Here is a 457544-nt window from a genome sequence, read left to right on the forward strand (position 1 = left end):
TCTCCAGCGCCTTGAGCGCTCGGAGCTGGTCGAGGGTGAGCTTCTTCGCGATGAGGGCGTAGAGCGAGTCCTTGTCCGCGGCGAGGGCGTCCGTGATGAGCGCGAGGACCTCCGGACCGGGCTTGCCGATGATCGCGCCGATCTCGTTCGTCGCCTGCTCGAGGGTGATCGTCTGCTCGGCGCCGTCGACGTCGCGTTCGAACGGACCGGCGTCCTTCGGAGATGCCGCCATGCTGTACCGCATGACCGCTTCGGCGAGCACCGAACCGTCGGAGGCGAGGATGTTGCCGCGGGTGGCGAGGATCGTGTCGCCCGTCTCGGTCTTCTCGAGGGATTCGGCGCTCAAGGCACTCGCGCGGACCACCTGGATGTCGACCAGACGGAGGACGAAGAGCGTCATCACGATGGAGACCGCGACGATGGTGAACGCGAGGCGTCGGCGCGTGGTCTTCGTGTGTCTCACCATGATGCCCGCACCGCGTCCTCTCCCGACGTCGCACCTCCGAGCAGGGCGTCGTCCTCCACCGTGAGCCGTCCGGTCATCGTGTGGTCGGCGACGGCAGCCCGTCCTGCAACGGTACGGGCGGGGTGACCGCTTCCTGGCTCGACGCGCCGTCTGCGGCGGCGGCGTTCTGCCCGCCGACGAGCGGGAGCGTCGCGGCCTGTGCGTTCGGCACGAGGGCGGCGTTGAAGATCGGACTCGTGCTCGCCGACGCCGGCGTGGGCGTCCCCAGCACGGCACCGTCGGAGAGTCGGAGGTAGGTCGGGAGCGAGTTGCCCACCATGCCGAGTGCCTGCGCGTTCACGGCGAGGTACTGGGGCGAGGCCAGGCGGTCGAGGTCCTCGGCCAGCGCGGCCGAGGTGCGGCCGAGTTCGACCTGCTTCCCCTCGAGCTGCTGGATCTGGTACGCGCCCTGGCTCAACCCGACGCTGAGGAGCAACTGACCGACGACGATGGCGACGACCGCACCGACGACGACGACCGCGTACATCGGCCGTGGTCGGAGCTTCGAGCGCGCCCCGGTCGTGACCGCACGGATGTGCTGCCGTTCGGGGGTCGTCCGGGTCGGCTGCGGCCGAGCGCGTCCGAGCCGTTCTGGTGCGAGATCGAGTGCTGCGGTCGCTCCGCTCATGCTGGCCTCCTCAGCCGTTCGGCCGCGCGGAGTCGCACGGGTTTCGCTCTGGGGTTCTCGTCGATCTCGGCCTCGGTGGCGAGTTCGGCGCCCTTGACAAGGAGCTTCAGCTCCGCACTGTGTTCCGGGAGTTCGACGGGCAGGCCCGCCGGAGTTGTCGACTTCGCCCGGGCCTGGAGCTCGCGCTTGACGATCCGGTCCTCGAGCGACTGGTAGGACAGGAACACGATCCGTCCTCCGACCCGAAGCAGGTCGAGCGCGCGGGGCACGGCGGACTCGAGGACCGACAGCTCCGCGTTGACCTCGATGCGCAGCGCCTGGAAGACCCGCTTGGCCGGATGGCCAGTGCGACGTGCGGCCGCCGGCGTGGCCCGATCGATGAGCTCGACGAGCTGACCGGAACTCGTCAGGGGTCGCTGCTGGCGTTCCTCGACGATGCGGCGTGCGTAGCGCTGCGCCAACTTCTCGTCTCCGTACTCCCAGAAGATCTTCCGAAGCGCCACCTCGTCGTAGGTGGCGAGGATCGTCTCCGCCGTCAGCTCGCTCGAGGCGTCCATCCGCATGTCGAGAGGAGCGTCCTGCGAGTACGAGAAGCCGCGTTCGGTCCGATCGAGTTGCAGCGAGGAGACACCGAGGTCGAACAGGATGCCGTCCACCTGTGGGAAGCCGAGCTCCTCGGCGGCCTCGTCGATGTCGTCGTAGACGGCTTTGACGAACCGGGCTCGCGACCCGAAGCGCTCGAGCCGCTCCTGAGCGATGTCGAGTGCATCGAGGTCGCGGTCGAGCCCGATGAGGGTCAACTGCGGGAACCGCTCGAGCATCGCTTCGGCGTGCCCCGCCATGCCGAGCGTGGCGTCGATGAGGACCGCGCCCTCGTCTGACACGGCGGGGGCGAGCAACTCGATGCATCGCTCGAGGAGGACCGGTGTGTGGATGTCGTCGATGGCCATATGCGTAATCCGGACGGTCCCTGACCCCTGATCCCCATCCGTTCCGACCTGGCACCGGGGAAGTGTGTCAGGGCGGGCTCCGACCTGGCACCGGGGAAGTGTGTCAGGGCGGGACGGCTGGGAGTCAGGGGGCAGGGCACTAGAAGAGTCCGGGGATCACCTCCTCGGCGGTCTCGGAGAAGACGCTCTCCTGTTCGGCGAGGTAGGACTCCCATGCCTCGGCGTCCCAGATCTCCGCGCGGCTGCCGGCGCCGATGACCACGAGGTCGCGGCTGAGCCCGGCGTACTGACGGAGGTTGGACGGAATGGTCACGCGGTGCTGCTTGTCGGGGGTCTCGGCGCTCGCTCCGGACAGGAACACGCGCAGGTAGTCGCGGGCCTGCTTGCTGGTGACCGGAGCCTGGCGGATCTTCTCGTGGAGCGCCTCGAACTCCCGCGTGCTGAAGACGTAGATGCAGTGCTCCTGGCCTCGGGTCATGACGACCCCGCCGGAGAGCTCATCGCGGAACTTCGCCGGCAGGATGATGCGGCCTTTTTCGTCGAGTTTGGGGGCGTGACTACCGAGGAACATACGCCCCCGCCCCCAATCGTTCTGGCCAACATCTTGGTTGGGCTCCACTTTACTCCACTTTGCCCCACCAATGCAGCATATTCCTCCACATTGGCTCGGCTACCCACGAAAAAACCCCGCAAAGTCAGGACTTTGCGGGGTGGAGGGAAATGGAGGGACTTCGCCCTATCCGGGACGGTCAGGGAGGGCCTGAAACGACGAAACGGGGCCGATCCGAAGATCGGCCCCGTTCGGAGTCGTGGTGCGGCGGCGCCGCGAGGGAGGGAAGTGGAGTCAGGCGGCCGGACGCGGAGCGACCGGGAGGCGCGGCACCTTTACTGCTCGTCGCCAGACTGACGCTTGTCCCAGCGGTCGTTGAAGCGGTCCATCAGACGGGACGACTTCTGACCGGCCGGAGCAGCCTGACGAGGCCGCGGCTGTTCGAGTGGAGCCCGGGTCGGTTTGGTCGCCACGAGCACGCCCGTGAGCATGATCGCGAACCCCAGCAGACCGACGATGGGCTGCTGGATCACGACTCCGAGCACGAGGCCGATCGCCCCGACCACCGCGATGAGGGAGCCGAGCGCGATTCCGCGGTAACTCGGTTTGCCCGCTCCAGCGCTGACCTTGGAGACGAAATCGGCATCGCTGCGGTAGAGGTGGCGTTCCATCTCATCGAGGAGCCGTTGCTCCTGCTCTGAAAGTGGCATCTGATTCCCCTCAAGGTCACACGACGCGACGTTGTTGATCGAGTCTAGCCACCGAAGCATGACTAGGCTAGGTGCGTGATCGAAAGCAATGAACTCGCCACCCTGGTGGGCCGCGGGCTCTCCGACTTTCTCTCCTCGCGAAGCTCCATTGTCGCGCAGATCGGCCCGGAGCTCTCCCCGTTCCTCGACTTCTCCCGGGAATTTCTCAGCGGTGGGAAGCGGTTCCGAGCACAGTTCTGCTTCCGGGGCTGGCAGGCCGTCTCCACCGGCAGGCACGCCAGCGGTCAGGGCGGCCTCGAGACCGTCATCGCGACCTGTGGAGCACTCGAACTGTTCCATGCCGCAGCGCTCGTCCACGACGACATCATCGACAACTCCGACACCCGCCGTGGCGCACCGTCGGCTCACGTCTCCTTCGCGGAGTTGCACCGCCGCAGCAGATGGGACGGCGACCCGACCACCTTCGGTACCGGAGCCGCCACGCTCCTCGGCGACCTGCTCCTCGGCTGGAGTGACGAACTCCTCGACGACGGACTCGACCAGCTGGACGACCGCACCGCCGCTCGCGCAGCGCGGGCCGAGTTCAACCGGATGCGGACCGAGGTCACGGCCGGCCAGTACCTCGACATCCTCGAGGAGCGCGCCTGGCGCGACGCCGCCGACGACGAACAGCGCCGCCGGGCCGAGCGCGTCCTCATCTTCAAATCGGCCAAGTACAGCATCGAGTCCCCGCTCGCGCTCGGGGCGCTCCTCGGCGGCGGGAACGAGCAGCAGCTCGCGTCGCTCCGCGGGTACGGCCTCCCCCTCGGCATCGCCTTCCAGCTGCGCGACGACCTCCTCGGCGTCTACGGCGATCCCGCTGTGACCGGCAAGCCGAGTGGCGACGACCTCCGCGAGGGTAAGCGGACCATCCTCATCGCGCTCACGAGGGAGGCCCTCCAGCCGGGCGCGCGCGCCATCCTCGACGAGCTGCTCGGGGATCCCGAACTCGACGACGACCAGATCGGCCTGCTCCAGGCGACCATCCGCGACAGCGGGGCCGTCGACCAGGTGGAGAAGCTCATCCAGGACCACGTCGCACGGGCACTCTCCGCACTGGGCGAGGCTCCGATCAACGACGACGCCCGGGCCCACCTGCGCGGCCTCGCGGTCGCGGTCGCACGCCGCGACACCTGAGCCGTCCGGCTCGGACGGCACGGGATCAGGCGAGCGCCTGAGCCACCCGGCGCACCTCGGACCGACGTCCCTCGCGGAGGGCCTGGATCGGCGAGGTCCCGATCGCGTCGTCGTCCTCAAGCATCCAGACCATCGCGGCCTCGTCGTCGAAGCCGTTGTCGGACAGCAGCGTGAGCGTGCCGCGCAGGTTGTGCACCGGCCCGCCGTCCGCGATGAAGAACGACGGCACCTGCAGCACGCCGTCACGCCGGACGGCGAGGAGGTCGCGCTCCTCGAGGTACTGGCGGATGCGTCGGATCGGCAGCCCGAGTTCGGTCGCCAGATCGGGAAGGGTGAACCACACGAGTTCGGAATTCTGCTCAGTCACGCACAGCAGTCTGCCACGACCGCGCTCCGCTCGGCGCCGTCGGATCGCGTTCGGGTAACGATCCAGGCGCCTCGCCGCCCTCCCGGGGTGTTGACAGCTCCTCGCGCCCGACGTTCCATACACTCGACTGGTGAGTAGCAACCAGCAGACCGATCCGATGATCGGCCGTCTCCTCGACGGGAGATATCAGGTGCGCTCACGCATCGCCCGGGGCGGCATGGCGACGGTGTACCTCGCCACCGATCTCCGGCTGGAACGGCGCGTCGCGATCAAGGTCATGCACGGCCATCTCTCGGACGACACGACGTTCAAGAACCGTTTCATCCAGGAGGCGCGCTCCGCCGCCCGGCTCGCGAACCCGCACGTCGTCAGCGTGTTCGACCAGGGCCAGGACTCCGACATGGCCTACCTCGTCATGGAGCACCTGCCGGGGATCACCCTCCGCGACCTCATCCGCGACAACGGCACGCTCACCCCTCGGCAGGCCGCCGACATCCTCGACGCCGTGCTGTCCGGTCTCGCCGCCGCGCACCGCGCCGGCATCGTCCACCGCGACGTCAAGCCGGAGAACGTCCTGCTCGCCGACGACGGGCGCATCAAGATCGGCGACTTCGGCCTCGCGAGAGCCGCGAGCGCGAACACGGCCACCGGCCAGGCTCTCCTCGGGACGATCGCCTACCTCTCCCCCGAACTCGTCACCCGTGGACAGGCCGACGCGCGGAGCGACATCTACGCGCTCGGGATCATGCTCTACGAGATGCTCACCGGCGAGCAGCCCTACAAGGGCGAGCAGCCGATGCAGATCGCCTACCAGCACGCCAACGAGTCGGTCCCGGCACCGAGCGCCAAGAACCCCGCCGTCCCGAAGGAACTCGACGACCTCGTCTTCTGGGCCACCGAGCGCGAACCCGACGATCGTCCGTCGAACGCCGGCGAGATGCTCGAGCGCCTGCGGTCGATCGAGTCCAGTCTCGGGTTCACCTCGGTCGCCACCGGGGCGCAGCCCACGATCGTCATGCCGGCCTCCTACTCGAGCGAGCACGCCGACGACGTCACCCAGGTCATCGGCCGCAACACCAAACCGCAGCAGGTCCCGGTGCGCGCCGACGCGACCGACGGTCCGGGCAAGCTCGCCACGAAGGCGCGCAAGCGCAGCCGCGTGGGCGTCGCGCTGTTCACGATCGTCCTCATGCTCGCCGCGCTCGCCGGCGGGACCGGATGGTACTTCGGCCAGGGCCCCGGCTCGCTCGTCGAGGTCCCGAACGTCGCCGACGGGAGTTTCGACCAGGCGTCCGCCAAACTCGTGGAGCTGGGCTTCGTGCCCGTCGAAGGCGCGACGTTCAGCCTCACCGTCCCGGCCGGCACGGTCGCCGGCAGCGATCCGCCGTCCGGCTCGAAGATCGACAAGGGCAGCTCCGTCACGGTCCTCGTCTCCCAAGGACCGCAGCCGGTGGACATCCCGGTCCTCGCCGGGCTCGCACAGTCCGACGCCGAACAGCAGTTGGACGCGCTCGGCGTCGCCGTCGGCACCGTGAACCGGCAGTTCGACCCGAGCATCGCGAAGGACATCGTGCTGGCGGCGACCGACGCGACCTCGGGAGCCGACTACAGCCAGGGTGGGCCGTCCTTCCAAGGCTCCACGGTGACGCTGCTCGTGTCGGCCGGACAGGTGCCCTCGGTCTCGGGGATGACGCCGGATCAGGCGCGCGACGCCCTCGAATCCGTCGGGCTCGGCGTGGGCACCTCCGACGAGGCGTTCGACGACACGATCCCCGCTGGGCAGGTCATCGGCATCCAGGCCAAGACCGATGCGGACGGGAACGAGACGGCGTTCATCCCGGGCGACGACGTGACCTTGATCGTGTCCAAGGGCGTCGAGTTGGTCGCCGTCCCCGACACCACCGGCCAGACGATCAATCAGGCCATCACGACACTCCAAGACGCCGGATTCACCGTCGGTGACATCGCCGTGGCAGAGGCCTTCCGCGACATCTTCAAGGTGAAGAAGACCGATCCCCCGGCGGGCAAGTCCGTCAAGAAGGGCTCGACCGTCAACATCACCGACTTCGGTCTGTAGCCACGGCGACACGTGCTCGACCCACACGGCTGTCACACGACGAAGCACCCATGCCGGATCCGGCACGGGCGCTTCGTCGTGTGAGACCTACTTCGCGGCGGCGAGTTCCTCCGCCACGAGGAAGGCGAGCTCCAGCGACTGCATGTGGTTGAGGCGAGGATCGCACAGCGACTCGTACCGCGTCGCCAGGGTGGCCTCGTCGATCTGCTCCGAGCCGCCCAGGCACTCGGTGACGTCGTCGCCGGTGAGCTCGACGTGGATGCCGCCGGGGTGCGTCCCTGCGGCGCGGTGGGCTTCGAAGAACCCCTTGACCTCGTCCACGACGTCGTCGAAGCGACGCGTCTTGTAGCCGGTGGGCGTCGTGAGCCCGTTGCCGTGCATCGGATCGGTCACCCAGAGCGGCGTCGCGTCGGCACCCTTGATCGCCTCGAGCAGCGGAGGCAGGGCGTCCCTGATCTTGCCCGCACCCATCCGCGTGATGAACGTCAGGCGCCCGGGCTCGCGCTCGGGGTCGAGCTTGTCGATGAGACGCAGCATGTCGTCGGCCGAGGTGGTGGGGCCGAGCTTCACGCCGATCGGGTTGCGGACGCGCGACAGGAAGTCGACGTGCGCGCCGTCGAGCTCGCGGGTCCGCTCCCCGATCCACACGAAGTGGGCGGAGGTGTTGTACGGCGTGCCGGTCCGCGAGTCGATCCGCGTCATCGGTCGCTCGTAGTCCATGAGCAGCGCCTCGTGGCTCGAGTAGAACTCGACACCCCGCAGCTGGTCGAAGTCGGCTCCGGCCGCCTCCATGAACTTGATCGCACGATCGATGTCGCGAGCCAGTCCCTCGTAGCGGTGGTTCACCGGGTTGGCGGCGAACCCCTTGTTCCAGCTGTGGACCTCGCGGAGGTCGGCGAACCCGCCCTGGGTGAACGCCCGGATGAGGTTCAGCGTCGATGCGGAGGTGTGGTACCCCTTGACGAGCCGAGCGGGGTCGGCCGTGCGCGACTCCGGGGTGAAGTCGTAGCCGTTGACGATGTCGCCGCGGTAGGCGGGCAGGGTGACGTCGCCCCGCGTCTCGGAGTCGTTGGAGCGCGGCTTGGCGAACTGCCCGGCCATCCGGCCCATCTTGACGACCGGCATCGACGCACCGTACGTGAGCACGACGGCCATCTGCAGGACCGTCTTCACGCGGTTGCGGATCTGCTCGGCCGTCGCGCCGGCGAAGGTCTCGGCGCAGTCGCCGCCCTGGAGCAGGAACGCGTTGCCGCTCGCCGCCCTGGCCAAGCGGTCGCGCAGGATGTCGACCTCGCCGGCGAACACCAGCGGAGGGAGGGTCGCGAGTTCGGCGGAGGCACGCGCGACGGCGGCCTGGTCCGGCCATGACGGCTGCTGCTTGATCGGCAGCTCACGCCAATAGTCCAGTCCGGCGATCACCGAGGGTTCGGCCATGACGACTGGTTCTGTAGCGTGGGACACGGATTTCCTGTTTCTCTTCGACCGGACGCGCTCCGGAGCCCGCCCGGAAGGGGGAACGGACCGCGATCGCGGCCCGGTTTTTCAGCTTAGCGTCACGCCGACGCGGCGCGCTCCTTGACGCTCGTGGCGTAGACGTCGCGATAGTCCTGGCCCGAGAGCTTGCGGAGCTCGACCATCAACTCGTCCGTGACGCTGCGGAGGATGAAGCGGTCCCCCTCCATGCCCTCGAACCGCGAGAAGTCGAGCGGCTTGCCGATGACGATCCCGATCCGACGGATCCGGGGCAGCTTCGTGCCGATGGGCATGACCTTCTCGGTGTCGATCATCGCGACGGGGACGATGGGGACCCCTGCCTCGAGCACCATCCGCGCGACGCCGGTGCGGCCGCGGTACATCGTCCCGTCGGGACTGCGGGTGCCCTCCGGATAGATACCCAGCAGGTGACCGCCACCGAGGACCGCGAGCCCGGTGTTGAGCGAGGCCTCGGAGGCCTTGCCGCCCGACCGGTCGATCGGGAGCTGCCCTGTGCCGAGCATGAAGGTCTTCGTGGCCCAGCCGCCGAAACCCTTGCCGCGGAAGTACTCGCTCTTGGCCAGGAAGGAGATCCGCCGGTCGACGCACAGCGGGAGGATCACCGAGTCGATGAAGGACAGGTGGTTGCTGGCGATGATCGCGCCGCCGTGCTCCGGGATGTTCTCGGCGCCGATCACCCACGGCCGGAAGATCGACTTGAGGATCGGGCCGGCGACCAGGTACTTCATGAACCAGTAGAACATCGTGCTCCTCCGTCTTGCCGTCGTCGTCAGCCGAGGACGAGGGCGCTCCTGGCGAGATCGCCGGCGCCGATGACCCCGGCGTCGTTCACGAGCTGCGCGATGCTGAAGGACGGCTCCGGGTGGAACCCGCGCGCCGGGAGGTGTGTCAGGAACGCCTCACGAACGGGGTCCAGGAGGAGGTCGCCGGCCTGGGCGACGCCGCCGCCGATCACGAAGATGTTGGGGTCGAGGATGGCCGACATGCTCGCGAGGGCCTGCCCCAGCAGATCGGCGAGCTCGTTGAGGCATCGGAGGGCGCCGGGATCACCGGACTCGAGCAGCGCGGAGACGTGGTGTCCGTTCAGCAGTCCGCCGGCCGCGGCCCGGGCCCGGGCGAGGGCGGCACCGTCGCCACCGGCGTCCGCGGCCTCGTTCGCGAGCCGGAGCAACGCGTTCCCCGAACAGTACTGCTCGACGCAGCCACGCGCGCCGCAGCCGCAGGGCAGCCCGTCCGGGATGAGGCGCATGTGTCCCAGTTCCGCACCGCTGCCGAAACCACCGGTCAGCAGCCGGTCGTCGAGGACGATCGCCCCGCCGACACCCGTGCCGATCGTCACCATGACCATGCTGCGTTCCTCGCGCCCCGCACCGAACCGGAACTCGGCCCAACCCGCGGCGTTCGCGTCGTTCTCGATCGTCACGACCTTGTCGGGCAGCCGCGCGGCCAGCCGGGCCTGCAGGGGCTCGTTCCGCCAGGCGATGTTCGGCGAGTAGTAGACGGTCGAGCGCGTGGCGTCGAAGAACCCCGGCGCTGCGACGCCCACGCTCGAGATGCTGCCGTCGTCCAAGGACCGGACCATGGCGACGACGTCGTCGATGATGGCGTCGGGATCGGAGGCCTGCGTCGGCGTGCGCCCGGCCGCGAGGATCCGGCCGTCGTCGTCGACGACCCCGCCCGCGATCTTCGTCCCGCCGATGTCGATGCCGATCGCGTTTGCCATAACGGTGCCGTCTCCCTGTCCTGATGTCGCCGATACCGGCAGCGGCGTGTGACCGACCGTCAGTCGAGTCGGTCGCCCGCGCGCCGCAGTCGAGTCTACTGAGCGTCTGCGCGCCACAGAAACCGCGCAAACACCCGTGCTCTAGGATGGAGCAACATCTTGCCGACCTGGTACCGAAGGAGTTGCCGTGGAACAGTTCGACGTCCCTGCAGTCGTCGCAGCAGACCCATCCGCCAATGCGACCGATCTGCTCGTGAAGCGCCTGGCTGCTGCGCCCGACGCCGCGCTGTTCGCACTTCCCCGCGGGTCGGAGTGGGTGGACGTGACCACCGCCGAATTCCACGCGCAGGTCGTCGCCCTGGCGAAGGGCCTCGTCGCCGCGGGGATCGAACCCGGCGACAAGATCGGGCTCATGTGCAAGACCCGGTACGAGTGGACCCTCATCGACTTCGCCGTCTGGTTCGCCGGAGCACTCCTCGTCCCGATCTACGAGACCAGCTCGCCGAGCCAGGTGCAGTGGATCCTCAGCGACTCGGGAGCGACCAGCGTGCTGGTCGAGACACCCGACCAGTTCGCCCGCTTCGACGAGGTGCACGGTGACCTCCCCGACGTCGCGCGGGTCTGGCAGATCGATCTCGGTGACCTCGACAAGATCGCGGCCGCCGGCGTCGACGTCCCCGACGAGGAGATCGAACGCCGTCGCAACCTCGCCGTGGGTTCCGACATGGCGACCCTCATCTACACCTCCGGCTCGACCGGTCGGCCGAAGGGGTGCGTCCTCACCCACTCGAACTTCGTCGAGCTGTCGCGGAACTCGGCAGTCGCACTCAAGGACGTCGTGTCCGCTCCCGGTGCCTCCACCCTCCTCTTCATCACGACGGCGCACATCTTCGCGCGCTTCATCGCCGTGCTGTGCGTGCACTCCGGCGTGAAGACGGGCCATCAGCCCGACACGAAGCAGCTGCTCCCCTCGCTCGGCACGTTCAAGCCGACGTTCCTCCTCGCGGTCCCCCGGGTCTTCGAGAAGGTCTACAACTCCTCCGAGCAGAAGGCGGAGGCCGGCGGCAAGGGCAAAATCTTCCGTGCAGCCGCCGAGACCGGGATCGCCTACTCGAAGGCCCTCGAGAGCGGTTCCGTACCGTTCGGCCTGAAGGTGAAGTTCCGGGTCCTCGACCGCCTCGTGCTGTCGAAGATCCGCACGGCCATGGGCGGCCGGGTGCGGTACGCGGTCTCCGGCAGCGCTCCACTCGGTCCGCGACTCGGTCACTTCTTCCATGCGCTTGGCATCGTGATCCTCGAGGGCTACGGCCTCACCGAGACCACCGCGCCCGCGACGGTCAACCTCGCCCAGAAGTCGAAGATCGGGACGGTCGGACCGGCACTCCCCGGCGTCTCCCTCCGCATCGCCGACGACGGCGAGGTCGAGGTGCGCGGGATCAACGTCTTCAAGGAGTACTGGCAGAACCCCGAGGCGACGGCGGAGGCCTTCGACGACGGCTGGTTCCGCACCGGCGACATCGGCTCCTTCGACGCCGACGGCTTCCTCACGATCACCGGGCGGAAGAAGGAGATCATCGTCACCGCCGGCGGGAAGAACGTCGCCCCGGCGGCGCTCGAGGACCCGATCCGCGCGACCCCGGTCGTCGGACAGGTCGTCGTCGTCGGCGATCAGAAGCCGTTCATCAGCGCCCTCATCACGCTCGACACCGAGATGCTGCCCTCATGGCTCGCCAACAACGGCCAGGACGCGTCAATGAGCGCCGCCGAGGCTGCTCGGAACCCCGCAGTGCTCGCCGCCGTCCAGCGCGCCATCGACGAGGCCAACACCAAGGTGTCCCGCGCGGAGTCGATCCGCAAGTTCGTCATCCTCGACGACGAGCTCACGGAGGCGAGCGGTCACCTCACGCCGAAGCTCAGCATCAAGCGGAACGTGATCCTCAAGGACTTCGCGGAGACCATCGAGGGCATGTACCTCGGAGCGGGTTCGCCCGAGACCCAGGGGATGTCCCTGAAGTAGCGCCTCGACGAGCTCGGCGGTCGGTCGACGACCGCCGGGCGTCGACCGGCGTCTAGAACCAGTCGCTCTCGCGGACCTGCTTCATCGCCTCGCGGCGGTGCTCCTTCGACAGCCGGTCGAGGTAGAGCATGCCGTCGAGGTGGTCGGTCTCGTGCTGCAACGCCTGGGCGAGGAGTCCTTCACCCTCGACGACGAGCTCCTGCCCGTCGAGGTCGATGCCGACGGCACGCGCGTAGGGATGGCGCGGCGTCGGGAACCAGAGCCCGGGTACCGACAGGCAGCCCTCGCCGATCTCCTCGAGTTCGCCGCGCACCTCGACGAGCTTCGGGTTGATGAGGTACCCGATGACGCCGTCGACGTTGTAGCTGAACACGCGGAGTCCGACGCCGATCTGCGTCGCGGCGACGCCGGCACGGCCGGGGAGCTCCACGCTGTCCACGAGATCGCGGACGAGGCTGCGGACGTCGTCGTCGATCGTGACGACCTCGGCCGTCGGAGCCTTCAGGACCGGGTCGCCGAAGTGTCTGATGGGTCGTGTCGTCACGGGTTGGATCCTTCCGGGCGGGACAGGTGTGGTGGACGCGGAGACCGGCCGCGCCGCCTCGAGAAGGGGCGCGGCCGGTCTCGGGAGGGTCAGGCGCTCGGCTTCACGACGACGAGCAGGTCGCCCGCCTCGACCTGCTGGGTCGCCGGGATGGCGAGGCGCTCGACGACGCCGGCGACGGCGGTCGTGATCGCCGCCTCCATCTTCATGGCCTCGATCGAGGCGACCGGCTGGCCGGCCTCGACGCGGTCGCCGACGGCGACCTTCACGGTCACGACACCGGAGAACGGCGCGGCCACCTGGCCGGGGACGGAGGTGTCGGCCTTCTCGGCCGCGCGGGAGTCGACCTCGATGCTGCGGTCGCGGACGAACACCGGCCGCAGCTGACCGTTGAGGGTCGCCATGACGGTGCGCATGCCCTTCTCGTCGGCCGCACCGATCGCTTCGAGCCCGACGAACAGCCGGACGCCCTTGTCGATCTCGACGACGTGCTCCATGCCCGGCTCGAGGCCGTACAGGTAGTCGGCGGTGTCGACGACGGAGAGGTCGCCGTACAGGTCGCGCTGCTGCTCGAACTGCTTGGTCGGCGCCGGGAACAACAGGCGGTTGAGGGTCGAGCGGCGCTCGGTGGACTCGCCGTCGAGCGAGGCCTGGTCCTCAGCGGAGATCGGCGTGATCCCGATGTCGACCGAACGACCGGCGAGGACCTTCGAGCGGAACGGCTCCGGCCATCCGCCCGGGAGCTCCCCGAGTTCGCCCGCCATGAACCCCACGACGGAGTCCGGGACGTCGTACTTGTCGGGGTTGGCCTCGAAGTCCGCCGGATCCGCCTTGACGGCGGCGAGGTGGAGGGCGAGGTCGCCGACGACCTTGCTCGACGGGGTCACCTTGGGCACCCGACCGAGGATCTTGTTGGAGGCCGCGTACATGTCCTCGATGAGCTCGAAGTGGTCTGCGAGTCCGAGCGCGATCGCCTGCTGGCGGAGGTTCGACAGCTGACCGCCCGGGATCTCGTGCGTGTACACGCGACCGGTCGGGCCCGCGAGTCCTGACTCGAACGGCCGGTACATCGCGCGGACGGCCTCCCAGTAGGGCTCGAGGTCGGCGATCCCCTGCAGGGAGATGCCGGTGTCGCGCTCGGTGTGGGCCAGCGCGGCGACCAGCGAGGAAGCGGACGGCTGACTCGTCGTGCCGGCCATCGGCGCGCTCGCGACGTCGACCGCGTCGGCGCCCGCGTTGCTCGCCGCGAGGAGGGTCGCCAGCTGTCCACCGGGGGTGTCGTGCGTGTGCACGTGGACCGGCAGGTCGAACCGCTCGCGGAACGCCGCGACGAGCTTGGCCGCCGCGGATGGACGGAGGAGCCCCGCCATGTCCTTGATGGCGAGCACGTGGGCACCGGACTCGACGATCTTCTCGGCGAGACGGAGGTAGTAGTCGAGGGTGTACAGGTCCTCGGCCGGGTTCAGCAGGTCGCCGGTGTAGCAGACCGCGACCTCTGCGACGGTCGTCCCCGTCTCCAGGACCGCATCGATGGCCGGGCGCATCTGCGACACGTCGTTGAGGGCGTCGAAGATCCGGAAGATGTCGATACCGGTGTCGGCGGCCTCCCGCACGAAGGCGTTCGTCACCTCCGTGGGATAGGGCGTGTAGCCGACGGTGTTCCGGCCGCGCAGCAGCATCTGGATAGCGATGTTCGGCATCGCCTGACGCAGCGAGGCCAGTCGCTCCCACGGCTCCTCACCGAGGAAGCGGAGGGCCACGTCGTACGTCGCGCCACCCCAGGCCTCGACGGAGAGCAGTTCGGGGGTGAGCCGCGACACGAACGGTGCGACCGCGAGCAGGTCCTTCGTCCGGACGCGCGTGGCCAGGAGCGACTGGTGGGCGTCGCGGAAGGTGGTCTCGGTCACGGCGAGGGCGGTCTGGGCGCGGAGGGCGTCAGCGAAGCCCTTCGGCCCGAGCTCGAGCAGCCGCTGACGCGAGCCGGCCGGGGCGTCGGTCGTGATGTCGATCGCGGGCAGCTTCTCGACCGGGTCCGGTCCGGACGGACGCGACCCGTTGGGCTGGTTGACCGTGACGTCGGCGAGCCAGTTGACGATCTTCGTCCCGCGGTCCTTCGAGACGTGCCCGCGGAGGAGCTGCGGACGCTCGTCGATGAAGGAGGTGCTGAGGTCGCCGGCCACGAACGAGGCGTCTTCGAGGACCGCCTGCAGGAACGGGATGTTCGTGGAGACGCCACGGATGCGGAACTCGGCGAGGGCGCGCTTGGCGCGGGTGACGGCCGCCTCGAAGGTGCGCCCGCGGCAGGTGAGCTTCGCGAGCATCGAGTCGAAGTGGGGGCTGATCTGGGCGCCGGAGGCGACCGTACCGCCGTCGAGTCGGATGCCGCCTCCGCCCGGAGAACGGTAGGTCGTGATCTTCCCGGTGTCGGGACGGAAGCCCGCCGTGGGGTCCTCGGTGGTGATGCGGCACTGGAGCGCGAAGCCGCGGAGGTGCAGGGACTCCTGCGTGAGGCCGAGGTCGCCGAGCGACTCGCCGGCGGCGATGCGCATCTGCGACTGGACGAGGTCGACGTCGGTGACCTCCTCGGTGACGGTGTGCTCGACCTGGATGCGCGGGTTCATCTCGATGAACACGTGCTGGCCGGCCCGCTCCCCCGCGGTGTCGAGGAGGAACTCGACCGTCCCGGCGTTGACGTAGCCGATCGACTTGGCGAACGCGATGGCGTCGCGGTACATCGCCTGACGGGTGTCCTCGTCGAGGTTCGGGGCCGGCGCGATCTCGACGACCTTCTGGTGTCGGCGCTGCACCGAGCAGTCGCGCTCGAAGAGGTGGATGGTCTCGCCGTCGGCGCTCGCCAGGATCTGGACCTCGATGTGCCGGGGGCGGACGACGGCCTGCTCGAGGAACATCGTCGGGTCGCCGAAGGCGCTGTCCGCCTCGCGCATGGCGGCTTCGAGGGCTCCGCGGAGGTCCTCGGCGTTGTCGACGCGGCGCATGCCACGTCCACCACCACCGGCGACCGCCTTCGCGAAGATCGGGAACCCGATGTCGGCGGCACCGGCGAGCAGCTCCTCGATGTCGCGGCTGGCCGGCGTCGACTTCAGGACCGGGACCCCGGCCGCGATGGCGTGCTCCTTGGCGGTCACCTTGTTACCGGCCATCTCCAGGACGGAGGACGGCGGACCGATGAAGGTGATGCCGGCTGCCCGGGCGGCCTCGGCCAGTTCGGGATTCTCTGAGAGGAAGCCGTACCCGGGGTAGATCGCGTCGGCGCCCGACTCCTTCGCGACGCGGATGATCTCCGAGACGTCGAGGTAGGCGCGCACCGGATGACCCTCCGTGCCGATCTGGTAAGCCTCATCGGCCTTCAGCCGATGCATCGAGTTGCGGTCCTCATAGGGGAACACCGCAACCGTCTTCGCCCCCAGCTCGTACGCGGCACGGAACGCCCGGATGGCGATCTCTCCGCGATTGGCGACAAGAATCTTCCTGAACATGGAACCCTTCCCACAACAGCCAACTCAGCAAACGTTGAGATTCCCTAGCCTAGTCACGGTAACGTTGAGCCTTGTGCATGTACTCAGCGTTAGCTCCCTGAAGGGGGGCGTCGGCAAGACCACCGTCACCCTTGGCCTGGCTTCCGCCGCGTTCTCGAAGGACATCCGCACGCTGGTCGTGGATCTCGACCCCCAATCCGACGTCTCGACCGGCATGGCCGTCGACGTCGCAGGGCACCTCACGGTGACGGATGTGCTGACCTCGCCGAAGAAGAAGATCGTCGAGCAGGCGATCGTGGCGAGCGGCTGGACGAAGATCCACCCGGGCAAGATGGACGTCATGATCGGCAGCCCGTCTGCGATCAACTTCGACGGCCCGCACCCCAGCATCCGCGACATCTGGCGCCTGGAAGAGGCGCTCGCGCACGTCGAGGAGGAGTACGACCTCGTCCTGATCGACAGCGCCCCCTCGCTCAACGCGCTCACCCGCACCGCCTGGGCGGCGAGCGACCGCGTCGCCGTCGTCACGGAGCCGGGCCTGTTCTCGGTCTCCGCAGCCGACCGCGCCCTCCGCGCCGTCGAGGAGATCCGTCGCGGGCTGAGCCCCCGGCTGCAGCCGCTCGGCATCATCGTCAACCGGGTGCGTCCGCAGTCGATGGAGCACCAGTTCCGCATCAAGGAACTGCGCGACATGTTCGGTCCCCTCATCCTCAACCCGCAGCTGCTGGAGCGCACGTCCCTCCAGCAGGCTCAGGGTGCCGCCAAGCCCGTCCACGTGTGGCCGGGTGACACGGCGCAGGAGATGGCGAAGAACTTCGACTCACTCCTCGACCGCGTGTTGCGCACGGGCCGCGTCGGCGAGTACGCCGACGGCGCTCCCCCGGAGCCGGCTGCCGTCACCAGCCCCGCCGCCGTCGAAGCGCCCTCCACCGACAGCTGAGGTCGCGGCGAGAACGTTCGGCCGCCTCCCGGCCCAGGCGCTCGCTCGGGTCGCCCTTCGACAGGCTCAGGGACCGGCAGGAGCACCCAGTACCCGGGATGCGTGCTCAGGGAACGTGTGGCGCGCGTCGGTGAGCCGTTCGACAGGCTCAGGACCTGCGCCTTCGGCTCGGGTCAGGCGCTACGAGCGGAGCGACGTGCTGCGAGCTCGTCCATGGGGTCGGCCGACTGTGCGTCGAACTCGATGAGCGTGGACTCCACCTCGCGCAGCACCTTGCCGACGGCGATGCCGAAGACGCCCTGTCCGCGGCTGACGAGGTCGATGACCTCGTCGTTCGAGGTGCAGAGGTACACACTCGCGCCGTCGCTCATGAGCGTGGTCTGGGCGAGGTCGACGATGCCCGCTTCGCGGAGCTGGTCGACCGCCGTGCGGATCTGCTGCAGGGAGATGCCCGTGTCGAGCAGTCGCTTGACGAGCTTGAGGACGAGGATGTCGCGGAAGCCGTAGAGGCGCTGCGTTCCGGATCCGGATGCGCCGCGGACGGTGGGCTCGACCAGACCCGTCCGGGCCCAGTAGTCGAGCTGGCGGTAGCTGATGCCGGCTGCACGGGCGGCGACCGCTCCGCGGTAGCCCTGGCCCTCTTCGAGTTCTGGAAGCCCGTCGGTGAACAGCAGCCCGAGGTCACCGTACCGTGACGCCCCGTCGCGACTGAGTTCACTCATGTCTGCTTCTCCTCGATGTTCGCTGCACGGTCGGTACGGTCTCGACGGGGGCGTCGAGACGGCTTGACCACTCCCACCACGCTACCGATCCGCCCCGGTCAACGCTGCGACATCCGTTCGAAACGGGCGGCGTGTCGTGACGAGTGATCGAACTGTGACCTGGCCGTGATGGATGAGGGCAGTCTACGCCCTGGGAGGTCGATCAGGAGGATTGGTGTCGCTCGAGTGCCGAGCGGACGAGGTTCGACCGCACACCCTCGAGCTGTGCGGCGATCTCCAGCGCCCGGTCGGCGGTGCGTGCCCGGCCGGCGGCGTCGTTCCGCTTGGCGACGGCGCTCAACGCGCTCTCGATGAGCCCGACCTCGCGCTCGATCGAGGCGCGGAACCCACGGAGGTGCCGTGGTTCGATGCCGGAGCGCTGCAACTCCACCAGGATCCTCAGGAGGGACGCGACGTCCTCGCCGTAGTTCTCGGCGGGCAGGATCAGCGACGCGCTCACGGCGTCGTTGAAGAGCATCGGGGTGGCGCCGGCTTCGCGGATCAATTCGTTCCGCGAGAACCGGCGAACGCCGGGATGGATCGACGGCGCGCCGACGGCTTGCCCGCTACCCGGGAACAGGGGCGACCGTCCCGCGTCGACCTCGACGAGGTAGGTGCGGATGACCTTGAGGGGGAAGTAGTGGTCGCGCTGCATCGACAGGATCAGCCGCAGACGTTCGAGATCCTCACTCGAGAACTTCCGGTAGCCCGACTTCGTCCGTGCCGGGGACACCAGCCCCTGCTCCTCGAGGAACCGGAGCTTCGAATTGCTCAGTTCGGGGAACTCCGGAGTGAGGCGTGCGAGCACCTGCCCGATGCTCAGCAGCGGAGCGCCGTCGCTTCGCGCGTTCGCGCTGGCTGCCGCCACTAGCTTCCCAGCTGGGAGGCGAGGTCGATCCGCGACGCGTAGAAGGTGAGGCGGAACTTGCCGATCTGCACCTCGGCGGCGTCACGCAGGATCGCCTTGTCGATGCGGACACCGTCGAAGTACGTGCCGTTCAGCGAGTTGAGGTCGCGGATCTCGAACGCGGTCCCGTGACGGTGGAACTCGGTGTGCCGACGCGACACCGTGACGTCGTCGAGGAAGATGTCGGCCTCGGGGTGACGTCCGACGGTCGTGACGTCGGCGTCGAGGAGGAACCGCGCACCGGCGTTCGGACCACGACGGACGATCAGCAGGGCGGAGCCGGACGGCAGGGCCGCGATCGCCTCGTGCTCCTCAGCGGTGACGTCGGAGTCGATCGCCGCGAGGGCCGCTCCGAGGTCTTCACCGAAGGTGAGTGTCGTGTCGACTTCCCGATCGCCCGAGCCGCTCGTCGGGGCACCGTCGTCGACGGCTCCCGGCGTGTACGCCCCGGTCGCGGGATACTTCTCATCGTGCTCAGCCACCGTCGACCTCCTCTCCGTCAAGCGTATCCGATGTGGCGTCGGTGTCGAGCCGCCCGGTCGAGGGTGACCCGCCGGATCCGGCCCGTTCCCGCTGCTTCGAACGGGCATCCCCCGCGATGCGCACGGTCTGCAGCAGATAGAGGATGCCGGCCCACCAGTAGAGCGTCGCTCCGGCGATCACCGACACCCAACCGAGCGGCGCCGCGATCATCGCGACGGCTGGGAACGCCTGGCCGAGCATGAGGACCGGGAGCCCGATGAAGAGCAGCGCCGTACCCCACTTCCCCACGCGGATGACCGGCAGCACGCCGGCACCGGACCGGTGGAGCGCGACGGCGAGCCCGACGAGCAGCAGGTCGCGGGCGAAGACGACGACGAGCAACCACCACGGGATCAGTCCGCGGGCCGCGAGACCGATCAACGCCGCGAGGATGTAGAGGCGATCGGCGGCCGGATCGAGTTGACGGCCGAGCTTCGTCATCTGGTCGAACCGTCTCGCGATCCACCCGTCGAGCAGGTCGGTGACGCCGGAGAACGCGAGCGTCGCGAGGGCCAACAGGTCCTGCCCCTGCACGAGGAGGATCAGGAAGACCGGGACGAGGAGGATCCGGAAGACGCTGAGCGCGTTCGGGAGGGTGACGACGCGGTCTTCACCGGTCCGTCGAGCCCCGCGCCCCGCCCCGTCAGTCACGGGTCGAGTCTACCGACGGGCTGCTCTACCATCGGAGGATGGACAGCCCGTCGAGCGTACGCGTCGACGCATGGATCTGGGCGGTCCGGCTCACGAAGACCCGCTCGGCCGGCGCGACCGCCTGCCGAGCCGGCCACGTCCGGGTCAACGGCGATCGGGCGAAGCCGGCACAGGCCGTCAGGATCGGCGACGAGGTCCGGCTCCGCGTGGCGGGCTTCGACCGGATCGTGGAGGTCCGGCGCCTCATCGCGAAACGGGTCGGCGCGGACGTCGCGGCGGAGTGTCTCATCGACCGCTCTCCCCCGCTGCCGACGCCGGCGGAACGACAGGTCGTGGCCGTCCGCGACCGGGGCGCCGGTCGACCGACGAAGCGTGAACGACGCGACATCGAGCGGTTGCGAGGGCGCTGACGCGCTGCTGACGATCCGACCGGCCTCATCGGCGACGCATCGCCCCCGTCCAGGGAACACTCAAGCGCCGCCAAGGTGACTCGGGCATGCTGGGCCGATGTTCCGCCGCCATCCCGTGCTCAGCACCCTCACCGTGGTGTACCTCGCGCTCGTGGCGACCATCACCCTCGGCCCTCGGCCCTTCGACGGCAGGACCGAATCCCTCGTGTACCGACTCGTCGACGTCCTCGCTCGGTGGGAGTCGACGGCTTGGATCACCTATGAACGCCTCGAGTTCGGGGCGAACATCGCCATGTTCGTCCCGATCGGCGTCTTCTTCCTGCTCCTGCTCGGACGGCGGCGCTGGTGGCTCGCCATCCTCGTCGCAGCGGCGCTGACGGTCGGCATCGAGGCCGCGCAGCTCGCGATCCCCGGACGCGTGAGCGATCCCCGCGACCTCCTCGCGAACACGTCCGGTGCCGTCGCCGGGGTCGTCCTCGGCCTGATGCTGACCGCCGGGCGCGCCCGCCGGCTCCAGGCCTCGTCACGCCGCCGCGCGGCCCTGCAGCACTGAAGCGCCCGGCACGGTCCTGATTCACAGGAGGCTGAGAGGCGTTCCAAGGCCGCTTCAGTAGAGTGCGAGCGGGCCGTCGGCCCGTCGGAGACAGAGCTGGAGTGCACGCCCATGACCGGACCAACGTCGTCGGACAACCTCGAGGAGCTGAAGCGCCTCAAGGACGAGTTCACGCGGTTCATGATGCTGTACAAATTCGGCATCGACGAGATCACCACGAAGCTGAACATCCTCAAGGAGGAGTTCACGCAGATCCACGACTACAACCCGATCGAGCACATCAGCTCGCGGTTGAAGTCGCCGGAGAGCATCATCGGCAAGATCGAACGCAAGCAGTACGGGCAGGACATCGACGACATCCGCGAACACATCACCGACATCGCGGGCATCCGCGTCACCTGCAGCTTCATCTCCGACACGTACAAGGTGTTCGAACTCCTGACGAGCCAGCAGGACATCACCGTGGTGAAGGTCAAGGACTACATCGCGAACCCGAAGCCGAACGGGTACCAGAGCCTCCACGTGATCGTCGAGGTTCCGGTGTTCATGTCCGACGGCGTCGTGCAGGTGCCCGTCGAGATCCAGTTCCGGACGATCGCCATGGACTTCTGGGCGAGCCTCGAGCACAAGATCTACTACAAGTACGACAAGGCCGTGCCGGACAGCCTGCTCGCCGAGCTCAAGCACGCCGCCGAGGCGGCCTCCAGGCTCGACGCGAAGATGGAGCACCTCCACGGAGAGGTCCTCGCGCTCGACCGCGCGACGACCTCGCGGACCACCGCCGACGGGCACCCGAAGCCTCCATCACTCGCCGACCGGGTCATGACCGATCTGATCGACGGGCTGGACCCGCGTTAGAGCGCCTTGCGCATCTGCACGGCCATCGTCTCGTAGCCGAGCGACTCGTACAGGCCGCGCGCGATCCGGTTGAACCCGAACACGTTCAGCCCCAGCGTCTTCGCGCCCTGCTCCTTGGCCGCCGTCTCGGCGAGCTGCATGGCCTGCCGACCGAGCCCACGGCCACGGAACGACTCGTCGATCTCCACGTCCCAGACCCACCACTCGTCCGGGTGGCTCGTGCTCCGCGGTCCGATCCAGAGCACGCCGACCGCGGCGTCGTCGAGGACCACCTCGAAGACGAGGTGTCCGACCTGGAGCCGGCCGGCCGGGAACGTCTCGGCGAGGGACTGCGCCGCCTTCGCCGTCGCCTCCGCCTCGGTCTCCCCCGCTTCGATGCGTTCGAGGCGGTACTGCGCGTTCGCGGCGAGCATCCACCCCCGCAGTCGATCGGCGGGCATGCGGACGAGCGTGGCGTTCATGAGGACATCCTCCCAGAACGGCGCGACCCCGTCGCTCGCCGTCCTACGAAGGGTCGTCGCCGGGCTCGGGAATAGTTCCCGCCCGAAACGAGCTGGACTCCGAAGGACACACGATTGGGACCCGCCCGCCGTCATCCGGAGAATCGAGACATGCCGATCCACACCGCCCCGCAGCCGAACGCGATCGCCGAGCACGACGCCTGGCGCGACGACCGCCGAGCCGCCGTGACCTCGCCGCTCGGCAACCTCGCCCTCGTCGAGACACGGTGGCTCCCGGAGGAGACGCCGGCCACCGTCGACGAGGCCGCAGCCGCCATCGCCGCCGAGCAGCCGAGCGGCGTCACGGTGACGACGCTCCGCCGCACCCACCTCGACACGGGCCAGGACGAGGTCGGTGTCCGCCGCTGGGACGCGAACGCACCCGCCATCCGCGCGTTCGAGGGCATCGAGGTCTTCCCGTACGACCCCGCCTGGGTCCAGACGGCGCGGTTCACGCCGGTCGACGGCTCGCGGACCGTGCCCTTCGAGCACATCCGCGACAACGGCGGATCACGGGAGCTCGTCGTCCCCGGCGACATCGTGTTCACGCGAGACGGGGTCGAGTACACGATGAGCGCCTTCGACGACGGCGGCACGCTGCTCCTCGTGTTCGGCGACGCGACGAACGGTCGCGACGACGAATCGGGCACCTACGGCGCCGGCCGGTTCCTGTTCGTGCAGCGGACCGACGACGGCGGCTTCGGCACGGCGGGCGAGGTCGTCCTCGACTTCAACCGCGCGTTCGTGCCGCCCTGCGGCTTCTCCGTGCAGTACAACTGTCCGATGCCGCCGCCGCAGAACCGGTTCGCCGGAGCGGTCCTCGCCGGGGAACGGATCGCCCGGTTCCGCGAGGGCTTCGACCTCTACGCCGTCTGACCCGTCCACACCGCCACAGCCCGCACCCAGCACCAGCACCCCCACACCACAGGAGTATCCGTGAAGAGAACCATCGGGCTCGTCGCCCTGTCCGTCGCCGCCGCCGTCGCCCTCGCCGGCTGCGCCGGTGGTGGTGGCAGCTCGGCGACGGGCGACGACGCGACCATCACCGTCGGCTCGCTCTACGAGCCGCAGAACCTCAGCAACACCGGCGGCGGCGGCCAGGGCGTCACGGAGGCCTTCACCGGCAACGTGTACGAGGGCCTCTACCGCCTCACGGACGACGGCGAGGTCGAGCCCGTGCTCGCCGCCGACAGCACCGTGAGCGACGACGGCCTGACGTACACCTTCACCCTCAAGGACGGTGTCACCTTCCACTCCGGCGACCCACTCACCTCGGCAGATGTGAAGTCGAGCATCGAGGCCGTGACCGCCGAGGACTCGCAGTCGGCGCGGAAGAGCAGCTTCGCGGTGATCTCGGACATCGCGACCCCCGACGACAAGACCGTCGTCATCACCCTCTCCGAGCGCTCCATCTCCTTCATCTACAACCTGAGCTACGTCTGGATCGTCAACGACGCGGCGAAGGACCTCAAGACCACCGAGGACGGCACAGGTCCGTACACGCTCGGCGACTGGAAGCGCGGCAGCACTCTGAGCCTCGAGCGCTGGGACGACTACTGGGGTGAGCCCGCCAAGAACGCGGAGGTGGTCTTCACCTACTTCACCGACGCGACCGCGCTCAGCAATGCGCTCGTCACGAAGCAGATCGACATCATCACGAGCGTGCAGAGCCCCGACCAGCTGAGCCAGTTCACCGACAACGCGGACTACGTCGTCTCCGACGGCGACTCCACGACGAAGGAGCTGCTCGCCTTCAACGACCGGGTCGCCCCGTTCGACCAGGCGCTCGTCCGGAAGGCCGTGTACTCCGCGATCGACACCAAGAAGCTGCTCTCGTCCATCTGGGGTGACTACGGCACACTCATCGGGTCGATGGTCCCGCCGACGGACCCCTGGTACGAAGACCTCACGCAGGTGAACCCCTACGACCCCGAGCTCGCCAAGCAGCAGCTCGCCGAAGCGGGCTTCGCCGACGGCTTCACGTTCACGCTCGACACCCCGAGCTACGACCCGCACCCGGCCGTCGCCGAGTTCCTCCAGAGTGAACTCGCGAAGGTCGGCATCACGGTCGAGATCAACACGATCAGTGCGGACGAGTGGTACTCGAAGGTGTTCAAGGAACGCGACTTCCAGGCGACGCTCCAGGAGCACGTGAACGACCGTGACGTCGTCTGGTACGGCAACCCGGACTTCTACTGGGGCTACGACAACCCCGAGGTGACCCAGTGGGTGTCGGAGGCAGAACAGGCGACGACCACCGAGGAGCAGACCGCGAAGCTGAAGCTCGTCAACGAGCAGATCGCCGAGGACGCGGCGAGCGTGTGGCTGTACCTCTACCCGCAGATCGTCGTCGCGGCGAGTGATGTCTCGGGATACGGCGTCAACGGCCTGAACTCGCAGTTCTTCGTGGCGGACATCGTCCGCAAGTAGTCGTCGCCCGGGCCGACCGGCACTGCCCGGTCGGCCCGGGCCTCGCTACGCTGAGGTCCACCATGCTCGCTTACCTGCTGCGCCGATCCGCGTTCCTCGTGGTGTCGTTCCTCGTCGCCATGACCGTGCTGTTCGTGCTGCTCCGCCTGCTGCCGGGCGACCCGTCGAACGCCCTCCTCTCGGTGAACGCCACGCAGGAGCAGATCGACGCTGCACGCGAGCAGGTGGGAGCCGACCGGCCGCTCGGCGAGCAGTTCGCGGCCTGGTTCGGCGGCGTCCTGACCCTCGACCTCGGTTCCTCGTTCGTGAGTTCGCTCCCGGTCGGGCCCGAGATCGCGTTGCGCCTCCAGGTCACCGTGCCGCTCACGCTCCTCGCGTTCCTCCTCGCCGTGGTGCTCGCCCTCGTGGCCGGTGTCGTGTCCGCCCTCCGGGCCGACCGCTGGTACGGCATCGCGTTGTCCGGCCTCTCGCAGCTCGGGATAGCCGTGCCGGTGTTCTGGGTCGGCATCCTGCTCGTCAGCGTGTTCGCGGTGACGCTCCGGCTGTTCCCGTCCGGCGGCTTCCCGCGCGACGACTGGGCCGACCCCGCCGCGGCGCTCACGAGCCTCGCCCTTCCGGTCATCACCATCGCCATCGTCATGAGTGCGTCGATCACCCGGTACGTCCGTTCCGCCACGCTCGACGTGGTCGGCAGCGACTACCTTCGGTCCTCGCGGGCGCAGGGAGCCGGCTTCGGCGAGGCCCTGCTCCGACACGGCGCCCGGAACGCCGCGGTGCCCGTCGTCGCGATCCTCGGCATCGAGCTCGCCACCACTTTCCTCGGCGCCGTCGTGGTCGAGAGCGTGTTCAGCCTGCCGGGCCTCGGGTCGATGCTCCTGACGGCGATCCAGCAGCACGACTACCCGAACATCCAGGGCATCCTCCTCGTCTCGACCCTCGTCGTCCTCCTGACGGGCTTCGTCGCCGACATCGCGCAGCGGCTCATCGATCCGCGTCTGCGCACCTCGATCTCGGGGAACGGGCTCCGATGAGCGCCGTCGACGCCCAGACCGCGCTCACCGACCGCCGCCCGGTGCGGCGACGCGCCAGGTCCGCGACGCTGACCGTCGGACTGGTCCTCGTCGGCGTCATCGCCGTCCTGGCGGCCGTCTCGCTCGTGTGGTTGCCCTTCGCCCCCACGGACACCGCCGGCGGTCGTCTCGAAGGTCCGACCGGCACCCACTGGCTCGGTACCGACAAGCTCGGTCGCGACCTCATGACCCAGCTCATGATCGGCGCGCGCATCGCGCTCGTGACCGGCGCCGGGGCCGTCGCGGTCGGGGCGGTCATCGGGATCGCCGTGGGACTCGCCGCGGCCTTCGCATCGGCCTGGCTGGACGACACGATCTCCGCCGCGCTCGACGTCGTGATCGCCTTCCCGGTGCTCCTGCTCGCCATGCTCATCGTGGCCGCGCAGGGCGCGTCACTCGGCACCGCGATCATCGCGATCGGACTCGCCATGTCGGCCATCGTGGCCCGCCTGACCCGGATCCTCACGAAGCGGGTCCTCAGCGAGCAGTACGTCGTCGCGGCCAGGACCGCCGGGACGAGCTGGGCCGGTGTCATCGGCCAGCACGTGCTCCCGAACATCTGGCCCACCCTGAGCGTCAACCTCGCACTGCAGTTCGGCATCGCCGTCCTCGCCGAAGCGAGCCTGTCGTACCTCGGCCTCGGTGCGCCACCGCCGAACGCCTCCTGGGGACGCCTGCTGCAGGAGGCCCAGGCCACCGTCACGACGGCACCGATCGGCGCGATCGCTCCGGGCGTCGCCGTGGTGATGCTCGTGGTGGGCGTGAACTTCATCGCGGACGGCCTGCGGGACCTCGGCGATCCGACGAGGAGGCGCGGCGCATGAGCGGTCTCCTCGACATCTCCGGCCTGACCATCACCCGAGGCATCCGGCGCGGAGCTCCCGACGGCACGGACCGGCCGCTCCTCGACGGGCTGGACCTGACCATCGCCGCCGGGGGTCGCCTCGGCCTCATCGGCGGTTCCGGGTCCGGGAAGTCCTTGACCTCCCTCGCAGTGATCGGGCTGCTCGGCGAGCAGCTGAGCGCGAGCGGCAGCGTCGAACTGGCCGGCACCCAGGTGATCGGCGCCCCGGACCGCGCGCTGCGGCCGCTCCGCGGCCGGGTGGCGGGACTCGTCTTCCAGGAGCCGCTGACCGCACTCGACCCGCTCATGCGGGTCGGCGCCCAACTCGCCGAGCCCCTGCGTCGCCATCTGGGGCTCCGGGGCGAACGGCTCGAGGAGGCCGTCGAAGCGGCCCTCGTCGAGGTGTCCCTCACCGACACCGCCCGCATCGCCGCCTCCTACCCCCATGAGCTGTCCGGCGGGCAGCGGCAGCGGGTCGCGATCGCCATCGCGCTCGCCGGTCGCCCGCAGCTCCTGATCGCGGACGAGCCGACGACGGCGCTCGACGTGACCGTCCAGGCGGAGGTGCTCGCGCTCATCGACCGGCTCGTCCGGGAACGCGGCATGGCGCTCCTGTTCATCAGTCACGACCTCGCCGTCGTGTCGGCCATGGTCGACGAGGTCGTCGTGCTGAGCGATGGTCGGGCCGTGGAACGCGGCGCGGTGGCGCAGGTGCTGACGGCGCCGCAGCACGAGGACACCCGTCGTCTGGTCGCCAGCGCCCGCGCGCTCGACGACGCGCTGGAGGACCCGCGATGACCGATGCACCGATCACGGCGACGCCGATCCTCGAGCTTGACGCGGTCGGCTTCCGGTACCGCGGTGGTCAGGAGGCCCTGGACGACGTCTCGCTGGCCGTCGGCGCAGGCGAGGCCGTCGGGATCGTCGGGCAGTCCGGCGCCGGCAAGAGCACCCTCCTCCGACTGCTGCTCGGCCTCGACCGGCCGACCTCGGGCTCGGTCCGGTTCGACGGTGGCGCGCTGGACCCCCGCGACCGGACGCGGGTCCGTCGATTCCGCACATCGGTGCAGGCCGTCTTCCAGGATCCGTACTCCTCGCTCGACCCGCGGCAACGTATCGGGCGCATCGTGGCCGAACCGTTGCGCTCCCTCCGGCTGGCGACCACCGAGCAGGCGGCCGTCCGCGCGTCCGCGGCGCTCGAGGCGGTGGGACTGCCCGCCGACGCGGCGTCGCGGTTCCCGCACGAGTTCTCGGGCGGCCAGCGGCAGCGGATCGCCATCGCCCGCGCGATCGTCCCGAACCCCCGGCTCCTCCTCGCCGACGAGCCCGTCAGCGCCCTCGACATGAGCACCCGGATCCAGATCATCGAGCTCCTCGCCGAGCTGCGGGCTTCGAACGGCCTGGCCCTCGTCATGGTCTCGCACGACCTCGGCACGGTGGCAGCGCTGTGTGAACGCACGGTGGTCCTCCGACACGGGCAGGTCGTCGAGGCCGGCGCCACCGCTCAGATCCTCCATGATCCCGCCGAGGCCTACACGAAGCAGCTCATCGCGGCGATCCCCCGCCTCCCGCGCTGAACCGACGACGAGGCCGGACGACATCGGCCCGGCCGAGCCGGGAATACCGCGCCGGCGGACGGTGTTCGACTCCGAGTGGCCTCGGCCGCATCGACTCTCCACAGGAACAGGACCCGTGACGCAGGATTCAGCGCAGCCCGACGACCACGACGAGGACCAGCCTGAGGCCGAGCGTCCCTGGCTCAGCGACGAGGAGCGGGAGGCACTCCGCAAGCCGCTTCCGGAGCGCGCGGTCGTCACGAGCCTCGCCTTCACCGGTCTCGTCGCGGCGTTCATGATGACACTCGTCACCCCGCTCGTGCCGTCGCTCCCCACGATCCTCGGCGTGCACGCCTCCGACAGCATGTGGGTCGTGACGGCGACGCTCCTGTCGGCCGCGGTCGCGACCCCGATCGCCGGTCGGCTCGGCGACCTCTATGGCAAACGACGGATGGTGCTCGTCCTGCTCGGGATCATGATGGCCGGTTCGGTGCTCGCCGCCTTCTCATCCACGATCGTCCCGCTCATCGTCGCCCGGGCCCTCCAGGGGATGGCGATGGGCGTGATCCCGCTCGGCATCAGCATCCTGCGCGACGTGCTCCACGCGAAGCGGCTCGGCCCCGCGGTCGCGCTCGTGAGTGCCACGCTCGGTATCGGTGGTGCCGTCGGTCTGCCGATCTCCGCGGTGATCTCGCAGTACCTCGACTGGCACGTGCTGTTCTGGGTCGCCGGCGCCCTCGGGCTCATCGGCTTCGTCCTCGTCGCACGCTTCGTCCCGGTGAGCACCCTTCGGAGTGAAGGTGGTTTCGACTGGATCGGCGCGATCGGTCTCGCCGCCGGCCTCGTCCCCATCCTCCTCGCCGTCTCGAAGGGCAACGAGTGGGGTTGGACGAGCGTCGGGACGCTCGGCTGCTTGATCGGCGGCGTCGTCGTGCTCCTGCTCTGGGGGTGGTTCGAGGTACGCTCCGCCAGCCCACTCGTCGACCTGCGCATCGCCGCCAGGCGGACGGTGCTCTTCACGAACCTCGCGTCCATCACGGTCGGCTTCGCCTTCTTCGGCAGCACGGTCGTCCTCCCAGGCATCCTCGAGGCGCCGGTCGGCACCGGGGTCGGTCTCGGGCAGAACATGCTCATCGCGAGCCTCTGCCTCATGCCGAGCGGTCTCATCATGTGGGCGATGTCGCCGGTCGCCGCGCGGTTGACCGCAGCCAAGGGCGCCCGATTGAGCCTGCTGATCGGCATCGCGATCATCGCGGTCGGGTACGCGATCGCGATCGGACTCATGACCGAGGTCTGGCACACCGTGCTCACGGCCACCGCGGTCGGCTTCGGAGTGGGGTTCGCCTACGCCGCCATGCCGACGCTCATCATGGGTGCCGTCCCGCCCAGCGAGACGGCGGCGTCCAACGGACTCAACTCCGTCATGCGGACGCTCGGTTCCACGATCGCGAGTGCGGTGATCGGCGCCATCCTGGCCTCCCAGGTCGTGACCGACGGAGCTGTCACGACACCCAGTGCGGACGCCTTCCGCCTGAGCTTCGCGATCTGCGCTGCAGCAGCAGTCGTCGGACTCGTCTGCACGATCCTGCTGCCGCGGCACCTGGCCAAGGACACCCGATCCAGTCTCCACGAGGGCTGACGGGCGATCAGCCCACGATCCCGAGCGCGAACGGGAGGACCGGGCCGGCCCCTGCGCGGCGGAGCGCGCGACCGGCGACGGTGAGCGTCCACCGACTGTCGGCGCGGTCGTCGACGAGCAGGACCGGCGCACCCTCGAGCGCTGCGAGCTGCGCCCGGAGTTCGGATCCGACGGTGAAGGCGTCCCAGACCCCGGCCAGCCGGTAGGCGCTGTTGCCGCCGGGACCACCGCGCGGGCCGTCGCCGACGAGGTCGAGCTCCCCGAGGTAGGGCAGTCGCCCGAGCGACGCGATGCCCCTCGCCACGGAGTCGACCAGCTGCGGACGCGACCGTGACGGCACACTGACCACGGCGGCCGGTCGTTGCGTCCACGGCCAATCCGCCAGGACGCGGACGCTCGCGTCGATGACCGCGCGGGAGGCGGGAGCATCGGGCGCGCCCGCGGCGAAGAGCTCGCGGAGGACACCGCCCCAGCCGAGGTCGGTGAGCCGAGCGAGGGCGCGCCCGGCCTCGAGGCGGTCCTCGAGCGCGATGCGTCCCTTCACCGCTGCGCCGTCCGCGGTGACGCCGAGGCGGTCGGCTCCCGTCGGCCATTGCGCCCGCGGTTCGAGCTCGACGCCCACCCGCCCGAGCGCCTCCGACGCCGAAGCGGCCGCCGCACTGTCGAGTTCGGTGGGGAACCACGGCCCGGCGCACCGGTCGCATCGGCCACAGGGCACCGCGCTCGCGTCGTCGAGCTCACGTTGCAGCACGAGCATCCGGCACTCGTCGCCCCGCTCGTAGGCCAGCATCGCCTGCTGCTCCGCCACCCTGGCCTCGGCGATCCGCCGGTACCGCTCCCGGTCGTAGACCCACGGCTGCCCGGTCGACACCCACCCCCCGGCCACCCGCTGGACCGCGCCGTCCACGTCGAGCACCTTGAGGAGGAGTTCGAGGGGTGTGCGACGCAGGTTCACGAGTGCCTCGAGCGCGGGCGTGGACCGCGGCTGGCTGTCGAGTGCGTCGAGGACCGCGGTGGCCCGCGCTTCGTCCGGCATCGACGCGGTCGCGAAGTACTGCCAGATCTCCTCGTCCTCCGCTCCGGGCAGGAGCAGGACGTCTGCGTGCTCGGTGGCACGGCCCGCACGACCGACCTGCTGGTAGTACGCGACCGGCGAGGACGGAGCGCCGAGGTGCACGACGAACCCGAGGTCCGGTTTGTCGAACCCCATGCCGAGCGCGCTCGTCGCGACCAGCGCCTTCAGGCGGTTCTCCTTGAGGAGCCGTTCGGACTCCTCGCGTTCGTCGGGATCGGTCCGGCCGGTGTACGCCCGGACCTCGTGACCGGCCTCGCGCAGCAGCCGCGCGGTGTCCTCCGCGGCGGACACCGTGAGCGTGTAGATGATGCCGGACCCGGTGAGCCCGCCGAGGTGGCTGAGCAGCCAGGTGAGGCGGTCCCGTGACTCCGGCAGCCGGAGCACGCCGAGCCGGAGGGACGCCCTCGCGAGCGAGCCACGGATGGTGAGCACCTCGGCTCCGCGGGAGGCTGCGGCACCGGGTGCGGTGAGCTGCTCGGCGATGTCGCGGACGACGCGTGCGTTGGCCGTCGCGGTGGTCGCCAAGACCGGGACCTCGGTAGGAAGACGCCCGATCAGTTCCGCGAGCCGCCGGTAGTCGGGTCGGAAATCGTGACCCCAGTCGGAGATGCAGTGCGCCTCGTCCACCACCAGCATGCCCGTGCGGGCCACGAGGGTCGGGAGCTGCTCATCGCGGAAGCGCGGATTGTTGAGCCGCTCGGGTGAAACGAGCAGGACGTCGACCTCGTCGGCCTCCAGCCGCGCCCGGACGTCGTCCCATTCGTGCGCGTTCGCCGAGTTGATCGCCACCGCGCGCACACCGGCGCGCTCGGCGGCCGCCACCTGGTCGCGCATGAGCGCGAGCAACGGCGAGACCAACAGGGTCGGCCCGGCGCCCCGTCGGCGCAGGAGGGCGGTCGCGATGAAGTAGACGGCGGACTTGCCCCAACCGGTGCGCTGGACGACGAGCGCACGACGATGTTCGTCGACGAGCGCGAGGATCGCCTCGAGCTGACCGTCGTGGAACGTGGCCCCCGGAACGCCCGTGAGTGCGGCGAGCGCCGATGTGGCCTCGGCGACCGATCCGGTGGGGGCTGGTTCGGGGTGGGCGGGGGTGGGCGTGCTGGGGTGGGACATGCGGCAAGTCTGTCAGGAGCTGCTGACGGTGGACTGCGTCGGTGTCTCGGAGGGGCGGTGTCCCGTCGGTCGGTCGGTTGTGGAGGAGCCGCTAGCGATCGTCCGCGGCGGCGACGAGTTCGGCGATGACGAGCTTGGTCTGCCCCATCATGCATCGCATGGCTCGTGCCGCGCGTTCACGGTCGGGGTCGTTCTGCAGTTCGGCGAGGATGCCGGGCACGATCTGCCAGGACAGTCCCCAGCGGTCCTTGAGCCAGCCGCATTGGCTCGGGGCGCCGCCGTCGGCGATGAGGGCGTCCCAGAGTCGGTCGATCTCGTCCTGGGTGTCGGCTCTGACGGAGAAGGAGAACGCCTCGGTGAAGGAGAAGATGGGCCCGGCGTTCATCGCGCTGACGGGGAGGCCTTCGAGCTCGAACTCGACGACCATCGCCTGACCGGCCGGCATGGGTCCGCCTTCCGGGTAGCGGCTCACCGAGGTGATCCGGGAGTCGGGGAACAGCGACACGTAGAAGGTCGCCGCCTCCTCGGCCTGTGAGTCGTACCAGAGGAACGGGGTGATGCGGTGCTCCATCATGTCGTGCTCCCTCTCGGCCCGGGCGTCGTCGCTCAGGCGCTCTTCTTGCGTTTCGTCGCGGTCGACGCTTTCGACGGCGCGGTCTTGGCGGTACCGGTCTTCGCGGTACCGGTCTTCGCGCCACTCGTCTTGGCGGTACCGGTCTTCGCGGTACCAGTCTTCGCAGTACCGGTCTTCGCCGAGCGGCTCGTCGCTGCGGGCTTGGCGGTGCCGGATCGCTTCGCCCCGCTCGCCGTCTTCGCGCCGGTCGTGCCGCGTTGCCGTTCGATACTGCGCTGCAGCACCTCCATGAGGTCGATCGGCTCGGCGCCCGTGTCGTCATCGGGCTCGGGCTGCTCGCCGAAGGTGGCGGCGGTGTCGAGGGCATCGCCCTGCTCGAGTTTCGCCTCGATGAGCTTCCGGAGCTGTGCCTGGTATTCGTCGACGAACGCGTCCGGGCGGAAGCGCGACGAGAACAACTCGACGAGCGCCTCCGACATCTCGAGTTCCTTGGCGGAGATGCGGACGCGTTCCTCGAGTGCCGGGAACCGCACCTCGCGGACCTCGTCCTCCCAGAGCAGCGTCTGCAGGAGGATGACGTCCTCGCGCACCCTGAGGGCGCCGAGACGCGTCTTCTGGCGGAGGGCGAATCGCACGATGGCCGTGCGGTCGGTCTCCTCGAGCGTCCGCCGGAGCAGGACGTAGGCCTTCGACGAGGAGGAGTCGGGTTCGAGGAAGTAACTGCGGTCGAACATGATCGGGTCGAGGTCGTCGCTCGGCACGAACTCGACGACCTCGATCTCGCGGCTGCGTTCCTCGGGGAGCGATGCCAGGTCGTCTGCGGTGAGGACCACCGTCTGCTCGCCGTCCTGGTAGGCCTTGTCGATGTGGTCGTAGCTGACGACCTTGCCGCAGACCTCGCACTTGCGCTGGTACCGGATGCGCCCGCCGTCGGCGTCGTGGACCTGGTGGAGTGACAGGTCGTGGTCCTCCGTGGCGCTGTACACCTTCACCGGGACGTTCACCAGGCCGAAGGTGACCGCACCCTTCCAGATCGCGCGCATGACCGCTCCCGTCCGCCGGCGGATCCGCCCGCGCTGTCGTGGTGACCAGTAGACACCCGGAGCGGCGTCAAGGGCTAGCCCTTGACGGCCGTGGGCGGCAGGCTGATCGCCATGGCGAGGACGAGCGGTGGCGGCGCGCAGTCGCAGTGGGTCGACGTCGACGGACGCCGGATCCAACTCACCCATCTCGACAAGGTGCTGTACCCCGAGACCGGCACGACGAAGGCCGAGGTCCTCGCCTACTACGCCGCGGTCGCCGAACACCTCCTCCCGCACCTCGCCGATCGGCCGGTGACCCGGAAACGCTGGGTGCACGGCGTCGGGACGGCTGCGGCGCCGGAGTCGGGGTTCTTCCAGAAGGATCTGGGCACCGCGGCTCCCGACTGGGTCCAGCGGCTCCCCATCGAGCACAGCGATCACACGAACGAGTACCCGATCGTCGACGATCTCGCGACGCTCACGTGGCTGGCGCAGTTGGGTGCGCTGGAGCTGCACGTGCCGCAGTGGCGGTTCGACCGATCCGGCGAGCGCCGTCCGCCCGACCGTCTCGTCCTCGACCTCGATCCGGGTGAGGGGGTGTCCCTCGCAGAGTGCGCTGGTGTCGCGGGCCTGGCGCGGGCGGTGTTGGTGGACATGGGGCTGGATCCGGTCCCGCTCACGAGTGGGAGCAAGGGGATCCACCTGTATGCGGCGTTGGACGGCCGGCAGAGTTCCGAGGAGGTGTCGCTCGTGGCGCATGAGCTCGCGCGGGCGCTGGCCGCGGACGAGCCGGGCCTCGTGGTGAGCGAGATGTCGAAGCAGCGACGCACGGGGAAGGTCTTCGTCGATTGGAGTCAGAACAACGGATCGAAGACGACGATCGCGCCGTTCTCGTTGCGTGGTCGGTCGCGGCCGACGGTGGCGGCTCCCCGCCGGTGGGAGGAGCTCGACGATCCGGGGCTGGTGCAGCTGGAGTTCCCTGCGGTGCTCGAGCGTCTGGCGGACGGTGAGGACCCGATGCGGGTGCTCGGCGACCCGCGTCCGTCGATCACGATCCGCCCGTCGGAGCACGAGGACCGGCTCGTGGAGTACCGGCGGAAGCGGGACGCGGAGCGGACGCCCGAGCCGGTCCCGGATGGACCGCCGTCGCCTGCCGCTGCTGGGACACCGCCCTCGTTCGTGATCCAGCGACACGAGGCGCGGAAACTGCACCATGACTTCCGGCTCGAGCACGACGGTGTGCTGGTGTCGTGGGCCCTGCCGAAGGGGGTCCCGACGGATCCGAGCAGCAACCACCTGGCGGTGCGCACGGAGGACCACCCCATCGAGTACGGCAGTTTCGAGGGGACGATCCCGGCTGGGGAGTACGGGGCCGGTGAGGTGACCATCTGGGACGCGGGCACCTACGAGCTGGAGAAATGGCGCGATGACGAGGTCATCGGGACCCTGCACGGCCGGGCGGGAGGCGCGCTCGGCGGGCCGATGCGGTTCGCGCTCATCCGGACCGCGGGCGGGACGGGACGGGAGGCGCCGTCGTGGCTCATCCACCGGATGCGCGCGCCGGGTGACCCGCCGGCTCCACCGGTCGTACGGCCTCGTGGGATCCCCACCCCCATGCTCGCGAGTGTCGCGGCACCCGGCGAGCTGGTCGACGACGGATCCTGGGCGTTCGAGATGAAGTGGGACGGCATCCGTGCGATCGCGAGCGTCGACGGCTCGACGGGGCGGGTGCGGTTGTCGAGCCGGAACGGCAAGGACCTGACGATGGCGTACCCGGAGGTGGTCGAGGAGCTCGCGACGTCGCTCGCCGGCCGTGCGGTCGTCCTCGACGGTGAGATCGTGGCGTCAGGGCCTGACGGCCGTCCCGACTTCTCGCTCCTGCAGCGTCGGATGCAGCTCACCGCGGAGCGGGACGTCGAACGGGAGCGCCGTCGGACACCGGTCCGTCTGCTGCTGTTCGACCTGCTCGCGCTGGACGACACGGATCGGACGGAACTGCCGTACCGGGAGCGTCGGGAGCTGCTCGAGCGGACGATCGCGTCCGGGACCGTCGTCCAGGTGCCGCCGACGATCGACGGCTCGCTCGACGATGCGCTCGAGGTGAGTCGGGGGTTGCGGTTGGAGGGGGTGATGGCGAAGGAGCTCGACGGCCGCTACCGACCGGGTCGGCGCAGCAGCACCTGGGTCAAGTTCAAGCACGAACGCATGGAGGAGGTGGTGGTCGCGGGCTGGCGTCCCGGTCGGGGCGGGCGCTCGGGTGGGATCGGGTCGCTCCTGCTCGGGGTGCCGGGCGCGGATGGGCTGCTGCACTACGCGGGGCGGGTCGGGAGCGGCTTCAGCGATCGGGAGTTGGCGGCGACCGCGCTGCGCTTCGAACGGTTGGGTCGGGCGTCGACGGCTCTCGTGGGTGTCCCGCCGGCCGACGCGGCCGACGCCAACTGGGTGGAACCGGTCCTCATCGGGGAGGTCCGCTTCAGCGAGTGGACACCGGATGGACGGTTCAGGCATCCGGTCTGGCGCGGATGGCGCCCTGATCGGACGGTGGACGACCTCGAAGCGCCGGACCGCGGACGCTGAGCCCGCGCACCGATCGCGGACGTCGGGTCAGGACAAGCGGCCGGATTCGGAGAGGAGGGCGAGAACGGCCGACACCCGTGGGTTGCTCGAGGTGTCATGCTCGATCCCGAGTGCGGCGTAGATCGCCGTGAGGTGGTTCTGAACGGACTTCTCCGCGATCCCGAGCCTGGTCGCGATCCCCGTGTTCGAGCGACCGGTCGCGAGCAGCTGCAGCACGGCGTACTGCCGGTCGGTGAGCGACTCGAGACTCGACCCCGCCCTGGGCCTGGTCCGGTCGATGAGTTCGGGATCGAGCATCGTCTCGCCGCGTGCGGAGACCCGGATGGCCTCGAGGAGGATCTCGCGCGTGAGTGACGAGGTCTTCGACAGGTAGCTCCACCCTTCGCGGACGTCGGCCGGCATCTCGAGCAGCATGTCCATGAGGTCGTAGGCGGACAGCAGGACGACACCGAGGCCGGGTTGCGCCCGGCGGAGGGAGACGCCGAGGCTCACCCCGTTGCCGTCGGGCAGCTCGATGTCCATGGTGAGCACGTCCACCGTCCCCGGGAGGAACAGCCTGCGGGCCTCGGCGACCGTACCCGCACGCCCGACGAACGTCACGCCTGGCGCCCCGTCGAGCAGCTCGGCGAGCATGCCGCCGAGCAGCGGCTGGTCCTCGATCACCCCGACACGCAGCGGCCTGGTGGTCGCGGCGTCCGTCGTCGCATCGTCGACCGTGGACAGCGCGGCGGGCGAGGGGTCGGAGTGCGACTGGTGGTGCATGTTCCGAGTATCCCGGATCGAGATGGGAACGACCGAGGGGGAAGCTCCCGAGCGACCGCACGTCGATGTCGGCGGTGGCGCGCACGGCAGGTCAGAATGGAGCCATGACCCAGGAGGCCCGGACCGCTCGCGCTGAGCGCTGGAGCGACAGCCGGGCGTTCATCACGGCCAGTGGTGCCATGGCAGCGGTCTTCGGACTCGCGGTGTCCTTCCAGAGCGTCTACATCTACACCTGGGTCGCCCCGGGTGGGACGCGTGGCATGCTCGCCGAACGGGTCACCGCCAACCTCGTCTCGTTGAGCGCGGCGATCCTCGTACTCGCACTCCTGCTGTGGTCGAGGTGGGGGCCGTCGCTCCACGAGTGGTGGCGCCCGAAGGTGCTCGGGGGTGTCCTCCTCGTGGCGGTGCTGACGGGGCTGCTGCGAAGCGGCCTCCAGCTCCTGCTGGGCGTGTACCGCGACCCGAGCTTGCAGACGGTCCTCGTCGAGGCCGGGACGACGACGCTCGCCCTGGCGGTCTGCGCGACGTTCGGGTTCAGCCTCAGTGCCGCCCGGCGACGCGCCCGCGAGCAGGAGCGCGCGCACGCCGATCAGCGACACCGGGCCGACCTCGCCCTCCAATCCCTGCAGGGTGAGGAGCTGCGGGTGAAGCGGGAGGTCGCGGAAGGGCTGCACGGCACGTTGCAGCAGCACCTCGTCCTGATCAGCGCCCAGCTCGCGTCCGTCACGACAGCACTCGAACAGGGCGGCCCGGACGTCGGGTCGGATGCGGCCAGGACCCTTCGGTCCCTCGGCGAGGAACTCCGGACCGTGCGCGAGCGCGACGTCCGCGAGCTCAGCCGGCTCCTGTCACCGCCGCTGCTCGAGGTCGGGATCGCACCGAGCATCCGCGCGATCCTGCAACGGCTCCCCCCGTCGATCACCACCAATCTCGACGTCTCGCCGGACTTCCGGCTCCTCGACGACCCGATCGACAACGTCTTCACGACGGCGGAGCGCGCGGTCGTCGTCCGCACGCTCGAGGAGGGCGTCACGAACGCGCTGACCCACGGGGCGGCCGATCGACTGGTCGTGGACCTCCGGGTCTCGTCGCCAGCCACCGAGCGGCGAGGGACGATTGCGGGCGCCGTCGAGCTGCGCGTCGTCGACAACGGCTCCGGTCTCCGCGAGGGCACCGAACCGTCCGGCGGCCTGCTGCAACTGGATCGACGGGCCGGCGCCTTCGGCGGGTCCCTCAGGGTCGGCCCGGCAGCCGACGACGAGACCGGCAGCACCGTCCTGACGCTGACGATGCCCTACCGCCCGCCGGCGATCCGCTGAACCGGATCAGGCGGTCGAGGCCTCGGTCAGCAGTTCGCGGACGCGCGGGACGACCACGGAGCCGTACAGCCCGATGCTGTCCATGAGGTGCTCGTGCGATAGCGAACCGTTGCTGATCTTCAGATCCACGCGGGACAGCCCCAAGCCGTCGACCGCGGTCGCGACCTTCCGTGCGACCGTCTCCGGCGAACCGACGAACAGGGCACCCTCCGGGCCGGCCTCCTGCTCGAAGTGCCCACGGGTCATCGGGCTCCAGCCCCGCTCGCGGCCGATCCGGTCCATCATCGCCCGGTAGTGCGGCCACAGCTGCTCCTGCGCGAGCTCATCGGTCTCGGCGATGTGCGCCGGAGAGTGCATGCCCACGGGCTGGGTCGGCAGCTGGAACTGCGCGAGTGCGCGGTGGTAGAGGTCGACGAAGGGGGCGAACCGCAGCGGCCCACCACCGATCACGGCCAGCATCATCGGCAGGCCGTATCGAGCGGTCCGCACGACCGACTCGGGGCTTCCACCCACACCGACCCACGTCTTCAGCTTCCCGTGTTCCACCCGCGGGTAGACCGACTGCTCCCGGAGCGGCGCGCGCGTCTTGCCCGACCAGGTGACCGGTCCCTGCTCGAGGAGGGCGACGAACAGCTCGAGCTTCTCCTCGAAGAGCTCCTCGTACTGCGACAGCTCGTACCCGAAGAGCGGGAACGACTCGGTGAAGGATCCGCGGCCCAGGATGGCTTCGGCCCGCCCTCCCGAGATGCCGTCGAGCGTCGCGAACCGCTGGTAGACGCGCACCGGGTCGTCGGAACTCAGCACCGTGACGGCGGATCCGAGACGGATGCGCTCGGTGCGGGCCGCGATCGCCGCCAGCACGACCTCGGGTGACGAGACCGCGAAGTCCTCACGGTGGTGCTCTCCCACCCCGATGAAGTCGAGGCCGACCGCCTCGGCGTGGACACCCTGCTCCACGACGTTGCGCAGGACCTGCGCCTGGGACAGTGGTGCGCCGTCGGCGTCGACCGTGACGTCACCGAAGGTGTCGATGCCGAACTCGAGGGGTGTGGTCATGGGGTTCTCCAACGTCGTGTGGCTCGCCGCGAGCTGTCACGGCGATTGTATGTGTTTGCATACATCTCGGTGAACCGCGTCGCTCCGACGCGTATTCCCGATCCACCCAGGGTGGCAGAACCGGGCGCCCGCTGGGAGCACCCTCTCAGCAGTGCCTGGCAAGCTGGAAGACCTGCACCCCGAGCCTTGGAGCCCCTGTGTCGCCGCGCCGCCTCTTCCGCCTGATCGCGATCGCCGAGGCGATCACCTGGACCCTGCTCATCATCGGGATGATCCTCAAGTACGTCACGAAGACGACCGACCTCGGCGTGAGCATCGGTGGCGCGCTGCACGGCTTCGTGTTCCTCGTCTACGGCGCGACGGTCCTGCTCATCGGGATCAACCAGCGCTGGCCCATCGGCACGATCCTCGTGGGCCTCGTGAGCGCCGTCGTCCCGTACGCGACCATCCCCTTCGACCTCTGGGCGGACCGCACCGGCCGACTCGACGGGACATGGCGCCGTGAGGCGGGTGCCGACCCGCGCGACCAGCGCGTGCTCGACCGCCTGACCCGCTGGCTCGTCCGACACCCGGTCCTGCTCGTGGTCGTCGGCGGCCTCGTGGTCGTCGCCGTCTTCACGGCCCTGCTCGTCGTCGGGCCGCCGGTCCCGAAGGGCTGATCGTCAGGGTCCCTGCGGACCGCCGGGGCCCACCCCGTCCGCTCAGCCGAGCAGCTCGACCAGATTCCGCGTGATCTCGGAGCGGGCCTCATCACTGGAGATCGTCGCCGAACCGTCACCGGGCTGCACCCCGTAGTCACCGAAGCTCGCGTGGTTCGCCCCGCCGATCTCGACCATCGTCGCGTCGGCGGGCAGCCGGACGCGCGCGTCGGCGACCTTCTCCGGGGTACTCAGTCCGTCATCGCTCCCCGCGAGGCTCAGCACCTCGAGAGCCGAGCCGGAGAGGTCGTTCGCGCAGTAACTCCCGAACAGGACGAGACCCGTCACCGCGGGATCCTCTGCGAGCTGGCAGGCGCGCACCCCGCCGAGCGAGTGGCCGCCGACGAACCAGGTGTCGACGTCCGGGGCGGCGGCGGTGAACGTCTCCAGCGGCCGCTGGTCGAAGAACGCCAGGTTGAGCGTCGGCTTCGTGATGACCACGGTCACGCCGGCCTCCTCGACGACGCCGGACAGCTTGTACAGGTAGGCGTAGGGGTCGACCTTCGCCCCGGGGATGAAGACGAGACCGGTACCGGAGGCCGGACGCTCGGCGTCCGCGGTCGGGGCGAGGACCACGGCGTCGCCGACGTCGGTGACGGAGACCGCAGGGTCCTCCCACACCGCGAGTGCGGCGGGACGGGTGCCCCGCATGACGATCTGGGTCCAGACGACGAACCCGAGGACGACGACGAGCACCGCGCAGAGGATTCCGATGAGGATCGACGTCAGCCGCCCCGCCCGCCGCGGTCGGCCAGGGTGCTCGGTCACTTCGCTCATGTCGTTCCTCCACGCTCGGCGCCCCGCGAGGATCACGGTGGACCGGCTCCCTCCAGTATCCCAAACCGGCCCGGCGCGCGTCAGTCGTGAGGCACGCCACTGCCCGCCGGGAGCCCGGGTCCCGGTCGCGCTGTCAGGCGATCCGCCTATGCTCGACGGGTGACCACCACTCGCACGAAGCACCCCAGCGGGCCGTCGATGACGATCGGCCTCATCACGCACCCGACGAAGAACATCGACGACTCCGTCCGCATCCTCCGCTCATGGCAGCTCGAACACGGCGCGCGCCTCGTCGGACTCCGCGCGGAGGCCAACCGGCTCGGCGACGACGTCGAACTGCTCGACGAGGACGCCTTCGCGTCGTCGGTCGACGTCGCCGTGGCGATGGGCGGCGACGGCACGATGCTCGGCGCGATGCGGCTGCTCGCCGGCCGATCCGCACCGGTGCTCGGCGTCAACTACGGCAACGTCGGCTTCCTCGTCGAGGTCGAGCCGGCCGCGCTCGCGGAGGCACTCCAACGGGTCAGCGACAACGAGTTCTCCCTCGAACCGCACCACGGCCTCGAGGTGACGATCACCACCGGCGAGCAGGTCGCCCATCTCCTCGCCTTCAACGACGTCTCCATCGCCCGGCGCCCGGGAACCGGCGTGGTCATGGCCGACCTCGCCGTGGACGGCACCGCCTACGGGTACTTCAAAGCCGATGCGATCGTGATCGCCACCCCGACCGGATCGACGGCCTACAACTACGCGGCCGGCGGGCCGGTGCTCTCCCCCGCCGTCGCCGCCACCGTCGTCACGCCGGTCGCGCCCATGTCGGGCATCGACCGCTCGTTCATCCTCGGGCCGGCGGAGCGCCTGCAGTTCTCGATCGGCACGGCGACGAAGCAGGCCGCCGTCGAGATCGACGGCCAGGTCCTGTCCGATGTCGCAAGTGGCGCGGTCGTGACCGTCCGGCTCGTGCGCGACGCAGCCAACGTCGTGCGACTCGACCCGAGCCGGCACTCGCGCAAGGGCCGGATGAAACTCAGCCTGCTCGACCTCCCGTTGCGTCGCGATCAGCTGCTCGACCTCGTTCCACCGGACATCCGGGCACGCGTCGAGCGTCCGTCGCGGGTCCGCCGGACGCGCAGCAAGCCGGCCGACCCCTCACATTGAGTCAGGCGCCCGCCCGCAGCGCGGCGCCGGGGCGGGCGTCACGAGGCCGGCAGGACGACCCCGATCGGTTCGCGCTTCTCCGCCTGGAAGCGGTCTTCGGTGCGTCCGTAGGCCCAGTACCCGGACAGTGAGAGCTGGGAGCGGTCGAGCCCGCGCTGGGTGAGGAACACCTCACGAAGTGCTTTCATCGACTCCCGCTCGCCGTGGGCGAAGACCTGCACGCGTCCGTCGGGCCACGGGTGTCCGGCGATGGCGGTCGCGAGGAGCGCGACCGTCGATTCATCGCGGGCCGCACGGCCGACCCAGATGAGATGCACCCCGGCCGGGTGGTCGAGCTCGACGAGGTCGTCCCGCCCACCGATCTCGAGGAACGCGAGCCCCTTCGCTTCCGCCGGGAGCGCCTCGAGGGCGGCGGCGATCGCGGGGATCGCCGACTCGTCGCCCGCGAAGAGGTGCCAGTCGGCGGTCGGGTCGGGCCGGTAGGCACCGCCGGGGCCGGCGAGCACGACGCGGTCTCCCGGCTGAGCGGCAGCGGCCCACGGGCCGGCGATGCCCTCGTCGCCGTGCACCACGAAGTCGATGTCGATGGTGCCCGCCGCCTGGTCCACGCGTCGCACCGTGTAGGTGCGGGTGACCGGGAGGTCGGCGGGTGCCAGCGTCTCACGGAGCGCCGCGAGGTCGTACGGTGGCTCGAGGCCGAGTTCGGGCTTGGCGAAGGAGATCTTCACGTAGCTGTCGGTGGCGTCCTTGGGCTGGAAGTCGGCGAAGCCTGGACCGCCGAGGGTGAGGCGCACGAGGTGCGGTGTGACCCAGGAACTGCGGACCACCTCGAGGATGATCTGTGGACGTGGGGCTCGAGGTCGCGGTGTCGTCGTCATGATTGTCTCCATTCTGCCGCCCATCGGACGGTCTCGGCATCCCCGATCCCGCTGTCATACTTGAGGGATGGCTACGACCGCAGGCTGGTACCCGCACCCCGACGACCCGACGAAGGAACTCCACTTCGACGGCGAGACCTGGGGCGACTCGAGGGTGCTGCGGTTCCAGCGGGACAAGCCGTCGCAGGCCGACGCCGCGGGCTGGTACCCGCACCCGACCGACGAGGAACGCCAGGTCCGCTTCGACGGACGAGCATGGACGGACACGCGGGTGTTGCAGCTCAGCGGCGGCGCGTCCGCTGACGGCGGGCAGGCTCCGGTCTACGTTTCGCCCGCCGAACTGCCGGCGCCGGAACGCGAGAGCCGTGCCTGGACGATCACCAAGGCCGCCCTGTCCTTCGGGCCGATCGTCGCCATCGCGGTCGTCGGCGTGCTGGCGATCGTCAGCGGCAACACCGGGAGCTGAGGCACCCTCCACGAGGACGAAGAGCGCCCCGCCGAACCGGCGGGGCGCTCTTCGTCTGCATGGGTCCTACTTGGCTGCGACGGCCTCGGGGGTCGCGATCGACGAGGCGAGCACCTCGTCGAGGCCCGCGGACGCCTCTTCGTCGGTCATCGACTGCGCGAGCGCGAGTTCGGAGACGAGCACCTGGCGCGCCTTCTGGAGCATGCGCTTCTCGCCGGCCGACACGCCGCTGTCCTGGTCGCGACGCCACAGGTCGCGGACGACCTCGCCGACGCGGTGGACGTTGCCACTGGCCATCTTCTCCTGGTTGGCCTTGTATCGACGCGACCAGTTGCCGGGCTCCTCGACGAACGGCTCGCGGAGCACGCCGTAGACGGCCTGGACGCCGTCGTGGTCGATGACGTCGCGCACACCGACGAGGTCGGCGTTCGCGATCGGCAGCTTGATGGTGAGCTCGGACGTGTGCACGCGAAGCGTCATGACGTCCTGCTCGACACCCTTGATCGTCACCTTCGACAACTCGGTGATGGTGACCGCTCCGTGGTGCGGGTAGACCAGGGTCTCTCCAACGATGAACTGCATGGTTCCTCTTCTCTTCTCAGGTCGTCACCGGTACTCGCGCACCGGCGTCGTCGTGCTCCGGCGGTTCAGCGGCCGGATGGTTCGGGGGTCGGTGGTGGCGGTGACGCGCCGACGGATCGTTCGTCGAGCAGCCAGGCGGGCAGCAGGGCGACCAGGGCTTCGACCAGTTCGTCGTCCGAGACGTCGATGCGTCCGCGGCGCCAGCCGTCGACGAGGGAGAGCGTGCCACCGGCGACATAGGCGGAGACCAGGCCCGCCGGGATGCCGACCGGGACCTCGGCGCGCTCGAGCAGCGAGCCGATGAGGTGGTCGGCGTGCTCGCCGACGAGGTCGTCGAACGCGCTGCGGGCGACGGGGAGCTCGAGCACGCTCGAGTAGAGCGGTGCGTCTTCGAGGAGCTGGGCGACGAGGCGTCGGTAGGCTTCGCGGGCGCGCTCGGCGCTACCCAGCGACTCGCCCGCGGGCCGCACCGAGACTCCGGACGCGGCAAGGCCGGCGAACTGCACCCGCAGGTAGGCCGCAGTGAGGTCGTCGAGGCTGGCGAAGTGGGCGTAGAACGAGCTGCGGCTGATCCCGGCGACGCGGACGATGTCGCCGACGGACACGCGTTCCGGCCGACCGGCGAGGATTGTGGCGACGGCGTCGAAGATCGTCTGCCTGGTGCGCTCGGCACGTGGGTCGCCCGTCGCTCGGAGGACGGGAGTGAAGCGCTCGACGCGCGACGGCGGAGCGGGACGTTCTGTGGTGGACTGCTCGACACCGAGGGCGGGAACTCCTGATGTGCGAGGCATTCCCACCAGTGTACCACGACTTCTCGGACAGCTGTCCGAGACAGCACCTGTCGGCTTCGAGTGGGTCCCTCCTCCAGGTCCATCCGGGCACACCTCTCTCCCCCGAGCCGAGGCAGCGCGACCCGAATGCCCTTCGACAGGCTCGGGACCGGCGCAGGTCAGAACGGTGCTGGGTCCGGTTCAGTTCGATGGAGTTTCCCGTCTGGTGTCGTCCAGTCGAGTACTCCGCCGGGTCCGTGGTCGAGGTTCCATCCGGGGAGGTGCTTCATCCGGTGGTGATGTCGGCACAGGCAGGCGAGATTCGCGACATCCGTGGTGCCGCCGTCCGCCCACGCGACCGAATGATCGAGATCGCACGCTCTGGCCCGTCTGCCGCAGCCTGGTGCGCGACAGGTGCCGTCCCTCAACCGCACCGCGCGTTGCAGGTCGGCCGGAACGCGATACTGGTTCCGGCCGACGGAGAGGACCGCACCGGTTTCCTGCTGGACGAGGATCCGGGTGAAGCTGGGCGCGTTCACCGCGATCCGTGCCGCGGTCTCGGGGTCGATCGGGCCGTAGCCGTCGAGGGTAGCCGGGGCATCGCTCACACCGGCCATGCTGAGCGCTGGGACGGTGATCTGCACGGTCGGCTTGATGTGTTCCTGGACCTCGATCGGGTGCGGGAGGACCGGGCTCGATAGGACGTCTTCAGGCGTCACACCGGTCAGGGCGAGCGCCGCCAGGGCGTCGGCCTGCAGTTGTGCGCACGTGCGAGTGTCGCCCACGGCGCGTGACTCCGCTGCCGCCGCTTCGATCCGCTCGGAGACGCCCTGCGCGATCGGTGCCGTCGTGAAGAGGTGCACCCACGCCATCCCGTCGGCGGCGGGCTCGAACTCCACCCGGCGGTCGGCCTCGGAGCGGACGGCTCGGGCGGTGATGGATTCGGGGTGGAGGCGTTCGCGGAGGACTCGGGCGCGCTTCCGGAGGTACGCATTGGTGGATTGTCCGGCGACCGGCAGGACCTCGGCGAGGAACACCGCCCGCCCCTCGACCGGCACATCACTGAGTTGATCGAGGATCGTCTGCGCGTGCCGCGCCGAGATGCGCCCGGCCTCGAGCGACGCCAGCACGGCCGGCGCGTCGTTCACGAGCCGTTCGGCGTCGTTCGTCGCACGCTGGATCGTCCGCTCCGGGATCCGGGTCGCCATCGCGAGGGCTGCACAGGTGGAGCGACGGGACAGGGCCTGGCGTTCGGCCGGCGGGAAGACCGCCGGAACCGTGGCGTCGGCAAACGCGTCAGCATAGGCGGCGGAACGGGCCAGGAGGCGCGCCTTTCGTGCGTCCAAGACGGCCTGCTGGTGGTGGAGGTCCGCCCATTCATCCGAGAACTCCGCGAGCCGCGCGGCGCAGTCGTCGCTCGCGCGTATCGCGCTGTGCTCGACGGCCGGGAGGGGGTGCTCGGAGTCGCTGTGGCGCTCAGGGGTCGGAGGAGGCTACCGGAGGATCTCCACGAGCAGCACCCATGCACCGACCACGGAGCCGATGAACACAAGGATGAAGCCGGCAGCCAGCCAGCCGAGACCGACCGACGAACCGAGGAGGAGCAACACACCGCCGATCACGAACGGGATCATCTGCAACACCGGCACCGCAGCCTTGAGGGCGCGCGGTCCGTGCTCGGCATCCTGGTGGCGGAGGATCCGGACCGCGGCGTCGATCGCGAACCACAGGGCGAGGGCGGTCAGGAGCAGGACCTCGACACCGTACAAGACGTCGGCCTGACCCGGGATGAGTCCTGCGGCAGCGACGACGACGATCAACACCAGGGAGCTGATCGTCGCCGCCGCCCGCGCCGGCATGGACGGGATCTCGATGATCTTGGCGATGTTCACGGACATCGCGACGATGATGAGTCCGGCGAGCGCCGCCGCAGCGCCCGCCGTCGCGACGAAGAAATCGTTCCACGCTTCAGTCATCGCTGCTCCTCGGGAAGCCGATGTCGTCCCGCGACACCACTGCAGTCACACGTCACCCCTCCGCAGGGGCGGCGATGTTCACCAGCCAGGTGATCCCGAAGCGGTCCTGCACCATGCCGAAGGAGTCGCCCCAGGGCGCCACGGTCAGCGGCTGCTGGACGGTGCCGCCATCAGAGAGCCGCTCGAAGTACTCGCGCAATTGGGTCTCGTCGGTGTCCGACCCACTCAGCGACATCGAGAAGTTGCTGCCCTCGCGGTAGTCCATGTGCTTCGGCGTGTCCGACCCCATGAAGACGACCCCGGCGTCGCCGGTCAGCTGGGAGTGCATCACCAGATCGACCTCGTCCGGCTCGACCGCGGCACCGAAGTCGCCGAACGTCGACACCGTCAGTTCGCCGCCGAAGACCCCCTGGTAGAACTCCATCGCCTCACGGGCTGTCCCGCGGAAGCCGAGATACGGGTTGAGCGTCGTCATGATCGTCCCTTTCGCCTGGACGGGCGCATCGTCGCGCTCGTCTCGCGATCATTCTCGCGCTCCGGTGTCGGATGTGCGAGCACGTTCTGGTGTCTCCGTCACGAGGGGCTGCGACGCCCACGGCTACTAGGCTCGTCTGGTGCCCTCGCAACCCCAGCCCCTCCGCATCGCGATGATCTCGCTCCACACCAGTCCCGGTGACGAGCCGGGTTCCGGTGACGCCGGCGGGATGAACGTCGTGGTCCGTCATCAGGCCGTCGCGATGGGTGCAGCGGGCCACGAGGTCGACGTCATCACCCGGCGGTCCTCTGCCGACCAGCCGTCCGCCGCATCCCTCGCCCCCGGCGTGACCCTGCGCTTCCTCGACGCCGGTCCCGCCGAACCGGTCGCGAAGGGTCGGCACGAAGAGTTCGTCGACGACTTCCGCTCGGAACTCGCCCGACTGCCGCGATACGACGTCCTGCACGCCCACCACTGGTTCTCCGGCATGGCCGCACTCCCCCTCGCGCGGGAACTGGGGATCCCGCATGTGCAGAGCTTCCACAGCATCGCCGCCGAGTCCACCACCCCGCTCTCGCACGGCGAGCGCGCCGAGTCCCCCGGGCGCCTGGCCGGAGAGGCACGGCTCGCCGCGGAGTCGGACGCGGTGGTCGCGATCAGCGCGGCCGAGGCCGACACCGCGATCACCCGGCTCGGAGCCCGCCCCGACCGGGTGTCGATCGTGCCGCCCGGTGTCGACGGGACGCTGTTCCACCCGCTCGACGGTCCTCGTTCCGGTCGCCCGACCGCGGTGGTCGCCGGTCGCCTCCACCCGCTGAAGGGTTTCGACCTCGCCATCGAGACCATCGCCGCGGTCGCGCCCGAGCTCCGCCCCGAACTCGTCATCGCCGGGGACGTCTCCGTCGACTACGACCGCTACGCCGAGGAACTCGCCGCCCTCGCCCGCGACCTCGGTGTCGCCGACGACGTCCGCTTCGTCGGGCCGCAGTCGCGCATCGGGCTCGCCACGCTGTTCCGCGAGAGCACGCTCGTGCTCGTCCCCTCGCACTCGGAGACGTACGGTCTCGTCGCGCTCGAAGCCGCGGCGAGCGGCGTGCCGACCGTCGTAGCCGCCTCAGGCGGATTGCGGGAGGCCGTCGTCGATGGAGAGACGGGCATCGTCGTCGACTCCCGCGACCCGCACATCTGGGGTGCTGCGGTCTCGTCCATCCTCGGCGACCCGAAGCGGCTCGCGCAGCTCGGTTCGGCAGCGCGACGGCGGGCGGAGCGGTTCGACTGGCAGCGCTCGGGAGACGCCCTCGTCGACGTCTACCGGACCCTGCTCGAGACCGCTCCCGCCGTCGCCACCGCCCCGGCGACCTCGACCTCGTGAACCACGGACTCCTCCCGCTCATCGACAGCGGGCGCACCGTCCTGTTCGCGCACGCGCATCCCGACGACGAGACCCTCGCTTCGGGCGCGCTCATCGCCGAACTCGTGGACCACGGTGCTCGCGTCGTCCTCGTGACGGCCACGCGAGGCGAGCGCGGCGAGGTCGTCGACGGCCCGCTCCGGTCCCTCGCCGGAACCGCTGCTCTCGCGTCCCACCGCGAGTCGGAGCTCGCCGCCGCCTGCCGCACGCTCGGCGTGGCCGAGCAGTTCTGGTTGGGGACGGGTCCGGCGGCCCGACCGGGGACGTCGACGCGATACGTGGACTCGGGCATGCGGTGGGTGCGCGAGGGACTCGCCGGCCCCGCCGACGACGTCTCCCCCGGCGCGTTCTCGCTCGCGCCGCTCGACGACGTCGCCGACGACCTCGTCGCACTCATCGGACACGTCTCGCCGGACCTGGTCGTCAGCTACGACCACGGGGGCGGGTACGGGCACCCGGATCACCTCCGGATGCATGAGGCCGCGATCGTCGCGGCGCGGAGGAGCGGGGTGCCGTTCGCGGAACTCGTGCACCACCGCACCGACCTCGAGCCGCTGGGCGATGACGCCGTGTGGTTCCCGCTCGAGCACCGTCTCCCGATCGTCGCCACGGCGCTGGCCGAACATGCCAGCCAATTGACGGTCGACGGCGAGCAGCTCGTCCACTCCGGCGGCCAGCGCGAGGACATCACCACCTCGGTGGGCCTGCGACTCCGGTCCCGCTAAGCGGTCGCCGGCTGGTTCCGGTGCTCCCGAGGCATGCGGGACGCGAGCACGGGGACGAGCAGCATGAGCACGACCGCGGAGCCGAACGCCGCGGGGAACGAGAAGGCGTCGAGCAGTGCGCCGGCGACCAGCGGGCCGACGATGGCGCCGAGGTCGGACGTCGCCTGGAAGACCGCGACGGCCCGGCCACCCCGGCCACCCGCGGCGTCTCCGACGGCCGCCGCCGGAGCGGTCCCGAGGAAGGCCGCCGCGACACCGTAGACGCACAGGGCGACGACCAGCAGCCAGAGCTCGCCGACGAACGGCATGGCGAGGAGCGCCGCCGCCGCGACCGGGAACGCGACGAGCATCGCGGGTCGTCGTCCGACGGTGTCGACGAAGCGGCCGGCGGGACCGAGCGCGAGCGTCTGCGCGACAGCGGCGATCGCGAAGGCGATCCCGGTCCAGGCTGCCTCCTCATGGAGCGCCTCCACGACGAGGACCGGAACGAGTGCGCCACGGACGCCCATCGACGCCCAGCCGTTCGCGAAGTTCGCGAGGAGCGCCGCCTGATACCGGCGATCGGCGAGGACCGTGCGGAACGGCTCGGCCTGCGTGGCGGTCTCGACCGGCGCGGTGATCCGGCTGCCGCGCAGCATCACGAGCCCGAGGACGCCGGCGACCGCGAGGGTCCCGGCGTAGAAGAAGAACGGTGCCGTGAGCGAGATGGTCGCGAGCAGGCCACCGACGGCCGGTCCGGCCATGCCGCCGACGAGGAACCCGCCCTGGTAGAACCCGACCGCCCGCCCGCGACGGTGCGGTGGGGTGGTGCGCAGCAGCAGCGTCATCGCGGCGACGGAGAACATCGCCGACCCGATCCCTCCGACCCCGCGGAGCAGGAGCAGCTGCGGATAGTCCGCCGCGAGCCCGACGAGCGCACTCGACACCGCGACGATCCCGATGCCGGACGCCAGCACCACCCGCTCTCCGATCCGATCGACGAGCGCACCCACGAACGGGTTCGCGATGAGCCGCATGAGGGCGAATACGGAGACGACCGCGCCGACCTCGAGGTAGCCGACGCCGAAGCTGCGCACGTACACGGGCAGGACCGGGATCACGACACCGAACCCGAGCATCACGAAGAACGCGACACCGCCGAGGACGAGGACCTCGCGGCCGAGGGGTTCACGAGGAACGGCTCCCGCTCCGCCTGGACGACGGAACGGGAGCCGGATCATGCTCTCAGGGTATCGGTGCGATCAGCCGATCGTCGCCGTGTCGATGACGAAGCGGTAGCGGACATCGCTGCGGACCACGCGGTCGTAGGCGCCCTCGACCTCGTCGGCACCGATGAGCTCGATCTGCGAACCGATGCCGTGCTCGGCGCAGAAGTCGAGCATCTCCTGCGTCTCGCGGATGCCGCCGATGTTCGAGCCGGCGAGCGAGCGGCGGCCACCGACGAGCGAGAACACCCGGAACTGCTGCGTGTTCTCGGGCAGTCCGACGAAGACCATCGAGCCGTTGAGCTTGAGGGTCGACAGGTAGGCGTCGATGTCGAGGTCGGCGGAGACCGTGTTGATGATGAGGTCGAAGCGTCCACGGAGCGACTTCAGGGTGCCCTCTTCGCCGGTCGCGTAGTAGTGGTCGGCCCCGAAGCGCTTGCCGTCCTCCTCCTTCGAAGTCGTCTGGCTGAGCACGGTCACCTCTGCGCCGAGGGCGTGGGCGATCTTGACGCCCATGTGACCGAGACCACCCATCCCGACGATGGCGACCTGCTTGCCGGGACCGGCGCCCCAGTGCTTCAGCGGCGAGTAGGTGGTGATCCCGGCGCACAGCAGGGGTGCCGCGACGTCGAGCTCGATGCCCTCGGGGATGCTCAGCACGTAGTTCTCGTCGGCGACGATCTGCTTGCTGTAGCCGCCGTAGGTGGGCTCGCCGTCGTACTCGCGGCCGTTGTAGGTGGCGACGTTGCCCTTCAGGCAGAACTGCTCCTCGCCGGCGAGGCAGTTCTCGCACTCGCGGCAGGAGTCGACGAAACAGCCGATGCCGACGCGGTCGCCGACCTGGTGCTTGGTGACCGCGTCGCCGACCTCGGTGACGATGCCGGCGATCTCGTGACCGGGGACCATCGGGAAGATGGCCTTGCCCCATTCCTCGCGGGCCTGGTGGATATCGCTGTGGCAGATGCCGGCGTAGTGGACGTCGATGACGACGTCGTTGGCGCGCGGCGCACGGCGTTCGATGGTGCCGACCTCGAACGGCGCGTCTGCGGTGGGCTTGATGATGGCGGCGACGGTGGTCATAGGACTCCTCGGGCTGGGGTGTTGGGGGGTGCCGTGGGGCGGGATGCACGCGCGGGACAGCACGTTCGACGCTAGCAGCCCACTCCACCGGACGGACCCCCAAGGGACGATCGCCCGAGCTGTGCTACGAGCGGCGCGGAGGTGTGAATCCCTGCAGAGTTGCTTGGCAGTTCCCGCAGAGGATCGGTCTCGGGGTGGCATCTCGCCGGGAACCCGAGCATGGTGGGGAACTCGTATTCGCGAACGGAACGGAGAACACACATGCTCACCCTGACCGAGAACGCCGGCCGAGTCGTCAAGACCCTCGCCGAGAACGCACCACTCACCCCGGGACTGGTCGTCCCGGACGACGCGTCGTCGCTCACGCACGGCGCCGGACTGCGCATCAGCAGCAGCTCCGACGACAACAACTTCGAAGTCACCATGACGGCGACGCCGCACGAGGCCGACCAGGTCATCGAGAGCGCCGGAGCCACCGTCTTCCTCGAGGAGTCCGCAGCCGTCGCCCTGAGCGACGCGGTCCTCGACGCGCAGATCGACGAGCAGGGCGGCGTCCGCTTCGCCCTCGGTAAGGCCGAATAGCGCCCTGAGTCCAGAGAACGCCCGGTGATCCACGATCACCGGGCGTTCGTGTGTCCGGGTGGGCTCAGTCCTCGGAGCGTCTGGCGCGACTCGGCTGCACCCGCGGCGGCTCGCCCGGCATCTTCGGGAAGTCGGGAGGGAACGGGAGCTCGCCCTGCCCCTGCTTGAGGTCCAGCTCCCACCACTGCAGGAGGACGTCGATGCGCCCAGCGGTGTCGTGCATGCCGGCCCACGGGTCGCCGGTCGTCCGGAGTCGCTCCGGGACGGTCCGCACTGTGAAGGCACCCGGGTCGATCTCGGGGAGTTCGTCCCAGGTCACCGGACACGAGACGGACGCCGAGGCCAGCGCACGCGGGCTGTAGGCGCCGGCCATCGTCCGATCGCGGTTCGCCTGGTTGTAGTCGACGAAGATGCGTTCACCGCGCTCCTCCTTCCACCACGAGGTCGTGACCCGGTCGGGGTCCCGTCGCTCCAGTTCCCGAGCCGCAGCGATCACGGCGTGCCGGACGTCGAGGAACTCGTGCTCCGGCTCGATGGGCGCGAACACGTGGACACCTCGGTTGCCGGAGGTCTTCACGAACCCCGTCAGACCGACCTCCGTCAACAGCTCCCGCAGCGAGCCCGCAACGCGCACGGCGTCGGCGAAGTCGGTTCCCGGCTGCGGGTCGAGGTCGATCCGCAGTTCGTCCGGATGGTCGGTGTCCGACGCCCGTGACGGCCACGGGTGGAACACGACCGTGTTCATCTGCGCGGCCCAGACGACGGAGGCCGCCTCGTCGAGGACGAGTTGCGGATGCCGCCGGCCACTCGGATACACGACGTCGACCGCCCGGACGTACTCCGGCGCCCCCTTCGGCGGGTTCTTCGAGAAGAACCACTCGCCGTCCACGCCGCCTGGGAACCGCTGCAGGGACACCGGACGGTCGCCGTTGGCGGCGAGGAAGGCCGGCGCGACCTCGATGAGGTATTCCGCGAGCTCCCGCTTCGTGACACCGGACGCCTCCCAGAGCACGCGGTCGGGACTGGAGAGCCGCACTTCGCGGTCGCCGTGCGGTCCGGGGACGGTGAGGACGATCGCGGTGCTGGCCATGTCGGACACGGTACGCCGACGGCACCCTGCTGTCAGGAGGCTTGTGCTCGACGAAGCGGCGCCGTCCCGCTCAGCCCAGGTGGACGGCCTGCTGGTCACCCGAGGGCAGGAGGTCCTCCTTGCGACCGCGAATGCAGACGACCGCGATGACGCTCGCGATCACGAGGCCGACCGCAGCCGCGATGAACGCCGCCGAGTAGCCCTGGGTGAACGCCACGAGCTGCGAGGCCTGATCCGTGACCGTCGCCTGGTCGGTGACACTCGCGTAGACCGTGGTGAAGACCGACAGGCCGATCGACCCACCGATCTGCATGGAGGCGTTCGCCGTGGCGGAGGCCGCACCGGCGTCGTGCGGGGCGACGCCCGTCAGCGCGAGGTTCTGCATCGGGACGAAGATCATCGCCATGCCGATCCCGAGCACGAGCAGCGCCGGCAGCACCTGGACGAAGTAGTCGCCGTCGGCCGTGATGCGGCTGAGGTATACGAGGGCGGCCGCCGCGACGAGCGGACCGATGATGAGCAGCGGGCGCGGGCCGATGGCCGGCAGGAGCTTCGTGGCGATCGGGGCGACGATCATGATCGCGACGGTCATCGGGAGGGTCGCGATGCCCGCCTCGAGCGGCGGGAAGCCGAGCACGATCTGCAGGTGGAACGTCAGGTAGAGCAGGGCACCGATCATGACGCTGCCGACGATCATCTGCATGAGGAAGGCACCGCCGCGGACCCGGTCCGCCACGATGCGCAGCGGGAGCAGGGGCTGCGCGACACGCATCTCGATGAAGACGAAGAGGGAGAGGAGTCCCGCACCGAGCGCGAGGAAGCCGATGGTGTCGGCGCTCCCCCAGCCGCCCTCGGCCAGCGTGAAGCCGTAGACGAGGGAACCGAGGCCCAGGATGACCGTGATCGCACCGAGCCAGTCGTAGCGGTTGTCGCCCTCGGCCTTGCTCTCGGTCACGAGGATGAGGCCGGCGATGAGTCCGACGATCACGAAGGGCACGTTGACGAGCAGGCACCAGCGCCAGTCGACGAACTCGGTGAGCACGCCGCCGAGGATCAGGCCAACGGCCGCCCCGGCACCGGCGACGGTACCGAAGACGGCGAAGGCCGTGTTGCGGTCGCGGCCGTGGGCGAAGGTGACGGTGAGGAGCGCGAGTGCGGCGGGCGCCATGAGTGCGGCGAACACGCCCTGCAGGCCGCGGGCGATGATGAGTTCGGTCCCGCTCTGGGCGAACCCGCCGAAGGCCGATGCGGCGCCGAAGCCGACCATGCCGACCAGGTAGGTGCGCTTCCGGCCCCAGTAGTCGGCGATGCGGCCACCGAGCAGCAACAGCGCGCCGAACGCGAGGGCGTAGGCCGTGACGACCCACTGACGCTGCGTGTCGGACAGCTCGAGCTCCTGCTGGGCTGCCGGAAGGGCGATGTTCACGATCGTGCCGTCGAGGACGACGATGAGCTGCGTCATCGCGAGGACGACGAGGACCCACCAGCGGCGGGCCGGGGAACCGGACGGTGCTGTGGTGGGATGCGATGCGGTGGCTGCGGATGCAGACAAGGAGGACCTCCGTGCGAGGGGTGTGGGTGCTGGGGGTTTCCAGCCCCAGATCGATGCTCGACACACGGCGCGGGTGCAGCACGGTGCGGACGATCAACCACCCCAACCACGAAGTCGGGCAGAGGACCAGGATAGCGGATGCCGCCGTCGCTGCGCCCGTGAGGCCACGCGGATCAGTCCGAGGTGAAGAGATCGAGCACGGCCTCCGGGTGTTCCACCGCCGCGAAGTGCCCGGTCGCCGGCAGGGTGCGGAGTCGCAGGTCCGGGACGAGGGCTGTGAGGACGGCTGCATCGTCGGGCCCGATGAAGACGTCGCGGTCGCCCGTCATGCAGCGGACGGGACACCGCACGCCGCGCCAGACGTGCAGGTCGTAGGCGGCGGCCGCTCGGGCCGCCAGGAGGAACGACGCCGGCCGGACGTCGGCTGCGAGCGCGTCGACGACCGAGCGGTCGAGGTCCCGGCGTCGTCCGAACAGGGGCGACATGAGCGGTGCGAGCAGACCGATCCGGTTCAGCGCGCGGACGAGCCCTGGCCCGCGTCCGCCGAGCGCCTGCAGCATCCGCATCGCGAGGAGCATGCCTGCGAACCACGGGAGCCGGGCGCCGCCACCGAGCGGCTGCCGGATCGCCTCGACGACCCCGATCCCCGTCGGTGAGACGAGGTCGACCCGGATCGTCGCCTCGGGTTCGCGGACGGCGAGGTCGAGCGCGACGAACCCGCCGAGCGAATGCCCGACGAGACGCCAGGACCGGTAGCCGAGCGAGCGGGCGACGGTCGCGACGGCGGTGGAGAGGTCTCCGACCGTCACCGGATCGGCGGCGGGAAGTGCCGATGCACCCCACCCCGGGAGATCCACGGCGATGACGTCGTCGACGACCGCGCCCCGCTCGTCGTCGGCGCGGAGGAGGGGTGACCAGGTGGTCCAGGAACCGGCGGCGCCGTGGAGGAGGATCGTGGCCGGCCCGCCCGCCTCACGACCCGCGTGGACGGTGACCGGTCCGAGGCCCGTGTCGACCGTGACGCGTCCCAGGCCGAGCGCGGTCGCATCGGCGGTGATCACGGAGGGGTCGTCCGGCGGGGCGGGACGTGAGGGGTTCACGGGCATGCGTGTCATTCGGAAACGAGGTGCCGCTCGGATCGGTGCTCGATCGACGACGCCGGTCCACCGGCACGGCGCGCAACCCCCCTGGTGGTCGGGAACCCGGCCGCTACCGTGGTCTGATGCCTGAGAACGCGCGCGCCGCCGCAGACCAAGCCGCTGGGACCGCCCAGAACAGCACAGCCCTCCGTAGCCTCGCCCGCACCGGCCACGCCGTCAACGGCCTGCTCCACGTCCTCATCGGTGGGATCGCGATCTCCATCGCCCTGTCCGGCGCGAGCGGTGGATCCGGCGGCGGCGGTGACGCGGACCAGTCGGGTGCGCTCAAGACGCTTGCAGGCACGCCCGGCGGGATCGTCATCATCTGGGTCGTCGCCGTCGGCCTGTTCGCCCTCGGTCTCTGGACGGCGATCTCCGCCTTCCTCGTGCGCGAATCCGACACCCGCAAGCGGTGGAGCAAGCGGATCTCGACCGCCGGACGTGCGATCGCCTATCTCGCCGTCGGATCGACCGCGCTGACCTTCGCCCTCGGCGGCAGCCAGGACTCCTCGCAGTCCAGCCAGGGCCTCACAGCGACGCTCCTGTCCTCCCCCGGCGGGGTGTTCGTCGTCATCGTCGTCGGCCTCGTGGTCATCGGCATCGGCGGCTACTTCGTCTTCAAGGGCGTCACGCGGAAGTTCCTCGAGGACGTGCACCCGCCCACCGGCACGACGAAGCGTGCCGTCGTCGTCCTCGGCGTCATCGGATGGGTCGCCAAGGGGATCGCACTGGTCACCGTCGGCATCCTGTTCCTCGTCGCGGCCGCCACCCAGGACCCCGAGAAGGCCTCCGGCATGGACGGTGCCATCTCGGCATTGGCCGCGCTCCCGTTCGGCGTCGTCATCCTGCTCGTGGTCGGCGTCGGGCTCATCGCCTACGGACTCTACTGCGGTGCCCGGGCGCGCTGGGGCAGCCTGTAGGACGGTGAGGCCGGCGCCCCGGGCGACGGCGCGGACCGGTCGGCTCCAGACCATGTCCTGCAAACGCTTGCGTTGCGACTACCGTTAGGAGTATGACGTCTTCTGATTCCACGACGCAGCCCGAGGCGGAACCCGCCGGCGCTACGCAGACCTTCTCCGACCTCGGCCTCGACGACGCGGTGCTCAAGGTACTCAAGGACGTCGGCTACGAGACCCCGTCCGCCATCCAGGCGGCCACCATCCCGCTGCTGCTCGAGGGACGCGACGTCGTCGGCCTCGCACAGACGGGCACCGGCAAGACCGCGGCGTTCGCCCTGCCGATCCTGTCCCGCCTCGACATCACGCAGAAGACGCCGCAGGCGCTCGTCCTCGCACCGACCCGTGAACTCGCCCTCCAGGTCTGCGAGGCGTTCGAGAAGTACGCCACCCACCTGCGCGGCGTCCACGTCCTGCCCGTCTACGGCGGCCAGGGCTACGGCGTCCAGCTGTCGGCCCTCCGTCGCGGCGTCCACATCGTCGTCGGCACGCCGGGTCGCATCATGGACCACCTGGAGAAGGGCACCCTCGACCTCACGGAGCTCAAGTACCTCGTGCTCGACGAGGCCGACGAGATGCTGAAGATGGGCTTCGCCGAGGATGTCGAGACGATCCTGGCCGACACCCCGAAGGACAAGCAGGTCGCGCTGTTCTCTGCGACGATGCCGTCGTCCATCCGTCGCATCTCCGCGAAGTACCTGAACAACCCGGAAGAGATCACGGTCAAGACGAAGACCACGACCTCGGCCAGCATCACGCAGCGCTACCTGACGGTCTCCTACCCGCAGAAGGTGGACGCGCTGACCCGCATCCTCGAGACCGAGAACTTCAGCGCGATGATCATCTTCACGCGCACGAAGAACGAGACCGAGACGCTCGCCGAGAAGCTCCGCGCACGCGGTTACTCGGCTGCCGCCATCAACGGCGACGTCGCCCAGGTGCAGCGCGAGCGGACCGTCAACCAGCTGAAGGCAGGCAAGCTCGACATCCTCGTCGCGACCGACGTCGCCGCGCGCGGTCTCGACGTCGAGCGCATCAGCCACGTCGTCAACTACGACATCCCCGTCGACACCGAGTCCTACGTGCACCGCATCGGTCGCACCGGCCGCGCCGGACGCACGGGCGACGCGATCAGCTTCGTCACACCGCGCGAGCGCCACCTGCTGAAAGCCATCGAGCGGGCCACCCGTCAGCCGCTCACGCAGATGCAGCTGCCGAGCGTCGACGACGTCAACGCGACCCGCCTCACCCGCTTCGACGACGCGATCACCGAAGCGCTCGGCCAGACCGAGCGCATCGAGCGTTTCCGCGAGATCATCGGCCACTACGTCTCGCACCACGACGTCCCCGAGGCCGATGTCGCCGCGGCCCTGGCCGTCGTGTCCCAGGGCGAGACGCCGCTGCTCCTCTCCGCGGAGGACGAGCGCCGCCGTCGTGAGGAGTTCGACAACACCAACCGTGGCAACGACCGCGCCGGTCGCGACCGTCGCGACTCCGGTGACCGCGGCTCGCGCTTCGACCGCGGTGACCGGAACGACCGCGGCGATCAGGGCGACCGCCCCGAGCGTCGCAGCCGCCCGTCCAGCGGACCGATGGCCCCGTACCGCATCGCCGTGGGTCGTCGCCAGAAGGTCGACCCGCGTCAGATCGTGGGCGCGCTCGCGAACGAGGGTGGCCTGAAGCGCGAGGACTTCGGCGCGATCCAGATCAAGCCGGACTTCTCGATCGTCGAACTGCCGGCGAGCCTCGGCAACGACGTGTTCGACCGTCTCGAGAACACCCGCATCAGCGGCAAGCTCATCGAGCTCCGTCCCGACCGCGGCGGCCCGGCCCGCCGACGCGACGACGAGGGCGGCACGGGCGGCGGCTCGTACGACCGCAAGCCGCGTTCCTAGCACGCCACACACACGACGAGAGCCGGACCGGACGGAATCCTGGGATTCCGTCCGGCCCTCGTCGTTCCGCACCCGGCGGGGTGCGTCCGTCAGTCGCGCGGGTCGAGCACGCTCGTGACCACGGCGTAGTCCGCGTCGAGCGCGATCTCGAGCTCGTCGCCGTTCTCGAGGAGGACGTCGACCTCGAACGCCTCGCCGGGGTCGTCGCTGCGGTCGACGTCGGTCACGGTACCGCCCTTCGCCTCCGCGAGCGCCGCCTTCGAGGCCGCGTCGAACTCGGTGTCGGTCAGCGGCACGTCGTCGGCGTCACGGGCGTCGCGGTCGTCGGTCGCCGCCGTGGTGTCACCGTCGTCGACGGCGGTGCCACCGTCGCGGTCGGTGTTCGACGCCGCCGTGACGCGGTCGTCGTCGGCGTCGCCGAACTCGTCCACGGCGTAGGCGGCACCGGCTCCACCGAGGGCGAGGGCCCCGACGACGATCGCGGTGATCCACACGGGCTTCCGGCGCCAGAAGGCCGGCTTCCCGGAGGTCGCCGGGGTCGCGGGGATGGCGGTGTGATCGGTCGTCTCGACACGGTCGATGGGCTCGATGCGCTCGGTGGCTGCGGTGTCCTGCGTACGATCGGTGGGCTGGGAGGCGGTGTTCTCGTTCATGTGCCCCAGACTGTCCGAGGAGCGCTGAAGCGGACCTGAAGCGAGCTGAAGCCGCGTTCAGGAAGCGGACGACGCCGGGAGCGTGACGATGAACGCCGCACCGCCGAGCGCGCTGTCGACGAGTTCGATCGACCCACCGTGCAGCCGCACGACGTCGGCCACGATCGCCAGGCCCAGGCCCGAACCGCCGGCGTCACGCGAACGGCTCTCGTCGAGGCGGACGAACCGTTCGAACACGTGTGCGCGGGACTCGACCGGCACGCCGGGGCCGTCGTCCTCCACGGAGATCCTGACGAACCGACCATCGGTGGTGGATCCCAGTCGGACCACGGAGCGCGCGTGCCGGACGGCGTTGTCGACGAGGTTCCGCACCACCCGGGCGAGCAGGACGTCGTCGCCGTCGACCCTCGCCGCCGCGACGGCCGCGGACTCGACACGCAGTCCGCCTGCAGACCGAAGGCGAGCGGCCTCCGCCAACAGGAGGTCGTCGACGTCGACCGTGCGCCGCCCGGTGCCCACCGCCCCTTCGTCGAGCTTCGCGAGGAGCAGGAGCGACTCGACGAGCCCCTGCATCCTGGCACCCTCCTCGAGGACCGTCGAGGACAGCTCGGCCGGATCGACCCGGTCCGGGTGGAGCGCCGCAACCTCGGCGTACTGCCTGATCACCGCAAGCGGTGAGCGGAGCTCGTGGGAGGCGTCCGACACGAACCGCCGCTGCGCCGTCTGGGCGTCCTCGAGCCGCTCGAGCATGCCGTTCATCGTCCCGGCGAGGCGACCGATCTCGTCGCCCGTGTCGGGGACCTCGATCCGTCGGTGCAGCTCGCCCGCCCCGAGCTCCGAGACCTCACGGCGGATGCGTTCCACCGGCGCCAGCGCACGCCCGACGAGCAGCCAGGTCAGGCCGCCGACGAGGGCGACGAGCACGGGCACCGCGATGAGGAGGAGCATCGACACGAGTCCGACGGCGTCGTCGGTCTCCTCGAGGGAACGGCCCGCGAGGACGACGAGGTCACGGCCGTCGACGTCGACGTCCTCACTGGCGAACACCACCGGCTCGTCGTCGACGACCGAGACGAACACGTCACCGTCCGGGATCGGCGTCGGGAGCTCGATCTCGTCGTCCGTCCGGTCCACGACACGTCCGTCCTCGACGAGCACCAGGAGTCGACCGTCGTCCTCGGGCAGCGTCGTCGCGTCGGCCGCGACGAGCTGTGCCGAGACGCTCTCCGCCTCGGCCGAGGCGCTCTGTTCGACGCCGGAACGCAGCGCCGCGGAGAACAGGCCGACGAACGCCACGGAGCCGACCCCGAGGAAGACTCCGACCGCGAGCACCGATCCGAGTGCCGCGCGGGCTCGGACGGAGCGCCACGGCCGCCGCCGGAGCGCGACCGCTCCGTGCTGCCCGCCGTCAGCCACGCCCGCCCGCCAACCGGTATCCGAACCCGCGCACGGTCTCGATCGAAGCACGCTCGAAGGGGCGGTCCACCTTGTTCCGGAGGTGACCGACGTAGACCTCGACGATGTTGGGGTCGCCCTCGAAATCGTCGTCCCAGACGTTCTGCAGGACCTCGCGTTTCGACACCACCTCGCCCCCGCGTCGCATGAGGAACTCGAGGACCGCGAACTCGCGCGAGGTCAGGTCGATCGGGACGTCGCCCCGGTGGACCTGCTTCGACGCCGGGTCGAGCCGCAGTTCGCCGACCTCGAGCACCGTCGGCCGCTCCCGCGATCCACGCCGGACGAGTGAGCGGATCCGCGCGACGAGCACCGCGAAAGAGAACGGTTTGCTGAGGAAGTCGTCGGCACCGGTGTCGAGGGCCTCGACCTGGTCCCAGTCGCCGTCCTTCGCCGTGAGCATGAGGATCGGGGTCCAGTCACCCGCGTCGCGGAGCTGCTGACAGACGCGGTAGCCGCTGAGGCCCGGCATCATGATGTCGAGGATGATGGCGTCGTAGCGATGCTCGCCGGCCATCCACAGGCCGTCGACACCGTTCGCAGCGACGTCGACCGCGAAGCCCTCCGCCTCGAGCCCTCTCCGAACACCGTCGGCGAGTCGCACCTCATCGTCCACGACGAGTATCCGCATCCGGTGCAACCTCCAGGCTCCGTGCCGGTCGACGGTCGAGCGGCGCGTCCCAGTCTGGCGCGGACGAGCTGAAGCAGTGCTGAAGCGGGACGGTCCGGCGCGGACCCCCGTACGCTGGAGCGGTGCCAGTCCCCGCCGCCGCCGACCCGTGGGAGCAGTCCCTCGACGCGACGGACACGGCTCCGGCGCGCCGCCGACTCCCCCTCTACGAGGCCGGCGCGATCCCCGTGCCCTTCGTCATCCGCGGCAACACCGAGCGGATCGCGCGGGACACGCACTGGGACGAGCACTCCCACCCCACGCACGAGCTCCTGTGGAACGATCGCGGCGCATCCACCGCGAGCGTCGACGAGCGTGTCTGGACCGTCACCCCGCACCACGGTCTCTGGATCCCTGCCGGTGTCCGCCACACCGGATGGACCCCGGCGGGCACCTGGCAGCGGGCCGCGATGTTCAGTGTCGATCGCGTCCCCACGATCTCCGAGCAGCCGACCGCGGTGGAGGTGACGCCTCTGCTGCGTCTCCTGCTCGATCGGCTCAGCGACGCCGAGCTCGAGGACCGCGCGCGTGCCACCACCGAGGCCGCCATCGTCGACGTGCTGGAGCCGGCCGAGCACGAGCTGCTCCTCCGAGTCCCCCGGTCGGCGCTCCTGGCACCCATCGCCGAGCGCATACGCATCGACCCGTCCGACACGACCTCGCTCGTCGACTGGGCCACCCGATTGGGCGTGAGCACCCGGACGGTGACGCGCGCCTTCGAATCAGAGACCGGGTTGGGGTTCACCCGCTGGGTCGCCGCCGCCCGTGCCCAGCACGCGATCACCCGGCTCACGGCGGGTGACAGCATCGACGAGGTCTCGACCGCCGTCGGGTACCGCTCGTCGACGGCGTTCGGGACCGCGTTCCGCCGCGTCACCGGCATGAGCCCCGGGCGATTCCGGAACCGCTAGGACGGATCGGTGGATCCGCGATCGGTTGTCCGATTCGCGAAGGAACACGTCGGATCCGCTCGATTGCGCCAGGATCGGTTGCCAGCTAACTTTGGTTAGGCAACCCTTCATCTCCTTCTCCTCGTGCATGATGCCGGCCGCTCACGGTCGCCATACCCGACCCCTCGACGACGTCCTCCGGCGCCGTCGTTCGTCGTGCCCGCACGCAGGTGTCAGCCAGCAGCACCCGAAAGGACCCCATGCAGCGCGCACCACGTCTCATCGCCCTCTCCGCGGCGGCGTTCCTCACCATCGGCCTCGCGGCCTGCTCGTCGTCGTCGGCCGACGAAGGCACCGGCAGCAGCGACGGCTTCACGCCGATCACGATCGAGCACGCCCTCGGCACCACGACGATCGACGCCAAGCCGGAGCGCGTCGCCACCGTGAACTGGGCGAACCACGAGGTGCCACTGGCCCTCGGCGTCGTGCCCGTCGGGATGGCCGCTGCGAACTTCGGTGACGACGACGGCGACGGGATGCTCCCCTGGGTCGAGGAGAAGCTCGAAGCGCTCGACGCCGAGACCCCGGTGCTCTTCGACGAGACCGACGGGATCGACTTCGAAGCCGTCGCCGACACGAACCCCGACGTCATCCTCGCCGCATACTCGGGGCTCACCCAGGAGGACTACGACACCCTCACCGAGATCGCCCCCGTCGTGGCCTACCCGGAGACCGCCTGGGGCACGTCCTGGCGCGACACCATCCTGTTCAACAGCGAGGCGATGGGCATGGCTGACGAGGGCGAAGCACTCGTGACGCAGCTCGAAGACGAGATCAGCGACGCGGCGGCGGCGTACCCGCAGCTCGAGGGCAAGACCGCGATGTTCCTCACCCACGTCGACACCAGTGACCTCAGCGAGGTCAGCTACTACACGACCCACGACACCCGCACCGCGTTCTTCGAGGACCTCGGCCTCGCGTTCCCCGAGAGCGTCGCGGCGGCCTCCGCCGAGACCGAGTCGTTCTCCCTCACGCAGAGCGCCGAACAGGCCGACGCGTTCAGCGACGTCGACATCATCGTGACGTACGGTGGCGACGAGCTCGTCGCGGCGCTCGAGGCCGACCCGCTGCTGTCGCAGATGCCCGCGGTCGCGAACCGCGCCATCGTCGCCCTCCCCGGCACCAGCCCCCTCGGAACCGCCGCCAACCCGACGCCGCTCTCGATCTCCTGGATCCTGGACGACTACCTGAAGCTGCTCGCGCAGGCGGCTGACCAGGCGGCGTGATCACCGGCACCGCCACCCCACCCGCCTCGGGTGTCGCCGTCGTGCGACGCCCGAGGCGGGTTCGTGGGCTCTGGCTCCTCGTCGCAGCCCTCGTCCTCCTCGCCGCGATGGTCGGTTCCGTGACGATCGGCTCGCGCGACGTCGACTGGTCGGCGGTCCTCGGTGCCTTCGCGGGTGGCGTGGACGGCTTCGACCAGGCGGCGGTGGCCAAGCGGATCCCACGCACGCTCCTGGCGGTCGTGGCCGGTGCGGCGCTCGGTGTCTCCGGCGCCGTCATGCAGGGCGTGACCCGCAACCCCCTCGCCGACCCGGGCATCCTCGGGATCAACCTCGGCGCCTCCCTCGCCGTCGTGACCGGTCTCGCCTACTTCGGGCTCGCAGCAGCGAACACCACCGTCTGGGTCGCGATCATCGGTGCCGGAGCCACGGCGGTCTTCGTGTACACGGTCGGCTCGTTCGGCCGCGGTGGCGCGACCCCGCTCAAGCTCGCCCTCGCCGGGGCCGCGACGTCGGCCGCCCTCGCCTCCGTCATCACCGCCGTCGTGCTGCCCCGCGGCGACATCGCGAGCAGTGTGCGGTCCTGGCAGATCGGGGGCGTCGGTGGCGCCACCGTCGTCCAGCTCGAGCAGGTCCTCCCGTTCCTCGTCGTCGGGTTCCTCGTCTGCCTGCTGTCGGCCCGCGGCCTCAACTCCCTCGCACTCGGCGACGACCTCGCCGCCGGCCTCGGCGAACGGGTCGCCATCGCACGCGGTGCGGCGGCCCTCGGTTCGGTGGTGCTCTGCGGGGCGGCGACCGCGGTCACCGGTCCCATCGGCTTCGTCGGGCTCGTCGTACCGCACGCCTGTCGGCTCATCGTCGGCGTCGACCACCGGTGGCTCCTCCCCTTCTCCGCCGTCGTCGGGGCGATCCTCCTCACCGTCGCCGACGTCCTCGGCCGCATCGTGGCCCGCCCCGCGGAGATCGACGTGGGCATCATCACCGCGCTGATCGGCGCACCGATCTTCATCGCGATCGTCCGACGCCAGAAGGTGAGCGCCCTGTGACCGGCGTCGACGAGCAGACGCCCTCGACCATCGACCGCGTCGTCGGCGGACGCCGGGTGCGCCGTCGTCGCCGGGTCGCCGTCATGACCGCCCTCGCCGCGCTCATCGTCGCGGTCTTCCTGATCTCGCTGATGGTGGGCAACACCTTCTATCCGCCGAGCGACGTCGTGCGCGTTATCCTCGGTCACGACGTGCCGGGCGCCTCCTTCGCCGTCGGACGGTTGCGGCTCCCCCGGGCGGTCCTCGCGGTCGTAGCCGGCGCCTCGTTCGGCCTGGCCGGCGTCACCTTCCAGACGATGCTCCGGAACCCCCTCGCGAGCCCGGACATCATCGGCATCAGCGCCGGGTCGAGCGCAGCCGCCGCCTTCGCGATCGTCACCCTCTCGCTCGGCGCGACCGAGGTGTCGGTCTTCGCCATCGTCGTCGGCCTTGCGGTGGCGGTCCTCGTCTACGTCCTGGCCTACCGCGGCGGCGTCGCCGGAACCCGACTCATCCTGATCGGCATCGGTGTCGCCGCCATGCTCGACAGCGTCACGACGTACATCCTGTCGCGGGCGGCCCAGTGGGACCTGCAGGAGGCCACCCGGTGGCTGACCGGCAGTCTCAACGGGACGAGCTGGTCGCAGCTCGGTCCGGTCGTCGTGGCACTGCTCGTGCTCGGCCCCGTCCTCCTCGCCCAGTCCAGGGACCTCGCCGCGACTCAGCTCGGCGACGACACCGCCGCCGCGCTCGGCGTCCGCGTCGACCGGACCCGGTTGATCATCATCGTCGCGGCCGTCGGGCTGATCGCGTTCGCGACCGCGGCGTCGGGTCCCATCGCGTTCGTCGCGTTCCTCTCCGGCCCCATCGCCTCGCGGATCGTCGGCCGCGGCGGGTCGATGCTCGTGCCCGCCGCGCTCGTGGGCGCCCTCCTCGTCCTCGTGGCCGATCTCACCGGGCAGTACCTCCTCGGCGCACGCTACCCCGTCGGCGTCGTGACCGGGGTGCTCGGGGCACCGTTCCTCATGTGGCTCATCATCCGCACCAACCGCGCCGGTGGCTCGCTGTGACCGGCACGCCGCCCGACCATCCCGGAGGCACCCTGTGACCACGGAACACCAGCTCCTCGTCGAGCGACTCGCACTCGGCTACGGCGACCGGACCGTCATCGACGGACTCGACCTCCTCGTTCCGCCCGGTCGGGTGACGGCGATCGTCGGCGCGAACGCCTGCGGCAAGTCGACGCTGCTGCGATCGATGTCCCGCCTGCTGACGCCTCGGAGCGGCCGCGTCGTCCTCGACGGCAAGGACGTGCACCGACTGCCGGCGAAGCAGCTGGCACGCACGCTCGGCCTGCTCCCGCAGTCGCCCATCGCGCCGGAGGGGATCACGGTCGCCGACCTCGTCGGCCGGGGCAGGCACCCGCACCAGGGCTTCCTCTCGCGCTGGAGCACCGAGGACGACGTCGCTGTCGCCGCAGCCCTCGACGCCACCGAGACGAGCGAGCTCGCGGACCGGCACGTCGACGAGCTGTCCGGCGGACAGCGTCAGCGCGTGTGGATCGCGATGGCGCTCGCGCAGCAGACCGACCTGCTCCTCCTCGACGAACCGACCACCTTCCTCGATGTGAGCCACCAGGTGGAGGTGCTCGACCTCCTCACCGACCTCAACCGTTCGCGCGGGACGACCATCGTCATGGTGCTCCACGACCTGAACCTCGCCGCACGATACGCCGACCACCTCATCGCCCTCACCGGCGGCCGCGTCCATGCGGCGGGGACACCCCACGAGGTGCTGACGGAGTCGACGGTGCGCGCGGTGTTCGGACTGCAGAACCAGGTCATCACCGATCCGACCTCGGGCAGGCCGCTCATGCTGCCGATCGGCCGTCACCACGTGACGGTGTGAACAGGGGCGTCACCGCCGACCGCGTCTAGGCTGGGCGCATGGGTGATGAGGACCGCCGGAAGCGAGCCGCCGAGCAGGAGGCCCGGGCACTGCGTGCGCTCGAGTCGATCAGGAACGGTGGCGATCTCGGCCAGGAGACGCTCGACCTCTCGAACGAGTACTCCGACGGGCTGGGCACCCGCGTCGCAGCGTGGTTCCGCGGCGCGAGACGTCAGAAGGACTGACCGCCGTCAGTCCGCCTGCTCCGGGCGCACCGGGTAGTGGCTCGTGATCGAGACGCGGTTGAAGGCGTTGATGACGATCGCCAGCCATCGGACGGCGGCGATCTGACCGTTCGTGAGCGTCGACAGGTCGTCGTCCGGCAGTCGCCGGCGATGTTGCACGTCCGCGATGAGGGTGACGTCCTCGGTGATCGCGAGGGCTGCCTGCTCCACCGGGCTGAAGTACTCGCTGTCGCGCCAGGCGGACAGGATGGCGAGGCGTTCCGTGGTCTCGCCGAGCGCGATCGCATCGGCGACGTGGATGCGCAGGCAGTACGCGCAACCGTTGATCTGCGAGGCCCGGATCCGGATCAGCTCGATGAGCCGCTTGTCGACGCCGGTGGCGAGGGCCGCTCGACCCGCGGCGCGTCCGGTCTCGACGAGCGCCTGATAGACCTCGGGTGATTCCTTGTCGAGCCAGACGTCGGCGCTCATGGGGTTCCTCTCGTCACTGGGCGGGCGCGGTCCCGCATGCATGCGTCTAACGCTAACGCGCGCGGCGGGAGGACGTCACCGTGGTCCGTCTCGGTCCTGCATCACCGCGGCGGGATGTCCTGGCGCGTGACCGCGACCGCTGGTGCGTCGACGTGGGGTCGCAGTTCCACCCGACGACTGCCGCAGGCGGTACACCGGAGGTAGCGCAGCGACCCCTCCGAGGTGATGTGCGCCGACTCCGTCGCCCAGGTGTGGCGGCAGGCGTCGAGGGCGTTCGGCGACGGTTCGGAGGACTGCGGGGGTGCGTCGAGGAGGGTCATGACTCCACCATGATGTAATGGCGTTATGCATCTCAACCCTTACGGCTCGTACGCCGTCCTCCTGGCCGCGTCGCTGGCGAACGACTGGCCCGACGACCGGCACGGCATCGTCGCCCGCACCCGCGAGCACGGGATGACCATGCCCTTCACCGAGGTCACCGACGACCACGCCGGTGTCCGCCGGGTCGTCGACGACTGGCTCACCGTCGTCGACGCGGCCGACGATCAGGCCAGGGCGACCGCACTCAACCGTCAGATGGCGTCGGCGGCCGCGTTCCCGCGACTGACTGACCACGACGGCGAGGGGTGGCACCTGCACTACCGCGACGAGCATCAGGCGCTCCCCGAAGTCCTTGCCGCGGTGATCAGCGTCGGGACCGCCCTCCACCTGACGACGAGGGGCATGCAGCGGCTCGGTCGGTGTGCCGCGGGGACCGAACCCGGCGACACGTGCCGGCGGGTCGTCGTCGACGTCACCCGCAACGGCCGTCAGCGCTACTGCTCGGTGCGGTGCGCCAACCGGTCGGGCGTCCGCAGACACCGCGCACGCGCGGGCGGCTCAGCCCGCTGACCGGGCGTCGGGCAACAGGAACCAGACGCTCGCTCCCCCGAGCCCCGACTCGTCGATCTCGATGCGGCCACCGTGCGCCTCGACGATGCGTCGGCAGGTCGAGAGGCCGATGCCGAGGCCGGCGACCTCGCTCCCCGCCGCGCGTTCCATGAGGTCGAAGACGCGCTCACGCTGCTCCGGAGCGACGCCGGGACCGTTGTCCTCGACCGCGACCAACACCCCGGCGGAGACCCGCTCGGCCTGGACGAGCACGTGCGGGACGACTCCGGCGGCCGCACTGAACTTCACGGCGTTCGCGATCAGGTTCTGCAGCAGGGCTCGCAGCAGCGTCTCGTCGCCGTGCACCTGGAGGCGCGTGTCGACCTCGACGGTCGCGCCGGTCGAGGTGATGGTCGCGTCGAGGTCCTCGACCACGGAGGACACGAGCGGCTCGAGGTCGATCGGGACGCGTCGCGGACGGGCGCCACCGATCCGTGCGAAGTCGAGCAGGTCGGTGATCATCGCCGCCATCCGGTCGGCGGCGGACTCGGCTCGCGCGAGCGCCTTCGCCGCGTGTGGCGCGTTCACCATCTCCGGACTGTCGGTCGCGAGCTCGAGGAACCCGGAGACCGCCATGAGCGGGTTGCGCAGGTCGTGGCTCACCTGCCCGGCGAACTGGGCGAGCTGTTCGTTGGACTGGCCGAGCTCGTGCGTCAGGCGAAGCAGCTCGAGGACGTCGACGACCTGCCTCGCGAGGAGGTCCAGGGCTTTGCCCTGTTCCGGGGACAGCTCTCGGACACGGTCGTCGAAGATGCACAGGGTGCCGATCGGGACGCCGTCGGGGGTGATGAGCGGGCTCGACGCGTAGAAGCGGACGTTGGCGAGCTCACCGGTGACGAAGGGGTTCGCCGCGAAGCGTGGGTCCTCCCGAGCGTCCGAGACGATCGTCCGCACCCGCTGTTGGAACACGACTGCGCACATCGAGTCCTCGCGCGAGCAGCTCGCCGGTTCCAACCCGACCGCGGCGATCTGGTGCTGGAACCGGTCGTCGATGATGTTGATCACGGCGGTCGGCACGTCGCACATGGCCGCGGCGAGGTGGACGAGACTCTCGAGGTCCGTCTCGGGCGGACGACCGACGACCTGGTACTCGGCGATCGCGGCACGCCTCGTGATGTCCTCTGCGGTGATCACGCGCGGCCTTTCGTCGTCGGAATCCGGAACGTGTCCATGCTACCCATCCAGGGCACGTGCGCTGCTCCAGTTGTCGGGTTCGTCCGGGACGTCCCTCGTTGCACTCGGACGGTCGACCGTCGCTCACGCGAGCTGGAGACGCCTCCAGGCGAGTTCGGCGAGCACCGCGGCCTGCAGGTCCAGAACGCCGTCGTCGAACACCGCGCGTTCGGAGTGCAGGGCGACGGAGCCCTCGTCGGGGGCGGCGCCGACGAAGACGAGCGTGCCGGGGACCTCGTCGAGGATGTAGGCGAAGTCCTCGGACGCCATCGACGGCACCTCCTGGCGGATGACCCGGTCTGGCCCTACGAGCGCGTCGAGCGTGCTGAGGACTAACCGCGTCTCCTTCGGATCGTTGACGGTGACGGGGTAGGACGCGATGAAGGTCGACTCGAGGGTGCAGCCGTGCGCCTCGGCGATCGCGGTCAGCAGCTCGGGCAGCTGCTCGCGCACCGTGGTGAGCGTCGCCTTCGACAGCGTGCGGATGTTCGCCTCCAGGCTGACGGCCGAGGCGAGGACGTTGCTGGCCTCGGAGTCGCTGCTCAACCGGGTGACGGAGATGACGGCCTGGTCGGTGGCCGGGAGCCGACGGGCCGCGAAGGTCTGCACCGCGAGGATGAGGTACGCGGCGACCGGAACCGGGTCGACGGCGAGGTGCGGGAACGCCGCGTGACCGCCCGTCCCGCGCACGGTGAGCTGCAACGCGTTGGCACTCGCCATCATGGCGCCCTCCCGCGTGACGAGCTGCCCGCGTGGGGTGCTGCAGTCCACGTGCAGCGCGTACGCCGCGACGGGTCGCCCTCCGGCGAGGTCGATCAGACCTTCGTCGAGCATGAGCCGCGCGCCGGCCTGGCCCTCCTCCCCCGGCTGGAACATGAACACGACCGTGCCGGCGAGGTCGGCGCGACGGGCGGCGAGCAGGCGGACGGCGCCGAGGAGGCCCGCCATGTGGAGATCGTGGCCACAGGCGTGCATGGCTCCGGACGTCGACGCGAACGGCAACCCGGTCGCCTCGGTGACCGGCAGACCGTCCATGTCGGCACGGAGCAGCACGGTGGGGCCCGGAGCACCACCCCGGAGGACGGCGACGACCGAGGAGAGGCCGGTGCCCGTCGTGACCTCCAGGCCGAGCCCGGCGAGTTCGCGCAGGATGATCCCCTGGGTCGCGGGCAGGTCGAGGCCGACCTCGACGGCCTGGTGCAGTTCGCGCCGGACCGCCACGAGCTCGTCGCGTATCGCCGTCGCGTCCTCCTGGAAGCCGGTCACGAGCGCATCGCCTCGACGTGCGGCGAGCGCCGGTACACCTGCTCGCCGCAGATCCACGTCTCGGCGACCCTGACGGTGGCGATCTCGTCCGCGGGGATGGAGAAGACGTCGCGGTCGAGGACGGCGAAGCTGCCGTCGTACCCCGTGGCGATCCGACCGACGCTGTCGAGCGGCGAGAGCAGGCCGGCTCGTCCCGTGTACAGCAGGAGCGCCTGGGCGACGCTGACGGCTTCCTCGGGGACGAAGTCGGCGCCGTTGTAGGCCTGTCGTCGGACGGCGGCCTCGACGGACAGCATGACGTCGTCGGCGCCGCTCCAGGCGGTGGCGGGGCGGTCGGAGGAGAGCGCGAGTGGCCCGATGGTGCGGAACAACCGGGCGATCGGGTAGGCGTCGGGGACCTGTTCGGCGCGGAGTGCGAGTTCGTAGCCGTCGTATTCGGCGAAGAAGAACACGGTGTGGGTCGCGATCCCGAAGGTCATGCGCGCCGCGCGGAGCCGTTCGGCGTACTCCTCGCTGATGATGGTCGCGTGCTCGATGCGGACGGACGGGATGCCGTCGAGCCAAGGCTCCTGGTCTGCGAAGAGGCTCGCGACGCGGTCGAGCGCTTGGTCACCCATGGCGTGCACCGCGAGCTGGACGCCGTTGCGGCGAGCCCAGGCGCCGGCTGCGAGCACGTCGTCGTCCTCGACGAGTCGGAGTCCGTGGTCGCAGGATTCGGGATACGGTTCGGCGACCCAGGCGGTGCGGTTCGAGTAGGCCCCGTCGAGGACGACCTTCACCCCGCCGATGCGGATCCGCCCCTCGCGATCGTCAGGGGTCAGCTCGTCGAGTGGCGCGGAGGGGTCCCAGCCCGGGTAGAGGGCGACGCGGGTGCGGAGCCCCTTGGCGGCAGCGGCGCGGAAGGCGTCGAGGGGGTCGTGCAGCCGGTTGGACAGCAGGTCGCACACGGCGACGATCCCTCGCGAGGCCAGTTCCTCGCCGATCGCGACGAGCGAGGCGACCTGCTCGTCGCGTTCCGGCACGGGGATGAACCTGGCGACCGCATCGACCGCTGCGATCTCGGTGAGGACGCCGTTCGGTTCGCCGTCCGGTCCGCGTTCGAAACGTGCTCCGGCCGGGTCGGGCGTGATGGCCGTGATGCCCGCGAGGCGGAGCGCCGCGGTGTTGCAGACGGCGGAATGGGCGTCGCAGCGCCAGACGAGGACGGGGCGTTCGGCGGACACCGTGTCGAGATCGGCCGCGGTCGGCATCCGCCCCTCGGGGAACTTCGTGTCGTCAAACCCTCGGCCGAGCACCCAGGCGCTCGGCGCGGTCAGGGTCGCCTGGTGCTCACGCAGCCGCTCCACGAGTCCGTCGATCGAGACCACCGACGGCGGGAAGCACTCGGCGGCCACAGCGGTGGCGGCCATGAGCGCCGGGTGGGTGTGGCTGTCGATGAGGCCGGGGAGCACGGTGCGTCCGCCGAGGTCGACCGCGGGTTCCCCCGCGATGGCGGACGCTTCGCCCACCCAGTCGAAGCGGCCGTCGACGATGCGGAATGCGGAGGCGACATCCGTCTCGTCGGTGCCGGTGAACACCCGGGCGTTCGTGAAGAGCTGCGAGGTGGTCGGCGTCGCGGTGGGTTGCGGTGTCACGGTGGGGGTCTCCGTCTCGGTCTCGGCTGCCATCAGATCGCGCGCCAGGTGAATCGACCGCCGAGCAGGGTCGCGGCGACCGGCATCGACCGCAGCCGCTCGGCGTCGGCGTCGAACGGGTCGAGGTCCGTGATGACGAGGTCGGCGGGCTGTCCGACCGCGATCGACGTCCGGACGCTCGCGGCCAGGGCCACGTCCAGCGGGAGCCGTTGCTCGGGGTGCCAGGCGTCGCGGCCGTCTCGACTCCGGCTCGTCGCGGAGGCGATCGCCTGCCACGGATCGAGGGGCGAGACCGGAGCATCCGAGCCGAGTCGGAGGCCGACGCCTGCGCCGTGCAGGGATCCGAACGCGAAGGCGCGACCCGTGCGGCCGCTCCAGTGGCGGTCGGCGACGTCGCGGTCGTCCATCGCGTGCTCGGGTTGCACGCTCGCGATGAGCCCGAGGCTCGCGAACCGGGCGAAGTCCTGCTCGCGCACGAGCTGGGCGTGCTCGATGACCCCGCGCATGGCGAGCGCTTCGAAGGTGTCGAGGACCTCGGTGTTGGCTCGGTCGCCGATCGCGTGGACGGCAGCCTCGATCCCGGCGCTCCTCGCTCGTTCCAGCAGTCGGCGAAGCTCGTCGACGGAGACGCTCTCGACCCCGCAGGCGTGTGGGCTCGAGGGGTCGACGCCCGGATACGGGTCCCAGCACCAGGCGGTCCTCGTGTTGAGGGAACCGTCGACGACGACCTTGAGTCGTCCCATGGTGAGGAGTCCGGCCGGTTCGATCGCGTCGCCGGTCCGGAGTCCCGCCGCGATGACGGACTCCAGCCGGTCGGGCCACGCGGCGGCTTCGATCCGCAGGCTCGTCGCGCCGTCCGCGATGCGCTCGGACCACTCGCCGAGGTTGTCGGTGTTCTCGAACTCGACGACCCCGACGACGCCGCGGCGGGCTGCCGCGTCGGCGGCGTCCCGGTAGGCGTGCGCGGCGAGCCCGGAGCGCTGGTCGATCCGTTGCAGCGCCTCGATCCACGGTGCTTCGGCGACGACACCGCTCGCGTCGAGGTCCAAGCCGAGGCGTCGCGCGGCGCGCGTGTTCATCCAGGCGCAGTGCAGGTCGCCGCTGACGAGGACGACGGGTACGTCCGATTCGGTGGCCTCCAGCGCGGCGAGGGTCGCCGGCTGCGTCCACAGGCCGTCGCGGAAGCCGTACCCCATGAGGAACCCGTCGGTGAGGGGTGCATCGGTGTCGACCGCGCGACGGACGGCCGCGAGGACGTCGGCCGCGCTCGCGGTGGCGGTCAGGTCGATCCGGCGCCGCTGGATCACCCACTGGGTCATGTGGACGTGGGCGTCCCAGAGCCCCGGTCCGACGGTGCGTCCGGCGACGTCCACGACCTCGCCGGACGCCTGGACCGTCCCGGCCGGTCCGATCTCGGCGATCCGACCGTCGCGGACGAGGATGTCGACGGGCTCGCCGCCGGAGGGCCGTGCATTCCGGAGCGTGAGCTCGGTCACGGTGTCCGTGTCCCGTCGTCGGTGGTCGGCGCCGTCGTCCCCGTGTCGAGCCCGTGGAGGGCGGCCATGCGGGCGGCCAGGGTCACGTTCTGGTACGGACCCGGCTCCCCGAGCGCCGTGACGACCCGTTCGACGACCGCGGCCGGTTTGTCCTGGCTCATCTTCTCCTTGGCCTCGAACCGGGTCACGCGCAGGCGGAACCCGACCGTCCCGTGGACGATGCGCGCCGCGTACTCGCTGTTCGCGATCGTCCCGTTCATCAGGTACGGCTCGGGCAGCACACGCTCGAAGTGGGCGACGAGGCGGTCGAGTACCCGCAGGTTCTCCTCGTCCGAGAGCAGTTCGGGCACCCCGTACAGGTGAGCGACCGCGAAGTTCCAGGTGGGGACGGCCGGCGAGGTGTCGTACCAGCTCGGGGACACGTACCCCTGGGGCCCGTAGACGATCACCATGACCTCATGCTGGCCGAGCTCGTGCAGTCGCTCATCCGGCCGCCCGACGTGGCTGAGGAGCACGATCCCGTCCTCGTCCTCCTCGAGCAGGACCGGATAGTGCGACGAGACGAGCCCACGACCGGGCACGTGACTGACGACCGTCGCCCAGGGGTGCTCGCGCACGAGTGCGCGGACGGCTTCGACGTCGCCCTGGACGTACTCGGGGGTGTGCCTCATCTGCCGCCTCCTGCGGTGCTCGGGGTGTCGACCGCGGACGCTGCGGCCGCCAGGGCCGTCGCCACGTTCGAGGGGGCTGCGACGCCCCGGACGCGCGCCAACCAGGCGGTCGTCGTGGCGAGGGCCCCGAGGTCGAGCCCGGTCTCGATCCCGAGCCCGTGGAGCATCCACACGAGGTCCTCGGTTGCGAGGTTACCGGTGGCGCCCTTCGCGTACGGGCAGCGACCCAGGCCACCCACGGAGGAGTCGAACTCGGCGACGCCCAGGGAGAGCGCCGCGTACACGTTGGCGAGTCCCTGCCCGTAGGTGTCGTGCAGATGCAGCGCGACCGCCTCGACCGGTATTCCGGCGGCGAGCACGTCCCGGACGACGCGGGTCGTGAGCCCGGGCGTCCCCACGCCGATTGTGTCGCTGACGGCGACCGTCGAACACCCGGCGCGGTAGATCCGCACGGCGGCCTCGACGACCGTCGCCGGATCGACAGCACCCTCCCAGGGGTCCCCGAACGCCATCGACACGTAGCCGCGCACCTGGACGCCCTCCGCGGTCGCGGCGGCGACGACCTCCTCGGCCCGTTCGACGGCCCCCTCGCGCGAGGTGTTGAGATTGGCCCTGGCGAACGACTCCGACGCGCTCACGACCACGGAGACCTCCCGGACACCCGCGTCGATCGCCCGCTGCAGGCCGCGCAGGTTCGGCACGAGGGCGACGGCGCGTGCACCCGTCGGCACCTCGAGTCCCGCGACGAGCCGTTCCGCATCCGCGAACTGCGGGATCCAGGTGGCCGGTACGAAACTCGTCACCTCGAGGTCCCGCGACCCCGCCTCGTACAGGCGCCGACAGAGCTCCGCCTTCACCGCCGTGGGCAGGATGTCCGTCTCGGCCTGCAGCCCGTCCCGCGGTGCCACCTCGTAGACGCGCACCCGTGTCGGGAGACCGTCCACCGGTTCCATCCGGGGCTGCGGAAGGCCGCTCATGCCGACGTCGCCCGGAGCTCGTCGAGCACCTCACGCGCGTACTCGACCCGGATCCGACGGTCGGCGACGATCCTCGCCGCGACCGCCCCGATCTCGTCCACGGTCGCGCCGGCGCTCGCCGCGATCGTCCGGGCGTGCAGGGTCATGTGTCCGCGCTGGATGCCTTCGGCGGCGAGCGCCCGACACGCGGCCAGGTTCTGGGCGAGGCCCACCGAGGCGATGACGGCTGCGAGTTCCCGGGCTGTCCCCACACCGAGGAGGGTGACGCCCGCCTGCGCCGTCGGATGTGCCTTCGTCGCTCCACCGACGAGTCCGACGGCCAGTGGGACCTCGATCGTGCCGACGAGGTTCCCGTCGACGTCCTGCTCGAACTGCGACAGCGCCGAGTAGCGACCGGACCGCGCCGCGTGGGAGTGGCAGCCGGCCTCGACGGCCCGGGTGTCGTTGCCCGTGGCGAGGACGACGGCCGTGATGCCGTTCATGATGCCCTTGTTGTGCGTGGCCGCCCGGTACGGATCGGCCTCGGCGAACGCGCTTGCGGCGACGATGTCGGCGACGACCTGCGCACCACCGAGGAGGTCGGCGTCGAAGACCGCTCTCGCCCGGGTGATGCGCTGATCGGCCTTGTTCGTGAGGATCCGCAGGAGGGTCCGCGATCCGGCGATCTCGGCGATGCGGGGCGCGATCGCCTCCGCCATCGTGTTCACGGCGTTCGCGCCCATGGCGTCGCGGACGTCGACGTGGAGGTGGACGATGACCTGCGTCCCGACGCGCGTCGGCAGGATCCGGACGTCGATGTCTCGGGCGCCACCGCCGAAGGAGACGAGGATCGGGTCGAGCTCGTTCGCGAGGGCGAGCAGTTCGTCCCGGGCCTCGAGGACACGGAGCCGCGCGGCGTGCGGGTCGACCGCGTCGAGGACCTGGATCTGCGCGATCATGACGTCGCCCGACGACGACGTCCGGAAACCGCCGTGCACGCGCGCGATGCGGGCGGCGTTGGAAGCCGCGGCGACGACGCTCGGCTCCTCCGTCGCCATGGGGACGAGTCGGTCCTCGCCGTCGATCGTGAAGTTCGTCGCGACGCCCACCGGGATGGCGATGACGCCGACGACGTTCTCCACCAGGTGGTCCGCCTGGGCGATCGACAGGCCGGCGTCGGGGCGCAGTGCGGCGAGCGCCTCCGCTTCGATCCCGGCCCCCTCGGCGACGAGCTCGAGCCGCTCGTCCGGCGTGTGGTCGCGCAGCCCCTGGATTCGGCTGTTTCTCGGCATGGGTCGCCCTTCGGTACAGGCAGACACCGGATCCTCGGTGCTGCGGTCAAGACGACCCTAGGAGCGGTGATCGTCGACGACGATGGGTGGATGACTCAGCGGATCAACGATCGTGTGGGTGGATCCCACACCCCGCTGGACCGGCCGTCGCTCTAGACTCCTGAGGGACCAGTCAGGAGACCCGATGCGAGAGCCTGCCGACATGCGAACGGCCACCGACCTCGTCGACGCCGACCCCGTCCACGACACCGAGCGGGAGCTGATCCGGCTGCGACGCCGCGAGCACGAGCTCTCCGCCCTGTTCTCCAGCGCCCGTGAACTGGCCGAGCTCCGCGACAGCGACGCCGTGCTCGCCAGGCTCGTCCAGCGCGCCCACCAGATGATGGGTGTCGATCTGGCCTACCTGTCCGAGTTCGACCCGGTCACGCACGAGTTGCGGGTCCGCGAGACGAGTGGCTCCGTCAGTCCGTCGTTCCAGACGCTCCGGGTGCCTCCCGGGCGAGGGCTCGCGAGCGTCGTCGTCGAATCGCGCACGGCCCAGTGGGTCGCGGACTACTCCGACTACTCGACCGACCGACACGAGCGCGGCATCGATGACGCGGTCGCAGCGGAGGGGCTCGTCTCCCTGCTCGGCGTGCCGATGCTCACGAGCGACGACGTCCTCGGCGTCCTGTTCGTCGGCAACCGCGACCGGAAGGACTTCTCCCCCGACGAGGTCGCGCTCCTGGCGGCGCTCGCGGACCACGCCTCGGTCATCCTCCAGACGACGCAGACCCTCCGCGACCTGCAGGACTCCGAGGACGCCAGCCGACGGAACCTCGCGGACCTCACCGCCCACCTCGTCGAACGCGACCGGGCGAACACCGTCCACCAGGAACTCGTCCAGGCGGTGCTCGCCGGGGGCGGATTCGCACCCGTCGCGGAGACGCTCGCCACCGCACTCGGCCGTGCGGTCGCCGTGACCGACGCGCAGGACCGGGTGATCGCGGCGGCCGGGCTCCCGCTCTCCCCCGGCATGCTCGACCTCGACGACGCCACCCGCGCAGCCATCACCGACAGCCGTCGCTCGGGCCACTGCGTCCTGGTCGCGAGCGGTGGTGTCGGAGCGGTCGCCGCCCTGTCCGCCGGCAGCCGGCACTTCGGCGTGCTCATCCTCGGTGACGGCGACTTCGAGCTCGGCGCCGTCGACCTCCGCACCGTCGAACGCGCGGCCCAGGTCGCGGCCCTCCTCGAGCTGCAGCAGGAGGCGGCCTCGGGCGCCGACCACCGCGTCCGCAGCGAACTCATCGCCGACCTCCTCGACGACGTGCCCGAACGCCGATCCGACGTCGAACGACGCGCCAGGCGCCTCGGCATCGACCTGCACGAACTCGACTCCCTGCTCCTCCTCGCCGTCCCTGGAGACCAGCAGACCACCGCCGCCCGGGCGCTCAGCCGCCGACTCGACGACCACGCGCTCGTCGGCGAGTACCGCGGGTACGTCGTCGCCGCACACGCCTCCGACCGTCGGCCGCTCGACGCCGACGCCGTCCGCCGACACGTCGCCGGCAGCATCCAGCAGCCCGTCGTCGCCGTCGTACCCCGCACCGCTCCCGACGCCCTCACCTCCGCGTTCACCAGCGCGATGCGCACCGCCAGACTCATCGCCGCGCTGGAACTCTCGGACCTCACCGCATCGACCGACGACTTCCTGCCCTACTCCGCGATCTTCGACACCGATGCGCGGGCGCTCGCCGACTTCCTGCGCGACACCATCGGACTCGTCCGGCGCTACGACGCCGAGCGGAACGCCGACCTGCTCGGGACGCTGCGCGCGTTCGTGCGGAACAACGCGAGCCCCACCCGCACGGCGCGCGCCCTGAACTTCCACACGAACACGATCCTCCAGCGACTCGACCGGCTCGACCAGGTGCTCGGAGCGTCCTGGCGCGAGGACGAGCGCATGTTCCGGCTCGGCATCGCCGTCCGCCTCGACGAGCTCCGTGAGCAGTTGCAGGCCGGGCGGTAGGCGAGGTCGCCGGATCAGTGGTCCGTGTCCGCGGAGAAGGCCTCCACGCCCGACTGCGGGAACGGGTTGCCCGTCGGTGGGCCGAAGACGAGGATCATCTCGGCCACGGCGTCGGACTCGTTGCGGACACCGTGGACGAGCCCGGCCGGCGCGTAGAACGCGTCGCCGGATCTCAGCAGCCTCCGGTGCTCACCCGAGGTCACGACGAGTTCGCCCGCGGTGACGACGTACAGTTCGTCGGAGCTGTTCGGCGAACAACTCGCGTCGTCACCCTCCAGGTGGAGGTGCTCTCCCTCAGCTGCTCCGGGTTCGAGGCGATACCGCATCACCGATGACGGCAGGGCCGTGGTCTGCTGGAAGTACCACTCCAGATCGATCCGGCCCGGGCCCTCGTACAGAGCCACCTCGTGAGCGTTGTCGCCGAGTCGTTGCACGCGCATCCGGTTCCTCCTGGTGGTCGACGATCGGTGGTGGGATCAGGTCCGGTAGAGGACGGGCATCGACTCGAGGAGTTCGCGCGTGTAGGCGTCCTGAGGCCGGGTCATGACCTGCTCCCCCGTCCCCTCCTCCACGACGCGACCGTTGCGCATCACCGCCACCCGATGCGCGACGTGATGGACGACCGCGAGGTTGTGGGTGATGAAGAGGTACGTCACACCCGTCTCCTCCTGGAGACGGACGAGCAGGTTGAGCACTTGCGCCTGCACGGAGACGTCGAGAGCCGAGGTCGGCTCGTCCAGGACGACGAACTCGGGCTTCGCCGCCATGGCCCTGGCGATCGCGATGCGCTGCCGTTGCCCACCGGAGAACTCGTGAGGGAAGCGCTCCGCGGCGTCCCCTGGCAACCCCACCTGGTGGAGTGACTCGACGACCCGGGCTCGACGAGCTGCCGCCCCCAGCCCTGCGGCGACGAGCGGTTCGGCGATCGAACGCGCCACCGTGAAACGCGGGTCGAGGGAGTCGTTGGGGTCCTGGAACACCATCTGCACCCGCCGCCGGTGCGTCCGCAGCGCCGACCCACGGAGCCGCGAGACGTCGCCACCGTCGAACTCGATGCGGCCCGAGCTCGGTCGCCGCATCAGGAGGATCGCCCGGGCGAGGGTGCTCTTCCCGGAGCCGGATTCTCCGACGAGTCCGAGCGTCTCGCCCCGACGCACTTCGAGCGACACGTCGTCGAGCGCGAGCGTCGCATGCTCGCCGTGGCCGAACCGTTGCGTGACGCCGTCGACGCGGAGCAGAGTGTCGCTCATCGGACCTCCTCCAGGACCGCCGGCGCCTCGGCGAAGTCGTTGTCGACGGGGATGACCGCCAACGGCGACCGCACCGGCACCGACGGTCGCGGAATGCTCTCGAGGAGCGCCCGGGTGTACGGATGCTGCGGGTCCGCGAGGACCCGCTCGGCGCGGCCGGTCTCGACGATGCGCCCGCGGTACATCACGGCGACCCGCTCGCAGAGCTGCCCGATGACGCCGAGGTCGTGGCTGATGAACAGGACGCCCATCCCCGTCTCGTCGCGCAGAGTCCGCAACAGCTCCAGGATCTGCGCCTGCACCGTCACGTCGAGCGCGGTCGTCGGCTCGTCCGCGACGAGCAGGGTCGGTCCGGCGGCCACCGCGATGGCGATCACGACTCGCTGGCGTTGACCGCCGGACAGCTGGTGGGGGTAGTAGCCGAGCCGTCGTTCCGCGTCGGGCATCCGCACGAGGTGCAGGATCTCCAACGCCCGCGCCCGAGCCTGCCGTTTGTCGGCGATCCCGTGGATGCGGAGGACCTCGGCGATCTGCGCCCCGATCCGCATGCACGGGTTGAGGGCGGACATCGGCTCCTGGAACACCATCGAGGCGCGCGCTCCGCGGAGCCCCGACCAGTCACGTTCCGTGGCACCCTGCATGTCGGTCCCCGCGACGTCGAGGCGGGACGCCGTGACCGTCGCCGAGTCCGGCAGCAGCCCCATCATCGCGAGCGCGATGCTCGACTTCCCGCTCCCGGACTCGCCGATCACCCCGACGATCTCCCCCGGACCGACGCGCAGGGACACGTCCTGCACCGATGGCGCAGCGCCACCGTAGGCGATGCTCAGCCCCTCCACGTGGAGGGCGTCGACGTCTCGATCCATGGTCAGACCAGCTTTCGCTCGAGTGGTGCGGGAGGGACGGTGGGGTGGACGACAGGACTACTGGCTCAGCCAGGCCTCGTCGAGCCGGTACCTGGAGTAGTACGCGTCGCTCTGGTAGTCGTGCAGCTTGGCGCTGTCCCAGACCTCGAAGTAGACCGGGACCGCGACCGGCACGATCTCGAGCACCTGCTCGGCCGCTTCCTCTGCCAGCTGGTCGACGAGCTCGGCGTACTCGGCCGGGTCCGAGGCGCTCTTCGCCTGCTGGAAGAGCTCTCGAGCCGCATCCGCCTCGGGGTTCCCCTCCCAGTGGTTGTAGACCCCGCCGTCGACGAGCACGGGGTCGTAGTAGAACAGCGATGCCGCGCGGGGGCTGCCCGGAATGGCGACGAGGTCGGTCCAGCTCTCGCCGGTGGTGAAGACCGGGGCGATCTCCGACAGCGGCTTCGCGTCGAGCTTCAGGGTGATGCCCGCTTCGGCGAGCTGCTGCTGCATCATCTCGTAGACGGGGTGGTGCGACTGCGCGACGTCGCCCATGTAGCTGAGCGTGATGGTCGGGTTCGGCTGGCCGGCGTCCGCGAGGAGTTCCTTCGCCCGGCTGACGTCGCGCTCGTAGTACGGCAGCCCCTTCGGGTCGAGCGCGCCGGGGTCACCGGCCGGTGGCACGAACGACAGCGCGGCGTAGCCGAGCATCGCCGTGTCGACGAGGGCCTGGCGGTCGAGGGACAGCGCGACGGCGCGACGGACGTCGATGTCGGCGAGCGGCCCGGTCTCCGGGTTGATGTAGATCGCGAGGTTCTGGCGGTAGGACGCCTCCCCGAGGGTGAATCCGGCCTGGACCGCCTGATCGGCGAGGCTCCCGTCCGTGAAGTACGCGGCCTGGATGCTGCCCTGCTGCAGCGCGGCGAGGCGTGCGGACTCGTCGGGGATGAAGTCGAAGACGATCTCGTCGAGGTACGGTTTCGTGTCCTGCCAGGCGTTCTCGTTCTTCGCCATCGTGACGCTGACACCGTCGCTCCAGTCGGTCACCTGGAACGCGCCGGTCCCGAAGGTGGTCCGCTGCCGCTCGTCCGGGGTCGCCGCGCCATAGCCCTCCTCGCTCACGATGAAGAACGTCTGGCGTGCGGAGACCGCGTCCACGAAGGTGCCGTCCGGTGCGCTGAACCGGAACGTAACCTCGGTCTCACCGGTCTTCTCGATGCTCGAGACGTTCGCCAGGTAGGTGCTCGCCGACGTGGTGGCCTCTTTCATGAGGGTGAAGGAGTAGACGACGTCGTCGGCGCTGAACGCGCTGCCGTCGGCGAAGGTGACATCGTCGCGCAGCTCGAAGACCCAGGTGAGTTCGTCCGGTTGCGACCACTCGGTGGCGAGCGCCGGGATGACCTCGCCGTCGTCGTCCTTCGCGAGCAGCGTGTCGTACGCGACGGCGTTGATGACCTCGGCGGCGATCGCGCTGGCGGCCATCGGGTCGAGTCCGCCGGCCGACGGCTCGGCCGGGACGCCCCAGTGCAGGGTGCCGCCGGCGACCGGGTCACCGCCCGCGTCGGCCGTGGATCCGCCGGGCGCACAGCCGCTGAGCGCGAGGGACGCCGCCACGATGGCGACCGTCCCCGCGAGGATGCGTGTCTTCATTGCTGCCTCTTCTCTGGAGCGTCGTCCGTGGACGCCGCGTCGATGGTGGTGCGGGATGACGTACCGTGGTGCGCCACTGCCGTTCCCCGACGCCCGCGTGGGCGGCCGAGCGAGAACGCGGGCTCCCGCCTCGGGGCGAAGTGGTCCTGGAGCCCGTCGGCGAGGAGGTTCCAGGCCGCCGAGAGCAGGATGATCACGAGGGAGGGCAGGACGATGAGGAGGGGCTGCACCTGCATGAAGCGCGTGAACTCGCTGATCATGCGGCCGGCCGAGGGTTCGGGCGCCTGGACACCCTGACCGAGGTAGCTGAGCGCGGCTTCGATGAGGACCACCTGCGAGGCGACGGACGCGAACTGCACGAAGAGCGGCGTCAGGACGTTGGGGAGCAGGTGCTCGACGATCACCCGATGTCCCCGCACGCCACTGAGCGTCGCTGCGAGGACGAAGTCCCGTTCGCGCAGCGCGATGACCGGGGCTCGCATGACCCTGGCGAATCCCGGCGCGAACACGAGGCCGAGGGCGATGATGAGCGGCCACGGCCCTGTGCCGATGACGACCCCGACGACGAGCGCGACGAGGATCGCCGGCAGGGCGAGCGCCGCGTCCACGATCCGCATGATGATCGCGTCGACCCAGCCGCCCAGGTACCCGGCTACGAGCCCCAGCGCGGTGCCGATGACCGCACCGAGCAGGGCGGCGGCGCCCGAGATGAGCAGACTCGTCCGTGCGGCGAGCGCCAGCCGGGTGAGGTTGTCGCGGCCGAGGTTGTCGGTGCCGAGCAGGTGGTCGAGGCTCGGCGCGGCGAGGGCCGGTCCGGAGGCGGCGAACGGGTCGTAGGGCGGCGCGAGGGTCATCCATCCAGCGAGCAGGAGGATGCCGACGAGGATGCCGGATCCACTCCAGAAGGCGGGGCCGAACCCGTTGCGACGGCGGCGGCCGTCGATCTTCGCGAGCGCGATGGCGCGGGTGACCGTCATGACGTGTGGACCCTCACTCGTGGGTCGATCAGCGGGTAGATCAGATCGACGATGAAGTTGATGAGCACGTAGACCGCACCGATGAGCAGCACGGTCGCCTGGATGATCGGGTAGTCGGACGAGCGGATGCCGGTGAGGAGGAGCGAGCCCATCCCGGGGAGCGCGAACACGGTCTCGATGACGACCGTCCCGCCGACGAGCGCGGCGAGTTCGATCCCGATCACGGTCGTGACCGGGATGAGGGCGTTGCGCAGCGCGTGCCGGCCGACCAGTCGGGACGGTGACGCCCCTTTGGCCCGCGCCGTGCGGACGAAGTCCTGTCCGAGCGTGTCGAGCAGGGTGCCGCGGGTGTACCTGGCGACGATCGCCGCGAGGACGAGACCGATGAGGAGCGCCGGCAGGACCAGCACGCCGACGAGTCGCAGCGGATCCCCGCTCGCCCCAGCCGTACCCACGAGCGGCAGGCGCAGGGTGAGTGAGTTCACGAGGATGAGGACGGTGCCGAGCACGAACGGCGGCGTCGCGAGGAGCACGAAGGACAGCCCTCGGACCGCGTTGTCGGGGGCCCGACGCCACCGGGTCGCTGCGAGGACACCGGCCGGGATGCCGAGGACGGTCCCGAACAGGGTCGCCATGACGGCGAGGGTGAGGCTGAGCGGGAGGCGCTGGGCGATGAGGTTGGACACCTCGTTCGGGACGGTGATGGCTCGTCCGAAGTCACCCTGCAGGACACCGAGCAGCCACGCGAGGTACTGCGTCAGCCAGGGTCGATCGAGGCCGAGCTCCGTGCGGAGGGCGTCGAGTGCGGCCGGGTCGGGGTTCGAGGGGTCCGCGAACGCCGACAGGGGGTCGCCCGGGATCACCCGGACCATCGAGAAGACGAGGACGGACAGGACGAACAGGACGAAGAGCGACGACAGGACCCGGGAGACGATGTATCGCGCCATGGGATCAGCTCACGGAGGTCGGCATCGGTGAGACGCGGTCGGCGCTGCGGGCGTGGGACGGGGCGAAGCTCGAGATGTCGTCGCTCGTCCGCCCGTCGAGTGCGAGCTCCGCGAGGATGCGTCCGAACGCGGGCGTGAACTTGAAGCCGTGACCGGCGGCGAGGGCGACGATGACGTCCGGGTGCTCCTCGAGCGGGCCGAGGACGAAGTTCCGGTCCGGGGTGAGCGCGTACTGGCACGTCACCGTGCGGAGCTCGCGGCCCGACGCCGGCACGAGGTCCGCCATGAAGTCGGCCAGCTGCCCGGTGAGCTCCGGCGACGGGACGAAGGTGCGCTCCGCCGGTGACATGCGGTTCTCCGAGACGTCGCGTGCGGCCTTCACGGTCGGTTCCCCGAAGGTCGGGAAGCCGTAGTAGCACTCCTCGTCCTCCCAGATCCACACCGGGAACCGCTCGCGATCGAGCTGCTCGGCATCGGACGGGCGGAAGTAGGTGACCTGCTCCTGCATCACGTCGAGCGGGATCGCCGCGTCGAGCGGCTCGAGCAGCTCGTTCGCCCAGGCGTCGGCGGCGAGGACGACCTTGCCGGCACGCACCGGCCCGCTGGAGGTCTGCACGACGACACCGGCTCCGTCAGGGGTGAGTGCGTCGACCCGGGTGCGGTCGCGGATGTCCGCCCCGAGCGCCCGAGCACGGAGCTGGAGCGTCGCGACGGTACGGGCCGCGTGGGCGATGCCGGTGTCGGCGGTGTAGACCGTCTCCACGTTCTCGGGGATCCGGAACTGCGGCCAGCGCGCCTGCACCTCGGCCGGCGTCAGCAGCTCGTGCGGCACCCCGCACTCATCCAGGGCCGCGGTGAAGTCGGTGGCCGAGTAGGGTCCGTCGACCGGCAGGAAGATGACGCCACCCGTGATGGTGAGCAACCGTTCGCCCGACTCCTGCTCGAGGTCAGCCCAGTCGCGGTACGCCGACTGCGCGAGTCGCACGTACTGCGGAGCCCCGTACGACGTCCGGACGATCCGCGAGGTGTCATGCGAGGCGCCGCGGACGTGCCCGAGTTCGAACTGCTCGAAGGCGACGACCTTCGCGCCCCGACGGGCGAGGTGGTAGGCGGCGGCACTGCCGAGAGCTCCCATGCCGACAACCGCGACGTCGAACGATTCCATCCGGTGGTGCTCCTTCGTGCTTGCCCGATCGATTCAGGCAAGTGTGCTGGAGCTCCGGAGACCGGCCTATGGACCGATGACCCAGGTTTTCGCGTCAGGAATGTGCCGTGGCGACGACCGCACGCCGGGTCAGCGCCCGCGTCGCCCTGAGAACAGTGCGTGGAGGAGCGGCACGGCGGAGACCACCATGAAGACGGTGCCGAGGACGGCGTCGTCGGCTCGGAGGACAGCGCCGGCGACGAGCAGCGCGGCGAACAGCACGGCCGAGACGACCCGGCCCGTCGTGCGGTCGAGCCGCGCGATCCGCTGTTCCAGTCTCGGGTTGGTGGTCGCGACCGCGCCGGCCTCCACCCGCGTGATGACCGCGTCGAGACGCTTCGGCAAGCGGACGGCGACCGTGGCGATGTCGAGCGCCTCGCGACCGAGGTCCTGGACGACGTTGCCGCGTTCGTCACGGAGCAGCTGCGCGGCGTAGGGCTCCACGGAGTCCCAGAGGTTGAACTCGGGATCGAGGGCGCTGCAGACACCGGAGGTGAGCGAGATCGCACGGATGATGAGCAGGAAGTTCTCGGGCAGCTGGAACGGCAGGGTGCGGATGACCTCGCTGAACTGGTTACCGAAGTCGCGGAACTCCTTCGGGTCGACGTCGCGCAGTTCTGCGAACCCCATGCCGCCGAAGCGTCCGAACAGCGCGGTCATGGCCCGCTCGAGCTCGGTCGTGTCGGCCGAGGGCAGGAGGACGCCGAGGTCGCGGATCGCGTCGACCAGCCCCTTGCCGTCGCGTGATGCGGCGGCGATGAGGAGCTTCCGGAGGCCGCGCCTCGTGGTCGGTGGAACCTCGCCCATCATCCCGAAGTCGATGAACGTCAGCTTCCAGGACCGTTCGCCCGGGGCGGCGTCGACGGGCGTCACGAAGATGTTGCCGGGATGCGGGTCGGCGTGGAAGAAGCCGTTGGTGAAGAGCTGGTCGAACATGACGGCTGCGAACACGGGTGCCACGTCGACCGGGTCGATGCCGGCGGCGCGCAGGGCGTCCGCGTCGGTGATCTTGATGGCGGTGACGTCTTCGAGCGTCAGGACGCGCTGGGTCGTGCGCTCCCACACCACCGCGGGCACGGAGACGCGGTCGTCCCCGGCGAAATCGACGGCGAACCGCTCGGAACTCGCGGCCTCATGGAGGTAGTCGATCTCTTCGAGGCTCGTCGCGGCGAACTCCTCGACGAGTGCGGGCATGTCGACGCGGTCGGAGACGAGCCGGACACGGCGCAGCCAGCCGCCCACCTTGCGGAGGGCGGCGAGGTCGACTGCGACGATCTCGTCGATGCCCGGCCGCTGGACCTTGAGCACGACGGCGTCGAGCCCGGTGTCGGCAGCGAGCGCCGGCGCGAGCATGGCGCGGTGCGCTTGTCCGAGCGAGGCTGCTGCCACGGGACGTTCGTCGATGCCGGCGAAGACCTGCGGGAGCGGCACGCGGAGTTCCGACTCGGCGAGCGCGCGGATGCGAGGGAAGGCGACGGGCGGGACTTCGTCCTGCAGGCCTTCGAGCTCCTTCGTGATCTCCGGCGGGAGCACGTCGAGGCGCGACGACATGAACTGGCCCACCTTGATCATGAGGCCGCCGAGGTCGACGGCGAGCACGTGGAAGCGTCGTGCGAACTTCTGCATGCGGCGCGTGCGGGTCCGCTCCGTCAGTTTGATGAGTCCGAACCGCGGCAGGACGATCTCGAACCACCAGGCGGCGGCCAGGTGCCAACTCGCGAAGCGGAGGATGCGACGGTACCGGGCACGCCCGTGAGCGGGCGGACCGGCTGGAACGCCGGCCCGCCCGCTCATGGGGAACTCGCCGAAACGGGACGCCGTGTCGCTGGGCGTCCCGCCGGTCGACGACACTCGGTCAGTCCTGGGCGAGGATCGCGTAGAGGCGCTTGCGAGCGTCGTCGAGGATGGCGACGGCCTGCTGGACCTGCTCGGGCGTTCCGGTGCGGCCGACCTGGGCTGCGGCCTGGGCCAGCTCGACACCGGCCTTCGGCAGGGCGGTGAAGCCGGGGTGCTCGGACGAGTCGGCGTTCTGCCACGGAGCGGACGCCCCGGACTCGGCGACCTCGTCGCGACCGGCTTCGGTCAGCGCGTAGGTCTTGCGACCGCCCGACTCCTCGGCCGTGATGATGCCCTCGTCGGAGAGGAGCTGCAGCGTCGGGTAGACCGAGCCTGCGCTGGGCTTCCAGGAGCCGCCGCTGCGCTCTTCGATCTCGCGGATGATCTGGTAGCCGTGCATCGGCTGCTCGGCCAGGAGGGCCAGCACGGCGGAGCGGACGTCGCCGCGGCCGACACGGGAGCCGGCGCTCTTCTCGAACTTCGAACGCAGCTGTTCCATCATCTGCCACATGCCGTCGGTCCCGAAGCCGGCTCCGCTGCCGAAGCCTCCGCCGTTACCGAACCCTGCGCCACCGAATCCTGCGCCACCGCTTGGGAATCCACCCATGATTGCTCTCCTCCGTCGTACGTGAACGATGCTCAACGATATATCGGTGAAGCTGTGAACGATATGTGTAATCGGAAGATCGTGATGGCGTAACGTCGCCCTCATGAGCCCCTGGACCGCAGCAGACATCCCCGACCAGCACGGCCGCGTCGCGATCGTGACCGGTGCGAACAGCGGGATCGGCGCGGTGACGGCCCGTGAGCTCGCCGCCAGCGGGGCCGCCGTCATCCTCGCCTGCCGCGACACGGAGAAGGGCGCGCGGGCAGCGGCGACGATGACCGGCGACGTCGAGGTGCGGCAGCTGGATCTCGCCGACCTGGCGTCCGTCCGTCGATTCGCCGACGGGGTCGAGCGGGTCGACGTACTGATCAACAACGCGGGCGTCATGGCGGTCCCCGAACGCCGCACGACCGACGGCTTCGAGATGCAGATCGGCACGAACTTCCTCGGGCCCTTCGCACTCACCGGCCTCCTGATCGACCGCATCACCACGCGGGTCGTGACGCTGTCGAGTGCCGCGCACCGGGCCGGCAAGATCGATCTGGCCGATCTCAACTGGCGCAACCGGACGTATCGACGCTGGTCGGCCTACGGCCAGTCGAAGCTCGCCGACCTGATGTTCTCGGCCGAGTTGCAGCGACGCCTCACGGCGGAGGGGTCCTCGGTGCTGTCCGTGGCCGCGCACCCCGGCTTCGCGTCGACCGAGCTCCAGTCGCACACCGAGTCCGCGCAGGGTCCGCTCCTCGCATGGGGAACCCGGCTCCTCGGTCAGAGCGCGGACATGGGTGCACTTCCGACGCTGTATGCGGCGACCTCGCCCGACGTCGAGCCCGGCGGCTACTACGGTCCGAGCGGCTTCGGGGAGATGCGTGGTGGTCCGAAGCCGATCGGCCGGACCTCGGCGGCCCGCGACGAGCACGTCGCCGCCGAGCTCTGGAAGACGGCCGAGGCGCTCACCGGAGTCACCTACCGGTGAGCGCTCCCGGCCGTCTCGGCGTCACGCGGGAAGGCTCTCCTCGATCGCGGCGATGACCTCGGGGGCGTCCGGCTCGGTCGTCGGACGGAAGCGGTGAACGGTCCCGTCGGGCGCGATGAGGAACTTCTCGAAGTTCCACTTGACGTTGCCCGCCTTGCCGTTCGCGTCGGCGGTCTTCACGAGCTCCTGGTAGAGCGGGTGCCGGTTGCGGCCGTTGACCTTCACCTTGTCCATCATCGGGAAGGTGACGCCCCAGGTGGCCGAGCAGTACTCGGCGATCTTCTCGTTGTCGCCGAGCTCCTGCAGGAACTGGTTGCTCGGGAACCCGATCACCGTGAAGCCGCGGTCGGCGTACTGCTTCTGGAGTGCCTCGAGCTTCTCGTACTGCGGTGCGAGGCCGCAGCGGCTCGCGACGTTGACCACGAGTTTGGCCTTCCCGTCCCACTCCGCGAGGGTCGTGTCCCGGCCGTCGAGGGTGGTGACGGGGATGGTGTCCAGATCGGTCATGGTGTGATGCCTCTCATCTGTCGAACGACGTCCTGCTCGAGCACCGGTGTGCGCAAGCGGATCCACTCCGAACGCTACTCGCCCGGGGCGCGACCGGCGCCCTTTCGGCAGGGCGTTCCCAGCCGACAGGCGTTGACACCGCCTGCCCGCCGGTGGATCGTGAGTGCAGCAGATCGGAGCAGGACATGGGACGCATCCACATCGACCTCTTCATGACCCTCGACGGCGTCGCGCAGGCACCCGGCGGGCCCGAGGAGGACCCCAGCGACGGGTTCGCGTTCGGTGGCTGGCAGGCGCCGCTCATCGACGAGGTCGACGGGGAGCAGATCGACGCCGGCATGGTGGGTATGGACGCCCTCCTGCTCGGGCGCCGGACCTACGACATCTTCGCCGGGTACTGGCCGCACCAGGAGGGTGGCCAGGACGACGCCATCGCGAGGCTCTTCAACCGACTGCCGAAGTACGTCGCATCACGCGAGCCGCAGGAGCTGGGGTGGGGGGACTCGACGCAGCTCGGACCGGACCTCCCCCAGGCCGTTCGAGCTCTTCGCGAGCGTCACTCGCAGATCCACGTCATCGGCAGCCTCGACCTCGTGCAGACCCTGCTGGCCGACGCACTCTTCGATCAGCTGAACCTCTGGGTGTACCCGATCACGCTCGGCACCGGGAAGCGCGTCTTCGCGACCGGCACGGTCCCGTCCACGCTGCGCCTGCTCGGCCCCGCGACCACCTCCCCCGCAGGGACCGTCCACCTTCGCTACGAACGGATCGACGGCACACCGGCCACCGGCGACATGGGCGACCCGCGATGAGCGCGTCGGACGAGGCGTCGGCGCAGCGGCCCGAAGCAGACACCCGCTTCGACACGGTCGTCGTCGGTGCCGGCGTCGCGGGGCTCGTCGCCGCACGGTTGCTCGCGGCCGCCGGACGCGCGGTGGTGGTCGTCGAGGCCCGCGACCGGGTCGGCGGGCGGGTGTCGACCGAACGTCGCGACGGCCGGGTGACCGATCTCGGCGCCTCATGGGTGCACGGTGTCGATGACAGCGCGGTCGCCGCGGCGGCAGAGGCGTTCGGGATGCGGACGATCGAGTTCACCGTCGGTGGTTACCAGCCGGACAGCCGACCGATCGCGTACTACGGTCCCGACGGCAGGCGCCTGTCCGACGCCGAGGCTCGCGGTTTCGCCGAGGACGTCCATGCCCTCGATTCGACGCTGCTCGGTGTCGTCGCCGAGTCGGCCCCGGACGCGTCGTACCGTGACGTGACCGAGGCTGCGCTCGCCCTGCAGGATTGGGACACCGAGCGGGTGCAGCGGGTCCGCGAGTACCTGGAGCATCGTTCGGAGGAGCAGTACGGCGCGTGGATCGAGGACCTCGCAGCCCACGGGCTCGACGACGACGCCATCGACGGCGATGAGGTCGTGTTCCCCGACGGGTACGACGTGCTCCCCCGGCGACTGGCCGAGGGGCTCGACGTGCGCCTGGAGCACGTGGTGGCGAGTGTGCGGTGGTCCACGGACGGCGTCGAGGTCTCCGCGCAGGGACCGACGGGCGAGGTGGTGCTGCGCGCGGGCTCGGTGGTGGTGACGGTGCCCGTCGGGGTCCTGCAGTCGGAGGAGTTCGCGATCGATCCCCCGCTGCCGGAGCCGGTCGCCGGCGCCCTCTCACGATTGCGGATGAACGCGTTCGAGAAGGTGTTCCTGCGTTTCGAGCGACGGTTCTGGGACGACGGCGTCTACGCGATTCGACAGCAGGGCCCGGAGGGTCGACGTTGGCACTCCTGGTACGACCTGACATCGGCGCACGGTGCGCCGACGCTGCTCACGTTCGCCGCCGGCCCGACGGCCGTGGAGATCCGGGACTGGGACGAGTCGCGCGTCGTCGAGTCGATCCTCGACCAACTGCGGCGTCTGTACGGCGACCGTGTCGAGGAGCCGACGGAGGTGCACGTCACACACTGGCAGGACGATCCGTTCTCCCACGGGTCCTACGCCTACATGACCGTCGGATCGACGACCGACGACCACGACGCGCTCGCGACCCCGGTCGGCGGCGTCCTGCACCTCGCGAGCGAGGCGACGTGGACCGACGACCCCGCGACGGTGACGGCGGCATTCCACTCCGGCCACCGGGCCGCCGAGCACGTCCTCGGTCGGTCGATTCCCATCGAGACCCTCTGGCGCGACGAGAGCGCAGTTCCGGTCGTCGACCCGGTCCGATGACGACCACGAGTGCGCTCTCGCGAGCGTCGAAGGAGAGGAAACGTATGCGATTCATGATGTTCGTCCTCACGGACCCCGTGCCCGACGAGCCAGCCGATGACGCGGACGTCGACCACTGGGTCCAGGACCTGGACACGACGGGGCGTCGTCTTCTCGGCGACGTGCTTGACCCGAGCGAGGCGTGCGGCGTCCGAGTCCGCGCGGGCGAACGACTCGTCACCAACGGCCCGATCCCGGGCGCGACCGACACGCTCTGGGGCTTCGACATCCTCGAATGCGCCGACCTCGATGAGGCGATCGACGTCGCCGCCCGCCACCCGATGGCCCGTAACGGCCGCCTCGAGCTGCGCCCGTTCCCGGGCGCGTTGAAGCCGACGGGCCGAGCGGACACCCGGGCACCGACCACGAGTCCCAGGAGCCCGCCGGCGTGAACGCATCGATCTCGGCCGGCGAGCGAGGCGGAATCGCCGAGGGGTCGGTCCTTCGATCAGGCGCGCAGCGGCTTCAGCGCACCCGCCCACGCCTCGAGCTGGTCGAACAGCACCCCGGCGGCTTCGGTGTGCTGGGGCCCGGGCGTGAAGGTGCTGAAGTCCTCGAAGTCGGTGAAGAGCGAGAAGCTCAGCTGCTGCCGTACATCCGCGATCTGCAGTTCCGCGCTGATGCCGCGAAGGTGTTCGATCGCGCGGGCACCGCCGAGGCTCCCCCACGCCACGAACGCGGCGGCCTTGTTGTTCCACTCGGCGTACAGGTAGTCGATGGCGTTCTTCAGGACAGCGGACGTGGAGTGGTTGTATTCGGGCGTGACGAACACGAACCCGTCGTAGGGCGCGATCGTCGCCGCCCAGGCCTTCGTGTGCTCGTTCTCGTATGCCCCGAACGACGGCGGCGTCGGCTCGTCGAGGAGAGGCAGCGGGTGGTCGAGCAGGTCGATGAGCTCGTAGCTCGCGCTCCGACCGGCGGCCTGCTCGACGACCCAGTCGGCGACTGCCTTGCCGTTTCGGCCGGGGCGGGTGCTGCCGAGGATGATGGCGATTCGGAGGTCTGACATGGGGTGCTCTCCTTCGATGTGCGTGCCCGTCCCGCGAAGCACGGGACGTGGTGGTGCTTGGCTCGCACTGTAGCCGGGAGGCTGGGCAGGCGCCTCCGTCCGGGGTGGGGCTTGCCGAAGGGCTCCGGGCGTGCTGGGAGCGGCGAACCCGGGCGTCAGGCTCAGAAGCCCGCCGGCTGGCCCGGCAGGGTCTGCGCACCGATGACGGCGAGGAGTCGGAGTTTCTCGGCGCTCTCACTCCCGGGCTCAGCGGTGTAGACGAGCAGCCGGTGGGACTGCTCGGGGTCCAACAGCGTCTGGCAGTGCAGTTCCAGCTCGCCGACCTCGGGGTGGAGGAACCGCTTGACCTCCGTTGGCCGGAGACCGACCTCCTGCGCGGCCCACAACTCGCGGAAGTCCTCGCTCCGTTCCAGCAGTGCGTTCGCGAGGCGTTCCGCACGCGATCCGGGACCGCGCATCGTGACGACCTCGCGGAGCCCGGCGGCGTACACGCGCGAGAGCAGCAGGCGATCGGCGGGCGCGTAGGCCGCGCTCGCGGTCGGGTCGGTGAACCACCGGTAGCCCAGGCTCCGGTCGTCCCCGGTGAACCGGGAGGCGTCGCCGTTGAGTGCGACGGCCATCGGGGTCTGGCGAAGCGTCTCGCCGAGTTCGTTGATGATCTCGGCGGGGGTGTCCTGCAGGCGGTCGAGGATCCGCAATAGACCGGGGCCGACGTGGTCGCCGTGCGCTCCACGCGCGGGAGGCGTGCGCCCGGCCAACCGGAAGACGTGGTCCCGTTCATCGAGGGAGAGACGCAGGCCCTGCGCGATCGCCGCGATCATCTGCTCGGACGGCTGAGGCCCGACGCCGCGCTCGAGCCGCGCGTAGTAGTCGGTCGACATGTTGCAGAGCGCCGCGACCTCCTCCCGGCGGAGGCCGTCCGTCCGTCGCCGCGGACCGCGCGGAAGCCCGACGTCCTCGGGCTGCAGCTGGTGCCGGCGGTGGCTGAGGAAGGCCGCCAGGCCGTGCCGATCGATCATGTCGCGTCTCCTCGTCGTGCAGCGCGGTCCGTGGACCTCCTTTCTATCGTGCGAGAGCGGTGCCAGCCACGGATCGCCGATCAGTGGATGAGCCGGTCCTGGACCGGCCGAAGCCGACCGTCGAGAGTGGTTCCCACACGCCGGACCACGGCGACACCCACGATGAAGGAACGACCATGCCACGAACACCCGCGTTCACCATCCCCGACCTGACCGGGTCGTTCGCCGTCGTCACCGGCGCGAGCGACGGCCTCGGACGGGTCATCGCGACCGAGCTCGCCCGGGCGGGTGCCGAGGTCGTCCTGCCTGTGCGCTCGACCACGAAGGGCGCGCACGTCGCCGACGGCATCCGTGCAGCGGTTCCCGGCGCGACGGTGTCGGTCCGCAGTCTGGACCTCGCCTCTCTGGGTTCCGTCACAGCGCTCGTCGAGCAGCTCACCGCCGAGGACCGCCCGATCGACCTGCTCATCAACAACGCCGGCGTGATGACGCCGCCCGAGCGGCAGGAGACGCGGGACGGCTTCGAGCTGCAGTTCGGCGTCAACCACCTCGGCCACTTCGCGCTGACCCTCGGTCTGCTGCCGCTGCTCAAGGCCGGTGGAGCGCGCGTCACGCACCAGACGAGCATCGCCGCCCGGAGCGGATCGATCAACTGGGACGACCTCGACTGGAAGAGCAGCTACGACGGGATGCGGGCCTATCAGCAGTCCAAGATCGCCGTGGCATTGTTCGCCCGCGAACTCGATGCGCGGAGCCGAGCCGGCGGCTGGGGTGTCTCCAGCAACCTGTCGCACCCCGGCGTCTCCCCCACGAACCTGTTGGCCGCCCAGCCGGGCATGGGCCGACAGCGCGACACCGGAGCCCGTCGTGTGGTCCGCCTGCTCTCACGCCTCGGCGTCGCAGGCACGGTGTCGAGTGCCGCTCAGCCCGCGCTCATGGCCGCGACGGCACCGACCGCGCGAGGCGACGAGTTCTACGGCCCGGTCCGCACGATGGGTGGCCGACCCGCGCTCCTCCCGGCACTCTGGCCGCCGATGCGGAACCTGGACGACGCCCGTCGCCTCTGGGACGAATCCGAGCGGCTCATCGGACGGTGACGCGGCGGCTGTGCGCTGGTCGGACGGCCGGCGCTCCGAGCACGCCCGCCGGAACCCGTGGCGGTCACCGCCACCCCGGACGTCCGGCGGCGTGCTTCGACGTGATTCGCATGGTCGCGCCCTACGGGAGCGGAGGCGCCCCATCCGCGCCGCGTGCGATGCGGAGCATCCGCGTCGCTGTCGCGTGGAGGAGTTCGCGGAGATCCTCGGGCTCGTCGACGATCACCGCATGATCCCCCAGCCCGGCGATCACCGCTGGAAGCCAGTCGAGGCGTTTGGCTCGGATCGAGACCCGATGCCAGGTGGGTGCGTCATCGATCGACTCCACGACGGCCACGCTCTCCGGGAAGAGGGCCCGGATCTGCGGGACGTTCGCCTGGATGCGCAACCGGACGTGCCATCGGTAGTCCGCCCCCGCGAAGCGATCGACGAGTGGAGGGCGCTCCGCTCGAGCACCCGGGCCCGAGAAGATGCCGGGCAGCGTCCGCGCCGATCGGATGCGGTCGACCCGGAAGGTGCGCTCCTCCGCTCGCTCGACGTCGAACGCGTCCAGGTACCAACGACCGTCGTGGACGAGCAGGTCGAACGGATGCACCGTGCGACGCGAGGGCGTGTCCTCCGCGTCGCGGTAGCGCAGTTCCACGGGGCGTCTCGCTCGGATCGCGTCCGACACGGTGAGCAGGACGCCCGCGTCGGGCACGTCGTGGCGCGACGGCCTCAGCGCTGCGGACTGCATGACCGCCTCGAGGCGATCCACGGACGCGGCCGGGAGGGATCGTCGGATCTTCGCGAGGGCGATCTGCGCTGCGACGTCCGGGGAGTCCGAGGACGATTGGGCTTCGCTCAAGCCGAGGAAGACGGCGACCGCTTCCTCGTCAGTGAGGATGATCGGCGGTACGCGTCGGCCGACGGCGAGGCGGTACCCGCCGTAGCGACCGCGCACCGACTCGATCGGGACATCCATGTCCACGAGACGCTGCACGGAACGGCGCACGGTCCGTTCGTCCACGCCCAACCGCTCGGCGAGCTCTGGCACGCTGCGGATCTCCGCGGACTGCAGCAGCTCGAGCAACTGCAGCGCTCGAGCAGTCGGCGAGCCGGTATGTCCCATCTCATGAGAATACCGGGCGAGAACGGTCCGGTATTGGCTCTATCGTCGTCACCGCCCCGCACCCGTGGGGGAAGACCACCAGCCAAGGAGACACGCATGCACCTCGCAGCCACCCGGATCATCACCGACGACGTCGACACCCTGGTCGCGTTCTACGAACGGGTCACCGGTGCGACCGCGGCACGATTGCACCCGTTGTTCGCCGAGGTGCGCACCGACACCGGCACGCTCGCCATCGCCAGTTCAGCGACCATCCCGCTGTTGGGCGAGGACGCCGCCGCACCGCGTGCCAACCGATCCGTCATCCTCGATCTGCTCGTCGAGGACGTCGATGCGGCCTATGCGACGCTCCAGGGCGTCGTGGCGACGTTCGTGAACGAGCCGACGGACATGCCGTGGGGCAACCGGTCGCTGCTGTTCCGCGACCCCGACGGCAACCTCGTCAACGTCTTCACCCCGATCACCGTTGACGCAGGGTGAACGCGTCGACTCGTGACGAACGTCCAGGCCTACGCCGGGATGACATGCTCGCCGGCTGTGGGAGGCGTCCGAGCAGCTCATCAGCTGACGCGCCAGAGCCGGCGAGCGGAACACGGTCTATCCTCGGTCCCGTGAAGATCGTCGTGTCGGGCACCCACGCCAGCGGGAAGAGCACGCTCATCGCGGACTTCGCGCTCCGCCACCCGGAGTTCACGGTCCTCGGGGAGCTGTTCGACCTCGTGGAGGACGCCGGAGACGTCCCAAGCAGCGCCATGTTCGCCGCCCAGCTACGCCTCTCGGCGGAACGACTGCTGGACGAGTCGGATGACGGAGACGTCATCGCGGAACGCGGGCCACTCGACTTCCTCGCATACCTCCTCGCGTCAGCGGAACTGGCCGGCACCGACCTCGACACCGGGTTCCTCGAGCGGGCGACTTCCCGCACCGCCGCGGCGCTCCAGACGGTGGATGTGCTGGTGGTCCTGCCGTTGACGCCGAACGACGGGATCCACGTCGGCGCGGACGAAGACCTGGAGCTGCGGACGGCCATGAACGCCGTCCTGCTCGATCTCGTCGACGAGCCCGATCTCATCGCCGACCACGTCACGGTCGCCGAGATCACCGGCGACTCGTCAGACCGATTGGCCGCCCTGGAGGCTCTGGTCGCGTCGCAGCAGCGCTGACCTGCCACCGGACACGCCCACGACTCGGTGCCGGGTGGTGGTCATCCGGGTCACCGCGGGCACGGGCACACGCCTACGCCGGGATGACGCTCGACATGAGTCGCGGCGCTGGCGGGAGCGCTTCGTGCCGGTCTGACGCACGCAGGCCGTCGATCACGAGTGCGGCGTAGCGTCGTGCAGCTCGGACGCGCTCCGTCTCCGTCGTCGTCGAGAGTCCGCGAGCCGCGAGCAGGACCACGAGGAAGTCGTCGAGGACGAAGTCCGGGCGCAGCGCGCCGGCGTCGATGGCACGACGAGCGACGGCGGTGATCGCCCGCACGGCCTGTTCGCGCTGGGTCCGGAAGTCGACGGCATCGGGGTAGGCGGCGAGGAACGCGTCCGTGAACCCCTGGTTGCGGGCGTTGAGGACCAGGACCTCCTCGATGATGCTGCGGAAGGCACGCCAGGGGTCGACGTCCGCGAGGGCGTCGACCACGATCGAGCGGCACGCGCCGAGCTCGTCCACGAAGGCGGCCCTGACGAGATCGGCTTTGGTCGGGAACCGTCGATAGAGGGTGGCCGGCCCGACACCGGCTCGGCGGGCGATCTCCCGCATCGTCACGTGGAGGCCGTCGGTCCCGAACAGGTCGCGGGCTGCGGCGAGGACGCGGTCACGGTTCTCCTGCGCGTCGGAACGCAGGTTCTGAGGCAGTGGCGCGGACATGTGTCTCACATTACTCAAGTGGACGGGTGCGTCCGTTACGTTACGGGAGGCGGGTCAGATCCCCCGCCGTGAAACGGAGTGCACCCATGCGCGCAGTGATCATCCGGACCTTCGGCGACCCGAGTGGAATGGAGGTGACGGACCTTCCCGTCCCCACGCCCGGGGTCGGTGAGGTCCTCGTTCGAACAGAGGCCGCCGGCGTCGGCGGGGTCGACGTCGTGATCCGCCGGGGCGGGATCGCCGAAGTAGCCCGGGACTCGGGGATGATCCCGGGAAGTGAAGCCGCCGGCGTCGTCACCGCGACCGGGCCCGACGTCGACCCCGCATGGGTCGGTCGACGGGTCTGGGCGTTCACGGGGGCCTCGGGCGCGTACGCCGAGTACGTGACCGCGCGCGCCGACGAGATCGTCGAGCTGCCGTCCGACCTAACGTCCGTCCAGGCGGTCACGCTGGGCAGTGCGTTCCCGGTCGCGCACTTCGCGCTCGATCGCGCTCGCCTGACCGAGGGCGAATCCGTCCTCGTGCGCGGCGCCGCCGGGAGTATCGGCCTGGCCGGCGTCGAGCTGGCCGCTCGTGCCGGCGCCGGGGTCATCGCCGTCACCACGTCGTCCCCGGAACGCGGGGAGCGACTGCGGGCGTTCGGTGCAACCCACGTGCTCGACCGCTCCGGCGCGGGCGATGCGGACGCCCCGGTGGAGTTCGACGTCATCCTCGACATCGTCGGCGGGCCCAACCTCCCCCGGTTCATCGAGCGGCTCTCGCCGAACGGCCGTTTGATCGCCGTGGGCGTGGTGGGTGGGTTCCCGCCCGCCGACTTCGGCACGGCTCTCCTGGCCGGCTTCCGCCGATCGATCACCTTCGGGACCCTGAGCCTCGACACCGTGCCGCGCGAGGAACTCGCCCGGGTGCGAGCCGAGGTGTTCGACGACGCCGTCCGAGGCACGCTCTCGCCGGTGGTCCACGACACCCTGCCGCTGAGCGACGCAGCCGAGGCGCACCGTCTCATGGACGTCGGGGACGTGTTCGGGCGCATCGTGCTCGTCCCCTGAGTCGGCTGACGAGGCAGGCACAGATCCGCCACCGCTACAGCCAGATCGTCGCCAGCCAGACCTCGACGGCGGCGAGCACGAGCAGGGCGACGTTCAGCCCGAGGACCCGGAACTCGCCGCGACGCACGTGCACGGTGATGCCACCGATCTGTACGAGGACGAGGCCTACCGCGGCCGCGACGGTCAGCCAGGTGAGGACGCCCACGAGCGGTGGCAGGATCAGGCCGGCCACGCCCAGTATCTCGAGGGCTCCGATCACGCGGACGGCCGAGAGCGGCATGGTGTCGACCCAGGCCATCATGGGGCGCAGCTGCTCCGCCGAGCGGACGAGCTTCATGCCGCCCGAGTACAGGTACATGACCGCGAGCAGTCCTGCGACGATCCAGTAAGCGACGACCATGTGCAACCTCCGAGTGCGTGTGTGCGTTGATGGTTACGATAGGTAACCGACGCAAGTGTGGACCGGTTCGGACCGGCGTACAAAAGGCACACGCGTGTGACCGAGCCGCGAGGGGTGCCGTGTTCCGCTACCAGAGGCTGTGTTCCGTCCGGGGCGACCAGGGCAAGGCCATCCGCTCACTCCTCGACCGCATCGCCGACAAGTGGGCGCTCCTCCTCATCGCGACGCTCCATGACGGCCCGTTCCGGTTCACCGAGCTCGAGCAGCGCATCCCGGGCATCTCCCGACGCATGCTCACCCTCACCCTCAGGAACCTCGAGCGCGACGGACTCGTCACCCGCACCACCTTCGCGGAAGTGCCACCGCGGGTCGAGTACGAGCTGACAGACCTCGCCGAATCGCTCATCCCGCACGCGATGGCGCTCGCCGAGTGGGCCGGTGAGCACGTCCCGACGATCGAGGCGAGCCGCAGGGCGTTCGACGAGCGGTCCTGAGCGCCGGGCGTGGTGCGGACCAACGGAAAAAGTCCCGGAAACCAGACGGTTTCCGGGACTTCCTGGTCGGGCTGACAGGATTTGAACCTGCGACCCCTTGACCCCCAGTCAAGTGCGCTACCAAGCTGCGCCACAGCCCGATGCCATCTCCGCGGGCGGAGAAGACAACTCGAACAGTCTAGCGGATTCCGAGAGCGCTCCGTGACACGACTCCGGGGACGGCAGATCGGCCCAGACAAGCCTCGGACAGGCCGCACTCGTCGGGTGGGAGGTCTCCCCTGCCCGCCCCCGGACGGGGCACGCTACCGTGACTCGTCCGCACCCGCGCGACAGGACGAACGGACCGATCCGGCCACCCGATGGAGGACCCCATGCGCTACAGCCACTACTGGAAAGAGGTCCGCGTCGCGGCACTCACCGCCCTGCCCGTCGCGATCGTCTCCGGCATCGTGCAGGTCAGCCGCAACACGCCGATCGACGACGCCGTCATCGGCGGTGCCATCACCTTCGTGGCACTGTCCCTGCTCATCCCCGTCGTGCGCCACTGGGTGCACCCCGAGTCCCGCGGCTGATCACTGCGGCACTCCGAAGCACCCGCGGCACGCCTTGCACGACGCGCCACGAGGACGGGCAGGGTGCCCGGCGGCAGCGCAGCGCTACTCGGCCTTGCGGTCCGCGACGAGCTGGTCGCGCACCTTGCGCCGCAGCACCTTGCCGATGAGCGACGTCGGCAACTCGTCGAGCTGCACGACCCGCTTGGGCACCTTGTACGCCGTGAGGCGGGTCCGGCAGTAGTCGCGCAGCGAACCCGCGTCGAACACCGTTTCGGCGCGCATGACCACCGCGGCCGTGACATCCTCGCCACCGGAGTCGCGCGGCAGGCCGACCACGGCGGCCGACTCGACGTCCGGGTGCGACAGGAGCGTCTCCTCCACCTCGGACGGGCTCACGTTGAACCCACCGGTGATGATGAGCTCCTTCACCCGGTCGATGACCGTCACGAAGCCGTCCGCCGACACCGTCACGATGTCGCCGGTCCGCAACCAGCCACCCTCGAGCAACGCCTCGCGCGACTCGTCCGGACGACCCCAGTACCCCTGGAAGACCTGCGGGCCACGGAGCAGCAGCTCGCCCGACTCCCCCGCCGCACGATCGACCGACGGGTTCTCGGGATCGACGACGCGGATCTCGGTGCTCGGGAACGGCACACCCACGGTGCCCGGCCGACGCGACGGACCGATCGGGTTGCCGAGCGCCACCGGCGACGACTCCGTCATCCCGTAGCCCTCGACGAGCAGACCGCCGGTCGCCTCCTCCCACCGCGTGACCGTCGACACCGGCAGGCTCATCGCACCGGAGATCGCGAAGCGGACACTCGTCAGGTCGACGCCCTTGCGGCTCGACGCACGCGACAACGCGTCGTAGATGGGCGGTACCGCCGGCAGGAACGTCGGCGGCGACTTCTTCGCCGCCGTGAGCACCAGCTCCAGGTCGAACTTCGGGAACAGCACGAGCCGCGCCCCGATGCTCATCGCGAACGTCAGGCACAGCGTCATGCCATAGGCGTGGAACAGCGGCAGCACCCCGTAGAAGACCTCGCCACCCTCGCTCAGCCCTGGCACCCAGGCGCGACCCTGCGCCGCGTTCGCCCGCAGATTGCGGTGTGTGAGGATGGCCCCCTTCGGCGCCCCGGTCGTCCCGCTCGTGTACTGCAGGAGCGCGGTGTCGTCGAGCGTCGGACGCACGACCCGCTTCGACAGCTTCCGTCCGCCGATCAGCCGCTCCCACGGAAGCACGTGCTTCGCCGACGGGGTCGCGGTCATCGCCGCACGCGACTCGCGGGCACGCTTCACCGGCAGCCGGAGCGCCAACCGCTTCGACAACGGCAGGGCCTGAGTGATGTCGACCGAGACGATCCGCCCGCGCATCACGTCGGCCGGGAGGTCGGCCACGAGGTCGTAGACCTTGTCCCACACGATCGCGACGTGCGCACCGTGGTCCTCGAACTGATGCCGCAGCTCCCGAGCCGTGTAGAGCGGGTTGTGCTCGATGACCGTCGCGCCGAGCCGGAGCGCCGCGTAGAACGCGACGACGTGCTGCGGACAGTTCGGCAGCACGAGCGCCACGCGGTCGCCCGGCTTCACACCGAGCTTGCGGAGCCCTTCGGCCACTCGCGCGACCTGTTCGCCGAGCTCGCTGTAGCTGGTCTCCGCGCCGAAGAACTCGAGGGCGATGCGATCACCGAAACGCTTGACCGAGGTGTCGAGCAGGTCGACGAGCGTCTCGGTGACCTCGTCGATGTCGGCTGGCACGCCACTGGCGTAGGACGACAACCACGGCCGTTCGGCCAGACGCTGACGCTGTGCCTCTCCGGCCTCGGTCGGCTCCGACGACTGCTCGCCCTCGCGCTGCTCGGCTGTGTTTCCTCGATGGTCCACGATGATCCTCCAGATGACACCGCGCGCACCGCACGCATGCCTCCACCCTAGGCGGGCGCGTATGCCCGACCGGGGATGCGACCGGACTGCTTGACAAGCTCCAAACCGACACCGGTGAATCGCCCGAGGAACGGTGGAACAACGCCAGGAGCCGGCCACCCGAAGGCGACCGGCTCCTGAGGATCGAACGACTCAGACGGCGTCGGGCGACGCCGGGGTATTCGGCTGACGCTTCGCGGCCGCAGCGGCGTTGTCGGACATCGCCTGCTGGAGGTTCTCCCCCAGCGCGCCACCGGCGACCCCACCCAAGAGGGCGGACAGGTCGAGCCCGGTGATGTCCTTGACGACCTTCGGCACCTCGCTGACGACCTGGCCGACCGTCTTCGTGACGGCTGACGCACCCTCGGTCGAGATGACCGTGAGGTTCGAGATGTTGCCGAGCGGCTCGGACACGGCTCGCGTGATCTCAGGCAGACGAGCGATGATCTCGGATGCGAGTCCGGCCTCACCGTACTTCTTCAACGCCTCCGCCTTCGCGTCGATCGCCTCAGCCTCGGCCAGACCCTCCGCGGCAACCGCCGACGCCTTCGCGTCACCCTGGGCGCGGATACCCTCGGCCAGCGCGATCTGCTTGTCGCGCTCAGCGGTACCGGCGAGGCGCACGGACTCCGCAGCGGCCTGGGCGTCCTGCACGGCCGCGACCTTGTTCGCCTCGGCGATGGTCTTGCGCTTGAACGCGTCGGCCTCCGTCGCGGCATTGGCTGCGTCTCGGGCCGCCTGCGCGCGCTGGACCGTCGCGTAGGCGTCGGCCTCGGCCGGCTTGCGCACCTCGATGTCGAGGCGTTCCTGCTCCACCTTCGCCTTCTCGGCGAGCGCCTCACGCTCCTGCTCCGCGACCAGACGGTCCTGCTGCGCCGTGGCCAGCTGACCGGAGGCCTCGGCCTCGGCGTTCGCGCGGTCGGTCTCCGCCTTGATCGTCGCCTGCTTGAGGCTCAGCGCCTTCTGACGCTCCGCGACCTGCTCCGCCGCTTCGATCCGCGCGAACTCGGACGCACGAGCGGTCTCGGCTTCCTTGATCTCGGCGTTCTGCCGAGCGAGCGCGTTCTCCGCTCGACCGAGGTCGGCGAGGTAGTTGGTGCCCGGCGTCGAGATGTCGGAGATGTTCAGCAGGTCGACCTGGAGGCCCTGCTCGGCGAGATCCGTCTTGGTCGCCTCGACCACCGCTTCGGACAGGGCGTTGCGGTTGGAGATGATCTCCTTGATCGGCATGTTGCCGATGATGGAACGCAGCGACCCCTCGAGGGACTGCTGGATGATCTGCGTCAGCGACCCCTGCTGGGAGAGGAAGCGCTGCGCGGCACGGCGCACACCCTCCGGCGTGCCGGAGACCTTGAAGTTCACGCTCGCCTGGATGGCGACCTTGATGAAGTTGGTGTCGACACCCTCCACGACGATGCCGATCTGACGCTGCTCGAGCGAGATCGGGAAGCCCTGCTGCAGGATCGGCCAGATGAACACCCGCCCACCGATGACGACGCGCTGACCGCCATCGGGCTCACCCGTCTTGGCGCCGGCCCCCCGACCGACGATGACGAGCGCCTGGTTCGGCGGCACGCGCTTGATGCGTCCGGCGACGAACGCGACGATCGCGAGCGCCACCACGACGAGTGCGATCACGGCGATCACCGTGATGTTGGTGGTGATGAAGTCCATAGGGCAGGTGCCTTCCCCTCGAGGGCGTGCTGGTGGATGGATGGAATCAGGGCTGCGTGTCGGCAGCGGCTCCGCTCGACACGGGTTCGACCTTCACGCGGGAACCCTGGAGCTCGACCACGCGGATCCGGCTGCCCGTTTCGATCCGCGTGTCGGAGAACGCGAGGCGCGTCTCGATCTCGTGCGGGCCGTCGAGGCTGACCTCGCCGAAGGACGCCGAGATGGTCGACCGGGCGACCCCGTAGAGACCGAGCGGTGAACTCGGCGTGCCGTCCTCCGAACGCTTGAAACTCCGGATCATCAGCTGGACGCCGACGAGCACGAGGACACCGATGACGGCCGAGATGACGTAGGCGGACCAGACGGGCAACCCGTTCGCCAGCACGATCGCGCCGACGGCGCCGAAGACGGTGAACGCGCTCCCCAACGCGGTGGCCGAGACCGCCCCGTCCAGGAAGTCGAAGATCTCACCGAAGACCAGGGAGATGAGGACGATCACGAGACCGACGGCGCCGACGATGATGAACAGGGTCATGCCACCAACCCTACTGAACGCCCAGGCGACGTGCAGGAAAGCGGTCTCCCGTTACGACGGCGACGGGTTGCGGGCCCCTGTGGAGCGACTGCAGCGGCCCTCAGCCCACTGCGTCGAGCAGCTCCGTCAGCCAGCCGGCACCGCGCGTCGTCGCGCCCAGACGCTCGACGCGTTCGCGCAACCCGCGGTCCGAGGTGACCACCACGACCGCCCCGTCGAGTTCACGGACGACGTCCACGATCGCGTCGTCGCCACTCCCCGCAGCGTCGACGATCGAGACGCCGGCCCGCAGTTCGTGCCCGGGCTCTCGTACGCTGTCATCGGTGTGGACGCCGCGGGCCTGTCCTTCCACGACGGCGACGTAGGCCGGCCACCAGCGGTCGAAGTCGAGGTCGAGCGCCTGGGCGTCGAGACCCTCGTGCGCGAGGCGGCCGAGGCGCGCGACGAACCGCTGTGCGGCACCCGCACGGTCCTTCCACCACCCGTCGGGTCGCGAGCCGACGACGTTCGCGACGTCGACGACGACCGTGACGCGGCGCTCGAGCTGCGACCGCAGGCCGGGCCACGAATCGGCGAAGCCAGGGTGCAGAGGCAATGTCTCGACCTCGGCGAGCGGCACCCAGGCGAGAGCGATACTCTCCGGGTCGGACACCACGGGTTCGAACGGCTCGACCGCCTCGACGATCACCGTCGTGTACGACCAGAACCCGAGATCGAGCACGGAGTCGAACCGCAGCTCGATCGACTCGGCGGGGACACCCGCCTCCTCGTGCGACTCGCGGACCGCACCGTCGACAGCGCTTTCGAACTGGTGACGCGCGCCTCCCGGGATGCCCCAGGTGCCGCCGAAGTGGCTCCAACCGGCCCGGTGCTGCAACAGCACGCCGCGCGCCCGATCGTGCACGAGGAGTCCTGCTGCACCGAACCTCCCCCAGAACTTGCGGCCGTCCCCGGATTCGACCCAGGCATCCCCGGCGTCCCGGAGGGGGCCGCCGGGAGGATGCGCATCAGTCATTGGACCAGCCTGGCACGAAACGCTGGGCGGCACCCCCTTGCCCACCGTCATCTCCACACCACGTGCAGAATATGTTATATATTGAACTCCAGTATTGCATCGGCAGCGCTCGCGCCCGCCGCACCGAACCCACGCGAAGGACCCTCATGGATGCACGTCAACGCCGGACGCGGGCACGGCTCGCGCGCACGATCCTGCAACTCGCCGCCGAACGCCCCACCTCCGAGATCTCCGTCTCGGAGATCGCCGCACGCGCCGGCATCAACCGATCGACCTTCTACCAGCACGCGGCGGCGCCGTGCGAACTGCTCGAATCGGTCCTCGCCGAGGAGCTCACGGAACTGAGCATGACCCACCTGGCGACCGTCTCCGCGGACGACGCCCCGGCGGCGATCACCAGCGCCACAGTCGCCGCGCTCCGCCACATCGACGAGCGCGCCGACATCTACCGCGTCGGTCTCGGCGACGACCTCATCGGTGCGAGTCTGCAGCCGATGCTCAACCGCGTCTTCACCTCGACGGTGCTCGAGATCTTCGAGCGCGGGGCGATCACCATCCCCCACGCCGAATGTCTGAGCGAGGAGCAGCGCGAGCTGTTCACGCGATCGGCAGCGCACTTCGTCGCCGCGGGCTCCGTCGCGGCGTTCCGCGTCTGGCTCGACACCCCTGCACCACGCGACATCGCGTCGTTCCTCGAGGTCATCGGCGAGCTGCTCCCGAGCTGGTGGCCGTTCCAGGCCCAACACGAGCCCGCCTTGGCGCCAGCGGACGAGCCCGCCCTCGCTCGCCCCTGATCACGCCTCGACCAGGACGACGAAGGCCCGGGACCACTTCATGGAGTGGTCCCGGGCCTTCGTCGCCACCGTCAGGCAGACGGACGCCGCGGTTCAGCGCTGGCGCTTCTCGCGGACGCGCATGTTGACGTTGATCGGCGTGCCCTCGAAGCCCCAGATCTCGCGCAGGCGACGGACCACGTAGCGACGGTAACCGGGATCGAGGAAGCCGGTCGTGAAGAGCACGAAGGTCGGCGGACGGCTCGCGGCCTGCGTGCCGAACAGGATGCGGGGCTGCTTGCCACCGCGCAACGGGTGCGGGTGCGCCGCCGTGAGCTCGGCGAGGAAGGCGTTGAACTTGCCGGTGGGGATACGCATGTCCCACGACTCGAGGGCGACCTCGAGGGCTGGGACGAGACGCTCCAAGTGGCGGCCCGTGCGCGCGGAGATGTTGACGCGCGGCGCCCAGGACACGTGCGAGAGGTCCTGTTCGATCTCGCGCTCCAGGTACTTCCGGCGTTCGTCGTCGAGCTGGTCCCACTTGTTGAAGGCGAGCACGAGGGCGCGACCGCTCTCGAGGACGAGGTCGATGATGCGCACGTCCTGCTCGCTGATCACCTCGGTGACGTCGATGAGGACGACGGCCACCTCGGCCTTCTCGAGCGCCGTGCTCGTGCGGAGCGACGCGTAGAAGTCGGCACCCTGCGACAGGTGCACGCGACGACGGATGCCTGCGGTGTCGACGAAGCGCCAGATCTTGCCGCCGAGCTCGATCTGCTCGTCGACCGGGTCGCGGGTGGTCCCGGCGAGGTCGTTGACGACGACGCGCTCCTCGCCTGCGGTCTTGTTGAGCAGGCTGGACTTGCCGACGTTCGGGCGTCCGAGGATCGCGACACGGCGGGGGCCGCCGAACTCGTCCTTCGCGACGGCCGAGACCTGCGGGAGGACCTTGAGGATCTTGTCGAGGAGGTCGGCGACACCACGACCGTGGATCGCGGAGACCGGGTGGGGCTCGCCGAGGCCGAGGTTCCAGAGCGCTGCGGCCTCCGGCTCCTGACGGGCGTCGTCGACCTTGTTGGCGACGAGGAAGACGGGGCGTCCGGTCTTGCGGAGGAGCTTGACGACCTGCTCGTCGGTCGCCGTGGCACCGACCATGGCGTCGACCACGAAGATCACGACGTCGGAGAGGTCGATGGCGATCTCGGCCTGGGCCGCGACAGATGCGTCGATGCCCTTGGCGTCGGGCTCCCACCCACCGGTGTCGACGACCGTGAAGCGACGGTCGTTCCACTCGGCCTTGTAGTTCACGCGGTCGCGGGTGACACCGGGGGTGTCCTCCACGACGGCCTCACGACGGCCGAGGATGCGGTTCACCAGCGCGGACTTGCCCACGTTCGGTCGTCCGACGATCGCCACGACGGGCAGCGCCGGCAGGAAGCGGATCTCGTCCGGGTCCTCCGTCGCGCCGTCGAGGATGTCGAGGTCGTCGCCCTCGAGGTCGTAGTCGGCCAGGCCGGAGCGGAGGGACGCGGCCCGCTGGGTCGCGAGCTCCTCGTCCATGTCCTGGAGGCGGTCCGCGAGGTCGTCGGGGCCTCCGTCGAACTGCTCGTCATCGTGAGCCATGGGAGTTCCTTGCTGTGAGGGATTCGGTGACGCGGACGACCGCGTCGACCGTCTCGTCGAAGTCGATGTGCGTGGAGTCGACCGTGGTCACTCCGTCCGCCGCGTTCATGAAGTCGACGACCCTGGAGTCCGCCCGATCACGCCGCTGCAGTTGTTCCGCGACGTCGCCGGCAGGGTGGCTCTCGAATTCCGCTGAACGCCTGGCCATTCTAGCCGCTTCGGATGCCGTGAGCAGGATCCGAGCCTGAGCATCCGGTGCGACCACCGTGGTGATGTCGCGTCCCTCGACGACGATGCCCGGGCGGTCGACGTCGGCGATGAGCGATCGGAAGGTCTCGTTGATCCATGCACGCACCTCCGGGACACGGGCGACGGCGGACACGACGGCCGTCACGCGAGGGCCGCGGATCTCGTCCGTGACGTCGCGATCACCGAGCGTGAACGCGGTCACGTCCGGGTCGAGTGAGACGGTGAAGGCGCCACCGAACGCGTCGAGCGAGCCGATCACCGCCGCCGAGTCCTCCGGGTCGACGTCTGCATCGAGCGTGTGGAGCGCGAGCGCGCGGTACCAGGCGCCCGTGTCGAGGTAGCGGTAGCCGAGCCGACGGGCGACGGCCTTGCTCACGCTGGACTTGCCGCTGCCGGCCGGTCCGTCGATCGCGACCACGACGGGTGCGTCCGGCGTCGTCGACGCGTCGGTGCTGGTGGGGTGCTGTTCGGTCATGTCTCTTCCTATACTTCCGCGATGCGCCAGCCGCGCGACTCGAGGTCGTCGACGGTGCGCTGCTTCACCTCGGGGAGGACCTGGACCTCCGCGAGACCGATGTTCGCGCCGGGCGAGTGCTCCAGACGCAGGTCCTCGATGTTGACGCCGATCTCGCCGAGCTCGGTGAACAGGGCGCCCAGCTGGCCGGGGCGGTCGTCGAGCAGGACGACGATGCTCGCGAACCGGCGGTTCTGGCCGTGCTTGCCGGGGAGCCGTGCGACGCCGGTGTTGCCGGCGGCGATCGTGTCCGCGATCGTGCGGCGAGCGCCCGGCACCTCCGGGTCCCGGAGTGCCGAGATGACGGACGCGAGGTCGGTGGACAGCTGCTCGAGCACCGGGAGGACCTCGGCGTGGTTGGCGCTGAGGATCTGGACCCAGAGCTCCGGCGCGCTCGAGGCGATGCGGACGGTGTCGCGCAGCCCCTGTCCGGCGAGCTGGATGGCGCCCTCCTCGGCGTCCTGCAGCTGGGCGGCCAGGAGGCTCGCGACGAGCTGCGGCGTGTGCGAGACGAGCGCGACGAAGCGGTCGTGTTCGTCCGGCGTCATCTCCATCGGGATGGTGCCGAGGTCGAGCGCGAGGCCCTCCACCTGCGACAGCGCCCAGGCGGGTGTCTCGGCGTCGCGGCAGATCACCCACGGGCGACCGAGGAAGAGGTCGGCTCGCGCCGAGATCGCTCCCCCGCGCTCACGGCCGGCGAGCGGGTGCGAACCGATGTACCGGGTGAGGTCGACACCGCGCTCGAGCAGTGCGCGGTACGGTTCGAGCTTGACGCTCGCGACGTCGGTCACGACGGCGCTTGGAAACGCGGCGAGTTCGGCCTCGATGACGCGAGCGGTGACGTCCGGCGGGACGCAGATGACGACGACGGACGGGTCGTCGGAGGGTTCCGCCGCACGACCCGCGCCGTAGTCGATGGCGAGGCGCAACTGGCTGGGCGACGCGTCGTCGAGGATGATGTCGACGCCCTTGGCGCGCAGTGCGAGTCCGATGCTCGCGCCGAGGAGGCCGGCTCCGACGATGCGGACCGAGCCCTGCACGCGCGCGGGAGCTGCGCTCAGGTCGCTCATGCCGTCGGCTCCGGCGCCTCCGCTGCCGTGCCGTCGGCCGCGCGGGCTTCAGGACCGTGTGCGCGGGCGATGGTCAGGATGGCGCCGAGTTCGTCCTTGCTGAGCTCGCGCAACTGGCCGGATCCGAGCGTCCCGAGGTGCAGCGGACCGAACTGACGGCGCACGAGGTCGACGACCGGGTGGCCGACGGCGTCGAGCATGCGACGGACGATGCGGTTCCGCCCGGAGTGCAGCGTGAGCTCCACGAGACTGGAGCCGTCCTCGGTGCCGAGCAGGCGGGCCTTGTCGGCGGAGATCGGTCCGTCCTCGAGTTCGATGCCCGCGGTCAGCTTCGCGAGGACCTGCGGGGTCACCTTGCCCGTGACCTTCGCGATGTACGTCTTCTGCACACCGAAGGAGGGGTGGGCGAGCACGTGCGCGAGGTCGCCGTCATTGGTGAGGATGAGCAGACCGCTCGTCTCGGCGTCGAGGCGGCCCACGTTGAACAGTCGTTCCTCGTACTGCTCGGTGAAGCGGCGCAGGTCGGGGCGACCGCGGTCGTCCTTCAGCGAGCTGTAGATGCCCACCGGCTTGTTGAGCATGAGGTAGCGCTTCGAGGCGTCGAGCTGGATGGCGCTGCCGTCGACGGACACGAGGTCGTGCTCCGGGTCGATCCGCGAGCCGAGCTCGGTGACGACGACGCCGTTCACCTCCACGCGGCCGTCCTCGATGAGCTGCTCCGACACGCGCCTCGAGGCGACGCCGGCGTTCGCCAGCACCTTCTGCAAGCGGATGCCCTCTGATTCAGTGCTGGTCACTGTCGAATCCTTCCCGGCCATCGTCGAGCAACGGCGAGATCCGCGGCAGCTCCTCGATGGCGTTGATACCAAGTTGGGTGAGCAGGAGATCGGTGGTGCCGTAGTTGATGGCACCCGTCTCACTGTCGGTGAACATCTCCGTGATGAGTCCACGCCCGAGGAGGGTGCGGACGACGGAGTCGACGTTGACGGCGCGGATCGAGGCGATCGCGCCGCGGCTGATCGGCTGCTTGTAGGCGATCACGGCCAGGGTCTCGAGCGCCGCCTGCGAGAGCTTCGTCGGGTTCTGCGTCACGACGTAGTCGGTGACGAGCGCGTCGTAGTCGGCTCGGACGTAGATCCGCCAGCCGCCGCCGACCTCGCGGAGTTCGAATCCGCGTCGGACGCCACCGCGTTCGCCGTCGTAGTCGGCGACGAGGTCGGCGATGGCCCGTCGGACGGCTCCGACCGGCACGTGCACGGCAGCGGCGAGGTTCACGAGGCTCTGCGGTTCGTCGGCGACCATGAGGATCGCCTCGAGCGCCCGTGGGACGTCCGGTGCGGGCACCGGCGCGGGCTCGGGCGGCAGGCTCTCGGCGGCGTCCGTCGGCCGCTCGATCGACTCGGGTGACGCGTCAGGCATCGTAATCGGCTCCCAGGTTGGCGAGGCTGTCGTCGTTCCAGGTCTCGGCGGTCCAGCGGAGGGTGAGCTCGCCGAGCGGTTCGATCTGCTCGAAGGACAGCGCGGCGTGCCGGTACAGTTCGAGCACGGCGATGAAGCGCGCGATGACCACGCCCTTCAGCTCCGCACCGGCCACGAGCTCGCGGAAGGTGTGGGACCCGCCGCGGCGCAGGATGGCGACGACGTGCGCCGCCTGCTCCCGGATGCTCACGAGCGGTGCGTGCAGGTGGTCGAGACCGACGGTCGGCACCTCGCGTGGCGTGAACGCGAGCGTCGCGAGTGCGCCGAAGTCCTGCGCGGTCAGCGTCCAGACGAGTTCCGGGGTCTGCTGGCGGTACTGCTCCTCCAGCCGGACCGCCCGGAAGTGGCGCGCCGCCTCCAGGTCGAGGCGCTCCGCGAACCACGCGGACGCCTGCTTGAACGCGCGGTACTGCAACAGGCGGGCGAACAGCAGGTCCCGCGCCTCCAGCAGGGCGACGTCCTCCGCGTCGACGAGTTCGCCCTGCGGCAGCAGCCCCGCGATCTTGAGGTCGAGCAGGGTGGCCGCCACGACGAGGAACTCGCTCGCCTGGTCGAGTTCGTCATCGGCCTCGAGCGTCCGCAGGTAGGCGATGAACTCATCGGTCACGCGGCTGAGCGAGACCTCCGTGATGTCGAGTTCGTGCTTGCCGATGAGGGTCAGCAGGAGGTCGAAGGGTCCTTCGAAGCCCTCGAACGACACCCGGAACGACGGTGCCGGTGCGGGGTCGACGGTCGTCGCCTCATCGGAGCGCGAGCCGGTGTCGCCGGCCGGAGGGAGGACGGCAACGGGCGTCCGCGCGGGATCAGGCGATCGCGCCACGGGAGATGAGCTCTCTCGCGAGCTGACGGTAGGCCTTCGCGGCGGCGTGCTCCGGTGCGAACTCGGTGATCGGGGTTCCGGCGACGCTCGCGTCGGGGAACTTCACGGTCCGTCCGATGACCGTCTCGAGGACCTTCTCGCCGAACGCGTCGACGACGCGCTCGAGGACCTCGCGCGAGTGCAGCGTCCGGGAGTCGTACATGGTGGCGAGGATCCCGTCGAGCTCGATCGCCGGGTTGAGGCGGTCGCGCACCTTGTCGATGGTCTCGATGAGCAGCGCGACACCGCGAAGCGCGAAGAATTCGCACTCGAGCGGGATGAGCACCCCGTGGCTGGCGGTGAGGGCGTTGACCGTGAGGAGGCCGAGCGAGGGCTGGCAGTCGATCAGGATGACGTCGTAGTCGTCGGACACCTTGCGGAGCACCCGGGCCAGGATCGTCTCTCGCGCGACCTCGTTGACGAGGTGGACCTCGGCGGCCGAGAGGTCGATGTTGGCCGGAAGCACGTCGAGACCCTCGATGGCGGTGTGCTGGATGACCTCGGCCGGGTCCTTCACGGTGCCGAGCAGCAGGTCGTACACGGTGTTGGAGTCGTGGGTGGAGATGCCGAGACCGGCGGACAGCGCACCCTGCGGATCGAAGTCGACGACGAGCACCCGGCGGCCGTATTCGGCCAGCGCGGCGGACAGACTGATGGTGGTCGTCGTCTTGCCGACCCCGCCCTTCTGGTTGCAGAGCGAGATGATGCGTGCCGGTCCGTGCTGCGCCAGCGTGGGCGGCACCGCGAACTCACGACGCGGGCGGCCGGTCGGGCCGTTCGGGTTCAGTTCGGCGGCGGTCTTGCGCGCAGAATCCTGCACTGCGCTCGTGTGCTTCGTACCGGCCACCGGTGTTGCCTCGCTCCCGCTTGCTGTCGTTCGAGTGACGAGTCTACCGGGCCACGGGTCAGGCCTGCGGTGCCGCTCCGCCCGCGGTCCATCTCGCCCGGGGATGGGACTGCGTGTACACATCACGGAGGTTGTCGACCGTCACCAGCGTGTACAGCTGCGTCGTCGCCACCGAGGAGTGACCGAGGAGTTCCTGCACGACCCGGACGTCGGCTCCGCCCTGCAGCAGGTGCGTCGCGAAGGAGTGTCGGAGGGTGTGCGGCGACACGTGCGACTCGAGTCCGGCGCGCTCGGCGGCACGCTGGAGGACGAGCCATGCGCTCTGCCGGGACAGTCGCGCACCGCGCTGCCCCAGGAACAGCGCCGGCGTGGAACGACCGAGGCCGGAGAAGACCGGCCGGACGCGCACGAGGTAGCGGTCGACGGCGTCGCGGGCGAAGCTGCCGAGCGGCACGATCCGCTGCTTGCCGCCCTTGCCGAGGAGTCGGACGATGTCGGTGTCGATGACGTCGTCGACGTTCAGGCCGACGGCTTCCGAGACCCGGGCTCCGGTCGCGTAGAGCAGTTCGAGGAGCGCCTTGTCGCGGACGGCCAACAGGTCGTCGCCGTCGGTCGTCTCGAGCAGCGCGCGGACCTGGTCGATCGTGATCGCCTTCGGGAGCCGCCCCGGGAGCTTCGGCGGCCGCACCTCACGTGCGACGTCGACCTCGACGAGCTGTTCGTCGAGCAGGAACCGGTGGAGACCTCGGATCGACGACAGCACCCTGGCGAGCGAGGACGCACGCACCGGCTGCCCCTCGGGTGTCCGGAGCGATGCCGTGTACTCCGACACGTGCGCAGCGGTGACGGCCGGAGCCTCGACGACGCCGTGCGCCCCGAGCCAGGCGAGGTAGCCCTCGAGATCACGCCGATAGGCGGCTTGCGTATTGGCCGACAGGCCGCGCTCGATCGCGATGTGCCGCAGGTAGTCGGCGACCGCGCGATCGAGCGCCACGCCTCAGGCTCCGCCCGGCCCGATCGTGGAGTCGCCGCTGTCGCGCAGCGTCGACCACCCGCGATCCCGAGCCGCGGCGGCTGTGAGGACGCCGAGCATCAGGATCGAGTTGTGGAGCCGGCCGTCGAGTACCGCGGCCACGGCGTCGTCGAGCGGCACCCACTCCACGAGGATGTCCGCCTCCTCCTCAGCACGGGCGAAGGCCTCGGCGGTCGCGGTGAGGTCACGCGCGAGATAGATGCGGATCGACTCGTTGCTGCCACCGGGCGTCGTGTAGAACTCCGTCAGCAGCTGAAGCGAACCGGCGACCAGATCGGCCTCCTCCTCCAGCTCGCGACCCGCGGCCACGGCCGGCTCCTCCCCCGCGATGTCGAGCAGGCCGGCAGGCAGCTCCCAGTCGCGCTCCCCGATCGGGTGGCGGTACTGCTGGATGAGCAGGACGCGCTCGTCGGCGTCGAGCGCCAACACCGCCACCGCCCCGGTGTGGTCGACGAACTCGCGCACGACCTCCCCGTCACCGTAGCGGAACGTCTCCCGACGGATGCCCCACACCTTGCCCGCGAACGCGCGCTCCGAGGACACCACCTCGACGGGGTGCGACTCGTCGCGCAACGACGCGGCGCCGCCGGTCGACTCAACCATTGGCGACGTCGAACAGCCGGCTCGCCTGCTGACGCTCGAGCGAAGCACCGACGAGGCCGGCGAACAGCGGGTGCGCGTGGTTCGGGCGCGACCGCAGCTCGGGGTGCGCCTGCGTGGCGACGTAGAACGGGTGCACCTCGCGCGGCAGCTCGACGTACTCGACGAGCGTGCCGTCGGGCGACAGGCCGGAGAACTGGAGGCCGGCGTCCGCGATCTGCTGGCGGTAGCCGTTGTTCACCTCGTAGCGGTGACGGTGACGCTCGGACACCTCGTCCGCACCGTACAGCTCGGCGACGATCGAGCCCTCGTCGAGCTTCGCCGCATACAGACCGAGGCGCATCGTGCCGCCGAGGTCGCCGCCGGCGATGATCTCGACCTGCTCGGCCATCGTCGCGATGACGGGGAACTGCGTGTCGGGGTCGAACTCGGACGAGCTGGCGCCCTCGAGCCCGACGACGTTCCGGGCGTACTCGATGACCATGCACTGCAGGCCGAGGCAGAGGCCGAGCACCGGGATGCCGTTCTCGCGGGCGAACTTCAGGGCGCCGAGCTTGCCCTCGATGCCGCGGATGCCGAAGCCACCGGGGACGCAGATGCCGTCGACGTCGGCGAGCGCCTTGATCGCTCCCTCGACGGTCTCGCAGTCGTCGGACGGGATCCAACGGATGCTGACCTTCGTGTCGTGGGCGAAGCCGCCGGCCTTGAGCGCCTCGGTCACCGACAGGTAGGCGTCGGGCAGGTCGATGTACTTGCCGACGAGGCCGATGGTGACGGCGTGCTTCGGGTGGTGGACGGCCTCGAGGAGGTCGGCCCAGCCGCTCCAGTCGACCTCGTTGGTGACGAGACCCAGGCGGTCGGCGATGTAGGCATCGAGGCCCTGGTCGTTCAGCATGGTGGGGATGTCGTAGATGCTCGGGACGTCGACCGCGTTCACGACCGCGTCCTCGTCGACGTCGCACATGAGCGCGATCTTGCGCTTGTTGCTCTCGGTCACCGGGCGGTCGCTGCGGAGCACGAGTGCGTCGGGCTGGATGCCGATGGACCGGAGGGCCGCGACGGAGTGCTGCGTCGGCTTCGTCTTCTGCTCACCGGAGGCGCCCATGTACGGCACGAGCGAGACGTGGACGAAGAACACGTTGTTCCGGCCGAGCTCGTGGCGGATCTGCCGTGCCGACTCGATGAACGGCTGCGACTCGATGTCGCCGACCGTGCCACCGATCTCGGTGATGATCACGTCGGGCTGGGGGGTCTCGGACGCTTGGAGGCGCATGCGGCGCTTGATCTCGTCCGTGATGTGCGGGATCACCTGCACGGTGTCGCCGAGGTACTCGCCGCGACGCTCCTTGGCGATCACGGTCGAGTAGATCTGACCCGTCGTCACGTTCGCGGCCTGGCTCAGCTCGATGTCGAGGAACCGCTCGTAGTGGCCGATGTCGAGGTCGGTCTCGGCGCCGTCGTCGGTCACGAAGACCTCGCCGTGCTGGAACGGGTTCATCGTGCCCGGGTCGACGTTGAGGTAGGGGTCGAGCTTCTGCATGACCACCCGGAGCCCGCGCGCCGTCAGCAGGTTGCCGAGGCTGGCTGCGGTGAGCCCCTTGCCCAACGAAGAAACGACACCACCAGTCACGAAGATGTGCTTGGTCGTGCCGTTGGAGCCCGAGACGATGCCGTCGATCGGAGAGTTCAGGTTGCCCGCTTCAGAAGTATTCACCACGGGCTTTTATCCTACCATCCAGTTCGGGTCCATGTGTCGCTTCCTTCGCGGTCGCGTCGTCAGGAAGCTGCGAGGGCGAGCAGTTCGCGGGCGTGGGCGAGGCCGCTGTCGGACTCCGCGAGCCCGGAGAGCAGCCGCGCCATCTCCGCCTCCCGCTCGGCGCCGACGAGCTGGCGCACGCTCGACGCCGTCACCGAACCGTCTCCGCCCTTGACCACGCTCAGGTGGTTGTTCGCGAAGGCCGCGACCTGCGCGAGGTGGGTGACGACGATCACCTGCGAGCGTTCGGCGAGGGCCGCGAGGCGACGCCCGATCTCGATCGCCGCGGCTCCGCCGACGCCGGCGTCGACCTCGTCGAACACGAAGGTCGGTACGGGGTCCGCGCCGGCGATGACGACCTCGAGGGCGAGCATCACCCGGGACAGCTCTCCGCCCGAGGCGCCCTTGCCGAGCGGTCGGGGCTCGGCACCGGCGTGCGGCCGGAGGAGGAAGGCGATCACGTCCTTGCCATGCAGCGTGAGGTCGTCGCGATCGGACACCTCGACGACGAGCTCCGCCTCGGCCATGGCGAGCGAGCGCAGTTCCGCGCTCGCGGCTGCGCCGAGTCGAGCAGCGGCTTCGACCCGGACGGCGCTCAACGTCGCGGCAGCGGCATCGACCTCCCCGGAGAGCCGTTCGACGTCGCCCTCGAGCTGGGTGATGCGGTCGGAGTCGCCGTCGAGCTCCATCAGGCGGGTGCTGCCCGTCTCGAGCAGGTGCAGGACGTCGTCAGGCGTCGGCCCGTACTTCCTGGCGAGTGTCGCGAGCGTGGCACGGCGCTCCTGGACGACCTCGAGTTCGCGAGCGCCGTCCTCGTCGAGTCCGGCGAGGTAGCTCGAGAGCTCGGCGGCGATCTCCGCGGCCAGGTAGCTCGCGTTGGCGACACTCGCGGCGATCGCGCCGAGGGCGGGATCGTGCACCGAGGCACGGTCGAGCTGCCGCCGCGCGCCTTCGAGGAGTCCGACGACGTCGCTCTCCTCGCCCGCCTCGGCCGAGACGAGTTCTCGGGCGCCGGCAGCCGAGAGACGGAGCTCTTCGAGGTTCGTCAGTCGATCGGCGCGCTCGGCGAGCTCGGCGTCCTCGCCGGGCTGCGGGTCGGCCTGCTCGATCTCGGCGAGCGCGACGCGCAGTTGCTCGGCCTCGAGGAGCCGCGTGTCGCGCTCGTTCGTCAGGGTCTCGAGCTCCGTCCGCAGCTCGAGGAGCTCCGTGTAGCGCCGCTGGTAGTCGCCGAGGGCCCGCTGGAGCGGTTCACCGGCGAAGCGGTCCAGGGCGTCCCGCTGGGCCGGCGCGGCCCGCAGCCGGATCTGGTCGGACTGCCCGTGCACGACGACGAGCTGCTCGCCGAGTTCGGAGAGGATACCGATGGGCGCCGTCCGGCCACCGACGATCGCGCGGCCGCGGCCCTCGGCGGTCACGATCCGACCGAGCAGCAGCTCTGCCGCATCACCCGCGGGGTCGAGGTCTCCCCCGGCCTCGCGGACGCGCTCGGCGACCACGCCGTCGCCCGGCACCAACCAGCGTCCCTGGACACTCGTCTGCTTCTGGCCCGCTCGCACGACGCCGCTGTCCGACCGCTGACCGAGGAGCAGCCCGAGGGCGGTGACCACCATCGTCTTGCCCGCGCCGGTCTCACCCGTCACGGCGGTGAAACCGGGTCCGAGTGGGAGCGTCCCGGACGCGATGACGCCGAGGTCGCGGATCTCGATCTCCTCGATCATGCAGTGCCCTCCTGATCGCTGTGGTGCCGGGTGGCCGTGGAGGCCGGGACGTGAATGGTGCCGGTCATCGGCTCCTCGCGTCCGACGGGGCCGCGCCATCCGGTGACCGGCAGCCGGAACTTGTTGACGAGACGATCGGTGAAGGTGCTCTCGTGGAGGCGCGCGAGACGGACCGGCACCGAGGAGCGTCTGACGACCACCCGTGCGCCCGGCTGGAGGTCCTTGGCCCGGCGTCCGTCGCACCAGAGCACGCCGAGGCCGTCGGTGCGTTCCAGGACCTCGACGGCGAGGGACGACTCCGGGCCGACCACGAGCGGCTTCGCGAACAGGGCGTGCGCGCTGAGCGGGACGAGGGTGATGGCCTCCACCGACGGCCACACGACCGGGCCGCCCGCCGAGAAGTTGTAGGCGGTTGAGCCGGTCGGCGTCGAGATGACCACCCCGTCGCACCCGAAGGAGGAGAGCGGACGCTGATCGACCTCGATCACGACCTCGAGCATGCGTTCCCGGCTCGCCTTCTCGACCGTGGCCTCGTTGAGCGCCCAGGTCTCGTAGACGACCTCCGCGCCGACCTTGACCCGGACGGAGAGCGTCATGCGCTCCTCCACGAAGTAGTCGCGACGCACGACCCGTTCGACCGTCTCGGCGAGGTCGTCGCGCTCGCTCTCGGCGAGGAAGCCGATGTGGCCGAGGTTCACCCCGAGCAGCGGCGCCGCCGATCCTCGGGTGACCTCGGCCGCTCGCAGGATCGTGCCGTCGCCGCCGAGGACGATCGCCAGTTCGATGTCGCCGAGGGAGACCTCCTCGTCGAGGATGGAGACGACGTCGAGCTCCGGGTCGACGGCGATGAGGTCGGCCCGCTCCAGCGCGCTGAGGACCGGGCGGACGCCCGCCTCCAGGAGCAGCCTGGACACGAGCACGGCGGCATCGCGGGAGTCGTCGCGACCGGTGTGCGCGACGACCAGGATGTTCCTCGCCGCGACCGCAGGATCGGTGGAATGTGCCATCGGGTTACGCTCCAGCCATCGAGGTGATCTGCTGCATCCATTCTGTCGGATTGGTTCCGTGCTCGGCCGATATCCACACCACGTACTCGCGGTTGCCGTGGGTGCCGACGATCGGCGACGGGATGAGCCCGGCCGTCCCCAGCCCGAGGTCCCAGGCCGCCCACAGGACGCCTGCGACGGCGTCGGCACGGAGCGCGGGATCGGTGACGACGCCCTCACGGACGCCACCACGACCGACCTCGAACTGCGGTTTGACGAGCAGGACGAGTTCCGCGGGTGACGCGACGACCGACACGAGTGCCGGGAGCACCTGGGTGAGGGAGATGAACGAGAGGTCGCCGACCACGAGCGACGGACGCTCGTCGAGGCCGGTGAGGTCACTGAGCTGCTCCGGCGTCAGGAAGCGGACGTTGCACCCCTCCACGACCCGCACCCGCTCGTCGTCTCGGAGCTGCGGCACGAGCTGGTCGTGCCCGACGTCGAGGGCGACCACCCGACGCGCTCCGCGCTCGAGCAGGACCTGGGTGAATCCGCCGGTGGAGGCGCCGGCGTCGAGGACGAGTGCGTCGTCGACGACGACCGGGAAGGTGTCCAGGGCGGCGAGCAACTTGTGGGCGGCTCGACTGACGTAGTGGTCGGCGCCGGCGACGGCGACCCGCGCATCCGGGTGGACCCGGTGGGAGGCCTTCACGATCGTGCGGTCGTCGACGCTCACGAGCCCGTCGGCGATGAGCTGGGCCGCATGGGTTCTGGAGCGGGCGAGTCCTCGCGCGGCGAGGGCGGCGTCGAGGCGGGCGGGCTGCGCGGCGCCGTTCGGCGAATCGGCTGCAGCCGGTGCTTCGGGTGTGTTCTCCATGCGTTACGCCGACGTCTTCGGCGAGTCGCTCCCCTCGAGCGTCGCCCGGAGTTCGTCGACGAGCTCGCCGTACGCGGCGGCCCGCTCCTCGAGCGGCTGCTCGTCGATGAGGCGGACGCGGGACACGAGGCCGTCGGTCGGGTGCTCCGGTTCGTTCGTCACAGGGCAACCCTACCGGCCGCCACCGTCGCCGCCCGCGGGAACCGCTGTGGGCGAACACCGGTGGCGACCCGCGCCTCCCGAGGGGTGGGCATCACTCCGCGTACAGGTGCTCCGGGACGTTGAGCCCGTAGATGGCACGGCCGGACGCCCAGATCGCGGCGCACGCGGCACGCAGCAGGTCGATCCGGGAGGGGCCGTCGGACTCCACCACGACGTCGTTCCCGCGGATCCGCACGGTGGCCGCACCGACCGTCGCCGCCTTGCCGTCGCGCGACATGGTGGTGGCCGGATACGGCTCGTGCAGCTGCCGCAGGTCCTCGAGGATGAAGGTCGGCCGGGAGTGCTGGTCGGCCGCGAGGACGTGCTTGGCTCGATCGATGCCGGTCAGGACGAGGGCCGACGCGATCCCGGCGCGGTTCGCGCCGAGGATGTCGGTGTCGAGTCGGTCGCCGATGAAGAGCGGCTTGGATGCGCCGAATCGCACCTTCGCCTCGTCGAAGATCGGCACTTCAGGCTTCCCGGCGACGGTCGCCAGACGGCCGACCGCCGTGTGGACGGCCGACACCAGCGTGCCGTTTCCCGGAGCGATCCCGCGAGCCTGCGGGATGGTCCAGTCCGTGTTCGTCGCGACCCACGGCAGCTCGGAACCGTCGGCGGTCGGCGTTTGCAGCGCGAACGCCGCTTCCGCCAGCTGCGACCAGCCGACTTCGGGAGCGAACCCCTGGATCACCGCAGCCGGCGAGTCCTCAGCCGAGCGGGTGACGACGAAGCCACCCTTCTCGACCTCGTCGACGAGCCCGGCGCCACCGACCACCAGGATCGTCGACCCGGCGGGCACGAGGCCGGCCAGCAGTCTGACCGCGGCCTGTGGGCTCGTGACGACCTCTGCCGGCGCGACGCTGAGGCCGAGGTCGGTCAGGTGCTGCGCGACGGATGCGTCCGTCCGGGAGGCGTTGTTCGTGATGTATCCGACGCGAACGTGTTCCGCCGCCAGGTTCAGCGACTCGACCGCGTGCGGGATCGGGTTCGGGCCGGCGTAGACCACGCCGTCCAGATCGGCGAGGACCACGTCGACGCCGTCGAGCGGGGTCACGGGCTTAGGCCTTCTCGTCAGCAGCGGGCTCACCGGACGGCTCCTCCCCGGGCTGATCGTCGGATTCAGGGGCATCAGCCGCGGGCGACTCGGGTTCGTCGTCGAACTCGAGGAACTCCTCCACGACCACCATCGTCTCGCCCTCGTCGTCTGCAGCGGACTGCTCGAGCGCTTCGGAAGCGATCATCGCACGGTCGTGCCAGACAGCCGCCTCCTCCTCGCGACCGAGGACCTCGAGGGTCTCGGCGTAGGCATTGAACAGCGCCGGGCTGTAGGAGAACGCACGCTTCGGGTCGAGCTGCGGGATCTGCAGCTCGAGCAGCGCGTCCTCGGTCTGCCCGAGGTCGAGCCGGGCACCCGACATCGCGATCGCGAGGGCGACGCGGACCGGCACATCGAGGGTCGAGCGATCGACGGACCGTCCGAGTTCCAAGGCACGCTCCGGTCGGCCGACGCCGCGTTCACTGTCCACCATGAGTGGCAACTGGTCGTCCTTGCCGGAGATACGGCGGTAGGTCCGCAGTTCGCGAAGCGCGAGGGCGTAGTCGCCGGTCTCGTACGCGGTGATGGCGAGGGTCTCGCGGACCATCGCGATCCGGCCGGCCCGACGGGCAGCGGACATCGCGTGGAGGTGGGCCAACGCAGGATCGCTGTCGATCAGTCGCGCCGCCATCGCTAGGTGCTGGGCGACGCCGTCGGCGTTCTCCTTGCTCAGGGTCTTCAGCTCGTTTCGCGCACCCTTGTCGAGGTCCTGCGGCGTGACGTCGTCAGGGATCTCCGGGTCGTCGTGACGCGGCCGGATCGACTTGAGCTCGAACGCGATGCGCTCTTCTTCCGTCAGCTCGCGCTCGCGTCGGAAGGCGTCTCGGTCGCCGCGGGCTGGAGCACCATCGCGCGTCCACAGCTCGCGTCCACCGCTGTCGCGCCCGCGCTCGGGACGGCCACCACGCTCAGAGGAGTGTCCACGGTCGGTCCGGTTTCCACGGTCCGGACGATCGCCGGACGACGGACGGTCGCCGCTCCGTGCAGGACGGTCGGACCGCTGCGGACGATCCCCCGACGCCGGGCGGTCCCGCTGCCAGGCAGGACGGTCCGACCGTTGCGGACGGTCGCCGGACGCTGGTCGATCCTTCTGCCAGGCCGGACGATCCGAACGCTGCGGACGGTCTCCTGATGACGGACGGTCACCGCTGCGCGCGGGACGATCCGAACGCTGCGGACGATCCCCCGCCGCCGGGCGATCTTTCTGCCAAGCCGGACGGTCCGAACGCTGCGTACGGTCCCCTGATGACGGGCGGTCACCACTCCGTGCTGGACGGTCGGATCGCTGGGGACGATCGGTGCCACGAGCGCGATCATCGCGCCGTGCAGCACCACCGTTCCCACGGTTGTCACCGGAGGATCTCGGAGGACGTCGCTCACCCTTGTCGGGCTGGTCTGCTGACTGGTCACTCACGATGATCTCCACGGTGCTCGGACGCCGTCACCCGGCGTCAACCTACTGTTGAATTCTTGTCCCACGGTACCCGTGAAACGACGACTTAACGCAAAATGGCCACCCAAGAACCTTGGGTGGCCATTTCAACGAAGAAGTCCGGCGGTGTCCTACTCTCCCACAGGGTCCCCCCTGCAGTACCATCGGCGCAAAGAGTCTTAGCTTCCGGGTTCGGAATGTGACCGGGCGTTTCCCTCTCGCTATGGCCGCCGAAACACTATTGATGTATCAAAGTGAACAAGCAAACCAACACGCTGTGCGAACACAGTGGTGTTGTTTGCGGGTTCTCGACCGTACATCGAGAACCACTCAGTGGACGCGTAGCATCTTCGTATTCAAACAAAGAAAGTGTTATCAAATTATCGGCTTATTAGTACCGGTCAGCTCCGAGAGTCTTTCGTCCTCTCTTCCACATCCGGCCTATCAACCCAGTAGTCTGGCTGGGAGCCTCTCGCCCGAAGGCATGGAAATCTCATCTTAAGGCCGGCTTCCCGCTTAGATGCTTTCAGCGGTTATCCATCCCGAACGTAGCTAATCAGCGGTGCTCCTGGCGGAACAACTGACACACCAGAGGTTCGTCCAACCCGGTCCTCTCGTACTAGGGTCAGATCCTTTCAAATTTCCTGCGCGCGCAGCGGATAGGGACCGAACTGTCTCACGACGTTCTAAACCCAGCTCGCGTACCGCTTTAATGGGCGAACAGCCCAACCCTTGGGACCTACTCCAGCCCCAGGATGCGACGAGCCGACATCGAGGTGCCAAACCATGCCGTCGATATGGACTCTTGGGCAAGATCAGCCTGTTATCCCCGAGGTACCTTTTATCCGTTGAGCGACAGCGCTTCCACAAGCCACTGCCGGATCACTAGTCCCGACTTTCGTCCCTGCTCGACTTGTCAGTCTCACAGTCAAGCTCCCTTGTGCACTTACACTCGACACCTGATTGCCAACCAGGTTGAGGGAACCTTTGGGCGCCTCCGTTACTTTTTGGGAGGCAACCGCCCCAGTTAAACTACCCACCAGGCACTGTCCCTGAACCGGATTACGGTTCGAAGTTAGATATCCAGAGTGACCAGAGTGGTATTTCAACAATGACTCCACCTGAACTAGCGTCCAAGCTTCAACGTCTCCCACCTATCCTACACAAGCCACACCGAACACCAATACCAAGCTGTAGTAAAGGTCACGGGGTCTTTCCGTCCTGCTGCGCGTAACGAGCATCTTTACTCGTAATGCAATTTCGCCGAGTTCGCGGTTGAGACAGCTGGGAAGTCGTTACGCCATTCGTGCAGGTCGGAACTTACCCGACAAGGAATTTCGCTACCTTAGGATGGTTATAGTTACCACCGCCGTTTACTGGGGCTTAAATTCTCAGCTTCGCCTTGCGGCTAACCGTTCCTCTTAACCTTCCAGCACCGGGCAGGCGTCAGTCCGTATACATCGTCTTGCGACTTGGCACGGACCTGTGTTTTTAGTAAACAGTCGCTTCCCACTGGTCTCTGCGGCCTTCAAACGCTTTCGGAGCAAGTCCTAATACGCCTCAGGCCCCCCTTCTCCCGAAGTTACGGGGGCATTTTGCCGAGTTCCTTAACCACGATTCTCTCGATCTCCTTAGTATTCTCTACCTGACCACCTGAGTCGGTTTGGGGTACGGGCCACTAGAACCTCGCGTCGATGCTTTTCTTGGCAGCATAGGATCACCTACTATCCCTTACGGGTCCGTATCGTGTCTCAGCCTTCACGAGAGACGGATTTGCCTATCTCTCAGCCTACGCACTTACACCGGGACAACCATCGCCCGGCATAGGCTACCTTCCTGCGTCACACCTGTTAATACGCTAAACGCACCAGCATGGGGTCGAGCGTTAGACCGGAGCCATCATCCCCGAAGGGAATCAGTCGTCCGGGTTAGGACTCTTAGCACCACTGGATTATCTTGGGCGGTTCTTCGCGGGTACGGGAATATCAACCCGTTGTCCATCGACTACGCCTGTCGGCCTCGCCTTAGGTCCCGACTTACCCAGGGAAGATTAGCTTGACCCTGGAACCCTTGGTCTTTCGGAGGACATGTTTCTCACATGTCTTTCGCTACTCATGCCTGCATTCTCACTCGTGTAGCGTCCACGGCTGGTTTACACCGCCGCTTCACTCGCCACACGACGCTCTCCTACCCATCAATACGGCTGGACCACGAAGGCCTACCAAAAATATCAATGCCACAACTTCGGTGGCGTGCTTGAGCCCCGTTACATTGTCGGCGCGGAATCACTTGACCAGTGAGCTATTACGCACTCTTTCAAGGGTGGCTGCTTCTAAGCCAACCTCCTGGTTGTCTGTGCAACTCCACATCCTTTCCCACTTAGCACGCGCTTTGGGACCTTAGTTGGTGGTCTGGGTTGTTTCCCTCTCGACGATGAAGCTTATCCCCCACCGTCTCACTGCTGCGCTCTCACTTACCGGCATTCGGAGTTTGGCTGACGTCAGTAAGCTTTTGGGCCCCATCGGCCATCCAGTAGCTCTACCTCCGGCAAGAAACACGCAACGCTGCACCTAAATGCATTTCGGAGAGAACCAGCTATCACGAAGTTTGATTGGCCTTTCACCCCTATCCACAGCTCATCCCCTCAGTTTTCAACCTAAGTGGGTTCGGTCCTCCACGACGTCTTACCGTCGCTTCAACCTGGCCATGGATAGATCACTTCGCTTCGGGTCTAGGACATGCGACTGAATCGCCCTATTCAGACTCGCTTTCGCTACGGCTACCCCACACGGGTTAACCTCGCCACATATCGCTAACTCGCAGGCTCATTCTTCAAAAGGCACGCTGTCACACCAACAAGGGTGCTCCAACGGTTTGTAAGCAAACGGTTTCAGGTACTATTTCACTCCCCTCCCGGGGTACTTTTCACCTTTCCCTCACGGTACTTGTCCGCTATCGGTCATCTGGGAGTATTTAGGCTTATCAGGTGGTCCTGACAGATTCACACGGGATTTCTCGGGCCCCGTGCTACTTGGGATACTCCTCGCACGATTGCAGCATTTCGACTACCGGGCTGGCACCGTCTCTGGCTGGGCTTTCAATCCCATTCGTCTATACCACGTTCTAATGCTCCCCGAATATCAGTTCGGAGTGAGAAGTCCCACAACCCCGGACATGCAACGCCTGATAGCTATCACACATGCCCGGTTTAGCCTCTTCCGATTTCGCTCGCCACTACTGACGGAATCACTGTTGTTTTCTCTTCCTGGGGGTACTGAGATGTTTCACTTCCCCCCGTTCCCTCTACCCGCCCTATATATTCAGGCGGGAGTCACCAGATCACCACAAGGGGCCTGGCGGGGTTTCCCCATTCGGAAATCCTCGGATCACAGCTCGTTTATCAGCTCCCCGAGGCTTATCGCAGATTACTACGTCCTTCTTCGGCTCCAGATGCCAAGGCATCCACCGTTTGCTCTTAGAAATTTGAAATCACATGAGTTTGAATCGATCGACACCAGTTACCTGATGCAGATTGACCAATGATCTACCACCCTCCGAAGAGGGTGTTTGATCTTTGTGATCCACAACCCCGAAAGGTCATGAATCTAAGATGCTCGCGTCCACTGTGTAGTTCTCAAAGTACGGGCGGTACCTCTCTCCTTGACCATTGATGTCAAGCAAAAGAGGCCCTGAGGTTCGTCCTTCCTCCACCGAAGCGGAGAAGATCCGGTCCCTCAGGACCCAACAGCGTGCATATGCAAACCCTCCAGCCGGCCACCGTTCCAATCTCCCGAAGAAGACGTACTTGCTGGCAGACTCTCACGTCTACATCAATGTCAATGTTCCACCCATGAGCGCCACCCGAGAACATTCGTCTCAGTGTGACTTGGCAACGTAAACCTCGCTGTATACAGACGAGCGTTGCACATGCTCCTTAGAAAGGAGGTGATCCAGCCGCACCTTCCGGTACGGCTACCTTGTTACGACTTAGTCCTAATTACCGATCCCACCTTAGACAGCTCCATCCTTGCGGTTAGGCCACTGGCTTCGGGTGTTACCGACTTTCATGACTTGACGGGCGGTGTGTACAAGGCCCGGGAACGTATTCACCGCAGCGTTGCTGATCTGCGATTACTAGCGACTCCGACTTCATGAGGTCGAGTTGCAGACCTCAATCCGAACTGGGACCAGCTTTTTGGGATTCGCTCCACCTTACGGTATTGCAGCCCTTTGTACTGGCCATTGTAGCATGCGTGAAGCCCAAGACATAAGGGGCATGATGATTTGACGTCGTCCCCACCTTCCTCCGAGTTGACCCCGGCAGTATCCCATGAGTTCCCACCATGACGTGCTGGCAACATAGAACGAGGGTTGCGCTCGTTGCGGGACTTAACCCAACATCTCACGACACGAGCTGACGACAACCATGCACCACCTGTTTACGAGTGTCCAAAGAGTTGACCATTTCTGGCCCGTTCTCGTATATGTCAAGCCTTGGTAAGGTTCTTCGCGTTGCATCGAATTAATCCGCATGCTCCGCCGCTTGTGCGGGCCCCCGTCAATTCCTTTGAGTTTTAGCCTTGCGGCCGTACTCCCCAGGCGGGGCGCTTAATGCGTTAGCTACGACACGGAAACCGTGGAATGGTCCCCACATCTAGCGCCCAACGTTTACGGGGTGGACTACCAGGGTATCTAAGCCTGTTTGCTCCCCACCCTTTCGCTCCTCAGCGTCAGTAGCGGCCCAGAGATCTGCCTTCGCCATCGGTGTTCCTCCTGATATCTGCGCATTCCACCGCTACACCAGGAATTCCAATCTCCCCTACCGCACTCTAGTCTGCCCGTACCCACTGCAGACCCGAGGTTGAGCCTCGGGATTTCACAGCAGACGCGACAAACCGCCTACGAGCTCTTTACGCCCAATAATTCCGGACAACGCTTGCACCCTACGTATTACCGCGGCTGCTGGCACGTAGTTAGCCGGTGCTTTTTCTGCAGGTACCGTCACTTTCGCTTCTTCCCTGCTAAAAGAGGTTTACAACCCGAAGGCCGTCGTCCCTCACGCGGCGTTGCTGCATCAGGCTTTCGCCCATTGTGCAATATTCCCCACTGCTGCCTCCCGTAGGAGTCTGGGCCGTGTCTCAGTCCCAGTGTGGCCGGTCACCCTCTCAGGCCGGCTACCCGTCGTCGCCTTGGTGAGCCGTTACCTCACCAACAAGCTGATAGGCCGCGAGTCCATCCTTGACCAAAATTCTTTCCAGCAACTCACCATGCGGTGGAAGCTCGTATCCGGTATTAGACGTCGTTTCCAACGCTTATCCCAGAGTCAAGGGCAGGTTACTCACGTGTTACTCACCCGTTCGCCACTAATCCACCCAGCAAGCTGGGCTTCATCGTTCGACTTGCATGTGTTAAGCACGCCGCCAGCGTTCGTCCTGAGCCAGGATCAAACTCTCCGTAAATGTTGAATTGCACGATCCGAAGACCGGCACATTTCGCGCACCATGCCACCGGAATAGGTGAACACGATGCAAGTTTGAAACTGACAGAACAAATCATTACTGACTTGCTTTGTTTTGTTTAAATGTTTTCCAAAGGAATCTCTTACAACATCAACCAACCGAAAAGGAAGGCATCAATTGCACGAGGTTTTTGGCATTTGACATTGTGCACGCTGTTGAGTTCTCAAGGATCGGATGCTCCTGCCTTTGGCCATCACGACCGCCCTGCAGGGCAACTTCTCTAACTTACCACTTCTTCGGTTCTTGTCAAGTCGAACCAGGAGCTGATCTGCGTGGACCGGAGTCCGCTTGATCCTCACCGCTTCGATGACCCGAGAGCTGGGAAGTTCCAACCTAGTCTTGAAGTGAGACGATCTCAAGTGTGAGTTTGACTCACGTGGAGATGCTCGGCTTTTGGCTGGGTATCAGTCCCACTTGAGGCCGGGAAGCTCTTCCGCTTCCCGCACCTTTGGGGTGACGAGTGATTACTTTACGCAGACCGCCAGGGGCTGGCAAATCCTCGCTGCATCCCGGGCGTGTCGCCCGGATCCACGCGCTTCAGTCCCGATCAGCGTCACCGATGCCGAGGACGGCCGCTGAGCCGGAACCGGCCGCGACGACCGTCGCGACGGCGAGCGGGCTTCCGCCCCAGGCGGTGAACGAGTACTCGTCTCCGGCGGAGTCGACCGACCAACTGCGCTCGCCCGTGGTCGCGTCGATGCCGACGAGCGTGTCGTCGAGCGTCAGCAGGAGGGTCCGGTCGCTGTATCCGACGAGGCTGCCTTCGGCGTCCCGCTCCTCGTACCGGATCTCACCGTCTCGAGCGCCGACCCCGGTGTATCCGCCGTCGCCGTCACCGAGCATGATCGTGTCGCCCACGGTGTAGGCGCCGTCCCAGGTGCTCGTCAGTCCGCTGCGCCACTCGACCTCGCCGGATCGCGGGTCGAGGCGGCGGACCCGCTCCCCCGACTGGTCGGCGACGACCAACAGTCCGCTCGCGTCGAGCACCACCGGCAGTGCCCCGGTCGCCTTCCAGCGCTCGGCGCCGGTGCGGTCGTCCACCCCGCGGATCGTGGTGTCGTTGCCGGAGTAGTCGATCGCGACGAGATCGCCGCCCACCTGCTGGTAGTACCAGGAGAGGTCGCCCTGCCAGTCGATGGTCGATCCGTCGTCGAGCGAGTAGACCGCACCGTCGTAGAAGAGCTTGTCGCCCGCGGTGGTCGCCCGCTCGCCTGCGTCACCCCTGACTTCCCAGACCGGGTCGGTCAGGTCCGTCGACCGATAGCGGCCGACCGTCCCGGTGCCGTCGGCCGTGGTCGACGAGATGAGCAGGTCGCCCTCGAGACCCGGGACGAACGCCGCCGGTGCAGCGAAGTCGGCGAAGCCGATCCCCTCGACACTCGCGTGCTCCTGCGAGGTGGACACCACGTGCCCGTCGCGACGGCTCACGGCGACCATGAGGTCTCCCTGACTCAGCACGATCGCGGCCGCATCCGGTGGGGAGACGACCACCGGTGCGTCGAACCGGTCGAACTCCGGCGAGAGCTCGGTGACGCGACGGTCCCAGAGCGTGTGGCCGTTCGCCGTGTTCACCAGGGAGACCACCGTCTCGCCCGGAGCGTCGTCGAGCGTCGTCTGATCCAGTGGCCGGTCGGTCGACCACACGAGCAGCGCGGTGTTGGGGCTCGCGGTGTACCCGTTGAGGTAGAGCTCGTCGCCCGCGGGCACCTCGTCGTCCAGCGGATGCGCGAGTTCCCACGTTCCGACGGTCGGCTTCGTCGGGAGGTCGCGGAGGAGCGCGAGCCCCTCGACGCGGTGGGGGACGGCCGCGACCACGATGAGCACGACCACGACGATCGCAGCGACCACGGCCAGTGCGAATCCGCCGAGGAGGAACCATCGGCGTCGCGAGGGGGTCCGCTTGACCGTGCTGGGCAACGAATCGGGGTGCCAGAGGGCACGGGGCGCGGCCGGTTCCCCAGGTGCCTCCCCTGCGGAGCTTGCCGAAGCCGGCTCGTCCGCAGCGGCTGTCGCCGGGTGCGGAGTCGACGCCTGCGCCGGCGCCGGGTTGGTGGACTCGGAACCTGGAACCGGTGTCGGCACGGCGATCGCCGGGATCGAGGTCGCAGTACCGGCGTCAGTGGGTTCAGTCGTGTCGACGTCCGGCGACGGCAGTCGATCGGCTTCCGCTGCTGGGGCGCCGGTCTCGACGCGGAGTGCATGCACCTCGAGGAGGACGCCGTCGTCGGCTGTGGCCGGCCGCTCGCCCGGAGCCTCCGACTCGGGCTCGTCCGTGGATTCGTCCGCCGGCTCCGGCTCGTCCGCCGCCTCGGCCTCGGCCGGCGTCTGCACCGTCGACAGCTCGCCCGTGCGCAGCGGCAGCATGGCCCCACAACTCGGGCACACACCGTCGCGACGGTCGACGATCTCGGTCCCGCACGCCTCGCAGAGCTGCACTCGGAGCATCCCCTTCAGGTTCGATGACGACGACGATGCCGTCGTCGGATCAGGCGGGCGCTCCGTCGAGGAACAGCCCGGCGAGGGTGCGCTTGCCGCGGCGCAGCACGGCCACCCCGCCCGTCAGGAACCGGTCGTCCAGAGTCGCGTCGACGTCGTCGATCTTGCGGTTGTTCACCGAGACGCCTCCCTGGGCGACCGCGCGTCGAGCCTCACCGAGGCTCGAACACAGCTCCGTGTCGACGAGTGCCTGGATGACGAGGGTCTCCGCCGTCACCCGCGCGTTCGGCAACTCCGTGACGGCCGACCGCAGCGTGTCCGCGTCGAGAGCGTCCAGATCGCCCTGACCGAAGAGCGCGGCCGACGCGGCGATGGCCGCATCCGTCGCGGCGACCCCGTGGACGAGCGCGGTGACGGCGTAGGCGAGGGTCTTCTGCGCCTCCCGCTTGAACGGTTCCGACTCGGTCGCGGCCGCCAGTCGCTCGATCTCCACCCGATCGAGGAACGTGAACACCTTCAGCCGGGCGATGACGTCCGCATCGTCGGTGTTGACCCAGAACTGGTAGAACGCGTACGGGCTCGTCATGCTCGGGTCGAGCCAGACCGCGTTGCCTTCGCTCTTCCCGAACTTCGTGCCGTCCGAGTTCGTGATCAGCGGGGTCCCGATCGCGTGGACGGTCGCCCGCTCGACCCGGTGGATGAGATCGGTGCCGCTCGTGAGGTTGCCCCACTGGTCGCTCCCGCCGGTCTGCAGGACGCAGCCGTATTCTCGGTACAGCTCGAGGTAGTCCATCCCCTGGAGGATCTGGTAACTGAACTCGGTGTAGCTGATCCCCGCCTCCGAGTTGAGGCGGGCACTGACCGCGTCCTTCTTCAGCATCGTGCCGACGCGGTAGTGCTTGCCGATCTCCCGCAGGAAGTCGATCGCCGAGAGCGGTGCGGTCCAATCGAGGTTGTTGACCATGCGCGCGGCGTTGTCGCCCTCGAAGCTGAGGAAGCGTTCGATCTGCGCCCGGAGCGACTGCACCCACTCGGCGACGGTGTCCGGCGTGTTCAGCGTACGCTCGGCGGTCGGTCGTGGGTCGCCGATGAGGCCGGTCGAACCGCCGACGAGCCCGAGCGGGCGGTGTCCGGCCAGCTGCAGCCGACGCATGACGAGCAGCTGGACCAGATTGCCCAGGTGGAGGCTCGCAGCCGTCGGGTCGAACCCGCAGTAGTAGGTGATCGGCGCTCCACCGAGCAGACGCTTCAGCTCCTGCTGATCCGTCGACACATGGACGAGCCCGCGCCAGACGAGTTCGTCCCAGACGTCCTCGAAGGTCGGATCGTTGCGCTGGTCAGGAAGAGCGAGGTTCGACACGCTTGCAAGGCTATCAGCGCAGGATCGGCGGCTGGATCGGGTGCATCGGCACCGGCGCGATCGCGGCGATCGTGATGTGCAGGAATTCCTTTCATTCGTCGGAGTTGTGGAAATACCTACACGTTGCGACTAGGGTGATCGAGCCGAGCCACCGCCGGGAGGAGAGCCGTGTACGTGCTGACCGTCGATCAGATCGCAAGCCGAACCGGCCCTGATCGCGCCGCCGATGTGATCGACTCGATCAACGACCGGTTCGCGGACCGCCTGCTCCTCCAGGCCGAACGCACGGCGGGGGACGAGTTCCAGCTCGCCACCGATGACGCCGGGATCGCGCTCGCCATCGCCTTCGACCTCCTCCGGGATCGTGGCTGGAGCGTGGGCATCGGACAAGGCGACGTCCGACGTCCGCTCCCCGAGTCGACCCGAGCCGCGACCGGTCAGGCCTTCTACGCTGCGAGGGAGGCTGTCACGCGGGCCAAACGGGCACCCTTCCGGTTCGCGCTCGAGGCGGCCGACCAGCAGGGCGGCGCCGATGTCGAAGCGCTCATCGTGCTCCTCCTCCACCTCCGCGACCGGAGGACCGACGGCGGATGGGAGGTCGCCGACCTGCTCGCGGCCGGCGCGACCCAGTCCGAGGCCGCGGCACGACTCGGCATCACCGAGAGTTCGGTCAGTCGCCGGGTCGCGGCCGCCGGAGTCCGAGCCGAAGCCGCGGCGACCACCGCGCTCATCCGCCTCCTGGCGAAGCTCGACCAGGACGCCTCCGTGCACCACCCCGACGACCGAAAGGACGAGCGATGAACCTCGTCACGCTCACGCCCATCACCTGGCCGACCGTCATCGGCCTCCTCGGAAGCGCGCTCGTCTTCCTCCTGCTGGCCCGGATGCTGAGCGCGCGTCTCGCAGATCGTCTCATGGTCGTGGCGGCGGCCCTCATGGTGGTCGGGGCCATCCTGATCGCGCTCGTCCCCTCGATCCCGCCGACCGGTCCTGCACTCGTGCTCCTCGGCGTCTTCGTCCTGGCCGTCGCGGTCGCCGGCGGTGGTCCGGTCGCCTCCTTCGTCCTCACCCTCGCGACGAAGGGCAGCGTCGCCCCCGGAATCCACGGGGGCATCCTCGTGGAGCGCCGGAACCCGAGCGCCTCGCAGGTCGTCGGACGTCCGATCGAAGTGCTGCGCGGCGGGACCGCCATCGGGATCCTCGAACGGCTCGCCCTCGTCGCCGCGTTGTTCTCCGGCTATCCGGAGGCGATCGCGGTCATCGTCGCGGTGAAGGGTGTCGGACGCCTCACCGAACTCGACTCGGCCGAGGCGCGCGAGCGGTTCATCATCGGCTCGCTCGCCAGCCTCCTCTGGGCTGCCGGGGTGGCGTCGATCCTGCTGCTCGCGCGAGGCTGAGTCGGCGGATCAGTCCACGGCCCTGGGCGAGCGGCGGTAGGGCGAGACGGTCGTCTCCCCCGGCAGCACGAACCGCCACGGGTAGGCGGCTCCCCCACCGACCCCGCTGACGCCCGTCCGCGGACCGGCCGCAGAGGCGAGCGGGCGCTCGGGCAAGCGCAGATCGAAGGGCGGCTCGGCGAGGTCGTCACCCGACTGGTCGAGCGCGATCCCGAGCGCCACGGTGAGCCGCGCCGGTCCTCTGGCCAGGTCGCGATCCGGCACCCGTTCACCGCGTCGCAGCCGCGCGAGCTCCAGGCCCGCGACGACCTCGCCGGCACGCAGGAGGACGGCCGACGCCGTGCCGACGGGTGAGCACACGACGTTGACGCACACGTGCATGCCGTAGCTGAAGTAGGCGTACAGATGCCCGGGCGGACCGAACATCGGACTCGTGCGCGGGGTCGGACCACGGTGCGCATGGGATCCGGGATCCTCGCCGACCCCGAGATAGGCCTCGACCTCGGTGAGACGGACCGACACGGTGCCCTCGGGCGTCGTGTGGGACAGCACCGCTCCGAGCAGCGCGGGCGCGACCTCGAGGGCCGATCCCGAGGTCAGCGCCCGCAGCGGACCGGCCGTCGTCATCGGACCCCGCCCCGTCTAGAGCGAGAGGGCCTGTGACAGCGCGCCAACCCGCCCGACGAGTGTCACGAGCTGGTCCTGGACCCGCTCCGGCGCAGTCCCACCGGCGCCGAGTCGGCTACCGATCGAGCCGTCGACGGTCAGGACGCTCCGCACGGCCGGCGTGAGATGTTCCGAGACACCCGCCAGTGCCGCGTCGTCGGGTTCGTCGAGTGCCAGCCCGCGCTCCTCGCAGTACCGCACGAGCTCGCCGCTGATCTCGTGCGCGTCGCGGAAGGCCACACCCTGCTTGACGAGCCACTCGGCGACGTCCGTCGCGAGGGAGAACCCCTCCGGTGCGAGCTCGCGCAGCCGTGCCGTGTCGAAGCGGAGCGTCGCCACCATCCCGGTGAACGCCGGGAGCAACACCTCGAGCTGGTTCACGGAGTCGAACACCGGCTCCTTGTCCTCCTGCAGGTCGCGGTTGTACGCGAGCGGCAGCGCCTTCAGCGTCGCCAGCAACCCGGTCAGGTTCCCGATGAGTCGCCCGGACTTGCCGCGGGCGAGTTCGGCGATGTCGGGGTTCTTCTTTTGCGGCATGATGCTCGAGCCGGTCGAGTAGGCGTCGTCGAGGGTCACGAACCCGAACTCGCGGGTGTTCCAGACGATGATCTCCTCGGCGAACCGGGACAGGTTGATCCCGATGAGCGAGGTGATGAACGCGAACTCGGCGACCACGTCGCGGCTGGCGGTGGCGTCGATCGAGTTCTCCGTCGGCCGGTCGAGCCCGAGCTCGTGAGCGACGAGCACCGGGTCGAGCCCGAGGGAGCTCCCGGCGAGCGCTCCGGAACCGTACGGCGATGCGCTCGCCCGGGCGAGCCAGTCGCGGAGCCGTTCCAGGTCGCGGGTGAGCGGCCAGGCGTGCGCGAGCAGCTGGTGGGCGAGCAGCACCGGCTGGGCGTGCTGCAGGTGCGTGCGGCCGGGCATCACCGCGTCCGGGTGTGCTTCGGCCTGGGAGACGATCGCGTCGATCAGGTGGATGACGTCGCGGGCGATCACCCGTCCGTGATCGATGAGGTAGAGGCGCACGAGCGTGGCGATCTGGTCGTTCCGGCTCCGACCGGCACGCAGCTTCCCACCGAGTCCCTTGCCGGCCCGTTCGACGAGCCCGCGTTCCAGCGCCGAGTGGACGTCCTCATCGCTGTCGGCCGCGACGAACGTCCCGTCGGCCACATCGGCGTCCAGGACGTCGAGGGCTGCGAGCATCCCACCGAGCTCGTCCTCGTCGAGGTACCCCGCCGACGCGAGCGCTTTGGCGTGGGCACGGGAGCCCGCGATGTCGTATGCGGCGAGGACCCAGTCGAACTGCGTGGACTTGCTCAGACGGGCGAGTTCCGGTGACGGGCCGCTCGCGAAGCGTCCACCCCAGAGGGCCCCGGATTCGCCTGCTCGATTCTGCTGATCTGCCACGATGGGCCTCCTGTACTGCTGGCGTCCGGAGCACTCCGGACTGGTCGGTCGGCCGCAGCCGGGGAAGGGTCAGGCCGCAGAGCCGGCGTGCTGCTGCTCGAGCAGCCACACGAGCAGGGCCTTCTGCGCGTGGAGGCGGTTCTCCGCCTCGTCCCAGATGATGCTCTGTGCCCCGTCGATGACCTCGGCCTCGACCTCGAAGCCGCGGTCGGCGGGCAGGCAGTGCATGAAGACGGCGTCGGACGCTGCGAGCCCCATGAGCCCGCGGTCGACCCGGTAGCCGCCGAAGATGGCCACGCGTTGCGCCTTCTCGTCTTCCTTGCCCATCGACACCCAGGTGTCGGTGATCATCACGTCGGCATCCGCCGCCGCCGTGTCGGGGTCGGTGGTCACGAGCACGGAGCCGCCCGTCGTCGCGGCGATGCGCTCCGCGTCGGCGACGACGTCCGCTGCCGGGGCGAACTCGGCCGGGGCGGCGATACGGACGTGCATCCCCGCCGTCGCGCCGGCCAACAGGTAGGAGTGGGCCATGTTGCTCGCTCCGTCGCCGAAGAACGACATCGTCAGACCGGCGAGCTCGCCCTTGTGTTCGCGGATCGTGAGGAGGTCGGCGAGGAGCTGGCACGGGTGGAAGTCGTCGGACAGCGCGTTGACGACGGGCACGGTCGTCCCGGCCGAGATCTCCTCGAGACCGGACTGGGCGTAGGTCCGCCAGACGATCGCCGCGACCTGACGTTCGAGGACGCGAGCGGTGTCGGCGGCCGTCTCCTTGCCGCCGAGCTGGCTGTTGGCCGTCGAGATGATGAGCGGTGATCCGCCGAGGTCGGCGATCCCCACCGCGAAGGAGACGCGGGTCCGCGTCGAGGACTTGTCGAAGATGACCGCGACGGTCTGCGGGCCTTCGAGCGGCTTGCGAGACCAGCGGTCGCGCTTCAGTTCGGTGGCGAGGTCGAGGATCTTGGCCTGCTCGGCCGGGCTGAGGTCGTCGTCGCGGAGGAAGTGACGGGTCATGGCTGGTGGTCCTGTTCGTGTGGGTCGATGGCCGGTCAGGCCTGGACGGCGTCGAGCGCCGCGCGGAAGAGGGAGGTGAACTCGTCGATCTCGGCGTCGCCGATGATGAGCGGCGGCGCGATCCGGATGCTCGTCGCGTTCGGGGCGTTGATGATGAGCCCACGGTCGAACGCAGCAGCAGACAGCTCGGCCGCCACCGGGGCGCTCAAGCCGATGCCGATGAGCAGCCCGTGTCCGCGGACCTCCTCGACGAGCGGGGAACCGATGGCGGTGATGACGGCCCGCAACTGCTCACCGCGCGCGGCGGCGTTCTGCACGAGACCGGCGCGCTCGATCTCCTCGAGCACCGCGTTCGCCGTCGCGGTGGCGAGCGGGTTGCCGCCGAAGGTGCTGCCGTGCTGGCCGGGTCCGAACAGCTCGGAGGCGGCGCCGAAGGTGACGAGGGCGCCGATCGGCATGCCACCGCCGATCCCCTTGGCGACGGTGATCGCGTCCGGGACGATGCCGTCCCGCTGGAACGCGAACCACTCCCCCGTCCGACCGGCCCCGGTCTGGATCTCGTCGATGATGAGCAGCACGCCGTGCGCCTCGGTGAGTGCCCTGGCACGGGCGAGGTAGCCCTCCGGCAGGTCGATGACGCCGGCTTCGCCCTTGATCGGTTCGAGGATCAGCGCGGCGACCCGGTCGTCGATCGCCGCTTCGAGTGCCTCGATCGTGGTCGGGATGTGCTCGACGCCGCCCGGGAGCGGGTGGAACCCCTCCTGCAGGGCGGGCTTCCCGGTCAGGGCCAGCGCGCCGAAGGTCCGCCCGTGGAAGGAGTTCTCCAGGGTGAGCACGCGGGTCCGCGATCCGTCGCCGTGGTTGAGTCGGGCGAGCTTGAACGCCGCCTCGTTCGCCTCGGCACCGGAGTTCGCGAAGTACACCCGGCCGCCCTCGTCCGCTCCGGCGAGACGCTTGAGTCGGGCCGCGAGCTCGAGCTGCGGCGGACTCGAGAAGTAGTTGGAGACGTGCGCGAGCGTGCCCGCCTGTCGCGTGATCGCACCGACGAACGCCGGATGCGCGTGTCCCAGTGCGTTCACCGCGATGCCCGCGAGGAAGTCGAGGTAGCGGTTGCCCTCGGCGTCCCAGACATGGCATCCCTCACCGCGCGTCAGCATGGCGATCGGCGTGTTGAACGTGCGCATCATGTCGCGGTCGACGCGGCTCTTCCAGTCGCTCATGAGTCCTCCGGGACGACCTCGGTGCCTGAGCCGTTCTGGGTGAACACCTCGAGCAGGATGGAGTGGGGTACGCGGCCGTCGATGATGGCAGCCTTGGCGACCCCGCCGTCGACGGCGTCGAGGCAGGCGGTCATCTTCGGGATCATGCCCGATTCGAGCGAGGGCAGCATGGCTCGGAGCTCACTCGTCGTGATCTGCGAGACGAGCGAGTCGCGGTCGGGCCAGTCGCTGTACAGCCCGGCGACATCGGTCAGGATGACGAGCTTGGCGGCACCGAGTGCGACGGCGAGCGCCGCGGCGGCCGCATCGGCGTTCACGTTGAGCGTCTGGCCGGGCTGGTCGAGGTCGGGGGCGATCGAGGAGACCACCGGGATGTTGCCGGCGTCGAGGTAGGCCTGCACCGAGGTCGGGTCGACGCTGACGACGTCGCCGACGAGCCCGATGTCCACGGTCTCGCCGTCCACGACGATCGAGCGACGACGTCCGCCGAACAGGCCCGCGTCCTCGCCGGACAGTCCTGCGGCGAGCGGGCCGTGTTCGTTGATCCGCCCCACGAGCTCGGGGTTGACCTGACCGGTGAGGACCATCCGGACGACCTCCATGGCCTCGGGCGTCGTGACCCGGTACCCGCCGCGGAACTCGCTGTGGATGTCGAGCCGCTCGAGCATCGCGGAGATCTGCGGGCCACCACCGTGCACGACGACGGGCTTCAGCCCCGCGTAGCGCAGGTAGACCATGTCCTCGGCGAACGCCTGCGCGAGTTCGTCGCTCACCATCGCGTTGCCACCGAATTTCACGACGATCGTCTGGTCGCGGAAGGTCTTCAACCAGGGAAGGGACTCGATGAGGGTGGCGGCCTTGATCGCCGCCTCCTCGGGAGAGTTGTCTCGGTACTGGGTCATCATCAGCTCGCGTAGGCGCTGTTCTCGTGCACGTAGTCGTGCGTGAGGTCGTTCGTCCAGATGGTGGCACCCGTGTCGCCGGCGTGGAGGTCGATGAGCACGTGCACGGCGCGCGGTGAGAGGTCGACGAGGTCGCGCGACTGATCCGGCTCGCCGGCCGTGCACACCTGGACGCCGTTCATGGCCACGTCGATCCCGTACGGGTCGAACTCTGCGCCCGTGGTCCCGACGGCCGCGAGCACCCGGCCCCAGTTCGGGTCGTTGCCGAAGATGGCCGCCTTGAAGAGGTTGCTGCGGGAGACCGCGCGGGCGACCTCGACCGCGTCGTCCTCGGACACCGCGCCGACGACCTCGATCGCGACGTCGTGGGCCGCGCCCTCGGCATCGGCCTGCAACTGCAGGGTGAGGTCGCGACAGACCTCCGTCAGCGCCTCGGTGAAGGCGGACAGCTCCGGGGTGACGCCGCTCGACCCGGAGGCGAGGAGCGACACCGTGTCGTTCGTGGACATGCAGCCGTCGGAGTCGAGGCGGTCGAAGGTGACGCGGGTCGCGCTGCGGAGCGCCTGATCGAGCTGAGCCGGCTCGAGCACGGCGTCGGTCGTGATGACGACGAGCATCGTCGCGAGCCCGGGGGCGAGCATGCCCGCGCCCTTCGCCATGCCACCGACGGTCCATCCGTCCGCGCTCCGCACGGCCTGTTTCGGCTTCGTGTCAGTCGTCATGATGGCGGTCGCCGCGGCGAGCCCGGCCGCTTCGCTCGCACCGTCCTGGCCGGCGACCGCGCGGGTGGCGTCCCACACGCCTGCGGTCAGCTTGTCGAGGTCGAGCTGTTCGCCGATGAGCCCCGTGGAGCAGACGAGGACGTCGCCGGCCGAGATCGCGAGACGCTCGGCGACGGCCTCCGCGGTCGCGTGCGTCGTCTGGAAACCGCGCGTCCCCGTGTAGCAGTTCGCGCCGCCGGAGTTCAGGACGATCGCCGAGACGATGCCGTCCTGCATGACCTGCTCGCTCCAGAGGACCGGGTTGGCCTTGCACCGGTTGCTCGTGAACACCGTCGCCGCGTGCTGCAGCGGACCGACGTTGTGGACCACCGCGAGGTCGAGGCCCCCGGAGGTCTTGAGGCCGCAGGCGACGCCCGCCGCGAGGAATCCTGCTGCTGCTGTCACACTCACGGTGCCACTCCATTCACACTCAAGCCGGTCGTCTCGGGGAGCCCGAGCGCGATGTTCGCCGATTGGATCGCCGCGCCGGCGGTCCCCTTCACGAGGTTGTCGACCGCGGTCACGACGACGACCCGTCCCACCGTCTCGTCGACGGCGAGTCCGATCAACGCGGTGTTGGCGCCGAGGACGTCGGCCGTCCGTGGGAACGAGCCCTCCGGCAGCACCTGGACGAACGGTTCGTCGGCGTAGGCCGTCTCCCAGGCTTCGCGGACGGCTGCCGCCGTGGTGCCCGGGACGATGCGTGCCGTCGAGGTGGCCAGGATGCCGCGCGACATCGGGACGATGACCGGGGTGAACGAGATGGAGGCGCGATCGGCACCGGCCGCCCGGAGGCTCTGCGTGATCTCGGGGATGTGCCGGTGGGTTCCGCCGACGGCGTAGGGGTTGGCCGTGCCGAGCACCTCGCTCGCGAGCAGGTTGACCTGCAGGCTCTTCCCCGCACCGGACGGCCCGACGGCGAGCACGGAGACGAGGTCGAGCGGCTCGATCACCCCCGCGGCGATGCCGGGCGCGAGGGATAAGGCGACCGTGCTGGCGTTGCATCCGGGAGCGGCGATCCGCTTGGCGCCGACGAGAGCATCGCGCCCCCGACCGGTGGACGTCTGGAGCTCCGGCACGCCGTAGGCCCAGGCGCCGAAGTAGTCGCCGCCGTAGAACGCGTCCCAGTCGGCTTCGTCGACGAGCCGGTGGTCGGCTCCGCAGTCGACGACGAGGGTCTCCGCTGGAAGCGGTGCCGTCACCTCACCCGACTTGCCGTGCGGCAGGGCGAGGAAGACGACGTCGTGTCCCGCCAGCACCTCCGGCGTCGTCGCCTCGAGGACGAGATGCCGGAGGGAGCGGAGGTGTGGCTGGTGGTCGACGAGCGGTTGACCGGCGTTCGCGTGCGCGGTCACCGTCCTGACGTCGAAGTCGGGGTGGTCGGCGAGCAGCCGAAGCAGCTCGCCTCCTGCGTAGCCGGATGCTCCGGCCACCGCTACAGAGAAGGACATGGCTCTACCTTATTGAGTGGACGCTCGAGGGGCGGAGGCGGCGACTCCTGGACGACGGCACGATCACCTGGACCGTGCGAGCACCGGGGTCGCCTATCGTCGCTCTGCGGTAGCGCGTGCGGACACGGGACGGCGGAGGGCGCGGAGCGTGATCGCCCGCGAAGAACCCTGTGCCTGGAAACGTGCCATGTCGAGAGCGTACTACGACGACGAGGATGCCGACGAATCCGCGCCCGGCGCAGCCCGCTCCGCGATGAGCGCCGCCTGCACCCGCGACCGCGCGTCGAGCTTCACGAGGATCCGGGACACGTGCGTCCGGGCCGTCGCCTCCGACAGCCCCAGCACGGTCGCGATCCCCGCATTGCTCAGGCCCTCGCGCAGTCGCTCGAGGACCTCACGCTCCCGCGGTGTCAGCGTGGCCAGACCGGGGTGCTCCGGAGCCGGTGCCGGCGCGACCGGAGTTCTGGCCGCGGCGAGACGTTCAAGGACTCGGCGGGTCACCTCCGGCGCGAGCACCGCCTCGCCCGCATGCACTCGTCGGATCGCATCGACGAGACCGGCAGCGGAGACCGTCTTCACCAGGAAGGCGTTCGCCCCCGCCGCCAGCGCCTCGTCGACGTACCGGTCGAGGGCGAAGGTGGTGAGCATGATGATGCTCGGCGGCGGGGTGACGGCGGCGAGGATGGCCGGTATCGCGTCGATCCCGGAGGCACGCGGCATCTGGACGTCGAGCAGCACGACGTCCGGTCGGTGTCGCACGGCTTGCGCGACGACGGCCTCCCCGTCCGCCGCCTCGGCGATGACCTGGATGTCGTCCGGCTCGTCGAGCAGCGCCCCCAGACCCGCTCTGACGGCCGCGTGGTCGTCCGCGATCAGGACCGAGATGGTCATGACGCCCCTCCTGCGGTGACGACCGCGGGGGTGACCGGCGACGCCAGGGTCGGCACGGTGAGCGCCGTCCGCCAGTCGGGACCGTCCGGCCCCGCGACGAGGTCGCCTCCGACCAGACGTGCCCGCTCGGCCAGGCCGACGAGGCCGACCCCACCGGACCCGGCGAGCACCGAAGACGTGGCCGCCGTCGGCATCAGGTTGCTGAGCGTGACGGACAGGGCGCCGGGTGGAAGCGAGACCTCGACCCGCACGGCTGCTCCCGGTGCGTGCTTCGCAGTGTTCGTCAGGCCTTCGACGAGCGTGCGGAGGCCGACGATCGACGTCTGCGCGGGGACTTCGGCGAGCGCCGCGTCCTCCGGTGCCTGGACCTCCACCTCCAGCCCGTTGGCACGCGCGACCTCGACTGCGCGGCGGACCGACTCGGCCGTGAGTCGGTCCGGAGCCTGGGTCAGGTCGTCGGCCGACTGGTCACCGCGGAGCACGTCGATCATCGTGCGCATGTCGGCGAGCGCGTCGAGACTGCTGGTCCGGACGAGTGCGAGGCTGCGCCGCAGCGCCACCGGGTCGGTGCCGTCGCGTCGTTCCAGGGCCGCCGCCGACTGCATCGCGATCGCCGAGAGGTGACCGGCGATGACGTCGTGCAGCTCCCGGCTGAGCTCGAGCCGTTCACGGGTCACGGCGTCCTGCCGGAGCGCAGCCGCTGCCTGGGCGATCGTGTCCGCGCGCTCGCGCTGGCGTTCGGCCTCGAGGCGGGGGTACCGGACCATCCTGCCGTACCAGATCGAACTCGCCAGGATGACCGGGACGATGATGAGCGAGCCGAGGACCACTCCGCGACCGAGCCGGGTGACGGCCTCGACGTCGTCGGTGAACCAGATCACCGCGAAGACACCGACCGACACGACGGCGAGCGCGGTGCAGGCGAACGCGGCGACGTCGATGACCCGGGACCGCGAGTAGAGCGCCGCCGCGTAGGCGAGGTCGGACACGACGATGAGCATCCCGAGGCCGCTGCCTCCGGTGGTGAGCGCCTCGGCGAGGGCGATCAGGATGCCGACGGCCAGCGTGGTCAACGGGCGTCGGCGGCGGAGCAGGTGCACCGCCAGGATGGCCGTGAGGAAGACGAGGGTCAGGAGGAGCGGCGGTTCCGACACGGTCGTCCCCCAGGGGACATGGATCCCGAGGAGGGCGAACAGGAGTCCCATGGCTGCGCACACCGAGGTGATGACCGGCTCCCGGTGTCGACCCACCCATGCGCGCGGTCCTTCGAGAGCAGCCATGCCTCCATCACATCAGCTCGAGCCGCGCGGCGCGAGCGTCGGAGGGACGAACCCGCGTACGCAGTTCCGCTGACCCCGTCGCCGGAGGATCAGCAGCACGGTCGATGTGGCACGGCATCATCCCGCGACACCATCGGAACATGGACAGCTTCACTGAACTCTTCGGCACGAGCCCGCTCATCTGGGCCATCCTCGGCGCGGAGGCCGCGTTCTGGATCCTCCTCTTCGGCGGGCTCGCGGCCCGCTACCTCCTCCGGCGGCGCCGGCTCAGCGCGATCATGTTGATCGGTGTACCGGTCGTGGACCTCGTCCTCCTCGTCCTGACCGCGATCGACCTCGCGGCCGGCGAGGAGCCGAACGTCACGCATCTCCTCGCGACCATCTACCTGGGCTTCACGGTGGCGTTCGGACACACGCTCATCACGAAGGCGGACGTCTGGTTCGCACACCGGTTCGCGGGCGGTCTAGCACCGCGGCCCAAGCCGAAGTCCGGTCCCGCGTACATCCGTGCCGCCTGGTCGGAGTGGCGTCGGGTGGTCCTCGCCGTCGTGATCGCGATCACCGGGCTCCTCGCGATGCAGGCCATGATCGGCTGGAGGGTCCCCGCGTCCTTCGCCCTCGCGAACGAGGACGTCATCTGGGGCATGATCATCAAGCTCGTCGCGATCACGGCCATCTGGTTCGTCGCAGGCCCGGTGTACGCCGCCGTCTTCCGGAGCTCCGCGCCCGCGCCTGACACCACGGAACGGGTTTCACATGCAGCCGAGTCATCTCAGGGGCGCCCCTAACGGCGTTCTATCTCATATCTGAGATAGAATGACGACATGGAAGACACGGCAACGTTTGAACGAACGGACCCTGCGGCACCGCTCCGGCAGGTCGGAGCACTCATCCGCGGCGCCCGACAGGGACGCAAGCTCACCCAGGCCCAGCTGGCGGAACGCGTCGGCACGAGCCAGAGCGCGATCAACCGGATCGAGCAGGGTAGTCAGAACATCAGCATCGACCTCCTGAGCCGGATCAGCACCGCGCTCGAGAGCGAGATCGTCAGTTTCGGCGAACAGAAGAAGAACTCGCACCTCCGTGTCCAGGGCGGCCGACAGCTGCACGGGACGATCGCGGTGCGTTCGAGCAAGAACGCCTCGGTCGCGCTCCTGTGCGCCGCACTCATGAACCGCGGCCGCACCACGCTGCACGGCATCGCCCGGATCGTCGAGGTCGACCGCATCATCGACGTCCTGCGCAGCCTGGGCGTCTCGGTGGTCTGGTCGCCCGACGGCCAGGACGTCGAGATCCACGTCCCGGACGACCTCTCGCTCGAGAGCATCGACGAGGACGCCGGTCGCCGGACCCGCAGTGTGCTGATGTTCCTCGGTCCGCTGCTCGGCCGCTACGACACCTTCGCCCTCCCCTACGCCGGTGGTTGCGACCTCGGGACCCGCACCGTCGAACCGCACCTCATCGCGCTCCGGCCGTTCGGCCTGTCCATCGAGGCGACCGCCGGCTGGTACCAGGCCACCGTCGCCCCCGACGTGCCCGAGGAGCTGAGCGTCGTGCTCACCGAGCGGGGCGACACCGTGACCGAGAACGCCATCATGGCCGCCGCGGTGCGCGACGGCGTGACGATCATCCGCAACGCCAGCCCGAACTACATGGTGCAGGACCTGTGCTTCTACCTGGAGCTCCTCGGCATCACCATCGAGGGCATCGGGAGCACGACGCTCCGGATCACCGGCCGCAGCGTCATCAACGAGGATGTGGACTACTGGCCGAGTGAGGACCCGGTGGAGGCGATGAGTCTGCTCACCGCGGGGATCGTCACCGACTCGGAGATCACCGTCACTCGCGTGCCGATCGAGTTCATGGAGATCGAGCTCGCGACGCTCGGCGAGATGGGACTGCGCTACACCCGCTCCCCCGAGTACGCGGCGGCGAACGGTCGGACCCGACTCGTCGACGTCACCGTGCACCCCTCGAAGCTGCACGCCCCGATCGACAAGATCCACCCCATGCCGTTCCCAGGGCTGAACATCGACAACCTCCCGTTCTTCGCGGTCATCGCGGCCTGCGCCGAGGGCGACACGCTCATCCACGACTGGGTGTACGAGGGCAGGGCGATCCACCTCACCGACCTGACGCGGCTCGGCGCCAACGTCCGTCTGCGCGACCCGCACCGCATCGACGTCTCCGGGCCGACGCACTGGTCCGGCGCCGAGGTGAGCTGCCCTCCCGCGCTGCGACCGGCCGTCGTCATCTTGCTCGCCATGCTCGCCGCGAAGGGTACGAGCGTGCTCCGCAACGTCGACATCATCGCTCGCGGGTACGAGCAGCTGCAGGAGCGGCTCATCACCCTGGGTGCGTCGATCGAGACCTTCCGCGACTGAGTCCGTCCCGCCAGACGGACGCGGCCCCGCAGATCGTCGATCCGCGGGGCCGCTGTCGTCCGGTACGACCGGCTCAGTCCCGGATGCTCGCGCCGAAACGCTCGGCCGCCACTGCCGCGCCGGCGAGCTTCGCGTCGCTCGCCTCCGCCGCGGTGAGCGTGCGGTCCGGAGCCCGGAACCGCAGGGCGAAGGTCAGGCTCTTGCCGCCCTCGGGGACACCCGAGCCGCGGTAGTCGTCGACAAGGCGGATGTGCTCGAGCAGCGGACCGGCGCCGACGCGGACGGCGTCGAGGACCTCACCCGCTGCCACCGTCGCGGGGACGAGCAGCGAGAGGTCCTGCGTCGCCGCAGGCAGGGTGCCGATGCCGACGGCCTCGGGCAGTGCGTCGCCGAGCGCGATGATGCGATCCAGGTCGAGTTCCGCGACCGCCACGACGCGCGGCAGGTTCGCCTCCTCGGCGACGGCCGGGTGCACCTCCCCCGCATACCCCACCAGGACGTCGCCGACGTGCAAGGCCGCGGTCCGTCCGGGGTGCAGTGCCTGGTGGCTGCCCTGCGAGACGGTGATGTCGACGCCGGTCGCCACCGCGACGGCCTGGACGGCCTCGAGCGCGTCGGCCATACCGGCCGCGACCGCGGGCTGGCCCGGCTGCTTCGGGACGGCGTTGCCGACCGCGAGGAAGCCGAGATGACGCGGTTGAGCCGGGACGCCCGCCTCGAGCTCCTCGAGCTGGGCCTCGCTCGGACGGACCGCCGCCTGCGGGAGTTCGGCCTGGCCGAACGCACCGTGACGGGACGGACGGAACACCGCGCCGACCTCGAAGATCGAGAGGTCGGTCAGACCACGCGAGACGTTCCGGTGGGCCACAGCGAGGAGACCGGGCAGGATCGACGCGCGGAGGAAGGGTGCCTTCGCGTCGAGCGGGTTCGCGAGCTTCACGGCCGGGAACTCACCTGGTTGCGGTGCCCCGAACCGCGCGTTCTCCTCGGCGGAGACGAACGGGTAGGCCAACACCTCGGTGGCGCCGCCGTAGGCGAGCGCATCGGAGACCCCGCGGCGCAGCCGCTGCGAACGCGAGAGCCCGCGTCCCGGAGGCGCGACGGGGAGCACCGACGGGATGCGGTCGTAGCCGAGGATCCGCGCCACCTCCTCGGCGAGGTCCTCCTTGCCGGTGATGTCGTGGCGCCAGCTCGGCGGCGTCACGAGCAGGCCGCCATCGGTCGCCTCGACGGCCGCGCCGATCTCGGCGAGCGCGGATCGTGTCTCGTCCGCTCCGAACGTGACGCCGATGAGGCCGTTGATGTAGTCGTCGGGGAGCAGGATCGGCTCGCGATCCGGCGCCGTGGTGACGGTGGAGCCGAGGTCGTCCGTCCGGCCACCGGCCAGGTCGACGAGCAACTGCGCGACGCGACCGGCGGCCGCGACGGCGATCTGTGGATCGACACCGCGCTCGAACCGCTTGGACGCCTCGCTCGGCAGCTTGTGGCGACGTGCGCTCCGCGCGATGGACACCTGGTCGAAGTTCGCGGCCTCGATGAGGACGTTGCGCGTGGCATCGGTGATCTCGGTGTCGAGGCCACCCATCACGCCGGCGAGCCCGATCGGGCCCGAGTCGTCGGTGATCAGCAGGTCCTCGTCGTGGAGCTTCCGCTCCTGGCCGTCGAGCGTGACGAAGGTCTCGCCGGACCGCGCGCGCCGCACGACGATGCCGCCCGTGAGCTTGTCGAGGTCGTACCCGTGGATCGGCTGCCCGAGCTCGAGCATGACGTAGTTCGTGATGTCCACGACGAGCGACAGCGAGCGGATACCCGCGAGCTTCAACCGGGCCACCATCCACGGCGGGGTGGGCTTCGTCGGGTCGACGTCACGCACGACGCGGGTGACGAAGACGCTCGACCCGGCGCGACCGCGGATCGGCGCTGCATCCTCGATCGTGACGGGGAAGCCGTCGAGTGGTCCGGTGAACGCCTCGGGGACGCTCCCGGCCGGGTCGCGGAAGACCGCACCGGTCGCGTGGGAGTACTCGCGTGCGACCCCTCGGATCGAGAACGCGTAGCCGCGATCGGGCGTCACGTTGAGCTCGACTGCAGCGTCGTCCAGACCGAGCAGGCTGATCGCGTCGGTGCCGACAGGCGCCTCGACCCCGATCGTCGAGAGGCGCAGGATCCCGTCGTGGTCCTCACCGAGACCGAGTTCGCGAGCCGAGGCGATCATGCCGTCGGACACGTGGCCGTAGGTCTTGCGAGCGGCGATCGGGAACGGACCGGGCAGCACGGCGCCGGGCAGCGTGACGACCACCTGGTCGCCGACGAAGAAGTTGCCGGCGCCGCAGACGATGCCGCGCACGGCCCCCTCGGCGTCACCCTCGGCGACGCGGACCTGGCACCAGCGGATGGTCTTGCCGTTGGACTGCGGCTCCTCGACGAACTCGAGGACCTCGCCGACCACGATGGGACCCGTCAGCTCGAAGCGGTGGACGTCCTCCTCCTCGAGTCCGACGCGCACGAGCGCAGCGTGGACGTCTTCAGGGGTGGTCCCCGGGGCGAGTTCGACGAACTCCCCGAGCCAGCTCAATGGAACACGCACGACTACACCACCATCCCGAACTGCTGGGAGAAGCGGACGTCGCCCTCCACCATCTCTCGCATGTCCTGCACGCCGTCGCGCAGCATCAGGCCGCGCTCGACACCCATTCCGAAGGCGAAGCCCGAGTAGACCTCGGGGTCGATACCGGCGGACCGGAGCACGTTCGGGTTGATCATGCCGCACCCACCCCACTCGATCCAACGCGGTCCGTCCTTGAAGGTCGGGTGCCAGAAGTCGAGCTCGGCGCTCGGCTCGGTGAAGGGGAAGTAGCTGGGACGCAGGCGGACCTTCGCGTCGTCGCCGAAGACGCTCTTCACGAAGTGGTCGAGCGTTCCGCGCAGGTGCGCCATCGTCAGGCCCTTGTCGACGGCGAGACCCTCGAACTGCATGAAGACGGGCGTGTGCGTCGCGTCGAGCTCGTCGGTGCGGTACACGCGCCCGGGGGCGAGCACGTACACGGGGAGCTCGCGCTCGAGCAGCGAGCGCACCTGGACCGGCGAGGTGTGCGTCCGCAGGACGAGGTGCGACTCCAACGGCTCCACGAAGAAGGTGTCCTGCATCGCACGGGCCGGGTGGTCGGCGTCGAAGTTCAGGGCGTCGAAGTTGAACCACTCGCTCTCGACCTCGGGGCCCTCGGCGATCTCCCACCCCATGCCGACGAAGATGTCGGACACGCGGTCCTGGAGCAGCGTGAGCGGGTGCCGGGCACCGGGCACGCGACGCTGCGGAACGGCGGTGACGTCGATCGCCTCGGCGGCGAGGCGTGCCTCCGTCTCGGCGGCGACGATCTCGCCCTCGCGCTCGCTCAACGCCTTCGAGACGCGCCCGCGAGCCTGACCGACCAGCTTGCCGAGCGCGGCCTTCTGGTCGTTCGGCACGCTGCGGAGCGATCCGTTGAAGGCGGCGAGCGGTGACGCTTCGCCGGCGTGGGCTGATCGGACCGCTTTCAGGGCGGCCGAGTCGGTGGCTGCGGCGATCGCTTCGAGAGCGGCGTCGACCGCGGCGTTCACCGCTGGTTCGGAGATTGGGGATGCGTCGGACACGAGAGCCAAGTCTACCCAGGCGGTCGGCCCGCATGGGCGACCGTCCTCGCCCCGACGGCGAGCCGGTCGACCGGTCACCGTCGGGACGACGTCAGATGCTCGCGCCGGACGACTGGTTCCCCGCCTGGATGCCGAGGATCTTCGTCGTCGTGTCCTCGGTCACGGCCTGCTCCTTCGGCGTCCGCGGCGACCGTCGGGTGCGCACCTCGACGATCTTCGCGACGCCCGAGAGGATCAGGCAGAGCACGATGTAGATCGAACCCATCACGATGATCGAGGGGATGATCGGGCTGCCGTAGAGCGCCTGCGATCCGAACTGCTTCGCGAGGTAGAGGAGCTCCTGATAGGTGATCAGGAAGCCGAGCGCCGTGTCCTTGAGCGCGACGACGAGCTGGGCGATGATCACCGGCAGCATCGCGCGGATCGCCTGCGGGAACAGGATGAGGCGCAGGACCGCGGACTTGCGCAGGCCGATGGCGTAGGCGGCCTCGCCCTGTCCCTTCGGCAGCGACTCGATGCCCGCTCGGAAGATCTCGGAGAACACCGCGCCGTTGTACAGCGTCAGCGCGATGGCGACGGCGACGAACGGCGTCACGAAGGTGAAGCCGAGGGGCGGCAGCCCGTAGTACATGAGCATCATCAGGATGAGGACCGGGACCGCCCGGAAGAACTCGATGAAGATCGTGAAGGGGACGTTGATGACCTTGTGGTCGGACAGCCGGCCGATCGCCAGCACCAGTCCGAGGACGACGCTGCAGACGGCGGCGACCGCGAATGCGGACAGGGTCGCGCCCGTCGCCTGGAGGATCTGCTCCCAGACGCGCGGGAAGGTGAAGAGCTTCCACTTCGAGGCGGTGAACTGTCCGGTTTCGATGAAGCGGAAGACGACGAAGGCGAGGATGCCGGCGACGACGAGCACCGTCGCCGCACCGATCCAGCGATAGCGGACGATGGCCTTCGGGCCGGGGGTGTCGAACAGGACGGAGCTCATCGCGCGATCCTCCACTTCTTCTCGAAGGCCCGTTGGGCGAGGGACAGGAGCGACACGAGGGCCACGAAGATGAGGGCAACCCACAGCAGCCCGATGAGGAGCGGCTCACCGCGCTCGGACAGGTTCGCGCGGATCGCGCCCGCTTCGGCGACGGAGAAGCCGGCGGCGACCGTCGTGTTCTTGAGCAGGGCGATCAGCACGCTGAACAGCGGTGGCAGGACGGCACGGAACGCCTGCGGCAGGATGACGAGCGTCATGGTCTGTCCGAACGGCAGCCCGATCGCGCGTGCGGCCTCGGCCTGCCCGATCGGCACCGTGTTGACGCCGGACCGCAGGACCTCCGCGACGTAGGTCGCGGTGTAGAGGCTCAGCCCGATGATCGCGAGCGTCGTATAGCTCACTTCGGGGAGCCCGAGCTTCGGGTAGCCGAACGCGAAGAAGAAGAGGATGAGGGTCAGCGGGGTGTTGCGCACCGTGTTGACGTACACGGTGCCGAAGAGGCGCATCGCCGGGACCGGCGAGACCCGCATGGCACCGACGATGGTGCCGAGCACGAGCGCGAAGAACCCCGACACCACGAAGAGCAGCAGGGTGTTGCGGAAGCCCGTGACGAAGAGGTCGAGGTTGTCGAGCAGGACGTTCATGTCGCGCACGCCTTTCGGGAGGGGGACGCCCGTGGCGGGCGCCTGGGCGGAGTCGACGGGACAGCTCCCCCGGACGGCCGCTGGTCGGCGGCCGCCCGGGGCGCTGCTTAGTAGTCGTCGACCGCCGGCTGGGTCACCTTGGTGCCGGAGGCGCCGAGGGTGGCGTCGTAGATCTTGGTCCAGGTGTCGCCGCCATCGGTGAACATCGTGTTGATGAAGTGGCGGAGGGCGTCGTCACCCTTCGGCAGACCGATGCCGTACAGCTCGGTGCTGAACGGCTCGCCCACGACCTTGAGCTCGTCGGGGAACTGCGCCGCATACCCGATCAGGATCGCCTGGTCGGTCGTGACCGCGTCGACCTTGCCGTCGTTCAGGGCCTCGACACACTGCGAGTAGGTGTCGAACTCCTCCGTCTTGGTGTCGGGGAAGTTGTCCTTGATGTTCTGGATGGGCGTGGAGCCCGTCGCCGAACACACGGTCTTGCCGGCGAGGTCGTCCTCGCCCTTGATGTCGTTGTTGTCCGCGGCGACGAGCAGGCCCTGGCCGGTCTCGAAGTACGGTCCGGCGAAGTCGATCTGCTCCTTGCGCTTGTCGGTGATCGAGTAGGTGCCGACGTAGTAGTCGATGTCACCGTTCACGATGGCAGACTCGCGGTTGGCGCTCGGGATCGCCTTGAACTCGATCTTGTCGGCGTCGAAGCCGAGCGACGCGGCGATCCAGGTGGCCATCTCGACGTCGAAGCCGGAACGCTCGCCGGTGGCGGCGTCGAGGTAACCGAGACCGGGCTGGTCCTCCTTGACGCCGATGCGGACCTTGTCGGCCTTCACCATCGCGTCGTACGTGGGGCTGCCCTCGAGCTGGACGTCGGTGGCGACCTCGAAGAGTGCGCCGCCGTCGGACGCGCCGTCGGTCGATCCGGTGCCGGCGTCGCCGCCGCTGCACCCGCTGAGCGCGAGCGCTGCTGCAGCGACTCCCGCGGTGATGAACATGAGCCTCTTGCGCATGTTGTCCTTCCTTCCTTGGTGCCCGGGACGGGCCGATCGGTTGGTCAGTTCCGGGTCGCCGCGCGGGTCGCGCGATCCGGAGTCGGATGGGTCAGTGGGTGAGGAGCTTCGACAGGAAGTCCTTCGCCCGCTCGGACTGCGGGTTCGTGAAGAACGACTCGGGGTCGGTGTCCTCGAGGATCTCGCCATCGGCCATGAAGACGACGCGATCGGCGGCCTTCCTGGCGAAGCCCATCTCGTGGGTGACGACGATCATGGTCATGCCCTCACCGGCGAGCTGCACCATGACGTCGAGGACCTCGTTGATCATCTCGGGGTCGAGGGCCGAGGTCGGTTCGTCGAACAGCATGACCTTCGGCTTCATCGCGAGGGCGCGGGCGATCGCCACACGCTGCTGCTGCCCGCCGGACAACTGTGCCGGCAGCTTGTCGGCCTGCACGCCGATGCCGACGCGCTCGAGCAGCACCTTCGCCGCATCGTCGGCGTCGCGCTTCTTCTGCTTGCGCACCTTGATCGGGCCGAGGGTGACGTTCTCGCGGATCGTCTTGTGCGCGAACAGGTTGAACGACTGGAACACCATGCCGACGTCGGCGCGCAGCTCGGCGAGCTGCTTGCCCTCCTCCGGCAGCTTCTTGCCGTCGATCCGGATCTCCCCCGAGCTGATCGTCTCGAGCCGGTTGATCGTCCGGCAGAGGGTCGACTTGCCGGACCCGGACGGTCCGATCACGACGACGACCTCGCCCTTGTTGACGGTGAGGTTGATGTCCTTCAGGGCGTGGAACTCGCCGTAGTGCTTCTCGACGTTCTCCATGACGACGAGGGGCTCGCCGCGCCCTGCCTGGATCGGGTTGCTCGTGGTCTCGTATACGCCGGCGGCACCATGCGAGGCTGCTGCATCGGGTTCCGCCGGGCCGGAGTTCGGGGACACTGTTGGCTCCATGTAACCCAAACTAGGTGACCGTGTGTTTCGTGCGCATGACGGAAGCGCTACGGTTACCGTTTCGTAACCTCGACGGTCGACGCCTCAGACGCTCAGGCGTGCTGCGCGAACGCGCTCTCGAAGACGCACACCGACGCCGCGGTGGCCAGGTTCATGCTCTCGGCACGGCCGTAGATCGGTACCGTAACCGCACGGTCGACGAGCTCGAGGTGCTCGTCGGTGAGTCCCCTGGCCTCGTTGCCGAACACCCATGCCGTCGGCTTCGCGAGCACGCCTTCCGACCGGACCACGAGGAGGTCCTCGCCCTTGATGTCGGCCGCGAGCGTCTGCAGTCCCGCCGCACGGGCCCGTTCCAGCACGGTGGGCAGCTCGACACCGACCGCGACGGGCAGGTGGAAGAGCGAGCCGGTCGTGGAGCGCACGACCTTCGGGTTGTAGAGGTCCACGGTCCGTCCGCTCAGGACGACGGCGTCCGCTCCGGCGGCGTCGGCGGCTCGGATGATCGTCCCGAGGTTGCCCGGGTCCCGGACCTCCTCCAGGATGACGACGAGCTGCGGCTCCCCGGCGAAGATGTCCTTGATGGAGGTCGGGAACTGCTGCGCGACCGCGATGAACCCCTGCGGCGTGACGGTGTCGGCCATCGACTCCAGCACCTGCTCGGTGACGAACTCGACCTCGAGTCCCGCATCGGTGGCCGCGGCCCCGATGTCGGTGTAGCGCTCGAGGGCCGTCGGCGTCGCGTACAGCTCGAGGATCAGGTCGGGCCGGAACTGCAGGGCCTCCGACACCGCCTGCGGTCCTTCGAGGAGGAACAGGCCGGTCTCCTGTCTCGCCGGACGCTTGGCGAGTTTGGCGACGGAACGGACGCGCGGTGACCGCGGATTGTCAAGCACGCACCCATCCTATGGGTCGCACTCCGGACAGACGAAACGGCCCGATCCCTGGTGGGATCGGGCCGTTCGAACACGTCGTCCGGTCGGACGCAGGGCTTCCGACTAGGCGGAGACCTTGGGTGCCGAGGTGTCGGCGGGCAGTGCGGCCTTGGCCGACGCGACGAGGGCCGCGAAGGTGGCGGGCTCGTGAACCGCGAGGTCCGCGAGGATACGGCGGTCGACCTCGATCCCGGCGAGGCCGAGACCCTGGATGAAGCGGTTGTACGTCATGCCGTTGGCACGCGAAGCCGCGTTGATGCGCTGGATCCAGAGGCGACGGAAGTCACCCTTGCGCGCACGACGGTCGCGGTACGAGTAGACGAGGGAGTGAGTGACCTGCTCCTTGGCCTTGCGGTACAGACGCGAACGCTGACCGCGGTAACCGGCGGCGCGCTCGAGGATGACGCGACGCTTCTTGTGAGCGTTGACCGCCCTTTTGACTCTTGCCATGTTCCTAGTTCCTTACGGGTAAACGGTCTAGCGACCGAGCAGCTTCTTCATGACCTTGGCGTCGGCGGGCGCCAGCACCTGGTCCTGGTTCAGGCGACGGGTGCGACGGCTGGACTTGCTCTCCAGGTTGTGTCGCATACCGGCCTGCTGCTTCATCAGCTTGCCGCTGCCGGTGACCTTGAATCGCTTCTTGGCCCCGGAGTGGGTCTTCTGCTTCGGCATGGGATTCCTCGTTTCTTATCGGTTCTCGTCGGTGGATGACTCCACCGGAGCAGCCTCGTCGGCTTCGTCGGCTTCAGCCGGACGTGCCTTGGATGCCGCACGTTGTGCGTTGGCTTCGGCTTTCGCCTCGGACTTGTTCTTGAGCGGACCGACGACCATCACCATGTTGCGACCGTCGACCATGGGGGTGGACTCGACGGTGCCCCACTCGGACACGTCCTCGGCGAACTTCTGGAGCAGGCGGACGCCCTGCTCTGGGCGGGACTGCTCGCGGCCGCGGAACTGGATCATGGCTTTCACCTTGTCACCGGCCTTGAGGAAGCCCTCGGCGCGCTTGCGCTTGGTCTCGTAGTCGTGCTGGTCGATCTTGAGGCGGAACCGGACCTCTTTGAGGATCGTGTTCGCCTGGTTGCGCCGGGCCTCTTTGGCCTTCTGCGCAGCCTCGTACTTGAACTTGCCGTAGTCCATGATCTTCGCGACGGGCGGCTTGGAGTTGGGTGCGACCTCGACGAGGTCGAGATCCGCTTCCTGCGCGAGGCGAAGGGCGACCTCGATTTTGACGACGCCGACCTGTTCTCCGCCGGGACCGACGAGTCGGACCTCCGGGACGCGGATACGGTCATTGGTACGGGGATCGCTGATGCGGAGCTCCTCTGACTGGGTGGGATGCCACGCGACCAGGTCCGATACCTGCGACGCGACGAAATCGGTTCACCACACACCCGTACCCTCCGCCGGTGTTCAGAACACCTGTCGGAAGGCACCACGCCCTGCTACCCGAAGCGGTGAAGCGACAGGCGGAGCGTGACAACCCGGTAACCTTGTGAAGCGGTCGAGCGCGGGTGGGAGAATCTCCTCTTTCGTACCGAGACATGTCTCGGAGCACCGCACGAGTCTAACAGAGGATCCACGTGAACAACACCACCAGCCCGTACGACCACGACGACGAGTCGGGAGGGGCCGATCAGGCCACCCGGGACATCGCCGACGTCCCCGCCGTCGAGGTCATCACCACGGCCGCCGTGCACCTCATGAGCGCTGCAGCGGTCAAGTGCGGCCTCGCGGACGCGCCCGACGCCCAGACGGACCTCGACGAGGCCCGCAAGCTCATCAACGCCCTCGCCGGGCTCATCACCGCGGGAGCCCCGGAGATCAGCGACATGCATGCCCGCTCGCTGCGCGACGGCCTGCGATCCCTCCAGCTCGCCTTCCGGGAGGCGTCCACCATCCAGGATCCCATCGGCAAGGGTCCCGGCGAGAAGTGGACCGGGCCGGTCACCTGATCGCAGCGCGGCGCTCCGCCTCGCCGATCAGTCGGCGGGGCGGAGCGACACCGCGAGCGAGTCGACGCGCGTCGCGATGACCTCGTCCGCGGCCCAGCGCTGAGCGAGCCGCGCCAGCACCGCGTCGAGCTCCTGCTGGGTCAGCCCCTGCAGCAGGCCGAGCTCGACCACGAGCTCGGACCCGGCGAGCTTCGCCTCCGGGTCTCCGGCTCGCAGGCGCACGCTCACGACGGCGAGCTCCTGCTCGATCGACCGCTCGAACGCGCCGCGCACCAGCGCGTCCGCGAAGCTCGGCGTCCACGGCTGCGACTGCGCGATCGCCCACAGCGCGGGTCGGCGTACGGCGAACTCGGTGCTCGACGTCGGATCGAGGACCACGACGTCCGTCTGCTCGCTCGCGGCCGCCAGGGCGACCCGGACGCCGTCGGCCGGGATCGGCCTCGCCGTCCGGTTCCACGCGGACATCGCCTGCACCGAGCTGAAGACCGGGAGCACGGTGCGGCCGTCCGGACCCGTCACGGTCACGATGGACAGCTCCTGGGACTTGTCGACCAGCTGACCCTGCTCGTTCTCGCCGGCCTCACCGAGGTGGGCCACGAGCGGGATGAGCAGGCGGGAGTCCCGGAACGCGTCGACGACCTCGGCCTCGCCGACCTCGCCGGCTCGGAAGCGTCGCAGGGACTCGATCAGCCGCTCGGGCGCACTGCCGTCGTCACCGGAACTCGCGTTCGGCTGGAAGCTCCGACCCGCCCAGGGCTGGCCGGCCGAGTCGGCACCACCTGCCGCCGGGTGGGCATGCCCGCCTGAAGGACCGTGACGGTCGGGCGCGGAGGATTCGTCAGCGGCCCGAGACATCCAGCGCCTCGGCCAGGGTGAATGCGCCGTTGTAGAGCGCCTTCCCGATGATGGCGCCCTCGAGCCCCAGGGGGACCAACTCGCGCAGTGCGACCAGGTCGTCGAGGCTCGAGATGCCGCCGGAGGCCACCACCGGCCGCTCCGTGCGCTCGAGCACCTGTCGGAGCAGGTCGATGTTCGGCCCCTGCATCGTGCCGTCCTTCGTGACGTCCGTCACGACGTAGCGTGCACAGCCCGCCTCCTCGAGGCGGTCGAGGACCGTCCACAGGTCGCCGGCGTCCTGCGTCCAGCCGCGAGCGGCGAGCGTCGTGCCACGGACGTCGAGGCCGACCGCGATCGCCTCGCCGTACTGGGCGATGACGCTCGCGGCCCACTCGGGGTTCTCGAGCGCCGCGGTCCCGAGGTTGACGCGCGCGACGCCCGTCTCGAGCGCCTGCTCGAGGGAGGCGTCGTCGCGGATGCCGCCCGACAGCTCGATGTTGACGCCGCGCGCCTTCGAGATGACCTTGCGGATGATCGACCGGTTGTCACCACGACCGAACGCGGCGTCGAGGTCGACGAGGTGGATCCACTCCGCCCCCTGACGGGCCCAGTCCAGGGCTGCGTCGACGGGCTCACCGTAGTTCGTCTCCGAACCGGCCTCGCCGCGCGTCAACCGGACGGCCTTGCCGTCCACGATGTCGATCGCGGGGAGCAGCGTCAGTCCGGCCGTCGTGTTGAACTCGTTCATGATCCACCGTCTCTTCGGGAGCTGCGAGCCCCTCGGTTCCCGGCGCACAGCATGCCTCGCGGCACAAGCACCTGATCCTAGTCGGCTACAGGGTGCCGAGCCAGTTGGACAGCAGGCGGATACCGGCGTCGCCCGACTTCTCCGGGTGGAACTGCGTCGCCGACAGCGGACCGTTCTCGACGGCTGCGAGGAACGGCACGCCGTGGGTCGCCCAGGTGAGGCGCGGCTCGGGGAACGGCGGCATGACCTCGAGGGTCCACTGCTGTGCGGCATAGGAGTGGACGAAGTAGAAGCGCTCGTCGGCGAGGCCGTCGAAGAGCACGGACCCCGCGTCCGGCGACACCGTGTTCCAGCCCATGTGCGGCAGGACGGGCGCTTCGAGTTCCGTGACCGCACCGGGCCACTCCCCCAGGCCGTCGGCCTCGGACCCGCGCTCCACGCCACGCTCGAACATGACCTGCATCCCCACGCAGATGCCGAGGACCGGACGCCCTCCCGCGAGACGGCGGTCGATGACCTCGTCGCCGTGGGAGGAACGGAGTGCGCCGATCACCGCGTCGAAGGCACCGACCCCTGGCACGACGAGACCGTCGGCGGCCTGGGCCGCCTGACGGTCGCCCGTCAGCACGACGTCTGCGCCGGCGAGCTCGAGGGCCTTGACGGCGGAGTGCACGTTGCCGGAGCCGTAGTCGAGGACGACCACCGACGGGCGTGCACTCACAACGCGCCCTTCGTCGACGGGATGCCCTGGACCAGCGGGTCGAATGCCTTCGCCTGCCGGAAGGCCCGCGCGAACGCCTTGAACTCCGCTTCGGCGATGTGGTGCGGATCGCGTCCGCCGAGGACGTTCACGTGCACGGTGAGGCCCGCGTTGAAGGTGATCGCCTCGAAGACGTGACGCACCATCGAACCCGTGAAGTGCCCACCGATCAGGTGGAACTCGAATCCGGCCGGTTCCCCGCCGTGCACGAGGTACGGACGACCGGAGATGTCGACGACGGCCTGCACGAGGGCCTCGTCGAGCGGGACCAGTGCGTCGCCGTACCGGGAGATGCCGGCCTTGTCGCCGAGCGCCTGACGGATCGCCTGGCCCAGGACGATCCCGACGTCCTCGACCGTGTGGTGGACGTCGATGTCGACATCGCCCGTCGCCCGGACGGTCAGGTCGGTCAGCGAGTGCTTCGCGAAGGCCGTGAGCAGGTGGTCGTAGAACGGGACGGAGGTCTCGATGCTGCTCGTGCCGGTGCCGTCGAGGTCCAGTTCCAGCTCGATGCTGGACTCGCTCGTCGCGCGCTGGATCCGGGCCGTGCGCTGCTGGGTGGTCATGGGATCCAGTGTATCGAGCGCACCGAAGCTGCACGCCGTGTGTCGACGGGTGTGGATCGTCGCGTCATCCGGCTGCACCAGGCTCTGCCGACGCCTATCGTTGAGAGGTCATGACTTCCACACCCAGCATCGCCCCGGCCGTCCCACTCGACGCGACGGAGATCGCCGCTCTCCGTGAACGGTTCCCGATCCTCGCCCGGGAGATGAACGGACACCCGCTCGTCTATCTGGACTCCGGCGCCACCTCGCAACGTCCGATCGAGGTTATCGACGCGGAGCGCGACTACGCGACGCACCGGAACGCCGCCGTCCACCGTGGAGCCCACCTCCTGGCCGCCGAGGCGACGGAGCTCTTCGAGGACGCTCGCGCGACCGTCGCCGCGTTCATCGGTGCCGACGAGCGGGAACTCGTCTGGACCTCCGGCGCGACCGCGGCCCTCAACCTCATCGCCGGGGCCATCGGGAACGCGAGCGCCGGTCTCGGCGGTGCTGCCGCCGAGCGGTTCCGACTCGGTCCAGGCGACGAGATCGTCGTCACGGAACTCGAACACCACGCGAACCTCATCCCCTGGCAGCAACTCGCAGCACGCACCGGTGCGACCCTCCGTCACCTCCCGGTCGACGACCACGGCGTGCTGCGCTTGGACGCCGTGGACGACATCATCGGCGAACGCACGCGCATCATCGCCTTCGCGCACGTGTCCAACGTCACCGGGGCGATCGCGCCGGTCTCCGAGCTCGTCGGCCTCGCCGAACGCGTCGGCGCGCTGACCGTGCTCGACGCCTGCCAGTCCGTGCCGCACCTGCCCGTCGACGTCGCGTCCCTCGGCGTCGACTTCCTCGTGTTCTCCGGCCACAAGATGCTCGGTCCCAACGGGATCGGTGCGCTCTGGGGTCGCCGTCAGCTGCTCGACGCCCTTCCGCCCTTCCTCACCGGCGGGTCGATGATCACGACCGTCACACTCGAAGGCGCGGAGTTCCTTCCCGCGCCGCAGCGGTTCGAGGCGGGGACCCAGCCGGTGTCGCAGGCGATCGCCCTCGCGAGCGCCGTCCGGTTCCTGCAAGCGGTCGGCATGGACCGTGTCCACGCCACCGAGGCGGCCTACGGACAGCGTCTCGCGGCCGGACTCGCCGCCACCCCCGGCGTCACGCTCATCGGCCCGCCGCCCGGGACACCTCGCGCCGGGCTCGCGAGCTTCGACCTCGCCGGTGTGCACGCTCACGACGTCGGTCAGTTCTTCGACGATCGCGGCATCGCGGTCCGCGTCGGTCACCACTGCGCACAACCACTCCACCGCCGATTGGGGCTCACCGCCTCCACCCGCGCCAGCAGCTACCTCTACACGACGGAGGCCGAGATCGACGCCTTCCTCGAGGCTGCCACGCTCGTCGGTCCGTTCTTCGGGGTGTCCCGGTGAGCGGCCTGGAGAGCCTCTACCAGGAGCTCATCCTCGACCACGCCCGCCAGCGCCACGGCTTCGGCTTGCGGGAGGCGCCCGCCGCCGAGTCGCATCAGCTCAACCCCACCTGCGGCGACGAGGTCACCCTGCAGCTCCATCCCGGGCCCGACGGTCGTCTCGCACCGATCGCCTGGGAGGGGCACGGCTGCTCGATCTCGCAGGCGTCGAGCTCCTGCCTGAGCGACCTCGCGGCAGGCCTCACCCCGGCCGAGCTCGAGGCTCTGATCGACGAGTTCCGCACGGTGATCCGCTCGCGGGGCACGCTCGAGTTCGACGAGGAACGGTTCGGAGACGCTGCGGCGTTCAGTGGCGTCTCGCGCTACATCGCGCGCGTCAAGTGCGCCATGCTCCCATGGGTCGCGGCCGAGGAGGCCATCTCCCGCCTGCCCTGAGCGGCGCGCCACCTCCGCCCGCCGATGGCCTGGTCAGGCGGGGCTGATCGCCGCCAGGGCTTCGAGGAACGCGGTCGTCTCCGCTTCGGTGCCCGCGGTGACCCGCAGGTGGTTCGGGATGCCGACGTCGCGGATGAGGATCCCCCGCGCGAAGAGCGCCTCGAACGCCGCGTGCGGATCGGCGACGCCGCCGAACAGGACGAAGTTGGATCCGCTCCGCCTTGGGTCGTAGCCGAGACGCGCGAGCTCGACGACGAGACGATCGCGCTGGGTCCGGATGTCGTCGACCATCGCCAGCATCTCGTCGGCGTGCCGAAGTGCGGCGGTCGCGGCCGCCTGCGTCAGGGCGCTCAGGTGATACGGGAGCCGGACGAGTCTCAGCGCGTCGACGACCGCGGGGTCGGCGGCGAGGTACCCGAGGCGGACCCCGGCGAAGGCGAAGGCCTTGCTCATCGTCCTGGAGACGATCAGGCGCGGACGCCCCTCCAGCAGGGTGAGCGCGCTCGCCTCGTCGTCGGGTGCGAACTCCGCATACGCTTCGTCGACGATCACCATGCCCCGCGACGCCTCGTACACCGCGGTGACGGTCTCGAGCGACAACGGTGTCCCGGTGGGGTTGTTCGGCGAGCAGAGGAACACGAGGTCGGGATCCGCCTCGGCCACCTGACGCGCGGCGGTCTCGGGCGAGAGCTCGAACTCGGCGTCGCGAGTCGCGGGGATCCACCTGGTGCCGACGCCGGCGGCCAGGAGCGGATACATCGAGTACGTCGGCGTGAACCCGAGGAGCGATCGCCCGGGACCACCGAAGGCCTGCAGGATGTGCTGCAGCACTTCGTTCGAGCCGTTCCCCGCCCAGATCTGCTCCGGGGTCACCCCGTGGCCCAGGTATCCCGCCAGCGCCTCCCGGAGTTCCGTGAACTCGCGATCGGGGTACCGGTTCACCGTGAGGACCGCCGACGCGAGCGAGGCGACGATGTCGTGCGCGACCGCTTCAGGGATGGGGTGCGTGTTCTCGTTGACGTTGAGCGCCACCGGCACCAGGGCCTGGGGAGCGCCGTACGGGCGCTGTCCTCGGAGGTCGTCGCGGATGGGGAGGTCGTCGAGAGCGGTCACCCCACAATGCTAGCCACTCCGACCGGCGCGCTCACTCCGCCTGGCGCTCCCGACGAAGGACCTCGTGGCGGGGGCTCGCCGGGTTCAACAGCGAGTGGCGTCGCCCGTAGGCGAAGTAGACGATGAGACCGATCACGAGCCACACCCCGAACCGTAGCCAGGTCTCCCAGTGCAGCTGCAGGATCAGGAAGCCGGACGCCAGGACGCCGAACGCCGGGACGAACGGCATCAACGGCAACCGGAAGGAGCGGGGCTCATCCGGCTTCGTGTACCGGAACACGATCACCGACACGCAGACCACGATGAAGGCGGCCAGGATGCCGATGTTCGTGAGGTCGGCGACCTGCTTGATCGGGAACACACCGGCGAAGACGGCTGCCGCGCCGCCGGCGATCCAGGTCACCCGCTGCGGCACGCCTCGCCGGTCCGTGCGCGAGAACCATCGCGGCAGGAGACCGTCGCGACTCATCGAGAACCACACGCGGGTGACGCCCAACAGGAACGTCAGCATCACGGTGAGGATCGACAGGACCGCGAAGACGGAGATGATCGTCGCGACCACGGGCAGACCGACGCTCTGGAACGCCGATGCGAACCCGGCCGTGGGGTCGATGTCGGTGTAGTTCTGCATGCCGGTCAGGACGAGCGTGGCCGCGACGTACAGGAGCATCGCGATGATGAGGGAGAGGATGATCGCCTTCGGCATGTGCTTCTTGCCGTCCTTCGCCTCCTCGGCGGCCGTGCTCATCGCGTCGTATCCGAAGACCGCGAAGAAGACCGTCGCGGCACCGGCGAACACCGGCCCGAAACCGCTCGGGAGGAACGGATCGTAGTTCTGTCCGTCGATGTAAAAGACACCGAGGCCGATGATGAACAGGATGAGCAGGACCTTGATCCCGACCGCGACGAGCTCGAATCGACCGAAGGCCTTCGTCCCTCGGCTCAGGATGAAGGTCACGAGGAGAGAGACGAAGATGGCGGGGAGGTTGACGAGGCCGCCCTTCCCCTCGTCGGCGGTCGAGGTCATCCAGTCCGGCATGTGGATCCCGATGCCGGACAGGAAGGCGTCGAAGTAGCCGGAGATCCCGATCGCGACCACCGCGACGATCGCGATGTACTCGAGCAACAGGTCCCAGCCGATGAACCAGCCGATGATCTCGCCGAGCGCCACATACCCGTAGGTGTAGGCGGACCCGGCTCTCGGGATCATGCCGGCGAACTCCGCGTACGACAACGCCGCGGCCGCGGAGGCGAGCCCCGCGATCAGGAACGAGAAGAGGACCGCCGGCCCGACAGCGGGCGAGGTATCGCTCCCGTGAGCGACGAGTCCGGCGAGTGAGAAGATCCCCACCCCGATGATGCCACCGACCCCGATGGCCGTGAGTTGCCAGAGCCCGAGACTTTTGAACAGCTTCGAACCGGAGGTCTCATCCTCGATCTCCGCGATCGGCTTCTTCCGGAGCAGCGAGCGGCTCCGATCGTCTGTACTCATGCTTGCCTCCGACGATGCTGCGGGCGTCGTTGCACCGCGCCATCGACGATAGCTGAGAACCAGCGCGGAGGGACCCGCCGATTGTCGGCCTACTCGGCCGCGTACCGCTGCGGGATCGCCAGGCGCTGCCCCGGCTCGACACCGGCGGTGCTGAGCTGGTTGAGGTTCATGATCTCGGCGATGACGTCGCGCGGGTCGGCGTCGGGTGCGATGGACTCGGCCAGCTGCCAGAGCGACTCGCCCGGGTCGACCGTGATGTACGTGAACGTGGCTCCAGCCGCCGCCGTGTTGGCCGCGGCACCGCCTGCGGAGAGTCCGACGACCGCGACGCCGATGACCAGCGGGATGGCGGCGAGCGTGGTGAAGACGACACGACCGCGCTTCGTCAGGCGGAGTCGGCGTGTAGACGGTGCGTCTGACGTCGGTACCTGCGCCGTCCGTGCGGGAAGCGCCCGGTGGGACCCGATCAGTGCTGCGCTCATGTCAACCCTCCAAGAGTGTGCTCATCGTGTGATGAGGACTCGTATCCGACACTCGGCCAGGAGTGCCGGATACGAACCTGTGTTCCGAATATATCTTCGATTGTTCGAATACTCAACCCTGTCTTCGTACCTGAGACGCGCGGGATCGGCGACACGCTCGAACAGATGTTTGTCTGGACGAGCCGGTGCGGATACAGTTTCGAGTGTTGGAAGCAGTACACCACCACCCACCGACATCGGTCACCGACAGCCGATCAGGGCAGGAGCGAAGATGGCAGCGAACACGGCGGGCGACGGAGCCCGGGAGCGCCAGATCGGCGGCACCCGGCGACGGAAGAGCCTGAGCGACAAGCAGCTGGCAATCCTCGACGTCATCCAACGCTCGGTCTCGCAGCGCGGCTATCCGCCGAGCATGCGGGAGATCGGCGACGCCGTCGGGCTCGCCTCCCTGTCGAGTGTCACGCACCAACTCGGACAGCTCGAACTCAGCGGATACCTCCGACGCGATCCCAACCGTCCCCGCGCCATCGAGGTGCTCATCGACCTGCCGAGCGCCGTCGAGGGCAGCGATCCCGACTCCGCTCCCCCGGTCGGTGACGCCGCCATGGTCCCGCTCGTCGGTCGCATCGCCGCCGGCATCCCGATCACGGCCGAGCAGCAGGTCGAGGAGATCTTCCCCCTGCCCCGCCAGCTGGTCGGCAAGGGCAGTCTGTTCATGCTGAAGGTCGTCGGCGACTCGATGGTCGACGCCGCGATCTGTGACGGCGACTGGGTCGTCATCCGCGAGCAGAAGACCGCTGAGAACGGCGAGATCGTCGCGGCCATGCTCGACGAGGAGGCGACCGTGAAGGTGTTCCGCCAGCGCGACGGCCACACCTGGCTGCTCCCTCGGAACTCGGCCTTCGAGCCGATCCTCGGCGACCACGCCGAGGTCCTCGGCAAGGTCGTCGCCGTGCTCCGCACGGTCTGACCGACCGGACCACTCCGCCACATCCATGTGGGCCGCGACGATCCGTGGATCGTCCCGGCCCACATCCGTGCCGGACCGACGACGTCAGCCGGTCGCACCGACTCGTGCGCGGACGACACGCGTGGCCTCGACGATGTTGGCGAGGGAGGCGACCGTCTCCTCGTAGCCTCGCGTCTTGAGCCCGCAGTCCGGGTTCACCCAGACCTGGCGCTGTGGGATCCCCTCCAGCGCGATCTCGAGCAACGCGGTCACTTCCGCGACGCTCGGCACCCGAGGCGAGTGGATGTCGTAGACGCCCGGGCCGATGCCGTGGTCGAAACCACTCGCCCGGATGTCGGACACGACCTCCATCCGAGACCGTGCCGCCTCGATGCTCGTCACGTCGGCGTCCAGTCGTCGGATCGCGTCGATCACCACCCCGAACTCCGAGTAGCAGAGGTGGGTGTGGATCTGGGTCTCGACGCGCACGCCCGCGGTCGCCAGCCGGAAGGAGCCCACCGACCAGTCGAGGTACCGCCCCTGGTCGGCCCGCCGGAGCGGGAGCAGCTCGCGGAGTGCGGGTTCGTCGACCTGGATGATGCGGATGCCGGCCCGCTCCAGGTCGGCGATCTCGTCACGCAGGGCGAGGGCGACCTGGTTCGCCGTCTCGGCGAGCGGTTCGTCGTCGCGCACGAACGACCACGCGAGGATCGTCACCGGGCCCGTGAGCATGCCCTTCACCGGCTTGGTGGTCAATGACTGCGTGTAGGCCGACCACTCGACCGTGATCGGCGCCAGCCGCGAGACGTCACCCCACAGGATCGACGGACGGGTGCATCGCGAACCGTAGGACTGCACCCACCCGTGCTCCGTCACGGCGAACCCGTCGAGGTGCTCGGCGAAGTACTGGACCATGTCGTTGCGCTCGGGCTCACCGTGGACGACGACGTCGATGCCGAGGTCCTCCTGCAGCGCCACGACGCGCCCGATCTCCGCGCGCATCGTCGCGACGTAGGCCTCCTCGTCGAGCGTCCCGGCGACCCGCTGCGCGCGGGCGCGACGGATGTCGCCGGTCTGCGGGAAGGAGCCGATCGTCGTCGTCGGGAGGAACGGCAGGCCGAGCGCCTGCTCCTGCGCCGTGGCGCGCTCCTGGTAATCGTCTCGGGTGAAGTCCGCTGGTGCGAGCGCTGCCGTCCGTGCGCGGATGGTGGCATCGATGACCCCGGGCGCGGCCAGCCGATCGTCGAGCGCGGCCGACGCTGCGGTGAGCTCGGCCGCGATCGCCGCGCGCCCTTGGGTGAGACCGCGTGCGAGGACCGCGATCTGATCCACCTTCTGGTCGGCGAAGGCGAGCCAGCTCCGGAGACGGGGGTCGAGCTTCGTCTCCACCGACACGTCGTGCGGGACGTGGAGGAGGGACGTCGAGGTGGACACCGCGAGCTGCGGGAAGCGCTCCGCCGCGCTCGCGAGCAGGTCGGCCGCGGCCGCCAGGTCGCCGCGCCACACGTTGTGGCCGTCGATCACCCCCGCGACGACGGTCTTCGTGGCGAGTCCGAGAGACGAGTCCGGCAGGCCTCCTCGGACGAGGTCGACACCGACAGCCTCGACCCCCGACTCGGCGAGCACCGGGAGGGCGTCGCCCAAGGCACCGTAGGGAGCCGCGACGAAGATCGCCGGGCGGTCCGACACGGCGGACAGGACGGCCGTCGATCGTTCGAGCGCCGCGAGGACCGTCGACCTCGGCACGTCGAACGTCTCCGACACCAGTGCGGGTTCGTCGAGCTGCACCCAGGGCGCGCCGGCAGCGGCGAGGCGCTGGAGGAGTTCCGCGTACACGGGCAGCAACGCCTCCAGTCGATCGATCGGGGCGAATCCCGCTGAGGCCCCCTCGGCCGCCTTGGACAGCAGCAGGAACGTCACGGGGCCCACGATGACCGGCCGCGTCACGTACCCCTCGGCGAGGCCCTCGCGGAACTGCTCGACCACCCGGTCGTCGGAGAGCGCGAACGGCGTCGACTCGCCGATCTCCGGGACGAGGTAGTGGTAGTTCGAGTCGAACCACTTCGTCATCTCGAGCGGGGCCAGGTCGCCGGCGCCACGGGCGATCGTGAACGCCCCGGCGAGGTCGACCCGACCGTCGGCCCCGAGGAGCGACGAGAAGCGCTCCGGGACGGCACCGACGGTGAGCGCGGCGTCCAGGACCTGGTCGTAGAACGAGAAGCTCTCGGGGATCGCGGCGTTCGTCGGGTCGAGGCCGAGCCCCGCGAGGCGGGCACGCGTGGCGGCGCGCAGCTCGGATGCCGTCCGCTCGAGCGCCTCGGCGTCGATCCGGCCGGCCCAGAAGGACTCGACGGCGCGCTTCAACTCCCGGTTCGGCCCGATGCGCGGGTAGCCGAGGATGGTGCCGACGGGGAATGCGGAGGCGGGGTTCATCGTGCGTCCTTGCTGGTGAGTGGATCGGGGATGGGATGACGGACCGGTCGGCCGCCTTGCACGGGGATGCCGGCACGGTGCAACACGTCGAGCACCGTCCGATGCTGGTTGAAGGCGTAGAGGTGGACGCCCGGCGCGCCGCCCGCGACGACGTCGCGGATGAGCCTCGCGGAGTAGTCGGTGCCGATGTCGATCCGTCCCGCTTCGTCCGGCTCGACCTCGAGCGCGATGGCCAGGTCGCTCGGCAGCGCCTCGCCGCTGAGTTCGAGCACTCGACGCAACCGCGCCGGACTCGTGATGGGCATCACGCCCGGCAGGATGGGCATGGTGACGCCGTGACGTCTCGCGCGTTCGACGAAGGCGAGGTAGTCGTCGGCGTGGAAGAAGAGCTGGGTGATGGCGAGCGTCGCCCCAGCCGCCTGCTTGGCCAACAGGGTGTCGAGGTCCTGCGTCGTCGACCGCGAGCGCGGGTGTCCGTTGGGGAACGCGGCGACCGCGATCCGCGGCCGATGGCGTCGCCCGAGCTGCACCGCGCCCGGGAGGCCGACCAGCGACCCCTCGGCGTAGGGCTCGTGCTCGGCACTGACCCGGCCGATGAGCTGCACGAGTTCCGCGGCACTCGCCAGATCACCGAGGAAGGCGTCGCCCTCGACGGCTCCGGCGGGCGGGTCGCCACGGAGCGCGAGGAAACTGTGCACCCCGGCATCGAGGAAGTCCTTGATGAGTCGGCTGGCCTGCGCGTGCGTCGAACCGACGCAGGTGAGATGGGCCATCGGGTCCACCGAGGTCGACGTCCGGATGCTCCGCAGCACGTCCAGGCTCGCCGTTCGCGAGGAACCGCCGGCGCCGAAGGTGACCGAGATGAACTCCGGGCCGGCGGCGGCCAGGTGCTCGACCGTCCGTGCGAGCGCGATGCCGCCGTCGAGTGTCTTGGGCGGGTACAGCTCGAAGGAGAAGGGGGTACGCCCGGGACAGGCGGGCTCCGTCATGGTCATGGGGTCTCGTCTCGGTGGCAGCGGATCGAGAGCCGGCGACCACGCAGCACGCAGCGGTTCCGCTGGTGTGTCGTGGGCGGGTGCCGGGCTCGGCTGTCGCTCCGATTCCGCCGGTGAGGGCGGTTACGATGCGCACGACGATAGCAACGCCCGACGATCCGCGCGACGGACATCCGTCCGACAGCGTCATCCTGCGACATATTCCCCCGGCGGCGCTCCGGTCCTACGCTGATGCCATGACCGTGGGCACCAGGCACCGGGGCGACGAGCGTCCAGCGCTCGGCTCGCGCGTCATCGCGTCCTGCGTGGCGGTGGTGCTCGCCGTGTCCGGGTGCACGGCTGTCGGCTCGCCCGTACCGCCGACGACGCGCGCAGCCTCAGCGGAGGAGCTCGTGATCGAGTTCCGCCAGAACCGCGATCAGTACGCGAGCGACGCCGCGATCGTCCGGGTCGGCAACGGCGGCGACCACGACATCACGATCGTCGGACTCGAGCTGGCGGGTTCGGCGTTCACCGCGCCGACCGTCCGGGACCGATCCTCGACGATCCGCGCTGGACAGACCACGGATCTCGCCGTCGAGCTGCCACCGATCGACTGCGACGCACACGACGAGGACGTGCAGGTCGATCTCCAGCTCCGACTCGAGGACGGCGCGGTCCTCACCGCATCCGGCCTGTCCGATCCGACGAACGCGCTGCAGCGGATCCGTGCCTCGACGTGCACGGTGGGGGCGGTGCAGCGCATCGCCGAGGTGGCCGCCGCTCCCGGGATCCGCCTCGAAGGTGCCGGAGCCACGACGGTCGCCGTCCTGACGGTCACGGCGGTACCGACCGGCGCTCCGGGTCGGCTGGAGTTCGTCGCGCTGCGGTCGACGGTGCTGCTGCGACCGGCGCCGACGGACGACGGCGGTGACCCGCCTCAGGACTGGCCGCTCAGCCTGAGCGTCGACGCCGCAAGCGGTCCGCAGTCCATCGAGCTGCGGGTCGTGCCGACCCGGTGCGACCCGCACGCCCTGGCGGAGGACAAGGTGGGGACCCTCTTCCCACTCGTCGTGCGGATCGACGACGGCCCGGAGGCCGTCATGACCCTCCCGCTCGACGCCGACACGGCGGAGGCGCTCAAGGATGCCGTCCGCGCGCGCTGCGTGTGAGGAGTCGGGTCAGCCGGCCACGGCTGGTGCCGGGACGACCTCGGCGAACGGCGCGAGGGCGGCGGCGAGCTCGGCACCGACCAGGGCGTGCACGATCGTGCCACGCTCGTCGTAGTCCGTCGACAGCACCTTGCCGCGTTCGTGCAGCAGCGTGACCAGGTCTCCGCGGTCGAAGGGCACGATGACGTGGACCTCGTTGCTCGGCGACGGGATCAGCGTCTCGATGCGCTCCATGAGCTCGTCGATCCCGAGACCGGTGCGGGCCGACACGAAGACGGCGTCCGGCACGAGACCGCGGAGCACGAGCAGCTGGCCGTCGTCCACGAGGTCGGCCTTGTTGAACACGACCAGCTCGGGGATGTGCCGAGCTCCGACCTCACCGATGACGTCGCGCACGGTGGCGATCTGGCCGGCAGGGTCGGGGTGCGCGGCGTCGACGACGTGCACGATGACGTCGCTGTCGGCGACCTCCTCGAGCGTCGAGCGGAAGGCTTCGACCAGCTGGTGCGGCAGGTTGCGCACGAAGCCGACCGTGTCGGCCAGGGTGTACTCGCGTCCGTCGGAGGTCACGTTGCGTCGGACCGTCGCGTCGAGCGTCGCGAAGAGCGAGTTCTCGACCAGGACGCCGGCCTTCGTGATGCGGTTCAGCAGGCTGGACTTGCCGGCGTTCGTGTAACCGGCGATCGCGACCGACGGCACCGTGTTGCGGCGGCGGTTCGCCCGCTTGGCCTCGCGCGCCGGCTTCATCGCCGTGATCGACTTGCGCAGTTTCGCCATCCGGGTGTGGATGCGGCGCCGGTCCAGTTCGATCTTCGTCTCACCGGGGCCCCTCGACCCCATACCGGCACCGGCACCACCGACCTGACCACCGGCCTGACGGCTCATCGACTCACCCCAGCCACGGAGGCGGGGCAGGAGGTACTCGAGTTGGGCGAGCTCGACCTGCGCCTTGCCCTCTCGGCTCTTCGCGTGCTGACTGAAGATGTCGAGGATGACCGCCGTGCGGTCGATGACCTTCACGCCGACCGCGTCCTCGAGTGCGCGACGCTGGCTGGGTGCGAGTTCCGTGTCGGCGATGACCGTGTCGGCGCCGAGCGCCTGGACGATGGACTTCAGTTCCTGGGCCTTGCCGCGACCGAGATACGTGCTCGGGTCCGGGTGCGGTTTGCGCTGCAGGAGCCCGTCGAGGACGACGGCGCCAGCGGTCTCCGCGAGCGCTGCGAGTTCGCGAAGGGAGTTCTCCGCGTCGTGCAGCGCACCCTGCGGGTAGACGCCGATGATGACGACGTTCTCCAGCCGGAGTTGCCGGTACTCGACCTCGGTGACGTCCTCGAGCTCGGTCGAGAGCCCGGCGACGCGACGGAGGGCCTGCCGGTCCTCACGGTCGTACTGTTCGCCGTCGTCGGAACTGCCTCCTGAGGCATCGCCCGTCTGCAGGGCCGCTGCACCGCTGCCGAACAGGGTGTACCCGCTCGATCGGGACGCGGCGCTCGTGAGCACGCGTGCGACGACGTCGTCGGGATCGGTGACCGAGGCGTCGTCCACCACCGCCTCGACATCGACATCGGTGTCGTCTGCGTGGTCCTGGGGTGCGTCCATCGGTGGTCTAGGCATCGCGTTAACCCTACTTCCTCCTGGTCCGGTACCGTTCCTGTATGTCGAACGAGCACTACTTCACCGCCGAACCCGCGAGCGAGTTGCAGCTCAAACCGATCACCGCACGCCTCGGCGGCGTCGACCGTTCGCTCGTCTCAGCGGGCGGCGTCTTCAGTCCGGGTCACCTCGATCAGGGCACCCAGGTTCTGCTCGCGAACACCCCTCCTCCCCCGCCGACGGGCGACCTCCTCGACATCGGCTGCGGCTGGGGCCCGATCGCCCTGTCGCTCGGGCTCGCGTCGCCGGACGCGACCGTCTGGGCGGTCGACGTCAACGAACGCGCGCTCGACCTGACCCGGATCAACGCGGAGCGCCTCGGACTCGTCAACATCCGTGCCGTCCTCCCAGACGACGTCCCCGACACGGTCCGCTTCGCGACCATCTGGTCGAACCCGCCGATCCGCGTCGGCAAGGACGAGCTGCACCGCATGCTGATGCACTGGTTGCCGCGGCTCGAGGACGAGGGTGACGCCTGGCTCGTCGTACAGAAGAACCTCGGCTCGGACTCGCTGCAGAAGTGGTTGCAGGAGCAGCTGCCGACGTCGTTCCACGTCGGACGTGCGGCCATGGCGAAGGGCTTCCGCGTCCTGCACGCCCGGCGCCGGGAGCTCCGTCCGGCCTGAGCGGCTCAGGCCAGGGTGATCGTCCCGGAGTAGACGAGCGTCGCCGGACCGGCCAGCACCACGTGCTCGCCGTCTGCGCCGGGAACCATGCGCACCCCGAGCACCCCGCCCGGCACCTCGACGCGCCAGTCGTTCGGAGCCGCCGCGCCCGCCCAGTGGCGGAACGCTAGCGCTGCGGCAGCCGTCCCGGTGCCACAGCTCAGGGTCTCACCGCTCCCGCGCTCGTGGACGCGCATGCGGATCCGGGCCACGCCGTCGGCGATGAGCGGCTCACCCGGGACGACCAACTCGACGTTGGCACCGTGCGGCGGTGCGGGGTCGAGCTGTGGGACGTACTCCAGTTCCGCTCCGTCGAGTTCGGCGGCGTCGGCGACCGCGACGACGATGTGCGGGTTGCCGACGTCGATCCCGATACCCGGACGTGCCACGGGCAGCCCCTTCACCCGGACGAGCGTCTCGCGCTCGTCGAGGCTCCAGCGGCCGAGGTCGACGACGTAGCCGAGCGGGTCGTAGCCGATCATCCGGACGCCGGCGCGGGTGCCGATGGCGAGCTGCTCGCCGGGGGCCAGCTCCACGAGCCCGCTCTCGAGCAGGTAGTGGAGGAACACCCGGATGCCGTTGCCGCACATCTCCGCGACCGAACCGTCGGCGTTGTGGTAGTCCATGAACCACTCCGCGGCAGGGTCTTCAGCGAGCACGGCAGCCCCGGCTTCGAGGTGCGCGGACCGGACGGCGCGGATGACGCCGTCGGCCCCGATCCCGAAATGCCGGTCGCAGAGCGCCGCGATCTGGCTCGGATCGAGGGCCTCCTTGCCGTCAGGATCGGAGAAGAGCACGAAGTCGTTGCCCGTGCCGTGGCCCTTCGTGAAGGAGAGTGTCGACGCCATCCGACCAGTCTACGGGCGCACCCGGCGGGCCAGCTCACTCGCCTCGGCGCTGCCGCCCTCCACCCAGGTGATCGCCGGATAGCGCTTGAACCAGCTGACCTGGCGGCGCGCGTACCGCCTCGTCAGACGCTGGGTCTCGGCGATCGCCTCCGCTTCGGTGAGCTCCGACCGCAGTTGCGCCACCGCTTGGGCGTACCCGATCGCACGGCCGGCGGTGACGCCCTGCTCGAGGCCGTGCTCGAGCAGCTCGGCAGTCTCCGCGACGAGTCCTGCGTCCCACATCATCTCGACGCGCCGGTCGAGGCGCTCGACGAGGACCTCTCGCGGCGTCGAGACCCCGACGACCTCGACCGGCCGCCAGGGGACGGGGCGTTCCGGAAGCGCCGCACCGTGGCCGCGCTCGGCCAACTCGTGGACTTCGAGTGCGCGCACGACCCGGCGGGCGTTCGCCGCGTCGATGCGGTCGGCGGTCGCGGGATCGGCCAGGCGGAGCCGCTCGATGAGCGCCGGGAGCCCTTCCTCCTCGAGTTCCCGTTCCAGGCGCTCGCGCAGGGCGCGGTCTCTCGGCGGGAAGCGGAAGTCATGGATGACGCTCGAGACGTACAGCCCGGAACCGCCGACGAGGATCGGCGTCACCCCACGCGCGGTGAGCTCGTCGATCACCGCACGAGCCGTCGGCTGGTACCAGGCGACGGACGCCTCCTCCGTGACGTCCAGGACGTCGAAGAGGTGGTGCGGGATCCCGCGCCGCTCCTCCATGGGCAGCTTCGCGGTCCCGATGTCCATGCCGCGATAGAACTGCATGGCGTCGGCGTTGACGATCTCGGCTGGACGGCCCGCCTCGCGGAGAGCGGTCGCCAGCTCGAGCGACAGTGCGGACTTCCCCGTCCCGGTCGCTCCGACGACCGCGAGGAAGCCGGTCACCGGCGTTCGCCGTCGCTCGGGTCGTAGATGGGAGAGGTGGTCACGCCGACGGTCGGTGCCCCGATGCGCAGGCCAGGCAAGCCGAGCGAGACGCGGCCTGGCTCCGCCGCGGCGGCCGTCGTCGGCACACCGCAGGAATCGGCCTGAGCTCGATCCCAGGCGTCTCCGGCACGCGTCCGACGGACCCGCAGGGGTTCACCGCCGGGTGTGTCGGCGATGAGGTGGAACGACGCGGCCTCGGTGATCGTCACGGTCACGACGTCACCCGGTCGCGGCACCTCGGAGCCCGCCGGCACCTCGAAGTGGACAAGACGCGAGTCCTCGGCCCGCCCGCTCAGTCGATGCGTGGCGTCGTTCTTGCGCCCCTCCCCGACCGCGACGAGCAACTCGACCTGCCGGCCCACCTGACGCTGGTTCTCCTCGAGACTGATGCGGTCCTGCAACGCGATGAGGCGCTCGTACCGCTCCTGCACGACGGCCTTCGGGATCTGATCGGGCATCGTGGCCGCCGGCGTACCCGCTCGGATCGAGTACTGGAAGGTGAAGGCGCTGGCGAACCGTGCGGCCTCGACCACGCGGAGGGTCTCCTGGAAGTCCTCCTCCGTCTCGCCGGGGAACCCGACGATGATGTCGGTCGAGATGGCCGCGTGCGGAATCCGCGCACGGACCCGGTCGAGGATCCCGAGGAAGCGCTCGGACCGGTAGGAGCGACGCATCGCCTTGAGGATGCGGTCGGAACCCGATTGCAGCGGCATGTGCAGTTGCGGCATCACATTCGGCGTCTCGGCCATCGCGTCGATGACGTCGTCGGTGAAGGCAGCAGGGTGCGGGCTGGTGAACCGGACGCGCTCCAAGCCCTCGATCGTGCCCGCCGCCCGCAGAAGCTTGCCGAACGCCTGACGATCCCCGAACTCGACGCCGTAGGAGTTCACGTTCTGCCCGAGCAGCGTCACCTCGATGGCGCCGTCCTCGACGAGCGCGCGCAGCTCACCGAGGATCTCGCCCGGGCGACGGTCCTTCTCCTTGCCACGGAGCGACGGCACGATGCAGAAGGTGCACGTGTTGTTGCACCCGACGGAGATCGAGACCCAACCGCTGTAGCTGGAATCGCGTTTGGTCGGGAGGGTGGAGGGGAAGGTGTCGAGCGCCTCCAGGATCTCCAACTGGGCCTCGTCGTTGTGCCGGGCCCGCTCCAGCAACGACGGCAGTGAGCCCATGTTGTGCGTCCCGAAGACGACGTCCACCCACGGGGCCTTCTGGAGGATGACCTCCTTGTCCTTCTGCGCCAGACAACCGCCGACGGCGATCTGCATCCCGCTGCGCTGCTTCTTGATCGATGCCAGGTGGCCGAGGTTGCCGTACAGCTTGTTGTCGGCGTTCTCGCGGACCGCGCAGGTGTTGATGACCACGATGTCGGCCTGCTCGCCGTCCGCCTTGACGTAACCGGCGGCCTCGAGCGACCCGCTGAGCCGCTCTGAGTCGTGCACGTTCATCTGGCACCCGTAGGTGCGGACCTCATAACTCCGCTGCCGACCTGACTCGTCGATCGCGGCGGGTGAGGCGCTGATGACCGTGGGCGTCTCGACGATGCTGCTCATACCGGCAGTCTACGCGCGGCCCGAGACGCCTCCGGTCAGCGGAAACTCACGCCGGAACGCTTCGACCCCGACAGGGCACGCGAGCACGCCTCACGGATGATCGCCGAGCCGTATCCGCGTCTCGCGAGATAGGCCGACAGACGTCGCTCGGCCGTCGCCTGATCGAGGGAGCGCAGTTGACCGGCACGCTTCTCGGCGACCACCAGCGCTCGTCGGAGCTCGTCGTCGTCGTCGATGGCCTCGAGGGCCTCGGAGACGATCGAGGCGTCGATGCGTCGCGAGGAGAGTTCGCGGCCGATCACCGCACGGGACTGCCCCTTGCGGGTGTGCAGGCTCTCGACGAGTTGGCGTGCGAGTTCGGCATCGTCGAGATAGCCGCGTCGGCGGAGCTCGGCGAGGACGTGCTCGACCTCGCCGGGTGCGGCGTCGTGGCCGCGGAGGAGCTCCGCGATCTCCCACTCGGAACACCCGCGGCGGGCGAGTCGTCGCACCGCGAGCAGGTCGAGTTCGGCCAGCCGAACCTCCGGATCGACCGGAGCCTCGACCTCATCGGCTTCGGCGCGGTCGTCGGCGTCTTCCGGCGCCTCGACGACCGAGGTCCAGGCGAGCGTCCGCCGGGCGGGCGCGGGTGGTGTCGTCGGGCTGGTCGCCGCCGGGGCATCGCTCGACATGTCGCCCGGCGGGGTGGTCTCCCTCTCGACGCGCTCGGTGGACGTCCGTCGCAACGGAGCGACGGGACGCGCGACGGGCGCGGCCACGAGCGGAGCCTCGTCGGTCTGCCCGACGAACCAGCCGTCGGGTTCTGCCGTCGCATCGGGCGCCTGACGCCGACCGCCGAACAGCGAGGTCACGGGGGCCAAGCGCTCCGACGATTCGTCGGCCGGACCGGCGGGAGGGAAGGAGACGACCATGGTGACCTCGCTGTTCGGGGCGCGCGCTACGCGCTGCGCTTCGCGGCGGACTTCGATGCGCCGGCGGCTGCGAGCTGCGGGGCTCCACCGGTCGCCGCCTCGAGCGCGGCGGCCTCGGCAGCAGCGACCTCGGCTGCGGCGGCATCCGCAGCCTTCTTGGTGGCGGCACCCTCGGCGCCGACACCGAGCTTGCCGAGGATCCGGCGCTCGATCTCAGCGGCGATGTCCGGGTTCTTCAGCAGGAAGTTCCGGGCGTTCTCCTTGCCCTGACCGAGCTGATCGCCCTCATAGGTGTACCAGGCGCCGGCCTTCTTGACGATGGCGTGCTCGACACCGAAGTCGATCAACGAGCCCTCGCGCGAGATGCCCACGCCGTACAGGATGTCGAACTCGGCCTGCCGGAAGGGCGGAGCCATCTTGTTCTTGACGACCTTCACGCGCGTACGGTTACCCACGGCCTCCGTGCCGTCCTTCAGCGTCTCGATGCGACGGATGTCGAGGCGGACCGAGGCGTAGAACTTCAAGGCCTTACCACCGGCGGTCGTCTCGGGGCTGCCGAACATCACACCGATCTTCTCGCGCAGCTGGTTGATGAAGATCATCGTCGTGTTCGTCTGGTTCAGGCCACCGGTCAGCTTGCGCAGTGCCTGCGACATGAGGCGGGCCTGCAGACCGACGTGCGAGTCACCCATGTCGCCCTCGATCTCGGCGCGGGGTACGAGCGCGGCGACGGAGTCGATCACGATGAGGTCGATGGAACCCGAGCGCACGAGCATGTCGGCGATCTCGAGCGCCTGCTCACCCGTGTCGGGCTGGGAGACGAGCAGCGAGTCGATGTCGACGCCGAGCTTCTTGGCGTACTCGGGGTCGAGCGCGTGCTCGGCGTCGATGAAGGCGGCGATGCCGCCGGCACGCTGGGCGTTCGCGATGGCGTGCAGCGTGAGCGTCGTCTTACCCGAGGACTCAGGCCCGTAGATCTCGACGATGCGGCCTCGCGGGAGCCCTCCGATGCCGAGCGCGACGTCGAGGGCGATCGAGCCGGTGGAGACGACCTCGACCGGTGCACGCTCGTCGCTGCCGAGGCGCATCACCGAGCCCTTGCCGAACTGACGGTCGATCTGGGCGAGTGCGGTTTCGAGGGACTTCTCGCGTTCAGCTGGACTTGGCATGGTGTGCTTCTCTCTGCTCGGTGTCGGGTGCCTATAGGCTGTCGCCGCGTGTTCCGGGACCCGCTTCTGCTGAAGATCGGGGCCCGAGGGCGACAAGGCGTCGGTCGTTCCTGGTGTCTCCGACGGTACGCGCCACCACCGACATGCGCCGGTGGACGACCCGATCCGTGCAGAACGCACTCACGAATGATCCTGTGGAGGACACTAGCACCACTAGAACGGATGTTCGATACCGATCGGGCGGCGTGTCGAAGACCACTTCGCCCGTGAGGCGGGACGCGTCACGCGCCCGGCTGCAGCCGTCCGACACCGTGGCGTCGCTCGTCCGGCACGTCGGTCGCGGTACACAGCGCGATCCAGACGTCGCGGGGCGGGACACCCGCGCGCAACGCCTCCTCGGCGGTCTTCGAGCCGAACTCGGTGAGTCCGAGGTCACCGGTGAGCACCGCTCCGTACGCCACACCGAACTCGTCGGCCACGGCCGTCCTGAACTCACTCAGCTTCATTCCTGCTCCTGTCCCTTCCTCCGTCGTCCGTCCGGACGCGGAAACGCCCCGGGAGAGGGATCCCGGGGCGTTCTGCTGCCGTGCTCGCTCGATCAGCGGGAGACGAGTTCGTCCAGCTCGTTGACCAGTTCGTCCGGAACGGTGTCCGGGATGTTCGGGGAGAGACCCTCGATGACCGCGAGGCGGTCGCCGACCTCTCGCATGATGACGGAGATGGGGGTGTCGAGGGCGTCGGCCACCGAGGCGAGGATCTCGCTCGATGCCTCCTTCTGGCCTCGTTCGACCTCGCTCAGGTATCCGAGTGCGACGCTCGCCTTACTCGCCACCTGGCGCAGCGTGCGACCCTTCTGCAACCGGAAGTCCCTCAGCACGTCGCCGATCTCTTGACGGACTAGAACCACGTGACCCTCCCTCTGTGCTCTACGACCTCGTGTCGTACAGCGCTCTGCTTCTGCAACGCGGATTCACGTCGTCCCAGCTGATCGCCGTCTCGTTCGTGGATGGCCAACATTACAACCACCGTATGCCGAACAGTAACCAGGATCACTGGGCTTTTCTTGTGAATACGTCATCTGTAACGCGATGGAAACGGACGGTATTCCGCCGATCGGAGTCGGCGTTCACTGGAGTGCGCCGAGTTCGCGAACGAGCGCCTCCAACGCGAGCTCGACGGTCCGGTGTCGGATCTCCTGACGGCCTCCGTCGAGGGTGAGCGGCACCACCCGTCCGCCCGCTCGCGTCACGATGCCCACGAAGACCGTCCCGACGGCCTGGCCGTCCTGCGGGTCCGGTCCGGCGACGCCGGTCGTCGCGATACCGACGTCGGCTGGAAGCCCGTCGATCGCCAGGGCACGGCGCGCGCCGTCGGCCATCTGCAGGGCCACCTCCGGGTGCACGGCACCGTGGAGCGCGAGGAGGCCGGCGTCGACTCCGAGCAACGAGTGCTTCAGGCGGGTGTCGTAAGCGACCACACCGCCTCGGACCGTCGCGGACGCGCCGGGGACGCTGATGAGCGCCGCGGCCAGCAGCCCGCCGGTCAGGGACTCCGCGACACCGATCGTCAACCGGGCGTCGATGAGGGCGTGGACCGCCGAGGCGGCACCGGCGTCGGCCGACTCGACGGCATCGGACGTCATCGCTCGACCTGCCGGTCGGCGCGCGACCCGCGAACGGCGGTGACGACGTAGTCGATGCCGCTCGCGATGGTCAGGAGCACGGCGATGGTCATGAACACCGCGTTCACCCAGAGCACCCAGTCACCGAGGAGCACCCAGAACGGCGCGAGGGCGAGCGAGATCGCGACGGCCTGCGCCAGGGTCTTGAGCTTCCCCATCCACGCGGCGGCGACGACATGGTCGGAGATCACGATGAAGCGATGGACGGTGATGCCGATCTCGCGCACGAGCACGACGATCGTGACCCACCACGGCAGTTCGCCGAGGATCGACAACGCGACGAGCGCTCCACCCGTCAGCACCTTGTCGGCGATCGGATCGAGGATCTTGCCGAGGTCCGTCACGAGGTTGCGACTGCGGGCGATGTGTCCGTCGATGCCGTCGCTCGCGATCGCGACGACGAAGAGCAGTGCCGCCCACCACCGCAGTGCGCCGTCGGAACCGTCGTCCGCCAGCAGCATCCACATGAACACGGGCGCGAGCACGATCCTCGCCACGGTGATCGCGTTCGGGAGGTTCCAGTTCGAGATGCGCGGCTCAGCAGCCGACGCGTTCGATGCCGTCATGTCTACTCCCGACCGGTGAGACTCCAGGCGTCTTCGTCAGAACCGCCCTCGACCTCAGGATAGTCCTGGAACTGGGCCTCGACCGGGTCCGCGCCGTAGGGGTCGGGCTCGACGCCGCCGACAGCGCCGACGACCGGAGCGGCCGCAGCTGCTGTCGATGCCGCCGCCGCGGGGGCCGGAGCGGCCGAGCCGTCGTCCTCGCCGCGCAGGCGGGCCAGGACCCCCGGCAGCTGCTCGGCGGTGACGAGGACGTCTCGGGCCTTCGAACCCTCGGAGGGGCCGACGATCTCGCGGGACTCCATGAGGTCCATGAGCCGGCCGGCCTTCGCGAAACCGACCCGGAGCTTCCGCTGCAGCATCGAGGTCGATCCGAACTGCGTCGACACCACGAGCTCCGCTGCTGCGAGCAGCAGTTCGAGGTCGTCGCCGATGTCCGCGTCGATCTCCTTGCGCTCCGCGACGGCCTGGACGTCCTTCCGGTACTCCGGCCGCGCCTGGTTGGTGACATGCTCGACGACCCGCTGGATCTCGTTCTCGCCGACCCAGGCACCCTGCACGCGGATGGACTTGTTCGCGCCCATCGGCAGGAACAGGGCGTCACCCTGGCCGATGAGCTTGTCGGCGCCCGGCTGGTCGAGGATGACCCGCGAGTCGGTGACGCTCGTGACGGCGAAGGCGAGGCGGGAGGGGACGTTCGCCTTGATGAGGCCGGTGACGACGTCGACCGACGGACGCTGCGTCGCGAGGACGAGGTGGATACCGGACGCACGGGCCAGCTGCGTGATGCGGACGATAGAGTCCTCGACGTCGCGGGGCGCGACCATCATCAGGTCGGCGAGCTCGTCGACGACGACCAGCAGGTACGGGTAGGGCTTCAGCACGCGTTCGCTTCCCGCGGGGAGGACGATCTCGCCTGCCACGACGGCCTTGTTGAAGTCGTCGATGTGCCGGTAGCCGAAGCTCGCGAGGTCGTCGTACCGCATGTCCATCTCCTTCACGACCCACTGCAGCGCTTCCGCCGCCTTCTTCGGGTTCGTGATGATGGGCGTGATGAGGTGAGGGACGCCCGCGTACGGCGCGAGCTCGACGCGCTTGGGGTCGATGAGGACCATGCGCACCTCACTCGGCTTGGCGCGCATGAGCAACGAGGTGATCATCGAGTTGACGAAGACCGACTTGCCGGAGCCGGTCGACCCGGCGACCAGGAGGTGCGGCATCTTCGCGAGGTTCGCGACGACGTAGCCGCCGCCGACGTCCTTGCCGACGCCGATCGTCATCGGGTGGTTGCTGTTCGTGGCCGCCGTCGACCGCAGGATGTCGCCGAGGGTGACGATCTCGCGGTCGGTGTTCGGGATCTCGATACCGATGGCGCTCTTCCCCGGGATGGGCGAGAGGATGCGGACCTCGTTGGACGCCACGGCGTAGGAGAGGTTCTTGCTGAGCGCCGTCACGCGCTCGACCTTGACGCCCGGGCCGAGCTCGATCTCGTACTGCGTCACGGTCGGGCCGCGGGAGAATCCGGTGACCTTCGCGTCGACGCCGAACTGGTCGAGGACGCTCGTGATCGCGGCGACCGCTTCGTCGTTGGCCGCGCTGTGGGTCTTCGCGGGCTCCCCCGCAGCCAGCGTCCCTGCGGACGGGAGACGGTAGGGCGTGTCGTCCTGGCCCTGCTGCGCCATCGGGCGCGCCGAGAAGTCGATCTGGTCGGGTGCACCGAGGAGCGCGGGGTCGAGGTCTTCGATGACCTCCGTCGCGCCGGGGATGCTGTCGTCGTGCAGACCCGTCTGCGGCTTGATCTCGCCCGTGTTGAACCGCTTGACGGCGCTCTCCGCCGCTTCGAGGTCGCCGAGGAGCTCGGAGCCGAAGGCGTCGTGCGCCGGCGCGGCTTTCGGCGACGCGGTAGGCGCGGCCACCGGTTCGAGCGGCGAGTCGAATCCGCCGGACGGCTTCTCGAGACCGAGGAGCTCGGTCATGTTGTCGCCCATGAGCGGGTCCTCGAACGTCGGGTCGTCCTCGCGGCGGCTCGTGTTGCGACGCCACCACGGCAGGGCCGCCGGCTCGTCGGGTTCCTCGTCGAGGTCGTCGAGTCGCTTCGTCCGCGCACGCTTCAGCTCTGCGGGCTCTCCCTCAGGTGCCTCCGGCTGCTCGCCGAACATCCAGGTGGAGAACTGCCGCACGCGGGCACCGACGCGGTTCGGGGGCGTCTTCGTCACGATGAAGAGACTGAGGAGGACCAGGAGCGAGATGAGGACGGTCGCGCCGATCGGGGTGATGATCGCGGCGAGCGGAGCGCCGAGGATCCACCCGAGGAGACCGCCGGCCTGCGCCAACGCGGGCAGGCCTTGACTCGGGTTCGGCTGGCCACCGTGGATGTGGCAGAGCGCCGAGATGCTGATCAGGAGCAGACCGAGGCCGATGCTGATGCGGCCGTTGTCGTCGACCGAGGCCGGGTGCCGGAACAGCCAGACCGCGAAGACGATCATGATGACCGGGAGCACGAAGGCGAGTCGGCCGAAGAGGCCTCCGAACGACCAGGCGTCGAAGGTCTGGGCGACCGGGTCGGCCGCGCCGAACCACTCGACGACGGCACCGACGACGGCGAGCAGGAAGAGCAGGAAGGGGAAGCCGTCGCGACGGTCCTCCTTGGCGATGCGCTCGGGACCGAGGGCGCGGACCGCTCCACCGACGCCGTGCGCGAGACCGAGCCACATCGAGGTCAGCACACTGCGCTGCTCCTCGGCGGCCGGATAGGCGACGGTCTTCTGCTGCTTCGTCGTCGACGCGCCCGCCTTGGGGCCGGCTTTGGTGTTCGTCTTCGTGCTCGTGGTGCGCGACGAAGCGCCGCTCGGCGAGGAAGCGCTGCGCGAACGGCTGGTCGAGTTGGAACGTGCGGCCATGCGTTCACGGTACTCGTCGCCACCGACGCAGCCCGGCAAGCTGGCGGGGTGTCCACGATCCGCGATCCGCCGGGCGGTCAGCGCAGATTCAGGACCATCGTGTCGCGGCTCCCCCGCCGGTCCACGGTCGCGAACCCCTCGGTGCGGTACAGCGAGACGGCGTGGTTCGCCCGCTCCACGCTCAGGCTGATGCGCTGGTACCCGGCCGCTCTGGCGAGCTGCACGGTCGCGCGGAGCAACTGCCGTCCGACGCCCTGTGCGCGGTGGATCGGACTGACCCCCAGGATGAGTTCGGGGACGCCGCCCGCCACGTACCCGAACCCGGGTGCGTCGGACGGGAAGAGTCGATACCAGCACGCCCCGACCGGCGCACCGTCCTGCCCGACGGCGACGACCCCGGCGTCGCCGGGGCGACGCCACCCGTGCACGTACCGGGTGTGCTGCGCATCGGCGAGGACGGCGGACCGGGGACGGGGCGCGACGGCGTTCCAGTTGGCCGCCTCGACCATCATGTCGGTGAGGACGCGCACATCAGCCACCGCGGCTTCGCGGATCGAGTAGACCGCCATGGACGGATGGTACGCCAACGGTGTTTCGAGCAGATGACGCGTGAGGGGTCGCCGGCGCTCAGTACCGGATGGCGTCGATCACCTTCACGCGGACGGCGACGAGCGCCGGGAGGAGCCCGGCGATCGCGCCGACGGCCGTCGCGCTGACCAGCCCGAGGACCGCCGCCTCGATGGGGAACGGCGGGAAGTCCGTCACGAGCCCTTGACCGATGAACTGCTCGACGATCGGACTCTTCACGACGGCGACGGCGAGCATGACACCGATCACCCCGGCGACGAAGGTGGCGACGACACTCTCCATCATCACGGCGAAGAACACGCGCGGCGCGGTCGCCCCGAAACTGCGTCGGATCCCGATCTCGCGGATGCGCTGGCGGACGGTGACGAGCGAGAGGTTGATGAGCCCGAGGGCTCCGAGCAGGAGGATGAGTCCGGCGACGGCACCGACCACGAGCTTCAACGACAGGAGCGGGTCCTCTCCTGTCTGGCCGAAGTCGTTGCGGAACACCTCGACGCCGTACGCGTCGCCGAGTTCGGCACGCAGGTCGGACTGGATCCGCTGGATGAAGGCCTCGGCGTCTGCGTTCGGGACCCAGAACTCGAACTGCGGCAGCTGACCGGGCTGGCCCATGCCCTCCTCGGCGCCGGCCGCCGGACCGATGAGCGCCGTCCCTGCGGGCAGGATCGACAGCTGCGGTTCGGTGTCCCACTCGTTGCTGGCGTACACCCCGACGACCACGGCCGTGACCGGATGTTCACCGTGGACGGTGACCGTCGGGTGCGTCTCGATGGGCGGCGACCCGAGGCGCTGCCAGAACGCCGGGTTCACGACGATCGCGGGTGCGAGGCGGTCGCCGTCGTCCTCCTGGAACCAGGTGCCCTCGTCGAGTCTGATGCGGTGCATCTCGCCGTAGGGGACGTCGACGACGGTCGCGGGTACCGGCACGGTCCCGTCGGCGAACTGCACGTTCAACTGGGTGCTACCGGATTGCGAGACGTACCCGATGCCGTACCGCTCGGCGAGGTCGTGCACCGCCGTGATGTACAGCTCAGGGTCGGGCTGCTCCGCTCCCGTGCCGTAGACCGACGCCATGAGCGTGGCGGGTCGGCCGCCGTAGCGTTCCTGCGACTCGGTCTGGGCCTGCGCCGCGAGCGACGACATGCCGACCATGCTCGTGAGGGCGCACACCGCGACACCGACGCCGATGAGCGAGAGGATGACCCGGCCACGATGGATCCGCAGCTCCTGGGCGGCCTCGACGACCGCTCCGACGATCGAGGTCAGGATCCTAGACATCCGTGGCCTCCAGTTCGTGATCGGGGGTGAGCACGCCGTGATCGAGACGGTGGTGGGTCGTCGCGAGTCGGGCGATGGCCCGGTCGTGGGTGATCGTCACGAGGGCGGCCCCCGTGGAGGACGCCACCTCATCGAGCAGGGACATGACGGAGGTGCCGGTCTCGACGTCGAGTGCGCCGGTCGGCTCGTCCGCGAGGATGAGCCGTGGCCCACGGACCAGTGACCGTGCGATGGCGACGCGCTGCTGTTCGCCGCCGGACAGTTTCGTGGGCATCGCGTCGAGGCGGTCGCCGAGTCCGACGCGTTCGAGCATCGCGGCGGCGATCTCCCGACGGCGCCAGAACGAGCGTCCGCCGGCATACAGGAGCGGCGTCGTCACGTTCTCGAGCGCGGTCCGGCCGGGCAGGAGGTTGAACTGTTGGAAGACGAATCCGATCTGGGCGCCGCGCAGTCGGTCGCGCGCACCGGAGCCGAGGCGTTCCGCCGGTCGACCGTCGAAGACGAGCGACCCGGAGGTCGGCTTGTCGAGCAGGCCGAGGAGGTTCAGGAGCGTCGACTTGCCCGAACCCGATCGGCCGACGATGGAGACGCGATCACCCTCGTGCACCTCGAGGTCGACGCCGTCGAGGATCGTCAGCGGCGGCGCGTCGGGGATCTGGACGACCCTGGTGACGCCGCGGAGCTCGAGGAGCGTCACCCGACCGACCCGTCGCAAGCCATGCTGCCGTCCGGAAGCGGCGTGCACCCCTCGGGCGCGGGCGCGACGGCTCCGGGGACGAACTGGAGCACCGAGTCGCCTTCGGCGACGCCGTCGACGATCTGCACCTGCTGCCCGTCGTTCAGTCCCAGCGTGACCGGCCGTTCCTCCTGGGCGCCGTCGGCGCCGACGACCCAGACGGTCCCGGTTCCTGCCGAACCCTTGACGGCGGTCGTCGGGAGCACGAGGACGTTCTCGGCGACACCGCCCGCGAGTTCGATCGTCGCGGCGAGTCCGGCGAACACCCGGACATCACCGGGCACGGCGCAGGTGACGGAGGTTCCGCTGCCACCGGGTGTCTGCCCGGATCCACCGCCCGTCGTCGGCTCCTCCTCGTCGCCGCCGCTCGACGGCGTCGTGACGCGAACGGCCGGACAGACGAACGGGGCCGGGCCGCCGTTGATGGTGACCGTCGCCTCGCCGGGGATGGTGAGCAGACGGTACTGCTTGTCGGCGCTCAACGCCCCGGTGATGGAGAACGTGGCCGGCGACACCTGCGCCACCGCGTCGCCGATCTGGACCGACTGCCCGTGGATGAGCTTGACGTTGCCGAGGGTGCCCGCGACCGGCGCGGTCACCTGCACGTACCGCTCCTTGCCCTCCTCGTCGATCGTCTTGACGTCGAGGATGGGATCACCCTCCGCGAGGACGGCCCCCTTGGCGGCGAACACCTCGTCGACGGTGCCGGCGACGGTCGACTTCGCCGTGCTGGCCGGGTCGGCGACGACCTGGCCCTCCACCGAGACGGTGTTGACCACGGTGCCGAGCGCCGCCTGGACCTGTGGTTCCACGAGGCTCCCGGTCGGCTGCGTCGGCCCTTCCTCCTGCGGTGCGTCCGGGAAGAACGCGACCTTCACGAGCGCCACCGCGATCGCGGTGAAGACGAGCAGTTTCAGAATGGGGAACACCCAGGTGCGGACAACGCCCACGCCGACCTCCGGAATCCACCGCAGTCGGAGTGACGAGCGGCCATAGGAGCTTCCAAGGTAGCAACGCGGAAGGCGGCCGGACATCACCCTCGCGGATGATGTCCGACCGCCTCCTGGCGGGTGGGACCGAGCTGACCCGTCCGGTGATCAGGCCTCGATGACGAGCGGGACGATCATCGGGCGGCGACGGAAGGACGTGTTGACCCAGCGGCCCACGGTCCGACGGATCACCTGCGACAGCGCGTGCGTGTCGCGGACGCCGTTCTCCGCCGCCTCGGCGAGTGCCTTGGCGACCTTCGGCTTGATGTCGGCGAAGACCTTGTCGTCCTCGGCGAAGCCCTTCGCGTGCACCTCGGGGCCGGAGATGATGTGCCCGGTCTTCGAGTCGACGACGACGATGACCGAGATGAAGCCCTCCTCCGCCAGGATGCGACGGTCCTTGAGGTCGGCGTCGGTGATCTCGCCGACGGTCGAGCCGTCGACGTAGACGAGCCCGACGTCGAGCTGCCCGACGACCTTCGCGACGCCGTCCTTCAAGTCGATGACGATGCCGTCCTCGCCGATGAAGGTGTTCTGCGCCGGGACTCCGCTGTCGATCGCGAGCTTCTGGTTCGCGACGAGGTGACGGTACTCGCCGTGGACCGGGAGCACGTTCTTCGGCTGAAGGATGTTGTAGCAGTACAGCAGCTCACCGGCGGCCGCGTGACCGGAGACGTGGACCTTCGCGTTGCCCTTGTGGACGACGGTGGCGCCGAGCTTCGTCAGGCCGTCGATGACCCGGTAGACCGCGTTCTCGTTGCCCGGGATGAGGCTCGAGGCGAGGATGACGGTGTCGCCCGGGCCCGGTTCGATCGCGTGGTCGAGGTTCGCCATCCGGCTGAGGACGGCCATCGGCTCGCCCTGTGACCCGGTCGACATGTAGACGATCTTGTCCTCGGGGAGGTCCTTCGCCTTCTTGTAGTCGATGAGCAGGCCCTCGGGGACGTTCAGATACCCGAGGTCGGCTGCGATACCCATGTTGCGCACCATGGACCGACCGAGGAACGCGACCCGCCGGCCATGGGCGTGAGCCGCGTCGAGGACCTGCTGGACGCGGTGCACGTGACTCGAGAAGCTCGCGACGATGACGCGGCGCTCGGACTTCGCGATGACCTGGTCGAGGACCGGCCCGATGGACCGCTCGAGCGGCGTGAATCCCGGAACGTCGGCGTTCGTCGAGTCGACGAGGAAGAGGTCGACGCCTTCTTCACCGAGGCGGGCGAAGGCGCGGAGGTCCGTCAGGCGGCCGTCGAGCGGCAACTGGTCCATCTTGAAGTCACCGGTCACGAGGACCGTGCCGGCGTCGGTGTCGATGAACACCGCGAGCGCGTCCGGGATCGAGTGGTTGACCGCGACGAACTCGAGGTCGAACGGCCCCAGCGCCTCGATCTGCCCCTCCTTCACCGGCAGGGTGTAGGGGACGATGCGGTGTTCCTTGAGCTTCGCCTCGATGAGCGCGAGCGTCAGGCCGGAACCGATCAGCGGGATGTCCTTGCGCAGCTTCAGGAGGTAGGGCACGGCGCCGATGTGGTCCTCGTGACCGTGCGTGAGCACGACCCCGACGATGTCGTCGAGCCGGTCCTTGATGGAGGTGAAATCGGGAAGGATCAGGTCGACGCCCGGCTGGTGTTCTTCGGGGAAGAGCACGCCGCAGTCGACGATCAGGATCTTGCCGTCGATCTCGAAGCAGGTCATGTTCCTGCCGATCTCGCCGAGTCCTCCGATGGGGATGACGCGGAGCGTCCCCGGTTCGAGGACTGGCGGATCGATGATGGTATTGGGCATGTAGCCCCCCTCTGGTTTGTCTAGCGAGTCGTACCGGCGACCTTGGGCAGCGCGCCACCGGCGGCGGCGTTGCGGTCTGGCCGGAAGTTGCGGAAGTCGACGCCTGGGATGTCCTTCACCAGGTCGATCTCATCCTCGATCTGCGCGGCCTCCCACTCCTCCGGACCGACCAGCGGAAGACGCACCCGCGGGCTCTGGATCCGGCCGAGGCCGTGCAAGATGTATTTGGCGGCGACGGTGCCGGGGACGTGGGTCATGACCGCGCGCACGAGCGGCTCGAGCTGCCGGTGCGCGGCGGTCGCCGCGACGAGGTCGCCGGAGTTCACCGCGTCGACCATGTGTCGGTAGGGCGTGGGCGCGATGTTGGCCGTGACGCCGATGAGGCCGGTGCCGCCGATGGCGAGCGTCGGCAGCGCGTTGGCGTCGTCGCCCGCGAAGTACATGAGGTCCGTCTGGTTCATGACCCGGCTCACCTCACTGAGGTCGCCCTTGGCATCCTTCACCGCGAGGATGTTCGGGTGCTTGGCCGCACGCAGGATCGTCTCGTAGGTGATGGGGATGCCGGTCCGCCCCGGGATGTCGTAAAGGATGACGGGCAGATCCGTGGAGTCGGCGATCATGCGGAAGTGGGTGAGCACGCCGGCCTGGGTGGGCTTGTTGTAGTACGGGGTGACGATCATGTTGCCGTCGGCGCCCGCCTGCTCGCTCTTCTTCGCGAGCTCGATCGCGTGGGCCGTCTCGTTGGAGCCACCACCGGTGATGATCTTCGCGCGCCCGCCCGCGACGGCCTTGCCGACCTCGACGAGCTTCACCTTCTCCGGGTCCGTCAGCGTCGACGTCTCACCCGTGGTGCCGGTGACGACGATGCCGTCGGCCCCCGCGGTCACGACGTCGTCGATGTGTCGCTCGACGGCCTTCCAGTCGACCTCGCCGTCGGCGGTGAACGGCGTCACCAGGGCGACGAGGACTTGACCGAAGGGGTTCTCTGCACGCGACACGCTCTCAGGCTATCGGGTTTCCCTCGTGCGGGTCACCATCCGCACAGGCGTCACCTCGCGTCACAGAGGCTCAGGGACCGGTACCCGGACCTTATGCTGACGGACACCATGCACCCGACGGCCGCCCTCTCGCTGATCCTCGTCCTCGTCCTGTCCACGACGGCGGTGGGTCTGATCGTGCGTGCACGGAGCGGGCGTGCGACGCACCGCACCGACGGCGACCGCCTCTCGCCGGCGGCACTCGGGACGACCACTCCGCTCGGCCGATCGGCCACCCTGGTGCAGTTCAGCACCGAGTTCTGTGCCCTGTGCCCCGGCACCAGACGACTGCTGCACGAGCTGGCCGACGGGGAGGCGGGCGTGGGCGTCCTCGACGTCGACCTGACCCACCGTCCCGACCTCGCGGACCGCTTCGCCGTCCTGCAGACGCCCACCGTCCTCCTCCTCGACCGCGCCGGGATCGTGCGCGGTCGGTTCTCCGGGGCCGCACGCCGTGCGGTGCTCGCCGGCGAGCTGCGATCCGTCCTCGGGAGACCGGCATGACCTCGAACCCTGCAGCAGCACAGCCGACCGGCATCGACCCGCGCAGCCCGCGGTTCGGCGCGACCGTGACCGCCGTGCTCCTCCTCGTCGCCGTCTTCCTCGCGCTGACGGCGCCGCTCGCCGACACGCCGCCCGCGCGGGCCGGCCAACCGGCCTTCGTCCTCGTCGCCGTCATCGCAGCCCTGTTCGCGTGGGGCGCGTTCGCCGGGATCCGACGCCACCCGTACGGCGTCGTCTTCCGACACCTCATCCGCCCGAGGCTCGGCCCGCCCACCGAACTCGAGGCACCTGAACCACCGACCTTCGCCCAGGGCGTCGGCCTGGTGGTGGTCGCGATCGGACTCGTGCTGCACCTCATCGGGGTGCCGGGATCCCTCGCCGTCTCCGCCGGTGCCGCGTTCGTCGCCGCATTCCTCAACGCGGCGTTCGGGTTCTGCCTCGGCTGCCGCCTGTACGTGCTCCTCCTCCGCGCCCGTGTCATCGGGCGACAGGCGTGACGGCGGCCCGAAGCACCTGACGACACCGTTTGTCGACGGGGTGACCGTCCAGGTCGATCCGGTTAGGCTGACCCCACGAACACCAGCGCCGATGCGCTCCTGCACGGCCCGACGATGGAGGTTGCACCATGGCGGTAACAAGCGAAGCCACGACGGTCTGGAACGGCACGCTCTTCGAGGGATCGGGGCACACGAGCCTCGACACCTCCGAGGCGGCCGAGTTCGCGGTCGACTGGAAGGCACGCTCCGAGGGATCCAACACGACGACGACCCCGGAGGAACTGCTCGGGGCTGCGCACGCCTCCTGCTACTCGATGGCGTTCGCCAACGAACTCACGAGCGCCGGATTCCCGCCGGAGCGCATCCAGGCGACCGCAGCGGTCTCCTTCACCCCCGGCACCGGCATCACCGGCAGCCACCTGCTCGTCAGCGCGGTCGTGCCCGGCATCTCCGAGGCCGACTTCGAGCGCATCGCCACGGCGGCGAAGGACGGCTGCCCGGTCTCGCAGGCGCTCGCCGGCATCCCGATCACCCTCGAAGCCAGCCTCGCGTAACCACCGTCCAGCAGCACGACCAGGAAGGCGACGCGCATGCGCATCGTGATCGGCGGGGCCTCCGGGCTCATCGGAACGGCGCTCGGGCGCTCCCTCGAGACCGACGGTCATGAGGTCGTCCGGCTCGTACGACGTCCGGCGCGCGGTGCCGGCGAAGCGGAGTGGGATCCGCTGGCAGGAACGCTGGACCCGCGAGTCCTGAGCGGCGCCGACGCGGTCGTCAACCTCTCCGGCGCCTCCCTCGGCAAGCTGCCGTGGACGGCGGCCTACCGATCCACGATCCTCTGGTCACGACTCAGCGCCACCCGGACCCTCGTCGACGCCATGAACCGGGCGGAGCAGCCACCGGCCGCCTTCCTCAGTGGTTCGGCGGTCGGGTACTACGGCGACCGTCCCGGAGAGACCCTCACGGAGGACTCCTCCAGAGGGGCCGGATTCCTCGCCGACGTCGTCGTCGCCTGGGAGGACTCGGCGCTCGCGGCGCTCGACGCCGTCCGCACCGTGCTGCTCCGCAACGGCATCGTCGTCGACCTGGCAGGCGTGCTCAAGCCGCTGGCACCGCTCACCAGGTTCGGGGTCGCCGGTCCGCTCGGTTCGGGCCGCCAGTTCTGGCCGTGGATCGGGCTGCAGGACGAGGTCCGGGCGATCACCCACCTGCTGACCTCGACGCTCTCCGGACCGGTGAACCTGTGCGGTCCGCAGGCCGCCCGCGCCGACGACCTCATGTTCGAGCTCGCCAGACGGATGAACCGGCCCTATCTGCTGCGCGTCCCGACGTTCGCCCTGAAGGCTCTCCTCGGCGACGCCGCCGACGGACTGCTGCTGAGCGATCAGCGCGTCGAACCTCGTCGGCTCTTGGACGACGGCTTCACGTTCAGCACGCCGACCGTCGAGCAGGCGTTGGCCGAAGCACTCGCCCGCGACTGAACGACGGGACGCCGCCGCTCCGGTCAGCTCCGCGAGAGCCGGATCGCCTGTCGGATGGCCTGCCGTGCGCGGCGGCGGTCTCCGGCACCGTCGTAGACGAGTCCGAGGCGGTACCAGGATCGCCAGTCGTCGGGAGCGGCCTCGGCCGCGTCGCGGTACTTCGGGAACAACTCGTCTGCGGCATCACGCATCGGCCGGCCGCTCTCGCGGGTCTCGACCTGCTCGGGCGGAAGGCCGCCCTCGGCCTCGAGGCGGACTCCGAGTCGCTCGGCGCCCAGCCCGAAGGCGATCTCGCGCCAGAGCGCCCAGACGCCGAGGATAGGCAGGACGATGAGCGCCGCACCCATGGCGACGCCGACAGGCTCGCCCGTGCCGAGGAGGACGACGGCACGGTACCCGACGAGGACGATGTAGAGGACGAGCAGGGCCGCGATGACCGCGACCATGACGCGGGTCTTCACAGGGCGCTGGCCGCCGCGGCCTGGCCGGAGACGTGCTCGGGCGCCCCCTGGGCGGGCCGCCGACCCGCCGGCCCTGGGCGATCGAGTCCGAGGTCGAGCAGACTGTCGAGACCGACGGTGACCCCCTGGGCGTCGCGGGCGGCGACGAGGGCGAGCCGGATGCCCCGCTCGTAGGATGCGGGCGAGATCGTGTCGTGCGTGATCGTGACGAGTTCGTCGACGCCACCGAACACGACCTCCTGGCGGGCGACGACGCCCTGGAGCCGCAAGCTGTGGATCGGGATGCTCGAGACCTGCTGTCCCCTCGCCCGCTGGTCGGTGTGCGGAGCGGCGACGGGCCCACGGTCGCCACGCGCGGCCATCATCAACTCGGCGGTGCGCACGGCGGTCCCGGAGGGCGAGTCCACCTTCGTGTCGCGGTGGGACTCGATGATCTCGATCGAATCGAAGAAGCGCGCAGCGACGGTCGCGAGACTCGTCGACAGGACGGACCCCAGCGAGAAGTTGGGGATGATGACGACGCCCTGCTCGGGCAGCTCGGCGAGCCGGCGGTCGAGTCGCTGGATACGCTCGGCCGACCAGCCGCTCGTCCCGACGAGCACGTTGATCCCCTGAGCGACGGCGTGGTCGACGATCCGCTGGCTGACACCCGGGACCGTGACGTCGACGACGAGGTCCGCCTCGTCCATCTCGCTCAGCTCGCTCGAGGAACCGAGCGATGCGACCAGCTCGAAGTCGTCGAGTGAACCGATGATGCTGGTGAACAGTCGGCCCATCTTGCCGCTCGCGCCGGCCAGCGCCACTCGTGTCGTCATGCCCTCAGCTTACGTGCTGCCCGTCCGGGAGGAGGCGGGCCGCCGACTAGACGATGTGCGGCTCGGGAAGTCCCGTGCGGAGTTCCATGGGGAGGTGCGCGAGGTCGTTGTGGGTGATGAGGCTCCACGGACGCCCGGCGCGCTGGTGCAGCACCGTCAGTCCGCCGTTGGCCTGGTTGATGCTCACCCAGCGCCATGCGGGCGCCTGGAGCGCCTCGCGGACGAGCCACCCGATGACGAAGTTGTGCGTGATGAGCAGCTCGTGATGGTCACCGCGCTTCGGCGAGAGGAACTCGGCCGCGGCGTCGGCCATCTGCGCTTCGCCCGCCTCGATCTCCGCCTCGGTGATCGAACCGAAGAAGGGGTCGAACGCCGACGGCGTCTCCGGTGTGCGACCGCTCGGGACACAGTCGAAGAGCAGCGACGACGGCTCCGGTGTGACGGCCGGCATCCGCTCGGCGATGATCTGGGCGGTCTCCGCGGCACGCTGCAACGGCGAGTGCCACGCCGCGGTCATCGGGACACCGCCGAGGCGCTCCGCGAGCAGCTGCGCCTGGCGCCGACCGCGTGCCGACAGCGGTCCGTCGGGCAAGCCGTGCTCAGCGTGTTGCTGCTCGCCGTGTCTGACGAGATACAGGTAATGGGACATTCAACGCACCCCCGCGATGATCGGAGCGAAGGTGTCCTCGTCGACGGCTCCGACCGCCGACACCGTGATGGGCTGCGCGGCGAGGTGCTGCGCGAGCTGCTGGACGTCGTCCTGACCGACCGACTGCAGGCGACGGATGCTCTCGTCGAGGTCGATGAACTCACCGAGGGTCAGCTCCGCTCGACCGAGGCGGCTCATACGCGAGTCCGAATCCTCCAGCGCCAGCGCCGAGGCGCCGCTCAGCTGCCCGAGCGCGCGCGACAACTCCTCGTCCGTCACGCCGTGCTCGGCGAGCCGGTGGAGCTCGGCGAGCATGAGTTCGGCGACGGTCGCCGCCTTCGCCGTGGAGCAGGCTGCAGCGAGGCCGAAGACGCCGGCGTCCGAGTAGCTGCCGGCGAACGAGTACACCGAGTAGGCGAGCCCGCGTCGTTCGCGGATCTCCTGGAACAGGCGGCTGGACATGCCGCCGCCGAGGATGGAGTTGAGCATGCTCATGGCGAATCGTCGCTCATCGCCTGCGATGAGGCCCGCTCCGCCGATCTGCAGGTGGACCTGCTCGGTGGGACGGTGCACGACCGAGAGGGGCGAGCCTCCGACGATGGCAGCAGGAGCGAGCGTCCGACGCGCGACCGGTGCGGCCACCGCGTCCGCCGGCCAGCCCGCTTGCACGAGCGCCTCGGACACCTGGGCGACGAGCGCGTCGTGGTCGACCGCGCCGGCCGCCGTCACGATGACGTCGTTCGCGCGGTAGTTGGCCCGGTAGTGCGCCACGACGGCGTCCCGGCCGACCTCGATGATCGACTGCGGGTGACCGCCGATCGGACGCCCGAGCGGGTGCTCGCCGAGCACGCGCTCGAAGAACCGTTCGTTGGCGACGTCCCCCGGATCGTCGTCCATCATCGCGAGCTCTTCGAGGATGACGCCGCGTTCGTTCTCGAACTCCTCCGGGTCGAGCAGCGAGGAGGTGAGCATGTCGGTGATGACGTCCACCGCCATCGGCAGGTCGCGATCGCGCACCTTGGCGTAGTAGCAGGTGTGCTCTTTGGCCGTGAGCGCGTTGTGCTCGCCGCCGACGGCGTCGAAGGCGACCGCGATGTCGAGGGCGGAACGCGACGGCGTGCCCTTGAACAGGAGGTGCTCCAGGAAGTGCGTGGAGCCGAAGGTCGCCGGTCGATCAGCGGTCGCCGGTTGTTCGTCGCGGGAACCGACGGCCACCCAGTAGCCGATCGTGGCGCTGCGGCTGCCCGGCATGTGTTCACTCAGGATGCGCAGCCCGTTGGGCAGGACCGTCCGGCGGACGAGCGCGTCCCCGGATGCGGTGAACGCGAGCTCGGGACGAGTGAGCGGAAGGTCGACGGCGGCGTTCATCACCCCAACCATACGTCAGGTTCCCGGGCGTCGCGCGCGAGCGTCGGTGCACGGGCGCCCGCCGGTCGACTCAGCGCAAGCGACCCGAGACGCGGTCGAGCTCGAGGATCTGCCCACGACTCAGCCGCACGTCGGCCGCCGCGATGAGCGAGTCGACGTGAGCCGGCTGGGACGCGCTCGCGATGGGCGCGACGACGCCGGGACGTGACATGGCCCAGGCGAGCGCGGCCGAGGCGACCGTGCAACGGTTCTCCTCCGCGATCTCGTCGAGGACGTGCAGGACCCGCAGACCACGGCGGTGGAGATGGGTCGCGGCGCGACTGCCGCGGGTGCTCGGGTCGAGGTCGGAGCGGGTTCGGTAGCGGCCCGTCAGGAACCCGTTCGCGAGGGCGAAGTAGGGCAGGACACCGAGGTGCTGGGCCGTCGCGACGAGCGCGAGGGTGCTCTCGTACGGCTCCCGGTGCATGAGGCTGTAGTGCGTCTCGAGCGCGACGAACTGGGTGAAGCCGCTCGCCGAGAGGATCCGCGCCTCCATCAGCCGCTCGGGGGTCGTGTTCGAGGTGCCGAGGTAGCGGACCTTGCCGGTCTCGATCAACCAGTCGACCGTCCCGAGGCTGTCCGCCAACGGGATGCTCGGGTCGTCGTCGTGGAAGGACAGCAGGTCGATGTGGTCGGTCTGCAACCGTTCGAGCGCCGCCTCGACCGCACGGATGATGCTCACCGAGCCGAGACCCGGGTAGTCGGGGTGCCGGCCGATCTTCGTCGCGACGACCATGTCGTCCCGGTTGCGGCGCTTCCGCATCCAGTTGCCGATGAGGATCTCGCTGCGTCCGCCAGCGTAGCTGTCGGCGGTGTCGACCATATTGCCGCCGGAGTCGTGGAATCGATCGAGGATGTCCGACGTCGTGTCGGGGTCGACGGTCCAACCGAACACGCTGCCGCCGAGCACGACCGGGAAGACCGACAACTCGGAGTCGCCGATCGTGCGCCTCGGTGCCTCCGACGGCTCGGGGTCCTGGACGGGCGTCGGGAAGGATGGGTGCGGGACGAGCTGCTCGGGACGCCGACTCGCGTCGTCGTCGACGCCGTCCGCTGCTCCACCGACGAGAGAACTGCCACGGGTGCTCGACGAGCGCCAGAGGTGTGGCATCCCCTGCCCCTCTCTCGGTCCGCCGACCGGTGACGCGCTGCACCGTCGGGATCCGTGCGTGGAGCGACGGGCCGGTGCTTGCTCACCAGGCTAGAGGAGACCGGCGACTTCGGCTGGACGACATCACGACCGGGTGGCAACTGATTCGTAACGATTGCTGGAGTCGGTCGATCACCTCGGATCGACGGTCACCTCGGCACGGGCGAGCACGAGTCGCGCGTGCCGCAGGAGCGGCTCGTCGACCATGCGTCCCTCGTGCCGGAACACGCCGGCCGCTCCCGCTGCGGCGTCGAGCAGGGCCTGCGCCGCTGCCACCGACCGGGGGTCCGGGCGGTAGGCGGCGCGAACGGTCGGGACCTGTCCCGGGTGGATGCAGGCGGAGGCGATGCAGCCGACGGCGGCCGCGTCCGCCGCCTCGTCCGCGAGCCCGTCGAGATCGTCGATGTCGAGGTGGACCGCGTCGATCGCGGCCACCCCGGCGGCTCCCGCGGCGAGCAGCACCGAGGAGCGAGCCTGTCGGACGACGTCGCGGTATCGCCCGTCGGCCAGTCTGCTACTCGTGCCGCCCAGGGAGGCGATGAGGTCTTCAGAGCCCCACATGAGCGCGAGGACCGCAGGATGGGCGGCCAACGCGGGTGCCTGCACGACACCGGCAGCGGTCTCGCACAGCGCGATGATCCGGACGTCCGGGATCGCGTCCACGAGCCGGTCGAGCGCCGCGGTCGTCTCCGTCTTCGCCAGCATCACCGTGCGATAGGCGGTGTCCGCGAGTGCCGCGACATCGTCGTCGAAGTCGACGGTGCCAGCCGGGTCGACCCGGACGACCGTGCGTGAGGGATCGAGCGGATGGTCGACGATCGCCCGGCGGGCGGCCGGCTTGTCGGCCGGGGCCACGGCGTCCTCGAGGTCGAGGATGACGGCGTCCGCGCGCGCGGCCGCTTTCGCGAAGCGGTCGGGGCGGTCCGCCGGGACGAAGAGGATCGCCGGCCCCAGGTCGAACGCCGCGGCGCCGGTCACGATGCACCCGAGCACTGGACGAGCGTGCTCCTGGTCGCGGTCGCGACGACGACGCCGTCCTGGTTCCGACCCGTGTGGAGCAGGGTGACGACACCCTCGCCCGGCCTCGACGACGACAGCCGTTTGGCCGTCACGAGCGTCTCGGCGTACAGCGTGTCGCCGTGGTGCATCGGATTCGGGAAGGCGACGTCGGCGAAGCCCAGGTTCGCGACGATCGTCTGCTCGGTGAGCTGCGCGACCGACAGCCCCACGAGCGTCGAGAGGGTCAGCATCGAGTTCACGAGCCGTTCCCCGAAGGGCCCGGTCGCAGACCACGCGGCATCCACGTGCAGTGATTGCCCGTTCATCGTGAGGGTCGAGAACAGGACGTTGTCGGCTTCTGTGAGGGTGCGCCCGGGGCGATGGCGGTAGGTCGCACCCACCACGAACTCCTCGAAGTACAGACCTCGCTGCTCGATCACGGGGCCGGACGACGTCTCGGACGAGTCGGTCATCATGACCTCACGACGCGAAGCCGAGTTCGCGGGCGATGATCATGAGCTGCACCTCGGTGGTGCCCTCACCGATCTCGAGGATCTTCGAGTCCCGGTAGTGCCGCGCCACCGGGTTCTCGTTGAGGAACCCGTAGCCGCCGAAGATCTGGGTCGCGTCGCGGGCGTTGTCCATCGCGGCCTCCCCGGCGACCATCTTCGCGATGGAGGCCTCCATCTTGTAGGGCGCTCCCCGGAGCATGCGCGACGCGGCGTCGTAGTACGCCTGCCTGGCGGTGTGGACCCGCGCCTGCATCTTCGCGATCCGGAAGGCGATCCACTGGTTGTCGCCGATCGCCCGACCGAACACGACCCGCTCCTTGGCGTAGCGGATCGCCTCCTCGAGGCAGCCCTGGGCTGCTCCGACGGCGAGCGCGGCCACGGCGATCCGTCCACCGTCGAGCGCGGTGAGGAAGTTGGCGTATCCGCGCCCGCGTTCGCCGAGCAGGTTGCCCTCCGGTACACGGACGTCCTCGAACCGCAGCGGGTGGGTGTCGGAGGTGTGCCAGCCGACCTTGTCGTAGGGCGGTAGCGCGGTGAAGCCCGGCGTCGGGACCGGCACGAGGATCGACGACAGCTCCTTCGTCACCCGGCCGTCGGATCGGACCCGCTCCCCCGTGACGGCCGTGACCGTCACGAGACGGGTGATCTCGCTCCCGGAGTTGGTGATGAACTGCTTCGTGCCGTTGATCACCCACTCACCGTCGACGAGCTCGGCGGTGGTCTCCGTCGCGCCTGCATCACTGCCGGCACGCGCCTCGGTGAGACCGAAGGCGGCGAGCGCCTGCCCGCTCGCGAGCTGCGGGATCCATTCCTCGCGCTGGGCGTCGGTGCCGTACAGGTAGATCGGCATGGCTCCGAGGCCGACGCCGGCCTCGAGGGTGACGCCGATGCTCTGGTCGACGCGTCCGAGCTGCTCGACGGCGAGGCAGAGCGCGAAGTAGTCCATCCCCCCGCCGCCGAGTTCCTTCGGGAACGGCAGCCCGAAGAGTCCCAGCTCCCCCATCTGCGCGATGATGTCGTACGGCAGACGCCGTTCCGTGTCGTACTGGTAGGCGGCGGGCGCGACGACCTCGTCGGCGAACGCCTTGACCGTGTCGACGATCCGCTGGTGCTCGGGGCTGAGCTCGGTGTTCATGCTGATGCTCCGTTCGTGGGTGCTGCATCGGTTGGGGCTGCGTTCAGGTGGGCTGCGACGTGGTCTGCGGCGATCGTCGCGACCGACTGACGGGTTGCGACCGTGCCACCCGTGGAGACGTGGAGGGTGACCGTGCCGTCGGTCGTGGCGGTGAGGAGGTGCTCCATCTTCATCGCTTCGACGGTGACGAGCGGCTGACCGGCGGTGACGGCGTCGCCGCTCGTGACGTGCACCGCAGTGACGGTGCCGGGCATCGGCGTCCGCACCTCCGGATCGACCGCACCGGCCGCAGTCGGATCCCCGCCGGCTGGGAGCGCCTCACGCGGGACCACCTCGACCACACTGATGGCACCGTCGAGTGCGATCCATCGTTCGTCCCCCACACGGACGGTCTCCAGGAGGGTGCTGACACCGCCGTGCTCGAACCGCAGGGTGCCGTCCGACCGGCTGAGGACCGCGGCCCGCGTCGGTGCCGCGTCATCGACGGAGACGCTCGCGTCGTCGCTCGAGCCGCGCACCTCGATGCGGACGATGCGTCCGTCCTCCAGTCGCAGGTGCTGTCGCGTCGGTGCTGCCGCGCCGAGGCGCCACCCACCCGGATCCGACCACGGCGTCCCGAGTCCGGCGGTCCGCGCTTCGGCCTTGCATCGCCGGTCCTCCGTTTCGGCGAGCGCCGCGGCGGTCAAAATCCGCTCGGACATCGAGTCGGACGGACGGTCGTCGAGCAGTTCGGCGATGAGACCGGTGTGCAGCCGTCCCGCGACGACGTCCTCGTCGGCGAGGAGCCGCCGGAGGAAGCCGAGGTTCGTGCGGACACCGAAGACCACCGTCGCCGCGAGCGCGGCGTCGAGTCGCCGGAGCGCGGTCCCGCGATCCTCGGCCCAGCACACGATCTTCGCGAGCATCGGGTCGTACCACGGGCCGACGAACTGCCCGGCGACGATGCCGCCGTCGACGCGGACCCCCGGCCCCTGCGGCAGACACACCCGTTCGAGCACCCCGGTCTGAGGCAGGAAGCCGCTCGACGGGTCCTCCGCGTACAGCCGCGCCTCCACCGCGTGACCACGCAGGACGACCTCCTCCTGCGTCATCGTCAGCGGTTCACCGGCGGCGACGCGCACCTGCCACTCCACGAGGTCGAGCCCCGTGACGAGCTCGGTGACCGGATGCTCCACCTGCAATCGCGTGTTCATCTCGAGGAAGGCGAACTCGTCGGGTCGGTCGTCGGCGACGAGGAACTCGACGGTCCCCACCCCTCGGTAGCCGACGCTCCGGGCGACCGTGCAGGCCGCCTCGCCGAGTCGCGCCCGCTGCCGGTCGTCGATGAGCGGCGACGGGGACTCCTCAATCACCTTCTGGTGCCGACGCTGGAGCGAGCACTCGCGCTCCCCGAGGTGCACGACCGCACCGTGGGCGTCCGCGAGCACCTGCACCTCGATGTGCCGGGGTCTCGTGACGAACCGCTCGAGGAGGAGCGTGGCGTCGCCGAAGGCCGCCTCGGCCACCCGGTGCGCGGAGGCGATGGCCGATGGGAGCTCCTCGGCGCGTTCCACCACCTGCATCCCCTTGCCGCCGCCTCCGCCCGCCGGCTTGACGATGAGCGGGAAGCCCATGGCGACGCCGGCACGGACGAGCGCGTCGTCGTCGAGCGAGGCGTCGGCGACGCCCTCGATGATCGGGACGCCTCGAGCCGCGACGTGCTCCTTCGCCCGGATCTTGTCGCCCATGAGGACCAGGGCGCGCTCGTCCGGTCCGATGAAGACGATCCCGGCAGCGGCGAGCGCCCCCGCGAGCGCGGGTTGTTCGGACAGGAAGCCGTAGCCCGGGTGCACCGCCTCGGCCCCGGTCGTGACGGCGGCCCGGACGACGGCGTCGACATCGAGATAGCTGTCCGAGGCCGGCGCGGGTCCCAGGCGGACGGCGCGGTCCGCGAGCCGGACATGCGGGGCGTCGCGGTCGGCGTCGCTGAAGACCGCGATGCTCTCGATGTCCATCGCTGTGAGCGTGCGGATGATGCGACAGGCGATCTCGCCGCGGTTCGCGACGAGGACGGAGCGGAAGGGACGCGCGGATGCCTGGCCCGGCCGGTTCGGTGTCTGGATCGTCATGCCGTCACATCCTGAAGAGGCCGAAGCCGGGTTCCGGCAGTGGCGCGCGGGAGCACACCTCGAGCGCGAGTCCGAGGACCGTGCGGGTCCGGGCGGGATCGATGATGCCGTCGTCCCAGAGCCGCGCGGTCGAGTAGTACGGATTGCCCTGCTCCTCGAAGTCGGCGAGGATCGGCGCCCGGAAGTCATCCTCAGCCTGGGCGGTCCACGCCTCACCTCGGGCCTCGAGCTGGTCGCGCTTGACGGTCGCGAGGACACTCGCCGCCTGCTGTCCCCCCATGACGGAGATGCGCGCGCCCGGCCACATCCAGAGGAAGCGGGGGTCGTAGGCCCGGCCGCACATGGAGTAGTTGCCGGCGCCGAACGAACCGCCGATCACGACCGTCAGCTTCGGCACCCGGGTGGTCGCGACCGCGGTGACCATCTTCGCGCCGTGCTTGGCGATGCCTCCGGCCTCGGCGTCACTGCCGACCATGAAGCCCGAGATGTTCTGGAGGAACAGCAACGGGATGCCGCGCTGGTCGGCGAGCTCGATGAAGTGGGCGCCCTTCAGGGCCGACTCGCTGAAGAGGACGCCGTTGTTCGCGATGATGCCGACGGGGTGCCCGTGCAGCCTCGCGAACCCGGTCACGAGGGTGTCGCCGTACTCCCGCTTGAACTCCGAGAAGTCGCTGCCGTCGACGAGCCGCGCGATCACCTCACGGACGTCGTAGGCCGTCTGCAGCTCCGCCGGGACGACGCCGTACAGCTCCGCCTCCGGGACGACCGGCGGCACGCTCGGATGCACCTCCCACGCGCGCGAGTGGGGCGCCGGCAGCGTCGCGACCGCATCCCGGAGGATGTCGAGCGCGTGCGCGTCGTCGTCGGCGAGATGGTCGGTGACCCCCGACACCCGGGCGTGGAGGTCGCCGCCGCCGAGCTGCTCCGGCGTCACGACCTCGCCGATCGCGGCCTTCACGAGGGGTGGACCGCCCAGGAAGATCGTGCCCTGACCGCGCACGATGACGTTCTCGTCGCTCATGGCGGGGACGTACGCGCCGCCGGCGGTGCAGGACCCGAGCACGGCGGCGAGTTGCGGGATGCCGGCCGCCGACATCCTGGCCTGGTTGAAGAAGATCCGGCCGAAGTGGTCCCGATCGGGGAAGACCTCGTCCTGCGTCGGGAGGTTCGCTCCCCCGGAGTCGACGAGGTACAGGCAGGGCAGCCGGTTCGCGGCCGCGATCTCCTGGGCCCGGAGGTGCTTCTTCACCGTCATCGGGAAGTACGAGCCACCCTTCGCGGTCGCGTCGTTCGACACGACGAGCACGTGTCGTCCGTGGACGAGGCCGATCCCGGCGATGACCCCGGCGCCGGGGGTCGCGTCGTCGTACATGCCGTGCGCGGCCAGGGGCGCGATCTCCAGGAAGGGGCTCCCCTCATCGAGCACGCGGTCGACCCGATCGCGTGGCAGCAGCTTCCCCCGGGCGACGTGCCGCACCCGCGACGCTTCCGGTCCGCCCTTGGCCGCGGTCGCCATCGTCTGCTCGAGCACCGTCACGAGCGCCCGCTGCGCAGCCTCCTGCTCGCGGAATCGGGCTGAGGTGGGATCGGCACCGCTCGTGAGGGTGGGCACTCGGGCTCCTGTCGTCGTCGACCGTGAGTGCATTCAGTTACTCATCACTCACTGAAAGAGAGGTTACAGTTCATTAACTGAAAAAGTCCACCCCGAGGAGATCCGATGACCGGTCGTGACACACCGTCCCCGAACCCACCGCACCTCGGGCGCTCGGAGGCGAAAGCGGCACGTCGCTCGGCCCTCCTGCGGTCAGCGGCCGGACTGTTCGCCGAGCGCGGCTTCGCCGGGGTGTCGATGGAGGACCTCGGAACGGCCGTCGGCATGAGCGGGCCCGCCGTCTACCGCCACTTCCCGAGCAAGCAGGCCGTCCTCGCAGCACTCCTCGTCGGCGTCAGTCAGGATCTGCTGGACGGCGGGACCCGCGAGGTCGAGCAGGCTCCGGACAGCGATCGGGCGCTGCGTTCGCTGGTCACCTTCCACGTGGCCTTCGCCCTCGACGACCCCGACGTGATCCGCATCCAGGACCACGACCTCGACAGCCTGGCACCGGACGACCGCCGCACGGTCCGCACCCTGCAGCGGCGGTACGTCGAGCGGTGGGTGGACGTCCTCACGACGCTGCATCCCACGATCCCCACGGCGGAACTGCGGGTCCGCGCGCTCGCGGGTTTCGGACTGATCAACTCCACGTCCCACAGCACCTCCCGCGGCAGGAACGAGGCCGGGACAACCGGCCGCGAGGCGGTGCGCTCGACGCTCGAGCGGATGGCACTGGCCGCCCTGCTCGCCGAGTGAGGATGCGGGACGGGTTTAGTCGACGAGCACGGACAGGACGTTCCCCGCTGGATCGGTGAACCAGGCGATGTCCGGGCCGTTCCCGCGCATGATCCCCTTCGCGTCCGTCGGCAGGACGTCGTCGGGGTAGAGCTTCGTCACCACACCGCGCGCCTGCAGCTCGTCGACCGCCGTGTCGATGTCGTCGACCACGAGGTTCAGCACGGTGAACGAGGCCGGCGTGTGGTCCGGCTTGCCGTAGACGAGCACCGACCCGCCGGCGGGCAGCGCCACGTCCAGGAATCCCATGGCGTTGTCGGTGACCGTGAGACCGAGGACGTCCCGGTAGAACGTCCTCGCCGCGTCGATGTCGTCGACCGAGAACCCGCTGAAGACATCCGTGTACGTGACCATGAGCCGCTCCCTCGCTGATTCCCGATGCGTACACGATGCACGATGCCACGTCGCGGTCGTCGCGTCCAGGCCCGAACGGCCGCCGGGGCGGGTGAGCGCGAGGGCCTGGACTCGACGATCACACCATCGTCAGGACCATCGCCGGATCCGACAGCATCGTCCCGAGGTCGACGAGGAACCGGGACCCCTGCTCTCCGTCGATGAGTCGATGGTCGAACGACAGCGACAGCGTCACGACGTGTCGCAGCGCGACCTGCCCCTCGAATTCCCACGGCCGGCGACGGACGGCACCGAGCGCGATGATCGCCGCCTCACCGGGATTGAGGATGGGCGTCCCCGCGTCGACGCCGAAGACGCCGACGTTGGAGATCGTGATCGTCCCCCCTCGCAGTTCCGCCGGAGCGGTGCGTCCCTCGCGGGCCGTGCGGACGAGGTCCGCCACGGCGTCCGCGAGTTCGAACAGGCTGAGCTCCTCCGCCCGTGCGATGTTCGGGACGAGGAGTCCCCGCGGCGTCGCTGCGGCGATCCCGAGTCCGACGTGCCCGTACTCGACGATCTCCCCGGCAGCCTCGTCCCAGCTCGCGTTGACCGCGGGGGTGCGTCTCACGGCGATGCACACCGCCTTGGCGAGGACGGTCAGGATGTTGACCCGGTGGTCCCCGGTCCGAGGCGAGCGGGCGAGCGCGTCCAGCAGCGACATCGTCGGCGTCACGTCGACCGTCAGGAACTCCGTCACGTGGGGAGCCGTGAACGCACTGCTCACCATCGCCTCGGCGGTGCGGCGCCTGACCCCCGTGATCGGCCGACGCACCGACCCGTCGGCCGCCGTGGCCGCCGTGGCCGGCGTCGCTGGGGTCCCGGCCGGCGCCGCTCCCGCTCCGCGAGCACGCTCCGGCAGCTGCCCACTCGGGCCGGTCGCAGCGCGCTCGACCTCCTCACGCGCGATCCGACCACCGACGCCGGTGCCGACGAGCGTTCCGAGGTCGACGCCGAGATCACGGGCGAGTCGCCGGACCGGTGGTGTCGCGCGAGGCCGGGAACGCTCCGGCACCGGGGCGGTGTGCGCCGGTACGGTGTGCGCCGGGGCAGGTGTGTCATCGTCGCCGGACCGCGCACGGCGCCGTGGCCGTTCACCGCTCGCCGTGCGAGGGCCGTAGCCGACGAGGACCGGCTCGCGGTCCGCCGCCCCACTCGGGCGGTCGACCTCCGCCCTGTCAGCCTCAAGGACCGACGGGGACGGAGCGGTCTCCCCATCGGGCGCGAAATCGACGAGCGCCTCGCCGACGAGGACCGTCGTCCCCGGTTCGACGTGGAGCCTCGTGACCACGCCGGCGGTCGGCGCGGGCAGTTCGACGAGCGCCTTCGCGGTCTCGACCTCGGCGATCACCTGGTTGAGCTCGACGTGGTCGCCGACGGCGACGCGCCAGGACACGAGTTCGCTCTCGGTCAGACCTTCACCGAGATCGGGCAGGGAGAACCGCTTCATCGCCGTCCCTCCCCACCGGTCACAGGCCGGGCCTCGGCCCTGCCCGCGGCCGAGGCGGAGGACCGACGCCCCAGTGCGCGATCGACCCCGTCCAGGATCCGGTCGAGGTCCGGCAGGAAATGGTCCTCGAGCGCCGACGCGGGATAGGGCGTGTCGAACCCCGTCACCCGCACCGGGGCCTCTTCGAGGAGGTCGAAGCAGCGTTCGGTGATCGAGGCCGCCAACTCGGCGCCGATCCCTCCGGAACGCTGCGCCTCGTGCGTGATGACGAGTCGCCCGGTCTTCTCGACCGAGGCGGCGATCGCGTCGACGTCGAGAGGTGCGAGGGATCGGAGGTCGATCACCTCCAGGTCGACACCCTCGTCGGCCGCGGCCTCCGCAGCCTCGAGCGCCGTCTGGACGAGCGGACCGTAGGCGACCAACGTCGCGTCCGTGCCGGCGCGAACCGTCCGCGCACGGGTGAACGCGAGCGGATCGGCTGGGAGGTCGTCGAGCACCTCGCCCTTCGTCCAGTACCGCCGCTTCGGTTCGAAGAACAGCACCGGGTCGTCGCACGCGATCGCCTGACGGATCATCGTGTGCGCGTCCTGGGGGTCGGAGCACGTCACCACGCGCAGTCCCGCCGTGTGCGCGAAGTACGCCTCCGGGGACTCGGAGTGGTGCTCGACGGCGCCGATGCCCCCGCCGTACGGCACGCGGATGGTGACCGGCATGCGGACGGCCCCCTTCGTCCGGTAATGCAGCTTCGCCAACTGCGCGACGATCTGGTCGAAGCCCGGATAGATGAACCCGTCGAACTGGATCTCGCACACCGGGCGGAAGCCTCGGAACGCCAGACCGATCGCCGCTCCGATGATCGCGGACTCCGCCAGCGGCATGTCGACGACGCGATCGGCACCGAACTCCGCCTGGAGGCCGTCGGTCACCCGGAACACCCCACCGAGTCGGCCGATGTCCTCGCCGAGCAGCAGGACCCGGTCGTCGTCGGCGAGGGCGTGGTGCAGTCCGGCGTTGATCGCCTTGCTGAGGGTGAGCATGGTCATCGGGCACCACCGTCGAACATCGCGAGGTACGAGCGGTACTCCTCGCGTTGCCGTTCGAGCCCGGGATGGGCGGTGGCGTAGACCTCGTCGAAGAGTGAGAGCGGGTCAGGGGCAGGCAAGGCGAGGCACCCCGCACGGACCCGGGCGGCCGCGGCGTCGGCGACGGACGCGACGTGGGCTCGGGCGGTCTCGTCGAGGGCCCCCTCGGACTCCAGCAGACGCTCGAGCCGGGCGATCGGATCCTTCGCACGCCACGACACGACCTCGCTCTCGTCCCGGTACCGCGTCGGATCGTCCGAGGTGGTGTGCGGCCCCATGCGGTAGGTGACGGCCTCGATGAAGGTCGGCCCACCACCGGACCGTGCGCGGTCGACGGCGATCCGCATCGCCGCCGTCACGGCGAGCACGTCGTTGCCGTCGACCCGCATGCTCGGCACCCCGAAGCCCGGTGCCCGGTCCGCGATCGGGCGCTGAGCCTGCAGCCCGACGGGCTCGGAGATCGCGTACTGGTTGTTCTGGCAGAAGAAGACCACGGGTGCCTGGAAACTCGCGGCCAGCACCAGCGCCTCGTTCACGTCGCCCTGACTCGTCGCCCCATCGCCGAAGTAGGCCACGGCCACCGCGTCGGACCCGTCGCGCTGACAGCCCATCGCGTAGCCCGTCGCATGGAGCGTCTGGGCACCGATGATGACCGCCGGCGTCGCCATGCCGACCGCGAACGGGTCCCAGCCCGACAGCGCGGTCCCCCGCCACATCGCCATCAGTTGGTCGAGTTCGACGCCACGGCAGTACGCCACGGCCTGTTCGCGGTAGCTCGTGAAGACGAAGTCCCCGCGCCGCAGGACCCGCGCCGACCCCACCTGGGCGGCCTCCTGCCCGAGCGACGGCGGCCACAGACCGATCTCGCCCTGCCGTTGCAAGGCGGTCGCCTCCGTGTCGATGCGTCGCGTGACGACCATATCCTCGTAGAGCGCGAGCAGCTCGGCGTGACCGAGGTCGGCGACGAAGAGGTCGTAGAGGGCGTCCTCCTGGCGGACGCCGTCCGGATCGAGGAGCTGGACGCACCCGTGGTCGACCGGGACCGGTTCGCGTGCATCACCGCCCCGCTCGTCGGAATCCTGCGGGAATTGGGTGTGAGTCTCCATCGACACGATGCACGCCGCCTTGAGTTCGGTGACCTCACGGCGGTGCCTCGTGAGCGATGCCGTGCCCTCGCGTCGTCGCGAGGTGGTCCGAGGCTACGCCGGATCACCCTGGCGCTCAACCGTCGACACTCCGCGCAACGGCGAACGCCCGCCCCGCAGAGGCGGGACGGGCGTTCGGATGCAGCCTGCGGCTTAGCCTTCGGCCGGGGCCTGCTCTGGAGTCCCCTCCCGAGCAAACGACCGTTCGACCGAGATCTAGCCTTCGGCCGGGGCCTGCTCTGGAGTCCCCTCCCGAGCAAACGACCGTTCGACCGAGATCTAGCCCTCGGCCGGGGCCTCAGGGCCCTCGCTGGCAGCGTCGCTGCCGTGCGTGTCGGCCTCATCGGCGACGACCGGAGCGAGCGAGAGCTTGCCGCGGTCGTCGATCTTCGTGATCTCGACGAGGATCTTCTGGCCGACGCCGAGCACGTCTTCGACGTTCTCCACACGCTTGCCACCGGCGAGCTTGCGGACCTCGGAGATGTGCAGCAGGCCGTCCTTGCCCGGGAGCAGCGAGACGAACGCACCGAACGCGGCGATCTTGACGACGGTTCCGAGGAACTGCTCGCCGACCTCCGGGTTGGTGGGGTTCGCGATCGCGTTGACCTGGGCACGAGCGGCCTCGGCCGACGGGCCGTCGACGGCGCCGATGTAGACGGTGCCGTCCTCCTCGATGGAGATGTCGGCGCCGGTCTCGTCCTGGATCGAGTTGATCGTCTTGCCCTTCGGGCCGATCAGCTCGCCGATCTTGTCGACGGGGATCTGGACGCTGATGACGCGAGGCGCGGTCGGCGCCATCTCGTCGGGAGCGTCGATCGCCGCGTTCAGCACGGAGAGGATCGTCGTGCGGGCGTCCTTGGCCTGCTGGAGCGCACCGGTCAGGACCGAAGTCGGGATGCCGTCGAGCTTCGTGTCGAGCTGGATTGCCGTGACGAACTCGGAGGTACCGGCGACCTTGAAGTCCATGTCACCCAGGGCGTCTTCGGCGCCGAGGATATCGGTGAGCGCCGCGTAGCGGGTCTCACCGTCGACGACGTCGGAGATGAGGCCCATGGCGATACCGGCGACGGGTGCGCGGAGCGGCACACCGGCGTTCAGCAGCGACAGGGTCGAGGCGCAGACGGAACCCATCGAGGTCGAACCGTTGGACCCGAGGGCCTCGGAGACCTGACGGATCGCGTAGGGGAACTCCTCACGGCTCGGCAGCACCGGCACGAGAGCGCGCTCGGCGAGGAAGCCGTGCCCGATCTCGCGACGCTTCGGCGAACCGACCCGGCCGGTCTCACCGGTCGAGTAGGGCGGGAAGTTGTAGTGGTGCAGGTAGCGCTTCTTCGTGACGGGCGACAGCGAGTCGATCTGCTGCTCCATCTTGAGCATGTTCAGCGTGGTGACACCCAGGATCTGGGTCTCACCGCGCTGGAAGATCGCGGAACCGTGGACGCGCGGGATGACCTGCACCTCCGCGTCGAGCGGACGGATGTCGGTCAGGCCACGGCCGTCGATGCGGATGCCCTCGCGGAGGACACGGCCGCGCATGACGACCTTCGAGACGGACTTGTACGCCGCCGAGAACTGCGTGAGCACCTCGGCGTCGAGCGAACCGGCCTCGACGCGCTCGGTGATCTCCGCCTTGACGCGGTCCTTGAGGGCGTCGTCGGCGTTCTGGCGCTCGATCTTGTCGGCGATCTGGTAGACGTTCACCAGTTCGTCGTGCGCGAGACCGGCGACGGTGTCGTAGGTCTCCTGCGTGTACGGGAGGAACACGGGGTAGGCCGCGATCTCCTTGGCCGCTTGAGCGGCGAGTTCGCTCTGCGCCTTGACGAGCTGCTTGAGGAACGGCTTGGAGGCCTCGAGACCGGCCGCGACGACCGCCTCGTCGGGCTTCGTGGCGCCGCCCTTGATGAGGTTCCAGCTGTTCTCGGTGGCCTCGGCCTCGACCATCATGATCGCGACGTCTTCGTTGCCGTTGGCGTCGGTCACGATGCGACCGGCGACGATGATGTCGAAGACGGCCTCCTCGAGCTGGTCGACCTTCGGGAAGGCGACCCACTGGTCGGCCTCGCCGGCCTGCCCGGGGATCAGCGCGAGACGGACGGCGCCGATCGGACCGGAGAACGGCAGACCCGAGATCTGGGTGGACATCGACGCCGCGTTGATCGCGAGGGCGTCGTAGAACTCACCCGGAGCGATCGAGAGGACGGTGATGACGATCTGGACCTCGTTGCGGAGGCCGGTGACGAACGACGGGCGCAGCGGCCGGTCGATGAGGCGGCAGACGAGGATCGCCTCGGTCGAGGGGCGGCCCTCACGACGGAAGAACGAACCGGGGATCTTGCCGGCGGCGTAGGAGCGCTCCTCGACGTCCACCGTGAGGGGGAAGAAGTCGAAGTTGTCCTTGGGGTGCTTTCCGGCCGAGGTGGCCGAGAGGAGCATGGTCTCCTCGTCGAGGTACGCGGCGATCGCGCCCTGGGCCTGCTGCGCGAGGCGGCCGGCTTCGAACCGGACCGTGCGCTTGCCGAACTTGCCGTTGTCGAGAACGGCCTCGGCGAACTTGATTTCTGGACCTTCCACAGGTCTCTCCTTCGTACGTGTGCGCTCCCGTCGAGTGACGGGCCGCGCGTCCCGAATGGACGCGCCGTCGAGCGCGGTCGTGCATGATGCAGCGCGCAACACAGCCGCAGTACTTGCTCAAGCCGCCCGGTCTTCCGGGACTTGGCTGGCCACCAGTAGAACACCACCCGCGGATCGCGAGGGATACACCACCGAGGACCAGCTTCCTGTCGGCTGGCTGTGCGCGGAGCGGACCATCACGGTCCGCCGTCGGCCAGCCTAGCAGAGGGGGGTTCGGCGATCCCCGGAACGACACGGATCCTCAGGTGATGGGCGGGGTGCCGGGAGCGGCCGGAGACGCCGCGCGGCGGCGATCGCGTCCCCAGGACACGAGCAGGAGGAGCATCGCGACGGCCGCTCCGAGGAGGGTGTCGAGCACCCGCTCCCCCACGATCGCGAGCACCGGCTGCTTCGACGAGGACGTGCTGATGATGAGCACGAGCGGCGTGATGAAGACGAGCGCCAACGCGTAGTGCCGGATGACGACGAGCTCGATCGTGAACTGCAGGGCGGCCAGCACGAGGGCGAGGACGTAGCCGTGCGGCTGGAGCGAGGCCACGGTGAGGAAGATCCCGGCGCCGACGACCGTCCCGAGCACGCGGTGCACGCCGCGTGTCGCGCTCAGGGTGCGCGAGTGCCCGACGCTGAGGATCGCGACGGCGGACCCGGCGATCCAGTACCCGTGACCGAGGCCGAGGACCGCTCCGAGGACAGCGCTGATCGCGAGCGCGACGGTGAGGCGTGTCGCGATCCGGCGGTCGGTCGCGCTCAGCCGGTACTCGGGGAACAGCACGCGCATCGGCGTCGGCTTCCCCGCGCCGCGGCGGACCGCCGGCACGAGCAACGGCGCGACGACCACCAGGAAGGCGAAGGCCGAACCGGCCGCCACGAGCAGGATGACCAGCCCGCCGTCGAGCCCGGCGCCGCCGATCGGGACGGGCGCGGTCAGGTGGCCGGCGATGCCGAACACGAGGATGAAGAACAGCGCGCCCGGAGGGCCGAGGACGATGCCCTGCACCAGCCAGATCACCACCGACCCGACGACGATGAGACCGACCGCGGTCAGCGGCCGAGAACCCGACATCGCGACACCCAGCGCCGCGGCCGTGACGAGTCCTGCTCCGATGAGCGGCAGCACCCGCAGACGGTCCCGGCGGCTGAGCGGCGCGCAGTAGAGCGCGGTGAACGCCCCGAGGCCGGTGAGCAGGCCGAGCGGCGTGAGTCCGAAGAACGTCGCGACCGCGACCGGCACGGCCATCGCTATCGCGGCGGTGAGGGCGGCCGGCCAGCGCTTGGGCGATGGCGCGAAGCTGATCAGCGAGGTCTTCAGACCGCGTTCAGCCATCCGATCCTCCGCTCTCGTGCAACCATCCAACGCTACGCCATCCTGAGCCGGGTGCCCGGGCCCCGTCGTCGCGCGGGCCGCCCCGGGCTACGCTGGTGCGGACCCCAGGAGGTGACGTTGACGCATCCCGCGCCGGCAGCCGCTCGCCCGAAGCAGCGCGTCCCGTTCTGGGACAACGCCCGTTTCGCGTGCATCACGCTCGTGGTCATGGGCCACGCGATCCAGCGTCTGACCTCCGAGTCCGACCCCGCGCTCGTCGTGTACCTGTTCCTCTACGCCTTCCACATGCCGGCGTTCGCGATCATCAGCGGGTACTTCTCGAAGTCGGCCCCTCCCGGACGACGACAGATGCGTCGGGTGATCACGGACATCCTCGTGCCCTACCTGATCATGGAGGGGATCTGGTCCCTCGTGCAGTTCCTCGTCGAGGGCAAACGCGCGTTCAACCCGACCCAACCGTCGTGGACCCTCTGGTTCCTCCTCGCGCTCGGCATCTTCCGCCTCGTCCTGCCCTATCTCGCCCTCCTGCGCTGGCCATTGCTCTGGAGCGTGGTGATCTCGATCGGCGTCGGCTACCTCGACAACGTCGACAGCACGTTCTCGCTCTCGCGCGCGCTCGGGATCCTGCCGTTCTTCGTGCTCGGGTGGCAGATCAACCGGTGGCGGCTCGTGGACCGCTGGCGTCTCGTCCGTACGAGGGCCTGGTGGATCCGGATCGCCGCCGCCGTCGTCTTCATCGCGTGGGCGGTCGTCCTCGTCCTCGGGATCGACCTGTGGCGCCGCATCGACCTGCGCTACTGGTTCTTCTACGACCGGGGGTACACCGCGCTCGGGAACGAGGACGGGACGGGCGGCCTGGTGCGACTCGCGGCCATCCTGCTGGCCGTCGTCCTCACCGCGGCGTTCTTCGTGCTCGTCCCCCGCGGCCAGTCGTGGATCACCCGGTACGGACAGTCGACGATGTACGTCTACCTGCTGCACTCCTTCGTGCTCTACCCCCTGCGAGAGTCGGGCGTCCTGACCGACACGGGCAACCCGGAGCTCGTGCTCGTCGGCCTGCTGGTGCTGTCGGTCCTGATCGTCATCGTGCTCTCCAGCGGACCCGTGCGCCGCATCACGAGACCGCTCATCGAACCCCGCGCGGCGTTCATCTTCAGTCGCAAGCGGGCCTTCGACCCGGAGCCCCCGCGAAGCGACCCGACCGGATCGCGCCGCGACGTCACGAGGTGACGAGGACGACCTTCCCGCGGACGTGACCGTCGATGAGGTGGCGGTAGGCGTCGACGACCCGCTCGATGGGCCACACGCTGTCGATCGGGAGGACGATCTCACCCCGCGCGATCGACTCGCCGAGCGCTGCCAGCTCGTCGAGCGTCGCGTCCTGTCCGCCGACGCCGCGGAACCCGTGCTCGGTGGCGAAGGGTCGGTCCGCGATCGTGTTGACCCGCTCCGGCGCGACGCCGAGATCGCGCGCCAGCTCGAGGGTCGGCCGGCCGTGCGTGTCGATGACGGCGGTGATCCCGCCGGGGGCCGCCTCGAGGACACGCTCGCGCAGGCCGTCGCCGTACTGGACGGGGATGACGCCGAGACCGCGGAGGAACTCCTGATTGGCCGCACCGGCGGTGCCGAGCACGACCGCGCCGGTCCGCCTGGCGAGCTGCGCCGCGAGCACGCCGACCCCGCCGGCCGCAGCACTCACGAGCACCGTGTCCGACTGCTGGACGCCGACGGCGGCGACCGATGCGATCGCCGCGCGTCCCGCGATGTCGAGGGCACCGGCCTGCTCGATGGTGAGCCCGTTCGGCACGTGGTGGAGGATGCCGGCCGGAGCGATGAGGAAGTCCGCCTGCGCGTGGAACCGGTGTCCGCCGTACACGTGGTCGCCCGTCGCGAATCCCTGGACGCCGCTCCCCACACCGTCCACCACCCCGGCGAAGTCGTTGCCGTTCCCGCTCGGGACGTCCCGCCCGAAGGAGGCGAGCGCTTCGGGTGATGACGCGAGCTTGTGGTCGACGGGGTTGAGCCCTGCGACGAGGACACGGACTCGGACCTCGTCGTGGCCGGGCACCGGGATGTCGCCCTCGACGAGGTGGAACACCTCGGGGCCACCGAACCGGTCGAACCGCACGAACCTCGCCATGATGCCTCCTCCGCCGGCTTCCGCCGACCTCCATGCTCACACGCTTCCCGGGCGAGGACCACCCTGGCCGCAGCGGACGTCACGCGCCGTTCACCCGGCCGAGCGAGAATCACGGGCATGGCATGGGTCGATGAGCTGCAGACGGCGATCACGGCGTGGTTGCTCGAGATCGCCGCGTCGGGCTGGGTGTTCCCTGCGCTGTACCTGCTGACGGTCGCCGACGCCTTCCTGGTCGTCCTACCGAGCGAGACCGCGGTGACGGCGCTCGGAGCGATCTCGGCGTCGAGCGGCTCGCCGGACCTCGCCCTCCTCATCGGCGTGGCCTGGGCGGGCGCCGTGACCGGCGACGTGTCCTGCTACCTCCTCGGTCGGCGGATCGGGACCACACGGTTCGCCTGGATGCGGCGCCCGCGGGTCGCGGCCGCGATCGGACGTGCGGGCGTCGCGCTCGAGCGCCGCGCCGCTGCAGCCATCCTCACCGCGCGCTACATCCCGTTCGCGCGCATCGCGGTCAACCTCGTCGCCGGTGCGAGTGGCCTCCGCCCACGTCGGTACCTCCCGATCACCGTCCTCGCAGGGCTCGCCTGGGCACTGTGGAACGTGGGCGTCGGAGCCGTCGTCGGCCGGTTGCTCCCGGATCAGCCGGTACTCGCGACCGCCGTGTCGATCGTCGTCGCGGTCGGCCTGGGCGTGGCCGTCGACCGGATCAGCGCCGCCCTGTCCGCACGACGGCGACGGACACGGGCCTCACTCGACGAGCTCGCCCCGCGCCTTCTTGCCGACGATGGAGTGCCGGCGGCTGTAGGCGAAGTAGATGATGAAGCCGAGCGCCAGCCAGACGAGGAACCGCACCCAGGTGAGCGTCGTCAGGTTGAGCATGAGCCAGACGCAGAGCACCGCTGAGAGGATCGGGAGGAACGGCGACCACGGGACGCGGAACGCGCGCGGCAGCTTCGGGTACTTCTTCCGCAGCACGATCACGGCGATGCTGACGAGCACGAACGCGGAGAGCGTGCCGATGTTGATCATCTCCTCGAGGATGCCCACGTCGGTCAGGCCGGCGATCAGCGCGACGAGCGCGCCGACGATGAGCTGCACCCGCACAGGTGTCTTGCGCTTCTCGGAGGTGACACTGAGTGAGCGCGGGAGCAGGCCGTCGCGGCTCATGGCGAAGACCACGCGGGCGAGGCCGAGCAGGAGCACCATGATGACGGTCGTCAGGCCGGCGAGGATGCCGATCGAGATCACCTGCGCGGCCCAGTCCGCACCCACCGCGATGAACGCCGTCGCGAGTGAAGGGTCCTCAGCCTCGGCGAGCGTCGTGTACGGCACCATGCCGGTGAGGACGAGGCTCACGCCGACGTAGAGGACGGTCACGATGGCGAGGCCACCGAAGATGCCGCGCGGCAGGTTACGCTGCGGGTTCTTGACCTCCTCCGCGCTCGTGGCGACGACGTCGAACCCGATGAAGGCGAAGAAGACGAGTGAGGCACCGGCGAGCAGACCGAAGACGCCGTACTGCGCGGGCGCGGCCCCCGTCATGAAGGAGAACAGCGACTGCGACCAGGCATCGGACGCCCCGCCCTTCGTCGGGACCTCGTCGGGGATGAACGGCGTGTAGTTCGCCGCCTTGACGAAGAAGGCGCCGACGACGATGACGAAGATGACGATCGCGACCTTGATGATCGTGAAGACGCTCGCGACACGCGAGGACAGCTTCGTACCGAGGACGAGCAGGGTGGTGAAGATCGCGACGATGACGAACGCGCCCCAGCTGACCTTGAGCCCGAGGACGTCGAGCTCGCTCGGCACGTCCCAGCCCCAGAGCAGGAAGACGTTGCTGAGGTAGATGCCCCAGTACTTGGCGATGACGGCGGCCGCCGTGAGCATCTCCAGGATGAGGTCCCATCCGATGATCCACGCGAGGAGCTCACCGAGGGTGGCGTAGGTGAAGGTGTAGGCGGAGCCGGCGACGGGCACGGTGGAGGCGAACTCCGCGTAGCACATGATGGCGAGGGCACAGGTGACGGCCGCGAGGATGAACGCGAGCGACACGGACGGGCCCGCATAGTTGCCCGCGGCCTTGGCTCCGACGGAGAAGATGCCCGCGCCGACCGCGACCGCGACACCCATGATCATGAGGTCCCAGGTGCCGAGCGTGCGCTTCAGGCTGCGCCCTTCGACGCTGGAATCCGCGAGGGAGTCCTCGATGCTCTTCGTCCGCCAGATGCTCATGGTGCTCCTTGCCGTGGTGCGGTACCTCGTGGCCTCGCGCGAAGCCGACTCTCGACCTTGCCAGATGCGTGGCCCATGGTCGAGTCACGGACGAGTTTTTCTGCAGCTGTGGGGTTCCCGGTGGAACACGAACGGGCCGTCATCCGAGTGGATGACGGCCCGTCACGAAGAAGCTCGCGGTGTCAGCGCCCTTCGACAGGCTCAGGGACCGTGGGTCCGGTGAGTCGCCGGAGGGTTCAGAGCTGCTTGCCTAGCGGCGGAGTCCGAGGCGCTCGATCAGCGAGCGGTAGCGCTCGATGTCGACGGCCTGGAGGTAGCCGAGGAGGCGGCGACGCTGTCCGACCAGGAGCAGCAGGCCACGACGCGAGTGGTGGTCGTGCTTGTGCTCCTTGAGGTGCTCGGTGAGGTCCTTGATGCGGCGGGTCATGACCGCCACCTGGACCTCGGGGGATCCGGTGTCACCTGGGTGGGTTGCGTACTCTTCGATGATCGCCTTCTTACGGTCTCCTTCAAGCGCCATAGTGGTGATCCCCTCTCTGTTCGTTGCGCGGTGCCCGTCGCCTGATGCGTGGGCTCTCTTGATCCGCGGCCGTTCGACGGCAACCTTGTGATTCTAGCAGGTTCAGAGCGAAGGAGGTTCGCGGTGCGTCGAGCGCCGCTTCGCGTTCGCCCGCTCCTCCGCCTCGGTGGCTGCGACCCGGCGCCGACGACGCAGTACGAGGATGAGGGCGAGCGCGATGAGGTCCAGAACCAGGAAGGCGAGGAGTAGCCAGACCCAGAGCGGAGGTCCGGCACCGGCGCTCGGCGCAGGCTCGGCCGCGGCCTCCGCTGCCTCGGCCGTCGTCGTGGAATCGTAGACGAGCCGGACCGGGTCGCCGAGTGTGGCCCCGCCGTCGGCGTTCGTCGACACGAGGGCGAGGGTGATGTCGTACTCCCCCGCGTCCGCTCCGCGAAGCCACTGGGTCATGTTGATCCTGGTGGACCATCCGCCGTCGCTGCCGATCTCGATCGGCTGCCCGTCGAAGCGGAACTCGGTCGCCCCCGTCCCGCCGGTGGACTGCAGGTCGCACGAGGCGTCGTCTGCCGTCGAGCTGCTGAAGCAGGCCTTCGCCGAGTCGTAGAGGTCGATCGAGCGCCAGTAGGACAGCACGACGTCGGCACCCGCGTCGGCGGTGCCGGTGACGTCGAATCCGCTCACCTGCTCGCCGTCCAGGGTGTAGTCGACACGGTAGACGGTGTCGCCGTCGGTCGGGCTCTCGATCGTGCCGGCGCCGGCGGCCGACGCGGGAGCGGACGCGGCGAGCGGCAGGACGACGGATCCGGCGCCGAGCGACACCGCCACCACGGCGAGCGCCGCGGCACGAGCGGCACGCTGCAGCAGCGGACCGAGTCGACGCACTCCGGGGATCACCTGGCCACCACTCCCTCCGGCGACGCCGGACGGCGACGCACGCCTCCAGTATCCCAAAGTCCGGGGTGCCGAGCCTGGGAACGACGGAGGCGGGGACCGCACCCGGCGGTCCCCGCCCGCATCGGGGCGGTCGGGCGGAGTCGTCCGATCAGGCCCCGCGACCACCGAGCAGCTCGGAGAACGGGCGGTCGAGCGCGAACGGGTCGTTCAGGCGCCCGGAACGGTCCGAGGCCGCCACGAGTGCGCTCAACTCACCGGCCGCACGGTCGATCCGCGCCGGCAGGGCGCCGAGCTGCGCGTCGCCCGTCCCCCAGTCCTCGGAGGCCGCGAACACGGCGGTCGGCACGGTCACCGCCCGCAGGTAGGCGAACAGGGGACGCACGGCGTATTCGAGGGCGAGCGAGTGTCTGGCCGACCCACCCGTCGCACCGAGGACGATGGGCACCCCGGTCAGAGCGGTCGGCTCCACCACGTCGAAGAACGACTTGAACAAGCCGGAGTAGCTGGAGGAGAAGATCGGCGTCACGGCGATGACGCCGTCTGCGCCGGTCATGGCTTCGATCGCCTCGGACAACCGTGGACTGGGGAACCCGGTCAGCAGGTTGTTCGTGATGTCCTGAGCCAGGTCGCGCAGCTCGATCGACGTCGTCTCGACGTCATAGCCGTCCTGCTCGAGGTGCGCCACGGTGGCGTCGCGGAGGCGGTCGGCGAGGAGGCGCGTCGACGACGGCTGGCTGAGACCTGCCGACACGACGGCGAGCGTACGCTTCGCGGTCATCGGGTCGCCCCGACCGCCGCCGCGCCGAACGCCGAACCGGATGCGACCCGGCTCGTCTCGACCGCACCGGAGCGCGAAGCGAGTTCCGCCTCAGCGGCTGCGACCATCGACGCGTGCGTCGGCGCCTCCGGGACGTCGGCCGGACGGTCCTTCGCGAACTCCTTGCGCAGCACCGGCACGACCTCGCCGCCGAGGATCTCGAGCTGGTCGAGCACCGTCGCGAGCGGGAGCCCGGCGTGATCCATGAGGAACAGCTGACGCTGGTAGTCGCCGAAGTGTTCGCGCATCCCGGCGTACCGGTCGATGACCTGCTGCGGGCTGCCGACGGTGAGCGGCGTCTGCTCGGTGAAGTCCTCGAGCGTCGGCCCGTGACCGTAGACCGGGGCGTTGTCGAAGTACGGCCGGAACTGGGCGACGGCATCCTGCGAGTTCTTCGCCATGAACGCCTGACCGCCGAGTCCGACGATCGCCTGCGCGGCCGTGCCGTGTCCGTAGTGCTCGAACCGCTGACGGTACAGCTGGATGAGGCGCATGTAGTGCTCCTTCGGCCAGAAGATGTTGTTCGCGAAGAAGCCGTCGCCGTAGTAGGCCGCCTGCTCGGCGATCTCGGGGCTCCGGATGGAGCCGTGCCACACGAAGGGCGGCACGCCGTCGAGCGGTCGCGGTGTGGACTGGAAGCCCTGCAGCGGGGTGCGGAACTGGCCCTGCCAGTCGACGTAGTCCTCTCGCCACAGGCGGTGGAGCAACGCGTAGTTCTCGATGGCGAGGTTGATGCCCTCGCGGATGTCCTTGCCGAACCAGGGGTAGACGGGCCCCGTGTTGCCACGGCCCATGATGAGGTCGACCCGGCCGCCGGCCAGGTGCTGCAGCATGGCGTAGTCCTCGGCGATCTTCACCGGGTCGTTCGTGGTGATGAGCGTCGTGCTCGTCGAGAGGATGAGGTCCGTGGTCTTCGCAGCGATGTAGCCGAGCATGGTCGTGGGACTCGACGGGACGAAGGGCGGGTTGTGGTGCTCGCCGGTCGCGAAGACGTCGAGACCGACCTCCTCCGCCTTCACGGCGATCGCGACCATCGCCTCGATGCGCTCGTGCTCGGTGGGCGTGATCCCGGTGGTCGGGTCGGTGGTGACATCCCCCACCGTGAAGATTCCGAATTGCATCATGCGCTCCCACTCGTTCTTTCATGCATTTGCATGGATATCAAGGACAACGGCGTTCACACCCGCGCTATTCCCGGCCCGTTCGGCATCCTGTCCACAGCGCGCCGCGCGAGCCGGACGCCGTGTCGGCGGGCTATGGCAGGATCACCGCATGAACGGCTCACCGAACCCTTCGCCCAGCACGCCGACACCCGCCTCTCGGCACGTGTGCGGCATCGTCCCACCCTGGTTGCTCGAGCGCATCGCCGGACTCGACGCTCCGCAGCTCGCTCGCGCCGCCAGTGCCGCGCGGTACTCGCTGCTCGCCACGCGACCATACCGCTTCCCCGAGCCCGGGTCGGAGCGGGCCGCCGATCCCGTGCGCGGCGCCACGGCCGGCAAGCGTCCGGTCGGCACCCCGGAGCGCAGCATCCACGACGCCGAGGGGACCGAGACCCTCCCGGGCACGCTCGTCCGCTCGGAGGGCGAGCCCGCCACCGCCGACACTGCGGTCTCCGCCGCCTACGACGGCCTCGGCGACACCCACGCCCTCTTCGCCGAAGCCTTCGCGCGCGACTCCATCGACGGCCGCGGGCTGCCCCTGCTCGCCACGGTGCACTACGGCGACGACTACGACAACGCGTTCTGGAACGGCGAGCAGATGGTCTTCGGCGACGGCGACGGGGAGGTCTTCCGCAGCTTCACGAGCTCCCTCAGCGTCATCGGCCACGAGCTGGCCCACGGCGTGACGCAGTACACGGCGAACCTCGTCTACGAGGGGCAGCCCGGAGCGCTCAACGAACACGTGTCCGATGTCTTCGGCGCCCTCGTCGAACAACACGCGCGCGGCGAGGACGCGGTATCGGCGTCCTGGCTCATCGGCGAAGGCCTCTTCACGGACGAGGTCGAGGGCGACGCTCTGCGTTCCATGCTCGCCCCGGGCACGGCCTACGACGACGACGTCCTCGGCAAAGACCCGCAGCCGGCGCACTTCGACGACTACATCGAGACGACCGACGACAACGGAGGCGTCCACCTCAACTCCGGCATCCCCAACCGGGCGTTCGCGACGCTCGCCGTCGCCCTCGGTGGCAATGCCTGGGAGCGCGCGGGGCTCATCTGGTACGACACCCTCGTCGGCGGTCTGTCGGAGCGCGCCGACTTCGCGACCTTCGCCGCGGCGACGATCGAGGCGGCCTCCGCCAGGTTCGGTGTGGATTCGGAGGAGCACATCGCGGTCGGGCAGGCGTGGGCGCTCGTCGGTATCGAGCCGTCCGCCTGAGCGTCGTGGCAGCGCCCGGGCTCGCGGAGTAGCATCGCGGCATGAAGGTCACGGTGACGAGGAGCGGCGGTGTAGCCGGTCTCACCCGACGCTGGGAGGTCGTCGTCGACGAGCAGCCCGACGTCGACCGGTGGATCGTCCTGCTCGACCGCCTCCCGTGGGACGACACCCCACAAGGACCACCGGTCCCGGATCGGTACGTCTACCGCATCCGATGCGCCCCCAAGGAGGCCACCCTCGGCGAGCAGCAGCTCACCGGTCCCTGGCAGGAACTCGTCGAACGGGTGCGCGCCGTCCAGCCGCCACGCGACTGACGATTCCTCGCCGGTCGCATGACCCCGACGGCGTCAGCGCTGCGGGAAGCGCTCCGCCAGCAGTTCGATCGTCCGCTCACGTGCGGGCGCCGAGTTCGACGGCGTGCCCTCCCGTGCCGACCCGACGGGCGACACCATGACCTCGTCGACACCGAAGCGGTCGGCGAGACCCTGCAGCTCTGCCGCAGCCTGGTCGGCGTCGCCGATGATCCAGGCAGCGCGCATCTGCTCGACGAAGCCGAGCTCGAGATCGCTCTGCTCGGTGGCGGCAGCCTCTTCGACGGTCGCGATGGGTCCGAGCGGCTTGCCGGAGCGCAGTCGCGCCATCTGCTGCAGGTTCGGGAGCGCCAACGCTTCCGCCTCGGCGGCCGTGTCGGCGACCACGGCGTTCGCGGTCAGGAAGGTGCGCGGCGCGTCGAGATGGGCGGACGGCTGGAAACTGGACCGGTAGAGCTCGAGGGCCCGAGCCGTCCCCTGGCCGGAGAAGTGGTGCGCGAAGACGTAGGGCAACCCGAGTGCCGCGGCGAGCGCCGCCGAGTAGTCGCTCGATCCGAGCAACCACACGTCCGGCACGCTGCCGGCCTTCGGCGTCCCCCGCAGGGCGTACTCCTCGCCGGAGGTCATCCGCACGCTCGCGCCGTCGACGCCGAGGAGGGCGACGATGTCCTGCACGTTGTTCGGGAACCGGTCGACGTCGCTCGTGTTGCCGGACTGGCGGAGCACGGCGGAGATGACCGGGTCGCTGCCCGGTGCCCGGCCGAGGCCGAGATCGATGCGGCCGGGCGCGGAGGCCTCGAGGAGCGCGAACTGCTCGGCGACGACGAGCGGAGCGTGGTTCGGGAGCATCACGCCGCCGGAGCCGACCCGGATCCGCTGCGTGGCGGCGGCCAGGATGCCGATGACGACCGCGGGGTTCGTCGATGCGACGGACGGCATGTTGTGGTGTTCGGCCACCCAATACCGGTGGTACCCCAGCTCGTCGGCGCGCTTCGCCAGGGCGATCGTCGCTGCGAGGGCAGCCGCGGTGTCCTGGTCGGTGCGGACGGGGATGAGATCCAGTATCGAGAGTCGCATGGTCACCTTTCGTCGCGCTGCCGAACGGCGACAGACGCATCAGGGTGCAGCGCTCGGACGGCCCGACATATTCCGCCTCGGCCACCGCAGTGGATTCCCAGGGCGATCCAAGCCGGATGCCACACCTGACGCGTACGCTGGATGCCCGCGACCCTGAAGGAGCACAGCATGGGATTCCTCGATCGACTGCTCGGACGCCCTGAGTCCGATGGACCTGTCCAGGCGACGGGTGGTGGGAGCCCCGCCCCGACCAGTGCGCGGACGGAGGACGAGATCGCCGTCGAACGGTACCGCTACCTCCTGCGGACCGCGCCGCCGGAGACCATCGAACAGGTCCACGAAGAGGCCTTCACGAAGCTCACCCCCGAGCAGCGGGGCATCCTGTACCGACAGCTGTCGGAGGGCGCTCCGACCGGTGAGGCACCGGCCGACGACTCCCCCAAGGCCCTCGCGCGTTCGGCCACCAGGGCCGAAGTGCGGCAGCCCGGAACCCTCGAGCGGAACCTCGGTCCGCAGGGCGGCGGGATGGGCTTCGGAGGGATGCTGGCCAGCTCGATGCTCGGCACCATCGCCGGGGTCGTGGTCGGTTCGGCCATCGCGCAGGCGTTCATTCCGGACACCGTCGGAACCGATGCAGCAGCCGATGCCGGTGCCGATCAGGGTGGTGCCGAAGCCGGGGCAGGAGACGGCGGGACGACCGACGCCTCCGCAGCCGACACGTCCGCCGACGGCGGTGGCTGGGGTGACGGTGGATTCGGCGACTTCGGAGGCGGCGGCGACTTCGGAGGCGGCGGCGACTTCGGGTTCTGAGCCCCGCCGACGCCCGGTCGCGGCACCATGCGTCCGTCAGCGCCGCTGACCACCCGCGGTTCGCGCCGGAGCGGCCGTCCGGAGCTCCATGGCCCGCTGAGCGAGCAACTCGATGACCGCTTCGATCCGTGCATCCCGGTGCGCGTCGTCGGATCGCTCCACCCACGTCGCGAGTTCCCGCTGTGCGCTGTTCGGCAGGCCGCGGAAGAACGACAATCGACCGGCGTCGTCGATCGCCTCCTCGAGGTCAGGCCGCAGCCGCACCACCGTGCCGGTCGCCGAGAGCGGCGCGGCTCCCACATCAGCGTGTCTGCCCATGCGGCAACGGTAGTGGGTCAGGCGGCAACCGTCGAGCGGCTCGGTCCTGACCGACCTCGGCCGGGTCGTCGGGCCGTCGGGACCTCAGGCGAGTTCCCACGAGGCGACGCCACCGCCGACGACGACGAACACCGGGTGCGGCTGCGGTCGCCAGACCTTCGCCCATCGGGACGCGACGTCCGGGCTGCGTCCGAGCAGGTGCCGCCGCAGGTTGCCCCATTCGTAGTCGAGCTGACCGTCGGTCACGACGAGGGGGTCCCGGAGGACGCCGGAGGCGACGACCCGCGCGCGGTCGAAGACGATGTCGCGCTCCTGCGCCTCGTCGGCGACCCCGTTGAGATAGGCCGCGATCGCCTCCAACGGTTCGTCGGCCTCGAGGAAGCGCTGGAGCTGCGGGTGTGCACGGAGACTTGATCCTGGCTCCTGCAGGACCCGTTGGGCAATCAGCCCTTCACGCCAGGACGACGTCAGCGCCTGGGCGTCGAAGTACCGGGGATGGATCGACCAGAGACGCATGTCTCCATCCTGCCCGAGGGCGCTGACAACCGACTCCGGGCAGCCCCTGCCCCTCGCCGCAGCGCATGACCCTCGCCGTGGAGCCCTGCCGCGACGCGCGTAGGCTGAGGTGCATGTCTGAGCGCGCCACATCCCGTCGCCCGATGCCCCGGTGAGCGCTGCACCCGGATCCGGCCGGCGTGGGCTCCTCGTCGATCTGAGTCCGCTCCGGGAGAGTCCCGCCTTCGCCCGCCTGTGGATCGGCGGGGCGATCACCGGGATCGGCGGCCAGATGACCATCGTCGCCGTCGGCCTCCAGGTCTACGACCTCACCGCGTCGACCTTCGCCGTCTCGCTCGTGGGCGTCATCGCCCTCATCCCGATGATCTGCTTCGGGCTCTACGGCGGCATGCTCGCAGACGCGTTCGACCGACGCACGGTCGCCCTGACGGCCGCCGTGGTCACGTGGGTGTCCACGGCGATCATCGCGGTGCTCGCCTGGAGCGGCTCCGAGGTGGTCTGGCCGCTGTACCTCCTCACGACGATCAACGCCGTGTCGACGACCATCGTCGGGACGACGCGGCAGGCGATCCTCCCCCGGCTGCTGCCGGCCCGCCTCCTACCGTCCGCCGCGGCGTTGTCCGGCATCGCCGCGGGGGTCATGGTGACGGTCGGACCAGCACTCGCAGGCGTCCTCGTGGCCGGCGTCGGATTCCGCTGGACCTACACGATCGACGTCGTGCTGTTCGTCGCCGCCTTCCTCGGAATCGCGTCGCTGCCGAAGATCCTGCCCGAAGGGGGCGTCAGTCGACTTCCGGGCCTCGCGAGCCTGGTCGACGGCTGGACCTTCCTCCGGACGGCCCCCAACGTCCGGATGACGTTCATCGTCGACATCGTCGCGATGACGTTCGGCAACCCGCGGGTGCTCTACCCTGCCGTCGGCACCCTGCTGCTCGGCGGCGGGGCGATCACCGTCGGGATCCTGACCGCGGCCGGCGCGGTCGGCACCCTGCTGTCGAGCCTCGTCTCCGGACGGCTCGGCCGGATCGACCGTCAGGGCCGCGCCATCGAGCGGGCCATCATCGTCTACGGGCTCGCCATCGCCTGCTTCGGCGCGGTCCTCGCGTGGGTCACGTGCTCCGGAACGGCGACGCACGATGCCGCCGACGCGAACCTGCCCGCCATCGTGATCGCGGCGATCGCACTCGCCGTCGCCGGAGCAGCCGACAACATCAGCTCGATCTTCCGGATGACGATCCTCCAGGCGGCCGTGCCCGATGCCGTCCGAGGCCGGTTGCAGGGCGTCTTCACCGTCGTCGTGACCGGCGGACCCCGCGTCGGCGACCTCTACATCGGTCTCGCGGCTTCGGCCTTCGCGCTCTGGGTACCGGCGCTCGCCGGCGGACTCCTGGTCGTCGTGCTCGTCTGGACCCTCGTCCGCGCCCAAGGGGCCTTCCGCCGCTACGACGCGCGGACGCCGACCCCGTAGTGCCTAGGCGGGGGCCGTGGCGATCGAGAAGACGTCGCGACCGCTGAGCGAGGCTCGGCCGGGCAGTCCCTCGAGCTCGAGCACCAGTCCGAGCCCTGCCACCTCGTACCCGGCGCGCTCGATGAGGCTGACCGCCGCGCCGCAGCTGCCGCCCGTCGCGAGCACGTCGTCGAGGATGAGCACGCGCGTCCCGGCCGGCAGCTGCTCGGTGCGCAGCTCCAGGGCGGCGGCGCCGTACTCCAGGCCGTAGTCCTCGCGGAGCACCTCACCCGGCAGCTTGCCCGCCTTACGGATGGGGACGAGTCGCGTGTGGGTCGCGTACGCGACCGCCGCGGCCAGCAGGAACCCACGGGCTTCGACACCGGCGACGGCGTCGAAGCGCCCCTCGAAGCGCGACGCCAGCTCGTCGATGATCGCGCGGAAGGCGTCGGCGTCGGCGAAGACCGGGGTCAGGTCGCGGAACAGGATGCCGGGCGTCGGGAAGTCCGGAATGGTCGCCGTCAGGCGGTCGACGTACTGGGTTGCGGTGGTCATGTGGTCCTCGTTCGGTCTGGGAGACATGCGACACCCCTCGCCTCCGCGACGCGTCGGTCGAGAGAGACGAGGGGTGACCTGCGGATGGTTACTTGACGCCCAGGAGGTCGATCACGAAGACGAGCGTCTGGCCCGAGAGCTGGTGGCCACTGCCGGCAGGGCCGTAGGCGAGCTCCGGTGGGACCGTGAGCTTGCGACGGCCGCCGACCTTCATGCCGGGGATGCCGTGCTGCCAGCCCTGGATGAGGTTGCGCAACGGGAAGTTGATGGACTGCCCGCGGCTCCAGGAGGAGTCGAACTCCTCGCCGGAGTCGTAGCCGACGCCGAGGTAGTGGACGTCGACGGTCGAAGAGGCCTGCGCCTCGTCGCCCTCGCCGAGGAAGATGTCCTCGATGACGAGTTCGGTGGGGGCCGGGCCCGTGGGGGCGTCGACCTCGGGCTTGGTGCGTGCTGAATCGGTCATGACTCCATCCAAGCAGTTCCGCCCGATCGGTTCACGCGGATTTCGCTGAGCGCGTGACGCCCCGGGCCGACCCCGGGTGGTGTGGTCGTCGCGTCACACCCGGTACTTGGGGGTTGCGGGCCGTGGCACCCGGGTGCATGCTGGAGGGACAGACCAACTCATCGCCCGGGCGACTCGCAGGCAGTGCCGCAGCACCGGGCGATGAGTCTGTCCGGGGCGGTCGCCCGAGGATCCGCCTCGCATCCCGTTCCGTCGTGTCCGGGCACCCGCAGCTCGGACCGGTATGTCCACAACGCCCGCGCCCGACGCGCCTGCGATACCGTAGACGGGTGAAGTTCGCCCATTTCGTCGCCACAGACCACCAGCCGAGTACCCCCGCAGAGCCGCGGGTCCGACTCGCCGTCATCAGCGAAACCGGGGCGGTGTTCCTCGACGAGATCCTCGAGGACGCCCCGCGCGACCTCCAGGAGCTCATCGAGCGCGGCCCGGCCGAGTTGGACCGTGTGCGGAGCTTCGTCGAGACGTCGCTCGCCCACGGTGTCAGCGGAGAACCCCTCGACGGGCTCGTCCACGCGTCCGCGGTCCTCCGTCCGCCGACGATCCTCGCGGTCGGGCTCAACTACTCGGCGCACTCGCAGGAGCTCAACCTCAAGACCGACAACGCCCCCACCATCTTCGGCCTGTGGGCGAACTCGCTCACCGGTCACGAGGGCACCACGAGCTGGCCCGCGGCGATCAGCGAGCAGGTGGACTACGAGGCGGAGCTCGGTGTCGTCATCGGCCGGGCCGCTCGCGACGTCGATGCGGCCGATGCGCTCGGCTACGTGTTCGGGTACACCGTCGTCAACGACATCACGGCCCGCAACATCCAGTACTCCGAGGCGCAGTGGTCGCGCTGCAAGTCCTTCGACGGGTTCACCCCGACCGGCCCGGTGGTCGTGACCGCGGACGAGATCCCCGACCCGCAGGACCTCCACATCTCGACCGTCCTCGACGGCGTGACGCTCCAGGACTCCTCGACCAGCCACATGGTCCGCAGCGTCGCGACGCTCATCGAACACTTGTCGGGCTCCGCGACCCTCCTGCCCGGAACACTCATCTCGACGGGCAGCCCGGGCGGCGCGGGATACTCGCGCGACCCGCAGGTCTTCCTGACCGACGGCGCGACGGTGACCGTGTCCGTCGAAGGCGTCGGTTCGCTCACGACGCACTGCGCGGTCACCGCCGGGTAGTCAAGTCCCTCACAGCACACGACGAAGCCGTCCGGACCCTGGTCCGGACGGCTTCGTTGTCTTCCACTGCGTCGGTCAGCGACTCGGGTCGGAGTCCGCGCCCGGGATCGGCAGGTCGATGATCGGGATGGCCGAGGTGACGGCCTCGATCCCCGAGAGCCGCGCGGGCGAGAGCTGCTTCGTCACCTCGTCGCGCGTCATGAGGTTGGCCTCGACCACGAGGTCCGCGACATTGCGGCCCGTGAGCAGCGCGGTCTTCGCGAGCGCCGCAGCCGACTGGTACCCGATGAACGGGGTCAGGGCGGTGATGACACCGACGGACGCGCCGACCATCACCTCGAGTCGTTCCTCGTTCGCCGTGATGCCGTCGATGCAGTTCACCCGCAGCGTTTTGCACGCCTGCGCCATCCAGACGATGCTCTGCAGCAGCGAGTGGGCGATGACCGGCTCGAAGGCGTTGAGCTGCAACTGCCCGGCCTCGGCCGCCATCGTGACCGTCATGTCTGCGCCGACGACGCTGAACGCCACCTGGTTCACGACCTCCGGGATGACCGGGTTGACCTTGCCCGGCATGATGCTCGATCCGGCCTGCCGTGGCGGCAGGTTGATCTCGCCGAGCCCGGCCTGCGGACCGCTCGACAGCAGACGGAGGTCGTTGCAGATCTTGGAGAGCTTGATGGCGCTCCGCTTCAGGGTGCCGCTGAACGACATGAACCCGCCGGCGTCGCTCGTCGATTCGATGAGGTCGGGAGCCGTCGTGAGCGTGAGGCCCGTGATCTGGTTGAGGTGACGGACGACGGCTTCCGCGTAGCGCGGGTCGGCGGTGATCCCCGTCCCGATCGCGGTGGCGCCGAGGTTGACCTCGGCGAGCAGCCAGAGGGTCTCGTGCAGACGGTCGTAGTCCTCGGTGAGCGTCGTCGCGAAGCCGTGGAACTCCTGTCCGAGGGTCATCGGGACGGCGTCCTGGAGCTGCGTGCGTCCGACCTTGAGGACGTGGGAGAACTCGGCGGACTTGGCGCTGCACGAGTCGCGCAGCAGACCGAGCTCCGTCAGGAGGAACTGCAGCGAGAACGCGAGCGCGATCTTGATCGAGGTCGGGTAGACGTCGTTGGTGGACTGCGACCGGTTGGTGTCGTCGAGCGGGTGCAGGTACTGGTATTCGCCCTTGGCGTGGCCGGCGAGCTCGAGCGCGATGTTCGTGATCACCTCGTTCGCGTTCATGTTCGTCGACGTGCCCGCACCGCCCTGGATCACGCCGACGAGGAACTCCTCGTGGAAGTCACCGTCGATGATGATCTGGCACGCGCGGTCGATGAGGTTCGCCTTCGCCGGGTCGAGGACCCCGATCTCGGCGTTCGCGCGGGCGGCGGCCTGCTTGACGCTCGCGATGGCGACGACGAGGTCGGGGTAGACGGAGATCGGACGCTTCGTGATGGGGAAGTTCTCGAGCGCGCGTGCCGTGTGGATGCCCCAGTACGCGTCGGCCGGGATCTCCATCGAACCGAGGGAATCCGACTCCGTCCGGGTCTCGTCGCTGTTCGTCCTGTCCGCCATGTCGTCGTCTGCTCCAAGGGTGGTGGGGATGCTGCTGCTGGTGGTGCTGATCGTCACTCGTGGCTCCGTTGCCTGGTGGGTGGATGTCCATTCCAGCGTAGCCGGGTGCGATCCCCGATGCCGCTGCGGTGTCTCGGACACGAGACGGTTCCGTGCCTGCGGTTCAGCTCCCGTGGGTCACCGCTTGCGCGAGAACGCCTCGAGCCGCTCGGCCGGGCTCAGGGCGGCCATGCGGTCGACGAACGCCGCGCTGAAGGTGTCGGCGGTGGTGTAGTCACCGAGCGGCACCGTGGAGTGGGTGATGCGGTCGTCGTAGACGTGGACGAGGTTGAACGACTGACCGCCGAACATCCCGTTCACCTCCGACGACGGGCGTGAGAGGTTCATCGAATAGCAGCTCGCGCTCGCGACCTGGACGGGGATGCCCGCGAAGGTGCTCGAGGTGGAGTAGTGCAAGTGGCCGCCCAGGATGGCGCGCACGTCGCTCCCCCGCAGCACGGCCTCGAGCCGGTGCTGATCGCGGAGTTCGAGGATGTCGAAGAACGGGATGCTCGAGGGCACCGGCGGGTGGTGCATTGCCAGGATGCTGCCGAGGGGCGCCGGGGTGGCCAGGACCGTCTGCAGCCACTCCAGCTGGCTGTCCTCCAGCTCGCCGTGATGCCAGCCCGGGACGGTCGAGTCGAGACCGATGACGCGCAGTCCGCCGAAGTCCCAGACGGCGTCGAGCGGCTGCTCCCCCGCCGGGAGGTCGAGCAGCTCCGTCCGCATGACCGAGCGCTCGTCGTGATTGCCCATGAGCCAGACGATCGTGGTACCGAGGCGCTCGGCGACGGGCTCGACGCGCTCGCGCAGGCGACGGTACGCGTCGGCCTCGCCGAGGTCGGCCAGGTCGCCCGTGAACACCATCGCGTCGGGCCGGAGCTGCATGCGCTCGATCTGGCGGAGGGCCTGCTCCAGGTTGGCCTGCACGTCGACCGCGTCGTAGAGGCGTCGGCCGTCGGCCAGGAGGTGCGGATCGCTGAGGTGGACGATGACCCGGCCGGGTGCCGGGTACTGACCGAATCGGACGTCGGAAGTCATGGCACGAGTCTAGGACGCACCCCCGACGGAGCCGTCGGCCGTCCGCGGACGGCCGACGGTCCGGTCAGGACGCGACGCCGAGGAGCTGCTCGATGGGTCCGCGGGCGAAGAAGACGAGGAACCCGGCTGCGACGACCCATAGCAGCGGGCTGATCTCGCGCGCCTTCCCGGACAGGGAGCGGAGCACGACCCAGGCGATGAAGCCGGCGCCGATGCCGTTGGCGATCGAGTACGTCAGCGGCATGACGACGACCGTCAGGAACACCGGGAGCGCGACCGAGAACTCGGTCCAGACGATGTCCTTGATCTGCGACATCATGAGCGTCCCGACGATGACGAGCGCGGCGGCGGCGACCTCGGAGGGCACGATCTGCGTGAGCGGCGTGAAGAACATGGCGAGCAGGAACAGCGCGCCGGTCACGAGGTTCGCGAGGCCGGTCCGTGCCCCTTCGCCGATGCCCGCGCCGGATTCGATGAAGACGGTCGAGGAGGAGGACGAGGTCGCGCCACCGGCGACCGCGCCGACACCCTCGACGATGAGCGCCGAGCGGAGTCGCGGGAAGTCGCCCTTGGCGTCCGCCACACCGGCCTCCTTCGAGAGCCCGGTCATCGTGCCCATGGCGTCGAAGAAGTTCGTGAACACGAGGGTGAACACGAGCATGAGCGCGGCGAGGACGCCGATGCGCTCGAAGCCGCCGAAGCTCACCTGGCCGAGCAGGCTGAGGTCGGGGACCCCGACGACCTGGGTGGGCAGGGTCGGGACGCTCAGGTTCCAGCCACCGGCGTTCTCCCCGCCGTTCGAGGCACCGACCTTGAAGATCGCCTCGGCGATGATGGCGATGATCGTGGAGGCGACGATGCCGATGAGCAGGGCACCCTTGATCTTGCGCGCGACGAGCACGCCCGTGAGCAGCAGGGAGATCACGAAGACGGCGGTCGGCACCGTGGCGACCGAGCCCTCGATCCCGAGGCCGACCGGCGGCGAACCGGCGCCCGTCGACCGGACGAAACCGGCGTCGACGAACCCGATGAACGCGATGAAGAGACCGATGCCCACGGTGATCGCGATCTTCAGCTGGATGGGCACCGCGTTGAAGATCATGGCGCGAAGGCCGGTCGCCGCGAGGAGGACGATGATCAGACCGTTGATGACGACGAGCCCCATCGCCTCGGCCCAGGTGACCTGACCGACGACGCTCACGGCGAGGAAGGAGTTGATGCCGAGACCCGCCGCGAAGGCGAACGGCAGGCGTGCGACGAGTCCGAAGAGGATCGTCATGACACCGGCGGTCAGCGCGGTCACGGCCGCGACCTGGGCGAAGCCGAGTTCGCCACCGGTGACGTCGGCCGAGCCGCTCAGGATGATCGGGTTGAGGATGACGATGTAGGCCATCGCGACGAAGGTCACGAGGCCGCCGCGCACCTCGCCTCCGACGGTCGAGCCGCGCTTGCTGATCTCGAAGAAACCGTCGAGACGCTCTCGGAACGAGCGCGGAGCGGTGGGCGTCGTGGTCACTGGACCTCCTGGGTCTGCATCGAAGCAACCAGCGTACCGGCACGGCGGACCGCCCCGCGACGACCGGGATGCGAGGGTGCCGCTACGATCGGCTGGACCCCTTAACCAGCACCCTCCTCACGGAATCGAGCTCACATGGCGCTGCCCTGGACTCTGCACGGCGACGGCAAGCACGTCCCGACCCACGCGATCGTCGGCCCCGGTGAACGCCTCACCTGGCCGCGGACCATCGGCCTCGGCATGCAGCACGTCGTCGCGATGTTCGGTGCCACGTTCCTCGTCCCGGTGCTGACCGGGTTCCCGCCCACCACGACGCTGTTCTTCTCGGGCGTCGGCACTCTCCTGTTCCTCGTCATCACCAAGAACCGCGTGCCGAGCTACCTGGGCTCGTCGTTCGCCTTCATCGCCCCCATCTCCGCCGCGGTCGCGAGCCAGGGCATGGGCAGCGCCCTCTTCGGCATCCTCGCGGTGGGCCTCCTCCTGGCGCTCGTCGGCGTCGTCGTGCAGGTCACGGGAACCGGGTGGATCGATGCACTCATGCCGCCGGTCGTCGCCGGTGCCATCGTCGCACTCATCGGGTTCAACCTCGCCCCCGCCGCGAAGAACAACTTCGTGGCGGCTCCGATCACCGCCCTCGTGACGCTCGCGGCCGTCATCCTCTCGACCGTGGTGTTCCGAGGGATCCTCGGTCGACTGTCGATCGTCATCGGCGTCGTGGTCGGGTACATCGTCGCGGCGATCCGCCAGGAGATCGACTTCTCGAAGATCGCGGACGCCGCATGGGTCGGCCTCCCCGAGTTCCACCTCGCGGACAACCCGATCTCGAACCCGGCGGTCTGGGCGGTCCTCCCGGCGTTCCTCCCCGTCGTGCTCGTCCTCATCGCCGAGAACGTCGGCCACATCCGGGGCGTCGCACAGATGACCGACGCCTCCGTGAACAAGCAGACCGGTCGCGCACTCCTGTCCGACGGCCTGGCGACGATGCTGGCCGGCTTCGGCGGCGGTTCGGGCACGACGACCTACGGCGAGAACATCGGCGTCATGGCGGCGACACGGGTCTACTCCACGGCGGCCTACTGGGTCGCCGGTCTGTTCGCGGTCCTCCTCGGCCTCTCCCCCAAGGTCGGTGCGGTCATCAACACCATCCCGGCGGGCGTCCTCGGCGGCGTCACGACGGCTCTGTACGGACTCATCGGCATCATCGGCGTGAAGATCTGGCTCGACAACAAGGTCGACTTCTCGAAGCCCGTCAACCAGTTCACCGCGGCGACGGCCCTCATCATCGGCATCGCCGACTTCACCTGGGTGGCGGGTGGTGACGTCAGCTTCAACGGGATCGCGCTCGGCACGATCGCCGCGATCGTCATCTACCACGTGATGTCGACCATCGGTCGCTGGCGGAAGACCGCCTGACCCGTCCGGTGCGGGGCGTCAGCGCGGTGCGCTGGCGCCAGCGCGGGTCGCACGCGTGAGCGCGGGTCTCTGGAGCCCCGCGCTCACGTGTGTGACCAGCGGTCACGCCGGGTAGATGCGTTTCACGCCAGCGCACCGCGCCGGCGCACCCACACGCATCGGGCCCGGACCGGTGGCCCGCGCTCGTGTCAGCGCGGTGCGCTGGCGAACCCCGGGGGTCAGCCCTGGTGGAAGAAGGGCACGATCAGGTAGATGCCGAAGAGGACCGCCCCCGCACATAGGGCGAAGCAGACGTAGGCACCGGCGCGGGCCAGGTTCTGCTGGGCTGGGGTCAACGGGTTCTTCCGAGCGGCCTTCGCAGCGCGCTTCGCCGCCTTCGCGGCCTCCTCCGGCGTGATGACCGTGATCGCGTCGGTGAACTCGGCCGGCGCCACCACGGGCACGCGCCCGGCGGTGGTCAGGAGCCGGAGCCCGAGGGAGTACAGGCTGACGATCGCGGTCGCGCCGACGAGCGACGTCGCGAAGACGATCAGGAATGCTGCCCAGTCGATCACTTCTTCACCTTCTTGGGCTTGGGGTTGCGCTTGATCTTGACCGCGCGACCGGAATCGGCGACCTCACTGACGACGTTGCTGTGGTCGACCTGGTTCCGGCGCGAGATGAGGAAGATGGTGAGGATGACGCCGACCCCCACCACGGCGTCGATGATGATGCCGACGAGACCGAGGTGGGCGACGGCGGCGGCGAGTGCCCCGACGATGCCGGCCGCGGGAAGGGTCATCAACCAACCGAGGGCGATCCGCCCGGCGGTCCCCCAGCGGACCTTCGATCCGCGTCGCCCGAGGCCGGAGCCGATGACGGACCCGGAGGCGACCTGCGTGGTGGAGAGGGCGAAGCCGAGGTGGCTCGAGGCGAGGATCGTGGCGGCGGTGCTCGTCTCGGCCGCGAAGCCCTGTGCCGGCTTGACGTCGGTGAGCCCGGTGCCGATGGTCTTGATGATCCGCCAGCCGCCCATGTAGGTGCCGAGCGCGATGGCGAGGGCGCAGACGACGATGACCCAGAGTTCGGGGCCGGTGCCGACCGCCTGCACGCCGACCGCGATGAAGGTGAGGGTGATGACGCCCATGGTCTTCTGTGCGTCGTTCGTGCCGTGCGCGAGGGCGACGAGGGACGAGGAGAAGATCTGCGCGTATCGGAACCCGTCGCGACCGTCGGGCTTGCCGTCGTAGCGCCGCGTGATCCGGTAGGCGAGCTTCGTCGCCGAATAGGCGACCACGCCGGCCGTGACGGGGGCGATCAACGCCGGGAGGATGACCTTGGAGAGGACCACACCGAAGTCGATCGAGCCGAAGCCGGCGCCGACGATCGCCGCGCCGATGAGTCCACCGAACAGGGCGTGACTGGAGGACGACGGCAGACCGAGGAGCCAGGTCAGCATGTTCCAGACGATCGCGCCGATGAGTCCGGCGAAGATCAGCTCCGGTCCGATCCGGATGCCGCCCTCGCCCTCCCGGATGAGCCCGCCCGAGATGGTCTTCGCGACCTCTGTGGACAAGAACGCACCGACGAGGTTGAGGATCGCGGCGAGCAGGACGGCGGTCTTCGGCTTGAGGGCGCCCGTGGCGATCGGGGTCGCCATGGCGTTCGCCGTGTCGTGGAACCCGTTCGTGAAGTCGAAGAACAGTGCCAGTGCGATGACCAGCACGACAGTCAGGGTAACGAGTTCCACTGGTGTCTTTCTCGAGGCGGAGCGAATACGGACACAGTGCTCCCCGACGAGATGTTTGGGGGGAATTCACGTGCTGGATACGGGCGGTTCACCCGCCGTACACGATCCTTACACCCTGCCCGGTCGAGGTCAACTCGACGCCGATCAGCGCCCGCCGCCGCCTCCGCCGCCTCCGCCGCCGCCCGCGAAGCCGCCGCCCGTCGAGCCGCCGGACGAGCTCGCTCCCCCACTGGTGGACCAGGACGCCGACGTACTCGAGGCCGATCCGGAGAAGCCGGAGAACGCGTTCGCGAACATCGCCGCCTGAAACGGGGTGTTCGAGGCGTACCAGGACGGCGCGCTCCCGGCCTGCTCGTAGCGGATGCCCAGCTCCTTCGCCCACTCGCGCTCCACGCCCCAGAGCACGGCGAAGGGCAGGAGCCGTTCGGTGACCCGGACGAGCTGGCCGGGGTCGCCGAGGTCCATCCGTTCGGCACCGTCGGGGCTCTGCAACATGCGGAAGCGGTCCTGCTCCGCCAGCGCGAGGTAGTCGCGGAGGCCGAGCAACTCGTCCCGCGCATCGGCACCGGTGGCGGTGAGCGGTTTCGGCGCGATGGCCAACACGATCCCGGCGAGCAGCGCGATCCCGGTCACGAAGAGCGCGGCGACCGACCAGCCGTTGTCCGCTCGCTGGGAGTAGGCGACCCCGAAGAAGACGATCCCGGCGACGCCCAGAAGGGCGAGCGCCCCCACGATGATCCACGCCCGCCCGGAGGAGACCGAGCGTCGGAGGCCGAGGTCGAGGGCGTTCCGCTTGGCGGCCGCGAGTTCCGCGGTGACCGCCTTGCCGAGCGCCGGGTCGACCTGCTTCATCTCCCGCGGTCGGTTCCGGTCGGGGAAGAGCGCGGCGAGCACGCGCCGCTCCTGCTCATCCGTGTCGCTGTCGTCGAGGTACTGCAGGGAGTAGTCCTTCTTGCCCGGTCCGTCCACGATCCGGAGCTTGCCGCGGACGGCGAGGCTGACGATCTCGGCTGCCATCGACGAGGAGGCGCGTCCGGCGAGGTCGCCCGCCAGCAGGAGGTTCATCTGCTTCGGGACGGAGTACTGCGGCACGATGACGCCACGACCGGGGTGGTCACGCCAGAAGCGCAGTCGGATCCACAGGAGTGCTCCGAGCCCCGCGGCCGACAGCGCGCCGAGGACGATCGGGACGATGGAGAAGACCGGTGCCTCGCCGGGGCGGGGCGGTTGGACGAAGGTGCCCGGTTCGAACCCGATCGCGACCGTCAGCGTCTGGCGGGCCTGCAGCGGGACGGAGGCGGTCGTGAAGACGTCGCCATCGGCGTCCTCCGCCTGGGAGAGGTCGCACGGCGAGCTGTCGTCCGGATCCCCGCGGTAGCAGGCGCCGTCACCGGTGAGCGCGTCAGCGATGTCGGGGGCGACCCGCACCGTCATGCTGGCGTCGGCGAACGGCTGGTCCCAACCGGTCCCTGGCGCGTCCCAGTAGAACTCGTCGGAGCGTGTGTCGCGATAGGCGCCGACGACGCCGCGCTGCGTGTAGGTGATCACGTAGCTCTGCGTGCCGCGCACGTAGTCGTCCGTTCCGAGCGACAGCTCGAGGAAGTCGCCGTCGCGGTCGGTCTCCCACTCCACGGGCGCACCGTCGGCGTCGGTCACCGAGACGATCTCCGTGTGCAGCGGTGCCCGGTCGAACTCGTCGGGGATCGCTCGGATGATGCCCTTGTTCTGGTCGGACTGGGGGAACTCCGCGACGAAGGTCTCGACCGCGCGCAGCTCGGCCTGACCGTCGCCGCCACGGCTCAGGGTGTAGTCACCGTCGAAGGACGAGAAGGTGAAGTCGGACACGTCGGTCCGAGCGTCGGCCGCGGCGGGCGGCGTGCTCGCGAGGGTCGCGACGAGCGGTGCACCCACCGCCAGGGCGAGGGCGACGAGGAGCACCCGCGACGCGTGGGCACGGACCGGGGACAGGCGACGACGTCTGGGCTTCACCCGGCCAAGTCTAGGAGGGGTGCCGGCGGGCGCGCGGACGCGCCCGCCGGGACTCACATCTCCTCGTGGGTGTTGGGGTCTCCGTCGAAGAGCCTGCCGCCGGTCCGCCCGAGTGCGGTGATCGCCTGCACCTCGGTGTCGCTGAGTGCGAAGTCGAAGACGTCGATGTTCGTGCGCTGGCGTTCCGGGGACGCGGACTTCGGGATGGGGAGCACGCCGCGCTGGTGGTGCCAGCGGAGGACGACCTGCGCCGGCGAGACGTCGTGCGCCGCGGCGGCCGCTGCGACCGGCTCCTCGGCGAACGGTGCCTGCGCCTTGCCGAGCGGGCTCCAGGCCTCGGTCAGGACACCGTGTTCGCGGTGGAACGCGAGGAGTTCCTCCTGGGGGAAGTACGGGTGCAACTCGACCTGGTTGACGGCCGGCAGCACACCCGTCTCGTCGGCGAGGCGGGTCAGGAACTCCTCGGTGAAGTTCGAGACGCCGATGCTGCGGACGAGGCCCTCGCGCTGCAGCTGGATCATGGCCTTCCACGACTCGACGAAGCGGCCGACGGAGGGGTTCGGCCAGTGGATGAGGTACAGGTCGATGTGGTCGAGGCCGAGCGAGGCCAGGGATCCGCGGCACGAGGTGATGGTCTCCTCGAAACCGTGGTCGCGGCCGGGCAGCTTCGTCGCGACGACGAGTTCGTCGCGGGACACGTCGGTCTCGCGGACCGCTGCGCCGACGGCGTCCTCGTTGCGGTAGTTGACGGCGGTGTCGATCAGTCGATAGCCCGCATCGATGGCGGACAGCGTGGCGTCGGTGCCCTCGCGGCCCCGCAGGGGGTACGTGCCGAAACCGATCGCGGGGACGCTCGAACCGTCGTTGAGCGCGAATGTTGGGATGGTCGTCATCACCCCACGCTAGACCCGGCGGCCCTCGGATGGCTCCGAGCGGGCTGGGAGGGCGCGCCTCGACTAGCGTTGGACCATGGCGAAGCTCTCTGCCCCCCGTGCCCAGACCCGACCGACCGAACGCACCCACCACGGCGACACCGTGGTCGACCCGTACGAGTGGCTCCGCGAGAAGGAGTCGCCTGAGGTGATCGCGCACCTGGAGGCGGAGAACGCCTACACCGAACAGGAGACGGCGCATCTGGCCGGACTGCGCGAGCGCATCTTCCAGGAGATCAAGCGTCGCACGCTCGAGACCGACCTCTCGGTCCCGACCCGTTCCGGTGCGTGGTGGTACTACGGCCGCAGTGTCGAAGGCCGTCAGTACGGCATCCAGTGCCGCATCCCGGTCGCCGACCCGGAGGACTGGACGCCGCCGACCCTGCCCGAGGGCGGCGCGGCCCCCGGCGAGGAGATCATCCTCGACGCCAACGTCGAGGCGGAGGGCCACGAGTTCTTCTCCCTCGGCAGCTTCGACGTGTCGGACGACGGCACGCGACTGCTCTACGGCGTCGACGTCGAAGGCGACGAGCGGTACACCGTCCGTGTCCGGGACCTCGCGAGCGGCGTCGACCTCGACGACGAGCTCCTCGGGACCGCGGGCGGGGCGGAGTTCTCCCCCGACGGCACCGCCATCGTCTACACGACGGTCGACGAGAGCTGGCGCCCCGACACCGTGCACCTGCACCGGGTGGGGACGTCCCAGGACGGCGACACGGTCCTCTTCCACGAGCCCGACGAGCGGTTCTGGGTCGGCGCCGGATTCACCCGCAGCCGCGCGCTGCTCCTGATCGAGGCGGGCTCCTCGGTCACGAGCGAGACCCGACTCGTCCCCGCCGACGCACTGTCCGAGGAGGCGCGGGTCGTCTGGCCGCGGACCGACGGCGTCGAGTACAGCGTCGAACACCGGGTGGCCGACGGCGCAGACCGGTTGCTCATCCTGCACAACCGGGACGCGCCGGACTTCGAGCTCGTGGAGGTGCCGCTGTCGGATCCGCTCGGCACGGCGCGGGTCGTCGTCGCGCACAGCAGCGAGCGCCGGCTCGAGGACGTCGAGGCGTTCGAGGCCGTGACCACCGTCTCCTACCGGCGCGACGGCCTGACCCGCATCGGCCTGCTCGACCCGACGAGTGGCGACATCGACGAGATCGCCTTCGACGAACCGCTGTCCACCGTCGGCTGGCACGGCAACGGTGAATGGGCTCAACCGATGCTCCGGTTCGGATACGGGTCCCTCGTGACGCCGTCCACCGTGCTCGAACTCGACCTCCGGTCCGGCGAACGCTTCGTGCGCAAGCAGCAGCCGGTCCTCGGCGATTACGACCCGGCGGATTACGAGCAGTTCCGGGAGTGGGCGACGGCCGTGGACGGGACCCGGGTACCGATCTCCATCGTGCGCCGGGTCGGTGTCGAGGGGCCCGGGCCGCTCCACCTCTACGGGTACGGCTCGTATGAGGCCAGCATGGACCCGTCCTTCTCGATCGCGAGACTGTCGATGCTCGACCGCGGCGTGACCTTCGCGATCGCCCATGTGCGCGGCGGCGGTGAACTCGGGCGCCACTGGTACGAGGACGGCAAGAAGCTCCACAAGCAGAACAGCTTCAGCGACTTCGTCGACGTGGCCGACCATCTCATCCGCGAGGGCTGGACGACGCCTGCCCGCCTCGTCGCCGAGGGCGGCAGCGCCGGCGGCCTCCTCATGGGCGCCGTGGCGAACCGTGCTCCCGACCGCTTCGCGGGCATCCTCGCCGGCGTCCCGTTCGTCGACGCGCTGACGAGCATCCTCGACCCGTCGCTCCCCCTGACGGTCATCGAATGGGACGAGTGGGGCGATCCGCTCCACGACCCCGAGGTCTACGCGTACATGAAGGCCTACAGTCCCTACGAGAACGTCGACCCGGAGAAGCGCTACCCGCGCATCCTCGCGACGACGAGTCTCAACGACACCCGCGTCCTGTACGTGGAACCCGCGAAGTGGGTGGCCCGCCTGCGGGACGCCGGAGCGCCGGCACTGATGAAGATCGAGATGAGCGCCGGGCACGGTGGGGTGAGCGGTCGGTACAACGCGTGGCGCGAGCGCGCCGAGGAGCTCGCCTGGCTGCTCGACGTGCTCGGACTCACGGACACCGATCCGGCCTGATCCGAAGCGACGACGCCCCTGCTCCGTCCGGGGCAGGGGCGTCGTCGGTGCGGCGGGTGTCTAGCCGAAGAGGATCGCCGCTTCGTCGTAGCGCTCCTGCGGCACGGTCTTCAGCTTGCCGAGCGCCTCTTCGAAGCGGCAGTTGACGAGTTCGGTGCCTCGGAGGGCGATCATCGTGCCCCAATCGCCGGCCATGACGGAGTCGATGGCGGCCATGCCGAGACGGGTGGCGAGCACGCGGTCGTAGGCGCTCGGGACGCCACCGCGCTGCAGGTGGCCGAGCACGGTCGCGCGCGACTCGATGCCCGTCCGGCGCTCGATCTCGGGTGCCAGCACGTCGGCGATGCCACCGAGACGGGGACGGTTGAACGCGTCGAGTCCTTTCTCGGAGTGCGCGGTCTCCATGGTGTCGAGCGTGAACCCCTCGGACACGACGATGATCGGGGCTCGACCGCGCTGGTAGACGCTGTCCGCCCACTCGCAGATCTGCTCGATCGACTGCGGCTGTTCCGGGATGAGGATGGCGTGGGCACCCGCCGCCATGCCGGCGTGCAGGGCGATCCAGCCGACGTGCCGGCCCATGACCTCGATGACCATGCACCGCTTGTGCGATTCACCGGTCGTCCGGAGGCGGTCGATGGCCTCGGTCGCGATCTCGACGGCGGTGTCGAAGCCGAAGGAGTAGTCGGTGGCGTCGAGGTCGTTGTCGATCGTCTTGGGGACGCCGACGATCTTGAGGCCGGCGTCGGTCAGACGCTTCGCCGCGGCGAGCGTGCCCTCGCCGCCGATGGCGATGAGCGCGTCGATGCCGAGCCGGTCCATGGTGTGCTGGACGTTCTCCGGGCCGCCGTGGGGTCCTTCGAACGGGTTGGTCCGGCTCGTGCCGAGGATGGTGCCACCCTGCTTGGCGAGACCGCGCACACTGTGGCGGTCGAGCGGCATCGTCAGGCCCTCGACGACTCCTCGCCACCCGTCGCGGATGCCGATGAACTCCTGGTTGTGGATCTTCGTCCCCTTGAGGACCGCTCCTCGGATGACCGCGTTCAGGCCGGGGCAGTCGCCGCCGCTCGTGAGCACACCAATTCTCATATCAACAGTCCTCATGGGGATCGGGGCACCTCAGGTGCCGGGAGTCATCCCCGACAATACCGTCTCGCCGACGGTGCTTCATCCGGCGCCGGTGGTCCTCCGGCCCAGAGGGTCGGTGCCTCGTCCACCGGGGTTAGGCTGCTGGGATGAGTGCCGACGACTACCTGCCCGCCGATGGCGGCATCACGATGTTCTCCACGACCTGGTGCGGGTACTGCGCCCGACTGAAGCACCAGCTGTCCGCAGCCGGCATCCCGTTCACCGAGGTCGACATCGAGCAGGTCCCGGGGACCGCCGACCTCGTCGCCTCGCTGAACGGCGGCAACCAGACGGTCCCGACGGTGATCTTCCCCGACCGCTCGACCGCGACGAACCCGTCGCTCGCGCAGGTGAAGGCGGCTCTCGGCGTCTGACCCGCCGACGACGTCCAGCCGGGCGACCCGTGGTCATCCGGCCGGACGTATCGGTCGTCAGGCCCCGAGCGCCTCGCGGAGCAGGTGGACGAGGGCGTTCAGCTGCACCGAGTCGACCGATGCGACGTCCTGGTCGCTGCCGTCGAGCGCGCGAGCGGCCAGGCCCTGCTTGCTGTCGATGAGTTCCGCGACCTTCGCGTCGATCGTGTGCGCGGCGATGATCCGCCAGGCGGTGACCGGCTCCTCCTGACCGATGCGGTGCACGCGGTCGATCGCCTGGGTCTGCTCGGCGGCCGTCCAGGACAACTCGGCGAGCACGACGTTCGACGCGGCCTGCAGGTTGACGCCGACGCCGGCGGCGGTGAGCGAACAGACCGCGACTGCGACCTCCGGATCGGTGTTGAAGGCGTCGATCGCGGCCTGACGCGCCTGCGCGGTCTGGTCGCCGCGGAGCGACACCGTCTTCAAGCCGCGACCCGCGAACAACTGCTCGGCCGCGTTCATGACGTCGATGTGCTTCGCGAAGAACACGACCTTGCCCACGGACCTCGCGAGCTGCGCCGTGTAGTCGGCGGCGAGGACGGCCTTGGCCTGGCCGATCTTGCGGATCATGGTGAACACGTTCTCCGTGCCACCGGCGGCCTTGGACTCGTCGAGCTCGGCCTGGGCGACCATGCGCATGAGGTCGGTGTTCGGCTCGTGCAGCGCGTCGACGCGCTCACCACGCGACTCCAGCACCCGCACGTAGCGGGACTTGAGCCGTTGCCCGAGCTCGGCCTCGGCGTCGCGGATGGACCGGATCGCCTCGTCGTCGAGCTCGACCGGGAGGTCGGCGACGCGCTTGGCGGGCAGGTCCTTGGCGACGTCGAGCTTCTTGCGGCGCACGATGCCCATGTCGATGACGGCGGACCGCGCGGCGGCGTAGAAGGCGTGCTCGGCGGGGGTCAGACCGGTGTCCTCGAGCCGCTCCATGAGTTCGGCGGTCGGCTTGCCGTCCTTGATCCAGCCGAGGAACTGCCAGATGGCGTTGAAGTCCTCGACGTCGTTGATCAGCGGCGTGCCGGTGAGCGCGAGCAGCAGCGGGTCCTGGCCGGGCGTCGCCTTCCGGATCCGGTTCGCGAGTGACAGCACGTGCTGCGAGCGCTGGGAGTGGAGGTTCTTGATGAAGTGCGCCTCGTCGACCACCATGCCGCGGAAGCCGAGCGTCCCGAGCCAGGCGAGGTGGCGGTCGAGGACCTCGTAGTTCACGATGATGACGTCGGCGAAGGCGTCGAGCGCCTGGCCGTCGCCGTGGATGACCGTGGCGCGTCGGTGCGGCGTCCAGCGCTCGACCTCGCGCGCCCAGTTCATCTTGACGACGTTCGGAACGATCACGAGGAGCGGGTACGCCTCGGCGACCGAGGCGGCGAGGACCGACTGTGCGGTCTTGCCGAGGCCAGGCTCGTCGGCGAGCAGGAACGAACGGTGTCCTTCACGGACACTCTCGACGAAGCGCGCCTGGTGCTTCATGATCTCGAGGCCGCGCGGCGAGAGCCGGTCGAGCTTCGGGGCCTCTGGCAGGTCCATCGAGGCCGCTCCCCCGCCGGAACCGAGCTCGAACGCCTTGTACAGGGGGCCCATGAGCTCCCAGCTGTCGAGTCGTCGACGGACGGTCGGCTGCGGTGCCGCCTGGCTGAAGTCCGGGGCGAGGAACGGATTGGCCAACTGACGTGCCTTGACCGACTGCGGGATGACCTGCTTCTCGGCGAGCTCGGCCGGGACGACGGACTCCACGACGGGCTTCTCGACGGTGATGATGAGTTCGTCGGCGCTGAGTTCGGCGCCCGACTCGAGGAGCCAGTCGCGCCGGAGCCGCTGCGCGACCGGGCTCGTCGCTGCGTCGGCCTCGAGGAGCTGGATGAGCGAGGTGTCGCGCGCCGCCGTCTTGGCGAGGATGGTCGCCACACCGTCGAGGCGCTTCAGGAGCTCGGCCCGCGTGGCGTCACTGTACGTCGTGTCGGCCTTGACCCTGGCACGTTCCTCGCGGACGAGGAAGGCGATGACCTGGTACTTGGTCCGGTTGGTCGGCCCGACCTTGCCCTTCTGCGCCTTCGCCTCGACCTCGCGCACCTTGCGGGCGAGGATGGGGATGATCGGCGCGTCGTCGTCGTGACGCGACGAGGACCCTCTGGGGTTCGAGCGGCCAGATGAACGGGTGCTGGAACGCCCCTGGGAACGGCGTTGCTGGCCGGTGTGCGGCATGCTCCTCCTGAGCAGTCGAAGAGCCTCATCGGCCGAGGGGCCGGAAGAGACGGGCGCCGGGCCCGACTGGTCGTCGTGGAGCAACAGAGCGTTGCACGAGACCGACACGGGCGCCCGACGGGCGTGTGCCCAGTCTACGCCATCGGCCGCATCGGTCGCGAGCGCTCAGTCCGGCGCGCTGTCGACGAGCCCGAACCGCTCCAGTTCGGCGTCGTCGAGCATGCGCGAGCGGATGAGGAACCGCTGCCCCGTCGGGGCCTCGACGCTGAACCCGCTGCCGCGCCCCTGCACCACGTCGATCGTCAGGTGCGTGTACTTCCAGTACTCGAACTGGGAACGCGACATGTAGACCTCGACGGGCGCGTCGAGCCCGGGCACGTCGAGCGCGTCGAGCAGGACGTCGACCGCGCCCGTGCGGAACATCCCGACGGGGTAGCACATGGGCGAACTCCCGTCGCAGCAGCCGCCGGACTGATGGAACATGAGCGGTCCGTGCAGCGCGGTCATCTCCCGCACCAGTGCGGCCGCAGCGTCGGTGACGTCGACCCGTCCGGTCATGGTGTCCTCCTTCGTCGTGTCGTGTGCCCGGCCCTGCCCCTCCGCCGGTCCCCGAGCCTGTCGATGGGCGCCCTTCGACAAGCTCAGGGACCGGATGGGGCTCAGGGACCGGGGACGGCGATCAGAAGAAGCCCATCGGGCCCTCCGCGTAGCTCACGAGCAGGTTCTTCGTCTGCTGGTAGTGGTCGAGCATCATCTTGTGGTTCTCCCGGCCGATGCCCGACTGCTTGTACCCGCCGAACGCCGCGTGCGCCGGGTACTGGTGGTAGGTGTTCGACCAGACGCGTCCCGCCTCGATCGCCCGCCCGGCCCGGTACAGCGTCGTCGCCTCACGGCTCCACACCCCGGCGCCGAGGCCGTAGAGGGTGTCGTTCGCGATGGAGATCGCCTCGTCGTAGTCCGCGAAGCTCGTGAGCGCGAGCACGGGCCCGAAGATCTCCTCCTGGAAGATCCGCATGTCGTTCGTCCCCTCGAAGACGGTCGGCTGGACGTAGAACCCGCCGCTCAACTCACCGCCGAGGTCGGCTCGCTCGCCGCCGATGAGCAGCTTCGCGCCGCCCTGTTTGCCGATGTCCATGTAGGAGAGGATCTTCTCGAGCTGGTCGTTCGACGCCTGGGCACCGATCATCGTGTCCGTGTCGAGCGGGTTGCCCTGCTTGATCCTGCCGATGCGGGTCAGCGCGTCGCCCACGAAGCCGTCGTAGATGGACCGTTGGACGAGAGCCCGACTCGGGCAGGTGCAGACCTCGCCCTGGTTCAGGGCGAACATGCTGAATCCCTCCTGCGCCTTCTCGTAGTACTGGTCGTGCTCGCGCGCCACGTCCTCGAAGAACACGTTCGGGCTCTTGCCGCCGAGCTCCAGCGTCACCGGGATGAGGTTCTCGCTCGCGTACTGCATGATCAGGCGCCCGGTCGTCGTCTCGCCGGTGAACGCGATCTTCCGGATCCGCGGGTGGGAGGCCAGCGGGGCGCCGGCCTCGATGCCGAAGCCGTTGACGACGTTGAGCACGCCGGCCGGCAGCAGATCCTTCACGAGGTCGACGATGAGGTGGATCGACGCCGGGGTCTGCTCGGCCGGCTTCAGCACGACGCAGTTGCCTGCGGCGAGCGCCGGTGCGAGCTTCCACACGGCCATGAGGATCGGGAAGTTCCAGGGGATGATCTGTCCGACGACTCCGAGCGGTTCGTGGAAGTGGTAGGCGACCGTGTCGTGGTCGAGTTCCGAGATGCCGCCCTCCTGGGCGCGGATCGCCCCCGCGAAGTAGCGGAAGTGGTCGATGGCCAAGGGGATGTCGGCGGCCAGGGTCTCGCGGACCGGCTTGCCGTTCTCCCAGCTCTCGGCGACGGCGATCTCCTCGAGGTGTTCCTCCATGCGGTCGGCGATGCGGCCCAGGATCACCGCGCGCTCGGCGACGCTCGTCTTCGACCAGGCGGGGAACGCCTTCCATCCCGCCTCGACCGCTCGGTCCACGTCGGCCGCGGTGCCTCGGGCGATCTCGGTGAACACGGCTCCGGTGACCGGGGTCTGGTTCTCGAAGTACTGGCCGTTCGCGGGCGGGACGTACTCGCCCCCGATGAAGTGGTCGTAGCGGGGGGCGTAGCTGAACACGGCACCTTCGGTACCCGGGTTGGCGTAGACGGTCATGTCACTCCTTGTCGACGACGTTGTCGGTGTCGCACCGCTCAGGTGCGTGCCGTCGACGCTAGTCGGCAGGAGGTTGCAGGAGGTTGCGCCGCGGACCGCGGACCGGATCGGCCGTCAGGACGCCGAGAGCTCGGCGTCGATCGCCTCGATGCGGGCGACGAGGCCCGCGCGCTTCGGTGACCGCGGCGGCAGCAGTCGGAGGCAGGCGTGCAGGGCCTCGACGTCGTCGGGCGCGGCCGCGGTCCGGATGTAGTCGTGCAGCAGGTCCGCCGAGGCGTCGGTCAGCATCGCCTCGCGAAGGCGCGTCGCGACCCGCTCGCGGAGGTCGACGACACCGGGGGCGGTGGAGTCCGGCAGGAGCGGACCCGGGTACGCGGCGAGTGCTGCGCGGTGGGCGCCGCGGTCGAGGAGGGACAACACCTGGTGGGCGTCGAGCTGGAGCGGGGTGGTGAGCCGGTACGGCCGCGAGACCGGCACGAGTGTCGGCGCGGTCCCGCCGAGCACCTTCCGCAGCCGGACGAGCTCCGCCCGGAGGGTGACCGCCGCCTCGTCCCCGTCGTAGAGCAGCCCGGCGAGCGCGTCGGCGCTGAGGCCCTGGTGGTGCCAGGCCAGCAGCGTCAGGATCTCGGCGTGCCGTCGGCTGAGCTCGGTCGGGCGGCTCGCCCCGTGTCCGATCAGCAGGCCGGTGTCACGACCGAGCACCTGCAGGCCGGGCCGCACCGCGGTCGTCCGGCGGGGCGCGTCCGTGTGTGCTCGACCGGCGAACCGACGGTCGGCGACCGCGCGCAGCCGCTGCACCATGATCTCGGACTCGACGGCGGCCGCGGTCGCCTCCATCAGTGGCAGCGCATGCGAGGCGACCGCCTGCGGGCCACCGGTGATGTCGATCACGCCGATGATCTGCCGGGTCTCGGGATCGTGCACCGGGACCGCCGTGCAGCTCCACGGGTGCACGAGGCGGTTGAAGTGCTCGGCCGCGTGGATCTGGATGCCGTGGTCGAGTTCGAGCGCGGTGCCCGGGGCGCTCGTCCCCACCTCCCGCTCCGACCACCCGGCACCCTCGACGAAGAGCATGCCCTCCGCCCGTCGCCGCAGATGACGGTCGCCGTCCACCCAGAGCAGTCTGCCCATGGCGTCGCCCACCGCGACGAGCATGCCGGAGTCGTCGTCCGCGTCGTTGACCAGCAGCTTGGTGATGACCGGGAGGACGCCGGCGAGCGGGTGCCCGAGCCGGTGGTCGCGCAACTCGTCCTCGTCGAAGGCGAGCTCCGGCATGAGGTTGTCCGGGTCGAGGTGACGGCCCATCGACCGTTCCCACGACTCGCGGACGAGCCGTCGGACGAGTCCGCGTTGCGCTTCGGCACGCGCCGGGGCCGCCAGCCACGGACTGGACACCTCACCACCACCCATCCACGTCGACCGGTTCTGCGGACAGTGTATCCGCCACAGCCCGTCGGTCGACGGGTAACCTCAGGCGGCCGGACGGAACCGGCGGAGGCGCAGGCTGTTGAGCACGACGAACACGCTGGAGAACGCCATCGCCGCACCCGCGATCATCGGGTTGAGGAGCCCGAGCGCGGCGAGCGGGATCGCCGCCACGTTGTACGCGAACGCCCAGAACAGGTTGCCACGGATGATCCCGAGCGTCCGTCGGGAGAGCCGCACGGCGTCGATCGCTGTAGCGAGGGAACCGGAGACGATGCTGAGGTCGGCTGCACCCTTGGCCGCATCCGTGCCCGTCCCCATGGCGATCCCGAGATCGGCCGTGGCGATCGCCGCGGCGTCGTTCACCCCGTCGCCGACCATGGCGACGCGGTGACCGGCCGACTGAAGCCGTTCGACGGCGGCGACCTTGTCGGCGGGGCTCGCGTCGGCGATCACCTCGGTGATCCCGACCTCGGCCGCGACCCGCGCTGCAACGGCCGCGTTGTCGCCGGTGAGGAGCACGGGTGTCATACCCAGGGACACGGCGCGTCCGATGGCGGCGCGGGCCTCCGGCTTCACCGTGTCGGCGACCTCGACGACGCCGCGGACCTCGCCGTCCCAGGCGACGACCACCACGGTACTCGCACGCTCCGCGGCTGCAGCCAGGGCGCTCGCCGCGTCCGGTCCGATGCGGAAGCCCTGGTCCTCCGCGAAGGCGGGACGTCCGGCCAGCACGGTTCCGCCGTCGATCGTGCCGGTGACGCCGAGACCCTCGAGGCTCGCGAAGTCCGAGACCACCGGACGCGGTGCGTCGCGGCGGGTCGCTTCCGCGACGATCGCCTCGGCGATGGGGTGCTCGGAGGCCGCCTCGAGCGCCGCGCCGAGGGCGAGCACCTCGTCCGTCGCACCGGTCGCCCAGACCTCCGTGACGCTCATCCGCCCGGACGTGACGGTCCCCGTCTTGTCGAGCAGGATGCGGTCGATCCCGCTCGCCTGCTCGAGCGCCTCCGGTCCGGCGATGAGGATGCCGAGCTGCGCACCGCGTCCCGTCCCGACGAGGAGGGCCACCGGGGTCGCGAGCCCCAGTGCGCACGGGCAGGCGATGATGAGGACGGCGACCGCGGCGGTGAACGCCGCTTCCATGGTCGAGCCGGTGAGCGCCCACACGATGGCGGTGCCGAGGGCGATCACCAGCACGACCGGGACGAACACGCTCGAGACGCGGTCGGCGAGCCGTTGGACCCGGCTCTTCCCGAGCTGTGCCGCCTCGACCGCCTGAGCCATACGCGCCAGCTGCGTCTCGGCGCCGACGGCCGTCGCCCGCACCACGAGACTGCCGCCGCGCGCGATCGTGCCACCGATGACCCGCGAGCCGGCTACGAGCTCGACCGGGACGGACTCCCCCGTCACAAGACTCTCGTCGACACTCGCCGCCCCCTCGACGACGACCCCGTCGGTGGCGACGGACTCACCGGGACGCACGAGGAAGTGGTCTCCGACGAGCAGCTGCTCGATCGGGATCCGTTCCTCGGTGCGGGTGGGCGCCATGAGGTCGGTGGGGTCCGGCGCACGATGCCGGAGCACGGAGACCTCCGAGGCGCCCAGCGTCATGAGGTCGCGGAGTGCCTCGCCGGCGGCACGCTTCGACCGCTGCTCGATGAGGCGACCGGCGAGCAGGAAGACGGTCACGCCGGCGGCCACCTCGAGATACAGCGCGCTTGAGGGGTCGGCGTCGGGTGCGAAGAAGGTGAACTCGTGCCGCATGCCCGTCATCCCGGCCATGCCGAAGAAGAGCGCCCAGACGGACCACAGGTACGCTGCCCCCGTCCCGAGCGTGATGAGGGTGTCCATCGTCACCGAGCCGTGCCGCAGCGTCGCGAACGTCGCCCGGTGGAACGGGTACCCGCCCCAGAAGACGACCGGCGTCGCGAGGGTCAGCGAGAGCCACTGCCAGTGGTCGAACTGCCAGGCGGGGATCATCGCGAGCAGCACGACGGGCAGCGCCAGCACCGCGCTGACGACGAGGCGGGTGCGGAGCGTCGTCACGGTCGCCGAGGGGTCGGGCGTCGTTCCCGACGACGGAGTCTGCTCCCGGTTCACTGCGGCGCGTTCGTCAGCGGGCGGACGCACCGTCGCCGTGTAGCCGGCCTTCGAGACGGCCGCGATCAGCTCGTCCGCGGTGACGGTGGAGGGTGCGGTCACCGTCGCCCGTTCGGTCGCGAGGTTGACCTGCGCCTCGACACCGTCGAGCGCGGTCAGCCGCTTCTCGACGCGTGCCACGCAACTCGCGCAGGTCATGCCCTCGATGTCGAGGTCGAGCTGGATGAGTGGCGCGCTCATCAGCGACGACCCACGAGCGTGTAGCCGGCTTCCTGGACGCCGGCACCGATGGCGGCCTCGTCCGTCGAGGAGGTACCCGAGACCGTGACCGTCCCCGCGTCGAGATCCACGGCGACCCCGTCCACGCCGGAGAGCGCGGAGAGCTCGGTCGTGACAGCGGACACGCAGTGCGCGCAGGTCATGCCGTCGACGCGGTAGGTGGTGGTTGCGGTGGTCTCGGACATGCGTCCTCCTCAGTGGATCGGAGCCTTCACTATACCCCCAGGGGGTACCCCCTGCAACCGTCCGCGGGACGCGATCGCCTGATCAGCCGAGCAGGCCGAGCGCCCGCACCGCCGCCCGCTCCTCCTCGAGTTCCACCACGGAAGCGTCGATGCGCCGCTGCCAGACGGGCGCGATGTCGAGCCCCTCGACCACCTCCCAGCGTCCGTCGACCGAGCGGGCCGGGAACGAACTCACGAGCCCCTCCGGTACGCCGTACCAGCCCTCCGAGGGGAGCGCCACGGAGGTCCAGCGCTCCGGCCGGCCCGGGGTCGCCGTGCCGTTCACCCAGTCGTGCACGTGGTCGATGGCGGCGGCAGCGGCCGAGGCGGCGGACGACGACCCCCGCACCGCGATGATCTCCGCCCCGCGCTTCGCCACCCGTGGGATGAACTCGTCGGCGATCCATTCCTCGTCGACGAGTTCGAGGGCAGGACGACCACCGACCGTCGCGTGGGAGAGGTCCGGCACCTGCGTCGCCGAGTGGTTGCCCCAGATCACGACGCCGTCGATCTCGGACACGGGTGCGCCGGTCTTGGCGGCCAACTGCGCGACGGCACGGTTGTGGTCGAGTCGGGTCAGGGCGGTGAACCGTCCGGCCGGCACCCCGGCGGCGGCCGACTGGGCGATGAGTGCGTTCGTGTTGGCCGGGTTGCCGACCACCAGGACGCGCACGTCGTCGGACGCACCGGCTCCGATCGCCGCGCCCTGTGGTGCGAAGATCCCGCCGTTGGCCGCGAGCAGGTCGCCTCGTTCCATCCCAGGACCCCTGGGGCGGGCTCCCACGAGGAGAGCGACATTCACCCCCTCGAATGCGCGCGACGCCTCCGTAGTCGTCTCGACACCGGCCAGCAGCGGGAAGGCACCGTCCTGCAGCTCGAGTGCAGTCCCTTCGGCCGCTCCGAGCCCCTGCGGAATCTCCAACAGGCGCAGGAGCACAGGGCGGTCCGGCCCCAGCAGCTGACCGGACGCGATGCGGAAGAGCAGGGAGTAGCCGATCTGGCCTCCGGCTCCAGTGACGGTGACGACGGTGGGTTCGCTCATACACCCACGCTACTCCGCGGCCTCCGGGGTGGGTCGCGAGGCCTGCATGTCCGCCTCGGCGGAGTCGACCGCCTCGTGCTCCTCCGGGGACACCGGCCCCACCCGGCTCTTGCGTTGGGCCGAGGACTCGGACGGCAGCGCGACGGCCGCCTCCGTGATGCGGTTCGCCATCCCGTTGAAGATGATCCCGTGGAACGGCAGGATCGCGAACCAGTAGAGGCGTCCGCCGAGCCCCTTCGGGAAGAAGACGGCGCGCTGCCGGTAGACCGAGCCGTCGCCGACCGGGGTCGCGCTCATCTCCAGCCACGCGAGACCGGGCACGCGCATCTCGGCGCGCAGGCGAAGCATCCGACCACGTTCGAGGTACTCCACCCGCCAGAAGTCGAGGGCGTCCCCCACGCTGAGATGCTGCGGATCGTCGCGACCACGTCGGAGGCCGACACCACCGACGAGCTTGTCCATCCAGCCACGGATCGCCCACGCCAGCGGGAAGGAGTACCACCCGTTCTCGCCGCCGATGGACTCGATCACCGAGAAGAGCCGGTCGGCGCTCGCGGAGGTCTTCCGTTCCTTGAGATCGATGTAGACGGTGTGTCCGGCCCAGTCGGGGTCGCTCGGCAGCGGGTCGCTCGGCGCGCCGTCCACGGTCGCGTTCCGCCAGGAGGTCTCGACCTCACCGTCCCGCATGCGCTGCAGTGCGAGGCGCACCGCGCGTCGGTACCCCGTCAGACCGCCCTCCGGCGGCGGGATGACCGCGTCGATGTCGTGATCGCCCATGACGCAGTCGACGAGCAGCGACTCGATGATCGGCGACGCGAGCCGGCGCGGGATCGGCGTCACGAGGTTCACCCACTGCGAGGCCAACCACGGGGTGAGGACCGGGAGCGGCGCGATCGGGCGCTGCGAGAGGCCGGCCTCGACCGCGTAGCCGTTCATCATCTGTCCGTATCGGAGGACGTCGGGGCCACCGATGTCGAAGGCGCGGTTCACGTCGCGGTCGACCTCGGCGCCCGCGAGCAGGTAGTGCAGGACGTCACGGACCGCGATCGGCTGGATGAAGTTCCGGACCCAGCGCGGCGCCGGCATGTACGGCAGGATGTCCGTGAGATGGCGGATCATCTCGAACGAGGTCGATCCGGAGCCGATGACCACACCGGCCTGCAGGACGATCGTCGGGACGCCCGAGGCGAGCAGGATCCGCCCGACCTCGGTGCGGGACCGCAGGTGCTTCGACAGCTCGACGCCCTCGGGGTGCAGGCCACCGAGGTAGACGATGCGCGAGACCCCGGCCGCCGCAGCGCCGGCGGCGACGTGCTCGGCGGCGGCGAGCTCCGTCTGCTCGAAGTCGCCCTTGCCGCCCATGGAGTGCACGAGGTAGTAGACGACGTCGACGTCCTCGCAGGCCGACGCGACCCGCGCGGCGTCCCCGAGATCACCCTCGACGACCTCCACCTGCTCGCGCCAGGGCACGTCGGTGAGCTTCTGCGGCGAGCGCACGAGCACCCGCACCGTGTACCCGGCCTCCAGCAACCGCGGCACGAGCCGCCCGCCGATGTAGCCGGTGGCACCCGTGACGAGTACGCGCTTCGGAGTCGATGATTCGGTCATGGATGCAACGTTACGACCCGTCGACGACAGCGGCGCCCGGCTGTACAGCCGGGCGCCGCTGTGCAAGCACCACGCGGGTGCCACGAGTCGCTAGAGGAGCGCCTTCGTGTGCCAGACGGTCTTCACCTCGGTGAACGCGGTGATGCGGTCGAGGCTCGCCGGAACCGGACCGCTGGCACCGCTCGGACGGACCACGCGCTTGAGCGTCTCGGCCGCGAGGACCTCGAGCTCGACCCAGTCGAGTGCTGCGGCGCCGGCGAGGTCGATCGCGTTGACGTCGGCGTGCGATGCGAGCCACGGGGCCATCTCGGCCGGCGATCCGGTCAGCACGTTCACGACGCCGCCGGGGACGTCACTCGTGGCGAGCACCTCGGCGAGGCTGATCGACGAGAGCGGCAGGCGCTCGCTCGCGATCACGACGACCGTGTTCCCCGCGACCAGCGCTGGAGCGACGACGCTCACGAATCCGAGGAGCGACGAGTCCTGCGGCGCGATGAGCGCGACGACGCCCGTCGGCTCCGGAACCGAGAGGTTGAAGTACGGACCCGAGACGGGGTTCGCTCCCCCGACCACCTGGACGTACTTGTCCGCCCAGCCCGCGTACCAGACCCAGAGGTCGATGGCCTCGTCGACCTGTGCCGCGGCCTTCGCCTGCGAGACGCCTTCGGCCTGGACGATCTCTTCGATGAACTGCGCCCGCCGACCCTCGAGCAGCTCGGCGATGCGGTAGAGCACCTGGCCGCGGTTGTAGGCGGTGGCACCCGACCAACCGGCGAGTGCCGATCGTGCGGCGACGACCGCGTCGCGGGCGTCCTTCCGCGAGGCGAGCGATGCGTTCGCGAGGAACTCCCCCTTGGCGTTCGTCACCTCGTACGTCCTTCCGGATTCGCTGCGTGGGAACTTGCCGCCGATGGCGAGCTTGTAGGTCTTCGGGATGGTGAGCCGGCTCATCGCTGCTCCTCCTTCGTGGTGCTCGTGGACGGCGCGACGGTGGCGGCGGCCGATGATCCGGCCGGCGCGAGGTAGGCACCGAGCCCGTGGCGACCACCCTCGCGGCCGTACCCCGACTCCTGGTACCCGCCGAACGGGCTGGCCGGATCGAACCGGTTGAAGGTGTTCGCCCAGATGACGCCGGCGCGGAGCTTGTCCGCGACCGCGAGGATCCGGCTGCCCTTGTCGCTCCAGATACCCGCGGAGAGTCCGTACGGGGTGTTGTTCGCCTTCGCGATGGCCTCCGCGGGTGTCCGGAAGGACATGACCGAGAGGACCGGACCGAAGATCTCCTCGCGGGCGATCCGGTGACTGGTGGACACGTTCGTGAAGATCGTCGGCGCGAACCAGAACCCGTTCTCGGGCAGCTCGCAGTCCGGGCTCCACCGTTCGGCGCCTTCGAGCTCGCCGATGTCCGAGAGTTCGCGGATGCGGGCGAGCTGCTCGGCCGAGTTGATCGCGCCGACGTCCGTGTTCTTGTCGAGCGGGTCGCCGACGCGCAGCGTCTGCAGACGGCTCTTCAAGCGGTCGACGACTTCGTCGTGGATGCTCTCCTGGACGAGGAGCCGGGATCCGGCGCAGCAGACGTGACCCTGGTTGAAGAAGATGCCGTTGACGATGCCTTCGATGGCCTGGTCGATCGGGGCGTCGTCGAACACGATGTTCGCGGCCTTGCCACCGAGCTCGAGCGTCAGGCGCTTGTCGCTGCCGGCGATGGTCTTCGCGATCTCACGCCCGACGGCGGTCGACCCGGTGAAGGCGACCTTGTCGACGTCGGGGTGACGCACGATCGCCGCCCCGGTCGCTCCGGCACCCGTGACGATGTTCACGACACCGGCCGGCAGCTCGGCCTGCTGGAGGATCTCGGCGAAGATGAGCGCCGTGAGCGGCGTGGTCTCGGCCGGCTTGATGACGACCGTGTTGCCAGCGGCGAGCGCCGGTGCGACCTTCCACGCGAGCATGAGGAGCGGGAAGTTCCACGGGATGACCTGTCCGGCCACGCCGAGGGCGCGCGGGTTCGCACCGAGGCCCGCGTAGTCGAGCTTGTCGGCCCAACCCGCGTAGTAGAAGAACCAGGCGGCGACGAGTGGGACGTCGACGTCGCGGGACTCCTTGATCGGCTTGCCGTTGTCGAGGCTCTCCGCCACGGCGAGCTCGCGGGCGCGCTCCTGCACGAGGCGCGCGATGCGGAAGAGGTACTTGCCGCGGTCGGCGCCCGACAGCTTCGACCACACCCGGTCGTAGGCACGCCGCGCGGCGGTGACGGCGCGATCGACGTCGGCGTCACTCGCCGCGGAGATCGTCGCGATCGACTGCTCGGTGCTCGGCGAGATCGTCTGGAAGGAGCCACCCGTGCCCTCGGTGAACTCGCCGTCGATGAAGAGGCCGTATTCGGAACGGAGGTGGAGGACGGAGGTCGACTCCGGGGCTGGTGCGTATTCGAGGAAGCTCATGATGTCCTAGTCGATGGTGACGTAGTCGGGGCCGGAGTAGTGGCCGGTGGTGAGTTTCTGACGCTGCAGGAGCACGTCGTTGAGGAGGCTCGAGGCACCGAAGCGGAACAGGTGCGGCTGGAGCCACTCCTCGCCGACCGTCTCGGCGACGGTCACGAGGTACTTGATCGCGTCCTTCGAGGAACGGATGCCGCCGGCGGGCTTCACACCGATCTGCTCTCCGGTGAGGCGGTGCCAGTCCCGGACGACCTCGAGCATGAGGAGGGTGACCGGGAGGGTCGCGGCGGGCGCGACCTTGCCGGTGGACGTCTTGATGAAGTCGCCGCCCGCGAGGATGGCGAGCCACGAGGCGCGCTTCACGTTGTCGTAGGTGTTCAGCTCGCCGGTCTCGAGGATGACCTTGAGGTGGGCCGAGGAGCCGTCGCTGCGTCGGCAGGCCTCCTTGACCGCGACGATCTCGTCGAAGACCTGGCCGTACCGGCCGGAGAGGAACGCACCCCGGTCGATGACCATGTCGATCTCGTCCGCTCCGGCGTCGACGGCGTCGGCCGTGTCCGCCAGCTTGACCGCGAGGGAGGCGCGTCCGCTCGGGAAGGCCGTCGCGACCGCCGCGACGTTGATCCCGCCGGCGTCGTGTCCCGCACCCGGCTGCGTGTGCGCCGCGCCGAGCGCCTCGACGGCGTACGGCACCATGTCGCCGTAGACACAGACCGCGGCGACGCGCGGGGTGGACGGATCCCCGGCGTCCGGGGTGATCGCCTTGGCCACGAGGGAGCGCACCTTGCCGGGGGTGTCGGCGCCCTCGAGGGTGGTGAGGTCGATGAGTTCGATGATGCGGTCGAGGGCCCAGGCCTTCGACGTCGTCTTGATCGAGCGCGTTCCGAGATCCGCTGCGCGCTGTTCGAGCCCGACGGCGTCGACGCCCGCGAGGCCGTCGAGGTAGCGTCTGAGGCTGGCATCGGTGACGGGGCCGTCGACGAGTTCGAGCGCCGTCGGCTTCGCCACGAGGTCGCCTGGTGGTGTGGTCATGGTGCGTTCCTTCCGAGCAGTTCCTGCTCCGGGGTGTGCTGCTTCGCGGATGATGGTTCGTGGTCGGCGAGGAGTGCCGTCGCGGTCGCCTCGTCGGTGACGAGCACGGTGCAGAGGCCGCTGCTGACGACGGCTCTCGCGACGGCGTGCTTCTGCGCTCCGGCGATGACCGCGATGCTGCGACCGGCACGCCGGAGCGCTTCGAGTCCGAGCCCGACCGTGCGCTCGTCGAGTGTGGGGTCGACGATCATGCCCTCGGCGTCGATGTAGCGCCCGACGACGTCGCCGACGGCACCGCGTGCGACCAGGACGTCGACGTCCGCGGCCGTGAGGTACCCGCTGTGGACGAGGGCGGAGTCGGGCCCGGCCACGCCGGCACCGTACAGGTAGGTGTCGGCCGCTGCGGCCGTGCGGAGCACCTCCGCGACCGTGCGGTCCGACTCGATGCTCAGCTTCGTCTCCAGGCGCTCGAAGATCGCCGGGCTCGGGAGCAGGGTGACGTCACCACGGCCCTTCTCGGCGATCCGTGCAGCCGTGGCGGCCGCAGTGCCGACACGCTGGTTGAGACTCACGCCGCCGTTGATCTGCACGACGGAGAGCCCCGTCGCCCAGCCGTCGGACAGGTGGTCGGCGATGTCACGCAGCGTCCTCCCCCAGCTCACACCGAGCGTCCGCGGCACCGGTCGCATGGCGCCGAGGTAGTCGGCCGCCGCGCGCGCGACGCGTTCGTGGAGGTCGGCACTGTCGCTCGGGCTCGGCACGACGACCGCGTCCGCGAGTCCGAAGTGCTCGCGGAGCGCCCGTTCGAGCGGGAGGCGGCGTGCGCGCGGGTGCACGATCTCGATGCGGATGTAGCCGAGTTCACGGGCCTGGGCGAGGAGCCGACCGACCTTCCACCGCGTGATGCCGAGCAGCGCGCCGATCTCGTCCTGGGTCTTCGTCTCGTCGTAGTACAGCTCCGCGGCGCGCACCGCGAGCAGCTCGTCGCTTTCGATCACCTCGGGCCTCCTCCGGATCGTCTCCAGCCTAGGACGCCACCACCACCCAGACAACGCCTGTTGGTACCCGTGCTCAGATGAGCAGCGGCCGGTGCGCGGATGCGCATCGCCGCCGGGGATCCGTCGGGAGGACCGGACCAGACCGGTCAGCGACCGCGTGCTGCGAGGTCCGCCTCGATCGTCGTCGGTCGGCCGGTGATGCGGCCGGCGATGGCGCACAGCGCGCCCGTGGCCAGCAGGAGCAGCAACGGGACGGTCCACGATCCGGTCACGGCGTGCACCAGGCTCACGACCAGGGGGCCGAGTGCACCGAGGGTGTAGCCGACACTCTGCACGAAACCGCTCAGGGCGACCGCGCCCTCGTGGGTCGCCGTCCGCAGGTTGATGAGGACGAGGGCGAGCGGGAACAGCAGCGGGCCGAGGCCGGCCAGCAGCACCCACAGCCACGTGAGCGTCGCCGGCCACAGGAGCAGTCCGAGATAGCCGAGCACGAAACACCCGCTCGCGACGTAGACGAGGACGGCGACGTTCCGCAGCCTCGCGACGAGCATCGGGACGATCAGGCTCGCCGGGACGCCCATCGCGGAGAAGAGCGAGAGCAGCAGGCCGCCCTGGGCCGGGGTGACGCCGGCGACGTCACCGACGATCGTGGGAAGCCAGGTGAACATCGCGTAGGCGTTCAGTGAGGAGGTGGCGAACACCGCCGCGATGGCCCATGCGATCGGTGAGCGGTGGACGAGGACGCGCCCGGCGCGGGGCACCTCCTCGATCTCGGGGTCGGTCGCTGCGGCGGCCCGGGCGTCCCGACGCTCCCGCACGATGAGCGTGATCCAGGGCAGGACCGCGAGCATGGCGACGATGGACCACACGCCGAGTGACACGTGCCACCCGGCGGCGTCAGCGACCGGCACGGCGATCAGTGGCGGGATGAACGTGCTGACCGACAGGACCGTCGCGTAGAGCGAGGTGACGAGGCCGATGCGGTCAGGGAAGTACTTCTTGACGAGCGGTGGGAGCACGACGTTGCCGATGCCGATGCCGGCGAAGCAGAGCGCACTGCCGATCGCGAGAACGGCGAAGTCGGGGGCGAGCGAACGCAGCAGGTGTCCGGCCACGATCGCCCCGAGCGCGATGAGCAGCACCGGCTCGAGGTGCAGCCGACGCACGAGCCGCGGGGTGAAGACGCCGAAGAGCGCGAAGCAGAGGGGCGGCAGCATCCCGAGGAGCCCCAAGCCGACCGCCCCCACGCCGATGTCCCCGTCGATCTCGGCGAAGATCGGTGAGAGCGAGGTGACGGCCGTGCGGAGGTTCGCCGCGACGAGCACGATCCCGACGAGCGCGAGGGCCCTCCCCCGCCACAGGGGACGCGGACCCACTAGGACAGCATCCGGCGCGCGCGCTCGACGTCGTCGGTCATCTGCACGATGAGCGGCTCGATCCCGGTGAACGCGACCATGCCGCGGATGCGCTCGACGAACTGCACCTCGACCTCGTCGTCGTAGAGGTCGAGATCGGTCTCGTCGAGGACGTAGGCCTCGACCTGCTTCTGCGGGACACCGTCGAAGGTCGGGTTGTTCCCGACCGAGATCGCCGCCGGATACCGACGTCCTCGCCAGAACAGCCACCCTGCATACACGCCGTCCGCGGGGATGAGACCCTGCGAATCGGGAGACAGGTTGGCGGTCGGAAAGCCGAGTTCCCGGCCACGCTTGGCACCGTGGACGACGACGCCCCGCACGCCGGGCGGACGACCGAGGAGTCGCGACGCCTCGCGGACGTCACCCTCCTCGAGGAGTTCGCGGATCCAGGTGGACGACACCCGACGCCCGCCGCCGGGACGGACGTCGTCGACGACGCACACGGAGAAGCCGTAGACCTCACCGAACGACTCGAGCGTGGCGACCGTTCCGAGGCCGCGATGGCCGAAGCGGAAGTCCTCGCCGACGAGCACCGTCTTGGCGTGCAACGCTCCGACGAGGATCGAGGTGACGAACTCCTCGGGTGTGAGCTGGGCCAGTGTCTGGTCGAAGCGCAGCAGCAGGGCCGCGTCGACCCCGGCGTCCGCCAGGAGACCGAGCTTCTGCTCGTTGCTCACGAGCGACGCCGGGCAGCGGTCTGGGTTGATGAGGCTCAGCGGGTTGCGGTCGAAGGTGACGGCGACGGAGCTGAGACCGGCTGCCGCGGCCTCCTCGAGGAGCGCGGCGACGACCGCGCGGTGACCCGTGTGGACGCCGTCGAACTTGCCGATGGTGACGGCCGACGGTCCGAAGGCGTCAGGGACCTGGTCGAGCTCGGTGAACGTGATCATTTGCCGGTACGCCGATGTCCGGCCAACCACCACAGTCCGAGGACCGGGAGGACGAGCGGGATGTAGACATAACCGCGGCCGAAGCCGGACCAGACCGTGTCGTGGGGGAAGAGTTCGGGGTCGAGCAGGCTCAGCAAGCCGACGATCAGGACCCCGGCGAGTTCGAAGGAGATCGTGGCCCATGCGATCCGCCGCCAGACGGCGCCTGGAGCGACGAGCGAGACGGTCGCCAGGATGTACACCACCGCGGCGACGGCCGAGAGCAGATAGGCCAGGGGCGCCTCGTCGAACTTGGTCGTGATCTGCACCACGGACCGGCCGGTGGCGGCGAGCGCCAGGATGCCGTAGACGGCGACGAGGACGACCCCGACACCACGGACGCGTGGACGGGCTGGAGCGGTGGTGGGGAGAGGCATGACCCGACGATTCTATGCGACGCGGGCCCTCGCCCCGGCACTTCACGACCGTCACGCGAGCTGCGGTGCCGTCGTCCTCCACCGCCGTCGGTGCGCCGACGGTCAGCCGAGCTGGACGGTCCAGATCTGCTCCATGCGGTAGAGCATCACCGCGATCGCGAGACAGACGACGCCGAGGACGACCGTCGACCATCGGGTGCGTTCGACGAGCGCCCAGAATCCACCGGCGATCGGCAGGATCATCGCGGAGACGAGGTAGGTGTAGAACTCGGGCACACTCCCCGTGGCCGTGTTCCCGAACGCGGGCGCGGCGATCGCCACCACCAGCTGCGCGATGAGGAGGACCTCGACGAGTGCCGTCGCCCCCATCGTCAGGTCGTTCGGCGCGCGCCCGGCGAACCCGAGCACGATGCAGAGGAGCCCGGCCACGACCGCGACCGCGATCTGGGCGAGGGTGAACCACTCGATCATGCCGGTTCCTCCGCCGGGAAGTTCACGACCGACTTGAGCGAGCCGCCACGGCGCTCGACGAGCCCCACCAGTCGGCCGTCCGGCGCGACGGCGGCGATCGGACCGGTGTGGCCGGCCGGCAGGTCGCGGTCGAGCCGCTTCCCGTGGCCGAGGTCGACCGCCTCCTGCTCCGTGAGCTCGAGGGCACCGAACAGGCGCTTCGCGACGTCGGCCGGGTGCAACAGCGCCGTCTCAACGTCGAGGTCGTCGATCGTCGATGCGTCCCTGACGTCGAAGGGTCCGATCCGGGTCCGGCGAAGCGCGGTGAGATGGCCGCCGACGCCGAGGGCCGCCCCCAGGTCGCGGGCGAGGGCGCGGATGTAGGTGCCGGAGGAGCAGACGACCCGGACGTCGACGTCGATCGCCGCGCCATCCCGACGGATGGCCAGCACGTCGAACGCGCTGACCGTGACCGCACGGGACTTCAGCTCCACCTCGATCCCCTCGCGGGCCAGGGCGTAGGCGCGCTTCCCGCCCACCTTGATGGCGCTCACCGTGCTCGGCACCTGCTCGATGTCGCCCGTCAGCGGACGGATCGCGGCGATGATCGCGTCGTCGTCCACGGCAGCCACTGCGGCCTGGTCGGCGCGCTCGGTGACCTCACCTTCGGCGTCGTCGGTGGAGGTCGCCTCGCCGAGGCGGATGGTCGCCGTGTACTCCTTGTCGAGACCGACGATGAAGGTCAGCAGACGGGTCGACGAGCGCGTACCCAGCACGAGCAGCCCGGTGGCCATGGGGTCGAGCGTTCCCGCATGCCCCACCTTGCGCGTGCCGGCGAGCCGCCGCACCCGGGCGACCGCATCGTGGGAGGTGTGTCCCTGCGGCTTGTCGATGAGGAGGACACCGGGACGGGCGGACGCCGACCCGGGTGCTGCTGTGCTGTTCTCGACCACCTTGCAACGGTACCAGCGGCGGTCGGCACCGCCTGGCGGCCGGATCACCCCTGGGCGGCGGCGCTCAGCAGAAGTCGGCGAAGATCCGCCGTGGGTGCCGCTCGTCCGTGTTGTCCACGAGGGCGGTCGCCCGCGCGGTCGGGTCGTCGTCCTTGCGGTAGAGCGCCTGCCCGCCCACGTAGCGTGCGTTGGACGGCGCCGTCGGGTCGGCGTCGACGCCGAGGCGCTCGTGCAGCCGGTCGTAGGCCGTCGCCATCGGGACGTCGAGCCAGACCGACGCATGCCAGAGGCCGCGGAGCTCGGGACGGTTCAGGAAGACGCCGTCGACGATGAGGACGGCGTCCTGCGGGCCGGTCGTCCAACGCAAGGGAGCGCCGACGTCGCGCTGCTCGTCGAACCCGACGAGTTGGAAGCCGGCGCTGCCCGCCAGGCGGAAGGGCTCGACGAGCACCCGGCGGAACAGCGGATAGTCGAACGAGTCGAGCCAGTAGCCCTCGGCCGAGTCCCGCCCCCGCGCGTACCGTTCCTCGCGAGGACGGTGGAAGTCGTCGATCGAGGCACGGAACACCGCGCGTCCGGCCTCGTCGAACACCTCGGCCAGTCCGTCGGCGAACGCCGCCGTGCCGGAGCCGCTGACGCCGTCCACCGCGATGAGGGTGCGGCCTCGTGGGTAGTCCCGCTGGAACTGGTCTCGCAGCTGCCGGAGCAACGCGATCCGTGGTGTCGTGACGAGCTTCATGGCGCCGAGCCTACCCGCGCGGATCGTAGGCTGGTGCGGTGCCGCCCGAACCCTCCGACCTCGCCCCGCTCGTGACGGCCTGGTTCCGCACCGAGGCGCGCGACCTCCCCTGGCGACGCCCGGGGTTCCCCGCCTGGGGCACGCTCGTGTCGGAGTTCATGCTCCAGCAGACGCAGGTCAGCCGCGTGATCCCGCGGCTCGAGGAGTGGCTCGGGCGCTGGCCGACGCCAGCCGACCTGGCGGCCGAACCACCGGCAGAAGCCGTCCGCGCCTGGGGCCGGCTCGGCTATCCGCGCCGAGCGCTCTGGCTCCATGCGGCGGCCACCCAGATCGCTGAACGGCACGACGGCATCGTCCCGTCGGACGTGGATCAGCTCCTGGCGCTCACCGGCATCGGCGACTACACCGCCCGCGCCGTCGCCGTCTTCGCCTACGGGGACCGGCACCCGGTGGTGGACACGAACACCCGACGGGTCATCGCCCGAGCCGTCCGCGGCCACGGCGAGCCCGGGCCGCCGAACGCCAAGGCGGACCTCCCAGCGATGGAGGCGCTCCTACCGGAGTCCCGCTCGGAGGCAGCCGTCTTCAACGCCGGGATGATGGAGATCGGCGCGGTGGTCTGCACCGCTCGGGCACCTCGGTGCGAGGAGTGTCCGCTCCGCGAGGTGTGCGCCTGGCGCGCAGCGGGATACCCGGCCTACGACGGACCGGTCAAGACGAAGCAGAAGCAGTTCGCGGGCAGCGACCGACAGGTCCGGGGCATCATCATGGCGGAGCTCCGCTCGACCCACCGCTCCCTGACGGACGAGGAACTCCGGACGCTCTGGCCCGACGGCGAGCAGTTCGACCGCGCACTCGCCGGACTGGTCGCCGACCGCCTCGCGGTGCGCATCGACGGCGGATACGCGCTCCCCCACGACTGACCGGCCTCTCAGCCCCACCCGGTCCTCGATGCACACCCGGTCCCCGAGCCCCGCCCGCGGTCCCTGGGCCCCACTCGCGGTCCCTGGGCCCCACTCGCGGTCCCTGAGCTTGTCGAAGGGCGCAAGTCGACAGGCTCAGCGACCGGGCGAAGCAACCCGGCCCCTGAGCCTGTCGAAGGGTGGTGCGAGGTGTCTAGTCCTCGGCGTCGACCTCGCGCGGCTTCACGTAGGGATCCTCGTCGCCGGCGTAAGCGGCACCGGCGGCAAGCCCGGCCACCTCGGTGTCGCGGTTCTTCGCCTCGCGCAGCAGGTCTTCGATGTGCTGCGCGTTCTCCGGGATCGCGTCCAGGAAGAAGTCGAGGCTCGGCGTCAGCCGGGTGTTGATGTTGCGGCCGATCTCGGCACGCAACAGGCCCTTGGCGGACTCGAGCGCGGCCGAGGTGTCGGCGCGTTCCTCGTCGGAGCCGTACACCGTGTAGAACACGTTCGCGTGCTGGAGGTCCCCGGTCACCTGTACGTCGGTGATGGTCACGAAGCCGAGCCGCGGGTCGCGGATACCCTTGTCGAGCCGTTTGGCGATGACTTCCTTGATGCGGTCCGCCAACTTGCGGGCCCTGGGGTTCTCTGCCATCTCGTCCTCCTCTGATGACCGCCGGGCGGAGGGCCGCCCGACGGATGCTGCACACACAATACAAGCAGGAATCCCCGCCGCCCTCCCGGAGGAGGACGACGGGGACCGACCGGGCGGACTAGCCGCGCGGCTTCTCCTTCATTTCGATCGTCTCGATCTCGTCGCCGATCTGGATGTCGTTGAACTTGCCGAGACCGATACCGGCCTCGAAGTCCGTACGCACCTCGGTGACGTCGTCCTTGAACCGACGCAGCGATTCGATCGCCAGGCTGTCGCCGACCACGACGCCGTCGCGGATGACCCGCGCCTTGGCGTTCCTCGTGATCGTGCCCGAGCGGACGATGACACCCGCGATGTTGCCGAACTTGGAGGAACGGAACACCTCGCGGATCTCGGCGACACCGGACTGGACCTCTTCGTACTCGGGCTTGAGCATGCCGGTGAGGCTCTGCTCGACGTCCTCGAGTGCGTTGTAGATGACCGAGTAGAAGCGGACGTCCACACCCTCACGGGCCGCGCGCTCGCGGGCCTTCGGGTCGGGGCGCACGTTGAACCCGATGATGATCGCGTTGTCGATCGTGGCGAGGTTGACGTCGGACTCGGTGACCGCACCGACACCGCGGTGGATGATCCGCAGCTGGACGCTGTCGTCGACGTCGATCTTGAGCAGCGACTCCTCGAGTGCCTCGACGGCACCGGAGACGTCACCCTTGATGATGAGGTTGAGCGCCTCGACCTTGCCCTCTTCGAGTGCACGGGTGAAGTCCTCGAGCGAGATGCGCTTGCGGGCCTTGGCCAGAGCGGCGTTGCGCTCCGCGGCTTCACGCTTCTCGGCGATCTGACGCGCGGTGCGGTCCTCCTCGGTGACGAGGAAGGTGTCGCCTGCCCGAGGAACGCTCGAGAGGCCCTGCACCTGGACGGGACGCGAGGGACCCGCCTCGGCGACGGTGTCGCCGTTCTCGTCGACCATCGCACGGACGCGGCCGTATGCCGTACCGGCGACGATCGCGTCACCGACGCGGAGGGTACCCGACTGGATGAGGACGGTCGCGACGGAACCGCGGCCCTTGTCGAGCTTGGCCTCGATGGCCACGCCGCGTGCGTCCTTGTTCGGGTTGGCGCGCAGGTCGAGACCGGCGTCCGCAGTGAGCAGCACGGCGTCGAGGAGGTCCTTGATGCCGGTGCCGGCACGAGCCGAGACGTCGACGAACATGACGTCTCCGCCGTACTCCTCGGCGACGAGACCGTACTCGGTCAGCTGCTGGCGCACCTTGGCCGGGTTGGCATCGGGCTTGTCCACCTTGTTGACCGCGACGACGATCGGCACGTTGGCCGCCTGCGCGTGGTTCAAGGCCTCGACCGTCTGCGGCATGATGCCGTCGTCCGCCGCGACCACGAGGATCGCGATGTCGGTGACCTGCGCACCACGAGCACGCATGGCGGTGAACGCCTCGTGACCCGGGGTGTCGATGAAGGTGATCGGACGCTCGATGCCCTCGTGTTCCGCGACGACCTGGTACGCACCGATGTGCTGCGTGATGCCACCGGCCTCGCCGGCGACGACGTTCGCGTTGCGGATGGCGTCGAGGAGGCGCGTCTTACCGTGGTCGACGTGACCCATGACGGTGACCACGGGAGGACGGATGGCGAGGTCCTCGTCGGACTCGTCCTCCAGCTCCTGGTCGAGGTCGATGTCGAAGCCCTCGAGGAGCTCCCGGTCCTCGTCCTCGGGCGAGACCATCTGGATCTTGTAGCCGAGCTCGGAACCGAGCACGTCGAAGGTCGCCTCGTCGAGCGACTCCGTCGCCGTCGCCATCTCACCGAGGTGGAACAGCACGGTGACGAGGTTGCCGGGGCTGGCGTCGATCTTGTCGGCGAAGTCCGAGATGGACGCGCCACGACGCAGACGGATGATGGTGTTGCCATCGCCGCGCGGGACGCTCACGCCGCCGAGCGACGGGGCTTCCCGCAGCTCGAATTCGGCCCTCTTCGTCCGCTTCGACTTGCGTGCCTTGCTCTTGCCGCCACCGCGACCGAAGGCACCTGCGGTACCACCGCCGGGTCCGCGACCACGACCGCCGCCGCCACCGGGGCGACCGGCGAATCCACCGGCGGGTGCACCACCGGGGGCACCGCCGGGACGGAAGCCGCCACCGGCACCACCGGGACGGAAGCCGCCGCCGCCGGCGGGACGACCTGCGCCACCCGGACGACCGGGGCCACCGGGACGCTGACCCTGGCCGACGCCCGGACGGGGCGAGCCGGGGCGCGGAGCCTGCGGACGCGGGATGTTGCTGGGGTTCGGACGCTGACCCATGCCCTGAGCCGCTGCGAACGGGTTGTTCCCCGGACGCGGCGTGCCGGTGGGGCGCTGGCCCATGCCCTGCGAGGACGCGAACGGGTTGTTCCCCGGACGCGGCGCACCGGGACGGGGCCGCCCGGCTTCGCGGCGTCGCCGGAGGGCGAGTCGCCGGCGGCCGGAGCCGCGGGTGCGGACGGTGCCGCCGGAGCAGCGGCCGCTGGTGCCTCCGCCGCGGGGGCGGGAGCGGGAGCGGGAGCGGGAGCGGCCGGAGCCTTCGGGCCCGGGGACGCCTGCTTCGGCGCAGGCGCAGCGGGCGCCTCAGCCTTAGGGGCGGGTGCCGCGGGGGCCGGAGCCTTCGGCGCTGCGGGGCCCGGGGTCGGAGCGCCGGGCGTGGCCGGACGCTTCGCCGGGGCGGCGGGGGCGGCTGACGCCTTCGCGCCCTCGGCCTCGAGGGCGGCGCGCAGCTTGCGGGCCACCGGTGGTTCGATACTGGAAGACGGTCCCTTGACGAACTCGCCCAATTCCTTGAGCTTCGCCATGGCGATCTTGCTGTCTACTCCGAGTTCGGATGCGATCTCGTGTACACGTGGTTTTGCAGCCACAATTCTCCTGTCTGAGCTTGCACCCAGGCAGGGGCAAGCGTTAGTGGTGGACGGTGCTCATTTCGAGCCGCTCATGAGTTGTCCATTAGCCGTTCAGCCTGTTCTCTCGGAATGCCGCACCCGGGTGGGGCGGCAGCAGGATGGAGGCCCGGGATCCGGGCCTGATACCTGCGGTGGGAAGCACGGTGTGCGCCGGAGCGCTCTCGCGTGCACTCACCATCGTACACCCCGACCCTGGGTGCGGGCTCACCACCGGGTCGTGAGCGGGTCGTTCCAGCCCGACGACGTCATTCAGCCGTGGGCGTGGCCGGTTCCGTCGACACGAAGGCCTGGACCGCCGACGCGTCGGGTCCCGCATGCAATCTGAGCGCCCTCGTGAACGCCCGACGCTGCACCGCCTGGTCGACGCACGCCGACGTCGGGTGCACCCAGGATCCGCGACCCGGCAGGCGCGCCGCGGCGTCGGGGACGAGCGCCCCTTCGACCGCGACGACGCGCAGCAGTGCCGAGCGCGGCTCGCGACGGCGACAGCCGACGCAGGTCCGCACCGGTTCCATCCGGCTCAGTCCGATTCGAGGATCGAGTCCGGCTGGATGTCGATCTTTGCGCCGGTGAGCTTGGCGGCGAGACGGGCGTTCTGCCCCTCCTTGCCGATCGCGAGCGACAGCTGGTAGTCCGGCACGAGCGCCCGGACGGCCTTGAGCGACTGGTCGATGACGTACGAGCTCGTGACCTTGGCCGGGGAGAGCGCGTTCGCGACGAACGTCGGCAGATCGGGCGAGTAGTCGACGATGTCGATCTTCTCGGCGCCCAGCTCGTCGGTGACCGCGCGGACGCGACGCCCGAGCTCACCGATGCAGGCGCCCTTGGCGTTGATGCTCGGGTCGTTCGCCTTCACCGCGATCTTGGTCCGGTGTCCGGCCTCGCGAGCGAGTGAGACGATCTCGACGATGCCGGATGCGATCTCCGGGACCTCCAACGCGAACAGCTTCCGTACGAGTCCGGGGTGGGTGCGCGAGACGGTGATCTGCGGACCCTTGAGGCCCTTCGTCACGCTCGTCACGTACACGCGGATGCGCGCACCGTGCGGGTACTCCTCACCGGCCACCTGCTCCTCGGGCGGAAGGATCGCCTCGATGGTGCCGAGGTCGACGTGGATCATGCGCGGGTTCGGGCCCTGCTGGATGACGCCCGCGATGATGTCGCCCTCGCGGCCCTTGAACTCACCGAGGACGGCGTCGTCCTGGATGTCGCGGAGCCGCTGGAAGATGACCTGCTTCGCAGCGAAGGCGGCGATGCGACCGAAGTCGTCCGGCGTGCTCTCGGCCTCCCCGATCAGGACACCCTCGTCGTCGAACTCGGGCACGAACACCCCGACGTGGCCGGTCTTGCGGTCGAGGTGGACGCGGGCCGCCGGGACGTCGCCGCGTGCGTTGGTGTCGGTACCCTCGGTGCTCTTCAGGTACGCACTCAGGATGGCCTGCTCGATGATCACGACGAGCTCCTCGAGCGGGATCTCCTTCTCGCGTTCGATCGACTTCAACAAACCGAGATCGATGTCCATCGATGGCCTCCTCTATTCAACTGGTGGTGCCGCGGCAAGACGTGCAGCGGCACGACGGGCATGCTGCTGCCGTGCTGCCGAACCCGTCTGTCTACGGTACCGGATGCCGAGGGGTACGTCATCCACCCAGCTGGGAAGCCGCCGCGCGTCCTCGAGGGGTGCCGCCCCGGCTCGACCGCGTCTCGGAGCGGGTGACATGATTGGCCAATGGTCTTGGGCGAGCTGCGGAACGTCATGCGGAGCACGAGGGTGAGGATCCTCGTCGCGATCCTGCTCGCGACGACGCTCGCGATGACGCTCGTGGGCGTCTCCACCTACACGCTCGGCCGGCAGCAGACCCTCGCGACCATCGACGCCCGCCTGGAGCACAGCGCCGAGCTCATCGCCTTCATGGTGGTCGGTTCCGGCGACTCCGCCGACGCCCCGGCGACGAGCGACGCGGCCGTCGACGCCGTGATGCGACGCTGGATCTTCGCCGAGGACGAGACCGCCGTCGGCGTGCGCGCCGACGGCTCGACGGTCGCGCCCAGCGCCCCGTCCGCCTTCCGGCTGGACGACGACCCGCAGCTGCTCGACACCATCACGGCCCGCGCGTCCCGCGGCGTCGTCACGGGTGAGGCCACCGGTGACCGCACCGTGCGGTACGCGATCATCCCGGTGCAGGTCGTCGGCGACCCGAGTGCGGCCCACGTCGTCATCGCCACGGACGTGCACGCGGCACTCGCGGAGTCCCGAGGCATCCTCGCCGTCGAGATCGTTGTCGCCGTGGTGTGCCTGCTCCTGCTCGGCCTCGTCGGCTGGCAGCTCGCGGGCGGACTGCTCCACCCCATCCGGCTGCTGCGGGACGCGGCGGCCCGCATCACCGAGTCGGACCTCGACGAGCGGATCCCGGTCGTCGGTCGCGACGACGTCTCGGAACTCACCACGACCGTGAACGGCATGCTGGACCGGCTCGACGAGGCCTTCACCAGTCAACGCCAGCTGCTCGACGACGTCGGCCACGAGCTGAAGACGCCGTTGACCATCGTGCGCGGACACCTCGAGCTCCTCGATCCGTCCGACCCTGCGGAGGTGGCCGCCACCCGAGACCTCGCCCTCGACGAACTCGACCGGATGAGCTCCCTCGTCGCCGACATCACGGAGCTCTCGACGGCCGGACTCGCGTCGACCCTCGACCGGGAGCCGGTCGACATCGAGGCGTTCACCGCCTCGGTCCACGAGAAGGCCACGGCGATCTCGCCCGAACACGAGTGGACCCTGGGCGAGCAGGCCGCACTCACCGCCGACGTCGACGCCGGGCGCCTGGCCCAGGCCTGGCTGCAGCTCGCGGACAACGCCGCGAAGTACTCCCCGGCCGCGTCGACGATCGTGATCTCGAGCCGGTTCGACGAGTCGGACGACCCGGCGCTCGTGCTCTCCGTCGCCGACGACGGGCCCGGGGTGCCGGAGGCACTCCGCGAACGCATCTTCGACCGGTTCACCCGGGTGAGCGGTGGACGGGGTGTCGCCGGTTCCGGCCTCGGCCTGTCGATCGTGCAGGCGATCGCCGCGGCACACGGCGGATGGGCCGAGGTCGAGGACACGCAGCAGGCCGGCTCCCTCTTCAGCATCCGACTGCCGCTCGCGGTGGCGGACGACGACGAGGGGTCCGACCCTGACCTCGACCTCGACCCGGACGAGACTGCGGCGATCCCCCGCAGCGCGATGGCCCAGGCGATCGCGCTGCGAGAGGCGCAGGCGGCTCAGGATGCCGCTGAGGCGCAGACGACCGCGGCGATGCAGGCCGGACCGACACCCGGTGATGCACGCCCCGCGAACGACGAACCACCACGCTCGCGAGCACCGTCCCCTGAGGACGACTTCCCGGACCTCGTCGACACCTCGGCTCGCCGGAGTGCGCCGGAGGACCACGCATGAGCCGGATCCTGGTCGCCGAGGACGAGACGCGGATCTCGGCATTCGTGAGCAAGGGCCTGCGCGCCGCCGGACACACGGCGGACGTGACGGTCGACGGCTCGCAGGTCGTCGAGCTGGCGGAGAGCGGCGACTTCGACCTCCTCGTCCTCGACATCGGCCTGCCCGGCGTCGATGGCTTCGAGGTGCTCAGACGGCTGCGCGACGACGGCAGCGAGCTCCCCGTCATCATCCTGACCGCCCGTGATTCCGCGCGAGACCTCGTGGCGGGCCTCGACGGCGGAGCGAACGACTACATGTCGAAGCCCTTCCGGTTCGAGGAGCTCCTGGCCAGGATCCGCCGACGCCTGGCCGAACGGGCTCCGGCGTCGACCACCGCCGTCCAGGAACGGTTGTCGGTCGGTCATCTGGAGCTCGAGCTGCGCGAACGACGCGTCCTCGTCGACGGGGTGCCGGTCGAGCTGTCCACCCGCGAGTTCGCCCTCGCCGAGGAGTTCTTCCGCCACCCGGACCAGATCCTCAGCCGTGAGGAACTCCTCAGCCGGGTCTGGGGCTACGACTTCGATCCCGGTTCGAACGTCGTCGACGTCTACGTGCGGTATCTCCGGAACAAGATCGGCAAGGACGCCATCGCGACGGTCCGCGGAGCCGGCTACCGCCTCAGCACGAGAGCGCAGTAACCGTCGTCATTCCCCGCGGCTGACGACCGTTACTGCGCTCTCGCGCGCAGCTGTGGACAACGTCGGACCCGGGGTCCGCCAGATTGCAAGAGTGAGGGGATGCGACCCCCTCGACCGTTGCCCGCGCATCTCGTCGGCCGTGCGTTCACGACCGACGACGTCGGACTGCACGGCCAGTCGATCGGACGTCTGCGGGGCCGGGATCTCTCGGCCCCGCATCGCGGCGTGCGGACGGTCGACGTCGATCTCGACACCGTGCGCGGAAGGTGCCGTGCGTGCGAACCGCTCCTCGGACGCTCGCGGGTCTTCAGCCACGTCACCGCGGCCCTGCTCCTCGACCTGCCCCTCCCACCCCGGGTCGCCTCCGCGCCGGAGCTCCATGTCGGTGCACGCGACGGGACGACGCCTCCCCGAGCGCGTGGCATCGTCGGCCATCGCCTGGCTCCCGAGACCGTCGTCGCCTTCGCCCATGGGCACCCGGTGACCACCGCACTCGACACCTGGCGTTCGCTCGCGGATGTCCTGCCACAGGAGGAATTCGTCGCCGTCGGGGACCGCATCGTGTCCGGCGTGCGGACGGGGACGGATCGGACCGATGTGCTCGCGTCCGTCGCCGATCTCCGGCAGGCGGCCCTCGAGCACCGAGGACGACGCGGGGCAGCTGCGCTCAGATGGGCCGCAGCACGCGTCAGGACCGGCGTCGACTCCCGTCCCGAGTCGCTCCTCCGCCTCGCGGTCGTCGATGCGGGGCTTCCCGAGCCGCTCGTCGGACACCCCGTCGTCGTCGATCACGGGGGCTTGACGCTTCACCCGGACCTCGCGGACACCCGCGCGCGACTGTTGTACGAATACGAGGGCGACTTCCACCGGACCGAGCGCCACCGGTTCCGGGACGACATCCATCGGCGGGAACTGCTTGAAGACGCAGGGTGGCGGGTGATCCGCGTCACCGCCGACGACCTCTTCGCCCGCCGACAGCAGTTCCTCAGGCGGATCCGGCACCTCCACGCAGCGAGAGCGCAGTAACGGTCGTCATCCGGACGGGAAGACGACCGTTACTGCGCTCTCGCGGCTCAGAGGGCGAGGTCGGCGATCGCGACCCGGTCCTTCGTGCCGGCGGCCCGGTCCCAGAGCTCGACGAAGCCCTCGGTGGCCTCGCGACCGACGACCACCACGACGGGCACGCCGATCAGCTCGGCGTCGCCGAACTTGACGCCCGGGGACACCTTGCCGGTGCGGTCGTCGTAGAGGACGTCCTTCCCGCTCGCCTCGAGGGAGGCGACGAGTTCCTCGGCCACCTCGAAGATCGCCGCGTCGCGTCCTGCTGCGACGACGTGCACGTCGAACGGGGCGACGGCCTTCGGCCAGATGAGACCGCGCTCGTCGTTGTTGCCCTCGGCGATGATCGCGAGGATGCGCGTGATCCCGATGCCGTAGGAGCCCATGGTCACCGTGACGAGCTTGCCGTTCTCGTCGAGCACCTTCAGTCCGAGCGCCTCGGCGTACTTGCGCCCGAGCTGGAAGACGTGCCCGATCTCCATGCCCCGAGCGAGCTCGACCGGTCCGGAGCCGTCGGGCGCGGGGTCACCGGCGCGGACCTCCGCCGCCTCGACGAAGCCGTCGGCGGTGAAGTCCCGCCCGGCGACAAGGCCGAAGACGTGCTGCTGATCGACGTTCGCACCGGTGATCCACTCGGTGCCGTCGACGACCCGGGGGTCGAGGAAGTACCGGATCTCCGTCGCCGACTCCTCGCCGAGGACGGGCCCCTGCGGGGACCACGGTCCGATGTAGCCCTTGACGAGCCCGGCGTTCGCGGCGAAGTCCGCTTCGGTCGCGGCCTCCACCTCCGCGGGGCTGAAGGCCACCTCGACTCGCTTGAGGTCGACGTCGCGGTCGCCCGGCAGGCCGATGACGACCATCTCGCGCGTGCCGTCGAGGTGCCGCAGTGCCAGCACGACGTTCTTGAGGGTGTCGGCGGCAGTCCAGGCCCGTCCGTCGTCGCGCGGGTGCCGCTCGTTGGCGAGGTCGACGAGCGTCGAGATCGTCGGGGTGTTCGGCGAGTCGAAGACCGTCGCGGGTGCCAGACCCTCGACGGGGCGGGCCTCCGGGACCTCGGTGGTGTAGGCCTCGACGTTGGCTGCGTACCCGCCGGCCGAACGCACGAAGGTGTCCTCACCGACCGCGGTGGGGTGCAGGAACTCCTCGCTGCGCGAACCGCCCATCGCGCCGGCGTCGGCCTGCACGATCTCGTACTCGAGGCCGAGCCGCGTGAAGATGCGCTCGTAGGCGTCGCGCTGCGCCTGGTAGCTCGCGTCGAGCCCGGCGTCGGACACGTCGAACGAGTAGGCGTCCTTCATCGTGAACTCACGACCGCGCAGGAGGCCTGCCCGGGGACGGGCCTCGTCGCGGTACTTGTCCTGGATCTGGTAGATCGACAGGGGCAGGTCCTTGTAGGAGGAGTACAGGTCTTTCACGAGCAGGGTGAAGACCTCCTCGTGTGTCGGCGCCAGCAGGTAGTCGGCACCCTTGCGGTCGTGCAGGCGGAAGAGGGCGTCGCCGTACTCCTCCCACCGGCCGGTGACCTCGTAGGGCTCGCGCGGCAGGAGCGCGGGGAAGTGCACCTCGAACGCGCCGGCGTTCGCCATCTCCTCGCGGACGATGGCCTCGATCTTGTTCTTTACCCGCAACCCGAGCGGCAACCAGGCGAAGACGCCCGGCGCCTGGCGTCGGATGTACCCCGCCCGCACCAGCAGGCGGTGACTCGTCACCTCCGCGTCGGAGGGGTCTTCACGGAGCGTACGGAGGAAGTAATTCGAAAGGCGCGTAACCACCTGTCCATGCTAGTCCGTCACACGCAGGCAGCCCGGAACCGCTACCAGGGGCGATCGGCGAAGTTCCCGTTGTCGTTGTTCCGACCGCGGTTCTTGGCGTCCTCGGTCGACTTGTCCTGCTGGGCGTCCTGGCCGGCGTCCTTCAACTTGTCGACCTTCCCGTCGACCTCGCTGTCCCCGGTGCCGCTCGAGCCGCTCGCGTCGCCGTCGCCCTGTCCCCCGTTCGAAGGATCCTGCTGGCCCTGCCCGCCGGACCGGTCGCGCTGGTCGGTCGCATCCTGACGTTTGCGGTCGATGCGATCGCCGGTGTCCTGCAGGTTCTCTCCGGGCGTACCCTTCGGATCGATCACGTCGGGCTGCTGCCCGGTGCCGCCCTGATCGCCCTGGCCGCCTTGGTTCCCTTGGTCGCCCTGATCCCCTTGGTCGCCCTGGTCCCCTTGGTCACCCTGGCCGCCTTGGTCGCCCTGATCCCCCTGGCCGCCTTGGTCACCCTGCTCCCCTTGCTCACCCTGGTCGCCCTGGTCGTCTTGACCGCCCTGACCACCTTGATCGCCCTCATCCCCCTGGCCACCCTGGTCCTGCTGGTCCTGCTGGTCCTCGTTCTGCTCCTGGGACTCCCCCTCGAAGCAGCCCTCGCCCTCGTCGACGATGCGCTTCGCGGTGTCGTAGAGGTTGATGGCGCCCTGGAAGAACTGGCCCTTCACGTACTCGTCGGCCTGGGTCTCGTACGCGCGCGCCAGGTTGACCCGGACGATGCAGGCGGTCTCCTCCGTCGGCGCGAGCTCGAGCGCCTTCCCGAGGTCGTCGGTCCCCTGCACCCAGTCCTGTCCGGCCGCGGCTGCGGTGCCCCGGTCGAACCAGGCGATCCACGGCTCGACGACGTTCGCCGTGAAGAGGTGCCCCGCGCTCAACTGCGCCCCGGAGTAGTCCTCGGCGCGGTACCCGGCGATCGCCGACTGCGCGACGACCGGCAGACTCACGAACTTGACCCCGACGACGAGGGCGACGAGGACCAGCGGAAGGGACCACCAGAACAGCCGACGGCGCAACCGGCTGACCTCGGCAGGGGCCAGCGGCGGACGCCGCGGTTCCTCGAACCGTGGCCGTGGCTCCGGGCTGCGCGGCGCGTCGTCGGGCCGGTCGGTCCGGGTCCGGTCGTCGAAGAGGGTCATGCCTGCCCACCCTTCGTCCGTCGGAGCTCGCCCAGCGCGCCGACCAGGCCGGGGAGCTCGGTGAGGAGCAGCACACCGAACCCGAGCGCGAACACCCAGTACAGCTCATCGGTACGCCGGATGTCCACCTCGTCCTCGACGGTGACGCCGCCGACGGCGAGGCCGTCGAGCGCGTCGTCGAGCGACGCACCCGGGGTCCTGATCTCCGCTTCGACGCCGAGCTGCGACGCGATCGTCTCGAGCGCGCCCGGATCCAGCCGGGACACGGCGGGCTCACCGGTCGAGTAGTCCTGGATGTAGCGGACGCTGCCGTCCTGGTATCCCGAGAACTCGCGCATGGTCCCGCCGGCCTCGGTCCCGTAGCCGAGCACGCCACCGCCGCCGATGAGCGGTGCGATGCTCTCGAACGACCCGGGCGCCGCGCCACTCGTCTGCTCGCCGTCACCGAGGTAGAACATGATCCGGTTCCGACCCGGTTCCTGCTCCTCGGCCTGGGTCAGCAGCGTGGTCATGAACTCCACCGGCGCGTCGATGCTGCTGCCGCGGGAGTAGGTGGTGATCTCCTGCGTCATCGCCTCCGCGGCCGACCGGAGCGCCGTCGCGTCCGTCGTGAGGGGCATGCGCTGGACGGCCACGGCGTCGAACGTCACGAGCGCGTAGCGCGCACCGGCCAGCCGGTCGGCGATGCCGGTGATGTCGGCCTTCGCCCCGTCGAGTCGGGTCGGCGGTTTCGGGGCCCCGTTCTCGTCCGTCCCCGACGCGGTCCCGTCCGACCAGTCCTCGGCGGCCATCGAGCTCGTCGTGTCCACGACGAAGTAGACGTCGAGGTCGCCCATCGCGGACGGCGGGCGATGGTTGCCGGGGATGGTCGGTCGGAGGGCGATGACCACGAGCACGACGACCATGGCCAGTCGGGCGATCCAGTGCCAGGCTCCTGGCCGCCGCACCCCGGCGAGGAACTGCCAGACGGCGAAGGCCGCGAGGACGGTGCCGAGCACGGCGATGGCCCAGATCGGCAGAACGGGGTTGATGGTCATCGGCGCAACCTCCAGGCGAGCAGCATGAGCGCCGCGAGACCGCCGAACGCCGCCAGCACGAACACGAACGGCTCGTCGACCTGCACGAGCTGTTTGGCGCCCTTCAGCGTCTTCGTCTGCTCCGCCGTGATCTGCTGGACGATGCCGCCGACCGCGCCGGGGTCGGCGAGCGCGTAGTAGTCCCCGCCGGTGGACGTCACGACCTCGTCCATCTCCGCGGCGAGGTCGTCGAGGTAGTCCTTGCTGGATACGTCGCCGGGGTTGATCCCGTACACCGTCACGTCCTGCGCCTTCGCATAGGCGCCCGCCTCCTTGAGCGTGAGGATCGGCTCGCCGGCGACGTAGTTGTCGGTCGCGAGCACGATCGAGCGCGACCGTTCCTCGCCGACCTGGTCGAACCGCATGACGCAGGACCCGAGACCGTCGCCGATGAGGGACGACCCGTTCCCGAGATCGGTGCCGTTCCAGTACTCGTAGTCGCTCTCCGGCGAGGTGAGGTCCTCGACGAGGTGGTCGAGCTGCGCGGCCACGTAGTCGTAGTCGCTCGTCAGCGGGAAGTACGTGGTCGCGGACGCGTTGAACAGCACCAGGGCGATCCGCTCACCGTCGAACCGCTGTACGAGCTTCTCGAACACCCCGACCAGCGCGGCGTCGTACTCCGTCATCGACCCGGACACGTCGAGGCAGAGCACGATGTCGCGGTTGCGCAGTTCGGGCTGGAACACCGTCGTGCTCACCACGCGGGACCCGAGGGCCGTGCCGGCGAGCAGCAGCACCCCGAGAGCGGCGAGCGTCGCGATGATGAGGCGCCGGTACCGCGACAGTGCGCGGCGGTATCCGGGGAGCGCGGTGAGCCGTTCGGAGTGCGCGACCCACAGCGGCTCGGCGTTCGCCTTCCGGCGCCGCCCGGTGCGGGCCACGAGGACGACGACGGCGACCACCGCGGCCACGGCGAGGAGCCAGACGAGCGGCATCCACCAGTAGATCAGCTCCACGTCGTCACCACCTGGCGAGCGAGCGTGGCGGCCTCGGCGACACTGCCCGTCTCGGCCTCGCGGAACTCGACCGGGTAGTAGGCCGAAACGGCACGACTGAGTGGCGCGAGTCCGGCGCGATCGAGGTCTGCGAGCGTCATGACCTGGGCACGGACGCCGCTGGACTCGTGCGCGTACATCCGGAGGATCGCGCCGAGCCGTTGGTGGGCGCGCCGCGTGCTCAGGGCGCCGTCCCCGTGCTCGCGCTCGATCTCGCCGATGAGCGCGAGGTAGCGATCGCGCAGGACGGTCGGCGACGGCTGCGGAGCAGGACGCGGAGCGCTCCCGCGCGCGCGACGGCGCACGTGGGCGAGCATCCAGACGTACCACCCGATCACGAGCGCGATGAGCACGAGTCCGAGCACCGGCCAGAGCAGCGTGTACTGGACCGGAGCGTAGTAGCCGTTATCGCCGGGCATGTCGGTGGGCCTCGAGGAGGTGGAAGAGGACGGGGACGACGTCGTCGGCCCCGGTCACGCGCTGACCGCTGATGCCAAGTTCCTCGAGCTGGTCGAGGTGTCGGGCGGTCGCGCTGGTGACGGCCTCGATGAACTCGCGACGGAGCGCGACGTCCGACCGGATGAAGGCCGGCAGGGACCGCTCGTCGGCGACGTCGACCATCGCCCGACCGGTGTACTCCGCGCGCATGAGGTCGGCGTCCCCGACCGAGATCCAGAGCACCTCGTGCTGGACGTGCAGTCGACGGAGGATCTCCGACCGCTTCGGCGTGATCTCCTCGTCGTCCGAGACGATCACGAGCAGACAGCGCTGCTTGACGGACCGTGCCGCATAGCCGAGCAGCTCGTCGAGATCGCTCTGGGGTGCCGCGAGCGATGCACGCCGGTCGATGTGCTGCAGCAGGCGCTCGAGTGCCGATTCGGTGCCGGCGGGTCGGACGAGTTCCGGTGCGGCGGCGTCACCGGCGACGAGACCGACGAGGTCGCCGTGCCGGATCGCGAGGTACCCCAGGATGCCGACCGCGAGGATGGCGACCTCGCGTTTGGTGCTCCCGCCCTCGGCGAGCGCCGCGAGATCACGACCCGTGTCGACGACGAACAGCACCTGGTGTTTCCGCGTGGCGATGTAGCGCTTCACGAGTGGAGCGCCGTGTCGGGCCGTCGCCTTCCAGTCGATGTCCTTGATCTCGTCGCCCGGCGTGTACTCGCGGAGGTCGTCGAAGTCGAGGCTCCTGCCCTGGAACACCGAGCGGTACTCGCCGTCGAGCATCCCCCGCACGCGGCGGTGGGCGTGGATGAAGAGTTTGGACTTCACCCGGTGGAGCAGCGGGGCTGACACGGGCCTACGGTGCCTGGACCGCTCCGAAGACGGCGTCGATGATCGTCTCGGGCGAGACGTCGTCGGCCGCGGCTTCGAAGTTCAGGATGATGCGGTGCCGCAGCACCTGGTGGCGGTAGCCCTTGACGTCCTCGGGGATGACGTGGTCCCGACCGGCGAGGATCGCGAGCGCCCGCGCGACGGTGCTGAACGCGATGCTGGCACGCGGGCTCGCCCCGTACTCGATGTAGCTCGCGAGCTTCGATGGCAGGTAGTCGCTCGCATGGCGGGTCACGTAGACCGTCTGGACGATGTAGTTGAGGATCGACGCGTCGAGGTAGACCCGCTTGGCGAGGGACTGCAGGAACAGGACGTCCTCGAGGCTCACCCCCGGGCGATCCTGGTCGGTCTCGTAGAGCCCGGAGTTCACCCGACGGACGATCTCGGCCTCCTCGCCGATCGTCGGGTAGTCGAGCACCTCCTTGAGGAGGAAGCGGTCGAGCTGCGCCTCGGGAAGGTGGTACGTGCCCTCCTGCTCGATGGGGTTCTGCGTGGCGAGGACGAAGAACGGCTTCGGCAACGGATAGTGCGTGCCGCCGATGGAGGTCTGGCGTTCCTGCATCGCCTCGAGCATCGCACTCTGGGTCTTCGCGCTCGACCGGTTGACCTCGTCGAGGAGCACGAAGTTCGCGTGCACGGGACCGAGCTGGGTCTGGAACGCACCGGTGCGGGCGTCGTAGATCTGCGTGCCGATGATGTCGCTCGGCAACAGGTCGGGGGTGCACTGGATGCGTTTGAACGACGCGTTCACCGCTTGGGCGATCGATTCCGCCGCGGTCGTCTTCGCGAGTCCTGGGACACTCTCGAGCAGGACGTGTCCGCCCGAGACGAGTGCCGCGAGCAGGGTGGTGCGCAGGCCCTGCTGACCGACCACCTTCGCGTCGTAGGCACCGACGATCTCAGAGAGGATGCTGCGGGCCCGCTGCAGCTCGGCTGGCGCGATGGGGGTGCTCGGCGTCACGGTCACTGGTCTCCCTGGCGAGGCTGGCGGTCCGGACGGATGACCGTCGAACGCGGATCCGCCTGGTGGAACCCGGCGGTCCGAACAGTCTACGTGTGAAGATCCGGAGCCCGGGCGCCTCGGCCACCGGATGGCCACCCGGGCGTCGGGAGCCGTTCGCCCACCGTCCCCCTCGCGTCCACCGCCGCTTCCTACCGTGGATCGATGACATCTGCAGCGCACGGGAGGCACCCGGAGACCGACGGCGCAACGGCGATCGTTCCGGTCAGGGGCGGCTCGAAGGGGATCCACCGCAAGAACCTCAGGACGGTCCGCGGGAGCACCCTCATCGCACGGGCGGTCGACGGACTGCTGCGGTCCGGTGGCGTCTCGCGCGTGGTCGTCACGACCGACCACCCGGACCTCGCCGCCGCCGCCGTCGCCGCAGGCGCCGAGGTCATCGACCGGCCGGCCGAACTCGCCGAGGACAGCACCTCCTCCGAGGCCGCGCTCCTCCACGCGCTCGGCGTCCTCGCGGAGCGCGGCGAGCTGACCCCCGTGACGGTGTTCGCGCAGGCGACGTCGCCCTTCCTCGACGTGGAGGCACTCGACGACGCCGTCGCCCTGGTCTCCTCCGGGCGGGCGGACTCCGTCTTCGCCGCGGTGCTCGACCACGGATTCCTCTGGACGGAGAAGGCGAAGGGTGCCCGAGGGATCGGTCACGACCACCGCGAGCGTCCCCGACGGCAGGACCGCGCCCCGCAGTACCGCGAGACCGGCTCGTTCTACGTCTTCGACACGGACGGCTTCCTCGAGGCCGGACACCGCTTCTTTGGCCGGATCGCGCCGGCCGTCACCAGGTCCTTCGCCGCGCTCGACATCGACGAACCGGAGGATCTGCTCGTCGCCGAGGCGATCGCCGGACTCGCCGAACGCCAGCTGGGCATCCCGTCGGGCTCGGAGCGTTCCGAGCACCACCTCGACGTCGCCGCCGTCGTCACCGACTTCGACGGGGTCCACACCGACGACCGCGCCAGTATCGACGCCGACGGGGTCGAACGGGTGAGCGTCCATCGCGGTGACGGCCTCGGCGTCCGTCTGCTGCGCGAGGCCGGACTGCCGTTCCTGATCCTGTCGACCGAGCGGGTCCCGATCGTCGCCGCACGCGCGGCCAAACTCGGCGTCGACGTCGTGTACGGCTCCGCCGACAAGGCGACCGCGCTCCGCGACTGGGCCGCGGCGAAGGCCGTCCCACTCGACCGCATCGCCTACCTCGGCAACGACGTCAACGACATCCCGGCACTCGAGATCGTCGGCTGGCCGGTCGTCGTCGCCGATGCGCACCCGGAGGCGCGTGCCGTCTCCCGGCTCGTCCTGGAACGCCGAGGCGGCGACGGCGCCGTCCGCGAACTCGCCGACCTCGTCCTCGCCGCACGCGCACGCGCGGCCCTCGACCCCCTGAAGCTGTCCACGCTGCAATCGAACGGAGCACGACCATGAGCATCCACCAGGACGCGAACGACACCACCGACCTCGACGGCCGGACGCAGCCGTCTCCCGTGCGCATCGACGGCATCCCCGTCGGCGGCGGCGCTCCCGCGTACGTCATCGGGGAGATCGGTCTCAACCACAACGGCGACGTGGAGCTCGCGAAGCGACTCATCGACGTGGCCGCCGACGCCGGCGCACAGGCCGTCAAGTTCCAGAAGCGCACGCCGGAGATCTCGACGCCGACGCACATGCGCGACGTCCCGCGGCAGACGCCGTGGGGTGAGATGAGCTACCTCGACTACCGCTACCGGGTCGAGTTCGACCGTGAGCAGTACATCGAGATCGGCGACCACGCCACCCTGCGCGGCCTCAGCTGGTTCGCCTCCCCGTGGGACGAACCGTCCGTCGACTTCCTCGAGGACCTGGGCGTCAGCGCCCACAAGGTCGCGTCCGCCTCGGTGACCGACTCGGGCCTCCTCACCCGTCTCGCCGCGACGGGGAAGCCGATCATCCTCTCGACCGGCATGTCGACGCTCGAGCAGATCGACCGCGCCGTCGAGATCCTCCGGGGCTCTCCGCTGGTCATCCTCCACGCGACCTCCACCTACCCCTTGCCCGCCGAAGAGGCGAACCTCCGGATGATCGACAGCCTCGCCGCCCGGTACCCCGGTGTGCCCATCGGGTACTCCGGCCACGAGACCGGTCTCCAGATCTCCCTCGCCGCGGTCGCCCTCGGAGCCACGATGGTGGAACGCCACATCACGCTCGACCGTGCCATGTGGGGCTCGGACCACGCCGCGTCGCTCGAACCGCACGGTTTCTCGAACCTCGTCCGCGACATCCGGGTCATCGAGACCGCCATGGGTGACGGCGTCAAGCGCATCTTCCCCGGCGAACTCGCCCCACTCGCGAAGCTGCGCAGGGTCGATGCCTGATCATGGGCCCCGACGTCGGGTGATCGGGGTGGTGGACTCCGACTCCTTCGTGAAGTGGGGCGCCGCCACCCTCTCCCGCGCGACCGGCTGGGACGTCGACCTCGTCCTCATCGAGAGCGACGTGTCCGCCACGGACCGGCAGGTGGACATCGCCCTGCTCCACACGGCGTTCGAGGGTCGGACCGTCCGTCGCCTGTCGCTCCGACGACTCGTCGACCTCATCCGGACCGAGCAGCCGGACGGCGTGTTCGTCTCCACGCGGGGGCCGGTCGCCGAGGTCGTCATCTCGGAACTCCTCGCGCTTGGCCGCGCCACCCGCCCGGTCCTCCTCACCGGTCTCCCCGGCATCTCCATCCCGGCGAAGTGGAAGGGGATCTTCCTCCGTGCGCAGGCAGACGTCTTCGTCCTGCACAGCCACCGCGAGGTCGCCGCCTACCGTGAACTCGCGCTGACGCACGGGGTCGAGCCGGCGTTCGCGCTCGCGACCCTGCCGTTCCTGACGGACCCGGCGACCGAGCCACCGGCCGAGCCCGCCCCGCGTACCCGGGTCGTCTTCGCCGCCCAGGCCACCGTCCCGGCCGACCGCGGCGACCGGCTCCGGATCCTCTCCTGGCTGCGGACCCTCGCGATCCGGCACCGCGACCTCGACGTCGTGATCAAGGTGCGCGGCCTCGCCGGCGACCCGCAGACCCATCACGAGCACTACCCCTTCGACACCCTCCTGACCGGTCCCACACCCGACAACCTCCGGGTCGCCACCGGGTCGATGGCGGTCCACCTCGGCCACGCGGCCGGGCTCGTCACCGTGAGTTCCACGGCTGCGATCGAGGCCATCGCCGCCGGGGTGCCGGTCATCCTGCTCGACGACTTCGGTGTTGACCCGGCGCTCATCAACACCGTCTTCGAGGGCAGCGGGCTGCTCGCCCCAAAGGATGACCTCATGGCCGCCCGCTTCCGGTTCCCGAACCCGGATTGGCTGCAGCAGAACTACTTCCACCCCGCCCCGGAGGACGACTGGATCCAGCGGTCGGAGGAGGCGTTCGCCGCGCGCGACCTCGGGACCCTGCCGGTCCGTCCTCGTGCACGACAGAGTCGCGGCGGCATGCTCCGCACCGGTTGGGAGCGTCGTCGGGCGTTCGGGCGGGCCGACACGAGCGCGCTGGGCACGGTCGCCTTCGTCATCGGGCGGCCACTGCAGATCGCTCGCCGTCTGGTCCGTCGCGCTCGGGGCGTCCAGCCTGCCGAGCGGCAACCGATCGCCTCCCGTCGGCTCGCACCGATCGAGACGGAGACGCCGGTGCGCGCTCCGCACGGGGCGCGTCACCACACAGCCCGCTGACGGGATCACCGCTCGATCGGAGACCGGTCGGGCGGTGATCCGGCTCAGTTGGAGCCGACCGTCACCACCGGTGCGCCCGTGGATGTGTCGTCCGCGGGCATCTCGGCGGCCAGACGGTTGGCCTCCTGGATGAGCGTCGCGACGATCTCCGACTCCGGAACCGTCTTGATGACCTCGCCCTTGACGAAGATCTGGCCCTTGCCGTTGCCGCTCGCGACGCCGAGGTCGGCCTCGCGAGCCTCTCCGGGGCCGTTCACGACGCAGCCCATGACGGCGACCCGCAGGGGGACGCTCATCCCCTCGAGGCCGTCGGTCACGTCGTTCGCGAGCTTGTAGACGTCGACCTGGGCGCGCCCGCAGCTCGGGCAGGAGACGATCTCGAGCTTGCGCTCGCGGAGGTTCAGCGACTGCAGGATCTGCAGCCCGACCTTGATCTCCTCCGCCGGCGGCGCGGAGAGCGAGACACGGATGGTGTCGCCGATGCCCTCGGAGAGCAGGATGCCGAACGCGGTCGCGCTCTTGATGGTTCCCTGGAAGGAAGGACCTGCCTCCGTCACGCCGAGGTGCAGGGGCCAGTCACCGCGCTCGGCGAGCAGCCGGTAGGCCTTCACCATGACGACCGGGTCGTTGTGCTTGACGGAGATCTTGAAGTCGTGGAAGTCGTGCTCCTCGAAGAGGCTCGCCTCCCAGACGGCGCTCTCGACGAGCGCTTCGGGGGTCGCCTTGCCGTACTTCTGCAGCAACCGCGGGTCGAGGGACCCGGCGTTGACGCCGATGCGGAGGGAGACGCCGGCGGCCTTCGCGCGCCGGGCGATCTCGCCGACCTGGTCGTCGAACTTCCGGATGTTGCCGGGATTGACCCGGACGGCCGCGCACCCCGCGTCGATCGCGGCGTAGACGTAGGCGGGCTGGAAGTGGATGTCGGCGATCACCGGGATCTGACTCTTCTTCGCGATGATCGGCAGCACCTCGGCGTCGTCGCGGGTCGGGACGGCCACGCGGACGATGTCGCAGCCCGAGGCCGTGAGCTCGGCGATCTGCTGGAGGGTCGCGTTGATGTTGGTCGTCTGGGTCGTCGTCATCGACTGGACGCTCACCGGGGCGTCGCCGCCGACGAGCACCTTGCCGACCTTGATCTGTCGCGACTTGCGCCGCGGGCTGAGCGTCTCGGGAACCGACGGAAGACCCAGATTGATAGCTACCACGAGCCTCAGCTTACGCGCGCGACGCCCCGCAGGCTCCCCGTGAGCTGAATGCCTGCTGGGACGTCGCGATCCACGGTCAACGGGCGGGTGGTGCCTCGCGATTCGCACGCAGGACGCCGAGCCGTTCCCGGTACTCGACCTCGTCGATGTCGCCCTGGGCGAAGCGCTCGGCGAGCGTCTGCTCGGCGCTCCGGGACCCGTCCTGATGCCAGGCCCACGGCGGGCCCTGGTTGCCGTCCGGGGACGCCCCGGACCAGGCTCGGCGACGCCACCGCCGACCGACTAGCGCGACGACGAGGACGATCACGGCGATCCAGAACGCGGGGATGAGCAGCAGCCAGAGGAGGTGGAAGCCCGGCCCGGGACCGCCGGGATGCATGGCGGTCGCGGCGAGCACGATCAGGGAGGTGGACATGGAGGACTCCGTTCGTCGGGCGGACGACGACCGTCGTCCGCATCACGACCCCGAGCCTCCTCCGGATGGCGGCCGAGGGCATCCGACGATGGGACGGATCACCGGACTCCCCCGGGAGTACGACCACCCGGCGCTCAAACGCCGGGACTGACGAGCCCCGTCTCGTAGGCGATGACGACGAGTCGGACCCGGTCGCGCGCCGCGAGCTTCGACATGATGCGCGACACGTGGGTCTTCGCGGTGAGCGGGCTGAGGAACAGCGCCGCTCCGATCTCCTCGTTGGTGAGTCCGCGTCCGACGAGACCCAGCACCTCGCGTTCGCGCTCGGTGAGCCCGGCGATCGCGGCGTCGTCGAGCGGCGCGGCGATCGCTCCGGCGACCTGGGTGAGCAGCCGCCTCGTGACCCCGGGCGACAGCAGGGCGTCACCCGACGCGACCACGCGGACGGCTCGGATGAGCTCGGCAGGCTCGGTGTCCTTGACGAGGAAGCCGCTCGCGCCCGCCCGGATCGCCTGCGCGACGTACTCGTCGAGTTCGAAGGTGGTGACGACGATGATGCGGGTGGCCTCGAGCGTCGGATCCGCGACGATGGCTTCGGTGGCGGCCAGGCCGTCGCCTCCGGGCATCCTGATGTCCATGAGGACCACGTCCGGCCGTTCCCGACGGACGACGGCGAGCGCCTCGTCGCCACCGGCCGCCTCACCCACGACCGCGATGTCGGGCTCCGCGTCGAGGAGGGCGCGGAACCCGCCACGGATGAGTGCCTGGTCGTCGGCGACGACCACGCGAATCATGCGACGCCTCGGACCGGCACCCGGGCCGTGACACGGAAGCCACCGAGCGGACTCCGCCCGGTCTCGAGGGTGCCGCCGAGGAGTTCGGCGCGCTCGGTCATGCCGAGGAGGCCGTTGCCGTGCTCCGCGGGTCCGGGTGGGGCACCGACTCCGTCGTCCTCCACGAGCAGGCGGTAGGTGCCGTCGACCTCGATGAGCTCGACGGAGACCCGTCCGGCCTGCGCGTGCCGGAGGACGTTCGTGACGCTCTCCTGCGCGATCCGGTACAGCGCCTGCTGCACGGCCGCGCCGGGCGTGGAGACGAGGCGCTGCTCGAGGACCGCGTCGACGCCCTGGTCTCGGAGGGACTGGACGAGGACGGGCAGTGCCTCGAGATCCGGCCCCGGGCGCCTCGGCGCGCCGGTCGTGGGATCCTGGGCCGCATCGGCACCACGGAGGACGTCGAGGAGGCCGCGGACCTCGTCGAGCGACGCCTTGCTCGACCCCTTGATGTTCGTCAGCGCCTCCCTGGCACGTTCGGGCTGGGTGTCCATGAGGTGCAGCCCCATACCGGCCTGGACGGTGATCTGCGCGAGCGAGTGGGCGACCACGTCGTGCAGCTCACGGGCGATGCGCACGCGCTCCTCCTGAGCGGCGGACGCCCGACGTTCGCCTTGACGCCGGCGATCCGCGTCGAGCTGTTCGCGCCGGGTGCGGAGTCCCTCGGCGAGGAGGACGGCGACGATGACGAGGGCGGTCGTGGCCCCGACGCGGAAGCCCGACACCTTCCAGCCGACGGCGAGCGCGATGACCAGGGCGAGCGCCCACCCGAGTCCCAGCGACGGATAGGTCCAGCCGCGAGCCCCACGGACGATGCCGGACCCCGCGGCGAACGCGAGCGCGACGGCGGGAGGGCCCCAGGTGGGACCCGTCAGCATCGAGGCGCTCGACAACACGGCGACCGCCGCGACCGTCGGCCCGGGCGACCGCCTGGCAGCGAGCAGGCAGAGCACGCCGGCGAGTGCCAGGAGGACGGCCGAGGTACGTGACCACCCCGAGGCACCGGCACCCGGGCCGAAGGAACCGTGGAGGGCGAGCACCGCTGTCGCGGGCACCTGGACGAGGAAGGACACCACCACCGGTGCCCAGAGGCGCCAGACGGGGCGCCCGGGTCGGCGATCGCCCGGCGTCATCCAGGGTGCCGAACCCGTCTCGACCGATGCCATCCCTGCATGCTACTCGCGGGTCGGAGCCGCCGCGTCGCCCGCACGGAGCCTCGCGCCGTACTCCCCGAGGAGTACGACCGTACCGGGATGGGAGGCTCCCGCGGGCCCCGTCGGCGTCGGCCTAGCCGAAGAGGTTGACCGGCTTGACGATGTCGGCGTACACGAGGAGCGCGCTCATGCCGCCGAGGACGATCACCACGCCGAAGGTGAGCGGGATGAGTTTCGCCGCGTCCACCGGCCCAGGATCGCGACGTCGGAAGACCTTTGCGAAGCGGCGACGGATCGCCTCCCAGAGCGCTGCCGCGACGTGCCCGCCGTCGAGGGGCAGCAAGGGGATGAGGTTGAAGACGAAGAGCGCGACGTTGAGCGACCCGAGGATGCCGAACACGGTCGCCGCCTTCGACGCGGCGGGGATCTCGTCGAGGCTGACCACCTCGCCGACGACCCGTCCGACGCCCACGACGCTCATCGGCCCGTTGGGATCGCGCTCGCCGGACCCGAACGCGGCCTGCCCGACGTCGATGAGTCGCTGGGGCAGGTTCAGGATGATGTTGGCGGTCCGGGCGATCGTGTCGCCGACGGTCGGCAGGATCGTGGTGACGGGCTGCGCCACCATCTGCTGCTGCGGGGTGATGCCGACGAAACCGACCTCGTGGGTCTTCGCCGAGCCGTCGGCGTTCGTCTCGATCTTGCCGGTCTCGGCGTCGACGACGTCCCGCTCGAGCAGCAACGGCGTCAGGGTGAGGTCGAGTCGCTGCTCACCGCGGGCGACCTCGAGGGCCAACGGCTTGCCCGGCGAATCCTGCACGGCCGCGGAGATCTCGGCGAAGGTGGAGATCGGGGTGCCGTCGATCGAGAGGATCGTGTCGCCGGGCTTCAGCCCTGCGGCGGCCGCCGGACCCTGCGGATCCCCCGCTGCACAGCTCTGGCGGTCGCTCGTGGACGGCAACACGCACTCGTACACCGAGGTCAGCGTGCTGCTCTGCTGGGGGACACCGAACCCCGACACGGCGATACCGATGAACAGGACGGCGAGGACGAGGTTCATGAACGGGCCGCCGAGCATGACGACGATCCGCTTCCAGACGGGCAGCCGGTAGAAGGTGCGCTCCTCGTCGCCGGCGCCGATCGTGTCGGCACTCGCCTCACGCGCGTCCTGGACCAGCGTGTCGAAGAAGCCGGTGCTGGCGTTCCGGGCGGTACCGCCGGGCTGCTTGGGCGGGAACATGCCGATCATCGAGATGTAGCCGCCGAGCGGGATCATCTTGACGCCGTACTCGGTCTCCCCCTTGCGACGCGACCAGATGGTGCGACCGAAGCCGATCATGTACTGGGTGACCCGCACGCCGAACAGTTTGGCGGGCACGAGGTGACCGACCTCGTGCAGCCCGATGGACACGATGAGGCCCACGAGCACGATCACGATGCCGAGGAGGTAGAGGAGGACGGATTCCACGGCGTAACCCTACTCGCGCGGTCGGGTCACCGGCTGCACGCCGGCTGTACGGCCGCTCGGAAGCTTCCGACGATGAACGGGCAGGTCAGCCGATGCGCTGCTGCGCGCGAGCCCTCGCCCAGCGCTCCGCCTCCGCGAGCGCCTCCCGGGTGAGTTCGCCCTCGGGTGCCTCGTGGTCGTCCACGACCGCGCGGACGGTGTCGAGGATGCCGAGGTAGCCCAGCCGACCCGCGTGGAAGGCCGCAACGGCCTCCTCGTTCGCGGCGTTGAACACGGCCGGATAGGTGCGGCCCTGTCCGCCCACGAGTTTGGCCAGTCGCACGGCGGGGAAGGCCTCGTGATCGAGGGGCTCGAACGTCCACTGCTGGGGCGAGGTCCAATCGAGCGGGACGCCGACGCCTCCGACCCGGTTGGGCCAGTCGAGCCCGAGGGAGATGGGGAGCCGCATGTCTGGCGGCGAGGCCTGGGCGATGGTGGAACCGTCGATGAACTCGACCATCGAGTGGACGATCGACTGCGGGTGGACCGTCACCTCGATGCGGTCGTACGGGACGTCGAACAGCAGGTGCGCCTCGATCACCTCAAGCCCCTTGTTGACGAGGGTCGCCGAGTTCGTCGTGACGACGAGACCCATGTCCCAGGTGGGGTGGGCGAGCGCCTCAGCCGGCGTGACGCCGACGAGCGATGCGCGGTCCCGTCCGCGGAACGGTCCTCCCGAGGCGGTCAGGACGAGCCGCCGCACCTCGGTCGCAGTGCCGGAACGGAGGGCCTGGGCGATCGCGGAATGCTCGGAGTCGACGGGCACGATCTGGCCGGGTGCCGCGATCCGCCGCACGAGGTCGCCACCGACGATGAGCGACTCCTTGTTCGCGAGCGCGAGCGTCCGGCCCGTCTCGAGCGCCGCGAGGGTCGGGCCGAGCCCGATGGAGCCCGTGATGCCGTTCAGCACCACATCGGCGTCGACACTGCGGATGAGCCGCTCGGCGTCGGCCGCGCCCAGGGCCGTGTCGTCGACGTGGAAGGCGGCGGCCTGCTCTGCGAGGAGCTCTGCGTTCGAGCCGGCCGTCAGGCCGACGACCTCGAAGCGGTCGCGGTCACCCCGGATGACGTCGAGTGCCTGCGTGCCGATCGAGCCGGTTGATCCGAGGATGATGACGCGTCTCACGGCGGTCAGTCTACGTCGGCGACCGAGTCGGCCGCTCAGCCCGCGGCGGGAGCCGTGGTGCTGCTCGCATCGAGGATGTCGATGACGAACACGATGGTGTCGTCGGCCTCGATACCCGCCTGGCTGTTGCCGCCACTCGGTCCGTACCCGAGGTCGGGCGGGATGACGGCGATGACCTGCGAACCGATGTGCTGGCCGGCGATGGCGCTCGAGAAGCCCTTCACCACGGCGGACAGCTGGAAGTTGGTCGGCCCGTTGCCCCAGCTCTCGTCGAAGACCTCGCCGGTGCGCCAGTTCACACCCTGGTAGTTGATGATGACCTCGGCGTCGGGCTGCACCACTGCGCCGTCGCCCTGCTTGAGCACCGCGACCTGGAGATCGGCCGGAGCGGGCTCCTCGGGGATGGTGACCGTGGGTCGTCCGGCGGTGTCGAGCTCGACCGCCGGCATCCCGGCGACGGGCTCCTGCGGGACGCCGTCCGCCTTGGCGTCGCTGTGCACCGTGCTGAGGACGTCGGCCACGACGACGAGCGGCTGGTCGGCTTGGACCGTGCCGTCGCTCGACCCCGCGGAACCGAACCCGTCGCCCGCCGTGACGAAGGCCGCGACGCGGGATCCGACCGTCGTGCACTCGACGGCTCGCACGAGGCCCTTCAGGTACTTCTGATCATTGACGACGATCGCCGTGGCAGGGCTGGCGCCGTAGGCGGTCTGCGCGACGATCGAACCGGTCACGGCGTTGTAGATGGACATCTCGACGAACGTCGTGTCGCCGGGATCGACCCGCTCGCCGTCGCCCTTCGACACGATCGTGCGTTCTGTGGTGTCTGCGGAGAGCGTGCCCTTGGCGAAGGTGACCTCCGGGATCGAGCCGAAGTCACCGCTCACGCTGATCGCCTTGGACGCCTTGCCGGCACTCGTGTCGGCGCACTCCCCCGGGCTGGCCAGCGCTTGCGACTGCGACGTCGCCGAACTGCACGCGGTCAGCGACACGAGGGACGCGATGACGGCCAGAAGGCAGAGGCTCTTGCGCACAGGGGAACTTTCGGTCGTTGCTGAGGGGTCGGTCCAGTCTCACCCACCAGGCTCCATGCTGGCTGACAGCGCGCCGAACATCCTCGGTGCACCGGCGCGCGTCAGTATGCCGGGTCGCGCATGCGTCGGCGGGTACAGTCGTGCGCATGGCCGATGAGGAGCAGACGCAGCGACGCGCCCAGGAACCTTCCGACCAGGCCACCGTCGAGCCGACGACGGCCGACACGGTGGCCACGCCCTCGAAACCCGGTGTCGTCTACTACTTCGGACGAGCCGTCCTGAACACGACGGCGAAGCTGCTCTACCGCCCCAAGATCATCGGCCGGAAGAACGTCCCGAAGCGTGGGCCGGTCATCCTGGCGAGCAACCACCTCTCGTTCATCGACAGCATCGCGATCCCCATCAGCGCCCCACGCCGGGTGCAGTTCCTGGCGAAGTCCGACTACTTCACCGGACGCGGCCTGAAGGGCTGGGTCTCGCGCACGTTCTTCACCTCGATCGGCGCGGTCGGGGTCGAACGTGGTGTCGGGCAGGCAGCGCAGGAAGCCCTCGACCAGGGACGCCGGATCCTCGAGAGCGGGGAGGCCTTCGCCATCTACCCCGAGGGCACCCGGTCGCTCGACGGACGGTTGTACCGCGGCAGGACCGGTGTCGCCTGGCTGGCACTCACCACGGGTGCGAGGGTCGTCCCGGTCGGCCTCATCGGCACCGACGACCTCATGCCGGTGGGCACGACGATCCCGAAGTTCAAACCGGTCACGGTGATCTTCGGTGAACCCATCGACGTGAGCCACCATGGACCGGCGACCTCAGGACGCGCCAGACGCAAGGCGACGGACGAGATCATGGCGGCGATCCACGCCCTCACCGGCCAGGAGCTCGCGAACGCCTACAACGAGTCGCCGCCCGCCGACACCGTCGAGCGCATCAAGCGCGCCTTCCGCCCCGAGCGGCTCTGAGCCGCGGCGTCGGTCCACTCCTCAGGTGGTCGTCGCGACCACGATCGTCGGCTCATGACGGACCGGGAAGTTCACCGAATTGGCGATGAAGCACAGCTCGTTCGCGCGGGCGTGCCCGGCTCGCGCCGCCTCGACCATCGATGCATCGGCGACCGTGACCTGCGGACGCAGGACCACCTCCGTGAACGCACCGCTCCCCGCGCCGTCCTCGACCATGGTCCCGACGGCGTCGTCCGTGTAGGCCGTCACCACGACACCGAGGGTCACGGCGACATGCAGGTAGGACAGCAGATGGCACTGCGCGAGGGCCGCCAGGAGCAGCTCCTCAGGGTTCCACCGACCCGGGTCGCCGCGGAACGGTTTGTCGGCCGAGCCCTGGAGGTCGTGCTTCCCGGCGGCCGTCACCGTGAGCTCCCGGGAGTAGTCCCGGTACCCGCTCGTGCCCGTCCCGAGGTCTCCGTCCCAGCGGACGCCGATGGTGTAGTCGTGGTGGCCCGTGATCATGCCACCAGTATCCCACTGGCCTCTCCACCGCGGCCCGCGTTCGCGGCCCCGCTGTCGGGAGGTCGCGCTACGCTGGAGGACTATGACTGACACGCTCGACACCACGGACCAGACGACCGCCTCCGCCCCCAGCGTGACGCAGGAGCGTCGCATCGTGACGGCCGTCCCGGGCCCGCGCTCACAGGCGCTGCACGCCCGCCGGACCGCAGTCGTGTCCGATGGCGTGTCGAGTGTCCTCCCGGTGTACATCGAGCGCGCGCACGGCGCCATCGTCGTCGACGTCGACGGCAACCAGTTCATCGACCTCGGTGCCGGCATCGGCGTCACCACCATCGGCCACACGGAGTCCTCCGTGGTCGACGCCGTCCAGGACCAGGCGGCCGACGTCCTGCACACCCTGTTCACGATCACCCCCTACGAGGAGTACGTGCGCGTCGCGGAGCTCCTCGCCGAGCACACTCCGGGCGACTTCGCGAAGAAGTCGGTGCTCGTGAACTCGGGCGCCGAGGCGGTCGAGAACGGCGTGAAGATCGCCCGCAAGTACACCGGTCGGCGGGCTGTCGCGGTGCTCGACCACGGCTACCACGGTCGCACCAACCTGACCATGGCGATGAACTACAAGGCCGCCCCGTACGCGACCGGCTACGGCCCGTTCGCCGGCGACGTCTACCACGCCCCCAACTCCTACCCCTACCACGACGGCCTGTCCGGAGCGGCGGCTGCTGCCCGCACCATCGCCTACCTCGAGAAGCGCATCGGCGCCACCGACCTCGCGTGCCTCGTGGTCGAGCCGATCCAGGGCGAGGGCGGCTTCGTCGTCCCCGCGGAGGGCTACCTCCCCGCGCTCCAGGAGTGGTGCACGGCCAACGGCGTCGTGTTCATCGCCGACGAGATCCAGAGCGGCATGGCGCGCACCGGCGAGTACTTCGCGAGCTCGCACTTCGGCCTCGTCCCCGACCTCGTGCTGAGCGCGAAGGGCATCGCCGGCGGTCTGCCGCTCGCTGCGGTCACGGGGCGTGCCGAGATCATGGACGCGAGCCAGCCCGGCGGCCTCGGCGGCACCTTCGGTGGCAACCCCGTCGCGTGTGCCGCGTCGGTCGCGGTCTTCGAGTCGATCGAGTCCCGTGGCCTGCTGGCCGAAGCGGATCGCATCGGCGCCACCCTGACGGCGGCGCTGCTCGAACTCCAGGGCAAGTACGACATCATCGGCGACGTCCGCGGCATCGGTGCGATGATCGCGATGGAACTCGTCCAGCCGGGTACCGCCTCGACGACGAAGGAGCCCAACCCGGCCGCCGTCAGCGCCATCGCCGCAGCCGCCGCGCAGCAGGGCGTGCTCGTCCTCACCGCCGGCACCTACGGCAACGTCCTCCGCTTCCTCCCGAGCCTCGCGGTCTCCGACGAGCTCATCGCCGACGCGATGACGGTCATCGATCAGGCGCTCGCAGCACTGTGAGCACGGCGGTCCCCCAGACCTTCGGTGTCTCGGACGCGGTGGAGTTGGCCGTCGTCGAGCGCAGCGGCTTCATCGAGTCACGACACGCCGGGTCGGCGATCGTCCTCGGGCCGGAGGGCGAAGTGCTCGCAAGTCTCGGAGCACCGGACGCACCCGTCTTCCCCCGTTCGTGCCTCAAGCCCTTCCAGGCCATCACGATCATGAACGCCGGGGTGTCCCTCGAGGGCGCTCAGGCAGTGCTCGCCACCGCGAGCCATGCGGGGACCCGGAAGCACGTCCAGGTCGTCCGCAGCATGCTCGGCCGGGCCCGGATCGAAGACTCGGCGTTGCAGTGCCCGGCCGATTGGCCCGGTGATCGCGTATCCCGCGACGAGCTGGTCCGGGACGGCCTCGGCACGAGCCCCCTGTACATGAACTGCTCCGGGAAGCACGCGGCCATGCTGCTCGCCTGCGCGCAGAACGGGTGGGACCAGGCGACGTACCTCGAGCCCGACCACCCGTTGCAGCTCGCCGTCCGCGACACCGTCGAGCGCTTCACCGGCGAGAAGCCCGCCGCCAGCGGGGTCGACGGCTGCGGGGCGCCGGTCTACGCGATCTCTCTGACCGGACTCGCACGCGGCATCGGACGCGTCGTCAACTCCTCCCCCACCTCGCCGTTCGCCCTGTACCGGAATGCCGGCCTGCTCACAGCGGCGGTGCTCGCCAACGGCTGGGCACTCGACGGACCAGGGCGGGCGAACACGCTCGTCATCGAGCGCCTCGGCCTGTTCGCGAAGCTCGGGGCGGAAGGCGTGATGGTCATGTCGGCACCCGGCGGCGCGACCGTCGCGCTGAAGGTCCTCGACGGCTCGCTCCGGGCCTCGACGATCGTCGCCCTCCGGCTGCTCGTCTCGGTCGGAGCGCTCGATGCGGCCGCCGTCGACGCCCTCGAACCGGAACTCGACCTGGCCATCCACGGTGGAGCCGCCGTCGTCGGGCGGATCGCCGTCACCGCGGTCTGACCACCCGGCCGACAGCCTCGGTGCCTTCGGGTCAGGAACCGAGCAGGTCCACACGCATCGCCTCCTGTCCGGCTCGCCACCACCAGGCACGGCCGCTCGCGTAGCCGAGGAGCGGTGGGAGTTCACGGCTCCTGGTCACCTGTCGGAAGTCGGCGGAGGAGCAGCCGTGGACCACCAGGTCGGCACCGGCGGTGCTCGGCGGAAGGTCTCGCCCGACGACCAACCGGCCCGACAGCCACGTCTCGGGGTCGACGAGGACGACGATCGCGGCGTCGTCCTCCAGGACGTCGCTCTCGATGCCCGCGACGCCCGCGAGCGGTGCGGACGGGAACAGGTGCGCCGCCGGTTCGATGAGCCGCACGCGTTGCTCCGTACCGGTCGAGCGCTGCAGCATCGCCCGGACCGCTCCGGTCGCGCGCGTGACGATGACGGTCGCGCGTGCCGGGCTCGGCCGCCAGCGGTGGACCCCGGGCGCCGAGGACGGAGACGCCGGAGACGGTGGAGCGAGCGCGATCTGCACTTCCGCGTCCTGCCAGTGCGCGCGGCCGGCGGGTCGGCGTGGATCGAAGCAGGAGGCGGGTGCGCCGGCGACGAGATGATCCTGCCGATCGGCGAGGCGGAGGACGAGCGTGCTGCTCAGCTGAGCCGAGAACCGGTGGACCACACCGCCGAGCCGGGAGGCGGCGAGGACGACGCTGATACCGCGGCGGCCGCCGTCTCGAAGCAGGCCCAGCAGTGCGTCGCGGAGGGCGGCGCCGTGCTCGTCCCCGGCGGTGGCGAGGAGCGACTCCACGTCGTCGACGAGGAGGAGGGTGCGCTCGGTCGGACGGAGCGGATCCGACAGCGCCATGACGGTGTCCCAGGCCTGCTCGGCATCCTGGCCGACGCGCTCCACGCGGAAGCGATCGCGCGCGCCGACCTCGAGCGTGTCCAGCAGGGTCGTTCGACCGGAACGTCCGGTGCCGAGCACCAGCAGCGAGCCGTCGTGCTCCGGACACCACACCGCGGGGCGTTGCGCCTGCTCCTCGGGGAGGTCCGCGAGGCCGAACACGATGCCCTCCCCGGGAGGACAGTCGACACCGGTGCTCTCCGAGCCTCCGGCACGTCCCGCCTCGATCGCCGAGACGGCACCCAAGGCCAGGCGTGCCGGCAGGGGGTCGAGCCATGGTCGCCGAGGTGCAGGCGCGTCGCGCCACCGCTCACGCACCGCGAGGACGTCGTCGGACGACGTGACCGCGGATTGGAACACGAGTCGTCGGTCGCCGTTCCAGACGATGCAGCGGCCCGGTGTTCCGGCCGGGATCGCAGCTGCATCGGGCACACCGAGGATCGCGGCGCTGTCGGGGCGCGAGGTGACCCGGAGCGAGAGACGGAGCGTGCAGTTCGCGAGGATGGCGTCGGCGGCGACCGCCGCCGGACGCTGACTGCAGAGGATCAGGTGCAGGCCGAGCGATCTCCCGCGGGCCGCGAGGTCTGCGAACACCTGATGGAGGTGCGGGCTGGCGTCGAGCAGCGCCTGGAACTCGTCGACGACGACGACGAGCCGTGCCGGGCGATGCTCCGGCAGAAGCACGGGGTCGAGCAGGTGCCGAGCCCCGTGTCCGGCGAGCACACGCTCGCGGTGGCGGAGCTCGGCGCGCAGACTCGACACGACCCGGTCCGCCGCTCCCGGTTCGAGGTCGGTCACCATCCCGACCACGTGCGGCAGGGCTTCCACCGCTTGGAAGGAGGCGCCGCCCTTGCAGTCGACGAGGAGCAGAGAGAGCTCCTGCGGCGAGCACTGCGCGGCGAGAGCCGTGATCCAGGTGATGAGCAGCTCGCTCTTCCCGCTCCCGGTCGTGCCGCCGACCAGCGCATGGGGCCCGTCCGCCCCGAGGTCCAGCAGCTGCACGCCCTCGACGCCGGTGCCGACGGCGACCCGGAGCGCATCCGGCCGCCAGTCGGATCCCGCCGGCGGGCGACGGCCCCGCACCGGATGCACCTGCGCGAAGGCGACGTCGGTCGGCAGACTCGAGAGGGCCGGGGACTCCCCCGTCGTGAGTGCGGCTGCGGTGAGCGCCCCGACGACGTGCTCCGCCTCGGCTTCCGCGAGCAGGGTCGGCGACACCGACACGGACGAGGAGGCGCCGGTCCCGTCGGCGAGGACGGTCTGCCCGTCGGTGCCGAGCACGAGCAGGTGTCGGCAGCGGGTGGGGATGAGCTCGACGGTGTCGGACAGGGCGACGAGCACACCGCCGGTCGGTGGGCGTCCTCCCGAGCGCCCCGCGACGGCCCCGACCGCTTCCCAACGCTCGACGACCGAGACGAGGGTTGTCGGGTCCGCCGCACCCCCGTCGCGCACCGGCTCCACCGGGTCCGAGACCGCGCGGTGCGGGAGGCCCTCCAGGAACGCCCAGGTGCGGTCGTCGGGAGCCGCGGGGTCCCCGGAGAACTGCGCTGCCTGCGGCGGGAACTGTCGGGCGAGCTGCAGGAGGATGCTGCGGGCCACCGCGCGCGCGAACACCTTGCCACCGACGATGCCGATCCCCTCGACCGCGTCGACCACGACCGGCGCCTCGGACAGCCGTGCCGCCCACGCCCACCGGTCGTCGTCGGCCCCGGCATCCACCCGGACGGCACTCTTCGTCTCCCCTCGCCCGATGCAGACGAGCGTGCGGCGGGCCTCCGGTACCCGCCACCTGGCGCGATCAGGTCCGTCGAGGACGTCGAGGAGCCGACCGGCAGGGTGGAGTGCTCGCAGTTCCTCGCGTTCCTCGGCATGCGCTCGCGCGACGTCCTGTTCCAGCTCCTGCGTCGCAGCGTCGTACGCCGCACGCGCCCGTCGTCCGCGCCGCCGTCTGGTCCAGCGTGCGTCGATGTAACCGGCGACGGCGATGAGGGGTCCGAGCGCGGCGAAGACGAGGGTCACGGGTGAGCCGGTGATCGCGAACAGGGCGACCGACCCGACGACCGGGGCGAGACTTGCGAGGATCGGGAGCGACCCGTTGGGCGGCTCTGCCGGTGGGCTGGGGGCACGGAGGCGGGCCGACGTCGTCGCGGGCCGGTGCGAGTTGGTCGCGGAGGGCGTCACGTCCGAAGAGCTCATGGCTCCAGTGGAGCACCCAGCGGCCGTGACCGGCTGACGGGACGGTCCGACCGGGCGCGAAGCCCGCGCGAGCAGCGGCTGTGGAGCGGGCTCAGGAGGCGGGCTGCTCGACGCTCTCGTCCACGGCCTCGTCGACCGCCGCGATATCGAGCACGATGACCGAGACGTTGTCGCGTCCGCCGTTGTCGAGGGCGGCACGTAGGAGGAGTTCGGCCGCGTCGACCGGCGTGGCCCCCTCCGTCAGGAAGTACCAGATCCCGTGGTCGGTGAGTTCCTTCGTAAGCCCGTCCGAGCAGACGAGCCATCGGGCACCGGTCTCGATCGGGAAGAGCTCGACGTCAGGTACGGGGTCGTCCGACGGACCGACGGCCCGGGTGATCATGTTGCTGTTCGGGTGGAACTCCGCCTCCTCCGGGCTGATCGCCCCTGCGCGGATCAGCTCCTGGACGATCGAGTGGTCCTCGGTGACCTGGACCAGCTCGCCCTCCTGCAGGCGGTACACCCGGGAGTCGCCGATGTTGAAGACCGCGACGCGACCCTCGCCCTCGTCCGCCGTCAACACGACACCGGTGACGGTCGTACCCATGCCGAGTTCGCCCTCCTCCGCGGTGTCGATCATGTCCGCGACGGCCATGCGCAGCGCGTCGACGAGGCCGTCGACGGTGAGGATCTCGGCTCCCTCGGTGGCCTTGGTCAGGCGGTGCGCGACCGCCGCACTCGCGACCTCGCCGGCGGAGTGCCCGCCCATGCCGTCGGCCACGGCGAACACGGGAGGGAGCGCCACGAAGGCGTCCTCGTTCAATTCGCGCCGCTTGCCGACATCGGTCATGCCGGCCCACGCGAGTGAGACTCGACGCCCGCCGGGCAGCGTGACGGTCCGTTGCCCGTGCTCGGTCACGTCTGCTCCTCTAATACGGCTGGCGGTGGCTGATGCACCCTCGACGATAGTACGGTACCGGCCGACCGCAGGACCGCCCCACCCGGCTCGGCGGATTCCGTCCGGGGATCGGCGACGACGGATCCGCACGCCGAGATCGGTCGGGCCTGCGGATCCGCTTGCCGCGACCCGTCTGCGCTGTCATGATCGACGCATGACACGAGCGAGCTCCGATGCACCGGCGAAGGCGGCGCCGCCCGACGACACGTCGAAGGCGATCATCGAGCAGCTCCAGACCGACGGACGTCGCTCCTACGCCGAGATCGGGAAGGCTGTCGGGCTCAGTGAGGCCGCCGTACGGCAACGGGTGCAGAAACTCACGGAGTCCGGCGTCATCCAGATCGTCGCGGTGACCGACCCGATGCAGCTGGGCTTCACCCGGCAGGCGATGATCGGTGTCCGTGTGACCGGTGACACGCGAGTGGTCGCGGACCGCCTGTCCGCGTTGTCCGCCGTCGACTACGTCGTCCTGACCGCCGGCTCCTTCGATCTGCTGGTCGAAGTGGTCTGCGAGGACGACGAGGAACTGATCGCGCTGCTGAACGACGAGATCCGCACCGTCGACGGCGTCTCCGGAACCGAGACCTTCGTCTATCTGCGCCTGCACAAGCAGCTCTACGACTGGGGCACCCGCTAGGGGGATTCTCCCGCGCCAGCGCAAGCCGTCCCTCGTATCACGCTCCGCCACCCCCCGACAGAGGTACGCTCGACCCATGCCCGCGAAGCCGACCGGAGAACGGACTCCCCCGTCCGGCCCGTCGACGTCGGGTGACACCGCCTCGGCACCGGGTCGCTCGGACACCGGCCCCACGAGAACGGGCCCGCACGCGGTCGAGGTCCCCCGACGCGTCGGCCGGATGACCGGCTACAGTGCCTTCCCACAGCTGCTCTTCGGCCTCGCGGTCGTCGCGATCCTGTTCGCCACGCTCCTGTTCCAAGGCGTCGACGACAACTCGGTCCTGTTCTACGTCGGCGTGATCCTGGCGTTCATCGCCACGGCACTCGCACCGATCGTGCCCTGGCACCAGGCACCGCGCCTGCTCATCGTGCTTCCCATCCTCGACATCATCGCCATCGCACTCATCCGGCAGGGCGAGCCACTGATCGGTGCGGGCCTCCTCTGGGTCTTCCCGACCATCTGGATGGCGACGGCCTTCGGCCTCGCCGGCGCCGTCACCGCCATCGTGCTCGTGTGCACGTCGAGCTGGTCCACCCTGGCGATGACACCGGGGCAGATCACGATCGCCAACCTGCCGGCGCTCGTCATCCTGCCGACGGTCCTCGCGTTCGTCGCCGTCTCCACCGCGATGACGGCGAAGCGGACGGAGGCGCAGCGCGTGCTGCTGAACAAGCAGGCCGGCCAGCTCGAGACCGCCCTGGGTCGCGCGCAAGACCAGGAGAGCCGCCTCGCGGAGATCCTGAACGCCGTGAACTTCGGCGTCGTCCGCTTCGACCGCATCGGAGCCAGAGCGATGGTGAACCGGTTCCAGACGCGGCTGCAGGACGAGGTCGGCGAGCTGTCCGACGTCAACCCTGCACTCCCCGTGTGGGCCGAGGACGGACTGGCCCTCCTCCAGCCGCAGGACAAGCCGTACATCCGCGCACGTCGTGGTGAGGAGTTCGAGAACCTCACGGTGTGGCTCGGCGCCCCGGCACCGAGCGGATCGCCCTCGCCCTCACCTCCCGCCGCCTCTACGACCACGAAGGCGGATACGACGGCACGGTGCTCGTCTCGCGCAACGTCACGAGCGAGATCAACGCGATCCGCGCCAGGGACGACCTGGTCGCCTCCGTCTCGCACGAACTCCGGACGCCGCTGACGTCCATCCTCGGCTACCTCGACCTCGCCCTCGACGACCCCGGCCTCCCCCCGCGGGTCGCGAAGCAGCTCACGATCGCCCAGACGAACGGCGATCGACTCCTCGAACTCATCGCGGACATCCTCGCCGCCTCGCGCGACGTGAACCGGACCATGGTGCTCGAACGCTCCGAGTGCGAGCTCCGGGAGATCGTCGACCGGTCGGTCGAGTCGTTGGCGCACCTGGCCGCCGAACGGAGCATCAGCATCGTGCGCCACGACGAGGAGACCGTGCCGCTCTTCGCCGACCCGTTCCGCCTCCGGCAGGTCGTCGACAATCTGCTCTCGAACGGCATCAAGTACAACCGCGACGGCGGGGAGCTGAGCGTCGGCGTCACCGCGGAGGGCGACACCGCCTGGGTCATCGTGCGCGACACCGGCATCGGCATCTCCGATGAGGATCAGCCGAAGCTCTTCGAGCGGTTCTTCCGCTCCGACCTCGTCCGCAACTCCACGGTGCACGGCAGCGGTCTCGGCCTCGCGATCAGTCGGGACATCGTCCGCTTGCACGGCGGCGACCTCACCGTCCACAGCGTGCTCGGTGAGGGCACGACCGCGGTGGTCCGTATTCCGAGAGGCGGCACCGAATGACCTTCGACAGCGAGACCGTCGCGGTGATCAACGCGCTCGTGATCTTCGTCTGCGGCGCCACGTTCATCGTCAACACCTTCATGCGGAAGGACGACGCGAGCGGGCGGGTGTGGTCCGTGTCCTACATGGCCGGGATGTTCACCAGCTTCTCCTACGTCGTCAGCGCGCTCAGCCAGGAGGCCTGGTGGGCGACCGCCGCCGGGAACGGTGGCTACGTGCTGAGCATCGCCGCCCTGTGGTCCGGCGCACGGCTCTTCAACGGCAAATCGAGTCTGCTCTGGGTCTCGCTCGTCGGAACGGCGGTCACGATCGTCGCCGCGCTCGCTGCCGGGCCCTCGGGAGGCCCCTGGGCGGGCGCGCCTGCGACGTTCCTGTGCATCGCCCTGTTCGCGGGCCTCGGCACCGCGGAGACGCTCGTCGGCGCGATGCGGGACAACCCGACCACCCGTGGCTTCACCATCGTGCTCGGCATCGCGTCCCTGTTCTTCGCAGCCCGGCTGATCACACTCCTCGTGGAGGGGCCGGACGGTGCGTTGTTCACGACGCTCTTCGGGACCGTGGCCGCCTCGCTGCTGCTGATCGCGCTCCTGATCGTCGCGACCGTGGTGCTCTCAGTACTGCGTGCGGAGCGGGCCGCGCCGGCGAGCCGACGGCACGGGAGCATCGTCGCGTACACGGGTGACGACGTCCTCCTCCAGGAGTCCTTCGTCCGCATCGTAGAGGACTGGCTGGAGCGGGCCAACTTCCACGACGAGCAGCTCGCGATCCTCCACGTCCGACTCGACGACCTCGATGAGATGACGACGGCGTTCGGAGCGGCGTTCAGCAGCGAGGTCGCCGAGGGGTTCATCTCCTCGGTCCGTCGATACGGTCCGACGCTCTCCGACATCGGCGAGGACGGCGCCGGGTGTCTCCTGATCGCGACCCCCGCGGTGGATGCCGACGTCGCGCTCCAGGCGGCCAAGAGCATCCAGGACGGTCTGCTCGACCACCCCGTCGAGACCACACCGCGCCTGCGCCCGACGGCGAGCATCGGGATCGCGTTGACCGACTACCTCGGATACGACGTCGCCGTCCTCACGCGCGCCGCCGGCGACGCCAGCCTGCGTGCCGCGGCAGCCGGCGGGAACCGCACGGTCCTCGCCTCATCGTCGCCGACGGGCCGCTGACGGCTCCGCGGGACTGCGGTCAGGCGCGCGGGGCGATCGCGATCGTGAGGGTGTCCACCGCAGTCTGCTTCGCATACTCGGCGGACGTCGGCGTCGCCTGCACCAGCAGCTCGTAGGTGATCGTCAAGGTGACGCCGGTCGCCGCGCTGTCCACCTCGGGCAGGACGAACGTCTGGCTGTAGCTGTACGGCGCCTTGATGAGATATCCCGGCGCCACCGTCGACTGGTCGGTGAACGGCGCAGGCGACTCCAGCTGCCCCTTCGGCCCGTGGACCGTCGTGGTCAGCGTCACACGCGACAGGTAGAGCGCCTGGAGGTCGTCGGGGTTGAGCACGCCGCTGAGCGAGAAGCTCACGGGCTTGTTGACGTCGGCGGTCCACGCGTCCATCGACAGGGTGGACCAGTAGTCGACCGTGAGGGTCGCTGCTCCGGCGGTCAGCGTGTGCTTGGCGCTGCCGCTCGCGAGCTCGTTCGTGATGGCGCTGACCGTGGGCCTCGGCGTCTTCGAGGCGCTCGGCGAGGTCGTGGGCTGCGCACCCGGTTCCTCCCAGGGCGGCGTACCGCACGCGCTCAGACCGAGGACGAGCACGGCGGCGGTCGCAGCCTGGAGCACGTGCTGCACGCGCCGGTTCCGGGCCGGGCTGGGGTGGATCGACATGAGACTCCTGACGGGTTTCGGAGGGATGATCGAGTGGTCCTCGCGGGTCCGCATGACCCACGAACTGGGGCCAGGGCGAATCTTGAGGAAATCCTGAGGCGACGCTATCGCATTCACGCGCGAAAGCCGCGCCGAAAGCGGCAGAGTTGCAACTGCAGCGCGACCCGCTGCACTCGACCCTCTCGGAACAGGACCCCTGATGTCAGAACTCGAAGCGCGACCGGACAACGCTCGGCCCAACGCCCAGCAGCCTGACCCTCGGTACATTCAGACGCAGCCGCTTCTCGCACCCGAACTTGAAGCGTACGCCAACGAGTTCATCGACTCGGTCAACTCGCTCCCCGAGTACCGCGCGACCATTGGGTGCATCATCCCCGCCTACAACGAGGAGGAGTCGCTGCCGGCCGTGCTCGCCTCCCTCCTCGAGCAGACGCGGATGCCCGACGTGATCCACGTGGTCATCAACAACACCACGGACCGGTCGGTGGACGTCGCCGCGCCCTACGCCGGCCCGCACTCCCGCGTCGACGAGGACGGCTACGAGCAGTTCACCGAGGTGTTCATCCACGACATCGGGAAGAACCCCGACAAGAAGGTGGGCGCGCTCAACTACGGCTTCACGCTCGTCGAGGGCTACGACTACCTGCTCGGCGTCGACGGTGACACGGTCGCCGACCCGACCGCGATCGAGTCGCTCGAAGCCGAGATCGTCTCGGACAGTCGCATCGGCGGCATCTCCGCAATTTTCTCGATCGATGACGAGCCGTTCAAGAAGCAGATCGTCCCGGCGTTCCTCATCGCCGGCCAGCGCACACAGTTCGCCGCGTTCAACATGCAGAACATGCTCCGGGGCCGCAACATGGCCGTGCTCGGCGGACAGTACTCGATCTTCTCCGTCCAGGCGCTGCGCGACGCCATGGAGCAGAACCACCAGTCCACCCCGTGGGTCAAGGACTCCGAGGTGGAGGACTCGCTCCTGTCGCTGCAGATCAAGAGCGCGGGCTACCTCACGAAGATCAGCGCCCGCGCCCGTGCCGACGTCGGTGGCATGACCACCGTACGCTCGCTCGACGCCCAGCAGGTCAAGTGGAACTACGGCGCGATCGAGCTCATGTGGCCCGGCCAGCGCGGCGACACCAAGGGACAGCCGCTCCACCCGAACCTCCGACTGCGGTGGCTCGAAAACGCGGAGATGCTCCTCAACATGGTCACGCGCATCCTCTTCGTCGTGCTGCTCGCCGGCTCGCTGTCGATCCACGCCTTCGTGTTCAGCCCAGTGTGGCTCATCCCACCGCTGATCGCGATCCTCCTCAACCTGCGTATCGCGCTGTCGATGAAGAAGCGGAACGTGCGCGACATCCTCTTCGCGGTCCTCGTCTTCCCGGCCGAGTTCTACATGTGGATCCGCATGGGGCACTTCATCCGAGCCTGGTCGAAGTTCGCCTCGAACAAGAAGGTCGACAACTGGGCCGAGCAGGCGAAGGCCGAGCGAGGCTCGGGCAACGCGCACCTCGCGCCGCTCCTGTTCGTCCTCGCCGCCATCATCGCCATCGTCGCCGCCTGGACCCAGCTCTCCCCCGTCGTCCAGTCCACGATCCTCTGGGCGGGCTGGCCGGTCCTCGGCGTCATCACCGTGCTCCAGACGCTCAGCATGTTCGGCAAGCTCATCCGTCGTCAGCGCGGCTACCGGGTGTGACCTCCCCCGACCCGGGCACGGTCGACGCCGACGAACTGCGCAGGTTGCTCCGAGAACTCTCGGGCGACCTGCGCAGTCGTCGTCGCTTCGTCCAGACCTACGTCGAGATGTGGCCCGTCCGTCTGGCGCGTCTGCGAGCGGCTCTCGACGCCGACGACGCCGACGAGGCCAAGGTCGTGCTCCTGAGCATCCGCTCCTCCAGCGTCATGCTCGGCGTGATCGGGGTGTCCGGACTCGCGAGTGCCGGGCTCCGGGCGATCGAGCTGGGGCAGTTCGAACGCGCGCGCGAGATCCACGGCGCGCTCGACGAGGTCGGCCGTCGGAGCTGCGACCGGCTGCTCGAACTCGACGCGGCGGACGCGGCGGAATCCTGAGCTCCGGCCACCCGGCGTCGTTCGTCGCCGGTGAGCCTGCGTCGCGGTCGGGACCGCGGCGTTCTCAGTCGTCGGAGGTCATGCGGTAGCCGACGCCGCGCACCGTCTCGATGAACCGCGGCGCCACCGTGCTGTCCGCGAGCTTCCGTCGCAGGTTGGCGAGATGCACCTCGATCGCACGCTTGTCGGCTTCGCTGACGTAGTAGGCCGTGATGTAACTCTCGCCACGGAGCATGAGCGCGAGATCAGCCTTGCTGCGCACCCGACGACGGGACTCCATGAGTGCCTGCAACAGGTCGAACTCGCTCCGGGTGAGGTCCACTTCGGTGCCGTCGACCTCGACGATGCGGGTCGCCGAGCTGAGCTTCAGACCGCGGTGGACGAGCCACCCCTCGCCGTCGTCAGGCGCCGCGGCGACCGGTTGCATGATGATCGGGACGACCGACTGACCGACGGGCGCGACATGACGCGCGACGGTCTCGTGCACGATCGTGGGGTCGGGCGACGACATCTGCTGCTGCAGCGGCGGCGTGGCGACCTGGGCCGGCGCGGCCGGAGCGGCTGCAGCCGGCGCCACCGCGGTCGGAGCCGGTTGTGCCGGTGCCACAGCGGCGACGGCCGGAGCATCCCCGTTCGCGCGAGGCCGACGGAGCATCGCCTCGATGCGGGCACGGAGCTCGCGCGGACGGAACGGCTTGGTCATGTAGTCGTCGGCGCCGGAGTCGAGGCCCTGCAGGGTGTCGATCTCGTCGCCGCGCGCGGTGAGCATGACGATGTAGGTGGAACTGATGGCGCGGATGCGCTTGGCAGCCTCGAACCCGTCGATACCCGGCATGCTGACGTCGAGGGTCGTGACGAGGGGGTTGTGCGTCCGGACCGCCTCCACTCCGTCGAGACCGTTCGCTGCGGACACCGTCTCGAAGCCGGCCTGCTCCAGGACGGTCTCGAGCAGTTGGCGGATGTCCGCGTCGTCTTCGATGACGACCGCGGTACGACGTTCGCTCAGCTCTTCGGTCACGATGCCCCTACCCGTTCCACCCGTCAGCGACGTGCCGGATGTGGCCGGTCCCGACTCACCACGCGCTGAATCCCTTGGCCAGTTGCACGGCCTGCTCCGGCCACCATACCCCAGCAAGGGGGCCACCGTTGCACGCTCCGTCGCTCTCTCCGGGGGCTTTCACCCAGAGGTTCGCGTCGAGGTGTTCGGCCTGCGCGGTGAGGGGCTGTTGTCCCACCGTCCGGCCGGACGGATTGCACCACTCGCCGTTCGAGCCGCTGCCGTTCCGAGAGGTGTCGATCACGTAATGGGCGCCGTCGAGGAGGCCGCTCAGCTCCTCCGCATAGGCGATCTCGTCCTCGGTCGTGTTGTAGTTGGAGACGTTGGTGGCGAAGCCGGTGGCGTCGGCGACACCGGCTTCCCGGAGGAGCTCGGCCATCTCGGCGGGCGGACGCCAGTCGGAGTGCCCACCGTCGAGGTACACGGGGACGGATGCGTCCGCGAACTGCTCGGTCGCGGCTTCCAGTTGCCGCATCCGCGCGGTGCGGTCACCGCAGTCCGGCGCGAGCGCGACGGCATCCGGTTCGAGGATGACGGCGACGCGGTGATCCGCGACGGCGGCGACGATCTCGGCGACCCAGTCCTGGTACTCGTCACTCGACAGCCCACCTGCGGACTGGTTGCCGCAATCCCGCTCCGGGATGCCGTAGACCGTGAAGACCGGCATGGAACCGGAGCGCTCGGCGGACCGGACGATCTCGGAGACGGTGTCCCGGACGGTTCCCATCGGGTAGCGCTCCGGCACGAGCCAGATCGCGGTCGGCTCCGCCGCGAGCCGCTCCGCCGCTGCGAGCTGTTGGGCGACATCGGTCGGGTCGCCGTTCGAACCACCGCTCGTCCCGGCCGTGGCGGACGTCGTCGGTTCCTCGGTCGCGGCCGCCGGATCGGCCGCGGCGGCGCGAGCGGCCAGCGAGGACGGATCGACGTACAACTGCGCGCCGTCGAACGGGCCGGCGGCGGCGTTCGGAACACGGCTCACGAGCGACACCGCGAGGGCACCGCCGGCGAGGAGGACGGCGACGACGCCGAGGGCGACTGCCGTCCGGGCACGTCGTCGGTCGCGGGGTGTTCTCGGCACGGATCCTCCTGCATGGTCATCCGCAATTGTGCCCGACATTCCTGCGGTGCGGTGTCGATTCCCGCGAATCCGTGCCCCGAGTGGGGGACGGATTCGCTCAGTGGCCGCATGGACGGCCCCACGACGCGCCGAGCTCCGCGAGCGACCCTCACACTGGGACTGCACACCAGGGCTCCCACCGCAACGTTGTCCGGATCGCCGCTGCTCCCTACCCTTGATGATCGGGGCGACGCAGGGTCGCCCGCCCGGCCCGAGGAGCGCACACGTGAGCACGAAGACCATCCCCACCTCCGACGCGGCGGCCGGTGACGCCCCCGCGAAGGTCATTCCCTGGGTGCTCGGGCCCTCCCTCGTGATCATCCTCGGTGTCGCGCTGTTCTCGATCCTGCTTCCGAAGCAGGCGGAGTCCGTCTTCAACGCGATCCAGTCCGGCATCATCGGTGGCCTCGGGTGGTACTACGTCCTCCTCGTCGCGGCCTTCGTCATCGTGGCGATCGTCTTCGCCGTGTCGAAGTTCGGCGACATCAAGCTCGGCAAGGACGACGACGAACCGGAGTTCTCGCTCCTGTCCTGGTTCTCCATGCTCTTCGCCGCCGGCATGGGCATCGGCCTCGTCTTCTACGGTGTCGGTGAACCGTTGACGCATTTCCTCGAGCCGCGTCCCGGCGTCACGGGATCCGAGCAGTCCCTCGCCCAGCAGGCGATGAGTCAGACGTACCTGCACTGGGGCCTGCACGCTTGGTCGATCTATGCGGTCGTCGGCGTGGCACTGGCCTACGCCGTGCACCGGAAGGGACGACCGATGTCGATCCGCTGGGCGATCGAACCGCTCCTCGGCAAGCGCGTGCAGGGCGGCTGGGGCAACGCGATCGACACGATCGCCGTCATCGGCACCGTCTTCGGCGTCGCGACCTCACTCGGGCTCGGTGTGCTGCAGATCTCCGCCGGACTCGGCTACACGGGCATCGCCGAGCCGAACATCCTCACCCAGGTCATCCTCATCCTCGTGATCACCGGGGTCACGATCTTCTCCCTCGTGTCCGGTGTGCACAAGGGCATGAAGTGGCTCTCGAACACCAACCTCATCCTCGCCGGGCTCCTCCTGTTCTTCGTCCTGTTCGCCGGCCCGACGCTGTTCCTCCTGCGCGAATGGGTGCAGTCGATGGGCGCCTACCTCCAGAACGTGGTCGGACTCACCTTCAACGTCTCCGCGTACCAGGGCGCTGCTGGCGAGGCCTGGCAGTCCTCGTGGACGACCTTCTACTGGGGATGGTGGATGTCGTGGGCGCCCTTCGTCGGCGTCTTCATCGCCCGCATCTCGAAGGGGCGCACCGTGCGGCAGTTCGTGCTCGGCGTCCTGCTCGTCCCGACCCTCGTCACCTTCCTCTGGTTCGCCGTGCTCGGTGGCACCGCCATCATGCAGTCGCTCGAGGGTCGTGACTTCAGCGGCGCCGACGGCCCGGTGGATCTCAACACCGCCCTGTTCAACATGCTCGCAGGCCTCCCCGGCGGATCGATCGCGACCGTCGGCGCCCTGCTGCTGATCCTCCTGTTCTTCGTGACCTCGGCCGACTCGGGATCGCTCGTGATGGGCATGCTCACCACCGGCGGCACGGAGCCGCGGAACCGGGTCCGGATCGCCTGGGCGCTCGTGACCAGCCTCCTGGCCATCTCGCTGCTCATCGCGGGCGGGCTCGCGTCGATGCAGACGGCGGCCATCATCACGGCGCTGCCGTTCAGCGTCGTGATCATCCTCATGTGCGTCTCCTCGTTCAAGGCCTTCGGCATCGAGGTGCGACGGGAGCAGCGGGCGAAACGTCGCCTGTTCGCCGCAGAGCTCACCGAGAGCGTGTCAGCGGACGTGAGCGAACAGCTGTCCGATCAGGTCTCCGAACAGGTCACGGAGCACTTCGGGACGATGACCGCCCAACTCGACCTCCGGCAGCTCGCCTCCCCGGACGCCCCGGGAACATCGGCCGCGTCCCCGGACCCACAGCAGCATGACCCGAAGCAGCGCCGCTCGAAGGACTGACCAGGCGGCTCAACCGACGGGGAAGCGGTCCGAGATCCAGGCCGCTTCCTCGGCGGTCGGCGACCACGCCGAACCGGCCGCGGCGTTCGCGCGGATCTGCCCCGGAGTGGTCGCGCCGGCGATGACACTCGAGAGCCCGTCCTGGGCGAGCAACCAGCCGAACGTCGCCTCCAGCATGGAAATGCCGCGTTCGTCGCAGAAGGCCTGGTAGGCCTCGATCGCGTCCCAGGGCGCCGTGTCGAGCAGGTGCTTGCGCTGGCGCATGATGCGGCTGTCCGCCGGCCCGCCGTCGCGGGAGAACTTCCCCGTGAACAGGCCGTTGTAGAGCGGGAAGTACGGAAGGAAGCCGACGCCGGCGGCGCGCATGGCCGGGAACAGCTCGCGCTCGGCGCCCCGGACGAGCAGGCTGTACTCGTTCTGGGCCGAGATGAAGGCCGGGTGGCCGGCGGTGCGCGCCGCCCAGTCCGCCTCGGTCAGCTGCCAACCGGCGAAGTTCGAGTGGCCGGCGTAGCGGATCTTCCCCTCGTGGACGAGTTCGTCCAGGGCGGCGATCGTCTCCTCGATGGGCGTGAACGGGTCTGGGGTGTGCAGCTGGTAGAGGTCGATCCAGTCGGTGCCCAGGCGGCGGAGCGAACCCTCGACGGCGAGCCGCACGTAGCGACGGGAGCCCTTGGCACCCCAGTTCGGGATCGGGCTCTCGTAGTCCACATGGCCGAACTTGGTCGCGAGGACGATCTCATCCCGCCGTCCGGCGATCGCCTGCCCGAGGAGCCGTTCGCTCAGCCCGTACTCCCGGCCGTAGATGTCGGCGGTGTCGAAGAGGGTGATTCCGGCGTCGATCGCGGCGTCGACGACGGCTCGCGTGCCGTCCAGGCTCTCGGTGACCGTGCCCTCGCGGCCGAAATTGTTGCAGCCGATGCCGACCGCTGAGACGAGGAGGCCGCTGCGACCGAGTGGGCGATAGCTGAGATCAGACATGCGTCCAGGCTAGCCCGAGCGTCCTCCACAGGCACCCGTCGGCCCCCGACGCCGCGGCCAGGCCCACGTGACGCATCGCGCCGATCACGGGCTTCCTACGCTCGGTGCATGACCACACACCTCACCATCACCGATCCCGTACTCCCCTGCTCCGTCATCGCCGACCCGACCGCCGAGGGCTTCGTCAGGATGCCGACACCGCTGGGGCGGATCGAGCTCCGCTCCGTCGACGACGCGGTCTCAGCCGTGCGCTTCGAGCACCACGGGCGACTCCCACTCGACGGGGTGGACGAACGCCCCACCGCGGTCCTCCTCGACGCCGCGGAGCAGATCGACGAGTACCTCCGCGGACGACGCACCGTGTTCGACCTCCCACTCGTCACGACCGGCACGCCGTTCCAGCAGGCGGTCTGGTCGGCGCTCGGCGAAGTGCCGTTCGGCGACACCATCGGGTACGGCGCCCTTGCGGCCGCGGCCGGTGCCCCGCAGGGCGGCCGGGCGGCCGGCCAGGCGGTTCGGGCGAACACCATCGCGCTCCTCATCCCCTGTCATCGCGTCCTCGGAACCGGGCGGATCGTGACGGGCTATTCTGGCGGAGACGGGCCAGCCACAAAACGCTGGCTCCTCGACCACGAAGGGATCCCGTACCGCCGATGAGTCCAGCCTCCCCGACCATCGTCGGCACCGACGGCCTGACCCGCTGCGCTTGGGCCGGGACGGACACGGAGTACCAGCGCTATCACGACGAGGAGTGGGGCGTGCCGCTCCACGGACAGCGGCAGGTCTTCGAGAAGATCAGTCTCGAAGGGTTCCAGGCGGGGCTCTCCTGGATCACGATCCTTCGGAAGCGACCGGCTTTCCGGGAACGGTTCCACGGCTTCGACCTCGACGCCGTCGCAGCCATGACGGAGGCTGATGTCGAGAGCCTGCTCGATGACGCCCGGATCATCCGGCACCGCGGGAAGATCAACGCGGTCATCGGCAATGCCCGCACCGCCCTCGAGCTGGGCGACGACCTGGACGAGCTCCTCTGGAGCTTCACTCCCCCGTCACGGCCGGCCCGGTTCGCCCAGTGGACCGAGGTGCCTGCGGTGACCCCTGAGTCCACCGCGCTCAGCGCCCACCTGCGGAAGCGCGGCTACCGGTTCGTCGGCCCGACGACGATGTACGCCCTCATGCAGTCCGGAGGCCTCGTCGACGATCACCTGGTCGGCTGCTGGCGCTCGGAGAGCGCTCCCTGATCCGAAGGGGTCAGACGACGAGGGCGAGCTCGGTCGCCCGACCGTCGTCGGCACGGGCGTGGACGTCGAGCACCCACCCGGTCGATCGCGCCCAGTCGAGCAACGAGTCGACATCAGGGTGGTCGACGCCGGCCTCCAACAGCGCGCGGGTGAAACGGCCCTTGCCCTGTTTGTTGAAGTGGTTGAGCGCGCGACGGCGGCCATCGTCGCCGACCGTGAGCACGCGCAGGTAGACGGCACCGACGCGGTCCGGCAACGGCCCGAGCGCCGCGTAGCCTTCCGAGCGCAGGTCCAACAGGACACCCGGGACGGCGTTCAACTCGCGGGCGACGGGCCCCGCCCAGTGCCGCTTGAGCACGAAGCCCGGGAGCCTGGAGTCGTGGGAGAGCCGATAGGCCGGAATGGGATCGAGCGCGCCGACCGGGCCGAGCAACGCCGAGTGCACGACCAGGTGCTGAGCGGCGAAGCGTCGGGCGTCTGCTGGGAGTGTGGCGGCTTCGAGCGCGTCGTACAGCACCCCCGTGTACCGGTCGATCGCCGGCATCGTCGCTGACGTCGCCGCCACGCGGTTGCGCTGGACCTCGCCGAGCTGCTTGGGGCCGAGCTTCAGAGCCTTCACCGTCGCAGCCTCATCGCCAGCGAGCGACACCAGGGCGTCGAGGCAATCGTTCCGGGACGAGGAGAGCCCTGGAAACCGCAGCAGGGCGGTGTCCAGGGCTCGTCCGTCGCCGCCGTCCCGCTTCGTCTCCGAAGGGGGAAGGAGGATCAGCACCGAATCAGGAGCTGGTCACGAGCGTGGCGTTGCCGGCCACGACGGTGACGGTGTTGTTCTCGACCGACAGGAAGCCGTCTTCAGCGTTCGCGACGATCTTCGAGCCGTCTTCGAGCGTGACACGGACCTCACCGGCGGCGAGGATGGCCAGCATCGGCTCGTGGCCGGGCAGGATTCCGATCTCGCCGTCGACGGTCTTCGCGATCAGCTGGCGTGCCGGGCCCGACCACACTTCGTGGTCGGCCGCGACGACGCTCACGGTCAGAGGAGCGGAGGCCATGACTAGCCGTTCTCCTTCTGGATCTGAGCCCACTTCTCTTCGACGTCGGAGATGGCACCGACGTTGAAGAAGGCCTGCTCGGCCACGTGGTCGAACTCACCCTTAGCGATGGCGTCGAACGACTCGATCGTCTCCTTGAGCGGAACGGTCGAACCCTCGACACCGGTGAACTTCTTCGCCATGTAGGTGTTCTGCGAGAGGAACTGCTGGATCCGGCGCGCACGCGACACCGTGATCTTGTCTTCCTCGGAGAGCTCGTCGACACCGAGGATGGCGATGATCTCCTGCAGTTCCTTATTCTTCTGGAGGATCTGCTTGACCGTGGTGGCGACGCGGTAGTGGTCGGCACCCAGGTAGCGGGGGTCGAGGATACGGCTCGTCGAGGTCAGCGGGTCGACGGCCGGGTACAGACCCTTCGACGCGATCTCACGGGAGAGCTCGGTCGTCGCATCGAGGTGCGCGAAGGTGGTCGCCGGTGCCGGGTCGGTGTAGTCGTCCGCGGGGACGTAGATCGCCTGCAGCGAGGTGATGGAGTGACCACGCGTCGAGGTGATGCGCTCCTGGAGGAGACCCATCTCGTCGGCGAGGTTCGGCTGGTAGCCCACGGCGGACGGCATGCGACCGAGCAGGGTCGACACCTCGGAACCGGCCTGGGTGAAGCGGAAGATGTTGTCGATGAAGAGCAGCACGTCCTGCTTCTGGACGTCGCGGAAGTACTCCGCCATCGTCAGCGCGGAGAGGGCGACGCGGAGACGCGTTCCCGGCGGCTCGTCCATCTGGCCGAACACGAGGGCCGTCTTCTCGAAGACACCCGCCTCTTCCATCTCGTGGATGAGGTCGTTGCCCTCACGGGTGCGCTCGCCGACACCGGCGAACACCGACACACCACCGTGGTCCTGCGCGACGCGCTGGATCATCTCCTGGATGAGGACGGTCTTGCCGACACCGGCACCACCGAAGAGGCCGATCTTGCCGCCGAGGACGTACGGCGTCAGGAGGTCGATGACCTTGATGCCGGTCTCGAAGAGCTGCGTCTTCGATTCGAGCTGGTCGAACGACGGCGGCTGGCGGTGGATCGGCCAGCGCTCGGTGATCTCGATCTGCTCGCCGGGCTCGGCGTTGAGCACCTCGCCGATGACGTTGAAGACCTTGCCCTTGGTGACGTCGCCGACGGGCACCGAGATGGGTGAACCCGTGTCGGTGACCTCCTGGCCGCGGACGAGGCCGTCCGTCGGGTTCAGGGCGATGGCGCGCACGAGGTCGTCGCCGAGGTGCTGTGCGACCTCGAGCGTGAGGACCATCGTCTGCTCGCCGATCACGACGCTGGTCTTCAGGGCGTTGTAGATGCCCGGGATCGCGTCGTGCGGGAACTCGATGTCGACGACCGGGCCGGTGACGCGGGAGATGCGGCCGACGGCGCCGGCCTTCACCTCTGCAGCGCCCTGCTCGGCAGTTGCGGTGGGAGTCATGTTCTTCTCTTCTCTGTCTCTACAGATACGTGTGCGTGTTGCGATGACTAGGACGAGAGCGCGTCTGCGCCGCCAACGATTTCGGAAATCTGCTGGGTGATCTCGGCCTGCCTCGCGTTGTTGCGGAGGCGGGTGTAGTCGGTGATGAGCTTGTCGGCGTTGTCGCTGGCCGACTTCATCGCCTTCTGCGTCGCGGCGTGCTTCGCGGCGGAGGACTGCAACAGCGCGTTGAAGATCCGGCTCTCGATGTAGTTCGGGAGCAGCGCATCGAGCACGCTCTCGGCATCCGGCTCGAACTCGTACAGCGGCAGCACAGCGGTGTCGGTGGGCTCCTCGACGCCTTCGACGACCTCGAGCGGCAGGAGACGGACGACCTCGGGGGTCTGCGTCATCATGCTCACGAGGCGGTTGTAGACGATGTGGATCTCGTCGACGCCACCCTCGGAGGCGTCCGTGAGGAACGCCTTGAGGATGGACTCGCTGATCTCCTGCGCCGTGGCGAAGTCGGGGTTCTCCGTGTTGCCGACCCACTCCCCTGCAGCCTGCATCCGACGGAACGTGAAGTAGGCGACGGCCTTCCGGCCCACGAGGTAGTGCGTGACGTCCTTGCCCTGGCTGCGCAGGAGCTCGGTCAGCTCGGCGGCCTCACGGAGGACCTGCGAGTTGAAGGCGCCGGCGAGGCCTCGGTCGGATGCGAACACGACGACCGCAGCCCGCTCAACCTTCTCCGGCTCGGTCGTGAGCACGTGGTCGACGTTGGAGTACGTCGCGACGGCGGACACGGCACGAGTGATCGCACGAGAATAGGGTCCGGATGCCGCCACCCGCGCCTGCGCCTTCTGGATGCGCGACGCGGCGATGAGCTCCATCGCCTTCGTGATCTTCTTGGTCGTCTGCGCAGACTTGATCTTCTGCGTGTAGACCCGGAGTTGAGCGCCCATGGACTAGCGGCGACCCTTCACGATCTTCTCCTGGTTGACGTCTTCAACCGGGAGCTCCTCGACCTGCTCCGAACCGAGGGCAGCGCCCTCGCCCGTCTGGAACTCGAGCTTGAACTGGTCGACAGCGGCATCGAGCTTCGAGACGGTGTCGTCGTCGAGCACGTTCGTGTCGCGCAGCGTGGTGAGGACCTCGGTGTTCCGCCCCAGGTAGTCGAGCAGTTCGCGCTCGAAGCGGAGGACGTCCTCGACCGGGACGTCGTCCAGCTTGCCCTTGGTTCCGGCCCAGATCGAGACGACCTGCTCCTCGACGGGGTACGGCGAGTACTGCGGCTGCTTGAGCAGCTCGGTGAGGCGAGCGCCACGGGCGAGCTGACGGCGGCTGGCCGCGTCGAGGTCGGATGCGAACATCGCGAAGGCCTCGAGCGAGCGGTACTGCGCCAGCTCGAGCTTCAGCGTTCCGGAGACCTTCTTGATGCTCTTCACCTGAGCATCGCCACCGACGCGCGAGACGGAGATACCGACGTCGACCGCGGGGCGCTGGTTCGAGTTGAAGAGGTCGGACTGGAGGAAGATCTGGCCGTCGGTGATCGAGATCACGTTGGTCGGGATGTACGCCGAGACGTCGTTGGCCTTGGTCTCGATGATGGGCAGACCCGTCATCGAACCGGCGCCGAGCTCGTCGGACAGCTTCGCGCAGCGCTCCAGCAGACGGGAGTGGAGGTAGAAGACGTCACCCGGGTACGCCTCGCGTCCCGGCGGACGACGGAGGAGGAGGGAGACGGCACGGTAGGCCTCGGCCTGCTTCGACAGGTCGTCGAAGATGATCAGGACGTGCTTGCCCTCGTACATCCAGTGCTGACCGATGGCCGAACCGGTGTACGGAGCGAGGTACTTGAAGCCGGCCGGGTCGGACGCAGGCGAGGCGACGATCGTCGTGTACTCGAGCGCGCCGGCCTCTTCCAGCGCACCCTTGACGGAGGCGATGGTCGAGCCCTTCTGGCCGATGGCTACGTAGATGCAGCGGACCTGCTTGTTGACGTCGCCCGACTCCCAGTTCGCCTTCTGGTTGATGATGGTGTCGATCGCGATCGCGGTCTTGCCGGTCTGGCGGTCGCCGATGATCAGCTGGCGCTGGCCACGGCCGACGGGGATCATGGCGTCGATCGCCTTGATGCCGGTCTGGAGCGGCTCGTGCACCGACTTGCGCTGCATGACGCCGGGAGCCTGGAGCTCCAGTGCGCGGCGGCCGGTGCTGGCGATCTCGCCGAGGCCGTCGATCGGGTTGCCGAGCGTGTCGACGACACGTCCGAGGTAGCCGTCGCCGACGGGGACCGACAGGACTTCGCCCGTGCGGGTGACGTCCATGCCTTCGACGATCTCGTCGAACTCACCGAGGACGACGACGCCGATCTCGTGCTCGTCGAGGTTGAGCGCGAGGCCGAGGGTGCCGTTCGCGAAGCGGAGGAGCTCGTTCGCCATGGCGCCCGGGAGGCCCTCGACGTGGGCGATGCCGTCAGCGGCATCGATCACGCGTCCGACCTCGGTGGCCGCGGCGGTGCCGGGCTCGTAGGCCTTGACGAAGTCCTTGAGAGCATCCCGGATCTCGTCTGGGCTGATCGTGAGTTCTGCCATCATGTTCCTTTTGGTTGTGGAACCCGGGGGTTCCGAGAGGTGCGATCCGTCAGGATCAACGTCTTGAGTTGTGGAGACCGTCGGGCCGGTCTCCGCGCTGCACGGGCCGTTATCCGGCCAGTTGCAGACGGAGGTCGTTCAGTCGGGCAGCGAGGCTGCCGTCGATGACGTCGTCCCCGAGCTGCACGCGCAGTCCACCGACGACGGCGGGGTCGATCACCTGGTTGATCTTCACCTGACGGCCGTAGGCCGTGGCGAGGTGGCGCTCGAGGCGCTGGAGCTGCGACGCCTCGATCGGTGCGGCTGCCGTGACCGTGGCGACCGCGAGGCCCTGCTGGTCGGCGACGATGCCTGATGCGTACCGGAGCAGTTCTCCGATCCGACGGTCTCGCGGCTGCTGCACGAGCTGACCGACGATGCTGACGGTCTGCGGGCTCGCCTTGCCCGCGAGGAGGGACGCCGCGAGGGCACCCTTCGCAGCGGACGAGCCGAGCTTGCTGCTGAGGGCCAGTTCGAGCTCGTGGTTGCTCGACACGAGCTTCCCGAACTCGAACAACTCGGCCTCGATGTCGCCCTGCGCACCGGCGGAGATCGAGGCGGCCCGGAGGCCGAGCTCCTCGATGCCCGCGAGCAGGTCGGCCTCGCTGGACCAGCGGCCGGAGACGACGGTCTGCAGCAGGCCGAGCGCCTGAGCGCTCAGCTGGGTGCCGAAGATCCGCTCGACGACGGTGCGCTTGGCACCGGCGTCGGCTGCGGGGTCGCTGAGCGCCGCGCTCAGGTGGCTCGAGCCGCCGATGGCCCGGCCCGCTGCGAACAGTCCGTCCGCGGTGGCCAGATCGGCCCCGGCGCCGAGGGCGGCGAGGGCCTCCTTCGACGAGGCGAGTGCTTCTCTGGTCGCGCTTCCCATTACTTGGCTGCCTTCTCCGACGCTTCGAGGTCCGCGAGGAACCGGTCGACGACCGCCGTGGCCTTCGCGTCGTCGTTCAGCGTCTCGCCGATGACGCCACTGGCGAGGTCGAGCGCGAGCGTGCCCACCTCGGCACGCAGCGACACGACGGCCGCCTGACGCTCGGCTTCGATCTGTGCCTGAGCGCTCGCGGTGACGCGAGCGGCTTCGACCGTGGCCTGCTCCTTGAGCTCGGCGAGGATCGTCTGACCCTCGACACGAGCCTGCTCGCGGATGCGGCCGGCTTCCTGACGGGCCTCGGCGAGCTGAGCGTTGTACTGCTCGAGCGCCGCTTCGGCCTGCTTCTGCGCTTCATCGGCCTTGGCGATGTTGCCCTCGATGGCCGCTGCGCGGTCGTCGAGGAGCTTCTGCACCTTCGGCAGGACCAGCTTCCAGAAGAAGCCGAGGATGATGATGAAGACGACGGCAGACCAGACGATGTCGTAGACCGCTGGGATGAGAGGGTTCGTCGGTGCGCCCTCTTCAGCAGCGATGATCACTGCATCAAACATCTTGCCTCCTTCGGAGATGTGAAAGGGGGCTTAGACGAAGATGAAGTAGGTCGCGATGCCGATGAAGGCGAGCGCCTCGGTGAAGGCGATACCGATCCACATGAGGACCTGGAGACGACCACCCAGCTCGGGCTGACGCGCGGTGCCTTCGATCGTCTTGCCGACGACGATACCCACGCCGATGGCGGGGCCGATGGCTGCGAGACCGTAACCGACCGTCGCGATGTTTCCTTCAAGGGCGGCGAGAACGGTAGTTGCGTCCACGTTTGTTTCCTTCCGTTGGGTGAGACCTGGCGGGTGCCGGGCTCGATTAGTGCTCTTCTGCGACCGCGAGCTGGATGTAGACCGCGGTGAGGAGGGTGAAGACGTAGGCCTGGAGGACTGCGACCAGGAGTTCGAAGAGGGTGAAGACGAGGCCGAAGGCCAGCGTCCCGACACCCATCAGGGCGAACCATCCGCCGAGGTTCACGATGAAGAACTGCGTCGCCGCGAAGAACAGGACGAGGAGCAGGTGCCCGACGATCATGTTCATGAGGAGTCGGAGCGTCAGCGTGAGCGGGCGGATGACGAAGGTCGAGATGAGCTCGATCGGCGTGACGATGATGTACACCGGCCACGGCACCCCGGAGGGGAAGAGGGAGTTCTTGAAGAACTTGCCCGGGCTCTTCTTGATACCGGCGTAGATGAAGGTGACGTAGGACACCAGCGCGAGCACCAGCGGGACACCGATGACCGAGGTACCGGCCAGGTTCAGCCCGGGGATGATGCCCGTCAGGTTCATCGCGAGGACCATGAAGAAGATGGTCGTCAGGATCGGCAGGAACCGGAGGCCGTCCTTCTTGCCGAGCAGGTCTTCCGCGATGTTGACGCGGACGAAGCCGAGCCCCATCTCGGCGAGGCTCTGCGCACGGCCGGGGACGAGGCGCATCTTGCGCGTCGACAGCCAGAAGAACAGGAGGAGGGCGATCACCGCGATGAACCGGATCAGGATGACCCGGTTGATCGCGAAGGGCGTGCCCTCGAAGAGGATGATGTCGGGGAAGAACTCGTCGATCGACGGACCGTGGAACTCGCCATCTTCGGCGGCCATCGGTGCGATCAGGTGCACGGCGTTAGCGAACAGCACGTATCTCCAGTTTCGGGGGCGTGGAGCAGAGCTCTCGCGGCGACGAACAGGGGGGATGTCTCCTCGCCGCACGCCGAAGCGGTGCTAGTGGGAGGATTCGTTGACGAGTCTAGCAAGGAAACCGGGCCCCGACGAACCCAGGGGTGGTATTCCACGGCGATATTCCGAGCCGCGACCTCGACTGCGACCCGGATACCGGTTCCGGCATGCTCCCGCGCGACCTGGATGTGTCCGCAGCGTCAGCCCTGGTCGGAGTCCTGCGGCGACGCCTTCGGGAGGATGTCGTCCGAGACGTAGGGCACCCGCACCTTCGCCGCCACGACGGCGTCGATCACGAGCGATCCGACGACACCGACGATGACGCTCCCGAACAGGATCGGTGCGTTGACCCACGGCTGGTCCTTCAGGATGAAGCCGAGCACGAGGAAGATGACGAACTTCACGAGCCAGCTGCCCATCACCACCCCGAACAGGATGCCGACGAAGAACTCCTGGCCGGACCAGCGGTTGGCGAAGAGGATGCTCACCGAGGTGATGCCGAGGAACACGAGCGCCATCGCGGTGCCGATGAGCGCACTCGTCAGCCCGCGGGAACCGTCGACGCTCCAGCCGACCACTCCCCCGACGACGGCGATCACGAGCGCGAGGAGCGCGCTATATCGGAGCGCCGTGCGGAAGACCCGGTTGGCGCTCACGTGCGAGCCGGCCTGGGCGGGAGGAGTCATGGGTGCTGGTCCTTCTTGGCGAGAGAGTCGAGGGTGTCGAGGGTGTCGCCGCTCACGGGCGCCTCGGGGTCGCGCTGCCCGGAGGCCTCGTCGAGCCGATCGTACAGCGCCGACCCGGGAGCCCCCTCAGCGCCGGCGGCCACGCGCTGCGCGAGCCGGTCGGCCCGCCTGCGGCGACCGATCGGCAGGAGCGTGAACGCCGTGCAGGTGACGACGCCCACGGAGACGAAGAGCACGGCCAGCCACGTCGGGGCGGCGAAGAACGCCAGGCATCCGACGGAGATGACCACCGTCCAGCCGTAGAAGATCAGGACGGCGTGCACCTGGCTGTGACCGAGGTCGAGCAGCCGGTGGTGCAGGTGCATCCGGTCCGCGCTGAACGGCGACTTGCCGGCCCGGAGACGACGGAGGACGGCCAGGACGAAGTCGGCGAGCGGCACGACCAGGATGGCGAACGGCAGCAGGATGGGGATGAACGCGGGCAACAGTTGCGTGCGGCCCAGGGCGGCCGGGTCGACCTGGCCGGTCACGGCGGCTGCGGAGGTCGCCATGAGCAGCCCGACGAGCAGCGCACCGGCGTCGCCCATGAACAGTCGGGCGGGGTGCCAGTTGAGCGGGAGGAAGCCGAGACAGGCGCCGACGAGGATCGCGGCGATCAGCGAAGCGAGGTTGAAGTAGTCGCTCGCCCCGGTGGAGGTCACGAGCAGCTGCGTGTAGACGAAGAACACGGTGTTCGCGATGACGGCGACACCGGCGACGAGCCCGTCGAGTCCGTCGACGAAGTTGATCGCGTTCATCACGAGCACGATGGCGAAGACCGTCATCGAGAAGGACACCCACGACGAGCCGACCGTCAGGCCACCGATGGGCAAGGAGTAGATCTGCACACCGAGCCAGGCGACGAGCCCTGCCGCCATGAACTGTGCGGCGAGCTTGATCATCCAGTCGAGGTCCCACAGGTCGTCTGCGACGCCGATCCCGACGATGAACAGGGCGGCACCGAGGATCGCGAGCACCGGCTCCGGATCGGCGAACACGAGGTCGAAGAAGGGCAGCTGCCAGGCCACACCGAACGCGACGAGGATGCCGATGAACATCGCGACCCCGCCGAGGCGCGGCGTCGGCGTCTGGTGGACGTCCCGCTCGCGGATCGGTGGGTGGAGACCGTACTTCACACCGACGCGCCGCGCGAGGTGGGCGAAGCCGAAGGTGATGCCCGCGCTCACGACGAGCACGATGAGGTACCCGGAGAACTGGTTCATGGTTCGCGCGACTCGGGGAGCAGATCGCCCACCACGTCGCGGATCGCCTCGCGGGAGACGGCTCCGTCGCGCAGGACGACGATCCGTTCGTCGGCCGTGCCGAGTCGGGTCGCGTCGATGATCGTCGACGACTGCTCGCCGCTCTCGCCGCCGTCGAGGTAGACCGAGACCGAATCGCCGAGCATCTCGAGCGCGGCAGCGGCGGACGTCGCGGCCGATCGGCCGGTGAGGTTCGCCGAGGAGACCGCGAGCGGGCCGGTGTCCTGCAGGAGTTCGAGGGTCACCGGGTTCGACGGCATCCGGAGCGCGACCGTGCCTGCGGTCTCGCCGAGGTCCCAGGCGAGCGACGGCTGGGCCTCGAGCACGATGGTCAGGCCTCCGGGCCAGAACGCCTCGACGAGCCGGTGCACGGCATCGGGCACGGACGCCGCCAAGGCCTCGAGCGTGTTCACACCGGAGACGAGGACGGGCGGCGGTGACTGCCGGGTCCGACCCTTCGCGTCGAGCAGGCGCTGCACCGCGGCCGGGGAGAACGCGTCGGCGGCCACCCCGTAGACCGTGTCGGTCGGGAGCACGACCAGCTCACCCCTCGCCAGGGCCGTCCGCGCCAGGCGCATCCCGGCGAGCAGCTGCGCGTGATCCTGGCAATCGAAGGTCTGCGGCATGTGGTGGGTCCTGGCTGAACGGGGCCGCCGATCGGTGATCAGTCGGCCGGATGATCGGGGTGACGACGCTCAATCATAGCCTCGGGCGTCTTCCGAGCAGTCTGGGCAGGCACAGGTAGACGGCGAGGACGAGCAGGACACCGAGGACGGCGAGGACCTGGAGGGGCCACGCGCCCGTCGCGACGACCACCCCGAGGAGCCCGGTGGCGAGGGTCGCGACGCTGACGACGGCGGTGGACCCGAGGTGGCCGAGTCCGCCGGCGGCGAGACGCTGGTACGCGTGGCTGCGATGCGCCTCGTGCAGCGGCTCCCCCCGCCGCCAGCGCGCGATGATCGTCGTGCCGGTGTCGGCGACGTACACGAGGACCGGGCCGATCAGCGCGACGAAGGAGATGCCGCTGAAGGCCGCGTAGATGGCGACCGCGACGAGGGAGCCGCCGAGGAGGTAGCTGCCGACGTCGCCCAGGAACATCCGGCGCCGAGCGAGGTTCCACGGCAGGAACCCGAGGAACGCTGCCGCCACGACGAGGCCTGCTGCAGTGACGCCCGGGAGACCGGCCACGGTGCCGAGGCCGGCGTAGAACCCGCCGACGACCGCGCCGTGCATCGAGGAGATGCCGTTGACGCCGTCCATGAAGTTCGCGATGTTCGTGTAGGCGACGAGCGCCACGATCCCGAGCGGGATCCACCAGAAACTCGCGGCCATCGAGACGACGAGCACCCAGGTCGCCACGAGTCCGAGCACGACCTGCAAGCCGAAGCGCACCCGGACGGGGAGTCCGCGGACGTCCTCCACGGCTCCGATGGCCGCGTTGACGATCGACACGGCGGCGACGATCCAGAGCGGCAGGCTGTGGAGCAGGACCGCGGCCGTACCGAGACCGACGGCGACCGCGAGCGCGACGCCGATCCCTCCCCCGCGGATCGTCGGGGTGACGTGCATGGATCGGTGGTTCGGGGTGTCGACGACCGCCCGACGGACGAGGATCGGGCGGATGGCGAGCTGGGACAGCAGGCTCACGACGAGCGCGAGCACCCCCGCCAGGATGGCAACCGTCATTGCACCAGGTGGTGGGTGCCGGCGCCCTCGTCGGCGATGGTCTCCCGCCAGACGGCGATGTCGAGGAGTGCCGGGTCGAGCGGCTGGATCCGCGTGTGCGAGACCTTCGGGTGCTTCGAGCGGTCGGCGATCTCGTCGGTGTCGATGAGGACCTCGTGCAGCTTCTCGCCGTGCCGGAGACCGGTGTACACGATCTCGACGTCCTTGCCGGACGCGGCGATCATGCGCTTGGCGACGTCGAGGATGCGGACCGGACGGCCCATGTCGAGGATGAGGACCTCGCCCGGGTCGCCGATCGCGCCGGCCTGGATGACGAGCTTCGACGCCTCGGGGATCGTCATGAAGAAGCGGGTGACGTCGGGATGCGTGACCGTGACCGGGCCACCGGCCTCGATCTGGGCGGTGAACGCCGGGATGGCGGAGCCGCGGCTGCCGATGACGTTGCCGAACCGGACCGAGAGGTACCGTGCGTCGGTCTCCTGGGCGCTCATCCAGGCGGTGAGCTTCTCGGCGATGCGTTTGCTGTAGCCGAGGACGGTCGTCGGGTTCGCGGCCTTGTCGGTCGAGATGTTGACGAAGGTGCCGACGCCCACGGCTCGTGCCGCGTTCAGCACGTTCAGGGTGCCGAGGACGTTGTTCTTCCAGGCCTCGTCGGGGTACTGCTCGAGCATCGGAGCGTGCTTCAGCGCTGCCGCGTGGAACACGACGTCGGGACGGCGGTCCTCGAAGATCTCCATGAGCGAGGGGAGATCGCGGATGTCGGCGAGCACGACCTCCTTGGTGTCGAGCAGACCGTGTCCGGAGATCGAGAGCTGCGTGGTGTGGAGGCCCGTCTCGTCGCGGTCGAGCAGGACGAGCTCCGCCGGACCGAACTGGTTGACCTGCCGGGCGATCTCGGAGCCGATGGATCCGCCGGCACCGGTGACGAGCACGCGCTTGCCGGTCAGGTACCCCGCGATGCTCTCGACCTGCAGGTCGACGGTGTTGCGGCCGATGAAGTCCTCGACGTTGAGGTCGCGCAGGCTCGGCGCGCTCTCGCCCGTCCCGGGAGCCAGCATCGTGTCGATGGGCGGCACGACGAGCACCCGGAGCTTCGCCTCGTCGGCTCGCTCACTGACCTGGCGGATGAAGTCGTTGTCGACGTCCGCGATGCTGATGATGAGCGCCTGCGCCCCGGTGCGCTTGACGGCCGCCACCAGGTCGGCTCCCGTGCCGACCACGGCGACGGAGGCGATGCGGAAGTTGCGCTTCGAGGGGTCGTCGTCGATGACACCCACCGGGAGGTAGGGCGACTGCGGGTCGCGCATGAGCCGAGGGATGATCGACATCCCGAGCGCACCGGCTCCGTAGACGAGGACGCGCTGCGCCTCGATCGGCCGGCTGCGGCTGTCGACGAAGAGTCGCTTGACGTAGCGCGTGATGCCCATGAAGACGATCGCGAACGGGAACGCGATGACCGTGGTGGACCGTGGAACCCCCCACGCGACGCCGAACACCGCGTTGACCGCGATGAGGATCGCGGTGACGATCAGCGCGACGACGATGAGCTGTTTCGCCTCGTAGAAGCTGCCGAAGCTGTGCAGGCCGTGGTAGTAGCTCCACAGGTAGGCCACGACGAGCTGGGCGACCACGGCGATGACGCACAGGAGGACCGTCCCCACGAGGGCCACGCGCTCGTACTCGAGCTCGAACCGGACGAGCTGGGCGACCACGATGGCGAGCACCCAGCACAGTGCGTCGAGGGCGGTCTTCGCGGCGAAACGAGGACCGGGCGCCTGCGTCCATCTACGGGGGGCGTCGGGGAGCGTGGAGGTCATAACGTGTCGATCCTACCGATCGCCGGCTCCGCGTTGGCTGCGCACGGACTGCGCGTCGGGGCCGGGCGCACCGCGCTCCGCGGCGAGGGCTGCGATCGAGGACCGGAGACCGTCGTCCGTCGCCGTCGGCATACGATCGTGCCCGAGTGCACCGAGCAGTCGGGCACCGGAGACGCGGTAGTCCTCGGTGAGCTTGGCGAGACGCCCGGAGTTGAGCGGCACGGCGGGGACGCGATCGCCGACGGCGGCCGCCAACCGCACGAGGGCCGGTGGGAGCGCCAGGCGACGGACCCGGCGACCGGTGACCTCGGCGATGAGGGTGACGAGGTGCCCCGTCGACACGGGCTCGTCGTCGGCGACGAGGTACACACCCGTCGTGACGGTGGGCGTGTCGATGATGCTCGTGATCGCCCACGCGAGGTTCTGGATCGACACGAAGCTGCGCTCGTTGCGGAAGGCGTCGAGCGGGTACGGGATGCCGCGGGAGAGCAGACCGAACAGGAGGCGCAGGTTGCCCTTGTCCCCCGGCCCGTGCACCATCGTCGGACGGAGGACGATCGTCCGGCGACCGGCGGGCGGTTCGACGGCGAGCAGGAGCCGCTCGGCTGCGAGCTTCGACTTCCCGTACGGGGTCACCGGGTGGGGCTCGGCGGACTCGTCGAGCACGCCGTCGACCGTCGCCTCGTTCACCGCGGCGACGCTGCTCAGCTGGATGAAGGTGGTGGCGTCCGACGCGAGGAAGGCGACGTACGCACGTTCGGCGAGGTCGGTGTTGATCCTGCGGTACACCTCGGGAGAGGCGGTGCCGTCGAGGTCGTGCGCCTTCCCGGCGAGGTTCACCACGACGTCGACGTCCGCGGGGAAGGGCTCCCCCGTCCATCCGCGTAACGAGAACGGCACGACCTCGTGGCCGGCCGCCTCGAGGACGGGGACGAGGTTCGTCCCGATGAAGCCGGTCGCACCGGTCACGAGCACCCGGCTCATCGTCCGAACCATCCCCACGTGCGGAAGTACACGAAGGCCCCCTGGATCGAGTACCACATCAGCTTCCGGTTGTGATGCGAGCCCTTCGCGAAGTGGTGGTGGATCGTCGCGCCGGGGTAATACGCGGTCCGGGACACCTGGAGGAAGCGTCGGGTGAGGTCGGCGTCCTCGATGTACATGAAGATCCGCTCGTCGAAGAAGCCGACGCGGTGCAGGGTCGAGGTCCGGAGGAACATGAAGCACCCCGAGAGGTAGGGCACGTCGAACATCGTCTTGTTGTAGTCGTGCGCCGGGTTCTCGTCGATGTCGCGGTACTCGTAGCGGGCCATGCGCTTCGCGACGAGCGGCTTCAGCGGACCGGGCAGGAACCGGCGGGCGAAGAGGTCGAAGACGGAGGGGTTCCGCTTCACCAGGTACTGGAGGGAGCCGTCGGGGTACAGCACCTTCGGCATGACGTGCCCGACCTCGGGGTGCTCGAGCATGAACTCGTGGAGCTCCTCGATCGCCTCCGGCTCGAAGAACACGTCCGGGTTGACCACCATGTGGAACTTCGAGCGCCCGAGGACCTTCGCGATCGCGAGGTTGTGGGCTGCGCCGAAGCCCGGGTTCGAGGGGTTGTGCAGGTACTCGATCCGCGGGTCGTCCACGAGGTCGCGGAGCTCGTCCGTCGGCGAGTTGTCGACGAGGTAGAGCGTCTCGACGAGCGGGCTTCCGAGGGTCGAGTCGATGGCCGCACGCAGCTTGTCGCGATCGTTCCGGTACATGACGATGCAGGCGGTCACAGGACGGTCCACGGTTCACCCTCTCCGGCGGCGGGGACGGCACCGCCGAGGCACGACGGACGTGGGCCCGACGCGCCTGGTCAGTCTACGTGCTGCCCGCGTCCGGTCCTGGGAGCCCGGGGCCGCATACTGGAGTGGTGCCAGAGCGTGTGTTCTTCTTCGACTGCGACAAGACCCTGTACGACTACGACTTCCGGAAACGCCTTCCGGCGCTCTCGCGGTTGACGGGCGTGAGCCAGTACCGGCTCGCGAAGCAGTGGTGGGTCGGCGGGCACGAGGCCGCGGCCAACATCGGCGAGTACCCGACCAGTGACGACTACCTGGCGGTGTTCGCCGAGGTCACCGGATACCCGCTGACCCTCGCGGAGTGGCGCGAGGCCCGTGCGGCGGCGATGACACCGGTTCCCGGCGTCCTGGCCACCCTCGCCCGCGCCTCGACCCTCGGCACGGTCTCCCTGCTGTCGAACAATCCGATCCCGTTCCGGGACTCCTTCGCGCAGCTGGCTCCCGAGGCCGCAGCCCTGCTCGGCGAGAACGACCTCGTGTCGGCCGTCCTCGGAGCGGAGAAGCCCGAGCCCCGTGTCTACACCCGCGCGCTCAGCCGGTACGGCGTCGCACCCGGTCGCACCATGCTCATCGACGACTCCGCGGCGAACTGCGCGGGTGCCGAGGCCGTGGGGATGCACGCCTTCCGATTGACGAAGGACGCCTCTGGCGCCTTCGACGTCGCGGGACTCGACGCCGCCGTCGACGCGTTCGTGGCTGCCACCCCCTGACCCGACCTCCGACCGCGACGGGTCAGCGGATCGCGATGGTGGTGCGGTCGCGGGTGGTGAGGTCGCGGTGCGTCGCCGCAGCGTGCCAGCCGTCGGCCGTGAGCAGCTCGCGGATGGCCTGCCCCTGGAGTTCACCGTGCTCGATGATGAGCGTGCCGCCCCGGTGGAGCAGTCGCTGCGCGGTCGCGGACACCTGGCGCACCACGTCGAGACCGTCCGGTCCGCCGTACAGCGCGGCCGAGGGGTCGTGGAGACGCACTTCGGGATCGCGTGGGATCGCGTCGTCCGGGACGTACGGGGGGTTCGAGATCACGACGTCCACCGAGCCGTCGAGCTCGTGGAAGGCGTCGGCGAGGTGCTCGAAGACGACGGTGGCGTTGTCGGCACCGGACTCGGCGAAGTTCCGTCTCGCCCAGATGAAGGCCTCGACCGAGTTCTCGGTCGCGTAGATCGCCGCGTTCGGGACCTCGGTCGCCATCGCCAGCGCGATCGCTCCGCTGCCGGTGCCGAGGTCGACGCCGATGGGCCGAGGGATCGGCACCGCCCGGAGTGCGTCGATGGCGAACTGCACGACCGACTCGGTCTCGGGGCGCGGCACGAAGACGCCTGGTCCGACCGCGAGTTCCATCGAACGGAACGCGGCACGACCCGTGATGTGCTGCAGCGGTTCACGCGCGGCCCGACGTTCGACCAGCTCGGCGAACACGGTGCGCTCTTCGGCGTCGAGCACGCGACCGGTGATCGCCGCGGCCTGCACGGCACCGCGACCGAGGCCGAGCACGTGTCCGAGGAGGAGTTCCGCGTCGACGTCGGGTGACGGCACGGCCGCGCGGGTGAGGATCTCGACGGCGTGTTGGCGCGCGAGTTCGACGGTCGCAGGGTGGCCGGCTGACGGGGTGTCTGCGGCGGCGGCGGAAGGGGTGCTGGGCATGAGCGAGGTCATCATCTGGGGCGGCCTGGTCGGGTGGGCCGCACCGAGCCTACCCCACCGCCTCGATGCGGCCGCGGGCCGTCGACCCTCCTCGTCACACGGGAGACCGCCGATCGACCAGGTCGTAGGCTGAACCGAGCCCCGTTCGAGGAAGAGGAACACCGTGACCGGCACCGTCTACACCGACATCACTCAGGCCTACGGCCGCACCCCGCTCGTCCGCCTGAACCGCATCGCCGAGGGCGTCGGCGCGACCGTCCTGGCGAAGCTGGAGTTCTACAACCCCGGATCGAGTGTCAAGGACCGCCTGGGCATCGCGCTCGTCGATGCGGCGGAGGCCTCGGGCCAGCTGCAGCCCGGAGGGACCATCGTCGAGTCGACGAGCGGGAACACCGGCATCGCGCTCGCCCTCGTGGGAGCCGCGCGGGGCTACCGGGTCATCCTCACGATGCCGGCCTCGATGAGCAAGGAACGCCGGTCCCTCCTCCGTGCCTACGGTGCCGAGCTCGTCCTCACCGACCCGACCAAGGGGATGGCGAACGCCGTGCAGGAGGCGCAGCGCATCGTCGCCGAGAACCCCGGCGCCGTCTGGGTCAGGCAGTTCGAGAACGAAGCGAACCCCGCCATCCACCGACGGACGACCGCGCCCGAGATCTGGGAGGACACCGCCGGCACGGTCGACGCGTTCGTCGCGGGCATCGGGACGGGCGGGACCATCACCGGCGTCGGCGGCTGGCTCCGTGAGCACAACCCCGACGTGCAGATCATCGCGGTCGAGCCCGCGGACTCCCCGCTGCTCAGCGAGGGTCGTGCCGGTGGACACAAGATCCAGGGCATCGGCCCGAACTTCGTGCCCGACATCCTCGACACCTCCTTGTTCAGCGAGATCATCCCGGTCGAGACCGACACGGCCTACGCGACCGCACGACGCCTCGCGACCGACGACGGCATCATCGGCGGCATGTCCTCCGGCGCCGCTGTCTGGGCCGCCCTCGAGGTCGGACGCCGTCCGGAGATGGCCGGCAAGACGATCGTCGTCATCATCCCCGACGCGGGCGAGCGCTACCTGTCGACGACGATGTACGACGACCTGCGCGACTAGGCTCGACGCATGGGAATGCTGTCGCGGGTCCGCGAGGACATCGGTGCCGCACGCGCACACGATCCGGCGGCCCGCGGCACCATCGAGATCGCGCTCAGCTACTCCGGCCTGCACGCCGTCTGGGCGTACCGGCTGCACCATCGCCTGTGGCGGCGCGGCTTCCGCACCCTCGCCCGGTTCGGCTCGCAGTTCACCCGGTTCCTCACCGGGATCGAGATCCACCCGGGCGCCCGGATCGGCAGGCGGTTCTTCATCGACCACGGTATGGGCGTCGTCATCGGTGAGACGGCCGAGGTGGGCGACGACGTCATGATCTTCCACGGCGTGACCCTCGGCGGGAAGAGCCGCGGCGTCGGCAAGCGCCACCCGACCATCGGTGACGGCGTCGCCGTCGGTGCCGGGGCGAAGATCCTCGGGCCCATCCGGATCGGTGCGGGCACCATCGTCGGCGCGAACGCCGTCGTCACCAAGGCGTGCCCACCCCGCAGTCTGCTGCTCGGCGTCCCCGCGGTCGAGCGCCCGCGCGGGAGCGGCGCCCACGGCCTCGCGTTGCTCGATCCCGAGTACCACATCTGATCCGCGAGCGGTGAGGCGCTCCGTCGCCCGCGCCTCCCCCGGACGACGAACTCCCGCATTCCACCCGCATCCCGCTCCTCGAGAGGTCCCCATGAGTCTCATCCGCCTGCACGACGTCACCGTCCGGTTCGAGGAACGCCCGGTACTCCGCGACGTCTTCTTCCGGCTCGAGCCAGGCGACCGGGTCGGGCTCATCGGGCGGAACGGTTCAGGCAAATCCACCCTCCTGAAGCTCGCGCTCGACCAGCTCCAGCCGGACTCGGGCACGGTGACCATCGAGGACGGAACGCGGATCGGCTACTTCTCGCAGTTCTCGGAGCTCGACGGCAGCGCCACCATCACCGAGGTCCTCGAAGGACTCTTCGGTCACATCCACGCCATCGAGGCGGAACTCGCATCCATCGACGCCGCGATCGCCGCCGACCCGAACGACCTCGACGGGATGACGAAGCTCATCGAACGGCAGGCCGAGCTCTTCGAGGAGATGGAGCGCCAGGACGGCTGGGACTACCAGCGCCACATCGACACCGCCCTCACCACGCTCGGCTTCGACGCCGCGCGCCGCGTGCTCCCCATCGACTCGCTCTCCGGGGGTTGGCGCAACCGTGCGGCGCTCGCGAAGATCCTCCTCGAGCGCCCGGACGTCCTGCTCCTCGACGAGCCGACGAACTTCCTCGACGTCGCGGGGGTCGAGTGGCTCGAATCCTGGTTCGGCTCGTTCCGCGGCGCGGCGATCGTCGTCTCGCACGACCGGACCTTCCTCGACGCCGTGGTCACCCGCATCGTCGAGGTCGAGAACTTCCACCTCCACGAGTACCCCGGCAGCTTCGACGAGTACGTCGTCCAGAAGCAGTTCCGGCTCAAGAGCCTCGAGGCGCAGTTCGTCCACGAGTCCGAACTGCTCGCCTTCGAGGCCGAGGGCATCTCGGACCGTCGCGAGGCGGCCAAGGCCGCCGGGAAGAAGGACCTCTCCTCGCAGCTGGCCAAGATCAAGAAGGCCAGGCCGCCGCGTCCGGTCGACGACATCATCACCGACATCTACGGCGGCCTGCACATCAAGGACACGCTCTGCCGGATCCAGGGGCTCACGAAGGCCTACGGCGACCACACGCTGTTCGACGGGCTCGACCTCGAGATCGGCCGCCGCGAACGCATCGTCGTCCACGGACCGAACGGTGCGGGCAAGTCCACGTTCCTCCGGATCCTCGAGGGCGACGAACGCCCCGACGCCGGTCACGTCACGTGGACCGGCGGGGTCCGATACGCGTCCTACAACCAGATGGTCGACGAGCTGGACCTCACCGACACGGTCGCGCACGCCGTCGGCGCTATGCCCGACAGCCTCGCCTTCGCGGCGACGAAGAAGTCGGTGAACCGCTTCCTCGGCATGTTCCAGTTCTCGGACGCCGACCTCAAGCAGAAGATCGGCATGCTGTCGGGTGGGCAGCGCGCCCGCGTCGCCATGGCCCAGTGCCTGCTCTCCGGAGCTTCGGTGCTCCTCCTCGACGAGCCGACGAACCACCTGGACCTCGCGAGCACGCAGGTGATGGAGCGCGCACTCGTGCACTTCCCCGGCGCCATCGTCGTGGTCAGCCACGACCGATTCTTCGCCGACAAGGTCGCGACGAAGCGACTGCGCATCGGCTGAACGACGAAAGCGCAGTCGTGGTCGTCATCCGAGAGGGATGACGACCACGACTGCGCTCTCGAGTCCTAGTCCTGGTCGCCGATGTCGGCCAGGCGCGCTTCCTCATCGGCGGTGATCGCCGATTCGATGATCGGACCGAGCGCGCCGTTCATGACGCCGTCGAGGTTGTACGCCTTGTACCCGGTCCGGTGGTCGGCGATGCGGTTCTCGGGGAAGTTGTAGGTGCGGATGCGCTCGGAGCGGTCCATCGTGCGGATCTGCGTCTTGCGCGCCGCGCTGTCGAGCGCCGCCTGCTCCTCCTGCTGACGCGCGAGGATCCGTGCGCGGAGGACGCGCATACCGGCCTCACGGTTCTGCAGCTGACTCTTCTCGTTCTGCATCGACACCACGATGCCGGTCGGCAGGTGGGTGATGCGCACCGCGGAGTCCGTGGTGTTGACCGACTGACCGCCGGGGCCGCTCGACCGGTAGACGTCGATCTTCAGGTCGTTCTGGCTGATCTCGACCTCCTCCGGCTCATCGACCTCGGGGAAGACGAGGACACCCGTCGTGGAGGTGTGGATGCGGCCCTGGGACTCGGTGGCCGGCACACGCTGCACGCGGTGCACGCCGCCCTCGTACTTGAGGTGCGCCCAGACCCCCTGCGACGGGTCGGTCGCGTTCGACTTGATCGCCACCTGGACGTCCTTGTAGCCGCCGAGGTCGCTCTCGGTGCGTTCGAGGAGCTCGGTCTTCCACCCCTTGGACTCCGCGTAGTGCAGGTACATCCGGAGCAGGTCGGCGGCGAAGAGGGCGCTCTCCGCGCCGCCCTCGCCACCCTTGATCTCCATGATGACGTCGCGGCCGTCGTCGGGGTCGCGCGGGATGAGGAGACGGCGGAGCTTCTCCTGGTTGGTCACCAGCAGTTCTTCGAGCACCGGCACCTCCTCGGCGAACGCCTCGTCCTCCTTGGCGAGTTCGCGAGCGGCGTCGAGGTCCTCCTGCGTCGCCTGCCAGGTGTGGTAGGCCGCGATGATCTTCGACAGCTCGGCGTAGCGGCGGTTGATCTTCTTCGACCGCGCGGGGTCGGCGTGGACCGCCGGGTCGGCGAGCTGATCCTGGAGATCCTTGTGCTCGGCGACGAGCGTCTCAACTGATTCGAACATCGTTCTCTTCCTTCATCACCATCATGCGGCACCGGGGGCGAAACGGGACCGACCCCACCCGTTCCCGATGCCGGTGCGGCGCGGGTACGGATGGGGTCGGTCGGGACCGCTAGCGGTGGTTGTTCTCGTGTCCGTGGCTGTGCGAGGTCGGTGCGGGCATCGACTTCTGCATCTGGACGAGGAACTCCACGTTGGACGTGGTCTCCTTCAGCTTGCCGAGGACGACCTCGAGGGCCTGCTGCTGGTCGAGGCCGGCGAGGGCCCGACGCAGCTTCCAGGTGACCTTGACCTCGTCGGGAGCGAGCAGCATCTCCTCGCGGCGGGTCGAGGACGCGTTGACGTCCACGGCCGGGAAGATCCGCTTGTCGGCGAGCTGGCGCGAGAGCCGGAGCTCCGAGTTGCCGGTGCCCTTGAACTCCTCGAAGATGACCTCGTCCATCTTGGAACCGGTCTCGACGAGCGCGGTCGCGAGGATCGTGAGGGATCCACCGTTCTCGATGTTGCGAGCGGCACCGAAGAAGCGCTTCGGCGGGTACAGCGCCGCGGCGTCGACACCACCGGAGAGGATCCGACCCGAGGCGGGTGCGGCCAGGTTGTAGGCACGACCGAGACGTGTGATCGAGTCGAGCAGCACGACGACGTCGTGGCCGAGCTCGACGAGACGCTTGGCGCGCTCGATCGCGAGTTCGGCGACCGTCGTGTGGTCCTCGGCCGGCCGGTCGAAGGTGGAGGCGATGACCTCACCCTTCACCGTGCGCTGCATGTCGGTGACCTCTTCGGGACGCTCGTCGACGAGCACGACCATGAGGTGGACCTCAGGGTTGTTGATCGAGATCGCGTTGGCGATCTGCTGCAGGACGATGGTCTTCCCGGCCTTCGGCGGGGCGACGATCAGGCCGCGCTGGCCCTTGCCGATCGGTGCGACGAGGTCGATGATGCGCTGCGTGAGCTTCGTCTGCTCCGTCTCAAGACGGAGGCGCTCCTGCGGGTACAGCGGGGTCAGCTTGCCGAACTCGACGCGGGCGCCGGCCTCGTCGACGGACAGGCCGTTGACGGAGTCGACCTTGACGATCGCGTTGTACTTCTGGCGGCTGCTGCTGTCGTTGTCGCGCGGCTGACGGATGGCCCCGACGACGGCGTCGCCCTTGCGCAGGTGGTACTTCTTCACCTGGCCGAGGGAGACGTAGACGTCGTTGGTGCCCGGGAGGTAGCCGGAGGTGCGCACGAAGGCGTAGTTGTCGAGGACGTCGAGGATGCCGGCGACCGGGATGAGGACGTCGTCCTCGGCGATCTCGGGCTCGACGTCGTCGTTCTGCACGGATCCGCGACGCTTGCGGTCGCGGTAGCGGCTGCGGCCGCCACGACCCTCGGACTCGTCGCCCGGTGCACCCTGGTTGCCCTGACCGCCCTGGTTGCCGCGGTTCTGCCCCTGTTGCTCCTGCTTGGCGTCGGCCTTCTGGCCGGCATCGGCGTTCTGGTTGCCGTTGTTCTGGCCACCGTTGTTCTGGTTGCGCCCACGGCCGCGACCGCGACGTCCGCCGGACGACTGGCCGTCCTGCTGCTCGCCGTCCTGGGTGTCGTCGGCGTCCGTGTTCGCGGCGTCGTCGTTCGAGTCCTGCTCGGAGGCGTTCTGTGCGGCGCGGCGCTGCTCGCCGCCGGCCTGCTCGCCGGTGCCCTGCTCAGCCGTGTTCTGCTCGGCGTCGTCGGCGTTGCGGTCGCGATCGCGTCCGCGACCACGGCGGTTGCCGCGCGAACGCCTGGGCGTCTGCTCGGGGGTCGTCTCGTCGGCGCTCTGCGACGCAGCGGTCGCGGCGGCGTCGTCGGACTGCTCGGCCGGAGCCGCGTCGGCCGGAGCGGACGGCGCCTCGGCCTCGACCGGGGCGGGTGCGGCAGCCGGCGCAGCCGGTGCCTCGACGACGGGGGCGCCGACGATCGGGGTCGCGTTCGGGGCGACGGTGGCCGTCGTGGCCCGGCGGGACTTGCGTCGCGCCGGCGGGGCCGCCTTCTCGGCACCGAAGGCCTGGTCGAGCGCGAGGTCGAGCTCAGGCAGCTTGGACTGCACCGGTGCCTCCGGCGCGACTTCGAGCGCGGAGACCGACTCGATGACGTCGGCGGTCTCGGTGGCCGCGGCGTCGGTGTCGGTGTCGGTGCTGTTCTGGATGGTCTGGATGGCTTCGACCAGCTCGCCCTTGCGGAGCTTCGAGGCTCCGGCCACTCCGAGAGCGGCGGCGAGACGCTGCAGGTCGGCGACCTTGAGCGTCTTCGGGTCGGCATCCAGCGAGACGCCTGAGGCGCCTTCGTTGACGTCTGTCACGTGTGTCTTCCTTCCCTTGCGTCGAGACAGAGCTGTCTCGCGCAGGCGGCGATCGCACCGGAATCCTGTGCGGCGGGTGGGTGATGTTCACACGACGCAGAGCCTGTGCGGATAGCCCGGTGCGACGATCCGGCGGAGCGCTGCTCAGCAAGATGGAAACACGGTGGGACCCGAACAGACGCGATCAATTGGTGCGAAAGCGATGATTGTGCGGAATTGCCCCGGAAGCCGGTTACGCCGAAGAGGCGGGGTGGGCCGGGTGCCCTCCCACTGTAGCACCCTTGAAGTCGACCGCGAGCATGAGCGACTGCCACGGGGTGGTGGCGTGCTCGGCGACCAGCGCGGTGGCTTCGAGGCGTCGTCCGGGATCGTCCGCGAGGACGAGGATCGACGGACCGGCGCCGGACACGACGGCGGCGAAGCCGTGCTCGCGCAGCAGCGTGATGAGGGTGTTCGTCTCGGGCATCGCTGCGGCGCGGTAGCTCTGGTGGAGCCGGTCCTCGGTGGCCGCGAGCAGGAGCTCGGGGCTCTGCGTGAGCGCGGCGACGAGGAGCGCCGAACGCGAGACGTTGAACGCCGCGTCGGCGTGCGGCACGTTGGCGGGCTGCAGGCTGCGGGCGAGTTCCGTGGACATCGTGTGCTCGGGGACGAGCACGAGCGGCGAGACCCCGCGGTGCACGATGAGCTTCTTGTGCTGTGGGCCGTCGTCCGTCGTCCACGCGATCGTCAGGCCGCCGAACAGCGCCGGAGCGACGTTGTCGGGGTGACCCTCCATCTCCGTCGCGAGCCGGAGGAGGTCGTCCGGACCGAGCTCGACCCGACCCTCGAGGAGCCCCTTCGCCGCCATGATGCCGGAGACGATCGCTGCGCCCGAGGAGCCGAGGCCGCGGCCGTGCGGGATGACGTTCCGCGCGACGACGTCGAGACCGGGGAGGTCGTGGCCGTAGGCACGCAGAGCGTGCGCGATCGCGGTGATCACGAGGTTCGAGGCGTCGGTCGGCACCTCGCCGGCGCCGACACCGATGACCTCCACGAACACGCCGGGCTCCTCGCGGACTGTGACGGTCAGCTCGTCGTACAGGGCGAGCGCCAGACCGAGCGTGTCGAAGCCGGGGCCGAGGTTGGCGGTGGTCGCCGGCACCTTCACGGTGACGGTGCGTCCGATCGCAAGCGGTTCGGTGTGACTCATAGGGATGCCTGCAATCTGGTGAGAGGTCGGCGAGCGACGCGGTCGGGGGTCGTGCGGTTCGGCACCTACTCGGCTCCTTCGACCCGGAGCACGGACACGACCCGCTCGACGTGGGCGTTCGAGGCGAGCTGCTCGACGGTGGCCGCGAGGGCCGATTCGAGCGCCCGGTGGGTGCCGATGACCAGGGTAGCGGTCGACAGCGTCCCGTCCGAGGAGGCCACGGACTGCTGGAAGGTCTCGACCGAGACGCCGCCGTCGCTGAGGATCCCCGCGACCGCGGCGAGCACGCCGGGTTCGTCGGCCACCTCGAGGGTGACCTGGTATCGCGTCGTGACGCGGCCGATCTCGAGGACCGGCAGGTCGGCGTGCGTGGACTCGCCGACACCGGGGCCGCCGGCGACGTGACGACGGGCCGCGGAGACGAGGTCGCCGAGGACCGCGGAGGCGGTCTCCTTGCCGCCGGCGCCGGCGCCGTAGAACATCAGGCTCCCGGCGTTCTCGGCCTCCACGAAGACGGCGTTGTTGCCGCCGTGCACGGCGGCCAGTGGGTGCTCGCGACCGATCAGGGCCGGGTAGACACGGGCGGACAGGCCTTCCTCGCCGGTCGTCTCATCGACGATCCGCTCCGCGATCGCGAGCAGCTTGATGACGTAGCCCTCGCTGCGCGCGAGGTCGACCTGGGCCTTCGTGATGCCGGTGATGCCCTCACGGTGGACGGCCTCGACGGGGACGGTGGTGTGGAAGGCGAGACTCGCGAGGATGGTCGCCTTCTGCGCCGCGTCGTAGCCCTCGACGTCGAGGGTCGGGTCGGCCTCGAGGTACCCGAGCTCGCTCGCGACGGCTGCCGCGTCCTCCATCGTGTCGCCGAAGCGGTCCATCCGGTCGAGCATGTAGTTCGTGCTGCCGTTGACGATGCCGAGCACCCGGTTGATGCGGTCGCCCGCGAGGCTCTCCCGCAGGGGTCGGATGATCGGGATCGCCGCGGCGACGGCCGCCTCGTAGTACAGCTGGGCGCCGACCTGCTCAGCGGCGTCGAACAGTTCCGGGCCGTGCGTCGCGAGCAGCGCCTTGTTGGCGGTGACGATGTCGGCACCGGCGTTGATGGCCTGCAGGATGTGGCTGCGCGCCGGCTCGATGCCGCCGATGAGTTCGATCACGATGTCGGCGCTCAGGATGAGCTGCTCGGCATCGGTCGTGTACAGCTCCTTCGGCAGGTCGACGTCGCGAGGTGCGTCGACGTCGCGCACGGCGATGCCGATGAGCTCGAGGCTCGCTCCGGCGCGGGACGCCAGTTCGTCGGCGTGCTCGAGCAGCAGACGCGCCACCTGCGAGCCCACCGATCCGGCGCCCAGCAGGGCGACCTTCAGTCCGCGGTATTCGATCATTCCGTGTCCAATCCCGCATCGCGGCTGAGGAGGTCGTGCTCGGTCTCGCCCCGCACGATGACGCGGGCCGCGCCACCCGACACGGCGACGACGGCCGGGCGACCGAGGTAGTTGTAGTTGCTCGCGAGGGACCAGCAGTAGGCCCCGGTCGCGGGGACGGCCAGGAGGTCGCCGTCGCGGACGTCGGCCGGCAGGTAGTCGGCGTTCACGACGATGTCGCCCGACTCGCAGTGCTTGCCGGCGATCCGGACGAGCGCAGGAGGCGCCTCACTCACGCGGTCGGCGATCCGGACCGTGTAGTCCGCGCCGTACAGCGACGGCCGGGCGTTGTCGCTCATCCCGCCGTCGACGCTGACGTAGCGGCGGACGGCCGTCTCGCCCTCGTCGTTCCAGGCGACCACGACGTCCTTGATCGTGCCGACCTCGTAGAGCGTGATGCCGGCGCCGCCGATGATCGCGCGTCCCGGTTCGAAGGCGAGCTTCGGGATCCGGACGCCGTGGAGGTCTGCCGCAGCCTGGACACCGGCGAGGATGTCCGCCGCGAGCTGCTCGATCGGCGTCGGGTCGTCGGCGCTGGTGTAGGCGATGCCGAAGCCGCCACCGAGGTTGAGCTCGGGCACGGGGCCGCCCTCGAGCAGGCGTGCGTGCACGGCGAGCAGGCGGGCGGCGGATTCGGCGAACCCGTCGGACCCGAAGATCTGCGAGCCGATGTGGCAGTGGAGTCCGAGGAAGTCGAGCGAGGCGTGCGTCCGGATGCGCGCGACGGCGTCGGCGGCGTCCTCGAGCGGCAGCCCGAACTTCTGGTCCTCGTGGGCGGTCGCGAGGTACTCGTGCGTGTGGGCGTGGACGCCGCTGTTCACGCGCAGGCGCACCGACTGGACCCGGCCAGCGCGCTCGGCCGCCGCGGCGACGCGGTCGATCTCGGTGAGGCTGTCGAGCACGATGGCGCCGATCCCGACACCCACGGCTCGCTCGATCTCCGCGACCGACTTGTTGTTGCCGTGGAAGCCCAGCTGGGCCGCATCGGTTCCGGCGGCGAGTGCGACGGCGAGTTCTCCACCGCTGCAGATGTCGATGCGGAGGCCCTCCGCCGTCATCCAGCGCGCGACCTCGGCCGAAAGGAACGCCTTCCCCGCGTAGTAGACGGCGACACTCGTGCCGCGGGCCGCCGCTTCACGCTCGAACGCCTCTCTCAGCGTGCGGGCACGGGCCCGGGCGTCGTCCTCGTCGACGACGTAGAGGGGCGTGCCGAAGCGCTCCTGGAGCGTGCGGACGTCGACGCCGCCGAGCTGCAGGAGGCCGTCGGTGTCGCGGGCGGCCGAGGCCGGCCACACGGCCGGATCGAGCGCGTTCGGATCGACGGGCTCGGCGAGCCAGTCGGGGGCGAGGGGGTTTCTGGCCACGGGGGTGTCCTGAGTCCTGTTGAGCGGAAAAGGAGGTTCTCGTTGGGCGAGCGGACCCGGTTTGGCCCCTGAAGCACCGATTTGCAGAGCACCGATGAAGGTGGATGCGCACGACCCGGTGGTTGGTGATCCCGGTCGTCCGCACCCATCGCCGCTCGGTTGGAACGACTGTGGTGGAACACGGGCCTGAGGGCCCGACGGCACACCTCACCGCCCGGTCGGAGCAGTGGGTGTGTGGAAAGTCTAGCGAGACGCGCGTGACCGTGCAGCATCGTGACGTCGGGTGGCCCGCTCCCCTCCCCCGCCGGGTGGCGGGGCGAGGCTCAGTCGCAGCTGCCGAGCGTCTGCAGCGACGCCTCGTCGAGCCGGAGCGTCGTCGACGTCAGGGTGGCGGTCGCCGCCTCCGGCGTCACCGCGAGTCCATCGAGGTCGACCCCCTCGGGCAGGTACTGGGCGACGCAGATGCTCGGCGGGTCGCCCTGCAGGAAGCCGGTCACGAGCGCCCGCAGGTCGATGACGCCGAGGAGGCCGGTGTCGACGTTCACGGACGTCGGCATGAGGTTCACCCGGTCGGCCGTGGTGGTCGGCGCCACGGAGAAGTCGTAGGGGATCGTGAACCCGAGTACGGTCGCCTCACCCGCGTACCCGATCTCGTCGGCGCCGAGGGTGAGCGTGCCAGGGAGCCCTGCCGTCTTGGCGAGGTCCGCCGCTCCGGCGGCATCGATCCTGATGGTCGCCACCACCCGACCGATCGTCTGCTCCGGGTCGAGGGGGACCCGGTCCGCGCTCACCCGGAGATCCAGCGGGATGCCGTCGACGCTCGCGTCCGGTGCACGCAGGTCCACGTGCTCGAACGTTCCGGTGAGGTACTGGGCGATGACCGAGGCGCCGCCGATCGACACGGAGACGTCCGCATCGACGTTGTCGGGCAGGCTCTGCTCGATCTGCGTCGCGACGCGCTCCTCGGCGACGCCGCGCACGATCGTGTCGGCGATCAGGAACGCGCCGACGAGGACGACGAGCACCCCGACGACGATGACGATCGGAAGCCAGGGACGCCTGCGCTTGCCCGACGGTTGCTGCTCACTCATGTTCCGAGGGTAGCGAACCGTCGTCTCCGGGGCCGCGTCAGCAGACCTGGTCGAGCTCGACCTCCTGCATGTCGAGCACCCTGCCGCTGAATCGCTCCCAGTCGGCAGCCGAGGTGGGATACAAGGCCGCCAGCGTGAACCCTTCCAGCTCGGTGAGGTTCGAGTCCTCCAGGGAACTCTTCGTCAGGACGTCCGGCGAGATGAAGGCCGCACGAACCGGGTCACCGGGGATGACGAACGCCGGCGCGACCGTCTTCCCGCCCTCGCCCCGGACGACGACGGAGAGTGCCCCGTCGATCTGCAGCGTGCTCGTGCCCACCTCCTCGAGCTCGATCTCGAACGGCGCGCACTGCACCGGAGGCGAGACGATGTTCTGGAGGTAGTGCATGGTGCCGACGCTGCCGGCGTGCAGGCCGTCGGGGAACTGCAGGCGGATCGAGACGCCGGACCCTTCCGTTCCGAACGGTGCGAACGCGCGGAGGTCCACGGCCGACGCGGAGGTCGCGCTCGGCGCCGCGGTGCCGGGAAGGCCCGAGCCCTGGCCGACACAGCCCGAGAGCGACACGGCCGCCGCGATCACGACGACGACGAGGGACGGGCGGGACGTGAGGCTGCGCATCCTGTCACGCTAGCGAAGGGCTCGCCGCTCGGACAGCGCACACCGGAGATCGGAGCGAGCGCAGGACCGTTCCCGGGGAACCGTCCTGCGCTCGCGTGGATCTCCTGCTGCGGGGACGCTACATGCGCTCAGGGGCGGAGACGCCGAGGAGCGCCAGCCCGTTCCGGATGACGGTGCCGGTCGCGTCGTTCAGCCAGAGGCGCGTGCGGTGCAGGTCGGTGACCGGCTCCTCCCCCATCGGGACGACCCGGCAGCTGTCGTACCACTTGTGGTACAGACTCGCGGTCTCCTCCAGGTGCCGGGCGACGCGGTGCGGCTCGCGCAGCTGTGCGGCCTGCGCGACGATCCGCGGGAACTCCTGGAGGACGCCGAGGAGCGCCGACTCCGTCTCGTGGACGAGCAGCTCCGGTGCGAAGGCGCTGCGGTCGACCCCGGCCGAAGCGGCGTTGCGCGCCACCGAGTTCGTGCGGGCGTGGGCGTACTGGACGTAGAAGACGGGGTTGTCGTTCGTCCGGCTGCGGAGCTGCTCCGGGTCGAGGGCCAACGGCGAATCGGCCGGGTAGCGACCGAGCGAGTACCGCAGGGCGTCCGTCCCGATCCAGGCCTGCAGGTCGTCCAGCTCGATGATGTTGCCGGCCCGTTTGGAGAGTCGGGCGCCGTTCACGCTCACGAGCTGCCCGATGAGCACCTCGATGTCGCGGTCCGGGTCGTCTCCGGCCGCACCCGCGAGTGCCTTCAGCCGGTGGACGTAGCCGTGGTGGTCGGCACCGAGCAGGTAGATCTTGTGCTGGAAGCCGCGGTCGCCCTTGTTCAGGTAGTACGCGGCGTCGGCGGCGAAGTAGGTGTAGACGCCGTTGGAGCGACGGATGACGCGGTTCTTGTCGTCGCCGAAGTCCGTCGTGCGCACCCAGACGGCGCCCTCCTCGTCGAACACGTGCCCCTGCTCGCGCAACCGGTCCACGGCCTGGTCGATGAGGCTCGTGCCGTCCTCGCCCGTCGCGTGCAGCGTGCGCTCGCTGAACCAGACGTCGAAGTGGACGTTGAAGCGCTCGAGGGACGCGCGGATCTCGCCGAGCTGCAGGGCGTAGGCGCGTTCCCGCGCGACCTCGCGGGCGTCCGGACGCTCGAGGAGGTCGGGGATCTCGGTCAGCACGGTCTTCGCGAGGTCGCCGATGTACGCCCCGGGATAGCCGCCCTCCGGCGTCGGCTCCCCCTTGGCCGCGGCGAGGATCGAGTCCGCGAACGTGTCCATCTGGTTGCCGGCGTCGTTGATGTAGTACTCGCTGACGAGCGTCGCGCCGGACGCGCTCAGGACGCGGGCCAGGGAGTCGCCGAGCGCGGCCCAGCGCGTGTGGCCGATGTGGAGCGGGCCGGTCGGGTTGGCCGAGACGAACTCGATGTTGATGGTCTGACCGGCGAGGCTGTCGTTGCGACCGAACGCGTCACCGGCGTCGACGATCACCTTCGCGAGCGCACCCGCGGCAGCGGCGTCGAGGCGCACGTTGATGAACCCGGGACCCGCGACCTCGACCGAGGCGACACCGTCGACCTGCACGAGTGCGTCGGCGAACTCCTGCGCGAGTTCGCGCGGGTTGGCGCCCACGCGCTTCGCGAGCTTCATCGCGATGTTGCAGGCCCAATCGCCGTGATCGCGGTTCTTCGGCCGCTCCAGCACCACGTCGTCGACCGACACCGCGACCTCGTCGGTGATACCCGCCGCCTCGCGTCGTCGTTCGACGATCGGAACGACGATGGCGTGCAGGGCGGAGGCGAGGTCTTCAGGAGTCACGAGGAGCGATTCTACCCGGGCGCGTCGCAGCAGCGACACGGTGGTCCTCGGGGCGACCGTCAGGCGAGCACGACCGCCTGCGCCGGGTCGTCGGCGGGCAGGACGTCGATCAGGGCGTCGATCCGCATGTCTTCGACGGTCACGTTGCCGTGGTGGTTGCTCAACCAGGCCACGTCCGCGGCGTCGCGTCCGGTGGCGATGCGGACGAGGGACTGGCGCGGTGCCAGACCCGTCGCGTCGACCACATGCCAGGCGCCGTCGACGAAGCCCTCGGCCACCGCGTGGAAGTCCATGGGCACGAGACCCGGGGCGTAGACCGCGGCGTACCGGGCCGGGATGTCGAGCGCCCGCAGCATCGCGATGGTCAGGTGTGCGAAGTCCCGGCACACGCCACGCCCCGCGGCCAGGGTCGACACCGCACTGTCCGACACGGTCGTGGAGCCGGAGACGTAGGAGAGGTGTCGTCCGACCCAAGCCGCCACCCATGGCAGCACCTGCAGACCGCCGGACACCGTGCCGTCCTCGTGCAGACGACGGTGCTCGAGCAGGTAACCGAGCTCGGAACGCGCGAGCGAGAACAGCGCGTCCGACTCGCAGTACCGGCTGGGACGGAGGTAGGTCACGGTCTCCAAGGCGTCCACAGGACGCGGCACGGCCTGCCCGACGACCACCGCCTCGTAGTCGACCTGCAACCGGCCGGGCTCGGCGATGACCCGGTGGAGTCGTGTGTCGTCCGGACCCGCGATCTCGGTGACGGCGCACGGGCCGTCCGAGGAGTGCACCTGCAGTCGCTCGCTCGCCAGCGGGGTGCCGCCGGCTGCAGCGATGGAGAAGATGAGGTCGGCTCGATCATGCACCCGCAGATCGAGCGACGCGGTCAGGGTGCGCTGCATGTCCTCATTGTTCCACGCGATGGGCGACACCGAGCCCGCACGCCTCCGGTACCGGCGTGGGTCCCGACTCTGGTAGCTTGGACGTGTTCCGCCTTCGTAGCTCAGCGGAAGAGCGCTTCCCTCCGGAGGAAGAAGTCGCTGGTTCGAATCCAGTCGAGGGCACCATCACCATCTCGCGAGGTCCTGCTTCGCATCGCTCCGACTCCGGGACGCGGGGGCCATGCACCGAGCCGATCCCCTGCCGCAGCCGACGGTCCGCCTCCTACGCTGGGCCAGCGCCGTCGAGCTCGACCTCGCCGGCACGGCCGCCCTGCTGGACGCGCCCGCCCGAGACCGCCTCGACACCTCCTCCGCGACCTCGGCCCGGCGGTTCCTGTTCGGTCGTGCACTGCTCCTGCGCACCGTCGCGGAGACGATCGGTACCGACCCCGAGCGGATCGAGGTCACGGCGGTCTGCCCGGACTGCGGTCTCGCGCACGGACGACCACGGGTGCGCGCGGGAGGCCGGACCGTCCACGTGAGCGTCTCCCACACCGCCGACGCCTCAGCTGTGGCGGTGTCGACCGAGCACCCCGTCGGTGTCGACGTCGAACTGATCGACGTGGCCCGGTTCACCGGGGTCGAGGACGTCGCCCTCACCCCCGCGGAACGTGAGCAGTGGCAGCGCCTGCCGGACCGACGACGCCTGCGGGCGCTCGCCGAGCGCTGGACGGCGAAGGAGGCCGTGACGAAAGCTCTCGGTACGGGCCTCACGACCGATCCCGCGACGATCGACCTCGGGCCGGATGCCGCACCGCGCGTCACCGAGACCGCCGGCCACCGCTTCGTCATCGACCACCCGGAGCGTGCGCCGGGATTCGTCGTCGCGACGGCCCTCATGCTCCCCTGACCCGGTTCAGCCGACGGGGAAGGGCGGGAGCGCCTCCTGGAAGAGCCACGCGTCGAGGAGCGGCTCGACCGGTGCCGGTGCATGTCGATCGGCCGTCCGGATGAAGTCGGCCGTCGACACGCTCGAGTGCCGGAAGGACGCCACCCAGTCACGCAGGAGGTCGAAGAAGGCCTCGTCGCCGAGCAGCCGGCGTACGGCGTGCAGGGCGATCGCGCCTCGCTTGTAGACCCGGTCGTCGAACATGTCCGCGGGTCCCGGATCGCCGACGACGAGGTCCTGCGGTGCACGTCGAAGCGCCGCGTAGTGCGCCCGGGCACAGGCGTCGGCGGTCTCAGCGCCCGACTCCTCCGACCACAGCCACTCGGCGTAGCAGGCGAAGCCCTCGTGCAACCAGATGTCCCGCCAGGTGGCGATCGTCAGGCTGTTCCCGAACCACTGGTGGGCGAGCTCGTGCGCGATCAACCGCTCCGAACCGCTGACGCCGTCGACGTGGTTGCGGCCGAACACGCTCATCCCCTGCGCCTCGAGTGGGATCTCCAGCACGTCGTCCGTGACGACGACGCCGTAGCTGCCGAAGGGGTAGGGCCCGAAGGCGCGCTCGAAGCACGCCAGCATGTCGACCTGCTCGGCGAAGTCGTGTCGGAACCGCGCGGTGAGGTCACGCGGCAGGTGTGCGACGACCGGCACCGTGGTCGTCGCGACCCGAGCGCTGACGGCGAGCCGCTGGTACCGGCCGATCTGCACCGTCGCGAGGTAGGCGGCCATCGGTTCGGGCTGCTCGTAGACCCATCTGGTCCGGCTCGCGCGGGCGACCCGCGACACCAGCTCCCCGGGGGCGACGACCGTGTACGCCGACGACGCCGTGACACTGATCCGATAGGACGACTTGTCCGAGGGGTGGTCGTTGCAGGGGAACCAACTCGACGCACCGCACGGCTGGGACGCCACGATGACGCCGTCCTCGAGTTCCTCCCAGCCGATCTCGCCCCAGGGGCTGCGCACGGGACGGGGCGCACCCGAGTACCGGACGAGCACGGAGAACTCGGCGCCGGCCGCGATGGTGTCCCGGGGCGTCAGCGTGAGCTTGCCCGAGCCGTGCGTCCGCTTCGCCTCGGCCCCGTCGACCTGGACACGGGTGACGCGCAGCGCGGCGAGGTCGAGCGAGAACCGTGTGAGCTCCTCCGTCGCGACGGCGGTGAGCCGAGCCGTCCCCGACAGGGCGTTGCGGTCGACGTCGTAGTCGAGATCCAGCTCGTACCGGACGACGCGGTAGCCACGATTCCCGCTGGAGGGCGTGTAGGGGTCGCCTGCGCTCCGCAGACGGGCGAGAGCCTCCCCCATCAGGACGCGACCTGGGGCTCCCGGTACTCCGCCGTCGTCACCTCGCGCCACGGGCCGATCGGGTTGCCGCTCCACCGGGTGCCGGCCGGGACGCGTTCTCCGCGCATGACGAGCGAGGCCGGTCCGACCGTCGCATCGTCGTCGATCCGCGCCCCGGGGAGGATGACGCTGTGCGGCCCGAGCGTGGCGCCCGATGCGAGTTCGACCTGATCCATACTCATGATTCGATCATGGAACAGGTGCGTTTGCACAACGCAGCCCCGGTTGACCGTCGCGCCGTCGCCGAGTCGGACGAGGTCGGCCTCCGGCAGCCAGTAGCTCTCGCACCAGACCCCACGACCGATGCGGGCGCCGAGCGAGCGCAACCACCAGGTGAGGGCGGGGGTGCCGGTGGCGGGTGCCGCGAACCAGGGCGCCGCGACCATCTCGACGAAGGTGTCGGACACCTCGTTGCGCCAGATGAACGAGGACCAGAGCGGGTGCTCCCCCGTGCGGATCGGTCCGACGATCACCCATTTGGCGACGGTCGTGATCCCCGCCGCGACCGCGCCGGCGGCCAGGAGCACGGCACCGCTGACGGCGATCGCGACACCGAGACCCCAGGTGTCGGCGAACCAGGCGAGCGCGAGGAGCACCAGGAGCGCGATGCCGGTCGTCACCATGACGGGGACGATGCGGCAGAGCTCCCACAGCGCGCGGGCGATCCGGAGCCGGAGCGGCGGGTCGTAGGTCCGGTCGAGATCGGCGTCGGACACCTGCCGCCGGAGTCGCATCGGCGGGCTCCCGAGCCAGGACGAGCCGGACTTGGCCTTCCGCGGTGCGGCCGACAGCACGGCGACGAGCCCGTTCTTGGGAACGTGCATGCCGGGGCCCGCCATGCCGGAGTTGCCGAGGAAGGCGCGCTTGCCGACGGACGCGCCGGCGATCCGCATCCACCCGCCGCCGAGCTCGTAGGAGGCCACCATCGTGTCGTCCGCGAGGAACGCGCCGTCGCCGACGGTCGTCATCCGCGGGAGGAGGAGCACCGTCGAGGCCTCCACGTTGCGCCCGACCTTCGCCCCGAGCAGGCGGAGCCAGACGGGCGTGAAGAGGCTGGCGTAGAGCGGGAAGAGGAGGGTGCGCGCGGCGTCCAGGAGCCGCTCCGTGGCCCACACCTGCCAACCGACCCGACTGCGCACCGGGAAGTAGCCCTCGCTGAGACCGAGGCCGAGCAGCCGGACCAGGCCGATCGTGCTGATCGCCAGGACCACGAACCACACGAGGGTGGCGACGGGCACCCAGAGGAGCGCGCGCCAGGAGAAGTCGAGCAGGCTGGTCGCGCCCGACGCGCCCGCCGCCACGACCGCCGCCGCCAGCACGAAGGCGAGGAACGGCAGCACCGACAGCAGCGCCGATCCCGCGCCGTACGCGAACAGCCAGCGTCGGCGACGCGGGGGTCGCTCGGTCGGCCAGACCGGTTTCGCCTTGCCCACGCGGACGGCGGGCGACCCCGACCACAGGTGTCCGGAGGGGACCCGGCCGAAGACGGAGGATCCCGGAGCGATCTCCGCACGCTTGCCGATCCGGGTGCCGGCGAGCAGGGTGCTGCGAGCGCCGACCGTGCTCTCCGCGCCGATGTGGACGTGACCGAGTCGGAGCGTGTCGCCGTCGACCCAGTAGCCGCGGAGGTCGACCTCGGGCTCGATCGATGCGCGCGCCCCGACGGTGAGGAACCCGGTGACGGGCGGCACGCTGTGGAGGTCCGCGTCGGCACCGATCTTCGCGCCGAGCGCCCTGGCGTAGCTCGAGATCCACGGGGCACCGGCGAGACTCACCGCGCCGACCGTGTCGGCGACGCGTTCGGCGAGCCAGAGCCGCACATGGACCGAGCCGCCGCGCGGGTAGTCGCCCGGGCGGACGCCGACGAGGAGGAGCTTCGCCGCGACGACGGAGATCGCCATGCGTCCGATCGGGGTGATGACCACGAGGAACCCGAGGGCGATCCACCACCAGGAGACCATGGGGAGGTACGGGACGTCCGCGACGAGGCCGAGGACCCGACTGCCGGCGAGCAGGTACACGAGCCACCGGAGTCCGACGAGGATGAGGAGCGGGACACCCAGGAGGGTCTGTGCCCACTGGGTCGCGAGCGGCGTCGGGAGCACGGGGTCCGCGACGGCCGCCCGACTGCGACGCTCGGGGCGTCGGCCGTCGAGTTCGGCGGCCATCGCGCCGAGTCGGGGGTGGCCGTAGATGTCGGCGACGGTGAACTCGGCATCGCGGGTGCGGATGAGCGAGACGAGCTGCGCGGCCGCCAGGCTCCCGCCGCCCAGGCTGAAGAAGTTGTCGCTCTCGGCCGTGACCCGGACCCCGAGGACGGCCGTCCACTGCTCGGCGAGCCACGCGGCGGTGCCCGACAGGGTCGAGGCGTCCTCCCCGTCGGCGGCGTCGAGCGGCCACGGCAGCGCGGCTCGGTCGATCTTGCCGGAGGTGCGGGTGGGCAGCTCGCCGACGACCGCGAGGAGCGGGACGAGCGGTGCCGGGAGCTGCTCACGGAGGGTGTCGAGCGCCCGCTCGAGCGAGAACCCGTCGCGGTCGGGCACCGCGAGGTACCCCACGAGGACGGCGTTCCCGGCGGCGGTGCGCTGCACGGCTGCTGCCGCACCCGAGACGCCCGGCAGCGCCTGCAGGGCGGCCTCGATCTCCCCGAGTTCCACGCGCCGACCGCCGATCTTCACCTGATCGTCCGCGCGCCCCTGGAACACGAGTCCTGCGGCCTCGTAACGGACGAGGTCGCCGCTCCGGTACGCCCGCGACCACCCGATGCTCGGCATGGGCGCATACCGTTCGGCGTCCTTGGCTGGGTCGAGGTACCGGGCGAGTCCGACGCCGCCGATGATGAGTTCGCCGACGCCGCCCTCCTCGACCGGGACGCCCTCGGCGTCGACCACGGCGAGGTCCCAGCCGTCGAGCGGCAGTCCGATCCGCACGGGCTGCTCGCCGGTCAGCAGCGCGGCGCAGGCGACGACGGTGGCCTCGGTGGGTCCGTAGGTGTTCCAGACCTCTCGGCCGTCCACGGCCAGCCGGGCGGCGAGCTCCGGCGGGCAAGCCTCGCCGCCGAAGATGAGCATGCGGATGTTCTCGAGGGATTCGGCGGGCCACATCGCCGCCAGCGTCGGCACCGTCGACACGACGGTGATGCCCTTCGCGGTGAGCCAGGGTCCGAGGTCCATCCCGCTGCGGACGAGCGAGCGCGGCGCCGGGACCAGGCACGCGCCGTGTCCCCAGGCGAGCCACATCTCCTCGCAGGACGCGTCGAAGGCGACGGACAGGCCAGCCAACACACGATCACCGGGGCCGAGCGGTTCCGCCTGGAGGAAGATCCGCGCCTCGGCGTCGACGAACGCGGCGGCAGAGCGGTGCGAGACGGCGACGCCCTTCGGCGTGCCCGTCGAGCCGGAGGTGAAGATGATCCAGGAGTCGTCGCCCGGTCGCGGTGGTTCGAGGACCGGGATCGCCCGGGTGCCCGGGTGGGGTGCCGCGCCAGTCGCGAGTTGCACCCGGTCGGGGTCGGCGGCGTCATCGCCCGGGTCCTCCGTCCCTCGGCGCGAGCGCTCGAAGACACCGCCGTCGACCAGGACGCCGACGACGGCCGCCTCACCGAACACGAGTCGTGCCCGCTCCTCAGGGTCGTCGGCGTCGACGGGGACGTAGGCCGCTCCGGTGAACAGGATCCCGAGGATCCCGAGGTAGAGGTCGCGGGTGCCCGAGGCGATCCGGACACCGACCCGGTCGCCGCGGCGGACCCCGGCGGCGAACAGCCCGGCCGCGACCCGCTCGGCACTGAGGACGAGCTCGCGGTAGCTGAGCGCGCCCTCCGCGTCCTCGATCGCCGAGGCCTCGGGATGCGACTCGGCGACGTCACGGAGGACGTCGATGAGGGTGCGTTCGGCCGGTGCGCGCACGCCACCGAGCAGCGTGGGCTGCCGCTCGATGAGGAGGGCGGTGCTGGTGTCGGCGTCCATACGCGATCCCCTGTCGTCCGGCTGTTCAGCGCCGCCAACGGTAGGCAGCGCGCATGGACGGTTGGTGAACACCAGTCAACCGCCAGATGTCGTGGAATCGTCGGCGACGCTCCGCCGACCCCCGGCATCCTCGGAGGGCGCGCGCCTACCATGGCTTGCATGACCATCGACTTCTCCGTGCCCCAGGAACGCCAGCTCGTGACCGCCATCCCCGGCCCCCGATCGCTCGCACTCACGGAACGGCGCCGCCGGGCGGTGTCGCGCGGTGCCGGCAACCTCGCGCCGGTGTGGATGGACCACGGCTCCGGCGGCATCCTCGTGGACGTCGACGGCAACCACATCATCGACCTCGGAACGGGCATCGGTGTGACGACCATCGGACACGCCAACCCCGACGTCGCCGCGGCAGCAGCCGAGCAGGCCACGAAGCTCACGCACACGCTCTTCACCGTGACGCCGTACGAGAACTACCTGCGGGTCGCGGAGAAGCTGTCCGAGATCACGCCGGGCGACTTCGAGAAGCGATCGATCCTCCTGAACTCCGGCGCCGAGGCCGTCGAGAACGCCGTGAAGATCGCGAAGAAGTACACCGGTCGCCGCGCGATCGTCGCCCTCGACCACGCCTTCCACGGACGCACGAACCTGACGATGGCGATGACCTACCGGCCGGCGCCCGAGCGCCTCGGGTTCGGTCCGTTCCCCGGCGAGATCTACAGCGTCCCGCTCTCCTACCCCTTCCGCGACGGACTCGACGGACCGGCGGCCGCCGAAGTGACGATGGACTACATCGAGCGGCACATCGGTGCGAGTGAGGTCGCCGCGTTCTTCGCCGAACCGGTCCTCGGCGACGGCGGCATCGTCATCCCCGCGCCCGGCTACTTCGCGCGCATCAGCGAATGGTGCACCGAGAACGGGATCGTGTTCGTCGCCGACGAGATCCAGGCCGGCATCGGACGCACCGGCGCCTGGTACTCGATCGAGCACCACGGTGTCGTACCCGATCTCATCACGAGCGCCAAGGGCATCGCCGGCGGCTTCCCGCTGTCGGCCGTGACCGGGCGCGCCGAGATCATGGACGCCGTCCAGCCCGGTGGCATCGGCGGCACCTTCGGTGGCAACCCGGTGTCCACGGCGGCCGCGCTCGCGACGTTCGAGGTCATCGAGCGCGAGGACTTGCTGGGCGAGGCCCGTCGGGTGGAGGCGACCCTGCGATCGCTCATGGGCGACTGGGCCGAGCGCTTCGACATCGTCGGCGAGGTCCGGATCATCGGTGCGATGGCCGGCGTCGAGTTCGTCGTCCCCGGCACGAAGCAACCGCACCCCACGGCACTGCAGACCGTCATCGACGCGGCGATCGCGCAGGGCGTGCTCGTGCTCGACGCCGGCTCCTGGGACTCGGTGCTGCGACTCCTCCCGAGCGCGGTCATGTCCGACGAGCTCCTCCGCGACGCGGTGTCCGTCCTCGAAAACGCCCTGGGTCAGGTCGCCAGCGCGGTGCGCTGACGCGAGCGCGGGTCTCTGCGCACGGAACCCTTCGGCCGGCGCGGTGCGATGACGCGAGCGCGGGTCTCTGCGCGCTGGGGCCTTCCGCCGACGCGGTGCGCCCACGCGAACCCGCCCGAATCGGCGCGGGCGCGGCCCGCGCGCGTGAGCGCGGGTCTCCAGAGGGGCGCGCTCGCGGCTGTGCCCCGCGGTGACGTCAGCGCACCGCGCTGGCGCAACCGACGAACGGGTCAGTCGACGGTGACGAAGTCGATGAGCTGCTCGACGCGACCGAGGAGCTCCGGCTCGAGGTCGTTGAAGGTCCGGACCTGACCGAGGATGCGCTTCCAGGCACGGGCGATGTCGGCTTGCGAGTCGTGCGGCCAGCCGAAGGCCTGGCAGATGCCCTTCTTCCACTCGATGGAGCGAGGGATGGTCGGCCACTCGCGCAGACCGACCCTGGCGGGCTTCACGGCCTGCCAGACGTCGACGTACGGGTGTCCGACGATGAGGACGTTCCGGCCGTTCGGTCCGGCCATGACGGCGTCGGCGATCCGCTGCTCCTTCGAGCCGGGGACCAGATGGTCGACGAGGACGCCGACACGACGGTCGGGGCCGGGCCGGAACTCGGCGAGCGCGGCGTCGAGGTGGTCGACGCCTGCGAGGTATTCGACGACGACGCCCTCCACGCGGAGGTCGTCGCCCCAGACCCGCTCGACGAGTTCCGCGTCGTGGCGGCCCTCGACGAAGATCCGGCTCGCGCGAGCCACCCGAGCGGTCGTCTCCACCGCGAAGGAGCCGGAAGCGGTGCGCGCCCGCCCGGTCGGTGCATGCTTCGGCACGACGAGGACGACGGGCTCACCCTCGAGGAGGAACCCCGCCCCCATCGGGAACACGCGCCGCTTGCCGCGGTAGTCCTCGAGCTCGACCGTCTTCGCCTCGACGCGTGTGATAGCGCCGCAGAAGCCGCCCAGTTCCTCGACCACGAGGTCGGTCACCGCCTCGACCTCGCGGGCCACCACGCGGTTCTTCTTCCGCCAGTCCCCCGCGAGGACGTCCTGACCGTACCTGTCTTCGAACACCCGTCAACGCTACGACAGCACCGTTCACAACTCAGGATCACCGCGGCGTGGCGGCGGCACCTGCCGCCTCGGGCCGACGACACTCCGAGATCGTCCTGAATTGCGAACCGCGCCGGTACTCAGGCTGCGGCGCGCTCGGCCTCGCGGGCGAGACCGCCGAGCAGGAGCCCGAGCTGGTCGTCCACGGTGCCCGGGTCCTCCGGGTGCCACTGCACGCCCGTGATCGGCAGGGTGCGGTGCTCGATCGCCTCGACGGTGCCGTCGGAGGCCCAGGCGACGGCACGCAGACCCTCGCCGAGCTCGCCGACCGACTGGTGGTGGGCGCTCTGCACCTGGAGGTGACGGGCGCCGAGTCGGAACGCGAGGGCGCTCGAGGGGTCGAGCTCGACCTCGTGCGGGGTCATGCTCTCATCGACCGGGACGCCCTCGTTGCGGTGGGCGCTGTGCTCACCGAGGTCCTGCACGAGCGTCCCGCCGAGGGCGACGTTGATGATCTGGTGACCGCGGCAGATCCCGAGCAGCGGCGTGCCACGCTCGGCGGCGCGACGGGCGACCGCCAGCTGGGCGCGGTCGGCCTCGGGGAAGTGCTGGCCCTCGGCGCGGTAGCCGGTGGTGCCGCCGTACTGGGCGGGATCGATGTCGGCTCCGCCCATGATGACGACGGCGGAGGCCCCGTCGGTCGAGGCGAGGAGCGCATCGGTGCCGAGGTCGTGCGCGGCCAACCGGGTCACGCGCCAGCCTGCCCGTTCGGCGGCGGCGATGGTCCGTCCGACGAGGATCTGCACGTACTCGTGGTACGCCTGGTCGTCCTCACGGAACCTGGTGACCTCGACGAGCGCCAGCATGGGTGAGACGTGTCCTTGCATGATGCTCCTTCCAGGGGTTCCGTGAGGTGACTCCACCAGTCTCACCGGACGGATGCCCTCGCGCGAGCTGCCGCGTCACGGTCGGTAACAGAGTCCCGGTGGGCGTCGGTGAAGCCCGGTCACCGCCGTATAGCACAGCTGTGGTTCGGCACGCTCGCTGGGAGCCCGCTGTAGAGATGTCGAGGGCCCGGACCTAGACTCGGAACCGAGCCGCGGGGTGGGGCTCCAGGGTCCGAACGAGTGACGAGGTGGCCGATGCGGGTTCGCTGGGCGGTATCGATCTGGGCCTGCTGCGTGGCCGTGCTCCTCGGAGTGGGAGCCACCACCGCCTGGGCGGAGAGCCCGGTGCAGCTCGGGGCCGGGCGCGTGTCCGACAGCGCAGGTGTCCTCAGCAGCGGTGAGGTCACCGAGATCACGACGGCCGTCGACGAGCTGGCCGCGGATCACGGCGTCGACCTCTGGGTGGTCTACGTGCCGACCTTCACCGACCCGAGTGACGCCGAGTCCTGGGCGAACCAGACCGCGAAGGACAACAACCTCGGACCGAACCAGTACCTGCTGGCCGTGGCGACCGAGGACCGCGCCTACTACCTCTCCGGCGACTCCAGCGGACCGGTGAGCGGTGATCAGCTGACCGAGATCGAGCAGCAGCGGATCCTGCCGCAGCTGCGTGATGACGACTGGACCGGCGCCGGCGTCGCTGCCGCCGAAGGCCTGGGTGCCGCCGTCGGCGGCGGGTCGATCGGGGGCACCGGTAGCGGATCAGGTGGCTCGACCGGGTGGCTGACCATCCTGCTGATCGTGGTCGTCGCCGTCGTGGCCGTCGTCCTCCTGGTCGTCTTCCTCCGCCGGCGCCGTGCTGCGAACGGCGACGGCGCGGTGACCGCGGGCCGGCAGGGGGCGCCGGTCGACCCGCTGACCATCGCCCCGATCCCCGAGCTCGAACGACTCGCCGGCAGTGCGCTCGTCCAGACCGACGACGCGGTCCGGACGAGCGAGGAGGAGCTCGGCTTCGCGACCGCCTCCTACGGCGAACCGGCCACGGCCGCGTTCACCGCTGCCCTCGCCGGAGCGAAGGACGACCTCTCGCACGCCTTCGCACTCAAGCAGCGGCTCGACGACGCCGAGCCGGACACGGAGCAGCAACAACGCGACTGGAACCTCCAGATCATCCGGCTCTGCGAGCACGCGAACCACGTGCTCGACGAACAGGCCGCCTCGTTCGACGAGCTCCGCGCGCTCGAGAAGAACGCGCCCGCGGCGGTCGAGGAGCTGCGAGCCAGGGCGGCCGCAGCCGGACCGACGGTGACGGCCGCGCAAGACGCGGTGCACGCCCTGCAGACGCGCTACAGCCCCGACGCCCTCATCACCGTGATCGACAACCCGGCGGAGGCGACCGAGCGACTCGCCTTCGCCACCGCGGCGATCTCGGACGCAGCTGCGCGGCTCGCCGCCGGAGACTCGGGCGAGGCCGCCGTCGGCATCCGCGCCGCGGAGGAAGCGCTCGACCAGGCAACCCAGCTCACCGGGGCCGTGAAGCGGCTGCAGGCGGATCTGACGACCGCCGAGCAGCACCTCGCCGCCAGACTGGCCGAATTGGACGGGGACGTCGCCGCGGCGGGCGGCCAATCCGACCCGACCGGCACCCTCGCCGCAGCGGTCGCGAGTACCACCGCGACGGTCTCGCAGGTGCGCGGCGCGCTCGGCGCACCGAACAACCCGATCGCCCTCCTCGCCCGCTTGGATGCGGCGAACACGCAGATCGACGGTGCTCTCCAGGGGGTGCGCACCGCGGCGGAGCAGCGACAACGCGCCGCAGCCGCCCTCGGACAGACCCTGCAGACGGCGGGCGCGCAGGTGTCGGCTGCAGAGGACTTCATCGTCTCGCGGCGCGGAGCCGTCGGCCCGGAGGCCCGGACGCGCCTCGCCGAGGCCGGCCGAACCCTCGTGCAGGCCCAGGGCCTCGCCGCCACCGACCCGACGCAGGCGCTCCCCCTCGCCCAGCGCGCCAACTCGCTCGCGAATCAAGCGGTGCAGCTCGCCCAGGCCGACCTCGGGCAGTTCCAGAGCCAGTCGGCGGGCGGACTCGGCGGCATGTTCGGCGGCGGCCAGGGTCAGCAGGGCGGCAACGGGATGCTCGGTGCGGTCCTCGGCGGCATCCTGATCAACTCCGTCCTCGGCGGCGGGTCCCGTTCCGGCGGCGGCATGTTCGGCGGCGGCGGATCGAGCGGCGGCATGTTCGGCGGCGGCTCCGGTCGCTCACGCAGCGCCGGCAGCTTCGGTGGCGGCGGCACCCGATCCCGACGCGGCGGCGGTCGCTTCTGATCCGCTGCACCACCCATCTCATCACCAGACACCGACCGACACGACCCAGCAGGACACGAGAGAGGAACCACACCATGGCAGAGAAGCAGTCCATCTTCGGACGCATCGCCCAGCTGACCAAGGCCAACATCAACGCGCTGCTCGACTCCGCCGAGGACCCGCAGAAGATGCTCGACCAGATGGTCCGGGACTACACGAACTCGATCGCCGACGCCGAGAGCGCGATCGCCGAGACGATCGGCAACCTCCGGCTCCTCGAGCAGGACCACCAGCAGGACGTCGAGGCGGCCTCCGAGTGGGGCACGAAGGCGCTGGCCGCGAGTCGCAAGGCCGACGAATACCGTCAGGCGGGCAACGCTGCGGACGCCGACAAGTTCGACAACCTCGCGAAGATCGCGCTCCAGCGCCAGATCGGCGCCGAGAACGAGGCCAAGCAGGCCGAGCCGCAGCTGGCGTCCCAGACGAAGGTCGTCGAACAGCTGAAGAACGGCCTCAACGGCATGAAGACGAAGCTCGAGCAGCTGAAGACGAAGCGCAGCGAGCTGGTCGCCCGGGCCAAGACCGCCGAGGCGCAGCGCAAGGTCGCGGACGCGGTCGGCAGCATCGACATCATGGATCCGACGAGCGACCTCAGCCGCTACGAGGACAAGATCCGTCGCGAGGAGGCGAAGGTGCTCGGTCAGCAGGAGCTCGCCGCATCGAGTCTCGACGCGCAGTTCAACGACCTCGAGGACCTCGGCGAGCTGACCGAGGTCGAGGCCCGGCTCGCCGCACTGAAGGGCGGCGGTTCCGCGTCGCCCGCGATCGAGTCCTCCGGCCCCGAGTACACGCCGAACGCCGACCACTCCTGACGATCCGACGGGCCCTCGGAACCTCCCGAGGGCCCGTCGCCCTCGCCCCCTCGCACCATCTCCAGGAAGGCACCGCATGACGAAGTTCGTCGTCGTCCCCCAGTGGCAGGGCTCCGGCTCGTCCAGGGCCATGCAGTTGATCGATGGAGCCGAGGCGATCCGTGGCGACCTGCCCACGGCGGCCACGACACTCGTCCACGTGCCGACCGAGGCCGGCGAGGCCCTCGACACCGACATCCGGCGCGCCAGTTCCCTCGTGACGACCGCGGAACTCCAACGTCAGGCGCTCGTCGGGATCGACGAGCCCGTCATCACCATCGGTGGGGACTGCGGCGTCGAACTCGCGTCGGTCGGTGAGGCCCTCCGACGCGACCCCGGCATCGCCGTCGTCTGGTTCGACGCCCACGGCGACCTCAACACCCCGCTCAGCTCGCCGTCCGGGTCGTTCAGCGGCATGGTCGCCCGGGCGCTCACCGGCGAAGGCGCCGCGATGCTGCTGCCCGAGGCCCCACTCGATCCCGCCCGACTCGTCCTCGTGGGGGTGCGCGACCTCGACGACGGTGAACTCGCCCACATCGAGGAGCGTGGCATCCCCATGGTCTCCTCGGTGATGACGAGCGCCGCCGAGGTGGTCGCGGCCGTCGAGGCGACGGGCGCCGACCGCGTCTACCTGCACGTGGACGTCGACGTCCTCGACCCCGCGGTCATCGCCGGCGTCAGCTCGGCCGTCCCCTTCGGTCTCGAACTCGGCACCCTGCTCGACTGCATCACCGCCCTCCGGGCACGGTTCGGCTTCGCCGGGGCCGGGGTCACGGGCTTCTCGCCCGGCTCCCCCGACGCCGCAGCCGACGACCTCGGCACCATCCTCCGCATCATCGGCGCGATCAGTCGCGAACCGAAACCCGACAGCACCAACCCGACAGGAGTCACCCCATGAGCCGTACCGTCGATCTCGTCGTCATCGGAGCCGGACCCGTCGGCGAGAACGTCGCCGACTACGCCCACAAGAGCGGTCTGAGCGTCGTCATCGTCGAGAGCGAACTGGTCGGCGGTGAGTGCTCCTACTGGGCCTGCATGCCGTCCAAGGCCCTCATCCGCTCGGGCGCCGCCCTGCGGGCCGCCAAGCGCACGGGGGGAGCCATCCCCGAGGACACCGCGCTCGATCCGCTCAAGGTCCTCGCGCGACGGGACTCGTTCACGAGCGACTGGTCGGACGACGGCCAGGTCGAGTGGCTCGAGGGCGCCGGCATCGAGCTGGTGCGTGGGCACGGTCGCCTGACCGGCGAGCGCGAGGTCACCGTGACGGCCGCCGACGGCTCGACGACGGTGCTCACGGCGACGCACGCCGTCGCGGTCTGCACCGGCTCCGCGGCGCTCCTCCCCGACATCCCCGGGCTGTCGGCGGTGGAGCCGTGGACGAGCCGCGAGGCCACGAGCGTCCAGACCCTGCCGGAGTCCGTCGCCTTCCTCGGTGGCGGCGTCGTCGCCGTCGAGCTCGCGACCGCCTACCGCTCGCTCGGGGTCGACGTCACGCTCGTCGCCCGCAGCGGCCTGCTCGGCAACACCGAGCCGTTCGCCGGCGAGCTCGTCGAGTCCTCCCTGCGTGAACTCGGCGTGACGATCGTGCACGCCTCCCCCACCGCCGTCTCCCGGGCCGCCGACGGCGCCGTCACGCTCGAGTTCGACGACCGGGACGCGGTCACGACGGCGGAACTCGTCGTGGCCACCGGCCGGACGCCCCGGACGGACGACCTCGGGCTCGAGACCATCGGCCTGGAACCGGGTGCCTGGATCGAGGTCGACGATCAGCTCCTCGCTCACGGCAGCGACTGGCTCTACGCCGTCGGCGACGTCAACCACCGGGCGCTCCTGACGCACCAGGGTAAGTACCAGGCACGCGCCGCGGGAGCGGTCATCGCAGCACGGGCGAACGGCGAGGACGTCGACACCAGCCCGTGGAGCGACCACGCGGCGACCGCCGACCACCGTGCCGTGCCGCAGGTCGTCTTCTCCGAGCCCGAGGTCGCAGCCGTCGGGCTCACGGCCGCGCAGGCCGAGGCGGCGGGGATCGCCCACCGGGTGGTCGACTACGATCTCGGTGGCATCGCGGGCTCGAGCCTCCACGCCGACGGCTACACCGGGCGGACGAGGATGGTCGTCGACGAGGAGCGCGGCGTGATCATCGGGATGACCTTCGTGGGTCAGGACGTCGCCGAACTCGTCCACGCCGCGACGATCGCCGTCGTCGGTGAGGTGCCGCTGCACCGCCTCTGGCACGCGGTGCCGTCCTACCCGACGATGAGCGAGATCTGGCTGCGACTCCTCGAGACCTACCGGAGCGGTGCGTGACCCGTCCCGGCGACGTCGACGAGCCGCGGAGCCGTCGTTCCGGCGGCCCGTGGCTCGACTCACCCCTGAGCCGGATCGGGTACTGGTACGCCACGCTCACCGGGCTCGTCTGGGGCGCACTCTGGAGCACCGGCCCGGTCGAACGGCGGGGCGGGATGATCGTCTTCCGCGGGATGCCGTCGTGGACGTTCGGCCGAGGTGGTTCATGCGTCGGCGGGGTGTACCTCACCGACCGGAACGTGTCGACCCGGGTGCTCGAACACGAGGCGGTGCACAAACGGCAGTGGCAGCGGTACGGCATGCTCTTCCCGCTGATGTACGCGATCGCCGGTCGAGATCCGCTCCGGAACCGCTTCGAGATCGAAGCCGGTCTCGAAGCGGGAGGCTACCTGCCGAAGCGCCGCTGACGAGCGTCGCGGCGTCCGCGCGATGCCGAGCCGGTTCGAGGGCGTGTCAGTGCGATGCGCGCTCGACCGAGCTCGAGCGCTGACGCACGCCGATGCTGGCCAGGGTCATCCTGAGGTCGTTCCGGAGACCCGTCAGGTGCTCCGTCTCGCCGCCGATCCACACGTGGTAGTCGGCCGCGTCGTGTCCGTCGACGTCGAGCATCTCGCTCGCCCAGGCCCGAGTCGCTCGCGCGACGGCCTGACCGCGTGCGCACCGGCTGCCCGTTCCGGGTTCCCCCGAACGCGCTGCGCGGACGAGCCACGTCACGACGACGCGTCCCGGCGAGTCGAGGGTGGTGATCGACGCGGCGTCGTCGACCTCGACGAAGACCTGACCGCGGGCGCAGATGGGGAGCAGCGCGAGGACCTCAGCCAGCTCGCCGACCGACGACTCGTCGCCCGCGAGCAGCACGTGGCGTGCGTCCGCAACGGCGAACTCCGCCGGATCCTCGAAATAGCTCACGCGATCAGTATAGGCGAGCCTAAGCTCACTTCGATCCCCTGCGCAGGGTCTTCCAAGGCGATAGAGCACATCACGATCCGATCACTCTGTGACGCCCCCTGACACCGTGGCTGGCACCACACACGTCGACTGGGTACGCTCGCTGGAGCCCCAGCGATGCGGCTTTCCGGACGCGGTCCAGTATTCACGCGGCCCAGGCGGGAATGCCCGCTGCCCGGAACCGGTTGTGCGTCTCCAGATGCCGGCCACTCCAGCATCCCCGAAAGGACCTCCATGCGTCATCGTCAGCTGCGTCGTCAGCTCCTCACCGCCGCGATCGCGGTCACCGGCGCCGCCCTCGTCCTCACCGGCTGCGCAGGCCCGGCCGCGACGCCGACGCCCGACGCCGACGCGACCCTGCGGGTCGGTCTCGTCCTGGAGCCCTCCGACCTCAACATCCGCACCACCTCGGGCGCCGCGCTCGACCAGATCCTCATCGACAACGTCTACCAGGGCCTCGTGTCCCGCACCGAGGACAACCAGATCGTCGACACGCTCGCGAAGAGCCACGACATCAGCGCCGACGGTCTCACCTACACCTTCGTCCTCCGCGACGGCGTGACCTTCCACGACGGCGCCGCCCTGACCGCGGCCGACGTCGTCGACTCCATCACCCAGGTGCAGCAGGACCCGACCTTCGTCGACAACGTGGCGCTCCAGAAGGTCGCCTCGATCACGGCCGTCGACGACTCGACCGTGCAGCTGCAGCTCACCTCGCCCGACTCCAACCTGTTGTGGACCCTGACCGGACGCGCAGGACTCGTGCTGGAGTCGGGCGCCACCAACGACCTGTCGACGACCGCCAACGGCACCGGGCCGTTCACGCTGAAGACCTGGAAGCAGGGCGACAGCATCACCTTCGACCGGAACACGAAGTACTGGGGCGACGCTCCGAAGGTCAAGGAGGTCGTCTTCAGCTACATCCCCGACGCCTCCTCCGCCGTCAACGCCACCCTCGCCGGCGAACTCGACGTGCAGACGGCGCTCGACGCGAACCTCAAGGACCAGATCACCCGCGCCGACGGGTTCAGCATCACCGAAGGCAAGACGACCGACAAGTACACCCTCGCCTTCAACAACCAGCGCGCTCCCCTGAACGACCCCCTCGTCCGACAGGCGCTCCGCTCCGCCATCGACCACGCCGCGATCGTCGAGGCCGTCGGCGGCGCCGCGGTCGAGCAGTACGGGCCGATCCCCGAGCTCGACCCGGGCTACGAGAACCTCAGCGAGCTGGTGAAGTACGACCCGGACCAGGCGAAGGCGCTGCTCGCCCAGGCCGGCCAGGAGAACCTGTCGCTGACGCTCACGATCCCGAGCTTCTACGGCACCTCGGTGGCCAACGTCCTCGTGTCCGAGTTCAAGGCCATCGGCGTCACCCTCACCGTGAAGAGCGTCGAGTTCCCGACCTGGCTCAACGACGTCTACACGAACAAGGACTACGACCTCAGCTACGTGAACCACGTCGAGGCGCGCGACTTCCAGAACTGGGCGAACCCGAACTACTACTTCGGCTACGACAACGCGCAGGTCCAGTCGCTCTATGCTGAATCCGTAGCGGCGACCGACCCGGCCGTCGCAGCCCAGAAGCTCAAGGAGGCGGCGTACCTCGTGTCGAAGGACAACGCCGCCGACTGGCTCTACACCGCGATCACCCTCACGGTGGTGCGCGACGGTGTGACCGGCTTCCCCGTGGACTCGGTCAACTCGCGCATCGACCTGGCGAAGGTCGCCGTGACCGGGTGACCCGCTTCATCCTGACGAGGCTGGTGCTCCTCCTCGTCGGGCTGCTCGCCGCGAGCGCCCTGATCTTCTTCACCATCAGGGTGCTCCCGGGCGACGTCGCCCAGGTCATCGCCGGAACGGACGCGACGCCCGAGGCGGTCGCCGCGATCCGCGAACAGTTGGGACTCGGCCAGCCCGTCCTCCTGCAGTACCTCGACTGGATCGGCGGGTTGCTCCGCGGCGATCTCGGGAACTCGCTCATCACGGGCACCCCCGTCGCCAGCGAACTCGCCCAGAAGGCGCAGGTCACCGTTCCGCTCGGCATCATGGCGCTCGTGATCGCGCTCGCGTTCAGCGTGCCGCTCGGGGTGTTGGCCGCCGTCCGGCGTACCCGCGCGACGGGCGTCGTCATCTCTTTCGCGTCACAGGGGCTCGCCGCCGTCCCGGTCGTCTGGGCCGGCATGATGCTCGTGCTCCTCTTCGCCGTCGTGCTCGGTTGGCTCCCGGCGCAGGGCTTCCCGCGCGCGGGCTGGAACGATCCGCTGGCGGCAATCCGCGCCCTCCTCCTCCCGGCACTCACGATCGGCGTCGTCGAGGGCGCGGTCCTGCTGCGCTTCGTCCGTTCCGCCGCCCTCGACGCGATCGGCCAGGACTACGTCCGGACGGCGGCGGCCAAGGGGCTGACCCGTTCGCAAGCACTCATCCGCCATGGGCTGCCGAACGTGGCCCTCTCGGTCGTCACCGTGCTCGGGCTCCAGATCGCCGGGCTCATCGTCGGCAGCGTCATCATCGAACAGCTCTTCACCCTGCCCGGCATCGGGCGCATGCTCGTCGCCGACGTCGGCAACCGCGACCTCGTGAAAGTGCAGGGCGAGCTTCTCGTCCTCACCGGGGTGGTCCTCGTGATCGGTGCCGTCGTGGACGTCGTCCACCGTCTCGCAGACCCGCGACTCCGAGAACGGGAGCGCAGCGCATGACCGCTCGTGAGGATCACCCGCGTCGGCGCGCGGGATCAGGCGGACTCCGCACCCTCGTGTCCGGCCCGGCCGGCGTGTTCGGGCTCGTCGTGGTCACGCTGCTCCTCCTGAGTGCCGGCGTCTCCTTCCTCTGGACGCCGTACGACCCCCAGCTCACCGATCCGTTCGCGAAGTGGCTGGCTCCGTCGCCGACCCATCTGCTCGGCACGGACGAGGTCGGACGCGACATCTTCAGCCTGCTGCTCGTCGGTGCGCGAGTGACCGTGGCCGTCGCGATCGGTTCCGCCGTGGTCTCGACGGTCATCGGGGTCGCCCTCGCCGCCCTCGGTTCACTCACTCGGCGCTGGGTCCGGGAGACGGTCGCGGTGCTGATCGACATCCTCATCGCGTTCCCGACCCTCCTGATCGCCATGATGATCGCCTCGGTCTTCGGTGGCTCGCTGTGGGTCGTCATCTGGGCGGTGGGCATCAGCTTCGGCGTGAACATCGCCCGGGTGACCCGCCCCGAGATCCGCCGGGTCTCGCACAGCGAGTACGTGCTCGCCGGCAAGGCCGCCGGTCTCGGGCCGGTGAGGAACCTGACACGACATCTCCTGCCGAACGTCGCACCGGTGTTCATCGTCCAGCTGTCATGGTCGATGGCGGTCGCGGTCCTCGCCGAGGCGGGCCTGTCGTACCTCGGCTACGGCGCCCCCTCCAGCGTCCCCTCGTGGGGTCGCATGCTCAGTGAGCTGCAGACCTACCTCGCCGTGCACCCGCTGTCGGTGCTGTGGCCGGGGCTCGCCATCACCGTCACCGTCCTCGCCCTCAACCTGCTGGGTGACGCCCTACGGGACGCGACCGATCCGACCCTCGGTCGCCGAGGACCCGCCTCGACCCCCACCTCGCCCCAGGGGGTGACCGCATGAGTCTCGACGTCCAGGACCTCGTGGTCACGCTCGGCGGCCGCCGGGTCGTCGACGGCGTGAGTTTCAGCGTGCCGGCGGGCGCACGGTTCGGCCTCATCGGCGAGTCCGGATCCGGGAAGTCGCTGACGGCGCTGGCGATCCTCGGACTCCTCCCCGACGGCGCTTCGGTGAGCGGCAGCATCCGCTGGCAGGGCGAGGAACTCCTCGGCCGTGACGACCGCGAACTCGCGCGGATCCGCGGGCGTGAGATCGGGATCGTGTTCCAGGAGCCCCGGACGGCGCTCAACCCGATCCGCACCATCGGACGACAGATCGGCGAGCCGCTGCGCATCCACGAGGGGCTCTCGAAACGGGAAGCGCTCGACCGGGCCGTCGAACTCGCCGCGCGGGTCCGTCTGCCCGACCCCGAGCGCATCGTCCGGCGGTACCCGCACCAGCTGTCCGGCGGGCAACGCCAGCGGGTCGCGGCCGCCATCGCCCTCGCCTGCGGACCCTCCCTGCTCATCGCGGACGAACCGACCACGGCGCTCGACGTCACCATCCAGTCGGAGATCCTGGGCCTCTTCGAGCGTCTCGTGAACGAGACCGGGGCGTCCCTCGTCTTCATCACGCACGACCTCGCGGTCCTCTCCCGGATCGCCAGCGATGCCGTGGTGCTCGCGCAGGGCAAGGTCGTCGAGGCCGGGCCCGTCGCACAGCTGCTCTCGACGCCGGTCTCTCCCGTGACGCAGCGGCTGTTGGCCGCCGCGAAGACCATGAGCTGGAAGGGCGAGGACGATGACTGAGCCGCTGCTCCACGCCCAGGGGCTCGGACGGGTCTACACGAACCCGCGGGAGTCGCTGTTCCAGCGCCCGAGCCGCACCGTCGCGCTCCACCCGAGCGACCTCGTCGTCGCCCCGGGTGAGGCCGTCGGCATCATCGGCGAATCGGGGTCGGGCAAGTCGACGCTCGTCCGCCTCCTGCTCGCGCTCGACGCCCCGAGCTCCGGCACGGTCGAGTTCGACGGCCGTCCGGTCAGCGCCGCGGCGAGCGCCAGGAGTCTGCACTGGTTCCGCCGACAGACGGGCGTGGTGTTCCAGGACCCGTACGCGTCGCTCGACCCGCGGATGAGTATCGGGCGGATCGTCGCCGAGCCGCTCTCCGCGCTCGGGATCGACGGCGACCACCGTTCCAAGGTGCGCGCGGTACTCCGGCTCGTCGGTCTCGACGCCGACGCGGCCGACCGCTTCCCGCACGAGTTCTCCGGTGGTCAGCGCCAGCGCATCGCCCTCTCGCGAGCGATCGTGCACCGCCCTCGCCTCCTCGTCGGCGACGAACCCCTCAGCGCGCTCGACGTCACCGTCCGCGCGCAGATCCTCGAGTTGCTCGGCGGGCTGCGGCAGGAGCTCGGGCTCGCGATCGTGCTCGTCTCGCACGACATCGGCGTGGTGCAGCATCTCTGCGACCGGGTCGTCGTCATGCGCGACGGATCGATCGTCGAGGAGGGTCCGGTCGCCAAGGTCCTCAGTCGGCCCTCGCACCCGTACACGACCCAGCTGCTCGCCTCGGTCCCCCGCCTCTGACGCCGCCTAGCTCCCGAGCCACCGTCCCGGTCCCTGAGCCACCATCCCCCGGTCCCTGAGCCACCATCCCCCGGTCCCTCAGACACCATCCGGTCCCTCAGCCACCATCCCCGGTCCCTGGGCCTGTCGAAGGGCCTCAGGCGGCCGGGTCCGCCAGGCGCCGGTGCCGGCGCAGCGCCGCGCGCTGGCTCGGCGACTCACCGTGCAGGACGAGCCCCACGATCCACAGGACGACCCGCGTCGCCGTCACGACCGGCAGCGGGATCGGACCGAGGTGCGCGGTGCGGAGCCCGAGGATGCGGCGGTACTCGGCTGGGATCGTCGCGACGGCTCCCGCGAAGAGGATCCCGTAGGCGGGGAGCAGCGAGCGGTCGAGCGGCGGACGCCGGAGGAACGCCAGGGTCTCGTCCACCCTCGGGCCGCCGGTCAGCTCGCCCGCGTCGAGGTAACCGCGCAGCTGCCGGGCCAGCTCGGTCTCGGAGCGGGGCGGGTCGACGACGCCCATGAGCTCACCCGCGAGTGCCCAGTCGGCCACATAGGCGTCCGCACCACCGGGGATCCGGCCACCCCAGGTCTGTCGCACGCTCAGGAAGGCGTCGGTGAACGCCAGGTGCACCCAGCGCAGGAGGTCCGGGTCGTTGGCCGCGTACGGGCGCACCACGCCATGGGCGTCGAGGTATTCCCCGACGACGCGTTCGTGGAGCTTGAGCACGTAGTCGCTCGTCCGACGGGCCGTGTCGCGGTCGCCGTAGGTGACGGTGAAGATCCAGCGGATGGTGCCGTCGAGCCGTCCGAGCGGGTCCTCCCGGTACCGGGACCAGTCGTGCACGCCGGCGAGCGCCCCAGGGTGAGCCGCCTGCAGGAGGAGCGCCCGGATGCCGGCGACCATGGTCTCGACACCGCCGTGCACCGTCCAGGCCGCGGAGTCGGGCGTGAAGAACCCCGTGTCGGTGCCGTCCTCGAGATCGAGCGTCCACTGCGGCGGGCGGTCCTGCTCCACCGCGAAGACCGCGAGGATGCGTGAGCGGAGCCCGGCGAGCAGGCGGGTGCGCAGGCGGGAGACCGGTCGCCGTCCAGTGCCGACATCCACCACTCGATCGTCCTCCACTCGCCGTCACGACGAGCCTACGTCGGGATGCCCGCGGCCCCGCCCGTAGGGGGATCGTCTCCTCCATCGCGGTCCCTGAGCCTGTCGAAGGGCGCCTCGGCAGGGCCCCGGTCACCGGATGGGCTTGCGTGCTTCGATGAGGGTTCGGGAGGAGTGCGCGACGAACGGGCCGTCCTCCTGCAGGGAACGGTGCAGCTCCTGCAGGCGGTCGAGGTACCGCGCGGAGGTGAATCCGGGCACCATCCAGATCACCTTGCGCAGGAACCAGACGATCGCACCGACGTCGTGGAACTCGATGCGCAGCCGTTCGGTCCGCAAGCACACGATCTCGAGTCCGGCGGCACGGGCGCCGGCGGCCTCGTCGTCGGGATGACGCGCGCGACGGACCGCTTCGGGCTGTGGGCCGAGGAAGGCCTCGACGAGTTCGAACACGCTCGCCGGTCCGACGTGCTGGGCGAGGTAGCTGCCGCCCGGGGCGATCACGCGAGCCACGTCGGTCCAGTCCACGGCGACGGGATGCCGACTCGACACGAGCGCGAACGAGTCGTCCGCGAACGGCAATGGAGCACCCTCCTCCGTGCGAACGACGACGACGCCGCGCGGGTGCAGGCGGGCGGCGGCTCGGGCGAGGTTCGGTGGCCAGGACTCGGTGGCGGCGGCGAGCGGCGGAAGCACCGGCGCCGTGTCCAACACCTCTCCCCCGCCGGTCTCGAGGTCGAGCGAGGACGGGACGTCGGCCAGACGTCTCCCGAGCAACTCCGAGAACCGCCAGGAGGGGCGCTCCTCACTGGCCCGGCCGTCGAGCCAGGAGAAGTCCCACCCGTCGACCGAGGCGGCGTCGGCCTCGGCGACGAGGTCGTCGAACGATCGTGACATGGTCTCCTCCGTGCGCGGCTCCGTGGTCGGTGCGCTCATCCGACGGCCTCGAACCGGCTCGGATCGAGCCGCTCGACGTCGAACCGCGGCACCGCGTCGAGCAGCTCCCGAGTGTACGCGTGCTGCGGATGCCCGAGGACGGCCGAGGCCGGGCCCGACTCGACGACGCGCCCGTTGGACAGCACCGTCACCTCGTCGGCGATCTGCCGGACGAGACCGAGGTCGTGCGAGATGAACAGGTAGCTGAGCGCGTGCTCGTCCCGGAGGTCGAGGAGCAGTTCGACGATCTGCGCCTGCACCGAGACGTCGAGCGCCGAGGTGGGCTCGTCGAGGACGAGCACCGACGGCGCGAGGACGAGCGTCCTCGCGAGTGCGACCCGCTGGCGCTGACCGCCCGACACCTCCCGTGCACGACGCCCCTGCGCACTCGAGGGGAGGGCGACCTGGTCGAGGATGGTCGCGACGCGGCGCCGACGTTCGGCGGCGCTCCGCACCCCGTGGATCCGCAGGGGCTCCTCGATGATCTGTCCGACGGTATACCGCGGATCGACCGCCGAGAGCGGGTTCTGGTAGACCAGCTGGAGGTCGCGCGCGAAGGGGTTGGCGACGGCGTTGTCCCGCGGGAGTTCCCGGCCGACGACACGCACCGAGCCGTCGTCGAAGGAGGTGAGCCCGGCGACGATGCGCGCGAGCGTCGATTTGCCCGACCCGGACTCGCCGACGAGCGCGTGGATCGAACGCGGACGGAGGACGAGCGACGCGCCGTCGAGTGCGGGCGGCGCCTGCGGATCGCGTCCGAACCGTTTGGACACGTGCGACACCTCGACCACCGCGGGCGCCGCTTTCGTCTCGCCGCGCTGCTCCGCCTGCACCTGCTCGGCCGCAGCGCGGATGCGTTCCCGGTAGCGCAAGGGCGAGGACGCGGGCGAGTCGGAGAGCAGCCCCACCGTGTAGGGGTGCCGTGGTGCGAGCAACACCTCCTCGGCCGGGCCCAACTCGCGGACGTTCCCGTCCTGCAGGACCACGATCGCGTCGCTGCGCTCCTGCGCCAGCGCCAGGTCGTGGGTGATGAAGAGGATCCCGAGCCCGAGCTCCTGCCGGAGGCCGTCGAGGAGGTCGAGGATGCGCCGCTGGACGGTCACATCGAGCGCGGACGTCGGCTCGTCGGCGATGAGCAGCTTGGGCCTCGCCGCGATGGCGATCGCGATGAGCACCCGCTGCAACTGCCCGCCCGAGAGCTCGTGCGGGTAAGACCGCACGCGGGCCGAGGCCTGACGGATGCCCACGTGCTCGAGCAACTCGATCACGCGCGCGGGGACCTCCGAGCGCGGGGTGTCGCCCGCCACCTGGACCGCCTGGGCGATCTGCACGCCGATCCGCTGCAGCGGGTCGAGTGAACTCAGCGGATCCTGCGGGATGAAACCGAGCGTCGAGCCGCGCAGGGGGCGCCACTGCTTCCGGGAGAAGTCGGCGACCTCGTGTCCGGCGACCGTGACCCGACCGGCGGTGACCGAGCCGTTGCCGGGGAGGAGCCCCGCGACCGCCCGGGCGATCGTGCTCTTCCCCGAACCGGACTGACCCACGAGCGACACCGTCTCGCCGCGTCCCACCTGGAACGACACGTCGCGCACCGTGTCGGTCGGCCCCCTCGAGCCGCGCGTCCGGTACCCGACGGCGAGTCCGTCGACGAGCAACGGCACCGGAGCCGCGTCGACGACGTGGAGTGCGCTGTGCTGCAGGGCTGCCTGGTTCATGCGGTGGTCCTCTCGCGGGTGAGTTGGCTGAGACGGCTGATGGCGAGCACGGTGACGGCGATCACGAGGCCCGGGACGACGACGAGCCACGGCGAGGACACGACGTACTGACGACCCTCGGAGACGAGCAGACCCCACTCCGGGTCGGGCGGCGGAGCTCCGTACCCGAGGAAGCTGAGCGAGGAGATCCAGATGATCGCGAGTCCGAACTGGAGGGCCGTGAGCGACAGCACCGCGGAGTACGAGTTCGGGAAGACGTGCTTGGCGAGGACGTACGCCCGCGAACCGCCGAGATGGTGACTCGCCTCGACGAACGGCAGGTCCTTCACCGTCAACACCTCGGAGCGCATGATCCTGGTGAACGCCGCGATCGAGGAGATCCCCACGGCGACGGCCGCGTTCAGGGTGCCGAAGCCGAGCGCCACGACGACGACCATCGCGAGGAGCAGCCCGGGGATCGAGAGCAGCACGTCGACGATCCGGCTGATGACGGCGTCGACGAGACCGCCGAACGACGCGGCGACGAGCCCGAGGACCGTGCCGGCGCCGAGACCGATGAGGACGGCGACCGCCGAGCCGAGCAGGGTCCGACCGGTGCCGTGGATCACCCGTGACAGCAGGTCGCGACCGAGGGAGTCGGTTCCGAACCAGTGCGCGACCGATGGAGCGGCGAGCGCGTTGGCGTCATCGGGCTCGAGCGGGTCGTACGGCGTGAGGAGGCCGGGTGCGACCACGGACACGAGGACGAGACCGACCACGATGATCGCCAGGACGTCAGCGACCCCGAGGCGGCCGAGGAGTCGACGGAACGCGTCCGGTCCGTCGTCGGCCGCGGTGACGTCGCGGTCCGGTCGGAGTCGGAGGCTCATGCGTCCACGCTCGCTTTCGTCGGGATACCGTCGGGCACCGCCGTCCCCGTCGCCGCCGCTGTCGCGACCGTCGGCCTGGCGAGGCGGGAGCGTCGGGACCGCCCATGCCCCGGGCGGACGATGCGCGGGTCGAGGACGGGGTAGACGAGGTCGGTCACGAGATTGATGCCGACGTAGATGGAGGAGATGAGGATGACGACGGCCAGGATCACCGGGGTGTCCTGATCGCGCACGCTCTCGAAGGTGATGAATCCGAGGCCGGTGCGGGTGAACACGGCCTCGACGACGACGACACCGGCCAGCAGCTCTCCGACGACGAGGGCGAGCATCGTGATCGACGGGATCGCACCGTTCTTCAGGACGTGGCCGAGGGCGATCCGCACCTCGCTCGTCCCCTTCGCGCGGAGCACGGTGACGAAGGGTTCGTCCGCAGCCTTCCGGAGTCCCTGGATCAACACCTGCGTCAACGGACCGTTGACGGCGAGCGCCAGGGTCAGTGCCGGGAGCACGTAGGACACGAAGCCCTGATCGCGCACCGACGACACCCAGCCGAGCTGGAAGGAGAAGATCGCGAGGAGCACGAAGCCGATGAGGAAGCTCGGCGCGGAGATGGAGGCGATGGGCGCTGAGGCCGCGATGCTCCTGATCGCCCTGACGGGGGCGTACACGGCGGTGAGTGCGATGGCGAGCGACAGCACGATCGTCATGATGAACGCCACGCCTGCGAGCACAATGGTGTCCGAGAAGCCCTGCGCGACGAGGTCCGAGACGGCACGACCGCTGACCAGCGAGTACCCCAGGTCTCCCTGGAAGAGTCGGCTCACCGTCAGCGCGAACTGTTCGATCGGCGACAGGTCGAAGTGGTAGTAGGCCCGCAGTGCTTCGCCGGCGGACGGGGGCAGTGGGTTGAGCGGGCTCGTCAGCTTGTTCTCGATGGGGTCGCCGGGCAGGACGAAGAGGGTGAAGAAGACGAGCGTGTAGACGAGGGCGATCACGAGGAGCGCCTGGGCGACGCGCCTGATCACGTACTCGCGGTACTGCCGGTGTCGCGTGTCCGCCGCGCTGGCGTTCGGATGCTGGTTGGACATGTGGGGCCTCCTCTCGGAAAGGGACGGGACCGGAGACGGGAGGGCCGTCCGGTCGACGGCCCTCCCGCTCGCTCAGTCCTCGATCGAGGTGTTGTAGAACTCCGGCAGGGCGCCGTCGGTGAGGGAGAAGCCCTTCACCCGCTGCTGGGTGACGAACACCTGGCTGTCGTTGAGGATCGGGACGACATAGGCCTGGTCGATCAGGTGGTCCTGGATCTGTCCGAGGATCGCCGCACGGGTGTCGTCGTCGGTCGCGGCGTTCTGCGCGTCGAGCAGCGACTGCAGGGTCGTGTCGGAGCCGGCGAGACCGAGGAGGTCGGACCCGTCCTTGCTGTAGTACTCGCTGAGGCCCTTCGAGGGGTCAGGGTGCGGCCAACCGACTCGGAGCGCTCCGACCTCCGGGTCCGCGAACGCGGTCGCCCAGTAGGTGGAGTAGTCGAGCTCGTTGAGTGACAGCTCGATACCGACGTCCTTGAACTGGTTCTGGATCTGCTGGAAGAGGCTCTTCGCCGTGTTGTCGTAGACGTCGATGTAGGTCTTCACCGTGAGCCGCTCGCCGCCCTTCGTGCGGTAGCCGTCCGCGTCGCGCTCGGTCCAGCCGGCGCCGTCGAGGAGGCGGTTCGCCGCATCCGGGTCGTAGGCGAACTTCGCCGATTCGTCGACGTAGCCGAAGGTGCCAGGCGACAGGACCGACGTCGCGGGCGTCCAGCTGTCGGTGTACTGCGTCTCGATGATCTGCTCACGGTCGATCGCGTGCAGCAGCGCCTTGCGGACGTCGACGTCGTCGAGGAACGGCGCCTGACTGCGGAGGAACCACTGGTTGCTGAGACCGACACCCGTCTTGGACACGACGTCGTAGCCGGCGTCGACGAGCCCCTGCTCCTCGCTCGGCTGGACGTAGCGGATGACGTCCGCCTCGCCCGACTTCAGGGTGCCGAGCCGGACGCTGTCCTCCTGCACGGGGATGACCGTGACCGAGGCGAGGTGCGCCTCGCCCTGGTTCGGGGAGGACGGCGGGGCCCAGGCGTACCCCTCACGACGGTTGAGCACGATCTCCTTGCCGTAGGTCTCGGAGGCGACGACGAAGGGACCGGAGCCGATGAGGTTCACGAACTTCGACTGCTCCTCCTTGCTCGCGTCGATCGTGGCGTCGGCGACGAGCCCGGATCCCCACCCGGTGAGCACGTTGAGGAAGGGCGCGTAGGGTGCGGCGAGGACGACGGTGACGGTGCTGGTCGCGTCGTCCGGCGTCGCCACGAGACCGGACGGGAACTGTGCGTTCGGGGTCGTCCCCTTCGCCTCGTCGCCGGTCGACTGCCAGTTCAGGTTCTTCGCGACGCTCGCGGCGTCGACGGCGGTGCCGTCGCTGTAGGTGACGCCGTCACGGATCACGAAGGTGTACGTGAGACCGTCGGGGCTGACGGTCCAGGAGTCGGCGATCCACGGTTCGAGTTCGCCCGTCTCCGCGTTCGGGTAGAGCAGGCGGTCGGTGATGTTCTGCTGCAGCGCACGGGTCTGCCACGTGCCCGCCTCCTGCACCTGCGCCGAGGTGGGGATCTCCGCATCGAGGTAGGTGAGGCTGCCACCGTCCGCGTCGGACGAGGCCGACGCCGCCGAGCAGCCGGTCAGCGCGATGCTCACGGCGACGAGGGCTGCGGCGGCGAGTCGTGCTCGCCGTCTGGTGGTTCGGGTCATGACGGGTACTCCTGTGGGTCGGGGTGGTCCGGTGCTGTGCCGGTGTGGTTGCCCATCCTGGACGGCGCACCGGGCCACCCCGCTGCTCTGTTACGACAGGTTTCCCACGGGTTCCCTCGATGACGCCGTGTGACCGTCGACCGTCCCGTCGTGCTGGTCGCCGAGGTTCCGTCCTCCGCGGTATCGTGCGGCCGGGTGGTCGTCGGGGAGCCGGGCCGCCCCGCCGGTCAGGCGCTCGCGGAGCGTCTCCCCCGGTCGATACGCGTCGCGCAGCCGCCCTCGGCGACGCAGCTCCGGCACGACGAGTTCGACGAAATCGGTGAGCGTGTCGAGGCTGTGGTACTGCCGCAGGTTGATGCCGTCGATACCGATCTCGTCCAACCATCGCTCGATCTCGTCGGCCACGACCTCGGGGGTGCCGACGGCGAAGAAGTCCCGCTCGAGGTCGCTGCCGACCCGGCTGATGAACTCGCCGACGGTGCCGGCCGTCACCTGGGGCGGGAGCGCGTCGGCCGGGACCCCCTCTGCGGCGAGCGCCTCGGCGACCGTCCGGTCCTCCGGGTGCGCCTCCGGGTCGAACGGCAGCCCGGCGTGGACGAACCGGCCGACGATGCTCGCGTGCTCCCGGTACTGCGCGGCCTTCGCCTCGGCCTCCTCCTGCGTCGGCGCGACGATGACGGCGGCCTGGACGACGATCTTGAGCGCGGCCCCGTCGCGTCCGTTGTCGGCCGCCGCCGCACGGAACCGTTCCAAGAGCGGTCCTGCACCGCCGGGACCCCGTACGCCCGTGAACACCGCCTCGGCGTGCCGTCCGGCGAACGCGATGCCGGCCGGCGAGGCGGTCGCGGTGTAGAGCAGCGGTGTCCGCTGCGCGCTGGGCTCGGACAGGTGCGGTCCGGCGACCTGGAAGTAGCGCCCGACGTGGTCGATGTACCGCACCTTGTCGGGGTCCGAGTAGACGCCGGCCTCCCGGTCACGGATGACGGCGTCGTCGTCCCAGGACCCCTCCCAGAGCTTGTAGAGGACGTCCAGGTACTCCTCGGCGATCGCGAACCGCTCGTCGTGCGGGATCTCCTCGGCGAGGCCGAAGTTGCGTGCGGCGTTGGGCAGGTACGAGGTGACGATGTTCCACGCGACGCGGCCGTTCGTCAGGTGGTCGAGGGTGCTCATGCGACGGGCGAAGGCGAACGGTGGCTCGTAGCTCGTCGAGAAGGTGATGCCGAAGCCGAGGTGCTCGGTCACGGCGGCCATCGCGGGGACGACGAGCAGGGGGTCGTTGTTCGGGATCTGCAGGCCCTCGCGCAGGGCGTCGGCCGGGCCGCCACGGAACACGTCGTAGGCGCCGACCACGTCGGCGATGAAGATCGCGTCGAACCCGCCCGCCTCCGCCGTCCGAGCGAGCGTCGTCCAGTACCGGATGTCGGTGTACTGGTCGCGTCGGTTGTCCGGCAGGCGCCAGAGGCCGTGGGTGATGTGGCTCACGCAGTTCATCTCGAACAGGTTGAGGATGAGCTGCTTGGGGTGGGACTGCGTCGGGCTGGACGGTGCGTTGATGATCGACTCCTCCGGTGCGGCGGCGATCGGTCCGTCCGGACCGGGCCGTCTGAGCACCCTAGGCGCAGCGGGAGGGGCGAGGTCCGGCCGCGGTGTCACATCACGTCATACGGAGCGCTGCGACGCGGGGTCCACGTCGATCGGTCAGCGGGCGTCGGGTCAGTGGGCGATCGGCGGGACGCGGTCCTGCCAGCGCAGGCGCCGCTCCAGTTGCGCACCGAGGGCGAGCAGGGTCGCCTCACCGCCGGGACGCCCGATCAGCTGAACGCCCATCGGCAGTCCCTCGGACGTCTCGTGCACCGGGAGCGTGATGGCCGGCAAGCCGGTCGCGTTCACGAAGGAGGTGTGCGGCGCGTAGCGCACCTGCTGCTCGAAGTTCAGCTCGGGCGAGTCCTGGTCGTACCATCCGATGGGACGTGGCGTCTGGGCGAGGGCCGGCGTGATGATCGCGTCGAACGGCGCGAACTGCGCGAGCACGCTGCGTTCGAACCGGTGGAGACTGGCGAGCGTCTCCATCAGCCGGGTCGCCGGCAGCGCCCGACCGCGCTCGACGAGGGACCTCGTGATGGGTTCGAGGAGCGTCAGCTCCGCCTCCGAGGACGCCGGGACACCGGCCGCCGAGGCCTGCCAGATCGTCGTGAAGTCGGCCGGGTACCGTTCGGCGTCGCGGAGGGTGAGCTCCTCCAGGCCGTGCCCCATCGCGGCGAACGCCCGGGTGGCGACGTCGACGGCCGCGAGGGCCTCAGGGTCGACCGCCAGCTCGAAGGCGCTGTCCCAGGGTGAGCCGGCGAGGACCGCCAGCTGGAACCGGCCCTCGCCGCGCACGGCGTGCCCGAGCAGCGGTCCGTCGTCGGCGTCGGGTGCGCGCAGCGTGAAGTGGTGGTCGATGCGTCCGTGCACGCGCTCGATCATCGCGTCGAGCAGGAGCGCCGCGTCGGCGACGGTCCGGGCGATCGGCCCGGGGACGACGAGGCCGGCGAGTCGGTCGACACCGGAGCCCGCGGGGACGAGCCCCCGCGTGGGCTTCAGGCCGACGAGCCCGCAGGCGGCCGCCGGGATGCGGACGGAGCCGCCGCCGTCGGAGCCGGGGGCGAACGGGAGGAGCCGCGCGGCGACGGCGGCTGCGGCCCCGCCACTCGACCCGGCCGCCCCACGGTCGAGGGCCCACGGGTTCCGGGTCGGTGTCCCGTCGAGCGGCTCCGTGTAGCCGTAGAGCCCGAACTCCGGGGTCGCGGTCTTCCCGAGGCTCACCGCACCGGCCCGGTCGAGGACGCCGACGAGCTCGTCGTCGGTCGTCGCCACGAGATCCGCTGTGAGCCGCGACCCGAAGCGGACGGGCTGACCGGCACGGGACACGAGGTCCTTGTCGCCGATCGGGAGTCCCCAGAGCGGTGCGGTCCGAGGAAGTGCCTCGACCGCCTCCACGCGTTCGGCGAGCGATCCGGCGGCGACCGAGGGGAAGGCGCCGATCGCGTCGTCGAGCCGCTCGATGCGGTCGAGGTAGTGCCGGGCGAGCTCCGTCGGTGAGACCTCGTCCCGCTGTAACGCCTGCCACTGCTCGAGCGCCGTCAGCTCGTGGAGTTCCGCCATGCGACCAGCCTAGGCGCGGCGGTGGCCACAGCCCGTCCGTTCCCTGCCCGTTCCGGTCCCCGTTCCCGGGCGGTTCCGGTCCCTGGGCCTGTCGAAAGGCGTCGACCGGTTCAGCGCTTCAGGGACTTCTGGAGGAGGACCGTGCCGATCCAGCGGTCGAACTTGAACCCGACACGGCCCATGCGGCCCACCTCGGTGAACCCGAACTTCTCGTGCAGGGCGATCGACGACTCGGCGCCCTTGTCGGCGATGACGGCCAGCATCTCCTTGAGCCCGGCGGCCTTCGAGCGCTCGATGAGCTCACCGAGCAGATCGGTGCCGAGGCCCTTGCCGGTCGCTGCGGCTCCGAGGTAGATCGAGCTCTCCACCGTGAAGCGGTAGGCGCGCTTCTGCTTCCACGGCGCACACAGCGCGTACCCGAGGATCTGTCCGGTCGGGTTGACGGCGACGATGAACGGGAGCTGCAGCCGCTGCAGGTAGGCGAACTTGGAGCGCCACTCGGCGAGGGTCATCGCGTCCTCGTCGAAGGTGACCATGCTGTTGGCGACGTAGTGGTTGTAGATCGCCCGGACGTCGGGCAGGTCGGCCGCAGTGGCGTCGCGCATCGTGAATGCGAAGGGGGTCTCGGGGGTCGGCGGCTTGCGCAGGTGCGGCGGCAGCCGTCGCCTCGGCTCGTACTCCTCTTCCAACATCCCCCAAGCCTAACCAGGGGGTGGGTCGGCGGACAGCCCTTGCGGTCGACCCCACGACCCGGTCGTCAGTCGAGCGACCAGTCGATCGGGTCCACGCCGCGGGAGACGAGGAAGTCGTTGGTGCGGCTGAACGGCTTCGAGCCGAAGAACCCGCGTGAGGCGGAGAGCGGACTCGGGTGCGCCGAGACGATGACGTGACGGTCGGGGTCGCTCGATGATTCGAGCAGCGGGGCCAGTCGTTCGGCGTCCTTGCCCCAGAGGATGGACACGAGCGGTGCGGGGCGTGCGGCGAGCGCCCGGATCGCCTGTTCCGTGACCGCCTCCCAGCCGTGTCGGCGGTGGGAACCGGCGGAACCCGCCTCGACCGTGAGGACGCGGTTGAGGAGCAGCACGCCCTGTCGGGTCCACGGACTGAGGTCGCCGTGTTCCGGCGTCGGGACACCGAGGTCGTCGCGGAGTTCCCGGTGGATGTTCGCGAGGCTGCGTGGCAGCGGGCGCACGTCCCGGTCCGCGGCGAACGACAGGCCGATCGGATGACCCGGAGTCGGGTACGGGTCCTGCCCGACGATGAGGACCCGGACCGCGCTGAACGGCGTGCGGAAGGCCCGCAGGACGAGCTCGGGGGCCGGTAACCATCGGGCACCGTCCGCCGCTTGCGCCGCGAGCCAGTGGTCGATCGTCGCAAGACGATCGGCCACAGGCGCGAGTGCGTCGGCCCAGCCCTCGTCCATCGACCCCGCCGCGGCGAGCTGTGCCGGGCTACCGCCGAGGATCCCGTTCGTCATGGCCTACTGCTGCTGCGGCTGCTCGGCACCGATCGTGCGGACGACGACCCCGTGCTCGGCGGTGAAAACCTGCCAGACGCTGCCGCCACCGAGGACGGAGAGCGCCCCCTGCCCGACCACGAGCGCCGTGTTCTCGTCGATCGCGACACCGCCGTCGACGACCCCGGCCTCCGTCGCGGCGACGAGCCGCCCGAGGGTGCCCCACTGTGCGGCGTGCGCCTCGACGGCGATGTCGACGAGCCCGAGACCGTCGCCGATCGTGACCTCGTCGAGTTCCTCGGACGCCGCCTCGGGGCTCACGGGGACCTCGCCGACACGCCATCCGCCGATGATCGCGTGCTCGGCGGCGATCATCGCGCCGGCCGAGATGCCGAGGTAGGGCAGACCGGACGCGACGAGGCGTCGGATGTCGGTGGCGACCGGCGCGACCGCCTCCGCGTAGGCCGAGGGCAGCCCGCCGCCGACGACGATCCCGTCGACCTCGGCCAGCTGAGCCTGCGCGACCACACCGCCCTCGCGGACGACCACGCGGATCGCCTCGATCTCACCGGAGCGTGCGACGGCACGTTCCAGGGCGGCGGACTGCTCGAGTCCATCGCCGTCGTGCACGACGACGATCGCGATGCGCGGGGCCAACCGACCGGCGACGACCGCGAGCGCGGCCGCCTCGGCGATGAACGCTGCGTAGACGGTCGACTCGGTCTCTGGGGCGGCCGGACCGCCGAGGAGGAAAACACTCACCCTGAGACCCTACCCGGCACCCCGGATCAGGCGGGGACGATCAGGCCGTGATCGTCGGCAGCGTCGACCAGGGGAAGGAGATCCAGCGGTCGACGCGCTTCCACACGTAGTCGGGACGGAGCACCGTCTGCGGCTTCTCGTACAGCGTCACCGTGCGGACCTCCGCGCCGCTCGCCTGCATGAGTTCCAGCACCATCGCGAGCGTGCGACCCGAGTCGGACACGTCGTCGACGAGCAGCACCCGGCTCCCCGGCAACCCGGCCACGTCGAGCAGCGGCGGGAGCACGACGGGCTCGGGGAGACGCGCGTCGACCCCGGTGTAGAACTCGACGTTCAGCGCGCCGCACGCCTTCACGTCGAGGGCGTAGGCGATGGCACCGGCGAGCAGGAGCCCCCCGCGCGCGATCGCGACGACGGAGTCGGGCCGGAACCCGCTCGCGACGATCGCACTGGACAGTTCGCGGGCCGCGTCACCGAACGTGGGCCAGTCGAGGACCTCTCGCTCCGGGGACGCTGCGCTGGGGTTCTCGGTCGACATCCCCCAACGCTATCCTGCCGGCCGGGCCGCCTGTACCATCCCCACATGGCGCGAGACAGCACGACGACCGGCGGAGCCTCGGCGACCGGATGGCGGACGTCGATCCGTGGGTCGGCAGCTGGTATCACCGCAGGACTCATCGGCTGGTTGTTCCTCGTCGAGATCACGAGCGGTGTCCTGCAGGGCTACTACGTCCCACTCATCCCCGACCTCGTCGAGCACCTGGGCATCCACGACGCGGACTTCAACTGGTTCGAGGCCGCGCAGCTGCTGTTGTCGGCACTCGTCGTCCCCATCCTCGCGAAGCTCGGCGACATGTTCGGACACAAGCGGGTCCTCCTCGTCTCCACCGTGTTGACGGCCGGTGCCAGCTGGTGGCTCGTCGTCGCCGGGGACTTCTGGTCGTTCCTCGCGGCCTGGGCGCTGCAGGGCTTCTACGTCGTCTGGCTGCCGCTCGAGATCGCACTCATCTTCGAGCGGGGCCGCCGCTCCGGCACCGGGGCCTCGCAGACCCGGCGGGCCGCCGGCCTCCTCGTCGTGGCGCTCGAGGCCGGGGCCATCATCGGTGCGCTGTCGAGTGGACGCATCCTCACCGCCCTCGGCGGCGACATCCCACTCACGATGATGCTGCCGGCCGTCGCGGTGACCCTCGTCTTCTTCGCCATCCTCTTCGGCGTCCCCGAGTCCGAACCCCTGCCGGGCAGGACCCTGGATTTCGCGGGCTTCGTGCTCCTCAGCCTCGCGCTCCTCCTCATCACCTCGGGGCTCACCTTCCTGCGACTCAACGGTCCGCAGACGTGGTGGGTGTGGGGGCTCATCGCGATCGGCGTGCTCGCGTTCCTGCCGTTCGGGCGACATGAACTGCGGCAACCCGACCCGGCGATCGACCTCCGGGTGCTGCGGCAACCCAACATGTGGCCGGTGCAACTGACCGCGGGGCTCATCGGGATCAGCCTGCTCGGCGCCCAGGCGCCGCTCAGCACCTATGCGGGGACACCGCGGGAGAACGGATACGGCCTCGGGCTCGACGCCGGTGACATCTCCACGCTCATCGGCGCCTACCTGATCTCGATGATCGTCGGTGCGCTCCTGTTCCCACTCGTGTCGCGCTGGGCGACGCCTCGGATCGCGCTGATCATCGCCGCCTCACTCGTCGCGGTCGGGTACCTGCTGTTCCTCCCGTTCCACCTCGAGACGTGGCAGGTCTTCCTGAACATGGCGATCGCGGGTCTCGGCTCCGGTGCCCTCGTCGGCGCCATGCCGGCCGCGGCCGCGGCCGCCGCACCTCGCGGGCAGACGGGTGTCGCGTCGGCGCTGACCAACACGACGAAGACGATCGGTGGCTCCTTCGCCTCGGCCGTCTTCGGCGTGGTCCTGTTCGCCGGCGCCGCGCAGGCCGTCACGGCCGGAGCGTCGAGCCTGTCCGGCTATCTCACGGTCTGGGCGATCTGCGGGGCGGGCGCGCTCGTCGCCGCCGTCCTGCTCTGCTTCGTCCCGAAACTCGCCTTCGCGGATGCGGCCCCAGTCGACACGGGACCCGAGCCACGCATCGATCCCGCTGCTGAGCGCCCGACCGCTCACTGACCTCCCGACCGGTCCCTGAGCCTGTCGAAGGGTTACTCCGCGACGCGCAACGGCCCCTTCGCCAGGCGGTACGGGGCGGCCTGGGCGACCGGCTTGATCGTGATGAGGTCGAGGTTGACGTGCGGCGGCAGCGAGGTCGCGTGGACGATGGCCTCGGCGACGTCGTCGGCCGAGAGCGGATCCGGCACGTCCTCGTAGACGGCGTCGGCGCGGTCCTGGTCGCCACCGAAGCGCACGAGCGAGAACTCCTCCGTGTGCACCATGCCCGGCGCCACCTCGATCACCCGGATCGGTTCGCCGTTGAGCTCGAGCCGCAGCACCTCGAAGAGCGCGCGCTCCGCGAACTTCGCCGCGTTGTACCCGCCGCCACCCACGTAGGCGACGTGGCCCGCGATCGAGGTGACACCGACGATGGTGGCGGCACCACCCTCCGGGATGCTCCGACGGAGGATCGGCAGGAGCGCCTGGACCACGCGCTTCGTGCCGAGGACGTTGATGTCGAACATGCGCCGCCAGTCCTCCGCGTCGCCGTCCTCGACGGATGCGAGGCCGAAGGCACCGCCCGCGTTGTTGACGAGCGCCTGGGCGCCGCCGAGCTCCTCCACCCGGGCGGCGAGCGCGTCGACGTCCGCCTGCACGGTCAGGTCGGCGACGACCGCGGTGCCGCCGATGTCCGCGACGAGCGCCTCCAGCCGCTCCGCACGGCGGGCCACCGCCACGACCTCCCAACCGTCGGCCGCGAAACGCCTCGCCGTCGCCTCCCCGATCCCTGAACTCGCACCGGTCACCACCACACGTCTCGTCGTCATGCCTCCAGGGTAGCCACCGGGCCGAGCCGTTACGCCGTGTGTCCGCGCGGTTGGCGCGTGCAGGCGGGGCCGGTAGCCTCGGGGTCACGACGGAGCACCACCCGGAGCCACGCCCGGCGACATCGCTGTCGGACCGAGCGGCCTCACCGGCGGCACCCATCACCCGAGCAGCACCGACCACCCGAGCAGAGGGGACCATCCACCATGAGCGATGCCACGAACGACTGGAAGTTCGAGACGAAGCAGATCCACTCCGGAGCAGCGCCCGACCCGGTCACGAAGGCTCGGGCCACGCCGATCTACCAGACCACGAGCTACGTGTTCGACAACGCCGACCACGCCAAGAACCTCTTCGCCCTCGCGGAGTTCGGCAACATCTACACGCGCATCCAGAACCCGACGCAGGCTGTCGTCGAGGAGCGCCTCAGCGCGCTCGAGGGCGGCAGCGGCGCCCTCCTCCTCGCCTCCGGGCAGGCGGCGGAGGCCTCGGCGGTCCTCAACATCGCGCAGGCGGGCGACCACATCGTGTCGTCGTCGTCGATCTACGGCGGCACGTACAACCTCTTCAAGTACACGCTCGCGAAGCTCGGCATCGAGACCACCTTCGTGGAGAACCAGGACGACGCCGAGGAGTGGCGGCGTGCGGTGCGCCCGAACACGAAGCTGTTCTTCGCGGAGACCATCGGCAACCCCAAGATCAACATCCTCGACATCCGCCTCGTCGCCGACGTCGCGCACGAGGCCGGCGTCCCGCTGATCGTCGACAACACGATCGCCACGCCGTACCTCATCCGACCCTTCGAGCACGGAGCGGACATCATCGTCCACTCGGCGACGAAGTTCCTCGGCGGTCACGGCACGGTCATCGGCGGGGTCATCGTCGACGGCGGAACCTTCTCCTGGACCGGGCACGCGGACAAGTTCCCGGGCCTCACCACGCCGGACCCCTCGTACCACGGGGCGGTCTACACCGACGCCGTGGGCGATTCGCTCGCCTACATCATCAAGGCGCGCGTGCAGCTCCTGCGCGACCTGGGTGCGGCCATCGCCCCGGCGAGCGCCTGGCAGCTCATCCAGGGCATCGAGACGCTCAGCCTCCGCATCGAGCGCCACGTGCAGAACGCCCAGCAGGTCGCCGAGTGGCTCGACGCCCACCCCGACATCGCCAGCGTCAACTACTCGGGGCTGCCGTCCAGCCCCTGGTACGCGGCTGCCAACCAGTACGCGCCGAAGGGCGTCGGAGCGGTCCTGTCGTTCGAGCTCAAGGGCGGGGTCGACGCCGGCCGCGCCTTCGTGAACTCCCTGCAGTTGTTCTCACACCTCGCGAACATCGGCGACGTCCGTTCGCTCGTCATCCACCCGGCGTCGACGACGCACTCGCAGCTCACTCCGGAGCAGCAGCTCACGGCCGGCGTCACGCCCGGGCTCGTGCGGCTCTCGGTGGGACTCGAGAACATCGACGACATCACGGCCGACCTCCAGGCCGGTCTGACCGCCGCGAAGCAGGTCGTCGAGGCCGCCCGGGTCTGAGCCCGTCCCGAGGCGTTTCCCTCCCGGGTTGCGCCAGCGCGGTGCACTGACGCGAGCGCACCCCACAGCCGCGAGCGCGGGTCTCCAGAGACCCGCGCTCGCGTCGTTCGTTGCGCAGTCGGGCCGGTTCCCCGCCACCCGAGCCCGTTCCCCGTCACTCGAGCCCGTTCCGGCGCGCTGAGGCCGACGGGAGCACACTCGCGTCAGCGCACCGCGCCGACCTCGGCGGATCGGGTGACGTAACACGGCCGGTCGACGCCCGCGGGCACGCCACAATGGAGACCTATGGACTGGCAGACCCCGGAAGACAGCGTGCCCTCCCGCTTCGTGACCGAAGCCGAGGTCGGCGCCCTGCTCGCGAACCCGCCCTCGAGCGGCGCCTGGCGCGACGGCGATCGGCCGGGCGACCGACTCTTCGCCCCGCTCGGCCGCCTCGACTTCGAGCACGGCGGGAGCATCCCGCACGCCAGACTCGCCTACGAGACCTGGGGCACCCTCGACGACGACGGCGGCAACGCGGTCCTCGTCCTCCACGCGCTCACGGGAGACAGCCACGTCCTCGGCGGCGCCGGCAACGGACATGCGACCGCCGGGTGGTGGGCCGGCATCGTCGGTCCGGGACTCGCCGTCGACACGGACCGCTGGTTCGTCGTCGCGCCGAACATGATCGGCGGCTGCCAGGGCAGCACCGGCCCCTCCTCCTTCGCGCCCGACGGCGTCGAGTGGGGTTCACGGTTCCCGTACACCTCGATCCGCGACCAGGTCGAGGCCCAGCACCGGCTGCTCGGACACCTCGGACTCGACCGCTGGGCCGCGGTGATCGGCGGATCGATGGGCGGCATGCACGCACTCGAATGGGCCGCCACCCACCCCGAGCTCGTCGACCGACTGGCCGTGATCGCCGCGCCCCCGGTCACGACGGCGGACCAGATCTCCCTGAACTTCGTGCAGCTCGAAGCGGTCCGCACGGACCCGCACTTCCAGGGAGGCGACTACTACGACGCCCCGGACGGTGAGGGCCCCCACCGCGGCCTCGCCCTCGCCCGACGGATGGCCCTGCTCAACTACCGCAGCCCGGGTGAGTTGAACGCCCGCTTCGAACGCAGCTGGCAGTCGAGCGTGAGCCCGCTCGGGCATGGTGGACGCTTCGCCGTCGAGTCGTACCTCGACTTCCACGGCAACAAGTTCACCCGACGCTTCGACGCCGGGAGCTATGTGACCCTCGTCGAGGCGATGAACTCCCACGACGTCGGACGCGATCGCGGCGGCGTCGGCGCGGCGCTGCGGGCCTACGCCGGTCCGTCGCTCGTGCTCGGGATCGACAGCGACCGGCTCTTCCCGGTCAGTGGGCAGGAGGAGATCGCCCTCCACCTCGCCGGCAACCTCGACGGCACCCGACCGTCGGTCCTCCGGTCCGATTTCGGACACGACGGCTTCCTCATCGAGACCGCGCTGGTCGCACCGCATCTCAGCCGGCTCCTCGCCGTCTGACAGCCGCGCTCCGTCTGACCGACAACCGTTCCGTCGCGCCCGTGTCACCCGATAAGGTGACTCCTCAGAGGAGCGTGAGCATGGATCGGGTGGCGAGGACCCAGCGACGGCTGCTGCTGCGTACGACGCGCCTCTTCGGGCTCGCGGGCTGCGTCACGGCCGCGATGATCCTCAGCGTCCCGGGCGTCGTCTCGGGCGGCCGGTACGCCGTCCTCCTCGTCCTCGTCGCCGTCCTCGCCCTCACCCACGTGGCCGCCGAGCAGTACGACGGTCAGCGGTGGGTCCTGCTGGTGTTCCTCGTCGGTGTCGGCGTCGTCGTCGTCATCGGTCTGTCCGACGGGAACACCGGCCAGGTCGGCTCCGCGAGCGCGATCGCCGCGATCACCTCCCTCGGGATGGGTGCTGTCGCGGCCCGACTGGTGCCGATCCGTCGCACCTGGCCGCTGCTCCTGACCGCGTTCGTCGTGACGGCGGCCACCATCGTCGTCGTCACCGGGCCCACCGCGCTCACGATCCCGACCATCGGCCTGACCGCGGTCGTGTGGATCGCGATCGGCGCCTTCGGCGGGTGGCTCGACACGAGCATCCCCCGACTCATCCGTCGGGTCGACACTATCGGCAACGCCTACAACGCTGAGCGGCTCGCGAGTCAGGCCGAGTCGCAACGGCGACAGGACGCACGCCTCCTGCACGACACCGCACTCGCGACCCTCACCATGCTCGCCCACTCCGGACGGGGCGTCGATGGCGCCGCCCTCCGCTCGCAGGCCGGGAACGATGCGCATCTGCTCCGCAGCCTCCGCCTCGGCGAGGAGCTGACCCCCGTCTCCTCCGGCTCGTACATCCTGCAGCGCGGTGTCGACTTCACCCTCGACGAAGGGATCGAGGCCGTGACGGACCGGTTCGCCGGGCTCGGCCTCACGGTCAACGTCTACGGCGGTGGACAGGCGAACCTCGACCCACGCGTGCGCGAGGCGTTCCTCCTCGCTCTCGGGGAGTGCCTGGAGAACGTCCGGCGTCACTCCGGCGTGGATTCGGCCGACGTCACGGTCTCGATCGACGAGCTGACGGCCCGACTCCTCATCACCGACACCGGCACCGGGTTCGACCCGTCGGCAGTGCCGGACGGCCATCTCGGCGTCGCGGAATCGGTCGTCGCGCGCATCCAGGAGGTCGGCGGACAGGCGCGCGTCTTCTCCGCCCCCGGGGCCGGGACGACGGTCATCCTGGAGGTCCCGCAAGCATGAGTGTCGACGCCCTCGAGCAGGCCACCGGACCGACCCGGCGCTACCGTCATCGTCGCGCCATCGACCGGCAGCGTTCGTCACTCGGAACGACACAGCTGGGCATCGGTCTCTCAGTGTCCGGCGTCATCCTCGTCGTCTACGCCGCGATCCGCTTCGTCAGCTCGGTCCACCACTACCCGCGACCACTGCTCAGCGTCGTCGCCTGGCTGCTGCTCACCGCGGCGATCGTGTCGACCTTCCTCCTCCTCCGCCGCTCCGCGTTCCACCTCTCGGATCGGCTGTTCGTCGCGCTGCTGATCCAGCTGGTGGTGGTCGCCGCGCTCGACCTGGCGAGCGTCTGGAGTCGCGACGCCGTGGGCGTCTATCCGACGGCGGCCGCGGCGGTCGGCGGCGTCCTGCTCGCGGTCGTCACCCTCCGCCCGGTGCGCGACGTCGCCGCCGCGACCGTGGTGCTCGGGCTGATGCTCGTGGGCTCGATCCTCACCGTCACGCGGACCCAGACCGCGACCCTCGGTGCGGAGCTGCTCTTCGCCGCGGTCGCCGTCGTCCCACCGCTCATCGCCTGCGCGATCGTCTCCCAGTACCGCCGGATCGTCCGCCTCGAACTCGACCGGGTCATGGTCGCCTCCACCGTCGCGAGCGTCCGGGACGCACTCGGGTTCTTCGACTCGGAGGAACTCGTGACCCTCGACCTCGAAGCGGAGGAGCTGTTCGTCGGCGTCGCCGACGGCTCGGTCGACCTCCCGCTCAGCCCCGAGCTCGCGGCGCGCGCCTCCCGCCTTGCGACCGAGCTCCGGCGTCACCTCATGTCCGAGGGCAAGGAGTCCTGGCTCGAGCATGCGTTCCAGGAGTCGTCCGTGTTGTCGGACAGCGCGACCCTCCGCGACCCCGAGCGACTCGCGACGTATCTCGCAACGGATCAGCGGGATGGACTGCTCTCTGCAGTATGGTTGCTCCTCGGGGAAGCAGATGCGCAGAGTGCCAGAGCTGTGCTGACGCTCGGACCGGTCGACCGCTCCGAACGACCGGGCCGATCAGGTGCGCTCGTCATCCCGATCGTCCTCGAAGCGGTCGGAGTGCAACGCGCCAAGGTGGATCCCGCGGTGTGGGAAGCGCTCGGACGAGTGGGCAGCTCTACGGACACGTACCAGAAATCCCGGATCAGGATCGAGATCGACAGCACCGTCGACAATCCTGCTGCGGGCCAGCGGAAAGGGGAACGTCAATGACGTCACAGGAGTCTCGCATCAGGGTCGGCATCGTCGATGACCACCGGATGCTGCTCGGCGCGCTCACCGAATGGATCAGGAGCGTCGCCGACGACATCGAACTCGTCGTCGTGACCCCGTCCTGGCCGGAGCTGCTGACGCACCCCGCCTTCCCCGTCGACGTCCTGCTCCTCGACGTCGACCTCAAGGACAACGTCCCGGTCGCCGTGAAGCTCGCGACGCTGAAGACCACGGGCGTCACGACCGTCCTCATGAGCACCTACAGCGACCCGGCAGTGGTCCGTGAAGCCCTGGCCGCGGGCGCCCTGGGCTACCTCGCGAAGAGCGAAGACGCCGAGACCATCGTGCACGCCCTGCGTGCGGCGTCACGCGGCGAGTCCTACATCTCCCCCGAGCTCGACCTCGCCCTCGCGAGCGGAGCCTCCGGGACCGGCCCCCGCCTCAGCGCGCAGGAGCGTCGTGTCATGGCGCTGTACGCCGCCGGTGAGCCCGTGAAGATGGTCGCCGAGAGCCTCGGCATCTCCGACGAGACCGCGAAGAGCTACCTCAAGCGCATCCGCGAGAAGTACCGCAACGCCGGTATCGACGTCGGTACCAAGGTCGCCCTGCGCAAGCGGGCGATCCTCGACGGCATCATCGTCGACTGACGCGAACCGCTCGGTATGGCCGCTCACAACGTGAGCGGCCATACCTGTGTCAGCGCCAGAGGATTGCGAATGCTGTTTCCACTGGGTCTCAGCGTGCGCGTTCGCGTACGCAATGCAGGAGATGATCACCCCTTCGGAAATGCCGATCGCTGCAGCGATACACGCGGCGCACGCGATCCCGAACGTGACAATGCACGCAGCCGCGCAGAGGGTCGACAACAAGGCGAGCGCCCAAGCAGCCACTCCCTGCTGGCCGAGGCACCAATTCAATTCGCCCCACCAATCGCCGCTGCCCGCAACATCCCCGCTTCCCCCGACGAGTTGCGCCGCCTCCCTGGCAGTAATCGAGTCAGTGAACGTCAGTTCTCCGTCCTGCCAGGCTGTCAGCGACCCTCCGCCCGCCAGGTCGTCGACGAACTCGAGCTCAACCGTGTGCACAAACGCGCCTTCGGAGTCGAACAACACGGTGAAACTCGACAAGGGAGCGATTCCCTGCCCCTCCATCGGGAACCTCACCGCCGAGTTTCCATCGACAAGATCCAGAACACTCTCCTCGCCGAGCGCAGGTGCCCCGTGGCCCCGAATGTCCATGTGCTCTCGCGCCGTCGAGGTCAGAGAAACGCGCTCGACCTCGTCAGTGACCACGGTCGGCGTCTGCGCCGCTGCGCTGTGGAGAAAAGCTGAAACGTCCGCCACCGGGATCGTTTCCGCTGCCGCGGGTGCGGCATTGAGGCCGAGAGAAGAAAGAGCAATCACGACCAGCGTAGCCAACATTGCTGCTCGGTTTGATCGTTGCCCCTTCATCCTCGTGCTCCTCGAACGCGTCCAACACACGCCGCCGCCGCGACGAAACACCCGAGGGACATTGTCCACAGCACGCTCGCAACCTGCGGAGCGGTCGTCGCTGCGACGAGCGGTAGTCCTCCTCCAATGCACAGCAGCGCGACGACGACGCCGCGACCCATCCGGCCGTTCCCGGCTGCCGCGCGAGTGCTTCTCTCCACCATGAGCTCAATCCATCCTGTCGATGAGAGGATCTCGCGATGCCCGCACCGTTGCGGACATCGGTTCGACTCCACCAGCGTAGAATTTATGAACTTGAAATTCTAGATGTAAACCTGAGACGTGAGCGAGTCAGACAGGGATCGGCGCCGTCGGCGGGTTGCGGTCCGCGATCCTGCGCTCCTCGACATCATTCGCGCGGAGGAGCTCACGCCTGAGCTGCCGACGCTCCACGGAGAAGCTCGTGACGACGATCCCGAGGCCGATCACGGTCAGCACCACACCGGTCCAGACCGGGGCGAGGTAGCCGAGGCCACCGGCGATGACCACACCGCCGAGGAAGGCCCCGAGCGCGTTGCCGATGTTGAGCGCCGAGTGGTTGAGCGCTGCAGCGAGGGACTGGCTGTCGCCGGCGACGTCCATGAGCCTCGTCTGGATGGCCGGGCCGAGGCCCTGCGAGGCGAAGCCGACGGCGAAGACGAACAGGAACATCGTCGGAGTCCACGTCGCGGTGAGCGCCAGGGCCGTCAGGACCACGGTCATGAGCGCGAAGAAGACGATCAGGGCCCGCCTCACCCCACGGTCCGCGAGATGCCCACCGACCAGGTTGCCGATCGTCATGCCGACCCCCATGGTCGCGAGCGCCCATGGGACGAGTGTCGCCGACTCCCCCGCGACCTCGGTCACGAGGGGCGCGAGATAGCTGTACACGGCGAAGAGCCCGCCGAACCCGATCGACCCGAACCCGAGCACGAACCACACCTGGCCGCGCCGGAAGACGCGGAGTTCGCGACGCATCGTCTGCTGCGGATTGCCCGCCTGCACCGGCACGGCGAACCAGATGGTCACGGTCGCGAGCGCGAAGATGCCGGTGACGATGAGGTAGGCGGAGCGCCACCCGAACTCCTGGCCCACCCAAGTCGCGAACGGCACGCCCACGACGTTCGCGATCGTCAGCCCGGTCATGACGAGCGCGACGCCCTTGCCACGCTTCCCCGGCCCCATGAGACTCGCGGCGACGAGGGCGGCCATGCCGAAGTAGGCGCCGTGCGGCAGCGCCGCGACGAACCGGGCGAGCAGGACGAGGCCGAAGCTCGGCAGGACCGCCGACGCGAGCGTGCCGACGGTGAACGCGACGCCCAACCAGAGCAGGACGGTCTTGCGCCGGTACCGCGCGACGAGCGCGGCGATCGTCGGCGCACCGACGACGACGCCGAGCGCGTACGCCGTGATCAACCACGCGGCCTGCGCGTTCGCCTGCTCCTGGCTGCGAGCGGCCAGCTCGGGCAGGAGGTCGGTCGCGATGTTCGGCAGCAGACCCATCGCCACGAACTCGGTCGTGCCGATGCCGAAGGCCCCGACGGCGAGCGCGAGGATGGCAAGACGAACACGGGTCGGCGACAGCTGCGTCGACCCGTCCAGGATGGTGGGCATGGATCGAGTGTACGGGAATCCTCGAATCGATTCGAGTCCCGACGGACGAAACCGGACGACCGCTGCCCGATGGGCTCAGCCGTCGTTCTCGAGCGCGGCGTCGAGCCGGTCGAGCTTGGCGGTCAGCTCACCCGTGTAGCCGGGACGGATGTCGGCCTTCAGCACGAGCGAGACCCGGCTGCCGTAGGCGCCGACCGCCTCGGTGGCGTCCTTGATGACCGCGAACACCTCGTCCCACTCCCCCTCGATGGTCGTGAACATGGAGTCGGTCCGATTCGGCAAGCCGGACTCGCGGACGATCCGCACAGCCGCGGCGACCGCGTCGTGGACGGAACCGTCCGAGTTGCCGGTGCCGCTGGGGGCGACGGAGAAGGCGACGAGCATGGTCACTCCTTGTGGGTTCGAGCGGGGACGGGGATGGAGACCGAGGAGACGTCCTCGTCGTGGTGACGCGGCGAGAACAACGCATGGACGGCCCAGCCGGCGAGGACCAGATAGGCGAGGTTGCGGACCGTCAGCACCGTCACGAGGACCGGGTCGACGTTGAGCAACCACAGGTACAAGTAGGGGTAGACGAGCTGCGTGAGCGCGGCGATCATCACCGCGAGGACGGCCGGCGCGAGGAAACGCCGACGCTGCAGGACGATCCCGAGGATCACCGGTGCAGCCAACCACATCGCGAACTGCGGTGACCCGACCTTGTTGAAGATGATGAGCGTGAGGACGAAGAGGAGCGACAACGGCGCGAGCACCTGCACGAGTGGGCGCCCGGACCGCACTGCGAGTACCCCGAGGAGCACCGCGCCGGCGACGGCGAGACCGAGGAGCGGCGTCATGACGGCGATCGCCGTGTCGACGCCCGGGCCCGTCACCTGGAAGGTCAGGATGTCGCGGTCGTAGTAGACGAAGCTCTGCGGGACCCCCAGGACGGCGAGCCACAGGTAGGCGTTGCCGATGGGCGACTCGATCTGGAGACCGCGTCCGGTCTGCTCCGTCACGAAGCTGACCGCGTTCGCGCCGCCGAGCACGAGGCCGACCCCGAGGACCACGACCGACGTCGCCGCCGCCGCGATCAGCACCTGTCCGCGGTGGCGGTGCGCCAGGACGATCGCGCCGATCAGGGCCGCCGGCCAGATCTTCATCCAGGCGGCGAGCGTCAGGAGGACGGCGGCGACCCGCGGGCGGCCGGCGACCCAGAGGAGCCCGACGATCGCGATGGGGACGGTCACGGAATCGATCCGGGCGAGCGCGATCGGTCCGAGCAGGAGGAGGAACGCGAGCCACCACCATGCCGCGACCAATCGTGGGCGCGAGTGGCCGTTGCCGAGGAGGACCGCGAACGCCCCGGCGTTCATCGCGGTCACCAGCAGGAGCCAGCCGACGCCGTACCCGGCGCTGCCGAGCAGCAGCGGGATCAGCATGGGGACGATCGCGAGGATCGGATAGACCCAGGGCTCGTCGATGGCGGGGATCGGGCCGCCGGACGTCGCCTGTTCCACCCACGGCCGGTACACGAGGACGACGTCGCCGAGCGGGAGACCCTCCGCCACGAGGCACAGCCACCCGTCGAGGAGGTGCACGAGGCCGAACCCGCACCAGAGGAGCCAACGCCGCATCACGTGGACCATCCTAGGCTCGCGCCGCCTGTGGAACCCGTCCGCCACTCGCTCGACGCCCGAGCGGGTCGGGTCCGCGAGCCTGCTGATCAGTACCCGCTGAAGGCGTCGGTGCGGACGTGTCCGACGCCGATCCCGCGCAGGGCGGGCTTCAGGGCCTCGATCATCGCGGGCGGCCCGGAGATGAAGACCTCACGCTCGGCCAGATCCGGGACGGCCTCGGCGAGGCGCTCGTGGTCGAGGCGCCCGGGTCCGAGGCCGCGCCAGCCGTCCGGCAGCCGGACGTCGTCCGTCGGTCCCACGACGAGCACCGGTGTCCCCCAGGTCTCGAGCTCGGCCGCGTAGGCGAGCTCCTGCGCGTCTGACACGACGTAGACGAGGACGACGTCACGCTGATCGGCGCGGAGGTGCAGGCGGGACAGCTGACTGGCGAACGGGGTGATCCCAATGCCGGCGGCGATGAGCAGGATCGGCTTGCTCGCGTCCTTCGGCAGGACGAAGTCGCCCCACACGCCGGTCGCCGAGAGGCTCGCGCCGACCGGCAGCGCACTCAACGCCCGCTTGAAGCTGCTGGCCCGCTCGGGCACACGCATCGCCACGCGGATCGTGCGGTCGTCGTCGGGTGGCGAGGAGATGCTGAAGACGCGCCTCGAGCCGCGGACGTCGGCTCCGCGGTGCGGCAACGACAGCTCGAGGTACTGGCCGGCCGCGAACGGGATCGACCGCTTCGAGCTGAACCGGTACTCGACCGCCGTCGGGGTGAGGGCGCGGGTGCCTTCGAGCGTCAGACGCATCCCCCGACGACGGGCGACGGCGAACGCGAGCACGTTGCCGACGATGAGCGCGAGCTCCGGGGTCGACGCCACCTGGCCGAGCATGAACGGGATGGAGAACAGCACCGCGACGATCGCCGCCTCGGCGAGCTGCTGCCAGCGCCGCGGCGGGAGCGTGAGCGGCTCGGTGAGCATGAACGCCGCGAGGAAGAGGATCGGGTACGACGTGAGCGGAGCCAGCAGTGCCGGTCCCAGTTCTTGACCGCCGGTGACGAGCCGGACGGTGACGAGCGCCCAGGAGAGCACGATGAAGACGAGCGCCATGGTGAGGCGCTTCGTCCGGATGAGGACGAGGCCGCCGAGGATGACCACACCGGGCAGCAGCCACGGGTTGGCGACCCACCAGACCGACGGTGACACGCCCGGGAGGGTGACGTAGCTCGCCACCACGCTCATCACCAGTGCAGCGATGGCCGCCGGATTGAGGACGTGCCGACCCCTGATCGCGAGCAGGTACTTCGACGCAGAGGCGACCGTGGCGGCGAGGGCGATCCAGGCCAGTGCGGTGGGCTCGCTCGTCGGCCACAGGATGAAGAACAGCAGGAGGGAGGTGATGACGGACGACTCGCTGTGCGGCTGCACCTGGAACAGCGCACCGAACAGGCGGTTCGTCAGGTAGCCGACGACGAGCAGCGTCACCAGGGTGGCGAGGAGCTCGAGCGGCTTGTAGAACACCTGCCCGAAGAGTGACAGCACGAAGGCGTAGATCGCGAGGGTGCCGAGTGACAGCGTCACGAGGCGGTACATGGTGACCCGCCCGAGGACGGTGCCGAAGAAGGAGCCGGTACGGCCGTTCATGTGCGGTCTGCTTTCTGGGAGATGGTGCCGACCGGGCTCGGGCCCTGTGGCGCGTGACTCAGGTGAAGAGTTCGCCGGGGAACCCGACGGACCGGTCGGTGAGACCGGACGTGAACATGCGGACGCTCTCGAAGGTGAACGCCTCCGCCAGGGTCTCGTGATCGGTGAAGAACAGCGCGGTGGCCAGTCCGTCGGCCACCATCGCCTCCCGGGCGGTGACCCAGGTCGCCGCGACGGTCCTCGTCGGTTCGCCGGTCCGGCCGTCGATGACGTGGTGGAGGCCGTCGCCCCAGGCACGACGATTGGTGGCGGAGGCGCAGAGGGCTCCGTCGTCGATCGTCGCGACCCCGATGGCCTTGCTGGGATCGTACGGATGCTCGAGCGCGATGCGGAGCGGGTCCGACGTGCGGGACCCGTGCTCGTGACGCAGGTCGCCCGAGGCGTCGACCGTGAAGGACTCGTGGCCGTGGCTGCGGAGGAGGTCCGCGACGAGGTCGACGAGCCGCCCCTTGCCGGCCGCACCGATGTCGATCACGAGCGGAACGCTCGTCTCGAGCACCTCGCCGTCCCACCGGGCCACGTCGTCCCAGTGCGGGGCGGCCACCGCCGGGCCCTGGGGGACGAGCGAGTAGGAGGCGTCGTAGCCGAGCCGTTCGAGCGAGGTGCCGATGAACGGCGTCACGGCTCCGGCGGTGGCATCGTGCAGACGCCGGTACGTGTCGAACAGCGCGACCGCGTCCTCGCGCGCGTCGTCGGGGAAGGCGGTCGAGACCGGGCCGGCGGCGAAGCGCGCGATGAACGCGTCGTCCCGGAACCTCGACCAGGTCCGGTCGAACCGGTCGATGCACGCGGCGACGGCCTCGGCGGTCTCGGGCTCGAGCGGGAGAGCCGTGTCGAGCTCCCATCCGGTGCCGATCGCCTCGAAGCGCAGTGTCGTCTCGCTCATCGTCGGTCCGGCCCTGCGGCTCAGCCCTTCGCTTCGGTCTTGATCGTGTCGATGGCCGCGTTGAAGCCGCCGCTCGTGAGCGAGGAACCGGCGACCTTGGAGACCTTGAGGCTGTCGATGTCCTTGCCGACCACCTCGGCGGCGATCCCGGAGATGAACTCCGCCTGGTAGCGCTTGCTGTTCGCGCTCTCGGCGTGCGAGACGACGTCGACCGCCGTGACCGTGTCCGCGGCGAGGGTGACGGTCACCGTGATCGACTCGGTGCCGTTCGGCGACTGGTAGCTGCCGTCCGCGGTGTAGGAGCCGTCCTGGTAGTCGGTGGCGCCCGAGCCCGCCGCGGCGTCGGTCGAGGTGGTCGCCTCGGGCGTCGCCGCACTCTCGGTGCTCGGCTGCGTGGTGGTGGTCGAGCTGCCGGCGTCGGCCGCCGAGCAACCGGCCAGGCTGCCGACGAGGGTGAGGCCGGTCAGAGCCGCGAACGTCGTCTTCTTCGCCGCCACGGACAGCCGTGGCGTGCGGGCGGGAGGCTGGGTGGTGGTGGGGTTGCGCATCGTTCAATCTCCTCGGGCGATGTGTGGGCCGCGGTGCGGCGGCCGCCGCGGCGAGGTCTCCGCCGCGGTGGCACCAGTGTCCTGAGCTTCCCTATGGGCGAGCTATGAGCGTTCTGGGAGTTGTCCTTCGTCCACCGATGAACGCTCGTTCAGCGGAGGAGACCATCGACGACACCGCGCACCGCTTCGGCCACGTCGAGCGCGGCCAGCGGGCCGTCGGCTGCGGCGGCGTCCCCTGCGGCCGCGTGCAGGAGCACCCCGCTCGCGGCGACGCTCGCCAGGCAGCCGGGGTCGGTGAGCACGCGCTCGGCGTTCGTGGCGACGAGCGCCCCGATGATCCCGGCCAGGGCGTCGCCGGTGCCGGCGGTCGCGAGCCAGGGCGATCCGCCGGAGACCGTGATGGCGTCGCCGTCCGGCGCGACCACGTGGGTCGTGCCGCCCTTCAGCACCACGATGATGCCGAGGCGGGCGGCGACGTCGGCCGCGTACGACACGGGGTCGGCGCGGATGTCCCCGACCTCGGCCGGGCTCCCCAGGCCGCTCAACATGGTCGCCAGTTCACCGACGTGGGGTGTGGCCACGATGCGCCACGACTCGTCGACACCGAACGCCCGCTGGTGGGCACCCGCGGCGACGCGACGGAGCGACCCGGCATCGGCGACGACCGGCTCGCCCCCGTGCAGGGCTGCGTCGAGCAGCGAGCTCTCCTCGCGGGTCAGCTTGCCGGGGTCCATGCCGGAGCCGATGAGCCAGGCCTGCACGCGCCCCTCCGCCGTCACGATCTCGGGACGTCGCTGCAGCACGAGGTTCGCCGGTCGGTCCGCTCCGAGGTAGCGGACCATGCCGACGCCGGTGCGGATCGCCGCCTCGACACCGATCACGGCGGCACCCGGGTAGCGGTCGGACCCGGTCACGACGCCGAGGACACCCCGGGAGTACTTGTCCGATTCGGCATCGGGCACGGCGATCCAGTCGCGTGCGTCGGCAGGGGTCCAGAGTCGCGGTTCGGCCATGCCATCACCCTAGGCCAGTCGCCGCGGCGACCCGGCTCTGAGCCGTCGATCGTCGGTCATCCCGGTGTCGGGAATCCGAGCGCGCCCGGGGACGTTGAGCCGGGTGGCGACGCCCGTCGCCCCGAGACCCGAGGAGTTCCGTGCCCCAGCTGTTCGATCCGATCACCATCCGCGACCTCACCGTCCCCAACCGCCTGTGGATCGCCCCGATGTGCCAGTACAGCGTCACCGCCCGGGACGGCGTCCCGACCGACTGGCACCTCATGCACCTCGGCCAGTTCGCGGCGGGCGGCTTCGGCCTCGTCATCTCCGAGGCGGCGGCGATCAGCCCCGAGGGTCGGATCACCCCCCAGGACGCAGGCATCTGGAGCGACGAACAGCGCGACGCCTGGCGACGGATCACCGCGTTCATCTCCGATCAGGGTGCCGTCCCCGGCATCCAGCTCGCGCACGCCGGCCGGAAGGCCTCCACGTTCGCCCCCTGGGGCACCGACGGGCACGGCAGCGTGCCGATCGAAGAGGGCGGCTGGTCGACCGTCGCTCCGTCGCCCGAGGCCTTCCCGGGCTACGCCGTCCCGGAAGCCCTCGACGACGAGGGCATCGACCGCGTCGTCGACGACTTCCGGACGGCGGCCGTCCGGTCGGTCGACGCCGGCTTCCAGGTCATCGAACTCCACGCCGCGCACGGCTACCTGCTGCACCAGTTCCTCTCCCCGCTCGTCAACCACCGCGAGGACGGCTACGGCGGCTCGCTCGAGAACCGGGCCAAGCTCCTCCTCCGCGTCGTCGAGGCGGTTCGCGAGGTCCTCCCGGCCGGTCTGCCGTTGTTCGTCCGGTTCTCGGCCACGGACTGGGTGGACGACGGATGGGACGAGCACCAGACCGCGACCGTCGCCGCCTGGTGCGCCGAGCGAGGCGCCGACTTCTTCGACATCTCGACCGGTGGAGCCGTCGGCGGCGTCCGCATCCCGCTCTCCCCCGGATACCAGGTCCCGTTCGCGGCGCACATCGGATCGACAGGTGTCGACACGAGCGCCGTGGGCCTCATCACCGACGCCCAGCAGGCCGCGGCCATCGTCGCCGACGGGCAGGCGGAGGCGGTCATGGTCGCCCGCGAGGCGCTCCGTGATCCGCACTTCGCGTTGCGCGCCGCAACCGAGCTCGGCGTGGAGGTCGCCTGGCCGGGCCAGTACGAGCGGGCCAAGCCGCGCGCCTGAGCGCTACCCCGACACGACGACGGCCCGCACGCGTTCGCGTGCGGGCCGTCCTCGTGTCGGGGCTCGGGCGTCCGATCAGCGACGCCGGGTGGCGTCCTGGACCTCTCCGACGAGCTCCTCGATGATGTCCTCGAGGAAGAGGACCCCGGTGGTGGCGCCCGCTTCGTCGAACACCCGGGCGACGTGCGCCCCCGAGCGACGCATCGTGGTCAGTGCGTCTTCGACGTCCGAATCCTCGAACACCGACACGAGCTGCCTGATGTGCTTCGCGGGCACCGGCCGCTCCTCGTCGCCACTGCCGTCGAGGTCGTCGTACCGCAGCACGTCCTTCAGGTGCAGGTAGCCGATCGGCACCGACTCGTCGTCGACGATCACGTACCGCGAGTAGCCGTACTTGGCGACGGCGCGCTCGACGTCCGAGGGGGTGGCCTCCTCCGTCAGCGTGATGAGGCTCCCGAGCGGCAGGGCCACGTCGTGGACCTTCTTCTCGGTGAACTCGAACGCCGCAACGAGCGCACCCGTCGAGTCGGTGAGCACACCCTCGCGGGTGGACTGGTCCACGATGGTCGCCACCTCGTCCAGCGTGAACGCACTCGCGGCCTCGTTCTTCGGCTCCACCCGGAACAGGCGGAGGACGGCGTTCGCGGTCGCGTTGAGGGACACGATGATCGGACGGAAGACGCGCGCCACGAAGACGAGCGGCGGAGCGAGCAGCAGGACCGCGCGATCCGGGATCGAGAAGGAGAGGTTCTTCGGGACCATCTCGCCGAAGACCACGTGGAGGTAGGAGACGAGCAGCAGTGCGATGATGAACGCCACCGTGCCGATGGTCTCCTCAGGCCAGCCGGTGAGCGCCAACGGCACCTCCAGCAGGTGGTGGATCGCCGGTTCGGAGACGTTCAGGATGAGCAGCGAGCAGACGGTGATGCCCAACTGACTCGTCGCCAACATGAGCGTGGCGTGTTCCATGGCCCACAGCGCGGTCTTGGCGCTCCGGCTCCCCTGCTCGGCGAGGGGTTCGATCTGCGACCGACGCGCGGAGATGACCGCGAACTCGGCACCGACGAAGAAGGCGTTGGCGAGCAGCAGCACCACGAGCCAGGCGATTCCTGCCCAGTCGCTCATACGTCACCACCGTCCTCCGACACGACGGGTCTCGGGGTGAATCGGATCCGATCGATCCGGCGGCCGTCGAGTCGCTCGACGCGGAGCGTGCCGCCCTCGAGCTCGAGCTCGTCGCCCGAGACCGCGAGTCGTCCGAGTTCACTCATGACGTAGCCCGCGACCGTCTCGTACGGGCCGTCCTCGGGGACGCGCACGCCGGCGCGTTCGAGGAGCTCGTCGGGACGGAGGCTGCCCGGGAAGGTCGTGGAGTCGCGTCCGCGGACCACCCCGGCACGCGAACGGTCGTGCTCGTCGGCGACCTCGCCCACGAGTTCCTCGACGAGGTCCTCGAGGGTGGTGACGCCCGCGGTGCCGCCGTACTCGTCGACCACGACGGCCATCTGGTAGCCGCGTCCGCGCAGCTGCGAGAGCAGCACGTCCAGCTTCATCGTCTCCGGGACGCGCAGCGCCGGTGACTGCAGGGCCGAGACGGGCACCTCGCCGCGGCGGTCGCGCGGGACCGCGATGGCCTGCTTCACGTGCACGACACCGGTGATGTCGTCGACGTCGGCATCGGTGACGGGGAAGCGCGAGTGGCCGGTCGACCTCGCGAGGGCGAGCACCGCCTGGGCGGGTTCGCCGCGCTGGATCGACGCGATGCGCGGGCGCGGCGTCATGACGTCCGACGCATCGTGGCTCGAGAAGCGGAGGGTGCGGTTGAGCAGGGTCGCGGTGTCGGCCTCGAGTGTGCCCTCGAGCGCCGATCGACGCACGAGGGACGACAGCTCCTCGGCCGTCCGTGCTCCGGACAGCTCCTCCTTGGGCTCGATGCCCATCGACCGCAGCAAGCCGTTGGCGCTGCCGTTGAGGACGACGATGGCGGGCTTGAACACCCAGGTGAAGGCCGTCTGGAACGGGACGACGAACTTGGCCGTCTGTCGGGGCAACGCGAGCGCGAAGTTCTTCGGGACGAGCTCGCCGATGATCATGCTGAGCAGCGTGGCGAGGGTGATCGCGACGATCGTCGCCACGACGGCGACGACGCCCTCGGGGATCCCGATGGCGCCGAGCGGACCGGCGAGCATCGACGACAGCGCCGGCTCCATGGTGTAACCGGTGAGGAGGGTGGTCAGGGTGATCCCGAGCTGCGCGCTCGACAGGTGCGTCGACGTGATCTTGAGCGCTGCGATCGTCATCGTCAGGCGGGTCTCACCACGGTCGCGGCGGGCCTCGAGATCGGCGCGGTCGAGGTTCACGAGCGCGAACTCGGAGGCGACGAAGAAGCCCGTGCCGATGGTCAGTACGAGGCCGACGCCGAGCATGATCCACTCAGACATGACGATCCCGTCCGTGCTGAGCGGTCGATGCCGGAGTGGGGGATCCGTCGCCCTGATGGGCGGTCGTCTCCCGTGATCGGGTCAGCACGGGGCTGGGATGGTGGCCGGGGGATCTGTCTGAAGGAGGGTCGTCCATTGTGCGGACGAGTCTATCGGACATCCGCGGCTGTGGACCCCGGATTTCCGGGGTTCTTCTCAGCCTCCGTCTGCCGCTGGCGATCCTCGGCCGCGCGACGCTTCCGACGCCGCAGGAGGAGGAACCGTGCTCCGATGCACGCCGCGGCGAGCGCCGGGACCCCACCCGAGACGATCATGCCCACGTGTGGCCCGGCGACCTCGACGAGCCAGCCCATGAGCGGACCGCCGATCGACTGCCCGCCGAGCAGCACGAGGATGTACAGCGACATCACCCGTCCGCGGATCGCCACGTTGGACGACAGCTGGACGAGCGAGTTCGCCGCCGTGATGAAGAGGAGGTTCGCGACCCCGCCCGCGACGAGCAGGAGGGCGAAGGGCAGGAGCACGGGCATCGCGCCGGCGGCCGCCTGCAGGACACCGACCGCCGCCGCCGCGACGATCACGATGCGCAGATCCACACCCCCACGCCTCGTCGACGCGAGCGCCCCGGTCAGCGCTCCGACGGCGACGAGGGCGTTGAGGAACCCGTAGCCGCTCGCGCCGATGTCGAAGACGTCCGAGGCGTAGGCGGCGAGCAGGACCGGCAGGTTGAAGGCGAACACCGACATGAACGCGACCATGACGACCGTCCACCGGATGGCCGGTTTCCGCATGGCGTAGCCGAGCCCCTCCTTGAGCTGGCCCTTCGCCTTCGCGACGACCGGGGTCGGAACGAGTTCCGAGACGCGCATGAGCGCCAGGGTGAGCACGACGCCGGAACAGGCGAGGGCGTTGATCGCGAAGGACCACCCGGAACCGACGGCGGTGATGAGGACACCGCCGACGGCCGGACCGACGAGCTGCCCGAGCTGGAAGACGGCGGAGTTGAGGCTGATGGCGTTCCGCAGCCTGGCCGGGCCCACGAGCTCGTTCACGAACACCTGTCGCGCCGGGTTGTCGACGACGGTGACGAGGCCGAGCATGAAGGCGATGACGTAGATGTGCCACACCTCGACCGCGCCGCTGAGCGTCAGGATCGACAGCGCGACCGCGAGGACGGCGGCGAGCGACTGCGTGATCATGAGCAGCACGCGCTTCGAGTAGCGGTCCGCGATCACGCCGCCGAGCAGTCCGAACAGCAGCATGGGCGCGAACTGCATCGCGACCGTGATCCCGACGGCGGCGACGCTTCCGGAGAGCTCGAGGACGAGCCAGTCCTGCGCGATGCGCTGCATCCCGATCGCGGTCGTCGCGACGATGTGCCCGATCGTGAAGAGCCGGAAGTTCGGGACGCGGAGCGAGGAGAAGGTGTCCCGCCAGGCGGGACGCTCCCCCACGATCGGCATGGGGGCGGTGGGCGGCGGCGGAGCGACGGCGGTGTCGGATGGAGGGGTCACGGAGAGAGCCAGCGTTTCGTATGTCGAGTGCGTGTCGTATGGGTGGAGCCGCGGAGGCCGTCGGCTCCCGTCCACGCTATTGCCGACGCGGCCATTTCCGAGCAGGATGATCCCTATCAGTCCTATTCGATTCCTGAATGATCGGCTCACGCATGTTCGACCCCGCCCTGCTGCGCACCTTCCTGGCCGTCGCCGAGACGAAGAACTTCACACGTGCCGCCGCGCAGCTCGGGTTGAGCCAGCCGACGGTCAGTCAGCAGATCCGACGGCTCGAGGAGGCCGCCGGCCGATGGCTCGTCGTCCGGGACACGAGGGCGGTCCGCCTGACCGACAACGGTGATGCGATGGCCGGGTTCGCGCGGACCATCCTCGCTGCACACGCCTCGGCGGAGAGCTACTTCACCGGCTCGGCGATGAGCGGTCGCCTCCGTTTCGGGGCCGCCGACGACCTCGCGATGACCCAGCTCCCCCGGATCCTGCGACACTTCCGTCAGGGTCACCCGCAGCTGAACCTCGAACTCACGGTGAACCAGAGCGGGCCGCTGTACCGCCGACTGAAGGCGGGCGCCCTCGACCTCATCTTCATCAAGATGCACCCCGGCCAGAACGAGGGCAAGCTCGTACGGACCGACTCGATGGTCTGGGTCGGTCTCGAGAAGACCACCATCGAACCGGGCCAGCCCGTCCCCCTCATCGCCTACCAGGACCCGAGTCTCTCCCGGCAGCTGGCGATCGACGCCCTGGAAGCCGCCGGGCGCACCTGGCGGATCACCTGCAGTACGCGGGAGGTGAACGGCGTCCTCGCGGCGGTGCGGGCCGGGCTCGGCGTCGCGGTCTTCCCGCGCAGCCTGATCCCGAGCGACCTCGTCATGCTGAGCAACCGGCTGGAACTCCCGACCCTGGGCGGCGTCGACTTCACCCTGCTCGCGAACCCGTTGGCGGCCGCCGGCCCGGTGGAGGCGCTCTCCTCGGCCATCATGGACCGGTCGCTCGCCTGAGCGAGCACACGGCGGTCAGGCGTCGACGGACTCCGACTCCTCGGCGAACGGCGCCGGGATGAGGTAGGTCTCGCGGACCTCGGCCGATTCGTGCGGGCCGCTGCCGTCGGGCGCGGTGAAGGGTTCGTCGAACTCGACGATCCACGTCGTCAGCTGTTCGGTCCACACCGAGACGAACGCCGCGGCGCGCTGGCGGCCGGGTGCGACGATGACCCCGGAGGCACGCTCCCCCGTCGAGGGATCGGATGCCGGGTCCACGAGCACGAGGACCTGCATGCCGACACCGAACCCGCGCGTCCCACCGTTCACCGCCATGGGCCCATCATCCCACCGCGGTCGTGCGAGCCGCACCAGCGCCCCGGCTCACCAGGACACGGGCAGCGCCTTGCCCTCCTCGTAGCCGGCGGCCGACTGGACGCCGACGATGGCGCGCTCGTGGAAGCCGGGGACCGAGTCGGCACCCGCATAGGTGAACGACGAGCGCACACCGGCGGTGATCATGTCGAGGAGGTCCTCGACCGACGGCCGGAGCGGGTCGATCGTGATGCGGGAGGACGAGATGCCCTCGGCGAAGAGCGTCTTCCGCGCGAGTTCGAAGGGATCGAGTCGACCGAAGCGCTCGTGCACGGCCTTCGTCGACGCCATGCCCCAGCTCTCCTTGTAGAGCGACCCGTCGGCGGCGCGCTGCAGCTCACCAGGGGCTTCGATCGTGCCGGCGAACCAGGAACCGATCATGACCGAGGACGCGCCGGCCGCGAGGGCGAGTGCGACGTCGCGGGGGTAGCGGACGCCACCGTCCGCCCAGACCTTCGCGCCGAGCGCGCGGGCGGTCGCGGCCGTCTCGAGCACGGCCGAGAACTGCGGGCGTCCGACCGCCGTCATCATCCGGGTGGTGCACATCGCACCGGGGCCGACACCGACCTTGAGGATGTCCGCACCGGCGTCGACGAGGTCCTGCACCGCGACGGCGGACACGACGTTGCCGGCGACGATCGGGAGGCCGAGACCGAGGGCGCGGACGGCCGCGATCGCCCGGAGCATGCCCTCCTGGTGCCCGTGGGCGGTGTCGATCACGAGGACGTCCACCCCGGCGGCGGCGAGCGCCTGCGCCTTGACGGCGACGTCACCGTTGATCCCGATCGCCGCGGCGACCCGGAGTCGGCCCGACGCGTCGAGCGCCGGCGTGTAGATGGTCGACCGGAGCGCGCTCGTCCGGCTGAGGGTGCCGACCACCGCTCCGTGGTGCAGCACGGGCGCGAACTCGAGGTCGGCGGCCACCATGAGGTCGAACGCGGCCCGGCCACCGGTCACGTCGTCGGCGTCGATCGAGGCGAGCGATCCGCGCGCGAGGTCGCCGAGCCGTGCGTCGGGCAGCGCCGTGGCGAGACGCGCGGCCGGGATGCAGCCGGCGAAGGCGTCGCGCTCGTCGTGGAGCACGATGCCGTGACCGGCGACCGCGGGGATCAGGCGCAGGGCGTCGGCCGCGGTCTGATCGGCGCGCATGATCAGCGGGGTGTCGAAGGCGACCGGCTGCTCCTTGACCCAGCGGATCGCCGCGTCGAGCTCCTGGAGCGGCATGTCCTGCGGCAGGACGCCGAGTCCGCCGCGCCGCGCCAGGGCCGCCGCGAGGCGTGGCCCGGTGACGGAGTTCATGTTGGCGGAGACGATCGGGATCGTGGCGCCGGTGCCGTCATCCGGAGCCAGGTCGACGTCGAGTCGACTCGTGATCCCGGAGCGGCTGGGGACGAGGAACACGTCCGAGTACGTCAGGTCGTGGCTGGGGATCTCACCGATGAACCGCATGAGAACACCGTATCCCGAGCGGCGTCCGAGCCGCACCGAGGACGGAATGGGTTTAGGCTTGATGACTGGATCGTGCGGGCATGTTCCCTGCCTGCAAACAGTGAGAATTCAACGGAGAGAGTGGGCGATCGACGGTGTCGAGCCAGATGACCGGAGTGGGCGCCGATGACGGCGCAACGAACGAATTCGGAGCCAATGAATGGCTCGTCGACGAGATGTACGAGCAGTACCTCGTCGACAAGGATTCCGTGGACCGCTCCTGGTGGCCGATCCTCGAGCACTACCGGCCGGTGAACGGCGCAGCCCAGGGGACGACGGGCGGCCAGTCGGACGACGGTGCGGCGTCCGTCGGCACCACGGCGCCGGCCCCCGCCCCTGCGGCGTCTGACGAGGCGGCCCGGGTCAACCCGCCGACGGCCCCGATCCAGGTCATCGGTGCGCAGCCGGTCGCCCGCACCACCTCGGTCCAGGCGAAGCCGGCCCCGATCCCGGCCGACGCCCCGATGACGAGCCCGAACCAGGTCCAGCAGCCGAAGAGCGACCAGACCGAACCCGCTCCGGAGGACGTCGACAAGGTCACCGTGCTGAAGGGCATGGCCAAGTCGCTCGCCACCAACATGGACGCGAGCCTGACGGTCCCGACCGCGACGAGCGTGCGCACCATCCCGGCGAAGCTGATGATCGACAACCGCATCGTCATCAACAACCACCTGAAGCGCGCCCGAGGCGGCAAGGTCAGCTTCACCCACCTCATCGGCTGGGCCCTCATCCAGGCATTGAAGGACTTCCCGAGCCAGAACGTCTACTACGAGGAGACCGACGGCAAGCCCACGGTCGTCGCGCCGGCGCACATCAACCTGGGCATCGCCATCGACCTCCCGAAGCCCGACGGCTCCCGCGCCCTCATGGTGCCGGGCATCAAGCGTGCCGACACCCTCACGTTCAACGAGTACCTCTCGGCCTACGAGGACCTCGTGACCCGCGCCCGCAAGGGCAAGCTCACCGGAGCCGACTTCCAGGGCGTCACGATCTCGCTCACGAACCCCGGTGGCATCGGGACCGTGCACTCGGTCCCCCGCCTCATGAAGGGCCAGGGCTGCATCATCGGCGCCGGTGCCCTCGAGTACCCGGCCGAGTTCCAGGGCGCCTCCGAGCGCACGCTCAACGAGCTGGCGATCGGCAAGACGATCACGCTCACGAGCACCTACGACCACCGCGTCATCCAGGGTGCCGGCTCGGGCGAGTTCCTCAAGGTCGTCCACGAGCTGCTCATCGGCAGCCGCAGCTTCTACCAGGACATCTTCGCCGCGCTCCGCATCCCGTACGACCCGATCCACTGGTCGCCCGACATCAGCGTCGACCTCGCCGACGCCGTCGACAAGACCGCCCGCGTCCAGGAGCTCATCAACGCGTTCCGCGTCCGCGGCCACCTCATGGCCGACATCGACCCGCTGGAGTACGTGCAGCGGTCGCACCCCGACCTCGAGATCGAGACCCACGGCCTGACCTTCTGGGACCTCGACCGCGAGTTCGTCACGGGCGCCTTCGGCTCGGCCCGCACGGCCAAGCTGCGCGACATCCTCGGCGTCCTCCGCGACTCGTACTGCCGCACCACGGGCATCGAGTACATGCACATCCAGGACCCCGCGCAGCGCAAGTGGATCCAGAGCAAGGTCGAGCGCAAGTACGAGAAGCCGACGCATGACGAGCAGATGCGCATCCTCGGCAAGCTCAACGAGGCCGAGGCCTTCGAGACCTTCCTGCAGACGAAGTACGTCGGCCAGAAACGCTTCAGCCTCGAGGGCGGCGAGTCCACCATCGCCCTCCTCGACACGATCCTCCAGGGTGCGTCGCAGGCCCAGCTCGACGAGGTCGCGATCGGTATGGCCCACCGCGGCCGCCTCAACGTCCTCACGAACATCGCCGGTAAGACGTACGGTCAGATCTTCCGCGAGTTCGAGGGCACGCAGGACCCGGCGAGCCACGGTTCCGGCGACGTGAAGTACCACCTCGGCACCGAGGGCACCTTCAAGGCCGAGGACGGCCGTGAGATCCCGGTCTACCTGGCCGCGAACCCCTCGCACCTCGAGGCCGTCAACGGCGTGCTCGAGGGCATCGTCCGCGCGAAGCAGGACCGGGGGCCGATCGGCGCGTTCGGCACCCTCCCGATCCTCATCCACGGCGACGCGGCGATGGCCGGTCAGGGCGTCGTCCTCGAGACGATGCAGCTGTCCCAGCTCCGCGGCTACCGCACCGGCGGCACGGTCCACGTCGTCATCAACAACCAGGTCGGGTTCACGACGCCTCCTGGCGAGGGCCGCTCCTCCATCTACAACACCGACGTCGCGAAGACCATCCAGGCGCCGATCTTCCACGTGAACGGCGACGACCCCGAGGCCGTCGTGCGGGTCGCGGAGCTCGCCTTCGAGTACCGCCAGGAGTTCAAGCGCGACGTCGTCATCGACCTCGTGTGCTACCGCCGACGCGGCCACAACGAGGGCGACGACCCGTCGATGACGCAGCCGCTCATGTACAGCCTCATCGAGGCGAAGCGCTCCGTGCGCAAGCTGTACACCGAGGCGCTCGTCGGCCGTGGCGACATCACCGAGGAGGAGTACGAGGCCGCACACCGCGACTTCCAGGACCGCCTCGAACGCGCCTTCATGGAGACGCACGCCGAGCAGACCTCGCCGACGCCGATCCCGACCGAGGTCCTCGACGAGGACGGCTACTCCGGCGAACTCGAGACGACCGGCGTCTCCGAGGGCGTCGTGCAGCTCATCGGCGACGCGTTCAACAACAAGCCCGCCGGGTTCACCGTGCACCCGAAGGTACAGCAGCTCCTCGAGAAGCGTCTCGACATGAGCCGCAACGGCAACATCGACTGGGGCTTCGGAGAACTGCTCGCACTCGGATCGGTGCTCATCGAGGGCACCCCGGTGCGGATGTCCGGACAGGACTCCCGCCGCGGCACCTTCGTGCAGCGCCACGCCGTCCTCCACGACCGGGTCAACGGCCAGGAGTGGCTGCCGCTCGCGAACCTCAGCGACAACCAGGCCCGCTTCTGGATCTACGACTCGCTCCTCAGCGAGTACGCGGTCATGGGCTTCGAGTACGGCTATTCGGTCGAACGCGCCGACGCGCTCGTGCTGTGGGAGGCGCAGTTCGGCGACTTCACCAACGGCGCACAGACGATCATCGACGAGTTCATCTCCTCCGCCGAGCAGAAGTGGTCGCAGCGGTCGAGTGTCACGCTCCTCCTCCCCCACGGCTACGAAGGCCAGGGCCCCGACCACTCGTCCGCGCGGATCGAGCGGTTCCTGCAGCTCTGCGCCGAGGACAACATGACCGTCGCACGGCCGTCGACCCCCGCGTCGTACTTCCACCTGCTGCGTCGCCAGGCGTACGCCCGCCCGCGTCGGCCGCTCGTCGTCTTCACCCCGAAGGCGATGCTGCGTCTGCGTGGCGCGACCAGCCCGGTGGCGGACTTCACCTCGGGCCGCTTCGAGCCGGTGATCGACGACGCACGGATCACCGACAAGGCCGCGGTCAAGCGGGTGCTCCTGCACTCCGGGAAGATCCACTACGACCTCCTCAGCGAGCTGCAGAAGCAGCCGAACGACGAGATCGCCCTCGTCCGCGTCGAGCAGTTCTACCCGGTCCCGGTGGCCGAGCTGAACGCCGTGGTCGCGCAGTACCCGAACGCCGAACTGGTGTGGGTGCAGGACGAGCCGGAGAACCAGGGCGCGTGGCCGTTCATCTGCCTGGAGGCCGCCAAGCACCTCGAGGGTCGGACGATCCGCAACGTGTCGCGCACCGCGTCCGCCTCCCCCGCCACGGGTTCGGCGAAGCGTCATGCCGCCGAGCAGGCGGAACTCCTCCGCACCGCGCTGGCGCTCTGACCCCAGCCGCACGACCGACGACGACCGCCCGTTCCGACGGGCGGTCGTCGTCGTCTGCGTCGTCGTCTGGGCGCGGGTGGTCAGCACGGCGACAGTGATCCGTGCGTGGGCGGTGAGCCGCCGCCAATAGGCTGACGCCATGGACTTCGCATTCCTCGCCGTCGTCGCGGTGGTGACCATCGTCGCGGTGGCCCGCTTCGCGAACAAGCTGCGCGTGGCAGCCCCGCTCATCCTCGTCCTGGTCGGGCTCGCCCTCAGCTATCTGCCGTTCGTGCCGGACGTCGAGGTCAAGCCGGAGTGGATCCTCGCCGGCGTGCTGCCACCGCTCCTCTATTCCGCCGCGGTCAACGTTCCCCTGGTCGACTTCCGCCGCAATCTCAAAGCGATCTCCGGACTCTCGGTCGTCCTCGTCGTGGTGTCGTCGGTCCTCATCGGCTGGATCCTGTCGACGATCCTCCCCGACCTGAGCCTGGCCGCCGGCATCGCCCTCGGTGCCGTCGTCAGTCCGACCGACGCGGTCGCCGCGACCTCGATCGGTAAGCGGCTGGGCATGCCGTCGCGACTCGTGAGCGTCCTCGAGGGCGAGAGCCTCGTGAACGACGCCTCGGCCCTGGTCCTCCTGCGCTCCGCCATCGCCGCGACCGCCGGCACGGTCTCGCTGTGGGGTGTCCTGGGCGACTTCGCCTATGCCGTGGCGCTCGCGATCGCGATCGGGATCGTCGTCGGGTTCATCACGGTCCGGATCCGGTCCCGCCTCGGCGACCCGGTCCTCACGACGGTCATCTCCTTCGCCGTGCCGTTCATCGCGTATCTGCCCGCCGAGCACTTCCACGCTTCGGGCGTCCTGTCGGTCGTCGTCGCCGGACTCTACACCGGGCATCAGAGCGCGAAGTACTTCACCGCTCAGGACCGCATCAGCGAGCGCATCAACTGGCGGACGACGCAGTTCCTCCTCGAGAACGGGGTGTTCCTGCTCATGGGCCTCGAGCTCGAGGCCATCGTCTCGCAGGTGGAGCAGGACGACCTCGGCATCTGGTCGTCGATCGGCCTGGGGTTGCTGACCGCCAGCACCCTCATCGTCGTCCGCATCGTGTTCGTCGGCGTCCTCGTCTGGTCGTTGCGACGCGACGAACGGGAGGCCCTCTCCCGGCGCCCGAGGCTGGCGGAGGTCTCAGCACGTCTCGAGGAGCATCCGACGGAGAACGCGCGCTCAGCCAAGCGCAAGGCCGCCTTCTCGAGGTCGATCGCCCGGCGGAGCGCCGACCTGGACTTCCTGCAACGTGAGGGACTCGGGTGGCGCGGCGGCGCGGTGCTCGCCTGGGCGGGTATGCGTGGGGTCGTCACGATCGCGGCCGCGCAGTCGTTGCCGCTCGACACCCCGTATCGGGCGGAGCTGGTCCTCATCGCGTTCACGGTCGCGATCGTCACCCTGCTGCTCCAGGGCGGTTCCCTCCCGCTCGTCATCCGGCTGTCCCGGGTCGGCGGGACGGACGAGCAGGCCGCGATGGCGGAACTCGCCGGTCTCGTCGAGGAGATCTCGACCGTCGGTGTGGCCGCCCTCGACGACCCGCAGCTGCGCACGGACGGTGGCGAACCGTTCGACACCGCGGTCGTCGACCGGGTGCGTACGAGCAGCCTCATACGCGTCGAGTCGGCGGCGGAACGCACCGATGCCGGCGTGGGCCCGCACGAGCAGTTCCGACAACTGCGACGCCGAGTGCTCGACGCCGAACGCGACGCGCTCCTCGATGCGCGGGCGACCGGCAGCTACTCCTCCGAGGTACTGGCGAAGGCGCAGCGGATGCTGGACGTCGAGGAGTCACGCCTCGACGGTGCCGGCTGATGCCGTCGGTCGGCCGTCAGGCGCTCTCGTGGGTGGCCTGGGTGGCCCGCAGCGACGCGAGGACCTGGTTCTTCAGGTCTTCGGGTGCCGTCTCCTTGCACGCCCGCTGGACGGCCTCGGTGAGGGTCTGGGCGACGAGCGCCTCGTTCTGACACTCCGGGCAGTTCGCGAGGTGCTCGCGGATGTCGGCGGCCTCCGTCTTGCACACCTCGTGACGGAGGTACTCCTCCAGGTCTCGCTTGGCCTTGTCGCAGCCGCAGTCGCTCATTTCTTGCTCCCCTGCTTCGTCACGGTGAACCCCCGGGACGAGGCGTAATCGGCCAACAGGTCGCGGAGGAGTCGTCGGCCACGGTGCAGACGACTCATCACGGTCCCGATGGGCGTTTTCATGATGTCGGCGATCTCCTGGTAGGCGAAGCCCTCCACGTCGGCGAGGTACACCGCGAGGCGGAAGTCCTCCGGGATGGCCTGCAACGCGTTCTTCACGTCGCTGTCCGGCAGGTGATCGATCGCTTCGGCCTCGGCGGAACGGCTGGAGGTGGCGCTGATCGATTCGGCGCCGCCCAACTGCCAGTCCTCGAGGTCGTCGATGGTGCCCTGGTACGGCTCGCGCTGCTTCTTCCGATACGTGTTGATGTACGTGTTCGTGAGGATGCGGTAAAGCCACGCCTTGAGGTTGGTGCCCTGTTCGAACTGCGCGAACGCGGCGAAGGCCTTCACGAACGTCTCCTGGACGAGGTCCTGAGCGTCCGACGGGTTCTTCGTCATGCGCATGGCAGCGCCGTACAACTGATCGATGAACGGCAGTGCCTGTGCTTCGAACAGTGATCGGGGGTCCGGCTCGGCCGGAAGGGCTTCTGGGTCGACGGAGGTCATCACCGGCCAGTCTACGGCCAGCGCCAGACGGCCGTGATCGGCCTCCGTCACCGGTCGTTCCAGTACCGCTGTGGACATCCGCTCCTCCTTCTGCTCTCGACCCCGACTACTGTTGGAACCAATGTTGACCAATCCGTATTCCGCACCAGATTTCGACGTGTACGGCGATGCCGAACCCGAGCACGACGACGCAGCCTGGCCGGCGCCCGTCGCGGCCGGTCCGGTCGATGCGACCGTCTCGCTTCCGGGCTCGAAGTCGCTCACGAACCGCGAGCTCGTCCTGGCCGCTCTGGCCGACGGGCCCTCCCTCCTGCGCGCCCCGCTCCACTCGATGGACAGCACCAACATGGTCGAGGCGCTGCGCGCACTCGGGACCACCATCGTCGAGCGACCGGCGTCGGGCGCCTTCGGTAAGGACTGGCTCGTCACGCCGGGCGAGCTGTTCGGCAGCACGACCGTCGAGTGCGGGCTCGCCGGCACCGTCATGCGCTTCGTCCCACCGCTGGCCGCCCTCGCCCTCGGGCCGACCGTGTTCGACGCCGACCCATCGGCCAGGAACCGGCCGATGGCCACCATGATCGGGTCGCTCCAGGCGCTCGGCGTCGACATCAGCGACGACGGCCGGAAGGCGCTCCCCTTCACGGTGCACGGCACGGGCACGGTGAAGGGTGGCAAGCTCACGATCGACGCGTCGTCGTCGAGCCAGTTCGTGTCCGGCCTCCTGCTGGCCGCAGCCCGCTTCGAGCACGGCCTCCACCTCGTCCACGAGGGCGATCGTCTGCCGAGCCTGCCGCACATCGAGATGACCATCGCGGCCCTCGCGGCCCGCGGGGTCACCGTGGAACAGCCCGCCGTCGGTGAGTGGGTCGTCGCCCCCGGCACGATCGCCGCGCTCGACGTCGACCTCGAGCCCGACCTCTCCAACGCCGCACCGTTCCTCGCCGCGGCGCTCGTCACCGGCGGAAGCGTCACGCTCCGCGGCTGGCCCACCTCCACCACCCAGGTCGGTGCCGACCTGGCGGACCTCCTGCCCCGCTTCGGCGCGACGGTCACCCTGGACGGCGACCGCCTCACCGTCACCGGCGGCGAGCGGATCACCGCGGTCGACCTCGACCTGACCACCGGCGGTGAGCTCGCGCCCGCCCTAACCGCACTCGCGGCACTCGCCGACGGACCGTCGACCATCACGGGCATCGGGCACATCCGTCACCACGAGACCGACCGGCTCGCGGCCCTCGCGACGGAGATCAACAAGCTGGGTGGCGCCGTCACGGAGCTCCCGGACGGTCTCCGCATCGAGCCGCGCCCCCTCCACGGCGGCGAGTGGTCGAGCTACCACGACCACCGCATGGCGACCACGGGAGCGATCCTCGGTCTCGTCGTGCCCGGGGTCACCATCGAGAACGTCGCCACGACCGCGAAGACGCTGCCGCAGTTCACCGAACTGTGGCATGCGATGGTCGGGGGCTGAATCGATGAGCTGGTGGGACGACGGCGTCGACGACGACGAACCGGAACTCGACGAGTCGAGCATCAGGATGCGGCCGAACCCGAAGGCGAACCGCCCACGGACGAAGACGCGCCCCGAGCACCTCGATGCACTGACCGCCCGCGTCCTCGCGGTCGACCGCGGTCGCTACACGGTGCTCCTCGACGAAGGCACGCCCGAGGAGCGCGTCCTGACGTCGACTCGCGCTCGTGAACTCCGCAAGCAGGCCATCGTGACCGGCGACCGGGTTGACGTCGTCGGCGACACCTCGGGCGCCGAGGGCACGCTGTCGCGCATCGTACGGATCGTGCCGCGCACGACGCTGCTCCGCCGCAGCGGCGACGACACCGACGCCATGGAGCGCGTCGTCGTCGCCAATGCCGACCAGATGCTCATCGTCGTGGCTGCGGCGAACCCCGAACCACGTGCCCGACTCGTCGACCGCTACCTCGTCGCCGCCTACGATGCGGGGATCACCCCGATCCTCTGCATCACGAAGACGGACCTCCAGGACCCCGACGAGTTCCTCGCGAACTTCGCCGGGCTCGGCCTGCGGGTGTTCCGCAGCCGGGAGGACGATGTCCCTCTCGCAGAGATCACCGAAGCCCTCATCGGTCACGACACGGTCTTCGTCGGCCACTCGGGCGTCGGCAAGTCCACCCTCGTCAACGCCCTCGTCCCGACCGCTGAGCGCGCCACGGGGCATGTGAACGTCGTCACCGGTCGTGGCCGCCACACCTCCTCGTCGACCGTCTCGTTGCGCATCGAGGCGCCCGGAGGATCCGGGTGGGTCATCGACACCCCGGGCGTCCGCTCGTTCGGTCTCGGACACGTCGACACCGCCAACATCCTGAAGTCGTTCACCGACCTCGCGGAGATCGCGCTCGAGTGCCCACGCGGCTGCACCCATCTGCCCGACGCCCCCGACTGCGCGATCATCGAGGCCGTCGCAGAGGGGCGGCTCGGGGAGAACGGCCCGGCACGCCTCGACTCGCTCCAGCGGCTGCTGGGGACCTTCGCCACGATCAAAGCCGACCAGTACTCCTGACTAGGCTTGGGGTATGCCTGAACCCCTCCGTCTCTCCGCCGGCGACCCGGCCCCCGCGTTCACCCTCACCGACCAGGACGGCACCAGCGTGTCCCTGTCGGACTTCGCCGGACGACGGGTGATCCTCTACTTCTACCCCGCCGCGATGACACCCGGCTGCACCACCCAGGCGTGCGACTTCCGCGACAACCTCGCATCGCTCAGCGGTGCCGGGTACGTGGTGCTCGGCGTCTCGAAGGACTCCGTCGAGAAGCTCAAGGCCTTCCAGGAGGAGGACGGGCTCACGTTCCCGCTTCTCAGCGACCCGGAGTTGACGGTCCACCAGGCGTACGGAGCCTACGGCGAGAAGAACTCCTACGGACGCATCGTCACGGGAGTCCTCCGCTCGACGTTCGTCATCGACGAGACGGGCACCCTCACCCTCGCCCGGTACAACGTCAAGGCCACCGGCCACGTGAAGAGCCTCCGCAAGGCCCTCGGCCTCGACGCCTGACGCGTCGCGGCTGGACCATCACGACCGACGAGTCGCACTCAGATCTCGCGTCGGGTCACGGCGGCGACCGCCGGCGTGAACAGGAGCCCGAGGACGGCCAGCGACGGCAACAGCAGGAACCACCCGATCGCGGGTTGCGCGAAGACCCCCTGGAACGCGCCGACGGCGACGGCGATCTGCACGAGCTGCCAGGTGACCGCTCCCCCGCGGATCCAGCTCCGTCCGCGGATCGCGCCGAGGGCGAGCGCCGTGACGAACGCCGTGGCGATGAGCAGGATCACGAAGATCGCCAGTGCGCTCGTGAACGAGGCCGGCGTCGCCGCGACCAGCTCGAAGAGGAACCAGGCCGAGAGCCCGATCATGAGCAACGCCTCGGCGACGAGCAGGACGATGAAGGCCAGCACCGCCGGATGACGACGCTCCTCCGGGTTCGGAGCGGAGGTGGCGTTTCGATCGGTACTCACAGGGTTCACCCAAACTTGGCTATTGATTTGCTCTTACCGATATGAAACCATGTTTGAGGCCGACATGAGGTCCACGAGGGTGTGGACAGATCCCGAATCCCGGACGATCATCCCCCTCGCATTTCGGCTTTCGCTTCCCGATACCCCTCACTCGGTTGAAGAAATCTCACCATGCAATAAAAGGAGCTCCCCTATGGATTGGCGCGATAAAGCTGCCTGCCTGACCGTCGACCCGGAATTGTTCTTCCCGGTCGGGAACACCGGTCCGGCGGTCGATCAGATCGACAAGGCGAAGGCCGTGTGCGCCACCTGCAGTGTCACGGAGCTGTGCCTCCAGTACGCGCTCGAGACCGGCCAGGACTCCGGTGTGTGGGGCGGCCTCAGCGAAGACGAGCGTCGCGCTCTCAAGCGTCGCGCGGCTCGCGCCCGCCGCGCCTCCTAATCGCGGACGAGAACCCCGGGTGCCGAACGGCCCCGGGGTTCTCGCATGCCCGCGGCCGTTCGCGACGGACCAGGACCTCAGCTCTTGGCGACCCAGCGCATCGGGATCGCGATCGTGACCTCGGTGCCGCTCCCCATGAGCGTGTGCCAGTCGATCGTCCCGCCCAGTTCGCCCTGGATGAGCGTCCGCACGATCTGGGTGCCGAGACCGGACCCGACCTTCCCCTCCGGGAGCCCCACGCCGTTGTCGCGGACCTGCACGCTCAGCAGCTCGTCCGTGCGGTCGGCCGTGATCTCCACGTCGCCGTCGCGGCCGTTCAAGCCGTGCTCCACCGCGTTGGTGACGAGTTCGGTGAGCGCGAGGGCGAGTGGCGTCGCGTACTCGCTCGGGAGCACGCCGAACGAGCCGGAGGACTTCGGGCGGACCGTGGTGTTGTGGGAGCTCGCCACTTCGGCGATGAGCAGGAGCACGCGCTCGAAGACCTCGTCGAAGTCGACGTTCTGGTTGAGCCCCTCGGACAGCGTGTCGTGCACGACCGCGATGGCGGCCACGCGCCGCATGGCCTGCGTGAGGGCGTCGTGGGCGTCCTCCGAGTGCGTCCGCCTGGCCTGGATCCGCAGGAGCGACGCGACCGTCTGGAGGTTGTTCTTCACCCGGTGGTGGATCTCGCGGATCGTCGCGTCCTTCGTGATGAGTTCCTGCTCCTGGTGACGCAGTTCGCTGACGTCGCGGCAGAGCACGATCGCGCCGACCCGCTCGCCGCGGCTCCGCAACGGGATCGCCCGGAGGGAGACCGTCACACCCTTGTCCTCGATGTCGGTCCGCCACGGCGCCCGACCGGTGACGACGAGCGGCAGGGACTCGTCGACGGTGACGGTCCCCGTCCCGGAGAGCAGATGGGTCGTGACGTCCGCGAGCGACTCGCCCTCGAGTTCCTCGGCGAAGCCGATCCGGTTGAAGGCCGAGAGCGCGTTGGGGCTGGCGAAGGTGACGGTGCCGTCGACATCGAGCCGGATCAGGCCGTCGCTCGCGCGCGGTGCGCCACGGCGTGGTCCGGTCGGCGCACCGAGATCCGGGAAGTCGCCGACCGCGATCATCTCGAACAGGTCGCTCGCGCAGTCGTTGAAGGTGAGTTCCTGGCGGCTGGGCGTACGAGCCTCACCGAGATTGGTGTGGCGGGTGATGACCGCGATCGGTCCATCGGCATTGGTCGTCTCGGTCGGAGATATCCGCCGGGCGACGGGTACGGCACGAACCCTGGTCGGGGTCTCCTCGTACCAGTCCGGTGCGGACGACTCGATGATCCGTCCACTCTCGAAACAGTCGGTGACCTGCTTGCGCCATTCCTGCTTGATGGATTGTCCGACGAAGTCGCGATAGAAGAGTGTCGCGGCACTCGACGGACGCGAATGCGCGACCGCGATGAAACTGCCGGAATCGGTCGGTACCCAGATGACGATATCGGCGAACGCCAGATCCGCGAGGAGTTGGCTGTCAGCGAGCAGCATGTGCAGCCACTCCACGTCGGCCGCACTGGAGCGGCCCTGGGCGAGAACGAGATCACTGAGCGTCGACACGATGCCAGTCTAGGCTCGGCCGACCGGCACCGAGTGCGCCGGGCGTCCCCTGACGACCTCTGTCGGGTAGGCACGGAACGACGACGGCGCTCAGCGGTCCGCCTGGGGCCGCTGAGCGCCGTCGATCGGACGTGATGCGTCAGTTGGCCGCGCGGTAGGCGTCCTGGACCGCCTGGGGGATGCGTCCGCGCGACGACACGGCGTGCCCGTTCTTCGCGGCCCACTCGCGGATCGCGGCGAGGTTCTCGGCGCTGTTGCGGGTGCTGGTGCTCGAGGTGCGGCGCCCACGCTTGACCGGGCGTCCGGCTCCGATGTAAGGCTTCAGCGACTCGCGGAGGTTCTTCGCGTTGTCCGCACCGAGATCGATCTCGTATTCGGTTCCGTCGATCGCGAACCGGACGGTCTCTCCTGATCCGGAAGCGAGTTCGCTGCCGTCGAGATCGTCGATGTATGTGGTGATGACTTTCTGAGCCATGGGGGTCCTCCTGAAGATATCCGTGGTGAGTCCGACGGTTATCCGATCATATCGAACACCACCAAGCGAATCTGAATACCGACACGATATCGGAGTAATTCATCACCCAACGGATAGCGATGCATCGGAGGAGAATGCAGATGCATATATCGGCGCGCAAATGCATATTCGGTTGATCACCCAATTGTATTGAGTGACTTCGTCGGGACTATTCCGCTCGGCGCGATCCACTCCGCACACGACGCCCGCGTGCTCCACCCGCCGAGCGCCGCGAGCGGTCCCGCACCGGCGTCGACGGTTGGTCGAGGACGGTGGACACGAACCGCCGCAACGCGACGGGAAGCGCTCCGCGCGGGGCCTGGTCACGCAGGCTCCTCCCCGCGATCACCGCGGCGTCCACCACCCGTTGGTCCTCCGGCAGGAGCGCGGCCGCTTCGATCCCGCCGAAGCGCGAGAGCGTGGACGCCAGCTGGCCGGCCGGACCGGTACCGAGCGCGACGCCACGCAGCCGGTTCACGACCACCGAGATGCGCGACGGGTCGACGAGTTCGACGAGTTCCGCGTGCCCGCGGAGCAGCCTCGTGACCCCGACCGGGTCGGCCGCGCCGACCTCCACCACCCGGTCTGCGGCCCCGAGGACGGCGAACGCCGCCCCGTTCCGTCTGGGCGCGAACAGGTCGCTCGAGATCTCCTCGTCCGCCTCCAGGCAGAATGCCGTGTCGATCACGATGTCGTCCATCCACGCCCGGCACCGTTCGATGGTCGTCGCGACGCGCTCCGTCGACAGTTCCGTCCAGCGCGCCGCACGGGAGATGCCGGTCAGGACCCGGAACGCCCCGGACGGCGACGGATGGACGACCGCGATCCGCTCGAGCTGCTCGACGTCGAGCGCTCCACTTCCGGCCAGCCGGCAGGCCGCGGCGAACCCGGGTGCCTCGTCGAGGAGGCCGAGCATGGCCGCGACCGATGACCCGTAGGTGTCCGCGTCGATGAGGACGACCCGGCGTCCGCGCGCGGCGAGTTCACTGGCGATGCCCGCGGCGACGGTGGTCGTGCCGGGCGACCCGGCCGCGCCCCACACCGCGATGACCCGCCCGGCGGCCTGGGCGACCGGACGAGGGCCGTCACCGCCGAGGTCGAGCGGCGCGATGGCCCGATCCAGCTCCTCGGGATCGACCGGCAGGAGGACGATGTCGACCAGGCCCAGCCCCGCCGCATGGCGACGCTCGGACTCACCGGACGCGAGCGCCACGACCCTCGTACCCACGCGGTCCGCGAGGTCGATGAGTTCGGCGCTCAGGCGGTCGACCCCGGGTGACACGAGCAGCACGTCGACGGGCGTCCCGGCACCGATGCGCTCGTCGAGTTCGGCGCCGTCGTGACAGCGCCAGGCGACGCGGTGTCCGAGGTCGAGCATCGTCGCGAGGATCTCGCCCTCGACCCGCGGATCGAGGGCGAGTCCGACACGCAGCATCAGCGTTCGCCGGGCTCGGTGGGGACCACGGACAGCAGGTGCGCTGCAGCCGTCGCCGAGAGGACCGTCGCGACGGTCGAGCGTGGGACCGCGAGCTCGAGCGCGACCGAGCCGCGGCCGGACAGGAGCCCTTCGTCCTCGCCGACCCGTACGACCGTCGCGGCCGAGACCAGCACCTCCGGCACTCCGTACCCGTCGCCTTCCGGCGCGGCCGCCCAGAGGTCGACGACGGTCCCCGGCACGACGTCGGCGCCGAGCCGGCCGGCCGGTTCGACGACGAGCGTGGTCACGCCGACGGCGCTCGCCTCGCCGAGCGCGTCGAGCGGTACGAGCTCCCCCGCCGCGATCGTCCGCGTGACGACGATTCCCGCCGGCGGCGCCGCTCCGGCTCCGAGGTACCCGCTTTCGACCGATCCCAGACGTGCGTCGATCACCTGGAGTGAGGAGCGGTCGAGCCGCGTTCCGGGCGCCAGCGTCTCGGAGGCCGCATACACCGGGGTCGTCCGACTCGAGGTCGTGACGAGCCACCACACCCCCAGGATCGACGCGACCACCAGCATGAGGCCCACGAGGAAGCGTGGGTCCACCCAGATGCGCGACCGGGACACCGGCCGTCCGCCGACACCATGACGCAGTCCGGCGAGACGGTCGCTCATCCGCTCGTCGCCGTCGCTTCGCGCCCCTCCGCCTTCCGATCCGTGTCCCCGCTCGCTTCCCCGCACCGTCTCCTCCTTCATGGGCACCCCGCGCGCCGCTTCCGGTCCCATGCTGCCCGGGCTCCGGACATCGCGCCGAAGTTATCCACAGCCCGGCGGACGATGCTCGCGCGAGAGGATAATCGAGGAATGGAATCGCAGCGCGATGCGGCCCCGCTCGGTCGCTTCCTCACCGTCGCCGACACGGCCGAGGTCTTGAACGTCTCGGCCCAGCACGTGGCCGAGCTCATCTCGAGCGGTGAGCTGCCCGCCATCCGGATCGGGCGCAGCGGACCGTGGCGCATCGAGTTCCCGGCACTCGAAGCCTTCATCAGCGGTCAGTACGAGGAGGCACGTCGTGCAGGCCTCTGGCATCAGGCCCAGCTCACCGAACTCGCCGAGTTCTCCGGCGCACCGATGCTCCGGCCCGTGCCTCCCCTCGGCTGAGCCCCGGCCCCGGCGGGCGCCCGCCGAAACGCCTCAGGCAGCACGCTCGACGATGACGACCTCCGAGAGCACGACGACGCGGATCTGTTCGACGCTCCGGCTCCGGCGCGGCGACCCCGGCTCGTGGACGGCCAGATCGAGATGATCGCGGCCCACCCGGTCGATCGTGCCCGTCCAGCTGCCCGTCCGGGTCCGCACGACCACCGCAGCACGGCGCCGGCACAGATCACGGAGCAGGAATGAGACGGTCAGGCGGTCGAGCAGTCGCGGTTCGCGGACCGCGACGTCGTCGAGACTCCAATCGACCTGGGTCTGCGTCATGGCGACTGCCGCGATCGCATCGAACGGGACGACGACCTCCCGGCCGCCCGGGCTGCCGGAATCGGCCTGCAACCAGTCCTTCCCGATGCTCCGGACCCGCAGCCGCCAGGTCGTCCCGTCGACGAGTTCGACGACGAGCGGTCCCGGTGCGCCGGCATCGCCGCAGAGGGCGACCAGCCGCTCACGGAGGGTGAGACGCCCACGCCGGAGCCGCTCGGCCTCGATGCGGACGGCGTCGTCGTCGACGGCGAGCTCGTCGTCGAGCTGACCGGCGAGATCGTCGAACAGGCTGTCCCAACGCATACGCCGACGGTAGTGCGCCGAGAGCGGCCTCGTCCGGCGTTCTCCACAGACCCCTGGTCCTGGACGCGGGGTACCTGACATGATGAGTGTGACATTTCAGATTCCGGTCGCCCGACTCGTGGCGCCCGCGCACCCCTCGGAGGCCCCATGAGCACCGCTGCCCGGCACGACGACGACGAGCCCGAAGCACGCACGGCTCGCCTCCGGCCCGCGCCTCCGCTCCCCGAGCGACGCACGCGAGAGGCACGGGCGGCCGCCCGGACCGGTGCGGACGACTACTTCGCGCCCCAACCGGCGCCCCGAGCCGAGCTCCCCGATCCGCGACCACTGCTCGAGAACCTGACTCGGAGCGTGATCGAGGTGATCGCCGGAGCCCGCGACCTCACGCAGCTCGCGCGCTGGATCACCGCCGACGTGCACACCGTCCTACTGAAGCGCGTGATCCTCGCCGAACGGGCACGACGCGTCCGCGGCGTCCCGGGCACCGTCCCGGTCGTCTCGATCGGCACCGTGACCGTCTCCGAGCCACGCGACGGCGTCGTGGAGTCCGTGGTCGTCGTCCACGGACGAGCCCGGTCCCGAGCCGTGGCCATCCGACTGGAGGGCTTGGACGGCCGCTGGAGGGCGACCTCGGTGAGCGTGCTCTGACCGCCGCGGCACGTCCGCCCGCACCCGACAGACGGGAGCCCTCCGAACCGATGTCGCCATGGTCCGGAGGGCCCCCGTTTCGTGCCGGCGTGGGCCTACTTCTTCTTGCCCTGCTTGCGACGGTCCGAACGGTTGCTCGGAGCAGCCGCAGGGGCTTCTGACTGCTGACCGAAGGCCCCGCGCGACGCCTTCGCGGCCGGGGCCGCCTTCGTCGCGGGAGCCGCGTCGCCGGCGGGACGGTTCGTCTGCTGGAGGCGCTGTGCGCGTTCGGTGGCCGCCTTCTCGATCTGCCCGCGCTGATTGCGGACCTCGACCCCGCCCTGCTCGGTCGGTGCGGAGTAGCTGAGCTTCTCGGTGTCTGGGGTCTCCTGCGTGAGGCCCTTGGCCGTGATCGCCGGTGCGGCGGTGCCGGCATCGACCTCGCCGGCGACCTCGACCTCGAGGTTGAACAGGAAGCCGACGCTCTCCTCACGGATCTGGCCCATCATCTGCTGGAACATCGCGTAGCCCTCGCGCTGGTACTCGACCAGCGGATCGCGCTGCGCCATGGCCCGGAGACCGATGCCGTCCTTCAGGTAGTCCATCTCGTACAGGTGGTCGCGCCAGCGGCGGTCGATCACCTGGAGGACGACGCGGCGCTCGAGCTCGCGCATCGCCGGGGCGCCGAGCGACTCCTCGCGGTTGGTGTAGGCGAGTTTGGCGTCGGAGAGGATCTCGCGGCGCATGAAGTCGCGGTTGATCCGCCCCTTCGTCCCGGCCTCCTGGACGACCTCGTCGATTGTCAGGCCGACGGGGTAGAGCGTCTTCAGTTCTGCCCAGAGTGCGTCGAAGTCCCAGTCGTCGCCGTTACCCTCGCCGGTGTGCTCGTCGAGGACGTCGTCGACGACGCTCTCCAGGAACTGCTGCGCACGATCGTGGAGGTCGTCTCCCTCGAGGATGTGGCGGCGGTCGGAGTAGATCGCCTCACGCTGCCGGTTGAGGACGTCGTCGTACTTGAGCACGTTCTTGCGGATCTCCGCGTTCCGCGCCTCGACTTGCGACTGGGCGCTGCGGATCGCGCGGCTCACGATCTTCGACTCGATCGCGAGATCGTCGGGCACGTTCTGGCGCCCCATGAGGCTCTCCGCGGCTCCGGCGTTGAAGAGGCGCATGAGGTCGTCGGTGAGGGACAGGTAGAACCGGCTCTCGCCCGGGTCTCCCTGACGCCCGGAGCGACCGCGCAGCTGGTTGTCGATGCGGCGCGACTCGTGGCGTTCGGTACCGAGGACGTAGAGTCCACCGGCGTCGATGACCTTGTCGGCCTCCTCCTTGACTGCGGCCTTCACCTCGGTGAAGACCTCGTCCCACGCGGCCTCGTACTCCTCGGGGGTGTCGATCGGGCTGAGGCCCTTGGCGTTCATCTCCGCGACAGCGAGGAACTCGGCGTTGCCGCCGAGCATGATGTCGGTTCCACGACCGGCCATGTTGGTGGCGACGGTGACCGAGCCGAGTCGACCGGCCTGGGCGATGATCGCGGCTTCACGCGCGTGGTTCTTCGCGTTGAGGACCTCGTGCTTGACGCCCTTCTTGGCGAGGAGCCGCGACAGGTACTCGCTCTTCTCGACGCTCGTCGTGCCCACGAGGACCGGCTGGCCCTGCTCGTGGCGCTCGACGATGTCCTCGACGACCTGTGCGAACTTCGCCTCCTCGTTCTTGTACACGAGGTCCGACTGGTCGATGCGCTGCATGGGGCGGTTGGTCGGGATCGGGACGACGCCGAGCTTGTACGTCGACATGAACTCCGCCGCCTCGGTCTCGGCAGTACCGGTCATGCCGGACAGCTTCTCGTAGAGACGGAAGTAGTTCTGGAGCGTCACGGTCGCGAGGGTCTGGTTCTCGGCCTGGACGGCGACGCCCTCCTTGGCCTCGATCGCCTGGTGGATGCCCTCGTTGTAGCGACGTCCGACCAGGATGCGACCGGTGTGCTCGTCGACGATGAGCACCTCGCCGTTCATCACGACGTAGTCCTTGTCCTTCTTGAAGAGCGCGCGGGCCTTGATCGCGTTGTTCAGGAAGGAGATGAGCGGGGTGTTGGCGGACTCGTAGAGGTTGTCGATGCCGAGGTAGTCCTCGACCTTCTCGATGCCGGGCTCGAGCACGCCGACGGTGCGCTTCTTCTCGTCGACCTCGAAGTCCTCACCGGGCTCGAGTCGTACCGCGAGCCGCGCGAACTCCTGGAACCATCGGTTCGCCTCACCGGAGGCCTTGCCGGAGATGATGAGCGGGGTCCGTGCCTCGTCGATGAGGATGGAGTCGACCTCGTCGACGACGGCGAAGAAGTGACCGCGCTGGACCATGTCCTTGGCCTGCCACGCCATGTTGTCGCGGAGGTAGTCGAAGCCGAACTGGTTGTTCGTGCCGTAGGTGATGTCGGCCGCGTACTGCTCGCGACGCTGCTCCGGCGTCTGCCCCTCGACGATCACACCGGTCGTCATGCCGAGCGCACGGAAGACGCGCCCCATGATCTCCGACTGGTACGACGCGAGGTAGTCGTTCACCGTGACGATGTGCACGCCCTTGCCGGCGATGGCGTTGAGGTAGGCCGGAAGGGTCGCGACGAGCGTCTTGCCCTCACCGGTCTTCATCTCGGCGATGTTGCCGAGGTGGAGCGCGGCGCCACCCATGATCTGGACGTCGAAATGACGCATGCCGATCGTGCGGCGTGCAGCTTCGCGAACCGCGGCGAAAGCCTCGGGGAGGAGGTCGTCGAGGGTCTCGCCGTTCTCGAAGCGCTCGCGCAGCTCGACGGTCTCGCTCTTCAGCTCCTCGTCGCTCAACTCCGTGAAGTCGTCCTCGAGGGCATTGACCGCCTTCGTGAGGCTGGTCAGCTTCCGGAGGATGCGACCTTCGCCGACGCGAAGGATCTTCTCAAGTGGTGAGGCCACGAATTGCTCTCCATTACGTGTTCCTGATCTCCGTCCTGGTCGACTGACCGGGACGGACGGGGTGCACCAGAACGGGGCAGTCCTCTGAACATGTTAGCGGGGAGTCCCTTGAGTGGACGCTGTGTATCGAGGGGCGGACGGATGTCGACGGAGCGCCGCCGCAGTGCGGGACGGACGGCTCACTAGGCTGGCGACACCCTACCGCGTAGGTAATTGATGGAGGTTCGATGTCGGTCAAGCACGGTCTGCTCGCGATCCTCGCGCTCGGTGACGACTACGGGTACCGTCTGCGTGGCGAGTTCGACCGGCGGACGACGCCCGACACGCCGCTCAACGTCGGCCAGGCCTATGCGACCCTCGATCGTCTCGAGCGGGACGGCCTCGTCGAGCGCGCCGCCGTGGACGCACAGGGGCATGTCTTCTACCGCATCACCGCCGACGGGCGCGTCGTGCTCGAACGCTGGTGGGCGACACCCGTCACGGCGAGCGCCTCGCGGGACGAACTCCCGAACAAGGTCGCCCTCGCGGCGTCACTCGACGGCGTCGACGTGTTCGGGGTCATCGCCGTCCAACGCGCGTGGGCACTCGATCTCGTACAGCAGCTCGACGAGGACCTCTCGGCGCTCCCCCCGACACCGCAGGGTGACATCGCGTGGATCGGGCTCGAAGCCAGACGGCGACGCTCCCTGGCCGAGCTCGACTGGCTCGAGGCGACCTCGGCACGCCTGCGCGTGCACGACGCCGTCTTCGACGTCGCCACCGACATGCCACGACGCGGCCGCCCGGCGAACCGGGCGACCGCGTCGGTCGGAGTGCAGGACGCTAGTTCGAGCCGTCCCCGAGGCTGATCACGCCGTAGTCCCAGCCCTTACGGCGGTACACGACGCTCGCCCGCTCCGACGAGGCGTCGATGAACAGGAAGAAGTCGTGGCCGACGAGTTCCATGCGGTCGACGGCGTCTTCGACGCTCATCCACTCCGCGGGGAATTCCTTCGTGCGGATGACGACCGGCGAGTACGCCTCCTGCTCCTCGTCCTCGTGGGTCAGCGTCGCGACGCTGCCGGTCGCGACCTGCTCGAGCAGCTCCGGCGCGGCAGGGGTGATGTCGACGCCGCTGAACCCCTCGCTGCTGGCGGCGTGCAAGGAGGTGCGGTGCTTGCCACGGTGCTCCTTCTTGCGGTCCTTCGAGCGGCGGACGCGCTCGAGCATCCGCGCGATCGCGAGATCGAAGGCCACGTACTTGTCGGAGCCGGTCGACTCCGCACGAACCAACGGCCCGGGGCCGACGAGCGTCAGCTCGACACGGTCCTCGCCCTTGCGCCCGTTGGCGTCGTGATGGCGGGACACCTTGATGTCGAGCGACTGCGCCTGCTCGACCAGATGGGCGACCTTCTCCGCCTTCTCGGTCGCGTACTCGCGGAACCGATCGGTGATGCCGAGTCCAAGTCCGACGATGTTGATATCCACGTTCGACCTCCTCATCCGGCTGACCACCCGGTCCCGGGCGGTCCTTTCACGCCGTTCTGCAACCGTAGTGCCCGAGCCTGCGGAAGTCATCAGCGGCGTTCAGGCAACGTTCATCTTCCGGTCTCGGGACTCACCGTCCGTTCACGGTCCGACCCTGGCGAGGGCCACGACACCGACCACGAGGCCACCGCCGTCGTGCATCGCCCGGACGGCCTCCCCGACGGTGGCCCCCGTCGTGACGACGTCCTCCACGAGCAGGAAACGGCGCCCGCCGAGCCGCCGTGACGCGACGAGGGCCCCGGCGAGGTTCTCGAAGCGCTCCGCCCGACCGAAGTCCCGCTGGTCGGCTGGCTCCCGTGCCCACCGCAGCGGGCGCAACGGGCGGGCGCCGAGCCGGCGCACGAGCCGCTCCACCGGGTGGAAGCCCCGATCGCGGGCGGCGCATCGCCTGGCCGGGATCGTCGCGATCTCCGGCGAGACACCGCCCATCGCCCGGCTCGCCTCGAGCACGGCGGACCGGAACGCCGGTTCGAGCGCAGCGGCCAGCGGTCGGGCGAGGCCTGTCCGGGCGTCCTCCTTGTAGGCGAGGAGGACGGCGCCGACGAAAGCGTCATACCGACGGGCGGCGAGACCGGGGGTACCATCCGCATCGCTCCACCGCACGAGGTGGGCGTCGTCGTCGGAGGCCGCCGGCCGGACCAGACGCCGGCGGCAGGCGTCGCACAGCCCACGGTCCGGCGCGCCGCATCCGGCGCACGTGACCGGGACCAGCACGGCCCACGCGTCCAGGCAGGCTTCGCGGGCATGGACGAGGGGCGCACGTCGATTCGATGAGGATCGCATCATCCGATGGTCGCGCCCGCGCAGCGCGTCCGGTGGCGCATCGTCCGAGACGCAGACGGCTCCGGGACTCCGGACGCGCTGTGGAGCGCGCTCACTCAGTCGGGCGACCCCAGCTGGGTCGCGATGAACCGGACGTCACTGCCCGCCTCCTGCCAGCTCGAACCACGGGGAAGCAGCAGGCGGCCGTCACTCGTGAGGGCACGCAGTTGCGTCGGCCCGTTGCCCCCGACCAGGTTCGTGACGTCCGCCAGATTCGGCACGGGCGCGGAGCGGCCGCCGATCTGCTGCGTGACGATCGTCGTCCCGTCTCCGCCGCCCAACAGGACGGCGACGGTGATGTCGTCGACCCAGGTGACGGTCGTCGCTTCCGCGGACATGACGCGGAGCTCGACGGGATCGCCGAGTCGCAGTGGCGCGTTCCGGTCACCGCGGATGATCGCGGCGGCCACGAGCCGCGACTGCGTCCCGTCGCGCAGCAGTGCGATGAGGCGCGTACCCTCCCGGGACACCTGGATCGAATCGATCGTGGACGCGCCGGTCCAGCTCGTCGCGACCTGCACCGTGCCACCCGCGGCGTCGTGCGCGAGCAGTGCGGACGGCGCCGCCGCCGGGACCGTCCAGGTGAAGCCGAACGGGTCCATCGTCGGCGGGAGGAGTCCCGGGCGGTTGTCGACCAGCCGGACGTCGCCATCCGCCTGGATCACCGTGACACCGGCGGCTGAACGGACCGCGGCCTGGTCGTGGTCGGCGGACAACACGGCCGCGTCGGCACCGGCCGCCACGACCGCCGCCGAGATCCCCGGCACGGCCTCGAGCCGGTTCCCCGAGGCGAATCCGAACTCGTCCCCGCGCTGGACGAGCGCGCGGGGGTCGACCCGCGGTGCGGCGAGCGACAGCGGCGAGACCGTCTGCGTGGAGTTGCCCACGACGGTGATCGCGACGTTGGAGACGGCGGCGACCCCGCCGACGCTCCCCGACAGCTGCACCAGGCTGCTGGTCAGCTGGAGCTGCATCCGCTGGAGGGTGACCGCGTCCGCTTGCAGGGCCGGTTTGGTCAGGTCCACGCGCGCGGTCCCTGCCTCGACCGGAACGGCGTCGCTCGTGAGCGAGGTGCCCTCGGGGAACGCCGTCGCCACCGCGCCCTTCAACCACTCCGCCGGTCCGTCGAGCAGCGCCCCGACGATCCTCGTCGCGGTCGATGCCCGAGAGGGGAACCAGCGCTGGTCGGGGACGAGTCGGGTGAAACTCGGGTCGAAGTAGCTCAGGGAGTAGGCCGCGAAGACGTCGGCGAACGTCGAGGACTCGAGGACGATGCCCGGCGGAGCGGCTGCGATCCGCCACTCACCCCGCACCTGCTCGAAGGAGTAGGTCCAGCTCAGCGGCGACGAGTTCCCCGATTCGCGGTACTCACCCCGGTCGTCGACCGCCGCGACGGGGCTGACGGTGAGTTGCACCGTGTCGGCGACCGGGGCGAACGTGCGGCCGCCCTGGTCGATGGTCACTCCGGCGTCGGGATCCCAGTCGGACCGGAGCTCCGGTGCGAGGAACTCGCGCGCGATCTCGTAGTTGTTCTGCGGGCTCGCGGCGGCGTCGATGAAGCCCCGGAGGATCTGCTCCGGCGTCGCCCCCTCGGCGGGGCCCGGCGCGATGAAGTTGACGTCGACGTCGCCGCCGTCCCCCTCGACCGTGCCGCCGTCCTGCACGGAGCCACCCCTCGGGATGCCCACGCAGGCGCTGAGCACCACCGCGAGGAGCATCGGCAGCGCCGCCGCAGCGATCCGACGTACTGCGGACCGTCGTCTCGGCGATCGTGCGGGGACGTCAACCATGAGCATCCTCCTTGTCGTCGTCCGTCGATCGCACGGTCGGGAGTGAGCGGGTCGTCGGCGCGGTGAGCTCGTCGACGATGGACTCGATCGCATCGTCGGGCGGCAGGCTGATGGGCGAGCGGACGATCTCCGTCCCGGGTTCGCGCGGGATGGTGAGGCGGAAGGACGAGCCGGCGGCGGGCTCCGACCAGACCTCCAGCCACCCCTCGTGCAGGACCGCGTCCTCGAGGGAGATCGCGAGCCCGAGCCCGGTCCCGCCGATGGTGCGCTTGCGCGACGGGTCCGCGCGCCAGAAGCGGTCGAACACGCGCTCGGTCGCCTCGCGCGTCATGCCCTGGCCGTAGTCGCGCACCGCGATCGCGACCGAGGACTCGTTGCTGTCCACCGACACCACGATCGGTTTGCCCTCGCCGTGCTCGATGGCGTTGCCGACGAGGTTGCGCACGATCCGCCGGATACGCCGCGGGTCCATCGGGACCGCAGAGTAGCCACCCGGTGCGACGATCCGGAGGTCCGAACCGGTGGGCTCCGCGAGCGGGCGGAGCTCCTCCACGACCTCTTCGGCGAGATGGACGAGACTCGTCGGTTCCAATTCGAGTTCGATGCTGCCCGCGTCGTAGCGGCTGATCTCCAGCAGGTCGGCCAGCAGGATCTCGAACCGCCCGACCTGGTCGTGGAGGAGCTCGGCCGTCCGCTCGGTGGCCGGTGGGAAGGAGTCGCGCTGGTCGTAGAGCACGTCGCCGGCCAGGCGGATGGTCGTCAGGGGCGTGCGCAGCTCGTGCGAGACGTCCGAGACGAACCGTTGCTGCACGAGCGAGAGCTCCGCGAGTTCCTTGATCTGCTTCTGCATGCTGGCGGCCATCCCGTTGAAGGAGCGGGCGAGGATGGCGAGCTCGTCCTCGCCCTTCTCGGGCATCCGCACGTCCAGGTCACCGCCGGCGAGACGTTGACTCGTCTCGGCGGCGAACCGGATCGGTGTCGCGACGAAACGGACGATGAACCACGCGGCACCACCGACGAGGATCATGAGGCCGACGCCCGCGACGAAGAGCGTCCGTTGCACGAAGCCGAGTGTCTGCTCCGAGTCGCTCAGGTCGTAGCCGAGGTAGATCTCGTACGACCCCGCGGTCGGCATCGAGACCTCCGAGCCCACCACGATGCCGGCCGTCGACGAGCCGTCGGACGCGGTGAGGGTGACCGACTGCCACTGGAGGGTGTCCGGGTCGGCCCGGACCGCCTCGGTCAGCGCGTCGGAGATGACACCGCCGCCGAGCCCCGGCGATTCGAAGCCCGGGGGCGTGACCTGACTGAAGTCCTGGCCCGGTGCTCGGTAGGCGGCGATGAGGCTGCTGCCGGAGGTCGTCTGGAGATCGGTCCGCACGGTCCCCATGAGCTGCTGCAGGGCGACCCGCTCGCTGGCGTCGGACGCGTCGAGGATGCTCTGCGCCGAAGCGATGGCGCGACCGGAGCCTCCGAGCGCCTGCTGCAGCCGGGATTGGAAGAGGTCGTTGCCGATGCTGAACGAGAGGTAGGCACCGGTCAGGAGGATGGCGAGTCCGGAGAGGCCGACCGTGATCGCGACCGTCCGGAACTGCAGCGAGCGCCGCCACTGGGAGCGCACCTGCTGCGGCCACCTCCGCCACAGCCGCCAGTCGGCCGCCCAGCCGGCGAGTCGGGAGGCCATGTCGGATCAGCCGGTGACCGCGCCGGCGCGGTACCCGACGCCACGCACCGTCATGACGATCTTCGGGTTGTCGGGGTCTTCCTCGACCTTGGCGCGGAGCCGCTGCACGTGGACGTTCACGAGCCGGGTGTCGGCCTTGTAGTGGTATCCCCAGACCTGTTCGAGCAGCATCTCGCGGGTGAAGACCTGCTGCGGTTTGCTCGCGAGCGCGAGGAGGAGGTCGAACTCCAGCGGTGTGAGCCCGATGACGCCGTCGGCGCGACGGACCTCGTGGCCGGCGACGTCCACGGTGAGGTCGCCGATGCGGAGGGTCTCCGCGAGGTCCGCGGCCGGCGCGCGCAGCCGCGTGCGGATCCGGGCGACGAGCTCCTTCGGGTTGAACGGCTTCACCATGTAGTCGTCGGCGCCGGACTCGAGCCCCTTCACCACGTCCGCGGTGTCGGACTTCGCGGTCAGCATGATGACCGGGACGCCGGACTCCTGGCGGATCAGGCGACACACCTCGATCCCGTCGATCCCCGGGAGCATGAGGTCGAGGAGGACGAGGTCGGGCTTGGTGTCGCGGAACGCCTGGAGCGCGCCGCCGCCGTCCGCGCAGAACGACGGCTCGAAGCCCTCGGTGCGCAGCACGATGCCGATCATCTCGGCGAGTGCGGTGTCGTCGTCGACGACGAGAATGCGTGCGTTCATAGCTCCGTCTCGGGTGTGACCGGCCGGCCGCGCTGCCTGACCGGTGTCCTTACGTCTCGCCTCAGCGTAGTCGAAGTGTCCAGGAGAACCGCCGAACCGCCGGTCGCGGGCAGGCTCGGTGTGACAACATGGAAGGGTTCGAGACGGCGAGGGGGTGTTGCTGATGGACACGGAACAGCGAGCCGGGGGCGAGATGGGCGATCAGGACCCGAACCCGTGGGCGACGCCGCAGGGGCCACAGCAGCCGCCGGCGCCGGAGCCGGCGACACCGCAGCCGCTCCCACCGCAGCAGGGGTATCCGCAGCAGCCCGGCTATCCGCCGCTGGCCCCACAGGGAGCCCCACAGCAACCCGGCTATCCGCCGCAGCAGGGATACCCGCTGCACCCCGGGTACCCGCCGCAGCAGCCCGGGTATCCGGCGTACCCACAGCCGGGATACGGCCAGCAGCCGCATCCGCAGCAGGTCCCGCCCCAGTACACCCAGCCGTACCCCCAGGCTCAGCAGCCCGGGCACGGGACCCCTCCCTCGGCTCCGAGCGCCGCCTACGACGTGAACCCGTACGCGTCCGGTGCGCCCTGGGCCCCGGGCCCCCAGCAGGGATGGGCACCACCGCCGAAGCCGGGGCTCATCCCGCTCCGGCCGCTGTCCTTCAGCGACCTGTTCGGCGCGCCGTTCCTCGTGCTGCGACGCAACCCGAAGGCGACGTTCGGGAGCGCCCTCCTGCTGCAGGGGCTCACCGCTGTCCTCTCACTCGTCATCGTCGGCGTCGTCACGTGGCTCTCGTTGAACCGGCTGTCGCAGGCGGCCCCCGGCGAGGAGGACGCCATCAGCGCTGGGGCCATCACGGCCATCATCCTGTCCTTCCTCATCCCGGTGGCGGTCTCGATCGCCGGTAGCGCGATCCTGCAGGGCATCATCGCGCAAGAGGTCGCTCGCGGCACCCTCGGCGAGAAGCTGCCGCTTGGCGTGCTCTGGCGGCGCACGAAGGCGCGCTTCCTGCCGCTCATCGGCTACACCTTCCTCCTGATCGGTGTCGTGACGGTGTTCATCGCCGTCGCCGTGGGCCTCGGATTCGTGCTGACCGGTCTCGGCGGGACCACGGGGGTGGTCCTGACGGTGGTCATGGGCATCGGCGCCCTACTCGTCCTCATCGCCGCTTCCGTGTGGCTCGGGACGAAGTTCTCCCTCACACCGAGCATCATCGTCCTCGAGAACGGCAGGGTGTTCCCCTCGCTCGCTCGCTCCTGGCGCCTGACCGACGGCTACTTCTGGCGGACCTTCGGCGTCCAGTTCCTCGTCTCCTCGGTCGTCAGCGTCGCGTCGCAGGTCGTCGCGACCCCGATCAGCCTGCTCGCGAGTCTCGTCCCCGTGCTGTTCGTCGGGGTGGACTCGGAGGCGACCATGATCGTCGCCACCATCGCCGCGCAGGGCCTCTCCCTGCTCGTCTCCGTCATCATCGGCGCGATCACGGTCGTCGTCATCAGTGCCACGTCGGCGGTCATCTATGTCGACCTGCGGATGCGCAAGGAGGGGCTCGACCTCGACCTCGCGCGGTTCGTCGAGGCGCGCGCGGGCGGTCGCGAGACGGTCGACAACCCCTTCGACGCCGCCGCCGCCGGAGGCAAAGCGACCCGATGAGCCCGCTGTTCCTCGCGTCGCGCCTCGACGTCCCGCTCGTCCCGGATGCACCGGGCGCCCGGGACCTCCTGCAGCGTGAGCTGTCGAAGCCCGAGTACCAGACGGCGCAACCGTCGCTGTGGGACATCGTGTCGAAGGCGTTCTGGGACTGGGTGAACTCCCTCCGGGTACCGGGTGAGGGCCCCTTCACCGGCCTGTTCCCGATCATCGCGATGACCGTGGTCGTCGTCGGGATCGTCATCGCGTTCATCGTGTGGGGCGTCCCCCGCCTCAACCGGCGGAGCGCCCGTCAGCTCGACCTCTTCGGCGAACGCGACGATCGGACCGCCGAGCGGTTGCGTCAGGACGCGAGGACCGCCGCCGCGGCCGGCGATTGGACACTCGCGCTCCAGGAGCTGTATCGGGCGATCGCTCGCGGACTGTCCGAGCGGACGATCGTCGTGGTCACCCCCGGCACGACGGCGCACGGTTTCGCCGCCCGGGCGGCGGCCGCGTTCCCGCAGGACGGGCGCGCGCTCGCGGAGGCCGCGGACGTCTTCGACGCCGTCCGCTACCTCGAGGCGACGGGTACCGAGGCACAGTACCGGGAGCTCGAAGCACTCGACGCGCGGCTCTCCGTCGCCGCGCCGCAGCTCCTCGCCGACCCCGAGGAGCTGGTCCGTTGACGCTCACGACGAAGCCCACGGAGCATGGGCAGCCCGAGCCCGACGTCGCCACACCACGGCTGCGGACCCGGCTGCGACGGAACCGGTTCTGGATCATCGCGGCGGTCTTCGCGGTCGGGATCGCCCTCGTGCTCATGTTCGCGACGCGAGGCGCGTCGATCGACGCGGCGCTGCTCAGTCCGGGCAACCAGACTCCGAACGGCGGACGCGCGCTCGCGCAGGTGCTCCGTCAGGAGGGCGTCACCGTGACGGAGACCACCACGCTCGACGCGACACTCGAGGCCGTCGAGGACACCGACAGCACCGTCCTCCTGTTCGATCCCAGCGGGCTGCTCGACGCCTCGCAGCTCGAGCGGTTGGGCGACGCCGACGCCGGACTCGTCGTCGTCACCCCCCGGGCCGCGGCGCTCCGCACCCTGTTCCCCGGCGTCTCGTTCGCGGGCAGCTCGGATGCCACCGACGTCCTGTCGTCCGACTGCGGCGACCCAACCGCCGAGCGGGCGGGGACGGTCACCGGTGGCTGGACGCTGTACACGACCACCGACACCGACGCCGAGGGCTGCTTCACGGCCGACAGCGGCGGGAGCGCGGTCGTGACGCAGGCGGACGGCGAACGGGTGCTGCTCGGCTCGGCCGACGCCCTGACGAACGACGTCGTCGACCGTGCGGGGAACGCCGCCCTCGCACTCGGCCTGCTCGGCTCGACCGAGCAGTTGATCTGGTACCTGCCGAGCCTCGCCGACGTGCCCGTCACCGGCCCCCCGAGCCTCGACGCGCTGACGCCGAGCTGGGTCGCCGGGGTCACCGGCACCGTCGTCATCACGGCGATCCTGGCCATGTTCTGGCGCGGGCGCCGCTTCGGCCCGCTCGTCATCGAGGACCTGCCCGTCGCGGTCCGCGCGAGCGAGACGATGGAGGGGCGCGCACGCCTCTACCAGCGGTCCGGCAACCGTCAGCGGGCGCTGGACGCGCTGCGGATCGGTACCGTGTCCCGCCTCGCGGTCGCCGCAGGCCTCTCCCGCCACGCCTCGGTCGTCGAGGTCGCCGACACGGTCGCCGGACTCGCCGGACTCGACCCTCGGCACGTGCGGTCCGTCCTGCTCGACGCCGTACCGACGAGCGACGCCGAGCTCGTCTCCCTGTCCGATCACCTGCTCGATCTCGAAGCCGCCGTCGCGCGCGCCACGGACCTCACCGGAAGGAACCATCCATGACCGACGCCCCCGTGCCAGGATCCACCGCACCGAACCCGGACGACCTCCGGCGAGCACTCGCCCAGGTCCGCGTCGAGGTCGGCAAGGCCGTGGTGGGTCAGGACGCCGCCGTCACCGGGCTCGTCATCGCGCTCCTCGCCAAGGGCCACGCGCTCCTCGAGGGTGTGCCCGGCGTCGCGAAGACGCTGCTCGTCCGATCACTCAGCCACGCGCTCAGTCTGGACACGAAGCGTGTGCAGTTCACGCCCGACCTCATGCCCGGCGACGTCACGGGCTCCCTCGTCTACGACGCCAAGACCGGGGAGTTCGAGTTCCGCGAGGGCCCGGTGTTCACGAACATCCTGCTGGCCGACGAGATCAACCGCACACCCCCGAAGACCCAGTCCGCCCTGCTGGAGGCGATGGAGGAGCGCCAGGTCAGCGTCGACGGCCGTTCGCTCCCACTCCCGGACCCGTTCATCGTGGCCGCCACGCAGAACCCGATCGAGTACGAGGGCACCTACACGCTCCCCGAGGCGCAGCTCGACCGCTTCCTGCTGAAGCTCGTCCTCGACGTGCCCGAACGCGACGTCGAGGTGGAGGTGCTCCGACGGCATTCCGCCGGGTTCAGCCCACGCGACCTCACGGCTGCGGGCGTCCGCCCGGTCATGGGCGCGGCCGATCTGCGGGCGGCGCAGCTCGAGGTCGGACGCGTGGGTGCCAGCGCCGACGTCCTCGCCTACATCGTCGACCTCGCACGCGCCACGCGGCGCAGCCCGTCCGTCCGGCTCGGGGTCAGCCCGCGAGGGACGACCGCCCTCCTCGCCGCGGCGAAGGCCTGGGCCTGGCTGAGCGGCTACCAGTCGATCACCCCCGACCACGTGCAGACGATGGTCCTCCCGGTGTGGCGCCACCGCATGCAGCTGCGGCCCGAGGCCGAGCTCGAGGGTGTCTCGGTCGACGCGATCCTGCGTTCGATCATGCAGCAGGTGCAGGTGCCCATCTAGATGGCCGTCACCGGGAGGTTCGTCGCGCTCGTCGCGTTCGGCATCGTGCCGATCGTGGTGCTCGGCGTGCTCACGGGCGACGCAGCTCCGGCGTTCATCGCGTGGCTCGTGCTCGCCGCCGCGCTCGGAGCGCTCGACCTCGCGGTCGCCGGTTCGCCTCGTGACATCGTCCTGCAGCGGCAGCTGCCGTCCCGGGTCAGGCTCGGTGACTCGGCGACGAGCACCCTCTTCCTGACGAACCGCGGAGGTCGCCGCGTCCGGGCGCTGGTGCGCGACGCCTGGCAGCCATCGGCCGGCGCGCCCACCGAGCGGCTCCGCGTCGACCTCCCGCCCGGTGAGCGGCGGAGCCTCAGCCTGGTGCTCACCCCGTTCCGTCGGGGCGAGCGACGGGTGTCCCAGGTCACGGTGCGGTCGTTCGGTCCGCTCGGTCTCCTCGCTCGACAGGCGACGCTGAACAGCACCGGGCACCTCCGGGTCCTGCCGGCGTTCACTTCCCGGAAGCACCTCCCGAGCCGGATCGCACGCCTCCGCGAGCTCGACGGCGCGACGAGCGTCATGGTCCGCGGTCAGGGCACCGAGTTCGACTCCCTCCGCGAATACGTGCGAGGTGACGACGTGCGTTCGATCGACTGGCGTGCCACGGCACGACGCGGCGACGTCATGATCCGCACCTGGCGGCCCGAGCGTGACCGCCGGGTCGTCATCGTCACCGACACCGGCCGCACTTCGGCTGCCCGCATCGCCGATGAGCCGCGCATCGACACGGCGTTCGAAGCCGCGCTCCTGTTGGCCGCCCTCGCCACGAGAGCCGGGGACCGCATCGACTATCTCGCCTACGACCGGCGGGTGCGTGGTCGCGTCCAGGGCGCGACCGGTGCCGAACTCCTCTCGAGGATGGTCGACGCGATGGCGCTCGTCGACCCGGAACTCATCGAGACCGACTGGGACGCCGTCCCCGGCCAGGTCAGACAGATCACGAACCAGCGCGCCCTCGTCGTCCTGCAGACCTCGATCGACGCCCCGGGGCCGCGCGCGGGCTCCTCGCCGTCCTCCCCCAGCTCACACAGCGCCACACGGTGGTCGTGACGAGCGTCGTCGACCCGGCGACCCTAGAGGCCACGCGCGACCGCGGCGACCGCGAGACCGTGTACCGCGCCGCTGCGGCCGAACGCGCCCTGCTCGACATCGAACGCGTGTCGGCGGCGATCAGACAGCTCGGGGCCGACGTCGTCACCGGTTCACCCGAGACCCTGCCTCCGGCGCTCGCCGACGCCTACATCGCGCTCAAGGCCTCCGGTCGACTCTGACCCGATCCGTCGCCGATCGACGGGGTCCCTCCGCGTGCCGGCGGGACCCGGGAGAACGGATCAGCGGCCCTTGCGCTTCTTGCGGCGTTCCCGGGCGAGCTCCTCCTGCTTGGCCTTCCGCGCGGCGAGCTGGGCGCCCCGGCTCGTCCCGGCGGCGGTGCCCTGGGTCGAGCCGGCCTTCGGCTTCTTCCGTCGTCTCGCGGCCTGCTGCGGTGCAGGAGCGGCGGCCTGCTCGGTCGGGGCGGACCGTCGCGAACTGTTGGCCGTGCGTCCGCGCACGATGCCGATGAACTCCTCCACGGCTTCGTCCTCGCGGTCCTGAGGCCACACCAGCACGACCGGGATGGATGGAAGATCGGCGATCGGACGGTACTCCACGTCCTTCCGCTGGTGCAGTCGCGCGACCGACTGCGGGACCACGACGATTCCGACCTCGGACGCGGCCAGCTCGACCGCGGCCTCCGGGTCGTCGGTCAACGGCGCCGCCGAGGCCTCGAACCCGAGCGCGGCGGCACGTTCGGCCCACTCGAGGACGAGCGGCGTCATGATCAGCTGCTCGTCGGCGAGCGCGGCCATCCCGACCGTGTCCTCGGCTCCGAGGGCAGCGCCCTTGGCGAAGACGACGACGGGGAGCTCCTCGAACAGGGCGATCGTGTTCAGCCCGTCATGGTCGATCGGGACCCGGGCGAGCACGACGTCCGCCGCACCGGAGGCCAGGACCGCTCGCTGCTCGTCGAGGTCCACCCGGATCAGGCGGAGTTCGTCGTCCGGACGGCGCTCGCTCCAGATGCGCGCCCACTTCCCCGGGTTCACGCCGCGTGCGTAGGCGACGGTCAGCGCCGGCGGAACGATCTCCGGCACCGTGTCGGCGCCGATCCCGTCGTCGCCGACCTCGATCCCGTCGACCTGGTCGTCCTGCCTGTCCATCGAAGCCTCCACTGCTCGGCTTGCCACACTACTGCAGCTCAGTCGACGGGTGATCCGGCCGGTTGGGCGAGGACACCGCAGCGAGGTACGCTGAGCGGATGGGTGCGAGCGAACAGATCATGAAACCGGCGACCGCGGCGAAGAAGCTCGGGGTCTACCTGCCGGCGACCCCGGCGTCGTTCCAGGAGGAGCCGATCACGCGGTCGGCGTTCCTCGAACTGCAGGCGAACCCGGCGGACTGGCTCGTCGAGCTCCGCAAGAACGGACCGCACCCGCGCGACGTCGTCGCCCGCAAGCTGGGCGTGTCGACCTCCGGTCTGGCTCGCGCCGAGATCACCGAGGCGTTGACCACCGAACAGATCCAGGAGCTGCTCCGCACGCTGCCCGCCTGGCTCGTGCAGGAGCGTGCCGTCCACGCCGAGGTGAACGCCGAGAACGCCCGGGTCAACGCCAGGAACGCCGAGCGCCGCGCACGATCCGAAGCCGGCGAGTAACCGTCAGCCGGCGACGATCCGCTTCGCGCCGGCCTCGAACGCAGCCAGGTCGCCGCGCTCACCCGAGCGGTACGCGCGACCGCCCCACCAGCACATGTAGGTCAGGAACGCGGCGAGCGCTCCCCCGCCGATGAGCATCTTGACCGCCCACGGCCACGGTGCCGGCGTCACGAAGCCCTCGACGAGCCCCGAGACGAAGAGCACGATCACCAGCCCGATGGCGATCGTGAACAGCGCTCGGCCCTCCTCGGCAAGCGCCTGGCCCCTCGTCCGTGGCCCTGGTGCCACCCAGGCCCAGAAGATGCGGAGACCCGCCGCTGCCGCGACGAACACCGCCGTGAGCTCGAGCATGCCGTGCGGGAGGATGTACTCGAAGAACACGTCGCCCTTGCCGTAGGCGAACATGACGCCCGCGGCCTGCCCGACCCCCTGGGCGTTGGTGACGATGATGTACGGGACCCAGACGCCGCTGATACCGAACGCCACGCATTGCGCTGCGATCCACGCGTTGTTGGTCCACACCTGGCCGGCGAAGCTCGCGGCCGGGTTGTCGGAGTAGTAGGCGACGAAGTCGTCCTCGACGTACTGCCTGAGCTGGGCGTCGGTACCGAGGTTCGCGAGGACCTGTGGGTTGCCGGCGATCCACACGGCGTACAGGGTCGCGATGACGACGGTCGCGACCGCTACCGCGAGGGTCACCCACCGGACCCGGTAGAGCGCGGCCGGCAGCGCCAGGACGAAGAACCGCGGGACACTCGACAACACGTTCGCACTGGCCCCGGTGAACCGGAGGCGTGCCCGCGACAGCGACACCGAGAGACGGTCGCCGACGAGCGTCGATCCGGCCGTCGTCTTGATCGCGGAGAGCTGGGTCGCCCCGGCTTGATAGCGGTCGATCAACTCATCGGCCTCAGGCCCGCTGAAGAACCGCTGCTTGCCGAGCGCGTCGAGGCGGTCCCATTCCTGGCGGTGGGCTGCGGAGTAGGCGTCGAGGTCCATCGCAGCCATGCTACGCGGTGGCGGCGCTCCATGGCCGGTCCCCCGCGCATCTGCTTGAATGGAGCACATGTCCGAACCGGCCAGGGTCCCGCTGCACGAGACGACGCTGGACGACGGCACCGAGCTCATCACCGGCGAGGCGGTCGCCCTCGACGTGCGGCCCACCGGATTCATCCTGCGCGCGGCGGGTGCCATCATCGACTACGTAGTGTCGATCCTCGTGTTCGTCGGCCTCATGCTCGCGATGTTTTCCTGGATCCTGTCGGGAGTCGCCATGGACACCGCGATGTTCACCGCCATCGTGCTCGGCCTGACGGTGCTCTGCCTCGTCGTCCTGCCGGCAGCGGTCGAGATCGCCACCCGCGGACGGTCGCTCGGCAGACTGGTCGTCGGTGCGCGGATCGTCCGAGACGACGGGGGTGCACCCGGCTTCCGGCACGCGTTCATCCGTGCGCTCACCGGGTACTTCGAGATCTACGCCACAGCTGGCGGCATCGCCGCACTCACCGGCCTGCTCAGTGCTCGCTCGAAGCGCCTGGGCGACGTGCTCGCCGGGACCTACAGCCAACGTGAGCGTCTGCCGCGGGTGGTGGAGCCCGTGGCGATGATCCCGCCGCAGCTCGCCGCCTGGGCCGGCGGTGCGGACGTCGCCCGACTGCCCGACCCGCTGGCGCGGCGCGTCACCCAGTTCCTCAAGCAGGCCGGCTCGCTCACCCCGGCCACGAGGACCCGATTGGCGGCCGAACTCGCGGCAGAGGTGTCCCGATTCGTGTCGCCCCTGCCGATCGCTCCGCCGGAGGCGTTCCTCGTCGGGGTCGCCGTCATCCGCCGGGAGCGCGAGTACCAGGCCCAGCTCGCGGCCCGTCAGCGACTGTCGCTCCTCCAGCCGGTGCTGAGCGGTCAGCCGCACCGGTTCCCCGACCGCTGAGGCGGGGAACCGGCGACACCGCCTAGTAGCGGTAGTGGTCGACCTTGTACGGGCCCTCGACCGGCACACCGATGTAGTCGGCCTGCTCGCCCGTGAGCGTCGTCAGCTGCACGCCGAGCGCGTCGAGGTGCAGGCGAGCGACCTTCTCGTCGAGGTGCTTCGGCAGCACGTACACGCCGATCGGGTACTCCTCGATCCGCGTCCAGAGCTCGAGCTGTGCGAGCACCTGGTTCGTGAAGGAGTTGCTCATCACGAACGAGGGGTGCCCCGTCGCGTTCCCGAGGTTCATGAGGCGTCCCTCGCTGAGCACGAGGACGCTGCGCCCCGTGGGGAGGCGCCACTCGTGGACCTGGGGCTTGATCTCGATCTTCTCGGCGCCCTCGAGCGCCTCGAGCGAGGCCATGTCGATCTCGTTGTCGAAGTGCCCGACGTTCGAGACGATCGCGAGGTGCTTGAGCGCGAGGATGTGGTCGAGGGTGACGACGTTGAAGTTGCCGGTGCACGTCACGATGATGTCGACCTGCTCGGCGACGCTCTCGAGGGTCGCGACCTGGAAGCCGTCCATCGACGCTTGGAGGGCGCAGATCGGGTCGACCTCGGAGACGATGACCCGAGCGCCCTGGCCGCGGAGGGCCTCGGCCGCGCCCTTCCCGACGTCGCCGTAGCCCGCGACGAAGACGACCTTGCCACCGATGAGCACGTCGGTCGCGCGGTTGAGGCCGTCCGGCAGCGAGTGCCGGATGCCGTACTTGTTGTCGAACTTGCTCTTCGTGACCGAGTCGTTCACGTTGATCGCGGGGAACAGCAGCTCACCCTGCTTCGCCAGCTCGTAGAGGCGGTGGACACCGGTGGTGGTCTCCTCGGTCACGCCGAGGATGTCGGCGGCGACCTTCGTCCAGCGGTCGCTGCTGCCGGCGAGCGAACGGCGGAGCACGTCGAGGACGATGCTGTACTCGTGGCTGTCGGCGTCGGTCGTGTCGGGGACCGCTCCAGCCAGCTCGAACCGACGGCCCTGGTGGACGAGCATGCTCGCGTCGCCACCGTCGTCGAGGATGAGGTTGGGGCCGGTCCACTCGGCTCCGGCCGTGGCCGCTTCGGTCGACCAGTCGAAGATCTGCTCGGTGCACCACCAGTACTCCTCGAGCGTCTCGCCCTTCCAGGCGAAGACCGGCACACCGGCCGGTGCCTCGACGGTCCCGTGCGGACCGACGGCGACGGCGGCCGCCGCCTCGTCCTGGGTCGAGAAGATGTTGCAGCTCGCCCAGCGCACCTGGGCGCCGAGCGCGACGAGTGTCTCGATGAGCACCGCGGTCTGCACCGTCATGTGCAGCGAACCGGCAATACGGGCGCCGGCGAGGGGCTGGCTCGCGCCGAACTCCTCGCGGAGGGCCATCAGGCCGGGCATCTCGTTCTCGGCGAGGCGGAGCTGGTGTCGGCCGGCCTCGGCGAGCGACAGGTCGGCCACCTTGTAGGGCAGGGTGGTCGTGGGGGCAGACGGTGCGGAAGAACTCATGACGCCATTCTCGCAGACCGTCACGCGTCGTGGACCTTCATGTCGGCCCCGAGATCGGCAAGGCGCGGTGGGATGCCGCTGGTCAGGAGCCGTAGCCGACGTCGCCGAGGACGCTGTGCTTCACGACGCTCCAGCCCTGCGGCACGCTCAGCCGTACGGCATGGATGGAGCAGAGGTCGTAGCTGTGTGGACTCTTCTCGATGCTCAGCGGCCCGAGGACGGCCATCGAGTCACGGTAGTCATAAGTCAGCGTCGCTACGGGCTCGCGCGAGCAGCCGACCTTCGAACACATCCTGTCCACCATTTGCCCCAGCGTAGCCCGGCGGCGCCGGCGGCACCGTCCGGCTCGCCGGTCGAGCGGGTCTGAACCGGGCCGCCGACGACACCTAGACTGGACGCATGGCGCAGGCTGACGAGGAGACGCGAGGCGCCCTCTCGCGCCGCCGATCACGGCACGGTCGCAACGGTCGTTCGAGCGTCGTCGGACCGGACGTGCCACCGATCGACACCCGGATCGACCAGTTCGACCTGACGGTCGCCACCACCGCCGACTACCTCCGCGGAGCCTGGCCCGCCGAACTCGCCGACGTCCGGTTCGAGGTCGGCGCGATGCCGGCGCAGAACTCCGGGACGGACGGCGTCGACCGTTGGTTCGTCGACCGAGCACGCCGACGGATCATCCTGTACCGGCTGCCCATCCAGCGGATGAGCAAGCTCCACCGGAACGACGAGCTGCATCAGCGCATGATGGTGGAGAGCTGCGTGTTCCGCGCCGTCGCCGAGCTCCTCGGCAAGGACCCCTGGGACCTCGGGCCGGAACGCTACCGGTTCCTCTGACCCGCGGCCGCCGCGGTCACCGCGGGTAGACGCTGATCGGCGCAGCCAGCGGGTTCGGCGGTGTGACCGGCAGTGATGTGAGCCGCCCCGCCGCAGCGAGACTGATCGAGGCGTGGAGGCCGTCGCCCCCGGCGAGGACGTAACTCTGACCCGGGCCGACGCCGAGCGTCACCGCGGCTCCGGCTCCGACCTTCGCCGTGGTCTCCTTGCCGTCAGCCCCCGTCAACGTGAGTTCGGCGTCGGTGCCGGTCGGGTTGAAGACGTGGAGCTTCTGTCCCGGCCCGGTCGGGACGGTGAAGGCCGCGGTGTCGTCGAGTGCGGGTGTCGCTCCGAACCAGGCGAAATCCTCGAGCGTTCCGCCGCGCGAGTTCGTCCTGGCCGCGGCGACCACCGGTCGGGTCGAGGTGACCTCCAGCGAGAACTCACCGGCCGGGAGGTCGGCCAGGGCGATCTCGCCGGGAACGCCCGGCTGGATGGTGGCGTCGATGACGATCGGCTCGTCCTTCGCGTTCTCGCGGGTGGCGGTGATGACGACGTCGGCGGCATCGGATCCCGGCGCGAACAGTCTGAGGGCCGTGGCCCGGTCGTCGACGGACGCGGTGTCGGAGCTCGCCCCTGCGGCCGCCGGGGCGGTGACGACGACGCCCGGGATGACGAGGTCGGTCGAGGGCGACGCGGTCGGCCCCTGGACCTCCACGCCGCCGGGGGTCAGGACGCGGACCGTGCTCTGCTGGAGCGCGGCCACCACCTGACCGCCCTCGCTCGACACGTGCACGACGGGGGTCGGCTCGTTGGGCGCGAGGCCGGTGAGGGCGATCACGCGCTGCGTGCCGGTGGCGACGACGATCCCGGCGGCACCCGGAGCGTCGATCCGCCCGGCAGCACCGAAGACCTCGAGGGTCACGTTCGCATCGACGGCCGACGGATTGCTCAGCAGGACCAGCGTGGTGCGACCGATGTCACTCGACCCGCCGACGAGCCAGCTCTCGGCCGAGGCCGGCGTGCAGGCGGCGGCCGCCAGACCGGCGACCTCGGCTTCGGCGGCGATCTGCGACTGCGCGCCACTCAGTGGGGTCACCGTCCCGTCGGTCGCGCCGGGGACGGTGATCACCGTGGGTCCGCCGTCCGCCGCGCCGCTCGTGTTGTCGGGTGCGGCCAGCTCACGCGTCGTGGGCGTCACCCCGTTCGCTCCGAAGTCGACACTCGCCGGGCCGAAGGAGCCGGCTGCCGTGGCGGCCGTCGCGTCCTGGGCCAGGGCGAGCAGCGGCCCAGGGCACACGACCGACTGGTCGCCGGCCACCGGGGTGACTCGGATGTCCTGAGGGGCGATCTCGACCGTCGGGAGGGGCAGTTGCCCGGCCGCTGCGATCGTGACCGCGGCGATCCCGATCCCGACGAGGCCGGTGACGATCCGACCGGAGGTGATGGCGACTCCGCGCTTACTGGGCATGCGGCTGCTCCGTTCCCGGGGTGTCCCGGCGGGTGGTATCGGTATCCGGCGTCGTCTCGGTCGAGTCGCTCGGATCCGCCTCGGACACGACGGCATCGCCCGTGGCGATCGCCGGTTCGTCGGGGACCTGGTCGGCCGTGGTGTTCGAGTCCACGACCGCGTCGGCGGCCGGCGTCGATCCGGTCACGTCGGGGTCCGGGTCGACGGCGTCTTCCACCACCACCCCGGTTCCATCGCGAGCGACGGTGTCATCGGCCGACGCGGCGTCGGGGGTCGACGGAGCGTCATCGACCGATACGGCGTCATCGGTTGCCTCGGCCGGTGCCGACGCGGGAGCGGGTGCCCCGGCGGAGGCCTGACCCCGGCGCCACCAACGCGGCTTGGAGGGACGGGTCGACCCGTCGGCGGTGTCGGCCGACGCGGATCCCTCCGCCTCGTCGTCGAGATCGGCGGTCGGTTCCTCGTCGTCATAGGTGCCGGTCGCGTCGTCGTCGATCACCGCGACCGTCGCCCCAGACGCGGCCGCCTTGCGAGCGGCACGGCCCTTCAGCTTCGCCGGCTTCCTGGATCCCGCGCGGTACCCGTCGCGGGACGCACCGTTGGGGATGCTCAGGAGAAGCGTGATGAGGAACACGACGCCCAGGCCGACACCGATGAGGGTGCCGAGCACGTTGGACGTGGGGAGCTCGGGGCCGGTGCCGACGTCCGCGACGGTGCGCCAGAGCGTCCCGCTCGTCGTGTCACCGACGGCGACCAGCGCTGCGTTGGCGTCGAGCGCACTCGTCGCGCGGCCGGCGGTCTGACCCGCCACCGTCTGCTCCTCGCCGTCGGCGACCGGCGACAGCAGCACGAAGGCGATGCCGTGCTCGACGAGGGTCTCCGTCGGGTCCAGTCCGCTCTGCGACGCGAGGTTGCCGGCGAGCTCGGCGACGACGCGGTCGTCCGAGGACACGCCGGGGGCCGTCTGGGCGATGGTCGACTGGCCGTCGAGCGTCTCCCCCTGGCCACGGATGACGACCGCGGTGATGGTGCCGTCGTCACCGGGTGTGATGACGAGGGTGCCGAGCCGAGGATCGGTCTGCGTCGCGGCCGTCACGTAGGCGGGCAGCTGGCGGCCGGAGCTCTCACGGACCACCGAGGTGCCGAGGGGCTGGGCGAGGGCGAGTGGGAGGACGATCACCGCGGCGGCGAGGACCATGACGAGGGCCGGGACCGCCCGGAACCGTGGGATGCGGTCGAGGCCGAGGGTCGCAGCGCCCACGATCCCGAGCCAGCAGAGGCTGATCGCCGCACCGGCCCACACGGGGACGGCCGTTCCGGCGGCGGAGGCGAGCAGGAGGTGTGTGGCGAACACCGCCGACACGAGTCCGAGGAATGCCGCGATGAGCAACGGGACGGCCCGTCGGGACCCTGGGAGGAACAGGGCCAGCAGGGCGACGATCGCGAGCGGCGCGAGCAGCGCGGGCACCACGATGGCGGGAGCAGCACCCGGCAGCCCGAGCGCCGCGCCGAGCTGGCTCCATCCACCCAGGCTGCCGCCGGGGAAGCCGAGGGACAGTTGCCAGCCGGACGCCGCGGTCGCAGGTGTCGCGACGCCCGGATCCGCGAGGAGTCCGAGCCAGTTGTTGCGATGGATCCCCTGCTGCCAGATGAGCGGGGCGAACAGCGCGATGGCGGGTATCGGGACGAGTCCCACCCTCGCGACTCCCCGACCGGCGAAGACCATCGCCACGAGCCAGATGACGAGCAACGCCGGGGCCAGGGACGGCGAGCTCGCGACGATCGCGGCGAAGAGGAAGGCGCTCGTGCCGGCTGCGGCCCACGACCGGGAAGCGACCACACCCGCATAGAACAGCCAGGGCAGCAGGACGTGGACGATGACGGCCGCGGGACGACCGTCGGCCAGCGCCGTCAGGAGCGTCGGGGCGAGCGCCCAGAGCAGCGCCGCCACCGCACGGGGTCCGCTGCGCTCCGTGAGCCGGGTGGCGGCGAACCAGGCGCCGAGCGCGGAGAGCGGCAACGCGAGCAGGAAGAGCAGGACCAGGGAGAACGAGGGCTGCCAGAAGGTGACGGTCCCGAGCACCGCGAGGACGGCGCTGAACGGGTCGGCGGCACCGACGAACCCGAGGCCGACGTCGCGCCACCCGAAGCCGATGTGCTGCCAGAGGTCGCCGACCGTCGCCGAGAGCGGGAGGAGTCCCCCGCCGGTGAGGTAGGTGGCGCCGAGGAGCGGGGCGAGGATCGCCGCTCCGATGACCGCCGTCGCGAGGACGACCCAGGCGCCTCCGCCGGAGAAGAAGCGGAGGTCGCGTTCCTCGCCGATGAAGCCGATCTGCGTCGCCTCCCGCGCGAGCGCGCGTTTGCGTCGCACCTCGTCGAGTCGCATCCGCAAGCCGGCGATGCTCGACCAGCCCAAGGTCCGGTTCTTCGCGAGCTGGCGCCGGGCGCTCCCGACCTTCGTCCCGGAGAACGCGACGGCGAACGCCGCCGAGAGCTCGCCCAGCACGAGCTCGGGCTGCTTCTTCACGAAGTGCCCGATGACCCGCAGGATGGCGAGGGGCACGAGGCTGAGCCAGTGCACCGGGACCATGATCCCGGGCGCATAGACGAGACGGCGGTGGAGCTGTGCGGCGCGGGCCTGACGGTGGCGGCGGCGACGCGCGCCGAGCCGGTTCGACCAGGAGGGCCCGGCGATGCCTTCGCCGGCGGAGGCGACCCGCGCCGTCGGCACGACCGCGACCAGGTAGCCCGCGAGGCGGGTCCTGATGCAGAAGTCGAGGGCGTCGTCCGCCACGAGGGCCTGGTCGAAGCCGCCCAACTGGTCCCACAGCTGATGGCGGACGAGCATGCCGGCCGGACCGACCGCCATCACGTCGTTCATGGTGTCGTGCTGGGCCTGGTCGAGCTCGTCCTCGACCACGGGGACCGCCGCACCGAGGGTGGTGATCGTCTCGCCGTAGCGACGGAGGAACGACGCGTCGTCCCAGTCGAGGATCTTCGGGCCGGCCACACCGACGGACGGTGAGACCTCGAGGGCGCCCAACAGTGCGGCGAGCGCCGTCGGCTCCGGAGCCGTGTCCTCCGAGAGCAACCAGAGCATCTGCTCGGCGTCCTCAGGCTGATCGGTGACGCGGACGCCGGCGGCCACGGCCTGCGCGAAGCTGAGGTCCTCGGTCGAGGTCACGAGCTTCATGCCGGGGACGCGGCCGAGTTCCTCGATCGTCGCCTCACTCGCGCGGGTGGCGACGGCGATGATCCCGTCCGCCGGACGGGTCTGGGCACGGAGGGCGTCGAGCGTGCGTGCGAGCGGCTCTGAGCCGTCGCGCACCACGAGAATCGCCGTTACTCGGGGAGACATCGGATTCAGACTAAGCGGGTCCGGCCGGAAGAGCGGGAACCGAGCGGGCGCGCCCCGAATCGGGGGCGTTCCGGTGAGCCGGGAGCGGCTCGGTCGGCGTTCGAAGAAGCGTCAGACGGCGCGTTTGCGCAGCTTCCGGCGCTCGCGCTCGGAGAGGCCGCCCCAGATGCCGAAGCGCTCATCGTTCGCGAGCGCGTACTCCAGGCACTGCGACTTGACGTCGCAGCTGGTGCATATCCGCTTCGCGTCGCGCGTGGATCCACCCTTCTCGGGGAAGAACGCCTCGGGGTCGGTCTGCGCGCACAGCGCATCGGTCTGCCAGGAGAGCTGGGTGTCGTCCTCGCCCTCCGCAGCGGGCTGACGGACGCCGGGGACTCCCAGATTGACCGGATCGACGAACCAGTCGTCGGGTACTCCGGCACGATACTCAGGAATCGCCATACCGTCTCCCCACCTACTCGTACCCTGCGCCACGCGGCGCGATACATAATTACACCCTTGTAGTTATGGTCGAGTCAAGTCGCACATCGTAAAGCCTCAATCACGAGGTGAGGGTTCGCGACGCGCCGCGTGTGACCCGAACTGGGTGTCGGGGCCAGTCGGGGCGGATCGTGCGGCCGCGCGACGTCAGTCGGCGGCGCGCCTGGCCCGCCATGCGCTCTCCACCATCTGGCGCAGATCGTGTCGCATCCGCCAGTCGAGGTCGCGCGCTGCGAGCGCGCCGGACGCGACGATCCGTGCGGGATCGCCCGCCCTCCGCGGCATGATCTCGGGGGTGAAGTCGATCCCGGTCACCTCCGCCATCGCGGTCATGATCTCGCCGACGCTCGACCCGTCCCCGCTTCCGAGGTTGTACGCCGCCTCGAGGGGCTCACCCGCATCGAGCCGCTTGGCTGCGGCGACGTGCGCGGCCGCGAGATCCGCGACGTGCAGGTAGTCGCGGACGCAGGTGCCGTCCGGCGTCGGGTAGTCGTCGCCGTTGATGCGGGGGGTGCGTCCGGCGAGGAGCGCATCGAAGACGAGCGGGAAGAGGTTGTGCGGGCTCGTGTCGTAGACCTCGTCCGTCCCGGAGCCGACGACGTTGAAGTACCGCAGCGACGTGTGGCGCAGCCCGGTGGCGACACCCTGGTCGCGGAGCAGCCACTCACCGATGAGCTTGGACTCGCCGTAGGGCGACTCGGGTGCTTTCGGGGTGTCTTCGGTGACGAGGTCGACGTCCGTGGTCCCGTACACCGCGGCGCTCGACGAGAAGACGATGCGCTCCACCCGGTGCTCCTCCATCGCGGCGAGCAGCATCGCGGTGGCCGTGACGTTCTGGGCGTACGTGTGGAGCGGGCGCTGCACGGAGACACCCGCGTACTTGTACCCGGCGACGTGGACGACACCGCTCAGCTCGAACTCGGAGAAGGTGCGCTCGAGGACCGAGCCGTCGAGCAGGGTTCCGCGGACGAACGGCACACCCGCAGGAACGAAGCGTTCGTGTCCGCTCGACAGGTCGTCGAGGACGACGACGTCGATCCCCTCCGCTTGGAAGGCCCGCACCACATGGGCTCCGATGTATCCGGCTCCGCCCGTCACCAGCCACGCCACGATGCTTCCTCCAGGGAGTCCTCCACCTGCCGTGCTGCAGACGGAGTGACCAGACTACTGGAGGCGCGTGCGTCGTGCGCCGGCACGGCTGGGGACACGGCGATAGCCGTCGGTCAGGACGGCACGGAGGGTCGCGGCGGAAGCCACGACGGCGATGAGGACGGTGAGGATGCCGATGACGAGTGCGATGATGGACATGTCTGAAAATCTAGGAATGGCGAAAAACTGCCACCAGTGGCAGGATGGACGCAAATGAGCACATTCCTGCCAAATCGATCATCCGGAGGTCCCATGCTGTCGAAGGTCGCCCTGCTCGCCATCCCGGGGCTGCAACCGTTCGAGTTCAGCGTCGTCTGCGAGGTCTTCGGCATCGACCGGTCGGACCAGGGCGGTCCCGCCTTCGACCTCCGCATCGTCACGAAGGACCCCGGTCCGGTCCGGATGAACCTGAGCGACGACGGTGCGCGGGGCTTCGACATGATCGTCGACGACGACCTGTCGTTCGCGGCCGAGGCGGACCTCGTGGTGATCACCGGTCGTGGTGGATCGCGCGCCGGAGCGGTCGACGAGGCCTACCTCGACGTCCTCCGAGCGGCTGAGGCACGGGGTGCCTGGGTCCTCAGCGTGTGCAGCGGGTCGTTCGTCCTCGGTCAGGCAGGGCTGCTCGACGGTCGGCGCAGCACGACCCACTGGATGTACACGAGCGAGCAGCAGATGACGTTCCCGGGCACCACCGTCGACCCGGACGTGCTGTTCGTCGAGGACCGCAAGGTCATCACGGGCGCGGGGACCGCTGCCGGCATCGACGCGTGTCTGCACCTGGTACGACAGGAGTACGGCGCGGCGAGCGCGAACGTCATCGCCCGCCGGATGGTCGTCCCGCCACAGCGTGACGGCGGTCAGGCGCAATACGTCCTCTCCCCCGTCGCGGCGCAGCAGTGCGAGTCGCTCGCACCGGTCGTCGACTGGATGCTCGACCACCTCGCCGAGGACCTGCCCATCGGGCGTCTCGCGCGGCAGGCGCACATGTCCGAGCGGACCTTCGCACGCCGCTTCCGCTCGGAGCTCGGCAGCACGCCGGCCGCCTGGCTGAACCGGCAACGCCTGTTCCGAGCCCAGGAGATGCTCGAACGGACCGACCACGGTGTCGAGCGGATCGCGGCGGACACTGGGTTCGGCACCGCAGCCGTCCTCCGTCACCACTTCGACCGTGTCCTCGGGACCACGCCTGCCGCCTACCGGCGGAGTTTCGGGGTGCGGGAGAGCGCCTGAGCCGCGTGGACCGGGCCACCCGGCCGGGCGGTCAGCCTTGGGTGGTCGCGAGGAAGAGGGTTCCGGTCCCGGAGAAGCGCAGCTCCGCCTCGTCGGGCGTGATGAAGGCGTAGCCACCTCGACCGAGCTCGATGGACGAGGTGGCTCCGGTGATCCGCACCGAGCCGTCGACCACGATCGCGATCCCGGGGCCGGGGAGGTGGAACGAGGGATCCTGCTCGGACGGCTCATCGGACAGGTCCACCCGCAGCAGCTCGAAGTCCGGCACGTCGGGGACGAAGAGGCTGAGCCCCCCGCCCAGGTCCGTCGGGGTGAGCCACGGCACCGGCCGCGGCTCGAACTCCAGGACCTCGAGCAGCTCGGGCACGTCGACGTGCTTCGGGGTGAGCCCGCCGCGCAGGACGTTGTCACTCGCGGCCATGAGCTCGACGCCGATGCCGCGGAGGTAGGCGTGGATGTTCCCGGCTGGGAGGTACAGCGCTTCGCCGGCTCGCAACGTGACGAGATTGAGGAGGAGTGCGACCGCGATGCCGGGATCGCCCGGATACTCCTGGGCGAGCCGTCCGACCAGGGTCCGCTCGGCGTCGAATGCACCCGAACCGGGAGCAGCGGCGGACGCGACGAGGGCGTCGAGCAGCCCGCCGGGGAGCTGCTCGAGCAGGGTTCGCACGGTGTCGCGGAGCCCGTCGGGGGCGGCCAGCATCCCGCGGAGCATGGTGATGCGCGCCGCAGCAGCCGGATCGGGCGCCGAGGCCACCAGCTCGGCGAGCAGCGCATCGGTCGCATCGAGCTCGCGGAACCCGCAGAGCGCCTCGAAGCCGTCCCGGAGGGCGACGATGAGTTCCGGCTTGTGGAGCGCGTCCTTGTAGTTGCGGTGCGGAGCGTCGAGCGGCACCCCTCGCGCGTTCTCGGCGGCGAAGCCCGCGGCGGCGCGGTGCAGGTCGGGGTGGGCCTGCAGCGAGAGCGGATGGGCCGCTGCGAGGATCTTGAGGAGGAACGGCAGCGAGCCGTGCCCGCCGAGCGCGGAGGGATCGGCGGCGAGCCAGCGCTCGAGGTCGGCGTGTCCCCCCACCGTCGACGGATCCGCGATCGGCGTCGGCGCCCCGGGGTGTGCGCCGAGCCAGAGTTCCGCCTCCGGACGTCCTGAGCGCTCGGACCCGAGCACCTCCGCGATCGCCGTCGACGACCCCCACGCGTAGTCACGAGGAGTGGCACGGAGCGGCACGAACATGGTGGGGCCCTTTCGACGGACGAGGGTGACGCGCCAGCCGGACCCTGGGGCCGCTTGGCGTCGTCCTACAAGCCGTGCGACGCGGTCGCCCGGCACCGTGCACCAAACTACCAAGCCGTTGTCCGCGCCGAGCGCACCTGCCTAGGCTGGCCGGGACGCCGATCCGGCGCCAGCGGACGCAATGGAGCAACGGACCATGATCTTCGAACCCCTCGCCAGCGACTTCTACGGCTTCGAGAGCCTTCTGACGGCTCCCGAGCAGGAGGCCATCGCCCGCCTTCGAGCCTGGGCCGAGACGGAGGCGAAGCCGATCGTGAACGAGTACTGGGAGCGAGCCGAGTTCCCGAAGCACCTCATCACCCCGCTCCTCGAGCTCGACGTCGCCCGATGGGCCTGGCCGGAGACGACGCCGTTCGAGAACAGCGCCGTGTTCCGCGGCCTCGCCTCGATGGAGCTCTCCCGGATCGACGCGTCGATCTCCACCTTCGTCGGGGTGCAGGACGGTCTCACCATGGGCTCGATCAGCGAGTGCGGCTCCCAGGAGCAGCAGGACGAATGGCTCCCGAAGCTCGCCTCCGGCGAGGTCCTCGGTGCCTTCGGTCTCACCGAACCGCAATCGGGGTCGGACAGCGCACAGGGGCTTCGCACCACGGCGACCAGGGACGGCGACGACTGGATCCTGTCCGGCTCGAAACGGTGGATCGGCAATGCGACCTTCAGCGACATCACGATCATCTGGGCGAAGGACACCGCCGACGGTCAGGTGAAGGGCTTCATCGTGCCGACCGACTCCCCCGGCTACTCCGCGACCAAGATCGAGGGCAAGATCAGCCTGCGCATGGTGCAGAACGCCGACATCACCCTCGACAACGTCCGGGTCCCCGAGCGCCTCCGGCTGCAGCACGCGAACTCCTTCCGCGACACGGCGAAGGTACTGCGACTCACGCGCGCCGGCGTCGCCTGGTCGAGTGTCGGCGTCGCTGTCGGCGCGTACGAGGCGGCGGTCGCCTACGCCAAGGAGCGCGTGCAGTTCGGCAAGCCGATCGCGGGCCACCAGCTGATCCAGGACCTCCTCTCGAAGTGCCTCGGGAACATCACGGCATCGATGGCGATGTGCGTCCGGGTCTCGCAGATGCTCGACGAGGGCACCCAGCGCGACGAGCACTCCGCGCTCGCCAAGGCGTTCTGCACCGCGCGGATGCGCGAGACGGTCGCGTGGGCACGGGAGATCATGGGCGGGAACGGCATCGTGCTGGACTACCACGCCGCCCGGTTCTTCGCGGATGCCGAAGCCCTCTACAGCTATGAGGGCACGCGGGAGATGAACGCGCTCATCGTCGGGCGGGCCATCACCGGCACCGCGGCGTTCGTCTGACCGCCGAGCTGGACCAGGGCCTCGGTGGCGGCCGCAGCCGCTACCCTGGGGGCACGATGCTGTCCACCGAATCCGCCCCGCCCCGCCCGCCGGCAGCGCTGACGACACGCGCGCTCGTCGTCAGGCACGTCGCGGTGTTCGCGACGTTCGCGGTGCTCGCCGGGACCTTCTGGACGAACCTTTTCACCATCTGGGGCTACACGGCGGTGGCACTCGTCTCAGGCGGTGCCGCGCTCGCGTGCCTGATGGTCGTCCGCCCGAACTGGCGGCGCACCCGGGTGCCGTGGTCGCTCGTCGGCTACGGGGTGCTGTCGATCGTCTCGCTCGCCTGGTCCGCCTACCCCAGCGGCACGGCCGCGACCCTGCTCGGTGCGGCGCTGTGCACCATCCTCGGCGTGACCCTCGCCGGCTGTTTCTCTTGGCCCGAGGTCATCCGCGTCCTCGGCCGTGCCGTGACGTGGGTGCTGTCACTCTCCCTCCTCTTCGAGTTCGTCGTCGCGGCGATCATCCGGCACCCGGTGCTCCCGAACTTCTACGCCGGGGACTCGGCGGACCCGCCCCTGCTCGACTACTGGTCGCGGGACCTCCTGTTCTCCGGAGGACGCATCCAGGGCATCTCGGGGAACGCCAACCTCCTCGCCGTGGTGGCGCTGCTCGGGATCATCGTCTTCGGGCTCCGGCTGGCGGCGCGCCGCGACGAGCCCGGCGCAGCCGGGCTGGCCGGCCCGGAGCGTCGCTGGACCCTGCTCATCCGTCTCGGTCTCTCCGTCGTGATGTTCCTCCTGAGCTTCTCGACCACCATCCTGCTCGCCGCCGTGGTGACGGCGGTGGTCCTCGCCGCTGCACTGGCGATCCGTCGGGCACCTCGCCCGGAGGCGAGGACGCCGGTGTACCTCGGTTTCCTCGGCATCGGGGTCGTCGGTGCGGTGGGAGCGGTCGTCTTCCGGACGCAACTCCTCGGCCTGCTCGGGAAAAGCCCGGACCTCACCGGTCGACTCGACATCTGGGCGACCGTGTGGCGCCTCATCGAACAACGGCCGGTCTTCGGATGGGGCTTCTCGAGTCCGTGGGCACCGTGGGAGCCGCTCTTCACCGACCTGGTCATCCGACGCGGCGTCCGACAGCTCCAGGCGCACAACGCCTGGCTCGACGTCTGGTTCCAACTCGGCGTCGTCGGCCTGGTGCTCTTCGCTGCGGTCGTCCTGTCCATGTTGACCCGCACCTGGTTCCTGGCCGTCGACCGTCCACGCGTCGACCTCGACGCACAGCGGCCGTACACGGCCCTGTCGCTCGCCCCCGTCCTCATCGCGGTCTCCCTCGTCGTGCAGTCGGTCGCGGAGAGCCGGATACTCATCGAATCCGGCTGGGTCCTCCTCGTGCTCCTCGTGGTGAAGACCAAGCAGGAACCCGCCTGGCCTGTTCCCACCGTCGCGGCCTCCTCCGACCTCGCACCCGCGCACCGGCGCGACGTCATCGGCGGATGAGCCCGGCGTGAGACCGGCGGACTTCGACGCGTTCTCCGTCGCCGCGCGCGTCCTGTCGTCGGCGCCGCTGGCCGCCGCGTTCGCCACCATCGCCGTCGCGACCGCCTTCGGTGAGCACCTCGTCACAAGCCTGATCGGCGTCGCCGGGTTCAGCGCGATGCTCGTCGGCCTCACGACGATCGGCACGGGCATCCTCCTCGCACGCCTCCCCATCATCGAGTGGCGTGGCCTCCTGCCGATCTCGGTCCTGCTGTTCCTCGCCTGGAGCGCGGTGTCGGTGGTGTGGAGCGCCACGCCCCTCGCGACCCTGCCCGCCATCGGCGGACAGCTCGCGTGGGCCTTCATCGCCATCGTGATCGCGCTGACCCGCGACACCATCCAGATCGTCCGGGCGACGGGCACCGCCTTCCGCGCGCTCCTCGGCACGTCCCTGGCGCTTGAGGTCGTGAGCGGCGTCCTCATCGACACCCCGTTGCCGTTCCTCGGGATCAGCGGGAACCTCGCCTTCGGCGGTCCGTTGGAGGGGGTCTTCGGAACCCGGAGCGCCCTCGGCATCGCGGCGCTGCTCGGTCTCGTCACCTTCGTCGTCGAATGGCGGACCCGTTCCGTGCGGCACGGGGTGACGATCGGTTCCATCGCGCTCGCCGCCGGCCTCATCCTCGGCACGCGCTCGCCGAGCGTCGCGCTCCTCGCCGCGGCCCTCGGCATCGCGACCGCCGTGCTCTACGTCTTCCGGCAACTCCGACCGGAACCGCGCCGCACCTGGCAGTTCGTCCTCCTCGCCGTCCTCGCGCTCGTCGGCCTCATCGGGTACCTGTTCCGATCCGAGGTGTTCCGCGTCCTCGGTCTCGGGCTCGAGATCGAGCAGCGCTACGCACTCTGGCAGGAGACCCTGCGACGCCTGGCCCCGAGCGAGCTCAACGGCTGGGGCTGGACGGGCGGCTGGGTCTCGGATGCGGTCCCGTACCGGTTCATCGACGCGAGCCTCGGCCGCACGAACGACTCGGCGCTGAACGCCTACCTGGACGTGTACCTGCAGCTCGGACTGATCGGGCTCGCCCTGTTCCTCCTCCTCGGCGGTCTGGCGCTCGTGCGGACCTGGCTCATCGCGACCAACCGGCGCAGCGTCGTGCACGTCTGGGCTGCCCTCATCGTCGTGACCCTGCTCGCATCGGGCGCTGCCGAGAGCAGCCTGCTGCTGAGCGGCGGCTGGCTGCTCCTCGTCGTCTGCGCGGTCATCGGTGCCGGCGGACTGAGCTGGCGGCACAAGCTTCCGGAACGCTGAACCCGGCGCCGGATCACCGTGCATCGGTTCCCGGGGCGACGACCGCTCGCACCGTCTGCGCGAGGATCTTCAGGTCGATCGCGGCCGACCGGTTCTCCACGTAGTACAGGTCGAGGTCGACCGAGTCGTCCCAGGAGAGGTTGGACCGCCCGCTGACCTGCCACAGTCCGCTCATACCCGGCTTCACCAGGAGGCGTCGCCGGGCGAGCAGGTCGTAGCGTTCGACCTCCCACCCCCGGTGCGGCCGCGGACCGACGAGGCTCATCGAACCCCCCAGGACGTTCAACAACTGCGGGAGCTCGTCGAGCGAGTACTTCCGGAGGATCCGTCCGATCGGGGTCACGAGCGGGTTGTCCGGAGCCTTCGAGAGCAGTTCGTCCGCATGCTGCTGCACGGCGAGGGCTGCTCCGGTGTCGGCGTCGGCGACCATCGAGCGGAACTTCAGGATCTGGAAGGGGCGGCCGCGCAGGCCGACGCGCTCCTGCCGGTACAGCACGGTCCCCCGACTCGTCGTCTTCACCGCGAGCGCGACCGCGAGCATGACCGGGGCCAGCAGTAGGAGCAGCGTCGCGGAACCGATGACGTCGAACGCCCGCTTCGCCGCCGCCTCCAGCCGCGACAGCTCCAGGTGGTCGACATGGATGAGCGGGATGCCGGCCACCGCCTGGAGGTACAGGCGGGTCGAGGCCACCCCCGTGAGCGTCGGCGCGATGATGAACTTCACCCCGCGCTCACTGAGGTCCCAACCCAGGCGACGGAGCTCGGCGGGGGTGAGTTCGACGGGGCCGACGAGGATCACCGTGTCCGCTTCGACCTCCTCGGCGGCATCGACGATCGAGGGCCGCCCGGTGAGGACGGGGGCACCCACGATGCGGTCATCGTCGACGATGCCCGGGGTCGCGACGCCCACCACCCGATGCCCTGCCCAGTCGCCCCGGCGCATGCGCTCGGCGACATGCACCGCCTGGTCGCGGTCCCCCACGAGCAGTGTGCGGTAGACGAGTGCGCTTCCGCGTCGCCGCGCACGGAGGTGTCGACGGGCGCCCCATCGGACCGCCAGGAGGAGGGCGACCCCGAGCGGCATGGCGGTGAGCAGGAACCCGCGTCCGATCTCGAGCTTGAGGAGATAGGACGCCATCGCCACCGTGCCGAAGACCGTCGTCGTCACGACCACGACCCGTCGATAGGACGTCCAACCGTCCGCAAGGACCCGCGGGTGGCGCGATCGGGCCGCTGCCAGGGGCGACCACCACGCGACGGCGAGCGCGAGGGTGACCGCCGGGTAGCCGAGGTCTCGGCGTCCGAACGGCCCCACGACCTCCACGGTCCCGCGCCAGTACGCGTCCCACCACAGGAGCTGGGTCACGGTGAGCGCCAGGGTGACGGCCAGGAGGTCGAGGACGAGGACCATGCGCGAGCACCGTCGCTCCCAGCAGCGGCGGGCTTCGACGAAGGGCATGACGGTGGCCTCCCTGGGGATGTTCTGGCGTGCATCGGATCGAGCCTCGGCGCGCACGAGGCGCGGTGGGCGAGGTCGATCGCCGAGGTGCGAGACGACCCGGCGACAATCGAGCATAATGTATTCGACCAACTGAAGTATCCGATTCCAGCGCAACGCTCGGTGTCGATCCGGACGGAGCACCCATGCCCTACCTCGAGACCATGCGACGGCGCGCCGAGACCTCCTTCGTCGAGCTGCATCGCGGCGTCACCGAACTCCACTACACCCAGTTCCCCGATCACCGGAACTCGGGCGATTCAGCCATCGCCCTCGGACAGGCCAGGTTCTGGCGCGCACACGGTATCGACGTGCGCACGACCTCGAGCGCCGGCAGCATGCCCGAGCGGGTCCGGGACGCGTCGATCCCGGTCCTCATCCAGGGCGGCGGCAACCTCGGAGGCCTCTACCCGGTGCTGAGCGAGGCTCGCTACGAACTCGCGGAGCGCCTCCCAGCCGACACCTTGCTCATCCAGGCACCGCAGTCGGTCGTCTTCCCCACGGATGCGGACCGCCGGGCGTTCTCCCGACGGTTCGCCGCCCGGCTCAACCTGCGGGTCGCCGTCCGCGACCAGACCTCCTACGACCTCCTCCGTGACGAGGTCGAGGACCTCAGCCTCTCGCCGGACGCGGTGCACCTCCTCGGCCCGATCAGCGCCCCCGAACCGACCCAGCGGCGCATCGTCATCGCCCGGACGGACGGCGAGAGCGCGGGTGGGCTCGTGGGCTCCGAGAGCGCCGACTGGCCGGCCGACCCCCTGGACCTCCGGGCGCACGAGTGGCTCGGCTGGCGCGCGGCGAAGCACCCGGTGTTGAAACCGCTCATGGAGCGCGATCATGCCGCGTGGATGCGGCGAGCCGAACGTCGATTCGATGCCGCCGTCCGGCTGATCGCCCGCGGCGAGGTGGTCGTCACCGATCGCCTCCACGCCATGCTCATCGGGCTGCAGATGGGCCGCCGGGTCGTCGCGCTCGACAACAACAACCGCAAGCTGTCGAACTACGCGGAGACCTGGTTCGGCGACCTCCAGCCGAGGTTGCGCTTCGAGCACACGATCCGTCCGTGACCTCCGGGCAGCCTTTCGCGCACCTGACGCGGCGGGACGCGGCCAGGGCCCGCACGGAGGCCAGCGCACACCGGGCCGTGTGGCGCCGGCAGCTGACGCGACGGACGCCCGATATCAGCGGGCGGGAACGTGACCGCCCGCTCGTCGGCGGTTCGCTCCTCCTGGTCGCCTCCCTCCTCGCGCTCGCCTGGGTGGCAGCCGAGCAACCAGGACTGCCCGGGCACTTCGCGAACGACGAGGGCACGATCATCAGCGTGAATCGGGGGACGTTCACCGAGGCCGACTCGTCGTTCCGGCTCATCGCCGCGGTCTACCGCTGGATGGGCCTGGCCGAGCTGCAGACGCTCGCCGCCCTCGTCGGTGTCGCGAGCTACCTGCTCGTCCTGACGGCGGCGATCTCACGCACCCGGACGACGACGGCCGAGTGGGTGGACTGGGCCATCATCATCAGCTGCGTCGCGCTCGCCGCGGTCTACCACGGCGCGTACACGAAGGACCTGCTGACGGTGGGCGCGGTACTCGCCCTCATCACCCACCGCGGACGAGGTCTGTTGGCCGAGCTGGTGCCGGTGGCCGCGATACTGCTGTACGCCCAGGGCTTCCGCACGTACTGGTTCCTCGTGGCCGGCCTCTATCTGGCGCTCCGTCTCGCGCTGCGAGCACGGCGCGGCTGGAGGGCCACCCTGGCGGTCGTCCTCGTGCTCTACGCCGGACTCTCCGTCGTCTTCCCGCTGGTCGTCGGTGTCGACCTCGACCACTACCGCCTGATGGTGAACGAGCACCGCACCGCGGAATCGGTCAACACCCTGATCGTGCAGTTCTTCCCCGGTGCCGGCCCCGTGTCCGGGTTCGTCAACAGTGTCCTCACCTTCGTCTCGTTCATCATCCCGATCCCGCTGATGCTCCGCGGCGGGGCGATCTACCTCGTCGTGGCGCTCGTCCTGCTGGTCATCTGGGGATCACTCATCGCCGCGATCCGGTCGGCGAGGCTGCGAGCGCCCCGCGGCGCTCCGATCCTCACAGCGTTCCAGAACCGCTTGTTCGCGGCGATCCTCGCCTTCCTGATCGTGCAGTCGATCTTCGAGCCGGACTACGGCTCGTTCCTCCGGCATCTCACGCCGATGCTGATCGTCGCCGTGTGCCTCCTCCTGTCTCTGCGACCTGGAGCGACGGCACCCCCGGCCCCGCGGAGGCCGACCTCCGCTGCGTCCCGCGCGCATCAGCGACGTACGGACACGACGGATGCTGCGGCGACGCGCACGTCCGCTGCGACGCGCGCCCACGAGAACGGACCCGCTGCAGCAAGGACACCCGCCGCTGAGAGCGTCTGGTAGCGACCGGCGTCGGCGAGGATCTCCTCCAGCGCGTCGGCGAGCGCGGTCGACGTCACCGCCGTGGCCACGATGCCCGATCCTGACGCGATCGTCTGCTCGGCGAGGCCGCCGACCGGCGTCACGACGGAGGGCACCCCGAGCGCCATCGCGTAGGCGAGCACACCGGACTGACTGGCCTCGGTGTACGGCAGCAGGGCGATGTCGAACCCGCCGACCACCTGTGCGATCTCCTCCTGACCGACCCAGCGGTTCTCGAGCTCGTCGTCCTCGTGTCGGAGGAGGTCGAGAGCGTCGTCGGTCCCGGACCCGACGACCCGCAATCGGACCCGGATCCCGCGACGTCGCAGTTCGGTGATCGCTCCCACCCCGAGACCGAGCCCCTTGTACGCCGACAGCCGACCGAAGCATCCGACGACCGGAACACCCTCCCGGTACGTCGACCTGACCACGGCACGGCCCGCGTTGACCTGGTATGCGGCATGGACGGTCTCGTGGACGCGGTCCGCGCGGAACTCACCACGGGACGCGAGTGCATCGGCGACCGGCGCGGAGAACACGATCGCTCCGTCCGCCGCCCGACGCTCGGCGCGACGCAGGAGGTGCTCGAGCCGCGAGAAGTCCCCGGGGTGCATCGTCGCGTCATGGACGCAGAGCAGACTCCGACGACCGCCGAAGCGGAACACGGGCGCGACCGCCCCCTGCCAGAGCTGCTCCATGGCGGTGACGACGACGTCGATGCGATGCCGCCGGAGGAACCGGTCGAGCCGGAACGCCGCCCAGAGCAGACGCGGGAGACCGAGCACCGCGCCGCGCTTGTCGCGATACGTGCGGATCGGGAAGGACGGCACACCGAGTGCCACGAACCGGTCGGCCACCTCGGCGTCGAGGGAATAGGACACGACGACATCGCAGCCGTCCTCCTGAAGCGCCTGAGCCAGTTCCTGGGCGAAGAGCGGGCCCGCACCGGTGCGTCCCCACTGCACCACAGCGACCCGCATCAGGTCACCTGCGGTATCCGGTAGGCCTCGGCGATCGCCGTCCGCTGGTGGGCGGGCGTGTGGCCCCGGAGGCGGTCCGACCAGCGGGCGACGTTCGCCTCGGCCCACGCGGCGAAGGCCCGGGGCCCGGCCAGCCTGCTGGCGATGAGCGCCTCGAGACCACCGTCGAGCGTGAGGGCGTCCGGGAGCGTCCCGAACGCGGCGATCGGGCGGACGAGCGTCGGGACACCAGCCTGCACCGCCTCCAGGACGGCGAGCGGGAACCCCTCCCAGGCGGCGGTATGGAGGTAGACGTCGCTCTGCGCGAGCCGCCTGCCCACCTCGGCGTGCGGAATCCACCCGGTGACGTGTACACCGGAGGCCTCCAACCGGGTGACGTCGTCGTCCGCGCCACCACCCATCCAGACCGGGACCACCTCGATCCCTCCCGCACGGATCGACGCCGCGGCGTCGGCGAACCGCATCGGGTCCTTCTGCGGAGCGATCCGCCCGAGGCTCGCGACCAGCAGCGGCCGGTGCCGCTCCAGGCCGTCTCGGCGGGCATCGCACAGCGGAACCGCGACCACGTTCGGCACGTGGACCACGCGCGGTCGGAGGGGCCCGCGCCGTTCCGCAGCTGCGGCCTCGCCCTCGGAACAGGCGGCGATGGTCTCGACGTTGAACGAGAGCAGCCACTCCACGGCCCGGAAGGTACGGCGGCTCCAGACCGAGAGGTCGGCGCGCTCGAACGCGTAGCAGTGCGGGGTGTAGACGATGCGGGTCCGCGGCGAACTGCGCAGGGCCACGCGGGCGTACGCGCCGGCGAAGCTCGAGTGGGCGTGCACGATGTCGGCCGCGGTCCGACGGCGCACACGGCGGATCGCTCGCACGGCAGCGAGCGGTCGCCGTCCGAGGGCAGTCACGGACGTGAAGCAGTCGGACAGCGTGTCGTCGACGGGGGCACCGTCCGGGATCTGCGCGAGCAGGTGGTGTTCGACACCCGGCGGTGAATTCCGCACGTACGCCTCGATCGCCACGGGGATGCCACCCGCATAGCAGTCGGTGACGTGGAGCACGGTCGTCATGGCACTCCTTCACGGACTCGGTTGTCGGAACGTCTCGCCCTGTCATAATAAATATCAGCGGAGGGCATCTGTAATATACTGGTCGACCCAGTGAACTCCAAACTCCGCCGATTCGAAGGACCCCGTGCCGAAAACGCTGCGCCGAATCCTCCTGCATCTCCGCAAACTGTCCGTGAACGCCTCGGGCCTGGTCCGCGCCGGCATCCTGCTGTGGATCCGCGCCGGTGCGAGTCCGCGCCTCGCGATCTTCGAAGGGCGCGCGCCCGTCCTCGTGATCCCCGGAACCTTTCGTGCGGGCGTGCGCCTCAAGCTCCGTTCGACCACGCAGCGCTCGTCGATATCCACCGGCCCAGGCGGCTCGCTCGTCCTCGGCGACCGGGTCTTCATCAACCAGGGGTCGTGCATCCACGCCGAGCAGTCGATCGTGATCGGCGACCGCGTGTCGATCGGAGACGGCGCGCGGATCTACGACACGAACTTCCATCCGGTGCGGCCCGGGCAGTCCGTCAAGGTCGAGCCGGTGGTCATCGAGGACGACGTCTGGTTGGCTGCCGGGGTCACCGTGTTGGCGGGTGTGACGATCGGACGGGGGTCCGTGATCGGGACCGGAGCCATCGTCACTCGATCCGTCGCTCCGGGCTCCCTCGTCGTCGGTCCCGCCGCATCGACCGTCGAACGGTTCCCGATCCCGTCAGCATTCCGACGGACACCGTGACACCCGACGGACTTCGCCCCCCTCTCCGCACGAAAGGCCCCCGTGTACACGATCGTCATCCCCTGCCGTGACGGGGCAGCGACACTGAACGCGCAGCTGAACGCCCTCTTGAAGCAGGATGCCTCGATCGACCTCGAGGTGCTCGTCGCGGACAACGGCTCCACCGACGGGACCGCCGACCTCATCCGTTCCGTCGCCCGCAACGACGACCG

422 protein-coding genes, 2 tRNA genes, 3 rRNA genes and 3 pseudogenes (2 of these 430 cut by a window edge) are annotated in these 457544 nt (G+C 69.8%); 138 read left to right on the top strand and 292 right to left on the bottom strand.

Features of this window, described 5'->3' with window-relative positions; genetic code table 11:
* From BWO91_RS10865 to BWO91_RS10885, 5 genes are all read right to left on the bottom strand, one after another.
* Positions 1 to 466 carry the 5' portion of a peptidoglycan D,D-transpeptidase FtsI family protein gene (locus BWO91_RS10865; protein ID WP_079002569.1) on the bottom strand. 1307 nt of this gene lie to the left of the window's left edge, so the window shows 466 of its 1773 coding nt (coding positions 1-466); its start codon is at positions 464 to 466; the stop codon falls past the left edge of the window.
* A gap of 73 nt (positions 467 to 539) precedes the next feature.
* On the bottom strand, positions 540 to 1133 hold the full coding sequence (locus BWO91_RS10870; RefSeq protein WP_079002570.1) for a hypothetical protein: 594 nt from the start codon (positions 1131 to 1133) through the stop codon (positions 540 to 542).
* Complete coding sequence (gene rsmH, locus BWO91_RS10875) at positions 1130 to 2083, bottom strand: 16S rRNA (cytosine(1402)-N(4))-methyltransferase RsmH (protein ID WP_079002571.1); 954 nt, start codon at positions 2081 to 2083, stop codon at positions 1130 to 1132. Before rsmH ends, BWO91_RS10870 begins: the two co-directional genes overlap by 4 nt.
* Before the next feature lie 139 nt (positions 2084 to 2222).
* Positions 2223 to 2654, bottom strand: a complete 432-nt coding sequence (gene mraZ, locus BWO91_RS10880; RefSeq protein ID WP_064297003.1) for a division/cell wall cluster transcriptional repressor MraZ — start codon at positions 2652 to 2654, stop codon at positions 2223 to 2225.
* 314 nt (positions 2655 to 2968) lie between these two features.
* Positions 2969 to 3343: a DUF3040 domain-containing protein gene (locus tag BWO91_RS10885; protein ID WP_079002572.1), complete on the bottom strand. Its 375-nt coding sequence runs from the start codon at positions 3341 to 3343 to the stop codon at positions 2969 to 2971.
* Between the two features lie 75 nt (positions 3344 to 3418).
* Here BWO91_RS10885 and BWO91_RS10890 point away from each other — a divergent pair, with 75 nt between their 5' ends.
* Positions 3419 to 4519 carry a polyprenyl synthetase family protein gene (locus BWO91_RS10890; RefSeq protein ID WP_079002573.1) on the top strand — a complete coding sequence of 367 codons (1101 nt, stop codon included), beginning with the start codon at positions 3419 to 3421 and terminating at the stop codon, positions 4517 to 4519.
* A 25-nt stretch (positions 4520 to 4544) separates the two neighbouring features.
* Here the strand turns inward: BWO91_RS10890 and BWO91_RS10895 are convergent, their stop codons facing one another.
* Entirely contained in the window at positions 4545 to 4886 is a 342-nt protein-coding gene (locus BWO91_RS10895) for an Rv2175c family DNA-binding protein (RefSeq protein WP_079002574.1), read from the bottom strand.
* Between the two features lie 130 nt (positions 4887 to 5016).
* On the opposite strand from BWO91_RS10895, the gene pknB reads away from it, so the two are divergent.
* Positions 5017 to 6963 carry a Stk1 family PASTA domain-containing Ser/Thr kinase gene (gene pknB, locus BWO91_RS10900; protein ID WP_079002575.1) on the top strand — a complete coding sequence of 649 codons (1947 nt, stop codon included), beginning with the start codon at positions 5017 to 5019 and terminating at the stop codon, positions 6961 to 6963.
* A gap of 87 nt (positions 6964 to 7050) precedes the next feature.
* Here the strand turns inward: pknB and BWO91_RS10905 are convergent, their stop codons facing one another.
* From BWO91_RS10905 to BWO91_RS10915, 3 genes are all read right to left on the bottom strand, one after another.
* Positions 7051 to 8397, bottom strand: a complete 1347-nt coding sequence (locus BWO91_RS10905; RefSeq protein WP_056005400.1) for a class II 3-deoxy-7-phosphoheptulonate synthase — start codon at positions 8395 to 8397, stop codon at positions 7051 to 7053.
* Between the two features lie 119 nt (positions 8398 to 8516).
* A complete protein-coding gene (locus tag BWO91_RS10910) occupies positions 8517 to 9200 on the bottom strand; it encodes a lysophospholipid acyltransferase family protein (protein WP_064297009.1) in 684 nt (227 codons plus the stop codon).
* Between the two features lie 26 nt (positions 9201 to 9226).
* Positions 9227 to 10180, bottom strand: a complete 954-nt coding sequence (locus BWO91_RS10915) for an ROK family glucokinase (RefSeq protein WP_064297010.1) — start codon at positions 10178 to 10180, stop codon at positions 9227 to 9229.
* A 187-nt stretch (positions 10181 to 10367) separates the two neighbouring features.
* Here BWO91_RS10915 and BWO91_RS10920 point away from each other — a divergent pair, with 187 nt between their 5' ends.
* The gene (locus BWO91_RS10920) at positions 10368 to 12197 is read left to right on the top strand and encodes an AMP-dependent synthetase/ligase (RefSeq protein WP_079002576.1); all 1830 of its coding nucleotides are present in this window, start codon (positions 10368 to 10370) and stop codon (positions 12195 to 12197) included.
* A gap of 52 nt (positions 12198 to 12249) precedes the next feature.
* Here BWO91_RS10920 and BWO91_RS10925 read toward each other — a convergent pair whose 3' ends face one another.
* Together BWO91_RS10925 and BWO91_RS10930 are read right to left on the bottom strand one after the other, a co-directional pair.
* On the bottom strand, positions 12250 to 12741 hold the full coding sequence (locus BWO91_RS10925) for a peptide deformylase (protein ID WP_079002577.1): 492 nt from the start codon (positions 12739 to 12741) through the stop codon (positions 12250 to 12252).
* Between the two features lie 89 nt (positions 12742 to 12830).
* A complete protein-coding gene (locus tag BWO91_RS10930; RefSeq protein WP_079002578.1) occupies positions 12831 to 16238 on the bottom strand; it encodes a pyruvate carboxylase in 3408 nt (1135 codons plus the stop codon).
* Positions 16239 to 16311: 73 nt separating this feature from the next.
* Here BWO91_RS10930 and BWO91_RS10935 point away from each other — a divergent pair, with 73 nt between their 5' ends.
* Positions 16312 to 17178: a ParA family protein gene (locus BWO91_RS10935; RefSeq protein ID WP_079002579.1), complete on the top strand. Its 867-nt coding sequence runs from the start codon at positions 16312 to 16314 to the stop codon at positions 17176 to 17178.
* A gap of 173 nt (positions 17179 to 17351) precedes the next feature.
* Here the strand turns inward: BWO91_RS10935 and BWO91_RS10940 are convergent, their stop codons facing one another.
* The 4 genes from BWO91_RS10940 to BWO91_RS10955 form a co-directional block, all read right to left on the bottom strand.
* A complete protein-coding gene (locus tag BWO91_RS10940; protein ID WP_064297014.1) occupies positions 17352 to 17900 on the bottom strand; it encodes a MerR family transcriptional regulator in 549 nt (182 codons plus the stop codon).
* 202 nt (positions 17901 to 18102) lie between these two features.
* On the bottom strand, positions 18103 to 18807 hold the full coding sequence (gene ftsR, locus BWO91_RS10945) for a transcriptional regulator FtsR (RefSeq protein WP_064297015.1): 705 nt from the start codon (positions 18805 to 18807) through the stop codon (positions 18103 to 18105).
* On the bottom strand, positions 18807 to 19328 hold the full coding sequence (locus tag BWO91_RS10950; RefSeq protein ID WP_086473205.1) for an FHA domain-containing protein: 522 nt from the start codon (positions 19326 to 19328) through the stop codon (positions 18807 to 18809). Before BWO91_RS10950 ends, ftsR begins: the two co-directional genes overlap by 1 nt.
* Entirely contained in the window at positions 19321 to 20019 is a 699-nt protein-coding gene (locus tag BWO91_RS10955; RefSeq protein WP_079002581.1) for a CDP-alcohol phosphatidyltransferase family protein, read from the bottom strand. The genes BWO91_RS10950 and BWO91_RS10955 overlap by 8 nt, the downstream gene beginning before the upstream one ends.
* Positions 20020 to 20057: 38 nt before the next feature.
* Between BWO91_RS10955 and BWO91_RS10960 the strand changes: the two genes are divergently transcribed.
* From BWO91_RS10960 to BWO91_RS10970, 3 genes are all read left to right on the top strand, one after another.
* A complete protein-coding gene (locus tag BWO91_RS10960) occupies positions 20058 to 20429 on the top strand; it encodes an RNA-binding S4 domain-containing protein (RefSeq protein WP_079002582.1) in 372 nt (123 codons plus the stop codon).
* A 97-nt stretch (positions 20430 to 20526) separates the two neighbouring features.
* Entirely contained in the window at positions 20527 to 20982 is a 456-nt protein-coding gene (locus BWO91_RS10965) for a VanZ family protein (RefSeq protein ID WP_079002583.1), read from the top strand.
* Positions 20983 to 21093: 111 nt separating this feature from the next.
* Positions 21094 to 21840 (top strand): GTP pyrophosphokinase, encoded by a 747-nt coding sequence (locus BWO91_RS10970; protein ID WP_079002584.1) that lies wholly within the window; start codon positions 21094 to 21096, stop codon positions 21838 to 21840.
* On the opposite strand, the gene BWO91_RS10975 is transcribed toward BWO91_RS10970, so the two are convergent.
* The gene (locus BWO91_RS10975) at positions 21837 to 22301 is read right to left on the bottom strand and encodes a GNAT family N-acetyltransferase (protein ID WP_064297018.1); all 465 of its coding nucleotides are present in this window, start codon (positions 22299 to 22301) and stop codon (positions 21837 to 21839) included. The genes BWO91_RS10970 and BWO91_RS10975 overlap by 4 nt on opposite strands.
* A 150-nt stretch (positions 22302 to 22451) precedes the next feature.
* On the opposite strand from BWO91_RS10975, the gene BWO91_RS10980 reads away from it, so the two are divergent.
* The 7 genes from BWO91_RS10980 (at position 22452) to BWO91_RS11010 (ending at position 29879) form a co-directional block, all read left to right on the top strand.
* A complete protein-coding gene (locus tag BWO91_RS10980) occupies positions 22452 to 23216 on the top strand; it encodes a DUF1684 domain-containing protein (protein ID WP_079002585.1) in 765 nt (254 codons plus the stop codon).
* A gap of 60 nt (positions 23217 to 23276) precedes the next feature.
* The gene (locus BWO91_RS10985; RefSeq protein WP_240555466.1) at positions 23277 to 24770 is read left to right on the top strand and encodes an ABC transporter substrate-binding protein; all 1494 of its coding nucleotides are present in this window, start codon (positions 23277 to 23279) and stop codon (positions 24768 to 24770) included.
* A gap of 62 nt (positions 24771 to 24832) precedes the next feature.
* Entirely contained in the window at positions 24833 to 25801 is a 969-nt protein-coding gene (locus tag BWO91_RS10990) for an ABC transporter permease (RefSeq protein ID WP_079002586.1), read from the top strand.
* A complete protein-coding gene (locus BWO91_RS10995) occupies positions 25798 to 26664 on the top strand; it encodes an ABC transporter permease (RefSeq protein ID WP_079002587.1) in 867 nt (288 codons plus the stop codon). Before BWO91_RS10990 ends, BWO91_RS10995 begins: the two co-directional genes overlap by 4 nt.
* A complete protein-coding gene (locus tag BWO91_RS11000; protein ID WP_079002588.1) occupies positions 26661 to 27482 on the top strand; it encodes an ATP-binding cassette domain-containing protein in 822 nt (273 codons plus the stop codon). The genes BWO91_RS10995 and BWO91_RS11000 overlap by 4 nt, the downstream gene beginning before the upstream one ends.
* Positions 27479 to 28261, top strand: coding sequence for an ABC transporter ATP-binding protein (locus tag BWO91_RS11005; RefSeq protein WP_071260309.1), 783 nt, complete (start codon positions 27479 to 27481; stop codon positions 28259 to 28261). The genes BWO91_RS11000 and BWO91_RS11005 overlap by 4 nt, the downstream gene beginning before the upstream one ends.
* A gap of 115 nt (positions 28262 to 28376) precedes the next feature.
* The gene (locus BWO91_RS11010) at positions 28377 to 29879 is read left to right on the top strand and encodes an MFS transporter (RefSeq protein WP_240555467.1); all 1503 of its coding nucleotides are present in this window, start codon (positions 28377 to 28379) and stop codon (positions 29877 to 29879) included.
* A gap of 7 nt (positions 29880 to 29886) precedes the next feature.
* On the opposite strand, the gene BWO91_RS11015 is transcribed toward BWO91_RS11010, so the two are convergent.
* From BWO91_RS11015 to BWO91_RS11025, 3 genes are all read right to left on the bottom strand, one after another.
* Positions 29887 to 32070 (bottom strand): RecQ family ATP-dependent DNA helicase, encoded by a 2184-nt coding sequence (locus tag BWO91_RS11015; RefSeq protein ID WP_071260311.1) that lies wholly within the window; start codon positions 32068 to 32070, stop codon positions 29887 to 29889.
* 91 nt (positions 32071 to 32161) lie between these two features.
* A complete protein-coding gene (locus BWO91_RS11020) occupies positions 32162 to 32644 on the bottom strand; it encodes a VOC family protein (RefSeq protein ID WP_371743530.1) in 483 nt (160 codons plus the stop codon).
* Positions 32645 to 32676: 32 nt separating this feature from the next.
* A complete protein-coding gene (locus tag BWO91_RS11025; protein WP_079002591.1) occupies positions 32677 to 33687 on the bottom strand; it encodes a Ku protein in 1011 nt (336 codons plus the stop codon).
* 111 nt (positions 33688 to 33798) lie between these two features.
* On the opposite strand from BWO91_RS11025, the gene BWO91_RS11030 reads away from it, so the two are divergent.
* The gene (locus tag BWO91_RS11030) at positions 33799 to 36243 is read left to right on the top strand and encodes an ATP-dependent DNA ligase (protein WP_079002592.1); all 2445 of its coding nucleotides are present in this window, start codon (positions 33799 to 33801) and stop codon (positions 36241 to 36243) included.
* Positions 36244 to 36270: 27 nt separating this feature from the next.
* Here BWO91_RS11030 and BWO91_RS11035 read toward each other — a convergent pair whose 3' ends face one another.
* Entirely contained in the window at positions 36271 to 37005 is a 735-nt protein-coding gene (locus tag BWO91_RS11035) for a response regulator transcription factor (RefSeq protein ID WP_079002593.1), read from the bottom strand.
* Positions 37006 to 37109: 104 nt separating this feature from the next.
* Here BWO91_RS11035 and BWO91_RS11040 point away from each other — a divergent pair, with 104 nt between their 5' ends.
* Positions 37110 to 38324 carry a sensor histidine kinase gene (locus BWO91_RS11040; protein WP_079002594.1) on the top strand — a complete coding sequence of 405 codons (1215 nt, stop codon included), beginning with the start codon at positions 37110 to 37112 and terminating at the stop codon, positions 38322 to 38324.
* 6 nt (positions 38325 to 38330) lie between these two features.
* Here the strand turns inward: BWO91_RS11040 and BWO91_RS11045 are convergent, their stop codons facing one another.
* Positions 38331 to 39380 carry an LLM class flavin-dependent oxidoreductase gene (locus BWO91_RS11045; RefSeq protein ID WP_079002595.1) on the bottom strand — a complete coding sequence of 350 codons (1050 nt, stop codon included), beginning with the start codon at positions 39378 to 39380 and terminating at the stop codon, positions 38331 to 38333.
* A gap of 197 nt (positions 39381 to 39577) precedes the next feature.
* Between BWO91_RS11045 and BWO91_RS11050 the strand changes: the two genes are divergently transcribed.
* Positions 39578 to 40039, top strand: coding sequence for a DUF3817 domain-containing protein (locus BWO91_RS11050; RefSeq protein WP_064296132.1), 462 nt, complete (start codon positions 39578 to 39580; stop codon positions 40037 to 40039).
* 42 nt (positions 40040 to 40081) lie between these two features.
* Here the strand turns inward: BWO91_RS11050 and BWO91_RS11055 are convergent, their stop codons facing one another.
* Entirely contained in the window at positions 40082 to 40855 is a 774-nt protein-coding gene (locus tag BWO91_RS11055) for an alpha/beta hydrolase (protein WP_079002596.1), read from the bottom strand.
* Between the two features lie 159 nt (positions 40856 to 41014).
* Here BWO91_RS11055 and BWO91_RS11060 point away from each other — a divergent pair, with 159 nt between their 5' ends.
* Positions 41015 to 42013, top strand: a complete 999-nt coding sequence (locus BWO91_RS11060; protein WP_240555469.1) for an NAD(+)/NADH kinase — start codon at positions 41015 to 41017, stop codon at positions 42011 to 42013.
* 38 nt (positions 42014 to 42051) lie between these two features.
* On the opposite strand, the gene BWO91_RS11065 is transcribed toward BWO91_RS11060, so the two are convergent.
* A complete protein-coding gene (locus BWO91_RS11065) occupies positions 42052 to 42891 on the bottom strand; it encodes a siderophore-interacting protein (RefSeq protein ID WP_153303437.1) in 840 nt (279 codons plus the stop codon).
* Positions 42892 to 42958: 67 nt separating this feature from the next.
* Here BWO91_RS11065 and BWO91_RS11070 point away from each other — a divergent pair, with 67 nt between their 5' ends.
* Positions 42959 to 43357 carry a hypothetical protein gene (locus tag BWO91_RS11070; RefSeq protein WP_079002598.1) on the top strand — a complete coding sequence of 133 codons (399 nt, stop codon included), beginning with the start codon at positions 42959 to 42961 and terminating at the stop codon, positions 43355 to 43357.
* A 66-nt stretch (positions 43358 to 43423) separates the two neighbouring features.
* Here BWO91_RS11070 and BWO91_RS11075 read toward each other — a convergent pair whose 3' ends face one another.
* The 5 genes from BWO91_RS11075 to BWO91_RS11095 all read right to left on the bottom strand — a co-directional run bounded on the left by BWO91_RS11075 (position 43424) and on the right by BWO91_RS11095 (position 47163).
* Positions 43424 to 43939, bottom strand: a complete 516-nt coding sequence (locus tag BWO91_RS11075) for a CarD family transcriptional regulator (protein WP_064296128.1) — start codon at positions 43937 to 43939, stop codon at positions 43424 to 43426.
* 65 nt (positions 43940 to 44004) lie between these two features.
* Entirely contained in the window at positions 44005 to 44730 is a 726-nt protein-coding gene (locus BWO91_RS11080; RefSeq protein WP_079002599.1) for a TetR/AcrR family transcriptional regulator, read from the bottom strand.
* A 158-nt stretch (positions 44731 to 44888) separates the two neighbouring features.
* Positions 44889 to 46055 (bottom strand): HNH endonuclease signature motif containing protein, encoded by a 1167-nt coding sequence (locus tag BWO91_RS11085; protein ID WP_079002600.1) that lies wholly within the window; start codon positions 46053 to 46055, stop codon positions 44889 to 44891.
* 147 nt (positions 46056 to 46202) lie between these two features.
* On the bottom strand, positions 46203 to 46685 hold the full coding sequence (locus BWO91_RS11090; protein WP_079002601.1) for a hypothetical protein: 483 nt from the start codon (positions 46683 to 46685) through the stop codon (positions 46203 to 46205).
* Between the two features lie 52 nt (positions 46686 to 46737).
* Positions 46738 to 47163, bottom strand: a complete 426-nt coding sequence (locus tag BWO91_RS11095) for a VOC family protein (protein ID WP_079002602.1) — start codon at positions 47161 to 47163, stop codon at positions 46738 to 46740.
* Positions 47164 to 47299: 136 nt separating this feature from the next.
* Here BWO91_RS11095 and BWO91_RS11100 point away from each other — a divergent pair, with 136 nt between their 5' ends.
* Positions 47300 to 48532, top strand: a complete 1233-nt coding sequence (locus tag BWO91_RS11100) for a glycosyltransferase (protein ID WP_153303438.1) — start codon at positions 47300 to 47302, stop codon at positions 48530 to 48532.
* Positions 48529 to 49296, top strand: coding sequence for a PIG-L family deacetylase (locus tag BWO91_RS11105; RefSeq protein ID WP_079002603.1), 768 nt, complete (start codon positions 48529 to 48531; stop codon positions 49294 to 49296). The genes BWO91_RS11100 and BWO91_RS11105 overlap by 4 nt, the downstream gene beginning before the upstream one ends.
* On the opposite strand, the gene BWO91_RS11110 is transcribed toward BWO91_RS11105, so the two are convergent.
* Both BWO91_RS11110 and BWO91_RS11115 read right to left on the bottom strand, forming a co-directional pair.
* Complete coding sequence (locus tag BWO91_RS11110; RefSeq protein ID WP_079002604.1) at positions 49293 to 50516, bottom strand: MFS transporter; 1224 nt, start codon at positions 50514 to 50516, stop codon at positions 49293 to 49295. The two genes, BWO91_RS11105 and BWO91_RS11110, sit on opposite strands and share 4 nt — an antisense overlap.
* 21 nt (positions 50517 to 50537) lie before the next feature.
* Positions 50538 to 51581 (bottom strand): NAD(P)-dependent alcohol dehydrogenase, encoded by a 1044-nt coding sequence (locus tag BWO91_RS11115; RefSeq protein WP_064296121.1) that lies wholly within the window; start codon positions 51579 to 51581, stop codon positions 50538 to 50540.
* 261 nt (positions 51582 to 51842) lie between these two features.
* Between BWO91_RS11115 and BWO91_RS11120 the strand changes: the two genes are divergently transcribed.
* Positions 51843 to 52163 (top strand): hypothetical protein, encoded by a 321-nt coding sequence (locus BWO91_RS11120; RefSeq protein ID WP_064295440.1) that lies wholly within the window; start codon positions 51843 to 51845, stop codon positions 52161 to 52163.
* A 64-nt stretch (positions 52164 to 52227) separates the two neighbouring features.
* Here BWO91_RS11120 and ligD read toward each other — a convergent pair whose 3' ends face one another.
* The 3 genes from ligD to BWO91_RS11135 form a co-directional block, all read right to left on the bottom strand.
* Positions 52228 to 53253, bottom strand: coding sequence for a non-homologous end-joining DNA ligase (ligD, locus tag BWO91_RS11125; protein ID WP_079002605.1), 1026 nt, complete (start codon positions 53251 to 53253; stop codon positions 52228 to 52230).
* A gap of 70 nt (positions 53254 to 53323) precedes the next feature.
* Positions 53324 to 54805 (bottom strand): MFS transporter, encoded by a 1482-nt coding sequence (locus tag BWO91_RS11130; RefSeq protein ID WP_064295442.1) that lies wholly within the window; start codon positions 54803 to 54805, stop codon positions 53324 to 53326.
* 173 nt (positions 54806 to 54978) lie between these two features.
* Positions 54979 to 55911, bottom strand: coding sequence for an alpha/beta fold hydrolase (locus BWO91_RS11135; protein ID WP_079003942.1), 933 nt, complete (start codon positions 55909 to 55911; stop codon positions 54979 to 54981).
* 116 nt (positions 55912 to 56027) lie between these two features.
* Here BWO91_RS11135 and BWO91_RS11140 point away from each other — a divergent pair, with 116 nt between their 5' ends.
* Positions 56028 to 56864 (top strand): DUF1206 domain-containing protein, encoded by an 837-nt coding sequence (locus tag BWO91_RS11140; RefSeq protein ID WP_079003943.1) that lies wholly within the window; start codon positions 56028 to 56030, stop codon positions 56862 to 56864.
* A gap of 92 nt (positions 56865 to 56956) precedes the next feature.
* The gene (locus tag BWO91_RS11145; protein WP_079002607.1) at positions 56957 to 58795 is read left to right on the top strand and encodes a DEAD/DEAH box helicase; all 1839 of its coding nucleotides are present in this window, start codon (positions 56957 to 56959) and stop codon (positions 58793 to 58795) included.
* 89 nt (positions 58796 to 58884) lie between these two features.
* Here the strand turns inward: BWO91_RS11145 and BWO91_RS11150 are convergent, their stop codons facing one another.
* The 3 genes from BWO91_RS11150 to BWO91_RS11160 are packed head-to-tail and all read right to left on the bottom strand — an operon-like array spanning position 58885 to position 61534.
* Positions 58885 to 59448, bottom strand: coding sequence for a hypothetical protein (locus BWO91_RS11150; protein ID WP_079002608.1), 564 nt, complete (start codon positions 59446 to 59448; stop codon positions 58885 to 58887).
* A gap of 57 nt (positions 59449 to 59505) precedes the next feature.
* Complete coding sequence (locus tag BWO91_RS11155; protein ID WP_079002609.1) at positions 59506 to 60864, bottom strand: sensor histidine kinase; 1359 nt, start codon at positions 60862 to 60864, stop codon at positions 59506 to 59508.
* Entirely contained in the window at positions 60857 to 61534 is a 678-nt protein-coding gene (locus BWO91_RS11160) for a response regulator transcription factor (protein ID WP_064295445.1), read from the bottom strand. The genes BWO91_RS11155 and BWO91_RS11160 overlap by 8 nt, the downstream gene beginning before the upstream one ends.
* Positions 61535 to 61656: 122 nt before the next feature.
* Between BWO91_RS11160 and BWO91_RS11165 the strand changes: the two genes are divergently transcribed.
* The 6 genes from BWO91_RS11165 (at position 61657) to BWO91_RS11190 (ending at position 66903) form a co-directional block, all read left to right on the top strand.
* The gene (locus tag BWO91_RS11165) at positions 61657 to 62484 is read left to right on the top strand and encodes a helix-turn-helix domain-containing protein (protein ID WP_071260670.1); all 828 of its coding nucleotides are present in this window, start codon (positions 61657 to 61659) and stop codon (positions 62482 to 62484) included.
* A gap of 239 nt (positions 62485 to 62723) precedes the next feature.
* Positions 62724 to 63749: an iron-siderophore ABC transporter substrate-binding protein gene (locus tag BWO91_RS11170; RefSeq protein ID WP_079002610.1), complete on the top strand. Its 1026-nt coding sequence runs from the start codon at positions 62724 to 62726 to the stop codon at positions 63747 to 63749.
* The gene (locus BWO91_RS11175; protein WP_240555809.1) at positions 63749 to 64792 is read left to right on the top strand and encodes a FecCD family ABC transporter permease; all 1044 of its coding nucleotides are present in this window, start codon (positions 63749 to 63751) and stop codon (positions 64790 to 64792) included. The genes BWO91_RS11170 and BWO91_RS11175 overlap by 1 nt, the downstream gene beginning before the upstream one ends.
* Positions 64789 to 65841: a FecCD family ABC transporter permease gene (locus tag BWO91_RS11180; protein WP_240555471.1), complete on the top strand. Its 1053-nt coding sequence runs from the start codon at positions 64789 to 64791 to the stop codon at positions 65839 to 65841. Before BWO91_RS11175 ends, BWO91_RS11180 begins: the two co-directional genes overlap by 4 nt.
* 34 nt (positions 65842 to 65875) lie before the next feature.
* Entirely contained in the window at positions 65876 to 66679 is an 804-nt protein-coding gene (locus BWO91_RS11185) for an ABC transporter ATP-binding protein (RefSeq protein ID WP_079002612.1), read from the top strand.
* A gap of 38 nt (positions 66680 to 66717) precedes the next feature.
* On the top strand, positions 66718 to 66903 hold the full coding sequence (locus BWO91_RS11190) for a hypothetical protein (protein WP_079002613.1): 186 nt from the start codon (positions 66718 to 66720) through the stop codon (positions 66901 to 66903).
* A 6-nt stretch (positions 66904 to 66909) separates the two neighbouring features.
* On the opposite strand, the gene BWO91_RS11195 is transcribed toward BWO91_RS11190, so the two are convergent.
* Positions 66910 to 67374 (bottom strand): carboxymuconolactone decarboxylase family protein, encoded by a 465-nt coding sequence (locus BWO91_RS11195; RefSeq protein ID WP_079002614.1) that lies wholly within the window; start codon positions 67372 to 67374, stop codon positions 66910 to 66912.
* Positions 67375 to 67475: 101 nt separating this feature from the next.
* Entirely contained in the window at positions 67476 to 67694 is a 219-nt protein-coding gene (locus BWO91_RS11200) for a hypothetical protein (RefSeq protein WP_079002615.1), read from the bottom strand.
* 25 nt (positions 67695 to 67719) lie between these two features.
* Between BWO91_RS11200 and BWO91_RS11205 the strand changes: the two genes are divergently transcribed.
* On the top strand, positions 67720 to 68265 hold the full coding sequence (locus tag BWO91_RS11205; protein WP_079002616.1) for a CGNR zinc finger domain-containing protein: 546 nt from the start codon (positions 67720 to 67722) through the stop codon (positions 68263 to 68265).
* Here BWO91_RS11205 and BWO91_RS11210 read toward each other — a convergent pair.
* From BWO91_RS11210 to BWO91_RS11240, 7 genes are all read right to left on the bottom strand, one after another.
* Entirely contained in the window at positions 68254 to 69438 is a 1185-nt protein-coding gene (locus BWO91_RS11210; protein WP_079002617.1) for a sensor histidine kinase, read from the bottom strand. The genes BWO91_RS11205 and BWO91_RS11210 overlap by 12 nt on opposite strands.
* Before the next feature lie 123 nt (positions 69439 to 69561).
* On the bottom strand, positions 69562 to 70743 hold the full coding sequence (locus BWO91_RS11215) for a M20 metallopeptidase family protein (protein WP_079002618.1): 1182 nt from the start codon (positions 70741 to 70743) through the stop codon (positions 69562 to 69564).
* Complete coding sequence (locus BWO91_RS11220) at positions 70740 to 72410, bottom strand: amidohydrolase (RefSeq protein ID WP_079002619.1); 1671 nt, start codon at positions 72408 to 72410, stop codon at positions 70740 to 70742. The genes BWO91_RS11215 and BWO91_RS11220 overlap by 4 nt, the downstream gene beginning before the upstream one ends.
* Positions 72410 to 73873 (bottom strand): amidohydrolase, encoded by a 1464-nt coding sequence (locus BWO91_RS11225; protein ID WP_079002620.1) that lies wholly within the window; start codon positions 73871 to 73873, stop codon positions 72410 to 72412. Before BWO91_RS11225 ends, BWO91_RS11220 begins: the two co-directional genes overlap by 1 nt.
* Positions 73870 to 74544 (bottom strand): FMN-binding negative transcriptional regulator, encoded by a 675-nt coding sequence (locus tag BWO91_RS11230; RefSeq protein WP_079002621.1) that lies wholly within the window; start codon positions 74542 to 74544, stop codon positions 73870 to 73872. The genes BWO91_RS11225 and BWO91_RS11230 overlap by 4 nt, the downstream gene beginning before the upstream one ends.
* Positions 74541 to 75521 carry a hydroxymethylglutaryl-CoA lyase gene (locus BWO91_RS11235; RefSeq protein WP_079002622.1) on the bottom strand — a complete coding sequence of 327 codons (981 nt, stop codon included), beginning with the start codon at positions 75519 to 75521 and terminating at the stop codon, positions 74541 to 74543. Before BWO91_RS11235 ends, BWO91_RS11230 begins: the two co-directional genes overlap by 4 nt.
* On the bottom strand, positions 75518 to 76792 hold the full coding sequence (locus BWO91_RS11240) for a hydroxymethylglutaryl-CoA reductase, degradative (protein ID WP_079002623.1): 1275 nt from the start codon (positions 76790 to 76792) through the stop codon (positions 75518 to 75520). Before BWO91_RS11240 ends, BWO91_RS11235 begins: the two co-directional genes overlap by 4 nt.
* 202 nt (positions 76793 to 76994) lie before the next feature.
* Here BWO91_RS11240 and BWO91_RS11245 point away from each other — a divergent pair, with 202 nt between their 5' ends.
* A complete protein-coding gene (locus BWO91_RS11245; protein WP_071260734.1) occupies positions 76995 to 78800 on the top strand; it encodes a GAF domain-containing protein in 1806 nt (601 codons plus the stop codon).
* A 14-nt stretch (positions 78801 to 78814) separates the two neighbouring features.
* On the opposite strand, the gene BWO91_RS11250 is transcribed toward BWO91_RS11245, so the two are convergent.
* From BWO91_RS11250 to BWO91_RS11290, 9 genes are all read right to left on the bottom strand, one after another.
* Complete coding sequence (locus BWO91_RS11250) at positions 78815 to 79240, bottom strand: cupin domain-containing protein (RefSeq protein ID WP_079002625.1); 426 nt, start codon at positions 79238 to 79240, stop codon at positions 78815 to 78817.
* Between the two features lie 36 nt (positions 79241 to 79276).
* Positions 79277 to 80050, bottom strand: coding sequence for an ABC transporter ATP-binding protein (locus BWO91_RS11255; protein ID WP_079002626.1), 774 nt, complete (start codon positions 80048 to 80050; stop codon positions 79277 to 79279).
* On the bottom strand, positions 80047 to 80916 hold the full coding sequence (locus tag BWO91_RS11260) for an ABC transporter ATP-binding protein (protein WP_079002627.1): 870 nt from the start codon (positions 80914 to 80916) through the stop codon (positions 80047 to 80049). Before BWO91_RS11260 ends, BWO91_RS11255 begins: the two co-directional genes overlap by 4 nt.
* Before the next feature lie 57 nt (positions 80917 to 80973).
* On the bottom strand, positions 80974 to 82545 hold the full coding sequence (locus BWO91_RS11265) for an ABC transporter substrate-binding protein (protein ID WP_064295464.1): 1572 nt from the start codon (positions 82543 to 82545) through the stop codon (positions 80974 to 80976).
* A complete protein-coding gene (locus BWO91_RS11270; protein WP_064295465.1) occupies positions 82542 to 83522 on the bottom strand; it encodes an ABC transporter permease in 981 nt (326 codons plus the stop codon). The genes BWO91_RS11265 and BWO91_RS11270 overlap by 4 nt, the downstream gene beginning before the upstream one ends.
* Positions 83519 to 84469: an ABC transporter permease gene (locus tag BWO91_RS11275; protein WP_071260690.1), complete on the bottom strand. Its 951-nt coding sequence runs from the start codon at positions 84467 to 84469 to the stop codon at positions 83519 to 83521. The genes BWO91_RS11270 and BWO91_RS11275 overlap by 4 nt, the downstream gene beginning before the upstream one ends.
* 4 nt (positions 84470 to 84473) lie before the next feature.
* Positions 84474 to 85634, bottom strand: a complete 1161-nt coding sequence (gene solA / locus BWO91_RS11280; protein ID WP_079002628.1) for an N-methyl-L-tryptophan oxidase — start codon at positions 85632 to 85634, stop codon at positions 84474 to 84476.
* A gap of 129 nt (positions 85635 to 85763) precedes the next feature.
* Complete coding sequence (locus BWO91_RS11285; protein WP_079003945.1) at positions 85764 to 87467, bottom strand: ABC1 kinase family protein; 1704 nt, start codon at positions 87465 to 87467, stop codon at positions 85764 to 85766.
* Positions 87468 to 87528: 61 nt separating this feature from the next.
* A complete protein-coding gene (locus BWO91_RS11290; protein ID WP_430929500.1) occupies positions 87529 to 88116 on the bottom strand; it encodes a PadR family transcriptional regulator in 588 nt (195 codons plus the stop codon).
* A 103-nt stretch (positions 88117 to 88219) separates the two neighbouring features.
* On the opposite strand from BWO91_RS11290, the gene BWO91_RS11295 reads away from it, so the two are divergent.
* Positions 88220 to 89092, top strand: a complete 873-nt coding sequence (locus tag BWO91_RS11295; protein ID WP_079002629.1) for an oxidoreductase — start codon at positions 88220 to 88222, stop codon at positions 89090 to 89092.
* Between the two features lie 21 nt (positions 89093 to 89113).
* Here BWO91_RS11295 and BWO91_RS11300 read toward each other — a convergent pair whose 3' ends face one another.
* Positions 89114 to 89599 (bottom strand): glutathione peroxidase, encoded by a 486-nt coding sequence (locus BWO91_RS11300; protein WP_071260696.1) that lies wholly within the window; start codon positions 89597 to 89599, stop codon positions 89114 to 89116.
* A 185-nt stretch (positions 89600 to 89784) separates the two neighbouring features.
* On the opposite strand from BWO91_RS11300, the gene BWO91_RS11305 reads away from it, so the two are divergent.
* The 3 genes from BWO91_RS11305 to BWO91_RS11315 are packed head-to-tail and all read left to right on the top strand — an operon-like array spanning position 89785 to position 92251.
* Positions 89785 to 90411 carry a dihydrofolate reductase family protein gene (locus tag BWO91_RS11305; protein WP_079002630.1) on the top strand — a complete coding sequence of 209 codons (627 nt, stop codon included), beginning with the start codon at positions 89785 to 89787 and terminating at the stop codon, positions 90409 to 90411.
* Complete coding sequence (locus tag BWO91_RS11310) at positions 90408 to 91820, top strand: flavin monoamine oxidase family protein (RefSeq protein WP_079002631.1); 1413 nt, start codon at positions 90408 to 90410, stop codon at positions 91818 to 91820. The genes BWO91_RS11305 and BWO91_RS11310 overlap by 4 nt, the downstream gene beginning before the upstream one ends.
* A 44-nt stretch (positions 91821 to 91864) precedes the next feature.
* On the top strand, positions 91865 to 92251 hold the full coding sequence (locus BWO91_RS11315; RefSeq protein WP_079003947.1) for a YciI family protein: 387 nt from the start codon (positions 91865 to 91867) through the stop codon (positions 92249 to 92251).
* Between the two features lie 56 nt (positions 92252 to 92307).
* On the opposite strand, the gene BWO91_RS11320 is transcribed toward BWO91_RS11315, so the two are convergent.
* Together BWO91_RS11320 and BWO91_RS11325 are read right to left on the bottom strand one after the other, a co-directional pair.
* Complete coding sequence (locus BWO91_RS11320) at positions 92308 to 92868, bottom strand: NADPH-dependent FMN reductase (protein WP_071260701.1); 561 nt, start codon at positions 92866 to 92868, stop codon at positions 92308 to 92310.
* Between the two features lie 161 nt (positions 92869 to 93029).
* Positions 93030 to 93887, bottom strand: a complete 858-nt coding sequence (locus tag BWO91_RS11325; protein WP_079002632.1) for a helix-turn-helix transcriptional regulator — start codon at positions 93885 to 93887, stop codon at positions 93030 to 93032.
* A gap of 176 nt (positions 93888 to 94063) precedes the next feature.
* Here BWO91_RS11325 and BWO91_RS11330 point away from each other — a divergent pair, with 176 nt between their 5' ends.
* A complete protein-coding gene (locus BWO91_RS11330; protein WP_079003948.1) occupies positions 94064 to 94984 on the top strand; it encodes an SDR family oxidoreductase in 921 nt (306 codons plus the stop codon).
* A gap of 121 nt (positions 94985 to 95105) precedes the next feature.
* Here the strand turns inward: BWO91_RS11330 and BWO91_RS11335 are convergent, their stop codons facing one another.
* On the bottom strand, positions 95106 to 96095 hold the full coding sequence (locus tag BWO91_RS11335; RefSeq protein ID WP_079002633.1) for a helix-turn-helix transcriptional regulator: 990 nt from the start codon (positions 96093 to 96095) through the stop codon (positions 95106 to 95108).
* Between the two features lie 96 nt (positions 96096 to 96191).
* On the opposite strand from BWO91_RS11335, the gene BWO91_RS11340 reads away from it, so the two are divergent.
* Together BWO91_RS11340 and BWO91_RS11345 are read left to right on the top strand one after the other, a co-directional pair.
* Entirely contained in the window at positions 96192 to 96575 is a 384-nt protein-coding gene (locus BWO91_RS11340) for a VOC family protein (protein WP_079002634.1), read from the top strand.
* 131 nt (positions 96576 to 96706) lie between these two features.
* Positions 96707 to 97258 (top strand): AAA family ATPase, encoded by a 552-nt coding sequence (locus tag BWO91_RS11345; RefSeq protein WP_079002635.1) that lies wholly within the window; start codon positions 96707 to 96709, stop codon positions 97256 to 97258.
* A gap of 73 nt (positions 97259 to 97331) precedes the next feature.
* Here the strand turns inward: BWO91_RS11345 and BWO91_RS11350 are convergent, their stop codons facing one another.
* Positions 97332 to 97961: a TetR/AcrR family transcriptional regulator gene (locus tag BWO91_RS11350; RefSeq protein ID WP_153303439.1), complete on the bottom strand. Its 630-nt coding sequence runs from the start codon at positions 97959 to 97961 to the stop codon at positions 97332 to 97334.
* A gap of 86 nt (positions 97962 to 98047) precedes the next feature.
* Between BWO91_RS11350 and BWO91_RS11355 the strand changes: the two genes are divergently transcribed.
* Complete coding sequence (locus tag BWO91_RS11355; protein WP_079002636.1) at positions 98048 to 99010, top strand: zinc-dependent alcohol dehydrogenase family protein; 963 nt, start codon at positions 98048 to 98050, stop codon at positions 99008 to 99010.
* Between the two features lie 34 nt (positions 99011 to 99044).
* Here BWO91_RS11355 and BWO91_RS11360 read toward each other — a convergent pair whose 3' ends face one another.
* Positions 99045 to 99410, bottom strand: a complete 366-nt coding sequence (locus BWO91_RS11360; RefSeq protein WP_079002637.1) for a DoxX family protein — start codon at positions 99408 to 99410, stop codon at positions 99045 to 99047.
* 119 nt (positions 99411 to 99529) lie between these two features.
* On the opposite strand from BWO91_RS11360, the gene BWO91_RS11365 reads away from it, so the two are divergent.
* Positions 99530 to 99904 (top strand): winged helix-turn-helix transcriptional regulator, encoded by a 375-nt coding sequence (locus tag BWO91_RS11365; RefSeq protein ID WP_079002638.1) that lies wholly within the window; start codon positions 99530 to 99532, stop codon positions 99902 to 99904.
* Between the two features lie 63 nt (positions 99905 to 99967).
* Here BWO91_RS11365 and BWO91_RS11370 read toward each other — a convergent pair.
* A tRNA-Pro gene (locus tag BWO91_RS11370) sits at positions 99968 to 100044 on the bottom strand.
* Between the two features lie 231 nt (positions 100045 to 100275).
* Between BWO91_RS11370 and BWO91_RS11375 the strand changes: the two genes are divergently transcribed.
* Positions 100276 to 100476 (top strand): hypothetical protein, encoded by a 201-nt coding sequence (locus BWO91_RS11375; RefSeq protein WP_153303440.1) that lies wholly within the window; start codon positions 100276 to 100278, stop codon positions 100474 to 100476.
* An 84-nt stretch (positions 100477 to 100560) separates the two neighbouring features.
* Here the strand turns inward: BWO91_RS11375 and BWO91_RS11380 are convergent, their stop codons facing one another.
* From BWO91_RS11380 to BWO91_RS11395, 4 genes are all read right to left on the bottom strand, one after another.
* A complete protein-coding gene (locus BWO91_RS11380) occupies positions 100561 to 102255 on the bottom strand; it encodes a long-chain-fatty-acid--CoA ligase (protein ID WP_240555811.1) in 1695 nt (564 codons plus the stop codon).
* Positions 102256 to 102534: 279 nt separating this feature from the next.
* Entirely contained in the window at positions 102535 to 104055 is a 1521-nt protein-coding gene (locus tag BWO91_RS11385; protein WP_079002641.1) for a flotillin family protein, read from the bottom strand.
* A gap of 46 nt (positions 104056 to 104101) precedes the next feature.
* Complete coding sequence (locus BWO91_RS11390; protein ID WP_079002642.1) at positions 104102 to 104590, bottom strand: NfeD family protein; 489 nt, start codon at positions 104588 to 104590, stop codon at positions 104102 to 104104.
* Between the two features lie 100 nt (positions 104591 to 104690).
* Complete coding sequence (locus BWO91_RS11395) at positions 104691 to 105605, bottom strand: NUDIX domain-containing protein (protein ID WP_079002643.1); 915 nt, start codon at positions 105603 to 105605, stop codon at positions 104691 to 104693.
* A 146-nt stretch (positions 105606 to 105751) separates the two neighbouring features.
* Here BWO91_RS11395 and BWO91_RS11400 point away from each other — a divergent pair, with 146 nt between their 5' ends.
* Positions 105752 to 106399, top strand: a complete 648-nt coding sequence (locus BWO91_RS11400) for a TetR/AcrR family transcriptional regulator (RefSeq protein WP_167620468.1) — start codon at positions 105752 to 105754, stop codon at positions 106397 to 106399.
* Between the two features lie 93 nt (positions 106400 to 106492).
* Here the strand turns inward: BWO91_RS11400 and der are convergent, their stop codons facing one another.
* The 16 genes from der to BWO91_RS11470 form a co-directional block, all read right to left on the bottom strand.
* Entirely contained in the window at positions 106493 to 108001 is a 1509-nt protein-coding gene (gene der / locus BWO91_RS11405) for a ribosome biogenesis GTPase Der (protein ID WP_079002645.1), read from the bottom strand.
* Positions 107988 to 108725, bottom strand: coding sequence for a (d)CMP kinase (gene cmk, locus BWO91_RS11410; RefSeq protein ID WP_064295487.1), 738 nt, complete (start codon positions 108723 to 108725; stop codon positions 107988 to 107990). The genes der and cmk overlap by 14 nt, the downstream gene beginning before the upstream one ends.
* 8 nt (positions 108726 to 108733) lie before the next feature.
* Positions 108734 to 109834, bottom strand: a complete 1101-nt coding sequence (locus tag BWO91_RS11415) for a prephenate dehydrogenase (protein ID WP_079002646.1) — start codon at positions 109832 to 109834, stop codon at positions 108734 to 108736.
* A complete protein-coding gene (locus BWO91_RS11420; RefSeq protein ID WP_079002647.1) occupies positions 109831 to 110652 on the bottom strand; it encodes a pseudouridine synthase in 822 nt (273 codons plus the stop codon). Before BWO91_RS11420 ends, BWO91_RS11415 begins: the two co-directional genes overlap by 4 nt.
* Positions 110618 to 111253 (bottom strand): SMC-Scp complex subunit ScpB, encoded by a 636-nt coding sequence (gene scpB, locus BWO91_RS11425; RefSeq protein ID WP_079002648.1) that lies wholly within the window; start codon positions 111251 to 111253, stop codon positions 110618 to 110620. The genes BWO91_RS11420 and scpB overlap by 35 nt, the downstream gene beginning before the upstream one ends.
* Complete coding sequence (locus BWO91_RS11430) at positions 111246 to 112013, bottom strand: segregation and condensation protein A (RefSeq protein ID WP_064295504.1); 768 nt, start codon at positions 112011 to 112013, stop codon at positions 111246 to 111248. The genes scpB and BWO91_RS11430 overlap by 8 nt, the downstream gene beginning before the upstream one ends.
* Positions 112014 to 112116: 103 nt before the next feature.
* The gene (locus tag BWO91_RS11435; RefSeq protein ID WP_071260744.1) at positions 112117 to 112992 is read right to left on the bottom strand and encodes a ParA family protein; all 876 of its coding nucleotides are present in this window, start codon (positions 112990 to 112992) and stop codon (positions 112117 to 112119) included.
* Between the two features lie 85 nt (positions 112993 to 113077).
* Positions 113078 to 114013 (bottom strand): site-specific tyrosine recombinase XerD, encoded by a 936-nt coding sequence (gene xerD / locus BWO91_RS19665; RefSeq protein WP_064295491.1) that lies wholly within the window; start codon positions 114011 to 114013, stop codon positions 113078 to 113080.
* 3 nt (positions 114014 to 114016) lie between these two features.
* Positions 114017 to 114655, bottom strand: coding sequence for an NUDIX domain-containing protein (locus BWO91_RS19670; protein ID WP_153303441.1), 639 nt, complete (start codon positions 114653 to 114655; stop codon positions 114017 to 114019).
* Positions 114648 to 116342: a CTP synthase gene (locus tag BWO91_RS11445; protein WP_194718987.1), complete on the bottom strand. Its 1695-nt coding sequence runs from the start codon at positions 116340 to 116342 to the stop codon at positions 114648 to 114650. Before BWO91_RS11445 ends, BWO91_RS19670 begins: the two co-directional genes overlap by 8 nt.
* A gap of 86 nt (positions 116343 to 116428) precedes the next feature.
* Positions 116429 to 118126 (bottom strand): DNA repair protein RecN, encoded by a 1698-nt coding sequence (gene recN / locus BWO91_RS11450; protein WP_079002651.1) that lies wholly within the window; start codon positions 118124 to 118126, stop codon positions 116429 to 116431.
* Positions 118123 to 119133, bottom strand: coding sequence for an NAD kinase (locus BWO91_RS11455; RefSeq protein WP_079002652.1), 1011 nt, complete (start codon positions 119131 to 119133; stop codon positions 118123 to 118125). Before BWO91_RS11455 ends, recN begins: the two co-directional genes overlap by 4 nt.
* 4 nt (positions 119134 to 119137) lie before the next feature.
* Positions 119138 to 119989, bottom strand: coding sequence for a TlyA family RNA methyltransferase (locus BWO91_RS11460; protein ID WP_079002653.1), 852 nt, complete (start codon positions 119987 to 119989; stop codon positions 119138 to 119140).
* Positions 119990 to 119992: 3 nt separating this feature from the next.
* Complete coding sequence (locus tag BWO91_RS19935; protein WP_167620469.1) at positions 119993 to 120151, bottom strand: hypothetical protein; 159 nt, start codon at positions 120149 to 120151, stop codon at positions 119993 to 119995.
* Positions 120152 to 120242: 91 nt separating this feature from the next.
* Complete coding sequence (locus BWO91_RS11465; protein ID WP_079002654.1) at positions 120243 to 121319, bottom strand: HAD-IIA family hydrolase; 1077 nt, start codon at positions 121317 to 121319, stop codon at positions 120243 to 120245.
* On the bottom strand, positions 121249 to 121917 hold the full coding sequence (locus BWO91_RS11470; RefSeq protein ID WP_240555475.1) for a hypothetical protein: 669 nt from the start codon (positions 121915 to 121917) through the stop codon (positions 121249 to 121251). Before BWO91_RS11470 ends, BWO91_RS11465 begins: the two co-directional genes overlap by 71 nt.
* A 114-nt stretch (positions 121918 to 122031) precedes the next feature.
* Here BWO91_RS11470 and BWO91_RS19940 point away from each other — a divergent pair, with 114 nt between their 5' ends.
* Positions 122032 to 122418, top strand: coding sequence for a hypothetical protein (locus tag BWO91_RS19940; RefSeq protein ID WP_167620401.1), 387 nt, complete (start codon positions 122032 to 122034; stop codon positions 122416 to 122418).
* A gap of 418 nt (positions 122419 to 122836) precedes the next feature.
* On the opposite strand, the gene rrf is transcribed toward BWO91_RS19940, so the two are convergent.
* The 5 genes from rrf to tyrS all read right to left on the bottom strand — a co-directional run bounded on the left by rrf (position 122837) and on the right by tyrS (position 132033).
* Positions 122837 to 122953, bottom strand: a 5S ribosomal RNA gene (gene rrf / locus BWO91_RS11475).
* A gap of 136 nt (positions 122954 to 123089) precedes the next feature.
* A 23S ribosomal RNA gene (locus BWO91_RS11480) occupies positions 123090 to 126207 on the bottom strand.
* A gap of 449 nt (positions 126208 to 126656) precedes the next feature.
* Positions 126657 to 128177, bottom strand: a 16S ribosomal RNA gene (locus tag BWO91_RS11485).
* The 16S, 23S and 5S rRNA genes sit together here, the layout of an rRNA operon.
* Positions 128178 to 128774: 597 nt before the next feature.
* Entirely contained in the window at positions 128775 to 130682 is a 1908-nt protein-coding gene (locus tag BWO91_RS11490; RefSeq protein ID WP_079002655.1) for a PQQ-binding-like beta-propeller repeat protein, read from the bottom strand.
* A 40-nt stretch (positions 130683 to 130722) separates the two neighbouring features.
* Entirely contained in the window at positions 130723 to 132033 is a 1311-nt protein-coding gene (tyrS, locus tag BWO91_RS11495; protein ID WP_079002656.1) for a tyrosine--tRNA ligase, read from the bottom strand.
* Positions 132034 to 132201: 168 nt separating this feature from the next.
* Between tyrS and BWO91_RS11500 the strand changes: the two genes are divergently transcribed.
* Both BWO91_RS11500 and BWO91_RS11505 read left to right on the top strand, forming a co-directional pair.
* Positions 132202 to 132834 carry a hypothetical protein gene (locus BWO91_RS11500; RefSeq protein ID WP_079002657.1) on the top strand — a complete coding sequence of 211 codons (633 nt, stop codon included), beginning with the start codon at positions 132202 to 132204 and terminating at the stop codon, positions 132832 to 132834.
* Positions 132831 to 133430: a hypothetical protein gene (locus BWO91_RS11505; RefSeq protein WP_079002658.1), complete on the top strand. Its 600-nt coding sequence runs from the start codon at positions 132831 to 132833 to the stop codon at positions 133428 to 133430. Before BWO91_RS11500 ends, BWO91_RS11505 begins: the two co-directional genes overlap by 4 nt.
* Before the next feature lie 9 nt (positions 133431 to 133439).
* Here the strand turns inward: BWO91_RS11505 and BWO91_RS11510 are convergent, their stop codons facing one another.
* The 9 genes from BWO91_RS11510 to BWO91_RS11550 all read right to left on the bottom strand — a co-directional run bounded on the left by BWO91_RS11510 (position 133440) and on the right by BWO91_RS11550 (position 143019).
* The gene (locus BWO91_RS11510; protein ID WP_079002659.1) at positions 133440 to 134057 is read right to left on the bottom strand and encodes a DNA-3-methyladenine glycosylase; all 618 of its coding nucleotides are present in this window, start codon (positions 134055 to 134057) and stop codon (positions 133440 to 133442) included.
* A 15-nt stretch (positions 134058 to 134072) separates the two neighbouring features.
* Entirely contained in the window at positions 134073 to 135503 is a 1431-nt protein-coding gene (gene argH, locus BWO91_RS11515; protein WP_079002660.1) for an argininosuccinate lyase, read from the bottom strand.
* A 69-nt stretch (positions 135504 to 135572) separates the two neighbouring features.
* A complete protein-coding gene (argF, locus tag BWO91_RS11520) occupies positions 135573 to 136514 on the bottom strand; it encodes an ornithine carbamoyltransferase (RefSeq protein WP_079002661.1) in 942 nt (313 codons plus the stop codon).
* Between the two features lie 35 nt (positions 136515 to 136549).
* On the bottom strand, positions 136550 to 137734 hold the full coding sequence (locus BWO91_RS11525) for an acetylornithine transaminase (protein WP_079002662.1): 1185 nt from the start codon (positions 137732 to 137734) through the stop codon (positions 136550 to 136552).
* Positions 137731 to 138636 (bottom strand): acetylglutamate kinase, encoded by a 906-nt coding sequence (gene argB, locus BWO91_RS11530; RefSeq protein ID WP_153303442.1) that lies wholly within the window; start codon positions 138634 to 138636, stop codon positions 137731 to 137733. The genes BWO91_RS11525 and argB overlap by 4 nt, the downstream gene beginning before the upstream one ends.
* Positions 138637 to 138638: 2 nt before the next feature.
* Positions 138639 to 139808: a bifunctional glutamate N-acetyltransferase/amino-acid acetyltransferase ArgJ gene (gene argJ / locus BWO91_RS11535; protein ID WP_079002664.1), complete on the bottom strand. Its 1170-nt coding sequence runs from the start codon at positions 139806 to 139808 to the stop codon at positions 138639 to 138641.
* Entirely contained in the window at positions 139805 to 140848 is a 1044-nt protein-coding gene (gene argC, locus BWO91_RS11540) for an N-acetyl-gamma-glutamyl-phosphate reductase (protein ID WP_079002665.1), read from the bottom strand. The genes argJ and argC overlap by 4 nt, the downstream gene beginning before the upstream one ends.
* A gap of 201 nt (positions 140849 to 141049) precedes the next feature.
* Positions 141050 to 141739, bottom strand: coding sequence for a response regulator (locus BWO91_RS11545; RefSeq protein WP_079002666.1), 690 nt, complete (start codon positions 141737 to 141739; stop codon positions 141050 to 141052).
* Entirely contained in the window at positions 141736 to 143019 is a 1284-nt protein-coding gene (locus BWO91_RS11550; protein WP_153303443.1) for a sensor histidine kinase, read from the bottom strand. The genes BWO91_RS11545 and BWO91_RS11550 overlap by 4 nt, the downstream gene beginning before the upstream one ends.
* A 140-nt stretch (positions 143020 to 143159) precedes the next feature.
* Here BWO91_RS11550 and BWO91_RS11555 point away from each other — a divergent pair, with 140 nt between their 5' ends.
* Together BWO91_RS11555 and BWO91_RS11560 are read left to right on the top strand one after the other, a co-directional pair.
* The gene (locus BWO91_RS11555; protein WP_153303444.1) at positions 143160 to 143807 is read left to right on the top strand and encodes a hypothetical protein; all 648 of its coding nucleotides are present in this window, start codon (positions 143160 to 143162) and stop codon (positions 143805 to 143807) included.
* Positions 143808 to 143843: 36 nt separating this feature from the next.
* Positions 143844 to 145403, top strand: a complete 1560-nt coding sequence (locus tag BWO91_RS11560; protein ID WP_064294418.1) for a helix-turn-helix domain-containing protein — start codon at positions 143844 to 143846, stop codon at positions 145401 to 145403.
* Between the two features lie 73 nt (positions 145404 to 145476).
* On the opposite strand, the gene pheT is transcribed toward BWO91_RS11560, so the two are convergent.
* From pheT to infC, 10 genes are all read right to left on the bottom strand, one after another.
* On the bottom strand, positions 145477 to 147990 hold the full coding sequence (gene pheT / locus BWO91_RS11565; protein WP_079002668.1) for a phenylalanine--tRNA ligase subunit beta: 2514 nt from the start codon (positions 147988 to 147990) through the stop codon (positions 145477 to 145479).
* A gap of 2 nt (positions 147991 to 147992) precedes the next feature.
* Positions 147993 to 149033: a phenylalanine--tRNA ligase subunit alpha gene (pheS, locus tag BWO91_RS11570; RefSeq protein WP_079003950.1), complete on the bottom strand. Its 1041-nt coding sequence runs from the start codon at positions 149031 to 149033 to the stop codon at positions 147993 to 147995.
* Between the two features lie 91 nt (positions 149034 to 149124).
* Positions 149125 to 150024, bottom strand: a complete 900-nt coding sequence (locus tag BWO91_RS11575) for an amino acid ABC transporter permease (RefSeq protein WP_071262378.1) — start codon at positions 150022 to 150024, stop codon at positions 149125 to 149127.
* Positions 150021 to 150668, bottom strand: coding sequence for an amino acid ABC transporter permease (locus BWO91_RS11580; protein WP_056013357.1), 648 nt, complete (start codon positions 150666 to 150668; stop codon positions 150021 to 150023). The genes BWO91_RS11575 and BWO91_RS11580 overlap by 4 nt, the downstream gene beginning before the upstream one ends.
* Before the next feature lie 107 nt (positions 150669 to 150775).
* Complete coding sequence (locus BWO91_RS11585; RefSeq protein WP_079002669.1) at positions 150776 to 151672, bottom strand: glutamate ABC transporter substrate-binding protein; 897 nt, start codon at positions 151670 to 151672, stop codon at positions 150776 to 150778.
* 91 nt (positions 151673 to 151763) lie between these two features.
* Entirely contained in the window at positions 151764 to 152483 is a 720-nt protein-coding gene (locus tag BWO91_RS11590; RefSeq protein WP_064294513.1) for an amino acid ABC transporter ATP-binding protein, read from the bottom strand.
* A gap of 221 nt (positions 152484 to 152704) precedes the next feature.
* Positions 152705 to 153505 carry a TrmH family RNA methyltransferase gene (locus tag BWO91_RS11595; protein WP_079002670.1) on the bottom strand — a complete coding sequence of 267 codons (801 nt, stop codon included), beginning with the start codon at positions 153503 to 153505 and terminating at the stop codon, positions 152705 to 152707.
* Between the two features lie 102 nt (positions 153506 to 153607).
* Positions 153608 to 153994 carry a 50S ribosomal protein L20 gene (gene rplT / locus BWO91_RS11600; RefSeq protein WP_064294422.1) on the bottom strand — a complete coding sequence of 129 codons (387 nt, stop codon included), beginning with the start codon at positions 153992 to 153994 and terminating at the stop codon, positions 153608 to 153610.
* A 27-nt stretch (positions 153995 to 154021) separates the two neighbouring features.
* The gene (gene rpmI, locus BWO91_RS11605; RefSeq protein ID WP_056012069.1) at positions 154022 to 154216 is read right to left on the bottom strand and encodes a 50S ribosomal protein L35; all 195 of its coding nucleotides are present in this window, start codon (positions 154214 to 154216) and stop codon (positions 154022 to 154024) included.
* 15 nt (positions 154217 to 154231) lie between these two features.
* A complete protein-coding gene (gene infC / locus BWO91_RS11610) occupies positions 154232 to 154897 on the bottom strand; it encodes a translation initiation factor IF-3 (protein ID WP_194719021.1) in 666 nt (221 codons plus the stop codon).
* Between the two features lie 230 nt (positions 154898 to 155127).
* On the opposite strand from infC, the gene BWO91_RS11615 reads away from it, so the two are divergent.
* A complete protein-coding gene (locus BWO91_RS11615; protein WP_056012072.1) occupies positions 155128 to 155499 on the top strand; it encodes a DUF1844 domain-containing protein in 372 nt (123 codons plus the stop codon).
* A gap of 27 nt (positions 155500 to 155526) precedes the next feature.
* On the opposite strand, the gene BWO91_RS11620 is transcribed toward BWO91_RS11615, so the two are convergent.
* From BWO91_RS11620 to hisB, 4 genes are all read right to left on the bottom strand, one after another.
* Positions 155527 to 156354 carry an SseB family protein gene (locus BWO91_RS11620; protein WP_079002672.1) on the bottom strand — a complete coding sequence of 276 codons (828 nt, stop codon included), beginning with the start codon at positions 156352 to 156354 and terminating at the stop codon, positions 155527 to 155529.
* Positions 156338 to 157084 carry a bifunctional 1-(5-phosphoribosyl)-5-((5-phosphoribosylamino)methylideneamino)imidazole-4-carboxamide isomerase/phosphoribosylanthranilate isomerase PriA gene (gene priA, locus BWO91_RS11625; protein ID WP_064294425.1) on the bottom strand — a complete coding sequence of 249 codons (747 nt, stop codon included), beginning with the start codon at positions 157082 to 157084 and terminating at the stop codon, positions 156338 to 156340. The genes BWO91_RS11620 and priA overlap by 17 nt, the downstream gene beginning before the upstream one ends.
* Before the next feature lie 85 nt (positions 157085 to 157169).
* Positions 157170 to 157805, bottom strand: coding sequence for an imidazole glycerol phosphate synthase subunit HisH (hisH, locus tag BWO91_RS11630; protein ID WP_071262295.1), 636 nt, complete (start codon positions 157803 to 157805; stop codon positions 157170 to 157172).
* A complete protein-coding gene (gene hisB / locus BWO91_RS11635) occupies positions 157802 to 158410 on the bottom strand; it encodes an imidazoleglycerol-phosphate dehydratase HisB (protein WP_064294427.1) in 609 nt (202 codons plus the stop codon). The genes hisH and hisB overlap by 4 nt, the downstream gene beginning before the upstream one ends.
* 110 nt (positions 158411 to 158520) lie before the next feature.
* Between hisB and BWO91_RS11640 the strand changes: the two genes are divergently transcribed.
* Positions 158521 to 159828, top strand: coding sequence for a SufS family cysteine desulfurase (locus BWO91_RS11640; protein WP_079002673.1), 1308 nt, complete (start codon positions 158521 to 158523; stop codon positions 159826 to 159828).
* A complete protein-coding gene (sufU, locus tag BWO91_RS11645) occupies positions 159825 to 160262 on the top strand; it encodes a Fe-S cluster assembly sulfur transfer protein SufU (protein WP_064294429.1) in 438 nt (145 codons plus the stop codon). Before BWO91_RS11640 ends, sufU begins: the two co-directional genes overlap by 4 nt.
* Positions 160263 to 160295: 33 nt before the next feature.
* On the opposite strand, the gene BWO91_RS11650 is transcribed toward sufU, so the two are convergent.
* From BWO91_RS11650 to BWO91_RS11660, 3 genes are all read right to left on the bottom strand, one after another.
* Positions 160296 to 161375 (bottom strand): histidinol-phosphate transaminase, encoded by a 1080-nt coding sequence (locus BWO91_RS11650; RefSeq protein ID WP_079002674.1) that lies wholly within the window; start codon positions 161373 to 161375, stop codon positions 160296 to 160298.
* 31 nt (positions 161376 to 161406) lie between these two features.
* Positions 161407 to 162867 carry an amino acid permease gene (locus BWO91_RS11655; protein ID WP_079002675.1) on the bottom strand — a complete coding sequence of 487 codons (1461 nt, stop codon included), beginning with the start codon at positions 162865 to 162867 and terminating at the stop codon, positions 161407 to 161409.
* Positions 162868 to 162956: 89 nt separating this feature from the next.
* Positions 162957 to 163349, bottom strand: a complete 393-nt coding sequence (locus BWO91_RS11660) for a LysM peptidoglycan-binding domain-containing protein (protein WP_079002676.1) — start codon at positions 163347 to 163349, stop codon at positions 162957 to 162959.
* A gap of 271 nt (positions 163350 to 163620) precedes the next feature.
* On the opposite strand from BWO91_RS11660, the gene lexA reads away from it, so the two are divergent.
* Positions 163621 to 164319, top strand: coding sequence for a transcriptional repressor LexA (gene lexA / locus BWO91_RS11665; RefSeq protein WP_071262299.1), 699 nt, complete (start codon positions 163621 to 163623; stop codon positions 164317 to 164319).
* 84 nt (positions 164320 to 164403) lie between these two features.
* Here lexA and metE read toward each other — a convergent pair whose 3' ends face one another.
* Together metE and BWO91_RS11675 are read right to left on the bottom strand one after the other, a co-directional pair.
* On the bottom strand, positions 164404 to 166731 hold the full coding sequence (gene metE / locus BWO91_RS11670; RefSeq protein WP_079002677.1) for a 5-methyltetrahydropteroyltriglutamate--homocysteine S-methyltransferase: 2328 nt from the start codon (positions 166729 to 166731) through the stop codon (positions 164404 to 164406).
* Positions 166728 to 167726, bottom strand: a complete 999-nt coding sequence (locus BWO91_RS11675) for a methylenetetrahydrofolate reductase (RefSeq protein WP_079002678.1) — start codon at positions 167724 to 167726, stop codon at positions 166728 to 166730. Before BWO91_RS11675 ends, metE begins: the two co-directional genes overlap by 4 nt.
* A gap of 236 nt (positions 167727 to 167962) precedes the next feature.
* On the opposite strand from BWO91_RS11675, the gene BWO91_RS11680 reads away from it, so the two are divergent.
* The gene (locus BWO91_RS11680; protein WP_079002679.1) at positions 167963 to 168877 is read left to right on the top strand and encodes a hypothetical protein; all 915 of its coding nucleotides are present in this window, start codon (positions 167963 to 167965) and stop codon (positions 168875 to 168877) included.
* A gap of 9 nt (positions 168878 to 168886) precedes the next feature.
* On the opposite strand, the gene hflX is transcribed toward BWO91_RS11680, so the two are convergent.
* On the bottom strand, positions 168887 to 170491 hold the full coding sequence (hflX, locus tag BWO91_RS11685; protein WP_228498742.1) for a GTPase HflX: 1605 nt from the start codon (positions 170489 to 170491) through the stop codon (positions 168887 to 168889).
* A 41-nt stretch (positions 170492 to 170532) separates the two neighbouring features.
* On the opposite strand from hflX, the gene BWO91_RS11690 reads away from it, so the two are divergent.
* Positions 170533 to 171156 (top strand): class I SAM-dependent methyltransferase, encoded by a 624-nt coding sequence (locus BWO91_RS11690; RefSeq protein WP_079002681.1) that lies wholly within the window; start codon positions 170533 to 170535, stop codon positions 171154 to 171156.
* Between the two features lie 5 nt (positions 171157 to 171161).
* Here the strand turns inward: BWO91_RS11690 and dapF are convergent, their stop codons facing one another.
* The 16 genes from dapF to dapA form a co-directional block, all read right to left on the bottom strand.
* Entirely contained in the window at positions 171162 to 172043 is an 882-nt protein-coding gene (gene dapF / locus BWO91_RS11695) for a diaminopimelate epimerase (protein ID WP_079002682.1), read from the bottom strand.
* A 9-nt stretch (positions 172044 to 172052) separates the two neighbouring features.
* Positions 172053 to 172967: a tRNA (adenosine(37)-N6)-dimethylallyltransferase MiaA gene (gene miaA / locus BWO91_RS11700; RefSeq protein ID WP_079002683.1), complete on the bottom strand. Its 915-nt coding sequence runs from the start codon at positions 172965 to 172967 to the stop codon at positions 172053 to 172055.
* Positions 172964 to 174565: a tRNA (N6-isopentenyl adenosine(37)-C2)-methylthiotransferase MiaB gene (gene miaB, locus BWO91_RS11705; RefSeq protein ID WP_079002684.1), complete on the bottom strand. Its 1602-nt coding sequence runs from the start codon at positions 174563 to 174565 to the stop codon at positions 172964 to 172966. Before miaB ends, miaA begins: the two co-directional genes overlap by 4 nt.
* A 35-nt stretch (positions 174566 to 174600) precedes the next feature.
* Positions 174601 to 175476 (bottom strand): regulatory protein RecX, encoded by an 876-nt coding sequence (locus tag BWO91_RS11710; protein WP_079002685.1) that lies wholly within the window; start codon positions 175474 to 175476, stop codon positions 174601 to 174603.
* A 26-nt stretch (positions 175477 to 175502) separates the two neighbouring features.
* Complete coding sequence (gene recA, locus BWO91_RS11715) at positions 175503 to 176645, bottom strand: recombinase RecA (RefSeq protein WP_079002686.1); 1143 nt, start codon at positions 176643 to 176645, stop codon at positions 175503 to 175505.
* A 281-nt stretch (positions 176646 to 176926) separates the two neighbouring features.
* Positions 176927 to 177151, bottom strand: a complete 225-nt coding sequence (locus BWO91_RS11720) for a DUF3046 domain-containing protein (RefSeq protein WP_064294442.1) — start codon at positions 177149 to 177151, stop codon at positions 176927 to 176929.
* Positions 177152 to 177243: 92 nt separating this feature from the next.
* On the bottom strand, positions 177244 to 177552 hold the full coding sequence (locus BWO91_RS11725; RefSeq protein ID WP_056012120.1) for a helix-turn-helix domain-containing protein: 309 nt from the start codon (positions 177550 to 177552) through the stop codon (positions 177244 to 177246).
* A 219-nt stretch (positions 177553 to 177771) separates the two neighbouring features.
* A complete protein-coding gene (locus BWO91_RS11730) occupies positions 177772 to 178287 on the bottom strand; it encodes a CinA family protein (RefSeq protein WP_079002687.1) in 516 nt (171 codons plus the stop codon).
* Positions 178284 to 178892: a CDP-diacylglycerol--glycerol-3-phosphate 3-phosphatidyltransferase gene (pgsA, locus tag BWO91_RS11735; protein ID WP_071262308.1), complete on the bottom strand. Its 609-nt coding sequence runs from the start codon at positions 178890 to 178892 to the stop codon at positions 178284 to 178286. The genes BWO91_RS11730 and pgsA overlap by 4 nt, the downstream gene beginning before the upstream one ends.
* 2 nt (positions 178893 to 178894) lie before the next feature.
* Complete coding sequence (locus tag BWO91_RS11740; protein ID WP_079003951.1) at positions 178895 to 181789, bottom strand: FtsK/SpoIIIE family DNA translocase; 2895 nt, start codon at positions 181787 to 181789, stop codon at positions 178895 to 178897.
* A 77-nt stretch (positions 181790 to 181866) separates the two neighbouring features.
* Entirely contained in the window at positions 181867 to 182358 is a 492-nt protein-coding gene (locus BWO91_RS11745; protein WP_064294446.1) for a GNAT family N-acetyltransferase, read from the bottom strand.
* Between the two features lie 58 nt (positions 182359 to 182416).
* The gene (locus tag BWO91_RS11750) at positions 182417 to 183655 is read right to left on the bottom strand and encodes an ABC transporter permease (RefSeq protein WP_139205492.1); all 1239 of its coding nucleotides are present in this window, start codon (positions 183653 to 183655) and stop codon (positions 182417 to 182419) included.
* Positions 183648 to 184352, bottom strand: coding sequence for an ABC transporter ATP-binding protein (locus BWO91_RS11755; RefSeq protein WP_064294447.1), 705 nt, complete (start codon positions 184350 to 184352; stop codon positions 183648 to 183650). The genes BWO91_RS11750 and BWO91_RS11755 overlap by 8 nt, the downstream gene beginning before the upstream one ends.
* Positions 184349 to 185341 carry a hypothetical protein gene (locus BWO91_RS11760; protein WP_071262310.1) on the bottom strand — a complete coding sequence of 331 codons (993 nt, stop codon included), beginning with the start codon at positions 185339 to 185341 and terminating at the stop codon, positions 184349 to 184351. Before BWO91_RS11760 ends, BWO91_RS11755 begins: the two co-directional genes overlap by 4 nt.
* Before the next feature lie 147 nt (positions 185342 to 185488).
* The gene (locus BWO91_RS11765) at positions 185489 to 187165 is read right to left on the bottom strand and encodes a ribonuclease J (RefSeq protein ID WP_064294449.1); all 1677 of its coding nucleotides are present in this window, start codon (positions 187163 to 187165) and stop codon (positions 185489 to 185491) included.
* Between the two features lie 20 nt (positions 187166 to 187185).
* Positions 187186 to 188163, bottom strand: coding sequence for a 4-hydroxy-tetrahydrodipicolinate synthase (gene dapA / locus BWO91_RS11770; protein ID WP_064294450.1), 978 nt, complete (start codon positions 188161 to 188163; stop codon positions 187186 to 187188).
* 93 nt (positions 188164 to 188256) lie between these two features.
* Between dapA and BWO91_RS11775 the strand changes: the two genes are divergently transcribed.
* From BWO91_RS11775 to BWO91_RS11790, 4 genes are all read left to right on the top strand, one after another.
* Positions 188257 to 188706, top strand: a complete 450-nt coding sequence (locus tag BWO91_RS11775) for a TlpA family protein disulfide reductase (protein WP_231884286.1) — start codon at positions 188257 to 188259, stop codon at positions 188704 to 188706.
* Positions 188703 to 189203, top strand: coding sequence for a DUF4395 domain-containing protein (locus BWO91_RS11780; protein ID WP_079002689.1), 501 nt, complete (start codon positions 188703 to 188705; stop codon positions 189201 to 189203). The genes BWO91_RS11775 and BWO91_RS11780 overlap by 4 nt, the downstream gene beginning before the upstream one ends.
* Positions 189204 to 189331: 128 nt before the next feature.
* Positions 189332 to 189757, top strand: a complete 426-nt coding sequence (locus BWO91_RS11785; protein WP_064294452.1) for an OsmC family peroxiredoxin — start codon at positions 189332 to 189334, stop codon at positions 189755 to 189757.
* A 36-nt stretch (positions 189758 to 189793) separates the two neighbouring features.
* Complete coding sequence (locus BWO91_RS11790; protein ID WP_079002690.1) at positions 189794 to 190684, top strand: TIGR01777 family oxidoreductase; 891 nt, start codon at positions 189794 to 189796, stop codon at positions 190682 to 190684.
* A gap of 23 nt (positions 190685 to 190707) precedes the next feature.
* Here BWO91_RS11790 and BWO91_RS11795 read toward each other — a convergent pair whose 3' ends face one another.
* The 10 genes from BWO91_RS11795 to BWO91_RS11840 all read right to left on the bottom strand — a co-directional run bounded on the left by BWO91_RS11795 (position 190708) and on the right by BWO91_RS11840 (position 201532).
* On the bottom strand, positions 190708 to 191130 hold the full coding sequence (locus BWO91_RS11795; RefSeq protein ID WP_399543085.1) for a hypothetical protein: 423 nt from the start codon (positions 191128 to 191130) through the stop codon (positions 190708 to 190710).
* Positions 191131 to 191141: 11 nt separating this feature from the next.
* The gene (gene dapB, locus BWO91_RS11800; protein WP_079002692.1) at positions 191142 to 191960 is read right to left on the bottom strand and encodes a 4-hydroxy-tetrahydrodipicolinate reductase; all 819 of its coding nucleotides are present in this window, start codon (positions 191958 to 191960) and stop codon (positions 191142 to 191144) included.
* Positions 191961 to 192006: 46 nt separating this feature from the next.
* Positions 192007 to 192609, bottom strand: a complete 603-nt coding sequence (locus tag BWO91_RS11805) for a histidine phosphatase family protein (RefSeq protein WP_071262315.1) — start codon at positions 192607 to 192609, stop codon at positions 192007 to 192009.
* Positions 192610 to 193977 (bottom strand): M16 family metallopeptidase, encoded by a 1368-nt coding sequence (locus BWO91_RS11810; protein WP_071262316.1) that lies wholly within the window; start codon positions 193975 to 193977, stop codon positions 192610 to 192612. It abuts the gene before it with no gap.
* A gap of 70 nt (positions 193978 to 194047) precedes the next feature.
* Complete coding sequence (locus tag BWO91_RS11815; RefSeq protein WP_079002693.1) at positions 194048 to 195127, bottom strand: aldo/keto reductase; 1080 nt, start codon at positions 195125 to 195127, stop codon at positions 194048 to 194050.
* Between the two features lie 171 nt (positions 195128 to 195298).
* Entirely contained in the window at positions 195299 to 196144 is an 846-nt protein-coding gene (locus tag BWO91_RS11820) for an HpcH/HpaI aldolase/citrate lyase family protein (protein ID WP_079003952.1), read from the bottom strand.
* Positions 196141 to 196638 (bottom strand): MaoC family dehydratase, encoded by a 498-nt coding sequence (locus BWO91_RS11825; protein ID WP_071262384.1) that lies wholly within the window; start codon positions 196636 to 196638, stop codon positions 196141 to 196143. Before BWO91_RS11825 ends, BWO91_RS11820 begins: the two co-directional genes overlap by 4 nt.
* Before the next feature lie 7 nt (positions 196639 to 196645).
* Positions 196646 to 197812 (bottom strand): acyl-CoA dehydrogenase family protein, encoded by a 1167-nt coding sequence (locus tag BWO91_RS11830; protein WP_064294458.1) that lies wholly within the window; start codon positions 197810 to 197812, stop codon positions 196646 to 196648.
* On the bottom strand, positions 197809 to 199920 hold the full coding sequence (locus BWO91_RS11835; RefSeq protein WP_079002694.1) for an acetyl/propionyl/methylcrotonyl-CoA carboxylase subunit alpha: 2112 nt from the start codon (positions 199918 to 199920) through the stop codon (positions 197809 to 197811). Before BWO91_RS11835 ends, BWO91_RS11830 begins: the two co-directional genes overlap by 4 nt.
* A gap of 4 nt (positions 199921 to 199924) precedes the next feature.
* Positions 199925 to 201532 carry a carboxyl transferase domain-containing protein gene (locus BWO91_RS11840; RefSeq protein WP_240555477.1) on the bottom strand — a complete coding sequence of 536 codons (1608 nt, stop codon included), beginning with the start codon at positions 201530 to 201532 and terminating at the stop codon, positions 199925 to 199927.
* Between the two features lie 105 nt (positions 201533 to 201637).
* Between BWO91_RS11840 and BWO91_RS11845 the strand changes: the two genes are divergently transcribed.
* Entirely contained in the window at positions 201638 to 202270 is a 633-nt protein-coding gene (locus BWO91_RS11845) for a TetR/AcrR family transcriptional regulator (RefSeq protein ID WP_079002696.1), read from the top strand.
* A 15-nt stretch (positions 202271 to 202285) separates the two neighbouring features.
* Here BWO91_RS11845 and BWO91_RS11850 read toward each other — a convergent pair whose 3' ends face one another.
* The 6 genes from BWO91_RS11850 to BWO91_RS11875 form a co-directional block, all read right to left on the bottom strand.
* Positions 202286 to 202663 carry a VOC family protein gene (locus BWO91_RS11850; protein ID WP_064294462.1) on the bottom strand — a complete coding sequence of 126 codons (378 nt, stop codon included), beginning with the start codon at positions 202661 to 202663 and terminating at the stop codon, positions 202286 to 202288.
* A 118-nt stretch (positions 202664 to 202781) separates the two neighbouring features.
* On the bottom strand, positions 202782 to 204149 hold the full coding sequence (locus BWO91_RS11855) for a dihydrolipoamide acetyltransferase family protein (RefSeq protein WP_079002697.1): 1368 nt from the start codon (positions 204147 to 204149) through the stop codon (positions 202782 to 202784).
* A complete protein-coding gene (locus tag BWO91_RS11860; RefSeq protein ID WP_079002698.1) occupies positions 204146 to 205192 on the bottom strand; it encodes an alpha-ketoacid dehydrogenase subunit beta in 1047 nt (348 codons plus the stop codon). The genes BWO91_RS11855 and BWO91_RS11860 overlap by 4 nt, the downstream gene beginning before the upstream one ends.
* Positions 205189 to 206337, bottom strand: a complete 1149-nt coding sequence (gene pdhA / locus BWO91_RS11865) for a pyruvate dehydrogenase (acetyl-transferring) E1 component subunit alpha (protein ID WP_079002699.1) — start codon at positions 206335 to 206337, stop codon at positions 205189 to 205191. Before pdhA ends, BWO91_RS11860 begins: the two co-directional genes overlap by 4 nt.
* A 318-nt stretch (positions 206338 to 206655) precedes the next feature.
* Complete coding sequence (locus BWO91_RS11870; protein WP_079002700.1) at positions 206656 to 208947, bottom strand: polyribonucleotide nucleotidyltransferase; 2292 nt, start codon at positions 208945 to 208947, stop codon at positions 206656 to 206658.
* Between the two features lie 301 nt (positions 208948 to 209248).
* Positions 209249 to 210331, bottom strand: coding sequence for an FUSC family protein (locus BWO91_RS11875; RefSeq protein ID WP_079002701.1), 1083 nt, complete (start codon positions 210329 to 210331; stop codon positions 209249 to 209251).
* Between the two features lie 117 nt (positions 210332 to 210448).
* Here BWO91_RS11875 and BWO91_RS11880 point away from each other — a divergent pair, with 117 nt between their 5' ends.
* The gene (locus BWO91_RS11880) at positions 210449 to 211561 is read left to right on the top strand and encodes an acyltransferase family protein (RefSeq protein WP_240555479.1); all 1113 of its coding nucleotides are present in this window, start codon (positions 210449 to 210451) and stop codon (positions 211559 to 211561) included.
* Here the strand turns inward: BWO91_RS11880 and BWO91_RS11885 are convergent.
* Positions 211551 to 212471 carry an NADP-dependent oxidoreductase gene (locus BWO91_RS11885; protein WP_079002702.1) on the bottom strand — a complete coding sequence of 307 codons (921 nt, stop codon included), beginning with the start codon at positions 212469 to 212471 and terminating at the stop codon, positions 211551 to 211553. The genes BWO91_RS11880 and BWO91_RS11885 overlap by 11 nt on opposite strands.
* A 117-nt stretch (positions 212472 to 212588) precedes the next feature.
* Here BWO91_RS11885 and BWO91_RS11890 point away from each other — a divergent pair.
* Positions 212589 to 213074 (top strand): annotated as a pseudogene (locus tag BWO91_RS11890) (DedA family protein); the annotation flags it as partial.
* 144 nt (positions 213075 to 213218) lie between these two features.
* Here BWO91_RS11890 and BWO91_RS11895 read toward each other — a convergent pair.
* The 5 genes from BWO91_RS11895 to BWO91_RS11915 all read right to left on the bottom strand — a co-directional run bounded on the left by BWO91_RS11895 (position 213219) and on the right by BWO91_RS11915 (position 218055).
* Complete coding sequence (locus BWO91_RS11895; protein ID WP_079002703.1) at positions 213219 to 214706, bottom strand: amino acid permease; 1488 nt, start codon at positions 214704 to 214706, stop codon at positions 213219 to 213221.
* Between the two features lie 250 nt (positions 214707 to 214956).
* On the bottom strand, positions 214957 to 215226 hold the full coding sequence (gene rpsO / locus BWO91_RS11900; RefSeq protein WP_056012204.1) for a 30S ribosomal protein S15: 270 nt from the start codon (positions 215224 to 215226) through the stop codon (positions 214957 to 214959).
* A gap of 102 nt (positions 215227 to 215328) precedes the next feature.
* Positions 215329 to 216117 (bottom strand): hypothetical protein, encoded by a 789-nt coding sequence (locus BWO91_RS11905; RefSeq protein ID WP_153303445.1) that lies wholly within the window; start codon positions 216115 to 216117, stop codon positions 215329 to 215331.
* A gap of 148 nt (positions 216118 to 216265) precedes the next feature.
* Positions 216266 to 216895 (bottom strand): FMN reductase, encoded by a 630-nt coding sequence (locus BWO91_RS11910; protein ID WP_079002705.1) that lies wholly within the window; start codon positions 216893 to 216895, stop codon positions 216266 to 216268.
* Positions 216892 to 218055 carry an LLM class flavin-dependent oxidoreductase gene (locus tag BWO91_RS11915; protein WP_064294472.1) on the bottom strand — a complete coding sequence of 388 codons (1164 nt, stop codon included), beginning with the start codon at positions 218053 to 218055 and terminating at the stop codon, positions 216892 to 216894. Before BWO91_RS11915 ends, BWO91_RS11910 begins: the two co-directional genes overlap by 4 nt.
* Positions 218056 to 218206: 151 nt before the next feature.
* On the opposite strand from BWO91_RS11915, the gene BWO91_RS11920 reads away from it, so the two are divergent.
* Together BWO91_RS11920 and BWO91_RS11925 are read left to right on the top strand one after the other, a co-directional pair.
* Positions 218207 to 219316, top strand: coding sequence for a M4 family metallopeptidase (locus tag BWO91_RS11920; protein WP_079002706.1), 1110 nt, complete (start codon positions 218207 to 218209; stop codon positions 219314 to 219316).
* Between the two features lie 41 nt (positions 219317 to 219357).
* Positions 219358 to 219630 carry a protealysin inhibitor emfourin gene (locus BWO91_RS11925; protein WP_064294474.1) on the top strand — a complete coding sequence of 91 codons (273 nt, stop codon included), beginning with the start codon at positions 219358 to 219360 and terminating at the stop codon, positions 219628 to 219630.
* A gap of 33 nt (positions 219631 to 219663) precedes the next feature.
* Here the strand turns inward: BWO91_RS11925 and BWO91_RS11930 are convergent, their stop codons facing one another.
* Entirely contained in the window at positions 219664 to 220704 is a 1041-nt protein-coding gene (locus BWO91_RS11930) for an LLM class flavin-dependent oxidoreductase (protein WP_079002707.1), read from the bottom strand.
* A gap of 168 nt (positions 220705 to 220872) precedes the next feature.
* Between BWO91_RS11930 and BWO91_RS11935 the strand changes: the two genes are divergently transcribed.
* A complete protein-coding gene (locus BWO91_RS11935) occupies positions 220873 to 221514 on the top strand; it encodes a hypothetical protein (RefSeq protein ID WP_064294476.1) in 642 nt (213 codons plus the stop codon).
* Between the two features lie 36 nt (positions 221515 to 221550).
* On the opposite strand, the gene BWO91_RS11940 is transcribed toward BWO91_RS11935, so the two are convergent.
* Both BWO91_RS11940 and BWO91_RS11945 read right to left on the bottom strand, forming a co-directional pair.
* On the bottom strand, positions 221551 to 221832 hold the full coding sequence (locus BWO91_RS11940; RefSeq protein WP_079002708.1) for a YdeI/OmpD-associated family protein: 282 nt from the start codon (positions 221830 to 221832) through the stop codon (positions 221551 to 221553).
* Between the two features lie 84 nt (positions 221833 to 221916).
* Positions 221917 to 222348, bottom strand: a complete 432-nt coding sequence (locus tag BWO91_RS11945; RefSeq protein WP_064294478.1) for a pyrimidine dimer DNA glycosylase/endonuclease V — start codon at positions 222346 to 222348, stop codon at positions 221917 to 221919.
* A gap of 151 nt (positions 222349 to 222499) precedes the next feature.
* Between BWO91_RS11945 and BWO91_RS11950 the strand changes: the two genes are divergently transcribed.
* The gene (locus BWO91_RS11950) at positions 222500 to 223816 is read left to right on the top strand and encodes an MFS transporter (protein WP_205847521.1); all 1317 of its coding nucleotides are present in this window, start codon (positions 222500 to 222502) and stop codon (positions 223814 to 223816) included.
* 3 nt (positions 223817 to 223819) lie between these two features.
* Here BWO91_RS11950 and BWO91_RS11955 read toward each other — a convergent pair whose 3' ends face one another.
* Together BWO91_RS11955 and BWO91_RS11960 are read right to left on the bottom strand one after the other, a co-directional pair.
* Positions 223820 to 224350 carry an adenine phosphoribosyltransferase gene (locus BWO91_RS11955; RefSeq protein ID WP_079002709.1) on the bottom strand — a complete coding sequence of 177 codons (531 nt, stop codon included), beginning with the start codon at positions 224348 to 224350 and terminating at the stop codon, positions 223820 to 223822.
* Between the two features lie 88 nt (positions 224351 to 224438).
* Positions 224439 to 224813, bottom strand: coding sequence for an FKBP-type peptidyl-prolyl cis-trans isomerase (locus BWO91_RS11960; protein WP_064294480.1), 375 nt, complete (start codon positions 224811 to 224813; stop codon positions 224439 to 224441).
* Positions 224814 to 225142: 329 nt separating this feature from the next.
* Here BWO91_RS11960 and BWO91_RS11965 point away from each other — a divergent pair, with 329 nt between their 5' ends.
* Positions 225143 to 226045, top strand: coding sequence for a fumarylacetoacetate hydrolase family protein (locus BWO91_RS11965; protein ID WP_430929503.1), 903 nt, complete (start codon positions 225143 to 225145; stop codon positions 226043 to 226045).
* A gap of 75 nt (positions 226046 to 226120) precedes the next feature.
* Here the strand turns inward: BWO91_RS11965 and BWO91_RS11970 are convergent, their stop codons facing one another.
* From BWO91_RS11970 to BWO91_RS11980, 3 genes are all read right to left on the bottom strand, one after another.
* Positions 226121 to 227599, bottom strand: coding sequence for an aspartate ammonia-lyase (locus tag BWO91_RS11970; RefSeq protein WP_079003955.1), 1479 nt, complete (start codon positions 227597 to 227599; stop codon positions 226121 to 226123).
* 177 nt (positions 227600 to 227776) lie between these two features.
* A complete protein-coding gene (locus BWO91_RS11975; RefSeq protein ID WP_079002711.1) occupies positions 227777 to 228679 on the bottom strand; it encodes a phosphodiesterase in 903 nt (300 codons plus the stop codon).
* 64 nt (positions 228680 to 228743) lie between these two features.
* Positions 228744 to 230195: an NCS2 family permease gene (locus BWO91_RS11980; RefSeq protein ID WP_064294483.1), complete on the bottom strand. Its 1452-nt coding sequence runs from the start codon at positions 230193 to 230195 to the stop codon at positions 228744 to 228746.
* A 135-nt stretch (positions 230196 to 230330) separates the two neighbouring features.
* Between BWO91_RS11980 and BWO91_RS11985 the strand changes: the two genes are divergently transcribed.
* On the top strand, positions 230331 to 231608 hold the full coding sequence (locus BWO91_RS11985) for a uracil-xanthine permease family protein (RefSeq protein WP_079002712.1): 1278 nt from the start codon (positions 230331 to 230333) through the stop codon (positions 231606 to 231608).
* A 218-nt stretch (positions 231609 to 231826) separates the two neighbouring features.
* On the opposite strand, the gene BWO91_RS11990 is transcribed toward BWO91_RS11985, so the two are convergent.
* From BWO91_RS11990 to BWO91_RS12005, 4 genes are all read right to left on the bottom strand, one after another.
* A complete protein-coding gene (locus BWO91_RS11990) occupies positions 231827 to 232162 on the bottom strand; it encodes a peptidase (RefSeq protein ID WP_079002713.1) in 336 nt (111 codons plus the stop codon).
* Positions 232159 to 233337, bottom strand: a complete 1179-nt coding sequence (locus tag BWO91_RS11995; RefSeq protein ID WP_064294486.1) for an inorganic phosphate transporter — start codon at positions 233335 to 233337, stop codon at positions 232159 to 232161. Before BWO91_RS11995 ends, BWO91_RS11990 begins: the two co-directional genes overlap by 4 nt.
* A gap of 144 nt (positions 233338 to 233481) precedes the next feature.
* Positions 233482 to 235326, bottom strand: coding sequence for a DUF2207 domain-containing protein (locus tag BWO91_RS12000; protein WP_167620470.1), 1845 nt, complete (start codon positions 235324 to 235326; stop codon positions 233482 to 233484).
* A gap of 53 nt (positions 235327 to 235379) precedes the next feature.
* Positions 235380 to 236219 carry an aldo/keto reductase gene (locus tag BWO91_RS12005; protein ID WP_079002715.1) on the bottom strand — a complete coding sequence of 280 codons (840 nt, stop codon included), beginning with the start codon at positions 236217 to 236219 and terminating at the stop codon, positions 235380 to 235382.
* A 76-nt stretch (positions 236220 to 236295) separates the two neighbouring features.
* On the opposite strand from BWO91_RS12005, the gene BWO91_RS12010 reads away from it, so the two are divergent.
* Positions 236296 to 238398, top strand: a complete 2103-nt coding sequence (locus BWO91_RS12010; protein WP_079002716.1) for a S9 family peptidase — start codon at positions 236296 to 236298, stop codon at positions 238396 to 238398.
* Positions 238399 to 238458: 60 nt separating this feature from the next.
* On the opposite strand, the gene BWO91_RS12015 is transcribed toward BWO91_RS12010, so the two are convergent.
* Positions 238459 to 239487, bottom strand: a complete 1029-nt coding sequence (locus BWO91_RS12015; RefSeq protein WP_064294489.1) for a 6-phosphofructokinase — start codon at positions 239485 to 239487, stop codon at positions 238459 to 238461.
* A 146-nt stretch (positions 239488 to 239633) separates the two neighbouring features.
* Here BWO91_RS12015 and BWO91_RS12020 point away from each other — a divergent pair, with 146 nt between their 5' ends.
* The gene (locus BWO91_RS12020; RefSeq protein ID WP_064294490.1) at positions 239634 to 239900 is read left to right on the top strand and encodes a mycoredoxin; all 267 of its coding nucleotides are present in this window, start codon (positions 239634 to 239636) and stop codon (positions 239898 to 239900) included.
* Positions 239901 to 239957: 57 nt separating this feature from the next.
* On the opposite strand, the gene BWO91_RS12025 is transcribed toward BWO91_RS12020, so the two are convergent.
* The 18 genes from BWO91_RS12025 to BWO91_RS12110 all read right to left on the bottom strand — a co-directional run bounded on the left by BWO91_RS12025 (position 239958) and on the right by BWO91_RS12110 (position 260359).
* Entirely contained in the window at positions 239958 to 242141 is a 2184-nt protein-coding gene (locus BWO91_RS12025; RefSeq protein ID WP_079002717.1) for a DEAD/DEAH box helicase, read from the bottom strand.
* 165 nt (positions 242142 to 242306) lie between these two features.
* Entirely contained in the window at positions 242307 to 242699 is a 393-nt protein-coding gene (locus tag BWO91_RS12030; protein ID WP_079002718.1) for a DUF779 domain-containing protein, read from the bottom strand.
* Positions 242700 to 242820: 121 nt separating this feature from the next.
* The gene (gene exaC / locus BWO91_RS12035; protein ID WP_079002719.1) at positions 242821 to 244344 is read right to left on the bottom strand and encodes an acetaldehyde dehydrogenase ExaC; all 1524 of its coding nucleotides are present in this window, start codon (positions 244342 to 244344) and stop codon (positions 242821 to 242823) included.
* Positions 244345 to 244458: 114 nt separating this feature from the next.
* Positions 244459 to 245739 carry a GAF domain-containing protein gene (locus BWO91_RS12040; RefSeq protein WP_153303446.1) on the bottom strand — a complete coding sequence of 427 codons (1281 nt, stop codon included), beginning with the start codon at positions 245737 to 245739 and terminating at the stop codon, positions 244459 to 244461.
* Between the two features lie 75 nt (positions 245740 to 245814).
* Positions 245815 to 248109, bottom strand: coding sequence for a heavy metal translocating P-type ATPase (locus BWO91_RS12045; RefSeq protein WP_079002721.1), 2295 nt, complete (start codon positions 248107 to 248109; stop codon positions 245815 to 245817).
* Positions 248109 to 248333, bottom strand: coding sequence for a heavy-metal-associated domain-containing protein (locus tag BWO91_RS12050; RefSeq protein ID WP_071262335.1), 225 nt, complete (start codon positions 248331 to 248333; stop codon positions 248109 to 248111). Before BWO91_RS12050 ends, BWO91_RS12045 begins: the two co-directional genes overlap by 1 nt.
* A gap of 82 nt (positions 248334 to 248415) precedes the next feature.
* Complete coding sequence (locus BWO91_RS12055) at positions 248416 to 249414, bottom strand: malate dehydrogenase (RefSeq protein ID WP_079002722.1); 999 nt, start codon at positions 249412 to 249414, stop codon at positions 248416 to 248418.
* Positions 249415 to 249423: 9 nt separating this feature from the next.
* Positions 249424 to 251022 (bottom strand): SDR family oxidoreductase, encoded by a 1599-nt coding sequence (locus tag BWO91_RS12060; RefSeq protein ID WP_079002723.1) that lies wholly within the window; start codon positions 251020 to 251022, stop codon positions 249424 to 249426.
* Positions 251023 to 251112: 90 nt separating this feature from the next.
* Entirely contained in the window at positions 251113 to 251973 is an 861-nt protein-coding gene (locus tag BWO91_RS12065) for an aldehyde dehydrogenase family protein (protein WP_079002724.1), read from the bottom strand.
* Complete coding sequence (locus tag BWO91_RS12070; RefSeq protein ID WP_079002725.1) at positions 251970 to 253466, bottom strand: aldehyde dehydrogenase family protein; 1497 nt, start codon at positions 253464 to 253466, stop codon at positions 251970 to 251972. Before BWO91_RS12070 ends, BWO91_RS12065 begins: the two co-directional genes overlap by 4 nt.
* A 6-nt stretch (positions 253467 to 253472) precedes the next feature.
* Entirely contained in the window at positions 253473 to 254495 is a 1023-nt protein-coding gene (gene deoC / locus BWO91_RS12075) for a deoxyribose-phosphate aldolase (RefSeq protein WP_079002726.1), read from the bottom strand.
* Positions 254492 to 255493, bottom strand: coding sequence for a sugar-binding transcriptional regulator (locus tag BWO91_RS12080; protein ID WP_079002727.1), 1002 nt, complete (start codon positions 255491 to 255493; stop codon positions 254492 to 254494). Before BWO91_RS12080 ends, deoC begins: the two co-directional genes overlap by 4 nt.
* A gap of 146 nt (positions 255494 to 255639) precedes the next feature.
* Positions 255640 to 256869 carry a CynX/NimT family MFS transporter gene (locus BWO91_RS12085; RefSeq protein ID WP_079002728.1) on the bottom strand — a complete coding sequence of 410 codons (1230 nt, stop codon included), beginning with the start codon at positions 256867 to 256869 and terminating at the stop codon, positions 255640 to 255642.
* Positions 256869 to 257801: a bifunctional riboflavin kinase/FAD synthetase gene (locus BWO91_RS12090; RefSeq protein WP_079002729.1), complete on the bottom strand. Its 933-nt coding sequence runs from the start codon at positions 257799 to 257801 to the stop codon at positions 256869 to 256871. The genes BWO91_RS12085 and BWO91_RS12090 overlap by 1 nt, the downstream gene beginning before the upstream one ends.
* Complete coding sequence (locus BWO91_RS12095; RefSeq protein WP_064294503.1) at positions 257798 to 258217, bottom strand: hypothetical protein; 420 nt, start codon at positions 258215 to 258217, stop codon at positions 257798 to 257800. Before BWO91_RS12095 ends, BWO91_RS12090 begins: the two co-directional genes overlap by 4 nt.
* Before the next feature lie 102 nt (positions 258218 to 258319).
* Positions 258320 to 258688, bottom strand: a complete 369-nt coding sequence (locus BWO91_RS12100) for a hypothetical protein (RefSeq protein WP_064294504.1) — start codon at positions 258686 to 258688, stop codon at positions 258320 to 258322.
* Positions 258685 to 259620, bottom strand: coding sequence for a tRNA pseudouridine(55) synthase TruB (gene truB, locus BWO91_RS12105; RefSeq protein ID WP_079003956.1), 936 nt, complete (start codon positions 259618 to 259620; stop codon positions 258685 to 258687). Before truB ends, BWO91_RS12100 begins: the two co-directional genes overlap by 4 nt.
* A gap of 64 nt (positions 259621 to 259684) precedes the next feature.
* A complete protein-coding gene (locus tag BWO91_RS12110) occupies positions 259685 to 260359 on the bottom strand; it encodes a uridine kinase (protein ID WP_079002730.1) in 675 nt (224 codons plus the stop codon).
* A 38-nt stretch (positions 260360 to 260397) separates the two neighbouring features.
* On the opposite strand from BWO91_RS12110, the gene BWO91_RS12115 reads away from it, so the two are divergent.
* Entirely contained in the window at positions 260398 to 261282 is an 885-nt protein-coding gene (locus BWO91_RS12115) for an A/G-specific adenine glycosylase (RefSeq protein WP_240555481.1), read from the top strand.
* A 193-nt stretch (positions 261283 to 261475) separates the two neighbouring features.
* Here BWO91_RS12115 and rbfA read toward each other — a convergent pair whose 3' ends face one another.
* From rbfA to nusA, 4 genes and pseudogenes are all read right to left on the bottom strand, one after another.
* The gene (gene rbfA / locus BWO91_RS12120) at positions 261476 to 261913 is read right to left on the bottom strand and encodes a 30S ribosome-binding factor RbfA (RefSeq protein ID WP_064294508.1); all 438 of its coding nucleotides are present in this window, start codon (positions 261911 to 261913) and stop codon (positions 261476 to 261478) included.
* 118 nt (positions 261914 to 262031) lie between these two features.
* A pseudogene (gene infB, locus BWO91_RS12125) lies at positions 262032 to 264754 on the bottom strand (translation initiation factor IF-2).
* Positions 264755 to 265104: 350 nt separating this feature from the next.
* Positions 265105 to 265374, bottom strand: coding sequence for a YlxR family protein (locus tag BWO91_RS12130; protein WP_079002731.1), 270 nt, complete (start codon positions 265372 to 265374; stop codon positions 265105 to 265107).
* 5 nt (positions 265375 to 265379) lie between these two features.
* On the bottom strand, positions 265380 to 266381 hold the full coding sequence (gene nusA, locus BWO91_RS12135) for a transcription termination factor NusA (RefSeq protein ID WP_079002732.1): 1002 nt from the start codon (positions 266379 to 266381) through the stop codon (positions 265380 to 265382).
* Between the two features lie 207 nt (positions 266382 to 266588).
* Between nusA and BWO91_RS12140 the strand changes: the two genes are divergently transcribed.
* The 3 genes from BWO91_RS12140 (at position 266589) to BWO91_RS12150 (ending at position 270001) form a co-directional block, all read left to right on the top strand.
* Positions 266589 to 268298, top strand: a complete 1710-nt coding sequence (locus tag BWO91_RS12140; RefSeq protein ID WP_079002733.1) for a sensor histidine kinase — start codon at positions 266589 to 266591, stop codon at positions 268296 to 268298.
* Complete coding sequence (locus BWO91_RS12145) at positions 268295 to 268975, top strand: response regulator transcription factor (RefSeq protein ID WP_064295346.1); 681 nt, start codon at positions 268295 to 268297, stop codon at positions 268973 to 268975. The genes BWO91_RS12140 and BWO91_RS12145 overlap by 4 nt, the downstream gene beginning before the upstream one ends.
* Positions 268976 to 269074: 99 nt before the next feature.
* Complete coding sequence (locus BWO91_RS12150; protein ID WP_153303447.1) at positions 269075 to 270001, top strand: hypothetical protein; 927 nt, start codon at positions 269075 to 269077, stop codon at positions 269999 to 270001.
* Between the two features lie 47 nt (positions 270002 to 270048).
* Here BWO91_RS12150 and BWO91_RS12155 read toward each other — a convergent pair whose 3' ends face one another.
* From BWO91_RS12155 to BWO91_RS12185, 7 genes are read right to left on the bottom strand one after another with little or no spacing between them, the layout of a single operon-like run.
* Entirely contained in the window at positions 270049 to 271806 is a 1758-nt protein-coding gene (locus tag BWO91_RS12155; protein WP_064295345.1) for a proline--tRNA ligase, read from the bottom strand.
* Positions 271807 to 271847: 41 nt separating this feature from the next.
* Positions 271848 to 272978 (bottom strand): hypothetical protein, encoded by a 1131-nt coding sequence (locus BWO91_RS20010; RefSeq protein WP_205847522.1) that lies wholly within the window; start codon positions 272976 to 272978, stop codon positions 271848 to 271850.
* Positions 272975 to 274015 carry a VWA domain-containing protein gene (locus tag BWO91_RS12165; RefSeq protein ID WP_079002735.1) on the bottom strand — a complete coding sequence of 347 codons (1041 nt, stop codon included), beginning with the start codon at positions 274013 to 274015 and terminating at the stop codon, positions 272975 to 272977. Before BWO91_RS12165 ends, BWO91_RS20010 begins: the two co-directional genes overlap by 4 nt.
* Complete coding sequence (locus BWO91_RS12170; RefSeq protein WP_079002736.1) at positions 274012 to 275010, bottom strand: vWA domain-containing protein; 999 nt, start codon at positions 275008 to 275010, stop codon at positions 274012 to 274014. The genes BWO91_RS12165 and BWO91_RS12170 overlap by 4 nt, the downstream gene beginning before the upstream one ends.
* A complete protein-coding gene (locus BWO91_RS12175) occupies positions 275001 to 275468 on the bottom strand; it encodes a hypothetical protein (protein WP_079002737.1) in 468 nt (155 codons plus the stop codon). Before BWO91_RS12175 ends, BWO91_RS12170 begins: the two co-directional genes overlap by 10 nt.
* Positions 275455 to 276345 (bottom strand): DUF58 domain-containing protein, encoded by an 891-nt coding sequence (locus BWO91_RS12180; RefSeq protein WP_240555483.1) that lies wholly within the window; start codon positions 276343 to 276345, stop codon positions 275455 to 275457. Before BWO91_RS12180 ends, BWO91_RS12175 begins: the two co-directional genes overlap by 14 nt.
* Before the next feature lie 4 nt (positions 276346 to 276349).
* On the bottom strand, positions 276350 to 277351 hold the full coding sequence (locus BWO91_RS12185; RefSeq protein ID WP_079002738.1) for an AAA family ATPase: 1002 nt from the start codon (positions 277349 to 277351) through the stop codon (positions 276350 to 276352).
* A 198-nt stretch (positions 277352 to 277549) separates the two neighbouring features.
* Here BWO91_RS12185 and BWO91_RS12190 point away from each other — a divergent pair, with 198 nt between their 5' ends.
* The 3 genes from BWO91_RS12190 to BWO91_RS12200 are packed head-to-tail and all read left to right on the top strand — an operon-like array spanning position 277550 to position 281089.
* Positions 277550 to 278824 carry an acylneuraminate cytidylyltransferase gene (locus BWO91_RS12190; RefSeq protein WP_079002739.1) on the top strand — a complete coding sequence of 425 codons (1275 nt, stop codon included), beginning with the start codon at positions 277550 to 277552 and terminating at the stop codon, positions 278822 to 278824.
* Complete coding sequence (locus tag BWO91_RS12195) at positions 278821 to 279750, top strand: N-acetylneuraminate synthase family protein (RefSeq protein ID WP_079002740.1); 930 nt, start codon at positions 278821 to 278823, stop codon at positions 279748 to 279750. The genes BWO91_RS12190 and BWO91_RS12195 overlap by 4 nt, the downstream gene beginning before the upstream one ends.
* A 31-nt stretch (positions 279751 to 279781) precedes the next feature.
* The gene (locus BWO91_RS12200; protein WP_153303448.1) at positions 279782 to 281089 is read left to right on the top strand and encodes a DUF6716 putative glycosyltransferase; all 1308 of its coding nucleotides are present in this window, start codon (positions 279782 to 279784) and stop codon (positions 281087 to 281089) included.
* A 44-nt stretch (positions 281090 to 281133) separates the two neighbouring features.
* Here the strand turns inward: BWO91_RS12200 and ispG are convergent, their stop codons facing one another.
* The 7 genes from ispG to BWO91_RS12235 form a co-directional block, all read right to left on the bottom strand.
* Positions 281134 to 282294, bottom strand: coding sequence for a flavodoxin-dependent (E)-4-hydroxy-3-methylbut-2-enyl-diphosphate synthase (gene ispG / locus BWO91_RS12205; RefSeq protein ID WP_064295337.1), 1161 nt, complete (start codon positions 282292 to 282294; stop codon positions 281134 to 281136).
* Between the two features lie 76 nt (positions 282295 to 282370).
* Entirely contained in the window at positions 282371 to 282709 is a 339-nt protein-coding gene (locus tag BWO91_RS12210) for a hypothetical protein (RefSeq protein WP_079002742.1), read from the bottom strand.
* 134 nt (positions 282710 to 282843) lie between these two features.
* Positions 282844 to 283503: a response regulator transcription factor gene (locus BWO91_RS12215; RefSeq protein WP_079002743.1), complete on the bottom strand. Its 660-nt coding sequence runs from the start codon at positions 283501 to 283503 to the stop codon at positions 282844 to 282846.
* On the bottom strand, positions 283500 to 284708 hold the full coding sequence (locus tag BWO91_RS12220; RefSeq protein WP_079002744.1) for a sensor histidine kinase: 1209 nt from the start codon (positions 284706 to 284708) through the stop codon (positions 283500 to 283502). Before BWO91_RS12220 ends, BWO91_RS12215 begins: the two co-directional genes overlap by 4 nt.
* 121 nt (positions 284709 to 284829) lie before the next feature.
* Positions 284830 to 286164, bottom strand: coding sequence for a M50 family metallopeptidase (locus BWO91_RS12225; protein ID WP_079002745.1), 1335 nt, complete (start codon positions 286162 to 286164; stop codon positions 284830 to 284832).
* 85 nt (positions 286165 to 286249) lie between these two features.
* Positions 286250 to 287329 (bottom strand): 1-deoxy-D-xylulose-5-phosphate reductoisomerase, encoded by a 1080-nt coding sequence (locus BWO91_RS12230; RefSeq protein WP_071262356.1) that lies wholly within the window; start codon positions 287327 to 287329, stop codon positions 286250 to 286252.
* Between the two features lie 35 nt (positions 287330 to 287364).
* A complete protein-coding gene (locus BWO91_RS12235; RefSeq protein WP_079002746.1) occupies positions 287365 to 288363 on the bottom strand; it encodes an FKBP-type peptidyl-prolyl cis-trans isomerase in 999 nt (332 codons plus the stop codon).
* Positions 288364 to 288509: 146 nt separating this feature from the next.
* On the opposite strand from BWO91_RS12235, the gene BWO91_RS12240 reads away from it, so the two are divergent.
* Positions 288510 to 289322: a lysophospholipid acyltransferase family protein gene (locus BWO91_RS12240; RefSeq protein WP_079002747.1), complete on the top strand. Its 813-nt coding sequence runs from the start codon at positions 288510 to 288512 to the stop codon at positions 289320 to 289322.
* A gap of 21 nt (positions 289323 to 289343) precedes the next feature.
* Here the strand turns inward: BWO91_RS12240 and BWO91_RS12245 are convergent, their stop codons facing one another.
* The gene (locus BWO91_RS12245) at positions 289344 to 289826 is read right to left on the bottom strand and encodes an OsmC family protein (protein WP_153303449.1); all 483 of its coding nucleotides are present in this window, start codon (positions 289824 to 289826) and stop codon (positions 289344 to 289346) included.
* An 82-nt stretch (positions 289827 to 289908) separates the two neighbouring features.
* On the opposite strand from BWO91_RS12245, the gene gabT reads away from it, so the two are divergent.
* Both gabT and BWO91_RS12255 read left to right on the top strand, forming a co-directional pair.
* A complete protein-coding gene (gene gabT / locus BWO91_RS12250; RefSeq protein WP_064295330.1) occupies positions 289909 to 291282 on the top strand; it encodes a 4-aminobutyrate--2-oxoglutarate transaminase in 1374 nt (457 codons plus the stop codon).
* Positions 291279 to 292283, top strand: a complete 1005-nt coding sequence (locus BWO91_RS12255) for an asparaginase (protein WP_064295329.1) — start codon at positions 291279 to 291281, stop codon at positions 292281 to 292283. The genes gabT and BWO91_RS12255 overlap by 4 nt, the downstream gene beginning before the upstream one ends.
* Before the next feature lie 31 nt (positions 292284 to 292314).
* On the opposite strand, the gene BWO91_RS12260 is transcribed toward BWO91_RS12255, so the two are convergent.
* Together BWO91_RS12260 and BWO91_RS12265 are read right to left on the bottom strand one after the other, a co-directional pair.
* A complete protein-coding gene (locus BWO91_RS12260) occupies positions 292315 to 295368 on the bottom strand; it encodes an FtsK/SpoIIIE domain-containing protein (protein WP_079002748.1) in 3054 nt (1017 codons plus the stop codon).
* 91 nt (positions 295369 to 295459) lie between these two features.
* A complete protein-coding gene (locus BWO91_RS12265; protein ID WP_071262360.1) occupies positions 295460 to 296266 on the bottom strand; it encodes a PP2C family protein-serine/threonine phosphatase in 807 nt (268 codons plus the stop codon).
* 193 nt (positions 296267 to 296459) lie between these two features.
* On the opposite strand from BWO91_RS12265, the gene BWO91_RS12270 reads away from it, so the two are divergent.
* The 4 genes from BWO91_RS12270 to BWO91_RS12280 all read left to right on the top strand — a co-directional run bounded on the left by BWO91_RS12270 (position 296460) and on the right by BWO91_RS12280 (position 299923).
* The gene (locus BWO91_RS12270; RefSeq protein ID WP_064295326.1) at positions 296460 to 296942 is read left to right on the top strand and encodes an Lrp/AsnC family transcriptional regulator; all 483 of its coding nucleotides are present in this window, start codon (positions 296460 to 296462) and stop codon (positions 296940 to 296942) included.
* Between the two features lie 76 nt (positions 296943 to 297018).
* Complete coding sequence (locus tag BWO91_RS19945) at positions 297019 to 298125, top strand: hypothetical protein (RefSeq protein WP_167620471.1); 1107 nt, start codon at positions 297019 to 297021, stop codon at positions 298123 to 298125.
* The gene (locus tag BWO91_RS12275; RefSeq protein WP_167620472.1) at positions 298029 to 298754 is read left to right on the top strand and encodes a sensor histidine kinase; all 726 of its coding nucleotides are present in this window, start codon (positions 298029 to 298031) and stop codon (positions 298752 to 298754) included. Before BWO91_RS19945 ends, BWO91_RS12275 begins: the two co-directional genes overlap by 97 nt.
* A complete protein-coding gene (locus BWO91_RS12280; protein ID WP_064295324.1) occupies positions 298751 to 299923 on the top strand; it encodes a diguanylate cyclase domain-containing protein in 1173 nt (390 codons plus the stop codon). Before BWO91_RS12275 ends, BWO91_RS12280 begins: the two co-directional genes overlap by 4 nt.
* 19 nt (positions 299924 to 299942) lie before the next feature.
* On the opposite strand, the gene BWO91_RS12285 is transcribed toward BWO91_RS12280, so the two are convergent.
* Positions 299943 to 300581: a hypothetical protein gene (locus BWO91_RS12285; protein WP_064295375.1), complete on the bottom strand. Its 639-nt coding sequence runs from the start codon at positions 300579 to 300581 to the stop codon at positions 299943 to 299945.
* Positions 300582 to 300780: 199 nt separating this feature from the next.
* On the opposite strand from BWO91_RS12285, the gene BWO91_RS12290 reads away from it, so the two are divergent.
* Both BWO91_RS12290 and BWO91_RS12295 read left to right on the top strand, forming a co-directional pair.
* Positions 300781 to 302277, top strand: a complete 1497-nt coding sequence (locus tag BWO91_RS12290; RefSeq protein WP_064295323.1) for a glycosyltransferase — start codon at positions 300781 to 300783, stop codon at positions 302275 to 302277.
* Positions 302274 to 302651, top strand: coding sequence for a hypothetical protein (locus BWO91_RS12295; protein WP_079002750.1), 378 nt, complete (start codon positions 302274 to 302276; stop codon positions 302649 to 302651). Before BWO91_RS12290 ends, BWO91_RS12295 begins: the two co-directional genes overlap by 4 nt.
* A gap of 64 nt (positions 302652 to 302715) precedes the next feature.
* Here the strand turns inward: BWO91_RS12295 and BWO91_RS12300 are convergent, their stop codons facing one another.
* Positions 302716 to 303669 (bottom strand): response regulator transcription factor, encoded by a 954-nt coding sequence (locus BWO91_RS12300; RefSeq protein ID WP_430929504.1) that lies wholly within the window; start codon positions 303667 to 303669, stop codon positions 302716 to 302718.
* Positions 303670 to 303724: 55 nt separating this feature from the next.
* Complete coding sequence (locus BWO91_RS12305) at positions 303725 to 304786, bottom strand: glycoside hydrolase family 6 protein (RefSeq protein ID WP_167620473.1); 1062 nt, start codon at positions 304784 to 304786, stop codon at positions 303725 to 303727.
* 217 nt (positions 304787 to 305003) lie between these two features.
* Here BWO91_RS12305 and BWO91_RS12310 point away from each other — a divergent pair, with 217 nt between their 5' ends.
* Positions 305004 to 306818: a BCCT family transporter gene (locus BWO91_RS12310; RefSeq protein WP_079002751.1), complete on the top strand. Its 1815-nt coding sequence runs from the start codon at positions 305004 to 305006 to the stop codon at positions 306816 to 306818.
* A gap of 9 nt (positions 306819 to 306827) precedes the next feature.
* On the opposite strand, the gene BWO91_RS12315 is transcribed toward BWO91_RS12310, so the two are convergent.
* The gene (locus BWO91_RS12315) at positions 306828 to 307796 is read right to left on the bottom strand and encodes an aldo/keto reductase (RefSeq protein WP_079002752.1); all 969 of its coding nucleotides are present in this window, start codon (positions 307794 to 307796) and stop codon (positions 306828 to 306830) included.
* Positions 307797 to 307904: 108 nt separating this feature from the next.
* Here BWO91_RS12315 and BWO91_RS12320 point away from each other — a divergent pair, with 108 nt between their 5' ends.
* Positions 307905 to 308453: a methylated-DNA--[protein]-cysteine S-methyltransferase gene (locus BWO91_RS12320; protein WP_240555487.1), complete on the top strand. Its 549-nt coding sequence runs from the start codon at positions 307905 to 307907 to the stop codon at positions 308451 to 308453.
* Positions 308450 to 309037 (top strand): DNA-3-methyladenine glycosylase I, encoded by a 588-nt coding sequence (locus BWO91_RS12325; protein WP_079002753.1) that lies wholly within the window; start codon positions 308450 to 308452, stop codon positions 309035 to 309037. Before BWO91_RS12320 ends, BWO91_RS12325 begins: the two co-directional genes overlap by 4 nt.
* Before the next feature lie 10 nt (positions 309038 to 309047).
* Here the strand turns inward: BWO91_RS12325 and BWO91_RS12330 are convergent, their stop codons facing one another.
* From BWO91_RS12330 to BWO91_RS12405, 16 genes are all read right to left on the bottom strand, one after another.
* Positions 309048 to 309809 (bottom strand): YaaA family protein, encoded by a 762-nt coding sequence (locus BWO91_RS12330; RefSeq protein ID WP_079002754.1) that lies wholly within the window; start codon positions 309807 to 309809, stop codon positions 309048 to 309050.
* A gap of 4 nt (positions 309810 to 309813) precedes the next feature.
* The gene (locus tag BWO91_RS12335) at positions 309814 to 310089 is read right to left on the bottom strand and encodes a F0F1 ATP synthase subunit epsilon (protein ID WP_064295316.1); all 276 of its coding nucleotides are present in this window, start codon (positions 310087 to 310089) and stop codon (positions 309814 to 309816) included.
* Positions 310090 to 310091: 2 nt separating this feature from the next.
* Positions 310092 to 311558: a F0F1 ATP synthase subunit beta gene (gene atpD / locus BWO91_RS12340; protein ID WP_064295315.1), complete on the bottom strand. Its 1467-nt coding sequence runs from the start codon at positions 311556 to 311558 to the stop codon at positions 310092 to 310094.
* A 47-nt stretch (positions 311559 to 311605) separates the two neighbouring features.
* A complete protein-coding gene (locus tag BWO91_RS12345; protein WP_064295314.1) occupies positions 311606 to 312499 on the bottom strand; it encodes a F0F1 ATP synthase subunit gamma in 894 nt (297 codons plus the stop codon).
* Between the two features lie 3 nt (positions 312500 to 312502).
* Positions 312503 to 314131, bottom strand: a complete 1629-nt coding sequence (gene atpA, locus BWO91_RS12350; protein WP_071262368.1) for a F0F1 ATP synthase subunit alpha — start codon at positions 314129 to 314131, stop codon at positions 312503 to 312505.
* A gap of 109 nt (positions 314132 to 314240) precedes the next feature.
* Complete coding sequence (locus BWO91_RS12355) at positions 314241 to 315038, bottom strand: F0F1 ATP synthase subunit delta (protein ID WP_071262369.1); 798 nt, start codon at positions 315036 to 315038, stop codon at positions 314241 to 314243.
* Positions 315038 to 315589 carry a F0F1 ATP synthase subunit B gene (locus tag BWO91_RS12360; RefSeq protein WP_064295311.1) on the bottom strand — a complete coding sequence of 184 codons (552 nt, stop codon included), beginning with the start codon at positions 315587 to 315589 and terminating at the stop codon, positions 315038 to 315040. Before BWO91_RS12360 ends, BWO91_RS12355 begins: the two co-directional genes overlap by 1 nt.
* Before the next feature lie 30 nt (positions 315590 to 315619).
* Positions 315620 to 315853 carry an ATP synthase F0 subunit C gene (atpE, locus tag BWO91_RS12365; protein ID WP_064295310.1) on the bottom strand — a complete coding sequence of 78 codons (234 nt, stop codon included), beginning with the start codon at positions 315851 to 315853 and terminating at the stop codon, positions 315620 to 315622.
* Positions 315854 to 315899: 46 nt separating this feature from the next.
* Positions 315900 to 316679 (bottom strand): F0F1 ATP synthase subunit A, encoded by a 780-nt coding sequence (atpB, locus tag BWO91_RS12370; RefSeq protein WP_175117868.1) that lies wholly within the window; start codon positions 316677 to 316679, stop codon positions 315900 to 315902.
* 275 nt (positions 316680 to 316954) lie between these two features.
* Entirely contained in the window at positions 316955 to 317440 is a 486-nt protein-coding gene (locus tag BWO91_RS12375) for a hypothetical protein (protein ID WP_064295309.1), read from the bottom strand.
* The gene (locus BWO91_RS12380) at positions 317437 to 318702 is read right to left on the bottom strand and encodes an MraY family glycosyltransferase (protein ID WP_079002755.1); all 1266 of its coding nucleotides are present in this window, start codon (positions 318700 to 318702) and stop codon (positions 317437 to 317439) included. Before BWO91_RS12380 ends, BWO91_RS12375 begins: the two co-directional genes overlap by 4 nt.
* Positions 318699 to 319367: an L-threonylcarbamoyladenylate synthase gene (locus BWO91_RS12385; protein WP_079002756.1), complete on the bottom strand. Its 669-nt coding sequence runs from the start codon at positions 319365 to 319367 to the stop codon at positions 318699 to 318701. Before BWO91_RS12385 ends, BWO91_RS12380 begins: the two co-directional genes overlap by 4 nt.
* Positions 319368 to 319440: 73 nt before the next feature.
* Complete coding sequence (locus BWO91_RS12390) at positions 319441 to 320427, bottom strand: MraY family glycosyltransferase (protein WP_079002757.1); 987 nt, start codon at positions 320425 to 320427, stop codon at positions 319441 to 319443.
* Positions 320424 to 322244 (bottom strand): polysaccharide biosynthesis protein, encoded by a 1821-nt coding sequence (locus tag BWO91_RS12395; protein ID WP_079002758.1) that lies wholly within the window; start codon positions 322242 to 322244, stop codon positions 320424 to 320426. The genes BWO91_RS12390 and BWO91_RS12395 overlap by 4 nt, the downstream gene beginning before the upstream one ends.
* Before the next feature lie 12 nt (positions 322245 to 322256).
* A complete protein-coding gene (locus BWO91_RS12400) occupies positions 322257 to 323228 on the bottom strand; it encodes an NAD-dependent epimerase/dehydratase family protein (RefSeq protein ID WP_167620474.1) in 972 nt (323 codons plus the stop codon).
* On the bottom strand, positions 323225 to 324022 hold the full coding sequence (locus BWO91_RS12405; protein ID WP_153303450.1) for a glycosyltransferase family 2 protein: 798 nt from the start codon (positions 324020 to 324022) through the stop codon (positions 323225 to 323227). The genes BWO91_RS12400 and BWO91_RS12405 overlap by 4 nt, the downstream gene beginning before the upstream one ends.
* A 125-nt stretch (positions 324023 to 324147) precedes the next feature.
* On the opposite strand from BWO91_RS12405, the gene BWO91_RS12410 reads away from it, so the two are divergent.
* A complete protein-coding gene (locus BWO91_RS12410) occupies positions 324148 to 324786 on the top strand; it encodes an HAD-IA family hydrolase (protein WP_231884337.1) in 639 nt (212 codons plus the stop codon).
* A gap of 22 nt (positions 324787 to 324808) precedes the next feature.
* Here the strand turns inward: BWO91_RS12410 and prmC are convergent, their stop codons facing one another.
* Positions 324809 to 325717 carry a peptide chain release factor N(5)-glutamine methyltransferase gene (prmC, locus tag BWO91_RS12415; RefSeq protein WP_228501986.1) on the bottom strand — a complete coding sequence of 303 codons (909 nt, stop codon included), beginning with the start codon at positions 325715 to 325717 and terminating at the stop codon, positions 324809 to 324811.
* Between the two features lie 163 nt (positions 325718 to 325880).
* Here prmC and cysK point away from each other — a divergent pair, with 163 nt between their 5' ends.
* The 3 genes from cysK (at position 325881) to BWO91_RS12430 (ending at position 329043) form a co-directional block, all read left to right on the top strand.
* Positions 325881 to 326819 carry a cysteine synthase A gene (cysK, locus tag BWO91_RS12420; protein ID WP_079002760.1) on the top strand — a complete coding sequence of 313 codons (939 nt, stop codon included), beginning with the start codon at positions 325881 to 325883 and terminating at the stop codon, positions 326817 to 326819.
* A 9-nt stretch (positions 326820 to 326828) separates the two neighbouring features.
* Positions 326829 to 327395: a serine O-acetyltransferase EpsC gene (gene epsC / locus BWO91_RS12425; RefSeq protein WP_079002761.1), complete on the top strand. Its 567-nt coding sequence runs from the start codon at positions 326829 to 326831 to the stop codon at positions 327393 to 327395.
* Between the two features lie 91 nt (positions 327396 to 327486).
* Positions 327487 to 329043: an ABC-F family ATP-binding cassette domain-containing protein gene (locus tag BWO91_RS12430; RefSeq protein WP_079002762.1), complete on the top strand. Its 1557-nt coding sequence runs from the start codon at positions 327487 to 327489 to the stop codon at positions 329041 to 329043.
* A 65-nt stretch (positions 329044 to 329108) separates the two neighbouring features.
* Here BWO91_RS12430 and prfA read toward each other — a convergent pair whose 3' ends face one another.
* The 9 genes from prfA to BWO91_RS12475 all read right to left on the bottom strand — a co-directional run bounded on the left by prfA (position 329109) and on the right by BWO91_RS12475 (position 340871).
* Positions 329109 to 330188 (bottom strand): peptide chain release factor 1, encoded by a 1080-nt coding sequence (gene prfA / locus BWO91_RS12435; protein ID WP_071262434.1) that lies wholly within the window; start codon positions 330186 to 330188, stop codon positions 329109 to 329111.
* Between the two features lie 109 nt (positions 330189 to 330297).
* Positions 330298 to 332502, bottom strand: a complete 2205-nt coding sequence (gene rho, locus BWO91_RS12440) for a transcription termination factor Rho (RefSeq protein WP_064295298.1) — start codon at positions 332500 to 332502, stop codon at positions 330298 to 330300.
* A gap of 232 nt (positions 332503 to 332734) precedes the next feature.
* Positions 332735 to 333691, bottom strand: a complete 957-nt coding sequence (thrB, locus tag BWO91_RS12445) for a homoserine kinase (protein WP_071262436.1) — start codon at positions 333689 to 333691, stop codon at positions 332735 to 332737.
* 65 nt (positions 333692 to 333756) lie between these two features.
* Positions 333757 to 335076 carry a homoserine dehydrogenase gene (locus BWO91_RS12450; RefSeq protein ID WP_079002763.1) on the bottom strand — a complete coding sequence of 440 codons (1320 nt, stop codon included), beginning with the start codon at positions 335074 to 335076 and terminating at the stop codon, positions 333757 to 333759.
* Positions 335073 to 336479 (bottom strand): diaminopimelate decarboxylase, encoded by a 1407-nt coding sequence (lysA, locus tag BWO91_RS12455; RefSeq protein WP_079002764.1) that lies wholly within the window; start codon positions 336477 to 336479, stop codon positions 335073 to 335075. Before lysA ends, BWO91_RS12450 begins: the two co-directional genes overlap by 4 nt.
* A 323-nt stretch (positions 336480 to 336802) precedes the next feature.
* Positions 336803 to 337570 (bottom strand): LmeA family phospholipid-binding protein, encoded by a 768-nt coding sequence (locus BWO91_RS12460; RefSeq protein ID WP_079002765.1) that lies wholly within the window; start codon positions 337568 to 337570, stop codon positions 336803 to 336805.
* 37 nt (positions 337571 to 337607) lie between these two features.
* Complete coding sequence (locus tag BWO91_RS12465) at positions 337608 to 338189, bottom strand: hypothetical protein (RefSeq protein WP_079002766.1); 582 nt, start codon at positions 338187 to 338189, stop codon at positions 337608 to 337610.
* Positions 338190 to 338307: 118 nt separating this feature from the next.
* The gene (locus tag BWO91_RS12470; protein ID WP_079003965.1) at positions 338308 to 339978 is read right to left on the bottom strand and encodes an arginine--tRNA ligase; all 1671 of its coding nucleotides are present in this window, start codon (positions 339976 to 339978) and stop codon (positions 338308 to 338310) included.
* Between the two features lie 59 nt (positions 339979 to 340037).
* Positions 340038 to 340871 (bottom strand): transglutaminase-like domain-containing protein, encoded by an 834-nt coding sequence (locus BWO91_RS12475; protein ID WP_071262441.1) that lies wholly within the window; start codon positions 340869 to 340871, stop codon positions 340038 to 340040.
* A gap of 90 nt (positions 340872 to 340961) precedes the next feature.
* Between BWO91_RS12475 and BWO91_RS12480 the strand changes: the two genes are divergently transcribed.
* Positions 340962 to 341036: transfer RNA gene (locus tag BWO91_RS12480), tRNA-Arg, on the top strand.
* A gap of 55 nt (positions 341037 to 341091) precedes the next feature.
* Positions 341092 to 341760, top strand: a complete 669-nt coding sequence (locus BWO91_RS12485; RefSeq protein ID WP_079002767.1) for a 4'-phosphopantetheinyl transferase family protein — start codon at positions 341092 to 341094, stop codon at positions 341758 to 341760.
* A 6-nt stretch (positions 341761 to 341766) separates the two neighbouring features.
* Here the strand turns inward: BWO91_RS12485 and BWO91_RS12490 are convergent, their stop codons facing one another.
* Together BWO91_RS12490 and BWO91_RS12495 are read right to left on the bottom strand one after the other, a co-directional pair.
* Positions 341767 to 343101 (bottom strand): M1 family metallopeptidase, encoded by a 1335-nt coding sequence (locus tag BWO91_RS12490; protein ID WP_079002768.1) that lies wholly within the window; start codon positions 343099 to 343101, stop codon positions 341767 to 341769.
* Positions 343101 to 347105, bottom strand: a complete 4005-nt coding sequence (locus tag BWO91_RS12495; protein WP_079002769.1) for a Pls/PosA family non-ribosomal peptide synthetase — start codon at positions 347103 to 347105, stop codon at positions 343101 to 343103. The genes BWO91_RS12490 and BWO91_RS12495 overlap by 1 nt, the downstream gene beginning before the upstream one ends.
* A 150-nt stretch (positions 347106 to 347255) precedes the next feature.
* Between BWO91_RS12495 and BWO91_RS12500 the strand changes: the two genes are divergently transcribed.
* Positions 347256 to 348608 carry an aminotransferase class III-fold pyridoxal phosphate-dependent enzyme gene (locus BWO91_RS12500; RefSeq protein ID WP_079002770.1) on the top strand — a complete coding sequence of 451 codons (1353 nt, stop codon included), beginning with the start codon at positions 347256 to 347258 and terminating at the stop codon, positions 348606 to 348608.
* A 230-nt stretch (positions 348609 to 348838) separates the two neighbouring features.
* Here the strand turns inward: BWO91_RS12500 and BWO91_RS12505 are convergent, their stop codons facing one another.
* Together BWO91_RS12505 and BWO91_RS12510 are read right to left on the bottom strand one after the other, a co-directional pair.
* Entirely contained in the window at positions 348839 to 349669 is an 831-nt protein-coding gene (locus BWO91_RS12505; protein WP_079002771.1) for a DUF3097 domain-containing protein, read from the bottom strand.
* A gap of 119 nt (positions 349670 to 349788) precedes the next feature.
* The gene (locus tag BWO91_RS12510; RefSeq protein ID WP_064295286.1) at positions 349789 to 350535 is read right to left on the bottom strand and encodes a gamma-glutamyl-gamma-aminobutyrate hydrolase family protein; all 747 of its coding nucleotides are present in this window, start codon (positions 350533 to 350535) and stop codon (positions 349789 to 349791) included.
* Between the two features lie 255 nt (positions 350536 to 350790).
* Between BWO91_RS12510 and BWO91_RS12515 the strand changes: the two genes are divergently transcribed.
* From BWO91_RS12515 to BWO91_RS12535, 5 genes are all read left to right on the top strand, one after another.
* On the top strand, positions 350791 to 352860 hold the full coding sequence (locus tag BWO91_RS12515; RefSeq protein WP_079002772.1) for a TPM domain-containing protein: 2070 nt from the start codon (positions 350791 to 350793) through the stop codon (positions 352858 to 352860).
* A 74-nt stretch (positions 352861 to 352934) separates the two neighbouring features.
* Complete coding sequence (locus tag BWO91_RS12520) at positions 352935 to 353711, top strand: PspA/IM30 family protein (RefSeq protein WP_079002773.1); 777 nt, start codon at positions 352935 to 352937, stop codon at positions 353709 to 353711.
* A 76-nt stretch (positions 353712 to 353787) separates the two neighbouring features.
* Positions 353788 to 354648, top strand: coding sequence for an arginase family protein (locus BWO91_RS12525; RefSeq protein WP_064295283.1), 861 nt, complete (start codon positions 353788 to 353790; stop codon positions 354646 to 354648).
* The gene (locus tag BWO91_RS12530; RefSeq protein WP_079002774.1) at positions 354645 to 356060 is read left to right on the top strand and encodes a dihydrolipoyl dehydrogenase family protein; all 1416 of its coding nucleotides are present in this window, start codon (positions 354645 to 354647) and stop codon (positions 356058 to 356060) included. Before BWO91_RS12525 ends, BWO91_RS12530 begins: the two co-directional genes overlap by 4 nt.
* Entirely contained in the window at positions 356057 to 356467 is a 411-nt protein-coding gene (locus BWO91_RS12535; RefSeq protein ID WP_064295281.1) for a hypothetical protein, read from the top strand. Before BWO91_RS12530 ends, BWO91_RS12535 begins: the two co-directional genes overlap by 4 nt.
* Before the next feature lie 46 nt (positions 356468 to 356513).
* Here BWO91_RS12535 and BWO91_RS12540 read toward each other — a convergent pair whose 3' ends face one another.
* The gene (locus tag BWO91_RS12540) at positions 356514 to 356969 is read right to left on the bottom strand and encodes an SIP domain-containing protein (RefSeq protein ID WP_064295280.1); all 456 of its coding nucleotides are present in this window, start codon (positions 356967 to 356969) and stop codon (positions 356514 to 356516) included.
* A gap of 273 nt (positions 356970 to 357242) precedes the next feature.
* Here BWO91_RS12540 and BWO91_RS12545 point away from each other — a divergent pair, with 273 nt between their 5' ends.
* The 5 genes from BWO91_RS12545 to BWO91_RS12565 are packed head-to-tail and all read left to right on the top strand — an operon-like array spanning position 357243 to position 362178.
* A complete protein-coding gene (locus tag BWO91_RS12545; protein WP_079002776.1) occupies positions 357243 to 358751 on the top strand; it encodes an ABC transporter substrate-binding protein in 1509 nt (502 codons plus the stop codon).
* Positions 358748 to 359707 (top strand): ABC transporter permease, encoded by a 960-nt coding sequence (locus BWO91_RS12550; RefSeq protein WP_079002777.1) that lies wholly within the window; start codon positions 358748 to 358750, stop codon positions 359705 to 359707. Before BWO91_RS12545 ends, BWO91_RS12550 begins: the two co-directional genes overlap by 4 nt.
* A complete protein-coding gene (locus tag BWO91_RS12555; RefSeq protein WP_079002778.1) occupies positions 359704 to 360615 on the top strand; it encodes an ABC transporter permease in 912 nt (303 codons plus the stop codon). The genes BWO91_RS12550 and BWO91_RS12555 overlap by 4 nt, the downstream gene beginning before the upstream one ends.
* Complete coding sequence (locus BWO91_RS12560) at positions 360612 to 361400, top strand: ABC transporter ATP-binding protein (protein WP_079002779.1); 789 nt, start codon at positions 360612 to 360614, stop codon at positions 361398 to 361400. The genes BWO91_RS12555 and BWO91_RS12560 overlap by 4 nt, the downstream gene beginning before the upstream one ends.
* On the top strand, positions 361393 to 362178 hold the full coding sequence (locus BWO91_RS12565) for an ABC transporter ATP-binding protein (protein WP_079002780.1): 786 nt from the start codon (positions 361393 to 361395) through the stop codon (positions 362176 to 362178). The genes BWO91_RS12560 and BWO91_RS12565 overlap by 8 nt, the downstream gene beginning before the upstream one ends.
* A 136-nt stretch (positions 362179 to 362314) precedes the next feature.
* Here BWO91_RS12565 and BWO91_RS12570 read toward each other — a convergent pair whose 3' ends face one another.
* The 12 genes from BWO91_RS12570 to BWO91_RS12625 form a co-directional block, all read right to left on the bottom strand.
* Positions 362315 to 363268, bottom strand: coding sequence for an oxygenase MpaB family protein (locus tag BWO91_RS12570; RefSeq protein WP_240555489.1), 954 nt, complete (start codon positions 363266 to 363268; stop codon positions 362315 to 362317).
* Positions 363269 to 363397: 129 nt separating this feature from the next.
* Positions 363398 to 364162, bottom strand: a complete 765-nt coding sequence (locus BWO91_RS12575; protein ID WP_079003967.1) for an SAM-dependent methyltransferase — start codon at positions 364160 to 364162, stop codon at positions 363398 to 363400.
* Between the two features lie 35 nt (positions 364163 to 364197).
* Positions 364198 to 365916, bottom strand: a complete 1719-nt coding sequence (locus BWO91_RS12580; protein WP_079002781.1) for a dipeptide ABC transporter ATP-binding protein — start codon at positions 365914 to 365916, stop codon at positions 364198 to 364200.
* Positions 365913 to 366785, bottom strand: a complete 873-nt coding sequence (locus BWO91_RS12585; protein WP_079002782.1) for an ABC transporter permease — start codon at positions 366783 to 366785, stop codon at positions 365913 to 365915. The genes BWO91_RS12580 and BWO91_RS12585 overlap by 4 nt, the downstream gene beginning before the upstream one ends.
* On the bottom strand, positions 366782 to 367873 hold the full coding sequence (locus BWO91_RS12590) for an ABC transporter permease (protein ID WP_205847523.1): 1092 nt from the start codon (positions 367871 to 367873) through the stop codon (positions 366782 to 366784). Before BWO91_RS12590 ends, BWO91_RS12585 begins: the two co-directional genes overlap by 4 nt.
* A 72-nt stretch (positions 367874 to 367945) precedes the next feature.
* On the bottom strand, positions 367946 to 369568 hold the full coding sequence (locus BWO91_RS12595; protein ID WP_079002783.1) for an ABC transporter substrate-binding protein: 1623 nt from the start codon (positions 369566 to 369568) through the stop codon (positions 367946 to 367948).
* 90 nt (positions 369569 to 369658) lie between these two features.
* Complete coding sequence (locus BWO91_RS12600; RefSeq protein ID WP_240555491.1) at positions 369659 to 371179, bottom strand: NtaA/DmoA family FMN-dependent monooxygenase; 1521 nt, start codon at positions 371177 to 371179, stop codon at positions 369659 to 369661.
* 102 nt (positions 371180 to 371281) lie between these two features.
* On the bottom strand, positions 371282 to 372712 hold the full coding sequence (locus tag BWO91_RS12605) for an amidase (RefSeq protein ID WP_079002784.1): 1431 nt from the start codon (positions 372710 to 372712) through the stop codon (positions 371282 to 371284).
* A gap of 110 nt (positions 372713 to 372822) precedes the next feature.
* On the bottom strand, positions 372823 to 373404 hold the full coding sequence (locus BWO91_RS12610) for a GNAT family N-acetyltransferase (protein ID WP_064295270.1): 582 nt from the start codon (positions 373402 to 373404) through the stop codon (positions 372823 to 372825).
* A 65-nt stretch (positions 373405 to 373469) separates the two neighbouring features.
* Positions 373470 to 374189 carry a uracil-DNA glycosylase gene (locus BWO91_RS12615; protein ID WP_079002785.1) on the bottom strand — a complete coding sequence of 240 codons (720 nt, stop codon included), beginning with the start codon at positions 374187 to 374189 and terminating at the stop codon, positions 373470 to 373472.
* A 3-nt stretch (positions 374190 to 374192) separates the two neighbouring features.
* Complete coding sequence (locus tag BWO91_RS12620) at positions 374193 to 374930, bottom strand: Type 1 glutamine amidotransferase-like domain-containing protein (protein WP_064295268.1); 738 nt, start codon at positions 374928 to 374930, stop codon at positions 374193 to 374195.
* A gap of 40 nt (positions 374931 to 374970) precedes the next feature.
* Entirely contained in the window at positions 374971 to 375468 is a 498-nt protein-coding gene (locus tag BWO91_RS12625; protein WP_071262460.1) for a phosphoribosyltransferase, read from the bottom strand.
* 45 nt (positions 375469 to 375513) lie between these two features.
* Here BWO91_RS12625 and BWO91_RS12630 point away from each other — a divergent pair, with 45 nt between their 5' ends.
* The gene (locus BWO91_RS12630; RefSeq protein ID WP_079002786.1) at positions 375514 to 377052 is read left to right on the top strand and encodes an MFS transporter; all 1539 of its coding nucleotides are present in this window, start codon (positions 375514 to 375516) and stop codon (positions 377050 to 377052) included.
* A 32-nt stretch (positions 377053 to 377084) separates the two neighbouring features.
* Here BWO91_RS12630 and BWO91_RS12635 read toward each other — a convergent pair whose 3' ends face one another.
* The gene (locus BWO91_RS12635) at positions 377085 to 377861 is read right to left on the bottom strand and encodes an SDR family oxidoreductase (RefSeq protein WP_175117759.1); all 777 of its coding nucleotides are present in this window, start codon (positions 377859 to 377861) and stop codon (positions 377085 to 377087) included.
* A gap of 204 nt (positions 377862 to 378065) precedes the next feature.
* Here BWO91_RS12635 and BWO91_RS12640 point away from each other — a divergent pair, with 204 nt between their 5' ends.
* The 5 genes from BWO91_RS12640 (at position 378066) to BWO91_RS12660 (ending at position 384005) form a co-directional block, all read left to right on the top strand.
* Positions 378066 to 379391 carry a bifunctional o-acetylhomoserine/o-acetylserine sulfhydrylase gene (locus BWO91_RS12640; RefSeq protein ID WP_064295265.1) on the top strand — a complete coding sequence of 442 codons (1326 nt, stop codon included), beginning with the start codon at positions 378066 to 378068 and terminating at the stop codon, positions 379389 to 379391.
* 285 nt (positions 379392 to 379676) lie between these two features.
* Positions 379677 to 380882 carry a homoserine O-acetyltransferase MetX gene (metX, locus tag BWO91_RS12645; RefSeq protein WP_079002787.1) on the top strand — a complete coding sequence of 402 codons (1206 nt, stop codon included), beginning with the start codon at positions 379677 to 379679 and terminating at the stop codon, positions 380880 to 380882.
* Between the two features lie 89 nt (positions 380883 to 380971).
* On the top strand, positions 380972 to 382129 hold the full coding sequence (locus tag BWO91_RS12650; RefSeq protein ID WP_153303451.1) for a sensor histidine kinase: 1158 nt from the start codon (positions 380972 to 380974) through the stop codon (positions 382127 to 382129).
* Positions 382126 to 383358, top strand: coding sequence for a hypothetical protein (locus BWO91_RS12655; RefSeq protein ID WP_079002789.1), 1233 nt, complete (start codon positions 382126 to 382128; stop codon positions 383356 to 383358). Before BWO91_RS12650 ends, BWO91_RS12655 begins: the two co-directional genes overlap by 4 nt.
* The gene (locus tag BWO91_RS12660; RefSeq protein WP_056012577.1) at positions 383355 to 384005 is read left to right on the top strand and encodes a response regulator transcription factor; all 651 of its coding nucleotides are present in this window, start codon (positions 383355 to 383357) and stop codon (positions 384003 to 384005) included. Before BWO91_RS12655 ends, BWO91_RS12660 begins: the two co-directional genes overlap by 4 nt.
* A gap of 1134 nt (positions 384006 to 385139) precedes the next feature.
* On the opposite strand, the gene BWO91_RS12665 is transcribed toward BWO91_RS12660, so the two are convergent.
* From BWO91_RS12665 to BWO91_RS12695, 7 genes are all read right to left on the bottom strand, one after another.
* Positions 385140 to 386441: an MFS transporter gene (locus BWO91_RS12665; protein ID WP_079002790.1), complete on the bottom strand. Its 1302-nt coding sequence runs from the start codon at positions 386439 to 386441 to the stop codon at positions 385140 to 385142.
* A 75-nt stretch (positions 386442 to 386516) separates the two neighbouring features.
* Entirely contained in the window at positions 386517 to 386825 is a 309-nt protein-coding gene (locus tag BWO91_RS12670) for a thiamine-binding protein (protein WP_064295260.1), read from the bottom strand.
* A gap of 2 nt (positions 386826 to 386827) precedes the next feature.
* On the bottom strand, positions 386828 to 388057 hold the full coding sequence (locus tag BWO91_RS12675) for a glycosyltransferase 87 family protein (RefSeq protein WP_079003971.1): 1230 nt from the start codon (positions 388055 to 388057) through the stop codon (positions 386828 to 386830).
* 89 nt (positions 388058 to 388146) lie between these two features.
* A complete protein-coding gene (locus BWO91_RS12680; protein WP_079002791.1) occupies positions 388147 to 389688 on the bottom strand; it encodes an FAD-dependent oxidoreductase in 1542 nt (513 codons plus the stop codon).
* Positions 389689 to 389746: 58 nt separating this feature from the next.
* On the bottom strand, positions 389747 to 390634 hold the full coding sequence (locus tag BWO91_RS12685) for an FAD:protein FMN transferase (RefSeq protein ID WP_079002792.1): 888 nt from the start codon (positions 390632 to 390634) through the stop codon (positions 389747 to 389749).
* 20 nt (positions 390635 to 390654) lie between these two features.
* Positions 390655 to 391182 carry an FMN-binding protein gene (locus BWO91_RS12690; RefSeq protein WP_153303453.1) on the bottom strand — a complete coding sequence of 176 codons (528 nt, stop codon included), beginning with the start codon at positions 391180 to 391182 and terminating at the stop codon, positions 390655 to 390657.
* A 149-nt stretch (positions 391183 to 391331) separates the two neighbouring features.
* A complete protein-coding gene (locus BWO91_RS12695) occupies positions 391332 to 392195 on the bottom strand; it encodes an ADP-dependent NAD(P)H-hydrate dehydratase (protein WP_079002793.1) in 864 nt (287 codons plus the stop codon).
* Between the two features lie 140 nt (positions 392196 to 392335).
* Between BWO91_RS12695 and BWO91_RS12700 the strand changes: the two genes are divergently transcribed.
* Positions 392336 to 393412, top strand: coding sequence for an NADH:flavin oxidoreductase/NADH oxidase (locus tag BWO91_RS12700; protein WP_079002794.1), 1077 nt, complete (start codon positions 392336 to 392338; stop codon positions 393410 to 393412).
* Between the two features lie 75 nt (positions 393413 to 393487).
* Here BWO91_RS12700 and BWO91_RS12705 read toward each other — a convergent pair whose 3' ends face one another.
* The 3 genes from BWO91_RS12705 to BWO91_RS12715 all read right to left on the bottom strand — a co-directional run bounded on the left by BWO91_RS12705 (position 393488) and on the right by BWO91_RS12715 (position 397316).
* Entirely contained in the window at positions 393488 to 394537 is a 1050-nt protein-coding gene (locus BWO91_RS12705) for a hemolysin family protein (RefSeq protein WP_064295254.1), read from the bottom strand.
* Entirely contained in the window at positions 394534 to 395853 is a 1320-nt protein-coding gene (locus tag BWO91_RS12710) for a hemolysin family protein (protein ID WP_079002795.1), read from the bottom strand. The genes BWO91_RS12705 and BWO91_RS12710 overlap by 4 nt, the downstream gene beginning before the upstream one ends.
* Before the next feature lie 149 nt (positions 395854 to 396002).
* On the bottom strand, positions 396003 to 397316 hold the full coding sequence (locus BWO91_RS12715; RefSeq protein ID WP_079002796.1) for an MFS transporter: 1314 nt from the start codon (positions 397314 to 397316) through the stop codon (positions 396003 to 396005).
* Positions 397317 to 397519: 203 nt separating this feature from the next.
* Here BWO91_RS12715 and BWO91_RS12720 point away from each other — a divergent pair, with 203 nt between their 5' ends.
* Positions 397520 to 398365: a LysR substrate-binding domain-containing protein gene (locus BWO91_RS12720; protein ID WP_079003972.1), complete on the top strand. Its 846-nt coding sequence runs from the start codon at positions 397520 to 397522 to the stop codon at positions 398363 to 398365.
* 15 nt (positions 398366 to 398380) lie between these two features.
* On the opposite strand, the gene BWO91_RS12725 is transcribed toward BWO91_RS12720, so the two are convergent.
* Together BWO91_RS12725 and BWO91_RS12730 are read right to left on the bottom strand one after the other, a co-directional pair.
* Positions 398381 to 398680 (bottom strand): hypothetical protein, encoded by a 300-nt coding sequence (locus BWO91_RS12725; RefSeq protein WP_064295251.1) that lies wholly within the window; start codon positions 398678 to 398680, stop codon positions 398381 to 398383.
* 48 nt (positions 398681 to 398728) lie between these two features.
* Positions 398729 to 400168 carry a GuaB1 family IMP dehydrogenase-related protein gene (locus tag BWO91_RS12730; RefSeq protein WP_071262471.1) on the bottom strand — a complete coding sequence of 480 codons (1440 nt, stop codon included), beginning with the start codon at positions 400166 to 400168 and terminating at the stop codon, positions 398729 to 398731.
* Positions 400169 to 400314: 146 nt separating this feature from the next.
* Between BWO91_RS12730 and BWO91_RS12735 the strand changes: the two genes are divergently transcribed.
* Together BWO91_RS12735 and BWO91_RS12740 are read left to right on the top strand one after the other, a co-directional pair.
* Entirely contained in the window at positions 400315 to 404070 is a 3756-nt protein-coding gene (locus BWO91_RS12735; protein ID WP_071262472.1) for a multifunctional oxoglutarate decarboxylase/oxoglutarate dehydrogenase thiamine pyrophosphate-binding subunit/dihydrolipoyllysine-residue succinyltransferase subunit, read from the top strand.
* A gap of 139 nt (positions 404071 to 404209) precedes the next feature.
* The gene (locus BWO91_RS12740; protein WP_079002797.1) at positions 404210 to 405913 is read left to right on the top strand and encodes a cation:proton antiporter; all 1704 of its coding nucleotides are present in this window, start codon (positions 404210 to 404212) and stop codon (positions 405911 to 405913) included.
* A gap of 16 nt (positions 405914 to 405929) precedes the next feature.
* On the opposite strand, the gene BWO91_RS12745 is transcribed toward BWO91_RS12740, so the two are convergent.
* Complete coding sequence (locus BWO91_RS12745; RefSeq protein ID WP_064295247.1) at positions 405930 to 406181, bottom strand: zf-HC2 domain-containing protein; 252 nt, start codon at positions 406179 to 406181, stop codon at positions 405930 to 405932.
* Entirely contained in the window at positions 406178 to 406867 is a 690-nt protein-coding gene (locus tag BWO91_RS12750; protein ID WP_079002798.1) for a sigma-70 family RNA polymerase sigma factor, read from the bottom strand. The genes BWO91_RS12745 and BWO91_RS12750 overlap by 4 nt, the downstream gene beginning before the upstream one ends.
* Before the next feature lie 43 nt (positions 406868 to 406910).
* On the opposite strand from BWO91_RS12750, the gene aroA reads away from it, so the two are divergent.
* Genes aroA through bcp form a run of 3 tightly spaced genes read left to right on the top strand, consistent with a single transcriptional unit; the run spans position 406911 to position 409819 of the window.
* Entirely contained in the window at positions 406911 to 408260 is a 1350-nt protein-coding gene (gene aroA, locus BWO91_RS12755; RefSeq protein ID WP_079002799.1) for a 3-phosphoshikimate 1-carboxyvinyltransferase, read from the top strand.
* A gap of 4 nt (positions 408261 to 408264) precedes the next feature.
* Complete coding sequence (gene rsgA / locus BWO91_RS12760) at positions 408265 to 409326, top strand: ribosome small subunit-dependent GTPase A (RefSeq protein WP_064295360.1); 1062 nt, start codon at positions 408265 to 408267, stop codon at positions 409324 to 409326.
* Between the two features lie 13 nt (positions 409327 to 409339).
* Positions 409340 to 409819: a thioredoxin-dependent thiol peroxidase gene (gene bcp / locus BWO91_RS12765; protein WP_079002800.1), complete on the top strand. Its 480-nt coding sequence runs from the start codon at positions 409340 to 409342 to the stop codon at positions 409817 to 409819.
* A 38-nt stretch (positions 409820 to 409857) separates the two neighbouring features.
* Here the strand turns inward: bcp and BWO91_RS12770 are convergent, their stop codons facing one another.
* Positions 409858 to 410283, bottom strand: a complete 426-nt coding sequence (locus BWO91_RS12770; protein ID WP_153303454.1) for a hypothetical protein — start codon at positions 410281 to 410283, stop codon at positions 409858 to 409860.
* Between the two features lie 193 nt (positions 410284 to 410476).
* Here BWO91_RS12770 and BWO91_RS12775 point away from each other — a divergent pair, with 193 nt between their 5' ends.
* Positions 410477 to 410725, top strand: coding sequence for a WhiB family transcriptional regulator (locus tag BWO91_RS12775; RefSeq protein ID WP_056012627.1), 249 nt, complete (start codon positions 410477 to 410479; stop codon positions 410723 to 410725).
* Between the two features lie 77 nt (positions 410726 to 410802).
* On the opposite strand, the gene BWO91_RS12780 is transcribed toward BWO91_RS12775, so the two are convergent.
* The 4 genes from BWO91_RS12780 to BWO91_RS12795 form a co-directional block, all read right to left on the bottom strand.
* Positions 410803 to 412302 (bottom strand): sensor histidine kinase, encoded by a 1500-nt coding sequence (locus BWO91_RS12780; protein ID WP_079002802.1) that lies wholly within the window; start codon positions 412300 to 412302, stop codon positions 410803 to 410805.
* Between the two features lie 139 nt (positions 412303 to 412441).
* Positions 412442 to 412777, bottom strand: a complete 336-nt coding sequence (locus BWO91_RS12785) for a histone-like nucleoid-structuring protein Lsr2 (protein WP_064295242.1) — start codon at positions 412775 to 412777, stop codon at positions 412442 to 412444.
* Between the two features lie 208 nt (positions 412778 to 412985).
* Positions 412986 to 414251 (bottom strand): AAA family ATPase, encoded by a 1266-nt coding sequence (locus BWO91_RS12790; RefSeq protein WP_079002803.1) that lies wholly within the window; start codon positions 414249 to 414251, stop codon positions 412986 to 412988.
* Complete coding sequence (locus tag BWO91_RS12795) at positions 414251 to 414907, bottom strand: SAF domain-containing protein (protein ID WP_079002804.1); 657 nt, start codon at positions 414905 to 414907, stop codon at positions 414251 to 414253. The genes BWO91_RS12790 and BWO91_RS12795 overlap by 1 nt, the downstream gene beginning before the upstream one ends.
* A gap of 189 nt (positions 414908 to 415096) precedes the next feature.
* Here BWO91_RS12795 and BWO91_RS12800 point away from each other — a divergent pair, with 189 nt between their 5' ends.
* Complete coding sequence (locus tag BWO91_RS12800) at positions 415097 to 415393, top strand: helix-turn-helix domain-containing protein (protein ID WP_064295239.1); 297 nt, start codon at positions 415097 to 415099, stop codon at positions 415391 to 415393.
* Between the two features lie 33 nt (positions 415394 to 415426).
* Here BWO91_RS12800 and BWO91_RS12805 read toward each other — a convergent pair whose 3' ends face one another.
* Entirely contained in the window at positions 415427 to 416017 is a 591-nt protein-coding gene (locus BWO91_RS12805) for a hypothetical protein (protein WP_071262476.1), read from the bottom strand.
* Positions 416018 to 416164: 147 nt separating this feature from the next.
* Here BWO91_RS12805 and BWO91_RS12810 point away from each other — a divergent pair, with 147 nt between their 5' ends.
* Entirely contained in the window at positions 416165 to 416665 is a 501-nt protein-coding gene (locus BWO91_RS12810; protein WP_205847524.1) for an Rv3235 family protein, read from the top strand.
* 95 nt (positions 416666 to 416760) lie between these two features.
* Here the strand turns inward: BWO91_RS12810 and secA are convergent, their stop codons facing one another.
* Positions 416761 to 419589: a preprotein translocase subunit SecA gene (secA, locus tag BWO91_RS12815; RefSeq protein WP_064295237.1), complete on the bottom strand. Its 2829-nt coding sequence runs from the start codon at positions 419587 to 419589 to the stop codon at positions 416761 to 416763.
* Positions 419590 to 419816: 227 nt separating this feature from the next.
* On the opposite strand from secA, the gene BWO91_RS12820 reads away from it, so the two are divergent.
* Positions 419817 to 420437, top strand: a complete 621-nt coding sequence (locus BWO91_RS12820) for a PadR family transcriptional regulator (RefSeq protein WP_079002805.1) — start codon at positions 419817 to 419819, stop codon at positions 420435 to 420437.
* On the opposite strand, the gene hpf is transcribed toward BWO91_RS12820, so the two are convergent.
* The 5 genes from hpf to mtrA form a co-directional block, all read right to left on the bottom strand.
* Complete coding sequence (gene hpf / locus BWO91_RS12825) at positions 420412 to 421056, bottom strand: ribosome hibernation-promoting factor, HPF/YfiA family (RefSeq protein ID WP_079002806.1); 645 nt, start codon at positions 421054 to 421056, stop codon at positions 420412 to 420414. The genes BWO91_RS12820 and hpf overlap by 26 nt on opposite strands.
* Positions 421057 to 421197: 141 nt before the next feature.
* Positions 421198 to 421899 carry a ComF family protein gene (locus tag BWO91_RS12830; protein WP_079003973.1) on the bottom strand — a complete coding sequence of 234 codons (702 nt, stop codon included), beginning with the start codon at positions 421897 to 421899 and terminating at the stop codon, positions 421198 to 421200.
* A gap of 95 nt (positions 421900 to 421994) precedes the next feature.
* Positions 421995 to 423728, bottom strand: a complete 1734-nt coding sequence (locus tag BWO91_RS12835; protein ID WP_167620475.1) for an LpqB family beta-propeller domain-containing protein — start codon at positions 423726 to 423728, stop codon at positions 421995 to 421997.
* Positions 423721 to 425412, bottom strand: coding sequence for an MtrAB system histidine kinase MtrB (gene mtrB, locus BWO91_RS12840; RefSeq protein ID WP_071262479.1), 1692 nt, complete (start codon positions 425410 to 425412; stop codon positions 423721 to 423723). Before mtrB ends, BWO91_RS12835 begins: the two co-directional genes overlap by 8 nt.
* Before the next feature lie 6 nt (positions 425413 to 425418).
* On the bottom strand, positions 425419 to 426102 hold the full coding sequence (mtrA, locus tag BWO91_RS12845; RefSeq protein WP_064295232.1) for an MtrAB system response regulator MtrA: 684 nt from the start codon (positions 426100 to 426102) through the stop codon (positions 425419 to 425421).
* Between the two features lie 163 nt (positions 426103 to 426265).
* Between mtrA and BWO91_RS12850 the strand changes: the two genes are divergently transcribed.
* The 5 genes and pseudogenes from BWO91_RS12850 (at position 426266) to BWO91_RS12870 (ending at position 431913) form a co-directional block, all read left to right on the top strand.
* Positions 426266 to 427741, top strand: coding sequence for a hypothetical protein (locus tag BWO91_RS12850; protein ID WP_079002808.1), 1476 nt, complete (start codon positions 426266 to 426268; stop codon positions 427739 to 427741).
* On the top strand, positions 427738 to 428406 hold the full coding sequence (locus tag BWO91_RS12855) for a DUF4129 domain-containing protein (protein ID WP_079002809.1): 669 nt from the start codon (positions 427738 to 427740) through the stop codon (positions 428404 to 428406). Before BWO91_RS12850 ends, BWO91_RS12855 begins: the two co-directional genes overlap by 4 nt.
* On the top strand, positions 428403 to 429620 hold the full coding sequence (locus BWO91_RS12860; protein WP_153303455.1) for a DUF4350 domain-containing protein: 1218 nt from the start codon (positions 428403 to 428405) through the stop codon (positions 429618 to 429620). Before BWO91_RS12855 ends, BWO91_RS12860 begins: the two co-directional genes overlap by 4 nt.
* Positions 429617 to 430606, top strand: coding sequence for an AAA family ATPase (locus BWO91_RS12865; RefSeq protein ID WP_064295230.1), 990 nt, complete (start codon positions 429617 to 429619; stop codon positions 430604 to 430606). Before BWO91_RS12860 ends, BWO91_RS12865 begins: the two co-directional genes overlap by 4 nt.
* Positions 430607 to 431913: pseudogene (locus tag BWO91_RS12870) on the top strand (DUF58 domain-containing protein).
* 60 nt (positions 431914 to 431973) lie between these two features.
* On the opposite strand, the gene BWO91_RS12875 reads toward BWO91_RS12870, so the two are convergent.
* Positions 431974 to 432840 (bottom strand): LysR family substrate-binding domain-containing protein, encoded by an 867-nt coding sequence (locus BWO91_RS12875; protein ID WP_064295228.1) that lies wholly within the window; start codon positions 432838 to 432840, stop codon positions 431974 to 431976.
* Positions 432841 to 432938: 98 nt separating this feature from the next.
* Between BWO91_RS12875 and BWO91_RS12880 the strand changes: the two genes are divergently transcribed.
* A complete protein-coding gene (locus BWO91_RS12880) occupies positions 432939 to 433334 on the top strand; it encodes a DUF5997 family protein (RefSeq protein ID WP_056012681.1) in 396 nt (131 codons plus the stop codon).
* A 3-nt stretch (positions 433335 to 433337) separates the two neighbouring features.
* Here BWO91_RS12880 and BWO91_RS12885 read toward each other — a convergent pair whose 3' ends face one another.
* Positions 433338 to 434333, bottom strand: coding sequence for a stage II sporulation protein M (locus BWO91_RS12885; protein ID WP_079002810.1), 996 nt, complete (start codon positions 434331 to 434333; stop codon positions 433338 to 433340).
* 67 nt (positions 434334 to 434400) lie between these two features.
* Here BWO91_RS12885 and BWO91_RS12890 point away from each other — a divergent pair, with 67 nt between their 5' ends.
* A complete protein-coding gene (locus BWO91_RS12890; protein ID WP_064295226.1) occupies positions 434401 to 435261 on the top strand; it encodes an RDD family protein in 861 nt (286 codons plus the stop codon).
* A gap of 22 nt (positions 435262 to 435283) precedes the next feature.
* On the opposite strand, the gene ahcY is transcribed toward BWO91_RS12890, so the two are convergent.
* Both ahcY and BWO91_RS12900 read right to left on the bottom strand, forming a co-directional pair.
* Positions 435284 to 436774: an adenosylhomocysteinase gene (gene ahcY / locus BWO91_RS12895; protein ID WP_064295225.1), complete on the bottom strand. Its 1491-nt coding sequence runs from the start codon at positions 436772 to 436774 to the stop codon at positions 435284 to 435286.
* 82 nt (positions 436775 to 436856) lie between these two features.
* Complete coding sequence (locus tag BWO91_RS12900) at positions 436857 to 437078, bottom strand: DUF3499 family protein (RefSeq protein ID WP_064295224.1); 222 nt, start codon at positions 437076 to 437078, stop codon at positions 436857 to 436859.
* Between the two features lie 95 nt (positions 437079 to 437173).
* On the opposite strand from BWO91_RS12900, the gene BWO91_RS12905 reads away from it, so the two are divergent.
* Positions 437174 to 437611, top strand: a complete 438-nt coding sequence (locus tag BWO91_RS12905; RefSeq protein WP_064295223.1) for a metallopeptidase family protein — start codon at positions 437174 to 437176, stop codon at positions 437609 to 437611.
* Positions 437612 to 437627: 16 nt separating this feature from the next.
* On the opposite strand, the gene BWO91_RS12910 is transcribed toward BWO91_RS12905, so the two are convergent.
* The 5 genes from BWO91_RS12910 to BWO91_RS19680 all read right to left on the bottom strand — a co-directional run bounded on the left by BWO91_RS12910 (position 437628) and on the right by BWO91_RS19680 (position 444207).
* Positions 437628 to 439061: a DUF5719 family protein gene (locus BWO91_RS12910; RefSeq protein WP_064295222.1), complete on the bottom strand. Its 1434-nt coding sequence runs from the start codon at positions 439059 to 439061 to the stop codon at positions 437628 to 437630.
* Positions 439051 to 442419, bottom strand: coding sequence for a glycosyltransferase (locus tag BWO91_RS12915; RefSeq protein WP_079002811.1), 3369 nt, complete (start codon positions 442417 to 442419; stop codon positions 439051 to 439053). Before BWO91_RS12915 ends, BWO91_RS12910 begins: the two co-directional genes overlap by 11 nt.
* Before the next feature lie 111 nt (positions 442420 to 442530).
* Complete coding sequence (locus BWO91_RS12920; protein WP_079002812.1) at positions 442531 to 442860, bottom strand: WhiB family transcriptional regulator; 330 nt, start codon at positions 442858 to 442860, stop codon at positions 442531 to 442533.
* Between the two features lie 186 nt (positions 442861 to 443046).
* On the bottom strand, positions 443047 to 444009 hold the full coding sequence (gene galE / locus BWO91_RS12925; protein WP_064295220.1) for a UDP-glucose 4-epimerase GalE: 963 nt from the start codon (positions 444007 to 444009) through the stop codon (positions 443047 to 443049).
* A 54-nt stretch (positions 444010 to 444063) separates the two neighbouring features.
* Positions 444064 to 444207, bottom strand: coding sequence for a hypothetical protein (locus BWO91_RS19680; RefSeq protein ID WP_153303456.1), 144 nt, complete (start codon positions 444205 to 444207; stop codon positions 444064 to 444066).
* A gap of 93 nt (positions 444208 to 444300) precedes the next feature.
* Between BWO91_RS19680 and BWO91_RS12930 the strand changes: the two genes are divergently transcribed.
* Positions 444301 to 445281: a GlxA family transcriptional regulator gene (locus BWO91_RS12930; RefSeq protein ID WP_064295219.1), complete on the top strand. Its 981-nt coding sequence runs from the start codon at positions 444301 to 444303 to the stop codon at positions 445279 to 445281.
* 31 nt (positions 445282 to 445312) lie between these two features.
* On the opposite strand, the gene manA is transcribed toward BWO91_RS12930, so the two are convergent.
* Positions 445313 to 446512 carry a mannose-6-phosphate isomerase, class I gene (manA, locus tag BWO91_RS12935; protein WP_079002813.1) on the bottom strand — a complete coding sequence of 400 codons (1200 nt, stop codon included), beginning with the start codon at positions 446510 to 446512 and terminating at the stop codon, positions 445313 to 445315.
* 196 nt (positions 446513 to 446708) lie between these two features.
* Between manA and BWO91_RS12940 the strand changes: the two genes are divergently transcribed.
* The 3 genes from BWO91_RS12940 to BWO91_RS12950 are packed head-to-tail and all read left to right on the top strand — an operon-like array spanning position 446709 to position 450656.
* Positions 446709 to 447887, top strand: coding sequence for an acyl-CoA dehydrogenase family protein (locus tag BWO91_RS12940; protein WP_079003975.1), 1179 nt, complete (start codon positions 446709 to 446711; stop codon positions 447885 to 447887).
* Between the two features lie 56 nt (positions 447888 to 447943).
* Positions 447944 to 449371, top strand: coding sequence for an O-antigen ligase family protein (locus BWO91_RS12945; RefSeq protein WP_079002814.1), 1428 nt, complete (start codon positions 447944 to 447946; stop codon positions 449369 to 449371).
* Between the two features lie 7 nt (positions 449372 to 449378).
* Complete coding sequence (locus BWO91_RS12950) at positions 449379 to 450656, top strand: O-antigen ligase family protein (RefSeq protein WP_079002815.1); 1278 nt, start codon at positions 449379 to 449381, stop codon at positions 450654 to 450656.
* Positions 450657 to 450669: 13 nt separating this feature from the next.
* Here BWO91_RS12950 and BWO91_RS12955 read toward each other — a convergent pair whose 3' ends face one another.
* Positions 450670 to 452115 (bottom strand): sugar transferase, encoded by a 1446-nt coding sequence (locus BWO91_RS12955; protein ID WP_167620476.1) that lies wholly within the window; start codon positions 452113 to 452115, stop codon positions 450670 to 450672.
* A 185-nt stretch (positions 452116 to 452300) separates the two neighbouring features.
* On the opposite strand from BWO91_RS12955, the gene BWO91_RS12960 reads away from it, so the two are divergent.
* Positions 452301 to 453221, top strand: a complete 921-nt coding sequence (locus tag BWO91_RS12960; RefSeq protein WP_079002817.1) for a polysaccharide pyruvyl transferase family protein — start codon at positions 452301 to 452303, stop codon at positions 453219 to 453221.
* The gene (locus tag BWO91_RS19685; protein WP_153303458.1) at positions 453218 to 454555 is read left to right on the top strand and encodes a hypothetical protein; all 1338 of its coding nucleotides are present in this window, start codon (positions 453218 to 453220) and stop codon (positions 454553 to 454555) included. The genes BWO91_RS12960 and BWO91_RS19685 overlap by 4 nt, the downstream gene beginning before the upstream one ends.
* Here BWO91_RS19685 and BWO91_RS12965 read toward each other — a convergent pair.
* Positions 454441 to 455553 (bottom strand): glycosyltransferase family 4 protein, encoded by a 1113-nt coding sequence (locus BWO91_RS12965; protein WP_079002818.1) that lies wholly within the window; start codon positions 455551 to 455553, stop codon positions 454441 to 454443. The two genes, BWO91_RS19685 and BWO91_RS12965, sit on opposite strands and share 115 nt — an antisense overlap.
* Positions 455553 to 456617 carry a glycosyltransferase family 4 protein gene (locus BWO91_RS12970; RefSeq protein ID WP_079002819.1) on the bottom strand — a complete coding sequence of 355 codons (1065 nt, stop codon included), beginning with the start codon at positions 456615 to 456617 and terminating at the stop codon, positions 455553 to 455555. The genes BWO91_RS12965 and BWO91_RS12970 overlap by 1 nt, the downstream gene beginning before the upstream one ends.
* Before the next feature lie 124 nt (positions 456618 to 456741).
* Between BWO91_RS12970 and BWO91_RS12975 the strand changes: the two genes are divergently transcribed.
* Positions 456742 to 457332, top strand: a complete 591-nt coding sequence (locus BWO91_RS12975; protein WP_079002820.1) for an acyltransferase — start codon at positions 456742 to 456744, stop codon at positions 457330 to 457332.
* Positions 457333 to 457374: 42 nt separating this feature from the next.
* Positions 457375 to 457544, top strand: partial view of a glycosyltransferase gene (locus tag BWO91_RS12980; protein WP_079002821.1) — the start only. 676 nt of this gene lie beyond the right edge of the window; only the first 170 of its 846 coding nucleotides appear in the window; it begins with the start codon at positions 457375 to 457377; its stop codon lies off the right edge, out of view.

The sequence above is a fragment of the Plantibacter flavus genome (assembly GCF_002024505.1).
In the GTDB taxonomy this organism is placed as follows: Bacteria; Actinomycetota; Actinomycetes; order Actinomycetales; family Microbacteriaceae; genus Plantibacter; species Plantibacter flavus_A.

Bases quoted from the DNA above. Each gene is read 5' to 3' on its own strand.
- argF (WP_079002661.1), bottom strand. From the start codon at position 136,514: ATGACCCGTCACTTCCTCCGCGACGACGACCTCAGCCCGGCCGAGCAG.
- BWO91_RS12945 (WP_079002814.1), top strand. From the start codon at position 447,944: ATGCTGTCCACCGAATCCGCCCCGCCCCGCCCGCCGGCAGCGCTGACG.
- BWO91_RS11575 (WP_071262378.1), bottom strand. From the start codon at position 150,024: ATGAGCTCCGTCCTGTTCGACACCCCCGGCCCGAAGGCCATCGTCCGC.
- ligD (WP_079002605.1), bottom strand. From the start codon at position 53,253: ATGGCCAGCACCGCGATCGTCCTCACCGTCCCCGGACCGCACGGCGAC.
- BWO91_RS19680 (WP_153303456.1), bottom strand. From the start codon at position 444,207: ATGTCCATCATCGCACTCGTCATCGGCATCCTCACCGTCCTCATCGCC.
- BWO91_RS11555 (WP_153303444.1), top strand. From the start codon at position 143,160: ATGGACAGCTTCACTGAACTCTTCGGCACGAGCCCGCTCATCTGGGCC.
- BWO91_RS19670 (WP_153303441.1), bottom strand. From the start codon at position 114,655: ATGGTTGAGTCGACCGGCGGCGCCGCGTCGTTGCGCGACGAGTCGCAC.
- metX (WP_079002787.1), top strand. From the start codon at position 379,677: ATGGACTGGCAGACCCCGGAAGACAGCGTGCCCTCCCGCTTCGTGACC.
- BWO91_RS11390 (WP_079002642.1), bottom strand. From the start codon at position 104,590: ATGACCCTGTTCATCATCGTCGGCGCCGTCGGTCTCGTGATCGTCCTC.
- BWO91_RS12465 (WP_079002766.1), bottom strand. From the start codon at position 338,189: ATGCGCAGCCTCACGTCCCGCCCGTCCCTCGTCGTCGTCGTGATCGCG.
- BWO91_RS11745 (WP_064294446.1), bottom strand. From the start codon at position 182,358: ATGGCGGTCTACTCGATCCGCGAAGCCGCGGTGGCTGATGTGCGCGTC.
- BWO91_RS12740 (WP_079002797.1), top strand. From the start codon at position 404,210: ATGGACTTCGCATTCCTCGCCGTCGTCGCGGTGGTGACCATCGTCGCG.
- BWO91_RS11350 (WP_153303439.1), bottom strand. From the start codon at position 97,961: ATGTCCGCGCCACTGCCTCAGAACCTGCGTTCCGACGCGCAGGAGAAC.
- BWO91_RS12140 (WP_079002733.1), top strand. From the start codon at position 266,589: ATGGTCTTGGGCGAGCTGCGGAACGTCATGCGGAGCACGAGGGTGAGG.
- BWO91_RS12705 (WP_064295254.1), bottom strand. From the start codon at position 394,537: ATGAGCGACTGGGCAGGAATCGCCTGGCTCGTGGTGCTGCTGCTCGCC.
- BWO91_RS12355 (WP_071262369.1), bottom strand. From the start codon at position 315,038: ATGGGAAGCGCGACCAGAGAAGCACTCGCCTCGTCGAAGGAGGCCCTC.
- BWO91_RS12855 (WP_079002809.1), top strand. From the start codon at position 427,738: ATGAGCCCGCTGTTCCTCGCGTCGCGCCTCGACGTCCCGCTCGTCCCG.
- BWO91_RS11925 (WP_064294474.1), top strand. From the start codon at position 219,358: ATGAAGGTCACGGTGACGAGGAGCGGCGGTGTAGCCGGTCTCACCCGA.
- BWO91_RS12150 (WP_153303447.1), top strand. From the start codon at position 269,075: ATGCGACCCCCTCGACCGTTGCCCGCGCATCTCGTCGGCCGTGCGTTC.
- BWO91_RS11000 (WP_079002588.1), top strand. From the start codon at position 26,661: ATGAGCGGTCTCCTCGACATCTCCGGCCTGACCATCACCCGAGGCATC.
- BWO91_RS12615 (WP_079002785.1), bottom strand. From the start codon at position 374,189: ATGACGAACGGGATCCTCGGCGGTAGCCCGGCACAGCTCGCCGCGGCG.
- rpmI (WP_056012069.1), bottom strand. From the start codon at position 154,216: ATGCCGAAGCAGAAGACCCACTCCGGGGCCAAGAAGCGATTCAAGGTC.
- BWO91_RS11080 (WP_079002599.1), bottom strand. From the start codon at position 44,730: ATGCCTCGCACATCAGGAGTTCCCGCCCTCGGTGTCGAGCAGTCCACC.
- BWO91_RS11305 (WP_079002630.1), top strand. From the start codon at position 89,785: ATGGGACGCATCCACATCGACCTCTTCATGACCCTCGACGGCGTCGCG.
- BWO91_RS11830 (WP_064294458.1), bottom strand. From the start codon at position 197,812: ATGAACACCGAGCTCAGCCCCGAGCACCAGCGGATCGTCGACACGGTC.
- BWO91_RS10910 (WP_064297009.1), bottom strand. From the start codon at position 9,200: ATGTTCTACTGGTTCATGAAGTACCTGGTCGCCGGCCCGATCCTCAAG.
- BWO91_RS12245 (WP_153303449.1), bottom strand. From the start codon at position 289,826: ATGATCACGGGCCACCACGACTACACCATCGGCGTCCGCTGGGACGGA.
- BWO91_RS12545 (WP_079002776.1), top strand. From the start codon at position 357,243: ATGCGTCATCGTCAGCTGCGTCGTCAGCTCCTCACCGCCGCGATCGCG.
- BWO91_RS11020 (WP_371743530.1), bottom strand. From the start codon at position 32,644: ATGATGGAGCACCGCATCACCCCGTTCCTCTGGTACGACTCACAGGCC.
- BWO91_RS12735 (WP_071262472.1), top strand. From the start codon at position 400,315: ATGACCGGAGTGGGCGCCGATGACGGCGCAACGAACGAATTCGGAGCC.
- BWO91_RS11860 (WP_079002698.1), bottom strand. From the start codon at position 205,192: ATGACCATGCTCACCCTCAGCAAGGCGATCAACGCCGGACTGCACCAC.
- BWO91_RS11740 (WP_079003951.1), bottom strand. From the start codon at position 181,789: ATGGCCGCACGTTCCAACTCGACCAGCCGTTCGCGCAGCGCTTCCTCG.
- BWO91_RS11465 (WP_079002654.1), bottom strand. From the start codon at position 121,319: ATGCCCCTGAATCCGACGATCAGCCCGGGGAGGAGCCGTCCGGTGAGC.
- BWO91_RS12575 (WP_079003967.1), bottom strand. From the start codon at position 364,162: ATGTCACGATCGTTCGACGACCTCGTCGCCGAGGCCGACGCCGCCTCG.
- BWO91_RS11960 (WP_064294480.1), bottom strand. From the start codon at position 224,813: ATGACCGATTCAGCACGCACCAAGCCCGAGGTCGACGCCCCCACGGGC.
- BWO91_RS12610 (WP_064295270.1), bottom strand. From the start codon at position 373,404: ATGTTGGAAGAGGAGTACGAGCCGAGGCGACGGCTGCCGCCGCACCTG.
- BWO91_RS11025 (WP_079002591.1), bottom strand. From the start codon at position 33,687: ATGCGCGCGATCTGGAAGGGTGCGGTCACCTTCGGCCTGGTGAACGTC.
- aroA (WP_079002799.1), top strand. From the start codon at position 406,911: ATGTTGACCAATCCGTATTCCGCACCAGATTTCGACGTGTACGGCGAT.
- pgsA (WP_071262308.1), bottom strand. From the start codon at position 178,892: ATGACGGCATCGAACGCGTCGGCTGCTGAGCCGCGCATCTCGAACTGG.
- BWO91_RS11330 (WP_079003948.1), top strand. From the start codon at position 94,064: ATGCCACGAACACCCGCGTTCACCATCCCCGACCTGACCGGGTCGTTC.
- BWO91_RS12890 (WP_064295226.1), top strand. From the start codon at position 434,401: ATGTCCGAACCGGCCAGGGTCCCGCTGCACGAGACGACGCTGGACGAC.
- BWO91_RS12875 (WP_064295228.1), bottom strand. From the start codon at position 432,840: ATGGACAGGCAGGACGACCAGGTCGACGGGATCGAGGTCGGCGACGAC.
- BWO91_RS12955 (WP_167620476.1), bottom strand. From the start codon at position 452,115: ATGCCCTTCGTCGAAGCCCGCCGCTGCTGGGAGCGACGGTGCTCGCGC.
- BWO91_RS12165 (WP_079002735.1), bottom strand. From the start codon at position 274,015: ATGACCATCAACCCCGTTCTGCCGATCTGGGCCATCGCCGTGCTCGGC.
- BWO91_RS12775 (WP_056012627.1), top strand. From the start codon at position 410,477: ATGGATTGGCGCGATAAAGCTGCCTGCCTGACCGTCGACCCGGAATTG.
- BWO91_RS11620 (WP_079002672.1), bottom strand. From the start codon at position 156,354: ATGTCTCGGGCCGCTGACGAATCCTCCGCGCCCGACCGTCACGGTCCT.
- BWO91_RS11145 (WP_079002607.1), top strand. From the start codon at position 56,957: ATGACGTCTTCTGATTCCACGACGCAGCCCGAGGCGGAACCCGCCGGC.
- BWO91_RS12810 (WP_205847524.1), top strand. From the start codon at position 416,165: ATGAGCACCGCTGCCCGGCACGACGACGACGAGCCCGAAGCACGCACG.
- BWO91_RS11355 (WP_079002636.1), top strand. From the start codon at position 98,048: ATGCGCGCAGTGATCATCCGGACCTTCGGCGACCCGAGTGGAATGGAG.
- BWO91_RS12345 (WP_064295314.1), bottom strand. From the start codon at position 312,499: ATGGGCGCTCAACTCCGGGTCTACACGCAGAAGATCAAGTCTGCGCAG.
- BWO91_RS12500 (WP_079002770.1), top strand. From the start codon at position 347,256: ATGGCTTGCATGACCATCGACTTCTCCGTGCCCCAGGAACGCCAGCTC.
- BWO91_RS12710 (WP_079002795.1), bottom strand. From the start codon at position 395,853: ATGTCTGAGTGGATCATGCTCGGCGTCGGCCTCGTACTGACCATCGGC.
- BWO91_RS11910 (WP_079002705.1), bottom strand. From the start codon at position 216,895: ATGACCGCGAAGCGTACGCTCGCCGTCGTGTCGGCAGGTCTCAGCCAG.
- BWO91_RS11790 (WP_079002690.1), top strand. From the start codon at position 189,794: ATGCGCATCGTGATCGGCGGGGCCTCCGGGCTCATCGGAACGGCGCTC.
- BWO91_RS12310 (WP_079002751.1), top strand. From the start codon at position 305,004: ATGATCGGGGCGACGCAGGGTCGCCCGCCCGGCCCGAGGAGCGCACAC.
- BWO91_RS11710 (WP_079002685.1), bottom strand. From the start codon at position 175,476: ATGGTCGTCTCCTTCCCTCCCGCCGGTCCGGCCGACGAATCGTCGGAG.
- BWO91_RS12190 (WP_079002739.1), top strand. From the start codon at position 277,550: ATGACATCTGCAGCGCACGGGAGGCACCCGGAGACCGACGGCGCAACG.
- BWO91_RS11035 (WP_079002593.1), bottom strand. From the start codon at position 37,005: ATGCACCACCAGTCGCACTCCGACCCCTCGCCCGCCGCGCTGTCCACG.
- BWO91_RS12900 (WP_064295224.1), bottom strand. From the start codon at position 437,078: ATGGTGGACAGGATGTGTTCGAAGGTCGGCTGCTCGCGCGAGCCCGTA.
- BWO91_RS12100 (WP_064294504.1), bottom strand. From the start codon at position 258,688: ATGATCGAGTGGTTCACCCTCGCCCAGATCGCGGTCGCGGTCGTGGCC.
- BWO91_RS11875 (WP_079002701.1), bottom strand. From the start codon at position 210,331: ATGGCTGAACGCGGTCTGAAGACCTCGCTGATCAGCTTCGCGCCATCG.
- BWO91_RS11560 (WP_064294418.1), top strand. From the start codon at position 143,844: ATGGAAGACACGGCAACGTTTGAACGAACGGACCCTGCGGCACCGCTC.
- BWO91_RS11455 (WP_079002652.1), bottom strand. From the start codon at position 119,133: ATGGCACATTCCACCGATCCTGCGGTCGCGGCGAGGAACATCCTGGTC.
- BWO91_RS12675 (WP_079003971.1), bottom strand. From the start codon at position 388,057: ATGCGGCGTTGGCTCCTCTGGTGCGGGTTCGGCCTCGTGCACCTCCTC.
- BWO91_RS11400 (WP_167620468.1), top strand. From the start codon at position 105,752: ATGGATGCACGTCAACGCCGGACGCGGGCACGGCTCGCGCGCACGATC.
- BWO91_RS11030 (WP_079002592.1), top strand. From the start codon at position 33,799: ATGGCGAGGACGAGCGGTGGCGGCGCGCAGTCGCAGTGGGTCGACGTC.
- BWO91_RS11585 (WP_079002669.1), bottom strand. From the start codon at position 151,672: ATGCGCAAGAGGCTCATGTTCATCACCGCGGGAGTCGCTGCAGCAGCG.
- BWO91_RS11170 (WP_079002610.1), top strand. From the start codon at position 62,724: ATGCAGCGCGCACCACGTCTCATCGCCCTCTCCGCGGCGGCGTTCCTC.
- BWO91_RS12385 (WP_079002756.1), bottom strand. From the start codon at position 319,367: ATGCCGCAGACCTTCGATTGCCAGGATCACGCGCAGCTGCTCGCCGGG.
- BWO91_RS12315 (WP_079002752.1), bottom strand. From the start codon at position 307,796: ATGTCTGATCTCAGCTATCGCCCACTCGGTCGCAGCGGCCTCCTCGTC.
- BWO91_RS12720 (WP_079003972.1), top strand. From the start codon at position 397,520: ATGTTCGACCCCGCCCTGCTGCGCACCTTCCTGGCCGTCGCCGAGACG.
- BWO91_RS11075 (WP_064296128.1), bottom strand. From the start codon at position 43,939: ATGCAGTTCATCGTTGGAGAGACCCTGGTCTACCCGCACCACGGAGCG.
- BWO91_RS11545 (WP_079002666.1), bottom strand. From the start codon at position 141,739: ATGACCATCTCGGTCCTGATCGCGGACGACCACGCGGCCGTCAGAGCG.
- BWO91_RS20010 (WP_205847522.1), bottom strand. From the start codon at position 272,978: ATGACCCTCTTCGACGACCGGACCCGGACCGACCGGCCCGACGACGCG.
- BWO91_RS12065 (WP_079002724.1), bottom strand. From the start codon at position 251,973: ATGAGCCGGCTCACCATCCCGAAGACCTACAAGCTCGCCATCGGCGGC.
- BWO91_RS12750 (WP_079002798.1), bottom strand. From the start codon at position 406,867: ATGTCCACAGCGGTACTGGAACGACCGGTGACGGAGGCCGATCACGGC.
- BWO91_RS12240 (WP_079002747.1), top strand. From the start codon at position 288,510: ATGGCCGATGAGGAGCAGACGCAGCGACGCGCCCAGGAACCTTCCGAC.
- BWO91_RS12905 (WP_064295223.1), top strand. From the start codon at position 437,174: ATGGCGCAGGCTGACGAGGAGACGCGAGGCGCCCTCTCGCGCCGCCGA.
- BWO91_RS11285 (WP_079003945.1), bottom strand. From the start codon at position 87,467: ATGAGCGGGCGGGCCGGCGTTCCAGCCGGTCCGCCCGCTCACGGGCGT.
- BWO91_RS11780 (WP_079002689.1), top strand. From the start codon at position 188,703: ATGACCTCGAACCCTGCAGCAGCACAGCCGACCGGCATCGACCCGCGC.
- BWO91_RS11785 (WP_064294452.1), top strand. From the start codon at position 189,332: ATGGCGGTAACAAGCGAAGCCACGACGGTCTGGAACGGCACGCTCTTC.
- BWO91_RS11375 (WP_153303440.1), top strand. From the start codon at position 100,276: ATGCGCTACAGCCACTACTGGAAAGAGGTCCGCGTCGCGGCACTCACC.
- BWO91_RS12745 (WP_064295247.1), bottom strand. From the start codon at position 406,181: ATGAGCGACTGCGGCTGCGACAAGGCCAAGCGAGACCTGGAGGAGTAC.
- metE (WP_079002677.1), bottom strand. From the start codon at position 166,731: ATGAACCCCGCCTCCGCATTCCCCGTCGGCACCATCCTCGGCTACCCG.
- BWO91_RS11930 (WP_079002707.1), bottom strand. From the start codon at position 220,704: ATGCGACTCTCGATACTGGATCTCATCCCCGTCCGCACCGACCAGGAC.
- BWO91_RS12885 (WP_079002810.1), bottom strand. From the start codon at position 434,333: ATGGACCTCGACGCCTACTCCGCAGCCCACCGCCAGGAATGGGACCGC.
- rsgA (WP_064295360.1), top strand. From the start codon at position 408,265: ATGAGCTGGTGGGACGACGGCGTCGACGACGACGAACCGGAACTCGAC.
- BWO91_RS12360 (WP_064295311.1), bottom strand. From the start codon at position 315,589: ATGTTTGATGCAGTGATCATCGCTGCTGAAGAGGGCGCACCGACGAAC.
- BWO91_RS11325 (WP_079002632.1), bottom strand. From the start codon at position 93,887: ATGATCGATCGGCACGGCCTGGCGGCCTTCCTCAGCCACCGCCGGCAC.
- BWO91_RS12915 (WP_079002811.1), bottom strand. From the start codon at position 442,419: ATGTCTCCCCGAGTAACGGCGATTCTCGTGGTGCGCGACGGCTCAGAG.
- BWO91_RS10930 (WP_079002578.1), bottom strand. From the start codon at position 16,238: ATGTTCAGGAAGATTCTTGTCGCCAATCGCGGAGAGATCGCCATCCGG.
- BWO91_RS11920 (WP_079002706.1), top strand. From the start codon at position 218,207: ATGAACGGCTCACCGAACCCTTCGCCCAGCACGCCGACACCCGCCTCT.
- BWO91_RS12090 (WP_079002729.1), bottom strand. From the start codon at position 257,801: ATGATCACGTTCACCGAGCTCGACCAGGTCCCTGACGCCTTCGGACCG.
- BWO91_RS12835 (WP_167620475.1), bottom strand. From the start codon at position 423,728: ATGGTTGACGTCCCCGCACGATCGCCGAGACGACGGTCCGCAGTACGT.
- argC (WP_079002665.1), bottom strand. From the start codon at position 140,848: ATGTCCTTCTCTGTAGCGGTGGCCGGAGCATCCGGCTACGCAGGAGGC.
- scpB (WP_079002648.1), bottom strand. From the start codon at position 111,253: ATGCCTGACGCGTCACCCGAGTCGATCGAGCGGCCGACGGACGCCGCC.
- BWO91_RS11765 (WP_064294449.1), bottom strand. From the start codon at position 187,165: ATGCCCAATACCATCATCGATCCGCCAGTCCTCGAACCGGGGACGCTC.
- BWO91_RS12685 (WP_079002792.1), bottom strand. From the start codon at position 390,634: ATGAGCGAGACGACACTGCGCTTCGAGGCGATCGGCACCGGATGGGAG.
- BWO91_RS12430 (WP_079002762.1), top strand. From the start codon at position 327,487: ATGAGTCTCATCCGCCTGCACGACGTCACCGTCCGGTTCGAGGAACGC.
- BWO91_RS10960 (WP_079002582.1), top strand. From the start codon at position 20,058: ATGGACAGCCCGTCGAGCGTACGCGTCGACGCATGGATCTGGGCGGTC.
- BWO91_RS12970 (WP_079002819.1), bottom strand. From the start codon at position 456,617: ATGACGACCGTGCTCCACGTCACCGACTGCTATGCGGGTGGCATCCCC.
- recA (WP_079002686.1), bottom strand. From the start codon at position 176,645: ATGCCAAGTCCAGCTGAACGCGAGAAGTCCCTCGAAACCGCACTCGCC.
- BWO91_RS11295 (WP_079002629.1), top strand. From the start codon at position 88,220: ATGAGCCCCTGGACCGCAGCAGACATCCCCGACCAGCACGGCCGCGTC.
- mraZ (WP_064297003.1), bottom strand. From the start codon at position 2,654: ATGTTCCTCGGTAGTCACGCCCCCAAACTCGACGAAAAAGGCCGCATC.
- BWO91_RS11490 (WP_079002655.1), bottom strand. From the start codon at position 130,682: ATGCTCCGAGTGCAGCTCTGCGAGGCGTGCGGGACCGAGATCGTCGAC.
- BWO91_RS11680 (WP_079002679.1), top strand. From the start codon at position 167,963: ATGACCGTGGGCACCAGGCACCGGGGCGACGAGCGTCCAGCGCTCGGC.
- BWO91_RS10975 (WP_064297018.1), bottom strand. From the start codon at position 22,301: ATGAACGCCACGCTCGTCCGCATGCCCGCCGATCGACTGCGGGGGTGG.
- BWO91_RS11470 (WP_240555475.1), bottom strand. From the start codon at position 121,917: ATGGCGGCGCGACTGATCGACAGCGATCCTGCGTTGGCCCACCTCCAC.
- BWO91_RS11945 (WP_064294478.1), bottom strand. From the start codon at position 222,348: ATGCGTCTCTGGTCGATCCATCCCCGGTACTTCGACGCCCAGGCGCTG.
- miaB (WP_079002684.1), bottom strand. From the start codon at position 174,565: ATGAGCAGCATCGTCGAGACGCCCACGGTCATCAGCGCCTCACCCGCC.
- BWO91_RS11915 (WP_064294472.1), bottom strand. From the start codon at position 218,055: ATGCAATTCGGAATCTTCACGGTGGGGGATGTCACCACCGACCCGACC.
- BWO91_RS12630 (WP_079002786.1), top strand. From the start codon at position 375,514: ATGGCGCGAGACAGCACGACGACCGGCGGAGCCTCGGCGACCGGATGG.
- BWO91_RS12960 (WP_079002817.1), top strand. From the start codon at position 452,301: ATGCCCTACCTCGAGACCATGCGACGGCGCGCCGAGACCTCCTTCGTC.
- BWO91_RS11135 (WP_079003942.1), bottom strand. From the start codon at position 55,911: ATGCCCGTGAACCCCTCACGTCCCGCCCCGCCGGACGACCCCTCCGTG.
- BWO91_RS12280 (WP_064295324.1), top strand. From the start codon at position 298,751: ATGACCTTCGACAGCGAGACCGTCGCGGTGATCAACGCGCTCGTGATC.
- BWO91_RS11260 (WP_079002627.1), bottom strand. From the start codon at position 80,916: ATGGATCGAGACGTCGACGCCCTCCACGTGGAGGGGCTGAGCATCGCC.
- BWO91_RS11460 (WP_079002653.1), bottom strand. From the start codon at position 119,989: ATGGAGAACACACCCGAAGCACCGGCTGCAGCCGATTCGCCGAACGGC.
- BWO91_RS11205 (WP_079002616.1), top strand. From the start codon at position 67,720: ATGCATCTCAACCCTTACGGCTCGTACGCCGTCCTCCTGGCCGCGTCG.
- BWO91_RS12715 (WP_079002796.1), bottom strand. From the start codon at position 397,316: ATGCCGATCGTGGGGGAGCGTCCCGCCTGGCGGGACACCTTCTCCTCG.
- hisB (WP_064294427.1), bottom strand. From the start codon at position 158,410: ATGACCACCCAGCAGCGCACGGCCCGGATCCAGCGCGCGACGAGCGAG.
- BWO91_RS12055 (WP_079002722.1), bottom strand. From the start codon at position 249,414: ATGAGCGAACCCACCGTCGTCACCGTCACTGGAGCCGGAGGCCAGATC.
- BWO91_RS10905 (WP_056005400.1), bottom strand. From the start codon at position 8,397: ATGGCCGAACCCTCGGTGATCGCCGGACTGGACTATTGGCGTGAGCTG.
- BWO91_RS11750 (WP_139205492.1), bottom strand. From the start codon at position 183,655: ATGTCTAGGATCCTGACCTCGATCGTCGGAGCGGTCGTCGAGGCCGCC.
- BWO91_RS11510 (WP_079002659.1), bottom strand. From the start codon at position 134,057: ATGACGACGGCCGGTCCGCTGCGGGCGCTGACCTCGGGATCGGCCCTC.
- BWO91_RS10915 (WP_064297010.1), bottom strand. From the start codon at position 10,180: ATGGCAAACGCGATCGGCATCGACATCGGCGGGACGAAGATCGCGGGC.
- BWO91_RS12485 (WP_079002767.1), top strand. From the start codon at position 341,092: ATGCACCGAGCCGATCCCCTGCCGCAGCCGACGGTCCGCCTCCTACGC.
- BWO91_RS11300 (WP_071260696.1), bottom strand. From the start codon at position 89,599: ATGACCGATCTGGACACCATCCCCGTCACCACCCTCGACGGCCGGGAC.
- BWO91_RS12830 (WP_079003973.1), bottom strand. From the start codon at position 421,899: ATGCGATCCTCATCGAATCGACGTGCGCCCCTCGTCCATGCCCGCGAA.
- BWO91_RS12795 (WP_079002804.1), bottom strand. From the start codon at position 414,907: ATGAGCGACCGTCTCGCCGGACTGCGTCATGGTGTCGGCGGACGGCCG.
- BWO91_RS11895 (WP_079002703.1), bottom strand. From the start codon at position 214,706: ATGAGCATCTGGCGGACGAAGAGCATCGAGGACTCCCTCGCGGATTCC.
- BWO91_RS12050 (WP_071262335.1), bottom strand. From the start codon at position 248,333: ATGTCCGAGACCACCGCAACCACCACCTACCGCGTCGACGGCATGACC.
- BWO91_RS11590 (WP_064294513.1), bottom strand. From the start codon at position 152,483: ATGGAGAACGTCGAGAAGCACTACGGCGAGTTCCACGCCCTGAAGGAC.
- BWO91_RS10980 (WP_079002585.1), top strand. From the start codon at position 22,452: ATGCCGATCCACACCGCCCCGCAGCCGAACGCGATCGCCGAGCACGAC.
- BWO91_RS12325 (WP_079002753.1), top strand. From the start codon at position 308,450: ATGAGTCCAGCCTCCCCGACCATCGTCGGCACCGACGGCCTGACCCGC.
- BWO91_RS11660 (WP_079002676.1), bottom strand. From the start codon at position 163,349: ATGAGCGCAGCACTGATCGGGTCCCACCGGGCGCTTCCCGCACGGACG.
- BWO91_RS11675 (WP_079002678.1), bottom strand. From the start codon at position 167,726: ATGACCATGACGGAGCCCGCCTGTCCCGGGCGTACCCCCTTCTCCTTC.
- BWO91_RS12400 (WP_167620474.1), bottom strand. From the start codon at position 323,228: ATGAGCCGGGTGCTCGTGACCGGTGCGACCGGCTTCATCGGGACGAAC.
- BWO91_RS12560 (WP_079002779.1), top strand. From the start codon at position 360,612: ATGAGTCTCGACGTCCAGGACCTCGTGGTCACGCTCGGCGGCCGCCGG.
- BWO91_RS12005 (WP_079002715.1), bottom strand. From the start codon at position 236,219: ATGACGACCATCCCAACATTCGCGCTCAACGACGGTTCGAGCGTCCCC.
- BWO91_RS11885 (WP_079002702.1), bottom strand. From the start codon at position 212,471: ATGGCGAGGTTCGTGCGGTTCGACCGGTTCGGTGGCCCCGAGGTGTTC.
- BWO91_RS12460 (WP_079002765.1), bottom strand. From the start codon at position 337,570: ATGAGTGAGCAGCAACCGTCGGGCAAGCGCAGGCGTCCCTGGCTTCCG.
- BWO91_RS12195 (WP_079002740.1), top strand. From the start codon at position 278,821: ATGAGCATCCACCAGGACGCGAACGACACCACCGACCTCGACGGCCGG.
- rplT (WP_064294422.1), bottom strand. From the start codon at position 153,994: ATGGCAAGAGTCAAAAGGGCGGTCAACGCTCACAAGAAGCGTCGCGTC.
- BWO91_RS11195 (WP_079002614.1), bottom strand. From the start codon at position 67,374: ATGAGCGCCGACGTCTGGCTCGACAAGGAATCACCCGAGGTCTATCAG.
- BWO91_RS12595 (WP_079002783.1), bottom strand. From the start codon at position 369,568: ATGACCCGAACCACCAGACGGCGAGCACGACTCGCCGCCGCAGCCCTC.
- BWO91_RS11835 (WP_079002694.1), bottom strand. From the start codon at position 199,920: ATGACGATCCAGACACCGAACCGGCCGGGCCAGGCATCCGCGCGTCCC.
- BWO91_RS12555 (WP_079002778.1), top strand. From the start codon at position 359,704: ATGACCGCTCGTGAGGATCACCCGCGTCGGCGCGCGGGATCAGGCGGA.
- BWO91_RS11140 (WP_079003943.1), top strand. From the start codon at position 56,028: ATGCCTGAGAACGCGCGCGCCGCCGCAGACCAAGCCGCTGGGACCGCC.
- BWO91_RS12805 (WP_071262476.1), bottom strand. From the start codon at position 416,017: ATGCGTTGGGACAGCCTGTTCGACGATCTCGCCGGTCAGCTCGACGAC.
- BWO91_RS12525 (WP_064295283.1), top strand. From the start codon at position 353,788: ATGACGAAGTTCGTCGTCGTCCCCCAGTGGCAGGGCTCCGGCTCGTCC.
- BWO91_RS11235 (WP_079002622.1), bottom strand. From the start codon at position 75,521: ATGAGCGGCCTTCCGCAGCCCCGGATGGAACCGGTGGACGGTCTCCCG.
- BWO91_RS11065 (WP_153303437.1), bottom strand. From the start codon at position 42,891: ATGACGACGACACCGCGACCTCGAGCCCCACGTCCACAGATCATCCTC.
- BWO91_RS11120 (WP_064295440.1), top strand. From the start codon at position 51,843: ATGCTCACCCTGACCGAGAACGCCGGCCGAGTCGTCAAGACCCTCGCC.
- BWO91_RS12920 (WP_079002812.1), bottom strand. From the start codon at position 442,860: ATGGCGATTCCTGAGTATCGTGCCGGAGTACCCGACGACTGGTTCGTC.
- cmk (WP_064295487.1), bottom strand. From the start codon at position 108,725: ATGACCGAACAGCACCCCACCAGCACCGACGCGTCGACGACGCCGGAC.
- BWO91_RS11360 (WP_079002637.1), bottom strand. From the start codon at position 99,410: ATGGTCGTCGCTTACTGGATCGTCGCAGGACTGCTCGCGGTCATGTAC.
- BWO91_RS12010 (WP_079002716.1), top strand. From the start codon at position 236,296: ATGGCGAAGCTCTCTGCCCCCCGTGCCCAGACCCGACCGACCGAACGC.
- BWO91_RS11655 (WP_079002675.1), bottom strand. From the start codon at position 162,867: ATGAGTACAGACGATCGGAGCCGCTCGCTGCTCCGGAAGAAGCCGATC.
- BWO91_RS12880 (WP_056012681.1), top strand. From the start codon at position 432,939: ATGGGTGCGAGCGAACAGATCATGAAACCGGCGACCGCGGCGAAGAAG.
- atpB (WP_175117868.1), bottom strand. From the start codon at position 316,679: ATGGCCGCCGAAGATGGCGAGTTCCACGGTCCGTCGATCGACGAGTTC.
- BWO91_RS11150 (WP_079002608.1), bottom strand. From the start codon at position 59,448: ATGAACGAGAACACCGCCTCCCAGCCCACCGATCGTACGCAGGACACC.
- BWO91_RS19945 (WP_167620471.1), top strand. From the start codon at position 297,019: ATGCCCGCGAAGCCGACCGGAGAACGGACTCCCCCGTCCGGCCCGTCG.
- BWO91_RS11845 (WP_079002696.1), top strand. From the start codon at position 201,638: ATGACCGGTCGTGACACACCGTCCCCGAACCCACCGCACCTCGGGCGC.
- BWO91_RS12290 (WP_064295323.1), top strand. From the start codon at position 300,781: ATGTCAGAACTCGAAGCGCGACCGGACAACGCTCGGCCCAACGCCCAG.
- priA (WP_064294425.1), bottom strand. From the start codon at position 157,084: ATGAACGAGTTCAACACGACGGCCGGACTGACGCTGCTCCCCGCGATC.
- exaC (WP_079002719.1), bottom strand. From the start codon at position 244,344: ATGACCGTCTACGCCAACCCGGGTACCGAAGGTGCCGTGTTCAGCTAC.
- BWO91_RS12820 (WP_079002805.1), top strand. From the start codon at position 419,817: ATGTCGGTCAAGCACGGTCTGCTCGCGATCCTCGCGCTCGGTGACGAC.
- BWO91_RS11815 (WP_079002693.1), bottom strand. From the start codon at position 195,127: ATGCCACACCTCTGGCGCTCGTCGAGCACCCGTGGCAGTTCTCTCGTC.
- BWO91_RS10965 (WP_079002583.1), top strand. From the start codon at position 20,527: ATGTTCCGCCGCCATCCCGTGCTCAGCACCCTCACCGTGGTGTACCTC.
- dapB (WP_079002692.1), bottom strand. From the start codon at position 191,960: ATGACGACACGAGTGGCGCTGGCCGGCGCGAGCGGCAAGATGGGCCGA.
- nusA (WP_079002732.1), bottom strand. From the start codon at position 266,381: ATGGACATCGATCTCGGTTTGTTGAAGTCGATCGAACGCGAGAAGGAG.
- BWO91_RS12020 (WP_064294490.1), top strand. From the start codon at position 239,634: ATGAGTGCCGACGACTACCTGCCCGCCGATGGCGGCATCACGATGTTC.
- atpD (WP_064295315.1), bottom strand. From the start codon at position 311,558: ATGACTCCCACCGCAACTGCCGAGCAGGGCGCTGCAGAGGTGAAGGCC.
- BWO91_RS11505 (WP_079002658.1), top strand. From the start codon at position 132,831: ATGAACCTCGTCACGCTCACGCCCATCACCTGGCCGACCGTCATCGGC.
- BWO91_RS12530 (WP_079002774.1), top strand. From the start codon at position 354,645: ATGAGCCGTACCGTCGATCTCGTCGTCATCGGAGCCGGACCCGTCGGC.
- BWO91_RS12850 (WP_079002808.1), top strand. From the start codon at position 426,266: ATGGACACGGAACAGCGAGCCGGGGGCGAGATGGGCGATCAGGACCCG.
- BWO91_RS12790 (WP_079002803.1), bottom strand. From the start codon at position 414,251: ATGCTGCGTGTCGGACTCGCCCTCGATCCGCGGGTCGAGGGCGAGATC.
- BWO91_RS10995 (WP_079002587.1), top strand. From the start codon at position 25,798: ATGAGCGCCGTCGACGCCCAGACCGCGCTCACCGACCGCCGCCCGGTG.
- BWO91_RS12930 (WP_064295219.1), top strand. From the start codon at position 444,301: ATGCTGTCGAAGGTCGCCCTGCTCGCCATCCCGGGGCTGCAACCGTTC.
- hflX (WP_228498742.1), bottom strand. From the start codon at position 170,491: ATGCCTAGACCACCGATGGACGCACCCCAGGACCACGCAGACGACACC.
- BWO91_RS12695 (WP_079002793.1), bottom strand. From the start codon at position 392,195: ATGGCCGAACCGCGACTCTGGACCCCTGCCGACGCACGCGACTGGATC.
- BWO91_RS12515 (WP_079002772.1), top strand. From the start codon at position 350,791: ATGCGGGTTCGCTGGGCGGTATCGATCTGGGCCTGCTGCGTGGCCGTG.
- BWO91_RS12015 (WP_064294489.1), bottom strand. From the start codon at position 239,487: ATGAGAATTGGTGTGCTCACGAGCGGCGGCGACTGCCCCGGCCTGAAC.
- BWO91_RS12390 (WP_079002757.1), bottom strand. From the start codon at position 320,427: ATGACGGTTGCCATCCTGGCGGGGGTGCTCGCGCTCGTCGTGAGCCTG.
- BWO91_RS11045 (WP_079002595.1), bottom strand. From the start codon at position 39,380: ATGACCACACCCCTCGAGTTCGGCATCGACACCTTCGGTGACGTCACG.
- BWO91_RS12580 (WP_079002781.1), bottom strand. From the start codon at position 365,916: ATGAACCAGGCAGCCCTGCAGCACAGCGCACTCCACGTCGTCGACGCG.
- BWO91_RS11525 (WP_079002662.1), bottom strand. From the start codon at position 137,734: ATGAGCGACTGGAAGAGCCGCGTCGACCGCGACATGATGCGCACGTTC.
- BWO91_RS11805 (WP_071262315.1), bottom strand. From the start codon at position 192,609: ATGTCCCATTACCTGTATCTCGTCAGACACGGCGAGCAGCAACACGCT.
- BWO91_RS10885 (WP_079002572.1), bottom strand. From the start codon at position 3,343: ATGCCACTTTCAGAGCAGGAGCAACGGCTCCTCGATGAGATGGAACGC.
- BWO91_RS11200 (WP_079002615.1), bottom strand. From the start codon at position 67,694: ATGACCCTCCTCGACGCACCCCCGCAGTCCTCCGAACCGTCGCCGAAC.
- BWO91_RS10940 (WP_064297014.1), bottom strand. From the start codon at position 17,900: ATGAGTGAACTCAGTCGCGACGGGGCGTCACGGTACGGTGACCTCGGG.
- BWO91_RS11810 (WP_071262316.1), bottom strand. From the start codon at position 193,977: ATGAACGCCGCCGTCGACCTTCCGCTCACTCGTCCCGAGCTCGCGTTC.
- BWO91_RS12660 (WP_056012577.1), top strand. From the start codon at position 383,355: ATGACGTCACAGGAGTCTCGCATCAGGGTCGGCATCGTCGATGACCAC.
- prfA (WP_071262434.1), bottom strand. From the start codon at position 330,188: ATGTTCGAATCAGTTGAGACGCTCGTCGCCGAGCACAAGGATCTCCAG.
- gabT (WP_064295330.1), top strand. From the start codon at position 289,909: ATGACTGACACGCTCGACACCACGGACCAGACGACCGCCTCCGCCCCC.
- BWO91_RS11240 (WP_079002623.1), bottom strand. From the start codon at position 76,792: ATGCCGAGAAACAGCCGAATCCAGGGGCTGCGCGACCACACGCCGGAC.
- BWO91_RS11795 (WP_399543085.1), bottom strand. From the start codon at position 191,130: ATGGTCGCGGTCATCGCGGCCCTGCTCGTCCTCTACATCGTCCTCGTC.
- BWO91_RS11855 (WP_079002697.1), bottom strand. From the start codon at position 204,149: ATGAAGCGGTTCTCCCTGCCCGATCTCGGTGAAGGTCTGACCGAGAGC.
- BWO91_RS11580 (WP_056013357.1), bottom strand. From the start codon at position 150,668: ATGAACGTCCTGCTCGACAACCTCGACCTCTTCGTCACGGGCTTCCGC.
- mtrB (WP_071262479.1), bottom strand. From the start codon at position 425,412: ATGGCCTCCCGACTCGCCGGCTGGGCGGCCGACTGGCGGCTGTGGCGG.
- BWO91_RS11335 (WP_079002633.1), bottom strand. From the start codon at position 96,095: ATGGGACATACCGGCTCGCCGACTGCTCGAGCGCTGCAGTTGCTCGAG.
- BWO91_RS11935 (WP_064294476.1), top strand. From the start codon at position 220,873: ATGGGATTCCTCGATCGACTGCTCGGACGCCCTGAGTCCGATGGACCT.
- BWO91_RS11940 (WP_079002708.1), bottom strand. From the start codon at position 221,832: ATGGGCAGACACGCTGATGTGGGAGCCGCGCCGCTCTCGGCGACCGGC.
- BWO91_RS12495 (WP_079002769.1), bottom strand. From the start codon at position 347,105: ATGGACGCCGACACCAGCACCGCCCTCCTCATCGAGCGGCAGCCCACG.
- BWO91_RS12865 (WP_064295230.1), top strand. From the start codon at position 429,617: ATGACCGACGCCCCCGTGCCAGGATCCACCGCACCGAACCCGGACGAC.
- BWO91_RS11270 (WP_064295465.1), bottom strand. From the start codon at position 83,522: ATGACGGTCACCCGCGCCATCGCGCTCGCGAAGATCGACGGCCGCCGC.
- BWO91_RS12635 (WP_175117759.1), bottom strand. From the start codon at position 377,861: ATGACGACGAGACGTGTGGTGGTGACCGGTGCGAGTTCAGGGATCGGG.
- BWO91_RS12145 (WP_064295346.1), top strand. From the start codon at position 268,295: ATGAGCCGGATCCTGGTCGCCGAGGACGAGACGCGGATCTCGGCATTC.
- BWO91_RS11015 (WP_071260311.1), bottom strand. From the start codon at position 32,070: ATGTCCCACCCCAGCACGCCCACCCCCGCCCACCCCGAACCAGCCCCC.
- BWO91_RS12800 (WP_064295239.1), top strand. From the start codon at position 415,097: ATGGAATCGCAGCGCGATGCGGCCCCGCTCGGTCGCTTCCTCACCGTC.
- BWO91_RS12025 (WP_079002717.1), bottom strand. From the start codon at position 242,141: ATGCCGCACACCGGCCAGCAACGCCGTTCCCAGGGGCGTTCCAGCACC.
- BWO91_RS11250 (WP_079002625.1), bottom strand. From the start codon at position 79,240: ATGCGCGTGCAACGACTCGGCGACAACGCTCACGAGGTGGCTCTGTAC.
- BWO91_RS12030 (WP_079002718.1), bottom strand. From the start codon at position 242,699: ATGACCGGACGGGTCGACGTCACCGACGCTGCGGCCGCACTGGTGCGG.
- BWO91_RS12260 (WP_079002748.1), bottom strand. From the start codon at position 295,368: ATGAGCTCTTCGGACGTGACGCCCTCCGCGACCAACTCGCACCGGCCC.
- BWO91_RS12625 (WP_071262460.1), bottom strand. From the start codon at position 375,468: ATGTCGACCGAGAACCCCAGCGCAGCGTCCCCGGAGCGAGAGGTCCTC.
- BWO91_RS11055 (WP_079002596.1), bottom strand. From the start codon at position 40,855: ATGAGCGAAGTGACCGAGCACCCTGGCCGACCGCGGCGGGCGGGGCGG.
- BWO91_RS11110 (WP_079002604.1), bottom strand. From the start codon at position 50,516: ATGATCCGGCTCCCGTTCCGTCGTCCAGGCGGAGCGGGAGCCGTTCCT.
- BWO91_RS11255 (WP_079002626.1), bottom strand. From the start codon at position 80,050: ATGAGCGACACTCTGCTCCGCGTCGACGGCGTCACGCAACGGTTCGGC.
- BWO91_RS12380 (WP_079002755.1), bottom strand. From the start codon at position 318,702: ATGAACCAGTTCTCCGGGTACCTCATCGTGCTCGTCGTGAGCGCGGGC.
- BWO91_RS12585 (WP_079002782.1), bottom strand. From the start codon at position 366,785: ATGAGCCTCCGACTCCGACCGGACCGCGACGTCACCGCGGCCGACGAC.
- BWO91_RS11985 (WP_079002712.1), top strand. From the start codon at position 230,331: ATGGCGCTGCCCTGGACTCTGCACGGCGACGGCAAGCACGTCCCGACC.
- mtrA (WP_064295232.1), bottom strand. From the start codon at position 426,102: ATGAACGCACGCATTCTCGTCGTCGACGACGACACCGCACTCGCCGAG.
- BWO91_RS12375 (WP_064295309.1), bottom strand. From the start codon at position 317,440: ATGACTCCTCCCGCCCAGGCCGGCTCGCACGTGAGCGCCAACCGGGTC.
- BWO91_RS11955 (WP_079002709.1), bottom strand. From the start codon at position 224,350: ATGACCACCGCAACCCAGTACGTCGACCGCCTGACGGCGACCATTCCG.
- BWO91_RS11230 (WP_079002621.1), bottom strand. From the start codon at position 74,544: ATGAGGCACACCCCCGAGTACGTCCAGGGCGACGTCGAAGCCGTCCGC.
- BWO91_RS12335 (WP_064295316.1), bottom strand. From the start codon at position 310,089: ATGGCCTCCGCTCCTCTGACCGTGAGCGTCGTCGCGGCCGACCACGAA.
- BWO91_RS12940 (WP_079003975.1), top strand. From the start codon at position 446,709: ATGATCTTCGAACCCCTCGCCAGCGACTTCTACGGCTTCGAGAGCCTT.
- BWO91_RS11090 (WP_079002601.1), bottom strand. From the start codon at position 46,685: ATGACTGAAGCGTGGAACGATTTCTTCGTCGCGACGGCGGGCGCTGCG.
- BWO91_RS11320 (WP_071260701.1), bottom strand. From the start codon at position 92,868: ATGTCAGACCTCCGAATCGCCATCATCCTCGGCAGCACCCGCCCCGGC.
- BWO91_RS11385 (WP_079002641.1), bottom strand. From the start codon at position 104,055: ATGGACTTCATCACCACCAACATCACGGTGATCGCCGTGATCGCACTC.
- deoC (WP_079002726.1), bottom strand. From the start codon at position 254,495: ATGACCACACCACCAGGCGACCTCGTGGCGAAGCCGACGGCGCTCGAA.
- BWO91_RS12210 (WP_079002742.1), bottom strand. From the start codon at position 282,709: ATGTCCACCTCCCTGATCGTGCTCGCCGCGACCGCCATGCATCCCGGC.
- bcp (WP_079002800.1), top strand. From the start codon at position 409,340: ATGCCTGAACCCCTCCGTCTCTCCGCCGGCGACCCGGCCCCCGCGTTC.
- BWO91_RS11730 (WP_079002687.1), bottom strand. From the start codon at position 178,287: ATGACGTCCGATGCCGTCGAGTCGGCCGACGCCGGTGCCGCCTCGGCG.
- BWO91_RS12285 (WP_064295375.1), bottom strand. From the start codon at position 300,581: ATGTCGATCCACCCCAGCCCGGCCCGGAACCGGCGCGTGCAGCACGTG.
- BWO91_RS12785 (WP_064295242.1), bottom strand. From the start codon at position 412,777: ATGGCTCAGAAAGTCATCACCACATACATCGACGATCTCGACGGCAGC.
- ahcY (WP_064295225.1), bottom strand. From the start codon at position 436,774: ATGAGTTCTTCCGCACCGTCTGCCCCCACGACCACCCTGCCCTACAAG.
- BWO91_RS12690 (WP_153303453.1), bottom strand. From the start codon at position 391,182: ATGCGCAACCCCACCACCACCCAGCCTCCCGCCCGCACGCCACGGCTG.
- BWO91_RS11220 (WP_079002619.1), bottom strand. From the start codon at position 72,410: ATGGCAGCCGAGACCGAGACGGAGACCCCCACCGTGACACCGCAACCC.
- epsC (WP_079002761.1), top strand. From the start codon at position 326,829: ATGGGAATGCTGTCGCGGGTCCGCGAGGACATCGGTGCCGCACGCGCA.
- rbfA (WP_064294508.1), bottom strand. From the start codon at position 261,913: ATGGCAGAGAACCCCAGGGCCCGCAAGTTGGCGGACCGCATCAAGGAA.
- BWO91_RS10970 (WP_079002584.1), top strand. From the start codon at position 21,094: ATGACCGGACCAACGTCGTCGGACAACCTCGAGGAGCTGAAGCGCCTC.
- BWO91_RS11420 (WP_079002647.1), bottom strand. From the start codon at position 110,652: ATGGCCGGGAAGGATTCGACAGTGACCAGCACTGAATCAGAGGGCATC.
- BWO91_RS11340 (WP_079002634.1), top strand. From the start codon at position 96,192: ATGCACCTCGCAGCCACCCGGATCATCACCGACGACGTCGACACCCTG.
- BWO91_RS11040 (WP_079002594.1), top strand. From the start codon at position 37,110: ATGACCCAGGAGGCCCGGACCGCTCGCGCTGAGCGCTGGAGCGACAGC.
- BWO91_RS11970 (WP_079003955.1), bottom strand. From the start codon at position 227,599: ATGGCGGACAGGACGAACAGCGACGAGACCCGGACGGAGTCGGATTCC.
- rsmH (WP_079002571.1), bottom strand. From the start codon at position 2,083: ATGGCCATCGACGACATCCACACACCGGTCCTCCTCGAGCGATGCATC.
- BWO91_RS12450 (WP_079002763.1), bottom strand. From the start codon at position 335,076: ATGATCGAATACCGCGGACTGAAGGTCGCCCTGCTGGGCGCCGGATCG.
- BWO91_RS12680 (WP_079002791.1), bottom strand. From the start codon at position 389,688: ATGAACGGCCGTACCGGCTCCTTCTTCGGCACCGTCCTCGGGCGGGTC.
- argB (WP_153303442.1), bottom strand. From the start codon at position 138,636: ATGACCCAGTACCGAGACAACTCTCCCGAGGAGGCGGCGATCAAGGCC.
- BWO91_RS12965 (WP_079002818.1), bottom strand. From the start codon at position 455,553: ATGCGGGTCGCTGTGGTGCAGTGGGGACGCACCGGTGCGGGCCCGCTC.
- BWO91_RS11550 (WP_153303443.1), bottom strand. From the start codon at position 143,019: ATGGCTGCTCTCGAAGGACCGCGCGCATGGGTGGGTCGACACCGGGAG.
- BWO91_RS12910 (WP_064295222.1), bottom strand. From the start codon at position 439,061: ATGCCCAGTAAGCGCGGAGTCGCCATCACCTCCGGTCGGATCGTCACC.
- rpsO (WP_056012204.1), bottom strand. From the start codon at position 215,226: ATGGCGCTTGAAGGAGACCGTAAGAAGGCGATCATCGAAGAGTACGCA.
- BWO91_RS11290 (WP_430929500.1), bottom strand. From the start codon at position 88,116: ATGGGTGGATTCCCAAGCGGTGGCGCAGGATTCGGTGGCGCAGGGTTC.
- thrB (WP_071262436.1), bottom strand. From the start codon at position 333,691: ATGAGTCACACCGAACCGCTTGCGATCGGACGCACCGTCACCGTGAAG.
- BWO91_RS11975 (WP_079002711.1), bottom strand. From the start codon at position 228,679: ATGACTTCCGACGTCCGATTCGGTCAGTACCCGGCACCCGGCCGGGTC.
- BWO91_RS10870 (WP_079002570.1), bottom strand. From the start codon at position 1,133: ATGAGCGGAGCGACCGCAGCACTCGATCTCGCACCAGAACGGCTCGGA.
- pdhA (WP_079002699.1), bottom strand. From the start codon at position 206,337: ATGGAGACTCACACCCAATTCCCGCAGGATTCCGACGAGCGGGGCGGT.
- BWO91_RS12655 (WP_079002789.1), top strand. From the start codon at position 382,126: ATGAGTGTCGACGCCCTCGAGCAGGCCACCGGACCGACCCGGCGCTAC.
- BWO91_RS12320 (WP_240555487.1), top strand. From the start codon at position 307,905: ATGACCACACACCTCACCATCACCGATCCCGTACTCCCCTGCTCCGTC.
- BWO91_RS12640 (WP_064295265.1), top strand. From the start codon at position 378,066: ATGAGCGATGCCACGAACGACTGGAAGTTCGAGACGAAGCAGATCCAC.
- BWO91_RS11310 (WP_079002631.1), top strand. From the start codon at position 90,408: ATGAGCGCGTCGGACGAGGCGTCGGCGCAGCGGCCCGAAGCAGACACC.
- BWO91_RS12070 (WP_079002725.1), bottom strand. From the start codon at position 253,466: ATGAGCTTCCTCGAATACGCACCAGCCCCGGAGTCGACCTCCGTCCTC.
- der (WP_079002645.1), bottom strand. From the start codon at position 108,001: ATGGCTCACGATGACGAGCAGTTCGACGGAGGCCCCGACGACCTCGCG.
- BWO91_RS11245 (WP_071260734.1), top strand. From the start codon at position 76,995: ATGCGAACGGCCACCGACCTCGTCGACGCCGACCCCGTCCACGACACC.
- BWO91_RS12095 (WP_064294503.1), bottom strand. From the start codon at position 258,217: ATGCCTCTCCCCACCACCGCTCCAGCCCGTCCACGCGTCCGTGGTGTC.
- BWO91_RS12565 (WP_079002780.1), top strand. From the start codon at position 361,393: ATGACTGAGCCGCTGCTCCACGCCCAGGGGCTCGGACGGGTCTACACG.
- atpA (WP_071262368.1), bottom strand. From the start codon at position 314,131: ATGGCAGAACTCACGATCAGCCCAGACGAGATCCGGGATGCTCTCAAG.
- BWO91_RS12270 (WP_064295326.1), top strand. From the start codon at position 296,460: ATGACACGAGCGAGCTCCGATGCACCGGCGAAGGCGGCGCCGCCCGAC.
- BWO91_RS11690 (WP_079002681.1), top strand. From the start codon at position 170,533: ATGTCGAACGAGCACTACTTCACCGCCGAACCCGCGAGCGAGTTGCAG.
- dapF (WP_079002682.1), bottom strand. From the start codon at position 172,043: ATGGCGTCGACACTCTCCTTCACGAAGGGCCACGGCACGGGCAACGAC.
- BWO91_RS11005 (WP_071260309.1), top strand. From the start codon at position 27,479: ATGACCGATGCACCGATCACGGCGACGCCGATCCTCGAGCTTGACGCG.
- BWO91_RS12130 (WP_079002731.1), bottom strand. From the start codon at position 265,374: ATGGAACCGGTGCGGACCTGCGTCGGCTGTCGCCGTCGCGAGCCGCGC.
- BWO91_RS11850 (WP_064294462.1), bottom strand. From the start codon at position 202,663: ATGGTCACGTACACGGATGTCTTCAGCGGGTTCTCGGTCGACGACATC.
- BWO91_RS11265 (WP_064295464.1), bottom strand. From the start codon at position 82,545: ATGAAGACACGCATCCTCGCGGGGACGGTCGCCATCGTGGCGGCGTCC.
- BWO91_RS11395 (WP_079002643.1), bottom strand. From the start codon at position 105,605: ATGACTGATGCGCATCCTCCCGGCGGCCCCCTCCGGGACGCCGGGGAT.
- BWO91_RS12395 (WP_079002758.1), bottom strand. From the start codon at position 322,244: ATGACCTCCACGCTCCCCGACGCCCCCCGTAGATGGACGCAGGCGCCC.
- BWO91_RS11160 (WP_064295445.1), bottom strand. From the start codon at position 61,534: ATGCGGATACTCGTCGTGGACGATGAGGTGCGACTCGCCGACGGTGTT.
- BWO91_RS12110 (WP_079002730.1), bottom strand. From the start codon at position 260,359: ATGAAGCTCGTCACGACACCACGGATCGCGTTGCTCCGGCAGCTGCGA.
- prmC (WP_228501986.1), bottom strand. From the start codon at position 325,717: ATGCCCAGCACCCCTTCCGCCGCCGCCGCAGACACCCCGTCAGCCGGC.
- BWO91_RS12045 (WP_079002721.1), bottom strand. From the start codon at position 248,109: ATGAGCGCGCCACTCATCCAGCTCGACCTCGACATCGAGGGCATGACC.
- BWO91_RS11315 (WP_079003947.1), top strand. From the start codon at position 91,865: ATGCGATTCATGATGTTCGTCCTCACGGACCCCGTGCCCGACGAGCCA.
- BWO91_RS12590 (WP_205847523.1), bottom strand. From the start codon at position 367,873: ATGTCCAACCAGCATCCGAACGCCAGCGCGGCGGACACGCGACACCGG.
- BWO91_RS12490 (WP_079002768.1), bottom strand. From the start codon at position 343,101: ATGGGGGAGGCTCTCGCCCGTCTGCGGAGCGCAGGCGACCCCTACACG.
- BWO91_RS11115 (WP_064296121.1), bottom strand. From the start codon at position 51,581: ATGACCACCGTCGCCGCCATCATCAAGCCCACCGCAGACGCGCCGTTC.
- BWO91_RS11720 (WP_064294442.1), bottom strand. From the start codon at position 177,151: ATGAAGCTGAGTGAGTTCAGGACGGCCGTGGCCGACGAGTTCGGTGTG.
- BWO91_RS12475 (WP_071262441.1), bottom strand. From the start codon at position 340,871: ATGCAGCGCACCCTGACCGCGTCGCTCGATCTGCGGGTGCATGATCGA.
- BWO91_RS12520 (WP_079002773.1), top strand. From the start codon at position 352,935: ATGGCAGAGAAGCAGTCCATCTTCGGACGCATCGCCCAGCTGACCAAG.
- BWO91_RS11775 (WP_231884286.1), top strand. From the start codon at position 188,257: ATGCTGACGGACACCATGCACCCGACGGCCGCCCTCTCGCTGATCCTC.
- BWO91_RS10990 (WP_079002586.1), top strand. From the start codon at position 24,833: ATGCTCGCTTACCTGCTGCGCCGATCCGCGTTCCTCGTGGTGTCGTTC.
- BWO91_RS11415 (WP_079002646.1), bottom strand. From the start codon at position 109,834: ATGAGCGACCTGAGCGCAGCTCCCGCGCGCGTGCAGGGCTCGGTCCGC.
- BWO91_RS12215 (WP_079002743.1), bottom strand. From the start codon at position 283,503: ATGATTCGCGTGGTCGTCGCCGACGACCAGGCACTCATCCGTGGCGGG.
- BWO91_RS11190 (WP_079002613.1), top strand. From the start codon at position 66,718: ATGGGTGATGAGGACCGCCGGAAGCGAGCCGCCGAGCAGGAGGCCCGG.
- manA (WP_079002813.1), bottom strand. From the start codon at position 446,512: ATGTTCGTGCCGCTCCGTGCCACTCCTCGTGACTACGCGTGGGGGTCG.
- BWO91_RS12510 (WP_064295286.1), bottom strand. From the start codon at position 350,535: ATGCAAGGACACGTCTCACCCATGCTGGCGCTCGTCGAGGTCACCAGG.
- BWO91_RS12725 (WP_064295251.1), bottom strand. From the start codon at position 398,680: ATGGCGGTGAACGGTGGGACGCGCGGGTTCGGTGTCGGCATGCAGGTC.
- BWO91_RS12220 (WP_079002744.1), bottom strand. From the start codon at position 284,708: ATGGCATCGGTCGAGACGGGTTCGGCACCCTGGATGACGCCGGGCGAT.
- BWO91_RS12730 (WP_071262471.1), bottom strand. From the start codon at position 400,168: ATGCGGTTCATCGGTGAGATCCCCAGCCACGACCTGACGTACTCGGAC.
- BWO91_RS12665 (WP_079002790.1), bottom strand. From the start codon at position 386,441: ATGCCCACCATCCTGGACGGGTCGACGCAGCTGTCGCCGACCCGTGTT.
- BWO91_RS11070 (WP_079002598.1), top strand. From the start codon at position 42,959: ATGGCTACGACCGCAGGCTGGTACCCGCACCCCGACGACCCGACGAAG.
- solA (WP_079002628.1), bottom strand. From the start codon at position 85,634: ATGGAATCGTTCGACGTCGCGGTTGTCGGCATGGGAGCTCTCGGCAGT.
- BWO91_RS12060 (WP_079002723.1), bottom strand. From the start codon at position 251,022: ATGACCGAATCATCGACTCCGAAGCGCGTACTCGTCACGGGTGCCACC.
- BWO91_RS11825 (WP_071262384.1), bottom strand. From the start codon at position 196,638: ATGACCGACTCGTCCGAGACGTCGTCCGGCCCCGTGATCGAGCAGCGA.
- recN (WP_079002651.1), bottom strand. From the start codon at position 118,126: ATGATCGAGGAGATCGAGATCCGCGACCTCGGCGTCATCGCGTCCGGG.
- BWO91_RS12670 (WP_064295260.1), bottom strand. From the start codon at position 386,825: ATGCTCGTCGCCTTCTCCGTCGCCCCCAGCGGCACCGGCAACTCGGAC.
- BWO91_RS12175 (WP_079002737.1), bottom strand. From the start codon at position 275,468: ATGCCCGGCGATAACGGCTACTACGCTCCGGTCCAGTACACGCTGCTC.
- lexA (WP_071262299.1), top strand. From the start codon at position 163,621: ATGGCAGCGAACACGGCGGGCGACGGAGCCCGGGAGCGCCAGATCGGC.
- BWO91_RS11640 (WP_079002673.1), top strand. From the start codon at position 158,521: ATGACTTCCACACCCAGCATCGCCCCGGCCGTCCCACTCGACGCGACG.
- BWO91_RS11275 (WP_071260690.1), bottom strand. From the start codon at position 84,469: ATGGCGCGATACATCGTCTCCCGGGTCCTGTCGTCGCTCTTCGTCCTG.
- BWO91_RS12605 (WP_079002784.1), bottom strand. From the start codon at position 372,712: ATGGCGGAACTCCACGAGCTGACGGCGCTCGAGCAGTGGCAGGCGTTA.